Origin of the sequence: Pseudoalteromonas maris, from assembly GCF_049257235.1 — a bacterium.
GTDB lineage: Bacteria > Pseudomonadota > Gammaproteobacteria > Enterobacterales > Alteromonadaceae > Pseudoalteromonas.
In genome coordinates this window covers 57,672-435,592 of record NZ_JBMMUF010000002.1, presented here as the reverse complement: position 1 = coordinate 435,592, position 377,921 = coordinate 57,672, and the positions used below count along the sequence as shown (strand labels likewise).

Below are 377,921 nucleotides of genomic sequence, written 5' to 3'. Positions count from 1 at the left end.
TGCAGAGTCAGTAGCAACCTATAATAAGAGGAGGCCACACATGGCCCTAAAATACAAAACGCCCGATGAAGTACATCAGGCGTTTTAATCAAAATAAGTGTCAACTTATTTCAGGACTAGTCAAATCAATGAAAAATTATAGTTCCAAGGGAAAAACCCCATCAACTGGGCGTCACAGTCCAAAGGCAAAGTTTGTACGCAAGCGAAGCAAACCAGCAGTTGCGCCACATGATGTAAAAGTGGTGCTGTTTAACAAACCGTTTGACGTGCTATGTCAGTTTACCGACGACAACAATAGCGCGACCTTAGCTGATTACATCGATATAAAACACGTATACGCGGCAGGTCGCTTAGATCGCGATTCTGAAGGTCTACTGTTACTCACCAACTGCGGCAAGTTACAACACAAACTGGCTAACCCCAAAAAGAACACCTATAAAACCTACTGGGTTCAAGTAGAGGGTACGGTTGAAGAGTCTTCAATACAGGCATTACAACAAGGCGTTGAGCTCAAAGACGGCTTAACACTGCCTGCCAAAGTACGTGTAATTGAACAACCGCCGGGGCTTTGGCAGCGTAATCCGCCAATTAGAGACCGTAAAAACATACCCACTACTTGGCTTGAGATAAGTATTAAAGAAGGTAAGAATCGTCAGGTTCGTCGCATGACCGCACACGTTGGGAATCCAACATTGCGGTTAATTCGTGCCAGTATCGGCCCATACCAACTGGGTGATTTGGCACTTGGACAATACAAGATTGTGGCCCCTTATGCATAAGCCAAACGTAACGGTTGCCATTGTACTAAAATGCAACGAACGCTACTTACTCGTAGAAGAACGCGATAAGTACAGTCAAAAAATCGTTTTTAATCAACCTGCTGGGCACCTCGAACATGGTGAAACCATTATTCAGGCCTGTATTAGAGAATTACAAGAAGAAACTGGGCTAAGTGCACAGTTATTAGGTCTTGTCGGTATCTATTCATTGCACGCAGCAAATGGTAAACATTATTTGCGTTTTTGTTTCTATGGCGAGCTTGATACTGAGCTTCATACAACACCACACGACGACGATATTATTGCCTGCCACTGGTTGACGTTGGACGAAATCAAACAAAAGCCATTACGTTCAGAACTTGTTTTGCAATGCATAGAGGATTCTTTGTCACGCCCTTTGATAAGTCTTGATTATTTGCGCTCATAGCGCACTTCAAGCCCTTGCTTAAGCGTGATATAATTCGCGCCCTCGAAGCAAAGTGATGTGAAATTCAAAACCTATGAGCGACAACAGCCAAATAAAAGTTATCGTCGGTATGTCCGGCGGCGTTGATTCATCCGTATCCGCTTACCTTCTTAAAGAACAGGGTTATCAGGTTGAAGGCCTGTTCATGAAAAACTGGGAAGAAGACGACAACGATGAGTACTGCGCAGCGGCTGAAGACTTAAAAGATGCGCAAATGGTGTGCGAAAAGCTCGGAATTGAACTTCACACTGTCAATTTTGCAGCAGAATACTGGGATAACGTCTTCGAGTACTTTTTAGAAGAGTACAAGGCAGGACGCACGCCAAACCCAGATATTATGTGTAATAAAGAAATCAAATTTAAGGCTTTTCTTGAATTTGCCGCAGAAGCGCTAGGTGCTGACTATATAGCCACTGGCCATTACGTGCGTCGTCAGGAGCAAGACGGCAAGTTCGCTATGTTACGCGGTGAAGACGATAATAAAGACCAAAGTTATTTCCTGTATACATTGAGCCATGAGCACATTGCTCAAACACTCTTCCCTGTTGGTGAATTACCAAAGCCGCAGGTACGCGAAATTGCTGAGCAACAAGGCTTAGTAACCCACGATAAAAAAGACAGTACAGGTATCTGTTTTATTGGTGAGAGAAAGTTTAAAGATTTCTTACAGCGTTACCTCCCTGCACAACCGGGTATTATTGAAGATACAGACGGCAATGAAGTGGGTGAGCACGAAGGGTTGATGTACCACACATTAGGTCAGCGCAAAGGCTTGCACATTGGTGGTTTGAAAGAAGGCTCTGGTGAGCCATGGTACGTTGTAGATAAAGACATTCAACGCAATGTGTTGGTAGTCGGTCAAGGTAAAAACCACCCTCGCCTATACAGCAATGGTCTGTACGCTAACCAGTTACATTGGGTGGACAGAGTTGGCCCTAAAGGCACGGCACGTGTAACGGTTAAAACGCGTTATCGCCAAGAGGATATCAACTGCACGCTACTTGTGGGTGAAGATGGCATGGCTCGCGTGCTATTTGATGAACCACAAAAAGCGGTAACACCAGGGCAATCAGCGGTATTTTATGACGGCGAAGTTTGCTTGGGTGGCGGGATTATTGATTCGGTGATCAAATAAATGAATGCAAATCAGGTAATGGCACTTGCTGCTATGTGCCAAGTAGCTATTCAAGTACAGAAACTTGCAAAGTATGGTCAGTCACAACAGCACGAGATTGAACCACTGATGCAATCACTGTTAGCAACCGACGCAGCCAATGTTGAAGCTATATACGGTTCGAAACACAATTTAATGAGCGGCTACAAAGCCTTGATAGCGCAACTATCAACGGGTACTGAAAAGAACGTTGAGTTGGTTAAATATGTGGGTTCACTAGTGCAACTTGAGCGCATTCTCAGTTCACGTCCAGATGCACTTAACGCACTGGGTCGTGACATTGGTGCTACTAAAGAAAAGCTCGCTCATTTAGCGCTTTTAGATGAATCTATCATCGCGGCTTTCGCCGATACATACGCACAAATAATTAGTCCACTTGGGCAGCGCATTCAAGTGTTTGGTCAACCTGAACTACTAAAACAAAAGAGTATTCAAAACCGTATTCGCGCATTACTTTTAGCCGGTATTCGTGCTGCTGTGCTATGGCGACAGGTTGGCGGTAAAAGACGACACTTTTTATTTTCCAAGAAGAAAATCTTGGCAATCGCAAAAGAACAAATTTAAACCCCTACTCAAATACAATTGAGTAACAAGAAGATAATCGTTCAACGTAACTTAGGAGTTAATATGGAGCTTTCAGCGTTAACCGCGATCTCTCCGGTAGATGGGCGCTACGGCAGCAAAACTGCAGAATTGCGTAGCATTTTTAGTGAATTTGGCCTGATCAAATACCGCGTACAAGTAGAAGTACGTTGGTTACAAGCCCTAGCCGAGGCAGCTGAAATTTCTGAAGTTCCAGCGTTGAGCGCGCAAGCGAATGCCCTACTTGATGGCATCGTTGACAATTTCAGCGAAGCAGACGCACAGCGTGTAAAAGATATCGAGCGCACTACAAACCATGATGTAAAAGCGGTTGAGTATTTACTTAAAGAAAAAGTAGCAGACAACGCAGAATTGAATGCTATTAACGAGTTTATTCACTTCGCATGTACTTCAGAAGATATTAACAACCTATCACATGGTTTGATGCTAACTGAAGCGCGTGACAAAGTATTGCTTCCTTACATGGATCAACTTCTTGATGCGGTAAAAGAAAAAGCAATCGAATACAAATCAGTTGCAATGATGACTCGTACTCACGGCCAACCTGCTTCACCTTCTACTATGGGTAAAGAGTTTGCAAATGTGTACATGCGCCTGAAGCGCCAACGTGATCAAGTAGCACAAGTAAACATGCTTGGTAAAATCAATGGTGCAGTTGGTAACTACAACGCTCACCTAAGTGCTTACCCTGATTACGACTGGCACTCACACGCTGAGAAGTTCGTGACTAGCTTAGGCCTTACATTTAATCCGTTCACCACGCAAATCGAACCACATGATTACATTGCTGAGTTATTCGATGCTGTTGCACGTTTCAACACGGTGCTAATCGATTTCGACCGTGACGTTTGGGGTTACATCGCGCTTAACCACTTCAAACAAAAAACAGTCGCAGGTGAAATTGGTTCTTCAACCATGCCACACAAAGTTAACCCTATCGACTTCGAGAACTCTGAAGGAAACCTTGGTTTAGCAAACGCTATCTTTGGCCACCTAGCTCAGAAGTTGCCAATTTCTCGTTGGCAACGTGACCTTACAGACTCAACAGTTCTTCGTAATCTTGGTGTTGGTATGGGCTATGCACTTATTGCTTATCAAGCAACGCTTAAAGGTGTGAGCAAGCTAGAAGTAAACGAGCAACGTCTGCTTGATGAACTTGACCAAAACTGGGAATTATTGGCAGAGCCAATTCAGACAGTTATGCGTAAATATGGCATTGAAAAGCCATATGAAAAGCTAAAAGAGCTGACACGAGGTAAACGTGTGGATCAAGTGGCTATGGCCGAGTTCATTGATACATTAGAATTACCAGCTGAAGTTAAAGCGCAGTTAAAAGAACTAAGCCCGGCGAACTATATTGGTCGTGCAGTTGAATTTATCGACAACCTTTAATTAGATTCGATAATATCAACATAAAAGCGAAAGACGCAGTCATATGCACAAGGTCTTTCGCTTTTTTTTATCAATTGCAGCAACTAAATTGACGCGCTGGCCATACTAACACTTCTATGTGTACTCACCCTATATTTAAGGGCGGTCGACGTATTTAACTCGCTAGCAAAGTTCCCTAATACAGGAAGCACATATGTATACATTGCATATCAATGATCTAACACAGCAAGAGTTTTTATCTCAGTACTGGCAGAAAAAACCGTTATTGATAAAAGGCGGTTTTAAATCATTTGAAGACCCGCTTGAGCCCGATGAACTTGCCGGTTTGGCAATGGAAGAAGGGATAGAATCACGCATAGTGACTAATCACGATGGTTGGCAATGCACAAATGGACCTTTTGAAGATTTCTCCCCTCTTAGCAATGAAAACGCTACCTTACTAGTGCAAGCAGTTGACCATTGGCATCCCGATGCGGCGCAGCTTCTTGAGCCTTTTCGTTTCATCCCCAATTGGCGCATTGACGATTTGATGGTGAGCTACTCCACCGTAGGCGGAGGTGTTGGCCCTCATCTTGATCAGTATGATGTGTTCATTATACAAGGGTTAGGAAAGCGACATTGGCGAGTTGGCAATGTCGACAAATCAATACAACAATTCAGTGCCAACAAAGGGCTACTTCAAGTAGGTCAATTTGACGCTGTAATTGATGTGATACTAGAACCTGGCGATATCTTATATATCCCACCTAGCGCGCCACACGAAGGGTATGCAACTGAAGCCGCAATGAATTACTCCGTGGGTTTTAGAGCCCCGAATCAAACTGACTTATTGTCAGCGTTTGCTGATCACCTCATTGATCACGATTTAGGTCAAAGCAGATATACCGATGCATCACTCACCTTACGCGACAGTTGTGGACAGCTGCAACAAAATGAAATTGAACATTTACGGGCACTTGTCACTGATGCGATAAATGATGATGATGTATTCCTTCGTTTTATCGCAGAACATATCAGCGCACCAAAGCACGATAAAGATTTGCTTCCTCTGGATGATGAGATAGACGAGTCGTCTGTATCAAATTATTTACATAATTACCCATATCTATACAAAGCAGGTGGGTTACGCTGTATCTACATAGAGCAAGATGAGTCCGTCATGCTTGGTGTCGAAGGACATAGTTTTAACATGCCAATCATGCACTTAACTGCTGTGCAAGCGCTATGTGATCAGCCCCAAGTGCAAACACCATTAATATTAGAGCACACACACTGTTTACTTTTCAGACAAATGATGGCTACACTGATAAGAGAGGGTTTCTGGTTTATTGACTAGGGGGACACATGCCTTATCGGATTAACCAAATAGAATGGGGCCTAAAAGATAGTCCTATTAGGCAAATCCGTGAACGTGTTTTCGTTTTTGAGTTGAATATACCAATGTCAGTTGAATTTGATAGCCGCGATAGTAGCGCCCTACACTTCGTGGCTTACACTGAACAGGGTGAACCAGTTGCTACAGCTAGGCTGTGTAAAGATGGTTTACTTGGCCGTATTGCAGTCCTTCCAGAGCATCGCAATCGTGGTATTTACAACGAGCTTCTTCAGTACATTCTTACCAATGCGTCAACCTGCGGTATGCAGTCAATCTGTATAAATTGTGTGTTGCATGAGGTAGAGCGCTTTAAACAAAAAGGGTTTTCGCCTTGCAGCTCCGTATTTATGGAAGCCGGCATTCCAAGACAGCGCTTAGAATGCCGAATAGAGACATGTGACTCAAGCCCTTTTACGATGGTTCATTAGCCCACAAATTGTCATTGTCGTACAATTCATAAAGGCCATGCGCACGCTTAATAAGTAAGTTAGCAAAGTCATGCTGTGTTTTATCAATGCGTACTGATGATAAAATTTGCTCAGCTTTAATTTGCCACTGAAGTGAAAAGTAGCGCATTGCTTCTCGTGCGTTTGATGCTGCACTCACTTCGGCATGGTCGGTCGGCAACCGACCACTGATCACCCAATATGACTTGCCGTTTTGAGTTTTGAACTTCCAAACGGCGCATAAAGGCGCTAGAAATCGACTTTCTTTTTCGAATACTGTTTGTGGCAACACACCTTTTTCGGCAAGGTGCTTTTGTGCACTCTCAAAGCACTCTCGCTGGAATGCTAGCGCTTGTTGTTCTTTTTCTTGTTGATTCATTTCTTGCGACATAATACTGCTTCTCTTGTTGTTGCTGGCATCACTTTACGAATTCAGCGCCGCGGATGCAAGCCTTTAGATTAGCTTTAAGAGAATTTGCGTGTACTAGCGTTTTAAAGCAATCATTGGGGTATTTTGGCAAGGCAAACTCTGCATCACTTACATTTTCGGTCATTCAAATATAACGCAAGAAATCCACCGACGGTGGCCACACCCTAATTACCTAAGACTTTTGCCGGGTCTACTTTACTGGCTTGCCAAGCAGGATAAATTGAGGCAATAACGGTAATTACTACCGTTATTGCACCAACATACAGCACATCCATCCATTCTATCTTCGCGGGTAGAAAATCGATAAAATACACACCAGAGAGCTTATTCTCGCCAATCAGATTGCTATACCAATTGAACAAATCAGTAATGTTCATTGCCAATATTAAGCCTAAGATACACCCAAGTACTGTAGCTACTAACGCAGATACAACACCCTGAAATAAAAACGTGTTAACTATGACAAAATCCGATGCGCCCATTGTACGTAAAATCGCGATAGCGCTTTGTTTCTCCTTTACCTCCATAAACAGTGACGAAACAATATTAAAGCTTGCGACAGCTATAATAAGAAATACACTCAAATAGACGATTGTGCGCACCATTTGTATATCCTGATAGAGGCTTCCCTGTGTACGCACCCAACTACTGACGTACACATAATCATCTAGAATACGCCCTATTCGCATCGCCTCTGATTGCGCACTGTAGACATCATCAAGCGTAACTCGTAACCCTGTTACCTGATCGGCTCTTAACGAGAACAAAGCTTGTAAATCGCTAAGTCGCATTAAAATTTGTTGTTTATCCAAGGGGCCATTGCTTTGAAGCAATCCTGCTAATGTCGCACTATAACGCACAGGCGCACTCATACCTTTGCTTCTGTCTTTGAGATCCGACATAAGTAATGTGAGCTTGTCACCTACTTGCAGTCCCAATTTTTGCGCTAGTTCATTACCTAGAATAACTTCGCCTTTATTAAGCTCGTCTAGTTTAGCACCATTAATAAACTGATTTACAATGGATACGTCTTGTTCGAGTGCGACATCCACTCCCCTTAACTGCGCAGCCTCAAGCACACTCCCTGCCTGCGCCATGGCATTAACAGCGATAAAAGGAGCTGCGGCTTTGACGTTTGTCTGTTGCTCTAATAAGCGTTGTTTTGTTTGCCAGTCGTCTATGTATTCGTCTGCCGCGACATACTCAACATGCGGCACCAGTGCCAATAAACGTTCTACTAACTGTTGTTGAAAGCCGTTGACTACAGACAGCGCAAGTAACAACACAGCCACACCCAACATTATTCCTATGCTAGAGCTTTTAGCCATAAAGCCCATAAAGCCGTTGCCTTTTTGTGACTGGCGAAAACGTTGAGCGATAAAAAAGCTCAATGACGTCGACTTCATGCAATTTCTACCTGTGTACTTTTTTGACTTAACACGCCTTCATCAAGGATCACGGTGCGGCTCAAGCGGCTCGCTAATTCAAGGTCATGGGTCACTACAATGAAGCTGGTACCAAGATCATTTTGCAACTCCATTAGCAGTTCATAGATTTTTTGCGCATTGGTTTTATCAAGATTCCCAGTAGGCTCATCAGCCAATACTAAGTCTGGCTCACTGACTACCGCTCGAGCAATCGCGACGCGCTGGCGTTCACCACCTGACAAATTGGCAGGTTTATGGTCAATACGATGAGACAACCCCACTTTATCGAGCATTCGCTGTGCTTTTTGCTGCGCCTCTTTGGCACTAACGCCCGCAATTAACAAAGGCATTGCTACATTCTCTAATGCGGTAAATTCCATGAGCAAATGATGAAATTGATAAATAAAGCCCAAATGCTTATTACGAAAAGCTGCTTGTGCTTTTCTATCCAATTTGGCTATGTTTTTACCACAAATATTCACTTCGCCACTGCTGGGCTTATCAAGCGTCCCAAGAATGTGCAACAAGGTGCTTTTACCTGAGCCAGATGAACCAACTACAGCAACACTCTCACCTTTAGCAACTTCTAAATCAATGCCTTTAAGCACATCGACTTGCTCAGCTGCATCACTATAGGTTTTGGTTAAATTGCGACAATGTAAAACGTAATCATTCATATCTTAAAACCTCAGCTGGGCGAACTTGTGCTGCTTTTTTAGCGGGATAGAGTGTGGCGATAAAACTCATGGCAATAGCGCCTAAGACGATGGTTAACAACGTGGTATACGAGACAACGACTGGTAGATTTTGTTGACCGAATAAGTTGAGACCGATAGCACGAAGTATTTCATTGAGATTAAGTACCACAACCAGTGCACCTAGTGCACCGATTGCACTGCCCACTACCCCGTTATACAGCCCCTGCACCATGAACACGCGTGCCACTTGGTGGTGGCTTAAGCCCAAGGTTTGCAAAATAGCGACTTCACCTTGTTTTTCTCTGACCATCATCGTCAGTGAAGAAACGATATTAAACACAGCAATGACGAAAATCAGCCCAAGCAACAAACTCATAATTCGTTTTTCCATCGCTACCGCACTAAACAAACTTCCTTGGCTCTTACGCCAGTCTGTTACTCCAACCTTTTGTGCATCATCAAGACTCGCCAACACTTGCTCGCTTAAAAATGCATCACTGAGCATCACTTCAATGGGCGCTGCGTTTTGTTGTTTAATTCTTTTGAGGCGCTGCAACGACTCACCTGACGTGAACATGGTGTACATATCAAGCTCCGAGCCACTGCGGTAAATCGCTGACACCGTGAATAATCGCTGCACGGGGATACGCCCCATAGGCGTATACGTTGACACTGAAGGAATAGTAACGCGCACTGTATCACCGATACCCACAGACAATGAGCGGGCCAAATAGCGACTGATTGCTAATTGATAACGTTGGCTATAGATAATTTGCACACTGCCAACTTCGATATTTTGTTCAACATTAGTTGGCAACGACTCATAGGGCGCTTGCAGCAAGATCCCTTGAATATCATGTGCGCTTTGCACAATTGTTTGTGCCTGATGATAGCGCTTTATTTCAATAACCGCTTGTTGCTGTTCTAGATGTGCTATTAGTTGCTGCTGTTCGCTATCTGAACGATGCTGCATATCAAACTGTAAATGCGGGATCATCGACAACATCGAGTGTTTGAGATTGTTTTCGAAGCCAGTCATTACCGACATCACGGTAAAAAGCGCAGTGATCCCAAGCGCAATCCCCGCTATGGAAAAAAACGACACAAATGAGACAAAGGCACTGCCTTTAGATAAGCGCGAGTAGCGTAGACCAATAAATAAACTGACAGGCTTATACATCAACAGCTTAACCAAAAAATACAATTGCACGATGCTAACATAGGTCTCAAATAATGGGTATGTTACAGCACTGGATTAATCCGAACTTAGAGATAAATTTAACTGCGCGGTCAAATTTTCAGCTAAGTAATCTAATAGTTTTTTGGTCGCATTAGCCTGATACAGCTTCGCCGGCGTCACAGCCCATATTGGCTCTTTGCGTATGGCAAAAGACAACAACACCTCTTGCAATTTACCCTGGGCCATTGCTTCTTTGACATAATAATCAGGTAATTGCACAAGCCCTAAGCCCTTTATTGCAGCGTCACACAATGCCCAGCCGCTATTGCAACGTAACCTTGTTTTACTCATTTTAACGTGACGGATCTTGTTCTTTTCCACAAACTGCCAAAAGTCGGAATGCCCCAGCAAGCAATTATGGTCACTTAACTCATTGAGGGCATAAGGAACACCGTGTTCTTTGAGATACTGCCTACTTGCACACACGATCATCGCTCGCGATGCGAGCCTTTTAGCCGTTAGGTTTGAATCGGCGAGTTCTCCAATGCGAATTGCCAAATCGATATGCTCTCCTATTAAATCAAGGGTGTTGTTTGTCAGCACCATATTGACGCTAATTTTTGGATAGTGCGCCATGAATTCATGCACCAAAGGCATAATAAATTGTTCGCCAAACATCACTGGCGCAGTAATTCTCAACTGCCCGCTCAATTGCGCTTGTTGCTCTTTGAGTGCCCACTCTCCTTGCTCTAACACAGCTTGCGCCTTCTTCGCATGATGCAGTAGCAACTGCCCTTGTTGTGTGAGTACGACCTTTCTAGTACTTCGCACAAACAGCTGAACGTTATAGTAATCTTCAAGAGAATTGATTGTGCGACTTATATGCGCCACAGACGTACCGACCTGCTTCGCCGCGCTAGTAAATGACTCACATTGCGCTGCAGCGATAAATTCCAACATTCCTTGCCATCGCATTATTACACCTGAGTAAAAGTTAATTAATCTAAGTCAGACCATAACATATTGTGTAATAATTTTGACTCATTTCACTATTTGAGAAAAAGAACATGGCAGAATTTATAAAATCTAAAGCAGCGGTTGCATGGGGCCCAAAGCAACCACTTGTAATCGAAGAAGTCGATGTCATGATGCCAAAAGCAGGCGAAGTATTAGTTAAAATCCATGCCACGGGTGTGTGTCATACAGACGCTTTCACCCTTTCAGGTGAAGACCCAGAAGGTATTTTCCCTGCGATATTAGGTCATGAAGGCGGCGGCGTTGTTGAAGCTATTGGCGAGGGCGTGACCAGCGTTGCTGTAGGTGATCATGTCATTCCGCTTTACACCCCTGAGTGTGGTGAGTGTAAGTTCTGTACTTCAGGCAAGACTAATTTATGCCAAAAAATCCGTGAGACTCAAGGCAAAGGCCTGATGCCAGATGGCACGACGCGTTTTTATAAAGACGGTGAGCCTATATATCACTACATGGGGACTTCTACATTCTCTGAGTACACTGTATTACCTGAAATATCACTGGCAAAGGTAAATAAAGAGGCACCATTAGAAGAAGTGTGTTTATTAGGCTGTGGTGTAACTACAGGTATGGGAGCCGTACTCAATACTGCCAAAGTCCAACCTGGCGACAGCGTTGCCATCTTTGGCTTAGGTGGCATTGGCCTCTCTGCAATTATTGGCGCGAAAATGGCGGGTGCTGGGCGCATTATCGGCATCGATATTAACGAAAGTAAGTTTGAGTTAGCAAAAAAGCTCGGCGCTACAGACTTAATTAATTCAAATGACTATGACAAACCGATTCAAGAAGTCATTGTCGAAATGACCGATGGTGGTGTCGATTATTCGTTTGAATGTATTGGCAATGTTAACGTCATGCGCAGTGCCCTAGAGTGTTGTCACAAGGGTTGGGGCGAGTCTGTCATCATTGGCGTTGCCGGTGCTGGCCAAGAAATATCAACACGACCTTTCCAACTGGTAACAGGTCGAGTATGGCGTGGTACCGCGTTTGGTGGTGTTAAAGGGCGCTCTGAATTACCAAGTATTGTTGAGCGCTACCTAAATAACGAATTTGCTCTCAATGATTTTATTACGCACACCATGGCGCTTGAAGATATCAACGACGCATTTGAATTAATGCATGCAGGAAAAAGCATTCGCAGTGTGATTCAATATGATAAATAAGGTGTTCCCATGGACTTACAATTACTGAGTAAAAACAAAGTACATGGCGGTTGGCATAAACGTTATAGCCACACGTCGGGTGTGAATAATTGTGACATGACCTTCGCTGTCTTTATTCCAGAAGCGGTCGATGATCACAACCGCGCGCCCGTGCTTTATTGGTTATCAGGATTAACCTGTACAGATGAAAACTTCATGCAAAAAGCGGGGGCGTTTAGGGCCGCCGCAGAGCATGGCATTATTTTGGTTGCGCCAGACACCAGCCCTCGCGGTGAAGGCGTTGCTGACGATCCGCAAGGTAATTACGATTTCGGTCTAGGTGCAGGCTTTTATGTTAACGCCACTCAAGCGCCCTACAGTAGCCACTATCATATGTTCGATTACGTGAGTAAAGAGCTACCGGAAATAATCGATGCCCACTTCCCCACAAACGCTAAAAAGGCTATTAGTGGCCATTCAATGGGAGGTCATGGTGCACTCGTAGTGGGATTGTCACATCCACATGCCTATAGCAGTATCAGTGCGTTTGCCCCGATCACTCACCCGATTGATTGCCCTTGGGGACAAAAGGCGTTCCAAGGTTATTTAGGAGGCGACCAATCCACTTGGCTACGCTATGACAGCTGCGAGATGCTAAAAAGCATCCCGCCAAGCGAGTGTCCACCCATCTTAGTCAGCCAAGGCTTAGCTGATAACTTTTTGACCGAGCAACTCAAACCCCACTGTTTGGCGCAAGCCGCGGAGCATGCAGGCATCGACATAGTTATCGAGGAACATGCAGGGTATGATCATAGCTACTTCTTTATCAGTAGTTTTATCGATCAGCACATTGCCTTTGCTGCCAACGCTTTTATGAACTAAATAATGCCTCAAGCCCCAATTATGGGGCTTTTTTATCATCTTCTTCGCTCATTTCGCTAACCAGCGCTTTTACAAAGCCCACGATCTGAAACACAAATATGACAACAAAAGGAAGTGCGCCAATAACCGCAATATTGCGATTAAGTGTTTCATCAGAAATTAACACCAAACACAGGCTGATAATGGCCATTAAAACAGACCATATAAAGATCGATCCCTTAGCTGAACTAGGTGCACACAATTGTTTAATCACTAATAATGCAGAATCTGCGCTTGTGGCTACAAAGACAACCAATAGCACAAAGCTCAATAGTGTTAAAACCTCCCCCATGGTGCCCAAGTGGGAGAAAAAGAAATACACGCCTTGTGTATAATCATTCGCTATTACACTCAGTAAATCAGTAGGAAGATGTTGCGCAATCGCAATTGCGGAGCCGCCAAACACGCTGAACCAAACAAGTGTTAACAATGTCGGTATGAAAACCACTGCAAGAATATATTGCCGTAATGTTCTACCCCTTGAAATACGAGCTAAAAACACCCCCACAAAGGGTCCCCACGCTAACCACCAAAAGTAATAGTTATATGTCCAGCCATTCGCCCAATTGGCATCGACCAGCTGCGAGTCTAATTGCCACGCACCTGAGATAACCAACATTGTATATTCAGCTATAGCACTCGTGAATGTCGATAATATGGGCTCAAGCGGCACACTACTGATGACCAAAAACATCATAATTAGCGTCAAATACACATTGAATTTACTCAGTGACTGTATGCCCTTTTTTAAGCCCAACCTAGTCGATACAAAATACAATCCAGTGATACAGCTTAATATAACGAGTGCCAACCAAATGGTATCAATACTAAAGCCAATGTTATTCAACGCCTGCTGCATGCCATTTTTCAACAACATACTCGCATTCGCGATTGTGCCCACTACCCCAAAAAAGATGGCGATAATGGCCACCAAACAGATACCGTTGTGAACTGACTGCGAGACAGATTGGCCAGGCCACTTACCCAAGCCAAAAAGCACAGGCGCGCTTAATTCTTCAGGTTTACTGATTGCTTTTGTGATGCCACCGAGTAATACACCAAAAGCAGCATACAACGCCCATGCATGCACCCCCCAATTGAGCATCGTTAAAGCCATACTGGCACCTAATTTATCTGGGTAAAAGCTCTGCTTCAGTGGCGTGTCTGTATAGTGAATAGCAGGCTCTGCAACACCCCAAAAGATGAGACCGGAGCCCATGCCAGCGGCGAACAGCATTGATAACCAACCAAAGGTACTAAATTCCACCTTGCTGTGCTCTCCCCCCATTTTCTTTGCGCCTAAGGGGCTTACACACAGCAACAATAGCGCTAAGAATAAACCGTTAATAAATAGGAAAAAAGCACCGCCTATTGATGAAATAGACTGCTGAATAATAGGTTGGATTAACGTAATTAATGTTTGCGGAGCCACCAGCGCGATGATTGCAATCACAACACAAATGACAATAGCGAAGCGCTCTATGTTCACAGTCACAGCATGTACTTAATTGGGGTAAAACACACAGTTTACTTAGCTACACGCCACCATGCAAACTAAGTGACGAAAAGCAAAAAAAGCCAGCATTAATGCCGGCTCTATTCATCATAGCTTGCTGCAAATCAGGTAATAAATTATTTGCTCATATCTGCGTATGGGTTATCAACGCTTAACTTTATCGGCTTATCAAAGCCTGGTATGGTCATCTGCATTGTATCGAACGCAATCTCATTTTCGTCAATCAAGCCTTCGCCAAAACGATAAATGAGATCAAACTGGCCTTTTTGAGCGCGCTCGAAATAAACCTGCTGCTGTTGCTTCACACCTTTATTACGCTCAGCATGCTGCGCAATTGCATCGTCACCATGACGTGTTGTTAGCATGTGTTTAGTCACCGCAGGACTTAAAACCGGTGCGGTTGCGTTATTACCACCAAAACCTTTTGAATTAATAAAAGCAACATCCTGTGGTTCGCACGAAGCGTGCTCAAGTGCAATATTTAAGCGTTCTGCAAATACATCGTCGGCGACTTTATCAATCGTTGTCACTCCAGGCATAATGTTGTCGCTAAAGACCCCAAGGGCAAAAGCAAGTTGATCGCCACTTGCAGGTGCAATGGTGTGGCCAACAAATGCCTTTGGTGCAACTACTGGCCAATCGTTGATATCGTACGCTGATGCAATACGGTCATAAATGGCCGACTCTGTAACACGGTTTTGTGGTGTACTAGAGCCATGAGCAAGAATAAAACTACGCTGTTTAATTGACTCGTCGCCGACAATAGCTTGCGCCAATGCCACCGATTTAGCCATGGTGATGTAGTTACCTGGGCCTGGTGCGGTAATAGATTTCTTGTAGCCATCTGCGTTTACAAATACATCTGGTACGCTACCTAGAATATCTGCACCTAGTTCAAGTGCTAGTGCATCATCCATCAAAATAGTTAGCTGCGCGCCCTCGCCTATGGTAAAGCCACAGTTTTCACCGAATGGACGCGAAGTACGACGATAATCAACCGTGTCTGAATTATCGAGCTTCTTAAGGTTATCTTCGTTTGCCAACGCGCTCATATTGCCAAAGCCTTCAAGAATTTCAGGCTCAATGGCACATTCACTTGAAGCTACGATAGCAACACGCGTGCGCCCTGCTTTGATGTCTTGTACTGCTGCACGCAGGTTATATAAGAAGGTCGCACACGCACCTGATGTCGTGAAGGTGGTTCCCACATTACCTGTCACATAGGCATTGATAAAGTCGGTGCTCATGGTATTTAGACCCAATGCAAGTTGCTTGGTGCTCACACGCTCACCTAATAAGCGCGCTTTAAATAAGCCACCTAGGCCTTCGGCATTCACCTGACCCGCTACCGACGCACTGTAGGTACCAATTTGATCAGGGGCCACTGAGTTCATCACTTTTTGCCAATCTAGGCCGCTAGAATGAATAGCGTCGCTGGCTGCGAAAATAGTCGCTTGTAATCCACGCGGTTGATAGCGGCTGTTATACAAAGCTGCCGGATCAAAGCCTGTTGGAAATTGGCCAGCGGCCTTTATTGGGTTATCGCGATAGGTGTCATGCTTAATTTCAAATTCACCCTCGATGGTTACCTCTACCTGCCCTTTTTCTAATTCTGTTACTTGCCAATTACTTGGCAGTGGCGTTGGCAGTTGACGCGCTTTAGTTACAAAGCGCACTGGCGCACCGGCGTTGGCTGAGATCTTTTGCTGCCAATGAGTCGCATCTACATCAAAAAAGCTTTTTTCGATACGACGGATCAGCGTACCCGCTAAAATTTGCTCACCAAGCTTTGCTTCGACATTGTCTGGCGTAATAACGTCGTTGTCTTTAGTCAAAAGTTGGTCGTCTTCATGGCGCACAAGATTCATAAGACTTGCTAAGCCTAACAATGTTTCTTGACGTTGTTGTTGTGGTAATGCGTCTAAAACAATGCGGCGGAAACCTTGATTAAACGACGTTCGCCCAGCGGCGTTAATTCCGCCCATCGCTACAATTACAGGTAATGCACTCATAAAACCTTCAGCTTATATTTCAGATAGTGTGTAAAGCGCACTAGTGTATGTGGAACTCTCACTGCTGTTTATGCTTTAATGGCCACAAAGTTATCATTAATGGCCATTTTGTAGTGGTCGGATCAATATACACATGTTTAATGTTCTCATTGCCCTGTATCCAAATATGCTTGCAACAAGCCTCACGCTGCCTTTTGAGATGCTTAATGCCGGCTACGCGTATGCGCGTCGTCACAACGACAATGCTCGGGCTCTGAACCTTCGTTTGATGAGTGACTCGCTAAGTGAAGTCCACGCACACAGTGGCTTGCCTTTTGTTGCCAATACGACACTCGACGCACTCAATGAATGTGATTTGTTGATATTACCTAGCCTGTGGCGAAATCCTCGGGTTGTGCTGAAAAAACAAGTCCCACTCATTGAAGCACTCACCAAAGTCGATACAAAACGGTGTGCGCTCCTGGGTGTGGGCACAGGAAACTGTTTTTTAGCTGAGGCGGGGTTACTCGACGGACATCCAGCCACGACACACTGGCATTACGCCTCACAGTTTGAGCGTGATTACCCCAAAGTCGACCTCAAACCAGAATACTTTATCACTCAGGCTGAAGGTTTATATTGTGTCGCTAGTCTTAACGCTTTAGCAGATGTCATTGTCCACATCCTTGAGAATATTTATGGCAGAGAATGCGCCCTGCACGTACAGCGTAACTTTTCTCATGAAGTGCGAAAGCCCTACGAGCAACAACGTTATCTAGAAGGAATGAACGAGCGACACCCTGATGAGCTCATGGCGCAAATACAGTTTTGGATGAAAAACAACATCAGTAGCGAGAGCACTATTGCCGACATCGCAGCGCAATTTGATATATCCCAACGCACGCTGACACGGCGCTTTAAAAGCGCAACAGGAGTAAGCCCAAACCACTACTGGCGAAAACTCAAAGTGCGCAGCGCCCAAGAGTTACTGGCGAATTCCAATTTGAGTATCAGTGATATCGCATTCGAGCTTGGATTTAATCATCAAACACAGCTTAACAAATTGTTCAGCCAAGAGCTTGGGCAAAGCCCAAGCGCTTACAGAACATTAGTCAGGAAAAAGCTCTTTGACAGCGATACTTAACTGCCTTACATCGTTTTTGCTTCATGCTCTGCGCGAGGCATAAATTCCAACACTGTGGCATTAATACAATAACGTGGTTTGCCACCAGGCCCTTCGTTTTCAAATACATGGCCTAAATGAATGCCGCTTGATTTTGAACGGATCTCAATACGCTGCATGCCATAACTATTATCGTCGTGTCTAGTTACTTGCCCCTTCACAGGGCGTGTAAATGACAACCAGCCAGTCCCTGAGTTGAATCTATCTCGCGTATCAAACAAAGGCGCACCGGAGAGTTTATCCACAAATACCCCATCTGGTGTGTTTTTAAATATTTCATATTCCTTACAAAAACGATTATCCGTACCTTGATTAAACGCAACTCTATACGCTTCACTATTACCGAGTTTAAAAGCACCTAATGCTTTATAGAATAGCTGTGGCTCCATATAACCTTGGTAACCGGCGGCTTCTTTGCCGTTTTCTATAAACAAGATAGTTGGAGTGGCAAACGTCGGTGACGTAATGGTTAATCCATCTAATTGTGATGCGTATCGAAGATGTACATCAATAGTCCCTTGATAGTGCGCTAAGACCTCGGATTTGAATTTTTCACAATACGGACAATAGCTACGCGAGTCCAACACCACGATATGCTTGCCAACCAATAATGCTGAATTATCTACTTTTTCATCGTGCTGTTTTGTAAAGCGCACGCCTGTTGAGTGGTCAGGGCAATAACCATTGGGATTCTTCTGCAAATAGTCTTGGTGATATTGCTCAGCTAGGTGAAATGCATCCAACGGCTTAATGACGGTCGCGATTTGGCCATAACCTGCTGCACTTAACAAAGCCTGATACTGCGCCTTCACTGCATTGGCTATCGCAACTTGCTCATCATTGTAAGTGAGTATTGTAGAGCGATACTGCGTGCCTTTGTCATTACCTTGACGATTTACCTGCGTTGGGTCGTGCTGTTCAAAATAAAACTGCAAAATCTGCTCTAAGCTCACCATATTGGCATTGAAGGTAACACGCACCACCTCAGCGTAATTGTTAGGGTCAAAACGACGTTTGGATGAGATGATGTTCTGATAAGTGGGTTTAAATCCATTGCCGTCTGCATAACCAGACTCAGCGTTAATCACGCCCTCTAGCGCCTCAAATCGCTTTTCGACACCCCAAAAACACCCTGCACCCAGCACTATATGTTGCGTTGCATCTGTCATGTCAGAGCTATTTACTCTTGGGGACTGCGCATGGCCTAAGAGCGCAAGACCCAGACCGAGGAATACAAAAATAACACTAAAAAACAACTTGTTAAACATTCTCACCTCACTACACTAACACTAATATCGCGCACTCTAAATTTGCATACGAAATCGATATGTTTTTAGATGACCGTATAACTGAACAAATAATTCGCAGCATTTATGAAAGCTAAAGTAACAAAAGAACAACTTTACGCCCGACTTGCTAACGAGGAAGATGCTCGCGCTTGCAAGGGAATTGATGACGACGCATGCCAATATGTAGCAAAAAATTACGTTGTCATGCTTTTAGCACAGATACTAAGCAAATTTGCCGATGCTATGTTAAACCCTAAAGTCACATTGCCTTGGTTACTGCAGGCATTAAACGTACCCAGTACGTTTGTAGCGTGGTTAGTGCCTATCCGCGAATCAGGCTCGCTATTACCGCAACTTGCAATTGCTAACTATGTACGTGCATTACCCGTGCGTAAATGGGTGTGGGTGTACGGAGCCCTCGTCCAAGCTCTGTGCATTTTGGCTATGGTAATTGTTGCGCTTAATCTTGATGGACGACCAGCTGGCTTCGCCATTATCGCCTTGCTAGTGTTGTTTTCATTGGCAAGGGGATTCAATTCAGTCGCTGCAAAGGACGTGCTCGGTAAATGCATTCCCAAAAACCAGCGTGGTGGTCTATCTGGATACGCAGCAAGCGCTGCAGGTTTGGCGACGATCCTCTTTGGCAGTGCATTATGGTATTTACAACAGCTAGGCGGTCTTTACGCCGTGACCATTGCACTGGCCTGCGGTGCATTAATGTGGGTTATAGCGGCCATCGTATATGCTCAAATTGCAGAGTTTAAGGGAGAAACCTCCGGTGGTAGCAATGGTCTGCTGCATGCACTTAAAAAATTGAGCTTGCTCAAAACCGATAAAAAATTCGCCCATTTTGTTTTTACACGCGCATTGTTGCTTTGCTCTGCGCTGAGCGCTCCGTTTTATATTATCTTAGCCAGTGAACACAATAACGCTCTTTCAACGTTGGCGTTATTTATAGCATTATCCGGATTAGCATCGCTGATATCCGGACCGTTTTGGGGCAAACTCAGTGATCGTAGTGCTAAACATGTGCTTGTGCTCAGTGCTTTATTTGTGAGTTTCAATGGCCTCGTTATTTTTATTGTTGCCGCAATAAATCCCACACTGTTATCAACCGCATACTTCATTCCTTTGATGTATTTTTTCCTTACCATCGCACATCAGGGTGTACGTTTAGGCAGAAAGACCTATTTAGTCGATATGGCACAGGGTAATCAACGCACGGATTACGTCGCAGTCAGCAATACCGTCATTGGTGTGTGTCTATTAGCATTTGGTAGCTTGGGTTTTATGAGTCAGTGGCTTAGTCATAGCGAACTCATTTTATTGTATAGCGCGATGGGCGCAGGTGGAGCGCTCAGCGCGTTTGCATTGCCCAAAGTTTAAAAATACTGCAACCTATTAATTAATAGATTATTTCACTCATTGTGGTCGTGATTCGAACAAGGAATATAAATGAAGCCGAGCAAGCTACCCTCTCCTGACGTATATGTAATTGATGACACTACCTTGGTCATTGACTGCTTTGGCATTACTGAGCTCACGCATAAGCATAAACAACGTCTCATTAATTATGTGGCAGGCATGTGTTATGCCTTAGACGATGTTATTGACGCAGTAAGCGCAGATGAAAGTCTCACACTGTACACTCGTCAAGAGTGTGACGTAGCACAGTTACAGCAATGCGCATTAGCTCAGTGGCACGCATTTGAGGATGACGACTTAAACACCCAGCACCACGTGATCCCCGTTGAGTATGGTGGGAGTGTCGGTCTTGATCTTGAGACAGTCGCTGAGCAATGCAACATGAGCACTGCGCAGGTTATCGAAGCACACTGTAGTGTAACGTATGACGTCGATTTCCTCGGATTTCAACCTGGGTTTGCTTATATGAGCGGTGTCATAAAATCAATTCAATTACCGCGCTTGGCACAACCTCGTACGCAAGTCCCCAAAGGCAGTGTTGCCATAGCAGCGGATAAAACAGCGGTCTACCCGGCAAACTCTCCGGGAGGCTGGCACATTATTGGTTCTACTCATGTAAGGTTATTTGACATTAATCGTACTCCAGCTTCGCTGTTACGCCCAGGAGATACGGTGCGCTTTGTGGAGGCTAAGTAATGCTCGAGATTATCAAATCAGGTCCTCAACTAAGCATTCAAGACTTTGGGCGCTTCGGTCATCGTCATCTTGGTATCAGTCAATGTGGTGCCGCAGACGCTGACGCAATGCGTATCGCCAACATACTATTGGGCAATGATGAAAATACGCCGGTATTAGAGATCACCTTAGGTATGGCATCATTCACATTCACGGCCCCCACACACTTTGCGTTATGCGGGGCTGATATGAATGCCAATCTCGATGGTCAAAAACTATACTGTGGGTGGAATTACACTGCCAAAGCCCACCAGCAACTTACCTTCGCCACAGGCACACAGGGTTTACGTTGTTATTTAGCAATAAGCGGTGGTTTCAAAACACAAGCCATTCTAGGTAGCGCCAGTACAGACATAATGGCTGGCTTCGGGCTAAGTCAAGGGCATCTGCTACAAAGCAGCGACACCCTATCGTACACCAGTGACACAAGCGAGTTTGTCAAAGTGGGCGCACAATTGCCATCCAGAGAAGGTCCTATTCACTTTATCATCGAGCCACGCGAACATGGATTAACAAAAAACGTTGTCGAACAATTATGTCATGACACATGGTCCATAGGAGCCCAGAGCAATCGTATGGGTTTGCGATTAACCCCAAGTAATCAACTGTGTTCGTTGCGCCATTGTTTGAGTATCCGCAGTACTGCCGTGAGCCCTGGAACAATACAATTACCCCCCAGTGGTGAGCCTATCGTGTTACTCAATGACTGCCAAACAACGGGTGGATACCCCATTATCGGCCAAGTTATTGCTGCTGATTTATCTCGGCTTGGGCAATTACGAGGTGGCGACTCAATTGAATTTAAAGCAATCACTGCTGAACAAGCTGCCCAAATGAACGCTGATCATTATATTCATTTCAATAAATTACGTATCGCCACGCGATATCAGTTGTCCCGTTAGCTGTGGTGCTGGGTTAAAGGTTAGCCCTGTATACTCAGCCACCAAGCTCAATACTACAGACCTGTTGATGTGCATGATTTTTTCTCATGCACATTGTAAATAGATAAATTTTACAAATTAAAGCCTCTAAGCCGTGTGACTTGGCATTTCTTTTCTGTTAAAAATGAGGGGAAGAAGTAACAGGAATGAGGAAAATCCAGTATGTGTTCAATTTTTGGGGTGTTGGATATCAAGTCCAACGTCGAGCGATTAAGAGAGCAAGCAATCGACATGTCTAAGTTACTGCGTCACCGTGGACCTGATTGGTCGGGTGTATACAGCAGTGACAAAGCGATTCTTGTACACGAGCGGTTAGCCATTGTAGGTGTACAAAGTGGTGCGCAGCCCCTATTCAACCCAAGTAAAACCCATGTACTTGCCGTTAATGGTGAGATTTATAACCACAAGCAACTCGCTGCTAACTTAGACATTGAGTTTGAATTTCAAACGCAAAGTGATTGTGAAGTCATTTTGGCGCTGTATGAGCAAAAAGGAAATCAATTCCTAGACGACCTCAATGGTATTTTCGCTTTTTGCTTGTATGACGAACACAAAGATAAATATTTGATTGGACGCGACCACATCGGCATCGTGCCGCTGTATACCGGCCGTGATGAGCATGGTAACTTTTACGTCGCGAGCGAATTAAAAGCACTCGTACCAGTTTGCAACCACATAGAGGAATTTCCTCCAGGGCACTTCCTTGACAGTGACGTTGGCGAATACACCCCTTATTATCAGCGAGATTGGCAAGAATTTGATGCAGTGAAGGCGAACCCAGCGTCTGCTCAAGAAGTCAAAGACGGTCTCGAAGCTGCAGTGAAGCGCCAACTGATGTGTGATGTGCCTTACGGTGTTTTACTCTCGGGTGGTTTGGATTCTTCAGTGATCTCTGCCATCACCCAAAAGTTTGCGGCGAAACGCGTTGAAGATGACGATGCCAGTGATGCATGGTGGCCCAAGCTCCACTCTTTTTCTATTGGCTTAGAAGGTTCACCTGACTTGGCAGCGGCTGCAAAAGTAGCGAATGACATTGGCACGATTCACCATCCGATTCATTTCACCGTACAACAAGGTATAGACGCTTTAAAAGAGGTTATTTATCACTTAGAAACCTACGATGTAACAACCGTACGTGCCTCAACGCCGATGTATCTGATGGCTCGCCAGATCAAGGCTATGGGCATTAAAATGGTACTTTCGGGCGAAGGTGCGGACGAATTGTTTGGCGGTTATTTATATTTCCACAAAGCGCCAAATGCACAGGAATTTCATGAAGAGCTCAATCGTAAAGTGTCTAAATTGCATATGTTTGATTGTTTGCGTGCTAACAAATCAATGGCTGCTTGGGGCGTCGAAGCTCGCGTACCTTTCTTAGACAAAGAGTTCGTGGATATCGCTATGCGCGTTAATCCTGAATCTAAAATGTGCAAAGATGGCCGTATTGAAAAGCATATTGTCCGTGAAGCATTTGAGGGTTACCTTCCAGAAGAAGTCCTGTGGCGTCAAAAAGAACAGTTCTCAGATGGCGTTGGCTACAACTGGATAGATTCGCTCAAAGAATATGTAGAACAACAAGTGAGCGACAGAGATATGCAAAACGCCCACTATAAGTTCCCTATCAACACGCCAGAGACGAAAGAAGCCTACTTCTATCGCAACATTTTCGAGCAGCACTTCCCGGGGGGGGGTGCTATTCGTTGTGTTCCTCACGGTAAGTCAGTCGCCTGCTCTACGCCTGAAGCGCTGGCATGGGATGAGTCATTCCAAAACAATGCAGACCCTTCGGGTCGCGCGGCTAATATCCATAATTCAGCGTATCAAAGTTAACTCTTCATGATGCTTTAAACACCTACAAAGCACGGGTTATACCGTGCTTTTTTGCACCCTACGTAGCGATAAATTTACACCTTGAAATATCCTGAAATAATTAAAAGTTGCACCAACAACTTGGGTACGCGAAACTGCCATGCGATATAACAATAAATCAGGAAGAAACAATGCGTTTATCTATCATTGGCGCTACAGTACTTGCTTCTACACTTATGCCAGCATTCGCTGACGAAGGTATGTGGCAACCGCACCAGCTACCAGAACTAGAATCTGTACTAAAAGAAAAAGGGTTAGAAATTGACCCTAAAAATATTTCTAAATTAACCGAGTTCCCAATGAATGCGGTAATAAGTTTAGGTGGATGTACGGCGTCGTTTGTATCTCCAAAAGGTCTTGTGGTTACTAACCACCACTGTGCTTATGGCTCAATCCAATACAATTCAACCCCAGAGAACAACATTTTAGCCAATGGCTTTTTGGCAAAAAGCTATGATCAAGAATTACCGGCTTCACCAGGCTCACGTGTGTATGTTACCGAGCAAGTGACTAACGTAACTGATAAGGTAAATGCAGCGCTTAGCGATAATATGGACGGTCAAGCACGCTATAAAGCCGTTGAAACAGTCGAGAAATCGTTAGTATCACAGTGCGAGCAAGACCAAGGCTATCGCTGTAATGTGTACACCTTTCACGGCGGCTTGGAATATTACCTCATCAAGTCATTAGAAATTGAAGACGTACGTTTGGTGTACAATCCGGCGATGGGCATTGGTAAATTCGGTGGCGACATTGATAACTGGATGTGGCCGCGTCACACTGGAGATTATTCCTTCTATCGTGCATATGTAAACAAAGATGGAAAACCTGCACCTTTCAGTGAAGACAACGTGCCATTTAGCTCTGAGTCGTTCCTAAAAGTCAGTGCTAAAGGTGTTAAAGAAGGTGACTTTGTGATGGTTACCGGTTACCCGGGGCGCACGAATCGCTATCGTACAGCGAGCGAAGTAACTCATCAGTTTACCCATGTTTACCCCACAGCAAAGGCATACCGCGAGCAATCCATTGAGATTATTAAAGATAACGCTCCTGAGGGTTCTAAAGCCCGCATAGCCTATGAAAGTACACTCGCGGGTCTGGCCAACTACGCCAAAAACTACGGTGGCATGATCAATTCGTACCAAAAAACAGACATGCAAGCACGCAAAGACACGCTCGCTGAACAACTAAGTGCATGGATCAACGCAGATAAAAGCCGCAAAAAGCAGTATTCGCAAGTGCTTAAAGAGCTCGATGAACTCATCGCGCAAACTCAGCAAAGTTCTGAGCTTGATTTGGTACTAGGCTACATGAATCGCAGCGCGATGATGTCCACAGCTACTCGTTTATATCGATTAGCCAATGAACAACAACTGCCCGATGCACAGCGTGAGCCTGGATATCAAGAACGTGACATGACTCGCTTTAAAGCGTCTATGACTAGCCTATCACGTCGTTATGATGACAAAGTTGATATGGCACTACTTGCACATTTTGCTGATTTATATGCGCAGCTTGAGCCATCAAAGCGCCTCAAATCACTCGATAAAGTGTTAGGTCTAGACAATGGCTATGACCAAGCGCAGCTGCGCTCTAAATTGGCAAACATGTACGCCAGCACGTCATTAAATGATGAGCAAAAGCGACTTGAATGGATGGGACATTCTGTTGAGCAATTCAAGCAAAGTGATGACCCTTTTATCGCTCTAGCAGTAGCCACATTCGACGAAATGAAACAGCGCGAGCAACAAAAGAAGACTCTGGCAGGGCAACTTAATGCCGTTCGCCCTCAGTATATGGCTGCCATTATAGCCTTTTACAAAGAGCAAGGCCTTCCTGTATACGCTGACGCGAACAGCACCCTACGCGTGACTTATGGCACGGTAAAAGGCTACACACCACGTGACGCGGTGAATTACACGCCATTTACTAAATTAGAGGGGATCAGTGAGAAATTTACGGGTATTGAACCATTTGATGCACCAACAGCACAAATGGAGCAAATCGCCGCCAAAGCCTATGGCAGTTACAAAGACGAGCAATTAGGCTCGGTGCCTGTGAACTTCTTAAGCACAGTAGATACAACAGGTGGTAATTCAGGTTCACCGACCCTTAACGGCAAAGCAGAACTAGTCGGCTTGCTGTTTGATGGTGTAAGCGAAAGCATTATCGGCGATTGGGATTACGATCCTGCGCTAAATCGCTCTATCCATGTCGATACGCGTTACATGCTGTGGGTGATGGAAAACGTAGATAACGCGCAGAACCTTCTTGATGAAATGCATATAGTAAAATAATTTCATCGCTAATTATTTTATATATAACAAAGCGCCATTGGGCGCTTTTTTTGTTTTTGGCGTACACTATGTAACTACTGGCAAATATTATGCACATGAATACGGTAGAGTTTACATTTTTAATTAAACATCTAAAATATCGTATTTGTTTTGGGTCCTAATTGGTTAGTTCACTAATTAATATAATCATTCAACACAAGAGGGCCTGTGTCATTCACCATACAACCTAGAGGTAACCATGAGTGCTAATCCTGATAAGTACAGCATAGAAAGCACCGATTACACAGTTGGCCAAGACAATGTCCAAAAATGGGGGTTTGATGTCCATAACGCTGTTTTTAGCACCAGTGCTGCGCTAATTTTCTTATTCCTAATTGCTATTTTAGTGATTGACCCTGCCACCGCAAAAGCTGCATTAGATGGCGTTAAGTGGGACATTATTAACAATTTTGATGCCCTCTTCATGTGGTCAGCGAATATCTTCGTTGTTTTTTGTATCGCTTTAATATGTTCGCCCTGGGGCAACATTCGCCTTGGCGGCCAAGATGCAACACCATCCCATTCTCGCCTCTCATGGATGGCGATGTTATTTGCCGCAGGCATGGGGATTGGGCTTATGTTTTGGGGTGTTGCGGAGCCTGTGGCCTACTTTACCGGCTGGTACGAAACGCCGCTTGGTGTTACAGCAAACACCCCTGAGGCTGCGCAAACAGCTATGGGGGCCACCATGTTCCATTGGGGTTTGCACCCTTGGGCTATTTACGCAGTAGTAGCACTGTCTTTGGCATTTTTCACGTACAACAAAGGGCTGCCTCTTTCTATTCGATCTATTTTTTATCCACTTTTAGGCGATAGAGCATGGGGGTGGCCGGGTCATGTTATTGATATCTTAGCAGTACTTGCAACCTTGTTCGGTCTTGCCACGTCTTTGGGTTTGGGGGCACAACAAGCAACCGCAGGATTTAACCATGTGTTCGGTACACAAGGCGAAGTCGGCGCACAAATCATTGTGATCATTGGAGTTACATTATTGGCAATTGTCTCTGTCGCCAGAGGCATTGACGGCGGTGTAAAAGTACTGAGTAACGTGAACATGTTATTGGCGCTGGCACTGATGGTGTTTGTTGCCCTCGTTGGTTTACCTGCGGCATTTGGCAATTTACCCACCACCATAGTGGGATATATTGAAAACATTATTCCGCTGAGTAACCCACATGGTCGCGAAGACGAGACCTGGATGCATGGTTGGACCGTGTTTTATTGGGCTTGGTGGATCTCTTGGTCGCCGTTTGTCGGCATGTTCATCGCCCGTGTATCTAAAGGTCGCACGATAAGAGAGTTTTTAATCGCGGTGTTGTTGATCCCCACCTTAGTGACTACTTTGTGGATGTCAATTTACGGTGGTATCGCCATTGACCAAATCGTCTCAGGCGTTGGTAGTCTAGGTGAAAAAGGCTTAACCGAAGTACCGCTAGCAATGTTCCAAATGTTTGAGCAATTACCAATGTCAGACGTGTTGTCGTTCATCGCAGTGGTGTTGGTTCTGGTATTTTTCATTACCTCCTCAGACTCGGGCTCTTTGGTTATCGATTCAATCACCGCGGGTGGTAAAGTAGACGCACCTGTTCCTCAGCGCATCTTTTGGGCCACAATTGAAGGTGCTATCGCTGCGGCATTATTGTGGATTGGTGGTAAAGAAGCGATGGAAGCACTACAAGCAGGCGCCGTATCTACCGGTTTACCCTTTACGATTGTGCTGCTTCTAATGTGTGTGAGCTTGGTTCTCGGGCTACGTACAGAGCCTAAAGCGTAATTACAATGAATTTTAAAACCAAGCGCTGCATTTGCAGCGCTTTTTTATATCCAAATGTCACCAATCGGTGTATCACTGCGATAATGATAACGTAATTGAGCTTGCAATAACTCTGCGGTTGCCAGAGCATCCGTAAACGCATTGTGGGCGCTATACAGGGGTAAATTATAGCGTTCTCGGCAATCTGCAAGACGTAAAGATGGGATTTTTTCCCTCAGTAATTTCCCTATCACTCCTCGGCGACTGTTAAGCGCTAAACGTTCAATTTCCATTGTGTCTATCGTTGCAAACTCAATCCCTTCACCAATACGTTTGAGCAGTGCATTGGCTAAAAATGTGCGCTCTATGGGGTGATAATGCACGACCACAACCCTCCCCTGTATTGCCTCCAATAAAGGAGTGAGCACGCTCATTAAATCAGGAGCTGCTTCCACATCTGAATGTGTAATCCCATGAATTACAACAGATTCTTGGTTTAGTTTCGATTTTGGTTGCACCACCCAATGACGCGATTGATGACAGTATATACGTTGCCAATCAAACGGCACCAAACCAATACTCACTATGTCGTCAGTGTCACTATTAAGGCCTGTCGTTTCAAAATCTAAGGCCACAAATTGCGCATTAGCGACCGTTGTCTGCCCATTACATAAACCGGCCTTGTAAAACGCCTTAAGTGAAGGATGCACAGATGACTGACATAACGCGTGATAACGTACATCCCATTGGATATTTGCTTGTCGCTTCAACACTAGTTTAATCCGTTATTTGTTTGATATCTGAACTTCAAAAAGCTTTGTGCTTTTTCCAATATCGCGAATGCCTCTTTGAGGTTGCGTTGCTCAAAAGGCGATAACAAATTTGGGTCTATGCTGTTATCCGGTTGTTCCCCTTGTTCGATTTGCCACGCTTGGTGGCGGATCCTGATCATTGCAATGTATTCCAGTGCATCACGTAAATCTTGCGCTTTGCCCTCGGGTAGCAACTTTGCCTCGATTATATCTTCAAGGCGCTCGAACGAGTTTTGCTTGCGTGAACCTACCGCTAATGCATGTACGCGGATGACATCAGATAACGGTGCGGTACCTCTGCGCTTGAGGTTCATTGAGCGTTTGTGTTCGCCGTCATGTTCAAGTACAAAACCTTTAAAGAACCCCAGTGGTGGCGTGCGATTACGTGCATTCGCAGCCATGTTTGCGAGGAAGCGTTTGTTGGCCCGCCCTTGCGTTGCGACAAAAGACTTGAGTTCGTCTGCCCATTTTATTCTTCCCCACACGCCGTCTAAATCAAAGAAGATTGAGCTATTTAACAATGCTTGTGGCTTGGGCTCTTCTATCCACGACATAAAGATCGCTCGCCACTGACTGCGAGTAAGACGCCATTTCTTAAATGACGCCATGATCTCACCGCTACAATAGGCATATCCACATTGTGCTAAACCGTCACACACAAAATCCGCAAGATTCTGAAAATATTGGCCATGTTTCGCTTCGTCAAAGCGGTCGTCAAGGATCATGGCGTTATCTTGATCAGTCACAATCAGCTGCTCATCTCGGGCCATAGAGCCCAGCGCAATAAAACAATAAGGTATCGGCGGTGGCCCCAATGATTCTTCTGCCATCGCTAATAAGCGTTGCTTAAATGTGCGTCCTATTACCGCCATGGCTGTGCCAATCATGTGGGAATTGGCATCCTCGTTAACCATACGCACAAAGACATTGTTCAACTGTTTAGCATAATGCGTTAAATCTTCGACACTTTGTTGCGCCAATATACCTCGCACCAACAACAAGCTACTTTGCGATTCATAGCGTAATATGTCAGATAAAGAAATCACCCCTATTGGCTTTTTCTTGTGCAGTACAGGCAAGTGATGAAGGTTATCTTTGAGCATTGCCTGAACAGCTTCAAAAACGTAAGCATTGGCATCAAGAAATATCAGTTGCTCAGACATTACTGCGTTTACTGCAATATCTAAAGTGAGTCCGTTGGCGACAACTTTAGCGCGAATGTCTTTATCGGTGACAATGCCCACGACTTGACCATCATCTTCTTCAGGGTCATCACTAATAGGCTTATTAGGGTCAACAACTAATACACTAGACACGTGCTCGTCGGTCATAATCTGCGCCACTTCTTGAATGGCGGTATCGCAACGCACCGTTACAACGTCGCGATGTAATAGTGACTTCACTTTAGCCGTTGTTAAATCGTTATTATCATCGTGTTCAACCACCGCTTGATGTAAACGAACACTCCCTTCGGCTTCGAAATAATCAGAAAAGGCTTCGTATTTATCGCAATATTCATTAAAAATATCGACATGAATGCAGTACACCAAAGTGTCTTCTATGGCAGTGACTGCAAAGCGTACTTTGCGGTTCATCATCAAGCCCATTTCTCCGAAAATGCCACCGGCCTCCATTCGGTTATACAAATCGCCGTTGCGCCGGTAAGACTCAACCGCACCAGAGCGTATGACGTATAAATCTTGGATATCTTCGCCATAGCCAAGTATTTTGGTTCCGGCGCGAAAGTAGGCCACTTCAATGTGCTGGGCTAGGTAATTAAGCGCATCCTCGGGTAAATCATCAAACGGGGCGTAACTTTCGAGAAACTGCGCAATTTCAATTTGTTCAACTTGCATCCGTGTATCCCTAATATCGGTAATGCGGTGAAGCTTAATATAAAAATAACTGAAATAAAAATGCCCGCGATGATGCGGGCATAATCTCCATAATTATAGCCTAACTAACTTGCTCAAGCTCTTTGGCTAATTGTTGCGACTCATCTGCGCGTGGTTTGGTAAAGCGCGCTAACCCTAGGTAAACGACCGGCGTTAAAAACAAGGTGAACAACACCGCTAACGACAGCCCACCAAAGACGACCCAACCTATGGCATTACGCGCTTCGGCGCCAGCACCTGTTGATAAAATCAACGGCAGTGCTCCAAGCAGAGTCGATACTAAGGTCATGGCAATAGGACGCAAGCGCACAAGCGCGGCTTGCTCCACAGCCTCTCGCACTTGTAGGCCTCTATCGCGCAGCTGATCGGCAAACTCCACCAGCAAAATGGCGTTCTTGGCGATAAGACCAATTAACATCACAAGTCCTATTTGCGAAAAGATATTGAGAGAGGTTCCAGTTAAGTACAGCGCGAGAATAGCCGAAGTAATACCAAATGGGACGGTGATCATAACCACAATTGCACTGTTAACGCTCTCAAACTGAGCCGCAAGCACCAGTAGAACAATGATAAAAGCCAGCACATAGGTCAGCATGACTTCGTTAGCCGTTTCTTCAAAGGTTAACGCTTCCCCTTTAAACGCCAGTGTGATGCTTGCAGGCAAGCTTTCTTGGCTTAATTCCCGTAACTGTGTAACTAACTGTGCCATTGTCATATTTGGCGGTAATTCCATATCCACTTCGATTGCGCGACGTTGTGCATGGCGCTCAAGTTCAGCGGCTACCCCTTCTTCGCTTATCGTCGCTACAGAACTGAGTGGCACCAAAGTGCCATTAGCACCGCCTACATAGAGGTTGGAGAGATCGCTCGGAGAATTAATGGCTCTATTTTGTGCCTGTAACATAATGGGTATAGATTGATCGCCCACATTTAAATCAGCAATGTCGTCGCCATTGATCGCAGAGCGTAAAGTAATAGCGATATCGCGTAATTCAACGCCTAATTCACTCGCTCTTCGTCTATCAATATTCACTCTTAATTGCGGCTGTGATGGTTGATATGAAATTCGCACAGGCGCTACGTCAGGGATAGCCTGCTCCACAACCTTTGCAAAGTCCTGCGCTGCTGCGTAAATAGCATTGTAATCTTGGCCTAGCAATGCCAATTCGACGCCACCCCCTTGACCACGTAAATTAAGGCTGTTGGAGCCAAAAGCTCGTGCTGGGGCACCTGGAATAGCCCCCAATGGACCGCGGATCTTATTAATAATTTCTTGTTGCGATATGCTGCGCTCATCCCAATGTTTTAAAGGCACCGTAATGAACACAATGTTTGGGTCCCACTGCCCAACAACGGTATAAATGGACTCTATCTCACCACTTTGTACAAACGGCAGCAACACGTCTTCCATTTGCTTTGCTTGCCTATCCATAAAGTTTAAGCCGACCCCATCAGGGCCCCGTGCAAAAATACGTATTTTGCCTCTATCTTCACTAGGCAGTAACTCATTCTCAAGTTGCGAATACAGAGCGCCGGAGCCTATAGCTAGAAGAACACTCGCAGCAAACACCCACCATGCATGATTCAGTACTTTGTTGATACACCACTTGTAGATATCAGCTAGCTTATGACCCATTACACCGAATAAGTGTGAGCCGCCTGTTTTCAATTTCAGTTTAGAGGTCAGTGCAGGCACCAGTGACAGTGCGACAAAACTTGAGATAATCACCGCCCCAGCAAGCACGCCACCGAATTCGCGGAACAAACGCCCAGCAGTTGACGGCAAAAACGCGATGGGTACGAACACAGCCGCCAGTACCGCTGTCGTGGCGATTACCGCAAAAAAGACTTCACGAGTACCAATAACCGCGGCCGCACGTCGGCCAAGCCCCATCGTGCGCTGGCGTTGAATGTTCTCACTCACAACAATTGCGTCATCAACGATTAAGCCTGTCGCCAGTACCAATGCCAACAAGGTCAAAATATTTATTGAAAAGCCCAGTGCCCAAATCAAGGCTAACGAGCCGATGAGCGCTACAGGGATAGCAAATGCTGGAACGAGTGTTGCTCGCCAAGAGCCAATAAAAACCCACAACGTAATTATCACTAGCACCACCGTCAATGCTAACGAATTAAGCACTTCATCAACGGAGCTTCGAATGAACTGAGCATCGTCTGAGGTGAGCGTAAATTCCATTTCTGGGAAACGGACTTTCATACGCTCGAGCAACATCAATACTTCATCAGAAATCTCAATGGTGTTGGATTGTGCTTGGCGGATAATTTCCATACCAATAACAGGTTTACCGTCCAAGCGGACCATTGACCGAGGATCTGCAGGACCAAAATACACCGAAGCAATATCCGCAATGCGAGTGTCGCCACGAACGATAATGTCGCCAACTTGCTCTGCTGTGATAGAGGTCGCATCAGCGCGAACAATCAGCTGCTGATCGTTGGACTTCAAGCTGCCTGCGGGGACATCAAATGGCGCTTGACGCAGTGCATCTGCTACATCTGGCACGGTTAAATTGAAGCTGCTTAACTTTAATGGGTCTATGCGCACCCTCAGTACACGCTCTCTATCACCATTTAAGCGCACATCAGCAACACCGGGGATTGTTAGAAACTGAGGCGCGAGGTCTATTTCAACGCGCTCCGTCAATGCTTCCAATGACAATGACTCACTACTTACTGTAAGTGATACAACGGCTTCAGCATCATTATCGGCCTTTATAATCGAAACGCGCTCGACTTCTTCAGGTAGCTCTCGCTGCACACGCGCAACCGATTCTCGGGTTTCGTTAGCAGCATCGTCGAGATTCACACCCGGGCGAAACTGCACAACAATACGGCTACTGCCTTCTTCACTTTGGGCGCGAATAGACTTAACACCACTGACACGCGCGACCGCCCCCTCAAGCTTACTAGTGACCTCGGTATCCACCGTTTCAGGGGAGCCACCTGGAAATGATGCAGAGACAGTAATTCGCGGACGGTCTACATCTGGCAGTTCACGTACTTCAACCCCAGCAATAGCCGCGATACCGGCGATGATAATAAGTAAATTGAGTACCACAATGAGCACCGGACGGCGTATCGCCATTGACGGTAAGTCTTGCATGTTAGTCGCTGAATTTTCGCTCATGACTAGTTACTCTTTGCCAATTGCGCTTGCTCAAATGCCACTTCTTGATTTGGTCTAAGTCTTTGAACACCTTCAACAATAAGTAAATCACCTATCCCCAAATCCCCGCTTACAAGTAAACGTCCAGATAAACGCTGGGCAATCTGAACGTCCACTTTAGTGGCAACATTGTCTACGCTTTTCCACACATAAGGCCCTGTTGCTCCCCACAATAATGCGGCTTCCGGCACAACAGCGAATGCCTCACCTTGCATAGACATGTTCACCCGAAAACTCATGCCAGGCACATATGCGTTAGTGTTATTATCAATTTTCGCCTTTACACGTAATGTTCTGTTTTTACTGTCTATTCGTGAGTCTAAATACGCGATTTGTGCATCAATATAAGAGTGCTCTTGCCATGCCTGCACGCTAACAGTCGCGTTATCTTTTAGCATTGAAATAGCGGATTCAGGGGCATTAAAATTGATGTACAACGCACTTACATCGTCAATGGTTGCAATTGCTGTTTGCTGACTAATACGATCCCCAACTTCCACATCGGTGAGCCCCATAACTCCGCCAAACGGTGCCCGCACGCTTCTATCATCGAGTTCTGCTTGCGCTTTAGTCAGTGCGACTTTAGCAAGATCACGGGCGGTGAGTGCATTATCACGTTCGCTTTTGGGGATGGCCCCTTTGGCAAAACTATCTTCCAAACGGGACAACGTTCTTTGCGCATCAGCGAGTTTTATTTTTGCCTCTTCGAGTGCCGCTTTTTGAAGACGAGAGTCTAGTTCTAGCAGAATTTGGCCCTGCTCTACGCTCTGTCCGGGCTCAAAAAACACCCCAGTAACGCGATCTCCCACCGCGGGATATAACACCACTGAGCGGACTGCCTCTGCATTACCAACTGCTTGAACAACTTGTTGAGTTCGCTCTAAGTTGACCGACTCAACAACGACTTTTGAGGCGCGAGCATCAAGATGTGCACTAAACGCTAGGGTGATGATTAAAGGAAACAAATATGTGCGCAAAACAAACCAACCTTGTTTTTATATGTTAATCATTGGGTTTGTACGCAGTGTAACAACGCTTTGATCAGCTTTTGGATGTATCCTCGCTGAACTAACAAATAGCTGCGACTAATACCTGTATGATTGTTACCAATTCCGTTAAGTAGCCTCTGATGCAAGCGGACTAAATATCATGCTCACATATCTAGGACATAGCGATAGTTGAAGTATGAATTTCGTGCCGACAAAAAAGACAATACACTGTTGCAGGATTGGTATAAGTTATTAATTATTCAGTAGCTTAGTACATGAATGAATGCGAAGGGAGGATATTTGCATTTCTTTACTTTAGCGTAATTTTGAATTGATGCGTCGAGGCAACAAAAAAGGAAGTGACGTTCACTTCCTTTTTGATGAGCTACTTATTTAGTTGCAGCGCGCTGTTGTTCTTTGAACGCTTGCTTTAACTGTTTGCGCTTTTGCAGCATTTCTTGAGCCTCGTGGCCGATGTGCCCTTCGCCGCGCTCTTTAGCAAGTTCGATTTGCTTTTGACGCTCCGCAAAGCGTGCACGTTGCTCTTCAGTTAAGCTGTCATGACAGTGATGACAAGAAACACCCTGCATGTATTGTGGTTTTTCTTTGTCTTGCTCTGTAATTGGCATACGACACGCATGACACTGATCGTATTGGCCCTTATTCAAATCATGGTCAACTGCTACACGATTATCGAAAACAAAACACTCACCTTCCCACATGGTTTCTTCTTTTGGCACTTCTTCTAAGTACTTTAAGATCCCACCTTCTAGGTGATATACCTCTTCAAAGCCCTGCTCTTTCATGTAGGCCGTGGATTTTTCACAACGAATACCCCCGGTACAGAACATCGCTACCTTTTTGTGCTTTTTAGGATCAAGGTTTTGTTCAGCCCAACTTGGGAACTCACGGAAAGTTTTTGTTTTTGGGTCTACCGCGTTTTTAAATGTACCAATCTCAATCTCGTAGTCGTTACGCGTATCAACTAATACCACTTCAGGGTCGCTAATTAACGCATTCCAATCTTTTGGTTTTACATAGGTACCTACAACTTCGCGCGGATCGATACCTTCAACGCCCATAGTTACAATTTCTTTTTTCAACTTAACCTTGGTGCGATAGAACGGACATTCATCATCGAAGGATTCTTTCGTTACGATGTTATCAAGATTTGGTTGTTTGTCTAACCACGCTAGCAGAGCATCGATACCTTCACGTTTACCTGCAACAGTACCGTTAATACCTTCGTTAGCGAGTAACAAAGTACCGCGCACATCATGCGCAAGCATTGTGTCTAGAAGAGGTTGACGAATTTGTTCAAAATTTGGCAGCGCTACGAATTTATACAGCGCACACACGACGTATTGTTGTGACATTGAAGTACCTTTTAATTGCTTTTAACTAAACCGAATCGCAAATCCGGCGCATTAGGGGCGCGTATTTTACTGCAAATGCGCAAAAACGCAAAATTTGCTGCCAGATAACGCCTGCATTAAGTTATAATATCGCTGTATTAAACGTATTTTTTAGTGGAGAGTGAATTTGCAATTTAGTGATTTGGGTATCGATTCGCGTTTGTGCGCACAAATGACACACCAAGGTATTACCACCCCTACCGATATCCAAGCCCAAGCGATTCCATTAGCATTGGCTGGACATGATTTATTTGCGCAGTCGAAAACGGGCTCAGGGAAAACCCTGGCATTCCTGTTACCTGCAGTTCAGCGAGTGATGAAGCAAAAAGCACTATCAAAACGCGATCCTCGTGTGTTGATAGTCACCCCAACGCGTGAGTTAGCTACGCAAGTATATTCGCAATTACGATTGCTGATTGCGGGCACTGCGTTAAGTGCAGTTAAAATTCTCGGTGGCGAAAATTACAATGACCAAGTAAAGGCGCTGCGCAAGGACCCTCACTTTGTAATCGGCACGCCGGGTCGTATCGCCGACCACCTAGATGGCCGGTCGCTGCATTTAAGCGGCTTAGAGATGCTGATATTTGACGAGGCGGACCGAATTCTTGACCTTGGTTTTACTGAACAGGTTGAGCTTATAAACCAAAGTGCTGATCACAGGTTGCGTCAAAGCTTGTTATTTTCAGCGACACTTGAACATGCTCAAGTGAGTGCACTATCACGTAACTTACTGAAAAATCCAAAAGGCGTGAGTATCAGTGCCGCTACAGATGAACACAGCGATATTAATCAGCGCTTATATTTAGCTGATCACTTAGATCATAAAGAAGCCTTGCTTGAACATTTGCTCGCCAATGAAAACGCGCTAGGCCAATGCATCATCTTTACGGCGACTCGTGAGGACACGCAGCGTTTATGTGACAAAGTAAGTGAGCATGGTCTCAAGGCAGTTGCACTTGAGGGCGCGATGGCACAAAACAAACGCTTGGAAATAATGGACAGCTTTAGTCGTGGTCTGTATCAAGTGCTTATCACCACGGATGTTGCATCGCGCGGACTAGATTTACTTAACGTGACTCATGTAATCAATTTTGATTTGCCAAAAAATGCTGAAGAATATATCCACCGTATTGGCCGTACAGGTCGCGCAGGCTTTAAGGGTTTTGCCATCTCGTTGGTTGGACCAAAAGATTGGCAAAGCTATTTAGCCATCAATCAATTTATGCGTCGTCCGCTACCTTTTAGTCAAATTGACGGGCTCGTTGGAAAGTTCAAAGGCTTTACCAAACCAAAACCTGCGGTGAAAAAGCCAACACGTGGCGACAAAAAAGTAGATAAGGTCGCTAAGTCGACTAAACCTAAAGCGCATAAAGGTAAAGTTGCTAGGCCCAAAAAGCCTATCAAGGCGCCATTTGACCCCAATGCGATGGGTTCATTAAAGCGCAAGCCAAAACCTGTACAGGATGAGGAAGAATAATGAGTAGTTTAGGACAGTGGCAAACACTGTTTGTTGATGAGGTTGCCGGCGAAGGTGTCTATCTTCGCAGCACTGATTTAGGCGAAGTCTTTTTACCTGCTGAGCAAGCGCCACAAGATATCGAACAAGGCGACAGCCTAAGCGTGTTTGTCTATCTCGATAACATGGGGCACCCAACTGCGACACGCACCAAACCGTTGGCGCAAGTTGGTGACTTTGCACTGTTGCAGGTTAAGCAAGTTAACAAAGTGGGCGCATTTATGGACTGGGGGTTAGAAAAAGACCTGCTGGTACCATTTAATGAGCAAAAGCCAAAGATGCAGCCAGAGCGGAGCTACCTCGTAAAACTGTATCTTGATAATGCCTCAAAACGAATTTGTGCATCTAGTAATCTCAACAAATTTGTTGGTCGTGCGATGCCGAGTTACAAATCAGGTGACAGCGTAAACATTATCGTCGCTGGCAAAACTGACTTGGGCTATAAAGTGATTGTTGATGAGCTACATTGGGGACTCATTTTCCACAATCGCGTTCATCGCAACCTGTTTGTTGGCCAGCGTCTTGACGCCTATGTGCAACACTGTCGTGAAGACGGCAAAATAGATGTTGTACTTGAAGCGCCAGGTATGGCAAAAATCGACCCGCTGAAACAGCAGATCATTGATGAACTTAATGCCCGAGGCGGCACAGTAGCACTGGGTGACAAATCGGCACCAGACGCTATAAAACGTCAATTTGGTACGTCCAAAGCGAACTTTAAAAAAGCCATCGGTGGTTTGTTTAAAGAAGGCCTCATCGATATTGAAGCAACACAAATTAAACTAAAAGCGCGACCATAAGGTCGCGCTTTCATTTACAGTGATTGATACTTTAAATCTTTGTAAGGTAAGGTGCAGCGAGTATATCGCTTAGCATAATCTACCATGTCTTTGCGAGACTCTATGCTCAGTGGTGCCAAACGGAAAATATGCTCTGCACACTGAGGTTGTTTTGAATCGTGCGCCTGCATACAACTTTCTACACTGCGGCTTGATTGCAATAACATTTCCTCATTGTTTGCGCATATTGCGTACACGCGTTTCACCGATGCGTCTTTTAGTTCAAACAAATCCACATTTTGATACTCAATTTGTTCAAGTAACAATTGCATTGCTTGCTCGTTATCTTGAGTGGTCGTGTATCTGTGGTAATAGTAACCGGCACCTGCAAGCAAGATAATCAATAGTACATACTTCACTCTATACTCCTAGCTAACGCTTAGTGTCAAAGAGGTCAGTGAATCACTGCACACTTTTTATTATTGTTATTATATACAAGCTATTACAAACTTGCGTTGATGTCATTTAATACTTTTACAGGGTCTGCAGCCTGGGTAATTGGACGACCAATCACAAGATAATCACTGCCATTTTCCACAGCCTGCTTCGGAGTCATGATACGTTTTTGGTCCCCAGCATCGCTTCCCGCTGGACGAATACCTGGAGTGATCAATTTAAACGACTCGCCTAACTGCTCTTTAAGTAGTTTCGCTTCTTGCGCCGAACACACGACACCATCAAGCCCAGCTTGTTGAGTCAGTTTAGCAAGATAAAGCACTTGTTCTTGTGGTGTTTTCTCAACACCTAATTGCTTCAATTGTGCCTCATCCATACTGGTAAGCACTGTAACCGCGATAAGAATGGGGGCTTTATCGCCGTATGGTGCAAGGATCTCTTTAGCCTTTTGCATCATCTCAACACCACCACTGGCGTGTACATTGACCATCCACACACCTAAATCCGCAGCTGCTTTTACCGCCTTTGCAACCGTATTTGGAATGTCATGAAACTTTAGATCAAGGAAAACATCAAAGCCCAAATCTACCAATTCCTTTACAAACTCAGGGCCAAAGTAAGTAAACATCTCTTTACCTACTTTTAATCGGCATGTATCAGGTGATAGTTGTTTTACAAATGCCAACGCACTTGCTTTATCGTCATAGTCTAAGGCTATTACTACTTTTTTAGAATCAACGGCGTTCATGTTATTCCTGTTTAAAAACCATCAAGCCCACGGCTTGGTTGCATCGACTCCCAATGTCTACAAGAAGGACACAGCCAATAATGACTGTGGCTCTGAAAACCACAATGCTGGCATTGGTACTCTGCTTTGGTGTCAATGTAAGATTGAATTAGTTTGTCAATTGGGTTGAGTGCTTCGTCGAGTTGCACGTTCTGCCCAGCGAGCAATTGTAGCAAAAAACGAAAGCCTCGAATATTAGGTTGTTTCTTTAAACTCTTAGTTATAAATTCAACAGCTTCTTTGCGCTTGCCATCTTTGAGCAAATACTGGCAGTACTGAATCTTTATGCCGATACCACCTTGCTCTAATAATTCACTTAAGACATGTTCAAATTGATGTTCTAAATGCAGGTGTCGATAGCTCAACGCCAAGTTTTCAAGCACTAAAGGCGAACTCACAGTAAAGTGATATAGCAAATCTCGCCAATAGTGAATAGCCTGAACATAATCCTCTCTAGCAAATGCCATTTTCCCAAGTTCGTATAGTGGCCGAATACTTGGTTCACCAACGCCCAGAGCTTGTGACATTAATTCAGTTTTTTGTGCACTGATCCCGGCTTCACAATAAAAGTTAGCTATGGCGATTTTGTGTTGGCGCTGCAAAAACAGGTGTGCGTAGCGAAGATGTAACGCTATACCCTTTTGCCAATCACGGGTCTGAGAGTACAAGGAGATAAGTGGCTCTAGCGCTTGCGCACTATTTTGCTTTATGAGGATAAGAAGGTGCTCTTCGGCACTATCGAGCAAACCTGCGAGGATATAATCTTGTGCAAGCTCTAAGCGGACATCGATTTGCTGTTGCTGATTTAAGTTTGGATGTTCGAGTAATAATTCGTGGATTTTAATCGCTCTGTCTAATTCGCCTCTGCGGCGAAACAAAGTTGCGAGCGTAAGGTAGTGCTCTACTGAATCAGCTGATACTTCAAGAATTTCAATAAGGTGCTCTAAGCCTTGATCATCTTCTCTATCAAGCAAGAACTTAAGTCCCTTGCTGTATTGTGCTGTTATTTTTCTATTTTGCTGATGGGCTTGATTTTTTGCACTGTTTTTACCCATGATCCAACCATATCCGGCGGCTACGGGTAAGAGTAAAAACAACAGTTCAAGCATAACTAGCGCTCTTCGACTAAATCTGGAGTCTTATCTTGAAACTGCTCCTGAGCGTCACGTGCTAGTTTTTCGTTTCGCTTTTGAAGACGATAATTCTGCCATTTTAATCGGGAGAAAAGGCGAAGAGTAATGAAACAACCAATTAATAAACCAATAATAAAACAAACACTCATCAATGCAGCGAGCGGCATATTAGCACTGGCTATCAAATAATTGACTTTGACCGCTTGTGGGTTTTGCGACCCTAGCACGAAGGCAATAAAAACAAACAGTACATAAAGAATGATTTTAAACACCTTCACTCAGCGGTTACTCCATCCCTGATTATTGAATGCTCGCGTTAACGCGATCGCGCAATTCCTTGCCTGGCTTAAAGTGAGGAACGTACTTTCCATCTAGCTCTACTGTCTCACCTGTTTTTGGGTTACGACCAGTACGTGGAGCTCTGTAATGGAGTGAGAAACTACCGAAGCCACGAATTTCAATGCGTTCTGCTTCTGATAATGAACCTGCCATCTGTTCTAGAATTTCTTTTACTGCATTCTCAACGTCGCGTGCTTGGACATGAGAATATTTTTCCGCAAGTTGTTCTATTAATTCTGACTTGGTCATAATGTTTCCTTTCAAGGGCTTACAATAGGAAGGGCTTTCGCCCTTCCTAAGACTAGACTAAATCTTAGTCTTTTTGTGCATTTTTAAATGCAGCAGCCATCGCATTTTCGAACTGAGGCTCATCTGCCTTAAGTTTTTCTAATGCTTCTTTTTCTTCTGCTTCGAAGATCGCTTTAACAGATAAGCTGATAGCGCGGTTCTTACGATCTACGCCTACAAACTTAGCTTCGATTTCTTGGCCTTCAGAAACAACTGCAGTTGCATCTTCAACACGCTCTTGTGCAATGTCAGCTACACGGATGTAACCTTCAACGCCTTCGATAAGCTCAACAGTTGCGCCTTTCGCGTCAACAGCTGTCACTGTACCTTTAACAATAGCACCTTTTTTGTTTGCGTCTAGGTAGTTATTGAAAGGATCAGCTTCAATTTGCTTAACACCTAGAGAGATACGCTCACGCTCTGGGTCAACTTGAAGTACGATTGCAGTGATTTCGTCGCCTTTCTTGTACTCACGTACAGCTTCTTCGCCTGGAGTGTTCCAAGAGATGTCTGAAAGGTGTACAAGACCGTCGATGCCGCCGTCAAGACCGATGAAGATACCGAAGTCAGTGATTGACTTGATCTTACCTTTAACTTGGTCGCCTTTGTTTTGAAGACGAGCAAATTCTTGCCACGGGTTAGCTTTACACTGCTTAAGACCTAGAGAAATACGACGACGCTCTTCGTCGATTTCAAGAACCATTACTTCAACGTTGTCACCTAGTGAAACAACTTTTGATGGGTGGATGTTTTTGTTTGTCCAATCCATCTCTGAAACGTGTACTAGACCTTCAACGCCTTCTTCGATTTCTACGAAACAGCCGTAATCAGTAAGGTTAGTTACACGACCAGATAGCTTAGCGCCTTCTGGGTAACGGTTAGCAATTTCTTGCCATGGATCTTCGCCAAGTTGCTTAAGACCTAGAGATACACGAGTCTTATCTTTGTCGAATTTAAGAACTTTAACGTTGATTTCGTCGCCAACATTCACGATTTCTGAAGGGTGCTTAACACGCTTCCACGCCATGTCAGTGATGTGTAGTAGACCGTCTACACCACCAAGGTCAACGAACGCACCGTAGTCTGTAAGGTTCTTAACGATACCTTTAACTTCTTGACCTTCAACAAGGTTTTGAAGAAGTTCTTCACGCTCTTGTGAGTTCTCTGATTCGATAACTGCACGGCGAGAAACAACTACGTTGTTACGCTTCTGGTCAAGCTTGATAACTTTAAATTCAAGCTCTTTACCTTCAAGGTGAGCTGTATCACGTACTGGACGAACATCAACAAGTGAACCAGGTAGGAAGGCACGGATAGTGTCAACTTCAACAGTGAAACCACCTTTAACCTTACCATTGATGATACCTGTAACAGTTTCGTTTTCTTCACATGCTTTCTCAAGGCGGATCCACGCTTCGTGGCGCTTCGCTTTTTCGCGAGAAAGGATAGTTTCACCGAAACCGTCTTCGATTGCATCTAGTGCAACATCAACTTCGTCACCAACAGCAACTTCTAGTTCACCAGCAGTATTTTTGAACTGCTCTGCAGGGATAGCACTTTCTGACTTAAGGCCAGCGTCTACAAGAACGATGTTGTTCTCGATAGAAATTACGGTACCTTTTACGATTGAGCCCTGTTGAGCTTCAAAACCCTGTAGGCTTTCTTCAAATAACTGCGCAAAATTTTCTGACATACTTAATACGTCTCTATAAGTTAAATTCACCACGTCGCTTCACTGCTCAGCGGGGTTGTTAAAAATGCACGTGCGTCCTGCTCATGCGAAATAAATATTTACCTAATACTCGCACTCTCTAGCTTACCAGCTAGCACAGCATCTTCGAGTATTTTTTGTACTACAACAAACACTTGCTGAGCATCTAGCTCAGTTGTGTCAAGCGTAATAGCGTCATCAGCGGCAACCAAAGGAGCCACTGCACGATTCATATCACGCTCATCGCGTGCTTGAATGTCTTCAAGTAGACCACTTAGTGTAACATCCAGACCTTTAGCCTTCAACTCTTTATACCTGCGTTGGGCACGCTCTTGTGCGCTTGCAATCAAGAATATTTTCACGTTCGCGTCTGGAAAAATAACGGTGCCCATGTCGCGCCCGTCTGCAATTAACCCTGCTTCAGTTCTAAATGCACGCTGACGACGTAACAAAGCTTCACGTACACGTGGTAACGCAGCCACTTTAGAGGCTGCTGCACCGACTTCTTCATTGCGGATGCCATGTGTAACTTCCTCACCCTCTAGGATGATTTTGCTGCTGTGATTGTCTGCATCAAAAGCAAACTGCACATCTAAATTAGCGGCAAGAGGGACTAATGCTTCCTCGTTGTCTAGTGCAATTTGATGGTGTAGCGCTGCTAACGCTAAAACACGATATATCGCACCGCTATCGAGCACATCCCAGCCCAACTTTTGCGCGAGTAAGCGACACACGGTTCCTTTACCTGATCCACTTGGACCATCAACAGTGATCACCGGCATTGATGCCTGCATTTAAACCTCCTGCATGCACAGCAAACATTCTAAAACGGCGGTATTATACGTGAAGTTTTGTTTAAATTCCCGTATCTAGTGGATATTTTTAGGATTAGTTTGTAACAGATTGAAAAATATGGCCCGCGATTAAGGTCAACCGCGAGCGCATAGATTACGCACAGCTTACGCTGGCAAGGGTGTCAAAATAGGTAGGGAATGTTTTTGCAGTGCAGCCTGGATCATTTATTGTTACCGGTGCACCGCCAACTGCCACCATTGAAAAACACATCGCGATACGGTGATCGTTATAGGTATCGATGGCGACATCTTTTAATTGTGCAACCGGGGTGATTTCGATGAAATCATGCCCTTCGACGACCTCTGCGCCCAATTTTTTGAGTTCAGTTGCCATGGCATACAAACGGTCTGTTTCCTTTACTCGCCAATTATAGATATTGCGAATGGCCGTTTTGCCTTTTGCAAACAGCGCCACTGTTGCCAATGTCATCGCGGCATCAGGAATGGCATTGGCATCAATATCCACTCCCACCAACTGACCTTTGCGTACAACAAGCCTATCGCTATACCAGTCTATTTCAGCGCCGACTTGTTCCATTACTTTGGCAAAACCAATGTCACCTTGCACACTATCAGCACCAACACCGTTAATGGTAATTTCACCACCATTAATCGCTGCTGCTGCGATAAAATAAGACGCTGAAGATGCATCACCCTCAACCATTATTTCTTTGGGTGAGCGATACTGTTGATTACCTTTAACAACAAAGCTTTGATAGTTATTATTTTGTACATCAACGCCGAATTTGGCCATGACACCCAAGGTAATATCGATATATGGTTTTGATACCAACTCACCTTTAATGGTAATCACCGTATCGCCACTGAACATAGGCGCCGCCATTAGCAGTGCGGTTAAGAACTGACTAGAGATACTGCCATCGATACTTACCTCACCACCAGCAAGCGTTTTACCATTAATCGCTAAAGGGGGATAATCTTTAGATTTCAAATAAGATACATCCGCGCCTAAGGCTTGCAAAGCATCTACGAGGTGCCCTATTGGGCGCTCTTCCATACGCGGCTCACCAACAAGTTCAAATTGCCCTTGCGTTGCAGCCAAAACGGCAGTTAACGGCCGATAAGCTGTACCGGCATTACCTAAAAACAGCGGCCGCGCCGGAGTTGACAGTCGCCCCCCTTGCCCATGGACTGTGGCTTGAGTCTTATCATCATTAAGATCGACTTTAACACCCATTGCATCTAGCGCACTCAACATGTGACGGATATCGTCGCTGTCGAGTAAATTGGTTACCGTGGTGGCGCCATCACATAAAGCTGCGAGCAACAAAATACGATTTGATAAGCTTTTTGAGCCTGGTAATGTCACCTCACCTTGCACTTTTTTAATTGGTTCTAAGCGAAGTGAGTCCATCAACTATGCTCCTTCGCAAATTCATCCATAAAGGTAACAAGTGCTTCAATCCCCGCTACTGGCATTGCGTTGTAGATACTCGCTCGCATACCGCCAACAAATCTGTGCCCTTCTAAGGCTAACAAGCCGGCTTGCTTTGATAAGTCCAAAAAGCGTTTATTCAAACTTTCATCGTTAAGCCAAAAAGGAACGTTCATCAATGAGCGGCAGGCTTTATCAACCTTATTTGTATAAAAGTCTGAATTATCAATGTAATCATACAAGATGGCCGCCTTGTTTTTATTATGACGCTGCATAGCTGGCACACCGCCATTTTCTTCCAACCATTTAAATACGACATCTGCTAGGTACCAAGCAAACGTGGGTGGCGTGTTATACATGCTCCCTTGCTCGGCCTCAACTGTGTAATCAAGGATACCGGGGCGAGGTAGGCCTTTTCTTTGCAACAGCGTTTTTCGCACTATCACAATCGCTAAACCCGACGGCCCGATATTCTTTTGAGCACCAGCGTAAATAACGTCAAATTGGTTAACATCAATTTCTCGCGACAAAATCATCGAGGACATATCAGCGACGATAGGCGCAGTTGGATGGGTTGGTACGTCAAATAACTCAACACCGTCTATGGTTTCATTAGGACAATAGTGGATATAACTTGCGTTTTGCGGTAATTGCCATTGTGACACTGGTTTTACTGCAAACTGTCCATCTTGATCATCACGAACATTGATTTCGATGACGTCTGTATATTTTTGTGCTTCTTTAGCCGCACCATCAGACCAAATGCCGGTATTGATATAAACAGCAGGAGCATCGCCTAAATGCAAATTTAAAGGCACTGCTGCAAACTGGCCACGACCACCACCGTGCATAAAGAGTACGGCATAGTCGTCGCTGATATTCATTAAGCGGCGCAGGCGTGCCTCACACTCTTTGGCCATTGATAAAAACGGTTCAGCACGATGACTTACTTCCATCACTGACACACCTAAGCCTTGCCAATCTAAAAACTCTTGCTGCGCTTGCTTCATTACTGCTTGCGGTAACATTGCTGGGCCGGCACAAAAGTTATATACGCTCATTACTACTTCCTCATTCCACATCGCGTACCACTACAATACGCGCCTATGCATTGTGTTTGAATTGAATTAATTTTATATAAGGGATAAAAAAAGCGGCCGAAGCCGCTTTTTAATCATTACTCTGTATCTTGCTCAGGGTTATCTGCCTCAGCTACTGGTGTTTGCTCCCCAGTATCAGCGTCATCCCCTTGCTCTACAGGAAATTCATCTTCGTCGATCTCTTCGATACGTTGTAAACCAACAACCTGCTCGCCGTCAACAGTACGGATCAAAATAACACCTTGGGTGTTACGACCAACCATAGACACTTCGTTAACGCGGGTACGTACTAATGTACCGCGGTTTGAAATAATCATGATTTCATCGTTGTCATCAACCTGAACAGCACCCACAACGCGACCGTTACGTTCACTGACTTTGATTGATACTACACCTTGCGTTGCACGACCTTTAGTTGGGTATTCAGCAAGCTCTGTACGTTTACCGTAACCGTTCTCAGTAACCGTCAATACTGCACCGTCTGTATGCGGAACAATAAGCGATACGACAGATACGTCATCTGGCATCTTAATACCACGAACACCGGTTGCTGTGCGGCCCATTGAACGAACATGTTCTTCGCTAAAGCGTACCACTTTACCTGCATCGGTAAAGAGCATCACTTCATTTGAGCCATCGGTGATATCAACACCGATGAGGCTATCGCCGTCTTTAAGGTTAACAGCAATGATACCGCTCGCACGTTGACGTGAGTAATCTACAAGAGGTGTCTTCTTAACCACACCGTGAGCTGTGGCCATGAATACATATTTGTCTGCTTCGTAGTCACGTACAGGCAGAATAGCTGTAATACGTTCATCAGCTTCAAGTGGTAATAAGTTAACAATTGGCTTACCGCGAGCTGCGCGGCTTGCTAGTGGCAACTGATATACCTTCAGCCAATATAAGCGGCCTGCTGTCGAGAAGCACAAAATAGTATCGTGGGTATTAGCAACAAGCAGACGTTCGATAAAGTCTTCATCTTTCATCTTAGTTGCTGATTTACCTTTACCACCGCGGCGCTGAGCTTCGTAATCGCTCAGAGGCTGATATTTCACATAACCTTCATGTGACAACGTCACCACAACGTCTTCTTCAGTGATCAAATCTTCAAGACTGATATCATGCGCAGCGGCACTAATTTCAGTGCGGCGCTCATCGCCATATGTCTCTTTAATTGTCACCAATTCATCGCGAATTACTTCCATCAATCGCTCTGGAGAACCAAGGATGTGAAGAAGCTCTGCGATAAGCTCTAAGAGCTCTTGATATTCATCAAGGATCTTTTCGTGCTCAAGACCTGTTAGCTTATGTAGGCGTAACTCAAGGATCGCTTGTGCTTGCTGCTCTGATAGATAGTATTGACCGTCGCGAATACCGAGGTCATCTGCAAGCCAGTCTGGGCGTGCCGCGTTATCACCCGCTTTTTCAAGCATTGATTTAACATTGCCCAACTCCCAAGGACGTGCAACTAATGCCTGCTTCGCCTCAGCTGGAGTAGGTGACTTACGGATCAACTCGATGATTGGGTCGATATTAGCTAGCGCAATAGCTAAGCCTTCAAGAGTGTGAGCACGCTCACGGGCTTTGCGTAAATCAAACACCGTACGGCGGGTAACAACTTCGCGACGGTGTAAGATAAAGGCTTCTAGCATTTCTTTAAGATTAAAACACTTAGGCTGGTTACCATCTAGCGCAACCATGTTGATGCCGAACACAGTTTGCATTTGTGTTTGTGCATACAGGTTGTTAAGGACTACCTCGCCCACTTCACCACGTTTAATCTCGATAACAATACGCATACCGTCTTTATCGGATTCGTCACGAAGTGCACTAATGCCTTCAATCTTCTTCTCTTTTACTAGCTCTGCAATCTTCTCGATCAGACGTGCTTTGTTAACTTGATACGGGATCTCATGAACGATAATCGTTTCACGACCTGTTTTCTCGTCAACTTCTACTTCAGCACGGGCACGAATGTATACCTTACCACGGCCTGTCTTATAAGCTTGCTCGATGCCTTTTTTACCATTGATGATAGCCGCAGTTGGGAAATCTGGGCCTGGAATATATTCCATCAGCTCTTCAATGGTTGTTTCAGGTTCCTTTATAAGTGCTAAACAGCCGTTTACCACTTCTGTCAGGTTGTGTGGAGGAATATTGGTTGCCATACCCACGGCAATACCTGAAGAACCATTGACGAGTAAATTTGGTACTTTTGTAGGAAGAACGTCTGGGATTTGCTCCGTGCCGTCATAGTTAGGCACATAATCAACCGTTTCTTTTTCTAAGTCTGCAAGTAACTCTTGGGAAAGCTTAGACATGCGCACTTCGGTGTAACGCATCGCAGCGGCCGAGTCTCCATCAACAGAACCAAAGTTACCTTGGCCATCCACCAGCATGTAACGTAGCGAAAACGGCTGTGCCATACGTACGATTGTGTCGTACACTGCGCTATCACCATGTGGGTGATATTTACCGATAACGTCACCCACTACACGTGCTGACTTTTTATATGGTTTGTTCCAGTCATTGCGGAGTTCATTCATAGCGAACAGCACACGACGGTGTACAGGCTTCAAGCCGTCACGGACATCGGGTAGCGCACGACCAACGATTACACTCATCGCGTAATCGAGGTATGAATTTTTTAACTCATCTTCAATATTAACCGGAAGGACTTCATTGGCGAGATCAGTCATTGATTTCACTTTCCTTCTTGTTTAGATCTTAGCGCAAAAGCATAAGGCATCGTGCCCTATCTGCTTGCTAGACCTATTGTCGTTATTATCTCAGGCCATGCTACCACATTATTTTTGATTTTACAGGCGCTAAATCTTTGCGATTTTGCAATTCCCCCTCGTATAATGGCCTCAGAAACACGAGGAAGTTTTTTATGACCGAACATCAAAATGTGGATAGTGACGAAATTGCGAAATTTGAAGCTATCGCAGACCGCTGGTGGGATATGGATGGAGAATTCAAACCACTGCACGAAATTAATCCGTTACGTTTAGACTTTATCGCCCAGCACGCGCAAGGCCTAGCAGAAAAAGAAACATTAGATATAGGCTGTGGTGGCGGTATATTGGCTGAGAGCATGGCTAAGTTAGGTGCCAAAGTTACCGGAATCGATATGGGTAAAGAGCCATTGAACGTTGCCAAGTTACATAGCCTGGAGTCTGGCGTTAAGGTTGATTATCAACAAATCACGGCTGAGCAATATGCCAATGAGAACCCTGAACGATTTGACGTCGTGACGTGCATGGAAATGCTCGAACATGTGCCAGACCCACAATCTATTATTAGTAGCGCCGCTGCGCTAGCTAAACCAGGGGCTGATGTTTACTTTTCAACGTTGAATAAAACCGCTAAAGCCTACTTGTTTGCAATCGTAGGTGCTGAGCAGCTGTTAAAGCTTGTTCCTGAAGGCACACACGATCATAACAAATTTATTCGCCCATCTACGCTCATTCAGTGGGCAGAACAAGCCGGCCTAAAAGTACGTCACAGTGCCGGTCTAAGTTACAATCCTTTCACAAAACAATATACGCTCGGGCAAGACTTAGGCGTCAATTACATCCTGCACTTTGAAAAGCTCTAATAAGCGGGTGCCAAACACCTACATCTAGTGTTAGATGAATTGCTCAAAACACTATATCTGGTGTGTATCTATATTTTACACACCAGATATTGTATTTTCGACTCTCATCCGATGTGTAAATGCTGACCGATCTGCTTATAAAAAAATCATTCGATTGCAGCACGAAAAAATCATTAAATTTGTTTTTTTACCGTTGATTTCCGACAATAGTCAGCATTAAAAATGCTTTAAGGTTAACGGTCACTAACAGACCTTAGTTATCCACAGATTATCATTAAGATCTGTGCTTGCAAATGTTCTCAGACCCCACTATCTTGTGAGTCACAGAGATTAAAACACCATATCTAGTGTTTAAATGTTACCCAGTTTAAATCACTGAGTAACGGAGTTAGAGCCGATGTGCGAGTGACACAATGACTCTTTGCCACGCTCCAAACAGAGCTGAAAAGCATTTTCCAGCTGTGCGCTATGAAAACTAATTATAATTATGGGCTACAACAATGAATCAACAGTTATCTGTTAGCAAACGTGACGGACGTAAGGAAGCGTTGGATCTAGATAAAATCCACCGCGTAATTGCATGGGCTGCTGAAGGTCTAAGCAATGTGTCTGTTTCACAGGTTGAATTAAAATCACACATTCAATTCTATGACGGTATCCGTACAGAAGATATTCATGAGACAATTATCAAGTCAGCGGCAGATTTGATCTCAAAGGATACTCCAGATTACCAATACCTTGCAGCGCGCCTGGCCATTTTCCACCTACGCAAAAAAGCGTACGGTCAATTTGAGCCACCAAAACTGTATGACCACGTTGTTAAGCTTGTAGAAGACAAACGTTATGACCAGCATTTGCTCGCTGATTACACACAATCAGAATTTGAGCAAATGGATAACTTTATCGATCACTCACGCGATCTTAACTTTAGCTACGCGGCAGTTAAGCAGTTAGAAGGTAAATACCTTGTACAGAACCGCGTGACTGGTGAGATTTTTGAAAGCGCACAGTTCCTCTATATATTGGTCGCTGCAAGCCTATTCTCAGCTTATCCAAAAGAAACGCGTCTTGATTACATTAAACGTTTCTACGATGCGGTTTCACAATTTAAGATTTCATTGCCAACACCAATCATGTCAGGTGTGCGCACCCCTACCCGTCAATTTAGCTCGTGTGTATTAATCGAGTGTGATGACAGCCTAGACTCAATTAACGCAACGTCTTCAGCGATTGTTAAATATGTGTCTCAGCGCGCAGGTATTGGCATCAACGCAGGGCGTATTCGTGCACTGGGTAGCCCAATTCGCAATGGTGAGGCTTATCACACTGGATGTATCCCATTCTACAAGCACTTCCAAACAGCGGTTAAAAGCTGTTCACAAGGCGGTGTACGCGGCGGTGCAGCCACATTATTCTATCCATTGTGGCACTTAGAGGTTGAAAACTTATTAGTGCTTAAAAACAACCGTGGTGTAGATGATAACCGTGTGCGTCATCTTGACTATGGTGTTCAATTCAACAAACTTATGTACACCCGTCTTATTAAAGATGGCTACATCACGTTATTTAGCCCATCTGATGTGCCTGGTCTATATGATGCGTTCTTCGAAGACCAAGAAAAATTCGAAGAGCTGTATGTTAAATATGAGCAAGATGAGTCGATTCGTAAGAAGCGTATTAAAGCGATTGAGCTATTTTCAATGTTCTTACAAGAGCGTGCGAGCACGGGTCGTATCTACCTACAAAACGTTGACCACTGTAATACACACAGTCCTTTCGACGCTAAGGTTGCACCAATTCGCCAGTCTAACTTGTGTCTTGAAATTGCACTGCCAACTAAGCCATTAAGTCATGTTAATGATGAAGAAGGCGAAATTGCTCTGTGTACGTTATCTGCATTTAACCTTGGTGCAATCAACTCGTTAGATGAGTTAGAAGAGCTCGCTGAGCTTGCTGTACGCGCGCTTGATAACTTATTAGATTATCAAGAGTACCCTGTTCCGGCTGCATACAATGCAACCATGGGGCGTCGTACACTCGGTGTAGGTGTTATCAACTTTGCCTATTACCTCGCGAAAAACGGTAAACGTTATTCCGATGGTAGCGCCAATGCACTCACACACAAAACATTTGAAGCGATTCAATACTATCTGATGAAAGCGTCAAATGAACTTGCCAAAGAAAAAGGTGCATGTCCTAAGTTTAATGAAACCACGTATGCCAAAGGCATTATGCCAATTGATACATACAAAAAAGACTTAGACACTGTATGCGACGAGCCATTGCACCTTGATTGGGACTCTCTACGCGAGAGCATAGTGGCACATGGTATGCGTAACTCTACTTTGTCAGCGTTAATGCCTTCAGAGACGTCATCGCAAATCTCAAACGCAACCAATGGTATTGAACCTCCTCGTGGTCATATCAGTGTTAAAGCGTCTAAAGATGGCATCTTGAAGCAAGTCGTGCCTGAATATGAAGCGCTCAAAGATCAATACGAGCTATTGTGGGATATTCCATCAAACGATGGTTACCTACAACTTGTTGGTATCATGCAGAAATTCGTTGACCAAACAATCTCAGCGAACACCAACTATGATCCAAATAAGTTCGAAGGCGGTAAAGTTCCTATGAAGCTGCTGCTTAAAGATCTACTGACTGCGTACAAGTTAGGCGTTAAGACTCTGTATTATCACAACACCCGTGATGGTGCGTCTGATGCGCAAGATGAGCTCACCCCACAAGCAGACGATGGCTGCGAAGGCGGCGCTTGTAAAATATAATAATAACAGCGAGCGGTGATAAAGCCGCTCTGCTGGGTTGTAACTTTTGAGTATTGAGAATCTACGACTATGTCATACACCACCTTTAGCCGTACCCGTAATGACCAACTGAAAGAGCCGATGTTTTTCGGACAAACGGTGAACGTTTCGCGCTATGACCAACAAAAGTACCCTATTTTTGAAAAGCTGATTGAGAAACAACTCTCGTTTTTCTGGCGTCCAGAAGAAGTTGATGTAAGTAAAGACCGCGTCGATTTTCAATCACTGCCAGAGCATGAGCGCCACATTTTCTTAAGTAACCTTAAGTATCAAACGCTACTTGATAGTGTTCAAGGCCGCTCACCAAACGTTGCTTTGTTACCGATTGTATCGTTACCAGAATTAGAGACTTGGATTGAAACATGGGCATTCAGTGAAACGATTCACAGCCGCTCTTACACGCACATCATTCGCAACGTGACTCAGTCTCCTGAAGTTATTTTTGACGACATCGTTACTAACGACAAGATTAATGAACGTGCGGACGAAGTGACTCGTTACTATGATGACCTCATTCACCTTACGTCTTTGTATAACCTTTATGGTGAAGGCCAACATACTGTAAACGGCGAAGTGGTTGATGTGTCACTCTATGAGCTTAAAAAGCGCTTATATTTGGCGATGATGTCGATCAACATCCTCGAAGCTATCCGTTTTTATGTATCATTTGCCTGCTCTTTTGCATTCGCAGAGCGTGAGTTGATGGAAGGTAACGCAAAAATCATCAAGCTTATTGCTCGCGATGAAGCGCTGCACCTCTCAGGTACTCAGCATATCTTGAACATTATGCAAGAAGGTAAAGACGACCCGCAAATGGCTGATATCGCTGCCGAGTGCCGCGAACAAGCGATTCAAATGTTCGCTGATGCTGCACAACAGGAAAAAGAATGGGCGGCATACCTATTTAAAGATGGTTCAATGATTGGCTTAAACAAAGATATTTTGTGTCAATATGTTGAATACATCACTAACGTTCGCATGACAGCAATTGGTCTGCCCGCACAGTTTGAAATTCAGAGTAACCCTATCCCATGGATCAACTCATGGTTAGTGTCTGACAACGTACAGGTTGCACCTCAAGAAGCAGAAATTAGTTCATACCTTGTTGGTCAAATTGACTCACAAGTCGATGCCAATGACTTTGGTGATTTCGATCTATAAATGAGCTTAGGGCTCCTAGCCTGGAGCCCTTATTTTCTATTGTAACCTCATACCAACACACCTTCCCCATGCCAACACACGACAGCAAAATCACATTTAACGGTAAGGAACTGATATTTCGTCAAGACAACGGTTCTTTGTTGCGCAGTGTGGAGCTCCAAGGCGAGACGCCAGCTTATCAATGTCGTGAAGGGTTTTGTGGCGCATGCCGCGCGGTATTAAAAAGCGGTCAAGTAAGCTATACCCATGAACCCCTCGCCTTTGTACGCGAAGGTGAAATTCTACTTTGCTGTAGCGTTCCACAGGGCGATATTGTTATCGATACAGACTGAGTATTATTGCGGCCACTGAATTGATATAGATGTGCAAATATATTGCTCGTTTGCGGTTATACACAAAGAATCACTCTCCACACACACATCCCATTGCATTGAGCGTTGCAACAGCTCTACTAACTTCTCAACCGCTTGATGCTCAACCACAATCACTTCCACGCTACGATGCAGTGACAACCAGTGTTCTAATTCTGAATTGATCGGCGCAGTTGTAATGACATACATGGCACTGGTTTGGTTAGCGATCTTCGATAAATCACTGACGTTATCATCGAATACCTCTACGACTAACGCGTAATCCCCAACTAACGACGAGGCTACTATATCCAGCTGCGGTTTACGCTTAGTTTCACACAGCTCTAGGTCATGACGATAGGCAAACAGACAAAACCCTATAAGCCTGAGGATAAAGTGACTCAGTGTCTCTTGCTCTCTTCTTGCAGTAGTAAAATGCTCGTGTACGTGACAGTGATGAACATTATCAACGATTGAAAAATGCGCTTTAAAAACACGTCCTTTGTCGCTCATGATCTGTTCTTATATTTATTTCATATCAATGTCAGTATAGCTGCAATTTTAGAGCTATTTTACATATAGTTATAATATAACATTATTGGTTTGGTGAAAATATAATGTTATAGTATCACGCAAGTATCATCAGAGATGTATTGTTATGTTTAAACCGACTGTTTTATCTTTATCTGTTTGTTCTATCTTGGCGTCTTCTCCAGCGCTTGCAGGAGTGATCTCAGGCGTTGTTGTGGATGAGAATAATAAACCCTTACGTGACGTTGTTGTCCATTACCATGGTAAAAAACAAAGTATCCGTACTGACGCCAATGGTAATTTTGCGATTAATGTAGACCAAAGCGGTCAATTGCACTTCACCAAAGAAAATTACATTGATAAACGTATGGACGTTGGCACGACAGACGCCGAGCTTAACATCATACTTCGCCAGTCGGCTATCGAAAACGTTGTGGTCTACGCATCTGGACTAGATAAAAATAATCTCGATATGGTATCGCCTGTGTCGGTGTTAGGCGGAGATGATTTAAGAGACCGAGCACAACCTACATTGGGAGAAACATTAAAGGGCCTTCCTGGGATCAATGCTAGCTACTTCGGCCCCGTCTCTTCTAGCCCTATTATTCGTGGTTTAGATGGTCCGCGAGTAAAAATAACGCAAAATGGCTTAGACAGCGCCGATGCGTCTCGCGTTGGTCCAGATCACGCGGTGAGTACTGAGTCTATTGCCGCTGAACAAATAGAGGTGCTACGCGGCCCTGCAACGTTGCTTTATGGCTCTGGTGCAATCGGTGGTGTTGTCAATGTTGTTGATAATCGCATCCCTACCGATGTAATAGACCAGTATCAAGGTGCTGGCGAGTACTCACACGATACTGTGTCAAATACCAACACGTATGCAGGAAGGTTTACCGCTGGGCATAAAGGTTTCAATGTACATGTTGATGGCACTGATCGTGTGGGACATGACTACGAAACGCCGACGTTTACGTTCCAAGAGCACGAAGAGGACGAGCCTGAGCAACTTAATAAAGTGGACAATACATTCATTGATAGCGCCACAGTAAACTTTGGTACTAGCTATGTAGCACAGCACTGGACAGTCGGTCTCTCTTTTGGAACTATCGAAAGTGATTACGGTATACCTGCCCACTCAGAGCATGGACACGGTGACGAACACGGTCATGAAGAGGCAGTTGGCCACGAAGAAGAAATGGGCCATGAAGATGAACATCCGGAGCATGGCGAAGAGTCCGTCTTTGCAAGAATGGAGCAAGATCGGTGGCAAGCACTCGCGAGCTATTCTTTCCACGATAGTCTGTTGGAGACCCTCACACTTCGTGCCGGCTACACTGATTACACACATGCAGAGATCGAGGGCGATGAGCTAGGGACTGTGTTTTCAAACACAGCCCGTGAGGCACGCCTAAACGCAAAGCATCGCGTTGGACAATGGCACGGTACCCTAGGTTATCACTACAGCGATAGCGAGTACCGCGCAGATGGCGAAGAAGCATTTACCCCTGCAACGAACACTCAAGTGCACGCATTTTATTTATTAGAAGAGCGTGAGTTTGGGGATTTCACATTAGAGCTGGGTGCGCGATTTGAGGATTATAAGTTAGACAGTGTAATCACTGACGCACATGCAGATGAACACTTAGACGAGCATGCAGATGAAATGCATGACGAAGAAGTGAGCGAGGCCATCTTATATGATTATTCACAAACAAACCTCAGCGCATCTATTGGTGGTATTTGGCAATACCAAGAAGGTCATTCCGTTGCATTAAGTGTGTCACATTCAGAACGCGCACCTTTAACCGCAGAGTTGCTAGCTAATGGTGTTCACATTGCAACGGGTACCTATGAACTGGGGCTTGGCTATCATATTGAAGATGGAGAAGCACATTTCGAGGGGGATAATGTTCAACAAGAAAAAGCGACCAACATCGACCTAAGTTTGCGTAAATTCGTTGGCGATTTTGGCTATAACTTCAGTATTTTCTATAACGAAGTAGATGACTTTTACTATCAACAAAACACTGGCCTAGCCTATGAGCATGACCTCGGCTTTATTTCGCAATCTGTTGCTGATGAAGATGCAATGGATGTGTATCAGTATGTTAGTGCTGATGCCAAGCTTTACGGTTTCGAACTAGACGTACACTACGCGCTCACTGAGAGTTGGTTACTTAAGGGCTTCGCTGACTCGGTAACCGCTAAACTTAAAGATGGTCGATACCTTCCACGTATTCCAGCAGCTAAAGTTGGTGGACAGTTGTCTTATGCGTTGAACGATTGGGATTTTGCCCTTGAAGCCACGCACTATCTAAAACAAGACGACATCTCTTCTTTTGAAAGTGATACTGCCAGTTACACGCTAGTCGACTTTAAAGTGAATTATAACTTTGCGTTTGGTCACAGTGATGGTGTTGCCTACCTTCAAGCGCAAAACTTAACAGATGAATTAGGCTTTGTGCATAGCTCATTCATTAAAGAGCAAGCGCCCCTACCTGGGCGTAATCTGCGCCTTGGTGTGCGAGTTTATTTCTAAACTCACAAATGCTTAATACAATAAAAAGCCCCGCTCAGTGCGGGGCTTTTTATTAAACGACCGTTTAGATTATTTAAATCTACGTCTAAGCGCTAACAGCGGCAATGCAAGTAGAGCTAGCCAACCAAAAGAACCACTTTGTCGCTCGTAACTACCAGCGGCTTCAGGTGGACACTGCTCGATTTCTCCACCAGCGATTGGGCGCAACATCACAGGAGTAGCAACGCTCTCGTACAGAGTATTACCATCATCATCGAATTCCACCTCACCACGAGCATTTAGTTTTTCGACAGTTTTCGTCGCTACACCATAGATATTACCATCATCATCTAGTGCAGTTGCTTCAGCGAAGTTATAAGGGTACGGACTTTCACCATCAATGTCATAGCAAGGAAGCAAGTCGTTTATGTTTGCAATCTTTTCATCGCCTATTGAGTAAATGAATCCCTCACGACGACGACTGTTAGAGTTTACAACATCAACTTCACCTTCCCCAACGATAACACCATTGGCATTTATATCACGTGCCACCGAGCTTGAGCTCGAGAAATAGTCTGTTGGGAAGGTAGTCTCACCCGTATGAATATTATGGTAGAAGAATTTAGTAGTACGACGACCTTCAATCACTCGACTGCCATAGCCTGTAACCACCCCACTGTCATTAATAGCTAGGGCTTTACCTTCATACCAACCATCTTCTTGATTTAGAATTTGACTAACTTGACCATCTTTAAAGACAACTGGTAACACTAATATACTGTTTTCGTTATTATACTGACGTACATGAGAATAGCCGACGGCGACGCCTTGGCTATTCACTGCTAAAGCCTGCGATACAAAAGCACTTCCCTCATCCTCTTCTCGCTCTAAGCCTAAACCTAATTCTGTCGTATCAATAACATTAAGGTCTGCGTCTAGTGTCCACAGGGTAGCTCTGACGTCATAAAATGAACTTAAGAGGTTACGACTTGATTGGTTTTCAAACTTCCAAACACACACCGCAGTGGGTTCATCGACGTTATCACAATTTTCGTCGTAGTTTTCTTGGCGGTCTTGGGGGACGTTAACAGAGCTACTTCCAACAACATAATAACCGCCGTCGGGGCGTATTTTGACATCGGTTGCGCCACCTTGCCCACCGTAAGTGTCATAGATCACTGGAAGAACATTTACTTGGCCGGCAACCGAAACTACGACAGGACGGCTTCTGTATTCTCTTACAAAATAAGTTTCAGCTTCGTCATCACCTTCTGGAGTAAAAGATAATTTTGTATACGGAGCGGATCCCGTACCAACTTTTACACCGTCTTCACTAATTGCGTTATACAGGGTACTAACACTTCGCGAATATCCATCAAAGTCATCAGACTGTGCATCTGTCAATATTTGCTCTACGGCAGGACTAGGCGTAAAGTTAACTGCCACAGTGCCAGATATTTTTTGCCAAGTCTCAATATCACTTTGTGACGACAAGAAATTCAACATGAACTCTAACGAATCAGCATTAATGTTGCCTGTAACAATGTCGTCAATAGTAAAGGTGATGTCTTTATCTATTTGAGTAAACCGAATCAACTCCCAGTTATCATAGGCGCGCTGAAGCACGGTGTTATCAGCATCAAAATAGCTGGTATCTATTGGTAAGTTATAAAGATTGGTTGCCTGACCAATGACATCACCGTTGTTATTCACGTCTGTTATATAGTGATGTTTCGCTGTCTCAAGCGTGCTAAGTTCTTCTAGCTGATATACGGCAGCATTAGCAGATGCACTGATACCCACTAAAATGCTTAATGCAACTAAGGATTTTTTCATTGTATTCCCTACTACTGATTTTGTAATTCTTCGAGTTCTTCCCAGCGGGTGAACGCAACTTCAAGCTTCGACTCAAGCTCTGCTAATTGGTTCAATTTCGCAGATGTTATTTCATTATCTTGCTTAAAAAAGTCACTACTATTGACTTCTTGCTGCATGGTGTCAATAGCTTCTTCGAGTTCTTCTACCAAACTCGGGAGCTGTTCCAGTTCTCGTTTGAGCTTATAAGATAACTTATTAGTTGGTTTAGATTTTATCGCCTTTGACGGCTCTGTACTTGCTTTCGCATCCTGCTGTTGTAGTTCTTTCGCTGCAAGGACTTCTTTAGCGTATGCTTCATAGTCGCTGTAGCCACCGACTACTTCTGTAATTTTTCCAACGCCATCAAATCCCCACACGCTCGAGCACGTATTATCGATAAACTCACGATCGTGACTGACTATCAATACTGTTCCTTGATATTGGTTCACTATCTCTTCGAGTAACTCTAGGGTTTCGATATCCAAATCATTAGTTGGCTCATCCAATACCAACACATTTGATGGCTTCAAGAAAATTTTTGCTAACAATAGGCGATTTTTTTCACCACCAGAAAGTGCTTTCACGGGTGTGCGAGCGCGCTTAGGTGGGAACAAAAAGTCCTGCAAATAGCCAAGTACATGACGGCTGCGACCACCTATTTGTACTTCTTGTTTACCATCAGCGACGTTATCTTGCACACTTGCTTCTTCGTCCAATTTGGCACGGTATTGGTCAAAGTAAGCGATTTCTAGATTGATACCTTGTTTGAGCTTGCCGCTGTCTGGTTGCAATTGACCAAATAACAGCTTGAGTAGCGTTGTTTTACCGACACCATTGGGGCCAACTAAGCCAACACGGTCGCCACGCATCAATAACGTCGAAAAGTCTTTAACGATTACCTTATCACCAAAGGCGTGGCACAGGTGCTGCGCCTCAGCTACTAGCTTTCCAGAACGTGCGGCGGTTTCGATGTTTAAGTCAACCTTACCCACTTGTTCGATGCGTTGTTTACGCTCTTGACGAAGGGACTTTAGTGCTCTTACTCGTCCTTCGTTGCGTGTACGACGCGCCTTGATACCTTGGCGTATCCACGTTTCTTCCTCTGCGAGCTTTTTATCAAATTCGGCATTTTGCTGCTCTTCGACCTTTAAGTCGTGGGCTTTTCGCTCGAGATACGTGCCGTAGTCACCCGGATAAGAGATCAGTTGTCCTCGGTCTAAGTCAAGGATGCGTGTTGCCAATGAACGAATGAAGGCACGATCATGAGAAATAAAGACAATTGCGCCTTTAAAATCTTTCAAAAATTGCTCTAACCACTGCACAGAGGCAACATCTAAATGGTTCGTCGGCTCATCAAGCAATAACAAGTCGGGTTCGCCAACAAGTGCCTTTGCAAGCGCTACTTTGCGCAGCCACCCTCCAGAGAGCGTCGATAACAAAGCATCTGCATCTAAGTCCAACTGCCCAAGCACGAGTTTGATTTTAGACTCAAAGCGCCATCCATCCTTGGCTTCGATTTCAGCTGATAGATTGGCCAAACGATTGAGTGCTTTTTCGTCGCTGCCGTTGGCAGCCAAACTGATATTCAGAGCGTGAAACTCTTTGAGTAAACGCGCAAGAGTAGGCAATCCGTCAGCTACATAATCAAACACAGTACCATCGCTATCTCGCGGCGGATCCTGTTCTAAACGGGCAATTTTAAGCTCATTTACTTGGTTGATATCACCATCATCAAGGATTACATCGCCGCTTAAGACTTTCAGGAAAGTGGATTTACCGGCCCCATTGCGGCCAACAACAAAGACACGTTCGCCTTTTTCAATAACGGCATTGGCTGAGTCTAATAATGGGTGAGTGCCAAATGCGAGTTGGCCATTGGTTATTCTAATTAGATCCATACTGCTTTAAAAAATCTGTAATAGCGTGTTCGTCAAATGGCCAACCTAAATCTGCTTCGCACACGACGCGTGTGCTGCAGTCGCTAGCCACAGTAACAACGGGAATTCGGACTTGGTAAAGATTCACCCAAGACACATCATCAATAATGTCTCTGAGCTCTATATTATCCACATCAGCATGAGCGAGAAGCATCTCATGTGCTTGCTCGCATAGGTGACACCCATCTGTGTGGTAGAGGATAACGTTAGCCATGGCGAATTAACCATGCATTATGAATGTGTTTGTTTCTGGCAAAATCCGGTGACCGTGTTTGCTGCGTAATGTTTTCACATTGCAGTCCCAATAAAGCTAACGCGTCAGTGTCCATCTTAAACCCACGTTTATTATTTGAGAACAACAAGGTACCCTGCTTTGCCAGTAACTTCACCGCATGCTGTATTAAATCAACGTGATCACGTTGCACATCAAAACTGTCACGCATCCGTTTAGAGTTCGAGAACGTTGGCGGGTCTAAAAAGATAACATCATATTCGCCACGCGTGCGTTTCAACCACTCAATACAATCACCCTGCTCAAAACGATAGCGCGGGCTCTTTAATTTGTTTAACGCGAAATTACGCTGCGCCCATTGTAGATAAGTTTTTGACATATCTACGGTGGTCACAGATTTAGCACCACCAAGCGCCGCCTGTACAGACGCCGTACCTGTATACGCAAATAAGTTAAGAACGCGTTTGCCGTTACTGATATCTCGTACGTGCTTACGCGCCAGACGGTGGTCTAAAAATACCCCTGTATCGAGATAGTCAAACAGATTTACCTCAAATTGGGCACCATATTCACTGATCACCTGAGTTTTACCCTGCGAACCTTGGCTCTGATATTGGCTATCACCTTTTTGTTTGCGACGCTCTTTCAAAGCTACCTTTGCTGGCGGAATTTCGAGCGTTTCACAGGTCAACATGAGTACGTCTTGCAAGCGCTTTTGCGCTACTGCAGGGTCAATATTCTTGGGTGCCGCGTATTCATAAATTACCGCGCTATCTTGGTAAACATCTACTGCAACGTTGTACTCTGGGATATCGGCATCATAGATACGATATGCTGTTATGTCGTCACTTTTGAGCCACTTTTTGAGCCCTTGTTTGTTCTTGTTCAAACGGTTTGCAAAGGCCGTAGACTGCTCATAATGAAGCGGCGTTTTACCTTCACCATGACCTTGTGTTTGCTGCTCAGTAATATCGTAAAGCGCAAGCACAGTGTCCAGTGGGCCATTTTTAAACTTGTATTGCTTCTTTTTAACTAGTTTGAACAGCTTAAGCATTTCGGCTTCGCTGATCAGTAGCGCAGCTCGCCATTCGTTAAAATGTTGTTTTAATTGATGGCCTAGCTGGCGATACAAAGAAACAATTTCAGCCATCGAACCTAAGCGCTCACCATAAGGTAAGTTCGCAAGTAACACTCCTGAGCGCTTCGCTGGCGCTTTCATTGTTGCAATGTCCCCCACTGCAAACTCAATCAGATCTGCAACTCCTGCGCGCTCAGCGTTTTCTCTGGCTTTATCTAACACTCGCGTGTTGACATCATGACCTATAAGCCACGGCTTTGCCGACTCATCTATATTATCTCTAAGTGATTGCTTTAGTTCTTTAAACTTAGCTACTCTGAAGCTCGGCAAACGCTCGAATGCAAAGTTATCGCGGGTCAAACCCGGCGCTCGGTTCTGCGCGATAAGCGCCGCTTCAATGAGCAAGGTGCCTGAACCACAGGTAGGGTCAAATAATGGCTTGCTCATATCTTGCGTCCAACCGCTGCGCATCACCAAAGCGGCTGCTAAATGTTCTTTAAGAGGAGCTTTACCCTGCGCACTACGGTAACCACGCTGCGAAAGACGCGGTCCAGAGTAATCAATATACAAAGTCAGCTTGTCTTTGTTGAGCTTGGCAACGATACGAACATCCGGTGTTTCTTTGTTAACGTTAGGACGACGTTCATACAAGTCGTTAAAGTAATCACACACCGCGTCCTTAATTACAAGCCCCCCGAATTGCGTGTTCTTTAACTGCCGGTTTGTGCCGTTAAATTCAACAGCAAATGATTGATCAGGGCCGAAAAAATCTTGCCAAGGTTGAAAACGCGCAAAGCTATATAAGGCTTCTTTATCTTCGATTTCACTACCTTGCTTGAGCACCATCATGACGCGAGTGGCAAAGCGAGTACACAAGCAAATCTTTTGCGCAGTAATACTATCGGCGGAAAACTCAACAGCACCAACACGCTGTTTGGTTACTTCAGCGCCTAGTTCAGTGAGTTCTTGGTGTAGCAGTTGTTCAATGCCAATGGATGTAAGAGCGACAAATTGCAATGTGACTTTCCTATCTCGTAAATTCCTCGAGATTGTATCACAGCACCTTACTATTAGGCGCGTTTTTGTTGCCCTTGTGCACAGAAAAGCGGCTCAATTCTGTCGTTTAATACTTTAATTACTTCAAACTGAGCAAGCGTCAAATTATCATCAAGCGCAAACTGTGGTTCTAAACATAAACACACGCTTGCACTTTGGTCGCAATCGACGATGAGGAATTGTCCACGCTGCGCTTTAGACGTCAAACCCACAATAGCCTCTTGGTTTACTTGGCCGCCTGCATATGGGGCAAAAAACCAGCTTTTGGCGAGCATCGGTTTAAGGTAATGTTTTACCGCAGTGGCATTGAGTGCGATTTGGCAGATTTGTGCGTCAGTCCACAACGAGAACGTTGCTAAGTATTGACACACTTGTTGATAGAAATCAGCGTCTTGAAGGTTGAAGTTCGGGTTAGACAAAGCTTCATCAGTTAATTGACGGCGTTTATAAGGCGTAGCGAACTGCATGTCACCCATGTCGAGTAACAAACAATTAGTTTGCTCACAAAATAGCCATTGCCAATACTGTTGTGCCTGTAACATCCCTTCCTCGATTTTATTATTCGCTAAGCCAGTGATTTCAAAGCTTATAACTTTCGATTATAGCGACAAGTGATCCCCTGTAAAATAAATTCTAATAATATTTTACGAGGGATCTTGTTCTGAAATAGCGGATCCTTATAAGGCGTTAAGGATCCTTTTGACAAGCGCTGGGCCTTCGTAGATAAAACCAGTGTAAACTTGCACCAAGTCCGCGCCTGCATTGAATTTTTCTGTCGCTGCCTCAGCACTATCAATACCACCTACGCCAATGATTGGCAGGTTACCTTGGGAGATACGCTTAATCTCTTTGATCACATCCGTGGATTTAGCGCGTACCGGACGTCCAGATAATCCTCCGGCTTCATCTGCGTATTGCAACCCTTGCACTGCACTTCTATCAAGTGTGGTATTGGTCGCGATAACACCATCAATCTTGTTATTCATCAATGATTGTGTCACCTGCTCCACTTGAACTTCGTCGAGATCTGGGGCGACTTTGACCAACATGGGCACCTGTTTGTTGTGCTTTGCAATCAAGTCTAGCTGTTCATTTTTAAGGCTCGACAACAAATCATCCAATGCTTCACCGTATTGCAAGTCTCGAAGCCCTGGGGTATTTGGCGAAGAAATATTCACAGTGATGTACGAGGCATGCTCAAACACCTTGCGCATACAGTGAATGTAATCATCTTTACCTTGCTCATTAGGAGTATCTTTGTTTTTGCCGATATTAATACCGAGAATACCGCGGTAGTTTGAAGCCTTAACGTTTGCAACTAGGTTATCAACGCCTTTGTTATTGAAGCCCATACGGTTTATAACGGCATGCTGCTGCGGTAGTCTGAAAATACGCGGCTTATCATTACCCGCTTGAGGTCGTGGTGTCACTGTCCCTACTTCAATAAAGCCAAAGCCCATTTGTGCGAACGCATCGATACACTCGGCATTTTTATCAAGACCGGCGGCTAGGCCAACTGGGTTTTTAAACTCTAAACCTAAAAATTCAACCGGTTTATCTTGAACAGATTGAGACCATGCTAGCGATAGTGGTGTGTTGGCAAAACGACGCAGATTATTCAGTGCAAAATCGTGCGCCCACTCTGCATCTTTAGTAAACATAAAACGGCGTGCTAAATCGTAAAACATGGATTCCCCTTAAAAAAATACCCCGGCAAAAAGCCGAGGTATTCTACAGAGTTTTACTGCTTATTAACAGTGCAACATTACGACGCGAGGTTACGCTGATCGCAATTGTGTGCAAGTAACATAAGCTCACGAAGTGCTACTGAGAACTTCGCAAAGTCATGACTTTGCGACGTTTTAAACTCGCTTAGCATTTGCTGCCAACGCTGCAACAGTGCATCGTTTGAATTCATCCACGTGTCGATAAGCGCGTCCACGTCTTGCTCTTTGTCATCAAAGCTGCTCAATACCACTTCTGTCAGTGTGCGTTGCTGCCAATCTAACTCTTCGCGGTATGATGCGCGTGCAAGTGCTTGCCAGTGGTTTTGTACTGGTTGGTTGGTGATTTGCGCCAAGAACCAATGTAGTCCCATGCGTGCACCCAACTTAAAGTAAGTATTGGCTACGAGAGAGTTACTACGCTGGCTGTGTGTCGCCACTTCAGCCAAGTCCATTGTCGAGAACAAGCTAGACAGTGACACAATACGCATCGCCAATTGTGCCGGAACACCTTTTTCTGCAAGCGATTGCGAGTTGTGGCGAATTTGCTCGCTCTCACCACTAACCATGTAGCTGTGCAGATTGTTTGTAAGGTCTTTAAAGCACGGAGCAAAATGCGCAATGCTTTGTTCGATAGTCATCGCTTTGTTGCGGTGGCGTAAGAACCAACGGGTAGCACGGCGCACTGTACGACGAAGCTGATACAACATTTCTGTTTGTACAGAAGCATCAACCTTATTATCGAGTGAACTGATTTCTGACCACGTGCTTGGTAGCTCGAAAATTTCACGTGCGATACTGTAGCAGAATGCAATTTCCGCGTCGGTTGCACCGGTCTCTTCGTGCATACGCACCATAAAGTTCAAGCCCATATCATTGACAATGTTATTGGCAAGTTTTGTAGCGATAATTTCACTGCGCAGTGGGTGGTTATCCATCGCTTCGTTGAAGCGCTCACGCAGTGGCACAGGGAATGACTGCACTAGCAACTGACGATAATACGGGTTGTTAGACACATCATCAGTCACCAAGGTTTCTTTTAGAACCATCTTCGCATATGAAACCAGTACTGATAGCTCAGGACGAGTCAAATCTTTACCAGCAGCAGCGCGCTCGGCTAGCTCTTCATCACTTGGCAAGAATTCAATCACGCGATCCAACTTGCCTTCTTTTTCAAGGGCATGAATGAAGCGGATTTTCTCTTTAAGTGTTGACGTACCTTTTGACTGAGTCACTGAGATAGTCTGAGTTTGACGATAACAATCTTTTAGAACCAGCTCAGAGACTTCATCCGTCATCGAATACAGAAGTTCGTCACGTTGCTTCTTGGTAAGATCGCCCTCTGCAACCAGTGAGTTCAATAAGATCTTGATGTTTACTTCGTTATCCGAACACGCTACACCACCAACGTTATCAATGAAGTCCGTATTAATACGGCCACCTTTGGCTGCGAACTCAATACGTCCAAGCTGCGTAGCACCAAGGTTACCGCCTTCACCAAAGATTTTAGCTCCAAGCTCAGAGCCATTGATACGCAACGCATCATTGGCACGGTCGCCTACTTCTGAGTCAGTTTCTGACTTCGCTTTAATGTATGTACCGATACCACCATTCCAAAGAAGGTCGACTGGCATCATTAGTAGCGCTTTGATCAGCTCGTTAGGCGTCATCGCCGCCTTTTTGGTGCCGATCATTTTCTTGATTTCAGGTGTCAACGTAATTGACTTGGCGCTACGAGCGAAAATGCCACCGCCTTTAGAAATCAACTCTGCGTTGTAATCTTCCCAACTTGAACGCGGCAGTTCGAACATGCGTTTACGCTCTTCGTAAGACTTCGCTGCGTCTGGATTTGGATCAATAAAGATATGCATGTGATTAAATGCAGCTTGTAAGCGTGTGTGTTTAGATAACAACATACCGTTACCAAATACGTCACCCGCCATATCACCGATAGCAATGGCAGTAAAATCAGTTGTTTGACAATCAATACCGATTTCACGGAAGTGACGTTTAACTGACTCCCACGCACCTTTTGCGGTGATGCCCATCTTCTTATGGTCATAGCCGATAGAACCACCCGATGCGAACGCATCGCCAAGCCAGAAACCATATTCTTGGGCGATACCGTTAGCGATATCAGAGAAAGTTGCGGTTCCTTTATCGGCGGCAACTACGAGATACGGGTCGTCTTCATCGTGACGCGTTACGTTCTGCGGCGCAACGATTTCACCATGGACAATATTGTCAGTGATATCCAATAGACCACGAATAAAGATCTTGTAGCACTCTTGACCTTCTTTGAAGAACGCTTCACGTTCTGTAGGTAGCTGCTTACAGACGAAACCACCTTTAGAACCCACAGGTACGATAACAGTGTTTTTAACCTGTTGCGCTTTCACCAGACCCAGTACTTCTGTACGGAAATCTTCACGACGATCAGACCAACGTAAACCACCACGGGCTACTTTACCGCCACGTAAGTGAACACCTTCCACTCTCGGTGAGTACACGAAGATTTCAAACGCTGGCAATGGTAATGGCACATCTGGAATCAAGCTTGGCTTCACTTTGAATGAGATATATGACTTAAATAAGTCATCATCCGAGCGTTGATAGTAGTTGGTACGAAGCGTGGCGTTGATCAAATCAACATACAAACGGATGATACGGTCATCATCTAGGTTAGCTACGCTCTCAAGTGCTTCGTAAACCTGCGCAACGAGTTTCTCTAGCGCCTTTTCAGTACCTGGGCTCTTAACTGAGAACTTCTTAGCAAACAATTTAACGATTTGCGCCGCAATCGCTGGATAATTAGCCAGCGTGCTTTCAATGTAGCTTTGTGAGAACGTCACACCAATCTGGCGCATGTATTTTGCGTATGCGCGCAAGATAGACGCTTCGCGGCCAGTCAAACCACCCATTAAGACAAGACGGTTAAAGCCGTCGTCTTCTAGGCGGTTATTCCATACGTCCGTTAATGCCTTTTGGAATCGCGCTGATACTTTGTCAAAATCGGCGATTTCTTTGCTATCTAGTAGCATCGAGAAATCCATGATCCAATTAACACGTCCGTCTGACGTCTTAACCGCATAAGGAGTTTCACCAATAACGCGAAGACCAAAGTTTTCAAGCATTGGCATAACGTCTGAAAGGTGAATCGGCTCATCTTTGTGGAACAAAGACAAACGAACAATGTTTGAGTTGGCTTCTTCTTGTGGACGATAGAACAACATTTCTAACTTGTGTTCTTCATCAAGCAATTCAAGCTTTTCGATATCAACTACTGCTGCACTCGGGAGTACCTGATCTTTGTAGGCACTTGCAAATGCGTTGGCATATTTACGGTTAAGTTCATTACCGCGCGCTTCACCATTGTGTGCCAATAGTGCGGACTGTAGTTTGTCTTCCCATGTACGGGCGGCTTCTACTAAATTATTTTCAATATCTTTCACGTCGTAGTCTACGTTGTCTTCTTGTACACGCACAATGTAATGAGTACGTGCAAGATTTGATTCTGAGAAGTAAGTGGTGAATGCAACTTTGTCATTTGAACCGAATGCATCAGCAAGGATCTGTTGCGTTTCACGGCGAAGTGCTGTGTTGTAGCGTTCACGTGGTACATACACCATGCACGAGAAGAAACGCCCGTAGGTGTCTTTACGCACAAACAAGCGACACATATCACGCTCTTGAATGTGCAGTACACCCATTGCTACATCAAGCAGCTCACTTTCACGGGCCTGTACTAACTCATCGCGTGGGTATGTCTCAAGGATGTTTAGTACCGCTTTATAGGCATGCGTACCGTTAGCAAAGTCACTCATTTCTAGTACACGGCGAATTTTCGAACGCAATACCGGCACATCAGCAGCGCTATTGTTATAGAAACTCGAAGAGAATAACCCGATAAAGCGGTCTTCCCCGACGACATTGCCGTCTTTGTCAAAGCGCTTGATACCAATGTAATCAGTATGCGCAGGACGATGTACACGCGAAATCGAATTTGTTTTGGTTAATACCAGTAAGTTATTGCTTCGCGCTTCTTTGCGCGCAATCTCTGGCATGTCAGACAGTAAACGTACTTGCTCTTCGTCTGAGTTTTTCATCAAGCCTAAACTAGAACCCTTTACGCCTTTAAGTTGATGATCACCTTTGACAGGTTTTAAATCGTATTGGCGATAACCCATGAATGTGAAGTTATCACCAGCAAGCCACTCTAGAAACTCGATAGTTTCTTGCATTTCCAAATCGGTCACATTATTTGGACGTTTTGGTAGCTCTTTGATCACCTCTAGGAGCTTGGTGCGAATTGGCTGCCAATCTTCAACGGCTACAGACACATCATTCAACACTGAATCAAGCTCAGCTTTAAACGCGTTGATTTCACCATTATCTGTTTGGCGATCAATCTCAATAAAGAACACTGTTTTAGTAGAACTTGATTCTTGCTCTGCTTTTAAGTTTGAAAGATTGGTAATTGCGCCCGAGTCATCACGTTGGATTTTTAGCGGCGCATGTAACATTAAATGCGAAGCAATGTTGGCTCTGTTTAAAGACATGCGAACCGAATCAACTAAGAACGGCATATCTTTGGCGATGATTTCTACGATGGTGTGAGAGGATTGCCAACCATGCTTAGAAACTTCTGGGTTAAAAACACGGATAACTGGCTCATCACCTTTATTTCCCTCAAGGGAATTCCAAAGGCTTAAAGCTGCTCCGTATAGGTCACTATCATTTCTGTGCGCTAGGTCCTCTGCCGACATAGTTCGATACAATGCTTGCGCGAACTTATCGACGAGTGACACTTTGTCTTCTTGAACTTTGCTTTTTATAAGCTTGCTAACGTTACTGAGAATAACACTAGCGTGACCATCATTTTGTGTCATTGTGTGTTCCTTAATCTATACCGCCTTGTGAACGGGAAACTGAAAAGCGATTAGCCGAGTAAATTCTAACGTTTTTACAGTTAATAAAAAGCATTTTTAGTGAAATCAGACCAATGATTTCAGCATGTTGGCTATCTATTCACAAAATATAGATAGAAATGGCCAGTTATGGCCATTTCTGTACACAAGTATTCACATTATTTTTTCTGGTCAGACCAGAGGAATGCGCTAATTGCAGGAATTAGGACTAGAGCACCGATCATATTCACGAGGAACATGAAGGTTAAGAGGATACCCATATCGGCTTGGAATTTAAGCGCAGAGAAAATCCACGTACTTACTCCCACCGCCAAAGTAATGCCTGTAAACAGTACCGCACTGCCACGCTCTACCAGCGCATTTCGATACGCTTGGCTCAGGGTTAATCCTTGGTTTAGCTGGATCATCTTAGACGACAAGATATAAATCCCGTAGTCCACGCCAATACCCACCCCTAATGCGATAACCGGCAGAGTTGATACGGTCAGACCTATCTCCAGGCCCACCATTAATGCTTGCGCCAATGTCGACACCACGTATAGAGGAAGCACAACCGCAATAGTCGCACGTAGCGAGCGGAAACTTACCAAACACAGCGCAATCACAGCACCATACACATAGAGCATCATCGGTGTCTGTGCTTGCGACACTGATTCATTGGTTGCCGCCATTACTCCGATGGGGCCAGAAGCGAGTCGGAAAGAAACTTTGTCATTTCCAAATTCAGCACCAAACTCTTTGACGGCAGCAACCACTTCATCAATGCTTTGCGCTTTGTGGTCTTGCATGAAGATGATCACTGGCATCACAGAGCAATCACCATTAAGTAGACCTGAACTAGTTTCTACACGCGACGACGCCTGAACCAAAGATGCGGTGTTACGAGGCAGTGTTTGCCATTTTAAGTTACCTTCGTTGTAACCTGCGTTAACCGCTTGCGCGACACTCGCCAACGACACACTACTTTGCACGCCAGGCACGTTATCCATGCGCCATTGGAACTGTCTGATACGCTCCATAACGTCGTGCTCTGTACATGCTGCTGGATAAGCCTCAACAATCACCTTCAAAATATCGACGGAGATTGCATATCTGTCAGAGATTAAAAATGTGTCTTGGTTATACACTGCCTCTTCATGAAGTGCTGGTGCACCAGCATGAAGATCACCAATGTGCATTTTTTGCGATTGCCAGAAACCAAAAGCAAACAGCAATGCAGTGAGTACCAGCACAACCGCCGCATTTTTTCTGTTTGTTAACGCGACGAGCGCCTCACGAACAACAAATAATGAATCTTTCTTTTTATTGTCAGCAGTCATCACATGCATGCCCTTACCGTCGAGGTAAGATGCAGCAACAGGTAACAGTACTAGGTTAGTGAAGATAATCACCGCCACACCCAAACTTGCTGTAATAGCCAGTTCACGAATAATGCCGATATCGATGGCGAGTAATGTCATAAAGCCAACAGTATCAGATAGCAAAGCGATGCCGCCTGGGATCATCAATGCCTTAAAACTCGACTCCGCAGCAGTTTTTGTATCAGAGCCTAATTGTACTTTCTTGGCGATGTCGTTGATCATTTGCACACCGTGGCTCACACCAATAGCGAAAACCAAAAACGGGACCAAAATCGACATTGGGTCTAAGCCAAAGCCCAAGGAGGAAAGTAAACCCAACTGCCACACAACGGCGATAAAAGAACAAATGATGGGTAGCAAAGTAAGTTTAAAGCTGCGACAGAACAACCACACCATGATAAAGGTAATGGCAATTGCAATGGCAAAGAACAACACCACATCTTTAGCACCATTGGCGATATCGCCTGCCATTTTAGCGAAACCTATAATGTGAATACTGACATTATCAGTACTCAAATCACCACGGATTTTCGTCTCTAATTGCTCAGCAATAGACAATGTATCGAGCTGTTCACCGGTTTGCGGGTCAAACTCCATTAGCTGTGCGCTAACCATGGCACAAGAATAGTCAGATGCAATCATGCGCCCTACTACCTTGGCTTTTTCGATGTTTTCTTTTACTTGCGCTAAACCACGCTTATCCGCGGTAAAGTTTGCCGGAATAATTGGGCCGCCACTGAAACCATCTTCAACCACCTCGACGAATCGAGCACTAGGTGAAAATATAGAATTAACCAATGGACGGTTTACGCCGGGAATAAAATAGAGTTGATCATGAACCGCTTTTAATTGCGTAAAAAACTCTTCATTGAAGATGTCACCGTTGGCATCACATACAGAAATTAGGATGCCATTAGCGCCACCAAATTGCTTTTCGTGTTTGGTGTACACCTTCATGTATTCATGATTTAAGGGAATATTCTTGTTAAACGAAGCGTCTAGCTTCAATTTGGTTGCCTGAAAAGCAAGCACCACTGTTGCAATAATAAATGCCGCAATAACCCATACGCGATGACGAAATAAACTGCGCTCTAAAGATTCCACGAGTCTTTGCATGACTATTTTAACTCCTCGCTTTTAATCCCTGCTTCGGTCACTAACAGCAACTGACCTTTAAACACAACACCATTGAGAATAGCTTTACCATCATCTAATTGCTTAGTTTTCAGCTGCATATCCTCTGCACTTTCAAGGTGGTAAATCATGGCGGAATTACCAAAAATATAGAGCCCATCGTTTGGCGTAGTCATGATGCTATTCATGGTTGCTTGCTCAGCACTTTCTAATTGCTGCCAACCGTCATCTTGCGCGTAAGTGAAGGCATTACCACGCAAGCCAGCAACGAACACACGATCACCAAACTGCGCAACATCGAAAAAAGAACCCATGTAAATCTCTTCTTCACGCAGCCACGTCTGGCCACCATTTTGGCTCAGCGCAATGAGTCCCATTTCGCCAACAATATAGATGCCATTATTGGTGGTCTTAATACGGTTAAAATGCGGTAAGATTGAGGCACTCTCAATCTCAAACCCTTCTGGGTCGTTCTCTTTCAAATCGAGCAAGTAATCTCTGTCTTCTGGAAATAACAGCGAGTCTAAGAAGCGTTTGGTCCACGTTTGGCCGCCATCATCTGTGACGAAAAACATGCCATAAGCGCCAACGGCGATACCGTTATTTACATCGCTAAACATAATATCCAAACACGGCTTATCGATACCGGGTTTAAATTGTTGGACTTGCCAATTTTGGCCACCATCTTGGGTGTTTAAAATAGTAGCATCGTGACCGCATGCCCAACCATTTTGGTTATCCACGAATTCAACAGCCGTAAGCAATATGTCCACAGGTGAATTAGCTTGTTGCCATGTTTGACCATCATCCGTAAACACAATAGTGCCATGCTGGCCCACTGCGATTGCGCGATTATCTGTAGCGACAATATCGGTAAATAGGGTTTTGGTTGCCTGCTGCGCACGATATGCTGATTGCGGGTCAGACTGAGCGACGACCTGCAGCGACACAATCAATGTTGCCCAAAGCAAGTACTTCATATTAATTAGCGCCTAAAAATGAATTGTTAAGTGAGAGTTAGGCCCACATTTTGTGGGCCTAGTTTGTGAAGATTAACGGCGACCTTCGCGACGAAGTGCATTCGATGTAAACTCATTGTCTTGGAACGACTGTGAGAAGTCATACATCTGCTCTTGGTTATCCAAGCCAATAGCTAGATAACGACGCGAGTTAAGGTCGTGATAAACCTCCAGCGTACTCCACTGAGTTGGGACTTCATAGTAGTTTAGACCATGAGCCATTACTACGCGGTATAGCTGATCGCGGTTGTCGTACAAATCAGCAACTGAAATTTGCCAGCTGTCTTCGTCAATATAGAAAACGCGTTTTTTGTATGTGTGACGCGTACCTTCTTTTAAGTTAGCCTCGACAACCCATACGCGGTGCTTTTCATAGCGCACATGCTCAGGGTTTACATGACCAGGCTTCAAGATGTCATCATACGATAACGAGTCACTGTGAAGCTTGTAGCTGTTGTAAGGGATCAATAACTCTTTTTTACCTTTTAATTCCCAGTCATAACGGTTTGGCGAACCGTTGAACATATCGAAATCATCGGTAGTACGCAGGTTATCTGATGCTGTTCCCGGTGCATCATATGCCACGTTAGGTGCACGACGAACACGACGTTGGCCTGTGTTGTATGTCCACGCTTGACGCGGTGTTAAAATTTGGTCCATGGTTTCATGAACTAACAACGCCGTACCAGCCAAACGTGCTGGCTCTGTTACACGCTGCTTGAACTTGAACAAGATGTTAGACTCTTCAAGTTGCTGCGGTGTTGCAGCTGGGTCTGAGTACTTAACCAATAATTGCTCATCAAAGCCAATCAGGTTATACGTACCTGACGCAGTTGGCATAGCCTGACCACCAAAACGCGCAATTGATAGGCCACGATAACGCAACAAGTGGTTCCACACTGCCTCTAAGCCGTTCGCAGGAATTGGGAAAGGCACACCAATAGCTGTGTTTTTAATACCGTTACCACCTTCGATTAGTTCAGCTTCAGTTGCATACTTCTTCGTTGCATCGTAGTAGAAGTCAGGATAAGACGCACTGCGACGGGTCGGGTAGACATTCATTTTGAACGTATCAGGATACGCTTCAAATAGTGCTACTTGACCCGGGCTTAACATATCTTTGTACTGCGCCAAATTTGATTTATCTATGGTATATAACACCTGATCAGCCGCAAATGGGTCTGGATGGTGCATACCTTGCTCATAATTCTCTGGTACTTTTGTAATACCACCATCCCATGCTGGGATAGAGCCATCAGCATTACCTGCTTTTTCAGCACCAATTGGCGTGAGATCCGCACCAAGACGCGCTGCCTCTTCAGGCGAAATTTTTGCTTGTACTGCAGTAGTGGCGAATAAACCACAAAATGCTGCTGCAATGAGGGTAGGTTTAGTTAACATACATATACCCTTTTAGATTGAATATTTAATATTGAACGAAACAAAATCACGATCCGCGAACGTATTCGTCGCACCGCCGCCCCAGAATGAATTGTAACCAACATCAAATGACCATGTGTTTTGATAGTTGAAATTCATGTTAATACCCAGAGATTTACGGTCTTCGATGAATAAGAACATTGGATCTGGAGTAATACCGTTCACATCATGTGAGAACACAAAACGTGGTGAGAAGTTCACACCTGAGAACAAATCGTAGTAATCACCTTTAGCGATTAAACGGTAACCCCATGCTGACGCACTTGGGAATGGGTTAACCTCTGGGCCATTTGATAGGCCAAGATGCAATGTTGAATAATCGTCCGCTAGAGGACCTTGCATAACACCACTTCGGCCAGTACCTGATACGTTTAAACGCAACTCGTCATACGCAGGCATGTTGTTGATACGCACACCGCCTACTTCACCTACGACAGCCCAGCTATCAGCACCAAGTGCAGGACCGAACAAGTGTGTCGCGGTAAATTGAAGCTGAGCGGTATTGCGTAAGATATAACCTTGCGCACGCTCACCTGGTTGAGCGAACGACGTAGCATCACCCACACTCATTTGTGAGATACCTGCTAAATCAGGACGCAAACCCGCTAATGCAAGCTGCTCTGGCATTGCCGCATAAAGCAATTCCGTGTCATCAATTTGGAAAGGTTCGTCTTCACGGAATGCAAATTCACCCGCTAACGCAGTCTCACCAATTGAGGTGTTGAAGCTCACGCCGTATAGCTTAATGTCTTCAGGGTAATCAAGCACTGCCTTAGAGAAAGCCTGAAGATCAGTGATGTTATCGCTGTTCACACCCTCAGTGGTGATCATCGCTAAATCACTGGCAATTGCAGGTAATGTGAAGTTAGATACGACACCTGAGATAACCGGACGGCGACTGTGATAATTGATGTAATACAACGCCAATTCAGTGTCGTTGAAATCAGGTAAGAACATACCTAAGCGCAAACCATATTGACCACCGTCTTCTGGCTCGCTCTTACCGCGACTACCTTCACCTTTGAGGGCTACTTTAGTTGGGTATGCAAGATACATGTTTGCAAGTAACGCTTGGCCCTCTGCTGACGCTGGGTTAATGCCCTGCGCCTGAGCAACTGCAGCAAACGTTGCTGGCAAGTTATTCAAACTTTCAGTCAAAAACGCCAAATCAATATCAGGGTTTGATGTAAAACCTAACTGAATGTTTTGATTGAAGCCGTTTTCTGAAGCGAAATCATTCGTTGAGAAGTAACTCCCCGTTGCCGGCAGACGCGTTTCATGCCATTCGTACTGATAGAAACCTTCAAGGAAAAGGTTTTCGGTAATACCCAGTGACGCCCATAGCATACCAACAGGGATAAACGCTTCTTTTAATTCAGCACCAGGTGCTTTTAAGCGGTCAATATCTACAGGGTTTACATTGATGCCGTGAGAAATAAGTGTGCTCTCACCCCAGTTCACTACTTGCTGACCAAGGCGAATAGATAGCGGATTCATGCCATCGTTGAAGTCAAAGTCTGCCCAAACGAACGCGTCAAGAAGACGGAAATCAGCACACACTTGCTCTTTTGTTTCGTCGTAGTCGCACGGGTCCACATATTCACCAGACACAGGGTTGGTATATGCAAAGTCTCCGTCCATTAACGCGAAGTCATAGAAATACATGAAACGGCTGAATAAGCCGAAAGACTCGCCATTGATGGCAAGTTCATGGGTACCTTTTAATAATTGCGAGAAAGTATCGCCTTTATCAAAGTTTAAGTTACCCGCATCACCATTGTTTGAATAGGCGCCTGGCTGGCTCCATACATCAGTAGATGAGTAAATTGGGTTGAGTGCTGGATTGTAGCCGCTCCAGTCAAATCGTGGGTGGTTACTCTTACCTACATACTTGTCAAAATCGCGATTTTCAGTACGAATACTTTGACCATATGAAAAAGTCGAGTCGAAGTTCACCTCAAAGTCACCAACATTGAAGCTGGCGCTATGAGCTGCGCTACTCATGCCTAACATTGCAGCGCCGACGCCAAGCGCCAGTCGATGCTTAGCAAATAGTGGCTGTCTCATCATTGTGTTTTCCCCCTTCGCGCGGGTCATTTTAATATCAAGTTATTGTTTTTAGTGTAGTCTTGTACATTAGAGAGAATACGCTAAATTTACAAGCGGTGCACATAAAAGGCATGCTGGCAAAGTGAACGATCCTATCTAAAGGATAATGGTATGACATCCTACCACTTTTTTTATACATGACAATAACGTAAACAACAAATGCAATTTACATCTGATTAATTACCCGTCATTTACGTCATTTTAAATTCGTTCTAAGGATACAAACTTATTATTGTCATCCAGAGTGAGCCTAAACTGCCCTCTTATGCCAATTTGAGACATAAAGGGCAGTATTTTTGCGGCGGGGAAGCGTATTGTTCGCCCAGTAATATCTGTTACTTGAATTGAGGGTGTTCGCCCTTTGTAAAAAGCCGAACACTGCTCATAGCTCATTTGAATGCCGAAATAATAATAACGCATACCTATTACGCCAGCGCTTTATCAACCTTTTCATACAGGTCTTTGCTTAAATTAGGCAAAGCTTGTAAACGTTCGAGTTGCGCTCTTATCAATGATTGACGGCCCGTGTCAAAACGCTTCCATGATAAAAACGGTGTGATCAATCTCGACGCATTTTGGGGATTGATATCATTAAGCTTCACCAGTGCATCGCCTAGCAATGCGTAACCTGCGCCATCACGTTGATGGAATACAGCTGGGTTGTTCATGATTAAAGGACCCAAAAGTGAACGAACACGATTAGGGTTTTGCCAACTGAAATGTTCATGGTCATACAGCGCTGAAATCGCGTCAATTGCATGCTCACCTTGGTGCAGTGCCTGTAAATTTAACCACTTGTCCATAACTAAAACATCATCACTCCAACGCGCAGCAAACGCGCTCAGTTGCGCATCGGCAGATGGGTGATTTGCCAAAACAAGTGCCTTAATGGCGCCAAGAGATAGTGTCATTGAACCAGAATTTGCTTGGGCAGCGATATACTCTAAAGCACGATTGGTACGCGCCAGATAATGCATACAAGAGGCTAACAATGCTCTAACCCCTGCACTTGTGTGGTTTTGCTGACCATCATCTTTGAATGTGTTAATCACTGAAAGCATACTCTCTGCCAAGGTATCGGCGATAGCTTGTTCAAATTTAGTAATTACCGCTGTAATGTTATCCAAAGGGATATGTTCATAACTTGCACTGAGCGTTTCAAAACTTGGCAACATGAGCAGCTCTGCGACCAAGGCTAAGTCTGACTCCTTACCCTCGAGTACTCCTGTTAATATGTCATTTAAGGTAGCTAAGACCTGTGTGGGCAAATCTGCATCAGTATCTACTGCGTTTCGTACACACTGAGTGAGTGCACTTTGCTGCGCATCCCAGCGGCTAAAGTCACTACTTGCGTGCTTAACGATGTGTAACTGCTCGGCTAAACCTTGGTGGAAGTCGACTTTTACAGGAGCAGAAAAGTCCTCAAAAGCAACCACTACTGGTTTTTCACTGAGCCCCTCAAATACGAATCGCTGTGTTGTATCAGTCAAGTGCAAGACTTTATCGCGGGCTTCTCCACCGTAAATCAATGGCAGTCTCTTACCGCGCGAGTCTAACAATTCAATAGCAACTGGAATAAGGAGATTTTGTTTGTCCTGTTGGTCGCCACTGGGCTGATGTGATTGAGTCAAGGTTAAAGCCAATGTGTTTGCGCTGCTATCGTAGTCCTGCTCAATGGATACATGTGGCGTACCAGATTGGCTATACCACAGAGCAAACTGCGATAGATCTTCATTATTGGCATCGGCCATGGCGTTGACAAAATCATCACATGTAACAGCTTGACCATCATGACGCTGAAAATACAGATTCATGCCCTTTTGAAAGCCATCCTCACCTAAAAGCGTATGCATCATGCGAATGACTTCAGCACCTTTGTCATACACAGTCACTGTATAGAAGTTATTCATTTCAATAACTTTTTCTGGGCGAATAGGATGTGCCATAGGCCCCGCATCTTCTGCGAACTGATGGGTACGCATAACCTTTACAGCATCGATTCGGTTTAACGCTCGTGAACCGAGATCACTGCTAAATTCTTGGTCGCGAAAAACGGTTAGCCCCTCTTTGAGTGACAGTTGAAACCAGTCTCGACACGTTACTCGGTTTCCAGTCCAGTTATGGAAGTACTCATGGCCAACAATCGATTCGATGAGATGGAAGTCTTTGTCTGTAGAGGTTTGCTCGTTTGCGAGTACGCATTTGGAATTGAATATGTTAAGTCCCTTATTCTCCATGGCACCCATATTGAAGAAATCAACGGCTACGATCATGTAAACGTCTAAGTCATATTCGAGATTGAAGCGCTCCTCGTCCCACTTCATCGCTTTTTTTAATGACGCCATCGCATGCGGTGCTTTTGATAAATTACCCTTATCAACATACAGCTCTAACGCTACATTTCTACCTGACATTGTGGTGAAATTATGTTGCAAGACATCGAAATCACCCGCCACCAACGCAAACAAATAACTGGGCTTTTTATACGGGTCTTCCCACACAGCAAAATGAAGACCGCCTTCTAGGTCACCGCCGTCAATTTTATTACCGTTTGATAATAGATACGGAAATTGCTCCTTATCTGCCACAATGCGCACGGTGTAACTCGCCATAACATCTGGGCGGTCTAGAAAGTAAGTGATTTTGCGAAACCCCTGTGCTTCACACTGGGTGCAATATGCACCATCAGACAAGTACAAACCTTCAAGTGATGTATTTGATTGTGGCGCGCACAACGTCGTTATTTGTAAATCAAACGAATCATCAGGCAAACCTGTAATTGTGAGTGTATTTTCTTCGACGATGTAATCGCTATGAAGTTGCCCGTTAATGATGACACTCTCTAGCGTCAATGCCTCACCGTCTAATACCAGCTTGGAGCTAGGATTATTGGCGTTGGCATGTACCTTAGAGCAAGCCGTTACTTTGGTCTTAAGCGGATCCAGCTCAATGTTTAGCTCTAGTGTATCGATAAAAAATGAGGGGGGCTGATAATCAGATAAATACTGAGCTTGAGGTTGCGTGGAGTTCATAAACTAACAGTCTCCTGAAATTAGTCGGGCATCCAATGATGCCCGTTTTGTTATTCGCTTAGCTTGCTTGCTCTTGCTGTTTAAGATGCTTTGGCTCTAAACGTAGAATTTTGATACCAAAATATGCGTAGATAACCGCCAATATCGGGTTAATTAAATTAAAGAAGGCATAAACCGCATAGTCAAACGGGTTGATCAGTAACACACTTTGCATGTACGCACCGCAGGTGTTCCAAGGGATAAGAGGGCTGGTAATGGTACCGCCATCTTCCAAGGTGCGAGACAGGTTAACTGGCGCGAGGCCGCGCTTTTTATATTCTTCTTTGAACATACGACCAGGAACAACGATGGCGATATACTGATCTGCAGCCACCAAGTTAGTGGCAATACATGTGCCAATGGTTGACGCGATCAACGAGCCTGTTGACTTAGCGATTTTCAAAATACTACGCACAAATACATCTAACAGTCCGGTTTTTTCCATGATTGCGCCAAACATCAGCGCCATCATAATCAACCATGTCGTATTAAGCATACCAGCCATGCCCCCACCGGAGAGCAGGTCATCCATTTTGGTGTCACCTGTTGAAATACTGAATCCCTCGAAGAAAGTTGCCCAGACTAGTTTGAAATATCCGGCAACGGTTCCTTGCGATAAGTCGACTTGAGAGGCCAGCAAATCACCTTGAAATAGCAGTGCCCACAGGGCACCAAGTACAGCACCAATTGATATTGCAGGGAACGCAGGCATTTTACGAATAGCCAGGGTTAATAGCACTATCAAGGGGACTAAATTAATGATGCTAATACTAAAATTTTGCTCTAGCAGCATGACCATGTTATCGATGCTCGTTGCATCATTACTGACGTCAGCACTGAATCCCATAAAGATAAAAATGATGATAGCGATAACAAAACTCGGTACCGTGGTCCAAAGCATATGATGAATATGCGTAAAGAGATCTGCACCGGCAACGGCTGGAGCAAGGTTCGTAGTTTCAGATAATGGACTGAGCTTATCGCCAAAATACGCACCTGAGATGACTGCACCAGCTGTCACCACAGGGTCAAGTTGCAAACCATTCGCAACGCCAAGCAGTGCCACACCAATAGTTGCAGCCGTCGTCCACGAGCTACCAATGCTCATGGCGACAATACCACAAATTATCGCGCTCGCTGCGTAGAACCACTGAGGATTAATTATCTGTAAACCATAATAAATAAGTGTTGGCACAGTACCAGAGAGTAACCAAGTACCGATCAGAGCGCCGACCATCAATAAAATGAGAATAGCGCCCAAAGAAATGGTGATCCCTTTGATCATCGCCTCTTCTAACGTCTTCCACGTATGACCATTTTTTAAACCCACTATCGCGGCTGTAAAGGTAGCAAATAAAAGCGCAATTTGGTTTGGACCCGATGAGGAGTTATCTCCGTACAAATACACCGCTGCGCCCAATAAGCAAATCAGCACTGTTATGGGAATTAAAGCATCTATAAACTTCGCTTGTTTCGTAGTTGTCAAAACGACTCTCCTGCCCTGGACGCTCTGTGAGCTAGCATGATGCATCTAGGGTTATTGTTATTATTGGCTCCAAGATTACCAGAGCGAAAAAAATTTAACAGCGTTTAAACGTCAAAAAGGGCGCCAAGGCGCCCTTTTTCATACTGTCTGTCTGGCCTAATTACTGTTTTTGGCTAAGCGCCCGTACTTTATAAAGTCTTGTGTAATTAGTGCTGCTTCTTCAAGGAATGGGTCAAAGTCATCCAACACATCCGGTGCATCATCAACATCTTTGACTGGCTCTAAACCTAGACGTTTTAAGCGCTCATTTGTTCTTGCAAGCGACTGAGACTCACGCTCATCACGTTGTGCAAGGCGGTCTTTTTCATTCAATGAAATGAAATTTTTATCCTTTTCTTCTTTGTATGTTTGGATGTCTTGAAGCACATAACTAAATTCAGGCTCCGCCGCCACACGCTGGTTGTGCGCCTGACTCAAGAACGATATTGTTTCATCCAAACTATCTACCATGGCATATTTCGCGCGAATTATGCTATCCCAAGGTAATGCGTTATCTTCTTGGCTCTCACCCCACTCCGCAGGCTCTATTGGTGATGGCAACTTAATGTCTGGAATAACACCTTTGTGCTGTGTGCTGCCTCCATCTATGCGATAGAACTTCGCAATAGTGTATTGCACACTACCTAACTTATTGTCATACAAGTCATAGTTACGACCTAAACCACGGTGCTGCTGAACAGTGCCCTTACCAAAGGTTTGCTCACCGATAATGACTGCTCGACCATAGTCTTGCATCGCCGCGGCAAAGATTTCTGATGCTGATGCACTGTATCTATCTACGAGCACTGTTAGTGGGCCGTCGTAATAGGTTACACCATCTGTGTCTTGTTGCTGTTCAATACGGCCATTAAGTGTGTGTATTTGCACCACTGGCCCTTGGTCTATGAACAATCCAGTGAGCTTTGTCGCTTCATATAGCGAACCACCACCGTTTTGACGTAGGTCGATGATCACGCCATCAACTTTTTGCTCTTTCAGCTTAGCAAGTTCAACTTTGACGTCTTCAGAGAGGTTGTTGTAAAAGCCTGGAATTTCAATGACACCAATTTTGCTGGTTAAATCTGAGTAGCTTGCTTCAAAGACCTCTGATTTTGCCGCTCGGTCTTCTAAACGCACTTTGTCGCGAGTAATTTCAACAATTTTCGGGCTGCCGTGGTCGTCTTTACCTTCAAGGTATTGCAGGCGAACAATCGTTCCTTTTGGACCTTTGATGAGGTCAACTACGTCGTCTAATCGCCAACCGATAACGTCAACAAAGTCATTATCGCCCTGTGCTACGCCAATAATACGATCGTCAGGTTCAATTGTTTCAGTCTTATCCGCTGGGCCACCTGGCACCAATGAGCGAATGACTGTGTAATCTTCGTCGTAGCTAAGTACAGCGCCGATACCCTCAAGCTCGAGGTCCATGTCCATTTTGAACTGCTCTGCACGACGAGGTGATAGGTAAGAAGTGTGCGCTTCGATAGAGCGTGCAAACGCATTCATAATAATCTGAAAGGCGTCTTCACTCTTTGTTTGTACTAGTCGCTTAAGGGTATAGGTGTAGCGCTTTTCAAGCACTTCTTTGATGCCTTCCCAATCTTTACCAGTTAATTTCAAACGTAGCGCATCATACTTCACCTTCTGGCGCCACAGCTCATTGAGCTCGGCTTCAGTTGTTGCATATGGAGCATCTTCACGTTCGAAAAAGTATTTGTCTTCTTTTGTGAAATCAAATGGCTTCTCTAGTAAAGAAAGAGAGTAATCATAGCGTTCAAAACGGCGCTTCATGCTCAAGTTAAACAACTCGTACGCGAAGTCGAGTTTGCCAGATTTCAGCGCATTATCGAACTTGTCACGGTACTGCTCGAATTGAGCAACATCAGAGGCAAGGAAAATACTGCGATTATAATCTAATGACTCGACATAGCGTTCGAACATTTGCTCAGCAAGTTCGTCATTAAAACGAATAGGTTTGTAGTGTGCACGGGTAAAGAGGTTAGTCACTCGCTTACTTGCGGTGCTGTGCTGCGATTCTTGTTGCAACACAGGCAAATCAGCAATGGTTACCTTATCTACAGAGGCTAAGGTTGATGTTGCAACAAGTGCTGCAACGAGAGGAATGAGTGAAAACGTCTTACTCATGCACGACTCCTTTTCTAAACTAGGTATAAGCTGTCTGCTTTGGTTTTAACCTGCATACCTGTCACTAGTTCAACATGGATCTCGTCTTTGTTGACTTCAGTGATAGTGCCGTTAACCAGTGCTTGACCTAATTTTACTTTTACTTTGGTATTAGCCTTGACCTTGTCGCTTGGTAAAGGTTCAACTTTATTACTACGACGTGGTTGTTCTACTGGCGCTTTTTTGACTTTAGCGCCTTTTGGTGCAGGTTTACCACTGCCCTGAGGACGTTTTTTGTAACCCTTTGTGTCACCGTCTCTAGCTGGACGCGCTGGCTTCTTTCGTTTCGCCATTTTGGCACGGCTTTGCTCAAGCGCTGTTTGAGCATGGTCAATATGCTCTTGTTCAACCTTTTCTGCTTGATTGCCGTCAAGGTCAACACGGAATTCGTTTTTCACCACAGCTTCAAGATAACGCCAGTTAGAAGTGTACTTTCTAAGTGCTTGACGAACTTGCGTTTTGCTGACTTTTTCATTGCCATCAATACGCTCTGCGATGTCTTTAAAGATACCTACTTTGAGAGGTTTGATACCTTCTTTTTGTTTGAAACAGTTTGGAAATTCTTCATAAAGAAATGCCAATACTTCATTAATGTCTTTTAGCTTGTTTGTGGTTTCCATTTCTAAACCTTAATTTACATCAGCTCATCTTGAGCAGAGTCTATATAGTGTTCAACCCAGTCTAGTAGCTCTTCGGGCTCCGCATCTATTAATGCAAGATCGCCACGAAGGTGTTCCCAAATACCAGTGATGATACTGTCGATATGATCGCAACCAAGATCATCGGGCAGGCGCTCCCAAGCGTGGTGAATGAGTTCGTTTAAACGCTCACATACCAGCTCTTCATCCCCTTCCCAATCACCCACGTCTACAATCGAAAATAGGTAATCATGTACGCTTAGTAGATCTTTCATGCAATGTGCTTTTCTAAACAACGAACTAGGTTTTCTAGACCGGCTTGGTCTGCTTCATCAAAGCGCCCGACACTTGGACTGTCGATGTCTAAAACGCCTATTGCTTCGCCGTTTTTCTTAACCACGATAACAATTTCTGAATTAGACGCAGCATCACATGCGATGTGTCCTTCAAACTGATGCACATCAAAAACAAGTTGAGTTTTATCTTCGGCTACAGCACTGCCGCATACACCTTTGCCTACTTCAATGCGCACGCAGGCAGGTTTGCCTTGGAATGGGCCAAGCACGAGTTGCTCTGGCGATTCCAGTAGGTAAAAACCAGCCCAATTAATATCCTCAAGGGACATATATAACAACGCACTGATGTTAGCTAAATTTGCAATTAAATTAGGCTCATCGGCAATTAAGGCTTGTGCTTGCTCTGTCAAAGAGCGATAAAAATCTTCTTTGCTCATCAAATACTACTTCACATAGAATACGCAGTGTTTAAGGTACTCTTTGTAGCGCGCAAATGAAACCTTTTCGAGGGAAAAAATTGGCATCAAAGCACTAAAAGTGGCTAGTTGATTAAAATTAAGGCATTACAGCGTAATTTCGCGGTTGACTCGCCTCAACCCAAAGAGAAAAAGACCACTTCCAAGGGCTGCCATAACGGCATTAACAATCAATAGAAATCCCACACTTGCACCAAGTAAATAACTAAAAAAAGCGCCCCCAACCAAACCTAGGGTAAGCACTCCGCTATAGTGGACTTTTTGGTATTTGAACATCAGTAAGTAGCTAGGAACCACAAACAGTGCCATGGATAAGCCAACAATATGTGCATTTGCTAGTGCCGAAAGTAAAACACTGAAAAATATCTGCGAACCATTTTGATCGGCCCCGAGGGCATAATAGATGCCTATACAGACACCAATAATTACAGGGGCAAGAAGTGAATATAAAACTGCTTTAGCGAGTTTGTGCTTCATGTTGGAACTCTCTCTTATTATCACATATCGATACTAGGCCATCTTTGTCTTTGAGGTATGCATTTTGCTCCAATCAAAGATCAACACACCTTAGAGTCGCAGAAAGAGAATCAAATACCAAACTGGACCTTAGTCTAATAACAAGGCAAATGCGTGGGTGAAGGATAAAGAATTACAACAGCAAAAAGGGGCTTACTCGATGAGTAAGCCCCTTCTTATGTGGCGGAGAGATAGGGATTTGAACCCTAGATACGCTATTAACGTATGCCGGTTTTCAAGACCGGTGCTTTCAACCACTCAGCCATCTCTCCAATACGGTTGTTTAGATGATGTTTCACCTAAACTGAATTTAGTGGCGGAGAGATAGGGATTTGAACCCTAGATACGCTATTAACGTATGCCGGTTTTCAAGACCGGTGCTTTCAACCACTCAGCCATCTCTCCGCAGCGGTGCGAATATTAGATAAATGAATTGCGTTTGTGAAGTGTTATTTTGAATTTTTTGTTTAAACGCTTAATTTTTGTCTAGTTTGTTTGTTTTTAGATCGATTTTGCGATTTTATAGCGTATTGAAAGTGAAAGGTTTGCCCATATTTATAAGTCTTGATAGTCTTAATCTCGGATACACCGAAGTATTCGGGGATTGATTAACTTAAAGGAGTTTCACAATGGCGTTTAACAATTCGTACAGCTCGGCTCAGCCGGTGATGTCGACCATTGAAACAAACAAAGTATTAAAAAACACATATTTCTTACTGGCGATGACACTTGCCTTTAGTGCGGTGACAGCTGGTATTTCAATGGCGATTAACCCTCCGTTCTTTACGGGGCTTATTTGCTCATTGGTCGCCTTTGGTATGCTTTTCATTATTAACAAGAAAGCGGAAACAGCCTCGGGTGTACTTTGGGTGTTCGCTTTCACAGGTGTTTTAGGTTTCGGCCTAGGCCCGCTTCTTAACCACTATGTAGCGATGGCAAACGGCCCAATGCTTATCATGCAAGCACTTGGCTCAACAGCGCTAATATTTTTTGGTTTGTCTGCTTACGCGCTAACCACTAAAAAAGACTTCTCATTCATGGGTGGCTTCTTAACGGTGGGCTTGATTGCAGTAATCGTCATTAGCATCGTAAACATCTTTATCGGCAGCTCAGTTATGTTTATGGCACTTAATGCTGCTGTAGTACTCATCATGTCTGGCCTTATATTGTTTGATACCAGCCGCATTATTAATGGTGGCGAGACTAACTATGTACGCGCAACAGTTGGTCTTTATTTGAATATTTATAACCTATTCACATCTTTGCTTCACCTTCTTGGCGCAGCGGATGACTAATCCACAGGATTTGCTAGAATAAGCCCCATTAATTGGGGCTTTTTTTTGGATTGAATTTGGCAAACTTTGTACTTTCTTTACATAGCTCACCTAGCGATGTCTGCACCTTACAGGCACTTTATCGCTTTAGCCAAAGCGTAATAGCAGCAGGACATCAAATTTCCTGCATATTTTTATATCAAGATGGCGTATATCATGCCTGCGATAACTTTGATGTAAGCAATGACGAGTTTAACCCAGAGAATATATGGTCGCGCATCTTTGATTTAAATATCGACGTGCAAGTGTGTATCACTGCTGCGGGAAAACGTGGCATAGCGATAGATGATAGCAGCGCATTTAATGTCTCCGGCCTAGCTGAATTTGCCATGCTGACGAGTGCTGCCGACAAGTGGGTGCAGTTCAAATGAGAAAGATATTAGTCATTAGTAAAGAGGCGCCCTACTACCACCAAAGCTTAAAAGAAGCGTTGGATATGGTGCTCATTTTTGCCGCTATCGACCAACAAGTAAGTTGGTTAATTGAAAACGACGCAGTGCTGGCATTAACACCGAGTCAATCACCAAAGCAACTGGGCCATAAAGATTTTACCAAAGCGATTAAGATGCTTGAACTTTATGACGTTGACCAAGTGTATGTATGCACTGATGCTCTGACTATGCATGGCCTTCAAAGCGAGGAGCTGCTGATTGATGTTCACAAAGCAACAAGCATACAAAAGCAAGAATTGATTTCTCAAGCTGACTATGTGGTGGTTATATAACGATGAATACGCTTTTTATAATCAGTCGACCAGTGACTCATAGCACTGATCTGCACAACAAACTTGGCAACGATGACGCGCTGCTCCTTCGTGCCGATGCTTGTTATAATGCCGATGCATTTTGCAAATTTAACGTGCCTATATATGCACTAGAGGAAGACGTCATAGGCAGAGGCGCGCAACCTAGAGCTTCGAAAGTACAGCTAATTAGCGATGAAAAGTGGGTAGAGTTGACATTGACCTACACACGATGTGTGAGTGAATAATGATTGAATTTAACGGACAGCAGTTAGAAACAGATAAAGAAGGTTACTTATTAGATAGCACTCAATGGTCAAAGGAGCTTGCTCCTGTTATCGCACAGGGTGAAAACATTTCGCTATCAGATGCCCACTGGGAGGTGATCATGTTTGTGCGTGATTTCTATGAAGAGTTTGATACTAGCCCTGCTATTCGTATGCTGGTAAAAGCGATGGCAAAAAAGCTAGGGGAAGACAAAGGTAACAGTAAATACCTATACAAACTATTCCCTAAAGGCCCAGCCAAGCAAGCGACTAAAATCGCTGGGCTACCAAAGCCAGCACGCTGTATCTAATACCCATTGAATGAAATAAGGCGCCAGATGGCGCCTTCTTTCATATTGCCTAAGATATTACTTAGTATATGCACGAGGCATATCTGACTCAGTCGTATAACGCTCACGCAACTTATCATGGCGTGAATCAGTGGACACTTCCACACCGTCTATCCATACCTTTTCAAGCTTTGTGCTAATTTCAAAAGGATCTGCGCTCCATAGTGCCATATCAGCTGCATTACCAACAGCAATTGCACCGGCATTGATATTAAACACCTCTGCCACATTACTACTGATAGCAGCTAATGCGCCCTCAGGGCTCATGCCATATGAAACGGCATTACCGGCATCAAAACGAAGTTGATACAGATTATGCGCGCTGTCACCGGCGATGGTTAGAATAACTTTAACACCAGCTTTTTCAAGCTTGCCCGCATTCGCTAAATCAGCATGCATAGAGTCAAAGTTGCCAGGCAAGTTATCCATTGCGCTGATAATTACAGGTGTACCCGTTGCTGCAAGTTTATCCGCAATAAGTACTGCATCCTGTGCACCAGCAAATACCATTTCAACATCGTACTTGGCTTTGAGTTTGAGCAACTCAAGCATGTCAGACGCACGAGACACGCTGATCAGAAGCGGGATTTCCTTAGCGAAAACACCTTCGAGAATTTTATCCTCAGGCTTAGCTTTGTCGTCGTCTTTCTTCTCTTTATTTTTGAATGCGTCTAGCTTGTCGTCTAATTGCGCTAATGACAAAGCACGTGAACCTTCACGCTTCGCACCCAAATCTACAGCAAGCGCAACATGCTTTTGAGCAACACTGTCAAACTCACCGCTCAGTGACACAACCGCCGCCATGCCATCAAAAATACCTTCGCTACCGCTTGGAGTGATCACATCTTTAGTGACACCGCCCTTACGAGCGTATGGGATTAAAGACGAACGAGGGTTAAATGCTGAACTTGGGTCAAAGGTAATTGACGCTTTTTTATCAGCACCGTCACGAGACTCTGCCACAGCACCTACTTCGACTAAGCCAAGTTGGTTTCGTGAACCAATAAAACCAGGTGTTAAGACCTTGCCTTGAGCGTCAACTATCACATCTGCGTTAACTTGGTCCGGGTTGATAGCTGTTATTTTGCCATTTTCAATAATCACTGAAGCATTACTAAGCGTGCCCAGCTCTGTTGCGGTATGAATAGTAGCGTTCGTAATTGCCATTGTTTGTGCTGCAACCGATGAGCTCATCGCTAGGGCTGCGGCAACTGATGTTAGTGTAAACAGTTTCATCCTTATTCTCCTTAGCGTTGGCCTAACATAAAATCACTTTGAGCTTGGTATTTTTCGTCGTTGCGGTCATATACTTTTGCACCGTCAATGAACACCTGCTCAGCTTTGGCGTAAACGCTAAATGGACTGTTATTCCAAATGACGATATCTGCTTGCTTACCCGCAGTGAGTGAACCCGTCTTGTCATCGATACCCAAAGACTTTGCTGCGTTTGACGTAATCCACTTGATAGCGTGAGCTTCGTCAATATCAAAGCCGTTTTCATTTGCACGATACATGACTTTCGCCGCTTCTTGGTTAAGACGCTGAATAGTTGTATCCGAGTCCGAGTGAACAACTGCACATGAATTCTTTACTGCATCCACGATGGCGATATTTTCTTGCACCATGTCATAGGCTTCCATTTTAAAGCCCCACCAATCTGGCCACAGTGCTGCGCAGTTACCATTCTCAGCTAGCAGATCGGCCACTTTATAGGCTTCGATACCATGATGGAATGTGCCAGCGTGATAACCAAATTCTTTTGACAGGTCTATCATCATTGCCATTTCCTCTGCTTTGTAGCAGTGGTTATGGATGAGTATCTCGCCATCTAATACGCCTCGTAGCGTATCTAACTGAATATCACGTTTAGGGGCATCAACATTTTTACCCGCTTCATAGTCTGCCTCGTATTGCTCCCAAGCACGCTTGTACTCTGTTGCCTCAGACCATGCTTTGCGGTAGCCCGCCATGTTACCCATACGTGTTGATGGTAAAACTCCTTTGCTGCCATACACGCGCTTAGGGTTTTCACCACAGGCCATTTTTAGACCATACGGCGCGTCTGGAAACTTCATAGCTTGCATAGTGTGAGCAGGAACATTCTTCAATGTGACGCTGCGCCCGCCAATGAGGTTTGCTGAACCTGGCAGAATTTGTAAACTGGTGATACCGCCCTCACGTGCACGGTTGAAGCCCGGATCCTGAGGCCATACTGAGTGCTCAACCCATACTTCAGACGTAACCGGCCCGGTCATTTCATTACCATCTTGGTGAGAAGCAACCGACGGGCTTGGGTAAGCACCTAAGTGTGAATGCACATCGATAATACCTGGGGTGATCCATTTACCTTGCGCGTCAATCGTCACATCAGCATTGACTTGCAAATCTTCGCCTACTTGCTGGACTTTGCCATCAACCACATATACATCACCATTATCAATACGCTGGCCATCACCCACTAAAACGGTGGCATTGGTAAACAGTGTGCTTTGTCTCGGTAACGGCTGATATGTACTAGGGTAAGGGTTTTTGTTTATTGTTACTTTTTCGCCTTGAGGGCCCTCTTGTTGGCACCCCGCAAGTGCAATAGCCATGGCCAATACACTCAGGCTTGATGTTGTTTTTAGCATTGTTTGCATCACTCCTTTTTTGTTTACTGTAACTAATCCGGTACGTAATTGCGACGAAATAAGGTTAACCTACGGTAAATTAAGACAAACGCTATTAATAGAGTAATAACACAGGATTTCGCTAACATATTTCTCGTTTTCAGAAGCAAATGTTACATGTTACGTAACAAACCTCACAGCTATGGGGTACAAAATCCCCAATGAACAAAAAACAAATTTTTTTTGCGTTTTTTTTGGGTATTTTTGTAAACAATAACGGACCATTAATTAATTGAAATCAGTACCTTACGTTTATATATTCACAACTGACATACCTTCTTACATTTGGACTTATTCTGTTCATGCCGTAACAACAAAGAGCGTACATACTTAATGAGCACCCAACGCACCGTTAAGGAGAAACTCATGAAACGCACAACTCTGTTAAGCTCAGCTGGCGCTGTTATATTAGGCGCTCTATCAATGAATGTATCAGCAGACGAACAACGCTTTGTTGCTGCCGATAATTCTGTTGGCACTCAGTTATGCATGGCGATTACAAAAGACAGTCCGCTTAAATTGAAAAAAGCAATGGACTATCATCGCGCAAGAACTCATCTTGTTGTGAATGATTTACAGTGTAACGACCTCACTGTTCGTCAATTTGCAAGTTTATATGGATTCGAACGCAGTATGAAACGTTTGAACATCACTCCACTTACAGAAACATCAATCCGTGACCTAGCGAAGGTTCATGGCGACAAACTCAACGTAGTGGTTGGTTCAAAATAACAGAATCACTTGCTAAAAAGCCCGCCCAAGCGGGCTTTTTTGTGTGTGGTTATAAATAGTGAGCAAGTAAGCCAAAGGCAGCACCAAACACGCCTCCCCAAACAACGAGCCACCCCAAATGCTTCCTAATCATTGTTTGTATAATCTCTTTAACCATTGCAGGTGTGAGTTCTGCCAATCGCTCATCAACAAGCACGAGTACTTGCTGCCGTAGCGTATCATTTGCGGTGATATGTTGGGCAAGGAGGGTTTGAGTATGCTCATTAGACACAATATCAACCATTGCCACTCGCATTTTTTGAGAAAATGGTTCCCGCATCGGCTCTAGTGCAGCTGAGCCACCAAACATAGCCAACATCGAACCGAATTGCGATTGCTCTATTACATCCACTAAGCGGTCAAATGCGGGCGACATGTCTAACTGCGATATAACAGGAGCAAAATCTATGTGCGCTTCTGTATCACTTACTTTTGCGAGATTCTCTTGAGTAAGAAACTGATTAACGACTAACTCTTTGATACCGGTTTTAAAGGTTTCAAATTTCAATTGAATAACACCCGAGCCATAAAGAAAAGGAACTCGTTCAAACAGCATATGCACTGCAAGCCAATTTGTTAGTGCCCCCGACAAAGCGAATAACCCCATGGTTAATAAAAGTGGCAATTGCACATACCAACCAATTAAGGTTGCGCTAAACGCCACCAATGAAGTAATGCTACTTTTATTCACAAGTGGTAACTCCAATTCATGTCATACATACGGCAGTTATTTTAACTTTTACGTGACACTGTACAATGAAAATTTTGCAGTGAATCAGAACTTTGCCATACTTGTTGTACCTAAGAAATTTATATCTTTGCTATTATGTGGAATGCCCTAGCTCAGTCTCTTAGCGATACCCTTAATGCGCCGTTTGATATCAAAGTTAAACAGCACCTTCGCCACTCGTCTGCGGATCACTTTTATAGAATCTCCGATGGTAACCAGCAATACTTCGTTAAGGTCGCCCCCTTAAGTGCGCTAGAACGATTTGAATGTGAGGCGCAAGACCTTGCACTGCTCACCAGAGAATCCCTGTTTATGGTGCCTGATTGTCTTCTCACCGGGACCTCAGTGGAGTATTGCTTTAATGTCCTAGAGTGGTTAGATCTTGATGCCAATGAGTCACATAACTGGTCACAAATGGGTGAGTACCTCGCACTTATGCATAGCAAACACGAACAAGGTATGTTTGGCAACGAGCAAGAAAACTACATTGGCATTACCGTGCAGCCCAATCAGTGGCATAAAAAGTGGGATGTGTTTTTTAGTGAAGAGCGTATCGGTTGGCAACTTCAGTTGTTAGCAGAAAAAGGCTTTGTGTTGTGTGATATCGATAGTTTTGTAGACTACGTAAAACAAGCGCTGCATCACCATCATATAAAACCTAGCTTGCTACATGGTGATTTATGGCGAGGAAATGCAGGGTTTCACAACGGCGTTCCCTGCTTTTTTGACCCTGCGTGTTACTACGGTGACAGAGAAGTAGACATCGCCATGACCAAGTTATTTGGTACTTTCCCATCCACCTTCTACGATGCATATCAACATCATTACCCGTTGCAATATGGCTTTGAACAACGAGAAGCCATATATAATCTCTATCATTTATTGAATCATGCAAATATTTTTGCGGGCCAATACCTTGCTCAAGCAAAAGAAACGATTGATAACCTTTTGAAATGATTGACGTAGATTTTTCGCTAGCCGATACACTGTGTTTGCAAACAAACTTGTACCCATTTAAATTACATTTATATGGGTAGATACGCGCAATTATAACTATACTTGTAGGGAAGTCATTTGATTGTCATACGAGGTAGTTATGAAAGACTACAGCATGCAAAGAATACTTTGTCCGCACTGCGGACATCATACGTTTGTAGACGTCGATACCAGTTCTGGTGATCAGGACTACTACGAGGACTGCTCTGCTTGTTGCAACCCCATTCATGTCAACATGCATATCGACAGAGCATTTAATACTGTAGAACTTAGAATCGACGCAGACGACGAACAAATTTTCTAGTTGTAGTTGTTTTGTTGCATATAACGCTGCACCGTCTGAACTATGGTATAGGTCTGCTGATCAACTTCAATATTCAATAATGCTCCCGGTTGTACTTGACCGATATTCGTAATAGCTAAGGTTTCTGGTATCAAGTGCAGCCAAAAGCCGTGAGGTGTCACTTCTCCCACTGTCAAACTTGCACCGTTAACACATACAAAGCCTTTGTAGAGCACGTAATCGCGCCATTTTGCTGGCAACTGCAAATGAATCTTACAGTTATCCTCGTCATCAATACGCTCCAGCACTGCACTCGTGCAATGAATATGACCAGACACCACATGCCCACCTAGTTCAGTGCCGATGGTAACTGAACGCTCAAAATTTACTGCATGACCAGCTTGTAGCTGACCTAGATTGGTCAACCCCAGCGTTTCATCTATTACATCAAAGTGCACTTGGCCCACTACATCGGTATTACTTACCTCGACCTTAACAACCGTCAAGCAGCAGCCATTAATGGCAATACTAGCACCTAAATCTAGGTGATTAAGATATTCTTTGTTGACTGATATTACGAGGCGTTGCACACCCTCGCTCATTTTTACCGCAACCACATGAGCTTGACACTGTACAATTCCAGTAAACATCGCTTTTCCTTTTTATGTTCTAGGCAACCAGATAGAATGACGCTTTATATTATATGATGTCCTTTCACTTATGAAGTTTTGTACATGGGAAGCGAACAGGTTAATTCGCCTCGCCGTCCCTGTCTTTTTTGCACAAGTCACACTTGTACTGATGTCAGTTGTCGACACCATTATGGCCGGCCAAGTCAGTGCGACTGACTTGGCAGCATTGTCGATCGCGACCGGATTATGGAACCCCGTAATTTTTGCATTATTGGGGATCCTCATGGCTCTGACATCCTTGGTTGCTCATAGTTTTGGCGCAAATAAGCACTCAGAGATAGCCTCTCATTTCCAACAAAGTAGCTATTTAGCCCTCGCTTTATTGGTTTGCGGTATTGTATTCGCATATTTTGCCGATGTTGTTATCAATTTTCTCGATACCACAGTAGCAGTTAAGTCTCTGGCTGTTGACTACATCACTTATGTGCAATTTGGCTTACCCGGATTGCTTTTATACTCTTTGCTACGTAATGTCGCTGAAGGCAAGGCATACACAACCCCTGCTCTTTACATATCAATTATTGGCTTATTAATTAATATCCCTGCTAACTACGTGTTTATATACGGTAAACTTGGGTTTCCAGCATTAGGGGGCGCTGGCTGCGGGGTTGCAACCGCGGTGGTCATGACTGCAATGGGTTTATCTTTGTTAGTTTATAGTTTTTTGAGTAAACGCCTTGATGGTAGAGGCCTTTTTAGAAACTATGCGCCATTTAGCGCCAAGGCTGTGCTCATTCAAGTCAAACTTGGGATCCCTATCTCATTAGCAATATTCTTCGAAGTCACCCTATTTGCGTGTATTCCTTTGTTTATCGCTACCTTAGGCACTATTGCAGTAGCAGGGCATCAAGTTGCAGCTTCAGTTACCACGTTACTGTTTATGTTTCCATATAGCCTCTCGATGGCGGTTGCTATACGCTTTGGGAATTTGTTCGGCCAACAGGACTATGTGGCGCTAAAACGCTGCATGAGCACAAGTTTTATACTCGCTTTGTTGGTTGCAGTTTTTGTCGCAGCGCTGACCTATCTATTACGGTTAGAAATCAGCGCACTTTACACTGATAACCCCGAAGTCATCGCACTGGCAACCAGCATTATAGTGCTGGCCTGTTTTTATCAGCTCCCTGATGCACTCCAGGTTGTATGCAGCGGCATGTTACGCGGTATTAAGCACACCACGCCAATTTCTTATATCACTTTCATATCATATTGGCTGATCGGCTTTGTGCTCGGTTACGTTTTAGGAAGAACAGATCTGATTGTCGAAGCCATGGGACCCGAAGGGTTTTGGCTTGGCATCATTGTTGGACTATCCTGTGCTGCAGTGATGTTGATTTTTACACTACGGAGAAGACTTGCAAAAGCTCCTTTTCATTTTTAGCGTGCTATTGATGTTAGTGGGTTGCTCTGAGCAGCCCACAGATATTCATAAAGAGTACCGCTCCCGTTTGGCCAAGTTCTTAGAGATAGAAGAATCATACGACGTTACGCTTAGCCCCTTGGACAACTTTGCCACCATCCCAATAGAATCCAACATCACCATTGGGCTAATCGAATTAGGACAACTTAACCATTGTCGCCTTAGCGCACACATTGCCGCGCATAACAATCAGCTTGGAAAGGTGGCGCTGCCGAGTGAGCGATTCAAATACCATATCCGCTTCATTCAACTCGTTGATGCCTGTATAGAGCATCCACAAACAAAGCAACTCAACCAGAGTCTCATCGATACGTTAACTCTCGCCAAACAGAATAAAATCGCACATGCCCATGTCGCCTTTAATAACATGATGGCAGGCGAGGCCGAATTTAAGCGCATGACGCAGCTGTCCACAAAAGAGTTGAACATTGATGAGTATGCTGGCAAGACACAGAGCCTCGAAGCGCTTCGTGCCTTTGCAAATATCGCCGATGACATTGCAAAGAAGCGTTGGCACAACATTGATGTTACTGTGATCACTCCATCATTAGAATCGCTCAGTAACAACGACTATATTCGCAAGCTCATCACGTCCGCACGAGTGCAAATCGCACTTAATCGACATCTGACGCAACAACTCAATACAGTAAACATTATTCAGACTGTGTGCCCGCCCAAACGAAGCACAGACACCGCCACTATATTGCACAACATCTTTAACATGTTCTATATCAATCAACTGCAAGGCTATCAGGCTCAATTATCAGGAGCGTTGCAAGATTTAAATCCCGAACTAAAAAGAGTGTGGCAGTTCTTGAATGAAAACGACGGTCCGAAAAGCGAAGTCATAGGTGTAGGCAAAGAAGCTCAGCTACTTAGCAATTTAAAAACTGCCAGTAAGCAGCACGTTATTTGGTGGCAAAATTTCTACAAACAGTGTGCAATTAGCCCAGTATGAATAAAAAAAAAGCAAACAATCATCAAATTAGCTAATTTGGCTTGCTAAGGGTAAACGCACACTATATATTACTCCGCGTTGCCATTTGAGAATCTTCTCATCACAACAAGCAGTACGACCGTAGCTCAGTTGGTTAGAGCACCACCTTGACATGGTGGGGGTCGGTGGTTCGAATCCACTCGGTCGTACCAATCCTTAAAAATACATCTCGTATTCTGTACGACCGTAGCTCAGTTGGGCAAGGTTGGACCGAAGCACTGCTTCGCAGCCAAACGAGGTGGAGGCAGGACGCCGACAGGGCATTGCTTCATGGATGAATTTAGATAACCTAAAAACTCAGTACGACCGTAGCTCAGTTGGTTAGAGCACTACCTTGACATGGTAGGGGTCGGTGGTTCGAATCCACTCGGTCGTACCAAATTCACCCTTCAAATTCCCAGATACAGATAACATCATTCAATGGTCCAAAACTCGTTTGCCCAATAAAAAAGGCAGAGTGATGTGCCCTGCCTTTTATATGTTCAATTAAAGCTCTTACACTTTAAATTGACTTACTGTGCTATTGAGCGAACCAGCCAAATGATTCAAATCATCCGCCTCTTTCGCTAACACATCAGCGTGATCGGCTGTACTGTTTACCAAATCATTAATGGCATTGAGGCTGGTATTAATATCTTCAGCTACCACGCTTTGCTGCTCTGTGCTGCGGGCAATTTGATAACTTTGGTCTAACACATCAACAACCGCATCATTTATTTGCTGTAATAGCGCCATAACCGCTTCTGTTTGCGTCACTGAACTTTGCGCTTGAGACTGACCTTGCTGCATCATTGCTGAGGCTTGCTCTGCTATTCGCTGCAAGTTAGCAATCATAGTGCGTATTTCGTCTGTAGACTCTTGTGTGCGACTTGCTAATGAGCGTACTTCGTCGGCTACCACGGCAAATCCTCGTCCTTGCTCACCTGCCCTTGCAGCTTCGATTGCTGCATTGAGCGCTAACAAGTTGGTTTGCTCGGCAATGCCATTAATAACATCAACAACCGCGCCGATATTATTGGTTTCTTGTGCTAAGCCTGTGACTACATGGGCCGCATCACCAATGTGGGCAGCAAGCGCTTGCATGACTTGCTGCGATTCGCTTGACTGACTACGCCCTTGTTCACTGATCTGTTGCACTGACGCCGCAGCATCATTGGTATGTTGCGCATTTGATGAGATTTCGTTGACCGTGGCTGCCATTTCAGTGACCGCGGTACTCACACTATCCACTTGCGCCTTTTCTTTTTGAATTTCGTTATTTGTTTTGCCTGATACTTGCTGTAAGTGACTAGCCGCATCACTCAACTGTTGCGCTTGTTGTGCTGTTGTTAGCATTAGCGCTCGCAACTTTTCAATGAAGGTGTTGACGTAATGCGCGAGTTGGCCAACCTCATCAGTACTATTGATATCGATACGTCGAGTTAAGTCGCCTTCACCCGATGCAATATCGCGCATAATTTGAGTCAGTGAGGTGATGGGTTTAGCCACCAAATGCGTTACCCAGAAAATCATTGCGACAATAATTCCCAGTATCAACAATACTGCAGTCGAGGCACTCATAACGGCATCGTTGACCGGCTCTTCAATCAAACTAACGGGAATGAGGATCCCAAGGTGCCATTCAATCATGGGTTTGTCCAAGTGCAGCATATTGAACAAAGCATAATACTCTTGGCCTTTTAACATGACCTTAGCAATACCTTGTTCACTGCTTCGCATTTGTTGTGTGAGGGCATTGAATCCAGAGGTGTCTTTGAACTGTTTTTCCAGCGCACCTAAGTTATCTTTACCGCCATTCTCATCGGTAATAGACAGAGTATGTCCGGTAGATTTGGCTAAGTGAACAACATTAAGCTCACTATCAAGTAAAAAGCCCACTCCTTGTCCTTGGAAGGAAATCTCTTCAACCATGTTCTTAATGGCATTAATTTGTAAATCTACGCCACCAACACCGACAAGTTCACGGCTGTCATTGTAAACAGGTTGCTGAACAACTGCTGACACATCGCCTGTGCTGATATCTACGGAAATATCGCCTACATACAACTTGCCCTTCGCCATGGCTTCTTTCCACCAAGGTCGTTCATACGCAAAGTAAGGTTGCCCATCTGCATACGCCGAAGTGCGTTCATTTTCTTTGAAATATTCACCAGTCTTTGCGGAAGCAAAAAATGCTGACAAGATGTTGCTATCACGGCTACTGATACGCTCAAAGTCCTTATTGATCAGCTGATAACCTGTATTTGTACTCAAGCTAGTACCGCGTTGAGTGTACTGTTCAAAAAATGAGACCAACGATGGATTGGTAATGTAGGTTTCAACCACTCGCCCATACTGTGCAAAGAACGATTCCATTGATAAGCGCTCAGCTTGGAGGTAGTTGTGCGCTTCACGCTCTATACCTTCGCGAGATAATTTAGCAATGTGATTGATGAAAAACGCCGCCAATAAAACCATGAGTAAACTCAGGGTTCCACCAATTAACAGCAGAATTTTTTTACGCAAGGATAGGTTATTAAACATACTCAACCTTTTATTATTATTTTTCTATTTGTATCAAAACATATTCAAAAACATGGTGCTAGCCATAAATGATACAAAAATGAATAAGTGATTAAAAATCAGACTTATGTCTGCATAATGAATTCACATCAGGTTAATTGTGCATCGTTACACTGTCGAAAATGTTATCGACCTATACTCCTTACAACAATGAAACGAGTTTTTGTAACGACCCTACTCATCGCTATAGCGGCATGCCAAACCATACCTGAGAGTGAATCGATGCAGCCTGATTTGCCAGACTCTTTGGCTGATAGCCAGTGCACACAGAATTCATACCTGCAATTAGAACAACGCATTTCAAGCCAAGATAATCTAGGTCATGGTCCGGATATAGGGAGTGTTGAATGGGCCATAAGTATTGAGCACAGAGTGGGAGTGGCGCAAAACACAGATAAACCAGTGCTATTATCTAAGCAATGGTGCGCTTATATGAATGACAAAGTAGCGAAGATGCCGAGCTTTCACTGCAATGCGGTATCTAACCAAGTACAAAAGACTATTTGCAATAATGAGCAGCTCGCTCAATTAGACAAACAACTAGACGTTGTTTACCACGCTGCGTTAAAGACCGTCATCAACAATCAAGAAGTCATTACTCTCAAAGCAACCCAAAGAGGTTGGGCAAAAGGTCGTGATGAATGCTGGAAAGCGCAAAACATCAACCACTGTGTAGAATCTAGCTACCAGCAGCGTATTGATAACTTACGCCTCACATACGATTTATTAAAACCATATAAACAAGAAAGCTATCAATGTGTTGGCCAAACTATAACGGTGCAATATTACGATACTTCCGTGCCCAGAGTAAAAGTCAGTGATGGTATGAATGTTTGGCTCATGCAGCAAATACAAAGTGAAGTGGGCAAGAAATATACGGGCCGCAATGAATCACTGTGGGTTCAAGATGAGCACAGCGCCGTCATGCAATGGAAATATAACGGCCCACGTATTAAATGCGCATTATTATGAGGTGTGAGCTATTTATCTGTCCACACGGCAAATTCGTTACCGCTGGGCTCAATGAAATGAAAGCGGCGACCACCTGGAAATGAAAACACCGCTTTATTCACCACCCCACCGTGCTTCTCTACGGCGCGCTGTGTGATTTCTATATCGCTGCTGTATAAAACTAACAGTGCTCCGCCGTTTGCAGATACACTCGTTTGCTCACTGCGATAGAACCCACCATCGAGGCCTTGCCCAGTGAAACACGTGTAATCAGGCCCGTAATCCGTGAAGTCCCATGCAAATACCGCTGTAAAAAATGCTTTGGTTGCCTCGATGTCCCTTGCACATAACTCAACGTAATTGAGTTTGTTGTGATGTTCATGCATATCCCTGCTCCTTGTTGTTATTTACCAATAACATAGCATAAAAAAAGAGCATCGAATGATGCTCTTTCAAAATCTTTAGTAGCTATCTAGCCTTGATTCTCTATTTTCGCCCATGAATCTCTCAGACCCACGGTTTGATTAAACACAAGGTGCTCGAAGTGATCATCACGACAAAAATACCCTGTACGCTCAAACTGATACCCCACTAACGCTTTTGCATCTGCAAGGCTTGGCTCTAATTTCGCATTCGCAACGATTTGCAGTGACTCTGGATTTAATGCATCAGCGATATCATCTGCAGCGCCCGGATTTGGCACATTAAACAAACGATCATACAAACGCACTTCAGCATCAATACAGTGGCTCGCACTTACCCAGTGAATAACACCTTTTACCTTGCGACCATCGGCTGGGTTTTTACCCAAGGTATCCGCGTCATACGTACAGTAAATGGTTGTAATATTGCCATCTGCATCTTCTTCGATACGTTCAGCTTTAATGACATATGCATTACGCAAGCGCACTTCTTTGCCAAGCACTAAACGCTTAAACTTTTTGTTCGCTTCAACGCGGAAATCATCTTGCTCAATAAATACTTCACGAGTAAATGGCAATTGACGAGAGCCCATTTCTTCCTTGTTAGGATGATTTGGTGCATCAAGCATTTCAACCTGATCTTCTGGGTAGTTTTCAATAACAATACGAACAGGGTCAAGCACGGCCATGGCACGTGCAGCATTATCATTCAAGTCGTCACGGATACACGCCTCTAGCATACCCATCTCTACCAAGTTGTCTTGTTTTGTTACGCCAATGCGCTTACAAAATTCACGGATAGACGCTGGGGTATAACCACGGCGGCGTAGCCCCGCAATAGTTGGCATACGAGGGTCGTCCCACCCGTCCACATGACCATCCACCACTAATTGATTAAGCTTACGCTTACTCATCATGGTGTATTCAAGATTCAAGCGAGAAAACTCTATTTGCTGAGGATGACATTCAATACTGATGTTATCTAACACCCAATCATATAAACGGCGGTTATCTTGGAATTCAAGCGTACATAATGAATGGGTAATACCCTCTAACGCGTCGCTGATACAATGAGTGAAATCATACATCGGATAGATGCACCACTTATCACCCGTTTGGTGGTGATGTGCAAAGCGAATACGATAAATAATCGGATCGCGAAGCACCATAAAGGAGCTGGCCATATCAATCTTGGCACGCAACACACACTCACCTTCTTTGAACTCCCCGTTCTTCATTTTTTCAAACAAAGCGAGGTTTTGTTCGATTGGTGTGTCACGGTAAGGACTGTTTTTACCTGGCTCTTTAAGCGTACCGCGATACTCACGTGCTTGATCTGGCGACAAGAAACATACGTATGCTAGGCCTTTGTTGATAAGTTCAACCGCGTACTCGTAAAGCTTGTCGAAATAGTTTGATGAGTACTGAATGTCACCACTCCATTCAAACCCTAACCACTGCACGTCTTCTTTAATTGAGTTAACGTAATTGATGTCTTCTTTTTCTGGGTTAGTATCGTCAAAACGAAGATTACATTGGCCTTGGTAATCTTGAGCGATACCAAAGTTCAAACAAATTGATTTTGCGTGACCGATATGCAGAAAGCCATTTGGCTCTGGTGGAAAACGGGTGTGTGTTTGTTGGTGTTTACCCGACGCCAAATCTGCATCGATAATATTACGAATAAAGTTCGTTGGGCGATTTTCAATCTCCGCCATTGGGATACTTTCCTCTGAATTCTACGTAGCTCTAAACTACGTCATTATGACAAAATCTGCCGTTAACATACAGCTTTTAGTGGGGTCACACTAGCTTTAATTCAACCTTGTTGCCATCTGGGTCTTGGATGTATAAAGAACGACCAAATCCAGTGGCTCCATATCGTGTTGCAAATGTGAGTTGCTGTGTAATTCCTCGACTACGCAAATGGCGAGACACGGCTTGTTCGTTGGCGGCGTGAATAGCTAAACACACATGGGCCAGTGGCGAACTAGGATAATGGGGTTCTTGCCCCTCATCTATATCGCCATAGACGCTGAGAATATCAATTAACGCGTTACCTGCACGCAACTGATAAAGGCCTTCATTTTCAAGAGTGCGCTCAAGTTCTGCGCCCAGAACATACTGATAAAATTGCAGCAACCTTGGCGTGTTTTTTGTGCGCAACACAATGTGGTCGATTCCGTGTAATTGCACTTTCCCCCCTCCTTTAGTAACTTTTTGATTTTAATAACGCTCTAGGGCGTCATGTCCGCCCAGAAAACAACTCGGTTATAAGAAAGTACGCATTAAAATCTAAGGTTGATTAAGATCAACTATCTCCTATTGTTAACAGGTTAGCTTAGTTTACTAATAAATCTTCGGAGAGTTTTGATATGAGTTTTACACGCGCTGCTGACATTATGACTACTGAACTTATCACGATTAAATCAGACGCAACTCTGCATCAAGCCCATGGGATTATGCGTGAACATAACATCCGTCATATTCCCGTTGTTGATAGCAAGAATATGCTCGTCGGAATGCTTACGCAAAAGGTGATGATTGCACAAGTAATGAAAATCATATCGGTCTATGGCGCATCAGCGCTTGAGACCAAAGAGCAACAAACCCATGTTAGTGAAATTATGGACACTGACTTTGAGTCAGTAGACCCAAATGAACAGCTTGTTGATATTGCGAAGTTTTTTGTTACTAACCGTCATGGCTGTATGCCAGTGATGGATGGCACATCTTTAGTGGGAATATTAACATCATCAGACTTTGTCCGTTTGAGCATAGCGTTATTAGAAAAGTCATAAAACTTTAATCTAGCGCAACAAATGTGACATTGAAGCACACTACAATTGCCGCCGTAATTTACCAAGGAACAAGGATTAATTATGGCTTTGCAAAATCAACACCGTGTGTATATTCCGACCAATGCACGTGCTAATCAGTATATTTTGGCCGAATTTAGGCCATCCGATGATTTCTACGGATGTTTTAGTGACTATGCCAGCGCACACCAGCGCATCGCCCGCCAACTTTTTGCATCCGTCGAAGAGTCTGGTTTATATAATGTGCATGTATTAGTGAACGACAAGCTCCCAATAGTGCGGTATCACGACGAGTCATACTGCCTAGAAACGCAACGACAACAATTTTTTTTCTATAACCCTCGCTATCATGAAGCGCACTCAATTCATGGTGATTTACATGTTCGCGCAAACAAAATCAGATTGTTATTTCTTGCAACGGGTGAAGATATTCGTGCGCACAGTGCACAGTTTCATAACAAAGTAATAAAAGTAATTGATACCTTGCGTGAACAATTACCCACCACGGTGAGTTTTAAAATACGAGACCACCAGCATCTCACTTATGACATATTCGCTCGCGCAAAGGGATTAAAAGAAAGTTATGGCTATAAATTACGCGCATTAGAATCGCGCTATCAAGCAAGAGGTGTCAATGTTCATGATCATAAAGATCTCACTTATGCGCGCTTCACACTGCCACTCACGCGCCAAGTAAAAACACATTTACTCGATAATAACGAGTCAGACTACGCTAAATTGTATGCGCGTATTGAAGATAGTTTCTTGAGCGCATGTGCGGGTAAGAAACTACAAATGCGAGCAATGATTGCCAACGGTCGAACGCCACTCATTCGCCATCGCGACATTGATACCAGCGCACATAATGATGAGCTAGAAAAACTAAGCTTCTTGCCATCACTGCAGCAAATTCAAAGCTATGTGATATACGATGGCTCACAGTTGGTAGACAGTATTGATTTTATAATTGTTGCCAGTGACAACGATAAGCATGACATGGGCTTTGGCAAGTTCATGAATAATGTTGAGGGCGTTATTAACGCTGTGTGCAAAGACCTTCACATAGACCCAGAGCGTCAAGATGTGAACACGCGCTTCTATCAGCATTTGAGTTACACACGCTGATACTAAAGTGGGTTGCCTAGGGCGTGTTAATCTTTGATTTGTACAAAATGCATACTTCAAAGGTCAACATGCCATGCAACCCATTACTCTTCAACTTTAGTTAATTCCACGCCATCGACCGTCATTTTCCATTGCCCGTCTATTTGATGCGGCGGTACTGACACCACAAACCGCGTGTTCATCCACAACAGCCCAACGATAAAGTCATCACCGTTAAATTCTTGCAATGGTGCATCAATGGTAGTTGATAGCCCATCTTTCACCCGTTTGTATTGCACGGTTCCATCGCTGCTGATGTATACATACATTTGTGCACTTTGCCACAAGCCGACATAATCTTGGCGCTCAAGCGGGATTGGGTCGGCGCAACCAGAAAGTGCGAATATACACAACGCATAGGCCAGTATTCTTTTCATTGCTGCGTCCTTGAAAGCTTTGATTATCCTAATGAGTTGGTCCTGCAATTTCTACGATGTCGTTTTCTAAGCTTTTATACAACCCCAACATAAACAGCACTTCTACCACAACGAATAATGGGCCGATGATAAGCCCTATAAGATCGTCTACAAATGCAGGCTTTTTACCTTCAAAGAAATGGCCAACAAATTGAAATACCCAGCCAACAACAAATAAGCCTATCCCCCAACCTAGCCAATGCGTTGTCTGCATTGCAGCAAATGGTGTTGCACCAATTACAGCAAGCGAGAACAAAACACTCATAACCACCCCAATAGACAGCGATAAGCGCAAATAATATAAGCAGGTCACACACGCAATGACAGTAGCGGGTGTAATGGTGACATCCAACACGAGCAATGCCGGTTTGCTAAGCAGAATAACGATTGCAAACACAATCATGGGTATACCGACAAAGTGCGTATAAATATTGCGTTTGTCCCTATGGTACAGGGCATAGTTGGCAAGCTGTTGGGTTAATGATTTCATTGTGAGATTTCTTATTTTAATTATGTGTTCACCCTGAGTTTAGAATAAAAGCTCAGCAAATCCCACTGTCTATACTTGCTACTCGTCGTTATCTTTATCTAACTCACCTGTAGCGCGGGTGTTGAAGCTTACAATATTCACTTTACGCGCTGAAGTATGCGCAGATTTTAATGGTCCTTCACCTTGCGGTTCATCATTGGGCTCGGGCGCTGTAGCGCCATTTTTAAATGGCTGTATCATATTTGCATACTGCTCTATAAGACGATGCATGCCCTCGGGCGCGTCACACCGTGTAAACTCCATTTCAACATCAACGATGTCTGTTCTTCGCCTTGGAGATTCCCCCGTTTTTGGAGATAAATTAACTCTAAAGGCAACCCGCTCAGCATTAAAACCATCAACCTCATGAGTTGCACGTTTTAATTCGCTCTCGGTTATTTGCACCGACAACTCAAAGCGCATTTTATCTAGGGCTATCCCCTGTGGTTGCACTAAAGCAATGAGCGGCACATACATGTCATGTTGATCATCAACTTGAACTTTCACCATTTTCGCAGCGAGTGAGCCATCTTCTTGTGTATCGAAGAATTGCTGTAGTTGCATCACGTACTGCTGCGAAATCATTTGCCCCGTTGTATTCACTGCATGATGAATACCTCTGGTGATATCGGTGAGCATTTGCGAATTCATTTTCTCTTTGCCAAACATCACTCGTCCTTATTGTTTTTCTGCCGCTTTGCTATTTCATTTAACTGGTGTATATCAACAAAGCCCGAACACGCAGTGATGTCTATCGACACGCGAGCCCGGGTATCGCTAATGCGCACCGCGCTATCACTTTTTAGCGTTATAGTTTGGGATTGCTCTTTAACGTCTGGCTTTTTGGCGCATAACACCTCATGTGATATGAAAACCCAAACCTGGCAATAGCAATCCCAGACCAACTGCTTAACACTGTTAAATAGGTGCACAAACATCGTCACTGTTTAACCTTACTTAGACTTCGCTTTTTCCTTTGCCGAGGAGTCCGGTGCAATCGCTGCTTTGGTGTCCTCGGGTAACTTCGATGCATCCGTTGGTTTGCCATCTCCGATGACAACCGGCTTGGTCGCAGCATCAGTCAAAAAGTCAATCACTCGCATCAGCGCCTCTGGTGGACCTTGGCGTTTAATCGCGGTGTGAATTGAATATTTTGCCCGGGTATCAGTTTTACGTGTTTGTTCAGATTTATGGGAAACCTTACCATGCACTTTTACTTTAAAAGGGCCCCAACCTAGGCTTGCTTCAAATCCACCTTCAGCATCTGTTTCACTGTGGCTTTCCTCTGATTGGGTGATTTCCAATTCAAAATCTATGGTGCCTTCTTCGATGCAAATATTTGGGTGTGTAAGCGCAGCCAATAACGGCACACGCATTGTTTTACGAATCGTTCCTTGAAACTTACCTTCGGTATCAACTTGCGTTTCGTCATATTCAAATTCAACATTTACCGCCTTGCCGTCTTTGATACATACCGTCATCAAAAACTCGGCATAGGCCCGACTAGCCTGCACCTGCGCGGTGATCATTGCACGCAAAGGTCCGCCAATCATCCGGTCTAATGGCAAGGCATTAATCACAGACCCTACTAATGCTGTGTCCATATTGTTCTCCTTTATACATAATTCGCTGTAGTAGCCTCTAAAACGTAGTTAGCACGTACGAAATAGAGGTAAATATGTAATAGGTTGTAATTATTGTTTTTACAAGTAATTTACATATAGTTAATATTAAATTTACGAATTTAGTATTGGAAAAGAAACTTATTGGGGATGAGGTATAACGTTCATACTGAGACTTTCACAACAGATGAATATTTTAAGGATGCACAAAACCCATATTCACGAACATGAGCAGTGGCAACAATGCCTATCATAATATCATTAAATTGTGGCCTAAATGCAGGTGGTTAGGTGTTGAGAGACTTGGAACTAAAGTAACCGCGTATCAACATTACGATTAAGGTTGCTGCTATAAATGCAGCCATAAGATGATGGACAATCAGGTGGCTGGCGATAAACATAGGGATATCATCAACTGAGTCAATGAGTATCAGTTTCAACACTAAGGCTACATACACACTCACATGCAGCCACAGCGCTGTACGAAAAATACGCCTAGCTCTGCTAGTAACAAAAGCAGACGCATTGATGATTCGGCATTTTATAACGAGCAATGCAATACAACTGATCATAATTGAGACAATACCCAATCCCAAAAGTGATGTTTTAATCACAATGACGGCGAATATCACATACAACCACATGTGTGTTATCCCAAAGTTAGCCGCTGATATAAACCCGATGCACGCTTTATAGGTTGTTCAATTGCGTAATCTAAGGTGCGGGTATCACTAATGATTTCAATATGCTTTTTCGCACGAGTAATGCCGGTGTACACCAATTGACGATTAAGATTATGCCCACCTCTTCCAAGAGGCGGTAATACCATTGCTGTGTGTGCAAACTCAGAGCCCTGAGATTTATGAATCGTCATCGCAAATACTTTGTCGAACTGCGGTAAACGCCCGGGATAAAACGCGCGAATATCTCCATCACTACCCACAAACATGGCCTTAAGTGCTCCTTGTTCATCATGCAATAGAATGCCGATATCACCATTGAATAAGCGTAGTTGATAATCGTTTTGCGTGATCATAATAGGCATGCCCATATAAAACTTACTGCCAATATCAATAAGCCCTTTTTGCGCAAGGCAATACTCTATACGTTGGTTGAGTTGCTCAACACCAAAAGGACCTTCGCGCAACGCGCCCAACAATTGGTATTGAGCGAATGCGTGATGAACTGCTATGGCATCCATACCCTCTTGAGCATATTGCAAATAGGCGCTGTAATGCTCAGCTGCGCGATTGATAAGGTCACTGTAAAAGCCCTCTTCCAAGGGAAAGTAACTCACATCGTCATGGTGCTGGCGCAATATTTCCTTAACCTGGCGTTGCTCGCCACGATTGACGGCATAGGCTAAACGGCCGATACCACTGAGACCGTCGAAGCGATAACTGTGTTGTAAAAAGGCAACGTTATCACGCAGCAAATAGTGAGTTTCTTCGCCGCTGTGATAGCGATTTTCTAAACAGTACTGTGCGAGTTTTTGTGCCCAAGTATCGCTGTAATGAGGCAAGACCCCAAGCTCACATTGACTGCATAAATCAGCCATTATGTTGCCAGTGTCCACAGAGCTAAGCTGATCTTTATCCCCCAATAAAATTAATCGCGTGTGCGGCGCAAGCGCATCCACCAGCTTAGACATCAAGCCAATATCAATCATCGAGGCTTCATCCACTATCACTAAGTCAGCGTGAATAGGATTATTGGCATCATGCCTAAAATTATTTGAGTAAGGCACGGTCCCCAATAAACGGTGCAGCGTTTGAGCTTGTTCTGGGATCAAGGATAACACCTGCTCACTGGTGTGGGTTAAGCTCCCTTTCGCGCCCATGATTGACTCGCTCAATCTCGCTGCAGCTTTCCCTGTGGGGGCGACTAATTCAATATGTAACGGCGCATTCTCGTACAGTGACTGCAAAATTGCTAATAACCGAGTGACGGTCGTTGTTTTCCCCGTTCCTGGGCCCCCTGTGATCACACTAAACTTGTGTGTCGCGGCCGTAGCACAGGCTACTTTCTGCCAGTTAGGTGCGCCCGTGGTGTGTGTGTCACTATCAAAATAATGCGCTAATAACGCAGTAAGTCGTTGCTCATCAATATGCACTGGCTCTTGGCTTAACTGCGCAAAACGTTGTGCAAGATTAGCTTCATAATCATCATAACGAGCAAGGTATAAGCGGCTATCAACAACTCGCACAGGCTGTCGCGCACCAACGCAAGGTAAGTTTTTTAGCACCTGATTCAACTCAAAATTCGCAGAAAATGTCACCATCTGCTCACTGCGCGGGTCAATCGCAAATGGGTTTTGCCAATCTATGGTGTTTAGTTCTAGGCAAGTATGCTGATTGTTCATGGCACTGAGTAACAGCAAGATGAGGTAAAAGCCGTCTCCCTGCTCTTCACCCGTCAGCAATTTGGCGAGCTCAACATCCACTTTACGTACTTTTTTTTGTGAGATTAAGGTCTCAATCATCACCACGTGCTCCTTGCGCAAACAAGCCGTCTAAAGCAATTATTTCATCAGCGCTAAACGTGCGATGATACACACCTTGCCCCTCTCCCATTGCCCGTAAAAAGGTATACACCATTGATCCCAAGTGCTGCTGGGGGTTGTAATTAGGCATACGCGCTTTGAGCAAACGATGCAGTGCCACCATGTAAATCGCCCCTTGAACATGGTAGCTGTGTGAATTCATCGCATGAGTGAGCGCATCAAAGTTATAGTCAGTCGCGCTATCACCTAGGTAATTTGATTTGTAATCAAGTACGTAGTATCGCCCTTGATAGCAAAAAATTAAGTCAATAAAACCTTTCAAAACCCCTTTGACACGCTCAAAATCGAGCGCAAAATCATGGCTAAATATACGCAACATAGCATTATTGAAAGTAGGCGCATCCAATTGCTCTATCGGTACGTGAAATTCCATTTCTACCAGGCAATCTTTGCTGTCCAGTGCGCCTAGACTTAAACCTGACTCGCTTAATGGACAGCGAACTATATCGACCATCCACTGCTCGAGTAATGGCTGCCACTTTTCATCCAATGCATATTTTTCGAGACTCGCCTCGATAACATCACTAAGGTGTGCCATCGCCTGCGCATCTTGCTGTGCTACTCCAGAGAATGAAATTTGCTCCAAAATGTCGTGCAAACAGCTACCCGGCCCGGGACCTTTTGGAAAGTCATACGCCGTGAGCTGCTCGCTGCGTGTATCATTAGCAACATTTAAATATTGCTCGATTCTATGATCTTCATCGTCAGCACCGCTGAGGTTCATGGCACTTGAATCATGATGTTTATAGCTTAATGCGCTAAAGCTTGTTGCCCGCCAATTGCGCTCAATAGTGGCCTGTTGTTGTGCCACTTCAGCGTGAGCACGCTCAATGCCTAACAAGACGCCCTCAGAGCAAGGCGTTTGTTCACTCAAACACACTCTCACACCTTGATTAGCAGCAAAGCGTTGCTGCAATCGAGAAAAGAAATTACTTGCTTCACAGTGTTGGTCAGCGCCAAACAGTAAATAACCAAGCGCACAGTCATTCATAGCAGAGCGGTTACGTTGGCCAACGCTATATAACCCCAGTGATACATGGTAAATACCGCGCGTTAAGGCTACATATAACAGTCGTAAATCTTCTGCTAAACGCTCTTGCTCTGCGCGCTCCATGCTCTGCTCACTTTGCGCCAAGTCCAAATAAAATTGTGATTTGTCGTGATAATAAGCCAGCGAACTTGGTCTAAAACTCAGGGCAAAGGGCATAAACACGATGGGGTACTCTAAGCCCTTGGAGGCATGCATAGTGACGATTTGTACCAAGTTAGCGTCTGTTTCTAGGCGCAATTGCGCGCTATCTGAATCACTGCTTTGTGCCGCCAACTGTTGATGAAAGTAGTTTAATAGTCTCGCAGTACCATCGAGCTCGAGTTGTTTATGTTGCAAAATTTCACATAAATGACGGTAATCCGTAAGCGCGCGCTCAACATCCCACCCTGAGTTGCGCCAAAGCGTGGGTAATGCATTATTCCATAGTACATGCTCAAGCATCGCCAGCGCCCCTTCGCTGTACCAAAGTTTACGCAACTGAGCAAAATCATTAAGGAGTGCTTGCCACGCATGTTGGTCGTCACTCAAAGCCAAAATACGTTGCGCGCTGTAATTGTAAAACGGTCCTCTGAGCATACCGCGCAACAAGCGCTCATCATAAGGGCCATGTAATACGCACAGTAAGCGATATAAGTGCGCTGCTATGGGCTGTTTGAACACGCTGTCGCGAGCCAGATACACACTGGCTACACCAACCTCGCCGAGTGCTTTTTTCATTAACGCGGCTTCATTGCGATCTCTGACAAGCACACAGAAATCCCCTGCACTTGGGGGCTGCTCTGCCAAAGTTAATCGCCCTTGCTGCGCCATTGCGAGTAAGTAGTGAATGCGTTTAGCATAGGCAGATGCCAAACCTTGATGACCAAGATCTTTAGAGAGCACCTCATTGTCATCACCAAACCATTGCAACTCCATAGCTGGTAGAGGCGCGTCATCTAAACATAACTGCTTCGCTTTGCCTTGGGCTGCAACTTCTATAAAGGGAATTTCCTTATTGAAAATAAAGCTATTTGGATGTGACGCAAAGAGATCATTAACGCATTGAACAAGTTCGCTACTGGAACGATAATTTTTCCCTAAGGTATACAACTGCTCGTTGCCTAACTGATGTTTCGCATCAATGTAGGTAAAAATATCGGCACCACGGAAACCATAAATTGCCTGTTTCGGATCACCTATCATGGTTAATCCCGAAAATTGACCCTCTTTAGGGGTATAGAGGGTATTAAAAATGCCGTATTGGATTGGGTCCGTATCTTGGAACTCATCAATCATTGCCACTGGGTACTGGCTACGAATTTGCGCACATAACACCCCTTGTTGATCGTCTTTAAGGGCGCAATATAACCCCCGCAATAGATCATCAGGACTGATCAACGCTTGGCGCTTTTTATTGCGCTCAATGTGCCTGCGCACACTGGCTAGAGCGAGATGTAAAATCACGTGCGCAAAGTGCGCCCCAAATGATTCACTCAAGCGCGCCATGTGCTCAAACTGGGGTACCATCGCATGCTCAAACACAGTGCCATTTTTTTTGTAAATAGCCGCATCACTTAAGCTATGCGACGACCACAATGAATACGAGTGCCCAGCTTTGCCCAACTCAAGCATGACGGCATCTGATTGGCAAAATGCCTGCAAACCACTGACATTTGCTTTATGTTTTGGCTTGGCAGTACCTTTAATGTCACTTGCATCTAATTGTGCGAAGAAATCCCCATCTAGCAGGGCCTGCTTAAACTGTGGGAGCGCATCGAGGTACGCTTGTTGTTGCTGCCATAAGTTGAGCAACTGTGCGTTGGGGTCTTGAACCTGAGGCTCAATGATCAGTTGCTCTTTGCTGATCAGTGGACTGAGTAGTTTCAGTAAGCTAAAGGGTGATGAATAATGCGCCAATACTGCTTGCGCTTGTTGAGCAGACAATCCATAGACAAACTGTCGCCAAAAATCGAATACGGCTTGCTCATACAATTCTCTTTCATCCAAAATGAATTGCAGGTTGAACGCCATATTAGATTCGAATGCATGTTGCTTTAACATCCGCTGGCAAAAACCATGAATGGTATAAATGGCACTCTCATCCAGTGACTTGGCAGCAACATCAAGCAAATTAAACGCCTGCTGTGGCTCAGCCACTTGGGCAAGTAGAGAATTGACTAATTCATCCTCCGTATGTTTGCCCAATAAGGTATCTTTAGCGATAGTAATTCGCGCGCGAACCCTGTCTTTTATTTCACTGGTTGCTGCTTCGGTGAAGGTGACCACTAAAATTTGCTCGACACTCAAGGGTTCTCCTTGCTCACCATTGGCTCCTTGGTAAAGGCCGAGCAAATAACGTAAATACAAACCTGTAATCGTGTATGTTTTACCAGTTCCCGCACTGGCCTCAATGAGTTGCTGACCAGCAAGGGGAAGCGTTAACGGGTCAAGAATCTGCATACTTTTGCTCCTGACCATGCTCAAATATGGGTTTTAATAGCTGTGAAGACCAATCACAAAATGCCTGTTCACAGGTAAATAAGTCTTGGTAGTCGGCACTTATGTAGGGATCGGTTCGCTCTGCAACACCAACATAGGGACTGCCCACAAATTTCACGTTTGCTTTATTCATATCTTGTGTTTTTACCCACTCCCAACCACTCACAGGAAAAAATGTGGGGCTTTGTTGATGTGCCTGCTGGTACAGTTGTAACCATGGCGACACCATTTCTTTTGCCGCATCCACACTCACGGGCGCAAAGCTCACTTGCTCATCTAGGCCCATTACATACGTGGTGACGTTATTGCCCATGATTTGTGCCAATAAGTGGCAAATAAAACCGTTAATACGGTCTTTGGGTTTGATACTCGCGCTGCGATAGAATATTTGTTGCGAGTCATAAACATGGCCAAGCCATCCTTGTATATTAAATCCATTTAACTGCGTATCGACTTCAACAAGACTTTGAGTTTGTCCTGCAATGCGCATTCTAACTTGGTTAGCCAATGGCTCAACACGCTCCTTTAATTGCCCAAGTGTAAGATTGGCCAATACGCCTTGAGGCAACACACCACGCTGCAATATTGCTTCATCGTCTACCTTGTGATTATGAACCTGAGACTTCAGTAACTCATCAAGTAGTTGATAACGCGCCAATGGGTCCATATCAAAATGCTCGTTATCATCGATGATATCCCCCACTTCCTCGAGCCTGACACCCAGTATCTGTTGATAAAAATAATGCTGAGGTCGCGTGGCGCTTTTGAGCAGCGCTTCAAGTTCAATCAACGTTGGCACGTCGTTAATAAGGTCGTGTTGGTGTTGTTGACTCGGCTGTGCATCGGGCTCTGGCAATGCCCATATCGGATTGAAACTTTGCCATTTTCCACCCGCTTCGTAGTACTGTGGGTGAAATGGCTGCAGATGATGAAAATCTGTGAAATGCTGACTCACCAGACACTTGTGCCCGTCAATCTCAAAGCAACGGTCTAGGTATTCACACAACTCACTCACTAGCACCGAAGGCATACGCTCACTATTGTCGCGGCTTGATCGGCCGATGTAACTCAAATAGACACTCTGTCTGGCGCTTAACAATGCTTCTAAAAATAAATAGCGGTCATCAAGTCGTCGTGAACGGTCGCCTTTTTTACGCGTGCTGTATGACACTAAGTCAAAACCAATGGGTTGCACATTGCGAGGGTAGTCAGCATCGTTTAAGCCCAAAATACACACTTTCTTAAACGGCACGGCACGCATCGGCATCAGGGTACAGAAATTTACTTGTCCCATTAAAAAGCGTTGTCCAACGCCCTTATCTTGAACACCTTGCAGTAATAAATTAGCAAACACTCGCTGTGATATAGGGCCTTGATAATCGCCATTGTCAAAGTGCTTTTCAATATTGCTTAGCAGCTTATCTATCAGTGCCAAATCATTCGCATTAAGTGCATTAGTGGCAAACACACGCTCCACGGCATCACGCATAACCTGCACCTTGAGTGATACATTCGCATCATCAACTAAAGAAGTGCGCACTGCTACCATCGCCTGTATGAAACTCAGTAGTTTACTAAGAATCTGCGTGGCCATGCCTTCTACTGCATTGGCAGGATAAATACCTGCAAACGGTTCATCTGTTGTTGCAATGCCCAACAAGAGCCGTTTTAAGCCGAGCTCCCACGTATTGAGCTCAAGCGTTGGCAGGTTAAATTGTGCTTTATGCTCACCATCTATGCCCCACTTGACGCCAACCTGTTCAAGCCACACTTGGCATTGCATCAATTCGTTTTCAGATAGTTCAAACTGCGCGCTAATGGCTTCAATGTGCAGTAAATCAACTAATTCACTGACGCCAAAGCGACTAAATGGCAGCTGCGCCAAGGTTAAAAGTGCATTGAGCAAAGGACGCTCTTGGGCGATGGATAAATCGGCAATCGCATAGGGGATATGCCTTGCGCCTTTGGCGCCACCGAAAACAGCCTCTATAAAGGCACTGTATTGGCCCACATCAGGCATCATGACGATAATATCTTTGGGAGTTAAGCTCGAATCTTGTGCGAATTCCCGAAGCAAATGGTCGTGCAAACTCTCTACTTCACGCAATTGCGTGTGGCAATTGGCAATACGAAACGATGCATCGTCTTTTGACAAGGGTATTTTTCCCTCGTCGCTGACAAACCAGTGATTGTCTTCACTCAATGATTGTCCTTTAAATGCTAAGTCGTAGACTTCTTGTTGCAAATGGCCTAGTAAATTGTTTGAAAACTCATTATCGAAGCCATCTAACCACTTTGCATCAAGTTCAATCAGCTGCTCTAAATAATCCCGTCCTAGTTTCCCCCATGAGGCTAACAGCGGATTACCGACAATGTAGTAGTGCGCCTCATTTGCTAGTGCGTCTAGATGAGGCTTAACCTTGTAGCGGCTGTTGATTTTTGCCAAGGTCTTCTCATCGACCAAATCCCCCCAATAGTGTTCACTGGGATTAAAGAGAAAAATTAACACTTCGGTATGCTGTGCAATAGCATTAATGATCTCAAGCTGAGTTTGCGCTAATGCGGAAATACCAAATAGGCAAATTCTCGGCGGTAAGTTCACTGAGCCTTTGGCGAGTGCATCAAGCAATCCTTGATGCATATTAGCGCGGTGATATGGACTTTGATTCAACTCTTGTACGCGCAGCACCAACGTGCGCCATAAATCACTTTGCCAAGGTGCATGAGAGATATCGACCTCATCAAGTTCATCAATTCCTTGTTGCCATGTGTGTAGCCAATGTGGACGGTACATCAAGTAATGGTCAAACACGTCTGCTATTTTTTCACACAAGGCAAAACGCTTAGCACCGTCTTCATCATCGGCTAAATACTTCGCAAGTGCCTCATAATTGCTTTCACCGAGCTTAGCAGGGAGGATTTCAAAGAGCTTCCATGCCATGTTCGGCTTGTTGAAAGCAGATTCTTCGGGCACATCAGGCAAACTCTGTTGATACAATGACCAAATAAAACTTGAAGGTAATGGAAAGTCGACTTGTGCACATACGCCCAGTGTTTTTGTTAGCTCTAATTTGAGCCACTGCGACATGCCCGGAGAGTGGACTAACACAAGTTCTTTAGCAAAAATGTCATCACTGCTCGGATTGGCCAATACGGCACACAACTGTGCGCTCAAGATTTCCATGCGATTTGATTGTATTATGTGCAGCATGTAAAATTTTGCGAAATCAATGAGAAAAGTCCAGTGTACGCAATTTTATATCTAGACACTAGGGCGTGCTGATCTTTGCTGTTTGTTTTTTGCAGCAGTCATTGGAGTGTTTTGGCAAGGCACAATTTGCGTCGCATAGTGATTCTATGGAAGTCAGGTGATAACGCAGACAAAATACCCCAATGGCGTTGCCCAGAGGGTTCAACCATTGACTTGCTCTGCGTTGTCATGGGCCATGACCATAGTTCACTATGCACCATGACCCATTCCTAGCATTGAAAGCCTTTGATTTGAACAAAATTCATACTTCAAAGATCACCACGCCCTAGACTATACTCTTGGTTTGCGACATTACACTTATAGGGTAATCTCGCGTTTATCATGGATTAGATTAATACAAGGAACAAGGATGCGTTCTTCACTTATCACCCTCGCGTGTGCGGCCACACTATCGGCACCGATAGCACTGCTTAGCAATAACTCAGATATTCCCTTCAACCTGTTTACAACACAACAGGATGAACAAACGTTAAGCCCCAAAGTCACAGGTAGCCTCTTTGTTGGCGAGCGACAGTTAGCCAACATTGAAATCACTCGAACCTTATCCATAGGCGAGACAAAGTTTATCTCTCATGCCAGAACAAACTACCGCGGTGAGTTTTCTTTTAATGAATATGTCAGTAGTGAAGCCCTTATTGGTCAGTCAAATGCTCGGTTGTGGCAAGACATCAGCGTACGCTATCAAGGGCAACAGTATGTGCTTTGGTATACGGCAATTGACCATGAAATTGACAATTATGTTATTCAAAAAGCGGTTGCTAATCTTGAGTGTGATTTACGCTCGCCCGAGCGCGAGATCAATATCAACGACAGATATCGACCACGAATTCCCATTAGCGTGTATTCTATTTGCGAAATAAGCGACGACAAAAAAAAGCCACTCAGTTGAGTGGCCAATATGACAATGGATATCCAATGAGAAGACAATGCAGTGTTGCATGTATTTCATAGAATTAGGGCGTGTTGATCTTTGTTGTTTGGTTTTGCAGCAGTCATTGGGGCATTTTGGCAAGGCAGAGCCTGCGTCGCATAGTCATTCTATGTAAGTCAGGCGATAACGCAGTGAAAATACGCCAATGGCGCTGCCCAAAGGGTTCAACCAAAGGCGTACACTGCGTTGTCATGGGCCATGAACATAGTTCACTATGCACCATGACCCATTCCTAGCATTGAAAGCCTTTGATTTAAACAAAATTCAAACTTCAAAGGTCAATACGCCCTCATTTAATTTCACAACGTTGCAATTTAATGACACCCAGCAACAGCAACAAGTTAATAAAGCTGTTGCAGCATTTCTTCTGAATATGCAGTCAGTTGTTGACCCGCTTTTAGTTTGCTAACTAAATCTGGGTTAGCGATAAATGGGCGACCAATCGCTACTATGTCAAAACGCTTATCAGCAATTGCTTGCGCTCCTTGCTCTGGTGTGTAGCTACCCACACCGACCAAATGTCCTTGGTAGCGCTCACGCAAATAAGCTGACGCTTTACCACCGAGGTAATCGAACTCCATTGCATCATCGAAAATGCCTAAGTGTAAATAAGCCAAGGTGCGTTTATTCAACTCATTCAATAAATAGTCGAATGTGTGTGTATCTTGCTCATCACCTGGTTCTAACAAGAAGTATGCCCCCGGCGATACTCTTAATGCAGTGCGACCCGCGCCAATACGTTGTGATACGGCATCAACAACCTCGAGTGCGAAACGCGCGCGATTTTGTGCAGTGCCACCGTATTCATCAGTACGTTGGTTCGCACTGTGGTGCAAAAATTGGTCAATAAGATAACCATTCGCACCATGGATTTCGACACCATCAAACCCTGCCTCTATTGCATTTTCTGCAGCTTTAGCATAATCAGCAACGACTTGAGCAATTTCCTCTGTCGACAGCGCCTTAGGTACTTGGTAAGTTAACTCACGCATACGCGGCACTGTACCTTGCAGCCCAATGGCGCTCGCACCTACGACTTCACCGCCAAAAAAATGTGGGTGTGCTACGCGGCCAACATGCCATAATTGGCAGAACATTTTGCCCCCTTTCGCGTGTACCGCGTCTGTCACTTTACGCCAGCCTTCAATTTGCGCCTGAGTGAATATCCCCGGTACATTAGGGTAGCCCTGTGCGTCAGGGCGAATAATTGTCGCTTCGCTGATAATTAAACCCGCATCTGCACGACGTTCATAATATTCCACCATGGCCTGAGTAGGAACTAACTCATCGCTTGCCATGCATCGGGTTAATGGTGCCATCATGATGCGGTTCTTGAGTTCAACATCATCTGATAAAGGGTATGGGGTAAACAAAATATCTTGCATAGAAAACTCTCTTAGATGGATCTTGTCTTAAATTAGGCAACAAACTACCCTTTATTGAATGATCGTTCAAGATATTTAAACAAAACAATGGTACTATCTTATTCCTCTTTGATTATTTGATGTAACTACTATGCGCAGTACCGAGTTTGACCGCTCTGAGGTTCTTCACAATGCGATGCAAACATTCATGGAACATGGCTATGCAAAGTCAAGTATGCAAAAACTCACCAGCGCGACGGGACTCCATCCTGGTTCAATTTATTGCGCGTTTGGCAGTAAAAAAGGGCTCTTTGTCGAAGCGATAAATTACTATCAAACGCAAAAGCGTAAAGAATTTATGGCATTGTTCGATGATAAGACACCTGTGCTAAATAGCCTCAAAGCGTTAATCGATTCGGTAGTTGCACAATGCTTGGACGATTCCTGCGCCAAAGTCTGTTTGCTGACACAATCTCTCAACGAAATGGGTAATCACGATCCCCAAATCAAGGCGATGTTAAGTGAAAACTTGCAGCACATTGAACAGCAACTTGCACTACACATTATGAACGCGCAAAAACAAGGTGAAGGTATAAGAGATGACTGCCCCCTCACCCTGGCTCGGTTTGTTAGTCTTGGATTGTACGGTTTACGCACATATGCCTATACACATCAGGATAAAGCAATTCTCAAAGCAATGGGCGATCAGCTTTTATTGTCTATAAAATCATAAAGAAAAAGCGCTACCAAGTAGATAGCGCTATACGTGGAACATTCAAGTTAGCCAAATACAACAACTCAGACGTGTACCACCTCAGGCCTGAGGCTGTAAAATATATACAGCACTTCGGCTTTTTCTTTATCGCCAACATTGTGATTATCAAGTGCTTGCATCACATCATCGACGGCAGCCATGTATTCATTATCGTTGATATTCATATTTTGATGTGCCGTTCGCATATCTTTTCCCTCATAGACCTGAGGGCCACCGCTACCAGTTATGAAAAACTTGGCAACAGTATCTTTTAATGTGACGACATCACTATTAGCAAAGCGCGCTTTTATAACAGGGTTTTGTCGATGTAATTCGACTACATCATTCGAGATACTGCGGATCCCCTGCTCACCACCTAAGCGCTCAAATAAACTTGTGTCCATTGCGGTACACCTCGTGTGGTTTGAATCTCTTTAAGCATAGCTCAACTTGAGTCTGAGCTTATTTCGATTTCAAGGTGTAGTCGTATTCTAGATAATACCAATTGCATTAGAAAAGTGAGCTAGGATAGCGCTGGATAAATAGCGTGATAGCAAGGCATAATTTTTCGTATGTAGTTATTCTACATAGAAAAATTATAACACAGTGAGCAGGCTATTTAGCCCGCTAGGAAGATCAATTATTTAATTCAATTGGTATAAAGCCGTAGATGAGAAATAGAAGAGCGCTCCCACTGCAAAGAATCACTCAAACCATTAATTTCCGCCGTATAGTTATCGCCAAAAAACTAAGACAAAGCGAATTCCACAGCCGCTTGTGCATGGATAAAAGTGGTATCGAACAAGGCAATATCTGTATCAGACTGACTTACCAGCAAACCAATTTCTGTACACCCTAAAATGATCCCTTGTGCTCCGCTGAAGTGAAGCTCATTGATAATACGCATAAATGCCAAATGGGAGTCTGGATACACATGACCATGGCATAGCTCTTTGTATATTACCTCATGGATACACGTGCGATGAGGGGCATCGGGTATCAACACCTTTATTCCATGTTTGTCTTGTAAACGCTGACGGTAAAAGTCTTGCTCCATTGTAAAGGCTGTCCCTAACAACCCAACCGTATCAATGCCTTTTTGCTTTAGCTTCACTGCAACAGCATCAGCGATATGGATGATAGGAATGGAAATATTCTCCTGCATCACGTCGGCTACTTTGTGCATCGTATTGGTGGCTATGACGATGCAGTCAGCACCTGCTCGCTCTAGACTTTGCGCTGCGTGCGAGAGCTTATTCGCCAACTGCGGCCATTGATGGTTATGCTGTAATTGCTCAATCGGGGCAAAATCAACGCTATACATTAACAATTCGGCACTATGCAAACCGCCAAGATGGTCATTCACTCCCTCGTTGATTGCCTTGTAGTAAGTCTGTGTGCTTTGCCAACTCATACCGCCGATGATGCCTATTTTCTTCATGATTTTTCCTAGATTGCCCGTACTTTCATTATTGGTATAGGTTATGTGCAAACCGATTACCCTTAGGTAAATAATAATTGTCGTAGTCTAGAGAAAATGCCACCCAATGTGCCTTTCCTTTGATCTCAGAGCGAGGTACAAGCCCATAAACGCGAGAATCGGCACTGTTTCGGCGGTTATCCCCCATCACAAAGTAATGATCGGCTGGAATTGTTACAGTATGTAGATTTGCTAGATGTGCTGAGCGCGTTTTATCGATACGAACTAAGTGGTTAATGTCGCCAAGCTGCTCATGCAGCAAAAACGCATCGTCGCTGGTGCTTTTTATTACATATTTGAGTGGTTCGCCGTTAATGAACACCCTCTCATTACTCATGCTGATGGTGTCACCTGGCACCGCCACAATACGCTTTAGCAAGCGATTGTCTGCTGCTTGTGACTCAAAGACGATGATATCACCGCGTTGTGGTTCTGCCAGTCGAGCAACTGTATGATCAGTGAAAGGGATTTTGGCGTCATAAGCCATTTTATCGACGGTGATTTGATCCCCAATCTCGACAGTAGGTAACATTGAGCCAGAAGGTACGGTGTACCAATCGGCAAAAGAACTGCGCATCGAAAAAATAAAGGCCATGGTGAGAATAATTCCCCAATTGGCCTTTAATGTAGTGTGCATAAATTGTCTAATTTTATGAAACTTATATGTCATAGCTCGCTCCTTTTTTTCCTTGGAACATGCTATGAGTTAATTAGTTCGACGGCAGTTGTAAGCAATTATGACTAGGCGACCAGTCGGCGTGACACCCACCACGTTAACACTTGCATTATTAGGGCGCACACTAAACACGCCACCAATCCATTTTGCTGATACAACCAGCCGGATAACACTGTGCCCACAAGCCTGCCGCTAGCATTAGCCATGTAATAAAAACCAACATCCATCGATACACTGTCGCGGTCTGCCAAATGCACAACAAGATAGCTGTGCAGTGAGGAATTGAGCGCAAACACCACGCCAAAAAGCAACAAACCACTGACTAAGATGATATTTTGCGTCGCAATACTGTTACCAAAATACACATAGCAAAGAATGAGGACGGCCGTGGTGACAGCAAGTGCGCCACTAAGCGTAATTGCATGCTTGAATACATCGTCCCCCTTTTTTAAGCCCAAGCGGGGTGCAAGGCTTTGAACAATGCCATAGCCGATGATCCACAGCGCCATAAATCCCCCCACCTGCTCGTGTTGCCAACCCAATGCTGAAATAAAAAACACAGGTAATGCGACAACAAACCACACATCGCGAGAGGCAAAGAGTAATAATCGTGCAAGCGACAAGCGGTTTAGTGCTTCACTCTTGGAAAATACATCTTTAAATTTTGGCTTGTATTTACTTCGCCCTAAGTCCTGTGTTAGCAACAAGGCGCTAAAGATAAATCCAGCAGCGACTACAGCCATCAGTGCAATAATCGCCCCGTCAAAACCCCAAAGCGCCAACAATGCGCCGCCGAGGAAATAGCCAATACCTTTTAGCGCATTTTTGGAACCGGTTAGCAGGGCAATCCATTTGTACAACCGCCCTTGCTGCTGGTCGCTTACCACCGTTTTAATGGCACTTTTGGCACTCATTTTATTGAGATCTTTTGCGATGCCGCTTAACGCTTGTGCCGCCATGACCCAGGGCACACTGAGCATGGATTTATCCACCAGCAGCATGCCCAGAGCGATAAGCTGCATCAACATACCCATTTGCATAGTGCGATTGAGGCCAATACGCGCCCCTAGCCAGCCACCGACAAGGTTTGTGACAACACCAAAAAACTCATAAAACAAAAACAGCATGGCAATAGCCAGCGGTGTGTAACCTAGTTGGTAGAAATACAACACCACCAACATACGTAAAGCGCCATCACTGAGTGTAAATGCCCAGTAGTTGGCGGTGATCACACCATATTGCTTTAACGGCGATGATGACATGTGTGTACCTATAGTGACTTAGCTACTTTTAACACCAGCTCAGCACTGCGGTTGGCATAACCCCATTCATTGTCATACCACAGATACATTTTTGCCTGCGTGCCGTTTACAACCATTGTTGATAATGCGTCAACGATGCATGAACGTGGGTCGGTACGATAATCAATAGATACCAAAGGCTTTTCCTCATAGCCCAAGATACCTTTTAGAGCACCTTGTGCTGCTTCTTTAAACCAAGCATTAAGTTCATCCTCTGTGGTAGATCGCGCTAACTCAAAAACACAATCGGTGATTGAAGCATTTGCCAGAGGTACGCGCACAGCATGACCATTTAGCTTGCCTTTGAGCTCAGGGAAAATATGAGTAATAGCGGTTGCAGATCCCGTTGTAGTCGGTATCAAGCTCATGCCGCATGCACGCGCACGGCGTAAATCCTTATGTGGAGCGTCAATAATGGTTTGTGTATTGGTAATGTCATGGATGGTGGTCATAGAGCCATGCTTGATACCTATTTTCTCTTGTAACACCTTCACTACAGGCGCTAAGCAATTAGTGGTGCATGATGCTGCTGTAACTAGGTTATGAACATTGCTATCGTACAGGTCGTCATTAACCCCCATAACGATGTTTAACACCCCTTCTTCTTTTACAGGTGCGGTCACTACCACCTTTTTTACGCCTTGTGCAAGATATTGCTCTAGCAATACACGCTCTTTCATTTTACCTGACGCTTCGACAACAATGTCGCACCCCGACCAATCAGTCTCATTGATTGCTTTGTTTGCTGAGCAGCTAATAAATACATCGTTTACTGTCATGCCTTGCTCACTAGCATCACAGCTATGATGCCAACGTCCGTGCACTGAGTCGAATTCGAGCAAATGAGCCAATGTTTTCGCATCACCCGCCGGGTCGTTAATATGAACGATTTCTAATTCTGGCCAATCAAATGCTGCGCGCATGATCAAACGTCCCATGCGGCCAAAGCCATTAATACCCACTTTAATTGCCATCACTTATCTCCTTAATTACAACAAGACGCTTGTCGGCTTGGCCGCGCGCCCATTTTGTTCAATCGCACCAATGCGGACTCTAATAACTGCTGATTGTTCAATGCAGTTGTATTGATAATGTCCATATGCCACTGTGGCATGGCGTTATTGAGGCGATAAAAAACCCATTGTCTGTCTTTGCGAGTACTGACAATTTGTGCATCTTTGAGCACAGCCAAATGACGTGAAATCTTAGGTTGGCTTAACTGAAGTGCACTCACAAATTCACACACGCACAGTTCTTGCTCGTGTGCTATCAGCAAACATATTTGTAGACGGGTATCATCGCTCAGGGCTTTAAATAAAGGCACGCTTGTTACATATGGAATTTCGAATATACACTATGCTACGTCGAGTTGGTTATATATGCAATATCGAATATAGCGGTTAGCCTATACGAATCTGGGCTTCTATCGCTTTTGCTGGCGTAAACGTGATGTGCACTCGCAAACCCTGAGGTTCAAGGTTGTGCAATGTTATTTGCCCTTTTAGGGCGTTACGAACTAGGTTATACACAATGGTTAAACCCAAACCTTTACTGCCCTCTCCTCGCTTGGTTGTCATAAATGGCTCGTAGGCTCTGGCCTTTAACTGCTCATCTAAACCCGGGCCATTATCATCAATAAAGATGTGAATATCATTACTTTGCACGGTTACACGAATCACAATGTTCAATACTTGCCCAGCCACTCGGGCATGATGCAGACAGTTACGTACACAGCAACTGACCACTTGCGAAAACGCGCTTACTGACGCACTGATCTGTAAGTCATCGTCGATATCCAGTGCAATGTTGGTATCCTCTTGGCGTATATCATTGGTGAATGTCATCAAAATACTCTGAATATGATCTTTGACCGCAAATGTCGTGATTTGATTATACTCTTTAAAATCTGCAATCATTTTAAAGTGCTCAATAAGTTGTGCACTGCGATTTAAATTACTCTCTAATAACACCAACGAGCGCTCAGCATTGGCAATGAGATTACTGAGGGTATGTTTACGCAATTTTCCTGCTTGAAAGTCATGTTTAAGTAGTGAGAATTGATCTTTTAGTACGGATTGGCTGGTAATGGCGACGCCAATGGGTGTATTCAGTTCGTGGGCAAAACCACTTACCATACTCCCCAAACTGGCCATTTTCGCCTCCTCAATGAGCTTATCTTGCGCTTCACCTAAGCGCTGTAATAACTCATCGATAAACGCAAAGAGTGAGTCTATGTCTCTGCCCAATCGCGATATTTCGTCATCGCCATGCAGTGCGGTACGAAATGAAAAATCTTCTTCGTGCATAACGCGCGCAATTTGCTCGTGCAATTTTGATAATGACTGTGCGGTGCGCTTGCTAACGAGGTGCAAGAAAAACAACAACATGATTGCCACAGTAGCAACGAGTGTGAGTACCAAGGCATTGGCCAATAAGGCCTCATCCACGCGACTTTGTGTAAATCCTTGAGAAAAACGCTGTAAGCTCAGCTCTATTTTTGCCTCTTGCTCAGACAATTGAGCACGTAACCCTTCATTTGGTGTGGTGCCTAAACGGTTGTACAAAGCAACGACATCTGAAAATATTTGTCCGTATTTATTAACTAAGATTGCGGCATTTTCTACGTTTTGCTCTTTGACCAACACGAGAATGTTATCAAAATGCTGGCGATGCAAATCGAGATAGGTGTCATCAAATCGCAGCAAATAGTCTTTTTCACGACGGCGCATTTCCAAAATTTGCACCACTAATTCTTGATTTTGCTCCTTCGCAGCCAACGTTCTTAAACGGTGTATTTGCGAGCGAAACTCGCCTCTGAGGCCACTGTTTTCATTAAGGCCGAGCGTCTTGATTGCTTCTATTAGAGAGTTGAGTTGGGTGATGTAAGTGCCAAGATTATTCTTAAGATCAGTCACCAGCAGCTTCTCCTCTGCGCTGGTAGATTCATTATCCAGTTGGATTTGATATTGCCAGTAGGATGCAATTTGTTGCTCAAGCGTCGACACAGAAGCCGCATCGCGGTTACTGAGCAGTTCATTTTTGTAAATAACCAGCTTATCAATGGCACGTTGATGCTCATGCACACGCGCCTGCATTTTTGTTAGCGTTCCCAAGCTAAAATACACGTATGTTGTTGCTATTAATAAGCTGAGGACAATGACGACAGAAGTCCCTGTTACCCAAAAAACAAATCGTCTTAAATTCAAGGTGCTAAACCCTATTTCATCTGTACCTAAAAGAATAGTTGGTATCAGTTACAAAGCAATAGATGATCATGTTTAAACGCAAAAAAGCCGCTTAAAAGCGGCTTTTTACAACAACAATGGTTTTACAGGTATTTTGCCAAGTTTTTCACTTGGTCAAGCATACGGTTTGAGAAACCCCATTCATTGTCATACCAAGCCATTACCTTGACAAGCTTACCATCCACCTTTGTTTGCGTTGAGTCAAACACCGAAGACGCTGGGTTGTGGTTAAAGTCGATTGATACCAATGGCAATTCATTGTAATCAAGTACTGCTGACATAGCACCTTCAGCCGCAGCTTTGACCACTTCATTCACTTCTTCAGCAGTGGTATCACGCTTTGCAATAAAGGTTAAATCAACAAGTGATACGTTGATAGTCGGTACGCGAACCGCCATACCGTCTAACTTACCTGCTAGTTCTGGAAGCACTAGGCCAACCGCCTTTGCTGCACCGGTTTTTGTCGGGATCATAGATTGAGTCGCACTACGAGCACGATATAAATCTGAGTGATATACATCAGACAAATTCTGGTCATTCGTGTACGCATGAATGGTTGTCATACTACCTTGTTCGATACCAATAGCATCGTTGAGCGCTTTAGCAACCGGCGCTAAACAGTTCGTTGTACACGATGCGTTTGAAATGATGGTACTTTGTGCGTCTAGTACATCGTCATTCACACCGTGAACAACGGTGGCGTCCATATCAGTACCAGGTGCTGAAACGATTACCTTTTTTGCACCTGCTTCAAGGTGTTTGCCTGCGCTCTCGCGAGATGTGAACAAGCCGGTACATTCAAGAACAATGTCTACACCTAATTCAGCCCATGGAAGATTCGCCGGATCGCGCTCTTGCACCAGTTTAATTTCATCAGAGCCAATTAGCATAACATCATCTTTAAGGCTCACCTTTTGCGAAAACTGACCATGCACTGAGTCAAATTGTGTAAGGTGCGCATTCACGTTGGCTGGCGCTAGGTCGTTAATTGCAACAACTTGGATTTCGTTGTTTTGACCTGATTCATAAAGCGCGCGTAACGTATTGCGACCGATGCGGCCATACCCATTGATTGCTACTTTGATCATCTTCATTTTCCCCATTCGTTACTATAGTTGGCTGGCTTGACGTGCGAGCTGCTCAATAGCTTGCCAGTCCTGATTATCTATCAATGTTTTATCTAGCATCCACGTACCACCCACACACACAACGTTATTTAGGGCAAGGTACTGAGGTGCTGTTTCTAAGCTGATCCCGCCTGTTGGACAGAATTTAACACCCGGCAATGGTCCCCCAATCGACTTAAGCATTGCAGGTCCACCTGCTGCGGCCGCTGGGAAAAACTTCAAAAAAGAGAAGCCACGCTCCGCGAGCCTCATTACTTCGCTTGGCGTGGCCGCTCCGGGCAAGAAAGGGGTATCTGTTTGGCTTGCCAGAGCCAAAAGTTCGTCATTTACACCTGGGCTAACCATAAAGTCAGCTCCACATTCGATTGATGCGTCGAACGTCGCTTTGTCGATAACAGTGCCAGTACCTACATACGCCTGTGGAACTGCCTGTTTCATAATTTTCACAGCTTCGGCTGCTACGGGTGTACGCAACGTGATTTCTAAGGCACGTAAGCCACCGTTGTATAATGCTTTAGCTAAAGGCTCAGCGTCTTCTAGGCGGTCAATAACAACCACGGGTACAACAGGTGCTGACGTTAAAATCTGTTCGATAGACATGATGAATTCCTCAATCCCAGTGCGTTTTATTGTTCGTAGGCTGGTGCAAATGCACTCGCACCTAAATCAGCACTGCTTACTGTATTTCTAAAACCAGCGAACAACTCTCGACCAGTGCCGAATGTCGCGCCTGTGTGAACTATTTCTAAATCGCGCTTCGCCAGCTCTTCATCACTGACGTGTAATTTTAATACACCATTTGGCGCATCAAGAGTGATCAAATCACCTTCATGGATTTTTGCGATAAGGCCACCTTCAACTGCTTCTGGAGCAAGGTGGATAGCCGCTGGAACCTTACCTGAGGCACCAGACATACGACCGTCGGTCACAATGGCTACTTTGTATCCCTGATCCTGCAAGGTAGCCATCACTGGCGTAAGCTTATGCAACTCTGGCATACCCTTAGCTTTAGGGCCTTGCTCTTTGATGACTGCGATAAAATCTTGATTCAGTTCACCGCGACCAAACGCTGCTTGTAAGCTTGCTTGATCAGAAAACACTTTCGCTGGTGCACTGACAACTTGGTGCTCTGGCTGTACCGCAGACACTTTAATAACGGCTTTGCCTAAGTTACCTGTAAGTAACTGCAAGCCACCGCTGCGGTTAAATGGATTATCTGCTGGGCGCAGAACTTCCTCATCATGCGATTTTTCTGCACATGCAACCCACTTCACTTTGCTAGGACCTGTACTGTCAGACACAATCAGGTTTACATCTTTGTCCAAACGCGGTTCAGTGGTGTAGGCTTGTAAACCTTCGCCAAGGATGGTCTTCACATCGTTGTGTAATAAGCCTTTTTCCAACAGTTGCTTCATCAAAAAGCCCATACCACCCGCTGCTTGGAAGTGGTTTACATCCGCTGACCCATTTGGATAGATGCGCGTCAACAGTGGCACTACCTCTGACAAGTCAGACATATCTTTCCACGTCAGTTCTACACCTGCCGCTTTAGCCATTGCCACTAAGTGAATAGCGTGGTTTGTTGAGCCACCGGTAGCAAGCAAGCCAACCAAACCATTGATGATGGTTTTTTCGCTCACAACTTCACACATAGGCACGGCGTCTTTAGTGTCAATCAATTGCTTGAGCATGGTCTCTACTGCATGGGCAGTCAGGCCGTCGCGAAGTTCAGTGTATGGATTAATGAATGAGCTACCAGGTAGATGCAAGCCCATGATTTCCATCAGCATTTGGTTAGAATTTGCGGTACCGTAGAAAGTACATGTGCCAGCACTGTGGTACGATGCGCTTTCTGCTTGTAGTAACTCTTCACGACTCACTAAGCCCTGCGCAAACTTTTGACGAACACGTGCTTTTTCTTTGTTTGGAATACCTGATGGCATCGGACCTGCAGGTAGGAAATAGACCGGTAAATGACCAAATGACAATGCGCCAATCACAAGTCCTGGAACAATTTTGTCACACACGCCAAGACAAAACACACCGTCGAACACGTCGTGTGATAAAGCAACAGCGGTAGACATGGCGATAACGTCACGTGAGAATAGTGATAAGTCCATGCCATCACGGCCTTGAGTTACACCATCACACATCGCAGGAACACCACCTGCAACTTGTGCAGTTGCGTCGAATTTAGTGGCGATTTGCTTAATAAAATCTGGATATTCTTTGTAAGGCACATGCGCTGATAGCATGTCATTGTATGAGTTGATGATAGCGAGGTTTGGTTTTTCGTCGCCGCTTAAGCGGGCTTTATCGTCGCTACTACATGCAGCCATTACATGGGCTAGGTTGCCGCACCCGATCCCCGCGCGAACGCGCTCTTGTGACTTTGCTTCGTTCATTCTGGCTAGGTATGCCTGACGACTTGCTTTACTTCGTTCGATTACTCGTTCGGTCACTTCTTGTATACGCGGATGCAACATAATTCTGCTCTTTCTTGCCGTTAGTGGATAAAAGGCTCAGCACTTCAGTACAGACTCCGACGTACTGAAGTACCGAGCAGCTTTGATTTACCCGTTCAAAGGTACGCTGCCAACTTGTCTCTCACAACCAAGCTGACACCGGTGTCAGGGTCATTAACTCACACCTTTGACACCGGTGTCAACCCTTTCAATAAATTTAGTATAAAAAAATAAAGTTGCGAGTTATTTACGTAATAAAAACAAAAAACCAACACCCAGTAGAACTAAGGTATTGGTTTTAAATAGGCAATTTGGGATTGATAAGTGCTAGCGCTTGGGAGGCGCGGTAGACTCTCTGGTGATAAGTTCTGCTTCTAATGTTATATGAACTGGCTCTTTTGGCTCGTCATCGTCTTGTACATCGGTCGCATTTATTTGTTCAATGAGGTGGCTCACGGCTAAGCGTGTCATCTCCTCAACCGGCTGAGCAATCGTCGTCAAGCCGGGCCAGATGTGACGAGCAATAGGTGCATTATCGAAGCCAGCGATAGAGATATCATCTGGCACCTTGAGGTTCATTTGCGTCGCAGATTTTAGTACCGCTGCCGCCATGTAGTCATTGGACGCAAACACGGCGGTAGGCATAGGATCAAGGTGAAGAATTGTTTCAGCACTGTCTGCACCCGAGTGATAGGAGAAGTTACCCTCTGCAACCAAACGTTCTTGATAGGCAATACTGTTGTCTTCAAGCGCACGTTGATAACCATTAAAACGTTGCTCTGTGGCGCTGTGATCTGGGTGGCCTTTAATAAAGGCGATATCTTTGTGCCCCAACTTGATTAAAAGTTCGGTGATTTCATAGGCACCCTGCTCGTCATTGCTTTTTACTGAAATAGATGGGTCATCGAGTTTCACTGATGCCACGCGCGCAATTGGAATGTGCTTGGCGCGCAAGAAAGCAACAAGGTCTGCATGATCTGAAAACGGTGGTGTTAAAATTAAACCATCTAAACGCGATGTTTGTAATAACTGTTCAATATTCTCTATGAGCGCTTCGCCTCTGAGTTCACACGGGTGGATCAGCAAGTTGAAGCCATGCTCATGACATGCACTCAGCGCCCCACTTTGCAGGCGCGTAATGTAGCTCTTGGATGGATTATCGTATAAACAGCCAATAATAAAGCTGCGATTGCGGGCCAAGCCTCGGGCAATCGGATTGGGAGTATAGTCTAGTTCTTTAAACGCTGTGAGCACTTTCTCACGAGTCGCATCGCTAACATTTGGCTCGTTATTGAGCACTCGTGAGACGGTTTTTTTCGATACACCAGCGTATGCGGCAACACTATTTATAGTTATCTTTTTCATGTTTTGCCGGTTATTCCTTAGTCATTTCCCTGATGGATACACGCTGCTGCACCAATGAAAGGGATATGTTCTTGACGCACTAAAGTCACAGGGATTTGATTGTTATACTGCGACATGACGCCTTTGGCAATAAAACGCTCATTAAATCGACTATTAAGCAATCTGTCTTGCATACGTGGCAAAATGCCTCCACCGATATAAACACCGCCTAATGCACCAAAGCTTAGCGCAATATCACCAGCAACACTGCCTAACCAATCACAAAAATGATTAAGCGTCTGCTCGGCAACGATACATTGCTTGTTTTGCGCCAAAGCGGCAATTTGCGCCGCATCAATATCGGCAACTTCACGCCCCTGCACTTTTGCCATTGCTCTGTATAGGCGAGCAATGCCAGGACCTGCGAATACATTCTCCACAGACACGTGCTGAAGGTCTTCACGCAAAACATTATGCAGCTGACGATCAAGCTCCGTGACTGGCGCTAGGCTAATGTGCCCAGCTTCACAACTCATTACAGCCTGCTTGCCTTGCGAACGAGCCAAACATGCCGCACCGAAACCAGTGCCAGGACCAAACACAGCAATATTAGAATGCGGCTGTGCAATACCTTGCTTTACGCACACATTGTCAGTTTCGTTTAAATACGGAGCCGCATAAGCAAATGCTGCGAAGTCATTAATTACTTCAAGATTTTCAAAACCAAAACGCGCTTTTAAGGTCGAGACATTGAATTGCCAACCTAGATTGGTCAGCATCACTTCTTCGCCTTTAATCGGGCCAGCTACAGCAAGACACGCACGAACAATTTGAGGCAGGTTAATATGAGATAGATAAGCGTCAACAGCGTCTTCAAAAGACTTAAAGTCACAGCTAGGAAAGGTATGCTGATGTTCAATCACAAACGCATTGTCGGTTTTGCAGTAATTTGTGACTAACGCAAAACGAGCATTCGTACCGCCAATATCAGCGACTAAAATTGGTGCAAAATCCATCTTGTTACCTCCAAGTGTACTTGTTGAGCTCATTGTGTTTATTCTCTTTTTGATTTACGCCTTATGTGCTGTTAATCAACAATGGTACAACTTCACTCTGTGATCATTGACTTATTAGGCATAAACTTATTAGTTTAGTTTGCAGTTTGATTTTTCACGCTACTGAAAAAAATGCTGCCCAGGCAGTGGGCAGCCAAACCGTTTTGTGACAACAAAATGATAAAACGCCGACATTATGACACCGGTGTCAGCGTTGAATCAATAAATTTTTTTAAAAACACGACTAATTTATTGCTAATTTGCCTATAAATTTTATCCATAACTCTGAAAATAAAAGATAACATGGCAATTAGAAATTAAGACACTGCGGCACACTACCCCTGCCGCAGTGTCACAATCGCTTTGAGGAAGTAAATGAAAGGTAAAGCCACGTCTTTTGATATCGCCCACTACGCGGGGGTTTCACAGTCGACAGTTTCACGTGCATTGCGTGGCAGCCCTTTGGTCAATGAAGAAACCAGACGTCGTGTGGCGGAAGTGGCTCGCAAGCTCAACTACAAGGTAGATAAAAATGCCAGCAACCTGCGCGCGCAACAAAGCTCTACCCTTGCGGTGTTGTTATTTGAAGACCCTACGACCGACGAATCACAAATTAATCCGTTCTTCTTATCAATGTTGGGATCAATAACTCGGGCATGCGCTAAGGAGGGATATGATTTACTGGTTTCATTTCAATCGTCGAGTAATGACTGGAGCGCAGACTACGCCGACAGCCATCGCGCAGACGGTATTATCCTGCTCGGCTATGGCGACTATGTTGATTACCAAAGTAAATTCCAACGCCTATTAGACAGTGATACAAAGTTTGTCTGTTGGGGAGCCAATGTTGATGGACGCCCTGAGTTAACTGTTAGCTGTAACAACAGCCATGGCGGCGCATTGGTCGCCGATCACTTTATTGAACTGGGACGAAAAGATTGTGCGTTTATTGGCGATGCGTCGCATCACTCTCCAGAGTTCAGTGCCCGTTTTAATGGCTTTGAAGCACGCCTACAAGAACATGGTGCGCACGTCAGTGAACGTAAAATGGCGACTGCTATCTCTACTGAAGAATCAGGCTATCAGGCGACCAAATCACTGCTGGCTAACAACATCACCTTCAATGCGTTATTTGCTGCCAGTGATTTAATAGCAATTGGCGCTATCCGCGCGCTACAAGAGTCAGGTTTGCGTGTTCCTCATGATGTATCTGTTGTCGGCTTTGATGATATCTCAGTCGCACGCTATTGCACCCCACCGCTGTCTACTGTTGCTCAAAACACCACTCTTGCCGGTCAAATGTTAGTGTCAAACTTGCTTAGCCTGATTGCAGATGAAGAGGTTGATGTCCAAAGCGCTGTGTTGCCACCACAACTGATTGTTAGGCAATCGAGTAAATAGTGAATTAAGTTATACTAATAAACTTAAATAGCTAATCATTCTAGCGGGCTAAATATCGTGCTCACGTTGTTAAAATTTTTCTTTGTAGAATAACTACATATAAAAAATTTTGCCTTGTTAGCACATCATTTATCCAGCGCTATTTATGCTCACATATTTATGCTGATCGGTATAATAAAAAAGCCGCTAATGAAAGTTAGCGGCTTTTTTAGATCCATTATTACGCCTCCAATGCGTTATTTTTGCGTTAGCTTTTGCTCAACCAGTGGGTAATGATCCCATACAGCTTTGTCGTTCAAAGAGCGCAATAATTTGACGTATTCTGCGTGCGTCCAAGCCAGAGGTGTTGCTGAGTTAGTGCCTTGGCCCATCTCGTAGCCAAATGGATTCACACCCACACCATCCCACACTTGCTCTGGAAGCATCATGCCCTTATTAGCAAAGCTCTCCATGCCGCGTACATATTGATGTTTGATATCAGCAAATTTTTGCTGCGCAGTTTCACCTGACAGTGATTTCGCTGCGGCAATTTCATAGTGTCCACGTTCGCCCGTAAAGAATGGCCACACCCGACCGCGTTGCCCATCGGTATTAGCGCCACCTTCAGCATAGTTGGTACCGCGAACTTCATCTTCACCATAGCCATCGTTGCCGTAACGTCGCCACCCTGGGAATGATTCGCCTTGGGCATCTTTGAAGGTGTATTTTACGCGCAAATTCTCAGCTAAGGTTTCATCATCATACTCAGGGATTGACGCAACTACTGCATCGCTGTTTGCTGGACGTACACCATAGCGAACCAATTCTAAGAAACCACCATCAAGAATAAGTTTTTTGTCTAGCCCCACTCGGCCATTGTTATCTGCCAGCTTGGTGTCGCCGTTGGTATTATTATCCTGTGCAATACGCACAAAATACTGACCGTCAGCATGCTCGCCTTTCAATGTGCCTTTGGTTGTAAACATCAAAGATTCAACATCTTGGTTGTACTTTTTCGCCACGGCTAAGTAACGATTTGCATTGCTCTCATCACCACTTAATCGTGCGATTTCGGAGGCACTGATCAAACCCGCGATAATTGCTGCGGTTGTTGACGGGGAATATCCCGCCTGCTCTTCCCAGCGTTCTTGCTGTGTCATTGGTGGGGTAATGTGCGTGTCGTTCCAAAGAATTTTCGCCAGGCCACCGTCAACTAAGAAGTCAGCAGCAGGCTTGAGCATGTCACCATACCACTGCGTTAACTCTTCTTTTGATAACACTTGTGCTTGGTAGAGCTTCCACGCCAACATAATTGGCATAGCTGTTTGGTCTAGCTGTACACCTACCCATTCTAACTCGCCATCCACATGAGTCTTTTGCAAAAACCAGCCACTGTCACCTTGGTTTCCAGGCGTGTTGCTGCGCACTTGTACTTTTGGCAAATAATTAAATGCCGCTTTGGCAGTTTCACTGTCACCCATAGCCAAAAACGCCATGGCGACTTGGTAAAAGTCGCGTACCCAAACTGCTTTATAGCCTGTGTGCCCCTTTTCTGCCTTCACTGTGTCACCCCATGGGTTCGACAGTGACGCAATCAACGCACCTGCATGGGTTTTATCTTCCTGCGCTTTGAGTACCAAGGCGCTGGCATTTAATAGCTTGCCATTATCCGCAGAAGCTGAATATAACTGGTCTATGCTTAGGCTTTGAAGGTAATCTTGCCAACCAATATGCTCCCCCTCACCATTGAAGTGCGAGAGCACCTGCTCGTAGCCTTTAGCAAGTGTTTTTTGTCCTTCATCAATAGCTTGGCGCTCAGTTTCACCATAGCTCAGCACTAAATCAAACTCGCTGTCTTTACCTATATCGCCAAGCGTTGCACTGAAAGTGACATTACCGGTTTGCTCACCTGTGCTGTTGTACGCAGTGAACGTTCCGTCTTTTGTTAACTGAGTTAGGCGGTCACTTGCACCAAAGAAACCCACCGAAGGTTGCATCAGCGCTTTGTTACTTTGCAACGCTAGATGATGCTTTGCAGCACTTGATGCGACCAGCGCACTGCCAGACACTTTTGCACTGTCATTCAAACCATCATTGTTTACATACGGGTTAACCTGAACATGTGCCGTGAGACCTGGTTGATTTGCCTCAAAGCGCACTCTCACCATCAGAGATTGTGCATCAGGGTCGGTAAATACATCTTTTATGATACTAAATCGGCCTTGCTCATCTTCACTTGTGACACGATAAGCTAGCGATTGCGGGCGACCTTGTTCATCGGTATCGATGTATTCAACGGTGTTTTTTAATCCTTGTTGTTCAGCAACAACAAAATCAGGCCCAGTAACGATAAATTGCATGTCGCGAATTTGCGCTTGGTGAATAAGCCCGAACATGGTTTCCGTGATCATCCCTTTAGCCAGTGAGAACCACACCTTAGATACGGTACCTGTCGTGCTCGTATCTGAATAAACACCTTGGCTATAACTTTCATAAGATGTACCAATGCCCGTTTTACCTGAATACGCCCAATATGGCGTTGACCCAGGAGCACCCGGTGCGATTACCTCATTTGCACTTTGCTCAGCACTGTTACAGCCCACTAACCCTGCTGCTATCATTGCTGCTGCAAGAGTGTTTAATCCTTTCATGATGTTCCCCTAATTAATTCAATAGTTTTACACGACTTACCGCTATGGCACCGAGCACAAAAGACACACCACCAATCACTAATGCGTAAATAGGCTGATTGGCGAATACGTGTTTGAGAATAAGGCCCAAGATACTGGCAGCAAGTAGCTGTGGAATAACGATAAAGAAATTAAATATGCCCATATACACACCCATTTTCGCACTTGCGAGCGACGTCGAGAGCATGGCATAAGGCAAAGACAAAATAGACGCCCACGCAAAGCCGATGCCGACCATTGGCAGCATTAGCCACCTTGGGTCGCTAATAAATAGGAAGCTAACAAGGGCTCCCGCACCCAAAATCAAGTTAAGTGCGTGCGCAACTCGAATACCGAGACGCCTCACCATGATTGGAATAATCAACGCTGCGAGTGCGGCAAAACCATTATATGCAGCAAACAACACGCCCACCCAATCGGCGCCATCATTGTATGCCTTTGATGTCACATCCAAAGTACCGTAGTGAAAGCTTGTTACCGCTGCGGTGGTGTATATCCACATTGCAAATAAAGAAAACCAACTAAAAAACTGCACCCATGCCAACTGACGCATGGTATTTGGCATAGTGAAAACGTCATAGACCACAGAATAAAAGCCATTGTTGGTGAAGTTTTTGCCTTGCTGCCACATTGCTACAGCTTGCAAAAGTGCAAATGCAACTAAGCCTGCGCCCAATAAATACAGCTCTTTCTCTAAAGAAAATCCGCTAACAATGGCAATAATTGCAATACCTATGGCACCACTTATGGTCATGGTGCGGCCAAAGTTGATGGGCGCTGTTTGTGTGTTTTGTGAATCCTGCTCTTGTACGCCATCAAATTGCGCCAATTGTTCTGGAGTGTATTCTTTTGTGGTAAACACCGTCCACATCACACACACAAGCAAGAATGCACCACCCATATAAAATGCATACTGAACTGACTGTGGGATCACCCCAGGTGCTGCGGTATTACTGACATCAAACCAGTTTGCTAACATCCAAGGCAAACTAGAAGCCACCACTGCACCGACGCCGATAAAGAAGCTTTGCAAAGAATATCCCAGTGCACGCTGTTTGTTGGGCAGGTTATCCCCCACCAACGCTCTAAACGGCTCCATTGTGACGTTTATAGAAGCATCCATGATCCACAGCATACCTGCGGCTACCCACAATGTTGGCGAGTTTGGCATGATAAACAAGGCTGCCGTAGTAACAATGGCCCCGTAGAAGAAGTACGGACGGCGACGCCCTAATCGGCCCCACGTATTATCACTCATATAACCAATAATAGGCTGTATAATTAAGCCTGTTAAAGGCGCTGCGACCCACAAAATAGGAATATCATCGATATTCGCGCCCAAGGTTTGGAAAATACGGCTCACATTAGCGTTTTGCAACGCAAAACCAAACTGAATGCCCATAAACCCAAAGCACATATTCCATATTTGCCAGAAACTTAGATTCGGTCTTTCATTATTCATTGTTATTAACTCCCAACATGACCACACTGACCCCTTGATAAGGCAAATTTAGTGTCATTGTGTGTTCGTGAAATTGTGGTTGTTCACCAAGTAATACTGTGCCTGCGTAGGCATGTTTAACATTTACAGCTACTGTGGTGGCGTGCGGTGCAAAATTAGCAACTACAACAATGCGTTGTTCACCAAGTTGACGGGCGAAACTGATCACCTGTTCAGGCGCTGAATTATCAAGTTCAATAAATTGACCGCCAACAACGCTTGGCAAGGTGTTTAATTGCATCAGGGCAGTATAAAACGCTCGTAAATTACGCTGCTCATCACTGAGCTGGCCGCCGTCAAATTTGCCGTCATTCATCCACGCCTGATGAGCTGGCACGCCAATGTAATCAAAAATACTGGTACGCGTTGGGTCTCCAAAGCCTGGCTCTTCAGAGCCATCTTCGCCCACCGTTTGGCCAAAATAAATCATCGTTGGCGAGCGCCCGACCAGTGTTGAAACGGTCATCGCAGGCTTACCCCAGTTCATGTCAGCAGCAAACTCTGCACTAGCTAGTCGTTGTTCATCATGATTTTCGAGGAAGTGCAGCATGTGTTGCTCAATATCTAACACCTGCTTGTGGGTGTTCAACGCCTCTGTTGCGGGTAATTTGCCTTGTATAACGCCTTTTAGTGCGTCATAAAAACCAACTTTATCGTACAGGTAATCCATCTTTCCTTTATGAATATAAGGGCGATACAAAGACGGGTTATACACTTCTGCTAACAAAAATGCGTCAGGGTTGGCCATTTTGATAGCAGAATTTAGAAAACTCCAAAACTCAACTGGCACCATTTCAGCCATATCATAGCGAAAACCATCGACCCCTTTACTCAACCAATACTGGGTAATATCTCGAAACTTGTACCAACTATCTGGCAAGTCTTTGTCTTGCCAAAATTCATAATGAGCTTGGTATCCAAGATGCTCATAATTCTCTGGTAAGCGCGGGAAGTCATAGCTACCGTCGGGTTTTACGCCATAATTTACTTTAACGGTCTCGTACCAATCATTAATGTCTGGTTGCGCAGTACGCGCTCCGTTGCCTGTCCATTTAGCAGGACTTTCTGCAAACTTTCCATCTGCAAGAGGATGCGCATCCCCGCCTAAAACTTGGTAGTTCTCGTCGCTTGGAACGACAAAATCCTCGCCAACAACATAGTAAAAATTATTATCTCGTTTATATTCAACCGAGGTGTCATCATTGGCACCGAAGTCCTGTACACCTTCTGGTTTGCTTAACGATTGATAATCACGGGCGACATGGTTTGGGACAATATCAATGACCACTTTCATACCATGTTTGTGTGTGCGATCGATGAGCGCTTCAAATTCACTGAGGCGATCTGCTGGCTTTGATGCGAGGTCAGGATTAACGTTGTAATAGTCTTTTATCGCATAGGGTGAGCCAGCACGCCCTTTGACAACATCAGGGTCATCACCGGGCAAATCAAAATCACTGTAATCGGTCACAGTCGCGTGGTGTAGAACGCCAGTATACCAAATATGGGTGACCCCCAACTCCTTGATCCCCTTGAGCGCTGCGTCATTGAAATCAGCAAATTTACCCACCCCATTTTGCTGCATCGTGCCCCACGGTTCATTGGTGGTGTTGGTGTTGCCAAAAAGACGAGTGAATACCTGATACACAACAGGCTTTTGTGTATGCGCTGATACCGCAGGCAGTTGCTCTACTTGCTGCTCAGATGATGTTGCAGGCGGCGTTGATTTGTCACCACAGGCGCTCAACGTAACGCTCAGTGACATCGCTACTAAAGATATTTTCAACGTGTTGTTTAACATTTGGTCACTTACTTTATTCTTTTATTATCACAAAAATACTACGTGCTCTTGTGCCAGTTGGGTATGGCGTGCATACGTATTCACATCATTGCAGCGCCAATATAAGCGCTTGTTCAGCTGGCACTTGAAGTTGCGCTTTGAGTTCAACTTTAGTGTTGCCCATAAGATTGGTTGCCCACTGCGCTTGGCCAATGGCCTGCGCATAGCGTTTGAGATCAATCGTTCGTGCTTTGCCTTTATTTAACACCACTAACACTTTTTGCTGCTCGTATTCACGCACATACACATAGATGTCTTCGTCTGGCACAAAATGCATCAACGATCCACGCCTCAAAGCGGGATGCGCTTTACGGATGCGCAACAAGGTGCGCACGTATGCTTGCATTTGCACTTGCTCAGGCAATAACCCTTTACCTGTTCGTGCATCGTGTTGATGGTCTTCAAAACCACCTGGGAACTCTATTCTAATGTCGCCGTGTTCATTCGATGGCGTGTTGTTGAGTAATATCTCCGTGCCATAATACACCTGAGGTATACCTCGGGTGGTCAAAATCAACGCCATAGCCAATTTAGTCTTTTTAACGCTTTGTCCAAGCTGTGAATAAATGCGGCTCATATCATGGTTATCTGCAAAGATAAGTAACGACTGAGGGTTGGCATACATGAAATCATTCCCTAGGCTTTGATACACATGCGCCCACCCTGTATGCCAGCCAGCGGGTTCATTTAATGCTTTCACCAATGCACTTTGTAATGGGAAGTCCATCATGGATTTGATATGACTTTCATAGCCATCCATATTCTTTTTGCCACTCTGCCAGTAGGCAACAATCCCCGCGTTTTCGGTCCACTCTTCACCCACCATATTGAACTGCGGGTATTCATCCATGACGGCTTGGCTCCAGCGCGCCATAAATGCCTTATCTGAATAAGAGTTGGTGTCGATACGAATACCACTGAGCCCTGCAAACTCAACCCACCAAATACTATTTTGAATCAGGTAGGTACTCAGCTCAGGAATGCGCTGATTGAGATCTGGCATACTTGGCACAAACCACGCATCATTGAAATGAAAACGGTCAATGTCACTGACATGGGGGTCCATGACCGTTTGGCGGCGATGATTGTTTGCGACAAACTCACCATTATTATTAATCCAATCACTACTGGGCAAATCACTCATCCATGGATGATTTACGCCGATATGATTAGGCACCATATCCATAATCACACCCATGTCTCTGGCATTTGCCTGCGCAACAAACTCTTGGTATTGCTCATTGGTGCCCATGCGCGGGTCGATTCGGTATAGATCTGTCATGGCATAACCATGGTAAGACCCTTGTTCCATATTGTTTTCTCGTGCTGGCGTTAACCAAATTTGGGTAAACCCCATGTCCTTAATATAATCAAGCCGCTCAACAATGCCCTGAAGGTCGCCACCTCGACGCCCATCTCTGGCATCGCGCTTTACGGTCTCGACCATGTCTGGGTGGTTATCATTGCTGCTGTCGCCATTGGCGAACCTATCAGGATTAATTAAATACACCACATCATTGCTATCAAAACCACGGCGCATTGCACTTCCTTGCTTGCGCTCCTTTAAATCGAATGTAAAGGTATGTGCATGGTTGCTTTTAAAATTCAATGTACCCGCTTGAGCCTTATCACTGATCGTCAGTGTTAAAAATACATAGTTCGGGCTTTGCAGATGGTGCACTCGGGTCAGTTCAACACCTTCATAAGGCACAAGCTGCCAATCTGAATTAGCAACGTCACGCTCATGGACCATTAACTGTACCACTGGGTTGTTCATACCAACCCACCAATGTGTTGGCGCTACGTCCAATGCACAAACAGGATGCATAAGCAGGCTTAGAGCAATAATTAAGGCGCGCATCAGTGTCTCATCTTCGCAATATAGTCTTGGTGCGTTGGCATACCCGAGACTGTTTTATCTATTAACGTGCTTAAACTGCTGAGTAACTCTTGGCGTTGAGTATCACTAAACTGCTCAGCTAATGGGTGGCGCTGTGTTGGCCAACAGTTTTGACCTAACATCACCTGCTGCCATGCTATTTCAGTAAAGAGCTCATCTTGGTGTCTAAACACCATGCCTGTATCTTTAAACAGCGCTATTTTGTGTGCGAGCGATTCGGGGATGTCCATGTTTTGGCAATGACGCCAAAAATCGCTGTCGTCACGCTGATTTAATACGTAATGAAGAATGATGAAATCACGAATTTGCGTCATCTCTGTACTGAACTGATCATTAAACGATCTGACTGTGGAGTCACAAATTCCGGTGTGTGGGAAGTGCTTAATTAAGCGAATAATGGCTGTTTGAATAAGGTGGATGCTGGTTGACTCTAATGGCTCGAGAAAACCACTGCTCAAGCCTATTGCAACAACATTGTTTTGCCATTGTTTACGGCGCTGCCCAGTTCTAAATTTAATTACTCGTGGCTCGTTAATAGCTGTCCCAGGGATAGTATCGAGTAAGGTCGCTTTTGCTTGCTCATCACTCATATAACGAGAACAATAAACCAAGCCATTGCCCATACGGTGCTGCAATGGTATTTGCCACTGCCACCCACTCGAGTGCGCAATTGAGCGGGTGTAGGGTATCGGCTGGTAGTCTTGTGGTAGCTCACTTTGTACTGCTACAGCGCTGTCGCATGGCAGCCAATGACTCCAGTCTTCAAAACCAACACCCAAAGTTTGTTCAATTAATAGTGCCCGTAACCCGCTGCAATCAATAAATAAGTCGCCTGCGATTTGCTCACCTGAATCAAGATTCAAACTTGTTATATCACCGTTGGGAGCTCGCTCTATGCTATCAACTTTGGCATCAACACGGGTCACGCCCATATGCTGCGCGCGCTCTGCTAACAGCTGAGCATACAATGACGCATCAAAATGATAGGCATGTTCAGTGCCTGGAAGCTGTGTACCTGTGAGATTTTTTGTTGGCGCAAAACGCCCAGCTTTAGCGGCTTTGTGATTAAGAGAATAATCCCACAAAGACTGTGCCTCACCCGCTTCTTTCGCGGCATGATAAATATGGTGGAATTCACAAAAAGGAAAGGCTTTACCGATATTGCCAAATGCATGCATGTAGCTTTCACCAATTTGCCCCCAGTTTTCAAACTCGATACCCAGTTTAATGGTGGCATTGGTGCGCGTAATCATGGTTTTTTCATCGATACCCAACGCATTATTAAATGCTTTAATTGGCGGTATGGTCGCTTCACCTACGCCAACAGTACCGATACTTGAGGATTCAATCAGGGTGATAGTGATACGTGAACCCAGTAACTTGGCCATCAGTGCAGCGCTTAGCCACCCTGCTGTGCCTCCGCCTAGGATAACCACATTTTTTACTTCAGACATCCGCTACTCCTGTGAAAAAGCCCTTGAAATATCAAGGGCTTTTGTTACTTCAATTAAGAGTTATAGCTCATACTTGAAGCCAAGCAAATAGGTACGACCATAATCTTGGTAGTCACGTACTTGCAATGCGTTGTCACCTTGTAGTGATACAAACGGCTCTTCAGTGATATTCTGAACTTGGAACGTCATTTCTAAGCCTTCAAGACCGGCAATACCTGACTCACTGAAGTCATAACCAATTTGCGCATCCCAGATGGTCTCACCTTGAATATTTACTTGGTCAGTAGAGAAACCAGTACCGTAGATATCCCCTTTAAAGTCATCACGCTTACGCATGCTCGTACGAGCCATGAAACCGTGACGCTCATAGTAAAGAGTGAAGCTCTGAATTGACTCAGACAAACCAGGGAGCTTAAATTCTTCACCATTTGGCTGCTTCATATCCTGCTCAACGCCGGTGTAACTTGCAAGCATACCGAAGCCTTCTAGCTCATCCGCGAATAGGTTAAATGGCAAGGCAACAGATAGCTCGTAACCCCAAAGGTCGCCCTCACCACCGTTGACTTTACCGTAACCTGTACCCGATGTAGTCGGCGGCAGCTCGCCCGTGGCAGGGTCTGCAATACCTGTCATGTCGATTTCGTACTGACCGTCGAAAATCCACTGATTTAGGTCTTTGTAGAACACTGCAGCTGAGAAGTAACCTTCATCTGCAAAGTAGTTTTCATAACTTAAGTCGAAACCCGTTGCTTCTTTTGGCTCCAGTGATGGGTTACCACCTGAAACTGACCAGTAGTTGCCGTTTTCATCTGGTTGTGTCGTGCTATAAGACGCACTTACAGACGCGTGCATTTCATCAAGACGCGCGCGAGAAATTGTTTTGCCGGCGCCAAAACGCAATGTTTGCTGCTCATCCAGTGCAAAGTTTAGGTTCAAACTTGGCAAAAGGTGAGAGTAGTCATGGCTCAAGTCTGTTCCCTCGGCCACTACTAGACCATCAACCACCGTAAACGCATTACCTTGCGATGATTGCTCAGTGTGTACATAGCGTAAACCAACGTTACCCGTTACCGGAATACCACCTAGCTCAGCGTTAATGTTTGCCTGTACAAATGCTGCTGTTACTTCTTCTTGCACAGTCCAAGAGCGAGTTAAGTGCTTGGAATCAGTTAAGCTTTCTTGAAGAAGGTTATAGTAACCGTCTGCCACAAGGCCGCGTGTGTCATAGGCAATCATATCGCCCATGCCAATAAAGCTAAGATCAGCCGTGCCCAATCGGTATTGCTCTGGCACCACCATTGTACCTGGGTTATCCAATGAGAAACTCGCTAAAGTAAGGAAGTAACCCTCTGAAATTTTTGTTTTTTCGCGGTCACGGTATGAGATACCAAAATCAATACCGCTGATGAACTCGCTATCAATTGCTTTGCTTGCAGCAAGCTTCAATGTTGATAGTTCATCTTCAACTTCAGGCGCATTGATAAAACCGTCTTGCGCGTGGTTTTCCCATGGCGTACCGCCTAAGTTGTATGCGTTATTAAGCGCACCACTCCAACCCCAAGTTAAAGGGCCACCTAATTGAATAAGGTTATAGTCGCTGTAATCTAGCTGATGTGAGAATTGCGCGCCGGTATTACCGCCATCAAAAATGTAGCCGATGTTGTCCGCGATACCGTTGTTATCACCACGACCCGTGCCTGAGTAGCTTTCGATACTCCACACTTGACGCTCTACCTCTGAACGACTCACGTCAAATTCTACTTTCCAATCATCGCTTAACACGTACTCAACATTTAAGCCAAATTGTGTCAGTTCTGCGGCACGCTCTTCGTAGTCGTTACGTACAACAACACGCTGACCTTCTGTAACGGCACTAGTGATGAAGCCTGTAGCAGGATCGACTGTTGCACTTTCTGGGCTGATAGAACCTTGGCCCCATGCAAATGGTACTTCGATACCGCGAAGAATTTTTTCATCAACAAAATCTACGTACAATGCATCAAAGGCAACATTCAAATCACTATTTGGTGCATATTCAAGTACCAACATTGCAGAGTCGCGCTCTAGGGTTGATGAGCGAACAAACGGCTTTGCACCACCTAAGATAGAGTATGTATTGCCATCGTCTGCAGTAAACTCAGGGTAACCCCAAGAGTTCCAACGTTTCTCTTGGTTTGGTGAGCTCATTGTCGTGTAAGCGAAAGCCACACCAAATGTGTCGTCTGCAAATTGATCGATGTAAGAAATAGTACCACGGAAACCTTTATCGTCACCGTCTGGGTTTAGCTTATCAAAACTGGTTTGTTCGTATTGACCGTTGAACTGGATAACCTGCTCGCCTTTACGAAGCGGGCGCACAGTTTGCATATCGATTACACCGGCAATACCTTCTGCTTCTATCGATGCACTTGGTGTTTTATATACGGTAACACCACTCATGATCTCAGAAGGGTATAAATCGAATTCTACGCCGCGGTTATCACTGATTGATACCTGTTCACGGCCATTAAATGTGGTCGCACTTTCGTTTTCACTGAAACCACGCACACTCACTCGTGATGCGCGACCATCTAGACGCTGTGCAGTTAAACCAGGTAAGCGAGCGATTGACTCTGCAATTGACGAATCAGGTAATTTACCGATGTCCTCTGCAGATACCGACTCTACAACTTCGCTTGCAAAACGTTTGGTGTTGATTGATTCAACAACGCTGCGACGAAAACCGCGTACTTCGATGACTTCTACTTTTTCTTGCTCTTGAGCACCTTGTTGCGATTCTACTTCTTGTGCATATGCAGCATGTGATGTAGCTACACCCGCACTCACGAGCGCTAGGGTTAGCAAACTTGGTTTAAACATAGACATAGTGTTTTATCCCATTAGACCATAATTATCAGCCATCAAGGTGTTAGTTAGCGTTGCACCAAGTTGGCTCGTGTTGTTGTCACAAAAAATACTACCCTCCGCTGTAATTGATTAACAAATTTATGCATACGTATTCAGTGACTTTTACAAGCAAAATATTTACATATCTTTTACATGAAAAATATCACCAGACCAAGAAAACCGCTAGTTTTCAATCACTTTTTTGCAGTTAAACAATAATGCATTCATCACATCACACTGTGCTTGTTACAAAATAATGTTAACGAATACAAAAATGATGTGACCAACTGACCTGCACGTAAGGAAGGTATAGATAAAAGCAGGCAGGTTCCGGCAAAGACAATTGGTCTTACCAAATGTTTGATGCACTATTTTAGTGCTCAACCAACGGCAATTGCACATTATTAGTGAATTGACAGCATATACTAGGTTCTAGTTCTTTATGCGTATATTTCAATTGGTAAAATTTATTTGCTCTTTGATAAATATCAGAACAGCCGAGATTTTTTCGAAATCTCACTAATTTGCGCGTAGGTAGGGGCAATGCATACGTATGCAGTTCTTTTACAAGAGTTTGTACCATGACTTATTCTTTGCGCAGTATTGCAAAATTAAGTCATCTGGAGTGCAACATGGCGAACCCACAATGGTGGAAAGGCGCGGTTATTTACCAAATTTATCCACGTAGTTTCCAAGATACAAATGGAGATGGTATCGGAGATCTTCGCGGTATTATCAATCGCTTAGACTACATTAACGAGTTAGGCGTTGATGCAGTGTGGATATCACCATTTTTTAAATCGCCAATGAAAGACTTCGGGTATGACATCAGCGATTATCGAGATATTGATCCCCTTTTTGGTGATTTAAATGATTTTGATGAGCTTATTGAACAAGCGCATAAACGCGGTATCAAAATCATCATTGACCAAGTGTTAAGCCATACTTCAGATCAACATCCTTGGTTCATTGAAAGTCGTGAAAGTCTAGATAACGACAAAGCCGATTGGTATGTTTGGGCTGACGCGAATGAAGACGGCACCCAGCCTAATAATTGGCTATCAATTTTCGGTGGCCCGGCATGGCAGTGGGAACCACGACGTGGACAATACTACTTACATAACTTTTTGACCGAACAGCCAGATCTCAACTTCCATAATCCCAAAGTGCGTCAAGCCGTGCTGGATAATGTGGAATTTTGGCTGAAAAAAGGCGTAGACGGCTTTCGCTTAGATGCCATCAACTTCTGTTATCACGATGCACAGCTACGTGATAATCCTGCTAAACCCAAAGAAAAGCGCCAAGGTCGTGGTTTCAGTGAAGACAATCCTTACGCATTTCAGTACCACTATTACAACAACACTCAACCAGAAAATCTCGAGTTCATGCGCGATATCCGTGCGTTGTTAAACAAGTATCCAGGGACTGTTGCGCTTGGTGAAATCTCCTCTGAAGACTCATTAGCAACCATGGCTGAATACACCTCTGGTGGCGATAAATTACACATGGGTTACAGCTTTGAATTATTAACCAACGACTATAGCAGTGAGTATATTCGCACCACCGTAGAAACACTTGAATCACGCATGCTGGAAGGCTGGCCTTGTTGGGCATTTAGCAACCACGATGTTGAACGCGTGGCAAGCCGTTGGTCACCAGAAGGTGAAGTCAAACCACAGCAAGTGAAAATGCTCACTGCCCTACTCGCGTCACTGCGCGGCAGTGTGTGCATGTATCAAGGTGAAGAGCTTGGCCTAGGTGAAGCAAGTGTCGCCTTCGAAGATCTACAAGACCCCTATGGCATTACGTTTTGGCCGAACTTTAAAGGTCGTGATGGTTGCCGCACTCCAATGCCTTGGGATGATTCAGCCCATGCCGGTTTTAGCACCGATAAACCGTGGTTGCCGGTAAGCGATGCGCATATCAGCAAGCACGTTGCAAAACAAAGCAACGATGCTGACTCAACACTCAAAGCCTATCAAGAGTTCATGCATTGGCGACGAGGTTTCCCTGCACTGATTGAAGGTGATATCAACTTTATCGACACGCCAGAGCCTATTTTAGCCTTTGAACGCCAACATGAAGGTCAAACTCTGTTGTGTTACTTCAACCTCGCAGAGCAAGAAACCACCATCAGTCTTGCGCACACTGCAGTAAAGGAACTCGATGGAATTAGCCATATCACAGCGAAACTAAGCGGTAACACACTCACACTGCCTAGTTTTGCCTGCTGGTTTGCAACACTGTGATCTCCCCCTGACACACAGCCATAAGAGCACTCATTTGAGTGCTTTTTTTGCTCTTTACGTTGATTTCATTGCGCTGTTTCGCTCATCTTGACGATAAAAATATCTCACTTTCCTATAGTGAGAACGTAAGCTAAAACTATCGGCGAAGACCACTCAACAGGACGAACTATGAAACACCAAGTTTTAAGTGTGTTATTTGCTATCAGCTTAACCAATGCTTATGCAAGCGATGACGTACCAGTCGCAACCGATGACATGATCAAGGAGTACACGCAGATGTGCTTAGACTGGGCTAAGGAAGACGACACCGACGAGCAGAGCATGTATCAGTATGTGTTGGACTGCGTCAATGACGAGCTAACCGCTGCTGGTTATCAAACAGTTGAAAAAGTAGATATCAAATAACCGCTTGCCTTATATCAAGGGGAATAAAAAGGCCGCTCTCGTGAGCGGCCTTTTTTATGGTCTGTGAATCGCTTTTATTTAGCTTTTTTTGCCGATGACTTTTTCTTGTCTTCAACAACCCATTTACCGTGTTCAAACGTTGCCTTCCAGCCTGTCGCCTTTCCATCAACCTCAGTCATAACATACTGAGATTTGGTTTTACGACTAAAGCGCACAATTGCAGGGTTGCCATCAGAGTCTTCTTGAGGCGCATCCGCTAAATAGTGGAACTTGGGGGAAATGCGGTCTCTAAAACGCTGTAGTTCTTCAACTTTAGGCGCACGCGTCTCCCGTGATTTAGGGAAGGTAGACGCAGCTAAGAAAATCCCTGCGGCGCCATCTCGCAACACAAAGTAGGCATCTGATTTTTCACATACCAACTCAGGTAAATGAACTGGATCTTCTTTTGGTGGCGCAGGCTCACCATTTTTAAGTAACTTACGGGTATTTTTACACTCTTCGTTCGTACAACCGAAGTACTTACCAAAGCGCCCGTTTTTAAGCTCCATGTCTGAGCCACACTTATCGCATTCAATCAGCGGCCCATCATAGCCTTTGAGCTTAAATTGACCTTGTTCAATGACATAGCCGCTACATGCAGGGTTATTACCGCACACGTGCAGTTTACGCGCCTCATCTATGAGGTATGAGTCCATGGCCGTTTCACACTTAGGGCAACGTTTCATTTGCATGAGCGTTGATGTTTCTACATCTTCAACTTCATCTGCATTGACCGCTTCTTCCCCTGGAGTCAGGTTCATAGTGGTAGTGCAACGCTCTTTAGGTGGCAAGTTGTACCCTGTACACCCGAGGAATACACCGGTTGACGCCGTACGAATGCCCATTTTTCGACCACAGGTTGGACAATCAATATCGGTTTCAACCATTTGATTTTGACGCATACCACCTTGTTCTTCATCACCACCAGCGATAGTCAGTTGCGTGCTGAAGTCGGTATAGAAGTTATCTAAAACTTGCGTCCATTGACGCTCACCTTCAGCGATGTCATCTAAACGCTCTTCCATTTTCGCTGTAAAGTCGTAGTTCATCAGCTCGGTGAAGTTTTCCACTAGGCGATCAGTAACTATTTCACCCATTTTTTCAGCAAAGAAACGGCGGTTTTCAACACGTACATAGCCACGGTCTTGAATGGTACCTATGATTGCTGCGTACGTGGATGGGCGGCCAATTCCACGTTTTTCGAGTTCTTTTACTAAGCTTGCTTCACTGTAACGTGCAGGCGGCTTAGTGAAGTGTTGCTGTGGATCCAGCTCCACCAGATTCAAATCATCTCCTACTTTAAGTGCAGGAAGCGCTTGCTCTTCTTCGTTTTTCTTACGCACAGCTGGTTGCACTCGAGTCCAACCATCAAAGCGCAGTACGCGCCCTTTTGCTTTGAGTTCAAAGTCGCCAGCACTTACGCGAACCGTGGTTAAATCATACTGAGCAGGAACCATCTGACAGGCAACAAATTGACGCCATATAAGCTCATACAGCTTTTTAGCATCTGCATCCACACCCTCTACATGGCCAGACAACACGTTAACGTCTGACGGGCGGATAGCTTCGTGCGCTTCTTGGGCATTCCCTTTAGCGCTATAAACGTTCGCTTTTTCAGGAAGATAATTATCACCGAAATTCTGTGACACATAGTCACGACACATGGCGATGGCGTCTTGCGACAAGTTTGTTGAGTCAGTACGCATATAAGTGATGTAACCAGCTTCATATAAGCGCTGCGCTAACATCATAGTTTTCTTTACGCCATATCCTAGGCGAGTACTGGCTGCTTGTTGCATTGTTGAGGTAATAAAAGGTGCACTTGGACGGCTTTGGCTTGGCTTTTCCTCAACGTCGCTTACACGATACTGAGCACTCTTAAGGAGCGCCGTTGCCGTCTCAGCTTGTTCTTTATTAACGGGCTTGAATGCTTCACCGTTTTGTTTTGTAACTAACAAACGCAATGAATCTGATTGAGCGCTGACGTCGGCGTGAATATCCCAAAACTCTTGCGGGATAAACGCTTTGATCTCGCGTTCACGCTCTACTAACAAGCGTACAGCTACTGATTGAACGCGTCCGGCTGATAGACCTCGGGCAACTTTTTGCCACAACAATGGTGATACCATAAAACCTACAACACGGTCTAAGAAACGACGTGCTTGCTGCGCTTGCACCATATCGGTATTTAGTTCGCCTGGGTCAGAGAAGGCCTGTTGAATCGCATTTTTGGTGATTTCGTTGAAGACAACACGCTTATATTTACTTTTGTCACCACCGATAATCTCTTCGAGATGCCATGCAATCGCTTCCCCTTCTCTATCCAAATCGGTTGCGAGATAGATTTCATCAGCATCTTGGGCAAGTTTCTTGAGTTCTTGAACTACTTTTTCTTTACCTGGCAGCACCTCGTAGTGAGGTTTCCACCCTTTCTCAGGATCAATACCCATACGGGCAACGAGGTTCTGGTAGTCGCGCTTCTTTTTATACGCCGCTTTTTCTTCAGGTGCCATTTTGCGCACCTCGGCAGGGCTTTTGCCTGCAGGGGCTTTTGCTTTACCTGAGCCAGAGGTTGGTAAGTCACGCACGTGACCAACACTGGATTTAACAATGTAATCCTTGCCCAGATATTTATTAATTGTTTTTGCTTTTGCAGGTGACTCTACAATGACTAGCGATTTGCCCATAATAGTCTAAGTTGACCCATCTCTTTGATATAATGACTGCCCTTGTCCTGGGCACGATTAAATATAGGTATATCTACATTCACTTATTGTTACAAGCTTTAACGCCAAACTTTTATTCAATATGTGAATTTTTAACCAGCCTCACCTCGTGATAATAACCGAGTCGTATGTATAAAAATGTAACAGGCTGGCCAAATGCGGGGCAAATATATAGCAATAAATATGAAATTGCCAACCAAGTGCTTGTATATTACCAATTTCGTTGCATTTTTATGCAAATTCAATGCAGTTCAGCGGGTAATTTATACAACTTGCTGACGCTATATTATGCAAAAAACCTTCTTCTATCGCGGTCACTATTTACCCATTTCCTCTTGAGCATGATGCTGGAGTTGGGCTCACAGGCAAAAACTTGTCTTTTTTCGCTGCATTAAAAAGAGTTCGCTGATAGGCTATAGCAAATTATTATAACCAAGTTGAATGTTGCTTATGTCTTCAAAAGGTTCATTTAGCCTCACTACCCGTATCATGCTGGGCATGGTTTTAGGGATCGCCGTTGGCGGCTTATTGCAGTTAATGCTCGGTGAAGAGCAAGATTTTTTAATCAATTTAGGGCTGTTTTCACTCTCAATAAAAGGCTTCTTCGTTGATGGTTTGTTCCACATTGGTGGGCAAATTTTCATCGCTAGTTTAAAGATGCTAGTCGTGCCTTTGGTGTTTGTATCACTCGTTTGTGGTACCTGTAGTTTGAGCGATCCTAAAACATTGGGTCGTTTGGGAGGTAAGTCGGTCTTACTCTATTTAGCAACGACAGCCATTGCTATCACGGTAGCTATCACCTTCGCACTTATCGCAAATCCAGGTGACGGTATTACTATCCCGAGTGATGCCACTTACGACGCAAAAGTAGCGCCTACTCTTCCTGAAGTTATTATCGGCATGTTCCCGACCAATCCTATTGGCGCGATGGCTGATAGCAATATGCTTCAAGTGATTGTATTTGCACTACTATTTGGCATTGCCATGGCGCTTAGTGGTGAAGCGGGCAAGCGCCTTGCTAGTGTATTTGAAGATTTAAATAACGTTATCTTAAAACTCGTTACCTTACTGATGAACATTGCCCCTTATGGTGTGTTCTGTCTTATGGCGAAATTATTTACTACCATCGAATTAGACTTAATTGTGAGCTTGGCCAAGTATTTCTTCGTCGTTATTTTCGCGTTATTTTTCCACGCCCTCGTGAACTACACGATTATTTTCAAGTTGTTCACGGGTTTAAACCCACTTAGGTTCTTAGCGCAAATGAAAGACACCTGCTTGTTTGCTTTTAGCACATCAAGCTCCAGCGCCACGATGCCAGTAACACTTGAAACAGCAACCAAAAAGCTTGGTGCTAGTAACTCTGTTGCCTCATTCACCGTGCCTCTTGGTGCCACCATCAACATGGACGGTACCGCTATTATGCAAGGCTGTGCGACGGTATTCATTGCCCAAGTGTTCGGTGTAGATTTGACTATCTCTGATTACCTAATGGTTATTCTGACTGCCACCCTTGCCTCTGTGGGTACGGCAGGTGTTCCTGGAGTGGGCTTGATCATGTTAGCCATGGTACTCAACCAAGTAGGCCTGCCAGTTGAAGGTATCGCGATTATTATCGGCGTAGACAGATTACTTGATATGACCCGTACGGCAGTAAACGTAACAGGCGACTGTATGGTGACCTGTGTAGTGGCGAAGTCTGAAGGGCAATTAGATGAAGCGGTATTTAATGACTTAGAGTCTGCTAAAGAGCTCGAAGAATACAATCCTCCGACTAAAAGCTAACAACGTATAAGCTAATAAAAAGGCCTCTTATTGAGGCCTTTTTAATGTCCATTACGGGATAAGACGCTTACCTTGACTCCACAAACGCATACCGACCGACTCTATCGTTATCGCTAAATTCTTAGCAAACTTATCAGCCAGCCCCTGTTTTTGCTTGTACTGAACTTTGTATGCATGGTGATTTTGCGCAAGTGTAATGAGTTCATCATCACTGGTGCTGATCCTATCCACCAAGCCTTTGTCTTTAGCATCAAGAGCGAACCAATGCTCACCGGTTGCCACTTGCTCTAAGTCCATATCTGGACGGTGTTGCGAAACAAACTGTTTGAATAACTCGTGGGTCTGCTCAACTTCTTCACGAAACTTTTGGCGACCGTCATCGGTGTTTTCACCAAATAAGGTAAGCGTGCGCTTATATTGTCCCGCAGTAATTTGTTCGTAATCAATATCGTGCTTCTTCAATACCTTGTTGAAGTTAGGGATTTGCGCGATAACGCCAATGGAACCAACAATAGCAAACGGTGCAGCAATAATTTCATCTGCTACACAGGCCATCATATAGCCGCCGCTGGCTGCGACTTTATCAATAGCAACGGTCAGTTTGATACCCGATGATGTAATGCGCTGCAACTGCGATGATGCTAGGCCATAGCCATGAACAACACCACCGCCGCTTTCTAGACGTACTAAAACACGGTCTTTTTCTTTATCTGCAAACATCAAAATCGCGCTCACTTCTTCGCGCAGGCTCTCAACCTCGTGAGCGTCCATAGAGCCTTTAAAGTCAATCACATAGACTTTCCCTTGCGAGTCAGTATCGACTTTATCATCGCTTTTATTTTTCGCCTTTTGTTCTTTGCGTAATGCTTTGAGCGCTTTTTTGTCGAGCGTACTTTCTAAAAAGTCGTCTTTGGTTTGCTGCATTTGCTCAGATAAATCAGTGACCTCTAATGAGCCACTTTGACCTTTGGGTTTGGTGCTAGCACCAACAACTAGCGCAACGATTGCACCAATGGCAATCACAATAGTTAATGCTTTAGCTAAAAATAACCCGTATTCAAAAAGATATTCCACGGTATGTCCTCTTTGTTTTTCGCTGGCGGCAATGTAACACAGCCTACAGACACAAAAAAGCCGCACTCTATGGTGCGGCCTTGTTTACTCTTTTTAACGCTTATTGAGCGATTACAGACGTGTCTACAATGGGTAGAACTGTGCCTTTAGTCGCTAGGTACGTTGCGAATTGGCGCTGCATTTCAGCATTAGCTGCTGCACTTCCGGCCGCATCTGCACCCGCGCTTTGGTCTGCAGCAGGCGTTAGTAGTGAACCATGGTGCCCTTTAGCATACTGCACAAGGTAGCTTGCAGGTTCGGTGCCCTGTTTAGTAGACGTTGCAACAGTTGCACCCATCAATTTCGCAAGTGGAATTGTGCCTGCAATTGGGTTAGTCGCAACACTTACAGGAACGACCGTATCTGGTTTGTTCGCTGCGCCATCACCCACTACTGCAGTAGTTAACACAGGTGTGCCTTGCTCGTTCACACGCATAGCGTAATTAGTTGGGTCGCCGGCATCGATAATTGTTTGCGCAGCAAATGAGAATTGACCTACTGTGCTTTGGATATTCGTCAAGCTTGCACTGTCGCCCGCAGCTTGTAGCGATGCCATGAACGCTTGGAAACCACAGCTTAAGTAGGCTTCTTGATCTTCAATGAACTGCGCACAAGTTGCTACAGCATCTCCTTGCAAGAACGCGCCAAACTCCGCTGATTCATCCAGACCGGCGCCAAGTAACACTGAGCCCTGAATAAACGAACCAAATGTATCTGAGTCAAGTAAGATGCTTACTGCACCACCGCCACCACTACTTAGCGCAGCAGTGTGCACTTTAAACAGTGGATCTACTTGTGCAGATAAAGGCGTGTTTGTCGTTGCCAAGAAAGCTGGTGTCACAATCGAACCCATAGAAATCGCACCGATACTCACATCTAGCGAGTTAAGTTCTGGGTCACCACTGAAGTTTAGGCCAAGACGAAGACCTAACAGGTCAGCACTTGATTGGCGAACATTGTCTCGACCTACGAGTAATGACTGCAGGTTCATGTACGCTAAAATCGATTTTGTCGTTGCGCTGAAATCATCATTACCATCGTTATCTACGTCGATACCACGCTCACCATGAGCAGGTAAATCGATAGCAACTGTTGCCAAGCCCTGTAAGCTCAGCGCAGCTGACAATGCCAACATGTCTTCTTTTTGACGCGTAATACCGTGTTGCAGGATAACCACAGGCCAACCACCTTCAGGCATGGCCATCGGATCTAGACCAAGTTGTCCGCGAATGAAGTTAAGCGTATTTAAATCCGATGGTTTGGTAATTTGCACCGGCACATTGGCATAGCTTTGTACCTTAGGGATCTTGTTGTACTTAGTGAGGTGACGTTTGTCATCAAGACCCAAGTCACGTAATAAGCCACCACTTAACGCTGCGCATAAACCGTCGTTCGCGCTTTGCGGTTGCTCTGGGAAGGCATCACCGACTTGTGCTTTGTAGCCCAATACCGTCACAGCGCTATCACAGTTTGCTTCCCAATAAATATCATTTAGATCGCTTAGCTCTTTCCCTTGCGGAGTTTTTAGATAATTAGGAAGAATCACGCTGCCTTTTTCGTAACTGATCGCATTAAATACCGCAGGTACGTCTTGCATCCCTTGCGACATAAATACCTGCCCCACGGTCACCAATGGTTGATCTGGGATAGTGACTGCAGGTGTTGGTAAGCTTTCTTGTTGTAAAGACGCCGCAAGCAGGCTCTTAATGGTGTTAAGCACTTCACCTGCTGACTGCATAGTCATTGCCGCTGTGTAGATGATGTCGTCTTTGTTTAAATCTGTATTGCCAACAAGAACGTTTTCGTAGCTATTGACCACCGCTTGGAGTGATTTTTGTGAATCAGTGATAAGTGGTGTTTCTTCGCTAACCAGCGCATAGGTTGAAGATGGAGTAATTGAACGGCCTTCGCTGTCCATTAAACTCGTTGTTAATGCTGTTATGTAAGAACGACCCGCTTTAAAAGGTTTTAGCGGCACTACAGCAACACTGTTGCCGCTTGCTTGAGTAACGAAGTCGACTCCGAACGCTAACTCAGCGACGTATTCACACGCGATACCTGCAGGCACAGTTGCACAGGTTTGAGAGCTTTGATCCGCACCCATTACCACTTCGAAGATACGCACGCTGCCAGGAGTAGCTGCAGAAGTCGCATCAAGGCTTACGCCCGGCGCAAACTCTAAATCGATTTTAAACGGAGTCTGGGTTGACCAGCCATCTAAAGCGCCAAGAGCCAACTCTGGGCTACTGTAATCAGTGCCTTCGCCTGGGATATTCAAGGTGCCATCAGTTGTACCACTGAATAATAAGTCATTAGGAACAGAAATTTCACCGGCAGCTGGGTCAAATACCACAGTAGATAGTGGTTTTACCGCTGGGGTATCTTGTTTAATTTCTTCTAGCGTCTTTTCGCTGCCACAGCCTGCAATTGCAGATGCTACAGCGAGAGAAAGTAGCATTTTTTTCATTTTGTTGGCTCCAAACCTTTTTTTATTGTTCTGCGCTAATTAATGTTAATCAAAAGGATAGCATATCGTTAATGAGACATTAGACCAGTTTAACTTATCGTAAACTGGTACCTTTCGCCACTTAATTTTGTAATAAATCGATTACTTGCAAAATGATTATGATAAAATTCGGCAAAAATTTAGCGCTAGGTGCAGATTATGCAAAATTATGAAGCAAGTCTAAATGCTTTAAATGACAAAGTGATACTTGTGACAGGGGCTGGCGACGGCATTGGCCGTGTTGCGGCCCTAACCTATGCAAAACACGGTGCGACAGTGATTTTGCTTGGTAAAACAACACAAAAACTTGAATGTGTGTATGACGAGATAGTTAACGCCGGTTACCCACAACCCGCTATTGTACCGCTGGACTTAAAAGGTGCGACAAAGCAAAACTACCGTGACCTAGCAGCCACTATTGAACAGCAGTTTGGTAAGCTGGATGGCTTACTAAATAACGCCAGCATCCTTGGCTCACTTGGCCCGTTAGAGCATTTTTGCTCTTCTACGTTTGAGAGCATCATGAAAGTAAACGTAACGGCCCAAGCATTGTTGACCAAAGCGATGTTCCCAGTGCTACGCAAAGCACCACATGCATCTGTTGTATTTACATCGTCAGGTGTTGGCCGAGAGGGGCGTGAGTTTTGGGGTGCTTACAGCATCTCTAAGTTCGCTACTGAGGGAATGATGCAAACATGGTCTAAAGAGGTAACCAAGACCAACATCCGCATTAACTGTATTAACCCAGGCGCCACACGCACCAACATGCGTGCCAGTGCATTCCCGGGTGAAGATCGTGACAAGTTAGCAACACCAGAAGATTTGATGCCCACCTACTTATACCTTATGAGCGACGACTCGATTGGCACAAACGGCCAATCACTAGACGCTCAAAGCAAAAAATAAGTGTCGGACATGCCAATAAAAAACGCCGTGAATTACGGCGTTTTTTATTGTTCGTTCTCGCCTTATCGGCGCTTTTTGTGTTGCTGCACACGTTGGTTGTGCTTTTTAACCGCTTTGCGAATGCGATTCACTTGAGCACGCTTATCTTTGCGTTTTGGCTGCATTTGTTCAACTGTAAGTTTGGTTTGTGTTTCCGCTCGCAGTCCCACGCTCTTGCGTAAATAGTTAACACGACCAAGCTCTAGTTCTTCCCAACCGCCTTGTGGTAATCGTTTATTTAAGTCCAACTGACCATAGCGCACACGAATGAGTCGCGATACTTCAACGCCTTGTGATTGCCACATGCGTCGTACTTCACGGTTACGGCCTTCACTTAGGGTCACATTAAACCATTTATTAATGCCCTCACCGCCCATAGGTTTAATAGTATGAAAACGGGCTGGGCCATCGTCTAGTTCCACGCCGTTTGTTAGGGTGCGCAACGTGTCGTTGGTCACATCACCAAACACACGTACCGAGTATTCACGCTCAATCTCGTAACTCGGATGCATTAAGCGGTTCGCAAGCTCACCGTCATTAGTAAATAACAACAAGCCTGAAGTATTAATGTCTAAACGACCAATGGCAATCCAACGATCGCCATCGATACGCGGTAGTCGGTCAAATACAGTACGACGACCTTCTGGGTCTTTACGTGTACACAACTCCCCTTCAGGCTTGTGGTACATCAACACGCGACAGATACGCTCTTGCGGTTGTTCTATTTTAACAATGTGGCCATCAACACGGATTTTTTGAGTTGGCTCTACACGGTCGCCCAAGCGCGCAACCTTGCCATCGACACTCACCCGATTAGATTCGATGTATTTTTCCATTTCGCGACGGGAGCCGACACCTGCTCGCGCTAGGACTTTTTGTAACTTTTCACTCATTAAGATGGTTCTCTCACAGAAGGATCATGTAATAGTTTGTCTATCTGGCTATGTTGTTGCTGCGGCAACGGTGGCAATTGCTCCAACCCAGATAAAGAAAAATAGTCTAAAAATTCATTTGTTGTTGCATAGAGTGCAGGTCTACCTGGCACTTCTTTGTGACCCACAACCTTTACCCAGCCACGTTCTTGTAACGTTTTCATGATGTTACTTGCAACGGTCACACCACGCACTTGCTCAATCTCACCTCGGGTGATGGGCTGGCGGTAGGCAATCAAAGACAATGTTTCAAGCAGCGCCCGGGAATACTTTGGCGCTCGTTCTTGGAACAATTGACTTAACCATGGACTTAAACTGCTGCACGCTTGAAAACGATAACCTGAGCCCACCTGTACGAGACGAATACCGCGCGTTTGGTAGTGCGTTTCAATGGCATCAAGTGCCTCATTGACACGTTTTGGCGTCACACTTATGTCACTGAGTACCGTTTCTTTGAGTTGTTTTTTTGTCAGTGGTTTTGGCGAGACAAAGATAGCGGCTTCTATTAGCTCAACTAGTTGCTCATCACTAATTCGTCTGCTGCTCATGGGGACCTCAAATTAAGCGTGTATTATGTCAGAGCTCGGCGATATCGCAAAGCGATTCATTCGTGAGCATGCTCCTTTAGGCGCACATGGATAATAGACTCGCTGTTTGCCTGCTGACACATAATGAGCCCTTCTTTAGTGAGCTCCAAAATAGCAATAAATGTTACAACCACTCCAGCGCGCCCTTCTTGCACACTAAAAAGCGCTGCAAATTCCACGTAGCCTTGAGCTTGTTGTAAATAACTCAAAATATCACTCATGCGTGCTCGCGTAGATAGCTGCTCAGGTGTTATGTGATGGTGCTCAAAACTCTTTGCGCGGGCCATGACATCACTTAAAGCCAACATCAAATCTTGCATAGATACATCAGGAAACAGAGGCGATGGCAATGCCTCTTCTTCTATGAGTGCATGAGCACTGAAGATATCACGCTCCATACGCGGAATTTCATCAAGATTTTCTGCCGCTTTTTTGAATTGCTCATACTCTTGTAGGCGTCGAATAAGTTCAGCGCGGGGGTCTTCCTCTTCTTCAAGCTCTTCATGAACAGGAAGCAATAAGCGTGATTTAATTTGTGCCAGCAGTGCAGCCATAACCAAATACTCGCCTGCTAACTCCAATTGAAATTCGCGCATCATTTCTACATATTTCATGTACTGTTCCGTGATACTGAATATCGACAGTTCCAATACATCAAGCTTGTGCTTTTTAATGAGGTATAAAAGTAAGTCCAAAGGCCCTTCAAAGGTCTCTAAAACGACCTCAAGAGCATCGGGTGGAATGTACAAATCTTCAGGCTTTTCGACCACAGCCTCGCCACGGATAAAAGCCAACGGAAGTTTTTGCTGCTGTGCAATTACGTGCTCTTTCATTGGAATGGACTAGGGTCGCCACAGCCTACACGTAATACTTCAATATCACCGTCAGACATGTCGATTACCGTCGTTGCTTGCTCGCTCAAATAACCACCATGAATAATCACATCTACGTGTTTTTCAAGCTGCATGCGAATATCGTCTGGGTCTGACTCCGTAAATTCTTGTCCCGGCAAAATCAGTGAGCAAGACATCATTGGCTCGCCTAACTCTTCAAGAATTGCCTGGCAAATAGGGTTGTCAGATACGCGGATCCCGATAGTCTTTTTCTTGTCATTGAGAACACGTCTAGGCACCTCTTTGGTCCCTTTGAAGATAAACGTATATGGCCCTGGCGTATTATTTTTAATGATACGAAACATTTGATTATCTACACGTGCATACGTAGCAAGCTCAGATAAATCTCGACACATCAAAGTGAAATTATGGTGTTTTTCAATACCGCGAATACGGGTAATACGCTCTTGCGCTTGTTTTTCTCCCAAGCCACAACCTATTGCATAGCCTGAATCTGTGGGGTATACGACAACACCACCTTGACGAATAATATCAACCGCTTGTTGAATTAATCGGCGCTGCGGATTTTCTGGATGAATGTGAAAAAATTGACTCATAACTGTCCTTATTTCTTATTATTCTACTTACCAGCGCTGCCATACGCCTTCACAATCTTTAGGCAAGTATAGGTTCTTTCCTAATTCTATGTAAGGTAAAGGAAAATGAAAATCAGACCCTTGTGAACACAACAACCCGTTTTCACGGGCAAGCTGACCTAAAAACTGCCTTTCTGATGGCGCTTGTTGAGTCTGTGCCACTTCCATAGCGTCGCCACCGAGTTCACTAAACTCACTGATCAACTTACGCAACCATTTATTCGACATTTTGTAACGGCTTGGGTGTGCCAACACAGCTTGTCCACCAGCGCTATGAATAGCTTCAATGGCAGTGTTCATATCGCACCACGTACTTGGCACATAACCAGTATTACCACGGCTCAGATATTTCTTAAACACGCTTTGTACGTTCTTTGCTGCTCCTTGCTCCACTAATATACGAGCAAAATGAGCGCGAGTCACCTGTGCCTCACCCGCCAATTTAAGTGCTCGCTCATGAGTAGAGTCAAACCCAGCTTTATCTAGCCGTTCGCCAATTTTAGCTGCGCGTTCACTGCGTTTTTGCTGCTGTTCAGACAATAACGCATTAAGCTGTGGCGCCTGAGTATCGACCATTAAACCGACTATGTGAATTTCAAAACTGTGCCAGCGAGTTGAAATTTCAACCCCAGCAACGAGTTCAAGTGCAAGCTCGAGTTCACTAATCGCTTGGCGCGCAGGCTCAATGCCCGCAGTGGTATCATGATCGGTCAGTGCTAAGACATCAACGCCTTTGTCTGCTGCGCGCTGAACAAGTTCGCTGACCGTCAGTTTGCCATCGGAAAAAGTACTGTGACTGTGTAAGTCATATTTTAGCACTGCACTACTCGGTAACTTGTAAGATAAAGAATTGCGCCAGTGTACCATTGATGCGGGTTTTAAGGGCAATAAACTTTTCTGAAATAAGGGGTTGACACATTTGTCACCGTAAGTTCTACTAGATGCCAGATTACATCGGTTTAAAGAAAACAAATGACGACTCACACTCTAATTCATATCACTTGGTGGTGGCACTGCACATAGCGGGTGGAATTAGTCGTGGCTGGCGCTACATAAACTGATAACAAACCCGCATTCGAAGCGGGTTTTTTTGTATTTAATTTTGGTGAAAATAATGAACATGACTCAGTCAACAAACAACATGATTATTTGGTGGTGGCACTCGATATAGCGGGTGGGCCTTATCATGGCTGAGCATTTTGCAACCCGCAGCTTACTCGATAAGTCTGCGGGTTTTTTTATAACTTTTATACTCAACATGGTGATAGTGAATATTTTCAACATGTTTAAGTGATTGATTATATGGGAATGAGGACCTTTTATGATTTTTAGTCACATTTCGACCACTGCGGGGCAAGTAACCAGCATTAGTCAGCGCCGGGACTATATACCCTCGGCACTGAGCCTGTTTGCAAAGCTCGACAATGCCAATACCTTGCTGTTGGAATCCGCAGAAGTCGACTCTAAAGAAAATCTCAAAAGCATCGTCTTAGTTGACGCTGCGCTGCGCATCGAATGTAACGGTGCCAAAGTCCAAGTCAAAGCATTGTCAAATAATGGCAGGCAATTACTTTCTTATCTACAAGTGCATATCGAATCTGCAAGCACACAGCTTGATGACGACACCCTAAGTGTCACGTACCAAACAGTCGATGGGGATCTTGATGAGTATGCCAAACTCAAAGCAGCCAACGCGTTTGATACTCTGCGCCAATGCGTCACACAAATCAGTAACAACACCGATAACCCATTTGCTATTTTCCTCGGTGGGGTGATGGGTTACGACATGGTGGCCAATGTTGAGACGTTGCCCTGTGTTCCAAGTAGAGAAAACACCTGCCCTGACTATGTTTTTTACCTTGCTGAGACCATGGTCGTTGTAGATCACCAAGCAAAAAGTACAGAAATTATTGGCAATGTGTTTAATGGCCCCCAAGTACATGCAAATTGCTTTGAAGTCGGGCAAAAGGTAGAGCGCCTAAATACTCTGTGCGACAGTTTAGATGACTATCCTGCCCCACCATCCAATCACACTGAGATGCAAGCGCGTGTTGATATCTCTGACGAGCAATTCATCAGCCAAGTAACAGCCTTAAAGCATCATATTATTGATGGCGACATCTTCCAAGTTGTCCCTTCTCGTACCTTTTCTCTTCCTTGCCCTAAGCCACTTGAAGCTTACGCCAAACTCAAAGAGCAAAACCCGAGTCCATATATGTTTTATATGCGAGATCAATCCTTTGACTTATTTGGCGCCTCTCCAGAGTCGGCATTGAAGTATTGTGCCCAAACCAACCAAGTTGAAGTCTATCCGATCGCGGGCACGCGCCCTCGCGGAAAGAATCCTGATGGTTCGCTCAACCTTGACTTAGACTCACGCATAGAGCTGGATTTGCGAAACGATACAAAAGAGCGCGCTGAGCACATTATGTTAGTGGATTTGGCTCGCAATGATGTGGCTCGCATCAGCAAGCCCGGTACACGTCACGTCAAAGAGTTACTTAAAGTCGACCGATATTCTCACGTCATGCATCTTGTATCCCGTGTTGTAGGCCAACTAAAAGATGATTTGGATGCTCTGCACGCGTACCAGGCTTGCATGAATATGGGTACCTTGGTCGGCGCCCCTAAAGTCAGTGCTGCTCGTTTAATTCGCGAGGTCGAGAATAAGCGTCGTGGTAGCTATGGTGGTGCAGTAGGTTATCTAACAGGCGATGGTTCGATGGACTCCTGTATTGTTATTCGCAGCGCGTTTGTCAAACAGGGCGTAGCTCACGTGCAAGCGGGCGCGGGCGTTGTTTTCGACTCAGACCCTCAAGCAGAAGCTGATGAAACACGCGCTAAAGCAGGTGCCGTACTTCGCGCCATTGCGACCAGCAATCCCCCCACCACCAATGAGCACTAGGAGTCCAAAGCATGAATTATAAGATTTACTTCTTAGATAACGTGGACTCATTCAGTTATAACTTGGTGGATGAATTCGCACAAATGAATCAAGAGCTTGTTGTTTATCGCAACACTGTCAGTGCCGAGAAAATTTTTGCGCGCATGTGTGCAGAGACACAACCTGTGGTTTTAGTTTTGTCTCCAGGGCCCGGTGCGCCAAAAGATGCAGGATGTTTAATGACCTTAATCGAGCTGTGTAAGGGGAAATTTCCAATGCTCGGCATTTGTCTTGGTCAACAAGCCCTGACCCAAGCCTATGGTGGCGTTGTCGGCCATGCCAATGAGACGGTGCATGGTAAGTCCTCAACAATTACGTTGGCAAAGCACCCAGCACTTGAAGGTTTTGGCGACAACATGGTGGTGGCGCGTTATCACTCACTGGTAGCAACTGAAGTGCCAGAGTGTATCCGGGTTATTGCTCAGTATCAGGGCATGCCCATGGCCATCTGTAACGACCAAGACAAGGTGCTGGGATACCAATTTCACCCTGAATCCATTTTAACCCCGCAAGGCTCTGAACTTTTAAAACAAAGCCTCGCGTTTTTGACGGCCAAGGAGTAAGTCATGGATGCACTCACAGACATACAAACCAAACTCTATCAGCAAAGTGATTTGAGCTTTGATGAAACTCACAGTCTATTCAATGACATCATGCAAGGGCGAGTAGATGATATTACCTTGGCATCATTACTTACGGCGTTAAAAATTAAAGGCGAAAGCGCTGAAGAAATTGCAGGCGCTGCAGCTGCCATGCGTGAAAATGCCACACCGTTCGTTACCAATGCAACTGATTTAGTTGATACCTGTGGCACAGGCGGCGATGGAGCCAATACCATCAATATTAGTACCACTGCTTCAATCGTTGCAGCAGCATGCGGCTTAAACGTCGTCAAGCACGGTAATCGCAGTGTCTCTAGCAACTCAGGCTCGTCTGACTTACTGCAACGTCTTGGTATTAACATTAACATGAGCCCAGAGTTGGCTGCGCATGTACTTGAGCAAACAGGTTTTACGTTTTTATTCGCTCCGCTTTATCACAGCGGTGTAAAGCATGCTATGGCAGTACGCACCACGTTGAAAACACGCACGGTGTTCAACATTCTTGGGCCGCTAGCCAACCCAGCCAAGCCCCAAGCTCAACTCTTAGGTGTGTACTCCCCTGCTTTGTGTTTGCCTATGGCCAAAACACTACAAAAGCTTGGCTGTGAACGGGCAATGGTAGTCCACGGCTGTGGTACAGATGAAATTGCCCTGCACGGTGATACCCACGTAGTCGAGCTCAAAGAGGGGCAATTGCAACAATACACCCTCAGCGCCGATGACTTTGGTCTTGCAAACTTTTCACTTGAAGCGCTCGCTGGCTCTGGTCCAGACTACAATGCTCAAGCTGCAACAGCGATTTTAAGCGGTCAAGGCTCTGCGGCTCACAACAGCGCTATTATTGCCAACGTAGCAGCACTTTTGGTGTTAAATAACAAAGCTGCAAACTTTAAAGAAGCAGCCCAACATGTCGCGCACATATTAAAAAGCGGTGTTGCCATGCAAACACTTAATGCCATCAAAGAGGTAAGTAATGGCTAATGTATTAGAAAAAATCGTCGCAGATAAACGCATTGAAGTTACAAAGCGCAAGGCTGAGCGCCCATTAGATGAATTTAAAGATGCGCTAACGCCTTCAACACGCGACTTTTACCACGCCCTTAAGGAAGGCCCAACGAGCTTTATCCTGGAGTGTAAAAAAGCCTCTCCATCTAAAGGCTTAATTCGCGACATATTCAATTTGCAGGAAATCACTTCAGTATATAAGCATTATGCCAGTTGCATTAGCGTGCTAACCGATGAGAAATACTTCCAAGGAAAATTCGAGTATTTGGCGCAAGTGAGAGATTTAGTTGAACAGCCTCTGATCTGTAAAGACTTTTTTATCGACCCTTATCAGGTATATCTTGCCCGTTACTATGGCGGCGACGCCATTTTGTTGATGTTGTCTGTACTAGATGATGAGACTTACAAGGAATTGTCAGCGCTTGCTCAGTCACTCAATATGGATGTGCTTACAGAAGTAAGTAACGAACAAGAGGTAGCTCGCGCTCTGGCGCTCGATGCGCAAATTATTGGCATTAATAATCGTAACTTGCGTGACTTAAGCACTGATTTAGCGACAACTGAACGCCTGCGTGCATTGATCCCACAAAATAAAGTGGTGATCTCTGAGTCGGGTATCTATACCCATCAGGATGTAAAACGTTTAAGTCCATTGTGCGATGGTTTCTTAGTGGGAAGCTCCATCATGGCGCAGCAGGATTTACAACTTGCCTGTCGCAGTCTCATCTTAGGCGATAACAAAGTATGCGGCTTGACGCGCGTACAAGATGCGCAAGCGGTTTACAGTGCAGGTGCAGTGTATGGTGGGCTTATTTTCTACCCTAAATCACCGCGCTATGTCGACTTGGATTGCGCGCGCGCGATTGTTGATAGCGCTGCTCTTAAATTTGTTGGTGTATTTGTCGATGCCCCCACTGAGCAAGTGAGTGAATATGCCGCAGTACTCAAACTTGCGGCGGTGCAACTGCATGGTAATGAAGATGCACAGTACATCAGTACATTACGCAATGCGCTGCCACTCACCTGCCAAATATGGAAAGCGCACGCTGTCGGCAGTGCGCTACCTGAGCGTATCCACGGTGCAGATAGAGTCCTGTATGATACCTACAGTAAGCACGCTAAGGGCGGTACAGGAGAGCAGTTCAATTGGCAATTACTCGCCAACGTTAATGCTCCTTTTATGCTCGCTGGCGGTTTGTCTGCAGACAACATTGTCGATGCGCGCGCCACAGCAGCGCAAGGTCTCGACTTAAACTCAGGTGTAGAGAGCGCACCGGGTAAAAAATGTAAGAATAAAATTGATGCTGCGTTTGCAGCAATACGGAATTATTGAGGTAGTTATGAAAAATCCAGCCTATTTCGGCGAATTTGGCGGCATGTTCGTTCCAGAATTATTAGTCCCTGCGCTCAAACAACTTGAAAGTGAATTCAACAAATCACAAAAAGATCCACAGTTCGAGACAGAGTTTCGCACATTACTTAACGAGTATGCCGGTCGTCCAACGCCGCTTACTCTTACCCGTAACTTGGTGAAAAACCCTAACGTTAAACTGTATCTAAAACGCGAAGACTTGCTGCACGGCGGCGCTCACAAAACCAATCAGGTATTGGGTCAAGCATTGCTCACCAAGCGTATGGGTAAAAAAGAAGTTATCGCAGAAACCGGTGCCGGACAGCATGGTGTTGCCACCGCATTAGCCTGTGCACTACTTGGTTTGAAATGCCGCATTTATATGGGCGCAAAAGACGTTGAGCGCCAACAGCCTAACGTATTTCGTATGCGCTTGATGGGTGCAGAAGTGATCCCTGTTACCGCTGGCTCAGGTACGTTGAAAGATGCAGTAAACGAAGCCCTTCGTGATTGGTCTGCCAACTACAAAACCGCGCATTATTTGCTTGGTACGGCTGCAGGTCCCCACCCATTCCCAACGGTGGTACGTGAATTCCAAAAAATGATTGGCGAAGAAGCGAAGCAACAAGTATTAAAGGCTGAAGGTCGTCTGCCAGACGCAGTCATCGCCTGTGTCGGTGGCGGTTCAAATGCCATCGGCATGTTTACTGACTTCATTGATGAGCCCAGTGTAAAGCTCATCGGCGTAGAGCCTGCGGGCAAAGGCCTTGATAGCGGAGAGCATGGGGCAACACTGTGCCGCGGCACCAAAGGTATTCTCCACGGTGCTTACACCTACATCATGCAAACACAGCAAGGCCAAATTGAGGAGTCTTATTCCGTTTCAGCTGGGTTAGACTACCCTGCTGTGGGGCCACAACACGCCCATTTACATGAGACAGGTCGCGCTCAATACGTCGGTATTACTGATGATGAGGCACTGGATGCCTTTAAAGCTTTGGCACGTAATGAAGGGATCATTCCAGCACTAGAATCAAGCCATGCCCTAGCGTATGCTCTGCAATATGCTGAGCAGCAAACAGAAGAAACGATACTTGTAGTCAATTTAAGTGGTCGTGGTGACAAAGACTTGGCCCACGTACACACAGTGCTAGCAGCGCGAGGAGATGAATAATGAGCCGCTACAATGCCATGTTCGCAGGTTTAAATGAAAAAGGTGAAGGCGCATTCGTCCCTTTTGTTACCATTGGCGACCCAGATAAAACGCAAAGCATCGAGATTATCAAAAGCCTCATTGATGGCGGCGCAGATGCACTTGAATTGGGCATTCCGTTTTCAGATCCAATCGCTGATGGCCCGGTAATTCAACAGGCCAACATTCGCGCTCTGCAAGCGAATGTCACCACCGATGATTGCTTCGACATCATCAAAACAATACGCCAGTACAACGCCGATATTCCTATTGGCTTGTTATTGTATTCGAACCTAGTGCTAGCAAAAGGCTTGGAACAATTTTACCAAAGTGCCAAAGACTCCGGCGTGGACTCAATTTTAGTAGCCGACGTACCGCTGCATGAATCAAAGATGTTCCGTCGCACCGCGATGAGTTGCGGTATCGAGCCTATCTTTATCGCTACTCCGAATGCCGATGATGACACGCTGCGCCAATGTGCTTCGTATGGACGTGGGTACACATACTTGCTTTCACGCGCTGGGGTTACAGGCACTGAAACCAAGGCACAAATGCCACCTGAGGAGATGATCACTCAGTTACGCGAGTATCACTCGGCCCCAGCTTTGCTTGGTTTTGGTATTAGCACACCAGAAGATGTTAAAAACGCGCTCGCAAGTGGCGCTGCTGGTGCGATTAGTGGCTCTGCTGTGGTAAAGATTATCGCCGAAAACCTAGGTGATATAGCGCGCACATGTGAACAATTGCGCACATTTTGCGAACACATGAAAGCGGCAACCAAAGCGTAGCATCACATCAATTTACCAAGTGGTCTTTGAGTGCTTTTGCGCACTTGAAGGCCACTTTATTTTGCCCGGCTATCTCAATTTGCTCACCCGTTTGTGGATTTCGGCCTAACTTGGCAGGGTGATAGCTCAATGAAAAGTTACCGAACTTTGGAATAAATACCGCATCGCCTTCATGCAATGACTGAGTTATCGCATCAAGCATAGCGCCCAGTGCCGAGGTACATTCTTTTTTGCTTAAACCACTGTGCGAATGCATCGCATCAATAAGCTGTTTTTTATTCACTTTTTACCCTATTGAAAACTACAAAGGCGCGCAGACTAAAAGTGCCAGGTGAAAATGTCAAACCAAATGCCGCATTGCCTTGAGCTTAGCGCCCGTAACTGGTAAAACATCTGCAACTTGCAGTAACGGAAAGCATTATGGCTACCTTAATTGAATACATCCCCTTAATATTATTTTTTGCAGTTTATAAATTGGTCGACATTTACTGGGCAACCGCAGTGTTGGTGGTGGCCAGTGGTATTCAAATTGCTTATGCCTATTTCAAAGAAGGCAGTGTAGCGAAGCGTCATTGGATCTTTTTTGCTATTGCGTTAGTCCTTGGCACAATGACCATCTTGTTTCGTGATGAGCACTTTATTCAATGGAAAGCAACCTTCATCTACGCCCTACTCGCGCTTGCTCTGCTGGTATCGCGTTTTGTCTTTAAGAAAAACTTGGTGCAGAAGGCATTAGTTGGCCTGTTGGAGTCTGTGTCTGAAAAACAAGGGGATAACACTGCTGATACTGTCGAGGTACCGGCGAAAATATGGGAGCAGTTGAACACATTTTGGGTGATCTTATTTGCCTTTATTGCCGCGTTGAATATTTATGTGGCTTACAATTTCTCACTGGACTTTTGGGTGAACTTTAAAGTATTTGGCCTCATTGGTATCACCTTTATCGCCATTATTTTCACCATCGTACGTATCTATCCTTACTTCCCTGAAGAAGAGTCATAAGATTGCCTTAAACCCTTGTTACACTCGCCACTTTGGAGGTGTAACAAGGGGCTTAAATCTTGAGTAATTTCCAATACCGTTGGTTTGAGTTAATCTGCCTGTTTATCGCGTTACCCCTTGTTGGCTTTTCGCTCAGAGCATACTTACATAATTGGCTTATTCCTGCGCTTATTACCCTCACTGCCATTTGCTGCATAACCCTACTTAAAGACCCACAGTTTAAACGTTTTAGGCTCATATCTTTTGGCCAATTCGCAATTGTTAAACGGCGCATAGCGATGTTTTTTCTTATCGGTGCGCTTGTATCGGGTGTCTTGTATAGCATTGTTAACCAAGGTAACTGGTTCAATTATCCACTAGAATCGCCAAGTGCATGGTTAAAGCTACTCATTCTCTACCCACTTCTTTCGGTCTTGCCACAAGAGCTCATTTTTCGTACTTATTTCTTTCATCGCTACAAGTACATTATTCCAAATAAAGGTGCTCGGGTGTGGCTCAGCGCTTGCGTATTCGCACTCGCTCACTGTGTATATAACAATGTTATTGCGGTATTGATAGCGTTTCTAGGTGGGCTGTTATTCGCCTATACCTATGCACAATCACGCTCAACATTTGTCTGCGTGTTAGAGCACAGTCTGTGGGGATTATGGATGTTTACACTGGGTGTGGGAAGCTACTTAGATTCGGGAGCCTTGTAGGCTCCCGACATACGCCATTTAGATATTGAAAATGCTAAATGCAAAGAACTTCGTTGCCACCGTATTGACGAAAATGATCAATAGGATTGCAGGAATGAAGGTTGATAGTGAGAAGTTTACATACTTTTCCATAAAGCTTCCCGCATAACTATCACAGCCTTGGGACAACTCTTCGGTCAATTTTGCTTTCTTCCAGCGATACATGACAAATAAACACACCATCAAACCATTCAAAGGCAAGATTGTGTCGTAGAATACGTCATACACCACATCAAAGAAGCTCTTATCCGCACCGCCATAGTTAACAAAGCTTGTTAACCAGTCGACCATTCCAAACGAGACCGTGCACGCGACGGTTAAAATACCTATCGTGCCCGATAATACTAACAACGCTTTTTTACGGCTGTAGCACTTCTCTTCAATAAGCGTTGCGGTAGGTACTTCAACAATCGATACCAGTGATGTGATAGCTGCAAAAAATACCAGCAAGAAGAATACGAACGCAACAACAGACGCACCTAAGAAGCCAATATCTGTTTGTAGTGCTAACAAGATTTTTGGTAGATAAACGAAGATCATCGACACCGATGATTCGGATAACTGGTTTGGATCAGTGTCTGGGTTGAAGCTGAAAATAGCTGGCAACACCATCAAACCCGCAGTAAATGCGACCAACGAGTCGGTGATGGCAACCATCTTAGCACCACTGACAATGTCATCTTTTTTCGAGATGTACGAGGCATAAGTCATTAAGATACCCATACCCAATGACAAAGAGAAAAACGCCTGCGATAACGCGCCATTCACAACACCTGCATTCATCTTAGAGAAATCAGGCACAATGTAATAGCTCACACCGGCCATCGCGTTATCTAACGTCAGTACGTAGATAACAAGACCGATCAGCAAAACGAATAGCGCCGGCATCAAGAACTTTGCGGCCTTTTCAATCCCCTCTTTGACACCACCGACCAAAATTAGGTTAACAATAATCGCCACGACAACCATATAGCCAAAAATACTGTATTCGTTAATAAAGCGGCCAAAGTTACCTGGGTCGGCAAGTGCATCAAGGTTGCCCATCGCTGTTTGCGCTAGATAACCAAAAATCCACACGGTAATCACCATGTAAAACACGGCAATCATAAACGGTGTAAGCACTGCCAGCGCACCGGCGATACTCCATTTAGAAGAATTATTGGAAAGTGACTTGTATGAGCCATAAGGATCTTTTTGTGCATGACGACCCATAGCCATCTCCGCCATCATTACCGGAAGGCAGATAAAGGCGACAAATAAAGCGTATACAAGCAAAAACGCACCACCACCATTTTTGGTAGCAGAGACTGGAAAGCCAACGAGGTTACCGATACCCACTGCAGAACCTGCAGCGGCTAGAATAAAGCCCAAGCGCGAGCTAAAGTGTTCACGTTTCCCTGTCATAGAAAACCCTTGTTATTATTTTAAGCAAGACTCTACGGTGTTAAAGCTGGGTTTTCAAGCCCCGCGCGGTGATAGGCATAGCCATGACTGTTACGATCACTTGCCAATGCAATGCGACTACGCCACCCCAGCCCTCTTGCACACCTTAAATAACGGTAAAAATACCATCAAATACAAGATTGTATGAGCAGCTGGGTATTTGAGGATAATTCGCCCAGCGTTCATCGAATAAAATTTACAAGCACCAGCATTGCTGGCTATGATAAGCGTATTGCATACCTACCGTATGGTTTTTTTAATGTTGTATATGATTTACTCAACAGACGTTGAAAACTCTTTAGAGAAACGTCTTAAGGCTCGCCCAAGTCACCTTGCCCGACTAGAACAACTTGATAAGGAAGGTCGTCTTTTTGTCGCAGGCCCATTACCTGCCATAGACAGTGACAACCCGGGGGAAGCCGGTTTTACTGGCTCTTTGGTTATAGCTGAGTTTGAGTCGCTGCAAGATGCGCGTGAGTGGGCCGCAAATGACCCTTACATCAGTGCAGGCGTGTACGAGAACTCAATTGTAAAACCATATAAAAAAGTGCTACCTGCTTAAAGTTCAGTAAACGTTAAGTGGTTTTTTGTATGCTGTTAGCATGTCACTGCCCATACCGTAAGCGCGCCTCGCTTACCATGCATTTACCGGGAGCTTCTTAAATTATGTTTAGAATTATCACAGCACTATTTATGTCACTTGCTCTGTGTATACCGAATGCGTATTCCCAAGACAGCAAAGCGATAGACAAGAAGCAGGCAGTGGCCATTGCCAAGCAAAAAGAAGACGGTAAAGTGCTAAAGATTACAGAACAAAAGGACACGTTCATTGTTCGGATCCTAAAGCCCAAAGGTAGGGTCATCGATATCATTGTCTCCAAACACACAGGGCAAGTTGAGAAGGAAAAATTTTAATGCGAATTCTAGTCATCGAAGACGATCAACATTTAGCAGACAACCTGCGCAGTGCTCTAGAAAAAGAGCGTTATAGCGTTGATTTATGCCACGACGGTGAAGCTGGCCTATTCCACATCTGCGAGTATCCGTTAGATATGGCTGTAGTCGACTTAGGCTTACCAAAAATCGACGGCATCGAACTTATCAAACAAGCGCGTAAGAACGGCGTTGAAATTCCAATTTTAATTTTGACTGCGCGGGATCGTTGGCAAGACAAAGTTGAAGGTTTGGACGCGGGTGCCGACGATTATCTGACTAAACCTTTCCATGTTGAAGAACTAATCGCACGCTGTAACGCACTCATTCGTCGCAGTGCCGGTCAGGCTAACCCGGAGATCACTAATGGTCCTATTTGCATTCATACTCGTTCACAGCGTGTATGGGTCGACGATAGAGAGCTGAACCTAACAGCTTATGAATACAAGGTGTTAGAGTACTTGATGGTCAACCCACAAAAAGTTATTTCCAAGTCTGAACTTACCGAGCACATTTATGATCAAGACTTCGATTTAGACTCCAACGTGATCGAAGTATTCGTCTTGCGCTTGCGTAAGAAGCTCGACCCTGAAGGCACACTAAACCCTGTTGAGACCCTGCGTGGTCGAGGATACAGGTTGCGTTCACAGTGGTAGGAAATCAAGTTTCACTGAAAATAAGGCAAGGATTCATCCTTGTCTTTTTATTGATTGTGGCCATGCCGATTTTGTTCGTCTCAATCGGCAATGCCTATCGCGCCTCTCTCATTGAAGCCACACAAAAAACCCTCGAAGCACACCTGTATTCGATCATCTCCGAAGTCGAGTACACAGAGCAAGGTGTGCAAATGCCACGCAGCATTCTAGCCCCTGAACTCAATCGTGTTACATCTGATACCTACGCGATGATTTACAGTAACAACGAACAGGTGTGGCACAGTGAGTCAGCACTGAATGTCGATTTCAAGCCAGATTTATTCAACACAGAAACTGGCACATCAGATTTTCGAATGGTGACATTTAAAGGGCGAAAATATTGGCAATTATCGCTCACAGGTATTCTCTCAAGCCTAGATGAAACCATAGAAGCACGCTTTATCGTGGTCAAAAGCAATGAAGGTATCTTACGCCTTATGGAAGGCTTTAAAGAAACCTCCATTAATTGGATGCTTATCATGGGGGTTGTGATCACCGCCTTGATGATTATCGGTTTCTTTTGGAGCTCACGACCACTGCACAGGCTTGATAAAGAAATAAAAGCCATAGAAAGCGGTGACAGTACGCGCATCAAAGGCAGCTACCCCATTGAATTACAAACAATTAAAGCTGACCTAAACCTGCTTTTAGACTCACAGCAGCGCCAGAAAGAGCGTTATCGCGCTTCATTGAGCGATCTTGCCCACGCGCTTAAAACTCCCCTTGCGGTGCTCAAATCAAGTCCCTTGGCACAAGATAGCGATGCCCAAGAGCAACTCGACAGAATTAATGTGATGATCGAGCACCAATTGAAGCGCGCGGCAACCGGAGCGTCAGATACGTGGAAAAAGCAAACCTTGATTAAGCCCGTGGCGGAGTCCATTTTTAATGCCATGAGCAAAGTGTATCGTGACAAAAACATTGAGTTCAGTATCGACGTCAATGACAAACACTTTTTCTTAGGCGATAAAACCGATTTAATGGAGTTACTAGGCAACCTCATTGATAACGCTTGCAAAGCCTGTGATGGCCACGTGGCGCTAACAGTAAAACAAGTTAAAAAGCGCCTCACACTCACCATCGATGACAATGGCCCAGGCGTACCAAAAGAAAAACGTGAGCTATTATTACAGCGTGGTACACGTTTAGACAGTTATGAAAGTGGTCATGGCGTTGGTATGGCTATTGTTGCTGACCTCGTAAACGGTTATCACGGTATGCTGACCATCTCGGACAGCCCCTTAGGCGGCGCTCGCTTTGAATTAGAATTCGATTATCAAGAAACGACATAACATAATGAATTATAAGCATATTACTTTAAAAACACTCTTTGCGGTTGGTGCTTTGTGCACCACATCACTCGTTGTTGCAGCAAACAAGGCCGAGCCAGAGTGTGTCCATGCTGACACCACCCCTCAAGGTAACCGTAGTTATACGCAGTGTTTAGACAAACAACTTGATGCCAAAAAGAGACAGTGGCAGGCGTGGCAAAATAAACGTCAGTTAGAGCTCGAAGGCTATGCGAAAAGCTCTGGGATAACCCAACCACTCGACATTTACCTACGCGCAGAAAAGACATACAAGCATTATGTTGAGGACAGTTGTCGCTGGCGCTATTTGCGTGTCATGCCAAACGCGGTAGCCGCAGCCATCGCATATAAAAAATGCGAACTGCGACTAATAGAGCAACGTATTGAGGCGTACCAAGTACCTTTGGATTAAGCGTGTTGATTGTCGTTTGGCGGTTCAACATCGCTACTAAGTAGGGTTGCAAGCCAGCGACCCTCCTCACTTTCTTCTAAGGCGATTTTTACCACCATGGTCAGCGGCACTGACAACAGCATCCCTACACTGCCAAGCAACCACCCCCAGAAAATCAAGGATAAGAAAACGACTAACGCAGAAAGCCCCAACCCCTTACCCATGTAACGTGGCTCTACCACATTTCCCATCACCATATTGATAATCATATAGCCACTGCCTACAAGCAATGCACTAAGTGGGCTTAACGTGATTAAAGCCAGCAGCACCGCAGGAATCGCGGCAATGATAGAGCCAATATTCGGAATATAATTGAGCATAAAGGCCACCACACCCCACAGCACAAAATAGTCAACGCCGATGACCCACAACAACAAGGTTACCAAGGCACCGGTTAATAAACTGATCACTGTTTTTATCGCCAAGTAGGAATTGATGGATTCGATAAAGCGGTCAATTTGCTTCATTTTCATATCCGGATCATTGAGCGCCAAGTGCACTTTTTTGCTGATACTTGGGCCCTCAAACAGCATGAACACCACTGTCACGATAATTAAAAACAGGTTTGCCATCACGGCGCCGAACCCGGCAAGCATACTGGTTGCCACATTTATCAACTTGCCAGGGTCAAAGGTAGACATGATCTGCTCTTTATCTAAGAAGATGTTGTAATTGGCAAGCAAATTAACCAGCCACGCAAACTCACGCTTTAATTGCTCTTCATAGCGCGGTAATTGGTTTGAGAAGTCATTCACTGATTGGCCAACTAATCCTGCCAAACTGAGGATCAATCCAAATACCAACAGAATGACCATGATGATGGCTACTCCTTTTGGAATTCGATATCGACCGAGTGCATTAATCAGTGGGCTACAGATAATGGCAATAAAGACCGAGAGAATAAACGGGACCACTAAAGGGGTCGCAATTTTCACGCCAGCGAGCACAATTACGAGCGATGCCATAACGATAAGACTTTTGCTTGCTCCTACAAAGCTTGCCATGGTGCATTCCTTTTTTATAGTTATGGACCCAGTTTAGGTGAGTTAACTTTGAAAATAAACCATTGATTAAGCGTTTAAAATGATCCCTCACTAAACAAATTCGTATGAAATGTCCTAAACTTTCCTAGATAACCCATAAATAATATGTCCAGCATGAATATCTTCATCACCGGTGCTACAGGATTAATCGGCACTGAGCTGTATAAACATTTACTCAACCACCACAGCGTAACGGTGCTCACGAGAAACCCGACCAAAGCGTACCTTAAGCTGGGCCATCGCATTGAAGCTGTAAGTGACTTAGAGGAAGTGGATTTCAATAACATCGACGTGGTGATCAACTTGGCCGGAGAGCCTATCGTCAATAAACGCTGGAGCAAAGCCCAAAAAATCAGGTTATATAACTCCCGTGTCACACTGACAAAAGACATCGCAAAGCGCATCAACGCAGCCCAAACCAAACCCAAAGTGATGATTTCAGGCAGTGCCATTGGTTATTACGGCCGCCAAGCACCAGAGACAATTATCAATGAAGAGTATGAGCGCTGTTATGACGAATTCAGCCATACTCTATGCAAAGACTGGGAGCAAGCGGCGCTTGAGGCCGACACCCGAGTATGCCTACTGCGCACTGGCATCGTATTATCTAACTGCGGTGGCGCACTACAAAAAATGCTTCCTGCATTTCGCTTTGGCCTTGGAGGCCCCATTGCCGATGGTCAGCAAATGATGTCATGGATCCACATTGATGACATGGTGCAGATCATTATCCACTTAATGAAAGAGCCGACTCTCCGTGGCCCCATAAACGCGACCGCGCCAAATCCAGTAAATAATGAAGAGTTTTCAAAGACATTGGCACAAGTCCTTAGGCGCCCTGCATTCTTTAGAATGCCTGAGGCAGTTATGCGTTTACTCATGGGCGAAATGGCTGATTTGCTCTTGTATGGACAAAGTGTTTACCCCAAACGAATGCTCAGTGAGGGTTTTCGATTTCGCCATCCAGAGTTAAAACCCGCGCTGGAGCAACTTTTAAATCACCACTGATATCAAAAAAAACACCGCCTTTTGGCGGTGTTTTAATAATTGTGTGCTGGTTACATCAGCTTGCGCAGCAAACCGCTGGTATTTTTATTTAACGTGCGCGCTATCATCGCATAACCAAGCACAGCGACGAATACTGCACCAGCGACAGGCCCTACGAACCAAATGTCAGGATGGAATTTTCCGGGCAGTTCAAACAGCTGCCTTTGCACTACAAACAGTGCCACATCACTGATAAGGGCCGCAACTACACCTGCCACCAAGCCCAATAACAAAAACTCGTATAAGGTGGCATGACGAATGAGTTTCCCACGCGCGCCGAGTGTGCGCAGAATAACAACCTCTTGCATGCGCTCTCCCAAACTGGCTTGAACCTGCGAAATAAGCACTAATGCGCCGCACACAACAACGATTGCCAATACAAAGCCAATGGCAAGAGAGACCTGCTCAATAGTCGAGCGTATTTGATCAACAAAGTTATCAACGTCAATCGCGGTAATGGTTGGATACTGGCGCAACAACGACGTGAACGCCTTATTTTGATCATCATCAATCCTCGCAGCGGCGATATACGTGGCTGGGAAGTTTTCAAGCAAGTCAGGGCTTAGAATCATAAAAAAGTTTGGCTTCAGCGTAGACCAGTTCACCTCGCGGAAACTGGTCACCTCAGCTTCAAAAGTCTGCGAGCCAATCATAAAGCCAATGGTATCGCCAAGTTTGATATCAAGACGCTCCGCCATTGATTCTTCGATTGATACCTCGCCTTTGCTGTTATCACCAAACCACTGCCCTTTACTGAGCACATTATGGCTTGGCATCTCACTCACCCATGTAAGATTGAGCTCACGACCAACGCCAGAGCGAGCTTCTTCATCCTTTTTCTCGTTATCTTCCATGGACACCTCACGGGCGACCATTTCCCCATTAATGGCGTTCACTCGACCACGAATTGTTGGATAAAAACGCGAAACTTCAATGCCCTCAGAGGCGAGGTAGTCAGAAACTGGTTGTTTTTCTGCCTCGGTAATGTTCACCAAAAAGGCATTGGGAGCATCCGCAGGAAGCTGCGATTGCCAGTCGTTGATCATGTCATTTTTAAGAACAATCAAGAACAACAAGAGCTTTATTGCCAGTGCAAAGCTGATCAGCTGCACAGCATTGGCATTGGCACGTTTTTGAATAGACGCTATTGCCAATGACCAGCTATTTCCTGGACTCAGACCAAGCTTACGGCCCGTACCAAAGATCACTTTAGAGAGCGCAAACAATACCAATACAACGAGTGCCGAAGACGCAAATAATATCAGCGTAATCACGATTTTGCCGCTAAATAGCCACATCAATGCAAACACCGTCAGCGCCGACAGTGTCAGATGTATTTTACTAACCACTAAGCGGTCGCCCAAGTTACGACGCAATACGCGCAGAGGTGGAATATCGAATAAATCTAGCAGCGGCTTAATCGAGAACATCACCGCACACACCACACCAATAAACACAGCACTTAGCCATGGGCGCAGCGATGCCGGTGGTAACATGACATCCATGTTAGTTGCCATATAGTTGCCCGCTAGATGTTGCAGGGTATAACCCACAGCCAAACCCATTAGCAGTGAAAAACCGCACACCAAGGCCAAATGCAATAAATAGATACTACGGATTTGCGAGCGCGCGCCTCCTAAGGTCTTCATCATGGCCACAGGGTCGTATTGGCGTTCACAGTAACGCTTAGCGGATACTGCAATGGCGACCGCAGCCAAAATAATACCGAGCAAACCTGCCAGTAGTAAGAAACGTTCCGAACGCTCTAAGGAGTTTGAGATTGGCGACTGTCTGTCCTTTACACCATACCAGCGCTGATTTTCGGCCATTTCAGGCTTAAGCCACTCATAAAAGGCGTCAATTTGTTGCGAGTCACCAGCGTACAACTGGCGATAAAACACCCTACTACCGGGCTGAATGACTTGGGTTTTTGCAATATCGGCCTCGTTGAGTAACACACGGCGGCTACCGGAGAAAATGTTAAATGGCGCATCAGGTTCTTCGCTTAAGATATAACTGACGGTAAACGTTGCTGCGCCAAGCTCGACTGTGTCACCTACATTCAAATCCAATGAATACATAACAGACTCATTGAGCCAGATATTATCTGGTTGAGGAATACCTTGCGCTACTTGTTCTGGCGCATCAAAGTCTGACTTAATGAGCACGTCACCTTTGAGCGGATAACCTGCTGATGCGGCCTTTATTGCAGCCAGTTGCATTCTGTCGCCCGCAAATAACATGGTATCAAAGAACGTAAGTCGAGCCGTTTGCAATCCCATGCTCTGAGCCTGTGTAAGGTAGTCATCAGGCAACGCATGATTACTAGCCAACGCCCTATCAGCTGCAATAAATGCATTGGATTTTTGTAAAATCGCCTGACCGATGCGGTCAGTCACCGAAGACAGTGTGAGTACGGTCATCACAGCCAGTGCAATAGCGGCACAAATAACCGTAAGTTCGCCGCGGCGTAGTTCACGCCAAAACAATCTAAATGCTAACTTAGCCCACATTCGCGTGCTCCTGCGACGTTTGCTCTTCATCTTCACTGCCCGACGACTCTGCGTCTTGTGGCTCACGTAATTGCGTAAGCTCACCGCCTTCTATGTGTAGAATTCTATCGCAGCGATGCGCGAGGGCCTCATCATGTGTTACCAGCACTAACGTGGTGCCCTGCTCTTTATTTAGCTCAAATAGCAACTCTTCAATGAGCTTGCCGTTTTTGCTATCTAAGTTTGCTGAGGGTTCATCCGCAAATAGGATTTTTGGCGTACCAACAAATGCGCGGGCGATGGCTACACGTTGTTGTTCACCACCAGATAACTGCGATGGATAATGCTCTACACGATGGCTAAGGCCTACTTTTTCCAAAAGATCTAATGCCTGTTGTTTGGCATCTTTTTGATTGGCAAGCTCTGCAGGTAACATCACGTTCTCAAGCGCACTGAGGCTTTGCACCAGCATGAAAGATTGAAATACAAAACCTACTTTTTGAGCGCGAAGCGCTGCTCGACCTTCTTCATCAAGCGCTTCAAGTGCGTCACCATCAAGTATGATGCTGCCAGTTGTTGCTCTGTCCAACCCAGCCAGTAAACTGAGCAAGGTTGATTTTCCTGAACCTGAAGCGCCAACAATGGCTACTGACTCACCCTGCTTGACATTAAAGCTGATGTCACTGAGGATCGTTAAGTCGCCGTCAAGCGTATTAACGGACTTAGTTAATTCTTTGACTTGAATAATGTTTAATTGAGATAACGCTGACATATGAATGCTTTAATCCTACGTTCTTTTTTCGTCTTAGTACTTGTCACTAAACCATTTATGGTTTGGGCTGACAACCAAATCCTTATACTTGGAGATAGCTTAAGCGCAGCTTATGGGTTAAAACAACACCAAGGTTGGGTGCAATTGTTACAAGATACGTACGAAGAGCAAAAAAAGCCCATAAAATTAATCAATGCGAGCATTAGCGGCGAAACCACAGGCGGAGCATTGCGCCGCTTAGACGCCATACTGGCAGAGCACAATCCAACTCATGTGCTGATTGAGCTCGGTGGTAATGATGGCTTGCGCGGCTTTCCCGTAACTAAAATGCAAGAAAACCTCAGCGCGTTGATAACTAAAAGTCGCGCTGCAGGCGCTGACGTCGCGATGATGAAAATTCGCATTCCGCCCAATTATGGCCCGCGCTACACACAAATGTTCGAGCAAAGTTTTGAGCACGTTGCACAACAGGACAATGCGTACTTGATGGAATTTTTCGTTGAAAAGGTGGCTACAGATGGCATGCTGATGCAAAACGATAACATCCACCCCAATGCGGATGCCCAACCTGTATTGCGCGACATTATGAAAGAAGAAATAAGCAACTGGCTCGCCAGTGGCAAAGAAGCATCTTTAAACTAAATCGGCAAACGCGCTGTTTTACGGCGCTTTTTTTGTATCGGTTAGGAAATATTCTCAATGTGAATATTTTATAGGCAAACAGTTTGAGCCTCTCTTGCAATTAGGGATTTTTTGCGTAGTATGGCAATCGAAGTCGGCATATAGCGCAGCTTGGTAGCGCACTGTCATGGGGTGTCAGGGGTCGCAGGTTCAAATCCTGCTATGCCGACCATCTTTTCTCACCCTCACAGCCAAATCATGGCGCGTTTAAAACTCAATACAACCAATCTAATCATGCTCAGCTCATTGGCTCTGTTGTGCTAATGCTATCCCCCACTTTTTCAGCAAATCATTGTATTCTTCTGTTGTTTGATACGCTTTAAATTGTTCGTTAAAGGCGGTTTTTAGTGCCGGATCTTTGATCAGCATGCCGTATTTAGTGGGTGGAAAAATCTCATGTATCGCCACATCTAATTGAAAGGATCGATTGAAGAAGTTAAAAATATTGATGTCCATAACAAGCAGATCGGCTTTGTTCTTTTCTAAAAACGATAACTGGTTCTTCTGCTCTGCTATCTCAATATACTTATTTCCTTTGTGAACCGCTTTGGCAAATTGCGGGCCCAAAATGGTGTCGGCATTTTGGAAAGTGGCGATAGAGTACTCAGACAAATCCCCCATTTGTGCTAATTTTATGTTCCGATTTCGCAATGACACTGCAACGTTTTGATAGGTGATATACGTATCAGATATGTATGGTGAATCAGCGTAGTTAACCACACTGGCAGTAGTTACAGCATCAACATTGGGGAGCTCCAACATCTTCGCTGTACGACCAAAAGGCGCTGTAATAAACTCAACTTCATAATCTAACCTATTGAAAATATTACTGATGAGTTCAACTTCAAAGCCAATATCACCGTCATTGATACTATAAGGTGGTTTATCAAGACCAATAACCACCGAAATGCTCTGCTTGGAATAGGCATACGGGGAAAGAGAGAAAATTGATAACATCACAACAACTAAAAATTTTAACATCGCGGTCTTATTAGCCTCGTAGCATCTCACAACAGTGTAGTATAAATATTCGCCAAATCCATCTGGTAAGTATAGACAACATATTGTTTACTGGCGCTTTTATTGTAATTAAAACACGCTTTGTTGGTAAATCTTATTGATATTCAATTTTGCTCCAAGTTTTGCGCCTATCAAGAATAAACCGCCTAATTTACGGTGTACGAACAGTGCATCAACAGGCGGGGCGTGCCAGTGCTGTGACTGAGTACTCATAGCTAGACCCAGCTCTTTAATGCGTTTAGGCAAATCACTATTAGCGAAGTCGTACTCACCGTCGAAACGCAGTGGCTCACAGGCCAGCATAAATATATCCACCACATTATCTATGTAAGCCTGTGCTAAACCCTCTTCAAAGTAACCGATGTGTTTGGCAGCATCTGCGACTGCTTGCTTGTCGTTATCGATTGCTGCTGCGAGCAATCGTTTGTACCCCTCGCTAATATGTGGAGGTAGCTCACGAGTCGCGCCAAAGTCTAATAGCACCAAGCGTTGTTCATCGCATTGATACCGATAGTTGGCAAAGTTTGGATCTGTCTGAACGAGTTTAAAGATAAATAACTCTCTTAAAAACAGTGTAATGAGCTGCTCTAATGCTTTGTTCTTTAGCTCTTGGCTGGCATTTGCAAGGGTGTCGATGTCTTGGCCCTCTACAAATGTCATTGCTAGCAATTCTTTACTACACAGAGGTGCTATGACATCAGGTGTACAGTAGTTTTCATCACCACGTAGATGGTCGCTGTAACGTGCTAAATATTGCGCTTCTAGGTTGTAATCAGCTTCGTTGAGTAATTGCGTTTTAGCCTCGTTTATTAACGGGCCGATATCAACGTTCTTTGGTAATAACCCGCTCAACCGTAACAAATACGCTAGGTTGTCAACGTCACTGGCTATGCCTTTAGCAATTCCAGGGTACTGAACTTTTATCGCCAACTTTTGCCCTGACTCTGTATATGCGCGGTGCACTTGACCAATCGACGCTGCTGCAAAGGGTCTAAGCTCAAAATTGGCGAGGTTATCGAGCCAGTTATCTCCCCATAACTTACGCATGGTTGCAGTGAGTTGCTTGTGTGGCATAGGCGTGGCATCAGAGCGCAAGCGAGCAAGTACAGCTGCAAGCTCTGGTGATAACAGCTCACCACTGTCCATCGATAACAATTGCCCTAGCTTCATCGCCGCACCACGCAAGTGAGCCAGTTGATTGGCGAAACTTTCCATATTTTTTGCATTAAGCAACAGTTCTTGACGCGACTTATGCTGCCCCGACGCTATCGACTTAGCACCGCCCAGCAGCATGTTACCTGCCACCTTAGAGGCGAGTAACCCAAAGCGGGCAGCCCTTCCAACACGAGAGGTGGGCACTGATTTTTGCTTTTGCATGGTTCAATCCGTTTTGACATCGTGTCTAAATCTACGCGTGTGCAATGATTTACGATCCCTGTGCAGTGTTGTTGCACTGATGCAACATTGAACTTATAAAACAATCCACACACTTTAAGCACCAACCTTGCTAGTGTATGAGACGAAATTTATCGCCACCAAGGAATACATATGCGTTGTCTAACTCGTTATCTAATACTAATCATGTCACTATGCTGTGGCGCTAGTTGGGCATTTGAAATGCCCACCGAAGACAAAATTAATAAACAAGCCATTACGCTTTTATTCGCTGATTACATGGGCCATTACAATGCCTATTTACGCGGCGAAAAGCTCGAAGGCATCACGCAGATGTACACACCCACGGTCATGCTCATGTCCTCAAGCAACATTCCTCAAAGCATAGATAATGAACGCTTTACTGCGCAGGTTGCTTTGTTTTTAGATAACTTAAAAAGCCAAGGGGTGACGTCTGTACATTGGCAGCAAGTTAATATCCGGTTGCTAGATAACAACATCGCTGTTGCCACCAATTTGGCTGTTCGCTACGGCGACAATGGCGCTATATTTAACAAAGTGGGTGCAACCTACTTGCTATACAAAACAGATGACCATTGGCGTATTGCTAGTTTTGCAGTCCATGAGCATACTGGGGTACAAACCCTCTAACAAACCACGTAATTTATTATGGAAGACTGGGATGCCTATCGGCTCATATTAGCGATTCACCGGGGCAAAACACTGCGTAACGCCGCAAAATTAATGACGGTAAACCACAGCACAATTGCGCGGCGTCTGGCGCAACTTAATCACAGTTATGGTTATCCAGTGATAGAGTCAACGCCTGTTGGTTATACACTGACAAAAGCAGGTGTTGAACTATTACAAACCGCGCAACAGCTTGAGACGCTTATTGTAGCTCAGCAAAGTGCACAGCGAGCGCAACTTATTGATCACAGTGGTAACATTACAGTTTCTATACCACCAGCTATTGCGCAGTATCTCTTGTTAGATGAATTTTCTGCATTTACAGTGCGCTATCCAAACATTAGTTTATCGCTGCAATGCAGTTACAACATAGTTGATATTGATAACTACGAAGCCGATATCGTCATTCGTGTTGCCAATAAACCCAGCGAACATTTAGTGGGTCATTGTGCAGGCGCTGTGTACGTCAATTACTATGCAAACCAACACTATTTCGAGAACACATCACCTGACAACTATACATGGATTGTGAGGTCAGCAGATGTAAAAGAGCAGACATGGATTAAGCACAGCCCCTACCCTTGTGCACCTGCAGGCATTGTTATTGATGATTTACATGTTCGTCATGATGCCGCTAACCGCGGTTTAGGTTTGCTTTACGGAGCGTGTTATATCGCTGGCCAAATGGACAACCTAATTGAGGTAGGCAACCAAGAGGCACATGAATTTGCGCCGATTTGGGTGCTGACGCATCCCACTCTCATTGAAGTGCCAAGAATCAAACTACTGATGACAGAGTTATATACAGCAATAACTCGCCATCGAGACACTCTGATGGGGAAAACCGCGCTGAAGCGAACATAAAGGCTTTTATTTGTGATTTTTAACCCAAATATAAATAAGGCACGTATTGTTAATTCACTTATAAATAAGGTCAAAAAACCGCTTTATGTTATTGCTCATCGCGTTTGCTGTTCTGTCTATTGGCGTGTCTTTTTTATGCTCTATTCTCGAAGCCGCATTGTTATCAATCACTCCGAGCTTTATTGCAAAACAAAAGCTAGACAACCCTCATCGATATCAATCACTTAAAAAACTCAAAGATAGAATCGATCAACCCCTTGCCGCTATTTTAACGCTCAATACAGTCGCCCATACTGTCGGCGCAGCAGGTGTCGGCGCCCAAGTTACTATCGTATTTGGTAACGGATACCTAGGTATCACTTCAGCGGTGATGACGATTTTGATTTTGTTGTTGTCTGAAATCATCCCTAAAACCATTGGCGCTCAGTTTTGGCGACAAATTTCAGTCATCTTGCCTCCCGTTCTCAATTTTCTAATCTGGATTCTCAAACCATTTATTTGGATATCAGACAACATTACCCGCATGCTTGGCGGCAGTAATACTGAAGAAGATCTCAGGACTGAAATCAAAGCGTTATCGTCACTTGGCGTTGAGTTAGAGCACATTGATGAGACGGAACACCGCACTATCACCAACATATTAGACTTACACACCATGAAGGTGCGTGATGTTATGACACCACGTATTGTGTGTGAAACGCTCAAGCCTGACATGTCACTTGAAGACATTCGCAACAAGGTGACAAGAAGCCAGTTCTCGCGCTTTCCTATTCTTGATGAGGATGAAGCACCGCTGGGCATTTTATTTAAATCTGATCTCATTACTGTTGAGAATCAAACCTGCGCCTTAGACTTTGCTCGAAAACCAAAAGTTGTCGTCAACAACACCAGCTTAGAGCGATTGCTCACACAACTCATTGAAGAGCAACACCATATGTGTCTTGTGTACGATGAATATGGTTCTTGGCAAGGTGTGATCACCATGGAAGACATTTTAGAGACAATTATTGGCCGTTCAATTTTGGATGAAACCGACCAAATCGCCAATATGCGCCGCTTTGCTCGTCGACGTTGGGGGAAGCTGAAAAAGCATGTGAAAGAGGCCCAAGTTTGAGTATTCTCCAAACGCGATACCTGTATTTCTCAGCTTACCCTTGTTGAGGTTACACCTACAATAGCTTTGGCGCGAGCTGCATAAAAAACCTTTAAAAAACAATAATCATTGCCTATAGTGTCGTATTCGTTACGTAACAATGTCAGATGCATTTCGCACCTCTGTCGTATTGCAGGAAAGGGTCTACTGCTAACTTAATTGGCAGTTAGCAAGGAGACCCTAAATATGAAAATGAAAATAAATGTTCACACTCTAAAAAGCCTTCGCGATAGCCGCTGTTACTCACAAGAGCAACTCGCCATGATGGCAGGATTAAGTATTCGCACGGTGCAACGTATAGAAGCCAAAGGTGTTGCTTCGCAAGAATCAGTGAAGAGTATTGCTGCAGTGCTTGAGGTTAGTTGTGAGCAACTATTAAGCGCCCCAATAGAGCAACACAGTGACACCATTGGCAGCCTCTCTCATGAAGGCTCGAGTGAGCACAACAACCAAAGCTCTGGTACCAAAAGAGATAAGAACCAGCTGTTAATGTCGTTATTGTTTGTGATAGCGGCAAATTGCTTTGGCTTTTGGGGCATTTATGATGCCTATACAGCTGAGCGCATAGACACTGAGACCATGGAGCTTTTGAAAAACACAGTGTCGCTTGCGTTGCTGTTTTCAGTAAGTGTCCTAGTTTATAAAGGCTACAAACGCGGACTGTTCAAATAATCCCTTTTTTCTCCTTGCTAACACCCATTAAATAAAAGGAGAAAACCATGTTAAACAATAAATTAAATATCAAAATCATCATTAAAACAATCACCGCATTTTTGCTGTATGTCACTGTCGCGGGCTTAGTGTTAGTACAGATGTGGCTGCCTGAGGGCGTGTCACACCAACAAGCGATGGCCATGGCAGAAGTTGATATCGGATTGCAAACTCAAAGCATGTTTGCGGGGCTCATTGGTTGTTTACTTGTTGGTGCAATGAGTTCAGGCTGGGGAACAGCAAGTGGATACAAAAACACGCTGGTGTGTGGCATGTTGCTCACATTATATGGTGTACTTGGCGTATATTTACATCCTCAACATGCGTTGTGGGCACAATATATTAAAGTATTGATGCCCCTCCCCATCGTATTGCTTATGGCAAGTTTGCTTTGCGCTTGGCGCCAAGGTGTTGCAAAAAACGCATAATAAAGTCTCTCAATACTTCATCCAGACGTTATCACGATACAGATAACGTCTCTTGCTGTTCATGCGTAACGTTTTATGAAATTTAACGGCAAATCTCGTTCATTCACCGACATTTGATTATCAGCGGTAGTGAAATAAGGTAAAAATGGCGCAACTTTGCGAATTTAGGAGAATAAAATGTCGCGTATTTTTACTTTAAATGCCATTGCAGCAGCTACTTTGCTAAGTGCCAGCGTGCATGCAGCTGACTTTAGTTTTAAAGGCCACAGTGGCGCTAAAACGCTCGTTGTTACTCAAATAAAAGGCCAAGCCTTACCAACAACGGCTTTTGCAGAGCAAACCGCATCACAACTTAGTAAAGCGGCGGCGGCAGCACGCTTTGATGCTAGCCAAGGTAGCACTTTGGAACTTCTTGCGCCTGTTGACTCTGATTACGAGCGTATTTTAGTGGTAGGCCTTGGCGAAAAAGACGAGCTAAACGCAGCTAATATGGCCAAACTAGGCGGTAATATCCACGCCAAGCTGCAAACATTAAAAGCAGACGTTGTCGATGTATCGTTCGCCAATATTGAAGGCCAAATCAATAATGCTCAGCTAACAGCGCAGTTCGCTCACGGTGCCAACTTACGCGACCATAGCTTTGATGTGTACAAAAAGGACGCTGTAAAGACCGCCATTAGCTACCATTTTGCTGTAGACGATGCACAACGTGCAGCGCAAGCATACTCTGCCCTTGCTCACATTGAACAAGGTGTATTTTTAGCGCGCGATTTAACCTCAGAAGTTGCCAGCGAAATGACTCCTGTAGACTTCGCAAACGCCGCAAAAGAGCTTGAGAAATACGGTGTTGAAGTAACAATTCTAACGCCTAAAGAACTTAAAAAGTTAGGCATGGGGGCGCTTGAAGGCGTAGGCCGCGGCAGTGAGCATGGTGCACGCCTTGTGGTGGCGCACTATAAAGGCTCAGATAGCGCACCCATTGCACTTGTCGGTAAAGGTATCACTTTTGATTCCGGTGGCTATAGCATCAAAACAGGCGCATCTATCGCGCGCATGAAATCAGATATGGCTGGCGCAGCAGCGGTACTTGGTACTGTCAAAGCCATGGCACTGAGCAAAGCAGAAGTAAACGTTGTGGGCGTGATGGGTATGGCGGCTAACATGGTGTCACAAACAGCCATTGCACCAGGCGATGTTTTGCGTACTGCAGAAGGCTTGAGTGTTGAAGTGGTTAACACAGATGCTGAAGGCCGTTTAGTTCTTAGCGACTCAATGTGGTATGCCCGCGAGTATTTCAAACCTCAAATTATGGTCGATATCGCAACGCTTACAGGGTCAAAAGTGCGTGCGGTGGGCAATCGTTACAGCGCTATTTTTTCTGAGGATGACCAGCTTGTAAGCGAATTTACCGCAGCAGGCAAAGTGGTTAACGAAAATGTATGGCGTTTGCCACTTGGCTACAAAGATATGCTTAAATCTGACATCGCTGATATCAAAAATATCGGCTCAGGCGGACCAGGTGCGACAACAGCAGCATCATTCTTACAGCACTTCGCCGGCGACACTCGCTGGGTGCATATTGATATGGCGGGTAATGCCCTTGCAAGTTCAGCCAAGGGTGAAGTTAATGTAGGCGGTACAGGCTATGGTGTGCGTTTATTAAGTGAATGGTTGTTAAAGACCAAGTAACGCAAGTTAAAAAGGTGACCTATTGGTCACCTTTTTACTCAGTATGAGGTCTTAAACTAAGTCCTCAGTACCCACAATGAGCCAAGGTGCATCAGCGCTATTTTTGCGCTCAAGATGCCAAATTTCATTGATAGGTTCTTTGGCGTTTTCAACTTGGTCAAAATATTGGCCGCTAAAGTGTACGCTGATAGCCCAGCAAGTTGGTGATGTACTCGCTCTTACAATTCGGGCATCCACAAATAACACCTCGGTTTTCACCTCACCTTGCTCAGCGCGCAGTGCTTGAAACTCATCCACAAGCTCTGGACAAAGGTATTGTGCAATAACATTAAAGTCGCTGTTATTCCATGCACGTTGAATAGTCACATAATGATCTTTGGCAGCATTTAAAAAGCCTCGCTCGTCAAAGTGTGGCGGCAAATCCATAGGAATGATTGATTGTGCATGTACTGAGTTGCTTAGGACATGAGATTGCACGCGCTCAGGCGCCTGGTAATGTGCCCCATGAGCAGATGCCATCGCTGGTCTCACGTGTTGTTTACGCATCATGTTAGTAATGAGTTTAAACAACATGAAACCGATGCCTGCAAATAATAAAATTTCGAGCAATTGTATGCCTTCAAAGTCATCGCCAAGCATAGCTGCGATTAACCCGCCAGCCAACAGCCCGCCAAGTATCCCGCCCATTATTCCCTTTTTGGGCGTCGTCTTTTTTACGACACTCGTAGTATCCGTTGGTTGTTGTTGCTGCGTAGTTTGCGTTTGTTCTGTTTTACCTGTGCGTTTAGCACCAAATTTCTTACGTGCTTGTGCGTCAAAACTTGCTGTAAGCAATACACTTAGCAGCGTAAAAACCAGTACCCAGTACTTCATGATAACCTCAAAAATAAATGCAGGCGGCAGTGTATATAAAGTTAACGCCAAGGCAAGTAATACTGGGCCTTTGATATTGCGTTTGCGTGGTTTTTAGACGATTTACCCTTAGCAGATACGCAAAAAGAAAAAGCCCGCACGATGCGGGCTTTATAACGATAAACAGCGTTTATCTTATGGCTTTTCAAAAAACAGTGGTTTTCGGGCTTTTGCCCCCACCTCTGTCATTGTTTGCGCATCAAATAAACGGCCATTAATCATGGTGTATTGCACCTTATCCGACATACGAATGTCACTGAGGATATCGCCATCAATCACGATTAAATCAGCTAATTTACCTGCCTCTAACGAACCTAGGTCCTTATCCAGGCCAAGTGTTTTTGCAGGATCAATAGTCGCTGTGCGGATCACTTCCAGTGGCGTCATGCCACCTTGAGCGAACATCCACATTTCCCAATGTGCCGCCAAACCTTCACGCTGACCGTGTGCGCCAACATTAACAAGCACTCCTTGCTGTTGTAGCTCAGCCGAAACACGCGCATTGTTAAAATGGTTGTAATGATGCTCAGGCGCCTTGGTACGGCGCATAGAACGCGGTAATAACTGGTTCTTAGGCACAAACTTGCTTAAGCGTGGATGATTCCAAACATCCGTTTTATCGTACCAGTAGTTTTCACCCCAAATACCGCCATACGCTACACCCAGAGTTGGCGTATACGCTACATCACTTTGCGACCACAACTGGCGTATATCATCATAGATATTTGCCGCAGGAATTGAGTGCTCGATAGTCGTGTGGCCATCAACAACCATGCTCAAGTTATGCTGTAACAATGAGCCACCTTCAGGCACAACCATCATGCCTAATTCACGCCCTGCCTGAACAACTTGCTGGCGTTGATCACGTCGTGGTTGGTTGTACGATTTCACACTAAACGCACCCACTTTTTGCAGGCGCTCAAGGTGAAACTTAGCATCATCCAATGAATCTACATGCGAGGTATAACCGGGCATGTTCGCGCCATACAAGATGGTGCCTGTTGAGAAAATACGTGGACCTACGATCTTTCCAGCTTTTTGCATCTCACTGGCTGCAAAAATCTCAGTGGTATCGTTACTCGGGTCATGAATGGTTGTTACACCTAACGCTAGGCCAGCAAGGTTTTTCCAGTTTTGCTCTGGAATTATTTCATCGCTGCCTTGAGCGCCATGTGCGTGCGCATCGATGATCCCCGGCATAATCGTTTTGCCTGACACATCAACTACTTGAGCATCATCTGGGATAGCCACATCAGCCTGTGCACCCACCGCTTTGATGTGCTTGCCATCAGTCAATACCACACCATTTTCAATGACTTGTTCGCCATTCATTGTGACAATCTTGGCACCGACAAGCGCAATCATACCTTTAGGCTCTGCCATGGCTTGTTTAAAGCCAATGTTTTCACCGCTTTGAACTTTAAAATCAGCCTCTTTATCACCCTTGATGCTAAAAATACCATCAAGCGATGCATGATAAAGCTCAGGACCTAAGCTCCAGTAAAGACGGTCACTCGCACCACTCCAGCTAATATTCTCACCAGCACGCACAGATAGCTGCTCTACTGGGAATTGACTGTCTTTAGGGCCAATGTTGATAGTTTTACCGCGCTCAACAAATGGCGTGACGAATACTTTAAAGCGCTCAGCGAACGCTAAATACTGACCATCTGGAGAGATTCTAAATTCTGTTGCATGCTTTGACTCGTACAACTTGCGTACTTTTTTACTTTCAAGCTCAACGACACTAAAGGTCGGCTTAGGCCACGGACTCATTACATAAATACGGTCGTTGTCTTTACCAAACTGAGGCTGATAACCCTGCTCGGTAATCAGCTCCGGCTTTTTCGGTTTATCAACATTAACCGCGTAAATACCTGGTTTTAGTGACCACTCTGGCGCTAATAAGCTACTACCTGATGACTTTCTAAATACCAAGGTTTCGCCATCTGGGCTAAATGCAGGCTCAACATACTTGCCGGGCTCACTGGTAAGCGTATCCCCTCGGCCAGAGCGAGCTGACACTACACGGACACTGCCCTGTTCTTCGTCATCCCATGTCACATAAGCGATTTGCTTACCATCGCGTGAGAACGTTGGGAAAAACTCAAAATGTTCATCTTGGCGTGTTAGACGTTTTATTTTACCTGACTCCAAGTCACGCTTGTAAATGTGCCCCATGGCTTCAAAAATAGCCGTTTCCCCATCAGGAGACACCTGCACATTACGCAGCATTTTTACGTCAAACTCTTGGGTATCCAAGTCTTGGGTAAATCGTAACGCCTTTTGAATCGATTTAGTTGTTTGCACTTCAAATGCAATTTCTGAGCTCTGGGCGCTGTTCACATCTAATTTGTGAATTTTACCACCTGCCCAAAATACCAATGACTTATTGTCAGGAGTCCAGGCCATGGTTGGATATACGCCGTGAATCGCCCATGTCTCTTGCATGTCACGCTCAAGCTTGTCGTACAGCTTGGTTTCTTTACCTGACTCCAAATCATATAAATACAGGGTACTTTGGAAATCATCACGCTTGATGTAGGCCAAGGTTTTACCATCTGGAGATGGTGTTGGACGGATAGCACCACCCGCACCACTTAGAATGGTTTCAATCTCGCCTGTCTCACGGTCGTAACGTTTAATTTTGTAGATCCCTTGCACTGAATCTTTTGAGTAGTGGAAGGTTTTGCCTGGTGTTGCATCTTGTGAGAAATACACGTAACGACCGTCTGGAGAAAACGCAGGTTCTCCCAAATCTTTTTGATCGTTAGGACGCTCAGTCAGTTGCACACCTGAACCACCCGCTTTGTGATACATCCACACTTCACCCGCGCCTAATGAGCGACTCGCGGTAAAGTGTTTACGTGCAACAATGAAATCCCCATCTGGACTCCATGCAGGGCTATTTAGAAGACGAAAAGACTCTTTAGTCACCTGAGTTTGCTCTGACCCATCAGGGTTCATGATCCAAATGTTATCGCCGCCACCTTGGTCCGATGTAAATGCGATATGTTTGCCATCTGGGCTAAAGCGTGGTTGCATTTGCCAACCGATATCAGTGGTAAGCTTAGTAGCTTTACCTCCGCTAATTGGCATGGTGTAAATATCACCTAGCAAGTCAAATACGAGAGTTTGACCATCTGGACTGACATCAACGTTCATCCAGGTACCTTGAGTTACACTGATTTTGGCATCAACAAACTCACCTTGTGGAGCGTCTACTTGCCACTTTTTATCATCTTTTGTGTCGTCTGCATGAGCCGCTGGTAAGGCAAGTGAAATTGCCAACGCCAACGCACTGTAAAATGGAGTCTTCATAGGATTCTCTAATTAGATTTACTTGTTATCACTGCCTACTAAATCAAAAACAGCGAAAAAGTGAAAGCGCATTGGGGTTAATGGGCGAAAATCAGAGATGGAATGATAGGAACACGACTGAAAAACAGTATTAATTACGCCAGTACCAAGATGTATAACGACACTGACGCATTACCTCTAGTGCTGAGCATTGTATCGGTTACATGCTCAGCACCGATTCATGGGCGATTAGAAATCAAACTTAAGCCCAAAACTTACCACATCGACGCCGTCAAACTGTTCATAAGACAACTCCGCAGCAACACCATTAGAGAAGTTATAGCCTAAGCCACCACCTAGACCGAATTCCCACTCGTCTTCAGTCGCTGATGCACCATAGCCTGAAGCTTTCACTTCAACGTTCGCGTACGAAGGTGCACCGTATAAATACATACCATTATCGAAGTCATACTGCCCGCGAAGAGACAAGGCCATGAAGCTTTCAACTTCAACTTTAATACCGTACAAATCGTCATCACCTAGACCGGTACCTAAACGAAGTTCAGGCATGAAGTAAAAGCTGTCTGATGATTTGAACTTATATCCTAGTGAACCAACAAGCGCATTAAGGCTTATTGAATCGCCGCCTTCGCTATCAGATAAGTTTACATACCCAACACCTGCTTGCCAGTTTGCCTGTGAAGCGAATGAAGTACCTACTAATGCTAATGCAACTAATGATTTTTTAAGCATGTTATTTCCCTTTGAAAAGCCACATAGTGGCAACATATTTTTCTTTATTTTTTGTACAGGGAAGCTCGAGAACAAAATAGTAGCTTGAGAGGTGCTGTCGAAGGTAAAAGACCGTTAGCCTTACAACTAACTCAACACTTCCTTTTGTAATTTAAGCCTTCCCTGACTCATTCACAGGCAACTACTCTTTAGATAGTTTCGCCTGAAATTCGGTGCCTATAATAACACTAAATGCACTTTTTAAAACAACAAAAATTGCCACTATACATCTGATTTTTATATTTATTATGTGGATAAAATAACATACTTACCACCGCTGCCACTGACTTGGGTCAAACTCATAGTAATCCTTGAGAATGTTGAATAACTCGGCATCGAATTGGCGCATTTCGTGCGGTTTTTCGATAAAGGTTTCGGTTGCCACTGCGAAAAATTCGGCTTCATTGGTTGCACCGTAACTATGCATCACGTGAGGCATGTTGTAGGCAACATGGCTTTTTAATTTGTTAAAAGCACGACTAAACACCTGTGCCCACCGTTGATATGCTTTTTTCGTTAGTAGCTGTGGGGTGCCATTGGTTTGCCCTGTAACTTGATCGAGTTGATGGGCAAACTCATGAAATACAAGGTTATGGCCATCCCCGGGAAGGCGATTTCCCTCCAGCACATCTCGCCAGCTCAACACTAAGGTGCCACCAGGCCAAGACTCGCCCTCACGGATCACTTGGTGATAACTGACAAGACCAGCCACGTCGCGTTGGGTAACATTGGCGTAGTATGCGCTCGGGTATAAGAGGATCTCTTTCACATTTGGAAATAATGGCCAAGGCTTATTAAGCATCAGTAAACACGCATCCGCTGCCACAATCAGCTGCATCGCTTCGTTTACTTGCAAACCATCGCGACCTAAAAAGCGCTTCTCTCCCAAAAACCAACAAATATGGCGCTCTAGCTTTTCCCTGTCTGCATCTGTCATCGCCTTATAAATTGGCATAGCTCGTAACAATAACTGGCGTTGTTGTTCGCTTAAGACTGCACTTTGGTACTTTCGCTGCCAGTAATAACGCCACAGTGCTTCTTTTCTCCAGTAAATCGCCGCAAAAACGATGAGCAGCGCAATTAATACCGCATTTATCATGTGTTAATTCCTTGACATAGTACTTAGTACATATGACCCTTGGCGCTGAAAATCAATCTCAATAATACAATTGCACGATTTAATTTATAGCTATGGCACTTCCCATCCACACCTTAGAGCACGACTTTATCAACGCCATTGGCCATCACAACGTGGTTGTTCATGCGCCTACTGGTAGTGGGAAATCGACCTGTTTACCGCTTTGGGCCGCGCAATCTAACAGAGTATTAGTAATACAACCTCGTCGCATCGCCGCAACTTCTTTGGCCCAGTATCTTGCGCAACAAAAACATCAACAGGTGGGCGAAGAGATTGGTTACGCTATTCGATTTGAGGCGCACTTAAGCGATGCAACCAGAGTCGTTTTCGCTACTCCCGGTGTAGCATTGAGGTGGTTCTTTGAAAACGGCTTGACCGATTATAAGGTGGTGATGCTCGATGAATTTCATGAGCGCAGATGGGATACTGATTTACTCTTAGCGCTTTTAAAGCGCGCCAATAAGCACCGCTTAATCGTTACCTCCGCAACCTTAGCCAACAGCAACCTTGAACACTATATAGATGCACACACATTGCACAGCCAAGGAAGCATGTTTGATATCGAAAGTCGTTATCTCTGTGCTGATATGCAAGCCATGCCGAGTCGCCATGACCTTGCACTGCGTGTATATGACGCATGTAAGCTGGCACTGAGCGACACCCACGCGGATATCTTGGTTTTTCTGCCCGGGCGTGGCGAAATACAAGAGTGCATAAATCACTGTAAAACATTACCAGCGCGCTGTATTGCCCTGCATGGCTCAAGCCCTATTCATGAACAGCAGGCTGCGATGCACCTGAGTGAACAAAGACGCATTATTTTTGCCACTAATGTGGCTGAAACCTCATTGACCGTGCCGGGTATTGAATGCGTCATCGACTCAGGGCTAGAACGACGGACGCATCTTCGCAAAGGCAAAACCGTACTTGGCCTTGACGCCATAGCCAAAGATTCCCAAAAGCAGCGAAAAGGTCGCTGTGGGCGAACAGCTCCCGGGGTGTATATCGCCTTATTTGGTGAGCACGCCCCATTGATGGCTCACACACCAGTGGAAATTGAGCGTGAAGCACTTGATGAACTCGTGCTGGCCAGCGCCTGTGCCCAAGTGAGTATTGATGATTTAGACTTACTTACAGCCCCGCCGCAATCGAGCTTAAATAGAGCAAAGCAAACACTTCTTGCGCTGGGCGCCATAGATGACAAGTGCCTCGCAACAGAGCTTGGCCGCAAGATTTATCCCCTTCCCGTGGATGCACAGCTTGGCTATTTAATTGAGTCTATGCCCAACTCCACATTGCGCCAAGCCATGATCGATTTAGCCAGCGTGATCATGACCCCAGCACAGCTTTACGCTATGCCAAACAGTGAAACGCGTGAACTTCTAGGCGAAACATTGGGAGAGCAGTATCAAAGCAGCGATATTGCTATGTCCATTGCCGCCCTCAGACTCTGGTGTGAAGACACGCTCGATATTGATGAAACAGCATTAACAGAAGCGCAAACCTACAGCAATTATTTACGCCACCATTATCAACTTCCCGAATTGGCAAAAAGCGCGCGGTTTGATTACGAGGCCCTGCTTGAGGCTATTGCCTATGCCTTTCCTCAGGCGATTTTTGTGCGCAAAGACAACCGTCGAGGTGGCTTTGGTAATGGTGAACTGGAGGTGCGCCCAGCGAAGAATTCATTATTAAATGAGCAAGCCGATGCGGCGGTCGTGTTATCGACTTTCTCATTAGCTGGCAAAGGTAAAAAACACGCCGATACTCTCGCGACCTTGTGTGCCCCCATCAGCATACACATGGTGCGCAAATGCGCACCATGTAACGAGCAAATCACTGCCTTCTATATCTGCAATGATACGCAATGTGACGATTTATCCATACGCGCTAAAGTCACATACACTTATGCTGGGCGTGAGTTAGCGACAGATGATATTGCTATTGATGAAGGCCACACCATTGAGGCTGTGGTAAGCCTTATATTGGCTGGCAGTTTATTTCCTTCCCTCGCTACACAAGTGAATCAAAGTCTTGCTTATCACGCACTGTATTTGGACTATCACAATAAAACACAACACCTACCTACTGCCTATGAGCATCTTCAATCACAACTGCGGGTGTTGGGCGTACAAAACCAAGAAGATCTTGCGCTCATTGATGATGAAGATTTGTTCTACCACGGAATTGATGAATGGGAAGCACACGACTTTGTTGAGCGCTTTCCCTTGCAGGTAGAACTACCGAGTATGACCTTGAAGATTGAGTACCACTTTCGAGCCAAGCGCGTGGTAGCACATTATCACAGCGGTGATAGAAAAGACCCTCCCAAACGCTGGGAGTTACCCAATTGGTCGGGCCTACAAATTCGCTACAAAAAAGCCAGTAAAGTGGTGGATATTCGCTAGCTGCAATCACTCGAGAAGCCAACTATGCGATTACGACCTTTGTTCTTTGCTTGATACAAGGCTGTATCAGCGTTACTCAGTAAACGGTCGTAGTTGGTGGCAGAATTAATATCGGCCACACCGATGCTGATTGATACGCTTAAGCGCTCGTCTATATGTGTATAATCATGATGGTGTACTTGAGTACAAATACCTTGCGCCCAGTGCACGGCATGAGTTTCTTTGACATGGGGCAGCAATATCGCAAACTCCTCCCCACCCCAGCGTGAGAAAAGCGCCTCCGGCGGTAAGTTTTTGGCGATGACGTTCACTACTTCAATAATCACTTTATCACCGACAAGGTGAGAGAACTGATCATTAATCTTTTTAAAGTGGTCAATATCGATGATCAACAGACTCAAAGCCTGACCTTTTGCTTTTGCCGCTACAAAATGTTCAGTGAGCCATGCATCAAATGCTCGGCGGTTTGCTATGCCGGTTAATTGATCATGAGTTGCTTGGTGAGCAAACGCTTCGGCCTGCTCAGCCAGTACTTTAGTTTGCTCAGCAACCCTTTGCTTTAATCGTGCTTCACTGCGCTTGAGATGGTAAAAGCGTAACCTGTAGATAAGTACAATAAGCAAGCCGATAACGGTAAATAAAGCGACTTTAAAAGGAATGGTTTGCCATACTTTTGGGGCTACTATAAAGCTGATTTGTGCTCCATTTTGCTGCCATGGACCATATGGGTATCGTGCTCTTACTTCAAATTGATAATGCCCAGGTGACAAGTTGGTATATTCGGTAATGGCAAGGTTGCCCCTATCAACCCATTGCTTTTCATAGCCCTGTAAACGAGTTTGGTATTCAATACGCTCGGTCATAACAAAACCCAAACCTGCGTAGGCAAATGACACGCGATTAACATCTGCGGGCACACTCACCGCCTTATCTAGAGCATAAGGTTGCAACTGGCTGTCAAATTGAATGGATTCAATGCTAACAGGCAACGGCGTATCCGCCATGCGCGTTAAGCGTTTTGGATCCACCATCACCGCGCCCCGCGCAGTGGCAACCCAAATTGTATTATCATGATGTCGCAAAGCGGGGTATTGAGAGCCACCATTAGCCTGTGAGCTCAACATGCCATCACCTTGGTCAAACATCGAAAACTCTATGACTTGTGTGGTGTCACTCAGACTCGCCAACACGGCATCGCGCGCAACTCTTATCACCCCTCGGTTACTGGTAAGCCAAAAGTGATCAAATTCATCACCCACCACAGCAAATATCTTATCAACGGGAAGCCCTTGCTCTTTGCTGAGCTTGGACATACTGAGCGTTTTTAAGTCAACATGCACAAGCCCTCTGTCTGTGGCCATCCACAACGACTCTCGCTCAACTAAAAAGCCAAATGCATACTCAGCATCAAAATAATCAGACAATGCCATATCAACGATGGTGTCAGTCTCGCTGTCGATATAGGCCACCCCAACCCCTGTGCCTACCCAAATACGCCCGACACTATCTTGAGCAATCGCCATGATAAAGTTGCCAGGTAGTCCTTGTTTATCCGTTAATATGGTGCGCTGGCCGTCGGCCCTTTGATGCACCAGTCCTGCGGCAGTGCCTATCCATAATGACCCATCTTCTTGCTCATAAATAGCGCGGACTTCGTTGCTGGGCAGACCATTGCTGCGATTATGTAGTGGCGTTATTACTCCATCTTCGAAATACAGCAATCCATTCGTGTAGGTGCCCACGTAAATACCGCCTCGGCGTGAACTTGTCAGACTCAATACCGAGATTGTCGAGCCATCGCTCATCCCTAAAGGTTGGGCGGTATTGCCTTGATAAAGATTCAGGCCGTTACTGGTGCCGATGTAAAGGTTGCCATCTGTATGACTGAGTAAAGTGCGAACATAGTTACCCGATAACCCGCGACTTTGGGATAACGTCGTAAACGGCGCTTGGCGCAAACGAAATAGGCCGGCGTTAGTGCCAATCCATATACTGTGTTCGTTGTCTTCGAGTAGAGATAAAATACGGTTACTAGGTAAGCCGACATTGGCATCGAGCTTTTCAATGCCAAACTCACTGTAGCGAAATACACCGTTATTGATTGTGCCAAACCAAATATCGCCGCGATAATCGAGTAATAACGCCGAAATAGGTTCGTTCTTAAGTGCGCTATCAAGCAACTCAAAACGCCCATTTTGCAGCCGCCAAAGCCCCTGTTCGCAGCCCACTAATAGATTGTTATTGCTATCAAGAGCCAGCTTGTAAATCATCCCTGTTAGCGCGTTGGGCAAATTATCAGGCGAGATAAGTTCACCCTCTTCATAGGCATATAACCCATGACTTGTGGCAATCCAGATGCGGGCATCCTGCTCAATAATATGATAGGTACTTAAAGAGCTCAGTAGATGTTGCTCTTGCTCGGCGTCTCGTCTTATCACGCCGTCATCTTCCAACGCTAACCACAGCACACCATCAGAGGCTCTAAACGCATAGTTAACCATATTGCGCGCGGGCGACAATGATTGCCATTGGCCATGCTGAACCACGCTCACCCCACCGCGAGAGCCTGCTACATACATTGCCTGCGAGCGAGGTTCAACACTTAAGCTGCGGATGCCTGAATCAGGTAGGCCGGTTTGCGTACCACGCGTAAACAAAGTGAAGGCACGGCCATTAAAGCGCGCAACGCCTTCCCATGTACCCACCCAAATGTAGCCGTCTTCGGTTTGTGTTAACGCATTAATACTGTTGTGAGGTAGGCCATCACGGGTATCCCATGTTTCGGCAAAGTAATGATTTAAAGGAATATTTTCAACGCGAGTCTGCGCATATGAAGAGAGTGAAAAGCATGAAGCAAGGCATGCAAAAAAACTTAGTAGATAGAAAGAAAAAAAAACCCGCACCTTGCTCATCAAACACTTTTATTATTGTTGTTATCTTAACGAATTATGAACATACACGTTATGCACACAATAGACAATTACAAATGCCTACCTGCTCACGTACCTAAAAACGTATGTCGTACAACTGTTTTTACGCTAAGTATTTGTCAGGGTTGAGAAACTTTTCTTGTAGTAGTTGTACAAAGCGAGCCACATGTAAACCGTCAACAAGCGCATGATGGACATCTATAGACAGCGGCATACAGGTTGACTCTTTGTCGTATTGACCAAACACCAGTTTGGGTATGCCATTGCTAGCACCGATGCTGCTCGCATGTGAAAAGGAACTAAAGTTGAGCCACGGTAACACCGACACATGAATGAGATCACATTGCCCTTCTGTGCGTGCAAACGCGTCACTAAACAACGGATCGTTTAAGGATCGTTCGCTTTGCTCTTGGTGGTGATAACGATACTCAGAGAACGACTGCGTCAGTTGCAAATAACTAAAGCGAAATGTTTCGTCCGCGGCCAATTGCACCACACTCACACGGGGCTTGTGACAATGCACCGGATGGTCATTTTCAATACGTAAGCTCATCGGCCGGTATTCACTGGCAGTGATGTGAGCGAGGTAAACGTAAGCTAGAAAAAAGGAAAGATTGTTATTTTTACAGTATTCGTACAATGGCCATGCTTTGAGTCGAATGCACACGTTGAAATACGGGTTTGTGAAATTTTTATATAATTCAAAGTGTTGTTTACGCTCCCAAGCGTGCAAGTCTAAGGGTGAATAAACGAGTGACGAAGGTTCAGTCATGGTCATTACACAAACAAAAAAGGCATGCCAAAGAGCATGCCTTATTCGTGCTATTTGCGCAATAAATTACGCCATCAAAATCATAGGCCGTTAGCGATGATTTCTTCTGCTAGCTCATCAGCAACAACGTGCGTTGATACCTGCTCAACGTCTGAACGTTTAAAGATCTCGATAAGCGTATCGTAAATCCCTTCAACGTGCTTCGTAGCTGCCTCAGCACAGTAGCCTTCTTCTTTTGTTTCGTAATAAACATTGATGATACCACCAGCGTTGATTACGTAATCAGGTGCATAAAGAATACCTTTTTCACGGATGATTTCACCGTGGCGAGGCTCAGCTAGCTGGTTATTAGCACAACCTGCAATAATGTTCGCCTTAAGACGCCCAATCGTGTTGTCATTCACCGTAGCGCCTAACGCACATGGTGCATATACATCCACATCAAGGTCGTAGATTTCATCGATGCCTACCGCAGTGGCATTGAAGTCATTCACTACGCGCGCTACCGACTCTTCGTTGATATCAGTTACGAAAAGCTCAGCACCTGCATTGTGAAGGTGTTTACACAAGTCATACGCTACTGCGCCTAGACCTTGGACTGCAACTTTAACGCCTTCAAGGTTTTGGTGACCATGCTTGTGCTGGTAAGCCGCCTTAATGCCTAAGAATGTACCTAGAGCTGTGAACGGTGAAGGGTTACCGCTTTTACCTTCAAGACCCATTACGTAATTGGTCTCTTGGTGCATCATCATCACATCACCTGTGGTGATGTTTACATCTTCTGCTGAATAGTAGCTACCGCCTAAGCGCTCTAGCTGCTTACCAAAAGCACGGAACAAGGCTTCTGATTTAATCGCTTTAGCATCACCAATGATCACAGATTTACCACCACCGAATGGCAGACGCGCTACTGCATTTTTATACGTCATCCCTTTTGATAAACGTAAAACGTCAGTTACTGCATCTTCATCACTGGCATAATTCCACATACGACAGCCGCCTACAGCAGGTCCTAGCTTGGTGCTGTGTACAGCAATAATGGCCTTTAGGCCTGACTCTTTATCACTGCAAAAAACCACTTGCTCGTGGTTATCGAAATCAACTTGATTAAAAACAGCCACTTTTATTCTCCGAACTTGTTACCCTGACACCGGGTGCGCTGAAATTGCCGCAGACTCTATCACTAAGTAATCGTCCTGACCACCAAAACAAATGATAAAGTCGCTCACACTCCCCTGTGCGAATATATTTTCCATGTATAAAATTGTAAATGCATGATTTATTCACTATGTGTGATTAAATAAACATTTAAAACCAGTTAATTGCAACGAGCGAATATAACTTATACCTATAAGGGTGACGTTGACGTTAACGGTAAGCGTAATGTAAATATTTTAATACGCGAATGGGAATTGTCGAATGGCTGACAAGGCGGTTCGTTGCGCTACGTTACGCCACAAACCGCCTAACTGGTCAGAGTAGATAAGATTTATTGTTGTGTGTATTTCGCCATCCAAGCGAAGACTTCTTCGTACCAGTGTTTTAAATTCTCAGGGTTACGGATCCAATGATTTTCATCAGGATACACCACCAGTCGCGAATCAATGCCTTTACGTTGTAATGTAGTAAACGCGCCTAGGCTTTGTGCATAAGGTACACGGTAATCCTTCAAACCTTGGGTGACCAACATCGGCGTTTGCCAGTTTTGTACGAAGTTCGCCGGATTGAACTTGCTGTAATCTGCGTCTTTTGCCCAAAACGGCCCGCCCATCTCATGTTCAGCAAACCACAACTCTTCGGTACTTTGATGGAAACTTGGCATATCAAACAAGCCAGCATGATTAACCAAGCAATTAAAGCCTGTTGGCCAATTACCCGCAATCCAGTTCATCATGTAACCACCATAAGAAGCACCGAGTGCGCAGCCGTTCTCAGTATCGAGCCATTTATAATTGCTGCGCACAAATGCCAGACCTTGTTGCAGGTCTTGCAGCGGTTTTCCACCCCAATCGCGGGAAATAGAATCTGTAAACGCTTGGCCGTAACCAACAGAGCCATGGAAATCGATCATCACAACGCCATAACCTTGTGCGGCCCACAACTGGGCATTCCAACGACTGTGGAACATGTTGCCAAACGAGCCTTGTGGACCACCGTGCACTAAAAACGCCAGAGGGTAGCGCTTATTCGCCTCAAACTGTGCAGGTTTTACCACATAACCATACACCGTCTCATCACCGGCTCCTGCGAAGCTAAATTGCTCAACATCACCGAAAGTGATATTGGTTAGGTTATCCTTGTTGACCTCGGTCAATTGCGTCAATCCTGCGCCATCGAGGTTCATGCGATAGAGCTCTTTGGGCGAGTTTAAGGCATGGCGTGTAAACACCAACTGTGAAGGGCTCACATGCACGTCACCCACGTAGCCATCGGCAAATAATGAACGCACATCACCAAACGCAGTGCTTATCTCGAACAAACTTGTTTGCCCTAAGTCTTTCGCTGTTGCGTAAATCGCTCGGCCGTTGGCACTTAAGGTAAAGCTGCCAACACTTCTATCCCACTGCTGGGCTAAAGGCTTATGCTCACCGCTGCGCAAGTCAATCAATTGCAAGGTGAATTTATCAGACTCAAAGCCCGGTTTGCTCATTGCTTTATAAGCCAGATAACGGCCATCGGCCGAGTACTGTGGGCTTGAATCCCATGCGGTGTTGCTCTGGGTAAGGTTACGTATTTCACCACCAGTTACAGGCACTTCAAATAAGTCGAAATTGGTGCTCCATGCATTGTCTTTGGCTTTGAGCTTGGCGCTAAATACCACCTTTTGCCCATCAGGACTAATGGCAACCTCTTCCATGCCGGAAAATGGCTTAGCTGGCACATCAGTTTGCCAGTTTGGTGTGATATCTTTGGCATCGGTTATCAACTCCCCTGTCATCGCGGCGCTGAATAGATGGCGTACCTTCTCATCATTCCAATGATCCCAGTGACGCACCATCAAATCGTCATACACCTGGGCAGTATGTTTAACGTTCTGCTTTTCTTTGCTTTTTTCAACAGAGCACACCAGCGTGTCGCACTGTGGGTAGACATCAAAGCTCACCACTAAGGTCTTGTTATCTGCACTTAAGCGATAGCCTTCAATGTCCAAAGGGAAATCGGTGATTGGTCTTGCTTCACCGCCACCTAGTGGTAAATACCACAGTTGTTGTGAGCCACTGCGAGAAGATAGGAAGTAAACACCCTTATTGTCTGCTGCAAAACTCACACTGGACTCGGTTTTACTATCAAAAGTTAGACGTGTGGTTTTATTACTCGATGGCACATCAGCAAAGCCGGTGTTTTGCATTTGCACACTTTGTAAGTACAGATCACTGCCCTTTGGCGTTTTGATGCCATAGACTAAGTTAAGACCATCACTGGATACTGCAACACTATGAATTTTTTTCAGATTGTTGAGCTTATCAACACTCAGTACATCTGCGTGTGTGCTAAAGCCGACACTCAAGCCCGCAAGGGCTAATGCAAGGCGTGTAGTTGTTATCATTTTTCTTACTCCATATAAAAAAGAGCGCTGATGCGCTCTTTTTCAACAATGTGCGCATTATTTTAATGCACTGTCTAATTCTTCAATTTTCGCTTTCCAGATTGCCGGTCCTTGCGTATGCGCGTTAGCGCCTTCGCTGTCTACGGCAACCGTTACTGGCATGTCTTCTACTTCAAACTCGTAAATGGCTTCCATACCCAAGTCTTCAAAAGCGACCACGCGGGCTTTCTTAATTGCTTTGGCAACAAGGTACGCCGCGCCACCTACCGCCATGAGGTAAACCGCTTTGTTTTCTTTGATTGACTCAACAGTTGCAGGGCCACGCTCGGCTTTGCCGATCATGCCGATAAGGCCTGTTTTCTCAAGCATTAAATCGGTGAATTTATCCATACGCGTTGATGTGGTTGGGCCTGCTGGACCTACAACTTCATCGCCAACAGCGTCCACTGGGCCTACGTAGTAGATAAATTTATTTGTGAAATCGACACCTTCAGGCATGCCTTCACCGCTTTCAATCATACCTTGAAGGCGTTTGTGCGCAGCATCACGACCGGTCAAAATCTTACCGCTTAGAAGTACGGTTTCACCCATCTTCCATTCTTTGATGTCATCTTTAGTAAGCGTATCAAGATTAACACGACGCGTATCAGCACCGACTTCCCACGTCACTTCTGGCCAATCTTCTAGTTTTGGCGCTTTCAAATCAGCAGGACCTGAACCATCAAGAGTGAAGTGTACGTGACGCGTCGCTGCACAGTTCGGGATCATCACAACAGGTTTTGAGGCTGCATGGGTTGGCGCAGTCTTAACTTTAATATCAACAACGGTTGTTAGACCACCTAGACCCTGGGCACCGATACCTGTTTTGTTAGCGCGCTCAAAAATTTCTAGACGCAGCTTTTCTTCTGTCGTCTGTGCACCGCGTTCCATCAGTTCATGAATATCAACTGGGTCCATCAATGATTCTTTTGCCAGTACCGCTGCTTTTTCAGCAGTGCCACCAATACCTATGCCAAGCATGCCCGGTGGACACCAACCTGCGCCCATAGTCGGCAATGTTTTTTCAACCCACTCAGCCACATCGTCTGAAGGGTTTAGCATAACCATCTTAGTTTTGTTTTCAGAACCACCGCCCTTCGCAGCAATCATCACTTCTACTTCGTTACCAGCAACCAAGTCGATGTGTACTACTGAAGGCGTGTTGTCCTTAGTGTTTTTACGAGAACCAGCAGGGTCTGCAACAATCGACGCACGTAATGGGTTATCTGGATTAAGGTAAGCACGGCGCGTGCCTTCATCAACCATTTGTTGCACGGTCATGTCTGTTTTATCCCATTTAACATCCATTCCCACTTTAACAAAACACGTAACAATACCTGTGTCTTGGCACAGTGGACGTTTGCCCTCTGCTGACATACGCGAGTTAATTAGGATTTGCGCAATCGCATCTTTAGCCGCTTTGTTTTGCTCTTTGTTGTAAGCCTTTTCAAGTGCTTGAACGAAATCCAATGGGTGATAAAACGAGATGTACTGCAAGGCATCGGCAATGCTGTCGATGAAGTCTTGCTGACGAATAGTGCTCATAGTTCTTCCTTCATACTTAGTCGTGTATCACAAAATATAGGTTAAGCTTACACGACGACTCGGTGACGTGCGCACAGTGTGAGAGTGCGACTTCTGAAAAAGTGTAACTTATGATAACCTCCCAGCCCGTTTCGGGCTAGTTCTTCGAGTTGAAGATAATGACAAATTCGCAATTACACTGCATCAAGGTGTCAATAAAGGCACAACCGTGTGATGTTTTTAACCATTTTCACCATCTGAACGGGGCAACCTTCCTCGATTCGGCCAGTGATAACCATGTCAATAGCCGCTTTGACATTATTGCTTTTGCACCCAGTCAGTGGCTCAGTGTAAAAGACGGTCAAACACTGCTTAATAACTCACCCGTTAGCACCGATGTGTTTACATTAATGCAGCAGCAACTCGATGTGTTGTGTAAGCAAAAAGCACCGTTTGACCTACCGTTCAATGGTGGTTGGTTAGGGTATTTTGGATATGATCTAGGGCGCACCCTCGAGCGCATGCCTGAACTGGCACAAAACGATATCGACTTAGAGCAAATGCAGGTCGGTTTATACCTTGATGCGCTCATTTTCGATAAAGCGTGTCAACAATGGTACTACGTAGCTCAACCAAGTATCGATGCGGGTGCAGGCCTGCAAAAATACCTTAGTCAGCTAGATTGCCACGCTCAATCTGCATCCTTTACGCTCGCATCACCATGGCAATCAAATATGACCTATGAGTTCTATGCAGCGCAATTTGCCAAAATTCATGAATACCTGCTAAGCGGCGATTGTTATCAAATAAATTTAGCGCAGCGCTTTTGTGCCCAATTCTCTGGATGTGAGTGGCACGCTTATAAACGTTTGCGCGAGCATAATCGTGCGCCCTTTTCTGCGTTTATTCGCCTTCAAAACAGTTGTATATTGTCTATCTCGCCAGAGCGCTTTATCGAAGTGAAGAACAACAAGGTCGAAACCAAGCCAATCAAAGGCACCTTGCCACGCAGCAGCGACATCAATGAGGACAAGGCGCTCGCCCAACAGCTTGCGCACTCACCTAAAGATCGCGCGGAAAACGTCATGATTGTTGACCTATTGCGCAATGATTTAGGAAAAGTAGCCAAGCCGGGAAGCGTAAACGTTCCATCATTGTTCGCCATAGAAAGCTTTCCCGCAGTACACCACCTAGTAAGCACGGTGCAGTCAGAATTAGCAGCGGGAAAAACGGCCGTTGACCAATTAAAAGCAGCCTTTCCTGGTGGCTCGATTACTGGCGCGCCCAAAATCCGCGCGATGGAAATAATTGAGGAGCTAGAGCCACACCGCCGCAGTGCATATTGTGGTTCGATTGGTTATTTGAGCGCGTGTGGTGATATGGATACCAGCATTACTATTCGCACCTTGGTTGCACACAATCAACATCTGTATTGCTGGGCTGGCGGGGGGATTGTCGCCGACTCAGACGTTGAACTGGAATACCAAGAAACGTACCATAAGGTGAATAAAATCTTGCCAGTTTTAGAGTGAGCTTATTTTGACTACCCTCTCGTGTGCGCACATTATTAGCCGTTTCTCACTCAGTGCGCCTACAGAGATATCGACCTATCGCCACCCCAAGCGCCAAAGTGCGGTCATGATGTTATTAAGCGACTCCCCACAAGGCGCACAGGTTTTATTGTGCAAGCGCGCGAGCCATTTACGTCATCATCCAAGTCAGTTGTGCTTTGCCGGTGGCAAACAAGAACGAGAAGACAAAAGCCTAAAGCACACCGCTTTGCGCGAACTTCACGAAGAACTCAATATTCCCTCTAACAAGGTAGATGTCATTGGCAGACTGCCGCAAATCAGTACCTTGGGTGATGTTGTGATCACCCCCTACTTGGGCTATTTACAGCCAAATACCCGCTGGCAAATTGACCAAAATGAAGTAGAAACCGCGTTTTTCGTGCCATTGAGTACGTTATGTCTGCAATCGAATTGGCACACTTTAAGCGTGGCACGTGCCAAACGTACGCTCAATTTTAAGGTGCTGAACACGCCTCATGGCCTCCTTTGGGGTGCAACTGAGCGAATTATTCATCAATTTATCAGCCATCATGGTCTGATCAGCTAAAACTTGTCGAATTAGAATTACATCTATAATTATTTAACGTTATCATGGCCGCCCGTTCAAAAGGTAATGTGAGTTATAACTACTATGATCAGTGCATTCGATATGTTCAGCATTGGCATTGGTCCATCGTCGTCACACACAGTGGGTCCAATGCGTGCTTCGCGACTATTTGTCCAAGCACTTGAAGAACAAGATAAACTCCAAGAAGTCACCGAAGTAAAGGTGGAATTATTTGGCTCATTGGGCCAAACAGGCGTTGGCCACGGCTCAGGTAAAGCCGTCATTCTTGGACTTGCCGGATATGACCCCGAAACTGTTGACGCTGACGCAGTGCCAGACATCCTTGCGCAAATAGAACAAGAACAAATCATTCACTTGGATAAAAAGCACCCGGTTAAGTTTCCAAAGCAAGGCGCTATTGTATTTCATCGTCGTAAAACCTTACCTAAGCATTCCAATGCCATGGAGCTTATTGCCTTTAACGGCAAAGAAAAAGTCGCCTCACAAGTGTATTACTCAATCGGTGGTGGCTTCATTGTTACTGACGAAGAGTTTGATAACGAGAAACAAGCTGCGCTGGATATTCGCGAGCAAAACCCAGCTCCTTACCCGTTTGATTCTGCCCAAGAGTTACTTGATTTGTGTAAAGAGTCTGGCTTGAGTGTGTCGAGCCTAATGATGGCTAACGAGAAGACACTGCGTTCAGAGCAAGCGATTCGTGACGAGCTTTTCCATATCTGGGAAGTAATGAAAGCCTGCACTGAACGAGGGATGCGCACCGAGGGTATTTTGCCTGGTGGGCTCAAAGTTCGCCGTCGTGCACCAAGTTTGTACTTAAAACTAAATGTAGAGAACAACAACGATCCCCTTCGCGCAATGGACTGGGTTGACTTGTTTGCGCTTGCAGTTAACGAAGAAAATGCAGCCGGTGGCCGCGTAGTGACCGCTCCGACCAATGGTGCAGCGGGCATTTTGCCTGCGGTATTAATGTACTATCACACCTTTATTAAAGAAGTAGACCAAGAGATAGCAACCCGTTACCTTCTAACGGCAGCGGCAATAGGTATTCTGTACAAGAAAAACGCCTCTATCTCTGGAGCTGAAGTGGGCTGCCAAGGTGAAGTGGGTGTAGCTTGCTCAATGGCGGCTGGTGCCTTAACTGAAATCATGGGCGGTAACGCCACGCAAGTTGAAAATGCCGCAGAGATTGGTATGGAGCATAACCTTGGCTTAACCTGTGACCCAGTTGGCGGCCTTGTGCAAGTGCCTTGCATTGAGCGCAATGCTATGGGGGCGGTAAAAGCGATTAACGCATCACGCCTTGCTATGCGCGGCACTGGGGAGCAAAAAGTATCTCTGGATAAGGTCATCAAGACCATGTGGGATACTGGTAATGATATGAAGACCAAATACAAGGAAACCGCGCGCGGTGGCCTTGCGGTCAACATCATCGAGTGTTAATACCAATTACGTAAATGCTCTTCCTAGTGGGCTAAATAGCATGCTCACTGATGCAACACCATTGGTATAACAGCAGACACAACGCAAAAAGGCGACCTAGGTCGCCTTTTTTGTATTGTTTTTTCCGAACCTTAACGAACGGGTAAATCCATATTTGCGAACATCGCATCCACATCATCTTGGTTACGCAATAAACACGCTTTCTCAACGGTATCTTTGGTTAGGTGCGGCGCAAATCGCTCAATAAAATCATACATGTAGCCACGCAGGAAGGTGCCCTTTCTAAAACCAATCTTCGTTGTGCTGGCTTCAAATAAGTGGCTAGCGTCAATACATACCAAGTCTTTATCGCTTACTTCATCAATAGCCATTGATGCGACAACCCCGACCCCTAAGCCCAAACGCACATAGGTTTTAATAACATCAGCATCAGTTGCTGTGAATACGATATGTGGCTCGTGGCCTTGTTCGTTGAATGCTTTGTCGAGCTCTGAGCGACCAGTAAAACCAAATACGTAAGTGATCAGAGGGTATTGGGCAATATCGGCAATAGTTAGATTATCTGCCTTTTTCGCAAGCGGGTGATCCTTAGCTACAACAATACTGCGATTCCAATGGTAACAGGGCAGCATCACCAAATCTGAGTATAAATGCAGGGCTTCAGTGGCTATGGCAAAATCAGCATCGCCGCGCGCCGCCGCGTCAGAAATCTGCTGAGGCGTTCCTTGGTGCATATGCAAAGATACCGCTGGGTACTTGCTCATAAAACCTTGAATCACTCCTGGCAGAGCATAGCGTGCCTGAGTGTGCGTTGTCGCAATGTTGAGTTTGCCCTGATCTGGCAAGGTATGCTCGTTAGCCACCGCTTTGATGCCCTCTACTTTAGAGAGAATCTCACGTGCAATATTAATAATGTCATTACCAGCTGTGGTCACATGAGTGAGGTGTTTGCCGCTACGGCCAAAGATTTGTACACCCAGCTCATCTTCAAGCATTCTCACTTGTTTCGAGATACCTGGTTGAGAGGTGTATAGGCTCTCAGCCGTTGCCGATACATTAAGGTTATGGTTCAACACCTCAACAATGTACTTTAGCTGCTGTAATTTCATGGTCTTAAACTTTCTTTATTATTTTACTTGGCTCGGTTGTCGTGAGCTCACGACTTATCGTGAACTCACGACTTATATAGCTAGACAATTACGTTATTCTCTACACACCAGAGCAGGACATTTACGATTTAACCTGAACCAACATGCGCAAAAATGTAGGCGTTACCTAACTATTACAGACGGTTAGGCTAGCATATTTAAATGTGCCTAGGTACTGTTGATTTATGTTCAAGGCGTAAATCCTCTCCTATACTCTTATTTTATTTAATGTTATTTCATGAATTTAACGCTTATCACTACCTAAGCCTTGGTTCTTTGGGTAACATGGCTTGTAGCAAACAAAAATTAAGAGTAAGAGAAACTTAATGATAGCCTCTATCATCGTCTTATTGATTGTCACACTTATCGTTATTGCGGTATGGGTGAGCGCGGTGCAACAACATAAAGAAAAACAAGAAGCACAACGCCGACAAGACTTAGCAAAGCACAAAAAAGTAATTGAAGAAACGGAAGAAGTGCTACTCAATAGCGTTAATATTCCGCTATCAAATAATGTCCTTACTATCTTATACCGCCGCATCTATGAAGCGCTTGCTTCGATGGTTGAGCTTTCACCAACATCCAAAGAGTTAAAGAAACGTCTAAATGACGCCAAAGAGCGTTTAATTAATGGCAACAACGGTAATCATGAAAACGTAAATGCAGGTGATGGCTTTAGATTACCTGAACATGACAAGCAGCTGATTTCTTTAATTCAAGGCATTAAACGCCTGCGTACCATTTTGCGCTCAGAGCATGGTAAAGGAAAGTTAGACACCCCTATTTTTACTCAAGAAGATAAAATCTTCGAACACCTACAACTCAAAATTAATATTGAAAGCTTAATAAAAAGAGGCAGTGCCGCGCGTAATGCCAATATGATTGGCTCTGCACGTCAATACTTCGAAAAAGCCTATGCGGTAATTTGTGGTTTGAGTTACAGCGATGATTACGTACTGAGTAAAAAGCAACAACTCGAAGAGCTACTCAATGAGATCAGTATCGAGCTAAAGGCATCAAACGCATCTGCACTTAAAAAGCGTACAGAGGCCGAAAAAGACGACTTGGACGTGTTATTTGCTCCGAAGAAAAAGTGGTAATAATTTAAATTTGGAAAGTAAAAAGCCGCATACTATGCGGCTTTTTCAGTTTCTATGATAAGAAAATAAACTTCAACACAAACAAGATACTCAAAATCCACACACTGACACTGACTTCATTCGTACGATTACAAATAATTTTTACCGATGTGTAGGCAATAAACCCAAGCGCAATACCATGAGCGATAGAGAAAGTAAGTGGTGTCATGAGCAACACTACAGCCACGGGAATTGCGTCAGTCATGTCGTCCCAGTCAACCAGTTTTAGGTTCTGCAACATCAAGATAGACACATACAAAATGGCTCCTGCAGTGGCATAGGCAGGCACCATAGCCGCCAATGGCGCAAAGAACATCATTAATAAGAAGCACACGCCAACCACTACTGCGGTAAGCCCGGTGCGCCCGCCTACCGAGACCCCAGCAACAGACTCTATATAAGAGGTCGTCGTTGAAGTACCAAGCATAGAGCCCGCAATCGTTGCGCTACTATCGGCACTCAAAGCTCGCCCAAGGCGTGGCATACGTCCGAGATCATCCGCCAACCCCGCTTTTTGAGTAACGGCAACCAAGGTGCCGGAAGTATCAAATAGGTCTACGAACAAAAATGCGAATACGACACTCAGCATTGATAGCTCAAGGGCTGCTGCGAAGTCTAGCTGCATAAAGGTAGGTGCAATAGAGGGTGGCGCAGAAACAAGCCCCTGATACTCAACCAAGCCCATAGTCAAAGCAATGCCTGTTACCAGTAAAATACTGATTAACACGCCGCTTTTTATGTCACGATAAAGTAAAGCTGCAATAATAAAAAAGCTTAAAATAGCCAGCGCAGGCCCAGCACTGGTTATATCACCCATTTGCACCAAGGTTGCAGGACTGGCTACAACAATTCCCGCGTTTTTCAGCGCAATGAGCGCTAAAAATGCGCCAATACCTGTCGCAATGGCACGCTTGAGCACCAAAGGTATAGCATTGATAATCCACTCCCTGACCTTAAATAAACTCAACACTAAGAAGATACACCCCGACATGAACACCGCACCAAGCGCCGATTGCCAGCTATACCCCATACCTAACACCACGCCATAGGTGAAAAACGCGTTAAGCCCCATCCCAGGCGCCAGCGCCAATGGATAATTTGCCCAAAAGCCCATAATAAAGCAGCCTATCGCGGCCGCTAAGCAGGTGGCAACAAACGCCGCACCTTGGTCCATACCCGCTTCAGCCAGCATTGCTGGGTTCACAAATACGATATAGACCATGGTGATAAAGGTAGTTAAACCGGCTATTACCTCACGTTTAACTGACGTTTGATTGGCTTTAATTTTAAAAATTCTTTCTAACATAGGTTTTAGTTGAGCTAGCTAAATGACAGGCGCGCGATATTAGCATAAACACGGACAATTGACCGCTTTTTAAATACATAAGTGCTAGGGCGTGGTGCATAGTAAATAAGTATGTTTAAAAAAGACGCAAAAAAAGCTTGCACACAACAACTGTATAAACTACTGTATACACATACTGTATAAAACACTGTATATCGTTCAATTTACCCACAGCGAGGCAATTATGTTACATACAGCAGCGATTAGACACGTTAAAAGTTATACCGAGGCCAATGCAGAGCCTATCAATATTGTGCAAACTGAAGATGAAATTTCTGCGTCTTTTGAGTTACTTAAGATTATTCATCGTTACAACAAAAGTAAGGGTTGGACTTTGCTTGTCGCGCCAGATCATATTCCTAGCCGTGATTTATTAGACTCGTGCTCGATAGACACGAATAAATTGTTAGTGATCAGAAGAAAGCATATCGTTGATGTGGAATACGTGTTGAACTGCGCGCTACAAAATGGTCGTTACTCTGCTGTCGTAACATGGACTGATATCGTGGACGAGCAACAGTTAGAGTCAATGCAACTCAACACCCAAAATGCTAAAGCACAATTGTATTGCTTTACGACAGATAAAAATATGCATAACGCAGCAATGCCTCAAGGAGCGCAAGTTTGCTAAACTAGCCATCTTGAGCAAGCTAGTTTGGAAAGTGTATGTGTTTTTGTGGGTCGCCACAGCCCTATGAACAGTGTTGTGGCGTATATATTTTAGGCGGTCAGAAAGCGCCCTCACCTTTAGCGCTAATGAAATCTCGTTACAGCGCCTTTTGTACTAAAGCCATTGATTACCTCTGTGATACCTGCTCAACAAATGCGATTGTGGACAATACCAAAGAAGATGTTGCGCAGTTTGCTGATGTTGCCCAATTCGTAAATCTAGAAATTGTTGATTCACAACTTGAAGCTACCCCACCAGTTGTAGAGTTCAAAGCCTATTATTTGTTTAATAACACCTTAAGTTGTATTCATGAGCGTTCCTCATTTGTATTTGAGCGCGATCAGTGGTGTTACGACAAAGGAGTAATATTTCCTAGTAAAGACGTGAAGGTCAACCGAAATGATCCTTGCCCATGCGGCAGTAGCAAAAAATTTAAAAAATGCTGCGCTGACTAGGGCGTGTCGACCTTTGAGGTATGAGTTTTGTTCAAATCAAAGGCTTTCAACGCCAGCAATGGGTAATAGTACATAATGAACTATGTTTATTGCCCATGACAACGCAGTGTACGCCTTTGGTTGATGTAAAAATCTCTAGGCTCTAAGCCAGTGCACCAAAGCCAGCATTATTTATTTGCGTGATCTGATCGTAAAACGCAGCGCTGTCCATTTGCGCTTCACTTAACTGCATTGCTTGACTAGCCAATTTTGCCTGAGTAATTGGCGAGCAATTATCAACAACTGGTAACGGGATATGTTTGGTATCGTCTCTGACGGCCAGTGGTGTTGGCGCAAGGCAGTCTTGAAGCCGTAGCGTATCCCGAGCCCCCATCGCTATTAGCTCACATTGGTGTTTAGTTAGAGCGACGTTAAATGTTGGCGGTGCACAAGGGCGTGGCTGGGGCGCACCAAGTTGTGCTCGCAGCTGCTGTTCGTCTAATGACTGTGCAGCCAGTTCGGTTTTGGGAAGATGAAATTGAGCAAAGTCGAGCGCATCTTGAGATAAAGAAGCGAGCAGCCACGAAAAGTCATTACGACGATTTTCGCAGACGCTTTTATTAAGCTGGCTTCCTAATTGTAGTTCGTTGTTGAGTATTGACTCAATTTGCATAAACTTTGTTCGACATGCTTCTTATATAAGCGTTTATCGGCCAATTTTAATTTTTCTTTAGTTTTTTTCTTTACTTGAATATTTAGTTTGTTATTATCACCGCCGTTGCTTAGGAGGGGTTCCCGAGCGGCCAAAGGGATCAGACTGTAAATCTGACGGCATTGCCTTCGCTGGTTCGAATCCAGCCCCCTCCACCACTTTATTTAAGTATTAAGCGACCAACACTTTTTAGTGGAGGGGTTCCCGAGCGGCCAAAGGGATCAGACTGTAAATCTGACGGCACTGCCTTCGCTGGTTCGAATCCAGCTCCCTCCACCACTTCTTTCTATTCGAATTGCAAATCCAACTTACTTCCATTTTCCTTGAGCCATGCTTTAGCGTCTTCTGTACGCGGATAATGCGTTACAACCCACTGCCAAAACGTTGAAGAATGATTCATATAGCGAATATGAGCTAATTCATGAACGATAACGTAATCAATTACCCATTGCGGGGCACCCACCAAGAGTGTGTTGAAACTGAGTTCAGCACGTTGATTACAACTCCCCCAGCGGCGTTGATACACACGCACTTTATAGTCACTTACACGCACACCCATTTTGTCTTGCCAATATGGTAAACGGGTATCTAAATAACCTTGTAACTGTGCTGCCAACTCCTCAAGGAGTAACTGTTTAGCCTTTGTATGAACATTACTCACTCGATGACTAACCATAATACGAACCAAGTCATTAGTGACAGAGACTGCACTTTTGCTCTGCATCACAATGTCTAAAGGTCGGTGTTCACCAAAGAGCATTACTTTAGAATCTTGTAACGGCCGAGGTTTGTCCCCTTGTGCACTCAATTGCTTGTTTAATTGATGTGCTATCCATGCGCTTTTACTATGCACAAACGAGTCTATAAAACGTCTCGAGACACCTTTGGGAGCGCGTACCACAACCTGCGCATTTTTGATGTGAATAGCCACGGTTTTGCGCTTACTGCTTAAAACCAACTGGTACTGTATTGAATTGTGAATAACGCCCACTTTGACCCAAAAAAGAAAATGAATGTGCTGCCTATGATTGGTGCACAATATCATTTTTCACCTACTTTCCCCACAGCGAATTAGTACAACATTACTGTGATTTCAGATTGTTGCACTATACTTAAGCGTGCTTGGGCATTAGCCCAAATTTATTTTGGGATGCTTTATTTCACAATGCTTGAACGTTTCTTTGTTGTTAACCCTGCGCCAGAGTTTTTGGTCAACGGTGCTTATAACTACTTGCTTGTTGCGCTCTCTGTCCTCATTGCCATATTTGCCTCCTTTTTTGCGCTGAGATTAAGGGACTTCGCTAATACCAACAGAGACAACAATTTCTACTACTATGCCCTTATTTCAAGCGCGGCAGCGTTCTCCGGTGGGGTATGGAGCATGCACTTCATCGGTATGTTGGCCTTTAGTTTATGTGTCGAAGTTTCTTATAACATCCCCATGACTGCGGCATCGTTTTTGCCCGTATTTGTGTTTTCACTCATTGCTTTGCACCTCATCCGCGGCCAGCGAGTGAGCTATTCGGCCAAGTTTATGAGTGCTTTATTACTTGGTTGCGGTATTGGCTTAATGCACTACGGTGGTATGGCTGCGATGCGTTTAGGGCCGATGCTTGCATACGAACCAACATGGTTTGCAGCCTCTATTGTTATTGCCGTGGCACTATCGTGGTTTTCTATTTCCATGCATTTACATCTACCCAATCTAGAGTTCATTGACAGCCACGAGCGCAAGGACAATTACAGTGCAGCACTATTGAGTTCAGTCGTCATGGGATTGGCTGTATCGAGCATGCATTACATGGGGATGCAAGCCGCCCGATTCATTGCTCCAAGTGAAGATTACTCCCAAAATGTCAATCCAGATAGCAGCACCGATTTGGCGTTAGCTGTTGCTTTGGTCAGTGTGTTCCTTATTTCTGCAACGGCCTTAGTACACAGTCTCATGCGCTTTAGATTGTTACTTAATGAACAAAAAATCAGTCAGTCTCGCCTCGAAGCAGTACTTAATACCGCTGTTGATGGCATTATCACCATAGACAAAAAAGGTACCGTGTTAAGTTTTAACGCAGGAGCAAGGCGTATCCTTGGTTACCACAGTGATGAAGTCATTGGTAATAACGTTAAAATGCTCATGCCAGATGATATCGCGCGCCAACATGATTTATTCCTCTCCCGTTACCTACAAACAAAACAAGCCAATATTATTGGCTACGGCCGAGAGGTGTTAGCACAACACAAAAAAGGACACACCCTTCCTATTCACCTCGGGGTTGGTGAGGTTACTTTGCCAGATAAAGACACCATGTTTGTCGGCTTTATTACTGATCTCAGTGAACATAAAAAAATGCAGCAACAACTTGCTGCCCAAGAGCACCATTACCGTACGCTCATCAACAACATGCCCGGCGTTGCATTTCGCTGTCGCCTTGATAAACACTGGAGCATGATTTACATCAGCCCCATCGTGAAACAACTCACCGGTTATGATGATGAAGAGTTCACATTGGGAAGAACCCACCTTAGTGATTTAATCAGTGATGATGATAAAGTGCGTGAACACGTATATAAAGCACTAGCGAACCAAGAATCCGGCTACTCATTTGAGTATTTAATAAAAACCAAATCGGGCAAGCACAAATGGGTGCTAGATAAAGGAACGTTCGAGCGCGATGATGAACATCAACTCTGTATCGCAGGTGTACTGGTGGATATCACAGAGCGGCGCAACATGGAGCAAGAGTTACTAGCGGCCAAGGAAAAGGCAGAAATGGCAGCGGAAACTAAACAGGCTTTTTTGGCTAATATGAGCCATGAAATTCGTACCCCCATGAACTCAATAATCGGTTTCTCAGAGGTACTTCTCGATAGTCCTTTGAACAAAAATCAGCGCAATCAAATTAACAACGTCTTGCAATCAGCGCGATCATTACTGCACCTTCTCAACGATATTCTCGACTCAGCTAAATTAGAACAAGGCCGTGTGGCCATAGAAAACATCCCCTTTAATCTCACCGAACTGTGCGATTCAGTCATATCGAGTTTTGCCCAGTTGGCAACAAAAAAAGAGCTCGCTTTGAGTGCCTGTATTGATGACACTCAATCGCAATTCTATGTTGGCGACCCCACTCGCATTAGACAAGTGCTGATCAATATACTTGGCAATGCAATTAAATTTACCGAGCAAGGCTCAGTGCTGTTAATTGTTGAGCCACACACAGATGGGGTTCGCTTTGCTGTGAAGGATACAGGGATTGGCATCGCGCCTGAGCGTATTAGTGCCATCTTTCAACCATTCGAGCAAGCGGATGATAGCACCACCCGACGTTTCGGCGGTACGGGGCTTGGCACAACCATTTGCCGCCAACTGGTGCAACTGATGGGCGGTGAAATTGATGTTGTCAGTGAGTTAGGCAAAGGCAGCGAATTCAGTTTTGTGCTTCCCCTTGGTATCGCAAGCGATGAACAAGCCGCCAGCTTAGCGCAACCTAATGATACGCAACTGGCGCTGCCCACCATGCCGCAGCTACACATTCTCATTGCTGACGATGTGGCGCAAAACCGTGAGCTCCTCGAACTCAGGCTTGGCAACCTAGGCCACAAAACCGATATTGCTATTAATGGTGAAGAGGCGCTCAGTAAAGCCAAGGAAAATAGATACGACATCATCCTAATGGATATTCATATGCCAATATGTGATGGCTTAGAGGCCACACGACGTATTCGCGCATACGAGCAGGAAAATGACTTACCCGAGTGTAAAATTATTGCTTTGACGGCCAGTGTGCTACAGAACGACCGCGACGCCGCGAAAAAAGCCGGAATGAATAGTTTTGCCACCAAACCTGTGAACATTGATGAGTTACTGCGTGACATAGCGAGGCTGTTTAATATCAAAGCAGATATTGCCACTATTGCGATCAGCACACCACAACGCCAACAGACTAATATCGTGGTAGATGAGCAGCGTAGCATCTCAACTTGGGGCTCCCAAAAGACGCACCTTGAACAGCTACATCGCTTTTTTAAGACCCGATTAGATGAGCTAAAACACCTCACCCAATGCGACTCGCTTGAGCAAGAACACATAATGAGTGTTCATACACTCAAAGGCCTCGCAGGTAACCTATGTCTGCCTCATCTAACATCGCAGCTTACTAGAATTGAGCAACTTGGATACATCGATGACGAATGCCGTTTTGCTTTATTTAGCTGCTTGGACGAGATTGACCAGTATTTACAAAGCCATCCTTTGCCTAGCGCCCCGACTAAGATAGCAGCGCAAGAAGATCTCGCCTCATTAAGTGAGCTGCTCCCACAGCTTATTACCCTGTGCAATAACTTTGAGTACAACAACGAGCTTTGCGAACAAATACAACACGCGGGCGGACATAAATATAAGCATGAAATCGCACACATTCTTGAATTAATTGATGAATTTGAGTTCGATAAAGCAACACTTAGCATCAACAACCTGCTATCCCAAATAGGGAATGAAGACTATGAATGAAGATACTCAACCTACGTTACTTGCAGTCGATGATGAGCCGACAAATTTAAAAGTCTTAAATGAAGTCCTAGGGAAAGACTACCGCCTCATTTTTGCTAAGTCTGGTGAGCAAGCATTAACCCTTGCTCAAGAAAAAAAGCCTGACTTAGTCTTGCTGGATGTGATGATGCCGGGAATGTCAGGATTTGACGTCTGCATAGCTCTAAAACAAAGTGATAAAACAGCATCGATACCAGTCATATTTGTCACCGCGATGCAAGATGAAGTCGATGAAGCAAATGGCTTATCCTTGGGGGCTGTTGACTATATTACTAAGCCGATTAGCCCAGCAATTGTAAGGGCTCGTGTTAAAAATCACCTTTCCTTAGTGCAAGCTGATTTACTCAAATCAGCGCAACTTGAACTCATTCAGCGCTTGAGCCATGCCGCAGAATACAAAGATAATGAGACAGGTCATCACATTATTCGCATGAGTCGCTATTGCCACATTTTAGCGCTGGCCTATGGAATGAACGAGCAACGTGCCGAGTCTCTGTTATTGGCCGCTCCAATGCACGATATTGGCAAAATAGGTATCCCAGACAATATCCTACTCAAACCCGCAAAATTAGACCCTGATGAATACGCCCAGATGCAAAAGCATGCCAATATTGGTGCCGATATTCTTGCCGGTTCATCAACGCCTCTGATTCAACTCGCACATAGACTCGCCCTTGAGCATCATGAACGATATGACGGCAAAGGTTATCCAAATGGTTTAAAAGGTGAGGAGATATCGCTAGAGGGAAGGATGTGCTGTATTGCTGATGTTTTCGACGCTCTCACCTCACGACGCCCATACAAAGAACCTTGGCCCGTAGAGCAAGCCATTGACTTGTTAATAGCGGAGCGAGGCAAACAATTTGACCCTGAATTGGTCGACGTTTTTCTAACCCAAATGGATAAAATATTGGCTGTCAAAGCCAAGTATACCAACTAAAGGCGCTGTGCGAGTCCGTGGTAATCAAAACACGTGATCTCGTGCATGTTTCCGCAAGGGTCACGAAAATACATAGAATACGACACCTGATGATCTGCTAGGTGTACATCAACCCCCTGCTGAGCTAAGTGTTCACGCCAACGCACAAACTGTGAGGCATCACAGCCAAAAGCAATACCATTGCTACGCTTATTTCCTTTGAACAGGGCCAAACAAATCGTTTTACCCTTATCTTGCAACATCAAAGGGCCACCTTCTTGCTCGTGATACCAAAACTCGAGTTCCGAAACGATATCAAAACCGAGCACATCACGATAAAACACCAGCGCTGCTTCAACATCATCTACTTGAATGTGACAATGATCGACACCGCGTAGTAGTGGCACTTCGCTAGTCATAGGACACACCAATTTCTTGTCCTAATTGGCGCAAAAAGTCATGCATATAGTCAGTGCGCTTTTGCGCTTCAAGTTGCGCACTTTGTGTGTTCATGCTCGTGGCGATTGATAACAATTTTACGAAGAAATGATCCAAGGTGTATTTGCCGTCATCTGCGTCACGATTTTTGGCAAATGGATCTGAAGGGTGATACAAGCCACGACAAATGGCCCCTCCTACTTTCATGCAACGACTAATACCTATGGCACCAAGGGCGTCCATTCGATCAGCGTCTTGCACTATCTGCGCCTCGAGGGTAGTTGGCGTAATTTGAGCACTGAAACTATGAGCAACGATGGCATGATGAATGGCATCGAAGTACTGGCTGTCATATCCAATACTGTGTAAAAAAGTAATGGCTTTGTCTGCTGCCATTGCAGAGGCTTTGGCTCTATCAGGGTGATTTTTAGCCACTGCCACACAGTCATGCAACCACGCCGCGGGCAAAACAATTTCCATACACCCTTGCTCTTGTGAGCACAATTTCTTAGCCACGGTGACAACGCGCTCAATATGGGTAATATCGTGGGCAGCATCAGCGCTACCACATTGTAAAATAAACGCGCGACACTGACGTTCTAAATTTTGTAAATCAGATGACAACTCAATCACTTGAACACTCATACATTGTGAAGGCCTCGTCAAAAATCAGACCCTGCTTTGTGATAAAAATAAACCGCCGTAATACGTGTGGGCTATACACCAAACCGATAAAACGCATGCATTACAGCTGTATAGTCACAAGACAATAAAGCAGTGGCCGCTAATTGGCAAAATTAATTTGAGTATCTGTAGCGCACTGCCTAGAATAGCGCCTCTATCTAACAGCGGGAGCAGCTATGGCGGGTGCAATTTATCTTCAACCAGGGCGTGAAAAATCACTAAAACGCAAACATCCTTGGATTTTCTCTAAGGCCATCAAAAAAGTAAAAGGCAATTTGGCACTTGGCGATACAGTCACCGTTTACGATAGTAATGGTAAATACCTAGCAACTGCAGCGTATAGCCCAGAGTCACAAATTCGTGCTCGCGTTTGGTCATTCAATGAGAAAGAGCAAATCGATGGTGAATTCTTTTATCAACGCCTAGCGCGCGCATACAGTGCTCGCGAACACACTATTGAGTTGGGCGGCCTTACCGGTTTTCGCTTATGCGCAGGCGAATCTGATGGTTTACCTGGCATTACCATTGATAAATTTGACAACTATCTAGTATGCCAGTTACTCAGTGCGGGAGCTGAGCGCCATAAAGGCGATATCGTTGCTGCCCTGCACCGCTTATTCCCTGAGTGCGCGATTTACGAGCGTTCCGATGTGGATGTGCGTAAAAAAGAAGGCCTAGCACCTACTACTGGAGCGTTGCTTGGCGACGCGCCTCATGGTCCCGTATTGATCAAAGAAAATGGCTTAACCTGTGAAGTGGATATCCTCGGTGGCCACAAAACAGGTTTTTACCTCGACCAACGTGATAGCCGCGCTGCCCTAGAACGCTATGTCAAAGATAAAGAAGTACTTAACTGCTTTTGCTACACCGGCACATTTGGCTTGTACGCACTTCGAGGTGGCTGTAAAGAAGTCACTAACGTTGATGTCTCACAAAATGCCCTCGACATCGCGAAACGCAATGTTGAGCACAACAATCTTGATATGAGCAAAGCACAGTTCGTTAAACAAGATGTCTTTAAATTACTGCGTGAATATCGCGAGCAAGGGCGTAAGTTCGACACCATCGTCATGGACCCTCCTAAGTTTGCAGAGTCAAAGGCTCAACTAACGGGTGCGTGTCGAGGGTACAAAGACATTAACATGCTAGCAATGCAGCTGCTCAACCCCGGCGGCACGCTACTGACGTTCTCATGCTCTGGCTTGATGGAGCAGAACTTGTTTCAAAAAGTTGTTGCTGATGCGGCGCTGGATGCGCACAAGGACTTACTCATTGTTGAGCGTTTAAATCAAGCGGCAGATCACCCTATATCAGGCCCTTATCCTGAAGGTTTTTACCTCAAAGGTCTGGTTTGTAAGGTATACTAGCCAAAAAAAAGTGAGTGCTGTGGCACTCACTTCTCGTTTGCTGTTTAATTCACATCAACCATTTCGACCCCCACACAATACTGGCCATCGTCTTCTTGGCTACAGCGCACGACTCGAGTCAGTGCTTTGAGTGGTGGCACACTGCCAGTTGCCGATTGGATGTGCACAGTAATACACACTCCGGGGTCAACGGCCTCTTCTACGTACAGTTGCATACCATTAGCGCTCAAGTCTTTGCATAACGCATCAACCTTTAGCACTTCGCTACCTGTATCAATTTCTAAGGTCGCATTGGCCTCAACCATCATGCGCCGGAAGCTGCGTTGCTCATCATCATAAAGCATGGTTATTGTTCTCCTTATTATGCTTTAAATCAGTGTTTGCAAGCTCTCCAATAGATCATTTGTAGACAAGGGTTTCACATAAAAAGCGTCACACCCAGCCCCAAAAGCTTGCTGCTTCGCGTCTGGAGATTCGAGTCCAGATATTATAATCACCGGGATTTTTGCTGTCTCGGGTGTGTTTTTTAAAATACGGCAGGTATCAAAGCCATCCAGTCCCGGCATACACACATCTAATAAGATGGCATCTGGATTTAGATTCAGTGTTTCGTTTAAACACAGCTCCCCTGAACTGACATATTCCAACTCATATTGTTCACCCAATACTTTAGTGTAGAAGGTAAAGTTGAAATACTCATCATCAACAACGAGTAGCTTTGCCTTATTCCTTTTTCGCAACGGAGTCCAACCTTAAAAATGTATCAATTGCCTAGGGTCTGTTAACCTTTGCTGTGTGTTTTTGCAGCGGTCATTGGGACATTTTGGCAAGGCAGAGCCTGCGTCGCATAGTCATTCTATGTAAGTCAGGCGATAACGCTGAAAAAATCCCCCAATGGCGCTGCCCAAAGGGTTCAACCAAAGGCTTACACTGCTCTGTCATGGGCCATTAACATAGCTCACTATGCAACATAACCCATTCCTTGCATTGAAAGCCTTTGATTTGAACAAAATTCATACTTCAAAGACCAACAGACCCTAGTGTAAGTTTATCCTACTTGGCACTGAGTATAGTTGAATAATTTTTACGTAACATATTCATTTATAAGGTTAAGTACCCTTTTGGCAGACACCGGATAAGGCGTCCCCAATGTTTGTGCGAATAACGACACACGTAATTCTTGTTGCATCCAGAATATTTCTTTTAGTGCCTGTGGTTGCGGTTCATTTTTAGGGTGCTTAGCAACACATTTTTGATACGCCTCGGCTACTTTATCAAGCTCAAGCGTACACAAGCGATCACGGTTAGGGTCAACCGGCAATTTCTCTAAACGACGGTCTATCGCTTTCATATAACGGCATAAATCTGCCATTTTATCAGCGCCATGATGGCTTACGAACCCTTTGAAGATAAGGCTTTCTAGTTGCGATTTGATATCACCGTGGGCGGTGATCATGCTCAAGTCAACCTTGCCACGCATCCGCTTATGGATTGCATGCGCCAAACTGAGCACCTGCTCCACCTCAAGCGCAATCGCAACAACCGTATCGCCTAGCTCACCACGGATATGTTCTTTCGCCTTTTCAAACTCTTGGGGCTGACGAATGTCACCAAATTGGCTGAGCAATTTGTCTACGCCAGCCGCGATGCAATCATCAATCAACAGTTGTACTTTGCCAAAGGGATTAAAATACAAACCTAATTTCGCCTTATTCGGCAGGTTTTGCTGTAAATACTTAATTGGTGAAGGGATATTTAATAATACCAAACGACGTAATCCCTGTTGGTGGGCTGCATGAGCTTTACTAGGAGAGTCAAACAACTCAATCGCGGTACTGTCTTTTTTATCCACCAGCGCAACAAACGCTTTGACTTCATATTGGCCTTGCTTCTTCACATAAGACTCTGGCAATGAGTCAAACTCCCACTGCGTTAAACCTTGACGCTCAATCCCCTCATCAGCAACTTGCGATAGTGTATTACTCACCTTATCGGCAAGGTTCGCTTTAAGTGCATCTAAATCGTAGCCACGAGCTACCAACTTGTTGTTATCATCGCGTACTTCAAACGCAATACGCAGGTGCTCATCCAACGCACTGGTATCAAATTGTTCTGCTTCAACCTTAGCGCCAGTCATTCTAAATAAGCGCAGCGCCAACGCATCTAACAACTTACCTTGCATCGGTTCAATTGAACTTAACACCGCATCTGCGTAGTTTGGTGCGGGCACAAAGTTTCGACGCTGAGCCTTAGGAAGTGACTTAATTAATGCACAGATAAGCTCATGACGCAGCGCGGGGATGTGCCAATCAAATCCTTCAGCTTGCACTTGGTTAAGCAATGCCAATGGAATTTGTACCGCAACACCATCCACATCTTGGCCAGGTTCAAAACTGTAGGTCAGCGGCAACACGAGGTTGCCTTGCATCCACACATCAGGATAATTCTCTTCGGTGATGTCATCAGCACCATGTTGCATCAAATCATTTTTGCTCATGTGCAAAAAGCGCTTGTCGTTACTCTTTTGCGCCTTATACCACTTCAAAAAGCTCACTCGATTACACACATCCGCTGGAATATGCTTATCGTAAAACTCAAACAAGGTGTGCTCATCAACCAAAATATCACGACGACGGGCTTTATTTTCGAGGTCTTGCACCTCTTCAATGAGCTTACGATTTACTTGTAAAAATGACTCATTAGCACCGAGCTCTTGTTCCACTAGCGCCGTACGAATGAAGATTTCACGACTCACTACCGGGTCAATTTTGTCATATTGACTGCGCTTTTTGGCAACGATTGTCAGGCCATAAAGAGTTTGCTGCTCAAACGCAATCACCGCGCCTGCTTTTTTCTGCCAATGTGGTTCACTGTAAGTACGCTTGACCAAGTGTTGTGCAAGTGGGGCTATCCAACTGACATCGATTTTTGCATTAATGCGCGCATACAACTTGGAGGTTTCTACCAATTCTGCCGACATCAGCCATTTGGGGCGTTTTTTAAATAAGTTAGAGCCGGGGAAAATATGAAATTGGCTATTGCGGGCACCTTGATAATGGGCATTTTTGTCATCTTTTTGCCCGACATGGCTCAACAAGCCACACAGCAAAGCTTGGTGAATAGTCTCAAAGCTGGGTTGATTATTTGAATCCTTAAGACCCATTTCGTCACAAATAGTCGTCACTTGATAGACAATATCTTGCCACTCACGTATACGCATGTAGGCAAGAAACTCTTGCTTACACAACTTACGAAATTGGTTATTGGTGAGTGCTTGTTGCTGCTCTTCGAGGTAGTTCCATAGATTTAAAAATGCGATAAAGTCAGAATCATCATCGTTAAAACGATTATGTAATTCGTCGGCTTTACCTTTTTTATCTTGGGGGCGCTCTCGAGGGTCTTGAATAGCCAGTGCTGCGGTGATGATGATCACTTCACGCAATGCGCCTACGCCTACACTGGCGAGCACCATTTTTGCTAAACGTGGGTCCAAAGGCAGTCGAGAAAGCTCGCGCCCCGATTTAGTTAACGTGATCTGGGCGCGGTGCTTAGCCGGTTTTACTGCCTCTAATTCTTCGAGCAAACGTACGCCATCGTTGATGTTGCGACTATCAGGTGGCTGCACAAAGGGAAAACGACTGATATCACCGAGCCCTAAGCCCAACATTTGCAAAATAACAGAGGCAAGGTTAGTGCGCAGTATTTCAGGGTCAGTAAATTCTGGACGACCTAGAAAATCCTCTTCTGAATATAGACGAATACAAATACCCGCTTCAACACGACCACAACGGCCTTTACGTTGATTGGCGCTAGCCTGCGAAATTGCTTCAATGGGCAATCGTTGAACTTTGGTGCGATAACTGTAGCGACTGATACGCGCAGTACCTGGGTCAATCACATAGCGAATACCCGGAACCGTTAATGAGGTCTCTGCAACGTTGGTCGCCAGCACAATACGACGCTTATTACCCGGGTGAAAAATTTTGTTTTGTTCGGCATTTGATAACCGAGCATACAAAGGCAACACTTCGGTGTGTTTTAGGTTACGTTTATTCAAGGCATCTGCGGTGTCGCGAATTTCACGCTCACCATTCATAAAGATAAGAATATCGCCTGGCCCTTCGTTGTAGAGTTCATCTACCGCGTCAAAGATGCCTTGTAGTTGATCATTTTCATCTTGTTCGTCGTCATTCCCAGTTAATTCACTGATAGGTCTATAACGTACCTCTACAGGATAGGTTCGTCCTGACACTTCAATGATCGGCGCATCATTAAAATGACGAGAGAAACGCTCTGGATCGATGGTAGCCGAAGTAATAATGACTTTTAAATCTGGGCGTTTCGGTAACAGGTTTTTAAGATACCCAAGAATAAAATCGATGTTTAAACTACGTTCGTGCGCTTCATCGATAATAATGGTGTCGTATTGGTTGAGATAACGGTCATTTTGGATTTCTGCCAGCAAGATACCGTCAGTCATGAGTTTTATGTAGCTGCGCTCGCTGACTTGATCACTAAAGCGAATTTTAAAGCCGACAGTTTGTCCAATCTCACTGTCTAACTCTTCTGCGATTCGTGCCGCAACACTGCGAGCGGCAAGACGTCGTGGCTGCGTGTGACCGATTAGGCCATCAACACCGCGACCAAGTTCCAAGCATATTTTCGGAAGCTGCGTGGTTTTACCCGAGCCGGTTTCACCAGCCACAATGACTACCTGATTATTGGCGATAGCCTCTTTGATATCGTCACGTTTTTCACTAACAGGCAGTGCCGCAGGGAAAGTAGGTTTGGGCAACTGTGATAAACGCTTTGCACGAGCGTGGATACTTGCATCAATGGCAGTAGCGATTTTAGCAATCACGTCTTGGCGCTTTGCTTCATCACTAATTTTTTGCGCCCCTTGTAGGCGTTTTTTGAGTAAGAATTGATCTTTTTTTAGACACTCATTGAGCTTGGCATACAAGGCTTTGCTGGCTGACACGAAGCACCTTAATTAACTACATAAAATGGCCGGCCAGCTTAGCAAAATATCACTCTAAAGTGTATCGTTAGACGAAGCGCTTTCCTGGGGCATAGTTATCATGCAAGTGTTTATCTAGCGCCAATAACACATGCGCCCGAGTGATAACACCCATCAACTTGCCATACTCATCACACACAGGATACATTTTGGGCTTATTCACCTGCATAGACTCCGCAAGGGCCATCACACTGTGATCTGGTGTGACACAAATGGGCTCTTTGGTCATGACATCGCCGATGACACAATGGGCCTCGTTTTGATAGGTTGAGTTGAGCATCTGCTTGAGGCAGTCTTGCTCAGACACAAAACCAATGACCGTGCCAAGATCGTCAACTACTGGTCCACCGGTTTGTCCACTTTGAAGCAGCTTTTCAACCGCACTCTCAATGGACATATTCGCTTTAAAAGTAACAGGTCTGTGATTGTAATAATCTGCGACTTTAATTGATTGCATACGCACCCCTAAAATTTTGTTCGTACCACAGTGTAACTATAGTTGGCGCTTAGGATTTTGCGTAATTAAGCCAATGTTATTCGTCGCAATTATTCGTCTTTAAAAATGCCCACATAAGTTGGGGTTGAATTGCTCTTACTGGCTCGATACATACCCGCTGTATTAAATGGCATGCTGATGTTGCCTTTGGCATCAACAATAATCACGCCGCCTGTGCCACCGGACTCAAACATTGGCCCAAAAATCACGTCGTTACCCGCTTGCTCAATACTCTTGCCTTGGTATTGCACGCGAGCGCAAATGTCACTGGCAACTTGATAACGAATAAAATACTCACCGTGGCCTGTTGCTGACACCGCACATGAATCGTTATCGGCAAAGGTACCGGCACCGATAATTGGCGCATCACCGATACGGCCAAAACGCTTCGCGGTCATACCGCCCGTTGAGGTCCCTGCCGCCACGTTGCCATTGCCATCGAGTGCCACAGCACCCACAGTGCCCATCTTAAATTCAGTAGGCAGTGCATTGTGCTGTGCTTGGTAGTTTTTTGTTGCCGGCTTTGCCTTATCCAGCTTTTCCTTAGCTTTGAGTAATGCTTCATAACGGTGCTCGGTATCAAACACACTATTTTCAACCAACTTGATACCTTGTGCTTGCGCAAACTCCTCTGCCCCCTGACCACTTAGCATCACATGCACAGAGTTGGTCATGACCAAACGAGCCAGGTCGATAGGGTTCTCAATGTGCTTGACTCCTGCTACAGCACCCGCTTCACGTGTACGCCCGTCCATAATTGACGCGTCGAGTTCATGAGTCCCCTCATAGGTGTACACCGCGCCTTTACCAGCATTAAAATACGGTGAATTCTCCAGCACGTTAATAGCGACATTAATTGCATCTAAGCTTGCACCGCCTTGTTCGAGCACCGCGTAGCCAGCTTCTACCGCCTCGTTTAATTTGGCGCGGTATGCTTTTTCTTGCTCTGGCGTAAAACGTGATTTCTCAATCGTACCCGCACCGCCATGAATGGCGATAGCGATTGGATTGTGTTTCGCAGTTTCAGCGTGTGCTAACGACGACACACACATAAGTACCAGTGCACTGAGTAACGTTGATTTCATATATTGCTCTAATTATTGCTATGAAGAATGTTAACTATGAGAAAGACCAATCACATTCGCAAGTGCTTGCGACCAATGCACAAATACCATGGGGGTTGTTGATTGAATATTTATCAAGATCCCTGCCGTTCATGTTTGAAGGGAATGAACAACAGCCGTAAATGTGCAATTTATTTAGAGTATTTAAGGCCTACACACCGAGTACCATGTAGTCTGCTTTCGCTGGGAATACCCAAAGCTTCATAAGATTTATCACCACGACACATGAATAAATGTTAGTAATAGCTAGAGGATTATTATTAGAATTCAAAATAGACAACAAATCGCGGGCTAAAGGATAAAAAATGAAGAACACTGTTGTAAAAAAGCGAACTACTGCCTTGTTAGTTGCCGCCCTATTTGCAGGTGCCCCTGCGTGCACTCATGTTGAAGTAGACACCAAAGCACACAATACCTCTGAAAAACAAATACCACCTTTGTATTTACGCGGTTCATTCAATGGTTGGGGAACCTCTGCTGCGTTCGAAAAAGTGAACGACACCACCTATCAAGCCAAAGTGAATTTAGGCTTCGGTATTCATAGTTTCAAAATAGCTAGCGCCTCTTGGGACTACCAGTTAATAGCGCAAACCGATGAATCTGAAGTCATTAACTTGTCTGAAGACCTAAACCAAGCAATCACCCTTACAAAGAAGCAAACAGACAAGCACACCAGCATGGTAGCCGAGCAACCGAGCGTGTACGTTTTCACTGTTAAGCAAACCGACAATGGCATGCAGTTTGTGGTTTCAAAAGACGCTGCATCGCACTCTGTAGCGCAAGCCCCACACAATGCAAATGCACAACAAGTGGCATTATCTTTCTCGACTTTCGATGGCGCCACTGAAACAGCACGTTTCTCTGTTAAAGACGAACACAGTGATTTACGTACGTATGTACACTCAACATCGCAAATTTTGCGCGACCCAGTGCCACAATATTCACTCTACAGCGAAGATGAACACTTCCCTGTTCTGCGCTCAGGTAACATTGCTTTTGATGCACTGTTCGCTCTGGCGATTGATGAAATGAAGCTAGATTCTGTCGCTAATATTAAAGATGCAAACTACAACAACGGACAATCCATCGCCTGTGACTGTTTTGAAACAGGAGAAAAGTGGAATTATGTGTGGACCCGCGACTTGGCCTATGCGGCGCACCTAAGTTTTGGTTTACTCGACCCTCAGCGCGTAAAAAATTCGCTCGAATTTAAATTATCTGGATATCGTGATGGCGTTAGCAAACCACGCTTTGCTGCGGGCACTGATGATGGACTGCAAATAATTCAAGACACTGGCAGTGGTGGCAGCTGGCCTATTAGTACCGACCGTGTTACATGGGCATTTGGCGCCCAAGCCGCGCTTAATAGCCTAGTCGGTGCAGAGCGTGAAGCCTTTGCCCAACGCACCCTACTTGCCGTTAGTAATACCATAGAAAATGACCGCCTAGTTGCGTTTGACAACGCCAGTGGACTCTACAACGGTGAACAGTCGTTTCTCGATTGGCGCGAACAAACTTATGCCAAGTGGCTTCCCGACGATTTATCCAGCATGGCCACGGCAAAAGCAGTGTCAACCAATGCTGCACATTATCAAGCAATTCGTTTAGCACAGCAGTTAGCCAACGAACTTGGTCAAGACGATAAAGCAACGCGTTATGAGTTATGGGCTGATGAGCTAAAGCGCGCTATCAATACCCACCTTTGGCTTGAAGAAAAAGGCCTTTATAGCAGTTTGACTGCCGGTCACTTTGATAACACCGTCATGCAGAAGTACGATTGGCTAGGCCAGTCACTGGCGATCATTACCGGAATAGCCAGTGAGCAGCAACGCACGGCGATTTTGGCAAACTACCCGCATGGCCCAATGGGGGCGCCAGTGATATTCCCTCAGCAACCGGATATTCCGGTGTACCATAACCGAGCTATTTGGCCGTTTGTTACCGCCTATGGCTTAAAAGCAGCCAAACTCGGCAACAATGAAAGCGTCGCAAACGCAGCCTACAACACTCTGATCCGCGCCGCAGCGTTGAATTTGTCAAACATGGAAAACCTAGAGTGGCTCTCAGCTCAATCTATTTGGTTAGAAAAAGATAAACTCGCGTTATCAGGCCCTGTGATTAACTCGAAACGCCAGCTTTGGTCGGTAGCAGCCTATTTAAACATGGTTATTGATGGCATATTCGGCGTCGAAACCAGCCCTGTAGGACTCACGTTTGCTCCTTATATCACCGCAGCTTTAAAACAGAGCTATTTCGAACAAAGCGATACAATTGCACTTAAAAACCTTGCCTATAAGGACAAACGCATTGATGTGCTCGTGAGCTTCTCGGAGCAAGGCAATGGTTCTGATGGTGTTTACACGCTTAAGCACATCAAGCTCAATGGTGAGACTCTAACTGGTAACACTCTCGACTACGCACAATTAAGTGCGAATAGCCGCATAGAATTGGTAATGGGTAAGCTGATTGGGGCACACACTGACATCACTGTGATTGATGCTAAACCAAGTGGCTACAATGAGCATGTGTTTGCTCCGGCTGAACCGCGCATTACTGTAAAAATGCGTGATGGTAAAGCGGTCATTGATATCCTTGATGAAGACAACAAAGGAGAAGTGACCTATCAGGTTTATCGCAACGGCGTTAAGGTGGCCGATGATGTAGCCGCTGGCCAGTGGCAAGACTCTCAAGATATAGGCAGACAAGCCTGTTATAGCGCATCAGCTAAGTTCAAAGCGTCGGCTAATATGTCGCATAACTCACAAGTTGTGTGTGCGATTGACGGTATTACTGTTGATGTAGATGCCTCCAATGTAGATACCAACGGCGCTGTGCAAAGCGATGAGCATGGCAGCTTCTTAGCCAACTGGGGTGGCAAAGCAGATACATTCGCTGTGAACAGCTTAGCCATACAAGATGCAGGTGAATACGCCATACAGTTGGAATATAAAAACTGGCAACATGAGATAAACACAGGCATTACGGCTGGTGTTAAGTGGCTCGTTGTTGCGAACTCAGATGGCGACATCGTGCACCAAGGTGCTGTGCAATTACCTCATACTAATAAGGACCTTGGCACCGCCTACTCCACTCCCATAAAGGTGAAGCTGGCAGCAGGTGAATACCAAATGTCTTTGTATGATTACTACAACATGAGTTATTTGGATAACAACAAAACCTATGCCTCAGCAGGCGGAACATCTGGCGCGTTAAATCAATTTGATTTGTATTCTGTGCGCGTGATGCCGGTTGGATCACACTAGCTATTAAGCGCGTATCACTGCGTGGTACGCGCTCTTTTACCTCAAACTGTGCAAATATTCATGCACAACGCACGCAATTTCGCCCTTCGCGTTTTGCCAAATAAAGGGCATTATCCGCTTTGTCTAGTAAAGTCAGCGGTGTATCTTCTGTTGCATCATAAGACGCTACACCGACACTGATGGTGATATTTTCAGCACCAAGCTCAGGTATCTCCAATGCAGCAATGCTCTGTCTTAACGACTCAGCTTTTGCGACGCAATCGCTGTAACCGGTGTGGCTCAGAACAACAACAAATTCGTCGCCTCCGTAACGAATTGCCAGATCACTCCCTCGTACCCTATCCTTGACGACATTCCCTATTGCAGCCAACACCTTATCGCCAGTGCTATGACCTAGGTTGTCGTTAATTTCCTTAAAAAAGTCTACATCAAACATCATCACTGAGAGCTCATGACCGTAGCGCTTTGATGAATCAACAAGTTTTTCAAATTCAACCGCGAATACACGACGATTAAACAAGCCAGTTAAGGGGTCTATCAACGAGTCTAAGCGCGCCTGATCTCGCTCCTTTTGCGCTTGAAGGTTAAGCTCATTTAGGTCTGTCACCCGGCACAACATCTTGTTCGCCATACTGTTAAAGGCATGAGCTAATGTGCCTATTTCGTCTTTGCCATTGATATCAACTGGAGTGAACGTATTTTCCTCTTCAAACGTTTTTGCTGATTGATACAAGGCCCTAATTGGATCAATGATGGTCTTGGATATCACCATTGCGACGATTAATACGGCAATCAGAAACATCAGTGTCTCTGCAATGAATACCTTTTGAGCCAACTGCAACAATGTATTTAACTCATTGCGCCTTTGCTCAAGAGTGTTATCTTCATATGCCGCATACTGCGTAACTTTCTCCCTGATGTCGTCCATCAACAGTTTGCCTTTGTCACTATTTATTATCTCTAGCGCTTGTTGAGACTTTCCTGTCCGATGAAGCTCAATGGTCAAATGTAGCTCTGCAAACTTTTCCATCATCAGCTCTTGCAACTGATTAAGCCTTTGCAGTTGAATTTGATCATCGACAGATTTTGCTTTTAACACTGAAAGCGTGTGGCTGGCTTGCTTGATGCCATCATAATATGGCTCTAAATATGAAGACTTAGAAGTGAGGATAAACCCTCGCTGACCCGTTTCGGCGTCAACGATGTGCACGAGCAACTGCCCGTTTAAAGTTAAAACCTCATTGACCTCTTTAAAAACAACATAGTCTTTTACAGACTCGTTTTTCAGGTAATAAATGATGCCGAAGTTAACAGTATTCATCACTATAATTGCGGCAAAAAACAGATAAACTTTTGTTTTTAATGAAATATCATAAAAAGACATTCGACGCATTGTACATTGAAATATAACCTATAAAGGTTAGACCAAAATTTCAATCGAGGACAATATGCGAAAAAGTTAATTTTGCATGTGGCTACATAAAAAAAGCCCGAGTACTTAGCTCGGGCTCAACGTTGGGTTGGTTGATTACTACTTACTTAAATCCAGCATCAGCTTATTTAATCGTGCTACGAAACCTGCAGGGTCTTTCAAGCTACCACGCTCAGCAAGTAAGGCTTGGTCTAGCAATACTTCTGACCACTGAGTGAATTTGTCTTCGTCTTGCTCATGATTCAAGTGCTTCACCAATTGATGCTCTGGGTTTAGCTCAAATACCGGCTTAGTTTCTGGCGCCTTTTGACCAACAGACTCCATCAGCTTGATCATCTGTGAACTCATGTCATGCTCGTCAGCTACCACACACGCTGGAGAGTCAGTTAAACGATGGGTAAAGCGTACTTCCTTCACTTTATCGCCAAGTGCAGTTTTGATGCGCTCAAGCAAACCTTCTACTTCTTTTTCAGACTCTTCTTGCGCCTTTTTGCTTTCTTCGTCATCCAGGTCGCCCAAGTCTAAATCACCGCGCGTAATTGACTGTAATTGCTTGTCTTGGAATTCAGTAAGGTGACTCATCATCCACTCATCAACGCGGTCGCTCAGCAACAACACTTCGATACCTTTTTTGCGGAAGATCTCAAGGTGTGGCGAGTTCTTCGCGGCTTCAAAGCTATCCGCTACCACGTAGTAAATTTTGTCTTGGCCTTCGCTCATACGCTCAATGTATTGCTCCAGCGATACATTTTGTGTGGCCTCATCGGTATGTGTTGATGCAAAGCGCAGCAATTTAGCAATGGCTTCTTTGTTTGCCATATCTTCTGCTGGGCCTTCTTTGATTACGCTACCAAATTCATTCCAGAATGTTTGATATTCTTCTGGCTTGTTCTTACCCATACGCTCAAGCATTTTTAACACACGAGATGTACAGCCTTTGCGAATAGTTTGAGTGATTTTGTTATCTTGCAAGATTTCACGTGACACGTTCAGCGGCAGATCGTTTGAGTCCAATAAGCCTTTTACAAAACGCAAATAGCTTGGCATGAACTGCTCAGCGTCATCCATGATGAATACGCGCTGCACATATAACTTCAAGCCACTTTGGCGATCACGGTTGTATAAGTCAAATGGTGCGCGCTTAGGGATATATAGCAAGCTGGTGTACTCAGTTTTACCTTCCACCTTGTTGTGTGCCCACGTGAGTGGTTCTTCCCAATCATGACCCACATGCTTGTAGAACTCTTGATATTCTTCGTCGCTGATTTCACTCTTATCGCGCGTCCATAGCGCCTCAGCTTTGTTAATTGCTTCCCACTGGCCTGGTTGTGCCTCAATTTTCTCACCATCTGGGCCTTCTGATTCAGGCACTGGCTCGCGGAACATTTCCACTGGGATGGAAATATGATCTGAATACTTGTTAACGATGCCGCGTAGACGATAGTCCTCTAAGAACTCTTTTTCATCATCGCGTAAGTGCAAAATGATCTCAGTGCCGCGACTGGTTTTATCGATTTCAGCTAGGGTATATTCACCCTCGCCGTGTGATTCCCATTCAACTGCTTGGCTGTGTCCCGCTTTGCGTGTACGTACAGTTACCTTGTCGGCAACGATAAACGCTGAGTAGAAACCCACACCAAACTGGCCAATTAGTTGCGAATCTTTCGCTTGATCGCCTGTTAAGTTTTTGAAAAACTCTGCTGTGCCTGATTTAGCAATCGTACCTAACGCACTGATCACTTCATCACGCGTCATACCGATACCATTATCAGAAATTGTCACAGTGCCTTTGTCTTTATCAGCACTAATACGCACTTTAAGCTCGGCGTCGCCCTCATACAGGTCACCGTTTTCAAGTGCTAAAAAGCGTAATTTGTCTGCTGCATCAGATGCGTTTGACACTAGCTCGCGAAGGAAAATCTCTTTGTTTGAATACAAAGAGTGGATCATTAAGTTAAGCAGTTGCTTTACTTCGGTTTGAAAGCCGAGCGTTTCTTTTTCTGATGTTGCTGTCATTTCTCTCTCCGTTAGCAAACAGGTTCACCCAACGAGGGTGCAAGAACAAGTATGTTTTGTATATGGGGTGAGGGTTCTGAGATTCAAGAGTACAAAAACGAAAAAAGCGCCAAAAGGCGCTTCTTTGCTGGATTTTAGAGCAGTTTATAACAATTGTATTAGTCGTACGTGACCTGCTTGCGACCGTTAAAGGCGTGAGATAACGTCATGCCATCAACCAAATCAAGCTCACCACCGACCGGCACACCGTGAGCGATACGCGACGCACCTACATTGTATTGCTTACACAATTGCGCAATATAGTGGGCGGTAGTCTCGCCTTCAACGGTGGGATTGGTTGCCAAAATTACTTCATTAATGTCGCCTGCGGCTAACTTTTTCTCGAGCACATCGAGGCCAATCTCATTTGGACCAATGCCATCAAGTGGTGATAAATGCCCCATGAGCACAAAATACAAGCCTTGATAATGCCCTGTTTGCTCCACAGCTAACACATCGGTTGGTGATTCAACCACGCACAACAATCCCGAGTCTTGGCGTTTAATATTGCCGCACAATTCACACTGTTCTAATTCAGTGAACGTACGACAGCTATTACAATGGCCAATATCAGCCATAGCTTGCGTGAGTGCATCACCTAATTGCGAGCCCCCTTCTCTGTCACGCTCAAGAAGGTGAAACGCGATACGTTGTGCCGACTTTGGCCCAATGCCAGGAAGACAGCGCAAAGCATCAACAAGTTGCGTAAGTTTTGGCGATAACTGCATGAAAATTCCGATAAAGATATGGCGCTGTTAATTCAGCGCTCACCATAATTGACGATAAGGTATCAAAACTATCAGAAAAAGTATAAGGGTGTGATGTTTTTAGCCATTGGATCTGAGGTTGATGACATTGAGTTGGATTTTTTAACCCAATATTTATGCGTCACCCAACATTTAGATGAGAACTCGTATTTTAATTTATTGAACTAAGGGCATGGCGCTAAAGAGTGTGCAACGTATGTTGAATGCAAAGCGTGAAGCTTTAAATTGCAGGCAAAAAAATAGCGCCATTAGGCGCTATTTTAAAAGGATTCTATATTAGAACGGCATTTTGAAGCCAGGAGGTAAGTTCATACCACCTGTCACTTCAGCCATTTTCTTCTGGCTTTCTTCAGCGACACGGCGCACTGCGTCGTTGCACGCGGCAGCCAATAGATCTTCAATCATGTCTTTGTCGTCTTCCATCAAGCTCTCATCAAGCTCTACACGACGTACATTGTGGCTACCTAGCATGGTTACTTTAACAAGTCCTGCACCAGCTTCGCCTGTCACTTCTAAGTTAGCGATATCTTCTTGGGCTTTTTGCATGCGCTCTTGCATTTGCTGCGCTTGCTTCATCATGTTGCCCATTCCACCTTTAAACATAGTGTTCTCTCTTCATTTAAATCTATGCTGGCAAAGATAAGGCCAGCGAGGAAAAATTACAATGGCTGCACCGAGTTTTCATCAAGGATTGCTGAAAATTGCGCCGTTAATCGCTGTACATTGGCATCATCGTTCACCGCTTGTACTGCTTGAGATAAACGTAACTGGTCAATTTGCTGTTGGATTAAGTACGGCGTATTCTCGACTTGCGTTACAAAATCAACATGCAGAGTAATTGGCTCACCTAATTGTTCTGATAGACACTCAGCAATTCTATCTCTGAGTGCAGCACCATCAAGGTGTTGTTGCTCTTGGTGCACTGCTAAATGCACATTACCTGGTTCTTGTTTGAACATACTGTGCAGTGCAAATTGGCGTGTACGCCCGCCTAAATTCATATCTTCTATCAATTTCGCCCATGCATCTTGTTGGTGGGCAAATTTAATCTCACTCACAGGGCTAACAAACCCCTGTGGCACAGGAATATTTAGCTCTGGCTCTTTGGCAACTTCGCTGGTTGTTGGCGCCTCAAGTTGCACTAACAGCTCCGGTGCAAGCTTTTGCGGATCAGGCTGATGACGCTCTAACAATCGCTCAGCGGGGCTCATGCTACGCTGTTTACTTGGCATCTGCCGAACGGCTTGCGAAGTCGCAGCAGGCTGGTTCAGCGGCTCGGCTGAAGGCCCGCCAGAAGGCTCGGGGGCAGGCTCGGCTGAAAGCTCATACGCCTCATCAACAAGTGCTAACTCTGGTTTTGCTTGAGCGTGTTGCTGGCTTTGCGGTGCGCTTAGTTCGGCCCGCTCACCTCGGGCCTGCGTCTTTTTTGGTTCACCACTAGGCTGACTCGGTTTACTCGCTGTGCCTAACTTACGATTTTGCAAAATTCGCGCGATAGCAGATTGGGTTTGCCGCTCCAACTCATCGAGTTGTTGCGCTGGGGCAAGGCTACTATCAACCTCAAGAGGCTCTTCAACACTCACGTGCTCATTAGTTTGACTCAGTTCTTCAGCTGCACTTGGCTGGCTTTCACTTGCCACGTGCTGGGTGCCCTGCTCATAACCCAAGTCCTGAGCTTGGCGCATAACAGCGTCAAATTGCACAGCGGCTTCTTGTTCACCTTGCTCAGATGCAGATGTTTGCTGTGCTTGAGACTCGGCATCCATATCGCGCAAAGTCTCTTCTATGGTGACCAATTGTGGTTGTGGCTCGTCGATGGGGGCGTATGCTATTTTGGGCTCTGGTGCCTCATCCTTAGATTGCGCAGGCACGTCAGACGTTTGTTGCAAAGATTGGGCTGGCTCCTGGGTCTGTGCACCCTGCTCAGACAGCGCGTTGTTATTTCGCGCTAACATCGCACGCAAATTTGCAGCGCGCTCTTGTGAGCGCTCATTCGCAGAGGCCATAGGCGTTGCTGGCGCTGATGTTTGCTCACTCACTGGTTCAAATGCCAATAAGCGAAGCATCAGCATTTCAAAACCAATGTGTGCTGAGCTAGCCCATTGTAAATCACGTTTACCACTGAGCAGTAATTGATATATCAAGTGAATATGTTGTGGCTTCGCACTTTGAGCAACTTCTTTTACATAGTCACAGTCACGCTCACTCAAAGCAGCGGCACTAGGTACGAGCTGAGTAAGTTGAATGCTGTGAGTGAGGTTCAATAAATCATCAAGCACGGCAAGGTAGTTCGGATTACGAGTCGCTAAACTGCGTGTTTGCTGCATTAACTCTTCGCCATCTTGTAACAAAACCGCACTCAATAACTGCTGCGCGAAACGCACATCCATAAGGCCAAGCATATCTTTAACCGTTGGCTCATTTAATTGTGCATTGGTTTGCGCAATCGCTTGGTCGGTAAGGCTTAGCGCATCACGCATACTGCCGTCAGCCGCTTTAGCAAGCACTTCAAGCGCAGATGGTTCATAGTGAATGTGTTCTTGGCCCAGTATATTTTCTAACTGGGTACTTATTTGATTAACCGATAAAGCACTGAGATTAAACTGTAAACAACGAGACAATATAGTGACTGGTAGCTTTTGCGGATCTGTGGTCGCCAGCAAGAACTTTACGTGCTCAGGCGGCTCTTCCAATGTTTTTAGCAACGCGTTAAAACTGTGCTTGGAGAGCATGTGTACTTCATCTATGAGATACACTTTAAACTGACCACGCGTTGGCGCGTATTGCACGTTATCAAGAATTTCGCGAGTATCCTCTACCTTGGTGCGAGATGCTGCGTCAATTTCAATAAGATCAATGTACTTGCCTGCTTCAATATCTAAACAGGTGGCGCACTGGCCACACGGTTGGGCAGAAATACCTTGATCGCAATTCAGGCTCTTAGCAAAAATACGCGCAATGGTTGTTTTACCAACTCCGCGAGTGCCCGTAAACAAGTATGCGTGGTGCAAACGTTGTTCGTTTAATGCATTTACCAACGCTTGTTTTACGTGTTCTTGACCAACTAATTGGTGAAAGGTTTGCGGTCGCCATTTTCTGGCAAGAACCTGATAGCTCATGCTTATTCGCCTTCGAATTCGACTAGTTTATAAACGTCAATTCCTTGTTGGCGCACACGTTGCTCACCGCCCAAATCAGGTAAAGAAACAACGAACGCAGCATGTGTTGCTTGACCACCCAATTTTGCAACCAGCTTTGCAGTTGCTTCAATGGTGCCACCTGTTGCTAATAAATCGTCAACTAACAATACCTTATCGCCAGGGACAATGGCATCAACATGCAACTCAAGGATATCTTCACCATATTCTAACTGGTAGCTTTGTGCAATGACCTCGCGCGGTAATTTACCCGGCTTTCGCACTGGAATAAAAGGTACACCCAGCACATACGCAAGCGGCGCACCAAAAATGAATCCTCGAGATTCAGTGCCAATGATTTTAGTAAAACCTTGGTCTTGGTAACGACTCACCATATGGTCAATAGTCAGTTTTAGTGCTTTAGGGTCGGCTAGAAGTGACGTTACGTCACGGAACATGATCCCAGGTTTTGGGTAATCTGGAACTGTAGCGATTGATTGCTTGATGTAGTCTAGATCTGCAGCGCTCATATTTCTTTTCATAATTTAATGTTATCAGCGCTGCATTATAGCAACTTGTGCAAAACAATGAACCCACAACAAAAAAGCCACCGCTAACGGTGGCTCAAATAATGGGTAAATCAATGCTTAAAGGCTAGAAAAAACAGTGTCTGTTTTAGCTGCACAAATAAAGTCATTTTTGTGCAAACCTTTAATAGAATGCGACCACCAAGTCACTGTCACCTTGCCCCACTCTGTTAGTAAACCTGGGTGATGGCCTTCTTCTTCAGCCATTGCACCCACAAGGTTGGTGAACTCAAGTGCTTGCTTGAAGTTTTTGAATTTAAAAACACGCTCAAGTTGCATAATGCCATCACGTACTTCAGGCACCCATTCAGGGATATCACGGATCAATACCGCCAACTCTTCATCTGACACCTTAGGCGCATCCGCACGACACGCTTCACATTTTTGTGCGCTTAACTCAGACATTTACAATCCTTAACTAGCTAATTTTTCTTTAGGGGGAAATTTTGGCTCAAATAAGCCTAACTCTTTTGCTTGTGCAACTAACGCCATCACATCCATTTGCGAGATATCAAACAAATCATGGATTGAGTTGATGGTGTAATACACAGGCTGCATGATATCAATGCGATACGGAGTTCGCAGCACATCTAGCACGTTTATTGGGTTGATCTCTGGCTCGTCAGTGTAGACGTACTGCGTTTCACCTGGGCTCGATAGAATACCGCCGCCGTAAATACGCAAGCCATCTTCCGTTTGCATCAAACCAAACTCAACGGTAAACCAATACAGACGAGCAAGATATACGCGGTCTTTCTTATCTGCCGCGTAGCCAAGTTGCCCGTACTTGTGCGTGAACTCTGCAAAATCTGGGTTGGTCAGCATCGCACAGTGGCCAAAGATTTCGTGGAAAATATCTGGCTCTTGCAGATAATCAAACTCGTCGCGCGAGCGAATAAATGTCGCCACAGGAAACTGTTTGTTTGCGAGCAAACGGAAGAACTCGTCAAAATCGATAAGCGCAGGCACTGGTGCTACCTGCCAACCTGTTTCACGCTCGAGCACTTCATTTAGCTCATGCAATTGCGGAATGCGATCATGCGGAAGGTTGATTTTCTCTAGACCTTCCATGTATTCATTACAGGCTTTGCCTTCAATGCACGCTAATTGGCGCTCAACCAACTCGGACCAAATTTTATTTTCTTCTTCGCTCCAGTGAATGATGCCATTTTCATCTGGCGTCCTAGAGACGTATTTACTTGATTTAGCCATAACTACCTTTACATCCGAGAAGCAAACTCTACAGCGCTTACTTCCCCTCAACTGTGTGTTAACCAAATACTAAGTAAAAGTGAGAAAGTTTGTAATACACATCCCTGATATCGGACCGCACACCAATCACAAAAACGTAAACTTTAAGCTCCACCTAAAAACACCTTAATTTACACACCAAATAAAAAGGCGCCTACAAGGCACCTTTGTGTAATTTTATATTTACAATATTTTTAAATCTTCGCTAGGCCCGCATCTAAATCGGCAATGATTTCATTAACATCTTCAAGACCAATGGAGATTCGTACAAGTCCGTCACTGATCCCCGCAGCCCGACGCTGCTCAGGTTCATAGGTTGAGTGAGTCATTGATGCTGGATGCTGAATAAGCGTTTCAGTATCTCCCAAACTCACGGCCAAAGTGCACAATTCAAGGCTGTTGATAAAGTGCTCTGTGCTGTGTAATGACGCTTTAAGTTCAAACGCGATAACGCCACCAGCATCTTGCATTTGCTCACCTATCAATGCGTAGCCTGGGTCACTTTCAAGACCGGGATAGTAAACTTTCTCTACCTTATCGTGATTTGCCAAGTACTTCGCTACAGCATGCGCGCCTTCACAATGCGCCTTCATTCTCACCGCCAAGGTTTTCAAACCACGCAAAATGAGCCAGGCATCAAATGGGCTCATCGTCGCGCCAATATCTTTGAGCACAGTGTATTTTATCGTATCAATATGCTCGCTTGAGCCGCATACCAAGCCCGCGACCACATCACCGTGACCGTTTAAATACTTTGTAGCGCTATGCACAACGAGATCTGCACCAAGCTCAACCGGCTTTTGCAGGATCGGTGTTAAGAAGGTGTTGTCGACTACGCTAATAAGCTTGTGCTGTTTTGCAAACGAACAAATCGCTTTTAAGTCATACACCTGCATATTTGGGTTAGCGGGGGTTTCTACAAACACCATTTTGGTGTTTGGCTTGCGAGCAGCGTGTATAGCGTCAATGTCGGTAAAATCAACAAAGGTGACTTCAATGCCAAAGCGCGCAAATAAGTGACTAAACAATGCGTACGTACAGCCATAAACCGTACTAGAGGCGATAAGATGATCTCCTGCGCTTAAAAAACTCATCGTTGCTGCCGAAACAGCGCCCATTCCTGTAGCACAGGCAGCTGCATCTTCGGTGTGCTCCAGCGCAGCTAAGCGTTGCTCTAGTTCTCGCACTGTGGGGTTACCAAGGCGAGAATATATGTATCCAGCTTCTTCACCGGCAAAACGTGCAGCGCCTTGGGCAGCATTGTCAAAAATAAAGGTTGATGTTTGATAAAGTGGCGCCGCTAGCGCACGATGCGGATCGACTCTTCCCTGCTCATTGTGAATACACAGGGTTTTATCTGAGAGTGTGTGTTTTTTCATATTGCCACCGTTTTTTCTTTTAACATAGTGGCTGCGCTGACCAAATAACAAGCACGCTAGCCGCTTGGACGGCTAGTAAAAATTTGATTAGTGTCGCTCAAGCGTCAACCTTTGTTGACGCTTATTCGTCATCTCGTTTATCCATGCGTGATAGACGACTGGCTAAACGCTTCGCTGTCGCACTGAGCAAAGATGGTTTGTGTTCCAACTTGGGCAATGGTCGGCATAATTCCATGGCTTTATAACCAATGCGCGCGGTTAATACACCTGCGCTGAGACCTTGCGCTGCACGAGTAGAAAGTACACTTAGTAACTTTGAACCAAACGCCGTTGCGGCCATATCTGCGAGTAACTCGGTGGAGCCGACAAACAACATTTGTTTGACTAGGCTGCGATACAAACGCACACGGCTCATATAACCTAGGGCCAAACCATAATTATTGGCAAGCGTGTCCACCAGCTTAAGTCCACGCCATAACACCGCGAGCATATCGACCACCGCCAGAGGACTCACAGTGACGAGCACCGCCGACTCTGCAGCGTAGCGATTGATGATTTTTTTTGCCTGCTCGTCTTGACTCACCAACAAGGTATCGCGGTATAACACCATCACTTCTTTGTCGCTAAGGTGCTCGCCAATACGCGCTTTAAAGGTACTAAACTCAGGATGTGTTTGTATGCGATTAACACTTTCTAGCCATGGCAAGGCTTGACCGATTTGTTCACTTTGCAGCAAACGCTCCGCTTGCTGTTGATGATGCTGATTGACCTTTAAGCGCTTTAAGTTAATGAACTCTCGCCACACGAGCTTGCCAATCAAGCCAACACCCAACGCAACAACCGTGCTGTAGAGCGCACCAAGCCACCATGCTGTCGCAAAACCAGCCATGATACTGAGCACTGTTTCGACGAGGACGAGAACAGTGAGTAAAACAAAGAATAAACGTTTCATCAAAGAGCGCTTATGTGCGCCTAAATCATGTGATAAGGCCTGTTCAATCTCACCTTCTTGCTCAAACAGTTGCTCTTGGGAGTCTGACGCATCCGTTTGTTCACCGCGCGCTACGATTTGCGATTGCATAAGCGCTTCTTTGACCTGCTCAGGAGCATGTTCATCAAAACGCCGCCCCGCACAGAGCTTTACTTCGTCACTCATCGCACTTTATCTCCTATTAAAAACTCTAGGGCATGATCTAAGCGCATATGGCGTAATGTGCCATCCTCATTAGGCATAGGTGCAAAATCAAGATAGTCAAAGCCATGTGCTGGCCACTGGGCTTTACTCAATGCATAACGCGGAGGTTGCGGCGGTAAATAGGTTAACCAGTTTTCTTCATGCAGCGGCTTGCCATAGATGCAATGTAAAGTTCGGCCTTTTTCTTTCACCGATTTATTATGTGTTGCGCAAATGGCAGCCATTGCCATGGTATCAATCTCAACACCCGAGAATGTAAGTTCATTGGCTTTACTTTTCACTAAATCATGAAGTAGCAACGCCAAGTCTTGATGATAATTCACTCCGACTTGATCTGCTTTATTGGCTACAAACAAAAGCTTATCGATATTTGGGCTGAATAAACGTCGCAATAAGTTACTTTTTCCATATTCAAAAAACGCCAATAGATCGGTAATCGCGTCAGTTTGCTCTGCAAAAATTTCTGGGCCCAACTTTAACGCACGCAGTAAATCAACCAACACAACTTGACGGTCAAATCGACAAAAATATTCTTTATAAAAAGGCTTCACCACTTGCGCTTTATAGGCTTCAAATCGTGCCTCTAGCTGAGCGTACTGAGTGTTATCTTGCTTTAGCTGTGGTGCTTGGCATGGGAAAAAGGCCAACAACGGCGCGCCTTCTAAATCGCCCGGAATAAGCATTCGTCCAGGCTGTAAATTAGCAGCATGAGCATGCTGTTTAATCGCTCTAAGCGCGTGTTTATAGGTATTGCTTATTTGCTTTAACTCAGTTTCATCGACGCTTTTTTGGCTATCAAATTGTGCTAAAACATCAAGAAACTCTGCGCCATGATCTTTACGCACAGGCGAGCGCAGCATGTTCAGCTGCTTGTTACTCCATGTGGCATAGTCCATATTGAGCATAGTCAAGTCCATCAGCCACTCACCTGGGTAGTCTATCAAGTCGATTGTCAGTGTGGCCGTGTCACCGAGTTGCGCGCGCAAGCCTCTATTTGGGCGATAACGCATCGCAAGGCGTAAGGTATTGATTCGTTTTGTTGACTCGGGCCAAGTCGCAGGTTTTGATGTGAGGCTATCCATTGCCTGACGATAGGCAAAAGTAGGGATATTCAATGCTTTTTGTGGCACTAAGGTGGTGGCAATGTGTCTTCCTTCTCGCACTACCCTAAAAAACGGCATATTTTTATCATTTGCTTGCTCCGTTAACTGGTGCACCAATGCACTGATAAATGCTGTTTTGCCACTCCCAGAGAGGCCTGTGACAGCAAGCGTAATATGACTGTCCAAAGTACGTTTTAGGATGTTCTTGGCTTTGTCTTTGAACTTATCAAGGCGAGAATACGACAAGGAAACTCCTTTTGCTCTGTGTTGGTGGTGCTAACACCGTATGCTCATATAACAAGATAAGCCAGTAAACTGGCTTATCTTCTCAGGCAGGATATGTTTTTAAAGTTTGTTGATTTCTCTGCTAACGGTAAACGTTGGCGAAGTAACATGGGTTTCCATGCGTTGAATACGCTCATCCAAATCACCCATAAAATCTTTTAGCTCTTTGAGCGCTTTACGCGGCGGCTCACCTTTTTGCCACACTTTGGCTTTTACTTCACCAACATGTGCTGCTTTTTCAGCGTCTTTGGTACGCTCATCGACAGGTTTCACATCCAAGATAAACCATGCTGCAATGTAAGCCACAATAAATAACGGTCCACCGGCTAACAAGACTGCTGTTACATAGATGATACGTACTAGCCAAAGCTCAATATTGAAATAATCACTTAAGCCTGCACATACCCCTGCAACTTTACCGCGTTTTGGGTCTCGGTATAGTTCACGTTTGGTACTCATACTTTGTTTCTCCACTGCGGCGACTCTTGGTCAAGTAACGTCTCAAGTGTACGTATGCGCTCTGCCATTTTTTCAGCTTTATGTGACAGCTCGGTTAATTGGCGATGTTCATGTTCACTCAACCCTTGGCTTACTTGCTTTTTACTGCGGTAGTGTAGGATGAGCCATAAAGGCGCCACGAAAATCATAAAAATAATAATAGGTGGCATTAACATATCGATATCAAACATTATTCCTCTCCTGCCTGTTGCTGGGCGTATTATTAAGTGTGGGTGCACTGCGCCATATTGTCGAGCGAACCCACATTAGTTTAGGTTATTATTTTGCTTTCTCGCTTTTAGCCATTTTGGCTTTAAGTGCAGACAGTTCGTCATCAATCTTCTCGTCTTTTTCTAACTGAGCGATTTCGTCAGCCAAAGACTTTTGACCTAACTCATAAGACTCAACCTGAGCTTCAAGACCATCAATCTTAGTCTCATAGCGCTCAAATTTGTCTAATGCATCTTGTACTTTGTTACCATCAAGCGTTTTCTTAACATCTAAGCGTGATTGCACTGAGCGCTGACGCAGCACTATCGCCTTTTGGCGAGCTTTGGCATCTTGAAGCTTCTCTTGCAATGTACTGATTTCTTGCTGCAACTTAGTAATGTGTTCTTCTACATGTTCAAGTTCGCGCTCTAGTGATGCTTGCGCCTCTACAGCTTTGCTCTTTTCCATCAACGCTGCGCGAGCTAAGTCTTCACGCTCTTTTGACAGTGCCAGCTCTGCTTTTTCTTGCCACTGGTCAACTTGACCAGACAGCGTATCAAGGCGACGTGTTAAGTCCTTTTTCTCTGCCAATGTTTTTGCTGACGTAGAACGAACCTCAACAAGTGTGTCTTCCATTTCTTGGATAATTAGGCGAACCATCTTTTCAGGATCTTCAGCCTTGTCTAAAATTGCGTTGATATTCGAGTTAACGATATCTGCAAAACGTGAAAAAATTCCCATAATCTTATACCTCAATTGGTTAAGTCTCTGTTGACTACTCTACGTGGTATCAAGTTGCTTGCCAACTTTAAAATAAATTAATAACACCATACATTTCATAAAGTTAGTTTAGTTTTCACAAACCCCTTTCTAATCGCCATATAATGAAATACACTAAGCTTTAGCAAAAATAACTAAGAGTTAGTGTAAATGAGCCAGTTTAGAAAAAAGGATGATTTACTTGGCCAATCTGATAGCTTTTTGGCTGTCTTAGACCAAGTATCGCAGCTCGCCCCCTTGGATAAACCTGTCCTTGTTATTGGTGAACGCGGCACAGGTAAAGAACTCATTGCCGCGCGTTTACATTATCTATCAGCGCGGTGGGACCAAAGTTATGTCAGCCTTAACTGTGCAGCGTTAAACGAAAATCTCCTAGAAAGTGAGCTGTTTGGACACGAAAGTGGCGCATTTACCGGAGCAAATAAGCGCCATGAAGGCCGTTTTGAACGCGCTGATGGCGGTACGTTATTTCTAGATGAGCTTGCTAACACCCCTGCAGCCGTACAAGAAAAGCTCTTGCGAGTCATAGAATATGGTGAATTTGAACGTGTAGGTGGTCGCGCACCAGTGAGAGTCGACACGCGTTTGATTTGTGCAACCAACGAAGACTTACCAACATTGGCAGATGCCGGAAAGTTTCGCCATGATTTGCTTGATAGACTGGCATTTGATGTTGTCACTTTGCCACCGTTGCGTGAACGCCAAGAGGACATACTGCTTTTAGCTGAGCATTTTGCGATAAATATGGCGCGTAACCTTGGCTGGGAGCTATTCAGCGGCTTTACTACTCGCGCTAAAGCAGCGCTGCTTGAATACGACTGGCCCGGCAATGTGCGTGAATTGAAAAACGTTATTGAGCGCAGTTTATATCGCCATGGCAGTGAGAGCCTGCCTGTTCACACTATCAACTTAGACCCGTTTGCAAGTCCCTATAGACCTAAGCCGATGGCAACTAGGACGCTGAGTGCACCAAGTTCATTTGCCAATGATGAGAGCTCAACAACCACAACAGAGGCATCACAGTCACTGCCTGCTAACGCAATTGCCGACTTTAACTTCCCGTGCGATTTAAAACAGCTCTCTAGTGATTATGAAACTGACATGCTGCGCCAAGCGCTTAAATTTAGTCAATTTAATCAAAAGAAAACTGCACAAATGCTCGGATTAACGTATCATCAACTTAGGGGATATCTAAAGAAATATAATTTGCTGGATTCGCAGCAAAAACAAGAGGCTTAGCCTGTGTATAAATGGTTGTTAGGCACAGTAGCGATTTTCCTTGCTGGGTGCCAAAATGATGATGCGCGATATGCACCGCTCGAAGGTATGGTGTATTGCGCAGAAGCTAATCCTGTGTCGTTCAATCCACAGGTGACAACGTCTGGTTCTACCATAGACCTTATATCAAAACAGCTTTATAACCGCCTTTTACGTATTGACCCCATTACCGGTGAATTCATTCCCGAATTGGCTTCAAGCTGGAGCATCAGTGATGACGGTACTGAAATCACCTTCAACCTGCGTGAAGATGTGCGTTTTCACACCACTGAGTATTTTAAACCAACACGCTTGTTCAATGCTGATGATGTGGTGTTTACCTTTAGCCGCTTGTTTGATGTTTATAACCCGTACCATTTTGTCGGCGAAGCAAACTACCCCTACTTTCAGAGTGTTGGCCTAGACCAACTGATCCGCCAAATTCGCAAAGACTCAGAATACCAAGTTACCTTCGAGTTATTTAATTCCGAAAGTAGTTTCCTTGCTAACTTAGCAACAGATTTCGCCGCCATTACGTCTCGTGAGTACGCCATGCAGCTCATGGAAAACGAAAAAATGGAGCAATTTGATGAGCTGCCAGTCGGTACTGGGCCATTTGTATTTCGTGATTTCAAACGTGACCGCTTCATACGCTATTACAGCCACCCTGATTATTGGGAACATCAAGTAAACCTCGACCAATTAGTGTTTGATATCACTCCCAATGGGACCACACGCATTGTTAAGTTACTAACCAAAGAGTGTGATGTAACTCCACATCCGAGTGCTACACAACTTGATGTGCTCAAAGAGCGCAGCGATATCAACCTAGACCAGCAAGATAACCTCAACATTGGCTACTGGGCCTTTAACACCGAGAGAGTCCCTTTTAACGATCCCAAAGTACGTCGCGCGCTAGCTCACGCTATTAACGTCGACAAAATTATGCAAGCGGTGTACTACGGCCAAGGAGTTAAAGCGAACTCCATGTTGCCGCCCATTAGTTGGGCGCATGAACCACAAACTGACTTGCCCCAATTCGATCCAGCAATGGCTCGTGAGTTGTTGGCTGAGGCCGGTTATGAAGACGGCTTTGATATGAGCATTTGGGCCATGCCAGTGAGTCGAATCTATAACCCCAATGCCCGAAAAATGGCTGAGCTAATGCAAAGCGACCTGCGCACAGTGGGCGTTAATGTACGCATCGTTGAATACGAGTGGAATACCTTTTTACAACGTGTTGATGCGCATCAACACGACAGCGTGCTGTTAGGTTGGGCTGCCGATACACCGGACCCAGATAACTTCTTCAGCCCATTGCTAAGCTGCGCTGCAACGTACAGCGGCAAGAACCCTGCAAATTGGTGTAACCTCGAGTTTGACTCGTTGCTTACTCAAGCCCTTGCCACAACTGATCAAGCCCAACGCAAAGCGTTTTATGTTCAGGCACAGCAAATGATTGCGAGGCAACTCCCACTCATGCCACTGGCTCACGGTAGACGCTCGCAAGCTAATGATGTCAATATTCAAGGAATAACACTGAGTCCATTCGGCGGTATTTCTCTGGCACAAGCGAGTAAAATGCCATGATGCTAGAGTTTGCTATTCGTCGGATTTCGTTGTTGTTATTCATGCTGTTCACACTCAGCCTGTTTACTTTTTCACTGGGTTATTTATTCCCAGGTGATGCCCTAACAAACTTCAGTGGTGTCGATACGTCAGGGTTCTCTCAAACAGCCCAATTACGAGAAACGTACCGCATGGATGAGGGCTATATTGTTCAATATCTCTCGTTTCTTGGACGAATCTTACAAGGCGACTGGGGGTTATCTTTTGCCTCTGGTAACTCTGTGTTTAGCCATGTGCAAACACTGGCTCCTGCTACGTTTGAATTAGCGATATATGCGCTTATGGTGTCAGTCATTGTTGGCGTTCCGGCGGGGATTTTAGCGGCGTTATCATACGGCAAATGGTTAGATAAGTTTATCAGTGGCACCACTTTAATAGGCTACTCGTTACCTATTTTCTGGCTGGCACTCGTGCTTATCATGGTGTTTTGTTTGCAATGGGGCCTCTTCCCGATGTCAGGCAGGATCAGTTTGCTATACGAAATACCTTCAACCACCAACTTCTTATTGCTTGATATTATGATTGCGGGCTTTCCATATGGTGGTCAGGCATTCACAGATGCGCTGCACCACCTCACTTTGCCAACGTTTGTATTAGCAACCTACCCAACAACAGTGCTAGTGCGCTTTACCCGTGACTCTATGCTCAATGTGTTGGAAAAAAACTACATTAAAACCGCTCGTGCAAAAGGATTGAGTCGTCGACAGTTGATTATTCATCACGCGCTGCGCAATGCGCTTTTGCCAGTTATCAAGCAAATCGGTCTACAGTTCAGTGCGTTGATCACACTAGCCATGGTGACTGAAGTTATCTTTTCTTGGCCGGGGATCGGTCGTTGGCTTATCGACAGCATCTATCAGCGTGACTTCCCCGCTATTCAAGGCGGGCTGCTGGCTATTTCCATGTTCATCATTTTCGCAACTATTTTGACCGAGTTGCTGTATACCTTGCTGGACCCGATCTCACGGAATCAAGCGCATGGCAAACTTTAAATTATTTACCGAGCAATCAAACATCTCACCATTGTCGAGGCTGTGGAAGAAGTTTCGTGCCAATCACGTGTCACTGGTTGGGTTATGGTTATTTATAGGTTTAACCGTACTGGCTACGACCGCCCCTTTGCTGGCACCTTACGGTATTAATGAGCAACATGCTGACGCCCTGCTGATCCCTCCTTCTTGGCATGAAGATGGCGATGTGCGTTTTATTTTAGGTACGGATGATTTAGGCCGTGATGTATTGTCTCGACTAATGAATGGCGCCACGTACACCTTTGGTTTATCCATTGTTGCCGCGCTAATGACCACCTTCGTTGGTGTTTTGGTCGGAACAGTGGCTGGAATGAGTAAAGGGGTGCGCTCAAGTATCCTCAACCACTTGCTCGATATTACCTTGTCCATTCCGTCTTTACTGCTGGCCATTATTATCATTGCCATTCTTGGCCCCGGTTTGATGAATACCGTGTGGGCGATTATTTTCGCGTTACTACCGCAGTTTATACACTCGGTCCGCAATCTGGTTGTTGAAGAGTTAACGAAAGATTACATCAGCGCATTTAGACTCGATGGTGCCAATCAATGGCAAATTTTAATTCGGGGCATATTCCCCAATATTTATGAGCGCATTGTGGTTATTTTTACCATGGCGTTGTCTTTAGCCATTTTGGATATTGCTGCCTTGGGATTTTTAAAGCTCGGTGCGCAACCGCCGACCGCTGAATGGGGCGCAATTTTGGCTGAAAATTTGAGCCTTATATACCTCGCTCCTTGGACAGTCGCCCTGCCCGGTATCTTGCTGTTTCTAGCTGTACTTTCAACCAACTTGGTTGGTGATGGCTTGCGTAACGTATTAAAAGAAAGGCGAGCCGACTAATGCAGTTATTAGATATTCGTAACCTGACTATTGAACTGATCACCTCTGAATCTCGTATTCGGGTGGTTGATGGCGTCAACCTGAGCCTCAAAGAAGGTGAAGTACACGCGCTGATTGGCGAGTCTGGTTCAGGTAAAAGCCTTATCGCCAAAGCCTTGGTTGGGGCCCTAAACCAGCGCTGGGATGTACGTGCTGACCGCATGCACTGGCGTGGTGTCGACTTAATGCGTTTATCTGACGAAAAACGCCGTAAGCTTGTCAGCCAAGACTTAGCGATGATCTATCAAGAACCAAGTCGCTGCCTAGACCCGACAGCAAAAATTAGCGATCAGCTCGAGGAGAGTATTCCTACCTCGGTTGAGCAAGGAAACTACTTTGAGCGCCGCGCAGCAAAGAAAAAACGCGCCCGCGCATTGCTGCACAAAGTCGGCATCAAAGAGCATTCCAAAGTATTATCTAGTTATCCTCACGAACTATCTGAGGGGGTCTGTCAGAAGGTGATGATTGCCATGGCAATTGCACGCTCACCACGCCTACTTATTGCTGACGAACCAACAACAGCATTGGAAAGTACGACTCAAGCTCAAGTATTTCGGTTACTGAAAAGTTTAAATCAGCTTAAAAACATGTCTATCTTAATGATCTCCCACGAATTGGAAGAGCTCACAGATTGGACTCATGGCATGCACGTACTGTATTGCGGACAGATGGTTGAAGCTGGCCCAACTGAGCAAGTCTTCGCTAAACCTCGTCATCCATACACTAAGGCGCTCTTGCAGAGTCTTCCTGATTACGACTTAGATCTTGGACATAAACAGCCCTTGTATGCGCTCAAAGGCACGATCCCAACGTTGCAGCATCTGCCCATTGGTTGTCGCTTGGGCCCTCGCTGCCCAAATGCGCAAAAAGCGTGCGTGGCGACACCGAAGTTAGAAAAAGAACATGGCCACAGCTACGCGTGTCATTTCCCGCTACATAAACAGGAGCAAGACTAATGCAACCGCTGCTGAAAGTTCAGGCCCTTAGTAAAGAAATTGCGGTACGTGCAGGCTTATTAAGCCGTAAAAAGGTCGCACTTTTACACGATATTTCTTTTTGTTTAGGCCAAGGTGAAACACTTGCGGTCATCGGTGAAACTGGCGCGGGAAAAAGTATCCTCGCCAAAGTGCTCGCAGGAGCAGATGAAGCAAGCAGTGGGCAGATATTATTAGAAAGTGAGCTTATCAACGAAGGTGATCAACACCAACGAGACTGCCGCAGCATTCGCCTTATCTTTCAAGACCCAACCACATCGCTGAATCCTGCACTGACAATCGAGGAAATTCTTGATGACTGCTTGCGCTACAACACTGAATTAAGTGAACAAGAGCGTCTTGAGAAAATAAAACAAACGCTGTCAAAAGTGGGCCTACTGGTTGAACACCGTCGCTACTACCCGCATATGTTCTCTGGTGGTCAATTACAGCGTGTAGCGCTTGCTCGCGCTTTAATTTTGGATCCCAAGGTGTTGGTACTCGATGAAGCCTTATCGTCTTTAGATCCATCCGTTAGGGCGCAAACAGTGAACTTGTTACTGGAGTTACAGCGAGAAACCGGCTTGAGTTATGTGCTCATTACTCACCACTTGAGTTTGGTAAAACATATGAGTGACCAAGTTATGGTACTCGACCACGGCGAGGTGGTGGAATATGGCAATACTCAAGACATATTCAATAACCCACAATCAAAAACCTGCCAACGCTTACTAACCTGCTAATAGCACGCAAGTACTGAACTTTTGTGCATAAAAAAGCATGCATAAAAAAAGCGCTCAAAGAGCGCTTTTTTCTCAACCTTTACGGTTATTCGTTATCAGCAACCGCTGTCTTTCTCACTACTTCAGCTTGCGCTTCTAGTGACTCAACAAATGTCTGATAGTTCTTATTAGCTAGTTGCATCGTCAGGCTTTGTTTAACCTGTTCATTAGTGTCCGTCGCACTTGGCGTGTTAACCGACTTCAATGCAACCAATGCAACATTACCGTTATTTAGCTCAACCAAATCAACCTCTGGCGTGTCACTTGGATGTGCCATTTTGAATACATGTTGAACTAACGCTGGTGGTACATTGAAACTACGGCGAGTTAACGCATCTTCGCTTTGAACACTCAATGCTGCTTGCTCTGCAACTTGTGCAATAGCAGTGCCCTGCTCAAGCTCTGTGAACAAGCTTTGTGCTTTTTCTTTCGCAGCCGCTGACGCCTTTTCGGCTATTAACGTAGTCGTGATCTGCTCACGTACTGACTCCAGCTCTTTGGTTGCCGCAGGCTTATGCTCAACCACACGAACCACAACAACGTGCTCGTTACCAAGCTCTAATACTTCAGAGTTTACGCGGTCTTCAATTAGCTCAGGCGAGAAAATCGCAGCTTGAACATTAGGTTGATTCAATGGCTCTGGAAGTTGCGCTCGAGACATAAGCTCGGTGGTTTTAACCTCAACGCCTACTGCCGCCGCTGCATCGCTCAGTGTGTCTGAAATCTCAAACGCTAGCTCTGCGAGTTCCGTTTGCTTCTCGTAGTAAATATCTGCTTTAGCAACTTTCTCAAGTTCACCACGAATTTGTGCTTCTACGTCTGCAAAGGCTTTGACTGTGCCAGGTTGAAGATCGGTTAGTTTGATAATGTGATAACCAAACTCAGACTGCACTACCTCAGATAACTGACCTACTTCGCTTAGCGCAAATGCGGCTTGCTCGAAATCTGGGTCAAGCATATCGCGCTCAATCCAATCAAGATCACCACCCATTTCTGCACTCACGATATCATCTGACTGTGTTTCGGCAAGCTCAGCAAAGTCTGCACCTTCTTGTAATTGCACAAGTAAGTCCTGCGCCTTTTCCAAAGCTGCTGCATCATCTTCGCTGTTTTCTACAAGAATATGAGCTACACGGCGCTTTTCAGGCTCTGCATACATGCTCTTGTTTTGTTCGTAGTACTTAGTTACTTGTTCTACAGTAACAGGCTCAGCAAGCTCTAATTGCGCTGCATCAAGCTCCACATAAGCAACTTTTACTTGCTCAGGTGCCAAGAACTGCGCTTGATTAAGGTCGTAGTAGTTTTGAATTTCTTCGTCACTCACACTTACGCCTTCTTTGAACTGCTCATTATCAACAACCAAGTAATCAATTGCGCGTTCTTGCTGCTGCAATGCAACCGCTTGATTTAATTCGTTGCTAAGTGTGAAATCAGTGCCAGCTAGTGCGCCAACAAGTTGTGAGCGCGTCATTTCATCACGAAGGTACTCACGGAAGTCGTCAGCTTGGAAGCCCATTTGGCGAATCACTTGCAAGTAACGGTCGTTGCTAAACTGACCACCAAACTGGAACGCTGGCAATTCAAGAATCGTTTTACGAATTTCTTCGTCGCTAGTGCGTAATCCCATTTCTGCCGCAAGTTGCGATTGTAGTTTTTGTTGGATTAAACGATTGGTTACTGACTGGCGTAACTGCGCCATAAAAGTAGGGTCGTTAGCTAATTGCGCAAAGTATTCGCCAAATTGTTGCTCTTGACGTGCACGTTCGTTGTCAAACGCTCGCGCGAACTCACGCTGTGTGATTTTTACCCCATTCACCTCAGCGACGGATTGATCGGCACTTTGGCCTAAGTAGCCACCGATCCCTGCCAAAGCAAAAGATAAAATTATTAGCCCTAGAATAACTTTGGCCGCTAACCCCTGCGAGCCCTCTCTGATTTTTTCTAGCATTTATCTTTATCTCTGTTTATGAAATCTACCCTCACTTTCTTCCCTGTTGATGGGTGCATGATAAAAGTGAAGGATATAAAAAAAGCGTATCTTAGCAGATACGCTTTTTCACTTGAAGCTATCAAACGTATTGAGTTTGATAGGACATCAAGTTTCGCAAATTAGTTAACTGCGTCTTTAAGCGCTTTACCTGCTTTGAATGCAGGGATAGTTGCTGCTGCGATTTGAATTTCTGCACCAGTTTGTGGGTTACGGCCAGTACGTGCTGCACGCTCACGTACTGAGAAAGTACCGAAACCAACTAACGCTACTGAATCGCCTTCTTTAAGCGCATTTGATACTGATTCAATGAATGAATCCAACGCACGACCTGCAGCCGCTTTTGAAATGTCAGCGTTAGCTGCGATTTGATCGATTAATTGAGACTTATTCACAATATCATCCCCTTGTATTGTTATTATAACGAGCGATTTTGCCGTGTAATGGATTCACTATTTGGCTTTATCACTGTGCATTTGAAATTTTATAAAATTGGACGCCTAAATAGCCGCCTAATTCTTCTGAAGCCTAGGCCCTACAAGGGCTCGGCTCAAATCCAGTGCTTAACTTATCACACCTTTGTGATTTGAAAAGCCCTTTACGATAAATTTTTATGAAATTTACTCACTTTTTACACAATCGAGGCTAAAACGCTCAATTGGCTGTGCTAAAGCTAGGTCCAACACGTCATCAATCCACTGTACAGGGTGAATTGACAAGCCCTCAAGCACATTTTGTGGGATCTCTTTTAGGTCCCGTTCGTTCTTTTGTGGAATAACAACGGTTTTAATACCACCACGATGCGCTGCTAAAAGCTTTTCTTTCAAACCACCGATTGGTAATACTTCACCACGCAGAGTAATTTCACCCGTCATGGCTACATCAGAGCGCACGGGGTTACCTGTTAAGCTCGACACTAAGGCGGTAACCATAGCGATACCCGCACTTGGGCCATCTTTTGGCGTTGCACCCTCAGGGACGTGTACATGAATGTCACGCTTTTCATGAAAGTCATCATTGATGCGCAGCTTTTGGGTGCGATCACGAACAACCGTCATGGCTGCTTGAATCGACTCTTTCATCACATCGCCTAACGAGCCGGTATAAGTCAATTTGCCTTTACCAGGAACCGCAGAGGACTCAATCGTTAGTAAATCGCCACCTACTTCGGTCCACGCGAGGCCTGTTACCTGACCAATACGGTCATCGCCTTCCGCCTTGCCATAATCATGACGTTGCACCCCGAGGTATTCCTCTAAGTTCTCGTCATTAATAGTGATGTGCTTCAAGCTCTTATCAAGGAGGATATTCTTCACCGCCTTACGACACAGTTTCGAAATCTCACGCTCAAGACCACGTACACCCGCTTCGCGCGTGTAGAAACGAATAATGCCAATGATGGCGCTATCGTCTATGGTAACCTCACTCTCTTTAAGGCCATTGCGCTTAATTTGCTTTGGAATGAGATGCTGCTTCGCGATATTCAACTTTTCATCTTCGGTGTAACCCGACAGGCGAATCACTTCCATACGATCTAGTAATGGGCCTGGGATATTAAAGCTGTTCGATGTTGCTACGAACATTACATCTGACAAGTCGTAATCAACTTCTAGGTAATGATCGGCAAACGTACTGTTTTGCTCTGGGTCCAATACCTCAAGCAATGCTGACGCTGGATCACCACGCATATCTGATGACATCTTATCGATTTCATCAAGCAAGAATAACGGGTTACGAACACCCACCTTGGTCATATTTTGGATAAGTTTACCCGGCATTGAACCAATGTAAGTGCGGCGGTGACCACGGATTTCTGCTTCATCACGCACACCACCGAGCGCCATGCGCACATATTTACGACCTGTTGCACGCGCAACGCTTTGCCCAAGAGAGGTTTTACCCACACCTGGTGGGCCCACTAAGCATAAAATTGGGCCTTTGAGCTTATTTGTGCGCTGCTGCACTGCAAGGTATTCAATAATGCGGTCTTTGACTTTCTCAAGACCATAATGATCCGAATCGAGAATCTTCTGCGCACCCGCAAGGTCCTTTTTGACCTTAGATTTCTTTTTCCACGGCACGTTTGTCATGGTCTCGATGTACGAGCGCACAACCGTTGCCTCAGCTGACATTGGCGACATCATTTTGAGCTTTTTAAGCTCTGACATTGCTTTTTCTTCTGCCTCTTTCGGCATACCTGCATCGGCGATTTTCTTTTGTAGACCTTCGAACTCATCTGGCACGTCGTCAAGCTCACCGAGCTCTTTTTGAATCGCCTTCATTTGTTCGTTGAGGTAATACTCGCGCTGCGACTTTTCCATTTGCTTTTTGACGCGAGCACGAATTTTCTTCTCCACTTGGAGTAAGTCAATTTCGCCCTCCATCATCGCCATTAGATACTCAAGACGCTCAGTCACATCGCTGATCTCAAGTACTTTTTGCTTCTCTGGTACTTTAATCGGCATATGCGCCGCCATAGTATCAGCAAGTCGCGCCGGCTCATCAATGCCCGACACGGAAGTAAGTACTTCTGGTGGAATTTTCTTATTTAGCTTTACGTAGCCTTCGAATTGGCTGATTGCACTGCGAATGAAAATATCGTGCTCACGCTCATCAATGTCATTCGATGGAATAAACTCGACTTCGGCTACAAAGAAGTCATCTTCTTGCGTGTATTTTTCAATTTTTGCACGCTGCGTACCTTCAACCAGCACTTTAACTGTGCCATCAGGAAGCTTTAGTAATTGCAGTACGCTGGCTACCGTACCGACAGTATAAATTTCGTCACTAGTAGGATCGTCCACAGACGCATCTTTTTGCGCGACAAGGAAGATTTGTTTGTCTTTATCCATCGCTGCCTCAAGACAGCGGATTGATTTCTCACGACCAACAAATAAAGGGATCACCATGTGTGGGTATACCACTACATCCCTTAATGCTAGTACTGGAATTTCAACGCGATCCGTTCTTTCAAGCGTCATGCTAACTCTCTTCGGACTTCTTAAAATTTAAAGATTACTCAAGTATATGGGGATTAGCTGGGTAAAGTTCAACAAATTTATAAAAAAAGGAGCTTAATGCTCCTTTTTAAATCAATCTGCTTATTTTTTATACTACTTCATTGAAATGAAAAGTATTATTCTGAAGCCGCTTTGTCTGGACTGCTGCTTTCGTAGATAAGAATTGGGTCAGACTCACCTTTAATTACGGTTTCATCAATAACCACTTTGCTCACATCTTCCATTGAAGGAAGTTCATACATAGTATCGAGCAATACACCTTCTACGATTGAGCGCAATCCACGTGCACCTGTTTTACGCTCCATTGCTTTGTGAGCAATGGCTTTGAGTGCATCGTCACGGAACTCAAGTTCAACGTCTTCCATTTCAAACAATGCACCGAATTGCTTCGTTAACGCATTCTTTGGCTCATTAAGGATTTGGATCAGCGCGTCTTCATCAAGCTCAGTCAGTGTTGCAACCACAGGAAGACGACCAATGAATTCTGGGATTAGACCATACTTCACTAAATCTTCTGGTTCTACGTCTTTGAACGTTTCACTTAAGCTACGCTCAGACTCAGATGACTTCACATTTGCACCGAAACCAATACCTGTGTTTTTCGCACTGCGTTGCTCAATGACCTTATCAAGTCCTGCGAACGCACCACCACAGATAAATAGAATCTTAGACGTGTCTACTTGCAAAAACTCTTGTTGTGGATGCTTACGACCACCTTGAGGTGGAACCGATGCCACGGTACCTTCGATAAGTTTCAGTAGCGCTTGCTGCACGCCCTCACCGGATACGTCACGAGTAATTGACGGGTTATCTGACTTGCGCGAAATCTTATCGATTTCATCGATATAGACGATACCGCGCTGTGCCTTCTCAACGTCGTAATCACATTTTTGCAGTAGCTTTTGGATGATGTTTTCAACATCTTCACCCACATAACCTGCTTCAGTAAGCGTGGTCGCATCTGCCATAGTGAACGGTACGTCCAGTAAGCGAGCCATGGTTTCTGCCAATAGTGTTTTACCACTACCCGTAGGACCGATAAGTAAGATGTTACTCTTACCTAACTCGACACCGTCACTAGAACCTGCGTTACGTAGACGTTTGTAATGGTTGTACACAGCAACCGACAGCACCTTTTTCGCGTGCTCTTGACCGATAACATAATCATCTAGGTGGCTACGGATTTCTTTTGGCACTGGCAACTTGTCAGATGCGTTAGCCTTTGGCGCGATATCCTTGATCTCTTCCCTGATGATGTCGTTACACAAGTCGACACACTCATCACAAATATAAACTGATGGACCTGCGATTAGCTTGCGTACTTCGTGCTGAGATTTACCACAAAACGAGCAATACAGCAGTTTACTTGTCTTTTCGCCGTTTGTAGGTTTATCAGACATTCAGCTACCTCATTCTTTACGCTACGAACTTTATTACATTGTAGCAAATGGACTTCTTAAACAAATATATCAAACTTATTGGCGTTATGCCGATGAGTTTGTATAAAACTGTCACACTTAGATTACTTTGCACTGCGTCTGTCAAAGACTGAGTCAATCAGACCGTACTCTACCGCAGCATCTGCGTTCATAAAGTTATCACGGTCTGTATCTCGGGCAATCACATCAATTGGCTGACCGGTATGCTCAGCTAGCAGTCTATTTAATTTATCTTTAATAGACAGGATTTCTTTAGCATGAATTTCAAAATCAGATGCTTGACCTTGGAAACCGCCCAGTGGCTGGTGAATCATCACGCGAGAGTTAGGCAAACAATGACGCTTACCTTTGGCACCACCTGACAATAAAAACGCACCCATACTTGCCGCTTGACCAACACACAACGTACTTACGTCAGGTTTGATGAAATTCATTGTATCGTAAATAGACATACCCGCAGTGACTGAACCACCTGGTGAGTTGATATACAAGTGGATGTCTTTTTCTGGGTTTTCTGACTCTAAAAACAGCAACTGTGCAACGATCAAGTTGGCCATTTGGTCTTCAACTTGGCCAGTTAAAAAAATGATTCGCTCTTTGAGTAGACGAGAAAAAATATCATAAGAGCGTTCGCCTTTAGCGGTCTGCTCTACAACCATTGGCACTAATGCATTAAGCGGATCTGTCATACCATTATTCATTATTTATTAATTCCTTACTGACCGACACAAACTAAAATGGCTCGGTGCTTTGAAAACAAAGCATACGAGCCATTTAAACGTTGCTTGTAACTTAAGTCAACGACTTATTGAGCCGCCTGCGGGTTCATGATGTCGTCGAACGCAGTTTCTACGTCAGTTACCTTCGCTTTCTCAACGATTGCGTCAATCGCTTGCTCTTCTAGAGCTACGTTACGCATTTGCTGCATTAGTTGATCATTTGACTTGTAGTATTCAACTACTTCAGTTGGATCTTCGTATGCAGAAGCCATTGTGCTGATTAGCTCTTCTACTTTAGCGTCATCTGATTTGATGTCACCAGACTTGATCACTTCGCCTAGAAGTAGACCAGTCTTAACGCGCTTAACTGCTTGCTCTTGGAATAGCTCTGCAGGTAGCTCAGGCATGTTATCAGCGTTGCCACCGAAACGTTGCGCTGCTTGCTTACGTAGTGCGTCGATTTCTTGATCGATAAGCGCTTTAGGCACTTCGATTTCATTTTCAGCTAGAAGACCTTCGATTGCTTGCTCTTTAACCTTAGCTTTAACAGCTTGGTCAAGCTCGCGGCTCATGTTCTTCTTCACTTCTTCTTTAAGTGCGTCAACACCACCTTCAGTGATACCGAATAGTGAAGCAAACTCGTCGTTTAATTCAGGAAGCTCTTGAACTTCAACTTTCTTCACTGTGATAGCGAATTGAGCAGCTTTACCTTTTAGGTTTTCAGCGTGGTATTCTTCAGGGAAAGTTACATCAGCAACAACTTCTTCGCCTGCTTTTTTACCTACGATGTTGTCTTCGAAACCTGGGATCATACGACCTTGGCCAAGCTCTAGAGGGAAGTCTTCAGCTTTACCGCCTTCGAACTCTTCACCGTCGATAGTACCAACGAAGTCAATCGTTACGCGTGCATTTTCGCCTGCAGCTTCTTGTGATTCAGTCCACGAAGCGTGTTGCTTGCGAAGTGTCTCTAGCATATTAGCTAGGTCTTCATCTTTTACTTCAACAACTGGCTTTTCAACAGCGATTTTTTCTAGGCCTTTAAGTTCGATTTCAGGATACACTTCGAACGTTGCTTCAAACTCAAGGTCTTTACCCGCTTCTAACGCTTTAGGAGCGAAAGTAGGCGCGCCAGCTGGGTTGATTTTCTCAGCAATGATTGCATCAATGTAGTTACGCTGCATAAGGTCACCCGCAACTTCTTGAAGAACTGCAGTGCCGTAGCGCTTTTTGATGATAGAAACTGGAACTTTACCCGGACGGAAACCGTCAATACGCTGAGTTTTAGAAAGTTGTTGTAAGCGTTTTTTTACTTCGGTCTCAACGTTCTCTGAAGGAACAGTGATAGTCAGACGGCGCTCAAGGCCTTGAGTCGTCTCAACAGAAACTTGCATGATTTACCTCAATCTTCAAATATGGCGTCGTTGCGCCTTCCTTACATACACGGTGATCGTTTATCTAAGCCGTCGTCAAAAACCAGCAATTTGCCTCGTTGATGACAGGGCGATCCCTATGCCTGCACTGCCCTATGGGCACTTATGTTTAACAATAGACGCGGCATTATAACCTAATATTTATAAGAGTCGAGAGCGCAGGCCAATAAAATAGCGCACAAGCGGGAATTGACAGTTTAACTGCTTAGTTTCAGTGCAAATAGCAGCATAAATGATCAAATTATGAAAATAATTGAAAACTAACGAGGATGATTGTTGTTTTAAATATTGAGGAGTAAGTGGTCGGCGATGCAGGATTTGAACCTGCGACCCCTTGGACCCAAACCAAGTGCGCTACCAAACTGCGCTAATCGCCGATACTCTAATTGTGTTTCTACCAGATAAGGGATGGTCGGCGATGCAGGATTTGAACCTGCGACCCCTTGGACCCAAACCAAGTGCGCTACCAAACTGCGCTAATCGCCGATAAATATACCGGTAGAAAAATGGGGCGACTGACGAGACTTGAACTCGCGACAACCGGAATCACAATCCAGGGCTCTACCAACTGAGCTACAGCCGCCACAATAATGGCGCACCCGGAAGGATTCGAACCTTCGACCGACGGCTTAGAAGGCCGTTGCTCTATCCGACTGAGCTACGGGCGCGGTGCAACGAATACTTCTTCGTGTGCAAACCAAGTGACACTTCCGAGAGAAAGTGGTCGGCGATGCAGGATTTGAACCTGCGACCCCTTGGACCCAAACCAAGTGCGCTACCAAACTGCGCTAATCGCCGATACTTGTTTTGTCTGAGGTTTCGAACTCGACCCCTCGTTGACAACGGGGTGCATAATAGTGATTTGACCTGGTGACGTCAAACACTTTTTTCACCCAAAGTGCCCGTTTGCTCATTTTTAACACGCTTTGTTTAAGTTTTGATATTTTTGCTCGAATTTTTATCAATTTATCCTATAAAACAGTGCTTTCATTAATCACACAGCTTGGCTGGATATATCTTTTTGTGCGAAAATGTCGGCCAAGTTCAGTGCGGCACCCCTTTTACACCGCAATGTTCGATTAAAAGTATTTCGTTCAAATTTCGTGTGACTGTTTTAGCACCCCCTAAAAAGCACACCAACCCCAGTTGTTAAAGGTTTCTCATGACGGCAAACATCATTGATGGTAAGGCAATAGCAAAGCAGGTTCGCTCGCAAGTCGCGCAGCGCGTTGCACAGCGCAAAGAGCAAGGACTTCGCGCTCCAGGTCTTGCAGTAGTACTCGTAGGTCAGGACCCAGCGAGCCAGGTTTACGTTGGTTCAAAGCGTAAAGCGTGCGAAGAAGTAGGCTTTGTATCTAAATCTTATGACCTTCCCGGTGATACAAGTGAAGAACAACTCCTTGAACTTGTTGACCAGTTAAATGCCGATCCTGAAGTTGACGGTATCTTAGTACAGCTGCCTTTACCGCAAGGGTTAAACGCAGAAAAAGTGCTTGAGCGTATTACTCCGCACAAAGATGTTGATGGCTTCCACCCATACAACATTGGCCGTCTTGCTCAACGTATGCCTGCACTTCGCCCTTGTACACCTAAAGGAATTATTACCCTACTGGACTCAACAGGTGTTCGTTATAAGGGAATGCATGCAGTGGTTGTTGGTGCATCTAATATCGTTGGTCGTCCTATGGCACTTGAATTGCTTTTAGCTGGGTGTACGACCACAATATGTCATAAGTTTACGCAAGATTTAGAAGCACATGTACGCCGCGCAGATCTTGTTGTTGTGGCTGTTGGCAAGCCTGAATTTATCCCAGGAGAGTGGATTAAAGAAGGTGCTATGGTGATCGATGTGGGTATCAACCGTTTAGACAGCGGTAAGCTTGTGGGTGATGTTGCCTATGATGTAGCCAGTCAACGCGCAAGCTATATTACTCCAGTACCAGGTGGTGTGGGCCCAATGACTGTGGCTAGCTTGATTGAAAACACTCTTGAAGCCTGTGAGAAATTCAACAGCTAAATCATAGTCGTGTTATTAAGTCATAAAAAAGCCAGCTTATTAAGCTGGCTTTTTTGTATGTGTTAGCGCGCTACCTTAGGCTTTACGCCATGTCGTTTTGCCCGCACTATCTTCAAGCACTACGCCCATCGCTGTAAGTGCATCACGTGCTTCATCGGCTGCTGCCCAATCTTTATTTTCACGTGCCGCGCGACGCTGATCTATTAGCGCTTCAATCTGTGCAGCTTCATCATCGTCTTGCTCACCTTGTAAGAATGCTGCTGGGTCTTGCTGAGCAATTCCCAATACTTCAGCGAGCTTTACAAGGATATACGCATGTTCACCCGCAGCTTTCGCGTCGTCAGCTTTGAGGCGGTTGACTTCTTTTGCTAACTCAAACAACACAGGTAGGGCTTCTGGTGTGTTGAAGTCATCATTCATTGCCGTCTCAAAGCGCTTGGCATACTCGTTACCTTTGAGCTCTACTTCAACAAGCTCTACGTCACGCAGTGCAGTATAAATACGTTCAAGTGATGAACGCGCTTGCTCAAGATTTTCTTGTGAGTAATTCAACTGGCTGCGGTAGTGACCATTAATCAAGAAGTAACGCACTGTTTCGCGGTCGTATGCTTTGAGTACTTCACGCACAGTAAAGAAGTTGCCCAATGATTTAGACATTTTTTCTTTGTTCACCTGAACCATGCCGGTATGAATCCATGTTTTCACATAGCGGCCATTGTTTGCACAGCATGATTGCGCGATTTCATTTTCATGGTGCGGGAACTGTAAGTCAGAACCACCACCGTGGATATCAAAGTACTCTCCTAGGTGCTTCGAACTCATCGCCGAACATTCAATGTGCCAACCTGGACGCCCTTCGCCCCAAGGTGAAGACCAGCTAGGCTCTCCCGCCTTCGCTTTTTTCCACAGCACAAAATCAAGTGGATCGTCTTTGCCCGCGGCCACTTCAACACGCGCGCCAGCTTGGAGCATTTCTAAGTCTTGCTGCGAAAGCTGGCCGTAACTATCAAATGTAGACACATCGAACAATACATCACCGCTTTGTGCAATGTAGGCATGCCCCTTGGCAATCAAACGCTCTATCATGGCGATGATGTCATCCATGTGACCGGTTACCGTGGGTTCAATGTCTGCATCAAGAATATTCAATGCGCGAAAATCTTCGTGCATTGCTGCGGTCATGCGAACAGTGAGCTCATTGATTGGTTCATTGTTCTCATTGGCTCGGTTAATGATTTTGTCATCGACATCAGTGATGTTTCGTACATAGGTGACATCGTAGCCAAGGTAGCGTAAATACCGGTTCATTACGTCAAATGATACATACGTACGCGCATGACCCACGTGGCAGTAATCATAAATGGTGATCCCACACACATACATGTCCACTTTATTGGCATTTAATGGCTCAAAGTGTTCTTTTTGACGTGAAAGTGTGTTGTATATCTGCAACATTACAATGGGATCCTATCAGTTATGTAAGTGGCGCTATCTTACCATTGCGCTGTGCAAGTCGCCATAAGTGGTAGGGCCAAAAGCGACAAAAATAAGTCACTTGCACAAACATCCATTGCACTGCGCATTGAGAGTTACGCGGTGCTAAGATAAAATACGCTTTTACGTTATTAGATTAGAGATCCCTCATGGTCGTATTAGAAACCAATTTCGGCACTATCAAACTAAATATGTTTGAAGCCGAAGCACCAAAGACAGTAGCAAACTTCCTAAACTACGCCAAATCAGGCTTTTACGATGGCACAATCTTCCACCGTGTAATCGATGGTTTTATGATTCAAGGTGGTGGTTTTACACCTGGTATGGATCAAAAGTCAGTTCAAGATTCGATTGAGAACGAAGCGAATAATGGCCTAAGCAACAAAAAAGGCACAGTGGCAATGGCTCGCACGCCTGATCCACACTCAGCTACGGCACAGTTTTTCATTAACGTTAATGATAACGACTTCCTAAACTTCACCAGCGAAACATCACAAGGCTGGGGATACTGTGTATTCGCCGAAGTAGTTGAAGGCATGGACGTGGTTGAGAAAATCAAAGGCGTAGCAACTGGCTCCGCTGGTTTCCACCAAGATGTACCACTTGAAGATGTGGTTATCACTAAAGTTACCGTTGAGTAATAAGTAACTGAGCGCGGTGAGTCCGCGCTTTTTTATTGCCAAGGACACCATGAAAAACACGCTTTTTATCTCTGACTTGCACCTCAGTGCTGCCTATCCAGAAATCACGACTGCCTTTTTTACCTTTCTCGACACGCACATCAATGACGAGGTTGACGCGCTTTATATTCTCGGCGATTTCTTTGAGGTCTGGGTTGGAGATGATGCCAACGACGCATTGAGCGATGATGTAGCAAAACGCCTTAAGGAAATTAGTGAACGTGGTATAGGTGTGTATTTTATTCATGGCAATCGTGATTTTCTTATTGGCAAAAAGTACGCTGAGCGTGCAGGAATGACATTGCTTGATGAGCAATGTGTGATTGAGCTCTATGGTCAAAGAGTATTACTTTTGCATGGCGACGAGATGTGTACGCAAGACGTGGAATATCAAAAGTTCCGCAAAAAGTCCCGCGGGTGGTGGTGGCCTCGTCTGATGCTCGCAATGCCGTTGTGGTATCGTCGTCGAGTTGCCCGTAATGCACGTATTAAAAGCAAACAAAGCCAAGCCAACAAACGCGCTGAAATTCTCGATGTTGAGCAAAGCTCAGTGGATAAAACATTTGCAGAGCATCACGTTTCATTGATGATTCACGGGCACACCCACCGCCCTGCAATTCATCATCAACATGATGGCAAGATTCGTATCGTATTGGGCGATTGGTACACGCAAAGTTCTTACATTATTGCCAATGAGCACGGTATAACTCTGTGTCATGGCGAGCTCAACCAAGAACTGTTATTCACATAGTCATCCACTCGACTATAATCCAAACATCCGTGTTTGTTGGGAATACCTATTTTGCGTGTGCTGTTTGTTTGCCTGCTGTTCGCTGTATCTAGTGCGCATGTATTCGCGACTAACAAGCAACACGTGCGCATTGTTTCAGAGCCCTTCCCTCCTTATTTCGGCCCCTCCCTAGCACACAATGGTTGGATGGCCCACATCGTAAGAGACACGTTTGCAACCCAAGACATTAGCGTAGAGTTTGACTTTACCGTTTGGACACGCGCTTTGAAGCAGGCAAAAGAAGAGCAGCAAAATTACTTTAAATACCGACGAGGTAATCGTCACTGACAGCTATGGCGTGCAGATCAGAGCTACGGCCTACTATTCAGATAACTCATCCTATGATGTCACAGAGCAATGTATTTGGATTTTTGACGATAATATTAGTCTCGTCAGCGGCTATGTCACTGCTACCAACTTTATCGAAGGCTACAACACGCCATTGAGAGCGTCTTACCAAGGCATTGAGTCTGACGACACAATAGTGACAATGGTCGCCTCTCGTAAAAGCGCGGTCATTGGAAGAGAAACATCCTTTGTCGATGAAATAGCGTTAGAGCTCCACCCAGCCATTTCTTTCCAAGGCAGTGCAGTAATTGACGGTATATATGATGCAAATACCAAAGAGCTACTTGCTGGTGGCACAGGTGGGGGTCAAAACCCAACCGACCAAAATGCCTACGGTGATATTATGAATCTAAACCAAGTGACCAGTGTTACCGGTATAGCGGGTACGCAATGGGGCGGGAGCAAAGGTTCACCACTGTTGCAGTTATTACGCTGGCAAGAGGGTGAGGTAAATAAAAAAGTAGGCAAATTTGAAGTTGGTGAGACGACAACAGTGGTCATCGACTCAACGATTATCGGTATAAAGGTATACTCATCTGCCGCCGACACATCTGAAGCAAGAAAACGACGATATGTCGCCGGGATACAGTTTATCTATCGCTAGGTGATTGGCGAGCCAGAGTGAAACTTGAAGTCTTCATCTGCGCTGGTGATCAGCTCTGCCTCAACCTCACCAAAAAAGGCAACACGTTCGCTGATATCTTCACCTGCGATGTCTTGAGCAAGTGTTAAGTAGTCCTGATAATGACGGGCTTCTGAGCGCAGCAAAGACACATAAAATTCGCCAAGGCGATTATCAACATGCGGAGCAAGCATCGCAAACCGTTCACATGAACGGGCTTCAATATAGGCTCCACAAATGAGCTTATCGATTAGCGCTTGTGGTTCATAAGTGCGTACGTGACGAAGCAAACCTTTGGCATATCGACTTGAGGTAATTTTGTCATACTCGATACCGCACTCTTGCATGATTTCAAGCACCTGATAAAAGTGATGTAACTCTTCTTTGATTAGCAGCACCATTTTATCAATTAAATCTTGTCCATAAGGTGCACTTGATTTTGGGATCATCGATTTATTCAAACGGTTGTGATCGGCCAAATCGCGCCAATCGCCTACTTGCCTGTAAGTGAAGTCTTCATAGGGCTTTAGCCACTGCAATAGCGCCTCACCGCTTTGTTCATCAACCGCATAACGGCGAATCAGATACATCGCACTTTGTGCTGCTTTGAGCTCACAAATAAGGTGGTCTGTTAGGATAATTCGCAAATTATCTGGCTTTTTCGCCTCTTTCACCCAATTTTGTGGTGTTTGGCATTGTAAAAAAGCGTAAATGGGGGCCAGTAAATCTTGATACTTCGCTAGCATAAAATCGTGTAGTTCAGGTGCTGTTAGGCCACATTTTATCACATTTGTACGGTTGCGGGACTTTCTTGACAAAACTCATCCTCTGAACAATAAATTAATAGGTGCTGGTGAAAAATAATACAGCCAAAACAACCAGTTTAATTAAGGGGCATACTATGATTTTAAATCACATTTGGGGCTTATACGCTCACCCATTGGAAGAGTGGCAAACGATTGATAATCGCCACGAAAGTTTACTATACAGTCTATCGCACATCCTACTTATCGCCTTGATCCCAAGCGCTATGGGTTATTACTCTGCCGTTCATTTAGGGTGGAGTATTGGTGCTGGCGATCCCGTTTACCTTACTCACGACAGCGCAATTATGATCGCTGTTGCTATGTACATCGCATTAATTGCAGGAGTTTTTGCACTGTCATATTTGGCACATTGGATGGCTAAAACCTTTGGTGCAGAGCCTTCATTTACCCAAACCTTAGAACTTGCCGCGTACACCTCAACTCCAGTGTTCATGGCAGCATTTGCAGCCTTCTACCCTACCTTATGGTTTATCGTGTGTGTTGGTTTAGTCGCGCTGAGTTACTCTGTGTATTTACTCTACACCGGCGTGCCAATTTTAATGCATATTCCATATGAGCGCGGCTTCATTTATGCAAGCTCTGTGGTCACATGTGGTTTGGTCCTACTGGTCATTATCCTCGCTGCTACAGCGATTCTTTGGACAAATGGTATCGTATCCCCCGTTTTTAGCTAACCAAAGCAAATAAACACAAAAAAGGCCGCTGTTGCGGCCTTTTTTTCGTCAGATGTGGATCAGTCGTCTTGGTTATGGATTTCCAAGTTTGCCGACATTGCCTTCTCACGACCCGACTTTGCAGAATCATTACGTAACTCATCAATACGATTCAAATAATCTTGGTTGATGTCACCTGTTACATAGTTACCGTCAAATACGGATGTTTCAAAACGTGTGATTTCAGGGTTTTCTTGTGACACAGCCGCTACCAAATCGCTAAGCGATTGATAAATTAAGCCATCAGCACCAATACTTGCGTTGATGTCTTCAACTTCACGGCCATGCGCAATCAACTCTGCAGCTGACGGCATGTCGATACCATACACATTCGGGAAACGAACTTCAGGTGCTGCTGATGCAAAGTATACATTCTTCGCACCGGCTTCACGTGCCATCTCAACTATTTGCGCTGATGTGGTACCACGTACAATTGAATCATCAACTAACAACACATTCTTGCCTTGGAATTCGCGCGAAATAGCGTTTAGTTTACGACGCACTGACTTTTTGCGCATTTCTTGGCCTGGCATGATGAAGGTACGGCCAATGTAGCGGTTCTTCACAAAACCTTGGCGATATGGCAAATCAAGTACAGAGGCAATCTCTAGGGCGATATCACATGATGTCTCAGGAATTGGAATAACCACGTCGATGTCTTTATCAGCCCATTCGCGAGCAATTTTTTCACCCAGCTTAGTACCCATATTCACGCGTGTTGCGTAAACCGACATATTATCGATGGTTGAATCTGGACGAGCAAAATACACGAATTCAAAAAGGCATGGATTGTACACTGACTTATCTGCACATAATTGCGCAAACAATTGACCATCTTCAGTGACGTAAATCACCTCACCTGGCGCTACATCACGGATCACTTCAAAGCCATCAGCATCAAGCGCTACGCTTTCAGAAGAGAACATGTATTCAGTACCGTTTTCGGTCTCACGCTTACCAAAAATAAGCGGGCGGATACCATGTGGGTCACGAAATGCCACCATACCATGGCCAATGATCATTGCGATTGTCGCATAACCACCTACCACTTTAGAGTTTACTTCTGAGATAGCAGCAAAGATATCTTCAGGCTCTAAGTGCATCTTGCCTGACTTACACAACTCATGAGCAAGAATGTTTAGCAAAATCTCTGAATCAGAGTTGGTGTTTACGTGGCGACGAGCCTCAGTAAACAGCTGCTGTTTTAATTGCTCGGCATTGGTTAAGTTACCATTGTGTGCCATTGCAATACCAAACGGAGAGTTTACATAAAAAGGCTGTGCTTCTGCTGAACTTGACGTTCCTGCAGTTGGGTAGCGCACGTGACCAAGGCCAATATTACCCTGTAAGCGCTTCATGTGTCTTGTATGGAATACATCCTTAACAAGACCGTTTGCCTTACGCAAGCTGAAGGTATTATCTTCAATAGTAATAATACCCGCCGCGTCTTGGCCGCGGTGTTGCAAAACAGTTAAGCCGTCATATAACGCCTGATTAACTGGCGATGTTCCGACTATACCTACGATACCACACATTAAATTTTCCTCGCCGATTAACGGTTAGCTGAATTTAAAAAGCTTGAATTGCTCTCAAGGTAGTCAAAGAACCACTCGATCACAAAGCCAAATTCAGGGATTAGTCTAGAGGCGCTCCACCAATTTGTATTAGGGGCTGAGGTGAAAGCGTCTAGGAAGAACAGGATTGCACTAACGACCAACACCCCTCTGAGAGCACCGAACACGATTCCAAATACGCGATCTGTGCCCGACAAACCCGTACGTTCAACGAGTTCACCAAGGATGTAGTTTAATAACCCACCTAATAGCAGCGTAGAGAAGAATAGTATGGCTATCGCTGCTGCATTTCGTAAAAGGGGTTCAGAAATATTAGTTAGGTAGGATGCTAAATAAGGGTAAAAGATACTGGATACAAAAAACGCGGCGGCCCAAACGGCGAGTGACATAGACTCTTTAACAAAGCCTCGCACCAAGCCAATAATGGTAGACAGTGCAATAATGCCGGCAATGGCGTAATCAACCCAGATCATAATAACCACTTGTCATTAGTTTGGGGCGCATTCTATCGGAGCAAGACGTTAAATACCAGATCATTTTGTCACTTGAAACTGTGTGATTCGTCCTTTTAAATTAGTCAGCTTTTGTAACTGGGGAAGTTGCTGCTCTAACTTCGCTTTATCAAGCTCTGGACCGACCAAAACCTTAGTCAAAGAGCCATTAGGCGTTTGTACCTTACGAGTAAACACGGTAAAACCATTTTCTTTAAGCTTTTTGGTCAGTGCGTCTACGCTACCTTGACGAGAAAAAGCACCAAGTTGCACCACATATGCCATTTCTTGCAAATTGCTTTGCGGTGCTCGTTCAAGAGGTTCAGCAGGCACCATAGTCGACACAGTAACGTTTTGAGACTCTTGAGGGGTATTAGCGCTATCGAGGGCCACCTCTGACGTCTCGCTTTGTTGTTCAGGTACAGACTCTTGTGTAGCTGTGTCTAACTGGTCGTCATCCGCGCTGATTTCTTCAACCTTAGGATCTTTAGGCAAAGACGCTTGCTCTGCCTTTTGTGACAACGCTTCTTGTAAGTCGATGGACTTGAACTCAGGACGCTCAGGAATCGCTTTGAACCCCTCTTTGTAGCGCACCTTGTCGCCGTCTAAGATATTGGGAATAAACACAATCGCCGCTACAACAACGATGGTTGTACCAACTAAACGATTAACAAACCCTGAGTTCACGTAACGCCCCTAACTCTTAAAAAATGTAATTGCCTGTGCAACAGTGTAAAACGAACCGAAGATAATCAAAAGCTGTTGCTCACCTAATTGCGGCATCACTGTTTTGATGGCATCTTCTACTTGATCATACGTGCCAGCGATTGGAACATATTGACTCAAGGTTTTTGCCAACTCTGTGGCTTGTGTGCCGCGAAAGTTATGCAATGATGCAACATGCCATGCATCAACACTGTCAGTCATCGCTTCTATCACGTCACCGTGTTCTTTATCAGCCAGCATGCCAACAACCGCATGGATAGTAAACCCTTGTTCCTTAAATGAATTTAAACGCTTAGCTAGAAAACGAGCAGATTCACGGTTATGTGCCACATCGGTGTACACTAAAGGTGCACTGCTGAGTTGTTGAAAACGTCCCTGAACATGAAGCTGCTTTAAACAGTCGGCAATTAGGGTGGCATCTGGCAGTAGGTCAAGCTTATACAACACACTTAACGCGGTTGCCGCGTTTTGTGCAGGAATGGCAGGCTGTGCAAAACACAAGTCAAACTCGCCCATTTTCCAACTAAAGGTCAACTCATCTTCATTGAAGAAGAAATCACGCTTTGATAAGCACAGGTCCGCATCAATGTGTTCACCATAGTCGACAACCGTATGCGGAATATCAAGATCCCCCACTATTGCAGGAATGCCAGCTCGAAAAATCCCAGCTTTGTCATACCCTACCAATTCACGCGTATCACCCAAATATTCTTTGTGGTCTAAATCAACCGTGGTGATCACACTGGCGATAGGATCAACAATGTTTGTGGCGTCAAAGCGCCCTCCTAAACCAACTTCTAACAGCACATAATCCACGTCCATGCGCTTGAAAATAGCCAATGCGCCAAGCGTGCCGTATTCAAAATACGTAAGTGCTGTATCGCCACGGCCCTGCTCTAACTCAAAAAAAGCATCAACATGATATTGGTCATCAAGCTCAGCGCCATTTATACGCACTCGCTCGTTGTAACGAATCAGGTGTGGTGATGCGTATGTTCCAACACTGAAACCCTGTGCAAGTAGCAATTTTTCAAGGCATTGTGCCGTAGTACCCTTGCCGTTAGTGCCTGCGATAAGAATGATTTTGCTGCGCGTATCAAGAAGACCTATTTGCTTAGCGACTTTTTCAACTCGCTCTAAGCCCATCTCGATATTGCTTGGGTGAAGTTGTTCTAAATAACAAAGCCAATCATCTAGGCTAGATGATTGGCTCGGTATTGAATCTGACATAGGTAAGTTTCTAGATTGCCGAGAAATTTACGCTACTCTATGCTCTTGTTCAGTAGAAGGCAAGTTCATTAGCTTGGCAACTAAGCGCGCTAACGTGTCACGCATTTCACGACGGTCAACAATCATGTCGATTGCGCCATGCTCAAGCAAAAACTCACTACGTTGGAAGCCATCTGGTAGCGTTTCACGAACGGTTTGTTCGATTACACGCGGGCCAGCAAAACCAATCAATGCTTTTGGTTCAGCAACGTTTACATCACCTAGCATCGCTAATGACGCAGAAACACCACCCATTGTTGGGTCTGTCAGCACTGAGATAAATGGTAAACCTTTTTCGCTCATTTTTGCCAAAGCTGCACTGGTTTTTGCCATCTGCATTAGAGACATAAGTGCTTCTTGCATACGTGCACCACCAGATGCAGAGAAACAAATCAGCGGCATGTTGTGCTCAAGACACACATTCACAGCTTCTACAAAACGCGCTCCTACTACAGAGCCCATTGAACCACCCATGTAAGCGAATTCGAATGACACTGCTGCAACTGGAATACCTTTTAACTGGCCTTTCATCGCAACCAGGGCGTCTTTTTCACCACTGCTCTTTTGTGCAGCGCTGATACGGTCTGAATACTTTTTAGAGTCTTTGAATTTTAAAACATCTTGGGGCTCGAACTGAGCACCCAGTTCAGTGCGACCTGCGTCATCTAAAAATAGCTCTAAACGCTTACGCGCTGTGATACGCATGTGGTGGTCACACTTAGGGCATACGTTCATTGCTTTTTCTAGCTCTGCCTTATAAAGAATGGCATCACATGACGTACATTTTGCCCATACACCTTCAGGGATCTCTTTCTTGCCCGAAGATTTTGTTGTTTTTGGTAAGATTTTTTCTAACCAGCTCATCTGCAACTCTCTTAAATGCTTGTTAGTAGCGGGATAGCTCTACTACCCCAAAATTAGCCGATAAATTAGCATAATTAAAACATGAATTTAGTTGCTTAGATATAAAAAACTGGTCGGTGTAGTGCGCTATTACGCGCATTTTACTGGTAACTTAACTAAAAACAGCCCTAAATTGGGCTGTTTTTTGCACATGAAAGTCTGGGACGTGATGACCTTTGAGGTATGAAACTTGTTCAAACCAACGTCCTAGTTGTTGGGTAAAAACAATGGCCCAAGCGGTGTTGATGGAATTTGCCACTTATCAGGGTAATCTACATCCACCAAATACAAGCCATTCGGTTTTGCTGTTGCGCTGGCTTGAGTACGGTCTTTGATTTGCAGTAGGTGCTGCATCCAATCAGGCTCTTGTTCACCAACACCAATGTCAATCAAACAACCAGTAATGTTACGCACCATGTGATGTAAAAACGCATTGGCTTTGATATCTATAACAATGTAATCACCAACCCGCTCAACATTGAGATGATGGATATTACGAAATGGTGTGTTCGACTGACAGTGAACGGCTCTAAATGACGTAAAGTCTTGCTCACCCAGCATATAAGGACATGCTGCTTGCATGCGTTTTTCATCCAACGGATGATGATAATGGGTGACTCCAGAGCGCAATATACCTGGGCGATAAGGATGATTGTAGATGACGTAACGATAGCGCCTAGCGGTTGCGCTAAAACGAGCATGAAATTCATCATCTGTTTGCATCGCGTAACGCACCGCGATGTCATCAGGTAACTGCGAATTCATACCTAAGGTAAACGCCCCCATGTCTCGCTCAGCATGAGTATCAAAATGCACCACCTGACCAGTTGCATGAACACCCGCATCAGTGCGACCTGCACAAGTGATATCGACGTTATGATTACAAATTCTCGACAGAGCGGTTTCGATTTCTTGTTGGATACTGCTTACATGTGACTGACGCTGCCAGCCACTGTAGCGAGCACCGTTATATTCAATTCCTAAAGCGACGCGCATGGACATTCTGTATTAACTAAAATTTTCCGCATTTTATCTGCTCCGAGGGCAAATAGCTAATGTGCACCATAAAGAGCCTAACACTGAACATAAAAAAAGCAGCCAAGGCTGCTTTTATTCGAGATTTAATCTTTGAGTCGCTCTTTGAGTGCTTGCGCCTCTTCTTGCAAAGACTCAGGACCGTTATCTAGCACTTCCTGCAGCGCCTCTAAAGCGGAGTCGACATCATCAATTTCAATGTACGCTCGTGCCAAATCAAGTTTGGCACTGTAGCCGCCCTCTTCGGTGTCTACATCCGTTTTCTCAGAGTCCTCAAGCAAATCATCAAATTCATCAAGCCCTACATCCATATTGGCGTCTGTGTACGGCTCTTCTTGCGGATCTACTTCATCACTTTGCTCTAACAAATCTTCAATCTCAACGTAAGCCTGCTCATCGATAGGCTCTTGTGAGGCATTATCGGCTTCCGAGCGAGACTCTGAGTCAAGCTCATTGCCCTCATCAAGCAATGTCGCGAGATCAAGCTCTTCGTCCTGCTCATGGCCTTCAATATCGTCAGGTTCTGCCAATTCGTTGAGCATGGCATCAAAGTCTGTTTGTGTAAGATCCGACAAAAAGTCTTCATCCATTTGCGAATCATCGAGTGCAGCTTGTTCATCATCGCCATCTTCGAATTCCCCTTCGAGCGAGTCATCTAATGAATCGTCAAGTGAGTCCTCAATATCAAACTCTTGAGTTGCCGACATTGCATCACTGAGGCGCTGTTCGTCATCACTATTAAACTCTTCATCCAACTCCAACTCAGGGTAATCTTCAAGCTGAGCGCTGGGGTTTTCAACGTCCCCCAATTCAACATGCGAGTCGTCGCTAAGTGGCTGTTCATCATCGTCGGATAGCGGATCGTCGCCTAAATCTATTTCTAAACTCGGCTCGTCAAAATCTGAAAAGTCATCTTCGAGCTCAGCAACCGCTTCATCGCTGAAATCACCATTAAGTTCTCGCTCTAAGTCCTCAAGCGAGCTTGAGGGCTCGTCAACTGACATTTCACTATCATCTTCAAGCAGATCACTGCCTGTTGCTTCTTCATCTTCTGCTTGCGTATCAGCAAGTTCCTCTTCAAGCAGGCTATCTACATCGAGTTCATCTTCAGCCACTGCGCTGTCATCTGCAGCCACTGCGCTGTCATCTGCAGCCACTGCGCTGTCATCTGCAGCCTCTTCTTCAAGCAAGCTATCCACATCGAGTTCGTCTTCAGTCACTGCGCTGTCATCTGCCGCTTCTTCGAGCAGGCTATCAACATCGAGTTCGTCTTCAGCCACTGCACTGTCATCTGCGCCCTCTTCTTCGAGCAGGCTATCGATATCTAAATCGTCTTCAGCCACTGCACTGTCATCTGCAGCCTCTTCGTCGAGCAGGCTATCGATATCTAAATCGTCTTCAGCCACTGCGCTGTCATCTGCGGTTTCTTCTTCAAGCAGGCTATCAACATCGAGTTCGTCTTCAGCCGCGGCGCTGTCATCTACCGCTTCTTCTTCGAGCAGGCTATCGATATCTAAATCGTCTTCAGCCACTGCGCTGTCATCTGCGGTTTCTTCTTCAAGCAAGCTATCGACATCGAGTTCGTCTTCAGCCGCGGCGCTGTCATCTGCAGCCTCTTCGTCGAGCAGGCTATCAACATCGAGTTCGTCTTCAGCCTCTACGCTGTCATCTGCAGCTTCTTCTTCGAGCAAGCTATCAACATCGAATTCATCTTCAGCCGCTGCGCTATCATCTGCGGTCTCTTCTTCGAGCAGGTTATCGATATCTAAATCGTCTTCAGCCACTGCGCTGTCATCTGCAGCTTCTTCTTCGAGCAGGCTATCGATATCTAAATCGTCTTCAGCCACTGCGCTGTCATCTGCTGCTTCTTCAAGCAAGCTATCAACATCGAGTTCGTCTTCAGCCGCTACGTTGTCATCTGCAGCTTCTTCGAGCAGGCTATCAACATCGAGTTCATCTTCAGCCGCTGCGCTATCATCTGCAGCTTCTTCGAGCAGGCTATCAACATCGAGTTCATCTTCAGCCGCTGCGCTATCATCTGCAGCCTCTTCTTCAAGCAGGCTATCGATATCTAAATCGTCTTCAGCCACTGCGCTGTCATCTACCGCTTCTTCTTCAAGCAGGCTATCGATATCTAAATCGTCTTCAGCCCCTGCGCTGTCATCTGCGACCTCTTCATCGAGCAGGCTATCGATATCTACATCATTTGATTCACTCAACGTATCGTCTGTTAGATGTTCCTCTGCCAACTCTTCAGAGAGCGCGGCCATGGCTTCATCACTGGCATCACCTTGAGGTAGATCCGCAATGATATCGCTGGGTTCACTTTCCCCTTCGGTAGCAAATAAGTCATCGATATCATCCTCATCCAACACATCGTCAGGCTCACTTTCATCAGGCAAATCAACACTGATGTCATCATCACTTGGCATATCGAAATTCTGCTGCAACACAGCTTCTTCTTGGCTGACCGGCGCACCGTCTTCGTCGTCAAATACGATGTCATCATCACCTAATAAGTCGTCTAACTCATCTTTTTCCAACACAGAGTCGATATCTTGCGACGCATTCTCATCTTCATAGAGCATGTCATCATCGGTACTTAGAAAATCATCGTCGTCATCTAACTGGATCCCTGGCTCATCTAAGGGATCGTCCAATGGCTCATCCAATACGTCATCTAAAGGCAAATCATCCAGGCCATCACTGCCGTCATTGAGGTCTAGGTTATCAATACCACTGGTTGTGGGCTGAGGATTTAACGTGGGTGATTGAGGAATAAATTCGTCATCGCTTGTCGCGAGCGGTTCTTCTTTTTTACTGCGTCTTTTTAGCAGGAATATAACCAAGCCTAAAATTGCAATCGCTGGGATGGTCATCATCAAAACGAGTTTGAGCCAACTCGGCATGCTATCAAGAATACTTTTGTTAGCCTCGGCCTCTGCTTTTTGCTTTCTTGCCATTGCTTCACGTTCAGCAATAATTTGAAGCAACTGCTGCTGCAACTCTGCATCCTTTTCATCAAGTTGTGCTTTGACCAAGCCTAATTGCTCATTGATCTTCTCCAACTGTTCTTTGAGTTGCTGATTTTCTGCCAAGATAGATTCAACATCCGTCACTGACATTTTGAACTGCTGTTGTAACTGAGCAAGTTGTTCACTCTGCGCCTGTTTAACTTGCTCAAGCTCAGATTTTAACTCTGATTTGGCCTTCTCAACATCAGCTTGGCGGGCTGACGTCGTTTGTTGCGCTACGAGGTCAATTTCGCCAGTGTCAATCTTGCCGGTACGGATTTTTTCCCATAGCTTATCGTCGAGTTCAGATTTCTGGCGTGCTCGTTGTGGGTCTATCGATTTGATTTCTCGCAGTGAAGGAATGCGCAGATACGCGCCCACACGCATGTGGTTAAGGTTTTTATCTAAAAAGGAATCAGGATTTTTTTCATACAAGGCGACCATCATTTGATACATGGTGACCGAGTTATCAGGCTTAACCTTTGCTGCTAATCGCCACAAGGTATCAGTGGATTTAATAGGGCCAATAGAGCGTCCTTGTTCACCGAAATCTACGCCCTTAGGGCCTCGGATCTCAGTACTCTCTGCACCTGCTCCGCTGTGGGTAAGGGCTGCAATCAAAAAAACCAGTGTGACTAAAGCGCGCATGCTTATCCTTTAATAACTAAAATGCTCTGTGCAGATAGGTAAAAAATGACCATTTTCTGACTATTCGTTTTTATTCTTATGCTTACCAGCAAGCATCATTCCACTTTCAAACTATAAACCAGTTATTTATGAATATCCACGGCCTTCCTAGCAATTTGCCCTGTTTATGAAGTTTTTGATAAATAACAAAAAAGCGGCTCTAGGCCGCTTTTATTATAGATAGTGTGCAATTAACTCTTCGGCTATCTGCACACTGTTAGTTGCAGCGCCTTTGCGAGTATTGTCACTCACCACCCACATATTCAAACCATGTGGATGAGAAATATCTTGCCGCACGCGACCCACATATACCGTGTCATTGCCGCTTGCATCTGATACTGGCGTTGGGTAATCGTGCTCATCTTCAATAAGCTCAACACCTGGTGCATCTTGAAGTAGCTGTTTAACATGCTCAATGTCCACAGGCATACGTGTTTCTAAGTGAATGGCTTCTGCGTGACCAAAAAACACTGGCACACGCACCGCAGTAGGGTTAACCATTACAGTTTCATCACCCAGAATCTTCTGCGTTTCCCACACCATTTTCATTTCTTCACGGGTGTAGCCATTTTCTTCAAACGCATCAATTTGCGGAATGACATTAAAGGCCATTTGCTTAGGGAATACTTGGTTGTCCATAGGACGACCATTCATCAGATTCGCAGTTTGCTTGGCTAGCTCATCAACCGCCTCTTTGCCTGCCCCTGAAACCGCTTGGTACGTCGACACATTAATACGCTCGATACCATAAGCATCGTAGATAGGTTTTAGCGCAACTAACATCTGAATAGTTGAGCAGTTTGGGTTGGCAATAATGTTGCGATTACGAAAATCAGCGAGACTTGCACTGTTCACTTCTGGAACAACAAGCGGGATGTCGAAGTCGTAGCGAAAGTGCGAGGTATTATCAATAACAACACAGCCAGCGTCAGCGGCTATCGGCGCGTACTTTTCAGACACGCTTCCGCCTGCTGAGAATAAACCAATATGTGCTTGAGAGAAGTCAAACTCTTCCACGTTTAGTACTTCAATGGTTTCACCATTGAATTCAATTTCTTCACCCGCAGAGCGGCTACTGGCCAGCGGGAAAAGCTGACCCACTGGAAACTTTCTTTCGGCCAATGTTTCAATGATCTGACGACCCACAAGACCTGTGGCGCCTAAAACCGCGACATTAAATTTTTGCGACATGCTTTTTCCTCAAGGCGTTAAATACTAAAACCAAACGCAGCCAACGCGTTTAGATTAGGGTTGCTACCTGTAAGCTTAAGCGTACTTAACTCACGGCGAACCGGGTAATTCTTTCGCAACACATCAAAGCCATGGCTTTGTAATTGTGCTCTCAATATGGCGTCATCACGACGCACATCATAAATAAGGTGAACCAAGGAACCTAGTTCATCTAGGCTCCATGTATCGCTGAGCGTTAATGTCTGTAAACTCGGTGTTGGTAAATGATCAACCAAGCTACTGCTTGGCGCAATATCTAAATGCTGACATAACGCTTGGTATAACATCAAGGTGCCACGGCCCTTGCCTTCCAATGTATGGCCAGCAATATGCACCGAAGCAAGCTCAACAAATGGAATTAATTCTTCAAGAATATCCGGCTCATTTTCCCACACATCAAGCACTAGACATAAGTCATCATGCTCTTGTTGGCGAGCCAGTAGAGCTTGGTTATCAATAACATCACCGCGACTGGCATTAATGACTATTTTATTCGCTGCCAATGCATCAATTCGTGCCTTATCGAGTAAATGATAGGTACAGTGCTGCCCTTCTTTGACCAAAGGCACGTGGAAAGTAACAATATCAGATTGTGCTAGCGCATCGTCTAACTCATGCCAGTTGCCGTTATCCCCACGCGCTTGGCGAGGCGGGTCTACCAGCAAGGTTTTCACACCAACAGCAGCGAGTTTGTCCGCTAAGCATTGACCTATGCTACCGACTCCAACAATGGCGATGGTTTTTTCAAAAACAGAAAAGTGCTGTTCTTGTGCCAACGCAAAAATAGCACTGAGCACGTATTCAGCCACCGCAATTGAATTACAACCTGGCGCACTTGAGAACGGCACATTGCGACTTTGCAAATAGGTTTGGTCGATATGGTCAACTCCGATAGTTGCCGTACCAACAAACTTAAGTTGGGTGTTTTGTGCAAGCAATGCTTCGTTGACATTGGTTACTGAGCGCGTCAGTAATACGTCAGCATCCTTGGCTTGCTCTGGGGTAAGGGACCTGCCATCAAAGCGTATTATTTCTCCCAATGGCGAGAAAAAAGCTTCTACTAATGGCATATTTTGGTCTGCTAATATTTTCATTTTTAGTCCCAGCGACAACAGCGGAGCGCTATTTTAATCATGTGCTGCGCACAAAGCAAAAAAGCCACGCATTTGCGTGGCTTTTTGTTCGCTAATACATCAATTAGCCTTTGTATTTGCTCATAACGAGCGTTGCATTGGTGCCACCGAAGCCGAAACTGTTCGACATAACTGTGTTCAACTCAACGTCACGACGCTCCGTTACAATATCAAGGCCTTGTGCTTGCTCATCTAGCTCATCAATATTAATTGACGGTGCTACAAAGTTGTTCTCTAGCATCAGTAGAGAGTAAATTGCTTCATGCACACCTGCTGCGCCTAGCGCGTGACCTGTCATCGCTTTAGTTGCACTGATAGCTGGTGAATTACCACCGAATACTTCTTGAATTGCACCTAACTCTTTAACGTCACCTACCGGAGTAGAAGTACCGTGAGTGTTTAGGTAATCAACAGGAGTATCTAAGTTTTGCATTGCTTGGCGCATACAACGTACTGCACCCTCACCTGATGGTGCTACCATATCGTAGCCATCTGATGTTGCACCGTAACCTGTGATTTCAGCGTAGATTTTAGCGCCACGAGCAAGCGCATGCTCTAACTCTTCAACAACAACAATACCGCCGCCGCCAGAGATTACGAAACCGTCACGATTTGCATCATACGTACGTGATGCTTTTTCTGGAGTTTCATTGTACTTAGTAGAAAGCGCGCCCATTGCGTCGAATTCCATCGCTAGCGTCCAGTGTAGCTCTTCACCACCACCGGCAAAGATCACATCTTGTTTGCCAAGTTGGATTTGCTCAACTGCGTGACCAATACAGTGTGCCGATGTTGCACATGCAGAACTGATTGAGTAGTTAACACCTTTGATTTTGAAAGGAGTAGCCAAACACGCTGATGTTGTACTAGCCATAGTACGCGGAACCATGTAAGGACCAACGCGCTTAACACCCTTTTCGCGCAGAGTATCTGCAGCTTCAACTTGATACTTAGAAGAACCGCCGCCTGAACCTACAATTAGACCAGTGCGTTCGTTAGATACATGCTCTTCGCTTAGATTTGCATCTTCGATTGCTTGTGCCATTGAAATGTAAGCATATGCCGCTGCATCGCCCATAAAGCGAAATGCTTTACGGTCAACGTGCTCTTTAACGTCTAGGTCGATGCTACCAGAAACTTGGCTACGCAGGTTGTAGTCAGCAAACTCTGGGTTGTAAGCGATACCGCTTTTGCCTGATTTAAGGGACTCTAATACTTCTTCTTTATTATTACCGATGCTTGAAACAACACCGATACCCGTAATAACGGCTCTTCTCATGAGAATTTACCTTAGCTTATATCTAAATTGCGTGTAGTGTACGCGGAAACTTACCCTAAAGTGGTCATTCCAGCGTACATATGTACTCTGAATTTTTCAAGCGTGTTGCGATGATCATTGTGTGACAATATACGTCGCCCTTTAAAGGGGCTAAAATAGCGTCCAAATTGACCATTATTGAGCTGCAATGATCACCCACGCAACAATCCATTTTAATGAAACAGGCACTCCAGTTGCCGACGATTTTGATGATGTTTACTTTTCAAACGATGATGGCCTAGCTGAGTCTGATTATGTATTTTATCAGCATAATCAGGTAGATGAGAGACTAAAATCGCACCCTCGCCGTCATTTTGTGATTGCAGAGACGGGATTTGGTACAGGTCTGAACTTTCTTAATGCTTGGCAGCGCTTTGAATCATGTGCAGATAAAACAGCAACGCACTTACATTTTATCTCCTTTGAAAAATACCCTATTCGCAAAGAAGACCTTGCGACTGCGCTCGCTAATTGGCCGCAACTGCAACACTATGCACAACAGCTAGTATCACAGTACCCAAACGCGATTGCCGGGTGTCACCGTTTACACTTTGACAATGTGACACTGGATCTGTGGATTGGTGATGTTCACGAGTCCTTGGCCAATATGAACTATGGCACTGGGGGCTTGGTTGATGCGTGGTTTTTAGATGGTTTTGCACCAAGTAAAAACCCTGACATGTGGCAACAGAGTCTATTTGACGCCATGGCGCAACTTGGACGAGAGCATGCGACTTTTGCCACCTTTACAGCAGCGGGATTTGTGCGCCGAGGTTTACAGCAAGCCGGTTTCGAGGTGAATAAAGTAAAAGGCTACGGTCGCAAACGTGAAATGGTCGTTGGCCGGTTAACCTCGCCCTCAGCCAAAGCAAACTGCCCACAACCTTATCAACGCGCACCGAGAGCCCTCAATAAGGTTGCCATTATCGGTGGTGGCATAGCCAGTGCGACATTGCTGCACAGATTAGGAGCTAGGGGCATAACAGCGAGCTTATTTTGCAAAGATGATAAATTGGCACAAGGCGCTTCGCACAATAATCAAGGTGCTGTGTATCCGCACTTGCAAGCGGACAACTCACCTGCGAGCGAATTTTTTGCACACAGTTTTGTGTATGCACGTCGCTTTTATGATTCATTATTGGCCCAAGGTCATCGTTTTGATCATCAATGGTGTGGCGTGTTGCTCCAAGGTGTGAAAGATGAAATCGTCGCGCGCCACACTAACCTAGTTGAAAAGAATAATTGGCCTACTTGGCTTATCCAAGCGGTTGATGCACAACAGGCCAGCGATATTGCGGGTGTTGATACTCCTTTTGGTGGCTTATATATTCCTGAGGCTGGCTGGGTGAGCCCACCTCAACTTGTCAATGCAATTGTCGACGCGGCATGCCACGCGAGTAACCACACTATCAATATGAACTGTGAGATCACCAAAATAGCGCGCAGCGATGGTCAATGGCTAGTGCACTCGCAATGTGGCACTTATGGTCCATTTGATGATGTATTCGTGTGTACGGCTGAACACAGCAATGCCTTATTAGAGGGCGATGGCATTGCTTTGCAAAGCGTACGTGGGCAAGTGTCACACTTGGCACAAAGCGCACAATCAGCCAAGCTCAAGACCGTGTTATGCCACAAGGGTTACTTCACACCGAGTGTGAACGGCGAGCATTGCATGGGCGCAACCTTTACCAAAAACAGCCAAGCGCGAGACATTCGTGATGAGGACAACCAGACTAATTGGCAACAGTTCTCTGGATTCTATGGTCAGTGTGAGTGGACACAAATGTTGGGAGAGATTAATGGTGCAAAGGCGGCTATTCGTGCCACCTTTGCGGATCATTTACCGATGTTTGGTCAATACCCCCAGTTGGATGAATACCAGAGGACTTTTCCATTATTGCCAAAAGGTAAATGGCACAGTGAGCAAATTCTCACCCATGAATATGAAGGCCTACATCTATTCACTGGCCTTGGAGCTCGTGGACTTTGCACCGCACCATTGTGCGCAGAAACGCTTGTGGCCAGTATATGTGATGAACCAATACCGGTGAGTTTGCGTGTTGATCATGCGCTTCATCCTGCGCGTTTTATAATTCGCAACTTAAAACGCGGACAAATAACATGATTTTTTGTTAAACATGGGTTAACTTTATAAAGTAGCCAACTTCTTTAGTACACATGTTTCTGTGTTGAGACAAACAGTTAGGCACTATTTATTAAGCGAATTTCATAAATGGAGTGGAACCATGAGCAACGCCCTTCGTCGAGCGGCAACCATGTTATCAGCAGGTATGCTACTTGCGCTAAGCCAACACGCTATGGCTGATTTATCTGTGCTGCCTTTGCCTGAGGATTTTCAAACCCGAATGACGGTAGATAAAAAATACCCGATGGTGTTAGACGGTTTCACTCGATTAAGCGACGCAGAAGTTCAGTCCTTCTACAGCAACAAACTTGGCGAGCCAATGAAAACCACCAGCGATATTGGCCGTTTTACACTGTTTTATACGGTAAACAGCCACCCTGTGAAAATCAGTGTATATCAACGTGGTGAGTGGACTGAGATAAGCGCGATGGTGAGCGCTGCTGCTGGGAGCGACATGTAGCCTCTCACTCGATTAATTAAAAAGCCAGCATAACGCTGGCTTTATTATTTATGCGCACTAAAACTACGCGATTACCTTTAAGGTTTTGCGATTTGAATCACTACCCTACGGTTTTTGCCTCGACCAATCACGGTTTCATTAGGTGCGACATGACGCTTCTCACCAAAGCCCGTGGTCACTAACTTACCCTCATCAACACCGAGTTCTTTAATGTAAGTGGCGATCGCTTCTGCTCGGCGAATAGATAATTGTTCGTTAATCCAACGCCCACCATAACTGTCGGTGTATGCCGAGATCATGATCGATTCAATTTCTTTGTCATGCTTCAAATATTCCCCAATTTGCTGCAAGCGCTTCTTAGAAGACTTGGTCAACTCACTGGAGTTCTTTTTGTAGTTCATAACAGTAAAGGCAATATCTTCGAAACTATAGGGTAAGAGGTTGTCGCGACATTGGATGAACGACCAGTATGCGTCTTTAAAATTAAGCGATGAAAGCGCTACAGCAATACGGTCTTGTTCATTGCGCCAATCTTGGTAGTAAAAGGTAGGATGGTTGCCCTTTTCTAGCTCTGACAGAATTTGCCACGTGGTTTTATTGCCTAACTCACCATCGAATTGGCGCAGTAACTCCATTGATGCCAAAGGTCGAGCCTGTTGGCCCGGGCGCCATCGTGGCGGAACCGCCTCAAGTGAAGCTAAATCATAAGTGTCGGGTTGCACGACCATATCAAGGTTGAAAAGCAAGTCACGATTTTTACTGGCATTGGCGCTAAACACTGCCTCGCCGTAATAAGGTACTTCATGATTGAGTTGGCATTGGAGGCGAGAATTTGCCACTAAATCCCAATGTGATGTAGCCGCATCGGCTTCATATGTGCGCATCGCCCCGTGAGCAAAGGTACTTGCCCCAAGTGCTAATGCGACAACTGAATACTTAATCATGAAACTCCCTACCTTGTTGGTAATTTGACACCCTAACTGACCCTAGAAACAAAGCAATTATTGTACCAAACGCCCATATACTGGATGGGCTGTCACAAATATTTACTACTGCCCCTGTAAGCCTACTCCAGTTTTTGACATAATAGCCGACCTTTAAAGGCATTGGGCAGTAAATTGATGGCAGACGCACAACAAACACTTTTCGCAAAACGTTTTCGTGGCTTCTTTCCTGTAGTTATCGACGTAGAAACCGCAGGCTTTAATAATCAAACGGATGCGTTACTCGAAATTGCAGTCACCACGTTAAAAATGGATGACGAGGGTGTGCTAAGCCTAGATCAAACCCAACATTTTCATGTTAAGCCCTTTGAAGGCGCCAATATAGAGCAATCAGCTATTGAGTTTAATGGTATCGACCCTTTCTCTGAACTGCGTGGTGCTGTTGATGAATCTGAAGCCATGAAAAGCATCTGCAAATTCGTGCGCAAGGCGCAAAAAGACGCGGGCTGTCAACGCTCTGTGATTGTGGCGCATAATGCTGCATTCGATCACGGCTTCCTTAATACGGCTATTGAACGTTGTAAAATTAAGCGCATCCCATTTCACCCATTTGTGAGCTTCGACACCACATCACTTGCGGGGTTGGCGCTTGGCCAAACAGTACTTGCAAAAGCATGTCGTGCGGCAGGAATAGATTTTGATAATTCGCAGGCGCACAGTGCTTTATACGATACCGAACGTACAGCTGAATTGTTCTGTTACATCGTCAATAAGTGGCAAGCGCTGGGAGGCTGGCCATTACCTGAAGAAAATACAGACGAGCAAGAAAACACTAATAACGAGCAAGACAACTAAATCGCGTTTGCTCCCCCTCACTTGATTTTTTGCACTGGCGACACCATATAGATTAAAGAGTAATCAATTAACTACTTTCAATGGTTTAGCAGCTCGTAGATTTAACGAAATGTATTGATAAGCCAGAACGTAGGGGCTACAATGCCCGCAAATGTTGACGTTATTGCCTAAGGCAATGAGTTAACAAGTACTGAATTTTTGGATTCAGGGGCTGATTAGGATTCGACGGGATTCAAGAAGCCTGAGGTGCATGTCGAGGTGCGGTTGGCCTCGTAAAAAAGCCGCATTTAAAGTAATCGCAAACGACGATAACTACGCTCTAGCGGCATAATAGCCCGCTAGCACTTCTCCGGTGTATGTCTGTGGACCCGGTTCTGAAGTGTCACCCTACATGGACTCGCTACGGAAACCCTGGCCGGGGTTGAAGGGCTAAAACTAAGCGGCCTCGCCTTTGTTTATCGTGTTCGTCCGAGACTCAAAGGTTAACCAAAAGACGATACTAAACATGTAGGACCGATGGTCGAGGTTTTCCGGACGGGGGTTCAAATCCCCCCAGCTCCACCAATAACAAACCCTGTGCTGATAAGCACGGGGTTTTTTATTGCGTGGAATTCGGGTGGTGAATGAAACCCCACGGGTTCACAAAATGTCGGGAGCATTTTGTACCGCGCAGGCGCCCGAAGGGGCAAATGCATGGATGCATTTGAGTACAATCCCCCTATAGTTCGACACCCAAACAAACCCTGTGCTGATAAGCACGGGGTTTTTTATTGCGTGGAATTCGGGTGGTGACAAATTTGCCGGAAGCAAATTTGAACGTGCTTTGTACGGCCCGAGCACAGCGAGCGGTGAAAGGCAGGATGCCTGAAATCATAAACCCCACGGGTTCACAAAATCTCGGGAGCATTTTGTACCACGCAGGCGCCCGAAGGGGCAAATGCATGGATGCATTTGAGTACAATCAGCACAAACTACATCTTACATAAAAAAGGCGCTCTACAGCGCCTTAAAAACATCTAAAATCGCAAAGCCAAACTTGCTTTAGTTATCCCTTCCCCTGCTCCCTTATAAGCTGCTTAAGTTCTTGGATTTCTTTGTGTAGGTCTTCAATCGTTGGTGTGTTGTCTTCGGCCTCTTGTTCTTTTCGCGCCTTTGCATGTTCGTCTTCCATCACGTTTACAACAATACCAATCACCATGTTTAAGAACGCAAATGCGGTGAAAAAGATAAACGATAAATAGAAGATCCACGACATGGGGTAGACTTCCATGGTCTCGTATTGAATGTCTGTCCAATCTTCAAAGGTCATGATGCGGAATAAGGTCAACATTGAGATGGCGATATCCCCCCAAAGTGTTGGGTTGATGTCTTTAAAGATAAAGCTGCCGACAGCGGCATAAATGTAGAAGATAATGAACATCAGTAATATTACATAGCCTAACTGCGGCAAGGCTTTGAGCAGTGAGTTGATAAGTACGCGCAGCTCTGGCACCACCGACACCATACGCAGCACACGAAACACTCTCACTAATCGAGCCAATAGCGCCATTTCACTGTCGTTGATTGGAATAAGGCTAACGGCAACCACCAGCGTGTCGAATATATTCCAGCCTTTTTTGAAGAAGTTCTTCTTGTCGTCATCGGCAATAAAACGAATGGTGATTTCGAATAAGAAAAAAACTGTGATGAATACATCAAGTACTTGGGTAAACGACAAGGCACCATCAGGTAGCGCGAAAGTCTTTGCCCCTATTTCAAGGGCTGAAATGATGATCACTGCAACAACAGTGAGCTCGAAAAACTTATTGTTTTTAAGATTGTTTAATGAAGTTCTAATGTTTTCGTACATGATTATATAAAAGCTGTGAATCAAAAACGCAGTGGCCGCGATTTTAGCATTGGAAAATGAATTGCAAACGCTTTATTTGTAATTACCTCTGTTTAGCGCCAAATTGCACCTGTACGTTCGCTTCGCCTTAGTAAACGTCTCAGTAACTTACAAAAGTTAATTTGTACCTATACGGCAATGGCTTTTGCTGCTGGCCTCTTTCGGTTCTTTGACTGTTAAGGTATCTGTGGTGGTGTTGTCTGGACTTTGCCAAGTGATCGCAGAGAAGGTATTTAATGCTGTTCCGCCTAAATAAGCGCTGAGGTTTTGCAACAAATCGATTTCTTTTACGGTACTGATATAAGCAGCGCTAAGAGCGAGATCCTCTGTTGAGGTGTAAGCATTTAGTTTATTCAATGGTACTTTGGCAGTACCATTTTTGCTGTGCATGTAGGCCGCGCTACCTCGGCGGTTATTTACGTTAATGGCAAAACGCCATTGTCCGGGGCACGGGTCAATCACCCGTAAATGAACAAATTCCTGGTGCGACCCTTGATCTTGCAGAGACTGTTCACCATAGGCCGAAGACCCTGTTAAATAGGCTGCTTTAAAGCCATTGATAAGCTGCGTATTATGCTGTTCAGATAAGTATATTTGCCCCGATAAAGGATCAATTTGGATATGCGGATGCCCTAAGCGCAGTGGCTCTCCCTGTGGAGGATAAACAACTAACTCTAGTAAGTAATCGCGCTCAGACCATTGTAATTCAACGTCAATGTATTCAGTGCTCCCAGCCATCCCACCTGATGGGGTAATGGGCAAAGATGCAAAAATGAGAAATAAAAAGAATGCCGCACCAAAGCCCGCCGACACTAAGTCTAAAAAGCTCATTGTAAAGGTGTTGGTTTCGCTGCGCCTTGCTTTAGCCATAACTAACTTCGCCCTTCACAAAAACCACTGGCATTGGCGAATTTCAGGTATAGATCATGCTGCTTGCTAATATCTAATATAATGTTTTGACTTCCTTGCTTGGCTCTTTTTACCTGCAATGTACAAAACTGCGGCAAACCACCAACGGTGAGTTGCACCGCTAATTCCCCCGTTAAATCAATATCCTGAGATACCACTTTGACAGGCGTTTTGAGGCCCTGTGCAAAGTGCACAAGCACGCCATAATACGTGGCATTTTGGTGGCTTATTTGGATACTGCGCTGGGCATTGCCGCTATTGGATTGTACTAAGATTGAGTCGAGCAACGCCTTGTTTGTAGTAACTATACGTAACGAAGCGGTGGCAAAACCTTGATCCATTTGTTTTTGAATGGAGCGTGCCGTTTTATTCCATTGTGCTTTGGCGCTACCCGAGGCTAGCGAGTCAGTCGACGTCAGTTTCACGATGGCCACAAATATCAGAAACAGCGCAATAGACGCTCCTAACACGCAGGTCAGCACATCAGTAAAACTTAACGACAATACATCAAGCTCCTCCCTTTGCTTACTCGCCATGGTGTTTATTTCCGTAGAGCTCATAAAGGTGAATATCAAGTGAAGATACGGCCCAAGATTCAAGTTCTTGAATGAAGCTCCCTTCACTTTTCGTTTGCTGCTCGTTAAAGAAGCTCACAACGATACCTGCTACCAAGGCGATAAATGTAGTCGCAAATGCAAGTCCTAATTCTCCCGCCAACTGGCTGATGGCATCAGCGCGCTGCGCTTGAGTGGTGGCCCATACTATGGAGTCTGCTTGCGTTAAACTATTCAAAATACCGCGCACCGTGCCAATAAAGCCAAGTGCTGGCAAAGTCATTGCCGCCCAACGGATCACCCAGCGGGAGCCGTAAAGTTTATCGTCTTTTAAGCTTACCGCAGCACGTAAATCCTCGGTATTAAACGTGGTTTGCTCTGAGTTTAACTTCCCTTCCACCAACGCTTTTATACGCGCTATAGCACTGTCATGCCCCACCACCATGGTGCCTTTCCAATCTAGGCTAAACTGCTTGAGTTGAGTCAAAATGATGCTGTGATACTGCTTGGAAACATGCTCACTGCCTTGAGCACTCTTGTATGCGTGTGCATTAATCTCGAAAAGCTTTTTAAGGTGGAACATTTCACATTTGCGGCGCACAAAACGCAGTACAATAATGTTGAGAATGAGCGCAGCGAGGAAGAACATCCCCGCCTGCTCATAACCACGTATTTTCACCAAACTCTCGTTAGCCTCAGATACCGCGGCGTCTGAATGCAATTGGCTAAGTAGATACATAATCAGGTTTTGTGAGCCAACCATGACCTGGTAGCGCTGCTCGTCAGTAACGCTACTTTGCAGTTGATCTAATTGACTCAACACTGTGCTATTAACGCCCCACCCTTGTTGATAGCTTTTAACCACACTCTTACCCACCAACAATTGCGTTAAAATGTCGGCGTCACTATGAACATTGGGCGGCGACATAACTAACCCTGCATAAGGTAACTCATGCCAATATTCGCCATTGAATTGATACGGTAAATCGTTAGGCGAGAAACCACCTTGATTCATTTTCTCGCTAAGATAGTGAAATGCCGACTGGGTATCAGGCACCTTAAGTTGCACATTGGCAATGGCTGTCGCTAAATAGAATTGATAGAACTGATTCTCCTCCTCCCCCAGAGTCATAACACTGTCTTGACCCAGTGCTCCCGCCAGTTGCACTATCATGTTTATGGTCGAAATTGAGCTGTCGAGATGATTTAAGCCATCTTTTTGCGTCATCACATGGGCAAGATAAGCCGCGGCAGGAAAGCGCGAAAATTCACGGATATCCGATGGCATAGTGATTTCTTGTGGGTCAACAATACCGGCTGCTTTAAACAGCACCAGCAACTGCTCGTCCGAGAATGTCTGGTTGTTATAAGCAGGTTCAGCATCAGCGCTCAAAGGCGTTTGCGTAACTTGTGTACAGTCGCCTTGTGCAAGAGTGGGTTCATCTTGGTATAACGGGCACAAAATATTCGCGTGATGATAGGCGGCGACAAGATGAGCTTGCGCGCGCTTTTGCATGGCACTGTAAATGCTTAAACCAATAACCACTGCGAGCATGGTAGCCAACACGAACCCTAAACCACTGAGCTCAAAATTGGGCCCTTTAAACAAGCTCATCTCTTTAAAGTTAATTTTGGGCATCTCGACACTCCTTCAAGTCAAGCAAGTTTAATGGGTAAATTTGCGGGGTGAATTGGGCATAAGCTTGCCCTGGATTTTGCAACATTTGTTGCACACTCATCGCGACATGTATTTTTTCTAAGCACGATTGCATCGCCTTGAGGTTGGCGCTTATTTTTCGTCCATTATTCAATATATTCATCGGTTTAGCCAACACTCTGTCGCTAGATTGACTGAGCATAACCGTGATGTCTTTGGCATCGTACAGCATCAAGGTATCGAGCCCTTGCTGGGGATCGCGCCCTACACTCACAGTGAGTTCATCACTGCTTAGTTGTGGCAACAGTCCTTTGAGCACCTCAACCAAGCGCGCTTGCTCTGACTCACTGAGAGGGCGATTTTGGCGGTAGGGGTTGCGCAAATCGATATGCACTGTTAGCGGCTTTAATCCTTTACGCAACCAATATGTGGTGATGTTTAGGCCTCGATGTGCAGGGTGTGTAAGCACCAAGGTGTTGCTATCAAGGTCTTGATACCAAATACGAATATCTGGGTTATTGCTGTATTGGGCAATCAACTCATCACGGAACTTATCCGTACTGAACCAAGGATATAGTGGGTCTTGCTCAGCAATAGTAAACGAATGCTCACTGTTTATTTGATTTTGCACAGCGCTGACATAGTACTTTTTATAACTCACCCCTTGGGTAGGCAAAAACTCTGTGCCGCTATAGCTATTGTCGGCCAGCATGAAGCTAAATTTAACCGGCTGCTGTTTGGGTAATTCGCCCGTGAGCACAAACGTCGCTGCGGCATCATCCACTAAAAAGTATTCATCAGCATTACTTAAAATAAGGTTGTTAGCGTCGTAACCTGCAAGTTGTGGTAAGGCAAACATGCCGGCGTCACATATGTGCACGTGCTCAGTGCTCGGTTTAAAGCCCAAGTCTTTTAGGTAGTATGGATCAACGCACAAATTTAAGGCGTAAAACGTTTTCTCTGTGGTGTGATAAAACAGCTTAACGCTTTGCTCCCAGTCGCGTTTGGCATGATAGGGGTAATAGTCAACTTTGGCACTGACTTCGTAATCATCAAAGAAAATGCCTTCATCGAGCGTATAACTCAGCGTGATTTTACGAATATGGCCACATTCTCGATTGTTATCGACCTTGTTTACTGCTTTTTGTATTAGTTTTGATTCTATAGCGGTTACAGCATCATCATAGCCCCAATACTCCAGCTGCTTTGACCCTATCTCTTCATGGCGTTGCTCAATAACCTTATAGTCATCAACACTAATATCCTCAAAGTCATCAACAAATCGGCTGCTGGCATAACATTTAGGAATTTCACGTTGCAATTGCCCACAAAAAACGCGTTTTTCGGCGCTCGGCGCATAAGTAGATTGCACATTACCAATTTGATAATTGAGTAAATGACTGGCTTGATTACATTGACCGCCAAGTTGGATATTACTTTTGTACACACCATACCAGTGCGGCTCAACCGTATCGTCACTGCCACACAGTAATTCCTTTGCTTGCTGATTAAATGACAATTCATAGCCGCGCGACGCGTCACTGTAGCTAAAACGCGGGTAACCGACATGCACCGTTTGATAAGCGTATCGGTTGTTGCCCAGCGCAGCACAATAGTTGTTCACCGCATACTTGCCAATTTGCCCTCCCCCTGTTGTAGATGGGTTTGTGGTTGGCGCAGGAACGACAGGTTTAGGGTTAGGCGTGCCACCGCTATTTTCATCATCTGAAGAAGATGTGCCATCGCCATTTGAATCGTCTCGCTGCGGCTTTCCTTGAGACATGCTTCGCACCTGCCCTTGCGCATCAAGCAACGAAACAGTGATATCGTCTAGCTTGGTATTGAGTAAGGCTTTAATGTCGACTTTGAGTAAATTCGACAAGATGTTCAGCAGCAAACGAGGTGATATGGTGTCAATAGAAGGAGCTAGCACATCCACATTAAGACCCAGCACATTCATTTCCAACGACGCGAGCGCCAATGACAATTTCGCCTTAGCGCCAAGCTCGTCCCACCCTGCTAAATCAAGGCCAAATTCCGCATGGGCCGTCGGATTTTCAAACCCTGTGTTGGTGAGCACACCGAACTCTGCCCGACCTATAGCTAAGTGCTCTGAGCCCTTAAAGCGGATCACTTCATTTTCTACATCTACGATTAGATCGTTTTCATTGAGATCCAAGCTCAACACGGATAGCCTTGAATGCGTTGAAAATAGCTTTTGAGGGCCGTTAATCAGCCCCTCTGATTCCGCCTTAATAATCTGTTCAAACATGGGGTTGGAGTGTGCTTGGTAATGAACGCGGGCTTCTTTGAGTGCCACTTCACCGTGGGCGCTCAGCAAGGACAATGAGTTGGCGACCACTAAGTTACCGTTGAGTACAAATTTCAAGTTAGCCATATCGCTCAAATCCAGCTCGCTTTGAATTTTTGCGACATTGGCAAGACTCGCATCCCCAGCGGTAATGTCTCCAATGAGCTTTAAACTTGGCTTACGCGTGTTGTACACCACCCCCACTTTTGACAACACCACATAACCAAAATTAATTGCCGCAGGTATTGCCGCTCCCACTTCTTCTGGCAATACCAAGCCTTTATGTGAGAAAGCCACTCGATTTAAACGCACATCAAAGAGCACTAAATCAATTTTAACGCCCATGTTGATACCGTAAATACCATGCTCGGGCACTAGACCCACAGTGGGCGTTTTCGTAAATTCAAACACACCTAGTTGTTTGGGCGCTAACTGATTAAGTGTTGCCAAGACTGAGTTCTTGATAGTGTCATCCACATTAATGTCGTGGATTTTAAATGGCACAAGATCTACCTGAACAGGCACGGAAATACCGTCATACACTTGCAGTTGGGCTTTAATACCCAGAACAAAGGTGTCAGTGGTCGTGATATTTGCTGATATGCCACTAACAGGACCAAATGCTTTAATGCTCAATTGCTGGTCCAACTCGTTGTTGATGTAGTTTGTTAGGGAATGTTTGACAGCGCCCACCAACGCTATATCAAGATTTTGTTCTGTCGCTGAGATAAACACCCTGCCCAAAGCAACATCATTTAAATACGGCACATCTACCAACGTTGCGTAAAAATACACGCCACCTTTATCAACGCCAGCCTTATCTATGCGCACATACTCACCCAGAGCATCGAGTGCAGGCGCTGCAAGTTGTTGAAGATACAGCTCAAGGTCTTTGGCACTGAATTTTGCCTTATGTAAGTGGGCCGATAACTTACCGTCACGATATTCCAGCGGTAATTCTTGAATCAATAACGAGGCATTATTCACACTTGCCTCAATACTCACTGTGTATTGGGTTTCGCTGAGGCGTTCATGGCTCAGGTATCTAAATTGCACACCAAACAAGTGTAAAGGCTGAGTAAAGTCGATGGCTGGTACTTGCTGCCACGCTAACTCGATTGCTTTGTCCTGCGCACATTGCTGCGCTTGCGCTTTCAAGGTGCCTAAGGCGTCCCTTAGAAGCAAAGTTACATCAGACAGCGGATACTCAATACGCAAGGTGCTGTTTAAACGACACTCCATCACCTCAGCGGATAAGTACAATTCAACACCAAACTGTTGTTTATGAAAAGACGCCGCAAAGTGCTCAACAAATTGCATGACTTGCGGATCAAGTAGCTGCGTGAGCTGCGCTCGTAATTCATCGTTAAGGTTTTTTGCTAGTTCGTCTTCAATGTGTGTTCGGGTAAAGCGAACACCCTGCTCTGTGAGCTCATAATCCGCTTTTATGTTGCCCAAATGTTGAGACGCTTTCGTTGCTCGGATGATAAAACTGCCCGATATGGATTTACTTTTGGCATCGTACACCGCGCTAATATCTTGCGAAGACGCATGCAAAATAAAGTCTGAATAAGGTAGTTGGGCGTCAATGTAAGGCAGTTTTTGCACCCATTGTTTTACAGCTCGTTGCACATGACTGGAGACCTGAGTATTAATAAACTGCGTCAGGGCTTTTGTGGGCTCTACAAAGCGTCCATCTTTTAAAATTTGCAAGGACAAGGAATCAGTACTGGCGAGCCCTAAAACCTTCATTGGAAGCTTGAGGGTGACATCATTTAAGTCAACACTGGCCTGAATTGATGCGTCGCCCAAAGAGAGCGAATTTGGCATACCAAGGCGTATTAGCGCCTTCTTAAGTTTGCTTTGATCGACACGTGCATTAGCTTTAAGGCCCTGTTTTAAATAGCGAAATCTAAGTTTATCAGCGCCTTTCTCAACGGCTAACGCATCGATATAAATACCCAATTCTATGCGCTCAGCAGGCTCATTGTACCTGACATTATCAACGGCTGTATTTTCCACTGGCGCTGTGCAACTTACCGCCTCTGCGTCACAGTTTTGCGCAAGCTCCACGCTGCCATCATCCAATTGATAATAGAAACTGGCCTGATAGGCAATTTGCCCATTTACTTTATCTGATTGTTGTTTGAGCACTATTTTTAACGCTAAACTTCCGAGCGCTGAGGAGATGGCTTCGGATGTTTGTGACACGACATAATCACTTATTTGCGTACTTGCCTGTGATTGCCAATCCTCAGCTAGGGTTTGCACTTTATTAATAATACGTTTGGCTATTTGCTCAATACGCGGTCCAAATGTGTTTACTTGTTGCTTAACGATTTCATGCTGCTCTTTATAGTGCGCACTCGCCCTTTGGGTGTCGTTGAGCTCAGAGATATTTTGATACGCTGCTTTATCTAACTGTGTTAATAACCCATGTAATTGCTGATGATCAATGCCCAAATACGGGGCGATTTCTGGAGGTAACTTTACCGCATAACGCAACACAGCAATATGTGCCTGAAACTTTGCATATTCAGTAATGGCGTCACTAACCACCTGCTCAAGCACCTTAGTTAACCCATCATAATCGTCCAATACTTGCTCAATTTGCTGCTGTTTTGATTCCAGTTGTAACAACAAAAACGGGCTTACATCAGGTAGGTATTTGCTTAGTGTTTTACCCGCTTCAACCACCATCAATTGCTGGTCAAGCTTACCTTGATAGGACGCTAAGCACTGTTTTGCACTGGTGTTTTGTTGTGTTAAAGACACAAAACATTGAGCAAATGAAGTTCGCTTATTATATGCATCACACAGTTGTTGTTGGGCTTGTTCAGAGTGTTTTACATGTAAATCTTGTAGTGCAGTGGCTATTTCGTTGGCTTCTAACAAGGCAATGAGTGACTTAAAGGCCGTTTTATCCAAACTACTAATGACATCTTTGACAGCTACGTCTGTTCGCGCCGTGATTGTATTGCCAAGCTCCACACCTCTTGGTGTTACTACACATTCTAATGTGGGGTAATGAGCACGCATTGACGCCATTAAATTAGTCAGTATGTCATTTTTAAGCGCTAACAAGCTTTGTTGCTGTGCCGTGATATGTTCATTGTTAAGCGAATTGCATTGCTGTGCAGACCATGTGGGGCTGGGTAGAAGACATTGATAGTGAGAATAAGCCCTGATTTGCTTCTCAATCATCAAAAATGAGGAATTTACTTGCTCTGCAATTGCACTTTTACATAAAAGGGAAGAGCAAACCAGGCTAAAGGTAATAAACCGTCTAAATATTATGCTTGTGGGTGCACGAGCGAATAGCTTTATTATTATCATAATCAATACGCTGAGTTAGTTTAATTTAGGCTTGAACCCAAAAAAGGCACATATGCAAACAATTTAAACTATAGTTCCTATTACACTACCACACAAAAAAATTAACACCGAAAAACCTTAAATAAGTAATACACACCAATAACATAGGATATTCTTTGCGTTGAATCGCTGTGTATTGATAGGCTTTAAAGGTCAAGAAGGAGTGAAAATGAATAAAATTTATATCGCCGCTTTACTGCTAAGCGCTAACTGGCAATTACATGCTGCACCGAGCATATTTGCAAATGGTCAAAAATGGCCCGTCGACAGTGAAGCGCAGGCCTCAGGTGCGGCGTTAATGAGTGTTGACCAAGCAACACTGGCAGACGTTGTGAACATGTGCGGAGCAAGTATCGCCATCAAGTTTGAAGAGGGTGATTGCTCAGACGCAAAAATGACAGCCCGTGCAAAAGACAAAATAGTGACATTAGCAAATAAGGTTAATGATCAGTGGGGGGGAGCAGTAAAGCTGCGCATAACAGAAGCATGGGACAACAATAATGAGCACAGCAATTATTCGTTGCACTATGAGGGTCGTGCAATTGATATAACCACAGACGATATGGATGTTATAAAGTATGCTAGGCTAGCGGGGTTAGCTGCAGAAGTTGGGTTTGATTTCGTTTACCTAGAAGGCAATCATGTGCATGTGTCGGTTAAGCGATGAATTTTCAGTATTAATCATCAACAGTAGGTGATCAGTTAACGTTTTGCGCTATTACTGTGCAAGATGAGGTGTTATTAGCGCCAAATTGCATGGCTTTGGTGATGGCCTCGACATGCGCTTTTTTGTGCTCGCTTATCTTTTTAGAGAATGCGATATACGTGGGTTCTTGGTTTAAAATTTCTTCACTTTTATATAAGGTTACCCCCAAAGATTGGGCGAAATAATCAACTTCTTTGTCGGCGTGAATAATTCCTTGTACTCTTCCCGCGCGCATTAACCGCAGCACAGGATTTATATCCGAAAAGCGATACAGTTCAATGCCTTTTGATACCAAATCATCATTAAGCTTACGCCCCAAGTCAAAACCGATTTTAGCTGCAAGCACAGCTCTCTGATTCATCATGTTATTCAATGACATGCTGTGTTCTAGGGTATGTAGCGATACGGTTACGCACTCAAAGACTGGGAACTTAATGTAATCAAGATATTGCGCTCTATCTTCTCGATAAGCGGCCCCAACGACACCATCTAACAAACCGTCTTCAGCCTTTTTAAGCGCTTGCTGCAAGGGTAAAAATTCTGCAATTATGGAAACGCCCGCTTGTGTACTAATACCGCGAATTTTCTCTATGTGACTGCCCGCAGCAAATCCATTCTCTTGATAGCTATAAGGTGGGTATTTTTCAATGAAGCCCAGTACAAGCTCGTCACTCAAGGCGTCATGTGCAAACGTAGAGCAATAAAAAAAAGACAACAGTCTAAAAACTTTTGCGAGCATTGAAATTGACCCTAAGTATGCACGACTAACTACAAGAATAGAACAGATGCGTTGATAAAACGAGGCAGTGTAGCACGCCTAAACGGTGTAACCTATTTAGCGACGTTCCTGCATATCAAATGACCTTTCCCCTGAATTAGTACCATTCATTCAATGAAATAATTCATATTATTGACCGGCCCCCATTTTTAGTACCACTTGCTCGGTGAAATGAGCTGGTTAGTTTTTAATGGATGCCGCGAACTGTGTAGGCGACAAGTTATTTAAAGCCTGGTGAGGTCGACTTTTATTGTAGTCATTTCTCCAAGCTTCTATTTTCAATTTAGCATCAGATAACGATTCTCGTCGTTGATGCCATTGATAATATGCGGGTAACCGTCGCGCGCATGATTACAGCAATGAATCCCAAAGAGGTGATTCAAAGTACTAACGGAGCTGATGCACTCAATCTGCTTCGCAAGCATCACGTTGATGTTGTAATAACCGAATTACAATTGCCCAAACTTGATGGCATCGAGCTTTTAAAGACCGTTCGCAGTGACGACAAATTAGCTGATATCCCTGTACTCATAATGTCTGCCACCATTGAACAGTCAGAGGTTGTTGAAGCAATAAAAAGTGGTGTATCTGAATACCTCGTTAAACCTTTTTCAGCAAAGATGCTCTCACAACGTTTAGTGCGAGCAATCGAGAAACCTGTCAGGCGCCCAAAAAGTAACAAAACAAGCAATGGCGACCTATACAAATCCAATGATGCTGAGAAGAAACAACCCTTAAAAATCCTCGTTGTCGATGATGTTATCGACAACATTCAGATAATTAGCGACATATTACGCAAAGAATACTCAGTGAAAGCTGCAACTTCTGGGCAAAAAGCCCTAGATATATGCAATGGTGATGCTGCGCCCGACCTTGTCCTGTTAGATATCATGATGCCGCAAATGGACGGCTTTGAAGTCTGCAAGCAACTAAAAGAAAATCCGGATACGGCCCACATCAGCATTATCTTTCTCACCGCGATGGACCAAACACAGGATATAGTGAAAGGGTTTGAGTTAGGTGCGGTAGATTACATTACCAAACCTATTAACCCTGAGGTTGTTAAGGCCAGAGTTGCCACACACTCTAAACTAGCAAAAACAAACAGCCTAATGCGTGAACAAATCGATAATCTTATGGAAAGCGAGCGCATGCGTGATGAGTTCGAGCGCATTATGCAAAATGATCTCAAAAGACCAGTGGAAGAGATCTATAAGTGCATTGATTTATTGGACAGATATCACCGCGACCCCGATAGAGTGAAAGCAAACACTGTATCATTGAAACTCTCTACCGCAAACTTAACCAACATGATTGATAACATGCTAACACTGAACAAGCTTGAGGATGGCAGTTATCATTTATGCCCCATAAAACTGGACTTACACAGCATTATTCAAGAAGTAATTGATACTTTTCGTGTTTCTGCTCAAGAAAAGCGCTTAGAGCTGCAATTCGAAGTACCAAGAGGTACGTATGTAAAAGGTGAAGAAATGCTCAGTGCTTCTTTATTAGGAAACTTACTGAAAAATGCCATCGAGGCCGCACCCAGAGGCTCGGCTATCGCAATTACACACGAACAAAAGCCTAATTTTGAAACTGTTGCCATTCACAATCATGGTGCCGTCGCCGAACAAATTCGCGGAAAATTCTTTGAAAAATATGTCTCATATGGCAAAAAGGACAGCCCTGGCATTGGCACCTATGCAGCGAAACTGATGACCGAGGTACAATTGGGAAGTATCTCCTTTGAAACTTCACCAGAGCACGGCACCACACTTTTTATCGCACTGCCTAGATCAAAAAATAAAGAGTAAACCAGCGAGCATTATTCATATTCAATTTATATTTTTCCCTTATACTGGTTCCTAAATTTACAACGATAAGGGACATTACAAGATGAACAAGTTATTAGCTGTTTTAGCAATTGCAGGTGCGGCGATCACATTGAGCGCATGCGAAGATGCCGATAAAAGTAAAGAACAGGCAAAGGCACAAGCTCAAGAAGCAAAAGAGGAAATTGTGAGTGCCTGGAATAAAACAGTAGATGAAGTAAAAGAAGCTTCTGCAGACTTACACGCCGAGTTCGCTGATGAGTCTTTTTCTGAGCAAGTCGATGAGCTTCTTGCTGAAACTAAAGCCCTTGCTAGTGCAGCAAGCGAAGAAGGTAAAATACAGTTCAATAGCCTAGTGGCTGATTCTAAAGAACTTGCTGCTCAGGCGTGGGAAGAGTCTAAAGAAGGCGCAGGTGAGCTTTCTGATGAAACTATAAACCAAATTGAAGCGTTAAAAGAAAAAATTCGCGCCGCCCGTGAGAAATTAGAAGAAAATCAATAATTTGATAAAACCCAAAACCAGCCGAAGTGCTGGTTTTTTTTATCTTACATTATGCAGATTATCACCTCAGCCTATGCGCTGCACATACTCCAGTGCCGTCATTTTATGATAGGTCACATTATCATGTAATAGATGAGTTGGCTCAGGGTCAACAACCTCAATGGGGATGCTCATACTACGCGCTATTTGCAAGGCCATTTGCGTAATATTGACGCTAAAAGACGTGCCTATAAAAATCATTTTATCGGCGCTCAGCATACGTTTTTGTGCCTCGGTGATGCGGTATAAGTCGGTATAGTACTCATCAAAAAGCAACACATAAGGCTTATATGAGCGATACAACTGAGGAGCGCCCTTCTCAATGGCGAAAATATTGAATAGCGACGCCACTAAGGCTTCTTCGTTGACATCATCCCATGGCGTTGTGATGGTTTGCACCACATCACCTTGCTCATGAAACACAGTCATTTGATCCAATCGACCGTGAATAGCGATGTAATCTCGATTACCTGCTTTGCCATCAAGGCCATCAATATTTTGAGTAATGACATTTTTGTCGGCCAACCAATGATGTACCTCGTTGGGCCCATGATCTCGGTAAGTGGCGAAACGCTGATAATACCAAGCTAAAAATTGGTCTGGCTGATTTTGATACATATGGCGTGTCGCCATTTCCATCGGTGTGTAATTTTTACTACCAATACGCCAATAGCCATCTTCACCGCGAAAAGTCGGAATACCACTGGCAGCACTGACTCCAGCGCCAGTTATATATAAGGTATTGTCCATTGCTATGCCTGATCCACAAATAATGCGACTGAGATTATACGTTAACCCTAGGCAAGCTTACACGCACCACAAGGCCACCTTGGTCTTGGTTGTGCAAACTGATATCTCCATGATGGGCTTCACAGATTTCCCGGCACAGCGCCAAACCAAGACCACTTCCATTACTCTTTGTAGAATAAAATGGCACTAATGCACTAGCCATAACGGTTTCACTCATCCCTTTACCTTTATCGCCAACACAAATTATTTGTTCTTCGCCGTCGGTAACACTGAGCCATACGTCCTGAGCCTCGGTTCCTGACTCATGGGCATTTTTCAATAAATTAATCAGCAGCTGCTGGATTTGAGTTTCATCACCATAACCATGTTCACATAACTCACCTTTAATCTGGAATGTCCATTGCTGTTGTAAGTCGGTGATCAGCGGCTGCCATTGAAACTGGGATAATTGAGGCTGTGGCAATTTAGCAAACTTACCGTAGCCTTGCACAAACTCACTCAATCGCCCTATGCGCTCATCGATGGTGTTAAAGACGCGCTCTAGCCGCTCGTCTTGATTACGCTCGGCAAGCACTCTGCCTGAGTGCAACATAGAAGCTATCGGCGCGAGTGAGTTATTTAGCTCGTGGCTAATGATACGAATAACCTTCTTCCACACCTGTACTTCTTGGCGCGAGATTTCCCGCGTCATAGGCTTAAGAATAAACAAGGTATGGGCCTGATTATTGAGCAAAAATTGACCTAGTGCTAAGTGCCAGGTTTGCCTTTGTTCATGCTCTTGCTCAACACTGAATAAGCCATCACCGCCACGTTGTATAGCATCAACAATGGACTGTGGCATGTGCTCAAATAGGGATGATAACTTCTCTCCCTCAACACGTTTACCCGCAAACAGCACATTACGAGCACTGTAATTGGTGTACACAATTTGCTCTTGAGCATTGATCAGTAATAACGCTTGAGGCGAGTTATGCAGCACTTTATCAAGCATTAACTCGCGTTGATAAATCCACTGGCGCTCTTGGTGCAATTTACTCGCAGTATCATTATATAAACGGCACAAATCACCTAATTCATCATCGTTACGATATGCCAACGAGGTAGCAAAGTCCCCATCTTTAAAATTAAGTAACCCAGATTCGATAGCCTGCAAGCCTCTTACCCTAGGTGTTACTACCCAGTGTACAAATAATGCCTGCAAACCACCCAATACAACGGCCAACAGTAAGCCTTGTATCAAGGTCAACATGTCGAAAATAACGCCAACAGCCAAAGGAATACAGACAAACAAACTAAGCCATAAACTGAGTTGCCAACTTAGTCGCTTGGCACCTTTTGGAAGTAATCTCATCAGTAATCAATACCAAACTTTTGCATACGACGATAAAGCGCCTGTCGCGATAATCCAAACTCACGCGCAACTTTGGCAACCACTCCTTGGTGCGTGCGCATGGCATCTTCTATCTCTTGTTTACTTGGCTCAGATTTAGATTGAACAACCTCAGTGTCGTGTTGCAAAGCAAAGTCTTCTATGTGTAATTGTCCCTCGGGTTTGAGCACAGCAATGCGCTTACACGCATTCTCAAGCTCACGCACATTGCCAGGCCAACTGTGTTGACGCAACATAGCCTCGGTGTGTAAGCCAAGCTCCCTGCCCGGTAAAAAGTGATTGATCAGCGCTGGGATATCATCTTTACGCTGCGCAAGTGGTGGAATGGCTAATTCAATAACGTTAAGACGGTAATATAAGTCTTCACGGAAGCGTCCGTTTTTAATATCGCCGAGCAAATCCGCATTGGTCGCAGAAATCACCCGCACGTTGACTTTACGAGTCTGGGTTGAACCAACCCGTTCGAATTCACCTGTTTGCAATACGCGTAGCAACTTAACCTGTCCCTCTAAGGGCAAATTGCCAATCTCATCAAGAAATAAGGTGCCTCCATCCGCCGCTTCAAAACGACCAATACGAGTCTGCTTTGCGCCTGTATAGGCGCCTGCCTCGGCTCCAAATAACTCGGCTTCTATTAAATCTGCGGGCAAGGCTCCGGCATTGACCTTAATAAAGGGCGCACTGCGCAGGGCCGAATTACGATGTACTATTTCAGCAATACCTTCCTTACCGCTGCCGTTAGCGCCAGTGATGAGCACAGGAACGTCGGCAAGGGCAACCTGCAATGCCATATCAACCACCCGCTGCATGGCCGTGCTGGCGAAAACCATTCCCGCCAAATCAGCATGGGCATGGGCCTCGCTGCGCTCTTGCGCTTGGCGTTTGTAGGTTTGGTTCTGAGCCGTTGCCTCTCCTAACGCGACGAGGTTATCTATGGTTGTAAGCAGTTTTTGGTCATCCCATGGCTTACTCAAATAGTCTGCCGCACCGGCTTTTACTAGTTCAACGGCCGTTCGTAGCTCAGTCCATGCCGTAATCAAAATAATAGGGAGGTTGGGATTGATATCACGCAGGTCATAAAATAGCTTTTTGCCTTCTTCCCCTGAGGTAGTGTCGGCGCTAAAGTTCATGTCTTGAATGACCAAAGAAATGCGCTGATAACGCACAATATGCAGCGCTTGTGCGGGCGTCTCGCAGGTGACTGCCTGATAGTCATGTAACTCTAAAAGCAACGACAATGCATCGAGCACCGCAGGATTGTCGTCAACAATGAGGATTTTCTTCACATTATCCATAATTTCGCTATCGCCCCGAGGCGCGCCAACGGGCGCGCTCGATTGTTATTATTATATTGAACGTGTTGCCACACTCGGTGGTACATTTGCAGCACGCAGTGCTGGCCCCCACGCTGCAATGATACTCATTATGAGCATAAATGCTGCACTAACCAAGACAAAAGTCATTGATAAACTTGGTAAAGAGAACACTTTCATCAATTGTTGACCAAGCACCACTGATAGCATAGCACCAATCGTAAGCCCTACACTCGCCACCAGCACATTCTCAATTAAAAAGTAACGAACAATCGCTGACTTACGCGCGCCCAAAGCACGACGAGTCCCAATTTGCTTGGTACGTTTAGAGATATTGAACAGCGTCAGGCCAAAGATACCCAATGCCGTTACCAACACCAGTACCGCTATTAATACAATCAGCATTCGCATAACCAAGGTATCTCGCGCCATGTAGCTCGCTTTATTCTCATCCAAGCCTTGAATGCCATAAATTACACGCCCAGGTTCACTTTTTAGCAGGATCTCCTCAACTTGCGCCATGACTTCAGCGCGTCTATCAGGCTCGGTGCGAACAATAAACTCTGTGCGAGGCTGAGCATAGTTGAATGGAAAGATAACGACATTACTTGGGCTACTGTCTTTGAGCCACGGCCCTTTAATCGTGTCGATAATACCAATAATTTCAACCCCCTCAGGCCCCTGATAGACCATTTTTCCTAATGCAGACTCGTCAGGAAACATTTCTTGCGCGAAGTCTTTAGTGACGATTGTAGTATTAGGAAGCCTATCAAAGTTATCAGCATGCACTACTTCCTCAGGATAGAAGTTGCGCCCTTCGATGAGCTTTGCTCCAAGCGCATTAAGTACATGCTCATTGGTAATAAAATATGCCGCTCGGACACCGGTTCCTATTTCTGGATTCGGTACTTTATGCACACTGCTTGAAGAGCCACTTCCTGACAGTGGCGTCCAATTGACCATAGCCGCATCAATTACCCCATCAATGGCGCGCAAATCACGCTCATCTTGAGCGTATTGCGCCACAAGGTTAATGTCAGTATCAAAGGTACTCACACCAAAACTGAATATTGCGTTCTCTTCATAGCCTGTTTCTTGATTGAGGTATGTAAGGCGGTCACTGATCATAAATGCTGCATTGCTCACAATCGCTAAAGTAATTGCGATTTGAACCAGTAATAACACCGCACCAACTTTGGAGCGCAGTAGTGCATTAATCATAGGTTTTAATTCAAACATTGGCTCTCTCCTACTGCGTTTTTAAGTAATAAGCTGGGTTGGTTCTGCACACTTGATATGCCGGCAACAAACCAGCGACAACACATGCAACTATCGCTATAGCTGGTGCACTAGCGAGCATAACCCAGTCCATTTGAGCTAAATCAGAATAATAGCTATAGCTTTCTCTGACTCCCCACAAACACAGTTGCGCCAGAACAATGCCCAATACGCCGCCAAACACACCTAACAATGCCACTTCAACAAGATGCTGGGTAAACACTTGAGTTTTACTCGCACCAAGCGCTCTACGTACGCCAATCTCTGGCGCGCGGCGCATAAACTTAGCAAGGAGCAATCCTAAGATATTTGCTAAACACACAGCCAAGAACATAAAGCTCAGCAACACAAGGATTTTATTATCTTCGCTGACAACTTGGTTGTATTGCATCCACTCGTTCACATCGCGCAACGCATATTTAGGATCTTTACGGGCAAAGCGACCCAGTTTTTGTTGTTCTTGAATGTAGTTAACTAGGAACTGTTGATAGTCTTCTTTGGCTTGAGGCGAGTCTAACTGAACCCAAAATTGTAGCCATAACATTTCTGAGTTAAGGCGCTCTTCAAACGTACGGTTTGATTCGCGCTTCCAGCCATTGCTATTGCCCCATGTGGTAATTTGTAGTTCTTTAACTAAAGAGAATGGAATAATCACGCGCTCAGAAGGGCGAAATGCACCATTGTTAAGGTCATAATATTTAATGTGACTGGTAACAGGCTTTACTACACCGACGACTTCAAATAAGTGCTTGTCTAAATAGAGCGTCTTGCCAACCGGGTTGATATCGCCGTACAGCTCTTCGCTCAACGACTGCTCAATAACAACTTTATTAAGCGCGTTGTCTTCGTCGCTTTGTTGCCAGGCTCCGCCATAAATAAACTCTGCATTAAACATGGAGAAGAAGTCACGACCTGCAGCTCTGGCATCCATTAATTTAGGTGCGTTTGCTTCATCACCAAGGTGCACTGCAAAACCTGCCCGCATCATAATCACTTGCGCATCAGCCTTGGCGCTGTTCATGAGATTTTGCGCGTCCTGAAAGGTGAGCTGATAGGGAATATCATCATTAGTAAACCAGCCTTCGCCCTCATCCATGGTTTGTAACTGCACCGCAAAAAGCTGATCACTTTTGCTTGGAATAGGGTCGGCGCTCATCATGTGATACACCGAAAGCGTAGTCATCGTAATACCTATGCCAATGGCGATAGCGACAACCATTAACGCACTGACCAGTGGCGTGCGCTTAAACGAGCGCCAGCTCAAATCAATATAGTGGCCTAACATCTTACACCTCCACCGCACGCTCAGCGATGTCACCGGCTGTTTGTTCTTTACTTGGTTTGCCCTGATACAGGCTAAAATCTGCTAACTGACCATCAACTACTTGAATGTTACGAGGTGCTCTGCGCGCCAGCTCTGGGTCGTGTGTCACCATCACAATGGTGGCGCCTTCTCGGTTAATATCTTCCAAGATTTCCATGACTTGGCGTGCCATTAAACTATCCAGGTTACCTGTAGGCTCATCCGCCAAAAGAAAACGTGGCTCACCCGCTAGCGCTCGGGCAATCGCTACGCGTTGCTGTTGACCGCCTGATAGCTGTTGCGGCAGGTGGTTGGCTCGCGCGCCCAAGCCAACAAGCTCAAGGCAGCGCTGAATACGCTTTTTACGCTCAGCAGCTTTAATACCACGATAACGCAATGGCACTTCAACATTTTCATAAAGGTTCAGGTCAGGGATCAGGTTAAAGCCCTGAAAGATGAAGCCAATTTTTTGGTTACGTAAATCAGCTCGTTGGTTGTCGTTTAGCTTGCCAACATCGATACCATCTAGCTCATAGGTACCATCAGTGAAGGGTTCAAGCATACCAGCGATGTTCAAAAAGGTGGTTTTACCGCTGCCGCTGGGGCCAGTTACGGCAATAAACTCGCCCTGCTCCACGTTTAAGTTAAAATCACGCAGAGCATGTGTTTGCACCATATCTGTTTGGTATACCTTGTTGATATTATTCATTTTAATCATTTTTATATTCCTTAATCTTTGATATCAATTAGCGCAATAACACGCGCTCTGCTTGTTTAAATGCGTCGTAATTTGACACCACCAAGGTGTCACCTTCTTGTACACCACTGGTAATTTCTACATTGGCCACGCTAGTGGCTCCCGTTTGAATTTGAATACGCTCGGCCACATCACCCTGCACACGATAAGCAATAAAGCCACCGTCATTTAAAAAGGCTCCACGGCGAACCATCAGCACGTTTTCACGATTCTCTAAAAGAATGCGTGCAGATAAGCGCTGGTTTTGGCGAATTTTATCCACCTGACTTTGATCAAAACGCACACGTGCACTCACTTGACGGTCTTTCACTTCAGGGGAGATAGACGCCAACGTGCCAAAAATACGGTTAACGCCAATACTGAGCTCGACTTGTAAACCTAACCCCAACTCATTGGCGTAGCTCTCTGGCACTTGTAGCTCGGCTTCAAAGGCGCTTAAATCAACTAGCGTCATAAGCGCTTGGCTTGGTGAAACAGCCGCTTGTTGCTGTACTAATAAATTACCTACTACGCCATTAACTGGCGCGGTGATGTTCAATTCATTCACTCGGCGAGTCAGCTCATCAACCACTAGCTGTTGACGAGAAACATCTGATTGCGCCGATTTCAGCTCAAATGCGAGCGTGTCTTTCCCTATTTCAATTTCTTGTTGCGCATGTTGAAAAGCGAGCTTAGCGCGGGCTAAGTCATCTTGTGCTTGCTCCATGTCGATTTGGCTTATCAAGTTATCTTTAATCGACAATACCGCTCTGCGATGCTCGCGATTGGCAGCGTTTAGTGTCACCTCTGCCATATCAAGGGTCTTTACCAAGGTCAGTGTATCTCGGCGCACTTGCAATTCTTTGCGAGACAGCTCATTGGTTAAACGTTGCAGTTCAGATTGCTGCTGCTTAAGTTCATTGGTGAGCTCAGGGCTGTTTACCTTTGCGATAAGTTGTCCTTGGCTGACTTCATCTCCTGGATTAACCAATAACTGTACGTAACCTTGGGCACTGCTATAAACCTGAGGCGCGTTAGCTGCAACAATAAAACCCGTGGTCGCAATATCACGCACTAAATCGCCTCGCGTTACCGGTGCCAGCTTCAGAGCAGCACGTTCCAATGACATACTCGTATTGCCATGACTTGCTCCTAAATAAGAAGCACTCACCAAGGCAACGACCGCACACACTCCAAGCACAGCCCAGTAACGGGAACGATTGCTTTGTTTGGCGATAACCGTATCTTGCGCCTGAGTATCTCGGATCATGCTGACACCTCGGCACCAAAGTGTGTGCGACTCATATTCGCCACAACATTAAGCACAACGACAATCAATACCAGTAATGGAGAAGTAAAAAATACCAATGGGGTGATAAACATCTGTGAAGCCCTACAATCAACTTTATATCCAGTACCTTACGAGAACCGTGCCAACTTACAAAAAAAGCACAAGATATTGTTTTTATTGGTTTATTTAATATTCCCGTACGACTGTGTAATGTCCGCGGACATAAAAAGTGTCCGCTGCGGACACCCTGTATTCCTGTGGACTAACTATATGAAAGTCATAGATAAACTTGAGATTTAACGAATTACTCCTAAGCTCTAATAGAACCTTTTGGTCATATTAGGAATATCAACATGAAGAAAGCATTATTGGCATTATCGATAGTGACTGGGCTACTCAGCACATCTGCTAGCGCTGAAATTCGAATAAACGGATTTGCTTCGATTACAGCTGGGATGACGCTCGATGATGGAGATACCCTTTTTGGTTACAATGACGAGTTCAGCTTGAAGCCAGAAAGTCTGTTTGCGTTACAAGTGTCAGCTGATTTACAAGAAAAGCTTAGTGCCACGGCACAAATTATCGCTCGGGGAGAAAACGACTTTGATGCAGAGTTTGAGTGGGCATACATTACCTATGAACTAACAGAAAACACTCAGCTCAGTGCGGGGAAAATGCGCATCCCATTTTATCGTTACTCCGACTTTTTAGATGTGGGTTATGCCTATCGCTGGATACGCCCCCCGCAGTCGGTATACAACTTGAGTTTCTCCACATACGAAGGGTTGAGCTTGTTACACAATAGCACCTTGGGTGAATGGGACAGCTCGCTTCAACTGATGTTTGGTGCTGTTGATGACGATATCGCTGCGGTATCATCCTCTGATGCTGCCAAGCTAAATGATACGCTGGGCTTTAACTGGACCTTGTCCAAAGACTGGTTTAGTGCACGCGCTGCCTACTTTATATCTGAAGCAACAATAGATTTGAGCAACAGTGCACAGCTAAGCGCCTTGATTGGCGGACTTAATGGCTTTGGGCTCACCGAGCAAGCCAGTAACCTGGCAATTGACGAGGATGATGCGTATTTTGCAGCAATTGGTTTCAGTATTGATTATGAAGATATACTCGTTGATGCCGAATACACAGAGTTTGAAGTTGATAACAGTATCTTAGCTAAACAACAGCAATATTATGTCTCATTGGGATATCGTATTGATGAATGGACTCTGAGCCTTACCTATGAAGATAATGATGATGACAATGATGCCAGCGAGTTTAATACAGTGCCAACATCCATCACTACCCAACTCGGTCCCATCCCTGTCAGTACCAACCCTACAGACCCTAACGCGCCACTGCTTAGAGACTTAACTAACTTCGCGTTAGCATCACAATCAGCGGCTGATAACTCTTATTCGGTTGGTGCCCGTTATAACTTTCACCCCGCAGCAGCTTTTAAAGTAGATTTTACCCAAGTAGATTATGAAATCAGTGATACCAAAACTGAGATTCTGTCTATTGGCGTAGACATCGTATTTTAAGGAGGCTAATCATGAAAAAATTACTAACCTGTATCGCCTTGCTAGTTAGCTGTAGCGCAGCAGCTGATATTTCTGTGATCACCCACCCAAGTAATAATGGCGCCGATGAAGCGGTGGTCAAAAAGCTATTCTTGGGCAAAGCAAAATCATTTAATGATGGCAGTGCTGCGAGTCCGGTCAATCAAGATGCCAATGCCGTATTTGACGAGTTCAACGACAAGGTATTAGGTAAATCAAGTTCACAGCTCAACGCCTATTGGTCTAAGCTGGTGTTCACTGGCAAAGGTACACCACCAGATAAACTCGCCAACGATCAGGCAGTCATTGACTTTGTTAAAGCTAATCCAGGTGCCATTGGCTATGTTAGCTCGGCAAGTGTGACAGCAGACGTCAAAGTAGTTGCCACCTACTAATAAAGCAACAGCCAATAAAAAAGCTCAACATCTGTTGAGCTTTTTTATTGGTTATCCAACACTGCTACACTTTGAATTTAGCCGTGGCATCAAGCAAGTTATCTGACAGATAGTGCAAATTCTTCGCAACATCTCGCACCTCACTCAGAGCCTGCATGGTATCTTCAAATGAGCGATGCATCGACGTTACGTTATCAACAACCATTGCAGCGACCGACGTTTGCTCTTCTGTCGCCGCTGCGATTTGTCCGTTCATCGTATTAATAGACAGTATCTGCTCAGCTATTTGTTCAATCGACAGACCTGTTTGCTCTGCGGCAACAGCATTATCGGTGGCCATATCGCGCGCTGAGGTCATCGCACTTACCGCCTCATTCGCAGCGACAGTAAGCACGTTAATGAGCTCTCTAATCTCATTGGTTGATTTAGCCGTACGTGAGGCCAGCTCCCTGACTTCATCAGCCACAACGGCGAAGCCTCGCCCCTGCTCACCTGCACGTGCAGCTTCAATAGCTGCATTTAAGGCTAAGAGGTTAGTTTGCTCAGCGATAGAGGTGATCACGTTAAGGATTTGCTCAACATTTTGGGTATCTTCGGCAAGTTTATTAATCGTCTCTGCTGCTCGGTTTATTTCTTCACTGAGTGTTTGAGACGCCGTAACCGACGTGCTTATTTGGCTCTTACTTTGCGCCACTTCTTGCTCAGCGAGTTGCGCCGCATCAGACGCTTGTGAGGCTGAATGGGAAATGTCGCTCACACTTTGGCGCATTTCCTCCATTGACTGGCGTACAATGTCTGCATCGTTTGTCTGTTGGTGCGTGGCACTCTCCGCCTTTTCCATCCCTTGCACTAACCTTGTTGAGTTCTCCATCAGAGGCTCAACCACATTCATCACTTCTAAAACGGTAGACTTTAAAAGTGCAATAAAAGCATTAAAGTTGATAGACACTCTACCTATTTCATCATGTGAGCGTACATTCAGCGTAGTCGACAATGACCCTTCACCACGGGCTAACAAGTCTAAGTTTTGTGCAGCATCTTTGGCTGAGTTACTAATTGCTCTGGCAATCCACATTGCTAATAAAATAACAAGAATAAGAGACACAAGTGCAACCACTAACATGGTAGTCATGGCATTACCTGAGCGGCCTTTGGTATCATCTATGAGTTCAACGAATCGTTCGTTCGCTCTGCTTTGAGCAGAGTCGAAATCATTAACCAGCGATTCAAACATGGCGGTTTTTTGCTGTGCTTCTTGCTGAATTTTACTGAAATCCGCTGTGCCATCTATCATGCCCTTAGCAATATTGGCCGCAATTGTTTGATAGCTATTGAGTCTTTTAAGCGCATCACTGGGCATAAATCCAGGCTGCACACTATTGAGTTGCGTCAAAGCTGCTTTGATTTCTTCATGTACTTCAGATGCCTTATCAAGCAAATCACTATCACCGAAAGTAACAGCTTGCGTATATAGCTCATCAATCTTCTTTAAACTGGTGGCGTTGCTGGCGGTAATGGTCAGCAATTTATAGGTAGCAGATTGAAGTTCATCCAGCGCTTTTTGATTAGAGTTCATTGCACTGAAGTTCACCAGTACAATCGCCAAAAATGCAATCACGGCAACCAGCGTTATTGCGTGAATTTTCTTAGCGATGCTTAAATCTGCGAACGAAAAGCCTTGGCTCATACTGTATACCTCAAAACTATAACTTATTTGTTATCGGCCTCTATTCAATAAGTGTTAACCAAATTCAGGAAAAATCTAACTTTTTTGTCAATTTATCGACTTATGCCTGAGTTTTACCCATTTGCACCTATATTGGGTAAAGATGCTGATTTAAAAGGCAAAAATTATACAAAGTGAATATTTGTCTATACTGAGTGTGCACTAAGCACACAACTTAGGATACAGGTATGAAACTAAAACTCTCGGTGCTAGCGCTTGCGCTAACCTTTAATTCATCCGCCTTTGCCGATGTCAACTTCTCTGGATTTGTCAGTATCAATGCAGGGAAAGTGTTAAGTGGCTCAGGCGTTCCACAGTACGGTGTAGAACCCACATTTTTGGCAGATTACCCCATTGTCAGTGCCTATACCGAAGATCTCTCGTTTAAACCTGAGTCATTATTTGGGCTGCAAGTCAGCGCAGATTTAATGGACGGACTCACAGCGACAGGACAAATAGTAGCGCGCGGTGCAAACGACTTTGATGCTGAGTTTGAATGGGCATATTTGTCCTATGAGCTCAACGAAAATTGGACCTTGCAAGGTGGTAAGAAACGCCTTCCCTTGTTCTATTATTCGGACTTCTATGATGTCGGGTATGCCTATGTCTGGATGCGCCCACCGGCTGATAACTACACATGGCAGATCTTTAACTACAACGGTATTAACCTTTTATACAATGGTTATGTAGGCGACTGGTCCATCAGTGGCAACATCTACGGTGGTCGTGAAGATGATGATGACAACAAGCTGTTAGGTGAATTCTTCTTCTTAGAACCAACCCGCGAAATATGGAAAGACATTATTGGTGGCGTGTTCCAAGCCAGTAATGACTGGTTAGAAGTGCGTGTCACACACATGCGTTACACCAATGAACGTTATCGCAGCGGTGATATTGTTGTGTGGGACGATGGCAGCACCGAGCGCGATGGCAAATTCTACGGCCTCGCTCTAAACATGGACTTTGGCAATGCTTTTGTATTGACGGAGCTTAACCGCTTGGATCTGGATGGTAACCTTGATACTTACATGATCAGTGCAGGTTATCGCTTTGACGGTGTAACACCCTACATCAGTTATTCTGATTTTGACCAAGATGGTGAAGGTGATACCGAGCAACATAATACCACCTCTGTTGGCGTAAGATGGGACTTCCACCCATCTGCTGCGTTTAAGATTCAATTCGACAAAGTTGAAGATGACTCTTTTGATTTAGCGGTAGCTGGTGACAGTGAATCTATCACCATTGGTATCGACGCAGTATTCTAATCGGGGGAAAGAGTTATGTTTAAACAATTAATGATATTACTAACGATTATGTTCTCTTACTCGGCATCAGCGGGTATTGCGGTGATCGTTCACCCAAGTAACGCCAGCAGTATAGATGCACAAACGGTAGAGAGAATCTTCATCGGTAAAGAGAAGTCTTTCTCCAATGGTAATAAAGTCATTGCCATTAGTCAGGCTTCAGGTGCAACGGCAGACAACTTTAATCAAAAGGCGCTAAACAAGTCTTCAGGACAACTAAAAGCGTACTGGTCAAAGTTGGTTTTTACTGGCAAAGGGACCCCACCCAAAGAAGTAGACGGTGATGCTGAAGTGATTAAATTAGTGAGCTCAAACCCCGACACCATCGGGTTTGTCGATGAAGCGAACGTAACCGATGCGGTTAAAGTCGTAGTTACTTATTAACCATTCAAAACGCAAAAAAGGAGCTCGAGAGCTCCTTTTTTATTGAAAATGACCAGTTAGTCATCCTCAATATTATCCATCCCTGTCGTACCATCTTTAGCCTTAAGCTCGTGATGGATAGCAGATTTTATCAACATATAACCGGTAATTGGTGCAGTGATCAGCAAGAAAATAGAGATCAAAATTTCTTTAATATTGACTTCCCCACTACTGACACTAAAAAACACATTTGCAGCGATTAACAACGACGCCATTCCCAACGTAGTTGCCTTTGTTGGCCCGTGTAAACGCATGAAGAAATCAGGCATTTTCACAAGACCAATGGAGCCGATTAATATAAATAGCCCGCCCGCTAACAATAAGATTGAAATTATCCATTCACTCATGATGCTTTACCTACTCAATGATATCGCCGCGCAGCAGGTATTTGCATACTGCTACGGTGCTTACAAAGCCAATCATGGCTATTAACAATGCTGCCTCAAAATAGATTTGCGTCTTCAAGCCAATCCCGTACAACACAATCAACGCGATGGAATTAATATACATGGTATCGAGCGCCAAAATCCTATCTGGTACAGATGGCCCTACAACCAAGCGCCATAGGTTTAACACCAAAGAGAGGCCTATCATGGCAAATACAATCAGTAATACATTTTCTAGCATTGAAAAATCTCCTTAAGCGGCGCTTCATAGCGTTGCTTAATGGTCTCAACCAGTGTTTTTTCATTATCTAAATCAAGTACATGAATTAACAGATAACGCTGCTGTGGCTGCTCACCCTCGGCCAATGATTCAGGAATTGGATATACCTCAGCACTAACGGTACCCGGCGTTAAAGACACCGTACTGGCAAGCATGGTAATGGGTAAATCCTGATCCATATCCAGTGGTACCTTGATAAAGCCCGGACGTAAACGCTTAGTAGGCCCTAAAATTTTAAAAGCCACTTCAATATTCGCAGTAAGAATATCCCACAGCACCAATAACAAATATCGCAGCGCTAAGCCGGGTCGCATGATCAGGGGCTGGGGTTTTCTAAATGGTGCCACCACAAGGGGTATCACAATTGCCAAAAAAGCTCCTAAAATAAGATGCCCCGCAGACACGCTGTTGTTCAATAGCAACCAAACAACAAAGAGCAAAATGCTGCGAAATGGTGTGGGGAGCCACTTAAAACGCGCTTCTAATTGCATATTATTGCTCCTTACTCAAAGCGAATACGGTATCAATTGCAACTTGGGTGTTGTGCAAGGTTGCAGCGGCTTGAGTACTTAATTCATTCAAAGGGGATGCAAAAATACTCATCAGCACGGGCACACAGAAAATTAATACGAGTGCAAATGTACGGCGTTTCCCTGCGTACACATTGTCTTCAAATTGCTCGTCGTGATTTGGATGATCGTGCCAAAACAAACTTGTACCTGCGCGTGACAATGCCACCAGTGTGGCTAAGCTTGCCAATAGATAAATAGGCCAAAATACCCATGCCACGCCAACGGTGTAAGATGACTCTAACAACCATAATTTAGCAATAAAGCCCGACAATGGCGGCAGACCCGCCAAAGCAACCGCTGCAATCACAAAGCAAAAGCCGAGTAATTTTGGCTCTGCTACGCTGCGGCTATTTACAAACCTGTCTTGTACTTTACCTCGTTGCAGCGCAATCATATCAGCAACCAAAAACATCGCCGCACACGCCACTGTGGAGTGAATCATATAGTATATAGCGACTGCGGTAGCCTTCTCGTTGTTTAACGCCACCATAGCAACCAAGGTGCCTACAGATACAATCACCAAGTTTGCACTCAATCGACGCAAATCTTCCGACGCTAAAACGCCAACAGCGCCCACAATCAGGGTAACCAATGCCAAGGGCCACAGCCAAGTAGAAGCCATATCTCCTAGCTCTCCGGCTTGCTCACCAAAGATCATAGTAAAGACTCGCATCATGGAGTAAATCCCTACTTTAGTCATGACCGCAAATTGTGCGGCCACCACCGGCATGGCGCGAGAATAGGTAGCAGGAAGCCACAAATGAAGTGGCAGTAAGGCGGCTTTCAACGCGAATACGATAAGTAATAACAATCCACCTATTTTTGCTAGGAAAATATCATCCCCTTGCAACATTGACACTTTAACGGCCATGTCAGCCATATTCAGTGTCCCCAACACACCATATAAAATACCCAATGAAATTAGGAAGATACTGGAGCCAACGAGGTTGAGGATGACATAGTGTAATGCCGCTTTGGTGGTGTGCTTATCCTTTTTGTGCATCATTAGGGCATACGATGCAATCAGCAGCACCTCGAAAAATACGAACAGGTTAAATAAATCCCCTGTCAAAAATGCACCGTTAACACCCATCAATAGGAAGTGTGTCAGCGGGTGATAAAAGCTACCGGCTTTATCATCTGCCCGACTTGCGTAGATAATGGATACGAGTGTTAAGAAGCTCGTTAATATAGTTAGGATAATCGCCAAAGGATCGGCGAATAAAACAATACCAAACGGCGGTTGCCACTCACCCACGGCGTAAACCAAAGGCCCATTCTCTAGCACTTGTTGTAACAACACCGTACAGACAATGGTTGTGAGCAAAGCCATAAACATGGCAACCCAGCGTCTAAGTATTAGGTTCTTGCCGCATGGAGGTAGCAGTAAAATGATGCCTGAGATGAGCGGCAATAATATCGGTAAAGTGATCAAATGATGCATTTACTTTGACCCCTTCTTCGATCGAGGCTGACCATCAACATGATCATTACCCAAGTCTGCACGACCACGAATCGCTAAAATCACCACAAACGCGGTCATGGCAAAACCAATTACAATGGCTGTCAGCACCAAAGCCTGTGGCAATGGGTCTGCATAGCTGGCTGATTGGCCAAGTACAGGGGCTTGGTTCACTTTCAATCGCCCTGATGAGAACAAAAATAAGTTAACGGCATAGGAGAGCATGGTTAAACCAAGCACCACGGGAAAGGTCCGTGCACGTAATATCAGGTAGACACCGCAGGCCACTAACAGACCCACACAACTTGCATATAACAGTTCCATTAGAGATTAACCTTTTCTTTTGGCGCGTTCGCCGTCAGCTTACCCAAACTTGCTAAAATCATCAGCGTTGCACCTACAACGGTTAAGTACACGCCCAAATCAAAAATCATGGCGCTAGCGAGCTCTGTTTTACCAACCAACGGAATATCAAAATAATCAAACCAACTGGTTAAGAAGTTATGGCCAAACGCCCAGCTTCCCACACCACTGAGCGTTGCGATGGCAAGACCTGAAGCAATCACTTTGCGGTAATTGATATCCATGCGCGCCATAATCCAGTTAGAGCCGTTAGCCATGTATTGCAAAATAAACGCAATCGATGTCACGAGTCCGGCTATAAAGCCCCCACCTGGCATGTTGTGACCGCGTAAGAAGATGTATACCGATACCATAATTGCCAGCGGTAATAAGCTTTGTGAGATGCTCGCCAGCAACAAAGGATGGCGCTCACGGGCCCACGGTCGCCCGTCACTATCCGATGCCGGCATAAATAATGGCAACTTAAGCAGTAACTTATAAATACCCAGCGCTGCTATGCCTAATACCGTAATTTCACCCAAGGTATCAAAGCCACGGAAGTCTACGAGGATGACATTAACCACATTGGTACCACCACCGCCAGTCTTGGCGTTGCCAATAAAGAATTGCGAGATACTTTCTAGAGGGCGTGTTAACAACGCATAGCAAATACTGCCAACGATAATACCTATTGCACTACTGATCCCCAAGTCGCGCAGTATACGCAATGAGCTCGATTCTTTCGGTGTGCGCTGCGGTAAGAAAAACAATGCCAACATCAACAGCATTACTGTAACCACTTCTACAGTTAACTGAGTGAGCGCCAAATCTGGTGCCGAAAAGCGGGTGAATACGACAGAGGTCATTAAACCCACTACTGACACCAGGATCAGCGCTATCATACGCGAGCGATGCCACACCAAGGTGGCTAATGTACCCACCATAAGTAATCCAGCACCAATCGCATTGTGTGCATCTATTTCAGTTAAGCCTTTTGAACCTGCCAAGGTGTGCATCTCAAATAAAGGCAATCCTGCAACAACCAAGGTTGATAGCAACAAAATGAATACGTAACGCTGCAAAGAACCATTTTCGATACGTAGGATCTGCTCGCGTGACCAGTCAAACACCTTTTGAATACTCGAATCAAACGCCTTTTTAGCACTGACATTCGGTAAAGACGCTTGAAATTGGAATAAATACTTACGCTGTGAATAGATAAACAAACCTCCTGCCACGGCTACGCCACTCATAAACAGCGGAAGGTTAAAGCCATGCCAAATAGCGAGATGATAATCTGGTGCACTACCATTGAGCACCGAGTCTGCAGCAACAGTTAAAATAGGGTCAACTACAAACCCTGGGAACAACCCTACAAGCACACATAATGCCACCAGTATTTCGATGGGCACGCGCATATAACGCGGGGCTTCGTGGGGTTGTTTTGGTAAATCTTTGGGATCGCCGTTGAAAAACACATCATGAATAAAGCGCGCAGAATAAGCCACCGACAAAGCACCCGCGACGGTCGCCAACACCGGAATTAGCCATGACATCGAGCCTAGCATTTGTTGGTGTAGAGTCTCAGCAAAGAACATTTCTTTGGACAAGAAACCGTTAAGTAAAGGCACACCGGCCATCGACGCGGCGGCAACCATTGCAAGGGTTGCGGTATAAGGCATAAAGCGCCACATACCATTGAGCTTGCGCATATCTCGGGTGCCCGTTTCATGGTCAATAATACCTGTTGCCATGAATAAAGAAGCTTTAAAAATTGCGTGGTTAATAATATGGAAAATGGCTGCAATCGTCGCCAGCTCAGTGTCTAAACCAAGTAATAAGGTGATAAGACCTAAGTGGCTGATAGTTGAGTATGCCAATAAACCTTTTAAGTCGTGTTTAAACAGGGCGATGTAGGCACCCATCAACAAGGTTGTAAGACCCGTGACACCCACGATAATAAACCACAGTTCTGTGCCCGCTAAAGCCGGATAAAAGCGTGCAAGTAAGAAAATGCCGGCCTTTACCATGGTCGCTGAGTGTAAGTAAGCACTGACCGGTGTCGGTGCGGCCATGGCATGAGGCAACCAGAAGTGGAATGGAAATTGCGCTGATTTGGTGAATGCACCCAGTAATACCAGCACCAATACGAGTGGATACCATTTCGAGCCCTTGATCAGATCGCCATGTTGCAAAATGACGTCTAGTTCATAACTGCCCACCAACTGACCAATCAATACCAAGCCCGCGAGTAAGGCCAGACCACCGGCACCGGTGATCGCCAGCGCCATACGTGCGCCTTTACGTGCTTCTGGGTTATACCACCAGTAACTGATCAACAAAAAAGAACTAACGCTGGTTAGCTCCCAGAAAAACCACATTTGAATCACATTGTTGGCTGTAACAATGCCCAACATGGCCGTCATAAATAGCATTAAATAAGCGTACAGCTTAGCCATTGAGTCTTTGGGACTTAAGTAATAGCGGGCATATAAGATGATAAGCAGACCAATACCCAAGATCAGAATACAAAATAACAGTGCCAAACCGTCCAAGCGAAACGACAGGTTAACCCCTAATTCAGGGATCCACGCTAAGCTAGTGTATAAGGTTTCACCGGCTAGGACTTGTGGGGCCAAATTGATCACAATAGCTAAACAAATAATAGGCATGAGGGCGGTCACGGCAGCACTTTGGTTCCGTGTTAAATTGCCTGTAAAACTCGCAAGTAAACTGCCAATAAGGGATAACAAGGGTATCCACAGCAACGTCATAGTGTTTTAACCTTTCTTTTAGTTACCATTGTCCATGGTAAGCTTTTTATTATGACCCAATTTGTTTTTTATTTGGGCACAAGCGGTACTACTTATAAGATTAGTACAGTGGCGATTAAATATTAATAATTAACCAGTTATACTGACCCGTACCTCCTTTGTCCAGACTCTGTAAAGCTGTTCGGCTAAAACTTAAGCGCACGTTAACAGCCTAGTAACCTACCTAACAAAAATCTATTTAATTCACCACATTGCCGCCATTGATGCGTTTTGCTCTACCCCGTCGGTCTTGCGGTAGTTCTGCCAAGCGTTGTCTCCACTTAGTGCATAGAATAAATCGTTAAAATACAATAACTGCTCCGGCTCACCCAATTGAGCCTGCCAAAGGCGTTTATATTGAGGTGATACGGCAACTTCCGAATGCTCCATAACACTGGTGTACGCAGCGGGTTTATAACCCCGACCATTAGCGCAATATGGGCTTTTTACCCACGCTTGCGGAGGGTTATCACCAACATATAAATTGGCAAAGATTCGTCCTTGCTGTTGGCAATAATCTTGTTGCTCTATTGGCGCTTGGTACTCGTCTATAAACCCGGCAAAATGCATCAACTCATGCACAAAAGTGTGGTACTTAGCCTGAGTACTCAGTTGCATCACTCCGGATTGCACATTGGCAAGCCCTGAACGGGTCATCATGACGATAAAATCAAACCCTTTAGGAAATCGTTCGCTCTGCGAAGCAAGTGCACGCCAATCACAACGGCTAAAATTACGTTCATCAATACCACAATTTAGCTCATCAGCAACGTAGTACGGCGTTGATAAACAGATCAGTCCCGATTGCGGTAAAGGATGCTGCTCGTAGCGTTGTTTCAATTCATCAAGCCGATTCATCGCCTTCAAGCTATCACCCAAAAGCAATATATTATAAGGACATACATCCGCTTGAGCTGACTCAAGTGACAGGTTAAAACCAAGCTCTTGGGCATAATCTTGGGCGCGATTATCCACATCGAAACCTTGTACAAAGCGCCAATGCCACCTTGCTCTATCCGTTAACTTGTTATGCTGCTGCAACGCACTGAGCGAGTGCCATTGTTTATGCTCAACCAGTACGTTCGCTAAGCGGCGCCATACATCATCAGTGACAGATTGATTGGCTTGCATTAATGCTCGCTGCCAATAAACACGCGCGCTTTTATACGCAGTGTCATCGATAAGCTGTAATGCCAAATGCAGCTGCGCGCCAGCGACATCATTTGCAGCTAAATGCCGCAAGCTTTGTTCATTGAGCTGCGCAAAAGAAATGTGGTGTGGAGCGCGATAGTACCACGACAACGCTGAGTTTGGTTTGTCCGCGGCATGAAACATGGCCGTTGACGGTGCATAGGTGTCACTGCCAAACAGCCATATAAGAATGACGAGCAACAGGCTAAAGCGCACCCTCGCCCGCCATAATATCGAGTTCAAGTCGTGCATACTTGTATTCAACAAACTCATACACGTTCGTTGACAGAGCCAACTTTAAGTAATCACTCGCAAGTGACATGTGACCCAAGGCTTGATGATGCTTCGCTAAATAAAAGTAGGCTTCGCACAAGCGCTCAGCATACTCTTGATGCGATTCAACTCCTTTTGGAAGGCTCTCCAAAAGCACCTTTTCACTAATATCACCTTTATAAAACGCAACAAGTTGATATGCCCAATTTTGCGGATCAAGTGCTTGCGCCATCGCATCTAAATTCGCTTTAGCCTGCTTTGGATCCTGAGCTTGTTGGGCTAAATACACCCATAAAACCCGATATGGGTCATCTGGAGCAAAGTTTAAAAATGATTGTAAGTCATCTATAGCCAACCCCGGGCGGTCGCCATAGTAAAGGGCAATGCCACGATTAAGGTACGCATATTGATGCTCGCTGTTAAGCTCTAGTACCGAATCAAACATTTCGTACGCCTTGCCATATTGCTGCATCAAAGTGTGATGAATACCAAGGAAGTTATACACCTCAGCAAGGTCCGGCTTGAGGTTCACAGCACGACTAAAATCAATGCGCGCGAGCGTGCTTAGCCCCAAACTATCAAAGAGCTTGCCGCGGTCATAATACAGTAAGGCTTGTTGATCATTTGCTAGTTCAGCTTGCTCAATAAGCTCCGAATAACGGGCTATGGCAACTTCACTACGATAATCACTGGGAAGAGGTGCTGCGAATGGGACTGCAACAACATATTGAGGACTTTCGGGTGTGCTTTGGCATCCCGTTAGCATGGCTGCCACAACGCTCGAAACACAAAGCGATAGAAGTTTTCTCAAAGTCCTGAACCTATATTTCCGTACATGGACTTTCATTAAAACATAAAAAAGGGGCCTAAACAGCCCCTTTTACAATGCTTTTATCGCTTATTCAGCCTCTTTTGACTCATCAGCAGCTGGCGCAGAACTTTCTTGCGCTTCTTTGATGCTCAAACGTACGCGACCTTGGCGGTCTACTTCTAGTACTTTAACTTTTACTTCCTGACCAACACTTAGGTGATCAGCAACGTTATTCACACGCTCATCGCTGATTTGCGAAATGTGAACTAGGCCGTCTTTACCAGGAAGTACGTTTACGAATGCACCGAAGTCTACGATACGTACAACTTTACCTTCGTAGATTGTGCCTACTTCAAGTTCAGCCGTTAGCTGCTCAACGCGAGCGATCGCAGCGCGTGCACTTTCGCCATTTGTTGCAGCAATTTTAACTGTACCGTCATCTTCGATTTCGATTGTTGTACCCGTCTCTTCAGTAAGCGCACGGATTGTTGCACCACCTTTACCGATAACATCAGCAATTTTCTTAGGTGGAATGTTCACAACATAAATGCGAGGAGCATAGTCTGAAAGCTCAGCAGCTGGTGCAGAAATCGCTTCGTCCATCACGCTAAGGATGTGCAAACGTGCAGCTTGTGCTTGGTTAAGCGCAATTTGCATGATTTCTTTGGTGATACCTTCAATCTTGATATCCATTTGCAGTGCAGTAACACCTTGCGCTGTACCCGCTACTTTAAAGTCCATGTCACCAAGGTGATCTTCGTCGCCTAGGATGTCAGAAAGAACGACGAAGTCGTCGCCTTCTTTCACAAGACCCATTGCGATACCCGCTACAGATGCCTTAGTTGGTACACCTGCGTTCATTAGCGCAAGTGACGTACCACATACTGACGCCATTGACGATGAACCGTTAGATTCTGTGATTTCAGATACTACACGGATTGAGTACGGGAATTCTTCAAGTGTTGGAAGAACCGCAGCAATACCGCGCTTAGCAAGGTTACCGTGGCCGATTTCGCGACGCTTAGGTGAACCGATGAAACCTGTTTCGCCCACACAGAACGGAGGGAAGTTATAGTGCAACATGAAACGGCTTGTTGATGTACCAAATAGGTCATCAACCATCTGTGAATCACGCTCTGTACCAAGTGTTGCAGTTACAAGTGCCTGAGTTTCACCACGTGTGAAAATAGCGCTGCCGTGAGTACGTGCAAGTACGCCAGTTTTAACGTCAAGCGCACGAACCATGTCTGGAGAACGACCATCGATACGCTTTTCACCAGCGATGATGCGACCACGTACGATTTTCTTCTCTAGTGAACCGAAAACGCTTGATACTTCTTGCTCGTCTAGGCTTTCATCTTCGCCAAGCTCTGCACTTAGTTTCTCGATAACTTCCGCTTTTACCGCGCTTAGTGCGTCTTTACGCTCTACTTTATCAGTGATGCGGTACGCTTCACCGATTTTCTCTTCGGCAATTGCAGCTACTTTTTCGTTAAGCGTTTCGTCTTTCTCTGGAGCAGTCCAATCCCATGCAGGTTTACCAGCCTCTGCTGCAAACTCTTTTACTGCATTGATGATTGCTTGTGATTGCTCGTGACCGTATACAACCGCACCTAGCATAACGTCTTCAGGTAGCGTTTCTGCTTCTGACTCAACCATAAGTACGGCATTATCAGTACCAGCAACAACTAGGTCTAGCTTGCTTTCTTTAAGCTCAGTCATTGACGGGTTAAGCACGTATTGACCGTCTAGGTAACCTACACGCGACGCACCGATAGGACCATTGAATGGGATACCAGAAAGCGCAAGCGCCGCTGAAGTACCAATTAACGCAACGATATCTGGTTGGATTTCAGGGTTTACTGACACAACAGTTGCGATTACTTGAACTTCATTTACGAAGCCTTTAGGGAAAAGTGGACGAATTGGACGGTCGATTAGACGTGCAATTAGCGTCTCGCCATCATTAGGACGACCTTCACGCTTTAAGAAACCACCTGGGATACGGCCAGCCGCATACATTTTTTCTTGGTAGTTTACTGTTAGTGGGAAGAAGTCTTGACCTGGGTTCGCTTCACGCTTACCTACTACTGTTACTAAAACAGTTGTATCACCGATGCTAGCAAGTACTGCACCGTCTGCTTGACGTGCGATTGCACCTGTTTCTAGAGTTACTGTGTGTTGTCCGTATTGGAATTCTTTAATAATTGGTTGCACTTAAATGTTTCCTTAAGTTGCAGTTAGCCTATTCACAAACAGTGAATGAACTAAGGGTTTTCTTAAGCACCTCACCAATTACAGTAAATAACCACACTCGTGTGAATGCCTTTATTTACTACAATTGGCAATATGGTGCCATCTAGTTTGCTATGTCGCGAAACTTAGACAGCGCTAAGTATACTCGTCATAGGCGCACAAAAAAAGGGGCGATTAGGCCCCTTTTTCAAACTGGTATCAAAGAATTAGCGACGTAGGCCAAGTTCTTGGATTAGCGCAGTGTAACGCTCGATGCTCTTACCTTTAAGGTAGTTAAGAAGGTTACGGCGCTGGCTTACTTTGCGAAGAAGACCACGACGTGAGTGGTTGTCTTGCTTGTGGTTAGCAAAGTGGCCTTGAAGCTTGTTGATATCTGCAGTTAGAAGTGCAACTTGTACTTCAGGTGAACCAGTGTCGCCTTCAGCGCGTGCAAATTTAGCAATGATATCTGCTTTTTCTTGGTTGCTTAGTGACATAATTTACTCCAAAAAATGAGTGTTTACATACGGTAAGAGCCGATCACTAATCCAGCCCCACCAATTGAGCGCGCTATTTTACCAATATAGTAAATAACTACAAGTTATTTGTAATGGCAACAGCGCGTTTTGCTTTTAAATGGCCATGTTGGTTGCGCTCTCCCACACCGAGGAAGCGCTCACCACAGCGCACTGCACATACCTCTTGCGGTACGTCGCCGATAACAACTGTTTGCCCATGAGCGAACGCAATTGCTTGCTCGTCGTTTACTTCAACACTGGGTAAATCTTGCACCGCGGTGTCCATCGGCAGCAGTAATGGGTCAAGTACATCAGCAGGAGCGATGTCTTTGCTTTTGGCATCGTCAAGCAGAGATTGTAACTCTTCTAGGGTAACCATTTTTTCACTTGGATAATGACCAACCTTAGAGCGATGTAACATGATCACATGAGCGCCACAGCCTAATAACTCACCTAGGTCATCGACAATCGTGCGAATGTAGGTGCCTTTTGACACATGCGCTGTCATTTGGATTTCATTTGCTTGCTCATCAAACTCATCCAAAGTCAGACTGTACACCGTTATACGACGACACTTACGCGGTACTTCAATGCCTTCACGCGCATATTTGTATAATGGCTGCCCTTGATATTTAAGTGCAGAATACATCGACGGGTATTGATCGGACTCACCAATAAACCCCGCCACATGCTCTTCGATTTGCGCCTTGGTCACATTGACGTCGCGCGTCTCGACCACCTCACCATCAGCATCTGATGTGGTAGTACGCTCGCCTAGTTTTGCTCTAACAACATAGGTTTTATCCGTATCAAGTAGAAACTGGCTAAACTTAGTCGCTTCACCAAAACATATTGGCAGCATGCCTGTTGCAAGCGGGTCTAGCGCACCAGTATGCCCGGCTTTTTGCGCAAAATAGATCCCTTTAGCTTGTTGCAGTGCACGGTTACTAGAAATACCTTGCGGCTTATGTAGCAGAAGTACGCCATCAACTGGACGGCCTTTGGTACGTCTGGCCATGGTATTTACTCTTCCTCGTCCGTGTGCGTGCCGCGCTTTTGCTCATCTTCGCGCATCACTGAATCAACAAGGTTTGAAATACGCATACCTTCCATCAACGACGTATCAATAACGAAACGAAGCTCAGGTACGATACGAGCACGGATCCGCTTTCCTAATAAAGAGCGAATATAGCCGCTTGCGTCGTTAAGAATACGCATGCTTTGTTTCGTTTTGCTTTCATCTTCTTGGTTAAATACCGTGACGAAGATTTTTGCATAAGACAAATCTCGGGACACTTCAACCGCTGATACGGTTACCATTCCTAGACGTGGGTCTTTGACTTCACGTTGGATAATAACAGCGATTTCTTTTTGAATTTGTTGCGCTACGCGCTCTGTGCGAGAAAACTCTCTCATTGCCACCACTTAATTTTAAAGATACCCAATGCGGCACCTTAGCGTCGATTATGGGTATTACACAATGCACAAATGGGGGCACAAAGGCCCCCATCAATTTTTTGGGTTAACGAGGCTTATAGTGAACGTTGAACTTCAACCGTCTCGAATACTTCGATTTGGTCGCCAACTTTCACGTCGTTGTAGTTCTTAACGCCGATACCACATTCCATACCGTTACGAACTTCTTGTACGTCGTCTTTAAAGCGACGAAGTGATTCAAGTTCACCTTCATAGATAACAACGTTATCACGAAGTACACGGATAGGGGCGCTGCGTTTAACAACACCTTCAGTAACCATACAGCCTGCAATTGCACCAATCTTTGGTGACTTAAACACGTCACGTACTTCAGCAAGACCAATGATCTCTTGCTTAAATTCTGGTGCAAGCATACCTGACATCGCCTGCTTCACTTCTTCAATCAGGCTGTAGATAACGCTGTAGTAACGTAGGTCTAGGTTCTCAGCTTCAATCACTTTACGTGCAGATGCATCAGCACGTACGTTAAAGCCAACAACGATTGCATTTGAAGCTGCAGCTAATGTAGCGTCAGTTTCAGTAATACCACCTACACCTGAACCTACAATCTTCACTTTTACTTCATCAGTAGAAAGCTTAGTTAATGAATCAGAAATTGCTTCAATTGAACCTTGTACGTCAGCTTTAAGTACCACGTTAACTTCAGATACATCGCCCTCGGTCATGTTAGCAAACATGTTTTCAAGCTTCGCTTTCTGTTGACGTGCTAGCTTCACTTCGCGGAATTTACCTTGACGATACAATGCTACTTCACGCGCTTTACGCTCGTCACGAACAACCGTTGCTTCATCACCTGCTGCTGGGATACCAGATAGACCTAGAATCTCAACTGGGATAGATGGACCTGCCGACTTGATGTCTTTACCGTTCTCATCTTTCATCGCACGAACGCGGCCGTATTCTAGACCACACAGTACAATATCACCTTGGTTAAGCGTACCTGATTGAACAAGGATAGATGCAACTGGACCACGGCCTTTATCTAGGCGTGATTCAATAACAACACCTGCCGCCATACCTTCAGTCGGAGCGGTAAGCTCAAGGATTTCAGCCTGCATGAGTACTGCTTCAAGAAGATCGTCAATACCCAGACCTGTTTTCGCAGAGATATGCACGAATTGCGTGTCACCACCCCACTCTTCAGGGATAACGTCAAGCTGAGCTAGCTCGTTCTTAACGCGATCTGGGTCGATACCTTCTTTATCCATCTTGTTTACTGCGATGATCAAAGGAACACCTGCAGCACGGGCGTGCTGAACCGCTTCTTTAGTCTGTGGCATTACACCATCATCCGCTGCAACAACAAGGATTACGATATCCGTTGCTTTCGCACCACGAGCACGCATTGAGGTAAACGCTGCGTGTCCAGGAGTATCAAGGAAGGTGATCATGTGACCGTTTGTTTCAACGTGGTATGCACCAATATGCTGCGTAATACCACCGGCCTCACCTGAAGCAACTTTCGCTTTACGAATGTAGTCAAGTGTTGACGTCTTACCGTGGTCAACGTGACCCATAACAGTAACAACCGGTGCACGAGGAACTGCTTTACCTTCTTCGTTACGATCGCTTAGTACTTTCTCTTCTAGTTCGTTTTCACGAACAACAACCACTTTATGGCCCATTTCTTCTGCAACAAGTTGCGCAGTTTCTTGGTCAATCACTTGGTTGATGGTAACCATGTCGCCCATTTTCATCATGGTTTTAACTACTTCGGCACCTTTTACAGCCATACGAGATGCAAGTTCAGCAACCGTGATAGTCTCGCCGATACGCACTTCTTGCTTTTTATCAGCAACTGGCTTTTGGAAACCATGTTGTAAAGACGTAGGCGCTTTAAGCTTACCTTTTTTGCCTTTACCAAACTTCATTGGCGCTTCTGCTTCTTTGCCTTTTGGCTTTTTCTTCTTACGACGCGCGCTCTTCTCTTCGCGTGCATCTGACTCGTCTTCCGCTTCACGAGCATATGTAGAAGTTGTAAGGTGGTGATCCGCAGTCTCTTCACGACGTTTGCGTTCCTCTTCCTCTTGCTTCCAGCGTGCTTCGTTCTCTTCGGCTAGGCGACGAGCTTCTTCTGCTTGACGTTTCGCTTCTTCTTCAGCTTTCTTCAATGCTGCCTCTTCTGCTTCTTTCTGTAAGCGCTCAGCTTCTTCACGCTCTTTTTGAGTTTGCGCGCTGTCCTTTGCAGATGTTTTACTTTCTTTGCGCTGTGAGTCCGCTTTACGTTTCGCTTCTTCTTTAGCCTTACGTTCCGCTTCTTCTTTGGCTTTACGCTCGGCTGCTTCTTTAGCTTTGTGCTCTGCTTCTTCTTTAGCTTTACGCTCTGCTTCTTGCTTCGCCTGCTCTTGGGCCTCTAAACGTGCTTGCTCTTGGGCTTCTAAACGCGCTTGCTCTTGTTGCTCTTCAAGAGCACTCTTCTTCACGTAGGTGCGCTTTTTGCGCACTTCTACTTGAACTGACTTTGCCTTACCCGTAGAACCAGTCACACTGAGTGTGCTCTTTTTCTTACGTTGCAGTGTCATTCGCTCTGGACCTGTCGCACCAGCACCACCGTGCTGCTTCGACAAATGATCAAGCAGTTGTTCTTTTTCAGACTCATTTACTTGGTCGCCAGCTTGCTTCTTAATGCCAGCACTGTCCAATTGCTGGAGCAATTTATCAACAGTTGTACCAATGTCCTCGGCTAGTTTTGCTACACTTACTTCTGCCATATTGTTTGTTACCTCCGTTAATAAATTACTCTTCACCGAACCAGCAAATGTTACGTGCAGCCATAATTAGGTCGCCCGCTTCCTGCTCTGAAAGCTCTGTAATCTCTACTAGTTCGTCAATACCTTGCTCAGCTAGATCTTCAAGCGTTACAACGCCTTTACTTGCCATGACATAAGCAAGATGGCGATCTAGGCCTTCAAGGTTTAATAGGTCTTCAGCTGGTTCAGCACCTTCAAGACTTTCTTCGTCTTTCAATGCTTTAGTCGTAAGCGCATCTTTTGCACGGTTACGCAGCTCTTCAACAGTCTCTTCGTCAAGACCGTCGATTTCTAGGAATTCGCTTGTTGGTACATAAGCGACTTCTTCAAGTGTTGAAAAGCCTTCACCAATTAATAGCTCAGCGAAATCATCATCAATATCCAAACCTTCAGTGAACAGCGAAATCAGTTTATCTGACTCAGCTTGGTTCTTAGTTTGCATATCTTCTACTGTCATCACGTTAAGCTCCCAACCTGTTAGTTGGCTTGCTAAACGGACGTTCTGACCATTACGGCCAATTGCTTGCGCTAGGTTGTCTGCTTCAACCGCGATGTCCATTGAACGAGAATCTTCGTCCATCACGATCGACGCTACTTCCGCTGGCGCCATTGCATTGATAACGAATTGTGCTGGGTTATCATCGTAAAGTACGATGTCAACACGCTCACCACCAAGCTCTGTTGAAACGGCTTGAACACGCGCACCGCGCATACCCACACACGCACCTACAGGATCAATACGCTTGTCGTTTGATTTAACAGCGATTTTAGCGCGTGAACCAGGATCACGTGCCGCAGCGCGCAATTCAATCATTTCTTCGCCAATTTCTGGCACTTCAATGCGGAAAAGTTCCATCAACATTTCTGGCTTAGAACGTGTTACGAACAGCTGTGCACCGCGTGCTTCTGGACGTACAGCATAAAGTAGACCACGTACACGGTCGCCAGGACGGAAGTTCTCGCGCGGCAGCATGTCTTCGCGATAAATCACTGCTTCTGCGTTATTGCCTAAATCAAGAACGATTGCATCACGGCTTGCCTTTTTAACAACACCGGTTACTAACTCGCCTTCCTGATCTTTGTATGCTTCAACAACCAGTGCACGCTCTGCTTCACGTACTTTTTGTACGATAACCTGCTTTGCCATTTGTGTTGTGATACGGTCAAATTTGATTGACTCGATTTGCTCTTCAACAAAATCGCCAAGTTGTAGGTGTGGCTCTTCAACTTGAGCCGCTTCTAGCGTGATTTCACGATAAGGGTTTTCTAAGCTGCCATCTTCTTGCGCTTCAACGATTTCCCAGCGACGGAAAGTGTCGTACTCGCCCGTTTTACGGTCGATAGATACGCGCACATCAATGTCACCATCGTGTTTTTTCTTTGTTGCGGTCGCTAGTGCGAACTCTAATGCTTCAAAAATTTTCTCTTTGGGGACCGCTTTTTCATTGGAAACGGCTTCCGCCACCAATAGGATTTCTTTTGCCATAGGTATTGCCTCGCTTGCCCTATTCCTTCGCACTAAAATTAAAGTTTTGCGATGATATTCGCACGTTCAATGTTGCTGATCATGAGCATAAACTCTTCGTTATCAACACTGATTGTGATCATGTCACCGTTAACTGCTACTAGGTCGCCTTTGAAATTACGACGACCATCTTGTGGAAGCTTGGTTCTTAACCTAACTTCTTCACCCACTGCATTTTGATAATGTTCTGGTTTGAACAGTGGACGATCTACGCCAGGCGAAGACACTTCCAAATCATATTCATTGGTAATTGGGTCTTCTACATCGAGGATCGCGCCAACTTGTCGACTTACATCAGCACAGTTGTCAACCGTAATGCCATCTGGATGATCGATATACACACGCAAGGTGGAATGACGACCCGCTTGAATAAACTCAAGCCCCAGAAGTTCGAAGTCTAATGCTTCAACCGCTGGTGTTAACATCTCAGTTAATGTTTGTTCGAGCTTTGTCACGAAACTTCTCCATAGAAACAAAAAAAGGGCTAAAGCCCCATTCTCAATGCAGATACAACAACGCCCCGAACCAAGCGGGGCGTCACACTGGAATCGTCGAGTGTCAACGACTCCTGATTTACTGCGCGGCCTAGGGCCAAGCTTGGCTGCGGGCTATATCTGCACGATAAACCGCTGCGACGACTTAGCAAAATCTCTTCTGCTAAACGCAAAACGCGCATTTCAAAGAATGCGCGAACATCAAATAAAACAGATAACGACTTAGGTTATTTGTTTTTGAATCTGTTGCATGAAGGATATAAAACTGACCTTCATTCGTGGCACCTATTATAGTGGTGCGCGCCTCAATAAGCAACCAAAGATACACGTTTAACTGCGCTTGAGACATTAAAAAACCAAGCATATAGCTTGGTTTTTTAATTTGGTGCCGTGAGCGGGACTTGAACCCGCACGAGCATAGCTCACCACCCCCTCAAGATGGCGTGTCTACCAATTCCACCACCACGGCTTAAACTGTATTAGTTTGGAACGTCAGGGTTAGTACTCTTAGGTTCCTCAACAGGCACTTCATTTGCGGCTTCACTTACAGTTTCTACTGCTGGAGCTGCTTGAAGATTTTCCCATTCATCAGTTTTCTTGATTTGACCTGCAGTTAGATTACCTAACACAATGCTCAAAACGAAGAATACTGTTGCTAACAAAGTAGTGGTTTTTGTCATGAAGTTACCAGCGCCTGACGAACCGAAAACGGTTGCCGAAGCGCCTGCACCAAATGACGACCCCATGTCAGCGCCTTTACCTTGTTGGATTAACACGAAACCAATCAATGCTAATGCAACAATTAAATAAATAACTAAAAGAATCTCGTACATTTAATTCTATCCTTTTGCACTTTCACAGATGCTGATGAACGCATCTTTTTTCAGACTTGCGCCGCCAATTAGGCCACCGTCAATATCTGGTTGTGCAAATAATTCACTACTATTTTTTTCGTTTACGCTGCCACCATAAAGGATTTGCAAGCGCTGTGCTATTTGCTCATCTAATGATGCCAACTTAGCACGAATAAATTGGTGTACTTGTTGAGCTTGCTCTGGCGTTGCAGTTTTACCTGTGCCAATGGCCCAAACCGGCTCGTATGCTATCACAGATTGCTCGAGACCAGCCACACCTAATTTGTCAATCACCGCGTCAATTTGCGCACTGATCACTGATTCTGTTTCATTTTGCTCTCGCTGCTGCTCTGTTTCGCCAACACACAGCACTGGAGTTAATCCTTGCTGCTGAGCCATGACAAACTTTTGCGCAACTACATCATCGCTTTCGCCGAAGATATGACGACGTTCTGAGTGACCGACTAGGGCATACTTTGCACCTAGCTCTTTCGCTAAACTTGCTTGTATTTCGCCTGTGTACGCGCCAGATTCAAATTCTGATACCGTTTGCACACCGGTTACAACATCTAGTTTCGCTGACTCACCCACGAGTAAAGCGGGAACAAATAGAGCAACATCTACGCTTTGGTCATTGCTAACGGCTTCTATTGAAGATGCCATTTCGTTTAACAGTTCTACAGAACCATTTAACTTCCAGTTACCTGCCACAAAGGGCTTACGTGACGCCATGTTTTACTCCATGTTCGAAAGCGGGCGAGATACTAACGTGACTCGCCCAAAGTTACAAGATTTTATTTTAGCGAGAGCGTTTAACTGCTCACACTTTCAACAACTTGCGCAATTTTTTGACTGTAATCGAGCACTTGCTTCTCTTGCTCAGCTTCGACCATAACTCGTACAACTGGCTCTGTGCCTGATTTGCGCAACAAAACACGGCCTTTACCGTCAAGTAAACGCTCTACTTCAACTACCGCATCTTGCACTTCTTGGGCTTGTGTTGGATCGGTGCCTGGTTGGTAACGCACATTAATCATGTTCATTGGGTACTTTACAAACCCTTGGCCTAGGTCACGCAAAGTTTTATTGGTTGTAACCATGGCTGCCAGCACTTGCAAGCTTGAGATGATGCCATCACCGGTGCTAATCAAATCAAGATTAAGAATGTGTCCTGAGCTTTCGCCACCAATTTTCCAGCCCTTCTCTTTGAGTAACTCCATCACGTAACGGTCACCCACTTTTGAGCGCGCGAAATCAATACCTTTGTCTTTGAGTGCGTTTTCAAGACCCATATTCGACATCACTGTGCCAACTACACCACCGCCGAGTTGGTCCTGCTCATGAAGAGCGCTAGCAATAATATAAACAATGTCGTCACCATCAAACACCTGGCCTTTATGATCTACCATCATGACGCGGTCACCGTCACCATCATAGGCAATACCCACATCAGCGCCTTCATCCATCACTTTGCGTTTAAGGGCAGCAACGTCTGTTGCACCACATTTAGCATTGATGTTGAGACCATTTGGCTCACAGGCAAATGGGATAACCTCGGCACCGAGTTCTTGCATTACCGCAGGAGCAATGTGATAGGTCGCACCGTTTGCACAATCAAGAACGATTTTTAATCCTTCTAATGAGTGTCCTTGTGGGAACTGACTCTTACAAAATTCGATGTAACGACCATCAGCACTGGCAAGGCGGCGTGCCTTACCTAACTTTTCAGATGGCACACACTCCATTGGCTGGTCCATCATTGCTTCGATTTCAAGCTCAACGCTGTCTGGCAATTTTAGGCCTTCACTGGAGAAGAATTTAATACCATTGTCATGATAAGGGTTGTGTGATGCGCTGATCACAATCCCTGCTTCTGCACGGAAAGTTTGCGTAAGGTAAGCAACTGCCGGAGTTGGCATAGGACCAAGGAGCACAACATCGATGCCTGCCGCTATCAAGCCTGACTCGAGTGACGTCTCGAGTAAGTAGCCTGAAATACGTGTGTCTTTACCGATAATTACTTTGCGAGTACCAATTTTTGATAATACTCTGCCCGCAGCCCAGCCAAGTTTTAAGGCAAATTCTGGTGTAATAGGGAACTCACCCACTAAACCACGAACGCCATCTGTTCCAAAATATTTTCTATTGCTCATTAATGCATACTCCTACGCTTTATACTGCTGGTTGCGTTTGCAACGGGTTGCACGTTGCTTCGTGCACACGCACCACATCAACGGTTTGCTGTACATCATGTACACGCAGAATCACGGCGCCCTTTTGCAGACAAATTAATGCCCCTGCTAAACTGGCACTCAAACGCTCATCTGCTGGGCGGTTGAGTAACTGCCCAAACATCGATTTACGAGACAGTCCAGTCAATATGGGATAGCCAAGATTTTGTAATTTATCTAATTGTGCCAACAACTGATAATTATGTTGTAGCGATTTTCCAAACCCAAAACCGGGGTCGATCATAATGTGTTCCGGTTTTATACCTGCCTCAATGCACTGGTTTGCTCTGTGTTCAAGAAATTCACAGACCTGTGACGTGACATCGTCATAATGAGGTGCTGTTTGCATCGAACGAGGTTGCCCTTTCATATGCATTAAGCACACAGGAATATCTGCAGCGACTGCAGCCTGCAACGCTCCAGGTTCTTGCAATGCGCGCACATCATTAATGATATCCGCCCCCGCATGAACAGCCGCTGTCATCACAGCCGCTTTGCTGGTATCGATAGATATCACGCAGTCACTTTGCTTTCGAAGCGCTTTAATCACGGGAATAACACGAGCAAGTTCTTCTTGCTCCAACACATCTGAAGCTCCAGGTCGCGTTGACTCGCCACCGATATCGATAATAGTCGCGCCTTGCTCAAGCATGGTTAATGCTCTTTTGACAGCGCTATCAACTTCGTTGTGTTGTCCACCATCAGAAAATGAGTCTGGTGTTACATTGAGGATCCCCATTACATGAGGGATAGTCAGGTCGAGTATTCGACCTCGAGGTAAAGATAACATTGTTATTCTTGTCTCTATTGCGCGGTTTTGCGCTTAATTCGCAGCGCAAGGAAAAGCCCCAATGCTATTTGGGGCTTTAATTTCTTACTTATCGTCTTGAGTGCTTGGTGAATCATCGACTACTGATGACGACTCATCACTGGGCTGCGATTTAGCTTTTGCTTCAGGTTCAGCCTTTGTCTCTGGCTTTCTATCGTGAGCGTCGCTTGGTGGACGTACTTCACGACGAGCCATGAGATCATCAATTTGCTTGGCATCAATGGTCTCGTACTTCATCAACGCGTCTTTCATGGTATGCAAGATATCCATGTTGTCACGCAAGATTTGCTCTGCGCGTTGGTAGTTGCGGTCAGAAAGTTCTCTTACCTCAACATCGATTGCCTTCGCTGTTTCATCAGACATACTCATAGTACGTGATGAACCACGTCCCATGAACACCTCGCCCTCTTCTTCAGCATAAAGAAGTGGGCCCATTTTCGAGCTCAAGCCCCATTGCGTCACCATCTTGCGTGCGATCTGTGTGGCACGTTCGATATCGTTGCTCGCACCAGTGGTCACCTTGTCATCACCATAAATCAATGCTTCAGCAATACGGCCACCGTAGAGACTTGAAATCATGGACTCTAAGTGTTGTTTAGAGTGACTCACTCGGTCTTGCTCAGGCAAGTACATGGTTACACCTAAAGCGCGACCACGAGGAATGATTGACACCTTATACACAGGGTCATGCTCAGGCACCATGCGACCAACAATCGCGTGACCTGCTTCATGATAAGCGGTCATCTCTTTTTCTTCTTCAGACATAACCATTGATTTGCGCTCTGCACCCATCATGATCTTGTCTTTCGCTGCATCAAATTCCGCCATACTAACAACACGCTTGTTACCTCGTGCAGCGAAAAGTGCAGCCTCGTTTACGAGGTTAGCCAGATCTGCGCCTGAGAAACCAGGTGTACCACGAGCGATCACTGACGCTTCAACGTCGTCTGCCAGTGGTACTTTGCGCATATGTACTTTAAGAATTTGCTCACGACCACGGATATCGGGCAGACCAACAACAACTTGACGGTCAAAACGACCAGGTCGAAGTAATGCTGGGTCTAGAACATCTGGACGGTTTGTCGCAGCGATAACAATAATACCTTCGTTACCTTCGAAACCATCCATCTCAACGAGCATTTGGTTAAGTGTTTGCTCACGCTCATCGTGACCACCACCCATACCGGCACCACGCTGGCGGCCAACGGCATCAATCTCATCGATAAAGATGATACAAGGCGCTGCCTTTTTCGCCTGTTCAAACATGTCACGCACACGAGATGCACCAACACCAACGAACATTTCTACGAAATCAGAACCGGAAATAGTAAAGAACGGTACCTTGGCTTCACCGGCTACCGCCTTAGCAAGGAGCGTTTTACCTGTACCTGGAGGGCCTACCATCAACACCCCCTTAGGGATGCTACCGCCAAGTTTTTGAAACTTTGATGGGTCGCGTAAAAAATCAACCAATTCTGTTACGTCTTCTTTTGCTTCATCACAACCGGCAACGTCTGCAAAAGTCGTCTTAACTTGGTCTTCGCTCATCAAGCGCGCTTTGCTCTTACCGAAAGACATGGCGCCCTTGCCGCCACCGCCTTGCATTTGACGCATGAAGAAAATCCACACACCAATGAGCAGGAGCATTGGGAACCACGACACGAAAATAGTCTGTAAGAAGGACTGGCCTTCAGGTTGAACACCTTTGACGTTGACGTTGTTCTTCAGTAAATCATTAATAAGGTCTTCGTCGTACATTGGCATGATGGTCTGAAAACGCGAACCATCAGTTTTCTCACCAGTGATAACGCCAGTGCCACGATCAACAACAACTTCACGTAACTGACCGCCACGTACATCCTTTACAAATTGGGTATAACTGGTTTGTCTATCTAGGTCGTCAGAGCCATTAAAGTTCTGAAAAACAGACATCAAAACCACGGCAATTACAAGCCAGAGTATTAAATTCTTTGCCATATCACTCAAGGTGTTAACCTCTTGTATCTCAATTAATTAAAATTCAACTTTCCCGACAACTGTACTACAGTTTGTAGCCTGTCGCTACTACATATACCTCGCGAGAGCGGGCTCTCGACGCATCGGGCTTACGGATTTTTACACTGCGAAAGCTATCACGAACGTCCTTTACAAACTGATCAAAACCTTCGCCTTGGAACACTTTTACTGCGAACGCGCCGTTTTTCTTTAGAACCTGATGACACATATCCAATGCCAACTCCACAAGATACATACTTCCTGCTTGGTCGGTACTCATGTTCCCACTCATATTCGGAGCCATGTCTGAAAACACAACATCAACGTTCTTGCCATCTATACGTTGCAATAACGCATTTAGCACAGCCTCTTCGCGAAAATCACCTTGCAAAAAGTCAACGCCTGCTAACGAGTCCATCGGCAAGATGTCGCACGCGATCACCTGACCATCATCGCCAACTTGCTGCGCAAGATACTGTGACCAGCTGCCAGGTGCAGCGCCAAGGTCAACCACAGTCATACCCTCGCGGATTAATTTATCTTTTTGTTGGATTTGTTCGAGTTTGAACACAGCGCGAGAACGCCACCCATGTTTTTGTGCCTCATGCACATAGTGATCATCAACATGCTCTTTAAGCCAACGCTTAGAACTTGCTGAATGCTTTTTATTAGCCATAAATTAACACGCAACTTAATAGTAATATCTGCTAGATGGCGGTAGAATACCGATAATTCAAGCTTGAATCAGCAAAATTTAGAAAATCTATGAAACTATCGAATAAACAAAAGCAGTATCTTAAAAGCCTTGCACACCCACTGAAACCAGTGGTTCTGCTTGGTGCTAACGGCCTAACAGAGGGTGTTATCGCCGAAATTGACAGTGCTTTGAATATTCACGAATTGATCAAAGTGAGAGTTCCAACCAATGATCGCGAAACCAAAGCGCTTATCTTTGAAGCAATTATTCGTGAAACTGGTGCTCACAAAGTACAAAGCATTGGTCATATCATTGCCTTGTATCGTCAAAGTGAAGACAGAAAAATCCAATTGCCTCGCAATTAACTAGGTCAACACGCCCTACAAAAGGTCAGCATTGCTGACCTTTTTTGTTTGTCTCTACTGCGCATAAGGCAACGTGCTCGCTTGCCAGTAACTGATCGATAAACTGAGTGGTTAAATCATTGATCACACCACTTTCAGCGTTAAGAAGAAGACTAAAGCCGACATCAAGTCTTGGTATAATCACAATATCCGTGCGATACCCCTGCACCCAGCCACTGTGGTAATAAATAGTTTCCTTATCATACTCATATATGCGCCAACCCAACCCGTAATGGGCTTGTGTTACATGTTCGCGCCAAACGCGACGCCGCTTTTCTTTACTTGTTAGCGTGTACGGCTGAACTTGAGAGTGCAACGCTTGTTGCGGCAAAACACTTGGGTATAACCCTAATTGCGCCTTGAGCCATTGCACCATATCCGCCGCGCTGGCATTAACTCCAGCCGCGGGCAGCACTTTGTAGTAGTTCTTTTTAAGCCGTGCGGTATGCCATGCCTTTCTGCCTCGAACATGGGGGTAGGCAAAGTTATCATCGGCGACCATGCCTTGGTAGCCCACACTGGCATCACGCATTCTCAGCGGTCGAAAAATAAATTCATTCATCCACGTCTGATAATCCATGCCACTAGCACGCTCAATAACATCACCGACCAAAGAAAACATCACATTTTGGTAGCCATAACATTGCCCTGGCTGACACAGAGGCTCCACTTTAAGTAATCGCTCAACGATATCTTCATAGGGCATACGAGATTCAATAAGATTGTCGTACGCATTGGGCACTAAGCCACTGGCATGGCTGAGTAAGTGATACACTTTGAGGTCTTCATTGTAGCGACTGCTGCGTATTTCAGGTAAATAATCGCGTACAGGTGCATCCAAGGTAATAACGCCCTGAGCAGCTAATTTTGCAGCCAATGAGCCGGCGAACGTTTTTGAAACAGACGCTAAACGAAAACGTGTATTTACATCGACTTGGCGACCCTTTCTTAGTTTCGTTTTACCAAAGCCAAGCGCTACCGACGGATGAGACGTGTGTACAATAGATAAAGCGGCACCCGGTATTTTCTTTTGCTTTAATTGGCGCTCTAGGTCGGCCACATATTTGTCGATAAATTGTTGCCATTGCTGTGCATCAGCCGGGCCTTGGCTGGCGTTCACATACCTAGGCACCACCATAAAACTAACCAACACCCAAAGGGCGAAAAATAAACTGCTTTTTTTCATTTTTATTGTTGCTAACAGATCTAATGGTGCAAATAATATCATGAACTTTGTTATAAACTCACGTACAATGCTGGTCTAATTGTGCGTTCAAGGCGTCTAAATCGGCAGGCGATTCGGGAAATGAAAGTTAACAACATCAGAACTAAAAACTTCTTATCCACCACATTATTACTGACTCTGACTACGTTAGCTGGCTGTAGCAGTTTACAGATGCCCAGCCTGATGCAGCAAAAAGAAGCTGAGCGTGTGCGTATGCCCGTAAAACCAGCCCTGAGCGAGCGCACCTATTTGCTCGAATATCAAACCGAACATCAAAGCCCACGCGTCAAATCAGTACAATTGCCAGCGCATGTTGTGCGTAAAGGGCAAACCGTCAGCATTGACGATCAACAGGTCGCACTCACTGATCGCTTACGAGAGCGTTTAGTTAGCATTTTCAATGACAAACAATTGGTCGTTGTTAATGATGCAAAACGAGCCGATTATGTGCTGAGCATCAATCAGCTAGATATATCTGAGACAACGGACGCCCAATACACCCTAGCCAATAGCCATATCCTTGAGAGTGAATCGCTCATTGAGGAGCTTGCTCGTCGCAGTTGCAGTAACATCTCTGGGTCAGTAAGTATGAAGCTCTCCCATCGCGCTTCTAAAGATGTGGTGTGGTTTGCGAAGTCATCGTTAGATACTGCGAGCTTTCAACGCAACCCCCTTCGATATCAACTGACATTAACACAGCGCATTGAAAACTATGAACAAGTGCAGAATTTTGTGGCAACACATAACAGCCCTGACGCACTTGCTGAGCGAGGCGATAAACCAGCGCCTGTTGCACCTGAATATAAGGTAATTACGCACAATTCCGCGTTAGAGAAAGTTGTTGGAGCATGCAGTGTCACAGAAGTCAGTGCCTTAGTGCCTGATTTACACTACTATCTGTCCGGGATCTTATTAGAGAAAATTAACATTCTCTAGCGCCCTATTCTGTAAGTACAAGGCGATAATTTCCTACAATTTCTTACAGTTTTTGGCATCAGTGCTAACTAAAATAAAAAGAAAAAGTGAGATTTATGCCACTTCGACCAGCCCTCGTTTTTATTTTGTCTTTGCTGCTGTGCACACACGCGACGGCGAGCAACCGCTATTACTCTGATAACCAGTTGGAGCCACAACAAGGTTTTAACTGGGATTGGAGCATTGGTGCCGGCTATTACATTGAAGACTCTTATCTTGTCGGTTTAGACTCCTATGACGACGGGTTGGAACCCGATCTCAACCTTGTCATCACCTACAACAATTTCTATTTAGACGTTGATCACAGCCAACTTAGTGGCGGTATCGTGATTGGCTACTCGCTGATTGATAAATACGATTGGGGCCTAGATTTAGTGGGCACTAACATGCAATCGGGGTTTGATGAAACTGGCTTAAAAGTGTATGACCGTGATGTCATTGAGGAGCTCGAAGGAATTGACCGCAGGCATTATGACTTCGATGCAGGGTTAAGACTCTCGAGACGCTTTGATGATACGCAGTTGTCTTTTGAGTTACTCCATGATGTCACGGGTACCCATAACGCATGGATTTTTACCGCATTTTTGTCACACATTCAGCAGTATCGCAACTGGGAGTTTCGTGCAGGTATCGGCATGAATTACTACGACAGCGATTTCACCGATTACTATTTTGGCATTGATGCCAATGAGGCGCGTGAGTCTCGACCCATTTACCGCGCTGATGCATCGCAGTCTTACATGGTGGAATTTCATGCTGAATATCCATTGTCACAAAACTGGGTGTTCTTAGCTGGTTGGTTATCTACATGGTTTTCACAAGGAATTACGCAAAGCCCTATCATTTCACAGTCATATCAACACAAAGCCAAGGTGGGCGTGCGTTATGTCTTTTAAGCTATGGGCTGCACTTGCTGTTAGTTGTCTGGGCACTGTGAGCCAAGCGCAGGCTAAAGAATCCATAACTCAAAATGCCGCGCCCGAACAGGTGCCCGAATCTTTATTGAGCACTCCCAACACCTGCGTTGCCTTGAGGCAAGGGAGAACGTGTTACTCAGATATTACTTTTGCATGGCAAGTCAGTAATGAAGGCCATTTTTGTATTCGCCAACAATCCCAAAACTCGCCCTTGCATTGCTGGAACAACATTAAACAAGGTGAAGTCACGGTGGATTTTGCTAGCGCCACGGCGCAAATTTATGAAATGGTAAACATGCAAACACAACAAGTCGTAGCGCAAAGCGAAGTCAAAGTGCAATGGGTATACACCAGCAAACAAAAAAAACGTAGGTGGAGATTATTCTGATATGAGCCAACAACCGCACATTCTTGTTGTAGAAGACGATGTTTCGCTCAGCGAGTGGATGGTCGAATTTCTAAGTCAAAATGGCTATCAGGTCGGTACATGTGACAATGGGTCCGCGGTGGAGCAGTATGTTCGCCAGCATACCCCAGACCTCATTCTTTTAGATATTATGCTACCAGGACTTGATGGCATTACCGTATGCACGCGCTTAAGGCAGTTTTATTCCAATCCCATCATTATGCTCACCGCCAGAGATGATGAACTCGACGAAGTCGTTGGCCTTGAAGTAGGTGCCAGTGATTATATCGCCAAACCTGCAAGGCCCAGAGTGCTACTGGCACGTATCAAAGCGAATTTGCGTGATGCCACGGACGATACGCCACAAAAAAACGAACACCATATTATCGAAGTCGGTAACCTCTTCATTGACACACAAGCGCACCGCGTCTCTTTCGCCGGTGAGCATATTGAGCTTTCTAATGCGGAATTTTCTTTACTGGCCTACCTCGCGCAGCACGCCGGGGAAGTGGTCGATAGAGACTCTGTGTTCAAAGCAGTCAAAGGGCGTGAATATGACGGGCTTGACCGCAGCATTGATGTTGTTATTTCAGCGCTACGCAAACGTTTCAATGATAATCCTACTCAACCACAACGCATCAAAACGATTTGGGGGAAAGGTTATCTTCTGGTCAAAGATGCGTGGTAACCTCGTTGCATAAAGGACTCTGGGCGTGAAAAAACTGTATCTTTCTTTGTTATGTACGGCACTATTAAGTGTGGTTCTGCTCAGCTGGCTTATTGATAGTTTTACCAGCGATAACAAAGAATATGATGACTTTACAACCCAGCGTGAAGTACTTTCAGCGATGACCTCTTACCTAGCTTCATATCCACAAGAGCAGCAAGTAACACAATTTGAAAAGCTCAAATCGCATTTTAGTTTAGACATCGAGTTATCTAGCAATGCAGCGCTCGCACTGCCCCCTGCACTGCAAGAGCAATTGTATCAACCCCAAGGGCTCATTCTGGAGGACGAGCAAGGCCTGTATCTGGTGCGTTCTGATGAGCAATTACATCGCCGCCATCTCATCGCACGCCTAGCAAGCCCTGAGCCATCAAAACACGATTTAATGCTCACCGTGCTATTCTACACGGGTGTAAGTCTATGCATGTGGTTGCCATTGATCCCCCTCACCCGGCGCATATCCGTGCTCGCCAATGCCGCCTCAAAGTTTGCTAAGGGTCAGCTCGCTACCCGAATTAAACCCAGTCGGTATAGCTACACCCAACAGTTAGAACACAGTTTTAATAGTATGGCTGAGCAAATAAACAGCTTGCTAGAAGAAAATAAACTCATGGCATCGAGTTTATCTCATGATATTCGGACCCCTATTGCCTGCTTACGATTTGGCCTTGATGCAGCGCTAGATAATGATAATCAGCACAGTCAAAAGCGTTATCTTCAGCGCATGGAAAAAGACTTGGATACCATGGAGTCCATGCTCAAAAGTTATTTAGATTTCGCTGCGCTACAACAACACAATGTTTCTTTAGTTTATTCACAAGTCACCCTAAATGACTATCTGCATGAGATCATCGACCAACTGAGTACGCAATTTGATGCCATTGAGGTGGTCATTGACTGCCCAAAAACACTGCACATCACCGCAGATTTACATTGGCTCGCACGCGCTATTCAAAATATCGTCAACAATGCGCTGCGCTATGCCCAGTCACGCATAAACATTAGCGCTCGCAAAGAGGGAAAGTGTATTCACATTGCGATTACTGACGATGGTCCAGGTATCGATGAGCATGAAAAAGACGCCGTCTTGCGACCCTTTTATCAAAGTGCCAAGCATAGAAACCAACTCGGGTATGGACTCGGCTTGGCAATATGCCAAAAAGTGATGCTGTGGCATCATGGTGAACTTCGTGTCGAAAGTGCCTGCGATTTAGGTGGCGCCAAATTTACGCTCAGTCTTCCTCTGTAACTGAGTATTTACATTTGCAACTTTTGTGTACAAGTGCTCGGCGCATCGCGTACTTACTGAATTGCTTATGATTTGATGAAAGCACTTTAGTGCCGAAAAGCACTCCTTCCCAATGCCTTTTAATCAGGCTAATTACCTCACAACGCTTTTTATTTAGGGCAAATTACAGTAGATTTAGGGCGCAGTTCAGCAATTGAGAAATTATAATAATATGAGTGCGTCGCGTGGGGAGTTTAGCTCCCGTTTTGGTTTTATAATGGCTGCTGCGGGTTCCGCAGTAGGCCTTGGCAACATTTGGGGTTTTCCGACACAAACGGCATCTAATGGTGGAGCCGCGTTCGTTTTAGCCTATCTCGTTTTAGCATTTTGTTTAGCATATCCGGCTCTCATGGCAGAGCTTGTCGTTGGTCGTTATGGACAAGCAAATGCGGTAAGTTCATTAAAGAAAATATCAAAGCACAAATGGCAGCATCCTCTTGCATTTTTAGTGGGCTTTGGTGGCATCATCTGCGCAGGTCTTATTCTTAGTTTTTATGCCATTGTTGCAGGTTGGATGATCAGCTACACCGTTGAACCGGTGGCACAGCTTGTTGGCGCGCAAGAGGCTGCGTCATGGATCACAGGACAATCATTAACTCGCAACCTGTTATTCGCCGGTGGGTTTATCCTGTTGACCGTACTTATCATCAGTAAAGGTGTCGAAAACGGAATTGAAAAATGGTCCAAGCGCCTAATGCCTGCATTACTTGGGATTTTGTTTGCACTGATTGCTTATGTTTTCAGCCAAGATGGTGCTTCAGAGGGCTTACGCAATTACTTGTTGCCTGATTTCAGCGCTATTTTTGAACCTAGCCTGTTAGTTAGTGCATTGGGACAAGCGTTTTTCTCACTGTCTTTGGGCACCAGTGTGATGATCATTTATGGCTCATACATTTCTAAAAGTGAAAACCTAGTGACTTTGGGAGCCTCAGTCACTTTGATTGACGTATTTATCGCTTTTGTCGCAGGTTTACTTATCATTCCAGCTATGTACGTCGCGCAAGAGCAAGGAGTACAAATTTTTGATGAGGCTGGAAAGCTACTCTCAGAAGATACGCTAGTATTCCAAGTGCTGCCTGCTTTATTTGACTCTATGGGCAGCGCTGGCTTGTACGTAGGCTTCGCCTTTTTTGCATTGATGAGTATTGCCGCACTGACCTCCTCTATTTCTATGCTTGAAGCTCCTGTGTCGTACACAGTTGAAAAATTTGGCATGGATAGAAAGCCTGCAACTTGGACCATTGGCGCACTTATAGGTGCAGTAAGTACCGTTATTTTGCTTAACTTTGAGCAACTATTTGGCTTTGTGATCGCATTGACAACACGATTTGGTCAGCCACTTCTAGGCCTAATGTGTTGTGTTTTCGTAGGCTGGATTTGGCATCGCTCTTCGCTACTTAAAGAAATAGAACAGGGCAACCCAGACGCAGCCAGTGGCTGGTTCTGGAAAATTTGGCCTTGGTATATCAAGTTTGTTTGCCCTATTGCTATTTCATTGGTGTTTATTAATTCACTAAGATAAATAGCAGCTAATAAATTAATGACACAAAAGGAAGCGAACACGCTTCCTTTTTTATTATACCTTCCTGTTTAAGCATAAATTGGCGCCCAACAATAGCTCATCTGATGTGCCGCCCTTCACTTTGAGCAAGAAAATTTATTGAATTTTCAGACAAATACGCTAAACCTTAACCATACGTCTCTTCTCACCACATAGATAAATTTAAAGATTATGGACAACCTTTTGATAAGCAATTGCAGTATGACTGTTGCGTTGTTTTTGACCCTTGCCTTTGGCACCAATGCGTCCCGTGCCTGCGCAAACAGCCTTGAGCTGCACACTGTGAATAAAGTCCAACAGGAAGTTACAAAACAAAACTTTGAGCCAGATGATCCCCAAAATAACCATACAATCTTTGTTGCAGCGTATAGTGTGCATGGCAATACTGCGCTCACAGATGCATACATTGCCGAACTATTGCAGCCATTTACTAATCGAGAGTTGAGCAATGAACAAATTCATCTAGCAGCGCACACACTGCAGCTAGGTTATGCAAAAAGTGGACTTTTTGCCGCGCGGGTAATTATCCCCGCACAAGCTGTTGTTAACAATACAGTCACATTGCATGTTTATGAGGGGCGCACAGCTATTGGTGGCATTGAACTACACAATTCCCAAAACCGCGTCGACAACAGTCGACTTTTTCAATATATCCAAAACAACATAGTGCAAGGTGAGCTTATACAATCGCGAGATTATGAACGGGTTATCTCGCTCATAGAGCGCTTACCAGGGATGAGTTCACGCGCCACCTTGTACCCCGGAAGTAGTGTAGGTAGTGCTAACTTTTTGATTGAGACACATGATGAGGCGCAGTTTGATGGCAATATTTATGTTAATAATTACGGCAACTATTACACTGGCAAAGAACGTTTTGGTGCGCAACTAAACATCAACAGCCCAAGCAAATCCGGTGACAAACTCAGTATTAACGCCCTCAGTGCAACAGGCCACTCACACTATGGGTTAATAAGCTACGATATGCCAATTGGAGGGGATGGAGCACGCATCGGCGCGAGTATAGACTACGTTAGCTACAAATTAGGTAAACGCTTTGCCTCGCTTGATGCACAAGGTGACAGTTCACAACTGCGATTATTTGCGAGCTATCCGCTTATCGCCAGTAGACACGCAAACCTCAACTTAGTCTCTGACTTATTTTCACTTAAATCAAAAGACAGCGACAACACGGGGCTGCTGTCCAAAAGAACGATTAGCGGTATTGAAATTAGCGTTAACGGTGATCATGACGATGACTTCATCGCCAATGGTGTTAGTTATTTCTCACTGTCGATGACTTTGGGAGACAATGATATCAGCGGCAATGATGATTACATTGCCTTTGATAATGCCAACTCGAAGACATCAGGGGACTTTCGACGCATCAATTTCGAATTGGCTCGATCACAGCACCTCAGTGGTCGTTTATCTGGCTTCCTATCATTAAAAGGACAGTTTGCTGACAAAAACCTCGATGCATCGCAGAAGTTTTATATTGGTGGTCCGCACAGCGGCGCAGGTTATCCTGTGGGTGAATTAAGTGGTGATGATGCCATGTTACTCTACGCCGACATTCGCTACGACCTCGACAGCACAGTGCAAACACAGGCGTCTATTTTTTATTCTTACGGAAAGGCTAAGCTTTATCATGAGCCTTGGCCGAGTATGCAAGTCAACACACCACAATTGAGTGGCGACATTACCTTACAATCTATGGGTGTGGGCACTCATATCACGTTATTTGATGACTTGGCTGTAAACCTAATTATTGGCAAACAAGTGGGAAGCAATCTTGGAGCCGATGTATTAACCGGTGAGGACACCGATGAATCAAACAGTGACTATCGTTTTTGGGCTCAGGCCTTATACACGTTTTAAGGTAAATATGATGAAACAATGCCTGCTCCTCATAACTTTTTTGTTAGCAAGCGCACACCATGCAAATGCAACTCCCCATTGCCAAACGTCACACTCATGGCAATGTCAACAGAACCATGGGCAAACACAGCAAAATCAGTCATCTGCAGCAAACCAAGCGGGTAATACTCCTAATCCAGAGCCAACTAACCCAAACCTTGGTGAAACAACCCCCACGAACCCGAATATCGATATAACAACTGTGATCCCATCTCCTGTTGCTATCAAGAGTAAGTACAAGCAAACAACTGCGCCACAATCATCCAAGCCTCAAATTGGTACGGCCACACGGTATAACTCAAAATCAAAACCCACCGCCAAACCGATGGCGACACCACCGCAGGTTCAAACGCAAACAACTGAACCTACACCTATACAACAAAGCACGCCCACACCTGTGAGCTCGCAAACGCCGAACACTGTTGTCGTTCCGCCTAAAAAATCAGATGCTGTGCCAACACCCATACAGCAAAGCACGCCCACTCCTGTGAGCTCTCAAACAAACACCACAGTAGCAGTACCACCTAAAAAATCAGATGCAGTGCCAACACCCATACAGCAAAGCACGCCAACACCTGTGAGCTCGCAAACACCGAACACTGTTGTCGTTCCGCCCCAGAAATCAGATGCTGTGCCGACACCCATACAGCAAAGCACGCCCACTCCTGTGAGCTCTCAAACAAACACCACAGTAGCAGTACCGCCTAAAAAATCAGATGCTGTGCCAACACCCATACAGCAAAGCACGCCCACTCCTGTGAGCTCTCAAACAAACACCACAGTAGCAGTACCGCCTAGAAAATCAGATGCTGTGCCAACACCCATACAGCAAAGCACGCCCACACCTGTGAGCTCGCAAACACCGAACACTGTTGTCGTTCCGCCTCAGAAATCAGATGCTGTGCCGACACCCATACAGCAAAGCACGCCAACACCTGTCAGTTCTCAAACAAACACCATAGTAGCAGTACCGCCTAAAAAATCAGATGCTGTGCCAACGCCTATACAGCAAAGCACGCCAACACCTGTGGGTTCTCAAACAAACACCATAGTAGCAGTACCACCTAAAAAATCAGATGCTGTGCCAACGCCCATACCACAGAGCACACCGACACCTGTCAGTTCTCAAACAAACACCATAGTAGCAGTACCGCCTAAAAAATCAGATGCTGTGCCAACGCCCATACCACAGAGCACGCCCACACCTGTGAGCTCGCAAACATCGAACACTGTTCTCGTTCCGCCTAAGAAATCCGATGCTGTGCCAACACCCATACAGCAAAGCACGCCGACACCTGTGAGCTCGCAAACACCGAGCACTGTCGTAGTTCCACCCAAGAAAACAGATGCAGTGCCAACACCCATACAGCAAAGCACGCCCACACCTGTGAGCTCGCAAACACCGAACACTGTCGTAGTTCCACCCCAGAAAACAGATGCTGTTCCGACGCCCATACCACAGAGCACACCGACACCTATGAGCTCACAAACACCGGGTACTGTCGTCGTTCCGCCTCAGAAATCAGATGCTGTGCCGACACCGATCCCGCAAAGCACACCCGTACCGCATCATTCAGTGACAGATCCAAGGTTAACTTCCCCTGTTGTGACAGTTGGCGCAGTGATACAAGCCCAAAATCAAGGGGCAAGTCATCTACTTGAAGTGCGCACACCAGCTACAGAAAACACAGTTCATGTATACACACAAGACAGAATTCAACTTGCCGACAAAGATGAAGTCTATGGATTGGAAGTGGATGGCTTTCATTTCAATGTCATCGGTATAAATTTACCAGAGCACAGTTACGACTTTATTGCCCCCCCCTCTGCCAACAGTGACAACTTCATCTTTCACTTTGACTTTGCGAGCGCCAAAATCCCGCTACAACAGCGGTATATATTCGATGACATAGTGACACGATATCGCAGTGGATTAACGTCAATTACTGTTATTGGCGAGACGGATGGTTTTGGCTCTGAACGATATAATGAAGCGCTTGCCCAACACCGTTCATCAATCATCATTCATGAGCTTATAGCTCGTGGTGTTGCACAGGATCATATTGAGTTGGTGTTAAATATCCGCTGCTGTAGAGCGCAAGCTCCGACTTCTGAGTCAGTCGCGAGCAGCAAAGAACAGCGGATCACCCGGGTTCATGTGCAGTGATACCAACCAACGTAAATATGAGACCAGATACAGTGTTGTAAAAATTAATTGAATAACAGTTTCAATACGTTAGCACTAAATTCAACCTGCTAGGATGTGTAACTTATTATGTTGATTGGTATGAGGTACTCAGCGACTGCATCCCTTATCAGTTGAGAATACCGTGTAAAGTGAATCACCTGCGCAATCAATCAGGTCGAGTAAGCAACATGTCTTGATGTTCTATGCCATCTTCTAGGTATCGTTCACCTTGTGTCGAAAACCCTAACTGACTATAAAAATCAATAAGATAGGTTTGGGCGCTTAACATGACTTGCTGTTTTGGGAAATAATGTGCACATACAGCTAAAGCCTGCCCCATTAGTGCTGTTGCCAAACCTTTACCACGCATATTTTCAACGCACAAAACTCGGCCAATCGCCACTTTCTCTTGTTTTTGTAAACATCGCGCATAGGCCGCGAGCGTACCATCGACATACCCCATGATGTGCACCGTTTGCGAGTCGATATCAGCATCATCCAGTTCGGGGTACGGGCAATTCTGTTCAACTACAAACACATCAACTCGCGCACGCATCAAGGTAAACAGCTCATGCGTATTTAACTCGCTAAATGTCTTACTGTGCCAAGATATATTCATTATTCCACCCTAATACAAAAGCCCAGACTAACTGGGCTTGTTGGAGCTATGGTTATGCCAACTTGAATTAAATAATTGTTCTTCCAAGCGGGCTGAACATCATGCTCACTTTTCTCACACAATTGGTATTACTGGTTTATATCAGTGGATCAAGCGCTCTAACTGGTCGCATATTTGCGATAAATTAACGTGGTCATGCTCAATCGTCAGATCAATGTAACCATCAGAGCGAAATGCCCTATCAAGTTCAATTAACACGTGTGTTTGGTGCGTCTCCGGAACAAATGACAGTTCAACCTCTTGGATACCGAACAAACCTCCACGATTAGGGCGATACTCCAATTCTTGATAACAACCCGAAGTTGATTGAAAGCTTGGTGCACGTAAATACCCTTTCTCCACATCTGCTTTTGCAAGGTTAAATCCAAGTTTATCCATGGCTTGCATACACGTTTTTATCGCTTCATTTGGATAAATGTGCAGTATATCTCGATCACTCGCATCCAATGCCAAGTCAATATTTAAACCAGTTTGGATCCACACTTGAGTTTGGTTGTATCCCGCGTGAAGTTCCGTTATAGGAGTTTCTGAGTGCAAACGCGCCTCAAACGGAATGCGCACTTCATCACCTGGAGCAATAGTTAACTGCTCACTAATACGCCACTTTTGAATAACATGATTGGTAAAATAATGTCCGTCTTCTGACTCGACTTTAACGCGCGTCATTAATGCTAATTCAAGGCCTGAGATATCTTGCTCGACATCGCCACCATTTATAATAATTTCAGCGTGAAATTTCTGTCCTGGGTGCAAATGCTCTGTTTGCAACACTGTATCTACTTTAGCCGCCCCAATACCCACTGAGGCCAGGATTTTTTTAAACATAACTACTCCTGTTTGAATATCCTTTTGAGCATCTTAACCACATTTTTATTACCTTGTCAGTGAAAACTTTGCTTTGACGCCAAAATGGATACATCATCTGTATCTATAACGCCAATTCACTGAAGTACTCGTGTATCTATTTTCAATAAGCTGGTCATTGGTTACACTGTAAGTACACAGCATATAAAAACAATTTTATGGAACTTATCTTCTTCGCCATCGCCTTTGTATGTGGCTTTGCTGCATATCAAATTAAACTTCCCCCTATGGTGGGCTTTCTTCTGGCCGGCTTCGTTCTGAATTTCGCTGGCTATAAAACGACGGATTTGTTGAGTAACATTGCTGATTTGGGCATAACCCTGCTGTTATTTAGCATTGGTCTCAAGCTCAAAGTTTCTAGTCTGATGAAAGTGCAGGTGTGGGCTCCTGCCACTGCCCATATCGTACTCAGCACCGCATTATTTGGTGGCTTTTTGTTATTACTTGGCGCCATCACTATTCCCCTCTTTGCTGACTTAAACTGGCAAACTGCTTTGCTACTTGGCTTTGCATTTAGTTTTTCAAGTACTGTATTTGCTGTAAAAGTGCTAGAAGACAGAGGTGAAATGGCCAGCTTGCACGGTAAGATTTCTATTGGCATCCTGGTTATGCAAGATATCTTTGCTGTGCTTTTCCTCGTTGCCAGTACAGGCAAAGTGCCAAATTATTGGGCGTTTGCGCTATTGGTACTTCTGCCATTATTACGACCTGTAATGTTCTGGATATTAAACCGCTCTAAACACGGTGAGTTACTGCCTTTGTTTGGCTTTTTCTTTGCGCTTGTGATCGGCTACCAAGCGTTTGAGCTGGCCGGTATTAAGGGGGATTTAGGGGCACTCATTTTGGGCATGATGTTTGCCAGCCATAAAAAGGCGGGGGAACTTGCCAAATCATTACTGAGCTTCAAAGACATTCTCCTTGTTGGCTTTTTCCTAACTATTGGCCTCAACGCGGAACTGACTTTCAATGCTCTGGTTGCAGCTCTGTTAATTGTTGGTGTTCTGGGTGTCAAAGTCGCGCTCTACTATGTACTGACTAATGCCGCACGTTTACGGGCTCGTACATCGCTACTCAGCGCCTTTACACTTGCTAATTACAGTGAGTTTGGCCTTATTGTGTGTGCCGTGGCTGCAAGCACTGGTTGGCTGTCTTCACAATGGTTGGCAGTGGTCGCGACTGCGGTTGCCATTACTTTTATCATCGCCTCACCTCTGAATGCCCGCGCCAACGAACTCTACGTAAAAATGGAGAACTGGTTGTTACGTTTTGAAAGTGATTCTCGACTTGAAGAAGAGTTACCCGTTAACTTGCATAAAACTCGCATTGTCATCTTTGGTATGGGCCGAATAGGAACAGGTGCCTATGAAACTATTGCCAGTTACTATCCTGATGCCGTAGCAGGTATAGATATCAAGCCAGAAGTAGTCGCTAAACATATTAAACGTGGACGCAGAGTATTAACGGCGGATGCAACCGACCCTGACTTTTGGCAGCGTCTCAACCACTCAGAAGTTGAAATGGTTATGTTGGCCATGCCAAAACACAACCAAAACATTTTCGCTTTACAGCAAATTAAAGCCTCAGGATACAATGGCCAAATTACTGCCATTGCAAATTACCCTGATCAACAACGAGAACTGCAACAGCTCGGCGTTGATTCCACCTACAACTTTTATCTAGAGGCTGGTAGCGGCTTCGCCGAGCATGTGAAACAGAAGCTCGCGCCGAATAACGGACAGTCTTTTCCATCTCAAAGGTAACCTGCAATAGGTTACCTTTTTCTCTTTAATAACTTGAATAAGTTAACCTTTTTGTACCCAAAATTGTTTCACTCTATTTACAAAGCTTTACACGGTTGTTAGCAACGACTCAGAAAAAAGGAGTACACTTACTTCGTGGTCTGGAGAAAGCATACACAAGCGTCAAATACGCAACAGAATATCGTTTTTTCCAGTGAAGTTTTAGCAGTAATGGAGCAGGGGTTGATATGTCAGTAAGTAAAAAAGTATCGACGATTCACACTATGGACTCTCAACAATTGCATGATGTGCAACAACAGTTAGACCATATTCAAGATTCGGGTGTGACCCCTCAATATATGCGTTACGTGCTATTTCAAAAAATGTTGGATGTTTATCAGGTTCCAAAAGATCATACTATTCGTTCGAACCGTACACCTGACAGACTTGATGATCCCACTTTAATCAGTCAATTAAAACGAATGGGTTTTTCAAAACAAAAGACCCTTCATTAACAAGTTTTCTGAGGGCCTACTCCCTCATTTAAATAGGCTGACACTGCCCGTCGTCAGCCTATTTCCTCCTTCACTTTTGCTATTACTCTTTCTTTATTCTCCATCGCCTACGCGCGACTTTGTCGTGCCATTGCAAGCTACAAATGACCACGCTTATGTATGAGCATTTTAATACACGTTCACTTATATCAACTTAGGGGGGATCGTTGTAAAAAGAAAATGGTAACGACATGATGAATTTTGCACCACCTAACTGGCTATCTGAAATGGTCAGTTCACCATGATGCCACTGCACTATTTTGGCGCCTATTGCCAATCCCAGGCCATATCCACCGGTACGCTTATCTCTGCTTTGGTCTAGGCGAATGAAAGGTTTGAATATATCAGCACGTTTTGAGTGTGGAATACCATCACCATCATCCTCAACACATATCTGACATGCTTCTTCTGTAGCACTCACAGACACCCGCACATGACTGTGTGCGTGCTTGATAGCATTACCCAGCAAGTTTTGTATAGCTCTAGCTAAAAAGTGGGGGTCGCAGCGCAACAGGTTTGGCTGCTCATGGCATACATCAATGTGAATATCACTATCAAAACTCAGCTTGTCTACTAGAGCATCGACTAACTCATTCAAATCGACCAACTCAAGAGCCAGTGTCGGCCCCTGACCATCTAGGCGTGCATAATCAAGCATTTCACTGACTAGATTCTCCAGCTCAATGACATCAGCCGTCATAGAAGTAACGTATTTCTCTTGGCGCTGGCTAGCGTTTTGCTCCAGCATGGCCAACGCAAACTTAAGACGCGCAAGGGGTGTCCTAAATTCATGTGACACTGAGGAGGTCAGCTCTCGTTGCGCGTTTAGAAGGCTGTAGATACGCTGCTGCATTACATGCAACGCGTCCGTGATAGGCAACAAAAACGAGCGACCCACACTACGTACATTCACGTCAGTGTGGCCATCAACACGGGCGCAGGTTTCACTGAGTTTGTTAAAGTCTCGCCACAGCATGAAGCTCCACAAGCCAACAGGAGCGCCCACCACGAGCAGTAAGAGTAGATAAGGTGCTATAAAACTTTCGCGCTGAGATTTAGGTAAGGCCACCGGACCCACTTTTAATAATTGCCCTTGCCCAATCGGAACATACCAAATGAGGCGTTCTTGAGCATCAAAAGCATGAACTGAGGTGCCTTGCTGCAACCCTTGCTCTAAGTCTGCTGGCAAAGCGACATCGTCTCGACTCATTTGCTGAGTTTGATAATATTTTTGGATATATGCCAAACCAGCAGGGCTTTGCGCCAATGCGCTGAAGTTACTCCCTAACTCGGCCGCTAAGGGAGTCGATTGCTCAGGCAATGGCCACAATCTCTCAACTGCACCAGTAACAATGACCAGTGAGATGATGATATATAAATAGAGGCTTACGAACAGCTTGCCCAAGTTATTTATTCACTCCAGGCATCACTGACAAAAAGGTAACCCTGACCCCAAACAGTTTTAATCTTATATGGCTTATCACTGTTGTCACCAAGCTTTTTGCGCAATCGTGAAATGCGCACATCCACGGTTCTGTCCAAGCCGTCGTATTGGCGACCAATCATCTTTTCGTGTACGTATTCTCGACTCAACACTTCGCCAGCATTACTTGCCAACAACCATAACAATTCAAATTCATGGGATGTGAGCGTTATTTCTTGAGATTTAAGGGTCACTATGCGGCTGGTTTTATCGATTTTAAGCTGACCAAATACGACCTTTTGCACACTCTTATCTTGCTCTTGAGAGCGCCTAAGTAGTGCGGTAATACGCGCCAATAAAACACGCGGTTCCGCAGGTTTAATAACATAATCATCTGCCCCCAATTCTAAGCCAATAACTTGGTCAAAATCTTCACCTTTAGCGGTGAGCATCAAAATGGGTAATGCATATTTATCGCGCACTTCACGGCATACAGTAAAACCGTCTTTACCTGGCAGCATGACATCTAGAATCATCAAGTCTACTGGGTGCTTAGCTAGGTAATCTGATACCTCGTCGCCACGAGACAATACCGCTACCGACAAACCATTTTGCTCGAGGTAATCGCGCGTTAACTCTTGTAACGCTAGATCATCTTCTACTAAGAGTATGTTTGCCATCAATTGACTCCTGAATCAAAAAAAGCTCCATACAGAGCGTAAGCGACGGCGCGAACTGCGAACCGTTTGCAACTCAAGTTCAGAGGAGACTATTAACTCCCCTGTATTTTTATGGGTCAGGGAGTATATGGCCGGCAACTGAACCTCGGCTTTATGCTGTAATTGCCCAGTGCTCACCCCTTCCCAGCACTGTAGTGTACGGTTGTTCTCTTTCACACAAACGGGCTCTGCACTGGTTGCGGATGTCGGCATAGCCCATACAATTGTCATCTGCGCTACACACACATGCTGCACATCTTGTACAACGCAATAACGCGGAGTAATTGAAAAAGTCACCTCTTTATCACCACCAGCAGCATGATTGCTTTGCATGAGTAATAGCAGCACTTGTATGAGCAATCCAATGCGCTTAGTCATATTAATACACGTACTTCACGCCCAAAAATGCGGTTACCGACTGCTCGGACTCAAACAACAGGCTTTGCTTTGCGAGTGAATTAAAGTCCACGTAATGAAAGTGCAAGCGCAACGCGGTGTGTTGAGTCAGCAAATAAGAGATGTCGATTTTAACATAGGGGTGCACACTACTGCCAAGAGTTTGCTTACCTAACTCCAGAGCTTCTAGTTCACTAAACCCATAATAATAAGTGTTGAGTTCGTTGCTGCTGTACTGCACACCAAAACTTGGTTCAATGAGCCAACTGTTCAAAGACACAGTCTTTCGCCAACCTAACTGGGCACGCTGGCCGCGATACACATCACTCACATCAGCAACCATCGTCAGTGAAATCTGGCCAAAATCACTGAAGTAATGGTATTCGAAACCACCATCGAGCGCCCATCGGCGAGTATCTAAGTCATTAATATCGATATACTTTGGGCTTTGTGATTCAACCGCAAGCGCGCTTGATTGTAAGGCGAAAATATTGCTCGGATGCCACTTCACAAAGTAACGGGCATGAGGATTTATCTCAAAAATAGCACTCAATACATGATTTGATGAATCCACGAAGGTGTAGCCAAGCTGGGTATTATCGAGATACCAAGTATCGGTGTAATAAGCGACATCGGGAATAACATAGAGATTAAGATCATCACCGCCATACAGTGGATTCGTGACTTTCCCATAGCCAAGGTTGACGCCCACCTGCCACTGTCCTAGTTGCATCTGTGATGCAAAAGCGGCCTTGCTGCATAGCAATACGAGCGTAAGCAAAATAATCACGCCACCAGTTAACCCATACCTCAACACATTAAATCCTCATCATGCTTTGCAAGGCATTATTGAGCGTATAGTAGCAAGCGCTCAATGACTAAACACCTACCGATAACAACTGTTAACACTTTAGCGCTGATTGATTACGCATTATTGCACTTAAAGCGCAGCAGCAACCTGCCAACACGCTTTGATGACTGGCTCAGACAGCCGCCGCTGTAGAGCAACTAACCCAATCTCAAGGGGCGCTGGCGCATCATCTACCTGAACTATTTGCACTTTATCGTTAAAAGGGCTGTTCTCTAATACAACTTGAGGGATCAACGCTACACCAAGACCGAGACTGACCATAGACACCAATGCTTCATGACCACTGACTTGGGCGTATATGGGCGGTTGAATGCGCCGAGCACGCCACCAATTAATTAATCGCGTTCTGTTTTCGCCTTGCTCTGGCACAATGAAAGGCAGTGCCTGCCAAGGCACAGAAGACGATGTCGCCACCAGTTGGCTTACCTCACAGGGGATGGTTGGGGCGATGAAAACAAGCTCAGACCAACCTAGGCGTCTAAACGACAACTGTTGGGGTAACTTTGCAGGCTTAGCGGCGATAGCCACATCTTCATGATGATCAAGTACACGCTCCAGTGCATAGGCAGGGTCGCCAGTATGTAATTTCATTTCCACTTGCGCATATCGCGCTCTGAGAGCCGACAACAAAGGATTTAAAAAACTGTATGCAGCACTGACCGAGCAATAAATACTTAACTCCCCCTGCACCTCATCTGCTTCATTCAAGCTGGATTTGAATTGCTGCCAATGCACTAAGGTAGATTTTGCATAATGACTGAACGCTTCACCTGCTTGAGTCAATTGCACATGGCGATTATCACGGATGAATAACTCACAGCCGACCTGCTCTTCCAACTGCTTTATGTTACGGCTTAACGTGGGAGCGCTAATGTAGCAACGGCTACTCGCTCGACCAAAATGTAAGGTCTCGGCGAGTGCGAGGAAATATTCTAATTGTTTATGTTGCATAACCGCCCCACGTTTCATTATATGAAATACAATAATGCAAATATATCATTTTACGCAACATAGAATTTTACCTACAGTCATTACATCAATTATTTGCAGCACAATTTTTTAAGGAACCGCAATGGCAAATTATTTCAATTCCCTTTCTCTTCGCGAACAGCTGGCTCAGTTAGGCCAATGTGAATTTATGGATCGCAGCGAGTTTGCAGACGGCGTATCGGCGTTAATTGGGAAAAAACTGGTCATTGTAGGGTGTGGCGCTCAGGGCCTAAACCAAGGCCTAAACTTACGTGATTCTGGTCTTGATGTAAGTTATGCACTGCGTGAGTCTGCGATTACGGAGAAACGTCAATCCTTCCTTAATGCGTCAGAGAATGGCTTTATTGTTGGCACGTACGAAGAATTGATCCCTGATGCTGATCTAGTTCTGAACCTAACACCTGATAAACAGCACAGTAGTGTTGTTGATGCAATCATGCCACTGATGAAACAAGGTTCAACACTCGCGTACTCGCACGGTTTCAACATTGTCGAAGAAGGTAAGCAAATTCGTGATGACATCACGGTTATTATGGTTGCTCCGAAATGCCCTGGCTCTGAAGTGCGTGAAGAATACAAACGCGGCTTTGGTGTACCAACACTTATCGCAGTGCATCCAGAAAATGACCCTCAAGGCAAGGGGCTTGAGCAAGCTAAAGCTTATGCGGCGGGCACAGGTGGCGACCGCGCTGGGGTATTACTTTCTTCTTTTGTCGCAGAAGTAAAATCAGACCTTATGGGTGAGCAGACTATTTTGTGCGGAATGCTACAAACAGGCTCACTCCTGTGCTTCGACAAAATGGTCGAAAAAGGAATTGATGCTGGCTATGCCGCCAAATTAATTCAATATGGTTGGGAGGTGATCACCGAAGCACTGAAGCACGGCGGTGTGACCAATATGCTTGACCGTTTGAGCAACCCTGCAAAGCTAAAAGCATTTGCGCTTAGTGAAGAGTTAAAAACCATTATGCGTCCTTTGTACAACAAGCACATGGACGACATCATCAGTGGCGATTTTTCTTCTGGGATGATGGCTGATTGGGCAGAAGACGACGCAAAGCTATTAGGTTGGCGTGCTCAAACAGCTGAAACAGCGTTTGAAAAACAACAAAATTCTGATGTAACTATCAGCGAGCAAGAGTTTTTCGACAATGGTATTTTGATGGTTGCCATGGTTAAAGCCGGTGTTGAACTCGCATTTGAAACGATGACAGCTGCAGGCATCAAAGCGGAGTCTGCGTACTACGAGTCACTGCATGAAACACCGCTAATCGCCAATACCATTGCGCGTAAGAAATTATTTGAAATGAACCGTACAATTTCAGACACAGCAGAGTACGGGTGTTATTTATACAACCATGCCTGTTTGCCTTTGTTGCAACCATTTATGCAAAATATTGACACTGATGTGATTGGCCGCGGCCTTGATAGCACGGACAACGGCGTGGATAATCAAGCGCTTATTCAAGTAAATGATGCGCTGCGCAATCACCCAGTGGAAAAAATTGGCACACAGCTTCGCAGCTACATGTCAGCAATGAAGAAGATTGTGTGATCTCACAGTTCGCTTGTTAGAACCCAAGCCCAGTAGCCTAGCTCTGGGCTTTTTTGTGTTATCTGCCAAAAGCCGTTAACGCTTTGTAACAAAAACCTCCCCGCCCACAAAATTCACTGTCCTATACTTTTGAAAGGCGTGTAAATCGACATGAACCAACTAGACCAAAGCGGTGGAGGTCTTAATGAGAACATTAATTACCTGTATTTGTCCGGTTATCCTACTTCTAGGATGCAGCAGTACTGAAGTAAAGGAATTCTCCCAACCTCCCCTCATCACTTTAGAATCAAAAAGTTTCACTGCAACAGAGGTAGAGTCGCTCGATGAAATCTTTGCGCTAACAGACGAGATGAAATCGCAACTTGATGAAGCCTTTGCGCTGCGTAAAGGCGATCTCAGTGCGACAAAACGACTCATGATGTTTTTGCTCAACAATGGCGATAAAACAGTGCGCTACCAGAGCGGCGCGACACTTACCGCCGCACAAACATACCACCAGCTCAATGCAAATTGTTTGTCATTGTCTATTTTGGCCTACAGCATGGCTGAACATTTGGGTCTTAGGGCGCAAGTTCAGCGCGTTCATATTCCCGAATATTGGGCTTTAAATCGCGGTTATAACCTGCTCACTGGACATATCAACTTAAAACTTGATACCCCTAAACGCACACGTGGCAATGTCCTTGAGGTATATAATGCACAGCGCCAAGTGATTGTCGATTTTGCGCCCGATATATCAGGAACAGAGTTCAAAACAACGCCTATCTCCAAAGAGCGAGTGGCGGCAATGTATTACAACAATAAAGGCGCTAGTGCCCTGGTTAATAACGACCTGCCAACAGCATACAGCTACTTTAAAGCAGCCATTGATATCGACCCATATTACTCTGGCGGTTGGGGAAATTTGGGAATTTTGTTTCGCGTGGCAAGCGAATTCGATAATGCAGAAGCCGCATATGAATATGCCCTGGCAATTGATTCAAACAACAATACCGCACTGGGCAATTTGGCCATTCTTTATCGACTTACAGAGCGCGAAAATCAGGCAGAGGCTATCGAGTCGCAACTCGCACAAAAACGCAGAGAAAACCCTTACTATCAAATCGCCTTAGGCAATGAGAGTATTGTTAAGAAAGAATATTCAGCAGCGCTGCGCTACTTTAGAAAAGCCAGAGAGCTCGATGATAAAATTCATGAAAGCTATTTTGGCATTGCCCATACTTACTATTTAATGGGCGACATCAAAGCAGCTACAAAATATTTAAAAATGGCCCAGAAAACGGCGCAATTTGACTATGACAAAAAGCGTTATCAAGGCAAACTGGCGACACTGGGCCTTATCGCACAAAACCACTAATGTCGTCATCCAAACGCTTTTGCCAATTCACTATCCTATTTGTCCTATTGTTCTCACTAGGCCAGTGTGCCTTAGCGCAGCAAAGTAGGCATACTGAATCACCTTGGTATATTGATTTAGCAGTGCTCAGCTCCCCTTCCTTAGCAGGCAGAAAAGCGGGTAGCATAGGTGCTATTGATGCGGCGCACTATGTGCAACAGCGCTTGACACACATGGGGTACCTCGCACACATCCAGCCTTTTGAATTTAAAACCGGTTTCTTTTCCCAAGCAACTGGCCATAATGTGATCACAAGTAACTGCGCCAACCATTGTATTGTGATAAGTGCGCATCATGATCACCTAGGAACCAAAGGCACGAAAGTATATCCAGGTGTGAATGATAATGCGTCAGGCATCGCAGCGATGCTGTATTTAGCTGAAATCCTCAAGCCCCACAAAGAGCGCATAATCTTTGCCGCTTTTGATGCTGAAGAATCAGGCTTGCATGGCGCACATTACTTTGTGACTCAAGCGAATAAAGAATCACTGGCATTAAACATTAACTTGGATATGCTAAAACTTCCCAAAAAGCACAGCCGACTTTTCATTTTTACCCGCCAGCAGTTATGTCAATCCGCGCTAGACACACTCAACAATGATGCCATCAAAATTCAACTAGCTAAGTCCAATGCTGCAATCAATCGGCGCGTAAACGATGAACGAGTTGATTGGCTAAGAGCCAGTGATCATTGGGCCTTTGCTAAACAAAAGATCCCCTTTATCTTTGTCACAGGAGCGCATGACCCTCACTATCACAGCCCCACGGATAATCTCGACAATTTCAACCTCGAGCGCTTCGAAGACACGCTATTGCTGCTGAGTCAATTTACGGCTGAGTTGTTAACACCTCAGTGCAGTGATTCTGATGCTGCTTGATAAACTGCTCCTTGGCACTGCGACGTAATTTTTTGACCTGTGCTTCAAGCTTACACGCATCACTGCGGGTTCCTACAGGCATGGCAAAAACCAAGGTTAACGGCCCTTTACCTTTTAAGTTCTTTGCGCCCTTTCCTAATTGGTGTGCCTCAAAGCGCTTCGCGACATCATTACTGACTCCGGTATACCAATGCCCGAAACGTGTTTGCACAATATATAACCACCAATGTGATGATTTTTGTAAACTCATTAAACTAATTCTCTTTTATGCGGTCTGATTTACGATTTCGCGCTTTACCTTCAGTGCTGAATGGGTATCATGCTAACAACAATAAATAAGGACTGATAATCGAACATGCAGTGGTTTAAACAGTTTTCTGTGGTAGCGGCCATTATTATTGTATGCAGTAGTTTAAGTGCATGCTCTAGTTGGGTCTACCGTATCAATATTCCTCAGGGTAACTTTCTAGAACAATCTGATGTCGACAAACTTCGAGTCGACATGACTAAAGAACAAGTACTGTTCGTACTTGGCAAGCCAGTAGCGCAAGACGCGTTTGATAAAGATACATGGTATTACTTATATGCGTTTAATCTTGGCCGAGAGTTTGAGCAACGCAAACAACTAAAGCTTATCTTTGAAGACGAAAAGTTGGCTAATATCAGCTCAGAAGATTATGAGCGACCAGAGCAGTTTGATACGCCGCTCGAACAGTAATAAAAGTCCAATAAAAAACGCGACCTTGTGTCGCGTTTTTTATTGGCTGCATCTGAGCACATAGCTAGGGCGTGTTAACTTTGCCCCCAGTGATCTTGTTCGCTCGGCCCTCTTCTTTGGCTTTCTCTGCGCGGCGACGACGCGCTTCTTTAGGGTCGGCAATAAGTGGGCGGTAAATTTCGACTCGATCGCCTGCTTTGAGCTCTGTATCAAGCTTACAAGTACGATTCCACACGCCTAGGGTCAAACTTTTAATATCAATTTCTGGGCACTTGTCGACGATGCCTGATTTGAGCACGGCTTCTTCAGCTGTGCTTCCTTTGGGGATTTCTACGCGCAATACAGTTGCCTTATCAGGCAGTGCAAAGACAACTTCCACTTCAATCATTTATCGCTCTCCATACACAACTTTTGCGCGCTGGGTAAACGCTTGGACCATGCTTTTAGCTACTTCGTTAAACACCCTACCAAAAGCCATTTCTATCAGTTTACTGGCAAACTCAAACTCCAGCTTTAAGCACACTTTGCAGGCCTGGTCATCCAACACGTTAAACTGCCATTGACCATGCAGATGCTTAAACGGACCGTCAACCAACTCCAAAGCGATATTAAATTGTTGCGGGTTTAATGTATTTTCTGTGGTGAACCATTTTTTTAGGCCGGCTTTGGATATTTCCAGCCCCGCACGCATCTCATTTTCGCTCGAGGAGAATATTTTGGCATCACTGCAATGGGGCAAAAACTCAGGATACGCGTCAACATCGTTCACAAGGTCAAACATTTCTTGAGCGCTGTACATAACTAAAGCTGATTTTTCTATTTGTGGCATAACCTCTCCTCACAACAGCGCAATTCTAGCAAGCTTTGCACCGAGTCCCAAGAGGCATTGTGCAAAGGAACAATTCCCCCACAATAACCATGGTAAAACATTGTCACTGAACAACAAAAAACTGGTGTAAATAAGCAGACAATCAGTATAATGGCGCCATTATGGCAAAGAAAAAATCAGCAAAATCGAATTCAAATACCATCGCGCTCAATAAGAAAGCGCGTCATGAGTATTTTTTAACCGATAAATTTGAAGCTGGCCTTGAATTACAAGGCTGGGAAGTAAAGAGTATTCGCGCTGGTAAAGTGAATATCTCCGACACTTACATTCACCTTAAAAACGGCGAAGCGTTCCTCCTTGGCAGCCAAATTCAGCCACTAAATAGCGCATCAACACACGTTATTTGTGATCCCATGCGTTACCGTAAATTGCTACTCAGTAAGCGTGAAATTGATCGCCTCATTGGGGCAACAGAGCGCGAAGGCTATTCACTGGTAGCCACGGCAATGTACTGGAAGAAGTGCTGGGTTAAGCTTGAGTTCTACCTTGCTAAAGGTAAGAAAATGCATGACAAGCGCGCTGACACCAAAGAAAAAGATTGGGCCCGCGAGAAAGAGCGAACCATGAAACATAACGTACGATAAAGCGAGCACTAGCTCGCTTTTTTATTATCGAAAGATTAATACAGAAAAGGCCGCTATAGCGGCCTTTATTCATTATACAACTGGGGATTAACCGTAGGTATAAGACGATTGAATACCAAGCGGAATACCCATACCCCAGTAGGCAAGAAGGAACAGGCTCCAGCCCACTAAGAAAGCAAGTGAATACGGTAGCATCATCGCTATCAAGGTACCGATACCTGTATTTTTCACATACTTTTGACAGTACACCACTACAAGCGGAAAGTATGGCATCAATGGTGTGATGATATTAGAGCTTGAATCACCAACACGATATGCAGCTTGCGTCAAATCGGGTGATATATTCAATTGCATCAACATAGGCACAAATATTGGCCCTAACAGCGCCCATTTGGCTGAGCTTGAACCAACAAACAAGTTCACAAACGCAGTGAGGAATATAATACCAACAATCGTCACGCCACTCGGTAGCGACATTGCTTTTAATACCGCTGCACCTTCAATTGCTAACAATGCGCCAAGATTTGACTGCGCGAATGCGGCGATAAACAATGCACAGAAAAATGCCATGACGATGTAATACGCCATTCCTTCCATGGCCTTAGTCATGGCCATAATCATGTCTTTAGAGCTGGTAAATGTGCCCGCAACAAAGCCGTAGACTGCACCAGGTATCCAGAACAATAAGAAAATCAGCGGCACAATTGATTGCATAATTGGCGCGCTAAAATCGGCAAGTTTGCCATTATCTGCGCGCAGTGGTGAATCATCTAAACCCGCCACGTACGCCAATAAACCAAGACCGGCTATCATAACCGTTGTGGCGATAGCGAAGGCTTTCTTTTCTTTGCTTGTTGCTTGCTCAAAAGCGGGTAACTCATCGGTGTTACCATCAACATCAGAGCTCTTTAGGCGCGGCTCAATAATCTTATCAGTGATGTACCAACCTACTAACACAATGAAGATGCTTGAAAGTGAAGTAAAGTAGTAGTTATTAAGCGGGTTGATTTCCATTGTCGGATTAATAATTTGTGCCGCGCTTTGAGTGAAGCTTTGCAATAGTGGATCAATGCCCGATGGAATAAAGTTAGCGCTAAAGCCCCCACTCACCCCAGCAAACGCAGCGGCAATACCCGCTAGAGGATGTCGTCCCATCGCATAGAAAATAACCCCAGCAAGCGGGATAACAAGTACATAACCTGCATCCGTCGCCGTGTGCGATACAATCCCCACCAAAATAACCATAGGTGTAAGCAGTGCTTGCGGTGTGCGCTTTAGCATCAACTTAATACCGGTGTTGATATAGCCTGAGTGCTCGGCAACACCTACACCCAACATAGCCACTAACACTACACCCAAAGGTGCAAAGCCTGTGAAGGTTTTGACCATAGATGATAAGAATCCAGCTAACGCGTCACCGGTCAAAAGGTTATTAACAACGATAGGTGCATTAGTGCGTGGGTCAATGACGTCAAACGTCATGCCTGAGAATGCCCAAGAAAGCACCCAAATAAGTAGCATCGAGAATAAAAAAATCATTGCCGGATCAGGCAGCTTATTCCCTACATGCTCGATAGTATTTAGAAAGCGCGCGATTGCGCCGCTTGGTGCAGCTCCTTGCTGGTCACCATTGTTATTATTCATTGTGACTCCTAAATAACCCAAACTTTATTAAAACATTGAACACTCAAGTGTTTTATTCACCACTATCACTGTTCATGTATTTAATGTCATTGGTATGAATGTGCTGATATAAGCCAGCCAATATAAATTTGCACATGAAGACTACTGGAAAATTAACACAAAGGCTACATTTGCTCAGAAATGGTCAATGGCAGGCGTAAAGAAATGAGGGGAGGCTGTAAAGAGGTGGAAAATAAGGTTGGCTAGCCGCAACGGCTAGCTCCCGCGGGTAACTCTTGCTGGTTACCCCATCAAAGCTTTTTAGTTGGCAAGTGCTTTGACTTGCTCCCAGATAACAACCACATGATCTCGGTCTTCATCCGTTAGCTCACCGTTGTGATAAGCCTTCACTAGGCTTTCTTCTATTTTTTCGTTCAGCTGCTGAGCACTGAGGGCCAAGCCTTCAACTTGCGCATAACCGACTGCTAAGTCGAAATGACCGCGTAAGTAACCACCTGCAAACAGTTGGTCATCATCGGCATGCTCAACAAGATCATCAAAAAACTGCTGTGCTGCATCTACGTATTCTAAATAAGGCATTACTGCTCCTCATGGTGACCAACGGCGTAGAGCACGTGGTCATTAAAACCCGTGGTTACTTGAATGTAACCTGATAATTCGTCATCCAGCTCACTGTCGCCCGTATCGCAGATTAGCGGGCGGCCCTCAAGCGCTTGGAGCTTACTTTTTGTAGCAATTAAAATAATGTTTTCTTTGCCTATGGCACGAATAATCGTAGGGCTTAACTGCTGATTACCTCGGCCAAAGATATGTCCTTGCCCACCAATGAGTGTGATCACCAACTTGGTCGGCTTCTGCTGGCATGCATCGAGCAACTGTGCGGCGGTCATGTCTTGACCGATGAGTTCTTGGTTGTGCACCAGATCAACACCAAGCAGAGTATTTTCAAGGCCCATTTCTTCCATTACAGCCGCAACCGTTGAACCCGAACCCATCACATACTGCCAATCTTCATCCATCTCACTGACCACATGCGCTGCAATGTCAGCCAGTACTAACTCATCAATTTCTTTACCACCACCGTTTTTAACGGCTTGCACATAGCGCAATTCGCTTGGTACACGCATCTCGCCATAGCGCTTAGCGCGCACTGTACCTGCTCGAAATGCATCTTCGTCAATATCCATTACATCGCTATCTGCGAGGGTGACAAGTTCACCTTTAACCAGCATCTCAACAACACGTCCTGCCGCCTTTGGGGTAATCGCGTATACGCCCGAGTGAATTTTACACCCTGCAGGGATCCCTAACGCTGGCACTTTATCACTAATGGCCTGGCAAATATTGCGCGCTGTACCATCGCCTCCAGCAAACAAAATAAGGTCCACCCCTACATTCACTAGTGCCTGTGCAGCGGCGTGTGTATCTATCTCTGTCGTGGGTTCATTGCACTGATATACCACATCAACATTGAAACCCAGGTCTTTCGCCACGTACTCGCCCATAACAGCCGAGGCAGTATAAATTTGCAGTTGCTTTTGATGTGGTATCAATTGCTCCAGCGCAGCCTTTGCACGTAAATGTGATTTAGGCTCTGCACCTAAAGCTAAAGCTTTAGCGGCAGTTTCAGCGCCGTCACTGCCCTTTAGCGCAACACTGCCACCTAGTCCTGCGACCGGGTTAATGATAAAACCTAACTTAAACTGCATACTCAAGTTCCTCAGGTGCGTGCCACCCTACCTGCTCTAGCTTTAGTGGGTAAGGCTGTTGGTAAAAATCAGCCAGCGCTTTCATTAACTGTTGTGTGCGCTCATTGAAACCTTGGCTAATTAAGTTTGCTAACTTGTCGTAAACTCGTTGTTGAAAACGAAAACGACAGGTTTGCTCGCCACCGAGGTTGTCCGCGGAGACGTTAAACTTAAATCCAGCGCTCAAACACAACGCCCACTCAATGGCCTGTGGATGCACTTCAACATTTTCAAACTCACTTTGTTGCGCCAAGGAGCGCCCATCGGGGCAATACCAATACCCGTAATCTTCAAGTAACCGGCGCTTTTGACCTGCTACTAACCAATGTGCTATCTCATGCAGCGCACTGGCGTAAAAGCCATGGGCAAAGATGATACGATGATGATCGCAGTGCTCATCAGCTGGTAAGTAAACAGGCTCGTCGGAGCCACGCACAAGGCGTGTCTGATAAGAAGCAAAAAATGTTCGCTCAAAAATGGCGATTAGGTCGTCAATTTGATGCATAGCGTCACAGGGTTACAAAACTGAGCGCGATTGTACGTACTTTGAGTGGATTTGTAAAAAGCAGCAATACTAAAAAGGCGCACTACACAGTGCGCCTTTTTGACTAAACTCGCTGCCCAGGTATCGGCCCATGCTCAAGTTGCACATGAGGGTTTTGACCGCGCTGACGAAGTAGATGGTCCATTAAAGTAATGGCTAACATGGCTTCGGCGATAGGGATGGCACGAATACCAACACAGGGGTCGTGACGGCCTTTGGTGATCATCTCCACCGACTCGTTCTGTGTATTGATACTCTGACCGGGAACTGTGATGCTCGAGGTAGGTTTTAGTGCGATGCTAGCAACAATATCTTGACCTGTTGAAATGCCACCAAGCACACCACCCGCATGATTCGAGGTGAACCCTTGCGGTGTCAACTCATCACGATGCTGCGAACCTTTTTGCTCAACCACATCAAAACCATCACCAATTTCAACGCCTTTTACGGCATTAATACTCATCAGTGAATGAGCGATTTCTGCATCGAGGCGATCGAACACTGGCTCACCAAGTCCTACAGGCACACCTGTGGCAACAACCTTCACCTTTGCGCCGATAGAGTCACCTTCTTTTTTCAAATCGCGCATGTACTGATCGAGCGCATCGAGCTTTGCTGTATCAGGAAAGAAAAATGGATTTTGCTCTACCTCAGCCCAATCGTAATTTTCAGCCTTAATCGGACCTAATTGTGATAAACAGGCTTTGATTTCTATGCCATGAAACTGTTTTAGATATTTCTTTGCGATTGCACCGGCGGCAACACGAATTGCTGTTTCACGGGCCGACGAGCGCCCACCACCACGATAATCGCGAATACCGTATTTATGCCAATATGTGTAATCACCATGACCGGGACGAAACACGTCTTTAATTTTGCCGTAGTCTTTTGAGCGCTGATCCGTATTTTCAATGAGTAAACCAATACTTGTGCCTGTGGTTTTACCTTCAAATACTCCCGAGAGAATTTTAATTTGGTCATCTTCTCGGCGCGCCGTAGTGTATCGACTTTGTCCTGGTTTGCGACGGTCTAAATCGACTTGCAAGTCAGACTCATCGAGCTCCAAGCCTGCAGGACAACCATCTACAACCCCACCTAGTGCGAGACCATGGCTCTCACCAAAAGTGGACACTTTGAACAGTTGCCCAATACTATTTCCAGCCATACTTCATCCTCATTCCAAATGGCATAAAACGACACTAATCGTGATAACTACTCGCCAAAGTAGGCATCAAGATCAGCTTTAGAAATCATAAACACACCCAAACCGCCGTGCTCAAATTCAAGCCAAGTAAACGGCGCATCTGGATATAACTCATCCATATGTACCATAGAGTTGCCCACCTCAACAAATAACAAACCGTTATCTGTTAGATGTGCAGACGCCTTCGCCAGCAATTCCCGGGTTACATCTAAGCCGTCTTCACCTGAGGCTAGGCCTAGCTCAGGTTCATGATGAAACTCCTCTGGCAAATCAGCCATATCTTCAGCGTCAACATACGGTGGATTGGCAACAATTAAGTCATATTTTTCATCACCCACACCGCTAAACACATCTGACAGTATGGGCATAACACGGTCTTCTAAGTGATAACCCTGGATATTAAAGTCTGCGACAACCAAGGCATCTGGTGAAATATCCACAGCATCAACGAGTGCATTTTCAAAGGTTTGTGCAAGGGCTATGGCAATACAGCCCGAACCGGTACACATATCAAGTACGCGGGTAATATTTTTCGGTTCACTCACCCAAGGAGCGAACTGTTTATTAATCAACTCGCCAAATGGAGAGCGAGGCACAAGCACACGCTCATCCACATAAAATGGCATACCAGCAAAGTAAGCTTGATTGGTTAGGTAAGCCACTGGTGTGCGCTCGTTGATACGTCGTGATATTAATTCGCTCAGATGAACTTTTTCACTGCTAGTGAGGCGTGCTGCAAGTAACTCTTGAGGCGCATCCATTGGCAAGTGCAGCGCTGGCAACACCAATGAGACTGCTTCATCCCATGCGTTGTCTGTGCCGTGACCAAAAAAGATACCGTGGGCGCTAAATTGGCTGGTCGCCCAACGCAACCAATCACTAATGCTATGCATTTCCTGCTGAGCTTCTTGTAGTTCAGCGTCGCTAATAAGATTTTCGTTCATACTGTGTGGCAATTTTTGCTTGTTAATTGAAGACATTGTAGCGTGTTTAGCGCTAGGTTTTTACGCTTTTTTTGGCTAAACTCTCGGCCATGAACAAAGAGCACACTCCCCAAGATGCAAACAGCGATTTATCAGACGATGATATCGCCCTGTTTCGTCAAACGATAGGCACAACAAAGCGGGTCAAAAACGACACCGTGCGCTTGAGTGCCCAACACAAAAAGCACATTGGACAGCGCCAACAAATTGAGCGTCAAAGCAAAACAGAATTTTACTTTTCCGATGAATATATTCCCGACATCGACACTCATGGCACCATCAGTTATGTCAAAGAGGGAGAAAGCACCTACCTAGCGAAACAATTACGACGCGGTGATTACTCACCTGAACTTATCTTAGATTGCCACGGCATGAGTAAAGAAACAGTCAAATTGGAGCTAGCAGCGCTTATTAGCGCGTGTAAAAAACAGCACGTGCAGTGTGCGTGTGTGGTTCATGGTATAGGTGAGCGTATTTTAAAACACAAAGTGCCGCAGTATTTAGTGCAGCACCCAGATGTTCTCGCAATGCATCAAGCTCCCCTTGAATACGGCGGTAAAGGTGCAGTGGTCATCTTAATTGACCTACCCGTAGATGTAAGCCCGCTACTCTAAGATAAAATGCGCAGCGCAGCCGATTAGGTTGCGCTTACACACTCTACTTCAAAATGCTCCGATAACTTCAAGACATCACCTTCACTGAGCGGTTTTGAGAAATAGTACCCCTGCACCACAAAGCAGTTATTCGCCTTTAAAAAGTCAACTTGCGCTTTGGTCTCCACACCTTCAGCCACGACGTTAAGATTTAGCTTTTGCGCCATGGCTATAATTGCAGCGGTGATCTCCATATCATTCGGGTCATCAGGAATATCTTGAACAAATGAACGGTCAACTTTAAGCACGTCTACTGGGAATTTTTTCAAATAACTTAAAGACGAGTAGCCCGTCCCGAAGTCATCAATCGAAATCGACACTCCCAAACGCTTAATCTCGTGTAATTGGCTAATAGCGGTTTCCACATCCCCCATCAACATACTTTCAGTTAACTCTAAGTGCAGATTTTTAGGTGACACATGCGTTTCTCTTAACACACTGGCCAACATAGGAACCAAATTCGCATCTTGGAACTGACGTACAGACAAGTTCACGGAAATATTAGACTCGAGTCCAAGCTGTGAACGACGGGCAGAGAAGCAGCACGCTTCACGTAGCACCCATTCACCAAGCTCTACAATAAGCCCTGTTGCTTCAGCGATAGGAATGAACTTGACCGGTGAAATAGCCCCACGACTTGGGTGTACCCAGCGGATCAGCGCCTCAAAACCTAATATTTTACCCGAGCGACTATCGACCTGAGGTTGGTAGTTAAGGTGGAATTGCTTATCACGAATGCCCTGACGCAGTTCGTTTTCGATGTACAAACGCTCGTTCGCAGCAGCATTAAGTTCTCGCGAGTAGAAGTGATGCGTATTTTTGCCCTTAGCTTTGGCCTCATACATGGCTAAGTCCGCGTGTTTGAGAAGTTGGTCCTCCTCACTACTGTCATCCGGTGCCATAGTAATACCAATACTTGCACTGATGATAACTTCATTATTACCAAGCAAAATAGGCTGATTCAGAGTACGTTGAATGGTGTTGGCAACCTCAGCTGCTCGCTCGTAATTTTCTATACCGCTAAGCAACACAGCAAATTCATCGCCACCTAAGCGGGCAATGGTATCTTCAGTACGTAATCGATTTTTCAATCGGTTTGCCACTTCGATCAACAGTTGGTCCCCAATATCATGACCAAGGGTATCGTTGATGCGTTTGAATTCGTCTAAATCAAAGTAGAACAACGCGAATGCATAATGGCCACGCTCCGCCAACGCCATAGACTTGCGCAACTGCATGCGGAAGAACGTTCTGTTTGCAAGGCCAGTTAAGGTGTCGAAATAAGCCAACTGTTCCATCTTACGCTGACTTTCTTTAACAAAAGAAATGTCCTGTGCTGATACCACGTAGCTATTCACCTCGCCATCTTCATCTCGAATTGGCGAGATACTCAACGACACCCATAAGGCGCTGCCACTGGCTTGCTCGAGCATCGTGTCGCCACGCCAATAGTTGCGTGTTCTTAAATCGTACTCGATGTCATCTGTGAAAATAGCCATTTCTTTGGCAATGACACTGAGCAAGGTGGCATCTGTAAAGTGATCCTCATCAAAGCCCGTCATATCCATCATTTTCGGGTTGACGTACTCAATTTGTAATTGTCGATTAGTAATGAGTACACCCGTACCAGAGTGAGCAACCGCCTTTGACAAACGATTAGCAGCTTGCTCAGCGATCTCTTTTTCTTTGATACGTTGATTAAGGCCGCGAATGGTGTTGCTCAGCTCCACACTCATGTCTTTAAAAGAACCGTTGAGTACACCAATTTCATCCTTACTCTCTGGTGGGAATTGCGTATCCATTTTGCCACGCCCAAAACTAGACACTGCATCCACAAGCAAATAGATACGGCTTAACACGAGTTGATATAATGCTTGGTGCAACAACAGCGCTACGAGCACAGCGTATAAAATAAACAGGCCTAAAAACTTTATTTCCAATGCCTGCAAAGCCTCTAGGGCACTCGATTGTTTACGATAGATACCAACATACCAATCCAATCCGTCTACTTTGCGCACACTGGTAAGGTAATTTTCATCCTGATATTCAAATGGTTCCGTGATGGTAGGCAGTTTAAGCCTTGTGGCATCGGTGACAATTTCCACTAATTTAGGGTTCATGAAGTCCGACATACGCAGGCGTTTACCTTCTTTGCCGTACTCCAGATAGGTGCTCTGATCAATCTTTGGATGAGCAAGTAGCTGGCCTTTTGAGTCAACAACAAACATTTGTTGCTGTTCATCATCTAATGGCAGAAATCGTAGCAAGGCTTCAAGCTCAACATCAGCACCAGTTAAAGCGACATGCTTATCCCCTTGGTATATAGGTGTAACAATACTTTTTACCCACTTACCCCAAACCTGATCGTAATAAACAGGTGACCAAATCGCTAACCTATTAGGGTTATTATCTTGCCCCGCTCGGCTAAAATTGATGACATTATTAGCTCGATAATCTGCGGGCACATCCAATGCCCAATTTGGAGGTGAAATACGTACAAAACTGTCTTCGGTGAGCAGATAAAAGTTAAAAAATTCTTGTGTAAGAGTTGGCGAGATAAACTGCCATAACGCCTCTGAACGGGCAAACAATTGCTGGTAATACTGGTTGTAATTTTCTTTGGGAATAACTGCTGCGGACAAACCATCTTGAGAGACGCTACGCAGAGTGAGATCATCTGTAGACATAAAGTTAGGAGCAAAGACACTGAGCTCGGTGTTTTCTGCGTCATTAAATAATGCACGACTCACCACAGCATTCGCTTGTTCAGCGATGTTAACCTTGGTTTCTATAGCCTGTTCAAAATGATTGATAAAACGTGCGCTATACAGATTGAGCTGCTCACTCTCTTCGAACATCAATTGCTTTTGCTCAGATTTAAGCATAAATAGTGCAGCGAAAATCCCAGCAATCAAACAAATAGCTGAAATCAAAGCGGAGAGCTTGATGCTTAACGAATGTATGCCAAAGCGCGAAGGTGGACGCCTATAAACCACAGCCGATCCTTTTTAAGTATCTGGTTTTATTATTCTTACCGACTAGCAAATATAACAGCCATAGCGTACATGTATACACCTTTTTTACGCAGACCCCAGTCAAAAAGTGAGAAAAATAGTACAAAAGAACCAATTAGGCGCCCTCCCGTGCAGCTATTAGGCACAAAAACGCAATAATACCTTTACCTTACATTAGACCTAAATTACCTAATTTGGAAACTTTCACTCTCAAAGTGAATTAAATTATTTTACACCCAAACAACTATTGACTTAGTACCTGCTCAAACAGTAGATTGGAGCTATGAACATATTATCTTTCGTATTCTTTCGCTTTTTTATTCTCCACCCCGTTTGAGGGAGGCGCGAACGAGTACGTGAAGTTCACACATATTCTAAAGCCTCCCAAGCGGGAGGCTTTTTTGTTTTGGGAATGAGGAAACCAAATAATGACTAACGATACGCTGCAAGCGCTACGTCGAGATATCAACGAAATAGACTCTGAGCTACTGATACTGTTGGCCAAAAGACGCCGCATTAGCCACTCTGTAGTAGAGTATAAAATAGCGAATAACAAACCGATTCGCGACGAAGCCAGAGAGCAAGAGCTACTAGAAAAGCTTATTAATTATGGTAAATCACTCGGCCTTGACGCTTATTACATCAACAGTGTTTTTCAGCGCGTTCTGGAAGACTCAGTGCTGCATCAGCAAGCCATGTTGCAGCAAAATCTTAACCCTGAACTATTGGGTGAAACGAATCGGGTTGCTTATTTAGGTGGACAAGGTTCATATTCTCAATTGGCGGTGCACAAATACTTTAGTCGCCGTCCTGGTAAGTTAATAGAAATGGGATGTGCACAATTTGATGAGATCACAGGTGCGGTGGAAAAAGGCCAGGCCGACTTTGGCGTTCTGCCAATAGAAAATACAAGTTCAGGCAGTATCAATGAGGTGTTCGATTTACTGCAACACGCTCAAGTGTCGATTGTCGGAGAAGTTACCCACAGCGTTGAGCATTGCTTGCTGGTAAAACCGGGCACTGAACTTGAAGATATCACTAAATTATTCGGCCACCCCCAACCTTTTGCTCAATGCAATCGTTTCATACAGGGGT

At 45.0% G+C, this 377,921-nt stretch carries 313 protein-coding genes, 13 tRNA genes, 1 other RNA gene and 2 pseudogenes (1 of these 329 only partly in view); 121 read left to right on the top strand and 208 right to left on the bottom strand.

Annotation, left to right across the window (positions count from 1 at the left end; genetic code table 11):
• Positions 1–128: 128 nt before the first annotated feature.
• The 7 genes from AAEU32_RS04930 (at position 129) to AAEU32_RS04900 (ending at position 6,217) form a co-directional block, all read left to right on the top strand.
• The gene (locus tag AAEU32_RS04930; RefSeq protein ID WP_421969404.1) at positions 129–779 is read left to right on the top strand and encodes an rRNA large subunit pseudouridine synthase E; all 651 of its coding nucleotides are present in this window, start codon (positions 129–131) and stop codon (positions 777–779) included.
• The gene (locus AAEU32_RS04925) at positions 772–1,206 is read left to right on the top strand and encodes an NUDIX hydrolase (protein ID WP_421969403.1); all 435 of its coding nucleotides are present in this window, start codon (positions 772–774) and stop codon (positions 1,204–1,206) included. The genes AAEU32_RS04930 and AAEU32_RS04925 overlap by 8 nt, the downstream gene beginning before the upstream one ends.
• A 73-nt stretch (positions 1,207–1,279) precedes the next feature.
• Positions 1,280–2,380 carry a tRNA 2-thiouridine(34) synthase MnmA gene (gene mnmA / locus AAEU32_RS04920; protein WP_421969402.1) on the top strand — a complete coding sequence of 367 codons (1,101 nt, stop codon included), beginning with the start codon at positions 1,280–1,282 and terminating at the stop codon, positions 2,378–2,380.
• A complete protein-coding gene (gene hflD, locus AAEU32_RS04915; RefSeq protein ID WP_421969401.1) occupies positions 2,381–2,983 on the top strand; it encodes a high frequency lysogenization protein HflD in 603 nt (200 codons plus the stop codon).
• 63 nt (positions 2,984–3,046) lie between these two features.
• Positions 3,047–4,414 (top strand): adenylosuccinate lyase, encoded by a 1,368-nt coding sequence (gene purB, locus AAEU32_RS04910; RefSeq protein ID WP_421969400.1) that lies wholly within the window; start codon positions 3,047–3,049, stop codon positions 4,412–4,414.
• Positions 4,415–4,607: 193 nt separating this feature from the next.
• Positions 4,608–5,750, top strand: a complete 1,143-nt coding sequence (locus AAEU32_RS04905) for a JmjC domain-containing protein (protein WP_421969399.1) — start codon at positions 4,608–4,610, stop codon at positions 5,748–5,750.
• A gap of 8 nt (positions 5,751–5,758) precedes the next feature.
• Positions 5,759–6,217: a GNAT family N-acetyltransferase gene (locus AAEU32_RS04900; protein WP_421969398.1), complete on the top strand. Its 459-nt coding sequence runs from the start codon at positions 5,759–5,761 to the stop codon at positions 6,215–6,217.
• Here the strand turns inward: AAEU32_RS04900 and AAEU32_RS04895 are convergent.
• The 5 genes from AAEU32_RS04895 to AAEU32_RS04875 form a co-directional block, all read right to left on the bottom strand.
• Complete coding sequence (locus tag AAEU32_RS04895) at positions 6,201–6,614, bottom strand: DUF4826 family protein (RefSeq protein ID WP_421969419.1); 414 nt, start codon at positions 6,612–6,614, stop codon at positions 6,201–6,203. The genes AAEU32_RS04900 and AAEU32_RS04895 overlap by 17 nt on opposite strands.
• 215 nt (positions 6,615–6,829) lie before the next feature.
• The gene (locus AAEU32_RS04890; protein WP_421969397.1) at positions 6,830–8,071 is read right to left on the bottom strand and encodes a lipoprotein-releasing ABC transporter permease subunit; all 1,242 of its coding nucleotides are present in this window, start codon (positions 8,069–8,071) and stop codon (positions 6,830–6,832) included.
• Positions 8,068–8,769, bottom strand: a complete 702-nt coding sequence (lolD, locus tag AAEU32_RS04885) for a lipoprotein-releasing ABC transporter ATP-binding protein LolD (protein ID WP_421969396.1) — start codon at positions 8,767–8,769, stop codon at positions 8,068–8,070. The genes AAEU32_RS04890 and lolD overlap by 4 nt, the downstream gene beginning before the upstream one ends.
• Entirely contained in the window at positions 8,762–9,970 is a 1,209-nt protein-coding gene (locus AAEU32_RS04880) for an FtsX-like permease family protein (protein ID WP_421969418.1), read from the bottom strand. Before AAEU32_RS04880 ends, lolD begins: the two co-directional genes overlap by 8 nt.
• A 75-nt stretch (positions 9,971–10,045) precedes the next feature.
• Positions 10,046–10,945 carry a LysR substrate-binding domain-containing protein gene (locus tag AAEU32_RS04875; protein WP_421969395.1) on the bottom strand — a complete coding sequence of 300 codons (900 nt, stop codon included), beginning with the start codon at positions 10,943–10,945 and terminating at the stop codon, positions 10,046–10,048.
• Positions 10,946–11,037: 92 nt separating this feature from the next.
• On the opposite strand from AAEU32_RS04875, the gene AAEU32_RS04870 reads away from it, so the two are divergent.
• Together AAEU32_RS04870 and fghA are read left to right on the top strand one after the other, a co-directional pair.
• Positions 11,038–12,165 (top strand): S-(hydroxymethyl)glutathione dehydrogenase/class III alcohol dehydrogenase, encoded by a 1,128-nt coding sequence (locus AAEU32_RS04870; RefSeq protein WP_421969394.1) that lies wholly within the window; start codon positions 11,038–11,040, stop codon positions 12,163–12,165.
• Positions 12,166–12,174: 9 nt separating this feature from the next.
• A complete protein-coding gene (fghA, locus tag AAEU32_RS04865) occupies positions 12,175–13,026 on the top strand; it encodes an S-formylglutathione hydrolase (protein ID WP_421969393.1) in 852 nt (283 codons plus the stop codon).
• Positions 13,027–13,045: 19 nt separating this feature from the next.
• Here fghA and AAEU32_RS04860 read toward each other — a convergent pair whose 3' ends face one another.
• Both AAEU32_RS04860 and AAEU32_RS04855 read right to left on the bottom strand, forming a co-directional pair.
• Positions 13,046–14,560, bottom strand: a complete 1,515-nt coding sequence (locus AAEU32_RS04860; protein WP_421969392.1) for a BCCT family transporter — start codon at positions 14,558–14,560, stop codon at positions 13,046–13,048.
• 137 nt (positions 14,561–14,697) lie between these two features.
• On the bottom strand, positions 14,698–16,593 hold the full coding sequence (locus tag AAEU32_RS04855; RefSeq protein WP_421969391.1) for a beta-ketoacyl synthase: 1,896 nt from the start codon (positions 16,591–16,593) through the stop codon (positions 14,698–14,700).
• Between the two features lie 133 nt (positions 16,594–16,726).
• Here AAEU32_RS04855 and AAEU32_RS04850 point away from each other — a divergent pair, with 133 nt between their 5' ends.
• Entirely contained in the window at positions 16,727–17,716 is a 990-nt protein-coding gene (locus tag AAEU32_RS04850; protein WP_421969390.1) for a GlxA family transcriptional regulator, read from the top strand.
• A gap of 5 nt (positions 17,717–17,721) precedes the next feature.
• On the opposite strand, the gene msrA is transcribed toward AAEU32_RS04850, so the two are convergent.
• The gene (msrA, locus tag AAEU32_RS04845) at positions 17,722–19,023 is read right to left on the bottom strand and encodes a peptide-methionine (S)-S-oxide reductase MsrA (RefSeq protein ID WP_421969389.1); all 1,302 of its coding nucleotides are present in this window, start codon (positions 19,021–19,023) and stop codon (positions 17,722–17,724) included.
• A 105-nt stretch (positions 19,024–19,128) separates the two neighbouring features.
• On the opposite strand from msrA, the gene AAEU32_RS04840 reads away from it, so the two are divergent.
• From AAEU32_RS04840 to AAEU32_RS04815, 6 genes are all read left to right on the top strand, one after another.
• The gene (locus tag AAEU32_RS04840) at positions 19,129–20,430 is read left to right on the top strand and encodes an MFS transporter (protein ID WP_421969388.1); all 1,302 of its coding nucleotides are present in this window, start codon (positions 19,129–19,131) and stop codon (positions 20,428–20,430) included.
• Between the two features lie 69 nt (positions 20,431–20,499).
• Positions 20,500–21,165: a 5-oxoprolinase subunit PxpB gene (pxpB, locus tag AAEU32_RS04835; protein ID WP_421969387.1), complete on the top strand. Its 666-nt coding sequence runs from the start codon at positions 20,500–20,502 to the stop codon at positions 21,163–21,165.
• Positions 21,165–22,106, top strand: a complete 942-nt coding sequence (locus tag AAEU32_RS04830) for a 5-oxoprolinase subunit C family protein (RefSeq protein WP_421969386.1) — start codon at positions 21,165–21,167, stop codon at positions 22,104–22,106. The genes pxpB and AAEU32_RS04830 overlap by 1 nt, the downstream gene beginning before the upstream one ends.
• A 201-nt stretch (positions 22,107–22,307) precedes the next feature.
• Complete coding sequence (gene asnB / locus AAEU32_RS04825) at positions 22,308–23,975, top strand: asparagine synthase B (protein ID WP_421969385.1); 1,668 nt, start codon at positions 22,308–22,310, stop codon at positions 23,973–23,975.
• A gap of 170 nt (positions 23,976–24,145) precedes the next feature.
• Positions 24,146–26,311, top strand: a complete 2,166-nt coding sequence (locus AAEU32_RS04820; protein WP_421969384.1) for a S46 family peptidase — start codon at positions 24,146–24,148, stop codon at positions 26,309–26,311.
• 238 nt (positions 26,312–26,549) lie between these two features.
• Positions 26,550–28,124 (top strand): BCCT family transporter, encoded by a 1,575-nt coding sequence (locus AAEU32_RS04815; RefSeq protein WP_421969383.1) that lies wholly within the window; start codon positions 26,550–26,552, stop codon positions 28,122–28,124.
• Positions 28,125–28,168: 44 nt separating this feature from the next.
• On the opposite strand, the gene AAEU32_RS04810 is transcribed toward AAEU32_RS04815, so the two are convergent.
• The 5 genes from AAEU32_RS04810 to trhO all read right to left on the bottom strand — a co-directional run bounded on the left by AAEU32_RS04810 (position 28,169) and on the right by trhO (position 36,362).
• Positions 28,169–28,873: a 3'-5' exonuclease gene (locus AAEU32_RS04810; RefSeq protein WP_421969417.1), complete on the bottom strand. Its 705-nt coding sequence runs from the start codon at positions 28,871–28,873 to the stop codon at positions 28,169–28,171.
• 2 nt (positions 28,874–28,875) lie between these two features.
• Complete coding sequence (locus AAEU32_RS04805) at positions 28,876–30,771, bottom strand: putative nucleotidyltransferase substrate binding domain-containing protein (protein WP_421969382.1); 1,896 nt, start codon at positions 30,769–30,771, stop codon at positions 28,876–28,878.
• Between the two features lie 100 nt (positions 30,772–30,871).
• Positions 30,872–33,958: an efflux RND transporter permease subunit gene (locus tag AAEU32_RS04800; RefSeq protein ID WP_421969381.1), complete on the bottom strand. Its 3,087-nt coding sequence runs from the start codon at positions 33,956–33,958 to the stop codon at positions 30,872–30,874.
• A 2-nt stretch (positions 33,959–33,960) separates the two neighbouring features.
• Positions 33,961–34,974: an efflux RND transporter periplasmic adaptor subunit gene (locus AAEU32_RS04795; protein WP_421969380.1), complete on the bottom strand. Its 1,014-nt coding sequence runs from the start codon at positions 34,972–34,974 to the stop codon at positions 33,961–33,963.
• A 401-nt stretch (positions 34,975–35,375) separates the two neighbouring features.
• Positions 35,376–36,362 carry an oxygen-dependent tRNA uridine(34) hydroxylase TrhO gene (gene trhO, locus AAEU32_RS04790; protein WP_421969379.1) on the bottom strand — a complete coding sequence of 329 codons (987 nt, stop codon included), beginning with the start codon at positions 36,360–36,362 and terminating at the stop codon, positions 35,376–35,378.
• Between the two features lie 166 nt (positions 36,363–36,528).
• Here trhO and AAEU32_RS04785 point away from each other — a divergent pair, with 166 nt between their 5' ends.
• Together AAEU32_RS04785 and AAEU32_RS04780 are read left to right on the top strand one after the other, a co-directional pair.
• Positions 36,529–37,878, top strand: coding sequence for a DEAD/DEAH box helicase (locus tag AAEU32_RS04785; protein WP_421969416.1), 1,350 nt, complete (start codon positions 36,529–36,531; stop codon positions 37,876–37,878).
• Complete coding sequence (locus tag AAEU32_RS04780; RefSeq protein ID WP_421969378.1) at positions 37,878–38,717, top strand: CvfB family protein; 840 nt, start codon at positions 37,878–37,880, stop codon at positions 38,715–38,717. Before AAEU32_RS04785 ends, AAEU32_RS04780 begins: the two co-directional genes overlap by 1 nt.
• Positions 38,718–38,731: 14 nt before the next feature.
• Here the strand turns inward: AAEU32_RS04780 and AAEU32_RS04775 are convergent, their stop codons facing one another.
• The 10 genes and pseudogenes from AAEU32_RS04775 to gyrA all read right to left on the bottom strand — a co-directional run bounded on the left by AAEU32_RS04775 (position 38,732) and on the right by gyrA (position 49,462).
• Positions 38,732–39,115 carry a hypothetical protein gene (locus AAEU32_RS04775; protein WP_421969377.1) on the bottom strand — a complete coding sequence of 128 codons (384 nt, stop codon included), beginning with the start codon at positions 39,113–39,115 and terminating at the stop codon, positions 38,732–38,734.
• An 83-nt stretch (positions 39,116–39,198) separates the two neighbouring features.
• Positions 39,199–39,900, bottom strand: a complete 702-nt coding sequence (gene pyrF / locus AAEU32_RS04770; RefSeq protein WP_421969376.1) for an orotidine-5'-phosphate decarboxylase — start codon at positions 39,898–39,900, stop codon at positions 39,199–39,201.
• An 11-nt stretch (positions 39,901–39,911) separates the two neighbouring features.
• Positions 39,912–41,048, bottom strand: a complete 1,137-nt coding sequence (lapB, locus tag AAEU32_RS04765) for a lipopolysaccharide assembly protein LapB (protein ID WP_421969375.1) — start codon at positions 41,046–41,048, stop codon at positions 39,912–39,914.
• A gap of 2 nt (positions 41,049–41,050) precedes the next feature.
• A complete protein-coding gene (locus AAEU32_RS04760; RefSeq protein WP_421969374.1) occupies positions 41,051–41,350 on the bottom strand; it encodes a lipopolysaccharide assembly protein LapA domain-containing protein in 300 nt (99 codons plus the stop codon).
• A gap of 22 nt (positions 41,351–41,372) precedes the next feature.
• Positions 41,373–41,687, bottom strand: a pseudogene (gene ihfB / locus AAEU32_RS04755) (integration host factor subunit beta); the annotation flags it as partial.
• 37 nt (positions 41,688–41,724) lie between these two features.
• Complete coding sequence (gene rpsA / locus AAEU32_RS04750; protein WP_421969373.1) at positions 41,725–43,392, bottom strand: 30S ribosomal protein S1; 1,668 nt, start codon at positions 43,390–43,392, stop codon at positions 41,725–41,727.
• A gap of 98 nt (positions 43,393–43,490) precedes the next feature.
• The gene (gene cmk, locus AAEU32_RS04745; RefSeq protein ID WP_421969372.1) at positions 43,491–44,204 is read right to left on the bottom strand and encodes a (d)CMP kinase; all 714 of its coding nucleotides are present in this window, start codon (positions 44,202–44,204) and stop codon (positions 43,491–43,493) included.
• Between the two features lie 154 nt (positions 44,205–44,358).
• Entirely contained in the window at positions 44,359–45,639 is a 1,281-nt protein-coding gene (aroA, locus tag AAEU32_RS04740) for a 3-phosphoshikimate 1-carboxyvinyltransferase (RefSeq protein ID WP_421969371.1), read from the bottom strand.
• Positions 45,639–46,721 (bottom strand): 3-phosphoserine/phosphohydroxythreonine transaminase, encoded by a 1,083-nt coding sequence (gene serC / locus AAEU32_RS04735; protein WP_421969370.1) that lies wholly within the window; start codon positions 46,719–46,721, stop codon positions 45,639–45,641. The genes aroA and serC overlap by 1 nt, the downstream gene beginning before the upstream one ends.
• Before the next feature lie 116 nt (positions 46,722–46,837).
• On the bottom strand, positions 46,838–49,462 hold the full coding sequence (gene gyrA, locus AAEU32_RS04730) for a DNA topoisomerase (ATP-hydrolyzing) subunit A (RefSeq protein WP_421969369.1): 2,625 nt from the start codon (positions 49,460–49,462) through the stop codon (positions 46,838–46,840).
• A gap of 194 nt (positions 49,463–49,656) precedes the next feature.
• On the opposite strand from gyrA, the gene ubiG reads away from it, so the two are divergent.
• The 4 genes from ubiG (at position 49,657) to yfaE (ending at position 54,679) form a co-directional block, all read left to right on the top strand.
• Entirely contained in the window at positions 49,657–50,364 is a 708-nt protein-coding gene (gene ubiG / locus AAEU32_RS04725) for a bifunctional 2-polyprenyl-6-hydroxyphenol methylase/3-demethylubiquinol 3-O-methyltransferase UbiG (RefSeq protein ID WP_421969368.1), read from the top strand.
• 500 nt (positions 50,365–50,864) lie between these two features.
• Positions 50,865–53,147: a class 1a ribonucleoside-diphosphate reductase subunit alpha gene (gene nrdA, locus AAEU32_RS04720; protein ID WP_421969367.1), complete on the top strand. Its 2,283-nt coding sequence runs from the start codon at positions 50,865–50,867 to the stop codon at positions 53,145–53,147.
• A 69-nt stretch (positions 53,148–53,216) separates the two neighbouring features.
• On the top strand, positions 53,217–54,347 hold the full coding sequence (gene nrdB, locus AAEU32_RS04715; RefSeq protein WP_421969366.1) for a class Ia ribonucleoside-diphosphate reductase subunit beta: 1,131 nt from the start codon (positions 53,217–53,219) through the stop codon (positions 54,345–54,347).
• A gap of 68 nt (positions 54,348–54,415) precedes the next feature.
• Positions 54,416–54,679 carry a class I ribonucleotide reductase maintenance protein YfaE gene (gene yfaE, locus AAEU32_RS04710; protein ID WP_421969365.1) on the top strand — a complete coding sequence of 88 codons (264 nt, stop codon included), beginning with the start codon at positions 54,416–54,418 and terminating at the stop codon, positions 54,677–54,679.
• A 3-nt stretch (positions 54,680–54,682) separates the two neighbouring features.
• On the opposite strand, the gene AAEU32_RS04705 is transcribed toward yfaE, so the two are convergent.
• On the bottom strand, positions 54,683–55,210 hold the full coding sequence (locus tag AAEU32_RS04705) for a YaeQ family protein (RefSeq protein ID WP_421969364.1): 528 nt from the start codon (positions 55,208–55,210) through the stop codon (positions 54,683–54,685).
• Positions 55,211–55,355: 145 nt separating this feature from the next.
• Between AAEU32_RS04705 and AAEU32_RS04700 the strand changes: the two genes are divergently transcribed.
• The gene (locus AAEU32_RS04700) at positions 55,356–57,767 is read left to right on the top strand and encodes a TonB-dependent receptor (protein ID WP_421969363.1); all 2,412 of its coding nucleotides are present in this window, start codon (positions 55,356–55,358) and stop codon (positions 57,765–57,767) included.
• A gap of 69 nt (positions 57,768–57,836) precedes the next feature.
• Here AAEU32_RS04700 and AAEU32_RS04695 read toward each other — a convergent pair whose 3' ends face one another.
• From AAEU32_RS04695 to AAEU32_RS04595, 21 genes are all read right to left on the bottom strand, one after another.
• The gene (locus tag AAEU32_RS04695; protein ID WP_421969362.1) at positions 57,837–59,582 is read right to left on the bottom strand and encodes a DUF3466 family protein; all 1,746 of its coding nucleotides are present in this window, start codon (positions 59,580–59,582) and stop codon (positions 57,837–57,839) included.
• Between the two features lie 11 nt (positions 59,583–59,593).
• Positions 59,594–61,501, bottom strand: a complete 1,908-nt coding sequence (gene uup / locus AAEU32_RS04690; RefSeq protein WP_421969361.1) for an ATP-binding cassette ATPase Uup — start codon at positions 61,499–61,501, stop codon at positions 59,594–59,596.
• Positions 61,488–61,754 (bottom strand): glutaredoxin family protein, encoded by a 267-nt coding sequence (locus tag AAEU32_RS04685; protein ID WP_421969360.1) that lies wholly within the window; start codon positions 61,752–61,754, stop codon positions 61,488–61,490. The genes uup and AAEU32_RS04685 overlap by 14 nt, the downstream gene beginning before the upstream one ends.
• A complete protein-coding gene (gene rlmKL / locus AAEU32_RS04680; protein ID WP_421969359.1) occupies positions 61,747–63,867 on the bottom strand; it encodes a bifunctional 23S rRNA (guanine(2069)-N(7))-methyltransferase RlmK/23S rRNA (guanine(2445)-N(2))-methyltransferase RlmL in 2,121 nt (706 codons plus the stop codon). Before rlmKL ends, AAEU32_RS04685 begins: the two co-directional genes overlap by 8 nt.
• A gap of 53 nt (positions 63,868–63,920) precedes the next feature.
• Positions 63,921–64,448, bottom strand: coding sequence for a cell division protein ZapC domain-containing protein (locus AAEU32_RS04675; RefSeq protein WP_421969358.1), 528 nt, complete (start codon positions 64,446–64,448; stop codon positions 63,921–63,923).
• A gap of 135 nt (positions 64,449–64,583) precedes the next feature.
• Complete coding sequence (pyrD, locus tag AAEU32_RS04670) at positions 64,584–65,594, bottom strand: quinone-dependent dihydroorotate dehydrogenase (RefSeq protein WP_421969357.1); 1,011 nt, start codon at positions 65,592–65,594, stop codon at positions 64,584–64,586.
• Between the two features lie 77 nt (positions 65,595–65,671).
• Positions 65,672–70,519 (bottom strand): NAD-glutamate dehydrogenase, encoded by a 4,848-nt coding sequence (locus tag AAEU32_RS04665; protein WP_421969356.1) that lies wholly within the window; start codon positions 70,517–70,519, stop codon positions 65,672–65,674.
• A 197-nt stretch (positions 70,520–70,716) separates the two neighbouring features.
• Positions 70,717–73,035, bottom strand: coding sequence for an efflux RND transporter permease subunit (locus AAEU32_RS04660; RefSeq protein WP_421969355.1), 2,319 nt, complete (start codon positions 73,033–73,035; stop codon positions 70,717–70,719).
• 2 nt (positions 73,036–73,037) lie between these two features.
• The gene (locus AAEU32_RS04655) at positions 73,038–74,033 is read right to left on the bottom strand and encodes a WD40/YVTN/BNR-like repeat-containing protein (RefSeq protein ID WP_421969354.1); all 996 of its coding nucleotides are present in this window, start codon (positions 74,031–74,033) and stop codon (positions 73,038–73,040) included.
• 72 nt (positions 74,034–74,105) lie between these two features.
• Positions 74,106–75,473: a DUF1329 domain-containing protein gene (locus AAEU32_RS04650; protein ID WP_421969353.1), complete on the bottom strand. Its 1,368-nt coding sequence runs from the start codon at positions 75,471–75,473 to the stop codon at positions 74,106–74,108.
• 12 nt (positions 75,474–75,485) lie between these two features.
• Positions 75,486–77,582 carry a DUF1302 domain-containing protein gene (locus AAEU32_RS04645; protein WP_421969352.1) on the bottom strand — a complete coding sequence of 699 codons (2,097 nt, stop codon included), beginning with the start codon at positions 77,580–77,582 and terminating at the stop codon, positions 75,486–75,488.
• Positions 77,583–77,822: 240 nt separating this feature from the next.
• Positions 77,823–78,041 carry a DUF2835 domain-containing protein gene (locus tag AAEU32_RS04640; RefSeq protein WP_421969351.1) on the bottom strand — a complete coding sequence of 73 codons (219 nt, stop codon included), beginning with the start codon at positions 78,039–78,041 and terminating at the stop codon, positions 77,823–77,825.
• A 5-nt stretch (positions 78,042–78,046) separates the two neighbouring features.
• Positions 78,047–80,653 carry an aminopeptidase N gene (pepN, locus tag AAEU32_RS04635; protein ID WP_421969350.1) on the bottom strand — a complete coding sequence of 869 codons (2,607 nt, stop codon included), beginning with the start codon at positions 80,651–80,653 and terminating at the stop codon, positions 78,047–78,049.
• A gap of 58 nt (positions 80,654–80,711) precedes the next feature.
• Entirely contained in the window at positions 80,712–82,178 is a 1,467-nt protein-coding gene (gene nhaC, locus AAEU32_RS04630) for a Na+/H+ antiporter NhaC (protein WP_421969349.1), read from the bottom strand.
• Positions 82,179–82,334: 156 nt separating this feature from the next.
• Positions 82,335–84,365, bottom strand: a complete 2,031-nt coding sequence (prc, locus tag AAEU32_RS04625) for a carboxy terminal-processing peptidase (RefSeq protein ID WP_421969348.1) — start codon at positions 84,363–84,365, stop codon at positions 82,335–82,337.
• Positions 84,366–84,379: 14 nt separating this feature from the next.
• Positions 84,380–85,024, bottom strand: a complete 645-nt coding sequence (gene proQ, locus AAEU32_RS04620; protein WP_421969347.1) for an RNA chaperone ProQ — start codon at positions 85,022–85,024, stop codon at positions 84,380–84,382.
• Positions 85,025–85,038: 14 nt separating this feature from the next.
• Entirely contained in the window at positions 85,039–85,317 is a 279-nt protein-coding gene (locus AAEU32_RS04615) for a hypothetical protein (RefSeq protein WP_421969346.1), read from the bottom strand.
• A complete protein-coding gene (locus AAEU32_RS04610) occupies positions 85,314–85,775 on the bottom strand; it encodes a free L-methionine (R)-S-oxide reductase MsrC (protein WP_421969345.1) in 462 nt (153 codons plus the stop codon). Before AAEU32_RS04610 ends, AAEU32_RS04615 begins: the two co-directional genes overlap by 4 nt.
• Positions 85,776–85,901: 126 nt before the next feature.
• Positions 85,902–86,291, bottom strand: a complete 390-nt coding sequence (locus AAEU32_RS04605) for a hypothetical protein (RefSeq protein WP_421969344.1) — start codon at positions 86,289–86,291, stop codon at positions 85,902–85,904.
• A 220-nt stretch (positions 86,292–86,511) separates the two neighbouring features.
• Positions 86,512–86,602, bottom strand: a tRNA-Ser gene (locus AAEU32_RS04600).
• Between the two features lie 42 nt (positions 86,603–86,644).
• Positions 86,645–86,735: transfer RNA gene (locus tag AAEU32_RS04595), tRNA-Ser, on the bottom strand.
• Between the two features lie 224 nt (positions 86,736–86,959).
• On the opposite strand from AAEU32_RS04595, the gene AAEU32_RS04590 reads away from it, so the two are divergent.
• The 5 genes from AAEU32_RS04590 to AAEU32_RS04570 are packed head-to-tail and all read left to right on the top strand — an operon-like array spanning position 86,960 to position 88,983.
• Entirely contained in the window at positions 86,960–87,625 is a 666-nt protein-coding gene (locus tag AAEU32_RS04590; RefSeq protein ID WP_421969343.1) for a Bax inhibitor-1/YccA family protein, read from the top strand.
• Between the two features lie 56 nt (positions 87,626–87,681).
• Positions 87,682–88,035 carry a sulfurtransferase complex subunit TusD gene (gene tusD / locus AAEU32_RS04585; RefSeq protein ID WP_421969342.1) on the top strand — a complete coding sequence of 118 codons (354 nt, stop codon included), beginning with the start codon at positions 87,682–87,684 and terminating at the stop codon, positions 88,033–88,035.
• The gene (tusC, locus tag AAEU32_RS04580; protein ID WP_421969341.1) at positions 88,032–88,388 is read left to right on the top strand and encodes a sulfurtransferase complex subunit TusC; all 357 of its coding nucleotides are present in this window, start codon (positions 88,032–88,034) and stop codon (positions 88,386–88,388) included. The genes tusD and tusC overlap by 4 nt, the downstream gene beginning before the upstream one ends.
• Before the next feature lie 2 nt (positions 88,389–88,390).
• Positions 88,391–88,654 (top strand): DsrH/TusB family sulfur relay protein, encoded by a 264-nt coding sequence (locus AAEU32_RS04575; protein WP_421969340.1) that lies wholly within the window; start codon positions 88,391–88,393, stop codon positions 88,652–88,654.
• Positions 88,654–88,983: a TusE/DsrC/DsvC family sulfur relay protein gene (locus AAEU32_RS04570; RefSeq protein WP_421969339.1), complete on the top strand. Its 330-nt coding sequence runs from the start codon at positions 88,654–88,656 to the stop codon at positions 88,981–88,983. Before AAEU32_RS04575 ends, AAEU32_RS04570 begins: the two co-directional genes overlap by 1 nt.
• Before the next feature lie 57 nt (positions 88,984–89,040).
• On the opposite strand, the gene AAEU32_RS04565 is transcribed toward AAEU32_RS04570, so the two are convergent.
• On the bottom strand, positions 89,041–90,258 hold the full coding sequence (locus AAEU32_RS04565) for an amidohydrolase family protein (RefSeq protein WP_421969338.1): 1,218 nt from the start codon (positions 90,256–90,258) through the stop codon (positions 89,041–89,043).
• An 11-nt stretch (positions 90,259–90,269) separates the two neighbouring features.
• The gene (locus tag AAEU32_RS04560) at positions 90,270–91,652 is read right to left on the bottom strand and encodes an amidohydrolase (protein WP_421969337.1); all 1,383 of its coding nucleotides are present in this window, start codon (positions 91,650–91,652) and stop codon (positions 90,270–90,272) included.
• Positions 91,653–92,057: 405 nt separating this feature from the next.
• Between AAEU32_RS04560 and AAEU32_RS04555 the strand changes: the two genes are divergently transcribed.
• On the top strand, positions 92,058–92,423 hold the full coding sequence (locus tag AAEU32_RS04555; RefSeq protein ID WP_421969336.1) for a DUF3718 domain-containing protein: 366 nt from the start codon (positions 92,058–92,060) through the stop codon (positions 92,421–92,423).
• A gap of 49 nt (positions 92,424–92,472) precedes the next feature.
• On the opposite strand, the gene AAEU32_RS04550 is transcribed toward AAEU32_RS04555, so the two are convergent.
• Positions 92,473–93,153, bottom strand: coding sequence for a DUF445 domain-containing protein (locus AAEU32_RS04550; RefSeq protein ID WP_421969335.1), 681 nt, complete (start codon positions 93,151–93,153; stop codon positions 92,473–92,475).
• 135 nt (positions 93,154–93,288) lie between these two features.
• Between AAEU32_RS04550 and AAEU32_RS04545 the strand changes: the two genes are divergently transcribed.
• Positions 93,289–94,149, top strand: a complete 861-nt coding sequence (locus AAEU32_RS04545; RefSeq protein ID WP_421969334.1) for a fructosamine kinase family protein — start codon at positions 93,289–93,291, stop codon at positions 94,147–94,149.
• A gap of 139 nt (positions 94,150–94,288) precedes the next feature.
• Complete coding sequence (locus tag AAEU32_RS04540; protein WP_421969333.1) at positions 94,289–94,492, top strand: CPXCG motif-containing cysteine-rich protein; 204 nt, start codon at positions 94,289–94,291, stop codon at positions 94,490–94,492.
• Here AAEU32_RS04540 and AAEU32_RS04535 read toward each other — a convergent pair.
• A complete protein-coding gene (locus tag AAEU32_RS04535) occupies positions 94,489–95,121 on the bottom strand; it encodes a riboflavin synthase subunit alpha (protein ID WP_421969332.1) in 633 nt (210 codons plus the stop codon). The two genes, AAEU32_RS04540 and AAEU32_RS04535, sit on opposite strands and share 4 nt — an antisense overlap.
• 70 nt (positions 95,122–95,191) lie before the next feature.
• Here AAEU32_RS04535 and AAEU32_RS04530 point away from each other — a divergent pair, with 70 nt between their 5' ends.
• The 4 genes from AAEU32_RS04530 (at position 95,192) to AAEU32_RS04515 (ending at position 97,959) form a co-directional block, all read left to right on the top strand.
• A complete protein-coding gene (locus AAEU32_RS04530) occupies positions 95,192–96,544 on the top strand; it encodes an MATE family efflux transporter (protein WP_421969331.1) in 1,353 nt (450 codons plus the stop codon).
• Positions 96,519–97,541: a DUF3080 family protein gene (locus tag AAEU32_RS04525; RefSeq protein WP_421969330.1), complete on the top strand. Its 1,023-nt coding sequence runs from the start codon at positions 96,519–96,521 to the stop codon at positions 97,539–97,541. Before AAEU32_RS04530 ends, AAEU32_RS04525 begins: the two co-directional genes overlap by 26 nt.
• A gap of 114 nt (positions 97,542–97,655) precedes the next feature.
• Positions 97,656–97,732, top strand: a tRNA-Val gene (locus tag AAEU32_RS04520).
• Positions 97,733–97,882: 150 nt separating this feature from the next.
• Positions 97,883–97,959: transfer RNA gene (locus AAEU32_RS04515), tRNA-Val, on the top strand.
• 116 nt (positions 97,960–98,075) lie between these two features.
• Here AAEU32_RS04515 and AAEU32_RS04510 read toward each other — a convergent pair.
• Positions 98,076–100,103 carry a methyl-accepting chemotaxis protein gene (locus tag AAEU32_RS04510; protein ID WP_421969329.1) on the bottom strand — a complete coding sequence of 676 codons (2,028 nt, stop codon included), beginning with the start codon at positions 100,101–100,103 and terminating at the stop codon, positions 98,076–98,078.
• Positions 100,104–100,292: 189 nt separating this feature from the next.
• On the opposite strand from AAEU32_RS04510, the gene AAEU32_RS04505 reads away from it, so the two are divergent.
• Entirely contained in the window at positions 100,293–101,114 is an 822-nt protein-coding gene (locus tag AAEU32_RS04505; protein WP_421969328.1) for an MliC family protein, read from the top strand.
• A gap of 8 nt (positions 101,115–101,122) precedes the next feature.
• On the opposite strand, the gene AAEU32_RS04500 is transcribed toward AAEU32_RS04505, so the two are convergent.
• The 3 genes from AAEU32_RS04500 to AAEU32_RS04490 all read right to left on the bottom strand — a co-directional run bounded on the left by AAEU32_RS04500 (position 101,123) and on the right by AAEU32_RS04490 (position 103,711).
• Positions 101,123–101,479 (bottom strand): VOC family protein, encoded by a 357-nt coding sequence (locus AAEU32_RS04500; RefSeq protein WP_421969327.1) that lies wholly within the window; start codon positions 101,477–101,479, stop codon positions 101,123–101,125.
• Positions 101,480–101,565: 86 nt separating this feature from the next.
• The gene (gene glnS, locus AAEU32_RS04495) at positions 101,566–103,233 is read right to left on the bottom strand and encodes a glutamine--tRNA ligase (protein WP_421969326.1); all 1,668 of its coding nucleotides are present in this window, start codon (positions 103,231–103,233) and stop codon (positions 101,566–101,568) included.
• An 85-nt stretch (positions 103,234–103,318) separates the two neighbouring features.
• Complete coding sequence (locus tag AAEU32_RS04490; RefSeq protein ID WP_421969325.1) at positions 103,319–103,711, bottom strand: VOC family protein; 393 nt, start codon at positions 103,709–103,711, stop codon at positions 103,319–103,321.
• Between the two features lie 179 nt (positions 103,712–103,890).
• Here AAEU32_RS04490 and AAEU32_RS04485 point away from each other — a divergent pair, with 179 nt between their 5' ends.
• Both AAEU32_RS04485 and AAEU32_RS04480 read left to right on the top strand, forming a co-directional pair.
• Entirely contained in the window at positions 103,891–104,316 is a 426-nt protein-coding gene (locus AAEU32_RS04485; RefSeq protein ID WP_421969324.1) for a CBS domain-containing protein, read from the top strand.
• An 81-nt stretch (positions 104,317–104,397) separates the two neighbouring features.
• The gene (locus AAEU32_RS04480) at positions 104,398–105,459 is read left to right on the top strand and encodes a DUF3083 family protein (protein WP_421969323.1); all 1,062 of its coding nucleotides are present in this window, start codon (positions 104,398–104,400) and stop codon (positions 105,457–105,459) included.
• A gap of 83 nt (positions 105,460–105,542) precedes the next feature.
• On the opposite strand, the gene AAEU32_RS04475 is transcribed toward AAEU32_RS04480, so the two are convergent.
• From AAEU32_RS04475 to recC, 8 genes are all read right to left on the bottom strand, one after another.
• A complete protein-coding gene (locus tag AAEU32_RS04475) occupies positions 105,543–105,875 on the bottom strand; it encodes a hypothetical protein (RefSeq protein ID WP_421969322.1) in 333 nt (110 codons plus the stop codon).
• A gap of 28 nt (positions 105,876–105,903) precedes the next feature.
• Positions 105,904–106,404, bottom strand: a complete 501-nt coding sequence (locus AAEU32_RS04470) for an Mpo1 family 2-hydroxy fatty acid dioxygenase (RefSeq protein ID WP_421969321.1) — start codon at positions 106,402–106,404, stop codon at positions 105,904–105,906.
• A gap of 78 nt (positions 106,405–106,482) precedes the next feature.
• Positions 106,483–107,112, bottom strand: a complete 630-nt coding sequence (locus AAEU32_RS04465; protein WP_421969320.1) for a DUF2589 domain-containing protein — start codon at positions 107,110–107,112, stop codon at positions 106,483–106,485.
• A 284-nt stretch (positions 107,113–107,396) separates the two neighbouring features.
• Entirely contained in the window at positions 107,397–108,047 is a 651-nt protein-coding gene (locus AAEU32_RS04460) for a DUF2589 domain-containing protein (RefSeq protein WP_421969319.1), read from the bottom strand.
• Positions 108,048–108,352: 305 nt separating this feature from the next.
• The gene (locus AAEU32_RS04455; protein WP_421969318.1) at positions 108,353–108,709 is read right to left on the bottom strand and encodes a hypothetical protein; all 357 of its coding nucleotides are present in this window, start codon (positions 108,707–108,709) and stop codon (positions 108,353–108,355) included.
• A gap of 5 nt (positions 108,710–108,714) precedes the next feature.
• The gene (gene recD / locus AAEU32_RS04450; RefSeq protein ID WP_421969317.1) at positions 108,715–110,547 is read right to left on the bottom strand and encodes an exodeoxyribonuclease V subunit alpha; all 1,833 of its coding nucleotides are present in this window, start codon (positions 110,545–110,547) and stop codon (positions 108,715–108,717) included.
• On the bottom strand, positions 110,540–114,118 hold the full coding sequence (recB, locus tag AAEU32_RS04445) for an exodeoxyribonuclease V subunit beta (protein ID WP_421969316.1): 3,579 nt from the start codon (positions 114,116–114,118) through the stop codon (positions 110,540–110,542). Before recB ends, recD begins: the two co-directional genes overlap by 8 nt.
• A complete protein-coding gene (gene recC, locus AAEU32_RS04440) occupies positions 114,105–117,368 on the bottom strand; it encodes an exodeoxyribonuclease V subunit gamma (RefSeq protein ID WP_421969315.1) in 3,264 nt (1,087 codons plus the stop codon). The genes recB and recC overlap by 14 nt, the downstream gene beginning before the upstream one ends.
• Before the next feature lie 409 nt (positions 117,369–117,777).
• Here recC and AAEU32_RS04435 point away from each other — a divergent pair, with 409 nt between their 5' ends.
• Positions 117,778–118,317 carry a DUF6795 domain-containing protein gene (locus AAEU32_RS04435; protein WP_421969314.1) on the top strand — a complete coding sequence of 180 codons (540 nt, stop codon included), beginning with the start codon at positions 117,778–117,780 and terminating at the stop codon, positions 118,315–118,317.
• 383 nt (positions 118,318–118,700) lie between these two features.
• On the opposite strand, the gene AAEU32_RS04430 is transcribed toward AAEU32_RS04435, so the two are convergent.
• Positions 118,701–119,744, bottom strand: coding sequence for an alkene reductase (locus tag AAEU32_RS04430; protein ID WP_421969313.1), 1,044 nt, complete (start codon positions 119,742–119,744; stop codon positions 118,701–118,703).
• A gap of 130 nt (positions 119,745–119,874) precedes the next feature.
• Between AAEU32_RS04430 and AAEU32_RS04425 the strand changes: the two genes are divergently transcribed.
• Complete coding sequence (locus AAEU32_RS04425) at positions 119,875–120,456, top strand: TetR/AcrR family transcriptional regulator (protein ID WP_421969312.1); 582 nt, start codon at positions 119,875–119,877, stop codon at positions 120,454–120,456.
• 65 nt (positions 120,457–120,521) lie between these two features.
• Here AAEU32_RS04425 and AAEU32_RS04420 read toward each other — a convergent pair whose 3' ends face one another.
• From AAEU32_RS04420 to glk, 12 genes are all read right to left on the bottom strand, one after another.
• On the bottom strand, positions 120,522–120,881 hold the full coding sequence (locus AAEU32_RS04420; protein WP_421969311.1) for a group I truncated hemoglobin: 360 nt from the start codon (positions 120,879–120,881) through the stop codon (positions 120,522–120,524).
• Between the two features lie 344 nt (positions 120,882–121,225).
• Entirely contained in the window at positions 121,226–121,918 is a 693-nt protein-coding gene (locus AAEU32_RS04415) for an aspartate/glutamate racemase family protein (RefSeq protein WP_421969310.1), read from the bottom strand.
• Positions 121,919–121,946: 28 nt separating this feature from the next.
• Positions 121,947–122,627, bottom strand: coding sequence for a signal peptidase I (gene lepB, locus AAEU32_RS04410; protein ID WP_421969309.1), 681 nt, complete (start codon positions 122,625–122,627; stop codon positions 121,947–121,949).
• 71 nt (positions 122,628–122,698) lie between these two features.
• The gene (arsJ, locus tag AAEU32_RS04405) at positions 122,699–123,895 is read right to left on the bottom strand and encodes an organoarsenical effux MFS transporter ArsJ (protein WP_421969308.1); all 1,197 of its coding nucleotides are present in this window, start codon (positions 123,893–123,895) and stop codon (positions 122,699–122,701) included.
• Positions 123,896–123,903: 8 nt separating this feature from the next.
• On the bottom strand, positions 123,904–124,908 hold the full coding sequence (locus AAEU32_RS04400; protein WP_421969307.1) for an ArsJ-associated glyceraldehyde-3-phosphate dehydrogenase: 1,005 nt from the start codon (positions 124,906–124,908) through the stop codon (positions 123,904–123,906).
• A gap of 11 nt (positions 124,909–124,919) precedes the next feature.
• On the bottom strand, positions 124,920–125,276 hold the full coding sequence (locus AAEU32_RS04395) for a metalloregulator ArsR/SmtB family transcription factor (RefSeq protein WP_421969415.1): 357 nt from the start codon (positions 125,274–125,276) through the stop codon (positions 124,920–124,922).
• Positions 125,277–125,334: 58 nt separating this feature from the next.
• On the bottom strand, positions 125,335–127,029 hold the full coding sequence (locus AAEU32_RS04390) for a sensor histidine kinase (RefSeq protein WP_421969306.1): 1,695 nt from the start codon (positions 127,027–127,029) through the stop codon (positions 125,335–125,337).
• Between the two features lie 233 nt (positions 127,030–127,262).
• Entirely contained in the window at positions 127,263–128,267 is a 1,005-nt protein-coding gene (gene gap, locus AAEU32_RS04385; protein WP_421969305.1) for a type I glyceraldehyde-3-phosphate dehydrogenase, read from the bottom strand.
• Positions 128,268–128,288: 21 nt separating this feature from the next.
• Positions 128,289–128,906 carry a bifunctional 4-hydroxy-2-oxoglutarate aldolase/2-dehydro-3-deoxy-phosphogluconate aldolase gene (gene eda, locus AAEU32_RS04380; RefSeq protein ID WP_421969304.1) on the bottom strand — a complete coding sequence of 206 codons (618 nt, stop codon included), beginning with the start codon at positions 128,904–128,906 and terminating at the stop codon, positions 128,289–128,291.
• 26 nt (positions 128,907–128,932) lie between these two features.
• Complete coding sequence (edd, locus tag AAEU32_RS04375) at positions 128,933–130,792, bottom strand: phosphogluconate dehydratase (RefSeq protein WP_421969303.1); 1,860 nt, start codon at positions 130,790–130,792, stop codon at positions 128,933–128,935.
• 306 nt (positions 130,793–131,098) lie between these two features.
• A complete protein-coding gene (locus AAEU32_RS04370; RefSeq protein ID WP_421969302.1) occupies positions 131,099–132,136 on the bottom strand; it encodes a LacI family DNA-binding transcriptional regulator in 1,038 nt (345 codons plus the stop codon).
• 17 nt (positions 132,137–132,153) lie between these two features.
• Positions 132,154–133,131 carry a glucokinase gene (gene glk, locus AAEU32_RS04365; protein ID WP_421969301.1) on the bottom strand — a complete coding sequence of 326 codons (978 nt, stop codon included), beginning with the start codon at positions 133,129–133,131 and terminating at the stop codon, positions 132,154–132,156.
• Between the two features lie 414 nt (positions 133,132–133,545).
• Here glk and AAEU32_RS04360 point away from each other — a divergent pair, with 414 nt between their 5' ends.
• A complete protein-coding gene (locus tag AAEU32_RS04360; RefSeq protein ID WP_421969300.1) occupies positions 133,546–134,571 on the top strand; it encodes a LacI family DNA-binding transcriptional regulator in 1,026 nt (341 codons plus the stop codon).
• Positions 134,572–134,807: 236 nt separating this feature from the next.
• On the opposite strand, the gene AAEU32_RS04355 is transcribed toward AAEU32_RS04360, so the two are convergent.
• From AAEU32_RS04355 to AAEU32_RS04330, 6 genes are all read right to left on the bottom strand, one after another.
• Positions 134,808–137,201, bottom strand: a complete 2,394-nt coding sequence (locus AAEU32_RS04355) for a glycoside hydrolase family 15 protein (protein ID WP_421969299.1) — start codon at positions 137,199–137,201, stop codon at positions 134,808–134,810.
• 13 nt (positions 137,202–137,214) lie between these two features.
• Complete coding sequence (locus tag AAEU32_RS04350; protein ID WP_421969298.1) at positions 137,215–138,702, bottom strand: MFS transporter; 1,488 nt, start codon at positions 138,700–138,702, stop codon at positions 137,215–137,217.
• Positions 138,695–140,506: an alpha-amylase family glycosyl hydrolase gene (locus AAEU32_RS04345; RefSeq protein ID WP_421969414.1), complete on the bottom strand. Its 1,812-nt coding sequence runs from the start codon at positions 140,504–140,506 to the stop codon at positions 138,695–138,697. Before AAEU32_RS04345 ends, AAEU32_RS04350 begins: the two co-directional genes overlap by 8 nt.
• Positions 140,507–140,627: 121 nt before the next feature.
• The gene (locus AAEU32_RS04340; RefSeq protein WP_421969297.1) at positions 140,628–142,442 is read right to left on the bottom strand and encodes a glycoside hydrolase family 13 protein; all 1,815 of its coding nucleotides are present in this window, start codon (positions 142,440–142,442) and stop codon (positions 140,628–140,630) included.
• Positions 142,442–143,935, bottom strand: coding sequence for a tryptophan halogenase family protein (locus AAEU32_RS04335; protein WP_421969296.1), 1,494 nt, complete (start codon positions 143,933–143,935; stop codon positions 142,442–142,444). The genes AAEU32_RS04340 and AAEU32_RS04335 overlap by 1 nt, the downstream gene beginning before the upstream one ends.
• Positions 143,936–143,995: 60 nt before the next feature.
• Positions 143,996–146,800, bottom strand: coding sequence for a TonB-dependent receptor (locus AAEU32_RS04330; protein ID WP_421969295.1), 2,805 nt, complete (start codon positions 146,798–146,800; stop codon positions 143,996–143,998).
• 653 nt (positions 146,801–147,453) lie between these two features.
• Between AAEU32_RS04330 and AAEU32_RS04325 the strand changes: the two genes are divergently transcribed.
• Entirely contained in the window at positions 147,454–149,070 is a 1,617-nt protein-coding gene (locus AAEU32_RS04325; protein WP_421969294.1) for an alpha-glucosidase family protein, read from the top strand.
• Positions 149,071–149,238: 168 nt separating this feature from the next.
• Positions 149,239–149,475 (top strand): hypothetical protein, encoded by a 237-nt coding sequence (locus AAEU32_RS04320; RefSeq protein ID WP_421969293.1) that lies wholly within the window; start codon positions 149,239–149,241, stop codon positions 149,473–149,475.
• Between the two features lie 74 nt (positions 149,476–149,549).
• Here AAEU32_RS04320 and topA read toward each other — a convergent pair whose 3' ends face one another.
• Positions 149,550–152,201 carry a type I DNA topoisomerase gene (topA, locus tag AAEU32_RS04315; RefSeq protein ID WP_421969292.1) on the bottom strand — a complete coding sequence of 884 codons (2,652 nt, stop codon included), beginning with the start codon at positions 152,199–152,201 and terminating at the stop codon, positions 149,550–149,552.
• A 489-nt stretch (positions 152,202–152,690) separates the two neighbouring features.
• Between topA and AAEU32_RS04310 the strand changes: the two genes are divergently transcribed.
• On the top strand, positions 152,691–154,025 hold the full coding sequence (locus AAEU32_RS04310) for a dicarboxylate/amino acid:cation symporter (RefSeq protein ID WP_421969291.1): 1,335 nt from the start codon (positions 152,691–152,693) through the stop codon (positions 154,023–154,025).
• A gap of 51 nt (positions 154,026–154,076) precedes the next feature.
• Here the strand turns inward: AAEU32_RS04310 and sohB are convergent, their stop codons facing one another.
• On the bottom strand, positions 154,077–155,099 hold the full coding sequence (gene sohB / locus AAEU32_RS04305) for a protease SohB (protein WP_421969290.1): 1,023 nt from the start codon (positions 155,097–155,099) through the stop codon (positions 154,077–154,079).
• A gap of 100 nt (positions 155,100–155,199) precedes the next feature.
• Positions 155,200–157,605, bottom strand: coding sequence for a VolA/Pla-1 family phospholipase (locus AAEU32_RS04300; RefSeq protein WP_421969289.1), 2,406 nt, complete (start codon positions 157,603–157,605; stop codon positions 155,200–155,202).
• A 198-nt stretch (positions 157,606–157,803) separates the two neighbouring features.
• On the opposite strand from AAEU32_RS04300, the gene AAEU32_RS04295 reads away from it, so the two are divergent.
• Positions 157,804–158,550, top strand: a complete 747-nt coding sequence (locus AAEU32_RS04295) for a YciK family oxidoreductase (RefSeq protein ID WP_421969288.1) — start codon at positions 157,804–157,806, stop codon at positions 158,548–158,550.
• A gap of 62 nt (positions 158,551–158,612) precedes the next feature.
• Here the strand turns inward: AAEU32_RS04295 and rluB are convergent, their stop codons facing one another.
• Genes rluB through rnm form a run of 5 tightly spaced genes read right to left on the bottom strand, consistent with a single transcriptional unit; the run spans position 158,613 to position 162,416 of the window.
• Positions 158,613–159,482, bottom strand: coding sequence for a 23S rRNA pseudouridine(2605) synthase RluB (gene rluB / locus AAEU32_RS04290; protein ID WP_421969287.1), 870 nt, complete (start codon positions 159,480–159,482; stop codon positions 158,613–158,615).
• Entirely contained in the window at positions 159,482–160,069 is a 588-nt protein-coding gene (gene scpB, locus AAEU32_RS04285; RefSeq protein ID WP_421969286.1) for an SMC-Scp complex subunit ScpB, read from the bottom strand. Before scpB ends, rluB begins: the two co-directional genes overlap by 1 nt.
• 56 nt (positions 160,070–160,125) lie before the next feature.
• Positions 160,126–160,941: a segregation and condensation protein A gene (locus AAEU32_RS04280; protein WP_421969285.1), complete on the bottom strand. Its 816-nt coding sequence runs from the start codon at positions 160,939–160,941 to the stop codon at positions 160,126–160,128.
• Positions 160,938–161,558 (bottom strand): L-threonylcarbamoyladenylate synthase, encoded by a 621-nt coding sequence (locus tag AAEU32_RS04275; RefSeq protein ID WP_421969284.1) that lies wholly within the window; start codon positions 161,556–161,558, stop codon positions 160,938–160,940. Before AAEU32_RS04275 ends, AAEU32_RS04280 begins: the two co-directional genes overlap by 4 nt.
• A 27-nt stretch (positions 161,559–161,585) precedes the next feature.
• Positions 161,586–162,416, bottom strand: a complete 831-nt coding sequence (rnm, locus tag AAEU32_RS04270) for an RNase RNM (protein WP_421969283.1) — start codon at positions 162,414–162,416, stop codon at positions 161,586–161,588.
• Positions 162,417–162,918: 502 nt separating this feature from the next.
• Here rnm and AAEU32_RS04265 point away from each other — a divergent pair.
• From AAEU32_RS04265 to trpA, 6 genes are read left to right on the top strand one after another with little or no spacing between them, the layout of a single operon-like run.
• On the top strand, positions 162,919–164,502 hold the full coding sequence (locus tag AAEU32_RS04265; protein ID WP_421969282.1) for an anthranilate synthase component 1: 1,584 nt from the start codon (positions 162,919–162,921) through the stop codon (positions 164,500–164,502).
• A gap of 11 nt (positions 164,503–164,513) precedes the next feature.
• Positions 164,514–165,104 carry an aminodeoxychorismate/anthranilate synthase component II gene (locus AAEU32_RS04260; RefSeq protein WP_421969281.1) on the top strand — a complete coding sequence of 197 codons (591 nt, stop codon included), beginning with the start codon at positions 164,514–164,516 and terminating at the stop codon, positions 165,102–165,104.
• A gap of 3 nt (positions 165,105–165,107) precedes the next feature.
• A complete protein-coding gene (gene trpD / locus AAEU32_RS04255; RefSeq protein ID WP_421969280.1) occupies positions 165,108–166,124 on the top strand; it encodes an anthranilate phosphoribosyltransferase in 1,017 nt (338 codons plus the stop codon).
• The gene (gene trpCF, locus AAEU32_RS04250) at positions 166,117–167,481 is read left to right on the top strand and encodes a bifunctional indole-3-glycerol-phosphate synthase TrpC/phosphoribosylanthranilate isomerase TrpF (RefSeq protein WP_421969279.1); all 1,365 of its coding nucleotides are present in this window, start codon (positions 166,117–166,119) and stop codon (positions 167,479–167,481) included. The genes trpD and trpCF overlap by 8 nt, the downstream gene beginning before the upstream one ends.
• A 7-nt stretch (positions 167,482–167,488) precedes the next feature.
• The gene (gene trpB / locus AAEU32_RS04245; protein WP_421969278.1) at positions 167,489–168,673 is read left to right on the top strand and encodes a tryptophan synthase subunit beta; all 1,185 of its coding nucleotides are present in this window, start codon (positions 167,489–167,491) and stop codon (positions 168,671–168,673) included.
• Positions 168,673–169,479: a tryptophan synthase subunit alpha gene (gene trpA / locus AAEU32_RS04240; protein ID WP_421969277.1), complete on the top strand. Its 807-nt coding sequence runs from the start codon at positions 168,673–168,675 to the stop codon at positions 169,477–169,479. The genes trpB and trpA overlap by 1 nt, the downstream gene beginning before the upstream one ends.
• A 7-nt stretch (positions 169,480–169,486) precedes the next feature.
• Here the strand turns inward: trpA and AAEU32_RS04235 are convergent, their stop codons facing one another.
• The gene (locus AAEU32_RS04235) at positions 169,487–169,762 is read right to left on the bottom strand and encodes an HU family DNA-binding protein (protein WP_421969276.1); all 276 of its coding nucleotides are present in this window, start codon (positions 169,760–169,762) and stop codon (positions 169,487–169,489) included.
• 137 nt (positions 169,763–169,899) lie between these two features.
• Here AAEU32_RS04235 and AAEU32_RS04230 point away from each other — a divergent pair, with 137 nt between their 5' ends.
• Both AAEU32_RS04230 and AAEU32_RS04225 read left to right on the top strand, forming a co-directional pair.
• Positions 169,900–170,481 carry an inner membrane-spanning protein YciB gene (locus tag AAEU32_RS04230; protein WP_421969275.1) on the top strand — a complete coding sequence of 194 codons (582 nt, stop codon included), beginning with the start codon at positions 169,900–169,902 and terminating at the stop codon, positions 170,479–170,481.
• A gap of 59 nt (positions 170,482–170,540) precedes the next feature.
• A complete protein-coding gene (locus AAEU32_RS04225; RefSeq protein ID WP_421969274.1) occupies positions 170,541–171,179 on the top strand; it encodes a CPBP family intramembrane glutamic endopeptidase in 639 nt (212 codons plus the stop codon).
• A gap of 18 nt (positions 171,180–171,197) precedes the next feature.
• On the opposite strand, the gene AAEU32_RS04220 is transcribed toward AAEU32_RS04225, so the two are convergent.
• On the bottom strand, positions 171,198–172,622 hold the full coding sequence (locus AAEU32_RS04220; RefSeq protein WP_421969273.1) for a sodium-dependent transporter: 1,425 nt from the start codon (positions 172,620–172,622) through the stop codon (positions 171,198–171,200).
• Between the two features lie 298 nt (positions 172,623–172,920).
• Between AAEU32_RS04220 and AAEU32_RS04215 the strand changes: the two genes are divergently transcribed.
• The 5 genes from AAEU32_RS04215 (at position 172,921) to AAEU32_RS04195 (ending at position 176,011) form a co-directional block, all read left to right on the top strand.
• A complete protein-coding gene (locus tag AAEU32_RS04215) occupies positions 172,921–173,223 on the top strand; it encodes a YciI family protein (RefSeq protein WP_421969272.1) in 303 nt (100 codons plus the stop codon).
• A 104-nt stretch (positions 173,224–173,327) separates the two neighbouring features.
• Positions 173,328–173,576, top strand: coding sequence for a PepSY domain-containing protein (locus AAEU32_RS04210; RefSeq protein ID WP_421969271.1), 249 nt, complete (start codon positions 173,328–173,330; stop codon positions 173,574–173,576).
• The gene (locus AAEU32_RS04205; protein WP_421969270.1) at positions 173,576–174,250 is read left to right on the top strand and encodes a response regulator transcription factor; all 675 of its coding nucleotides are present in this window, start codon (positions 173,576–173,578) and stop codon (positions 174,248–174,250) included. The genes AAEU32_RS04210 and AAEU32_RS04205 overlap by 1 nt, the downstream gene beginning before the upstream one ends.
• Positions 174,244–175,581: an ATP-binding protein gene (locus AAEU32_RS04200; protein ID WP_421969269.1), complete on the top strand. Its 1,338-nt coding sequence runs from the start codon at positions 174,244–174,246 to the stop codon at positions 175,579–175,581. Before AAEU32_RS04205 ends, AAEU32_RS04200 begins: the two co-directional genes overlap by 7 nt.
• 4 nt (positions 175,582–175,585) lie before the next feature.
• Positions 175,586–176,011 carry a hypothetical protein gene (locus tag AAEU32_RS04195; RefSeq protein ID WP_421969268.1) on the top strand — a complete coding sequence of 142 codons (426 nt, stop codon included), beginning with the start codon at positions 175,586–175,588 and terminating at the stop codon, positions 176,009–176,011.
• Here the strand turns inward: AAEU32_RS04195 and AAEU32_RS04190 are convergent.
• Positions 176,008–177,054 carry an AI-2E family transporter gene (locus AAEU32_RS04190; protein ID WP_421969267.1) on the bottom strand — a complete coding sequence of 349 codons (1,047 nt, stop codon included), beginning with the start codon at positions 177,052–177,054 and terminating at the stop codon, positions 176,008–176,010. The two genes, AAEU32_RS04195 and AAEU32_RS04190, sit on opposite strands and share 4 nt — an antisense overlap.
• Before the next feature lie 153 nt (positions 177,055–177,207).
• Between AAEU32_RS04190 and AAEU32_RS04185 the strand changes: the two genes are divergently transcribed.
• Positions 177,208–178,101, top strand: a complete 894-nt coding sequence (locus AAEU32_RS04185) for a TIGR01777 family oxidoreductase (RefSeq protein ID WP_421969266.1) — start codon at positions 177,208–177,210, stop codon at positions 178,099–178,101.
• Between the two features lie 50 nt (positions 178,102–178,151).
• Here AAEU32_RS04185 and AAEU32_RS04180 read toward each other — a convergent pair whose 3' ends face one another.
• Both AAEU32_RS04180 and AAEU32_RS04175 read right to left on the bottom strand, forming a co-directional pair.
• Positions 178,152–180,653 carry an ABC transporter permease gene (locus AAEU32_RS04180; protein ID WP_421969265.1) on the bottom strand — a complete coding sequence of 834 codons (2,502 nt, stop codon included), beginning with the start codon at positions 180,651–180,653 and terminating at the stop codon, positions 178,152–178,154.
• Complete coding sequence (locus AAEU32_RS04175; RefSeq protein ID WP_421969264.1) at positions 180,643–181,404, bottom strand: ABC transporter ATP-binding protein; 762 nt, start codon at positions 181,402–181,404, stop codon at positions 180,643–180,645. The genes AAEU32_RS04180 and AAEU32_RS04175 overlap by 11 nt, the downstream gene beginning before the upstream one ends.
• On the opposite strand from AAEU32_RS04175, the gene AAEU32_RS04170 reads away from it, so the two are divergent.
• Complete coding sequence (locus AAEU32_RS04170; protein ID WP_421969263.1) at positions 181,405–182,046, top strand: arylesterase; 642 nt, start codon at positions 181,405–181,407, stop codon at positions 182,044–182,046.
• Positions 182,047–182,180: 134 nt separating this feature from the next.
• A tRNA-Pro gene (locus AAEU32_RS04165) sits at positions 182,181–182,257 on the top strand.
• 71 nt (positions 182,258–182,328) lie between these two features.
• Here AAEU32_RS04165 and AAEU32_RS04160 read toward each other — a convergent pair.
• Positions 182,329–183,066 (bottom strand): substrate-binding periplasmic protein, encoded by a 738-nt coding sequence (locus tag AAEU32_RS04160; protein WP_421969262.1) that lies wholly within the window; start codon positions 183,064–183,066, stop codon positions 182,329–182,331.
• Positions 183,067–183,174: 108 nt separating this feature from the next.
• Complete coding sequence (locus AAEU32_RS04155; protein ID WP_421969261.1) at positions 183,175–184,482, bottom strand: ABC1 kinase family protein; 1,308 nt, start codon at positions 184,480–184,482, stop codon at positions 183,175–183,177.
• 171 nt (positions 184,483–184,653) lie between these two features.
• On the opposite strand from AAEU32_RS04155, the gene AAEU32_RS04150 reads away from it, so the two are divergent.
• The 6 genes from AAEU32_RS04150 (at position 184,654) to AAEU32_RS04125 (ending at position 190,035) form a co-directional block, all read left to right on the top strand.
• Positions 184,654–185,151, top strand: coding sequence for a DUF6841 family protein (locus AAEU32_RS04150; RefSeq protein ID WP_421969260.1), 498 nt, complete (start codon positions 184,654–184,656; stop codon positions 185,149–185,151).
• Positions 185,152–185,169: 18 nt separating this feature from the next.
• Positions 185,170–186,054, top strand: coding sequence for a LysR family transcriptional regulator (locus AAEU32_RS04145; RefSeq protein ID WP_421969259.1), 885 nt, complete (start codon positions 185,170–185,172; stop codon positions 186,052–186,054).
• A gap of 85 nt (positions 186,055–186,139) precedes the next feature.
• Positions 186,140–187,168, top strand: coding sequence for a CNNM domain-containing protein (locus AAEU32_RS04140; RefSeq protein WP_421969258.1), 1,029 nt, complete (start codon positions 186,140–186,142; stop codon positions 187,166–187,168).
• 225 nt (positions 187,169–187,393) lie between these two features.
• On the top strand, positions 187,394–187,879 hold the full coding sequence (locus tag AAEU32_RS04135; protein ID WP_421969257.1) for a helix-turn-helix domain-containing protein: 486 nt from the start codon (positions 187,394–187,396) through the stop codon (positions 187,877–187,879).
• Positions 187,880–187,926: 47 nt separating this feature from the next.
• A complete protein-coding gene (locus AAEU32_RS04130) occupies positions 187,927–188,346 on the top strand; it encodes a hypothetical protein (protein ID WP_421969256.1) in 420 nt (139 codons plus the stop codon).
• A gap of 177 nt (positions 188,347–188,523) precedes the next feature.
• The gene (locus tag AAEU32_RS04125; RefSeq protein ID WP_421969255.1) at positions 188,524–190,035 is read left to right on the top strand and encodes a leucyl aminopeptidase; all 1,512 of its coding nucleotides are present in this window, start codon (positions 188,524–188,526) and stop codon (positions 190,033–190,035) included.
• Positions 190,036–190,086: 51 nt separating this feature from the next.
• Here AAEU32_RS04125 and AAEU32_RS04120 read toward each other — a convergent pair whose 3' ends face one another.
• The 4 genes from AAEU32_RS04120 to AAEU32_RS04105 form a co-directional block, all read right to left on the bottom strand.
• On the bottom strand, positions 190,087–190,908 hold the full coding sequence (locus AAEU32_RS04120; protein ID WP_421969254.1) for a Tim44 domain-containing protein: 822 nt from the start codon (positions 190,906–190,908) through the stop codon (positions 190,087–190,089).
• A gap of 174 nt (positions 190,909–191,082) precedes the next feature.
• Positions 191,083–194,268, bottom strand: coding sequence for an amidohydrolase family protein (locus tag AAEU32_RS04115; RefSeq protein WP_421969253.1), 3,186 nt, complete (start codon positions 194,266–194,268; stop codon positions 191,083–191,085).
• A 228-nt stretch (positions 194,269–194,496) separates the two neighbouring features.
• The gene (locus tag AAEU32_RS04110) at positions 194,497–195,000 is read right to left on the bottom strand and encodes an outer membrane protein (protein ID WP_421969252.1); all 504 of its coding nucleotides are present in this window, start codon (positions 194,998–195,000) and stop codon (positions 194,497–194,499) included.
• Between the two features lie 307 nt (positions 195,001–195,307).
• Positions 195,308–196,138 carry a M90 family metallopeptidase gene (locus tag AAEU32_RS04105; protein WP_421969251.1) on the bottom strand — a complete coding sequence of 277 codons (831 nt, stop codon included), beginning with the start codon at positions 196,136–196,138 and terminating at the stop codon, positions 195,308–195,310.
• Positions 196,139–196,230: 92 nt separating this feature from the next.
• On the opposite strand from AAEU32_RS04105, the gene AAEU32_RS04100 reads away from it, so the two are divergent.
• On the top strand, positions 196,231–198,585 hold the full coding sequence (locus AAEU32_RS04100; RefSeq protein WP_421969250.1) for a DEAD/DEAH box helicase: 2,355 nt from the start codon (positions 196,231–196,233) through the stop codon (positions 198,583–198,585).
• Here AAEU32_RS04100 and AAEU32_RS04095 read toward each other — a convergent pair.
• The 5 genes from AAEU32_RS04095 to AAEU32_RS04075 form a co-directional block, all read right to left on the bottom strand.
• A complete protein-coding gene (locus tag AAEU32_RS04095) occupies positions 198,582–201,488 on the bottom strand; it encodes a diguanylate cyclase (RefSeq protein WP_421969249.1) in 2,907 nt (968 codons plus the stop codon). The two genes, AAEU32_RS04100 and AAEU32_RS04095, sit on opposite strands and share 4 nt — an antisense overlap.
• A gap of 130 nt (positions 201,489–201,618) precedes the next feature.
• Positions 201,619–202,287 (bottom strand): CatA-like O-acetyltransferase, encoded by a 669-nt coding sequence (locus AAEU32_RS04090; protein WP_421969248.1) that lies wholly within the window; start codon positions 202,285–202,287, stop codon positions 201,619–201,621.
• 80 nt (positions 202,288–202,367) lie between these two features.
• Entirely contained in the window at positions 202,368–203,408 is a 1,041-nt protein-coding gene (locus tag AAEU32_RS04085; RefSeq protein WP_421969247.1) for a Leu/Phe/Val dehydrogenase, read from the bottom strand.
• Between the two features lie 368 nt (positions 203,409–203,776).
• On the bottom strand, positions 203,777–205,834 hold the full coding sequence (locus tag AAEU32_RS04080) for a S9 family peptidase (RefSeq protein WP_421969246.1): 2,058 nt from the start codon (positions 205,832–205,834) through the stop codon (positions 203,777–203,779).
• Between the two features lie 57 nt (positions 205,835–205,891).
• The gene (locus tag AAEU32_RS04075) at positions 205,892–207,418 is read right to left on the bottom strand and encodes a fumarate hydratase (protein WP_421969245.1); all 1,527 of its coding nucleotides are present in this window, start codon (positions 207,416–207,418) and stop codon (positions 205,892–205,894) included.
• A gap of 158 nt (positions 207,419–207,576) precedes the next feature.
• Here AAEU32_RS04075 and pabB point away from each other — a divergent pair, with 158 nt between their 5' ends.
• The 3 genes from pabB (at position 207,577) to AAEU32_RS04060 (ending at position 210,976) form a co-directional block, all read left to right on the top strand.
• Positions 207,577–208,929: an aminodeoxychorismate synthase component I gene (gene pabB / locus AAEU32_RS04070; protein ID WP_421969244.1), complete on the top strand. Its 1,353-nt coding sequence runs from the start codon at positions 207,577–207,579 to the stop codon at positions 208,927–208,929.
• Positions 208,930–208,936: 7 nt separating this feature from the next.
• Positions 208,937–209,515 carry an NUDIX hydrolase gene (locus AAEU32_RS04065; protein WP_421969243.1) on the top strand — a complete coding sequence of 193 codons (579 nt, stop codon included), beginning with the start codon at positions 208,937–208,939 and terminating at the stop codon, positions 209,513–209,515.
• Positions 209,516–209,599: 84 nt separating this feature from the next.
• Positions 209,600–210,976 carry an L-serine ammonia-lyase gene (locus AAEU32_RS04060; protein WP_421969242.1) on the top strand — a complete coding sequence of 459 codons (1,377 nt, stop codon included), beginning with the start codon at positions 209,600–209,602 and terminating at the stop codon, positions 210,974–210,976.
• 131 nt (positions 210,977–211,107) lie between these two features.
• On the opposite strand, the gene cysB is transcribed toward AAEU32_RS04060, so the two are convergent.
• Entirely contained in the window at positions 211,108–212,085 is a 978-nt protein-coding gene (gene cysB, locus AAEU32_RS04055; RefSeq protein ID WP_421969241.1) for an HTH-type transcriptional regulator CysB, read from the bottom strand.
• Positions 212,086–212,450: 365 nt separating this feature from the next.
• Between cysB and AAEU32_RS04050 the strand changes: the two genes are divergently transcribed.
• Entirely contained in the window at positions 212,451–213,224 is a 774-nt protein-coding gene (locus AAEU32_RS04050; RefSeq protein ID WP_421969240.1) for a hypothetical protein, read from the top strand.
• A 52-nt stretch (positions 213,225–213,276) separates the two neighbouring features.
• Here the strand turns inward: AAEU32_RS04050 and AAEU32_RS04045 are convergent, their stop codons facing one another.
• Positions 213,277–214,569 carry an NCS2 family permease gene (locus AAEU32_RS04045; protein WP_421969239.1) on the bottom strand — a complete coding sequence of 431 codons (1,293 nt, stop codon included), beginning with the start codon at positions 214,567–214,569 and terminating at the stop codon, positions 213,277–213,279.
• 223 nt (positions 214,570–214,792) lie between these two features.
• Here AAEU32_RS04045 and AAEU32_RS04040 point away from each other — a divergent pair, with 223 nt between their 5' ends.
• A complete protein-coding gene (locus AAEU32_RS04040; RefSeq protein WP_421969238.1) occupies positions 214,793–215,239 on the top strand; it encodes a SulA-like leucine-rich domain-containing protein in 447 nt (148 codons plus the stop codon).
• A 35-nt stretch (positions 215,240–215,274) separates the two neighbouring features.
• Positions 215,275–215,733, top strand: coding sequence for a YchJ family protein (locus AAEU32_RS04035; RefSeq protein ID WP_421969237.1), 459 nt, complete (start codon positions 215,275–215,277; stop codon positions 215,731–215,733).
• Positions 215,734–215,875: 142 nt separating this feature from the next.
• Here AAEU32_RS04035 and AAEU32_RS04030 read toward each other — a convergent pair whose 3' ends face one another.
• A complete protein-coding gene (locus AAEU32_RS04030; protein WP_421969236.1) occupies positions 215,876–216,385 on the bottom strand; it encodes a VC2046/SO_2500 family protein in 510 nt (169 codons plus the stop codon).
• 112 nt (positions 216,386–216,497) lie between these two features.
• Here AAEU32_RS04030 and AAEU32_RS04025 point away from each other — a divergent pair.
• Positions 216,498–216,582: transfer RNA gene (locus AAEU32_RS04025), tRNA-Tyr, on the top strand.
• A 36-nt stretch (positions 216,583–216,618) separates the two neighbouring features.
• A tRNA-Tyr gene (locus tag AAEU32_RS04020) sits at positions 216,619–216,703 on the top strand.
• A 7-nt stretch (positions 216,704–216,710) separates the two neighbouring features.
• On the opposite strand, the gene AAEU32_RS04015 is transcribed toward AAEU32_RS04020, so the two are convergent.
• The gene (locus AAEU32_RS04015) at positions 216,711–217,355 is read right to left on the bottom strand and encodes a M48 family metallopeptidase (protein ID WP_421969235.1); all 645 of its coding nucleotides are present in this window, start codon (positions 217,353–217,355) and stop codon (positions 216,711–216,713) included.
• A 234-nt stretch (positions 217,356–217,589) separates the two neighbouring features.
• Between AAEU32_RS04015 and AAEU32_RS04010 the strand changes: the two genes are divergently transcribed.
• Both AAEU32_RS04010 and AAEU32_RS04005 read left to right on the top strand, forming a co-directional pair.
• On the top strand, positions 217,590–220,934 hold the full coding sequence (locus tag AAEU32_RS04010; RefSeq protein WP_421969234.1) for a PAS domain S-box protein: 3,345 nt from the start codon (positions 217,590–217,592) through the stop codon (positions 220,932–220,934).
• A complete protein-coding gene (locus AAEU32_RS04005) occupies positions 220,927–221,913 on the top strand; it encodes an HD domain-containing phosphohydrolase (RefSeq protein WP_421969233.1) in 987 nt (328 codons plus the stop codon). Before AAEU32_RS04010 ends, AAEU32_RS04005 begins: the two co-directional genes overlap by 8 nt.
• Here the strand turns inward: AAEU32_RS04005 and AAEU32_RS04000 are convergent.
• On the bottom strand, positions 221,910–222,311 hold the full coding sequence (locus AAEU32_RS04000; RefSeq protein ID WP_421969232.1) for a VOC family protein: 402 nt from the start codon (positions 222,309–222,311) through the stop codon (positions 221,910–221,912). The two genes, AAEU32_RS04005 and AAEU32_RS04000, sit on opposite strands and share 4 nt — an antisense overlap.
• The gene (locus AAEU32_RS03995; protein WP_421969231.1) at positions 222,304–222,975 is read right to left on the bottom strand and encodes an HD domain-containing protein; all 672 of its coding nucleotides are present in this window, start codon (positions 222,973–222,975) and stop codon (positions 222,304–222,306) included. The genes AAEU32_RS04000 and AAEU32_RS03995 overlap by 8 nt, the downstream gene beginning before the upstream one ends.
• Positions 222,976–223,190: 215 nt before the next feature.
• On the opposite strand from AAEU32_RS03995, the gene AAEU32_RS03990 reads away from it, so the two are divergent.
• Entirely contained in the window at positions 223,191–224,381 is a 1,191-nt protein-coding gene (locus tag AAEU32_RS03990; RefSeq protein WP_421969230.1) for a class I SAM-dependent methyltransferase, read from the top strand.
• A 44-nt stretch (positions 224,382–224,425) separates the two neighbouring features.
• Here the strand turns inward: AAEU32_RS03990 and AAEU32_RS03985 are convergent, their stop codons facing one another.
• The 5 genes from AAEU32_RS03985 to AAEU32_RS03965 all read right to left on the bottom strand — a co-directional run bounded on the left by AAEU32_RS03985 (position 224,426) and on the right by AAEU32_RS03965 (position 230,982).
• Entirely contained in the window at positions 224,426–224,725 is a 300-nt protein-coding gene (locus AAEU32_RS03985; RefSeq protein WP_421969229.1) for a PilZ domain-containing protein, read from the bottom strand.
• Positions 224,726–224,749: 24 nt separating this feature from the next.
• Entirely contained in the window at positions 224,750–225,121 is a 372-nt protein-coding gene (locus tag AAEU32_RS03980) for a response regulator (RefSeq protein ID WP_421969228.1), read from the bottom strand.
• 344 nt (positions 225,122–225,465) lie between these two features.
• Positions 225,466–229,362: an ATP-dependent RNA helicase HrpA gene (gene hrpA / locus AAEU32_RS03975; RefSeq protein ID WP_421969227.1), complete on the bottom strand. Its 3,897-nt coding sequence runs from the start codon at positions 229,360–229,362 to the stop codon at positions 225,466–225,468.
• 67 nt (positions 229,363–229,429) lie between these two features.
• Entirely contained in the window at positions 229,430–229,858 is a 429-nt protein-coding gene (locus AAEU32_RS03970) for a CBS domain-containing protein (protein WP_421969226.1), read from the bottom strand.
• Between the two features lie 89 nt (positions 229,859–229,947).
• Positions 229,948–230,982, bottom strand: a complete 1,035-nt coding sequence (locus tag AAEU32_RS03965) for an isoaspartyl peptidase/L-asparaginase family protein (RefSeq protein WP_421969225.1) — start codon at positions 230,980–230,982, stop codon at positions 229,948–229,950.
• A 344-nt stretch (positions 230,983–231,326) separates the two neighbouring features.
• On the opposite strand from AAEU32_RS03965, the gene AAEU32_RS03960 reads away from it, so the two are divergent.
• Complete coding sequence (locus AAEU32_RS03960; RefSeq protein ID WP_421969224.1) at positions 231,327–234,284, top strand: alpha-L-rhamnosidase-related protein; 2,958 nt, start codon at positions 231,327–231,329, stop codon at positions 234,282–234,284.
• A 58-nt stretch (positions 234,285–234,342) separates the two neighbouring features.
• Here the strand turns inward: AAEU32_RS03960 and AAEU32_RS03955 are convergent, their stop codons facing one another.
• The 14 genes from AAEU32_RS03955 to pspA all read right to left on the bottom strand — a co-directional run bounded on the left by AAEU32_RS03955 (position 234,343) and on the right by pspA (position 248,924).
• Positions 234,343–235,605: a GGDEF domain-containing protein gene (locus tag AAEU32_RS03955; RefSeq protein WP_421969413.1), complete on the bottom strand. Its 1,263-nt coding sequence runs from the start codon at positions 235,603–235,605 to the stop codon at positions 234,343–234,345.
• A gap of 210 nt (positions 235,606–235,815) precedes the next feature.
• A complete protein-coding gene (htpG, locus tag AAEU32_RS03950) occupies positions 235,816–237,732 on the bottom strand; it encodes a molecular chaperone HtpG (protein WP_421969223.1) in 1,917 nt (638 codons plus the stop codon).
• A 158-nt stretch (positions 237,733–237,890) separates the two neighbouring features.
• Positions 237,891–238,499: a recombination mediator RecR gene (recR, locus tag AAEU32_RS03945; protein WP_421969222.1), complete on the bottom strand. Its 609-nt coding sequence runs from the start codon at positions 238,497–238,499 to the stop codon at positions 237,891–237,893.
• A gap of 315 nt (positions 238,500–238,814) precedes the next feature.
• Entirely contained in the window at positions 238,815–239,141 is a 327-nt protein-coding gene (locus AAEU32_RS03940; protein WP_421969221.1) for a YbaB/EbfC family nucleoid-associated protein, read from the bottom strand.
• Positions 239,142–239,197: 56 nt separating this feature from the next.
• A complete protein-coding gene (dnaX, locus tag AAEU32_RS03935) occupies positions 239,198–241,657 on the bottom strand; it encodes a DNA polymerase III subunit gamma/tau (RefSeq protein ID WP_421969220.1) in 2,460 nt (819 codons plus the stop codon).
• 2 nt (positions 241,658–241,659) lie between these two features.
• A complete protein-coding gene (apt, locus tag AAEU32_RS03930; protein ID WP_421969219.1) occupies positions 241,660–242,205 on the bottom strand; it encodes an adenine phosphoribosyltransferase in 546 nt (181 codons plus the stop codon).
• Positions 242,206–242,322: 117 nt separating this feature from the next.
• The gene (locus AAEU32_RS03925; protein ID WP_421969218.1) at positions 242,323–242,667 is read right to left on the bottom strand and encodes a 4a-hydroxytetrahydrobiopterin dehydratase; all 345 of its coding nucleotides are present in this window, start codon (positions 242,665–242,667) and stop codon (positions 242,323–242,325) included.
• 9 nt (positions 242,668–242,676) lie between these two features.
• A complete protein-coding gene (gene phhA, locus AAEU32_RS03920) occupies positions 242,677–243,474 on the bottom strand; it encodes a phenylalanine 4-monooxygenase (RefSeq protein ID WP_421969217.1) in 798 nt (265 codons plus the stop codon).
• A 233-nt stretch (positions 243,475–243,707) separates the two neighbouring features.
• Positions 243,708–244,892 carry a methionine gamma-lyase gene (gene megL, locus AAEU32_RS03915; protein WP_421969216.1) on the bottom strand — a complete coding sequence of 395 codons (1,185 nt, stop codon included), beginning with the start codon at positions 244,890–244,892 and terminating at the stop codon, positions 243,708–243,710.
• Between the two features lie 121 nt (positions 244,893–245,013).
• Positions 245,014–246,048 (bottom strand): TIGR01620 family protein, encoded by a 1,035-nt coding sequence (locus AAEU32_RS03910; protein ID WP_421969215.1) that lies wholly within the window; start codon positions 246,046–246,048, stop codon positions 245,014–245,016.
• Positions 246,045–247,436: a YcjX family GTP-binding protein gene (locus tag AAEU32_RS03905; protein ID WP_421969214.1), complete on the bottom strand. Its 1,392-nt coding sequence runs from the start codon at positions 247,434–247,436 to the stop codon at positions 246,045–246,047. Before AAEU32_RS03905 ends, AAEU32_RS03910 begins: the two co-directional genes overlap by 4 nt.
• Before the next feature lie 99 nt (positions 247,437–247,535).
• Complete coding sequence (gene pspC, locus AAEU32_RS03900; protein ID WP_421969213.1) at positions 247,536–247,934, bottom strand: envelope stress response membrane protein PspC; 399 nt, start codon at positions 247,932–247,934, stop codon at positions 247,536–247,538.
• Complete coding sequence (gene pspB, locus AAEU32_RS03895; protein WP_421969212.1) at positions 247,931–248,164, bottom strand: envelope stress response membrane protein PspB; 234 nt, start codon at positions 248,162–248,164, stop codon at positions 247,931–247,933. Before pspB ends, pspC begins: the two co-directional genes overlap by 4 nt.
• A gap of 88 nt (positions 248,165–248,252) precedes the next feature.
• Positions 248,253–248,924 (bottom strand): phage shock protein PspA, encoded by a 672-nt coding sequence (pspA, locus tag AAEU32_RS03890; protein WP_421969211.1) that lies wholly within the window; start codon positions 248,922–248,924, stop codon positions 248,253–248,255.
• A 189-nt stretch (positions 248,925–249,113) separates the two neighbouring features.
• Between pspA and pspF the strand changes: the two genes are divergently transcribed.
• From pspF to AAEU32_RS03860, 6 genes are read left to right on the top strand one after another with little or no spacing between them, the layout of a single operon-like run.
• Complete coding sequence (pspF, locus tag AAEU32_RS03885; RefSeq protein ID WP_421969210.1) at positions 249,114–250,202, top strand: phage shock protein operon transcriptional activator; 1,089 nt, start codon at positions 249,114–249,116, stop codon at positions 250,200–250,202.
• A gap of 3 nt (positions 250,203–250,205) precedes the next feature.
• Positions 250,206–251,810 carry an ABC transporter substrate-binding protein gene (locus tag AAEU32_RS03880; RefSeq protein WP_421969209.1) on the top strand — a complete coding sequence of 535 codons (1,605 nt, stop codon included), beginning with the start codon at positions 250,206–250,208 and terminating at the stop codon, positions 251,808–251,810.
• Positions 251,807–252,841, top strand: coding sequence for an ABC transporter permease (locus AAEU32_RS03875; protein ID WP_421969208.1), 1,035 nt, complete (start codon positions 251,807–251,809; stop codon positions 252,839–252,841). Before AAEU32_RS03880 ends, AAEU32_RS03875 begins: the two co-directional genes overlap by 4 nt.
• Positions 252,828–253,721, top strand: coding sequence for an ABC transporter permease subunit (locus AAEU32_RS03870; RefSeq protein ID WP_421969207.1), 894 nt, complete (start codon positions 252,828–252,830; stop codon positions 253,719–253,721). Before AAEU32_RS03875 ends, AAEU32_RS03870 begins: the two co-directional genes overlap by 14 nt.
• Positions 253,721–254,716 carry an oligopeptide/dipeptide ABC transporter ATP-binding protein gene (locus tag AAEU32_RS03865; protein WP_421969206.1) on the top strand — a complete coding sequence of 332 codons (996 nt, stop codon included), beginning with the start codon at positions 253,721–253,723 and terminating at the stop codon, positions 254,714–254,716. The genes AAEU32_RS03870 and AAEU32_RS03865 overlap by 1 nt, the downstream gene beginning before the upstream one ends.
• Positions 254,716–255,477 (top strand): ATP-binding cassette domain-containing protein, encoded by a 762-nt coding sequence (locus tag AAEU32_RS03860; protein ID WP_421969205.1) that lies wholly within the window; start codon positions 254,716–254,718, stop codon positions 255,475–255,477. Before AAEU32_RS03865 ends, AAEU32_RS03860 begins: the two co-directional genes overlap by 1 nt.
• An 85-nt stretch (positions 255,478–255,562) precedes the next feature.
• On the opposite strand, the gene AAEU32_RS03855 is transcribed toward AAEU32_RS03860, so the two are convergent.
• The 11 genes from AAEU32_RS03855 to AAEU32_RS03805 all read right to left on the bottom strand — a co-directional run bounded on the left by AAEU32_RS03855 (position 255,563) and on the right by AAEU32_RS03805 (position 264,909).
• Positions 255,563–257,464 carry a SurA N-terminal domain-containing protein gene (locus AAEU32_RS03855; RefSeq protein WP_421969204.1) on the bottom strand — a complete coding sequence of 634 codons (1,902 nt, stop codon included), beginning with the start codon at positions 257,462–257,464 and terminating at the stop codon, positions 255,563–255,565.
• A 161-nt stretch (positions 257,465–257,625) separates the two neighbouring features.
• On the bottom strand, positions 257,626–257,916 hold the full coding sequence (gene hupB, locus AAEU32_RS03850) for a nucleoid-associated protein HU-beta (protein ID WP_421969412.1): 291 nt from the start codon (positions 257,914–257,916) through the stop codon (positions 257,626–257,628).
• A gap of 207 nt (positions 257,917–258,123) precedes the next feature.
• Entirely contained in the window at positions 258,124–260,484 is a 2,361-nt protein-coding gene (gene lon, locus AAEU32_RS03845; RefSeq protein WP_421969203.1) for an endopeptidase La, read from the bottom strand.
• Between the two features lie 155 nt (positions 260,485–260,639).
• Positions 260,640–261,923, bottom strand: coding sequence for an ATP-dependent protease ATP-binding subunit ClpX (gene clpX, locus AAEU32_RS03840; protein WP_421969202.1), 1,284 nt, complete (start codon positions 261,921–261,923; stop codon positions 260,640–260,642).
• 122 nt (positions 261,924–262,045) lie between these two features.
• The gene (clpP, locus tag AAEU32_RS03835) at positions 262,046–262,663 is read right to left on the bottom strand and encodes an ATP-dependent Clp endopeptidase proteolytic subunit ClpP (protein WP_421969201.1); all 618 of its coding nucleotides are present in this window, start codon (positions 262,661–262,663) and stop codon (positions 262,046–262,048) included.
• Between the two features lie 104 nt (positions 262,664–262,767).
• Entirely contained in the window at positions 262,768–264,072 is a 1,305-nt protein-coding gene (gene tig, locus AAEU32_RS03830; RefSeq protein WP_421969200.1) for a trigger factor, read from the bottom strand.
• Positions 264,073–264,411: 339 nt separating this feature from the next.
• A tRNA-Pro gene (locus tag AAEU32_RS03825) sits at positions 264,412–264,488 on the bottom strand.
• Between the two features lie 32 nt (positions 264,489–264,520).
• Positions 264,521–264,597, bottom strand: a tRNA-Pro gene (locus AAEU32_RS03820).
• A gap of 21 nt (positions 264,598–264,618) precedes the next feature.
• Positions 264,619–264,694, bottom strand: a tRNA-His gene (locus AAEU32_RS03815).
• Positions 264,695–264,702: 8 nt separating this feature from the next.
• A tRNA-Arg gene (locus AAEU32_RS03810) sits at positions 264,703–264,779 on the bottom strand.
• Between the two features lie 53 nt (positions 264,780–264,832).
• A tRNA-Pro gene (locus AAEU32_RS03805) sits at positions 264,833–264,909 on the bottom strand.
• Between the two features lie 364 nt (positions 264,910–265,273).
• Between AAEU32_RS03805 and folD the strand changes: the two genes are divergently transcribed.
• Entirely contained in the window at positions 265,274–266,128 is an 855-nt protein-coding gene (gene folD / locus AAEU32_RS03800; RefSeq protein ID WP_421969199.1) for a bifunctional methylenetetrahydrofolate dehydrogenase/methenyltetrahydrofolate cyclohydrolase FolD, read from the top strand.
• 75 nt (positions 266,129–266,203) lie between these two features.
• On the opposite strand, the gene cysS is transcribed toward folD, so the two are convergent.
• A complete protein-coding gene (gene cysS, locus AAEU32_RS03795) occupies positions 266,204–267,583 on the bottom strand; it encodes a cysteine--tRNA ligase (RefSeq protein WP_421969198.1) in 1,380 nt (459 codons plus the stop codon).
• Positions 267,584–267,771: 188 nt separating this feature from the next.
• On the opposite strand from cysS, the gene AAEU32_RS03790 reads away from it, so the two are divergent.
• From AAEU32_RS03790 to AAEU32_RS03775, 4 genes are read left to right on the top strand one after another with little or no spacing between them, the layout of a single operon-like run.
• On the top strand, positions 267,772–268,263 hold the full coding sequence (locus AAEU32_RS03790) for a peptidylprolyl isomerase (RefSeq protein ID WP_421969197.1): 492 nt from the start codon (positions 267,772–267,774) through the stop codon (positions 268,261–268,263).
• 49 nt (positions 268,264–268,312) lie between these two features.
• Complete coding sequence (locus AAEU32_RS03785; protein ID WP_421969196.1) at positions 268,313–269,053, top strand: UDP-2,3-diacylglucosamine diphosphatase; 741 nt, start codon at positions 268,313–268,315, stop codon at positions 269,051–269,053.
• A gap of 51 nt (positions 269,054–269,104) precedes the next feature.
• A complete protein-coding gene (locus AAEU32_RS03780) occupies positions 269,105–269,380 on the top strand; it encodes a hypothetical protein (protein ID WP_421969195.1) in 276 nt (91 codons plus the stop codon).
• A 10-nt stretch (positions 269,381–269,390) separates the two neighbouring features.
• Complete coding sequence (locus AAEU32_RS03775; protein ID WP_421969194.1) at positions 269,391–270,044, top strand: hypothetical protein; 654 nt, start codon at positions 269,391–269,393, stop codon at positions 270,042–270,044.
• Here AAEU32_RS03775 and miaE read toward each other — a convergent pair.
• On the bottom strand, positions 270,041–270,808 hold the full coding sequence (gene miaE / locus AAEU32_RS03770) for a tRNA isopentenyl-2-thiomethyl-A-37 hydroxylase MiaE (protein WP_421969411.1): 768 nt from the start codon (positions 270,806–270,808) through the stop codon (positions 270,041–270,043). The genes AAEU32_RS03775 and miaE overlap by 4 nt on opposite strands.
• Before the next feature lie 155 nt (positions 270,809–270,963).
• Between miaE and AAEU32_RS03765 the strand changes: the two genes are divergently transcribed.
• The gene (locus tag AAEU32_RS03765; protein ID WP_421969193.1) at positions 270,964–271,563 is read left to right on the top strand and encodes a Yip1 family protein; all 600 of its coding nucleotides are present in this window, start codon (positions 270,964–270,966) and stop codon (positions 271,561–271,563) included.
• Positions 271,564–271,622: 59 nt separating this feature from the next.
• Here AAEU32_RS03765 and purF read toward each other — a convergent pair whose 3' ends face one another.
• The 10 genes from purF to fabB form a co-directional block, all read right to left on the bottom strand.
• Positions 271,623–273,137: an amidophosphoribosyltransferase gene (gene purF / locus AAEU32_RS03760; protein ID WP_421969192.1), complete on the bottom strand. Its 1,515-nt coding sequence runs from the start codon at positions 273,135–273,137 to the stop codon at positions 271,623–271,625.
• 17 nt (positions 273,138–273,154) lie between these two features.
• The gene (locus AAEU32_RS03755; protein ID WP_421969191.1) at positions 273,155–273,649 is read right to left on the bottom strand and encodes a CvpA family protein; all 495 of its coding nucleotides are present in this window, start codon (positions 273,647–273,649) and stop codon (positions 273,155–273,157) included.
• Between the two features lie 60 nt (positions 273,650–273,709).
• Entirely contained in the window at positions 273,710–274,354 is a 645-nt protein-coding gene (locus AAEU32_RS03750; protein WP_421969190.1) for an SPOR domain-containing protein, read from the bottom strand.
• Positions 274,355–274,363: 9 nt separating this feature from the next.
• Entirely contained in the window at positions 274,364–275,623 is a 1,260-nt protein-coding gene (gene folC / locus AAEU32_RS03745; RefSeq protein WP_421969189.1) for a bifunctional tetrahydrofolate synthase/dihydrofolate synthase, read from the bottom strand.
• A gap of 27 nt (positions 275,624–275,650) precedes the next feature.
• A complete protein-coding gene (gene accD / locus AAEU32_RS03740; protein WP_421969188.1) occupies positions 275,651–276,526 on the bottom strand; it encodes an acetyl-CoA carboxylase, carboxyltransferase subunit beta in 876 nt (291 codons plus the stop codon).
• Between the two features lie 246 nt (positions 276,527–276,772).
• The gene (truA, locus tag AAEU32_RS03735; protein WP_421969187.1) at positions 276,773–277,561 is read right to left on the bottom strand and encodes a tRNA pseudouridine(38-40) synthase TruA; all 789 of its coding nucleotides are present in this window, start codon (positions 277,559–277,561) and stop codon (positions 276,773–276,775) included.
• Between the two features lie 125 nt (positions 277,562–277,686).
• Positions 277,687–281,262 (bottom strand): FimV/HubP family polar landmark protein, encoded by a 3,576-nt coding sequence (locus AAEU32_RS03730; RefSeq protein WP_421969186.1) that lies wholly within the window; start codon positions 281,260–281,262, stop codon positions 277,687–277,689.
• A gap of 213 nt (positions 281,263–281,475) precedes the next feature.
• Positions 281,476–282,492, bottom strand: a complete 1,017-nt coding sequence (locus AAEU32_RS03725; protein WP_421969185.1) for an aspartate-semialdehyde dehydrogenase — start codon at positions 282,490–282,492, stop codon at positions 281,476–281,478.
• 17 nt (positions 282,493–282,509) lie between these two features.
• A complete protein-coding gene (locus AAEU32_RS03720; RefSeq protein WP_421969184.1) occupies positions 282,510–283,625 on the bottom strand; it encodes a 4-phosphoerythronate dehydrogenase in 1,116 nt (371 codons plus the stop codon).
• Between the two features lie 103 nt (positions 283,626–283,728).
• Positions 283,729–284,943 carry a beta-ketoacyl-ACP synthase I gene (gene fabB / locus AAEU32_RS03715; protein WP_421969183.1) on the bottom strand — a complete coding sequence of 405 codons (1,215 nt, stop codon included), beginning with the start codon at positions 284,941–284,943 and terminating at the stop codon, positions 283,729–283,731.
• A 187-nt stretch (positions 284,944–285,130) separates the two neighbouring features.
• Here fabB and mnmC point away from each other — a divergent pair, with 187 nt between their 5' ends.
• On the top strand, positions 285,131–287,110 hold the full coding sequence (mnmC, locus tag AAEU32_RS03710) for a bifunctional tRNA (5-methylaminomethyl-2-thiouridine)(34)-methyltransferase MnmC2/FAD-dependent 5-carboxymethylaminomethyl-2-thiouridine(34) oxidoreductase MnmC1 (protein ID WP_421969182.1): 1,980 nt from the start codon (positions 285,131–285,133) through the stop codon (positions 287,108–287,110).
• A 121-nt stretch (positions 287,111–287,231) separates the two neighbouring features.
• A complete protein-coding gene (locus AAEU32_RS03705; RefSeq protein ID WP_421969181.1) occupies positions 287,232–287,591 on the top strand; it encodes a hypothetical protein in 360 nt (119 codons plus the stop codon).
• A 77-nt stretch (positions 287,592–287,668) separates the two neighbouring features.
• Here the strand turns inward: AAEU32_RS03705 and AAEU32_RS03700 are convergent, their stop codons facing one another.
• The gene (locus AAEU32_RS03700; protein ID WP_421969180.1) at positions 287,669–288,535 is read right to left on the bottom strand and encodes a flagellar protein MotY; all 867 of its coding nucleotides are present in this window, start codon (positions 288,533–288,535) and stop codon (positions 287,669–287,671) included.
• Between the two features lie 177 nt (positions 288,536–288,712).
• On the opposite strand from AAEU32_RS03700, the gene rnt reads away from it, so the two are divergent.
• Both rnt and ssrA read left to right on the top strand, forming a co-directional pair.
• Complete coding sequence (rnt, locus tag AAEU32_RS03695; RefSeq protein WP_421969179.1) at positions 288,713–289,390, top strand: ribonuclease T; 678 nt, start codon at positions 288,713–288,715, stop codon at positions 289,388–289,390.
• A gap of 207 nt (positions 289,391–289,597) precedes the next feature.
• Positions 289,598–289,954, top strand: a transfer-messenger RNA (tmRNA) gene (gene ssrA / locus AAEU32_RS03690).
• Between the two features lie 481 nt (positions 289,955–290,435).
• Here ssrA and AAEU32_RS03685 read toward each other — a convergent pair.
• From AAEU32_RS03685 to AAEU32_RS03665, 5 genes are all read right to left on the bottom strand, one after another.
• The gene (locus AAEU32_RS03685) at positions 290,436–291,239 is read right to left on the bottom strand and encodes an ion transporter (RefSeq protein ID WP_421969178.1); all 804 of its coding nucleotides are present in this window, start codon (positions 291,237–291,239) and stop codon (positions 290,436–290,438) included.
• Positions 291,240–291,395: 156 nt separating this feature from the next.
• A complete protein-coding gene (locus AAEU32_RS03680) occupies positions 291,396–292,148 on the bottom strand; it encodes a hypothetical protein (protein ID WP_421969177.1) in 753 nt (250 codons plus the stop codon).
• 2 nt (positions 292,149–292,150) lie between these two features.
• The gene (locus tag AAEU32_RS03675; protein WP_421969176.1) at positions 292,151–292,723 is read right to left on the bottom strand and encodes a hypothetical protein; all 573 of its coding nucleotides are present in this window, start codon (positions 292,721–292,723) and stop codon (positions 292,151–292,153) included.
• Positions 292,713–294,380, bottom strand: coding sequence for a MotA/TolQ/ExbB proton channel family protein (locus tag AAEU32_RS03670; RefSeq protein WP_421969175.1), 1,668 nt, complete (start codon positions 294,378–294,380; stop codon positions 292,713–292,715). Before AAEU32_RS03670 ends, AAEU32_RS03675 begins: the two co-directional genes overlap by 11 nt.
• Positions 294,367–299,793 (bottom strand): hypothetical protein, encoded by a 5,427-nt coding sequence (locus AAEU32_RS03665; protein WP_421969174.1) that lies wholly within the window; start codon positions 299,791–299,793, stop codon positions 294,367–294,369. The genes AAEU32_RS03670 and AAEU32_RS03665 overlap by 14 nt, the downstream gene beginning before the upstream one ends.
• Before the next feature lie 460 nt (positions 299,794–300,253).
• On the opposite strand from AAEU32_RS03665, the gene AAEU32_RS03660 reads away from it, so the two are divergent.
• Positions 300,254–300,751 carry a hypothetical protein gene (locus AAEU32_RS03660; RefSeq protein WP_421969173.1) on the top strand — a complete coding sequence of 166 codons (498 nt, stop codon included), beginning with the start codon at positions 300,254–300,256 and terminating at the stop codon, positions 300,749–300,751.
• 31 nt (positions 300,752–300,782) lie between these two features.
• Here the strand turns inward: AAEU32_RS03660 and AAEU32_RS03655 are convergent, their stop codons facing one another.
• Together AAEU32_RS03655 and AAEU32_RS03650 are read right to left on the bottom strand one after the other, a co-directional pair.
• A complete protein-coding gene (locus tag AAEU32_RS03655; RefSeq protein ID WP_421969172.1) occupies positions 300,783–301,529 on the bottom strand; it encodes a substrate-binding periplasmic protein in 747 nt (248 codons plus the stop codon).
• Positions 301,530–301,748: 219 nt separating this feature from the next.
• Positions 301,749–301,865: pseudogene (locus AAEU32_RS03650) on the bottom strand (integrase core domain-containing protein); the annotation flags it as partial.
• Between AAEU32_RS03650 and AAEU32_RS03645 the strand changes: the two are divergent.
• Together AAEU32_RS03645 and AAEU32_RS03640 are read left to right on the top strand one after the other, a co-directional pair.
• On the top strand, positions 301,862–303,385 hold the full coding sequence (locus AAEU32_RS03645; RefSeq protein WP_421969410.1) for a response regulator: 1,524 nt from the start codon (positions 301,862–301,864) through the stop codon (positions 303,383–303,385). The pseudogene AAEU32_RS03650 and the gene AAEU32_RS03645 sit on opposite strands and share 4 nt — an antisense overlap.
• 82 nt (positions 303,386–303,467) lie before the next feature.
• Positions 303,468–303,905, top strand: a complete 438-nt coding sequence (locus AAEU32_RS03640) for a hypothetical protein (protein WP_421969171.1) — start codon at positions 303,468–303,470, stop codon at positions 303,903–303,905.
• 66 nt (positions 303,906–303,971) lie between these two features.
• Here AAEU32_RS03640 and AAEU32_RS03635 read toward each other — a convergent pair whose 3' ends face one another.
• From AAEU32_RS03635 to AAEU32_RS03605, 7 genes are read right to left on the bottom strand one after another with little or no spacing between them, the layout of a single operon-like run.
• Entirely contained in the window at positions 303,972–304,694 is a 723-nt protein-coding gene (locus tag AAEU32_RS03635; RefSeq protein WP_421969170.1) for an SIR2 family NAD-dependent protein deacylase, read from the bottom strand.
• 34 nt (positions 304,695–304,728) lie between these two features.
• Positions 304,729–306,045 carry a sensor histidine kinase gene (locus AAEU32_RS03630; protein WP_421969169.1) on the bottom strand — a complete coding sequence of 439 codons (1,317 nt, stop codon included), beginning with the start codon at positions 306,043–306,045 and terminating at the stop codon, positions 304,729–304,731.
• Positions 306,045–307,370: a sigma-54-dependent transcriptional regulator gene (locus tag AAEU32_RS03625; protein WP_421969409.1), complete on the bottom strand. Its 1,326-nt coding sequence runs from the start codon at positions 307,368–307,370 to the stop codon at positions 306,045–306,047. Before AAEU32_RS03625 ends, AAEU32_RS03630 begins: the two co-directional genes overlap by 1 nt.
• A gap of 60 nt (positions 307,371–307,430) precedes the next feature.
• The gene (locus AAEU32_RS03620; RefSeq protein ID WP_421969168.1) at positions 307,431–308,636 is read right to left on the bottom strand and encodes an ABC transporter permease; all 1,206 of its coding nucleotides are present in this window, start codon (positions 308,634–308,636) and stop codon (positions 307,431–307,433) included.
• A 10-nt stretch (positions 308,637–308,646) separates the two neighbouring features.
• Positions 308,647–309,960 carry an ABC transporter permease gene (locus AAEU32_RS03615; RefSeq protein WP_421969167.1) on the bottom strand — a complete coding sequence of 438 codons (1,314 nt, stop codon included), beginning with the start codon at positions 309,958–309,960 and terminating at the stop codon, positions 308,647–308,649.
• A gap of 1 nt (position 309,961) precedes the next feature.
• Positions 309,962–310,696: an ABC transporter ATP-binding protein gene (locus AAEU32_RS03610; RefSeq protein ID WP_421969166.1), complete on the bottom strand. Its 735-nt coding sequence runs from the start codon at positions 310,694–310,696 to the stop codon at positions 309,962–309,964.
• Between the two features lie 28 nt (positions 310,697–310,724).
• Positions 310,725–311,984, bottom strand: a complete 1,260-nt coding sequence (locus AAEU32_RS03605; RefSeq protein ID WP_421969165.1) for an efflux RND transporter periplasmic adaptor subunit — start codon at positions 311,982–311,984, stop codon at positions 310,725–310,727.
• A 374-nt stretch (positions 311,985–312,358) separates the two neighbouring features.
• Between AAEU32_RS03605 and AAEU32_RS03600 the strand changes: the two genes are divergently transcribed.
• Both AAEU32_RS03600 and AAEU32_RS03595 read left to right on the top strand, forming a co-directional pair.
• The gene (locus AAEU32_RS03600; RefSeq protein WP_421969164.1) at positions 312,359–313,549 is read left to right on the top strand and encodes a porin; all 1,191 of its coding nucleotides are present in this window, start codon (positions 312,359–312,361) and stop codon (positions 313,547–313,549) included.
• 11 nt (positions 313,550–313,560) lie between these two features.
• Entirely contained in the window at positions 313,561–313,962 is a 402-nt protein-coding gene (locus AAEU32_RS03595; protein WP_421969163.1) for a type 2 periplasmic-binding domain-containing protein, read from the top strand.
• A gap of 64 nt (positions 313,963–314,026) precedes the next feature.
• Here AAEU32_RS03595 and AAEU32_RS03590 read toward each other — a convergent pair whose 3' ends face one another.
• Positions 314,027–315,649, bottom strand: coding sequence for a methyl-accepting chemotaxis protein (locus tag AAEU32_RS03590; protein ID WP_421969162.1), 1,623 nt, complete (start codon positions 315,647–315,649; stop codon positions 314,027–314,029).
• 227 nt (positions 315,650–315,876) lie between these two features.
• Here AAEU32_RS03590 and AAEU32_RS03585 point away from each other — a divergent pair, with 227 nt between their 5' ends.
• Entirely contained in the window at positions 315,877–316,956 is a 1,080-nt protein-coding gene (locus tag AAEU32_RS03585) for a porin (protein ID WP_421969161.1), read from the top strand.
• Between the two features lie 15 nt (positions 316,957–316,971).
• Positions 316,972–317,379, top strand: coding sequence for a phosphate ABC transporter substrate-binding protein (locus AAEU32_RS03580; RefSeq protein ID WP_421969160.1), 408 nt, complete (start codon positions 316,972–316,974; stop codon positions 317,377–317,379).
• Positions 317,380–317,435: 56 nt separating this feature from the next.
• On the opposite strand, the gene AAEU32_RS03575 is transcribed toward AAEU32_RS03580, so the two are convergent.
• The 22 genes from AAEU32_RS03575 to rlmE form a co-directional block, all read right to left on the bottom strand.
• The gene (locus AAEU32_RS03575) at positions 317,436–317,768 is read right to left on the bottom strand and encodes a Na+/H+ antiporter subunit G (RefSeq protein ID WP_421969408.1); all 333 of its coding nucleotides are present in this window, start codon (positions 317,766–317,768) and stop codon (positions 317,436–317,438) included.
• 7 nt (positions 317,769–317,775) lie between these two features.
• Entirely contained in the window at positions 317,776–318,045 is a 270-nt protein-coding gene (locus AAEU32_RS03570) for a K+/H+ antiporter subunit F (protein WP_421969159.1), read from the bottom strand.
• Positions 318,039–318,575: a Na+/H+ antiporter subunit E gene (locus AAEU32_RS03565; RefSeq protein ID WP_421969158.1), complete on the bottom strand. Its 537-nt coding sequence runs from the start codon at positions 318,573–318,575 to the stop codon at positions 318,039–318,041. The genes AAEU32_RS03570 and AAEU32_RS03565 overlap by 7 nt, the downstream gene beginning before the upstream one ends.
• Position 318,576: 1 nt before the next feature.
• On the bottom strand, positions 318,577–320,100 hold the full coding sequence (locus AAEU32_RS03560) for a monovalent cation/H+ antiporter subunit D (protein WP_421969157.1): 1,524 nt from the start codon (positions 320,098–320,100) through the stop codon (positions 318,577–318,579).
• The gene (locus AAEU32_RS03555; RefSeq protein ID WP_421969156.1) at positions 320,101–320,442 is read right to left on the bottom strand and encodes a Na+/H+ antiporter subunit C; all 342 of its coding nucleotides are present in this window, start codon (positions 320,440–320,442) and stop codon (positions 320,101–320,103) included. It lies immediately after the preceding gene.
• Entirely contained in the window at positions 320,442–323,234 is a 2,793-nt protein-coding gene (locus tag AAEU32_RS03550; RefSeq protein ID WP_421969155.1) for a monovalent cation/H+ antiporter subunit A, read from the bottom strand. Before AAEU32_RS03550 ends, AAEU32_RS03555 begins: the two co-directional genes overlap by 1 nt.
• A 243-nt stretch (positions 323,235–323,477) precedes the next feature.
• Positions 323,478–324,737, bottom strand: a complete 1,260-nt coding sequence (locus AAEU32_RS03545; protein WP_421969154.1) for a hypothetical protein — start codon at positions 324,735–324,737, stop codon at positions 323,478–323,480.
• On the bottom strand, positions 324,670–325,503 hold the full coding sequence (gene nlpI, locus AAEU32_RS03540) for a lipoprotein NlpI (RefSeq protein WP_421969407.1): 834 nt from the start codon (positions 325,501–325,503) through the stop codon (positions 324,670–324,672). Before nlpI ends, AAEU32_RS03545 begins: the two co-directional genes overlap by 68 nt.
• 132 nt (positions 325,504–325,635) lie before the next feature.
• Entirely contained in the window at positions 325,636–327,765 is a 2,130-nt protein-coding gene (gene pnp, locus AAEU32_RS03535; RefSeq protein ID WP_421969153.1) for a polyribonucleotide nucleotidyltransferase, read from the bottom strand.
• A gap of 245 nt (positions 327,766–328,010) precedes the next feature.
• On the bottom strand, positions 328,011–328,280 hold the full coding sequence (gene rpsO, locus AAEU32_RS03530; protein WP_421969152.1) for a 30S ribosomal protein S15: 270 nt from the start codon (positions 328,278–328,280) through the stop codon (positions 328,011–328,013).
• Positions 328,281–328,377: 97 nt separating this feature from the next.
• Positions 328,378–329,319, bottom strand: coding sequence for a tRNA pseudouridine(55) synthase TruB (gene truB / locus AAEU32_RS03525; RefSeq protein WP_421969151.1), 942 nt, complete (start codon positions 329,317–329,319; stop codon positions 328,378–328,380).
• A gap of 5 nt (positions 329,320–329,324) precedes the next feature.
• On the bottom strand, positions 329,325–329,717 hold the full coding sequence (gene rbfA / locus AAEU32_RS03520) for a 30S ribosome-binding factor RbfA (RefSeq protein WP_421969150.1): 393 nt from the start codon (positions 329,715–329,717) through the stop codon (positions 329,325–329,327).
• Between the two features lie 116 nt (positions 329,718–329,833).
• Positions 329,834–332,509, bottom strand: coding sequence for a translation initiation factor IF-2 (gene infB, locus AAEU32_RS03515; protein WP_421969149.1), 2,676 nt, complete (start codon positions 332,507–332,509; stop codon positions 329,834–329,836).
• 25 nt (positions 332,510–332,534) lie between these two features.
• Positions 332,535–334,034 carry a transcription termination factor NusA gene (nusA, locus tag AAEU32_RS03510; protein WP_421969148.1) on the bottom strand — a complete coding sequence of 500 codons (1,500 nt, stop codon included), beginning with the start codon at positions 334,032–334,034 and terminating at the stop codon, positions 332,535–332,537.
• 38 nt (positions 334,035–334,072) lie between these two features.
• Positions 334,073–334,528 carry a ribosome maturation factor RimP gene (rimP, locus tag AAEU32_RS03505; protein ID WP_421969147.1) on the bottom strand — a complete coding sequence of 152 codons (456 nt, stop codon included), beginning with the start codon at positions 334,526–334,528 and terminating at the stop codon, positions 334,073–334,075.
• A gap of 422 nt (positions 334,529–334,950) precedes the next feature.
• Positions 334,951–335,036 (bottom strand) — tRNA-Leu (locus AAEU32_RS03500).
• 10 nt (positions 335,037–335,046) lie between these two features.
• The gene (gene secG / locus AAEU32_RS03495) at positions 335,047–335,400 is read right to left on the bottom strand and encodes a preprotein translocase subunit SecG (protein ID WP_421969146.1); all 354 of its coding nucleotides are present in this window, start codon (positions 335,398–335,400) and stop codon (positions 335,047–335,049) included.
• 6 nt (positions 335,401–335,406) lie between these two features.
• Positions 335,407–336,153 (bottom strand): triose-phosphate isomerase, encoded by a 747-nt coding sequence (gene tpiA, locus AAEU32_RS03490; protein ID WP_421969145.1) that lies wholly within the window; start codon positions 336,151–336,153, stop codon positions 335,407–335,409.
• Between the two features lie 80 nt (positions 336,154–336,233).
• Entirely contained in the window at positions 336,234–337,574 is a 1,341-nt protein-coding gene (gene glmM, locus AAEU32_RS03485; protein ID WP_421969144.1) for a phosphoglucosamine mutase, read from the bottom strand.
• A gap of 19 nt (positions 337,575–337,593) precedes the next feature.
• On the bottom strand, positions 337,594–338,442 hold the full coding sequence (folP, locus tag AAEU32_RS03480; protein WP_421969143.1) for a dihydropteroate synthase: 849 nt from the start codon (positions 338,440–338,442) through the stop codon (positions 337,594–337,596).
• A gap of 84 nt (positions 338,443–338,526) precedes the next feature.
• Positions 338,527–340,458 carry an ATP-dependent zinc metalloprotease FtsH gene (ftsH, locus tag AAEU32_RS03475; protein ID WP_421969142.1) on the bottom strand — a complete coding sequence of 644 codons (1,932 nt, stop codon included), beginning with the start codon at positions 340,456–340,458 and terminating at the stop codon, positions 338,527–338,529.
• Positions 340,459–340,522: 64 nt separating this feature from the next.
• Positions 340,523–341,152 (bottom strand): 23S rRNA (uridine(2552)-2'-O)-methyltransferase RlmE, encoded by a 630-nt coding sequence (rlmE, locus tag AAEU32_RS03470; protein ID WP_421969141.1) that lies wholly within the window; start codon positions 341,150–341,152, stop codon positions 340,523–340,525.
• Between the two features lie 89 nt (positions 341,153–341,241).
• Between rlmE and yhbY the strand changes: the two genes are divergently transcribed.
• Complete coding sequence (gene yhbY, locus AAEU32_RS03465) at positions 341,242–341,538, top strand: ribosome assembly RNA-binding protein YhbY (RefSeq protein ID WP_421969140.1); 297 nt, start codon at positions 341,242–341,244, stop codon at positions 341,536–341,538.
• Positions 341,539–341,563: 25 nt separating this feature from the next.
• Here yhbY and AAEU32_RS03460 read toward each other — a convergent pair whose 3' ends face one another.
• On the bottom strand, positions 341,564–342,763 hold the full coding sequence (locus tag AAEU32_RS03460) for a serine hydrolase domain-containing protein (protein WP_421969139.1): 1,200 nt from the start codon (positions 342,761–342,763) through the stop codon (positions 341,564–341,566).
• Between the two features lie 120 nt (positions 342,764–342,883).
• Between AAEU32_RS03460 and AAEU32_RS03455 the strand changes: the two genes are divergently transcribed.
• From AAEU32_RS03455 to AAEU32_RS03420, 8 genes are all read left to right on the top strand, one after another.
• Positions 342,884–343,738 (top strand): hypothetical protein, encoded by an 855-nt coding sequence (locus AAEU32_RS03455; RefSeq protein WP_421969138.1) that lies wholly within the window; start codon positions 342,884–342,886, stop codon positions 343,736–343,738.
• A 95-nt stretch (positions 343,739–343,833) separates the two neighbouring features.
• Positions 343,834–344,673 (top strand): MipA/OmpV family protein, encoded by an 840-nt coding sequence (locus AAEU32_RS03450; protein ID WP_421969137.1) that lies wholly within the window; start codon positions 343,834–343,836, stop codon positions 344,671–344,673.
• Complete coding sequence (locus AAEU32_RS03445; RefSeq protein WP_421969136.1) at positions 344,663–345,082, top strand: DUF3019 domain-containing protein; 420 nt, start codon at positions 344,663–344,665, stop codon at positions 345,080–345,082. The genes AAEU32_RS03450 and AAEU32_RS03445 overlap by 11 nt, the downstream gene beginning before the upstream one ends.
• 1 nt (position 345,083) lies before the next feature.
• A complete protein-coding gene (locus AAEU32_RS03440; RefSeq protein ID WP_421969135.1) occupies positions 345,084–345,788 on the top strand; it encodes a response regulator in 705 nt (234 codons plus the stop codon).
• 25 nt (positions 345,789–345,813) lie between these two features.
• Entirely contained in the window at positions 345,814–347,076 is a 1,263-nt protein-coding gene (locus AAEU32_RS03435) for a sensor histidine kinase (protein WP_421969134.1), read from the top strand.
• Positions 347,077–347,287: 211 nt separating this feature from the next.
• A complete protein-coding gene (locus AAEU32_RS03430; protein ID WP_421969133.1) occupies positions 347,288–348,637 on the top strand; it encodes a sodium-dependent transporter in 1,350 nt (449 codons plus the stop codon).
• Between the two features lie 240 nt (positions 348,638–348,877).
• Positions 348,878–350,554, top strand: a complete 1,677-nt coding sequence (locus AAEU32_RS03425) for a ShlB/FhaC/HecB family hemolysin secretion/activation protein (protein WP_421969132.1) — start codon at positions 348,878–348,880, stop codon at positions 350,552–350,554.
• A 7-nt stretch (positions 350,555–350,561) separates the two neighbouring features.
• Positions 350,562–352,760: an OmpA family protein gene (locus AAEU32_RS03420; protein WP_421969131.1), complete on the top strand. Its 2,199-nt coding sequence runs from the start codon at positions 350,562–350,564 to the stop codon at positions 352,758–352,760.
• A gap of 187 nt (positions 352,761–352,947) precedes the next feature.
• Here AAEU32_RS03420 and AAEU32_RS03415 read toward each other — a convergent pair whose 3' ends face one another.
• A complete protein-coding gene (locus tag AAEU32_RS03415; protein WP_421969130.1) occupies positions 352,948–353,400 on the bottom strand; it encodes a GNAT family N-acetyltransferase in 453 nt (150 codons plus the stop codon).
• A gap of 141 nt (positions 353,401–353,541) precedes the next feature.
• The gene (locus tag AAEU32_RS03410; RefSeq protein WP_421969129.1) at positions 353,542–354,285 is read right to left on the bottom strand and encodes a sporulation protein; all 744 of its coding nucleotides are present in this window, start codon (positions 354,283–354,285) and stop codon (positions 353,542–353,544) included.
• A gap of 197 nt (positions 354,286–354,482) precedes the next feature.
• On the opposite strand from AAEU32_RS03410, the gene AAEU32_RS03405 reads away from it, so the two are divergent.
• Together AAEU32_RS03405 and AAEU32_RS03400 are read left to right on the top strand one after the other, a co-directional pair.
• Entirely contained in the window at positions 354,483–356,084 is a 1,602-nt protein-coding gene (locus AAEU32_RS03405) for a cation:proton antiporter domain-containing protein (protein WP_421969128.1), read from the top strand.
• Between the two features lie 227 nt (positions 356,085–356,311).
• Positions 356,312–356,578 (top strand): hypothetical protein, encoded by a 267-nt coding sequence (locus tag AAEU32_RS03400; protein ID WP_421969127.1) that lies wholly within the window; start codon positions 356,312–356,314, stop codon positions 356,576–356,578.
• 193 nt (positions 356,579–356,771) lie between these two features.
• On the opposite strand, the gene AAEU32_RS03395 is transcribed toward AAEU32_RS03400, so the two are convergent.
• From AAEU32_RS03395 to ilvY, 5 genes are all read right to left on the bottom strand, one after another.
• Positions 356,772–358,022: an ATP-binding protein gene (locus AAEU32_RS03395; protein ID WP_421969126.1), complete on the bottom strand. Its 1,251-nt coding sequence runs from the start codon at positions 358,020–358,022 to the stop codon at positions 356,772–356,774.
• Between the two features lie 5 nt (positions 358,023–358,027).
• A complete protein-coding gene (locus tag AAEU32_RS03390) occupies positions 358,028–358,720 on the bottom strand; it encodes a response regulator (protein ID WP_421969125.1) in 693 nt (230 codons plus the stop codon).
• A 15-nt stretch (positions 358,721–358,735) separates the two neighbouring features.
• Positions 358,736–359,137, bottom strand: coding sequence for a DUF3019 domain-containing protein (locus AAEU32_RS03385; RefSeq protein WP_421969124.1), 402 nt, complete (start codon positions 359,135–359,137; stop codon positions 358,736–358,738).
• Position 359,138: 1 nt separating this feature from the next.
• Positions 359,139–359,972, bottom strand: coding sequence for a MipA/OmpV family protein (locus tag AAEU32_RS03380; RefSeq protein WP_421969123.1), 834 nt, complete (start codon positions 359,970–359,972; stop codon positions 359,139–359,141).
• A gap of 123 nt (positions 359,973–360,095) precedes the next feature.
• A complete protein-coding gene (ilvY, locus tag AAEU32_RS03375; protein ID WP_421969122.1) occupies positions 360,096–360,977 on the bottom strand; it encodes an HTH-type transcriptional activator IlvY in 882 nt (293 codons plus the stop codon).
• A gap of 121 nt (positions 360,978–361,098) precedes the next feature.
• Here ilvY and ilvC point away from each other — a divergent pair, with 121 nt between their 5' ends.
• The 3 genes from ilvC (at position 361,099) to AAEU32_RS03360 (ending at position 364,845) form a co-directional block, all read left to right on the top strand.
• Positions 361,099–362,571: a ketol-acid reductoisomerase gene (ilvC, locus tag AAEU32_RS03370; protein ID WP_421969121.1), complete on the top strand. Its 1,473-nt coding sequence runs from the start codon at positions 361,099–361,101 to the stop codon at positions 362,569–362,571.
• A 184-nt stretch (positions 362,572–362,755) separates the two neighbouring features.
• Positions 362,756–363,928, top strand: a complete 1,173-nt coding sequence (locus AAEU32_RS03365; RefSeq protein ID WP_421969120.1) for a tetratricopeptide repeat protein — start codon at positions 362,756–362,758, stop codon at positions 363,926–363,928.
• Positions 363,928–364,845: a M28 family peptidase gene (locus tag AAEU32_RS03360; RefSeq protein WP_421969119.1), complete on the top strand. Its 918-nt coding sequence runs from the start codon at positions 363,928–363,930 to the stop codon at positions 364,843–364,845. The genes AAEU32_RS03365 and AAEU32_RS03360 overlap by 1 nt, the downstream gene beginning before the upstream one ends.
• On the opposite strand, the gene AAEU32_RS03355 is transcribed toward AAEU32_RS03360, so the two are convergent.
• Positions 364,796–365,095: a GIY-YIG nuclease family protein gene (locus AAEU32_RS03355; protein ID WP_421969118.1), complete on the bottom strand. Its 300-nt coding sequence runs from the start codon at positions 365,093–365,095 to the stop codon at positions 364,796–364,798. The two genes, AAEU32_RS03360 and AAEU32_RS03355, sit on opposite strands and share 50 nt — an antisense overlap.
• A gap of 105 nt (positions 365,096–365,200) precedes the next feature.
• Between AAEU32_RS03355 and AAEU32_RS03350 the strand changes: the two genes are divergently transcribed.
• The gene (locus AAEU32_RS03350; protein WP_421969117.1) at positions 365,201–365,563 is read left to right on the top strand and encodes an outer membrane protein assembly factor BamE; all 363 of its coding nucleotides are present in this window, start codon (positions 365,201–365,203) and stop codon (positions 365,561–365,563) included.
• Positions 365,564–365,627: 64 nt separating this feature from the next.
• Here the strand turns inward: AAEU32_RS03350 and AAEU32_RS03345 are convergent, their stop codons facing one another.
• Both AAEU32_RS03345 and AAEU32_RS03340 read right to left on the bottom strand, forming a co-directional pair.
• On the bottom strand, positions 365,628–365,951 hold the full coding sequence (locus tag AAEU32_RS03345; protein ID WP_421969116.1) for an RnfH family protein: 324 nt from the start codon (positions 365,949–365,951) through the stop codon (positions 365,628–365,630).
• Complete coding sequence (locus AAEU32_RS03340; protein ID WP_421969115.1) at positions 365,952–366,392, bottom strand: type II toxin-antitoxin system RatA family toxin; 441 nt, start codon at positions 366,390–366,392, stop codon at positions 365,952–365,954.
• Between the two features lie 161 nt (positions 366,393–366,553).
• On the opposite strand from AAEU32_RS03340, the gene smpB reads away from it, so the two are divergent.
• A complete protein-coding gene (gene smpB / locus AAEU32_RS03335; RefSeq protein ID WP_421969114.1) occupies positions 366,554–367,036 on the top strand; it encodes an SsrA-binding protein SmpB in 483 nt (160 codons plus the stop codon).
• Positions 367,037–367,123: 87 nt separating this feature from the next.
• Here smpB and AAEU32_RS03330 read toward each other — a convergent pair whose 3' ends face one another.
• From AAEU32_RS03330 to prmB, 6 genes are all read right to left on the bottom strand, one after another.
• On the bottom strand, positions 367,124–368,680 hold the full coding sequence (locus AAEU32_RS03330; protein WP_421969113.1) for an AbgT family transporter: 1,557 nt from the start codon (positions 368,678–368,680) through the stop codon (positions 367,124–367,126).
• 300 nt (positions 368,681–368,980) lie between these two features.
• Positions 368,981–369,259: a YfcL family protein gene (locus AAEU32_RS03325; RefSeq protein ID WP_421969112.1), complete on the bottom strand. Its 279-nt coding sequence runs from the start codon at positions 369,257–369,259 to the stop codon at positions 368,981–368,983.
• Positions 369,259–370,389 carry an ATP-NAD kinase family protein gene (locus AAEU32_RS03320; protein WP_421969111.1) on the bottom strand — a complete coding sequence of 377 codons (1,131 nt, stop codon included), beginning with the start codon at positions 370,387–370,389 and terminating at the stop codon, positions 369,259–369,261. The genes AAEU32_RS03325 and AAEU32_RS03320 overlap by 1 nt, the downstream gene beginning before the upstream one ends.
• Positions 370,379–370,933 (bottom strand): elongation factor P hydroxylase, encoded by a 555-nt coding sequence (locus AAEU32_RS03315; RefSeq protein ID WP_421969110.1) that lies wholly within the window; start codon positions 370,931–370,933, stop codon positions 370,379–370,381. Before AAEU32_RS03315 ends, AAEU32_RS03320 begins: the two co-directional genes overlap by 11 nt.
• Positions 370,934–371,036: 103 nt before the next feature.
• Positions 371,037–372,137, bottom strand: coding sequence for a chorismate synthase (gene aroC, locus AAEU32_RS03310; protein WP_421969109.1), 1,101 nt, complete (start codon positions 372,135–372,137; stop codon positions 371,037–371,039).
• A 47-nt stretch (positions 372,138–372,184) separates the two neighbouring features.
• The gene (gene prmB, locus AAEU32_RS03305) at positions 372,185–373,120 is read right to left on the bottom strand and encodes a 50S ribosomal protein L3 N(5)-glutamine methyltransferase (protein ID WP_421969406.1); all 936 of its coding nucleotides are present in this window, start codon (positions 373,118–373,120) and stop codon (positions 372,185–372,187) included.
• A gap of 89 nt (positions 373,121–373,209) precedes the next feature.
• Here prmB and smrB point away from each other — a divergent pair, with 89 nt between their 5' ends.
• Positions 373,210–373,773, top strand: coding sequence for an endonuclease SmrB (gene smrB, locus AAEU32_RS03300; protein ID WP_421969405.1), 564 nt, complete (start codon positions 373,210–373,212; stop codon positions 373,771–373,773).
• Positions 373,774–373,796: 23 nt separating this feature from the next.
• Here smrB and AAEU32_RS03295 read toward each other — a convergent pair whose 3' ends face one another.
• Complete coding sequence (locus AAEU32_RS03295; RefSeq protein ID WP_421969108.1) at positions 373,797–376,808, bottom strand: bifunctional diguanylate cyclase/phosphodiesterase; 3,012 nt, start codon at positions 376,806–376,808, stop codon at positions 373,797–373,799.
• Positions 376,809–377,254: 446 nt separating this feature from the next.
• On the opposite strand from AAEU32_RS03295, the gene AAEU32_RS03290 reads away from it, so the two are divergent.
• On the top strand, positions 377,255–377,921 hold the 5' portion of the coding sequence (locus AAEU32_RS03290; RefSeq protein ID WP_421969107.1) for a chorismate mutase. It continues 488 nt past the right edge of the window; 667 of the gene's 1,155 nt are visible here — the first part of the coding sequence; the start codon lies at positions 377,255–377,257; its stop codon lies off the right edge, out of view.

What these genes read in the sequence shown, in the direction of transcription:
- AAEU32_RS04930 (WP_421969404.1), top strand. Translation starts at nt 129, where the DNA reads ATGAAAAATTATAGTTCCAAGGGAAAAACCCCATCAACTGGGCGTCAC.
- AAEU32_RS04925 (WP_421969403.1), top strand. Translation starts at nt 772, where the DNA reads ATGCATAAGCCAAACGTAACGGTTGCCATTGTACTAAAATGCAACGAA.
- mnmA (WP_421969402.1), top strand. Translation starts at nt 1,280, where the DNA reads ATGAGCGACAACAGCCAAATAAAAGTTATCGTCGGTATGTCCGGCGGC.
- hflD (WP_421969401.1), top strand. Translation starts at nt 2,381, where the DNA reads ATGAATGCAAATCAGGTAATGGCACTTGCTGCTATGTGCCAAGTAGCT.
- purB (WP_421969400.1), top strand. Translation starts at nt 3,047, where the DNA reads ATGGAGCTTTCAGCGTTAACCGCGATCTCTCCGGTAGATGGGCGCTAC.
- AAEU32_RS04905 (WP_421969399.1), top strand. Translation starts at nt 4,608, where the DNA reads ATGTATACATTGCATATCAATGATCTAACACAGCAAGAGTTTTTATCT.
- AAEU32_RS04900 (WP_421969398.1), top strand. Translation starts at nt 5,759, where the DNA reads ATGCCTTATCGGATTAACCAAATAGAATGGGGCCTAAAAGATAGTCCT.
- AAEU32_RS04895 (WP_421969419.1), bottom strand. Translation starts at nt 6,614, where the DNA reads ATGAATCAACAAGAAAAAGAACAACAAGCGCTAGCATTCCAGCGAGAG.
- AAEU32_RS04890 (WP_421969397.1), bottom strand. Translation starts at nt 8,071, where the DNA reads ATGAAGTCGACGTCATTGAGCTTTTTTATCGCTCAACGTTTTCGCCAG.
- lolD (WP_421969396.1), bottom strand. Translation starts at nt 8,769, where the DNA reads ATGAATGATTACGTTTTACATTGTCGCAATTTAACCAAAACCTATAGT.
- AAEU32_RS04880 (WP_421969418.1), bottom strand. Translation starts at nt 9,970, where the DNA reads ATGTATAAGCCTGTCAGTTTATTTATTGGTCTACGCTACTCGCGCTTA.
- AAEU32_RS04875 (WP_421969395.1), bottom strand. Translation starts at nt 10,945, where the DNA reads ATGCGATGGCAAGGAATGTTGGAATTTATCGCTGCAGCGCAATGTGAG.
- AAEU32_RS04870 (WP_421969394.1), top strand. Translation starts at nt 11,038, where the DNA reads ATGGCAGAATTTATAAAATCTAAAGCAGCGGTTGCATGGGGCCCAAAG.
- fghA (WP_421969393.1), top strand. Translation starts at nt 12,175, where the DNA reads ATGGACTTACAATTACTGAGTAAAAACAAAGTACATGGCGGTTGGCAT.
- AAEU32_RS04855 (WP_421969391.1), bottom strand. Translation starts at nt 16,593, where the DNA reads ATGAGTGCATTACCTGTAATTGTAGCGATGGGCGGAATTAACGCCGCT.
- AAEU32_RS04850 (WP_421969390.1), top strand. Translation starts at nt 16,727, where the DNA reads ATGTTTAATGTTCTCATTGCCCTGTATCCAAATATGCTTGCAACAAGC.
- msrA (WP_421969389.1), bottom strand. Translation starts at nt 19,023, where the DNA reads ATGTTTAACAAGTTGTTTTTTAGTGTTATTTTTGTATTCCTCGGTCTG.
- AAEU32_RS04840 (WP_421969388.1), top strand. Translation starts at nt 19,129, where the DNA reads ATGAAAGCTAAAGTAACAAAAGAACAACTTTACGCCCGACTTGCTAAC.
- pxpB (WP_421969387.1), top strand. Translation starts at nt 20,500, where the DNA reads ATGAAGCCGAGCAAGCTACCCTCTCCTGACGTATATGTAATTGATGAC.
- AAEU32_RS04830 (WP_421969386.1), top strand. Translation starts at nt 21,165, where the DNA reads ATGCTCGAGATTATCAAATCAGGTCCTCAACTAAGCATTCAAGACTTT.
- asnB (WP_421969385.1), top strand. Translation starts at nt 22,308, where the DNA reads ATGTGTTCAATTTTTGGGGTGTTGGATATCAAGTCCAACGTCGAGCGA.
- AAEU32_RS04820 (WP_421969384.1), top strand. Translation starts at nt 24,146, where the DNA reads ATGCGTTTATCTATCATTGGCGCTACAGTACTTGCTTCTACACTTATG.
- AAEU32_RS04815 (WP_421969383.1), top strand. Translation starts at nt 26,550, where the DNA reads ATGAGTGCTAATCCTGATAAGTACAGCATAGAAAGCACCGATTACACA.
- AAEU32_RS04805 (WP_421969382.1), bottom strand. Translation starts at nt 30,771, where the DNA reads ATGCAAGTTGAACAAATTGAAATTGCGCAGTTTCTCGAAAGTTACGCC.
- AAEU32_RS04800 (WP_421969381.1), bottom strand. Translation starts at nt 33,958, where the DNA reads ATGAGCGAAAATTCAGCGACTAACATGCAAGACTTACCGTCAATGGCG.
- trhO (WP_421969379.1), bottom strand. Translation starts at nt 36,362, where the DNA reads ATGTCACAACAATACGTCGTGTGTGCGCTGTATAAATTCGTAGCGCTG.
- AAEU32_RS04780 (WP_421969378.1), top strand. Translation starts at nt 37,878, where the DNA reads ATGAGTAGTTTAGGACAGTGGCAAACACTGTTTGTTGATGAGGTTGCC.
- pyrF (WP_421969376.1), bottom strand. Translation starts at nt 39,900, where the DNA reads ATGAACGCCGTTGATTCTAAAAAAGTAGTAATAGCCTTAGACTATGAC.
- lapB (WP_421969375.1), bottom strand. Translation starts at nt 41,048, where the DNA reads ATGCTTGAACTGTTGTTTTTACTCTTACCCGTAGCCGCCGGATATGGT.
- rpsA (WP_421969373.1), bottom strand. Translation starts at nt 43,392, where the DNA reads ATGTCAGAAAATTTTGCGCAGTTATTTGAAGAAAGCCTACAGGGTTTT.
- cmk (WP_421969372.1), bottom strand. Translation starts at nt 44,204, where the DNA reads ATGCAGGCATCAATGCCGGTGATCACTGTTGATGGTCCAAGTGGATCA.
- aroA (WP_421969371.1), bottom strand. Translation starts at nt 45,639, where the DNA reads ATGGACTCACTTCGCTTAGAACCAATTAAAAAAGTGCAAGGTGAGGTG.
- serC (WP_421969370.1), bottom strand. Translation starts at nt 46,721, where the DNA reads ATGAGCGTATATAACTTTTGTGCCGGCCCAGCAATGTTACCGCAAGCA.
- gyrA (WP_421969369.1), bottom strand. Translation starts at nt 49,462, where the DNA reads ATGACTGATCTCGCCAATGAAGTCCTTCCGGTTAATATTGAAGATGAG.
- ubiG (WP_421969368.1), top strand. Translation starts at nt 49,657, where the DNA reads ATGACCGAACATCAAAATGTGGATAGTGACGAAATTGCGAAATTTGAA.
- nrdA (WP_421969367.1), top strand. Translation starts at nt 50,865, where the DNA reads ATGAATCAACAGTTATCTGTTAGCAAACGTGACGGACGTAAGGAAGCG.
- nrdB (WP_421969366.1), top strand. Translation starts at nt 53,217, where the DNA reads ATGTCATACACCACCTTTAGCCGTACCCGTAATGACCAACTGAAAGAG.
- yfaE (WP_421969365.1), top strand. Translation starts at nt 54,416, where the DNA reads ATGCCAACACACGACAGCAAAATCACATTTAACGGTAAGGAACTGATA.
- AAEU32_RS04705 (WP_421969364.1), bottom strand. Translation starts at nt 55,210, where the DNA reads ATGAGCGACAAAGGACGTGTTTTTAAAGCGCATTTTTCAATCGTTGAT.
- AAEU32_RS04700 (WP_421969363.1), top strand. Translation starts at nt 55,356, where the DNA reads ATGTTTAAACCGACTGTTTTATCTTTATCTGTTTGTTCTATCTTGGCG.
- AAEU32_RS04695 (WP_421969362.1), bottom strand. Translation starts at nt 59,582, where the DNA reads ATGAAAAAATCCTTAGTTGCATTAAGCATTTTAGTGGGTATCAGTGCA.
- uup (WP_421969361.1), bottom strand. Translation starts at nt 61,501, where the DNA reads ATGGATCTAATTAGAATAACCAATGGCCAACTCGCATTTGGCACTCAC.
- AAEU32_RS04685 (WP_421969360.1), bottom strand. Translation starts at nt 61,754, where the DNA reads ATGGCTAACGTTATCCTCTACCACACAGATGGGTGTCACCTATGCGAG.
- AAEU32_RS04675 (WP_421969358.1), bottom strand. Translation starts at nt 64,448, where the DNA reads ATGTTACAGGCACAACAGTATTGGCAATGGCTATTTTGTGAGCAAACT.
- pyrD (WP_421969357.1), bottom strand. Translation starts at nt 65,594, where the DNA reads ATGTTTTACGATTTAGCACGCCGTTTTATGTTTACTAAAGATGCAGAG.
- AAEU32_RS04665 (WP_421969356.1), bottom strand. Translation starts at nt 70,519, where the DNA reads ATGACACAAAATGATGGTCACGCTAGTGTTATTCTCAGTAACGTTAGC.
- AAEU32_RS04660 (WP_421969355.1), bottom strand. Translation starts at nt 73,035, where the DNA reads ATGCAAAGACTCGTGGAATCTTTAGAGCGCAGTTTATTTCGTCATCGC.
- AAEU32_RS04655 (WP_421969354.1), bottom strand. Translation starts at nt 74,033, where the DNA reads ATGAAGTACTTGCTTTGGGCAACATTGATTGTGTCGCTGCAGGTCGTC.
- AAEU32_RS04650 (WP_421969353.1), bottom strand. Translation starts at nt 75,473, where the DNA reads ATGTTAACTAAACCTACCCTCATTGCAGCAGCATTTTGTGGTTTATTC.
- AAEU32_RS04645 (WP_421969352.1), bottom strand. Translation starts at nt 77,582, where the DNA reads ATGATGAGACAGCCACTATTTGCTAAGCATCGACTGGCGCTTGGCGTC.
- AAEU32_RS04640 (WP_421969351.1), bottom strand. Translation starts at nt 78,041, where the DNA reads ATGCGTTATTATTATTTCGGCATTCAAATGAGCTATGAGCAGTGTTCG.
- pepN (WP_421969350.1), bottom strand. Translation starts at nt 80,653, where the DNA reads ATGAACTCCACGCAACCTCAAGCTCAGTATTTATCTGATTATCAGCCC.
- prc (WP_421969348.1), bottom strand. Translation starts at nt 84,365, where the DNA reads ATGAGTAAGACGTTTTCACTCATTCCTCTCGTTGCAGCACTTGTTGCA.
- proQ (WP_421969347.1), bottom strand. Translation starts at nt 85,024, where the DNA reads ATGGAAACCACAAACAAGCTAAAAGACATTAATGAAGTATTGGCATTT.
- AAEU32_RS04615 (WP_421969346.1), bottom strand. Translation starts at nt 85,317, where the DNA reads ATGAAAGATCTACTAAGCGTACATGATTACCTATTTTCGATTGTAGAC.
- AAEU32_RS04610 (WP_421969345.1), bottom strand. Translation starts at nt 85,775, where the DNA reads ATGAGCAAAGAAGATTTTTATCGCTCTTTGACAGAGCAAGCACAAGCC.
- AAEU32_RS04605 (WP_421969344.1), bottom strand. Translation starts at nt 86,291, where the DNA reads ATGAAGCACAAACTCGCTAAAGCAGTTTTATATTCACTTCTTGCCCCT.
- AAEU32_RS04590 (WP_421969343.1), top strand. Translation starts at nt 86,960, where the DNA reads ATGGCGTTTAACAATTCGTACAGCTCGGCTCAGCCGGTGATGTCGACC.
- tusC (WP_421969341.1), top strand. Translation starts at nt 88,032, where the DNA reads ATGAGAAAGATATTAGTCATTAGTAAAGAGGCGCCCTACTACCACCAA.
- AAEU32_RS04575 (WP_421969340.1), top strand. Translation starts at nt 88,391, where the DNA reads ATGAATACGCTTTTTATAATCAGTCGACCAGTGACTCATAGCACTGAT.
- AAEU32_RS04570 (WP_421969339.1), top strand. Translation starts at nt 88,654, where the DNA reads ATGATTGAATTTAACGGACAGCAGTTAGAAACAGATAAAGAAGGTTAC.
- AAEU32_RS04565 (WP_421969338.1), bottom strand. Translation starts at nt 90,258, where the DNA reads ATGAAACTGTTTACACTAACATCAGTTGCCGCAGCCCTAGCGATGAGC.
- AAEU32_RS04560 (WP_421969337.1), bottom strand. Translation starts at nt 91,652, where the DNA reads ATGCTAAAAACAACATCAAGCCTGAGTGTATTGGCCATGGCTATTGCA.
- AAEU32_RS04555 (WP_421969336.1), top strand. Translation starts at nt 92,058, where the DNA reads ATGAAACGCACAACTCTGTTAAGCTCAGCTGGCGCTGTTATATTAGGC.
- AAEU32_RS04545 (WP_421969334.1), top strand. Translation starts at nt 93,289, where the DNA reads ATGTGGAATGCCCTAGCTCAGTCTCTTAGCGATACCCTTAATGCGCCG.
- AAEU32_RS04540 (WP_421969333.1), top strand. Translation starts at nt 94,289, where the DNA reads ATGAAAGACTACAGCATGCAAAGAATACTTTGTCCGCACTGCGGACAT.
- AAEU32_RS04535 (WP_421969332.1), bottom strand. Translation starts at nt 95,121, where the DNA reads ATGTTTACTGGAATTGTACAGTGTCAAGCTCATGTGGTTGCGGTAAAA.
- AAEU32_RS04530 (WP_421969331.1), top strand. Translation starts at nt 95,192, where the DNA reads ATGAAGTTTTGTACATGGGAAGCGAACAGGTTAATTCGCCTCGCCGTC.
- AAEU32_RS04510 (WP_421969329.1), bottom strand. Translation starts at nt 100,103, where the DNA reads ATGTTTAATAACCTATCCTTGCGTAAAAAAATTCTGCTGTTAATTGGT.
- AAEU32_RS04505 (WP_421969328.1), top strand. Translation starts at nt 100,293, where the DNA reads ATGAAACGAGTTTTTGTAACGACCCTACTCATCGCTATAGCGGCATGC.
- AAEU32_RS04500 (WP_421969327.1), bottom strand. Translation starts at nt 101,479, where the DNA reads ATGCATGAACATCACAACAAACTCAATTACGTTGAGTTATGTGCAAGG.
- glnS (WP_421969326.1), bottom strand. Translation starts at nt 103,233, where the DNA reads ATGGCGGAGATTGAAAATCGCCCAACGAACTTTATTCGTAATATTATC.
- AAEU32_RS04485 (WP_421969324.1), top strand. Translation starts at nt 103,891, where the DNA reads ATGAGTTTTACACGCGCTGCTGACATTATGACTACTGAACTTATCACG.
- AAEU32_RS04480 (WP_421969323.1), top strand. Translation starts at nt 104,398, where the DNA reads ATGGCTTTGCAAAATCAACACCGTGTGTATATTCCGACCAATGCACGT.
- AAEU32_RS04475 (WP_421969322.1), bottom strand. Translation starts at nt 105,875, where the DNA reads ATGAAAAGAATACTGGCCTATGCGTTGTGTATATTCGCACTTTCTGGT.
- AAEU32_RS04470 (WP_421969321.1), bottom strand. Translation starts at nt 106,404, where the DNA reads ATGAAATCATTAACCCAACAGCTTGCCAACTATGCCCTGTACCATAGG.
- AAEU32_RS04465 (WP_421969320.1), bottom strand. Translation starts at nt 107,112, where the DNA reads ATGTTTGGCAAAGAGAAAATGAATTCGCAAATGCTCACCGATATCACC.
- AAEU32_RS04460 (WP_421969319.1), bottom strand. Translation starts at nt 108,047, where the DNA reads ATGGACACAGCATTAGTAGGGTCTGTGATTAATGCCTTGCCATTAGAC.
- AAEU32_RS04455 (WP_421969318.1), bottom strand. Translation starts at nt 108,709, where the DNA reads ATGTGGTTGTATGTGATATTCGCCGTCATTGTGATTAAAACATCACTT.
- recD (WP_421969317.1), bottom strand. Translation starts at nt 110,547, where the DNA reads ATGATTGAGACCTTAATCTCACAAAAAAAAGTACGTAAAGTGGATGTT.
- recB (WP_421969316.1), bottom strand. Translation starts at nt 114,118, where the DNA reads ATGCAGATTCTTGACCCGTTAACGCTTCCCCTTGCTGGTCAGCAACTC.
- recC (WP_421969315.1), bottom strand. Translation starts at nt 117,368, where the DNA reads ATGCTGCACATAATACAATCAAATCGCATGGAAATCTTGAGCGCACAG.
- AAEU32_RS04435 (WP_421969314.1), top strand. Translation starts at nt 117,778, where the DNA reads ATGCGTTCTTCACTTATCACCCTCGCGTGTGCGGCCACACTATCGGCA.
- AAEU32_RS04430 (WP_421969313.1), bottom strand. Translation starts at nt 119,744, where the DNA reads ATGCAAGATATTTTGTTTACCCCATACCCTTTATCAGATGATGTTGAA.
- AAEU32_RS04425 (WP_421969312.1), top strand. Translation starts at nt 119,875, where the DNA reads ATGCGCAGTACCGAGTTTGACCGCTCTGAGGTTCTTCACAATGCGATG.
- AAEU32_RS04420 (WP_421969311.1), bottom strand. Translation starts at nt 120,881, where the DNA reads ATGGACACAAGTTTATTTGAGCGCTTAGGTGGTGAGCAGGGGATCCGC.
- AAEU32_RS04415 (WP_421969310.1), bottom strand. Translation starts at nt 121,918, where the DNA reads ATGAAGAAAATAGGCATCATCGGCGGTATGAGTTGGCAAAGCACACAG.
- lepB (WP_421969309.1), bottom strand. Translation starts at nt 122,627, where the DNA reads ATGACATATAAGTTTCATAAAATTAGACAATTTATGCACACTACATTA.
- arsJ (WP_421969308.1), bottom strand. Translation starts at nt 123,895, where the DNA reads ATGTCATCATCGCCGTTAAAGCAATATGGTGTGATCACCGCCAACTAC.
- AAEU32_RS04400 (WP_421969307.1), bottom strand. Translation starts at nt 124,908, where the DNA reads ATGGCAATTAAAGTGGGTATTAATGGCTTTGGCCGCATGGGACGTTTG.
- AAEU32_RS04390 (WP_421969306.1), bottom strand. Translation starts at nt 127,029, where the DNA reads ATGCAGGCGCGTGTGCATGAGCATCAACGTGCCATTGATAAGCTGGTT.
- gap (WP_421969305.1), bottom strand. Translation starts at nt 128,267, where the DNA reads ATGATCAAAGTAGCAATCAATGGGTATGGCCGCATCGGTCGCAATACG.
- eda (WP_421969304.1), bottom strand. Translation starts at nt 128,906, where the DNA reads ATGTCTATCGAACAGATTTTAACGTCAGCACCTGTTGTACCCGTGGTT.
- edd (WP_421969303.1), bottom strand. Translation starts at nt 130,792, where the DNA reads ATGTTGCATCCGCGTATACAAGAAGTGACCGAACGAGTAATCGAACGA.
- AAEU32_RS04370 (WP_421969302.1), bottom strand. Translation starts at nt 132,136, where the DNA reads ATGAAAAAGATAACTATAAATAGTGTTGCCGCATACGCTGGTGTATCG.
- glk (WP_421969301.1), bottom strand. Translation starts at nt 133,131, where the DNA reads ATGGATTTTGCACCAATTTTAGTCGCTGATATTGGCGGTACGAATGCT.
- AAEU32_RS04360 (WP_421969300.1), top strand. Translation starts at nt 133,546, where the DNA reads ATGAAAGGTAAAGCCACGTCTTTTGATATCGCCCACTACGCGGGGGTT.
- AAEU32_RS04355 (WP_421969299.1), bottom strand. Translation starts at nt 137,201, where the DNA reads ATGAAAGGATTAAACACTCTTGCAGCAGCAATGATAGCAGCAGGGTTA.
- AAEU32_RS04350 (WP_421969298.1), bottom strand. Translation starts at nt 138,702, where the DNA reads ATGAATAATGAAAGACCGAATCTAAGTTTCTGGCAAATATGGAATATG.
- AAEU32_RS04345 (WP_421969414.1), bottom strand. Translation starts at nt 140,506, where the DNA reads ATGTCACTGAGCGTTACGTTGAGCGCCTGTGGTGACAAATCAACGCCG.
- AAEU32_RS04340 (WP_421969297.1), bottom strand. Translation starts at nt 142,442, where the DNA reads ATGCGCGCCTTAATTATTGCTCTAAGCCTGCTTATGCATCCTGTTTGT.
- AAEU32_RS04335 (WP_421969296.1), bottom strand. Translation starts at nt 143,935, where the DNA reads ATGTCTGAAGTAAAAAATGTGGTTATCCTAGGCGGAGGCACAGCAGGG.
- AAEU32_RS04330 (WP_421969295.1), bottom strand. Translation starts at nt 146,800, where the DNA reads ATGTCTATGTTTAAACCAAGTTTGCTAACCCTAGCGCTCGTGAGTGCG.
- AAEU32_RS04325 (WP_421969294.1), top strand. Translation starts at nt 147,454, where the DNA reads ATGGCGAACCCACAATGGTGGAAAGGCGCGGTTATTTACCAAATTTAT.
- AAEU32_RS04320 (WP_421969293.1), top strand. Translation starts at nt 149,239, where the DNA reads ATGAAACACCAAGTTTTAAGTGTGTTATTTGCTATCAGCTTAACCAAT.
- topA (WP_421969292.1), bottom strand. Translation starts at nt 152,201, where the DNA reads ATGGGCAAATCGCTAGTCATTGTAGAGTCACCTGCAAAAGCAAAAACA.
- AAEU32_RS04310 (WP_421969291.1), top strand. Translation starts at nt 152,691, where the DNA reads ATGTCTTCAAAAGGTTCATTTAGCCTCACTACCCGTATCATGCTGGGC.
- AAEU32_RS04300 (WP_421969289.1), bottom strand. Translation starts at nt 157,605, where the DNA reads ATGAAAAAAATGCTACTTTCTCTCGCTGTAGCATCTGCAATTGCAGGC.
- AAEU32_RS04295 (WP_421969288.1), top strand. Translation starts at nt 157,804, where the DNA reads ATGCAAAATTATGAAGCAAGTCTAAATGCTTTAAATGACAAAGTGATA.
- rluB (WP_421969287.1), bottom strand. Translation starts at nt 159,482, where the DNA reads ATGAGTGAAAAGTTACAAAAAGTCCTAGCGCGAGCAGGTGTCGGCTCC.
- scpB (WP_421969286.1), bottom strand. Translation starts at nt 160,069, where the DNA reads ATGAGCAGCAGACGAATTAGTGATGAGCAACTAGTTGAGCTAATAGAA.
- AAEU32_RS04280 (WP_421969285.1), bottom strand. Translation starts at nt 160,941, where the DNA reads ATGAAAGAGCACGTAATTGCACAGCAGCAAAAACTTCCGTTGGCTTTT.
- AAEU32_RS04275 (WP_421969284.1), bottom strand. Translation starts at nt 161,558, where the DNA reads ATGAGTCAATTTTTTCACATTCATCCAGAAAATCCGCAGCGCCGATTA.
- AAEU32_RS04265 (WP_421969282.1), top strand. Translation starts at nt 162,919, where the DNA reads ATGATTTTTAGTCACATTTCGACCACTGCGGGGCAAGTAACCAGCATT.
- AAEU32_RS04260 (WP_421969281.1), top strand. Translation starts at nt 164,514, where the DNA reads ATGAATTATAAGATTTACTTCTTAGATAACGTGGACTCATTCAGTTAT.
- trpD (WP_421969280.1), top strand. Translation starts at nt 165,108, where the DNA reads ATGGATGCACTCACAGACATACAAACCAAACTCTATCAGCAAAGTGAT.
- trpCF (WP_421969279.1), top strand. Translation starts at nt 166,117, where the DNA reads ATGGCTAATGTATTAGAAAAAATCGTCGCAGATAAACGCATTGAAGTT.
- trpB (WP_421969278.1), top strand. Translation starts at nt 167,489, where the DNA reads ATGAAAAATCCAGCCTATTTCGGCGAATTTGGCGGCATGTTCGTTCCA.
- trpA (WP_421969277.1), top strand. Translation starts at nt 168,673, where the DNA reads ATGAGCCGCTACAATGCCATGTTCGCAGGTTTAAATGAAAAAGGTGAA.
- AAEU32_RS04230 (WP_421969275.1), top strand. Translation starts at nt 169,900, where the DNA reads ATGGCTACCTTAATTGAATACATCCCCTTAATATTATTTTTTGCAGTT.
- AAEU32_RS04220 (WP_421969273.1), bottom strand. Translation starts at nt 172,622, where the DNA reads ATGACAGGGAAACGTGAACACTTTAGCTCGCGCTTGGGCTTTATTCTA.
- AAEU32_RS04215 (WP_421969272.1), top strand. Translation starts at nt 172,921, where the DNA reads ATGTTGTATATGATTTACTCAACAGACGTTGAAAACTCTTTAGAGAAA.
- AAEU32_RS04210 (WP_421969271.1), top strand. Translation starts at nt 173,328, where the DNA reads ATGTTTAGAATTATCACAGCACTATTTATGTCACTTGCTCTGTGTATA.
- AAEU32_RS04205 (WP_421969270.1), top strand. Translation starts at nt 173,576, where the DNA reads ATGCGAATTCTAGTCATCGAAGACGATCAACATTTAGCAGACAACCTG.
- AAEU32_RS04195 (WP_421969268.1), top strand. Translation starts at nt 175,586, where the DNA reads ATGAATTATAAGCATATTACTTTAAAAACACTCTTTGCGGTTGGTGCT.
- AAEU32_RS04190 (WP_421969267.1), bottom strand. Translation starts at nt 177,054, where the DNA reads ATGGCAAGCTTTGTAGGAGCAAGCAAAAGTCTTATCGTTATGGCATCG.
- AAEU32_RS04185 (WP_421969266.1), top strand. Translation starts at nt 177,208, where the DNA reads ATGAATATCTTCATCACCGGTGCTACAGGATTAATCGGCACTGAGCTG.
- AAEU32_RS04180 (WP_421969265.1), bottom strand. Translation starts at nt 180,653, where the DNA reads ATGTGGGCTAAGTTAGCATTTAGATTGTTTTGGCGTGAACTACGCCGC.
- AAEU32_RS04175 (WP_421969264.1), bottom strand. Translation starts at nt 181,404, where the DNA reads ATGTCAGCGTTATCTCAATTAAACATTATTCAAGTCAAAGAATTAACT.
- AAEU32_RS04170 (WP_421969263.1), top strand. Translation starts at nt 181,405, where the DNA reads ATGAATGCTTTAATCCTACGTTCTTTTTTCGTCTTAGTACTTGTCACT.
- AAEU32_RS04160 (WP_421969262.1), bottom strand. Translation starts at nt 183,066, where the DNA reads ATGTTAAAATTTTTAGTTGTTGTGATGTTATCAATTTTCTCTCTTTCC.
- AAEU32_RS04155 (WP_421969261.1), bottom strand. Translation starts at nt 184,482, where the DNA reads ATGCAAAAGCAAAAATCAGTGCCCACCTCTCGTGTTGGAAGGGCTGCC.
- AAEU32_RS04150 (WP_421969260.1), top strand. Translation starts at nt 184,654, where the DNA reads ATGCGTTGTCTAACTCGTTATCTAATACTAATCATGTCACTATGCTGT.
- AAEU32_RS04145 (WP_421969259.1), top strand. Translation starts at nt 185,170, where the DNA reads ATGGAAGACTGGGATGCCTATCGGCTCATATTAGCGATTCACCGGGGC.
- AAEU32_RS04140 (WP_421969258.1), top strand. Translation starts at nt 186,140, where the DNA reads ATGTTATTGCTCATCGCGTTTGCTGTTCTGTCTATTGGCGTGTCTTTT.
- AAEU32_RS04135 (WP_421969257.1), top strand. Translation starts at nt 187,394, where the DNA reads ATGAAAATGAAAATAAATGTTCACACTCTAAAAAGCCTTCGCGATAGC.
- AAEU32_RS04130 (WP_421969256.1), top strand. Translation starts at nt 187,927, where the DNA reads ATGTTAAACAATAAATTAAATATCAAAATCATCATTAAAACAATCACC.
- AAEU32_RS04125 (WP_421969255.1), top strand. Translation starts at nt 188,524, where the DNA reads ATGTCGCGTATTTTTACTTTAAATGCCATTGCAGCAGCTACTTTGCTA.
- AAEU32_RS04120 (WP_421969254.1), bottom strand. Translation starts at nt 190,908, where the DNA reads ATGAAGTACTGGGTACTGGTTTTTACGCTGCTAAGTGTATTGCTTACA.
- AAEU32_RS04115 (WP_421969253.1), bottom strand. Translation starts at nt 194,268, where the DNA reads ATGAAGACTCCATTTTACAGTGCGTTGGCGTTGGCAATTTCACTTGCC.
- AAEU32_RS04110 (WP_421969252.1), bottom strand. Translation starts at nt 195,000, where the DNA reads ATGCTTAAAAAATCATTAGTTGCATTAGCATTAGTAGGTACTTCATTC.
- AAEU32_RS04105 (WP_421969251.1), bottom strand. Translation starts at nt 196,138, where the DNA reads ATGATAAATGCGGTATTAATTGCGCTGCTCATCGTTTTTGCGGCGATT.
- AAEU32_RS04100 (WP_421969250.1), top strand. Translation starts at nt 196,231, where the DNA reads ATGGCACTTCCCATCCACACCTTAGAGCACGACTTTATCAACGCCATT.
- AAEU32_RS04090 (WP_421969248.1), bottom strand. Translation starts at nt 202,287, where the DNA reads ATGACTGAACCTTCGTCACTCGTTTATTCACCCTTAGACTTGCACGCT.
- AAEU32_RS04080 (WP_421969246.1), bottom strand. Translation starts at nt 205,834, where the DNA reads ATGATAACAACTACACGCCTTGCATTAGCCCTTGCGGGCTTGAGTGTC.
- AAEU32_RS04075 (WP_421969245.1), bottom strand. Translation starts at nt 207,418, where the DNA reads ATGAGCACTATTCGTCAGCAAGACTTCATCGACAGCATTGCCGATGCC.
- pabB (WP_421969244.1), top strand. Translation starts at nt 207,577, where the DNA reads ATGACAAATTCGCAATTACACTGCATCAAGGTGTCAATAAAGGCACAA.
- AAEU32_RS04060 (WP_421969242.1), top strand. Translation starts at nt 209,600, where the DNA reads ATGATCAGTGCATTCGATATGTTCAGCATTGGCATTGGTCCATCGTCG.
- cysB (WP_421969241.1), bottom strand. Translation starts at nt 212,085, where the DNA reads ATGAAATTACAGCAGCTAAAGTACATTGTTGAGGTGTTGAACCATAAC.
- AAEU32_RS04050 (WP_421969240.1), top strand. Translation starts at nt 212,451, where the DNA reads ATGATAGCCTCTATCATCGTCTTATTGATTGTCACACTTATCGTTATT.
- AAEU32_RS04045 (WP_421969239.1), bottom strand. Translation starts at nt 214,569, where the DNA reads ATGTTAGAAAGAATTTTTAAAATTAAAGCCAATCAAACGTCAGTTAAA.
- AAEU32_RS04040 (WP_421969238.1), top strand. Translation starts at nt 214,793, where the DNA reads ATGTTACATACAGCAGCGATTAGACACGTTAAAAGTTATACCGAGGCC.
- AAEU32_RS04035 (WP_421969237.1), top strand. Translation starts at nt 215,275, where the DNA reads ATGTGTTTTTGTGGGTCGCCACAGCCCTATGAACAGTGTTGTGGCGTA.
- AAEU32_RS04030 (WP_421969236.1), bottom strand. Translation starts at nt 216,385, where the DNA reads ATGCAAATTGAGTCAATACTCAACAACGAACTACAATTAGGAAGCCAG.
- AAEU32_RS04010 (WP_421969234.1), top strand. Translation starts at nt 217,590, where the DNA reads ATGCTTGAACGTTTCTTTGTTGTTAACCCTGCGCCAGAGTTTTTGGTC.
- AAEU32_RS04005 (WP_421969233.1), top strand. Translation starts at nt 220,927, where the DNA reads ATGAATGAAGATACTCAACCTACGTTACTTGCAGTCGATGATGAGCCG.
- AAEU32_RS04000 (WP_421969232.1), bottom strand. Translation starts at nt 222,311, where the DNA reads ATGACTAGCGAAGTGCCACTACTACGCGGTGTCGATCATTGTCACATT.
- AAEU32_RS03995 (WP_421969231.1), bottom strand. Translation starts at nt 222,975, where the DNA reads ATGAGTGTTCAAGTGATTGAGTTGTCATCTGATTTACAAAATTTAGAA.
- AAEU32_RS03990 (WP_421969230.1), top strand. Translation starts at nt 223,191, where the DNA reads ATGGCGGGTGCAATTTATCTTCAACCAGGGCGTGAAAAATCACTAAAA.
- AAEU32_RS03985 (WP_421969229.1), bottom strand. Translation starts at nt 224,725, where the DNA reads ATGCTTTATGATGATGAGCAACGCAGCTTCCGGCGCATGATGGTTGAG.
- AAEU32_RS03970 (WP_421969226.1), bottom strand. Translation starts at nt 229,858, where the DNA reads ATGCAATCAATTAAAGTCGCAGATTATTACAATCACAGACCTGTTACT.
- AAEU32_RS03965 (WP_421969225.1), bottom strand. Translation starts at nt 230,982, where the DNA reads ATGAAATCAACGTTACTCAGTGCACTGGTACTTATGTGTGTGTCGTCG.
- AAEU32_RS03960 (WP_421969224.1), top strand. Translation starts at nt 231,327, where the DNA reads ATGAAGAACACTGTTGTAAAAAAGCGAACTACTGCCTTGTTAGTTGCC.
- AAEU32_RS03955 (WP_421969413.1), bottom strand. Translation starts at nt 235,605, where the DNA reads ATGAATACTGTTAACTTCGGCATCATTTATTACCTGAAAAACGAGTCT.
- htpG (WP_421969223.1), bottom strand. Translation starts at nt 237,732, where the DNA reads ATGACAGCAACATCAGAAAAAGAAACGCTCGGCTTTCAAACCGAAGTA.
- recR (WP_421969222.1), bottom strand. Translation starts at nt 238,499, where the DNA reads ATGCAGTTATCGCCAAAACTTACGCAACTTGTTGATGCTTTGCGCTGT.
- AAEU32_RS03940 (WP_421969221.1), bottom strand. Translation starts at nt 239,141, where the DNA reads ATGTTTAAAGGTGGAATGGGCAACATGATGAAGCAAGCGCAGCAAATG.
- dnaX (WP_421969220.1), bottom strand. Translation starts at nt 241,657, where the DNA reads ATGAGCTATCAGGTTCTTGCCAGAAAATGGCGACCGCAAACCTTTCAC.
- apt (WP_421969219.1), bottom strand. Translation starts at nt 242,205, where the DNA reads ATGAGCGCTGCAGATCTAGACTACATCAAGCAATCAATCGCTACAGTT.
- AAEU32_RS03925 (WP_421969218.1), bottom strand. Translation starts at nt 242,667, where the DNA reads ATGTCTGAGTTAAGCGCACAAAAATGTGAAGCGTGTCGTGCGGATGCG.
- phhA (WP_421969217.1), bottom strand. Translation starts at nt 243,474, where the DNA reads ATGGCTAAATCAAGTAAATACGTCTCTAGGACGCCAGATGAAAATGGC.
- megL (WP_421969216.1), bottom strand. Translation starts at nt 244,892, where the DNA reads ATGAAAAAACACACACTCTCAGATAAAACCCTGTGTATTCACAATGAG.
- AAEU32_RS03910 (WP_421969215.1), bottom strand. Translation starts at nt 246,048, where the DNA reads ATGAGTGACGAAGTAAAGCTCTGTGCGGGGCGGCGTTTTGATGAACAT.
- pspC (WP_421969213.1), bottom strand. Translation starts at nt 247,934, where the DNA reads ATGAGTACCAAACGTGAACTATACCGAGACCCAAAACGCGGTAAAGTT.
- pspB (WP_421969212.1), bottom strand. Translation starts at nt 248,164, where the DNA reads ATGTTTGATATCGATATGTTAATGCCACCTATTATTATTTTTATGATT.
- pspA (WP_421969211.1), bottom strand. Translation starts at nt 248,924, where the DNA reads ATGGGAATTTTTTCACGTTTTGCAGATATCGTTAACTCGAATATCAAC.
- pspF (WP_421969210.1), top strand. Translation starts at nt 249,114, where the DNA reads ATGAGCCAGTTTAGAAAAAAGGATGATTTACTTGGCCAATCTGATAGC.
- AAEU32_RS03875 (WP_421969208.1), top strand. Translation starts at nt 251,807, where the DNA reads ATGATGCTAGAGTTTGCTATTCGTCGGATTTCGTTGTTGTTATTCATG.
- AAEU32_RS03870 (WP_421969207.1), top strand. Translation starts at nt 252,828, where the DNA reads ATGGCAAACTTTAAATTATTTACCGAGCAATCAAACATCTCACCATTG.
- AAEU32_RS03865 (WP_421969206.1), top strand. Translation starts at nt 253,721, where the DNA reads ATGCAGTTATTAGATATTCGTAACCTGACTATTGAACTGATCACCTCT.
- AAEU32_RS03860 (WP_421969205.1), top strand. Translation starts at nt 254,716, where the DNA reads ATGCAACCGCTGCTGAAAGTTCAGGCCCTTAGTAAAGAAATTGCGGTA.
- AAEU32_RS03855 (WP_421969204.1), bottom strand. Translation starts at nt 257,464, where the DNA reads ATGCTAGAAAAAATCAGAGAGGGCTCGCAGGGGTTAGCGGCCAAAGTT.
- lon (WP_421969203.1), bottom strand. Translation starts at nt 260,484, where the DNA reads ATGACGCTTGAAAGAACGGATCGCGTTGAAATTCCAGTACTAGCATTA.
- clpX (WP_421969202.1), bottom strand. Translation starts at nt 261,923, where the DNA reads ATGTCTGATAAACCTACAAACGGCGAAAAGACAAGTAAACTGCTGTAT.
- clpP (WP_421969201.1), bottom strand. Translation starts at nt 262,663, where the DNA reads ATGAATAATGGTATGACAGATCCGCTTAATGCATTAGTGCCAATGGTT.
- tig (WP_421969200.1), bottom strand. Translation starts at nt 264,072, where the DNA reads ATGCAAGTTTCTGTTGAGACGACTCAAGGCCTTGAGCGCCGTCTGACT.
- folD (WP_421969199.1), top strand. Translation starts at nt 265,274, where the DNA reads ATGACGGCAAACATCATTGATGGTAAGGCAATAGCAAAGCAGGTTCGC.
- cysS (WP_421969198.1), bottom strand. Translation starts at nt 267,583, where the DNA reads ATGTTGCAGATATACAACACACTTTCACGTCAAAAAGAACACTTTGAG.
- AAEU32_RS03790 (WP_421969197.1), top strand. Translation starts at nt 267,772, where the DNA reads ATGGTCGTATTAGAAACCAATTTCGGCACTATCAAACTAAATATGTTT.
- AAEU32_RS03785 (WP_421969196.1), top strand. Translation starts at nt 268,313, where the DNA reads ATGAAAAACACGCTTTTTATCTCTGACTTGCACCTCAGTGCTGCCTAT.
- miaE (WP_421969411.1), bottom strand. Translation starts at nt 270,808, where the DNA reads ATGCTAGCGAAGTATCAAGATTTACTGGCCCCCATTTACGCTTTTTTA.
- AAEU32_RS03765 (WP_421969193.1), top strand. Translation starts at nt 270,964, where the DNA reads ATGATTTTAAATCACATTTGGGGCTTATACGCTCACCCATTGGAAGAG.
- purF (WP_421969192.1), bottom strand. Translation starts at nt 273,137, where the DNA reads ATGTGTGGTATCGTAGGTATAGTCGGAACATCGCCAGTTAATCAGGCG.
- AAEU32_RS03755 (WP_421969191.1), bottom strand. Translation starts at nt 273,649, where the DNA reads ATGATCTGGGTTGATTACGCCATTGCCGGCATTATTGCACTGTCTACC.
- folC (WP_421969189.1), bottom strand. Translation starts at nt 275,623, where the DNA reads ATGTCAGATTCAATACCGAGCCAATCATCTAGCCTAGATGATTGGCTT.
- accD (WP_421969188.1), bottom strand. Translation starts at nt 276,526, where the DNA reads ATGAGCTGGTTAGAAAAAATCTTACCAAAAACAACAAAATCTTCGGGC.
- truA (WP_421969187.1), bottom strand. Translation starts at nt 277,561, where the DNA reads ATGCGCGTCGCTTTAGGAATTGAATATAACGGTGCTCGCTACAGTGGC.
- AAEU32_RS03730 (WP_421969186.1), bottom strand. Translation starts at nt 281,262, where the DNA reads ATGCGCGCTTTAGTCACACTGGTTTTTTTGATTGCAGCCCTTACCCAC.
- AAEU32_RS03725 (WP_421969185.1), bottom strand. Translation starts at nt 282,492, where the DNA reads ATGTCGCAAAAATTTAATGTCGCGGTTTTAGGCGCCACAGGTCTTGTG.
- AAEU32_RS03720 (WP_421969184.1), bottom strand. Translation starts at nt 283,625, where the DNA reads ATGAAAATATTAGCAGACCAAAATATGCCATTAGTAGAAGCTTTTTTC.
- fabB (WP_421969183.1), bottom strand. Translation starts at nt 284,943, where the DNA reads ATGAGAAGAGCCGTTATTACGGGTATCGGTGTTGTTTCAAGCATCGGT.
- mnmC (WP_421969182.1), top strand. Translation starts at nt 285,131, where the DNA reads ATGATCACCCACGCAACAATCCATTTTAATGAAACAGGCACTCCAGTT.
- AAEU32_RS03705 (WP_421969181.1), top strand. Translation starts at nt 287,232, where the DNA reads ATGAGCAACGCCCTTCGTCGAGCGGCAACCATGTTATCAGCAGGTATG.
- AAEU32_RS03700 (WP_421969180.1), bottom strand. Translation starts at nt 288,535, where the DNA reads ATGATTAAGTATTCAGTTGTCGCATTAGCACTTGGGGCAAGTACCTTT.
- rnt (WP_421969179.1), top strand. Translation starts at nt 288,713, where the DNA reads ATGGCAGACGCACAACAAACACTTTTCGCAAAACGTTTTCGTGGCTTC.
- AAEU32_RS03685 (WP_421969178.1), bottom strand. Translation starts at nt 291,239, where the DNA reads ATGTACGAAAACATTAGAACTTCATTAAACAATCTTAAAAACAATAAG.
- AAEU32_RS03680 (WP_421969177.1), bottom strand. Translation starts at nt 292,148, where the DNA reads ATGGCTAAAGCAAGGCGCAGCGAAACCAACACCTTTACAATGAGCTTT.
- AAEU32_RS03675 (WP_421969176.1), bottom strand. Translation starts at nt 292,723, where the DNA reads ATGGCGAGTAAGCAAAGGGAGGAGCTTGATGTATTGTCGTTAAGTTTT.
- AAEU32_RS03670 (WP_421969175.1), bottom strand. Translation starts at nt 294,380, where the DNA reads ATGCCCAAAATTAACTTTAAAGAGATGAGCTTGTTTAAAGGGCCCAAT.
- AAEU32_RS03660 (WP_421969173.1), top strand. Translation starts at nt 300,254, where the DNA reads ATGAATAAAATTTATATCGCCGCTTTACTGCTAAGCGCTAACTGGCAA.
- AAEU32_RS03655 (WP_421969172.1), bottom strand. Translation starts at nt 301,529, where the DNA reads ATGCTCGCAAAAGTTTTTAGACTGTTGTCTTTTTTTTATTGCTCTACG.
- AAEU32_RS03640 (WP_421969171.1), top strand. Translation starts at nt 303,468, where the DNA reads ATGAACAAGTTATTAGCTGTTTTAGCAATTGCAGGTGCGGCGATCACA.
- AAEU32_RS03635 (WP_421969170.1), bottom strand. Translation starts at nt 304,694, where the DNA reads ATGGACAATACCTTATATATAACTGGCGCTGGAGTCAGTGCTGCCAGT.
- AAEU32_RS03630 (WP_421969169.1), bottom strand. Translation starts at nt 306,045, where the DNA reads ATGAGATTACTTCCAAAAGGTGCCAAGCGACTAAGTTGGCAACTCAGT.
- AAEU32_RS03620 (WP_421969168.1), bottom strand. Translation starts at nt 308,636, where the DNA reads ATGTTTGAATTAAAACCTATGATTAATGCACTACTGCGCTCCAAAGTT.
- AAEU32_RS03615 (WP_421969167.1), bottom strand. Translation starts at nt 309,960, where the DNA reads ATGTTAGGCCACTATATTGATTTGAGCTGGCGCTCGTTTAAGCGCACG.
- AAEU32_RS03610 (WP_421969166.1), bottom strand. Translation starts at nt 310,696, where the DNA reads ATGATTAAAATGAATAATATCAACAAGGTATACCAAACAGATATGGTG.
- AAEU32_RS03605 (WP_421969165.1), bottom strand. Translation starts at nt 311,984, where the DNA reads ATGATCCGAGATACTCAGGCGCAAGATACGGTTATCGCCAAACAAAGC.
- AAEU32_RS03600 (WP_421969164.1), top strand. Translation starts at nt 312,359, where the DNA reads ATGAAGAAAGCATTATTGGCATTATCGATAGTGACTGGGCTACTCAGC.
- AAEU32_RS03595 (WP_421969163.1), top strand. Translation starts at nt 313,561, where the DNA reads ATGAAAAAATTACTAACCTGTATCGCCTTGCTAGTTAGCTGTAGCGCA.
- AAEU32_RS03590 (WP_421969162.1), bottom strand. Translation starts at nt 315,649, where the DNA reads ATGAGCCAAGGCTTTTCGTTCGCAGATTTAAGCATCGCTAAGAAAATT.
- AAEU32_RS03585 (WP_421969161.1), top strand. Translation starts at nt 315,877, where the DNA reads ATGAAACTAAAACTCTCGGTGCTAGCGCTTGCGCTAACCTTTAATTCA.
- AAEU32_RS03580 (WP_421969160.1), top strand. Translation starts at nt 316,972, where the DNA reads ATGTTTAAACAATTAATGATATTACTAACGATTATGTTCTCTTACTCG.
- AAEU32_RS03570 (WP_421969159.1), bottom strand. Translation starts at nt 318,045, where the DNA reads ATGCTAGAAAATGTATTACTGATTGTATTTGCCATGATAGGCCTCTCT.
- AAEU32_RS03565 (WP_421969158.1), bottom strand. Translation starts at nt 318,575, where the DNA reads ATGCAATTAGAAGCGCGTTTTAAGTGGCTCCCCACACCATTTCGCAGC.
- AAEU32_RS03560 (WP_421969157.1), bottom strand. Translation starts at nt 320,100, where the DNA reads ATGCATCATTTGATCACTTTACCGATATTATTGCCGCTCATCTCAGGC.
- AAEU32_RS03555 (WP_421969156.1), bottom strand. Translation starts at nt 320,442, where the DNA reads ATGGAACTGTTATATGCAAGTTGTGTGGGTCTGTTAGTGGCCTGCGGT.
- AAEU32_RS03550 (WP_421969155.1), bottom strand. Translation starts at nt 323,234, where the DNA reads ATGACGTTGCTGTGGATACCCTTGTTATCCCTTATTGGCAGTTTACTT.
- AAEU32_RS03545 (WP_421969154.1), bottom strand. Translation starts at nt 324,737, where the DNA reads ATGAGTTTGTTGAATACAAGTATGCACGACTTGAACTCGATATTATGG.
- nlpI (WP_421969407.1), bottom strand. Translation starts at nt 325,503, where the DNA reads ATGCTAACGGGATGCCAAAGCACACCCGAAAGTCCTCAATATGTTGTT.
- rpsO (WP_421969152.1), bottom strand. Translation starts at nt 328,280, where the DNA reads ATGTCACTAAGCAACCAAGAAAAAGCAGATATCATTGCTAAATTTGCA.
- truB (WP_421969151.1), bottom strand. Translation starts at nt 329,319, where the DNA reads ATGGCCAGACGTACCAAAGGCCGTCCAGTTGATGGCGTACTTCTGCTA.
- rbfA (WP_421969150.1), bottom strand. Translation starts at nt 329,717, where the DNA reads ATGAGAGAGTTTTCTCGCACAGAGCGCGTAGCGCAACAAATTCAAAAA.
- infB (WP_421969149.1), bottom strand. Translation starts at nt 332,509, where the DNA reads ATGGCAGAAGTAAGTGTAGCAAAACTAGCCGAGGACATTGGTACAACT.
- nusA (WP_421969148.1), bottom strand. Translation starts at nt 334,034, where the DNA reads ATGGCAAAAGAAATCCTATTGGTGGCGGAAGCCGTTTCCAATGAAAAA.
- secG (WP_421969146.1), bottom strand. Translation starts at nt 335,400, where the DNA reads ATGTACGAGATTCTTTTAGTTATTTATTTAATTGTTGCATTAGCATTG.
- tpiA (WP_421969145.1), bottom strand. Translation starts at nt 336,153, where the DNA reads ATGGCGTCACGTAAGCCCTTTGTGGCAGGTAACTGGAAGTTAAATGGT.
- glmM (WP_421969144.1), bottom strand. Translation starts at nt 337,574, where the DNA reads ATGAGCAATAGAAAATATTTTGGAACAGATGGCGTTCGTGGTTTAGTG.
- folP (WP_421969143.1), bottom strand. Translation starts at nt 338,442, where the DNA reads ATGTTATCTTTACCTCGAGGTCGAATACTCGACCTGACTATCCCTCAT.
- ftsH (WP_421969142.1), bottom strand. Translation starts at nt 340,458, where the DNA reads ATGGCAAAGAATTTAATACTCTGGCTTGTAATTGCCGTGGTTTTGATG.
- rlmE (WP_421969141.1), bottom strand. Translation starts at nt 341,152, where the DNA reads ATGGCTAATAAAAAGCATTCAGCAAGTTCTAAGCGTTGGCTTAAAGAG.
- yhbY (WP_421969140.1), top strand. Translation starts at nt 341,242, where the DNA reads ATGAAACTATCGAATAAACAAAAGCAGTATCTTAAAAGCCTTGCACAC.
- AAEU32_RS03460 (WP_421969139.1), bottom strand. Translation starts at nt 342,763, where the DNA reads ATGAAAAAAAGCAGTTTATTTTTCGCCCTTTGGGTGTTGGTTAGTTTT.
- AAEU32_RS03455 (WP_421969138.1), top strand. Translation starts at nt 342,884, where the DNA reads ATGAAAGTTAACAACATCAGAACTAAAAACTTCTTATCCACCACATTA.
- AAEU32_RS03450 (WP_421969137.1), top strand. Translation starts at nt 343,834, where the DNA reads ATGCCACTTCGACCAGCCCTCGTTTTTATTTTGTCTTTGCTGCTGTGC.
- AAEU32_RS03445 (WP_421969136.1), top strand. Translation starts at nt 344,663, where the DNA reads ATGTCTTTTAAGCTATGGGCTGCACTTGCTGTTAGTTGTCTGGGCACT.
- AAEU32_RS03440 (WP_421969135.1), top strand. Translation starts at nt 345,084, where the DNA reads ATGAGCCAACAACCGCACATTCTTGTTGTAGAAGACGATGTTTCGCTC.
- AAEU32_RS03430 (WP_421969133.1), top strand. Translation starts at nt 347,288, where the DNA reads ATGAGTGCGTCGCGTGGGGAGTTTAGCTCCCGTTTTGGTTTTATAATG.
- AAEU32_RS03425 (WP_421969132.1), top strand. Translation starts at nt 348,878, where the DNA reads ATGACTGTTGCGTTGTTTTTGACCCTTGCCTTTGGCACCAATGCGTCC.
- AAEU32_RS03420 (WP_421969131.1), top strand. Translation starts at nt 350,562, where the DNA reads ATGATGAAACAATGCCTGCTCCTCATAACTTTTTTGTTAGCAAGCGCA.
- AAEU32_RS03415 (WP_421969130.1), bottom strand. Translation starts at nt 353,400, where the DNA reads ATGAATATATCTTGGCACAGTAAGACATTTAGCGAGTTAAATACGCAT.
- AAEU32_RS03410 (WP_421969129.1), bottom strand. Translation starts at nt 354,285, where the DNA reads ATGTTTAAAAAAATCCTGGCCTCAGTGGGTATTGGGGCGGCTAAAGTA.
- AAEU32_RS03405 (WP_421969128.1), top strand. Translation starts at nt 354,483, where the DNA reads ATGGAACTTATCTTCTTCGCCATCGCCTTTGTATGTGGCTTTGCTGCA.
- AAEU32_RS03400 (WP_421969127.1), top strand. Translation starts at nt 356,312, where the DNA reads ATGTCAGTAAGTAAAAAAGTATCGACGATTCACACTATGGACTCTCAA.
- AAEU32_RS03390 (WP_421969125.1), bottom strand. Translation starts at nt 358,720, where the DNA reads ATGGCAAACATACTCTTAGTAGAAGATGATCTAGCGTTACAAGAGTTA.
- AAEU32_RS03385 (WP_421969124.1), bottom strand. Translation starts at nt 359,137, where the DNA reads ATGACTAAGCGCATTGGATTGCTCATACAAGTGCTGCTATTACTCATG.
- ilvY (WP_421969122.1), bottom strand. Translation starts at nt 360,977, where the DNA reads ATGCAACATAAACAATTAGAATATTTCCTCGCACTCGCCGAGACCTTA.
- ilvC (WP_421969121.1), top strand. Translation starts at nt 361,099, where the DNA reads ATGGCAAATTATTTCAATTCCCTTTCTCTTCGCGAACAGCTGGCTCAG.
- AAEU32_RS03365 (WP_421969120.1), top strand. Translation starts at nt 362,756, where the DNA reads ATGAGAACATTAATTACCTGTATTTGTCCGGTTATCCTACTTCTAGGA.
- AAEU32_RS03360 (WP_421969119.1), top strand. Translation starts at nt 363,928, where the DNA reads ATGTCGTCATCCAAACGCTTTTGCCAATTCACTATCCTATTTGTCCTA.
- AAEU32_RS03355 (WP_421969118.1), bottom strand. Translation starts at nt 365,095, where the DNA reads ATGAGTTTACAAAAATCATCACATTGGTGGTTATATATTGTGCAAACA.
- AAEU32_RS03350 (WP_421969117.1), top strand. Translation starts at nt 365,201, where the DNA reads ATGCAGTGGTTTAAACAGTTTTCTGTGGTAGCGGCCATTATTATTGTA.
- AAEU32_RS03345 (WP_421969116.1), bottom strand. Translation starts at nt 365,951, where the DNA reads ATGATTGAAGTGGAAGTTGTCTTTGCACTGCCTGATAAGGCAACTGTA.
- AAEU32_RS03340 (WP_421969115.1), bottom strand. Translation starts at nt 366,392, where the DNA reads ATGCCACAAATAGAAAAATCAGCTTTAGTTATGTACAGCGCTCAAGAA.
- smpB (WP_421969114.1), top strand. Translation starts at nt 366,554, where the DNA reads ATGGCAAAGAAAAAATCAGCAAAATCGAATTCAAATACCATCGCGCTC.
- AAEU32_RS03330 (WP_421969113.1), bottom strand. Translation starts at nt 368,680, where the DNA reads ATGAATAATAACAATGGTGACCAGCAAGGAGCTGCACCAAGCGGCGCA.
- AAEU32_RS03325 (WP_421969112.1), bottom strand. Translation starts at nt 369,259, where the DNA reads ATGCCTTATTTAGAATACGTAGATGCAGCACAGCAGTTTTTTGATGAT.
- AAEU32_RS03320 (WP_421969111.1), bottom strand. Translation starts at nt 370,389, where the DNA reads ATGCAGTTTAAGTTAGGTTTTATCATTAACCCGGTCGCAGGACTAGGT.
- AAEU32_RS03315 (WP_421969110.1), bottom strand. Translation starts at nt 370,933, where the DNA reads ATGCATCAAATTGACGACCTAATCGCCATTTTTGAGCGAACATTTTTT.
- aroC (WP_421969109.1), bottom strand. Translation starts at nt 372,137, where the DNA reads ATGGCTGGAAATAGTATTGGGCAACTGTTCAAAGTGTCCACTTTTGGT.
- prmB (WP_421969406.1), bottom strand. Translation starts at nt 373,120, where the DNA reads ATGAACGAAAATCTTATTAGCGACGCTGAACTACAAGAAGCTCAGCAG.
- smrB (WP_421969405.1), top strand. Translation starts at nt 373,210, where the DNA reads ATGAACAAAGAGCACACTCCCCAAGATGCAAACAGCGATTTATCAGAC.